The following is a 382,657-nucleotide window of genomic DNA, read 5'->3' on the forward strand; positions in this document are numbered from 1 at the left end:
CTTAACTCAACAGCATTTAATTTAAACTCTCTACTAAATTTTCGTCTCTCTTTTTCCATTTTCTAAGATATAAATTATTAAGATAATTATACCTTAACTCACTGTCCAAGTAAATGTAGCAACTCCAAGAGTACGCACGGTGGTGTGAGAGGGCGGGGGAGTAATCCCCCTACCTACTCGATTTGAAAATTATGAAGTCTGATTTGTAATTTTCCTGATCCATATTTGTTAACAATAAATATATTGTGAAATTTAGTTTAATTGTTTTAATGTATGGAAATGATGTTTTAGTCGTTTATTTTTGTCATTTAATCATCATGGGTCAGGTGCTGATTTATAGAATTTACTGAAAATAAATTATTCATATCAGTTTTTGATATCAATAGATTTATGATCTTATTTAGTTGTTAGTTAATTGATTGAAATTTGGATTAAGGAGTACTTATGTTTGATTAATGGATTGTTTCTATTGATAAGTGGTGCATTTGTTTGGAAGATGATTGATTTGTTGCGTAAATTGGATTAGTGACGTTAGTGTAAGTATTGTGTCTGTTTATCACAATAATTAAGTTGTTGGTCGTGAATTTGATTTGAGATAGAACGCCAGCCAACAAACGTCGATGTTGATTAATTTGTGTAATCAAAATCGTTGTTATGACTTATTTTCCTTTTTTTACGATAAAAACAAAGGTTATTTTTAAAATAGCCATCATCTTTTTTCTAGTTATTCTTTCTAATGCCGCAAAGGCTCAATTAGATCTAATCCACTATGTGCCACCTTTGTATGCAGGTACTACTCATGAGTATGATATTGAAGATCATTGGGTCGTTCTCACTACACCTTCAGAAATACCCATTGATGTTACGATTACGAAGGGTGATGGTACAATTTTTCAGGTTGTAAATGGTGTTTCAAAAAATACACCTAAATCAGTGGCACTGGGAAGTGGCACCTTGGTTAATCCACCTCTTGGCGTTGTTAATTACACGAGTTTAAATAAAGTCATAAGTGACCAGGGACTAATTTTTACATCAACCGAGGCCTTCTATGTGAATATTAGACACAAGTCAGAGATTCATGGCTTGTTTTTGACTGCTAAAGGTCAAGCAGGTTTAGGTACGTCATTTCGTTCTGGACACTTATTTAGTGTAAGAGGAGAAAACGTATATGGTTGGGGAAAAGATGGGAATTATAGTATTGTAAATCATAGAAGCCATTTTATATCTGTAATGGCTACAGTTGATAACACTCAAGTAACTTTTTCGGATATTAAAGTCGGTAACCTAACATCAGATACAAAAAATGCCCTTCCTGTAACAGGTGACATTACGGTAAATCTTAATGCAGGTCAATCCTATGTTCTAGGAGCTGATCACAAGTTCTTAACCGCGGCAGATGTTAATCGTTTTAATGGAACTCATATTACTTCAGATAAACCTATTGCCGTTAACTCTGGTTCGTGGACAGGTGGAGCATCGCTTAACTCCTGGCAAGATATTGGTGTTGATCAAATAGTGCCAGAGGATTTGGTGGGTAGCAAATATATTCTGCTTAAAGGTAAAGGTAATAGCGAGACTGAGCGACCCATTGTTGTTGCAACAAAGGATAATACAAATATTTTTGTCAACGGAAGTACTACAAAAATAAACCCAACGCCCTTAAATGCTGGTGATTATTATGCGATAGAAACGAGTTATTACACTGTTGATGGAACCATGTTGATTACCTGTGATAATGATGTCTATCTATACCAAACCACCTCAGCTTCCGATAGGACAAGCGGGAGTATAGATTATGCCTATGCAACGGTTGGTATGAATTTTATTCCAGCAATTAGTTCTTTAGGATTTCGTCAGGTTGATATTCCTTTTGTAAACCAAGTGGGAACTGGTATAGTAGCTATATATGCACAAAAGGGAGCAAACGTTTTTGTTAACAAATCGACAACGCCTTTGAGTCAATCGTCTGCCAAGCCGATTACAGGTAATGATGAGTGGGTTGTATATAAATATTCAACTTCAGATGAGAATGTGTCTGTCATGTCGAATAAGGCTATTTATGTGGCTTTATCAGTAGAAGATAATGCAGTAGGTGCTGCAGGTTATTTTTCGGGTTTTACTAAAGCCATTTCACCCATTATACCTGAAACGGGGATTGGGTTCGATCATGATTTAGGATACCTCTGTGAGAGTTATAATGATAAAATCGAACTTTCTGTTCAAAGTACACCCGAAGCTGACTTTTACGAGTGGTACAAGAATGTGATTACGCCAGAAAACTTACTGTTCAAAAACTCGAATTTAATTGTTGATGCTCCCAATGAAGAGACCAAGTATATTATTAAGGCTTATTTTCGTGATCCTAATCTGGATATTATTTATAATGGGAATTTTGCGATTGGACGTGGTAGTTTTGATTCAGATTTCGATTTTATGTCTGTTGGTAATTTAAGTGATCCCGGCAAATCTGTTTTATGCTACAATCCCCAGGATATAAATACACAGTTTCATAGTTTCAATGATAAAGATGGTGGTGGACTCATGTTGTTAACACATTCTTCAAGCTTTGGGACTAGTGATGTGATTTGGAAAAAAACAATCACAGAGGATATTAAGGATCAGGGTTTTATTTTAAAATTATACGGAAGAATGGCGCAGGAAGGTTATTCTCAACTTCTTGATATATATGTGAATAATGATAAAGTTTACGATAATTTCCTATTAGATGATATCAACACCTGGCAATCAGTAAAAGCTTTTTGGGCTTCAGGCGATGCTGAGAGTGCGAGTATCTCAATCGTTAATTCAAATCCAGCAGGGCAGGAAGGTCTATTTGCTATTGATAGTATCTCTTTTGTTTTAGCCGTTGAAGATCAGGCTGAATTCAATGCTTTAGTTGTTCCTAATTACAGTTATAAAGATTTTACTGAACCTCAACATTTTTGTGTTGGACAGTCAGGTCAGCTTGATATCTCAAATGGTGATGTGAGTTGGTACGATTATCAGTGGGAAAAGAAAGAGGGAGAAAACTATGCGCCAATTACTGATCCTAGTATAACTGGATTGACGACGCACAAAATTGAGTTTTCTGAAGTTAAAGAAAGTCATGCAGGAACTTATAGGTGTGGTATTAGTTTTAAAGAAAGTTTTCAGCAGTGTGGTGTAACTTCGGGAACAGCTTCGGTTGAAGTTGAGCTAGTTGCTGATAAAATGGCTACAGTCTTGATTAATGTAGATAACACGAAATTGTGTGAAGGTGATTTAGAGAGCTTGCAAGCGGTTGTCACTGGGACCTATTCTGATGTCAAGTGGTTTGTGAATGATGATCAGAAATATGTAGGAAAAGATTATTTATTTGACTTTCCTGCAGGAGAATATACCGTTCGATGTGAGGTTGGAAATGCATGTAGTACGCCATCAGATAGTAGAGACTTGTCTGTTTATGGTCGTCCGATATTGATTGATTTGCAACTTCCAACGGATTTATGCGATAAAGCTTCTTCAGATCTGACAGCTGTAGTGAATTCAGTCCCAGCAGGGGCCAGCTTAAGCTATAAATGGTATAGAGCTGAGACTTTACTTGCCACAACAAGTGAATCAAGCTATTCGGTTTTGGCTGATATGACTGATCCTTATTATAAAGTTGCCGTATCTGCAGTTTATAATGTTGGTTTGGCCGATGAGCATACTTGCGTTGGAAACCAATTGGTGAAAAATATTGGTCCTGATGATATTATTCCACAGGTTGATTTAACAGCTTTGGCTGATGTGACTTTGTGTGAAGGTGATTTGTATACCTATAAAGCAGAATTAGCGAATTCGGGTGATTACTATACTTACGATTGGGAAATTCCATTTGTAACAAGTGCTGATAAAACAGGTTCAGACTTTGTTCTGGGTTCAGTCAAAAGTGCAATGGCGGGGAATTATAAAGTAAGGGTTTCAAATCGCTGCGGTAGCCAAAGTTCAATGAGTATCTTATCCGTTAGTCCTAAATTACTTGTTGATGAAATAAAAATTGATAAAACAGGACCTTATTGCTTGAATGAAACGATAAAGTTCACCATAACAGATAATGGTGAAGCGAGTCTTTATTTTGCAGAGAATTTAACGACGGGAGAAATTATTAATCCAATCAGTAATCCTTTCAATTTAGTGGTTACCGATTTGAAACAAGGTCGTTGGAGAATTACGGCTGAAGCGACCTGTGGTACACGTGTTGATCAAGAATTTGATGTTTACTTATTGGAGAATTTTACTAATCCTACGATGGCTGATATTTCAACTTGTATAGGAGAGAATATTCAGTTTGAAGTACACATACAAGATATTCCAACGAGTTCCAGTTTGACTTATGAATGGACAGATCCATCAGGAAATCTGATCGTAAACAGTCAATCAAGTCTTGTCATTAATAATGTTCAATTAGCAAACCTGGGAACTTACTCGTGTAAAGTGACTAATAGATGTGGCTATTCAAAAACCGTAAATGCGAATATATCTGCCGATGAGGTGAATACTTCTCAAACTGCTGAAGCTGTTGAATTGTGTGAAGGCACTCCTAACTACCGTTTGGATATCGCCTATGAAGGTAATCCAACTTTCTCATGGTATTTTAATGACCCAAGTTCTGCAGTAATTGGGACAGATAGCTTTTATGAAATAGCAGAAGTGAAAGTTGAACATTCTGGAGTTTACTACTGTCAAATTACTCTTTCGTGTGGTGATATTATTACTTACCAGAGGGAGTTGGTCGTGAATGAGAATATAAGTGTTGTTGAAGTTAGTCCAGCTACAATAAATATTTGTGAAGGAGAACAGGCTGAATTGAAGATAAGTAAAGCAGGACAGGTTAATCAGATCGAGTGGTTTGATCCTTCAGGAAGTGTCATCGCATCTGCTATGGGGAAAACAAATATTCAAACTGGCGTTCATAACAGTGCAGGTCGTTTTATTTATAAGTATAAACTGAGTGGAGATTGTAATACGATAGAAGGTGATTTTGAGCTTCTTGTTCATGACAGACCAAGTTTAGCACCAATTGCTGATATTAACGCTTGTGAAGGTGATGTTGATTTGAATATGCTTATTACTGGCAGTGATTATTCAACCGCAAGTTGGTGGAATGCAGATGAAAGTATCAAATTAAATGATGGTCTTTCTCATACACTTGTTAATGCAAAATATCCTACGGCTTTTGGGAATTATATTGCTAAGGTCAATACATTGTATTGTGGTGATGTAAAAGCGACAGCTCAAGTGAGTATTTATGAACCGATTTCTATTATGTCAAGTTCGAATGTGAGTCCTACGCCTTGTGTGGGAGAGCCATTACGTCTTGTTGTAAATGGTAGCGGTGCTGGATTAATATATAATTGGTATAAGAATGATGCTCCAGCGGTGAGTTTATCATCAAATTCTACTCTTGATCTTGGAATGGCTGATCTGACTGATGAGGGGATTTATCGTTGTGAATTGATATCAGCAAATGCTTGCGGGAATAAGTTTCTTGAATTTAGTGTTGATGTGCGTGAACATGCAAGTATTACGATTCAGCCAAGCGATGTTTCTTTATGTGAGGGAACAGGTCCAGCTAACTTTTCTGTTAGTGCTATTGGAGAAGGAAGTCTAATTTATCAATGGTTTGATAAGAATAATATTGCTATGATAGGTGAGACGTCTTCAAATCTTCAAATTGTTGATCTTTTAGCGAGTAATGGACAAAGTTATTATTGTGAGGTAAGCGGTGATTTTTGTGATGCAGCTGTTTCATCAAAGGCTAGCTTAGAAACAAAAAGGAATGTGAATATTACTGAGCATCCTGCAGATGTTAAGATTGCTGAAGGTGGAGTTGCCATCTTTACTGTTAAGGCAGACGGAACGGAACCGATAGCTTATCAATGGTACTGCGATCCGACAGGGATAATGATAGGAGAAACGACATATACACTAACTATTAACCCTGCAACAATAGATTTGAATGCTTACGAATATTATTGTATTGTTAGTAATGCATGTTCTAGCGAAACGAGTAATAAAGCAAAGTTATTAATCGATGCTAGTGTTAAAATTACTAGTCAACCACAAAACACAGTGGTTTGCGAAGGTGATACGTTTGAATTTGTAATGGAGCACAAATCATTAAGTGCTGGCAAAACTTGCTATTGGGAATATAGCGATGGTGGGGCATTTATGGCCATTACTAGTTTGGCTAATCATACGATTATTTCGGAATCAAACAAAAATACATTGCGTATCAGTAATGCAGATATTTCTTTAAATACATATTCGTTCAAAGCGACAGTTGAAGGTTTATCAAATGATGAATCAGATGAGGTGAGTGTTAAAGTTTATCAGCCCATAACATTTGATGCTATAGATGATTTTGAAATTTGTAAAGATGCAGGGATTAATTTTGATTTGAAGAACTTGAATGGTACGACTCCATATTCTTTTGAATGGAAGGAAAATGCACGTTCGTGGACAAATTCCTCGCTTAATTTAAGTGGAACAGATGCTCTTGATGGGAATTATTCAGTTGAAGTTAGCAATGGTGTTTGCCCATCTCATAAAGAAGAATTTAAACTATCACATTTCGATGAGTTGATTATTAATGATATAACGGGTTCTGATCAACTGTGTCAGAATACTTCAGAAAATTTAGTGGTTGTGGTTAGTAAAGATGATGCATTGGTGGTCAAATATCAATGGTTCAAAAATGAGGGTGCTACAGTTTTGAGTAGTACTAGTACATACACTGTCGCTGGTCTTGATAAGTCTAGTGGAGGATTATATAAGGTCGAGGTTAGCGACGGTTGTATGACTAAAGTTAAAACGAAATTTATTTCAGTAGTTGATGAGGTTGTTGCTACAACAAGTTGGGATGCAGAAAAGAATCTGTGTGTTGGCGATGAGTTTTTATTAGATGCCCAAGTGAGTGGTGATAACCCAACTTATATTTGGACAGCACCTAATGGAAGAATCATTGGTAATGTTGCAAACTTGAAAATAGATGCTGTTATAGAGGCTGATTCTGGAATTTATAAATGTGAGGTAAGCGGAACTTGTAATGGATCAGGGAATGAAATTTTTACAACTGAATTGATAGTTAATACCGTTCCTTATATTACAGCAGGTTTGGATGGTTTAAGTCCTATTTGTGAAGGTGAAGATTTAAGCTTAGGCCCAATTGATTTTGCTGGTAAGGATGTTACAATTAATTGGATCTTGAGTGATGGTAGCCTTTCATCTTCTCATACTTATAATTTAGATTTAGACAAGGCTGAGATTAGTGACGAAGGAAATTATCGTGTAGAAGTGAGTAATGCTTGCGGGGATGATTTTAGTCTAGGCTTTCAAAAAGTCATTGCTCTACCAACTTTAGCTGCTATTCCAAGTAAGGAAGCTTGCCAAGGTGAAGATGTGGTGATAAGAGCAGAAGCAACAGGAGATAATCTGACCTACAAATGGTTTGTTGATGGAATTGAAAATTTGACTTATTCAGGAAAATCAGAATTTATAATAGAAAATGTACAAGCTGCTGATGTTAATGCTTTCCGTATTTATGATCTTGAGTGTCGTGTTAGTAATCTTGACGCTTGTGGGCTTGAGCTAATTGAAAATGCTCAAGTGATAGTACATCCCAATACAATTCTCCAATCTTCATTAAAAAGTGAGGTGGTATATGTTGGTAGTGATTATGAGTTTGTTTTGGATGTTACGGGTAGCAATCTAAGTTATGAATGGCATTACACAAATATTGATGGTGTTGATAGTAAACTAGGAGAAACAAGTTCAAAACTTGACTTGCAGAATATAAGCTTGGCAAATTCAGGAGAATATTCGTGTTATATCAGTGGTTCCTGCGGGAAACGATTTACTTCTGGATTCTTGACAGTAAAAGATCCACTAAAGATTATAGATGGCCTAAATAAACTGGCTGATATAGAAAAGTGTTTGGGTGATCCTTTAAGTTTAAATATTGAGGTAAAAGGAGAGGTTTATAATATTAACTGGTTTAAAGATGGTCTTAATTTGAATCATCATAGTTTGAGCTATTTTATACCTGAGCTTAATTATGCTGATTCTGGAGAATACCGTTGTGAAATAAATGGTGAAGGTGCCAGTTTGATTGAAACTGTAAATCTGATTGTGTATAGACAAACTGTATTAAACTCGAATCTGAAAGATAAAAAGTTATGTGAAAATGAGAATCTTCTATGGGTAGCTGATGTAGATGGTTCAAGCCTAATCTACGATTGGCAATATAAGGGGAATAGTATCTCTGGTGAGGCGTCGTTAAATATCTTGAATTTAGTGATGGATCAAGCAGGTGAATACCGTGTAGATATTTCAGGCAAATGTGGTGATGTAAGTAGTAAAGCACAACTAGACATCCAGAAACTGCCATATTATATAAGCCATACTGAAGGTGTTGAAGTTTGTGAAAAAACGGATGAAGTTAGTTTCCGTGTGAATTATGGAGGTGATAAATTAAGTTACCAGTGGCGTAAAAACGGGATTGATATCGAAGGTGCAACGAGTTCTGTATTAACTGTCCAAAATATTTTTCAGGCAGACGCCGGCATTTACTCTTGTGCTATTAATTCATCATGTAGTATAGAAATTACTAGTCCTGACATAATTTTATCAGTTATCCCAAGCTTACAGGTTTTAAGTGAAAGTGGTGATCTTGAGATTTGTGATGGAGAAGCTGCCGAGTTTTCAGTAGAGGCAGAAGGACGTGATATCCTTTATCAGTGGCAATTTAATGGAGAAAATATAATTGGTGCGAATAATTCGAGTTATCAAATCGATAGAAGTAACCTATCAAACAGAGGTTATTATACTTGTGAACTTTCTGATAAATGTATCTCGAAACGGTATTCAGACTCTAAACGCTTAGATGTGAATGCTCTTCCAAATACTCAGATATATGGTCGAATGGAACTTTGTGTTTTGGAGGATAGAGTAGCATATACTACTTCGATTCAGCCTAATATTAATTATTTATGGCAGGTTGAAGGAGGCGAATTCACGAGCGTAAATGAAGGTGCAAAGACTAAAATTACTTGGGGAGAACTCGAAAATGGGAATATAAGTATAAGAATTGTTGATGAAGAAACAGGTTGTTATGCTCAAATCGATTCTGTGGTTACACTTCATTCTTTGCCAGAAGTTAATTTATCAGCACTGGATTCTCACGGTTTGTGTGAGTCTGAATTCCAATTAAAAGGCGGATTTCCTGAAGGAGGTATTTATTGGGTAAATGGTGTGCGAGAAAGATCTTTTAATCCCAATAAAGGACATGGTGAATACCCAATACGTTATTCGTATACTGACGAGAACGGTTGCTCAAATACAACGGTAGAGAAGATAATGAAAATAGATTCATTGCCAGTCGTTAAGGCTATTGAAGATGTTAATGTTGGGGCATGTAAAAGCAAACAATTGTGGGCTGAAACTGAAATGAATAATATAAAATGGTCTCCGAGTCGCTATTTGGATGACCCAAATTCAAAGACACCCGTATTTACATCGGGTGAATCTGAAAGATATGTGGCTTTTGTAGTTGATAAGCATGGTTGTTTAGGAACTGATATTGTGAATGTCAATGTGGCTCCACTTCCTGTAATTACAACAATAAATGATACGATTATAGGTCAGTGTAAACCGTTGGTTTTAGCGACAGATATTGTTGGTGAGATTTCCGAAATTAATTGGCTTTCTGATAAGGATCAGTTCAGTAAATCAACTGTTCGTGATCCTCAATTAGAGAATTTGTCTGTTGGTATTCATAATTTTACAATCAATGTTAGTGATAGGCATGGTTGTGTTGCAACAGGCTCTGTAAAGGTTGATGTTAGAGCGAATCCGGAAATAGGCGAATCGAAATTCCTATGCGAAGGTGAAAGTTTTGAAATTGATACTCGCAACATGGAAAATGCTGTGTGGAATGATGGTTACAGTGCATGGGATAGAACAATTGATCAACCTGGAGATTATTCCTTAAGTGTTAGTAACGAATTTGGCTGTGTGGAAACGCAAGTGATTAAAATGAACCCAACACCACTTATTAATCTAAGAGATACGCTTATTTTTGAAGGGGAATCTGTAGTCCTAAAACCAAATTTAAATGAAGATTATGGCCCATATATTTACGATTGGGAAACGGGTGATGTAACTACAGAGTTGGAAGTGTTCGAATCGAATACATATCGATTGTCAGTTGAAGATGGAAATGGCTGTGTTGCTAAAGATTCTGCTATCGTCGTTGTAAAACCTATTGGAATAGAATCACCTAATGCATTTACACCTGGATCGGTAAATGAGAATGATCGTTTTTACTTGAAGAAGATCAATATTGAGGAAACTTTTGAACTCTATATTTATAATCGATGGGGAGAACTCATGCATAGAACATCAGAAGCAGGATATAGTGGTGGATGGGATGGAACATATCGTGGTGAAAAATGTCCAACAGGTGTCTATGTTTGGATTTTAATTCTAAATGGTGAAGCTACTGAAAAGGGGCATATGGTCTTAGTTCGATAAGTTTTTGATTTTTGAAAAATTAGGAATATCTTTCAATATGAATTAATTTGTTAAGTATATAAATAATAAAAGAAATAATTGTTCTTTTGTAGTACGTATCATATGCTATATAAGAATTATTATAGCAATAACATAATCATAAAAATACATGAATAAGTTTATACTCTCTATTATCTTTTTTGTTTTCGGATTAAGCTTAGTAGGGAGTGCTCAGGATATTCGTTTTTCTCAATTTTATGCGAATAAGTTATACTTAAATCCGGCATTAGCAGGCTCGAGTGATCACGCTAGTGTTAGTCTGAATTATCGCAATCAATGGCCTAATTTGGATTATCCATATGTGTCTTACAGTTTTTCATATGATAATTTCTTTTCGAATTTAAATGGGGGATTAGGTCTTCTTGTAATGCAAGATGATCAAGGTGATGGAGCCATAACAACGACATCCTTTTCGGGTGCATATTCATTCTTTTTGCGAATTAATAGTGATCTAGTTTTTCGACCAGCAATTCAAGCTGCTTTAATACAGAAAAAGTTAGACTTTAAGAATTTAATATTCCCAGATCAGGTTTCACCTATTTATGGAGATGTGTTTCCTCATAATACCTCTGGTGATCCAAGCAATAGAAGTTGGAATGGGATGGATTTTTCGGTGGGGCTAATGGCTTACTATAAAAACTACTATTTTGGTGCTGCAGCGAGCCATGTGAATCAGCCTAATCTTAGTTTTGATGATTTTGAGGATGATCAATTGAATGCCAAATATACATTTCATGCAGGAGCTGAATTTTCATTATCTGGAGACATTAGTGGTAATGGTTTGGTTCTGGCACCCGCTTTGTTATTTCAAAAGCAGGGTGAGTTTACTCAAATGAATTATGGAATGTATTTAAGTAAGAGTTCTTTGGTATTTGGCTTTTGGTTCAACCAAAACTTTCAGCTGAATTATGATGCGGTTATTTTGATGGCAGGTATTGTTACCGATAGATTTAAGATAGCTTATAGTTACGACTATACCATAACTCAGTTGGTACAGACCAACACAGGAGCACATGAATTATCATTTTCATTCCCATTGGTTATAGAGAAACGTAAAAGAAGACGTCGACCTAATCGGGTAAGGTATCCACAATTCTAGAACAAAAAAAAATAGGCTCATTCCTTTGAATGAGCCTGTTTTTTTATCAATTAATTGATCCTTATTTAATACGTTCGATATATTTTGTTCGAATTTGTTTAAGCATATCTACAGTCAAATTCTCAGCGTAAATCCGAATGATATCAATAGCTTTAAAATGATCGTAGATAAAGCCAATAGAAGCATCGAAGTGCAACAAGTCCATATTGTATTTTACTTGCTTAGTAAGCTGCTCAAATTCACTCCATGGAAGGTATTTGGGGATTTTAAAGTAGCCATGATTAGCCTCTACGGTATCCAAATAAAAATTGTCTTCTATTTGTTCCAATGAGAAGAATTTATTTAAGCGAGTTATTCCTTTAGGGTGATTAAATTTTGAAGGTTTATCCTTAAAATTAATACCTAGAGAAACGTAATATGCTTGCAATTCCTTGATATCTGCATATTGCTCAATATGACGAACTCGAATAACATTGTGAACGGTATTGAAAATAGTAATCGTACCCAGTGCAGCATGATATTTTTTATTGGTATCAGCCATAATTTTTTGTGTGGCACGAGTGAATTGCTCCAAATCGTAATGCTTGTCAGTTACCAAGTAGATATAATGAGGTGTGATATCCTTTTGTAAGCTGTCGTAATATTCATAAAATCCAGGGAATGGATTCAATGATTCAAGAACAAAAGTATTAGGAAGTACAGCACCTTCAATAAGCTCAAAGGCTTCTTCTTTTATAAGGCTTCCATATTTAATTTGTGTGGTTTCAGTCATATATAAGAGGGATTTAGTGGTACTTAATTAGTTGAATTCTATGCTTACAGCGTGTCACTAGCATTCCTTTAAACTTAGCGAAAAATGTAAGAAAAAACAAGAACTCAAAGTCTTTTTTTATTGATCTCTTGTGAAGACTAATTCCGTATCTGTAGAAAGATGAGGGGTGAAGATGTAGCCCTCAGAATTGAATGCTTTTAGATATTCTGGATCCGAAATCTTATTCTGGATGATATAGCGAGTCATCAGCCCTCGTGCTTTCTTTGCAAAGAAACTGATTACTTTATACTGACCATTCTTTAAATCTTTAAAGACGGGTGTGATAACCTCTGCTTTGATTTTCTTTTTATTTACAGATTTAAAGTATTCGTTTGATGCTAAATTTATAAGATATTTATCTTCTTTCTCATTTAAGGTTTTATTGATTTCATTAGTAATCTTATCGCCCCAAAATTCATATAAACTTTTACCTTTTGAAGTTTGAAGTTTTTTGCCCATTTCCAATCGGTAGGCTTGAATCAAATCCAGAGGTTTTAAGATACCATAAAGGCCCGATAGAATACGTAAGTTTTTTTGTGCTATTTGTAATTCATCCTCACTTAAAGTGGCTGCATCAAGTCCTGTATAAACATCACCTTTAAATGCTAGGATAGCTTGTTTCGCATTTTCCATATCGAATGGTAATTGCCAGTTTACAAAACGTTCGAAGTTTAGCTGTGCTAAATTTGGACTAATACCCATGAAATTGGCAATTTCATCAGTGGAGAGCTTTCTAAGTTGCTTCATTAAAGATTGAGATTCTTTTAAGAAGCTAGCTTCAGAATAATTTTGAGTAGCACTTTCAGTTTCGAAATCAAGAGATTTAGCTGGAGATATGAGGATTAACATATGTTGAATTTTTGATATTAAGAATCTAAGATATGTGATTTGAAACAGATATACTAATTGAGTTTTTTGATGTCGATATTGGTCTCATTTATATAGGCCTAAACATGCAAGTATGAAAAAAGCAGATGACTGGCATCTGCTTTAAAAACTCTATCTCTAAATGATATTTTTTAGATGTTTTGATCAGGATATAAAGATTCCCACCACTGTTTTTTATCTTTTAGGTGTTTAGCAAAATATGCAAAAATCGTATTATTCCACAAGATACGCTGCGTATAATTTAAAACTTGATGGTTCTGATCTTTTACTTGAATAAAATCAACCTCCTTACCTAAAAGTTTAAGTGCCTGGTACATTTGAATACTTTCGCCCAATGGCACATTGGTGTCAACACTTCCGTGAATAAGCAGCATAGGTGTTGTTACCTTATCTGCATTGAATAAAGGGCTTTGATCCACATATAATTTTCGATGGCTCCATGGGAATGATTTTCCCGAAGCATTGACACTATAAGAATATCCCCAGTAGCCCTCTCCCCAATATGAGGTAATGTCACTTATTCCGGCATGTGAAATTGCAGCTGCAAAAATATCAGTTCTGGTTTGCAGTAACATGGTCATGAAGCCACCATAAGATGCCCCAATACAACCAATCTTATTAGCGTCAACAAATGAGTGTGAGGCAGCAAACTTCTTTGTTCCTTCAATAATTTCATCAGCAGTAGTGATTCCCCAATTGTTTTGGTGCTCTGCAGAAAATTCTTGACCAAAGCCAGTGGCTCCGCTTGGTTGAAGTAAATAAACGACATAACCCATTGCAGCATATAAATTTAATGGGTAGCGACCACCAAAACTGCGTTCTACAGGAACAGTTCCAGCATAGTAATTTACAATCATCGGGTATTTCTTATTGGCGTCGAAATTTGGGGGATAATAAACACGGCCAATAATCGTTTTACCATCTTTTTTGGTGAAGTTCCAATCTTCAGTTTTTCCAAATTTAACCCGATTGAATTTCTCCTTCTCTGGATTAACAAGACTCGTAGATTCGTTTTTATTCAGGTCATAAATATACGCTTGGTATGGACTCGAAATGCTACAGGCAATATAGGCTATCTTAGAACCATTAGATGCGATATTAAAACTCTTAACAACATCGCTCTTGATATTTAATTTTGTGAAAACCTGATTTGACAGATCATATTTAAAAAGTCTAACGTAATCTTTATCATTCGCTTTAAAGTAAATATGACCATCATTTTTATTCCACACAGTACTGCCAATTGCAGGATCGAAATTGAAGGAAATTGGATTAACTTTCTTTGTTTTCAGATCCATGATATATAACTGACCATCGTAATTGTTGGCTAGTTTTTGCTTCCCAATATTCTCACCTAGTTTACCAAAGCAAGATGGACCAGCTTGTATTACTATTTTTGAATTATCAGGAGAATATTGGGCAGAACCTCCAAATAATTTATCTTCCCAAATGGTATCTATTTCAAAGGTTCTAAGATTCATTTGATAAAGATTCTGCTTACTGTAAGGATACTCTTTATAATCAGGTCTCGACTGGGTAAATATGATGTGTTCGCTATCGGAGCTAATGTCATTCAGTTGGGTTGAAAGCGTACCATGCGTTAGCTTTTGCTTAACACCACTTTCTACATTTAGCTTATATAAGAAGCTACGGTATCTAAAGCCAGGTAGGCGATCTTCCATGCCCTGAATTTTTCTGATTTTCCATTCCTTTGAATGGTCTTTAGCCTGAGAATAAATAATATTCCTGCAGTCAGGAGTCCAAGTATAAGATTCCAAATTGGAGATGTGCGTTGCAATTTCTCTTTCTTGTCCTTTATCTAAATCTAAAATAAAAAGAGAGGCTTCTCCATTATAATCTTTGGAATAAGAAAGTTTGTTGCCTTGTGGTAACCACTTTATTTGTGAAAGACTACTTCCTCTAAAAGTGTGAATGATTTTACCATTTATAATCGATTGAATAATTTTCCATTTTTCACTTTTGTCAGATGGAGGTAGGCTACGTGAATATGAAATTAAAGCATATTCTCCATTTGCAGAAAGGACCGATGAGTTTACTTTTTTACCATCAAGAATTTTGTTGATCGTAATGAATTGTTCATCTGAAGTTGAAATTTTAAAATCACCAGTTTTCCATCCATCCTCAGCTTTCAATTGAACTTTGAATGAGTTATTTTTATTAAGAGAAAGAGCTTTTATAATAAGGCAGTGTTTACCTGGATCTAAAGCGATATTAGCACTCAGTTCTTTAGCTACATTATCTTCCTGATTATAATGGGATGCAATTTTTTTTCCATCCAGATATATTTCAAGCATTGGGTAAGTCTTCACAATGAGCTTGGCTTTGCTCCAATCTTCAACTTCAATATAAGTTGCATAGTAGCTTAAGTGTTTGTCTGACCCCTTTGTGTTTAAATATCCTTTTTTGGATAGATCAGCCTTGTTCCATTTTAATTGAAGTTGATTCCAATTAAGGGTTTCATTTTCTTCAGGTTTTAATATTTCAAGATTGATGTAATTTTCGATAAGTAAATCCTTTATTTGAAAGCTTTTATTTTCAATATCCAAAGAATTATGAAAGGCTGGGAGTAAAACAGGAGCAGCTTCAGTCTGCAGCCAATTTTTGATTGCAACGTGTTTGTTGTCATCTTTTTTTTCTGCTGTACTGCTCAAATTAAAGATGAGCACCAAGGCAATAATGGAAAGTAGTTTGTTCATGAGATTGGTATCGTGTTTTAAGGTTTATGTATTGTGCTTGATAATTTAAAATTACATTTAAATGCTGTGTTAAGTATGAAAGATGATATGAGACCTTAAATATTATCATTTTAAGGCAGGACACAAAAAAAGCCCTAAACCAAATGGTTCAGAGCTTGTTTTTTTTCTTCCGTAAGAAAATGGGGATATTTATCGTTTTTCCATCAGAACGATATTCTCCACATGATGTGTGTGGGGGAACATGTCGACTGCTTGAATTTTAGTTACCTTATAAGCGTTATCCATCATTTCCAGATCGCGAGCTTGTGTTGCTGAGTTGCAACTCACATATACAATTCTGTTTGGTGCTGCCTGTAGAATGGTTTCAACTACATCGGCATGCATACCCGCTCTTGGAGGATCAACGATCATCATATCAGGATGGCCATGTTCAGCAATGAATTCAGCATTCAATACATTTTTCATATCCCCTGCAAAGAATGACGTGTTATCAATACCGTTGATCTCTGAATTTAATTTTGCATCTTCAATGGCTTCAGGTACATACTCGATACCTATCACTTTTTTAGCCTGACGTGCTACAAAGTTAGCAATGGTGCCCGTTCCTGTATATAAGTCGTAAACTACCTCGTCCTTTTGGATGTTGGCGAATTCACGTGTTTTACTGTAAAGTTCGTAGGCTTGCTCTGAGTTAGTTTGATAGAATGATTTTGGTCCGATTTTGAACTTCAGATCTTCCATTTGTTCGAAAATATGATCCACCCCTTTGTACAAAATAACTTCCTGATCCGTAATGGAATCATTGGCTTTTTCATTGATGATATACATCAGTGAAGTAATCTCTGGGAATTTTTCTGCCAAATGAGCCATAAGTCCTTCGCGTTTCTCAACATCTTCATGATAAAAAACAACAATGACCATCACATCTCCTGTAGTAGACGTTCTGATTACCAATGTACGTAAAAAACCAACTTGGGCACGAATGTCGAAAAAGCTTAAGTCGTTGGCAAAAGCATATTCTTTAATGGCCAAACGAACAGCATTTGAAGGTTCAGCTTGCAAGTGACATTTGTTGATATCAACTACTTTGTCGAATAGACGAGGTACGTGAAAACCAACTGCTGGTGTGCGAGCAATATCAGCATCGCTATTAATCTCGTCAAAGGTCAAATAACGCTTGTTAGAGAAAGTGAATTCCAATTTGTTACGGTAAAACTTAGTTTTAGCTGAAGGTAAAATAGGGTTAGCTTCAGGTAAATCAATTTTACCAATACGACTTAAATTGTCAAGAACCTCTTGTTGTTTGAAATTAAGCTGATCTAGGTAAGGCAGGTTTTGCCACTTACACCCCCCGCAGATTCCAAAATGTTCGCAGAAAGCATCCACTCTTAAATCGGAATATTTGTGAAATACAACAGGGTGACCTTCCATATAACTTTTACGTTTCTTTGTCACCTGCACATCCACAACATCGCCTGGTATCACGTTGGTTACAAACACAACTTTATCATCAACCTTAGCAATGGCCTTTCCTTCGGCTGCTAACTTTATAATTTCAATGTTCTCTAGTAAGGGTTTTCTGTTTCTATTACGTCCCACTTTGTATTTCTTTTAAGATTTGGCTGCAAATATAAGACAAATAAATAGTACTTAGAGTTTAATAAGTTATAAGTACTTAAAGTTAAAAAAGCAGTTTATGAACTTGTATGCTTAAGTATTCATAAGTACTCAAGACACTTTAAATACTTTAGACACTATTTTACTATCTTTGCAGCCCTAACGTATAAACATTTCATTTTTCATGATATCAATTAATAATCTTATAGTAGAGTTCGGTGGTTTTACACTTTTTAAAGACGTTACTTTTATCGTTAATTCTCGCGACCGAATTGGTTTGGTCGGGAAGAATGGCGCTGGGAAATCTACACTTTTGAAAATTTTTGCTGGTAAGCAAGAAGCTTCGAAAGGCACTGTAAGTATTCCTAATGAGATTAAGATTGGATATTTACCTCAACAGATGCATCATGAAGATGGCAGAACTGTGCTTGAAGAAGCTTTAACTGCTTTTGAAGAGGTTATTCAGTTGGAAAAAGAAATTGAGCAAATCAATAATGAAATTGCTGAGCGAACTGATTATGAATCGGAAGCTTATATGAAATTGATTAATCGATTGACTGAAAAGAACGATCGATATCATATGATGGGAGGAGAGAATATTCAAGCTGAAGCAGAACGTACGCTTCTTGGGCTTGGATTTTTACGCAACGATTTTACACGTCAAACCAACGAGTTTAGTGGTGGATGGCGAATGCGTATTGAATTGGTGAAAATTCTTCTACGTCGCCCAAATGTATTTCTACTGGATGAGCCTACCAACCATTTGGATATTGAATCGATTCAATGGTTAGAAGATTTCTTGAAGACTTATCCTGGTGCGGTAGTATTAGTTTCTCACGATAGGGCTTTTCTTGATGCGATAACCAATCGTACAGTAGAAATTTCAGTCGGCAAAATCTACGATTATAAAGTGTCCTATACGCAATATGTTGAACTTCACGCAGAGCGTCGTGAGCAACAAATGAAAGCCTATGTCAATCAACAAAAAATGATTAAGGAGACAGAGGATTTTATTGAGCGTTTTAGATATAAGGCGACCAAATCGGTTCAAGTACAATCACGAGTAAAACAACTTGAAAAGGTTGATCGTATAGAAATTGACGAGGTTGATAATTCTAAGCTAAATTTGAAATTTCCACCAGCCCCTCGATCGGGAGATTTGGTTTGCCAGGTTAAAGATTTGAGTAAAGCCTATGGAGATAATTTAGTCTTAAAAGATCTTGAATTTGTAATTGAACGAGGAGAGAAGTTAGCCTTTGTAGGTAAAAATGGGGAGGGTAAATCGACCCTTGTAAAGGTGCTGATGGGTGAGCTTGATCACACTGGAGTTTGCAAACTTGGTCACAATGTTAAGATTGGATATTTTGCTCAAAATCAGGCTATGATGCTCGATGGTGAGAAAACGGTTTTCGATACGATTGATGACGTTGCTGTAGGCGATGTGAGAACTAAGATTCGAGATATTTTGGGAGCGTTTATGTTTGGTGGCGAGGATATTGATAAAAAGGTAAAAGTACTATCTGGAGGAGAACGTTCTCGTTTGGCCATGATTCGTTTATTGCTTGAGCCAGTCAACTTGCTTGTTCTCGATGAGCCAACCAATCATCTTGATATGAAATCGAAGGATGTGCTTAAAGAGGCACTTCTGAAATTTGATGGCACTGTTATCGTTGTTTCTCACGATAGAGAATTCCTTGATGGCTTATCTTCTAAGGTTTATGAATTTACCAATAAAACCATTAAAGAACACTTAGGAGGAATTTATTCATTTCTTCAGAATAAGAAGATGGATACCATGCGAGAGTTGGATAGAAAACAGCAGGTAGCCAGTCAGGAAAAGGTTGAAGTTGTTTTATCTGAAAATAAACAGAGTTATCTGGAGCGTAAGGAATTGAGTAAGCAAATTTCTAAGCTGGAACGAAACGTAAGCAAGAGTGAGGAAATGATTGCTAAATACGAAAAGAAAATAGAAGACATAGAAGCTTTATTAACTGATCCAAAGAACCAAGATCAGGAAATGTTTAAAGCTTACGACGAGGCTAAAAAGAAGCTTGAGGAAGAGATGACCAGTTGGGAGAATCATAATGAAGAACTGGAAAACTTGATTCTTGAAAGAGGAGAATAAATCAATTAGATTTGATCATTAGATATGAAAAAAGCCCGATTTAAATCGGGCTTTTCTTTTTATAGTAGATTAAGAATTAATTCTTATTTCTTCTCTTCTTTTGGTAATAAAACTTTTCTAGAAAGTTTTAGTTTACCTGTTTTAGGATCGATACCGATAAGTTGTACATCAATAACATCTCCTTCTTTCAATACTTCGTCAACAGTGTTTAGTCTACGATGCTCAATTTCAGAAATGTGAAGTAAGCCATCTTTTCCAGGAAGAACTTCAACGAAAGCACCAAAGGCAACAATCGATTTTACTTTTCCTTGATAAATAGTTCCAACCTCAGGAATAGCAGTAATTCCTTTGATACGACCTAATGCAATATCGATAGCTTCTTTGTTGTTAGCTGAAATATCAACCACACCTTGTCCATCTACTTCTTCAATTACGATAACAGCACCTGAAGTTTCTTGAATCTCTTGAATGATTTTTCCACCTGGTCCGATCACAGCACCAATCATATCCTTAGGGATAACAATAGATACTATTCTTGGAGCGTGAGGCTTAAGATCTTCGCGAGGCTCAGCAATAGTCTCAGAAATTTTATCTAAAATATGAAGACGACCTGCGCGAGCTTGCATTAATGCTTGCTCTAAAACTTCGTAAGGTAATCCGTCTACTTTAATGTCCATTTGAGTAGCAGTAATACCATCTCTGGTACCGGTTACTTTAAAGTCCATATCACCTAAGTGATCTTCATCACCTAGAATATCCGAAAGAATAGCATATTTCTTAGCACCTTCAGTGGAAATTAATCCCATTGCGATACCAGTTACTGCTTTCTTCATTTGGATACCTGAATCCATAAGTGCTAATGTTCCCGCACAAACTGTAGCCATCGAAGATGAACCGTTTGATTCTAAAATATCAGAAACAATACGAACCGCATATGGACACTCATCAGGAATCATATTCTTAAGTGCACGATGTGCTAGGTTACCATGACCAACCTCACGACGAGAGATTCCACGAGAAGGACGTGCATCGCCAGTAGAGAAAGGAGGGAAGTTATAGTGAAGTGTGAATTTCTCTTTTCCACGGAAAAGTACATCATCAACCATCTTCTCATCTAACTTAGTACCTAATGTTACTGAAGTCAAAGATTGAGTTTCACCACGAGTAAACACAGCAGAACCGTGAGCACCTGGAAGGTAATCAATCTCAGACCAGATTGGACGAATCTCATCAGTCTTACGACCATCTAAACGAACTCTATCTTCAAGAACCATTTCGCGAACAGCATCTTTTTCCACATCGTGGTAGTAGCGTCCGATTAGGCTCATGTTAATCTCTGAAGATTCTTTCCCCTCCGAATATTCGGCTACAAACTCTTCTTTTACAGCTGCAAATGAAGCTGCACGTTCGTGTTTGTTAGGGTTTTGAAGTCTAGCAACTTCTAATACTTTTGCATAAGTTTTGTCTACGATTAACTGGCGAAGTTCTTCATCGCTTTCTTCGTGACAATACTCTCTTTTCTTAGTGTTTCCAACTGCTTCAGCCAATTCAACTTGAAGTTGACATTGCAATTTAATAGCTTCGTGAGCAATTTTGATAGCTTCAAGCATTTCTGCTTCTGAAACTTCTTTCATCTCACCTTCAACCATCATGATATTATCCTTGGTTGCAGCAACCATAATTTCCATATCAGAAATCTCTAGTTGCTCACGGTTTGGATTAATCATGAATTCGCCATTAACTCTAGCTACACGAACCTCAGAAATAGGCTCCAGGAATGGAATGTCAGATACTGCAATTGCTGCAGAGGCTGCAAGACCAGCAAGGGCATCAGGCATGTCGTTTGCATCAACAGAAATCAAGCTAATTGATACGAATGTATCTGCGTGATAATCTGAAGGAAATAATGGACGTAGGGCACGGTCCACAATACGACAAACTAAAATTTCATAGTCAGAAGGACGACCTTCTCTTTTCATAAATCCACCAGGGAAACGACCTAGTGCACTAAATTTTTCTTTGTAGTCAACAGACAAAGGCAAAAAGTCAACATCTTGCTTTGCACTTTTGGCAGATACTACAGTTGCTAACAACATGGTCTTACCCATTTTTACTACAACAGCTCCATCAGCTTGTTTTGCTAATTTTCCTGTTTCAATTGTGATGGACCTTCCATCACCTAATTCAATTGTTTTTTCGATTACATTCATCATTTGTAGTTTTATTCAAACTTATATTCGGATAAGGCGAAATGTTGCCGTACTTAAATAAAAAAAGCAATCCCGATTGCTCAGGATTGCTAATATTATAGATATTACTTACGCATTTTTAATGCCTTAATAATAGCACGGTATCTTTCAATATCTTTTGCTTTTAAGTAATCTAATAGGCTTCTTCTTTTACCTACTAGTAATTGCAGCGCACGTTGGGTACTGTAATCTTTTCTATTTTTCTTCAAATGCTCTGTTAAGTGAGCGATACGGTAAGAAAATAAAGCGATCTGAGATTCTGCAGCCCCAGTGTCTTTATTAGACTTTCCGTATGTTTCGAAAAGCTCTTGCTTTTTTTCTGCTGATAAATACATAGTACTTAAAATTAAATTGTTTTTGTTTGAACTATTAATTTGGCAAAAGTAAGGATTTATTTTTATAAATCAATAAGCTTACTTTGTTGTTTTCTCTGAGAAACTTAAAGATCTCAATAAAGAGGACAATTAAGTTCGTTTATAATATAAAAGAAGCCTCGAAACAGTGATTCGAGGCTTCTTAATTATATAATTTTGTGTTGTGATAGATATTATTCTACTTCAACATGCTCATCAATATAGTTTTCAAGAGGTGCACAAGTACACATCAAGTTTCTGTCTCCATGTGCATCGTCAACACGCGATACTGAAGGCCAGAATTTATTGTCAGCAACCCACTCTAATGGGTAAGCCGCTTTCTTACGAGAGTATGAATGGTTCCACTCATCAGCTGTTAATACCATATGAGTATGAGGCGCATTCTTAAGAACGTTGTCCTGTGCATCAGCTACACCATCTTCAATCTCTTTCATCTCACCATTGATTCTAGCCAATGCTTCAACGAAACGATCGAGTTCTTCCAATGGCTCACTTTCGGTAGGCTCTACCATAAGTGTTCCGTGAACAGGGAAAGACAGGGTAGGAGCATGGAAACCATAGTCCATCAAACGCTTCGCAATATCACCATCAGTAATACCAACAGTTTTATTAAATTCTCTACAGTCGAAAATCATTTCGTGACCTACACGACCTTTATCGCCTTTGTAAAGAATCTTAAAGCCTAACTTTTCGAATGAAGACGCAAGGTAGTTAGCATTTAAAATGGCCATTTTAGTTACTTCTTCTAAACCTGCAGTACCCAACATGGCGATATAACCGTAAGTAATAGGTAATACGCTAGCCGACCCGAAAGGAGCAGCAGATACCGCCGTAATTGCATTCTCGCCGCCTGTTTTCACGACTTTGTGTGAAGGTAAGAATTGAACCAAGTGTTCAGCAACACCAATAGGACCAACTCCAGGTCCACCACCACCGTGAGGAATAGCGAATGTTTTATGTAGGTTCAAGTGACAAACGTCAGCACCAATGGTACCTGGATTTGTTAATCCAACCTGAGCGTTCATATTTGCACCATCCATATAAACCTGACCACCGTTTTCGTGAATCAAGTTCATCATTTCTTTGATACCTGTTTCGAATACACCGTGAGTAGAAGGATATGTAATCATGTATGCACATAAATCATCTTTAAACTTCTCAGCTTTCGCTTTTAGGTCTTCGAAATCAACATTACCTTTTTCATCACAAGCAACAACGACTACTTTCATACCCGCCATAGTTACAGTTGCTGGGTTTGTTCCGTGAGCCGAAGCAGGGATTAAAACAACATTTCGGTGACCTTCGCCACGTGAGATATGATACTCACGAATTACTAATAAACCTGTGTATTCACCAGCAGCACCTGAATTCGGTTGTAGTGTACATCCGGCAAAACCTGTGATAGTAGACAACCACTGCTCAAGTTCAGTTATAATTTGAGTATAACCTTCAGCTTGATTGGTTGGGATGAATGGGTGAAGTCCACCGAACTCAGGCCAGCTAATAGGGAGCATTTCAGCAGCAGCATTCAATTTCATAGTACAAGAACCTAGAGAGATCATCGAAGTGTTTAGTCCGATATCTTTTTTCTCAAGGTTTTTGATATAACGCATCATTGCTGTTTCAGAATGGTAGCGGTTGAATACATCTAAAGTTAGGTATTCGCTTTTGCGAGCCAATTTCTCATCGAAATATAGCTTTTCTTCCATTGCTGTCTCAGCAACTTCAGCTTTGCTTACTGCATTTGCGAAAATATTTAGGATTACATTTAATTCTGCATCACTAATTTTCTCATCGGTAGAAATACCAACAGTTGTATCGTTGATATAACGGAAGTTCATTTCTTTCTCAAGAGCTGCGGTACGAATCGCTTCCATAGAAACACCTGCAGGCAATACAATCTCGATAGTATCGAAGAAGTTCTCTATATTTTGAGTGTAACCTAAAGCTTTTAATCCTTCAGAAAGGAAACCAGCTGCAGAGTGAATATGTGTAGCAATACGCTTGATTCCTGCCTGACCATGATAAGTCGCGTAGAAACCAGCCATTGTAGCTAAAAGAGCCTGAGCTGTACAGATATTCGAAGTCGCTTTTTCACGCTTGATATGTTGCTCTCTAGTCTGAAGAGCCATACGGATCGCTTTGTTACCTTGTGCATCTTTAGTTACACCGATAATACGACCAGGAACATTACGTTTGTATTCTTCACGACATGCTAAGAAAGCAGCATGAGGACCACCATATCCCATAGGAACACCAAAACGTTGAGAAGAACCAACAACAATATCAGCTCCCCACTCACCAGGAGCAGTAAGCAATGCCAAACTCATAAGGTCAGTAGCAACTGCAACTAGTGCATCAGTTCCGTGTGCTTTCTCTACAAATTCTGCGTAATCTTCAACGCTACCATTGGCAGCAGGATATTGGATGATTGATCCGAATACTGCATCAGTGAATTCGAAAGTTTTGTAATCTCCAACAATAAGTTCAATACCTAGAGGCTTTGAACGGGTAACCAGTACATCTAATGTTTGAGCAAAAATGTTTTCGTCAACAAAAAGCGTATTGGCGTTTGCCTTTTTCTTAGCTCTTGAACGTAAACTATGCATCATATACATGGTTTCACCTACAGCAGTTGCTTCATCAAGAAGTGAACTGTTAGCTAATTCCATTTTAGTTAGATCTAAAACAACTGTTTGAAAGTTCAAAAGTGCTTCCAATCTACCTTGAGAAACCTCAGCTTGGTATGGCGTATAAGGCGTATACCATCCTGGGTTTTCTAATACATTTCGAAGAATTACTGGAGGCGTGATTGTGTCATAATAGCCTTGACCAATAAATGTTCTGAATAATTTATTTTTAGCAGCAATACCTTTAATTTTCGCTAGATATTCATTCTCAGTTAAAGCTTCAGGAAGATCCAAAGCTTGAGTTAAACGTATATCAGAAGGGATTGTTTCTTCAATTAGGGCATCTAACGAGGATGCGCCAACAGTTTCCAACATTGTTTTAATATCGCCGTTGCGAGGTCCAATGTGACGGGAAACAAACTTTTCGGTTGCCATATTTTTGTAAAAATTTAGTGTTTGTGTAAAAAAGATTCACCTTATTTTGCGAGCGTAAATGTAGCAAAAGATTTAGGATTACATCGATTGCAAATTAGAAATAACTTTTCTGTTTTTCAACATTTCTTTTGTCTGAAAACAAGTCGATTAGTATAATGTTTGTTCATATTTATTCGATGATTCCTGATGATTTTCTTTATCTTCATGCAGCTTTTGTTCATAGGATGTTAAAAGCGAGTTAGATTAGTTGATTGAGATGTGTTATTTTTTTAGATTTCTTGTGCTCAAATTTTAAAGGCTAATCTATTTTTAATGGTATATTTGTAATTCAATTTTTCAAAATGACAGAACTAAAAGAAGGCGATAAAGCCCCAGTATTCTCTGGTATAAATCAAGATGGTGAGGTTTTGAAATTATCTGATTTTAAGGGGAAAAGACTGATTCTATACTTTTACCCTAAAGATAATACTCCAGGTTGTACTGCAGAGTCGTGTAATTTAAATGAAAATTACGATGAGCTAACAAAGCATGGTTTTGAGGTTGTAGGAGTGAGCCCTGATGACGCTGGAAAGCATCAGAAATTTATTGCCAAATATGACTTGGCTTTTAATTTGATTGCTGATACAGAAAAGGAAATACTAGAAGCTTATGGTGCTTGGGGTGAGAAGAAACTCTATGGTAAAGTTTATGATGGTGTTTTGCGAACAACATTTGTTATTTCTCCAGATGGGGTGATTGAGAAGATTTTTAAGAAGGTTAAGACAAAAGATCATGCCAATCAAATTCTAACAGAGTTAGGCATTCAATTTTAATGAAACTCATATTGGGTTTATCAAATTTATAAAATTAATAATACATAATAGATATGGCAACTAAAGATATTGCAGAAATTAATAAAGAAAAGCTGAAAGCGCTTCAGTTAACCATGGATAAAATTGATAAAACCTACGGTAAGGGTGCTATCATGAGAATGGGTGATGAGGCTGTTGTAGATTTGCCAGCTATTTCATCTGGTTCACTTTCATTGAATATGGCTTTGGGAATAGGTGGTTATCCTCAAGGGCGTATTGTCGAGATTTATGGACCTGAGTCTTCAGGTAAAACAACTTTGGCAATTCATGCAATGGCAGAAGTTCAGAGAGCCGGTGGTATTGCTGCTTTTATCGATGCTGAGCATGCTTTTGATCGTTTCTATGCTGAAAAATTAGGCGTTGATATTGAGAATCTGTTGATTTCGCAGCCTGACAATGGTGAACAAGCACTTGAGATTGCAGATCAGTTAATTCGTTCTTCGGCTATTGATTTGGTTGTTATTGACTCTGTTGCAGCTTTAACACCTAAGGCAGAGATTGAAGGCGAGATGGGGGAGTCCAAGATGGGACTTCAGGCTCGTTTAATGTCGCAAGCTCTTCGTAAGCTTACAGCTAATATCAGTAAGACCAATACCACATGTATGTTCATCAATCAATTGCGTGAAAAAATTGGTGTCATGTTTGGTAACCCTGAAACAACAACAGGTGGTAATGCACTTAAGTTCTACGCTTCGGTTCGTTTGGATATTCGTCGTATTGGTCAGATTAAAGATGGAGAAGATATTCAAGGCAACCGTACTCGTGTTAAGGTTGTTAAGAATAAGGTTGCTCCTCCTTTCCGTAAGGCTGAATTCGATATTATGTATGGTGAAGGTGTTTCGAAAACGGGTGAGATTGTCGATCTTGGTGTTGATTATAATGTTATTAAGAAAAGTGGATCATGGTTTTCTTATGGTGAAACAAAATTAGGGCAAGGCCGTGAGGCGGTTAAGCGATTAATTTCTGATAATCCTGAATTAGCAGAAGAGTTAGAGGCAAAAATTGTTGAAGCAATTAATGCTCCCAAAGAAAACTAATTTATATCATATTTTCTGAAAGCTTAAGCTGAATGAAATTAATTTTAAAAAGGTTCTCATGATATGAGAACCTTTTTGTATTATAAAAGCTTCGGTTTGAATTCAAAATAGTAAGACAAATTAAGTTAATCCTATTTTTTGTTTTATTTTTACGGGACAATTAAAACTCACTAACAAATAATGCCGATAATGAAAAATAAACACTTATTACTAGGTTTAGCATTGATCGCGGGTATATCATCTTGTCAAGATGCTGCAACTGCCGACAAACAAAGCGAAGCTGATAAAGAATCTTATCGAACGCCTGATACCAAACTTGCTTCGGATATTATGACTCCCGAAGTTCTTTGGTCTTTTGGGCGACTGGGTGGGGTGACAATTTCACCAGATGAAACAAGTGTTTTGTATGGAGTAAGCTATTTCCATAAAGCCGAAAATCGTTCTTATCGTGATTTATATACACTTTCTGTTGATGGAGGCACACCAGTTCGTTTGACTAATACTAACAAGAATGAGTATGGTGAAACTTGGCGTCCTGATGGTAAGAAAATTGCTTATATGACGGCTGCAAGTGGAAGCATGCAAATGTGGGAGATGAACCCTGATGGAAGTAATCCTACACAGGTTTCTGATGTTGAAGGTGGTATTGGTAGTTTCCAGTACGCGCCAGATATGAGCAAGATTTATTACATGAAAGAAGTTCGTTTGGAGAAATCAGTTGAGGATTTGTATTCTGATTTACCAAAGGCAAATGCTCGCGTAATTAATGATATGAACTATCGTCATTGGGATAATTGGGTTGATACTTATACACATATTTTCTTAGCCGATTATAAAGAAGGAGTTATGATCACTGAAGGTGAGGATATCATGCCAGGTGAAAGATGGTCAGCTCCAGTTAAACCATTCGGTGGAAACGAGCAGGTTGTTTGGACCCCAGATTCTAAGACTTTAGCCTATGTTTCTCGTAAGAAATCAGGAGTTGAGTATGCTAAATCGACAAATTCTGATATCTACTTTTACGATATCGCTAAGAAAACCACAACTAATATGACCCAAGGAATGATGGGTTACGATATGAATCCTGTATTTTCCCCTGATGGATCAAAAATGGCTTGGGAAAGCATGGAGCGTGATGGGTACGAGGCTGATAAGAATCGTTTGTTTGTGATGGATATTGCAACTGGTGAGAAAAAATATTACACCGAAGATTTTGATCAGAATGTAGGCCATTTAGCTTGGGCTAAGGATGGTGCTTCTCTTTTCTTTATTTCTGACTGGCATGCAACTGACGAAATTTATAATATCAATTTAACTGATGGTAAAATTGCAAAATTGACAGAAGGGGTTCATAATTATCAGTCGGTATTTGTAGTAGGAAATGAATTGCTTGCAACTCGAGTTTCTATGTCGAAACCAGCTGAAATTTATAAAGTTAATCCTAAGGATGGCAATGCGACTGAAATCTCATTCGAGAACAAGAAAATTCTTGATCAATTAAAAATGGGTAAAGTTGAAAAGCGTTGGGTTAAAACGACTGACAATAAGCAAATGTTAGTTTGGATGATTTACCCACCAAATTTCGATGCAAACAAAAAATACCCAACTTTACTTTATTGCCAAGGGGGACCACAGGGGACTGTTTCGCAGTTCTGGAGTTACCGTTGGAATTTCCAGATGATGGCTGCGAATGATTATATTATTGTAGCCCCTAATCGTAGAGGTTTACCTGGTTTCGGACAAGAATGGCTTGAGCAAATTTCGGGTGATTATGGTGGACAGAATATGAAGGATTATTTAAGTGCAATTGATGATGCTAAGAAAGAAAGTTTTGTTGATGAAACTCGTTTAGGTTGTGTGGGAGCATCTTATGGTGGATTCTCTACTTTCTGGTTAGCAGGTCATCACAATAAGCGATTCAAAGCTTTTATTGCACACGATGGCATGTTTAATCTTGAAGCTCAATATTTAGAAACTGAAGAAATGTGGTTTGTGAATTGGGATTTAGGTGGTGCTTTCTGGGAGAAAAATAATAAGATTGCTCAGCGTTCATATGCGAATTCTCCACATAAATTTGTGCAGAATTGGGATACTCCAATTTTGGTTATTCACGGTGGTAAAGATTTTCGTATTGTTGAGTCTCAAGGCATGCAAGCCTTTAATGCAGCACGTTTGAGAGGTATTCCTGCTCAATTATTGCATTTGCCTGAGGAGAATCATTGGGTGTTAGGTGTTCAGAATGGAATTCTATGGCAACGTACTTATTTTAATTGGTTAGATAAGTGGTTGAAAGATGAGAAAAAATAGAACTCATTAAGATTAAATATTGAAAGCTCGCTGTTAGTTTTGTGTGATGAAACATGAAATTGGCAGCGAGCTTTGTTTTTCGTTTAGATGTGTTTTAAAAGAAATATAAATCACTCTTTTGGTGATGAGGAAAATAAATTGAGTTCATTTTAAACCTTGTTTTTCATTGGATTCGAGAAAATATAAGTGCCTTATCCTTATAAGCATATTTATTTTTCTTTTCAAAATTATTGTTACCTTACAGGATGGTAATTAAAGCTCTCTGGTTTTAGGTTTGGAGAGTAGTATGTTGATTATAATGTAATTAAATTAATGCTATGAATCGAGCTTGTATTTGTTTATTGATTCTAACGATGTTTTTTTCGTATTCTACTTATTCTCGCAATATTGGGAATGAATTTGAGATTGTGAAAATCAAACAATATGCGACTTCTATAAGCGATGGAGATATTTTAGCTTTAGATACGTTAACACAATCTAATTCTCTTATTCGACGTCATTCCCAAGAGAAAGATTCTACAGGTATACGCTATACCAAAAAATACAATTACAATAACTTTCCTTTCTTCAATTTTAGAATTAGCAAAAAGACGGTCTATCACAAATTGGCAGAATTTAATTCTGAACAAGCTAAAGAATTATTTGTACTAGCAAAAAATGATCAATTCAATAGTGATAGTTTGACTCGAGAGGTTAGTCTCTTGTATACCAAGCAAGGTGTTTATTCTGGGGTAGATAAAGATCTATTTAAACGCAGAGTTCGCGACTTAGAGCAAAGAGCTTCTGAGTTGAAGAATAATGCAGCTCAGAAAGCAAAACATGCTTTGGTTTTAGAACAAACGTCAGGGAAAGCACCTACGCTTATTTTGGCTGCCACTCAAGAAACAACCACCCCTGAATATAAAGGGGGATCAAAAGCGATTGAAAATCACAAATTCTTAAAAGCTGAGGAGAAAGATGCTGTGATTGCAACGGAGGTTCAAAAACAAGCCGTTAAAGATGACGCAAAACTAGAAGTGAGTGCTCAGGTTGACGAGGGTGGTTATTTAGATTACGAATATGAATATTGCTATCAAGTAGCTGTTTTTGATAAAAGACCAACGAACGACTTTTATAAAGGTATGGGTTTTATCAAGGAGGAAATTGTTGATGGTGGTAAATCATTCCGATATTTAACAGGTTCATATAGAACTTATGCCAAGGCCAATAGTTTCAAGAAACAAATAAAATCTGTTTTTCCTTCTGCCTTTGTGGTGGTTTATAAAAATGGAATTAGAACTAATCTGCAAGAGGCCATTGCAGTAACCGATCCCGTTTCTGCCAGCTCAACAGTGAGTCCTTCACCTCAATTGGCTAGTGATTTTTCGGGCGAAGTCACTTATCGTGTTCAAATTGGTGTTTTTGCTGGTGAAATTCCTGAGAAGTTGAATACAACTATGGAGAGATATCAGGCTTTTGGCTCATTCTATGAGAAACGATCAGATGGAAAGATTGTTTGTACTATCGGACGCTTTAAGTCACTTTCTGAGGTGGCTGATTTAAAAAAGAAATTGCAGGATGCTGGATATACTGATGCCTTTACTGTAGCTTACAGTGGGCAGCAACGAGTATCCTTACAGGCAAGTATTAATAAAACAGAACCGAACAATGAGCTTATTTCAAAGACTAGGAGTGCAGTGAAGGTTGAGAAAGAACCTCTTACTGAAGACGATTTAGTTAGTGATATTAATTTTCGAGTTCAAATAGGTGTATTTGCCAATGGAGTTCCTGAAAAGGTGAGTGTGTTGATGGAAAAATATAGGGCATTTGGTGCTTCCGCAGTGAAGAATGCAAATGGTAAAATAGTTTGTACAATTGGTCAGTTTGAATCTATTTCTGATGCAGGAGCCTTAAAGAAAAAACTTCATTCAGATGGATTTACTGATGTCTTTACGGTGGCCTATACAGGAAGTAAGAGAATTTCAATACAAGATGCCATACGTTTGGTAAAATAAGGAGATGATGGATTCAGAATATATACTTTTTTTACATAATGATCATGAACACGGTTTCGACTATGTCGTTGAGGCTTTGATGGAAGTTTGTGAGCATACTTCTGATCAGGCTGAACAATGCGCATACATTACCCATTACAAGGGTAAAAGTGAGATTAAAGTTGGAATTAGAACAGATTTATCACTTATGAGAGAACAATTGGAGGACAAAGGACTGATTGTAAGTCTCGAAATTAATAAAACAGCCTATTAATTATGATGATTTTTATTATTATCCTTCTGTTAGTTTTAGGAGTTGTTCTTATACTGCTTGAATTTTTTGTTCTTCCAGGGATAACTGTTGCAGGTATAACTGGTGCCGTTATGATGTTGGGAGGTATCTATTTGTCTTATCATCATTATGGCCCTATGATAGGGCATCTAACAGTTATCGGATCTGTAATTTTTAGTTTATTGGCTCTATGGTTAGCCTTAAAGTCGGGAACTTGGAATAGGATTATGCTGAAAACAGAAATCGATTCAAAAGTGGAGAAACTAGAAGATAATCTGGTTGCCATAGGCGATGAGGGAATCTGTTTGTCTCGACTTGCACCAATGGGACAAGTTAGAATCAAAAATCATATTATAGAAGCCAAATCAACAGGTGGGTATATTGATGAAAAAACACCCATTGAGGTGATTAAAATAGTAGATAAAGTGATTGTTGTAAAACCTTTAAAATAAATTAAATGGAAATTGGAGCATTAATATTTTTAATCGTAGCAATAGGAGTAGGTATCTACATCCTTTTTATTTTTATTCCAGTTGGACTCTGGTTTTCTGCCCTGCTTTCAGGTGTGCGAATCTCATTAATTCAACTTGTATTTATGCGTTGGCGTCGTGTGCCACCTAATGTGATTGTTCGTTCTATGATTGAAGCACATAAGGCTGGTTTGCATATTACTCGAGATGACCTTGAGGCTCATTTCCTGGCGGGTGGCCATGTAGAGCAAGTTACTCATGCCTTAGTTTCAGCTTCAAAAGCGAATATCGAATTACCATTTAAGATGGCTACAGCTATTGATCTTGCTGGACGTGATGTTTATGAAGCCGTTCAGATGAGTGTAATCCCTAAAGTGATTAATACACCTCCAGTTACTGCTGTGTCGAAAGATGGTATTCAGTTAATCGCTAAAGCCAGAGTTACTCTTCGTGCTAATATTCGTCAGTTGGTTGGTGGAGCAGGAGAAGAAACCGTTTTAGCACGTGTGGGTGAAGGTATCGTATCATCAATTGGTTCTTCAGAATCGCATAAAACAGTGCTTGAAAACCCTGATTTTATTTCTCGTGTAGTACTTGAAAAAGGATTGGATGCAGGAACAGCCTTCGAAATTTTATCAATTGATATTGCAGATATAGACATAGGAAAGAATATTGGTGCAGTTCTACAAACCGACCAAGCAGAAGCAGATTTGAAAATTGCTCAAGCTAAAGCGGAGGAACGTCGTGCAATGGCTGTTGCTACGGAGCAGGAAAATAAAGCACTTGCACAGGAAATGCGTGCCAAAGTTATCGAAGCGGAAGCTGAGGTTCCAAAGGCTATGGCAGAAGCATTCAGGAGCGGACATCTTGGTGTAATGGATTATTATCGCATGAAAAACATAGAAGCAGACACTTCGATGCGTGAAAATATAGCGAAACCTTCTCCGAAGGATAAGAAAAAATAAAATATTTTAAGAATGAAAATCAAGCTGGGCGTGTTCTTTGAGCTCGTCTAGCTTTTTTTTTTGAAAAAAAAATAATTATTTTTAAACTCGAATCTCATTGATTTATAATTTACTATAATTTCACAGCGGGGAATATTGTGACTTGTGTGAAAATAAAATTTGCACAGATCAAAAATTTGCCTACTTTTGCTTCCGCAATCAGGAGAGGTGGGTGAGTGGCTGAAACCACCAGTTTGCTAAACTGACGTACTCGTAAGGGTACCGGGGGTTCGAATCCCCCTCTCTCCGCTTTCTTTTCTTAACTGAAAAGATGCAAAGTGAAAAGTTCAACCTTTTCACTTTAATTTTCGGGGTGTAGCGTAGCCCGGTCATCGCGCCTCGTTTGGGACGAGGAGGTCGCAGGTTCGAATCCTGCCACCCCGACACCGAAAATTCCAGAGAAGTTGAAGAACTTCTCTTTTTTTATCACACATATTGAAATTAAATTCTCGGGGTGTAGCGTAGCCCGGTCATCGCGCCTCGTTTGGGACGAGGAGGTCGCAGGTTCGAATCCTGCCACCCCGACACCGAGAAATTGGTAGGAGTTGTAAAACTTCATTTTTATTGAAAGAACCGAAATTTATTTCGGGGTGTAGCGTAGCCCGGTCATCGCGCCTCGTTTGGGACGAGGAGGTCGCAGGTTCGAATCCTGCCACCCCGACAAAGAAGAGATTAAATTCTTCTCTTTTTTTATTCTCTTGAGAATAAGCTTTCAATATAAATACCGGAATTAAATTTTCGGGGTGTAGCGTAGCCCGGTCATCGCGCCTCGTTTGGGACGAGGAGGTCGCAGGTTCGAATCCTGCCACCCCGACAGAAAGGAGAGAAGTATTTTTACTTCTCTCTTTTTTTATGCCTACCAATGGCTTATTGCTTTCATCAATCCAAATCTTAAGTTCTTGTTAAAATTTGCTTTACAGATATTGTCTCACGGATAATCTTACTATTTTGCATGCCATATTAAACCGACCGATTAATTGAAAGAAAAAAGAAATCATGCGAAAATTAGTATCAGTATTTATATTGCTTATGGGAATTGTAATAAGTGGAATAGCTCAGGAACCGGAGGATAGAGGTTATATTGTAAATGTAGGAGATATGGCTCCTGATTTTGAAATGAGCTTAATGGATGGGCAGAAAGTTAAACTATCTGACCTAAAAGGAAAAGTCGTGATGTTGCAGTTTACTGCCAGTTGGTGTGGTGTTTGTCGCAAAGAAATGCCTTTTATCGAAAAAGAAATCTGGCAAATTAATAAGAATAAGGACTTTGCTCTTTATGGTCTTGATCGTGACGAGCCTATTGAAAAAGCGCAAAAATTAATTGATGCAACTGGTATTACTTATCCAATAGCATTAGATGATGGAGGTAAAATATTTGAACAATATGCCTTGAAAAATAGTGGGATTACACGTAATGTTATCTTGAATCGTGAAGGTAGAATAATTTACTTGACTCGTTTATTTAATCAAGAGGAATTTGCAGCAATGAAGAGGGTTATCGAAGAAGAACTAAAAAATTAATTCGACGATATTGAATTTTCAGAATAGCTATTAGTTCTTAAAAAAATGCGATTGAATTTCAATCGCATTTTTTTTTATTTTTTGAATTAAGCTCATTATAAACTTGATCTCATTATTATAATAATTGATACTAAATATAAGTTTGTTTTGATATTACTTGACGAAAAAAGAAGTAATTTTAGAGCATAGAAGAGATTTAGATTTCTATGGAGTCAGATGGATTGTGAAATAGAAGATAATCTGAGATCTAAATTTTAATTTTAAAATTTCGTAGACTTATGGATGAGGCTTTTGTTCAGATAATTGAGAAGGTTAGAAAGTTTCTATTGCAGGAAGGCATGGGAGATATTTCTATAGAAAAATTGGAGCAATTTGGTATTTCGAAGGAGGAAATTTCACAATATGTCGATTCGAAAGAAGAGCTTGTTGAGAAAATTCTGGAATTTGAGAGATCTAGCTTTATGAAAATATTTCTAGATTATAATTTTGAGGGTCAAAATGCTATTGATATTCTTTTTATTGTTAGTCAGGAGATTAATGATAGATTTGAGAATGTCTCACCTTCTGTAACGATGGAATTTGAAAAACATTTTCCGGAAATTTATAAGAAGCATATGGATCAGAGAATGGCTTTTATTTTCGATAAAATTCAGATTAATGTTGAAAAGGGTATAGCTCAAGGTATGTATCGCGAAGATTTGAGTGCTGAAATTGTTGGTCGCATGTATTTGTCTCGATTAGAGGATATGCACAACCCAGAACTCTATCCGCCAGAGCGTTTTAAGTTTGGAACCATTTACGATACAATGATTGATAGCTTTGTAAAAAGCATTGCAACAGAAGATGGTTTATCTTATTACCGCCATCGCAAGCAATTATTGAGTGTTTTGAGTTTCGGACGTTAGATTTAATTATTAGGATTTTTAATATGAAATTATCATTAGCACCTCTACAGGGCTTTACCGATTTGGTATTCCGTAGAGCATTTGCAAAACATATAGGGGGCATAGATCAGTTCTATACCCCTTTTCTTATTTTACAGAATGGAGATAGTTTAAAATCCTCACATCGAAGGGAAGTTGATCCAAATGTAGAAGAGAATCTAATACCTCAATTCATAGGAAATAGCCTTAAGGAATTTATCTTTTTTAGAGACTATTTGATTGAATTGGGTTATTCAAAAATGAATTGGAATTTGGGATGCCCTTTTCCAATGTTAGCCAAAAAGAAAAAAGGTTCTGGTTTATTGCCGTATCCTGAAATGATAGAAGAGATTTTATCAGATGGTTTGGATGATCGCATTGAACTCTCTATAAAGATGAGGATTGGCTATGAATCTTCTGAAGAGCTTGAGACTGTATTAAACGTTTTAAATAAATTCAACTTGTCTGAAATCATTGTTCATCCTCGTCTGGGGAAACAAATGTACAAGGGAGATGTTGATTTGGAAGCTTTTGGAAGAGTTCTTATCTTATCGAAGCATCCCGTGATTTATAATGGTGATATCTGTAATATGGAAGATTATCAGCAACGTTTAGAGCAATTCCCAAATCTGGAACAGATGATGATTGGACGTGGTCTATTACAAGATTTATTCTTGCCTTTAAAGATCAAAGGAGAGGAACTTCCGACAGCTAAAGAGCGATTAGCTTTATTAGAGAAGTTGCATGGTGAAATTTACGATTCATATACTTCTTATTTAAGTGGGGATACTCAGTTACTGTCTAAGTTGAAACCCATGTGGGAATACTTTTCAGCTAATTTCAATAACGATCGTAAGGTTTATAAAGCAATCAAAAAATCAGGAGGCATGAAGAAATACAATGCTGCTGTTGCCTTCGCTTTTCAACAAGGAGTAAAGGAATAAGCTAAGTTGATGAATTACAATTTTGATATAAACGAGCTATTTTTCCATTTGGAATTCGACGAACCTGTCAGTATGATGAGTTCGTCAGTTTTGAATGGTGGTTTTTGCAAGGCCTCACATTTTTTCAATACCAAAGTTGATGCTAATTTCTTAGGAGAAAAAACAGAGTTTGAGAAACCTGCTGTAAGTCTTTTAAATATTGCAAACAGAAATGCCTGGAATGGTGTGACAGTTGGAATGATGACTGCAGCACTGATGACTTCTTTTAGACGTGTTAAGTTAGAAGAACAAGGTATTTGGATCGAAGTATTTCTAACCTCAGGAGTTTCCAATGCTCGTAGGGCAGGAGATACGGCAGATTATCAATTTATGAATGAGGCCTGCGAGAAAGTGGGGACAATCAATATGATTCTATTGACGAATGCTAGTCTCTCTCCTAATAGCATGATTGAGTGTATCATGATGGCAACAGAAGCCAAATCAGCATGTTTACAAGATCTGAATATCAAGAGCCCTGTTAGTGGTGAAATTGCTACAGGTACTGGGACTGATTCCTGTGCTGTTGCCTCAGGAACAGGTCCTGAGGTCGAGTATTGCGGCAAGCATGTCCTTTTTGGAGAATTACTTGCAAAAGCCGTATATCAGGCCTTAAAAAATTCTCTGGAGTTATAAATTAACTTTTTTTGTAGTAGTAAAAAATATCTCGCAGTTTTCGCAGAACTATGCTAATTTTTAAATTTTCACATCCTCACATCCTCACATCCTCACATCCTCACATCCTCACATCCTCACATCCTTCGATTCCGATCAGGACAAGGCATCCTCACGTTTTCAGATTTTTCTCAATAAATGCAAGTCTTTCCTCTATTGAAACTTTGGGTAGTTCAATAATGTTGAAGCCTAATTCAGTATAAGTTGATTTTAGAAATTTATAGATTTCTACAGCGTCTTCATATGATTCTGGTCGCTCGCTGTCGTTGATGAATATTTCCTGCCAGGGAGGCGTTAGAAATACATTCTGATTATAAGCTTTGGCTTTTTCAAAGTACTTATGCGGCACATTTAAACCACCTCTTCGCATATAGGCAATGATATCTGGTAATCCACGATCGTAAAAGCATGTGCAATCCGATTTGCAATTGTCTAATTGAGCACTCATACGTTCGTAGCATAATTCAGCGAAAGCCGCTAAATTTTGCCAGGGAACCCTATCTCCACCAATCTCATGCTGTTCACGAATGATAACTCTTGAAATCTCCTCAAAACCTTGATAGTTTTGATTGATAAGAGCAGCTAAAAGGCTTGATTTTCCTGATCCAGGCCCTCCAGTAATGATATAGCGATTTGAATGAGTAAGCATTGTTTTGATAATGTATTGTCTTTATATTAGAAAGCTGATTCTATTTATTATTACTCGTTTAAGTGTTGATAAACCAAATCCATATTGACATTCTCACGAATAGCATCAGCCAGTTTATCGTATTGTTTTTCTTTAAACTGATTGTAATCGAAATTGATATTCTCCGTATCGAAACCCTTCAGTAAATCCTGAATGACAACTGAATTATCAAGAATGCCATGAATGTACGAACCCCAACAGTTTTCATTTAAGAAATAGCCATCTTTTTTGCCATTATCTAATATGTTTAAGTGATTCTCGGGATGCTTTAGTGTGGTTTGACCCATATGAATTTCGTAACCAGTGCAGGTGTTAGAATAATCTTTGAACTTGAATTGACATTGTTCGGTTACTTTATTGTCTTCAATTACTGTACTAATTGGGAGCAATCCCAGACCTGAAATAAGAGGTAAATCTCCCTCAATACCTTGAGGATCGCTAATACTTTCACCCATCATCTGATAACCACCACAGATGCCAATCACTTTCTTGCCATCTTTCTGAGCTCTAACTATAGAACTGGCAATACCAATTTTTCTCAAATGGGCTAAATCAGAAATGGTATTCTTACTACCTGGTATAATGACGATGTCTGCTTTCTCAATTTCTAAAGCTTGATCGGTGTAATACAAATGAATGCGAGGATCGTGTTCTAAAACGCTAAAATCGGTAAAATTTGCCATTCGTGGTAGACGAACAACAGCAATGTTAATTGTGTTAGATCGAGATTCTTTGAACTTCTGCTCTAAACTAACAGAATCCTCTTCCTCAATGTGAATATCTCTAAAATAGGGTAGTATGCCAATTACAGGAACACCTGTTAGATCTTCAAGTATCATTCTTCCTTCTTCAAAAAGCTTGATGTCACCTCTGAATTTATTGATCAGAATACCTTTGATTTGTTTTCTCTCCACATCATCCAGAAGATAAATGCTGCCAAACACACTTGCAAATACACCGCCTCTATCAATATCTGAAACCAAATAAGTTACAGAATCCGTTTCAACAGCCATTTTCATATTGGTGATATCTCTTGACTTAAGATTCAGTTCAGAGATACTACCAGCACCTTCCAGAACAATTGGGTTGTATTGCTTTTCCAGACGATTAAATGCATTGATGGCCTCAGTAAAGAGTGCTGCCTTATTGTTGCCCATAAAATATTCTTGGGCCGTTTGAGTTCCAACTGGTTTCCCATTCAAAACGACTTGTGAACTTTTGTCATTGGTTGGCTTAAGCAAAATCGGATTCATATCGGTATGGCAAGGCAATTTGCAGGCTTCAGCTTGTACGGCTTGAGCACGGCCAATTTCGAAACCTTCAGGGGTCGCAAAGCTATTTAAAGACATATTCTGTGCCTTAAAGGGAGCAGGTGTGTAACCATCTTGCTTGAAAATACGACAAAAACCAGTGTTCACCATGCTTTTACCCACATCGGAACCAGTACCAACAAACATGATCGACTTTAACTTTTTCATTGCTTTGAGATATAATGTATGAGCGTAGAAAGAATATTCTTACTGAGCTCACGAGTTCAGTTGGCAAAAATAATAATATATGTGTTCAAAGTATAACAAATAGTGGACTGAGTCGATAATGAACTCTGCTTTACAACCTATAACAGGTTGTGAGTTGGGAAAAGAATCTAAAAAACAATATCTTTGGCTGGCTCAAAAGAGCATCAAATGATGATGATAGGTTTATTCTTATGTGTTTTGAATCAAGCAATCATCATGAAAATTTATATCTAAATCTTAATTTTAAACATGTTTACTGACAACCTAAAAAGAGCTCGGAATCAGGAACTACAGGTTTTTAGACACTGGAGCAGAAAGTCGTATGCGGCATTTGCAAGTATGAATCAGGAGATTAAAATCGCCTGTTTATCTGCAAGCTATAATATGATGACTCCAAGTCAGGAAGCTGGTGTTTCAGGTTTTATGTACGAATCTCAGAAGGGTGGTGATAAATGTGACGAAGATGATCCTGACGGTGAAGCTTTACTGTTGTTGCAAAATATGATTTGCAGTACTGTACGTAAATCTGAAGGTGAACAAAAGAAATATCAGAAACAATCTGATCCGTTCTTTTATTCGTCTGTTAATCCTACCCAAAAATTAATTATTAACCGAAAAAAGAATTGAATCATGACTGATATTAGAAACAACTGGACCCACGAAGAGGTCAAAGAAATTTACAACCTACCCTTGTTAGACCTGGTGAACCGTGCCTCTAACATTCATAGACAATACCACGACTCTACAAAGATGAACATGAATACCTTGATTTCTGTTCGTACAGGAGCTTGTTCTCAAGATTGTAAGTATTGTGCTCAATCAGCCCGTTATAATACCCACGTAAAACCAGAAAAACTGAGTTTGGAGCAAGTTATCGCAGATGCTAAAGTGGCTAAAGCAAATGGTGTAAAACGTGTTTGCTTGAGTTCTGCTGGACGTGATGGAAACCGTGATGATCGTTTCAATGAAATGGCTGAAATGATTACTGAGGTTAAAAAGCTTGGACTGGAAGTATGTTGTACCATGGGGATGATCAACAAAGAGAAAGCTAAGAAATTAGCCGATTTGGGCATCACAGCCGTAAATCACAATCTTGATACTTCGGAGCGCCATTACCCAACTATCACCACAACCAGAACCTATGCTGAGCGATTAGAAACTTTGGCAAATCTTCAGGAAGCAGGAATTAACTACTGTTCTGGAGGGATTCTAGGAATGGGAGAGGATGATGAGGATCGTATCGAAATGTTACGCACTTTATCTAATCAAGCAAAACATCCTTATAATGTTCCATTAAATGCTCTCGTTCCAGTTGAAGGAACACCATTTTATGGTAAAGATGTTGTTGATATTTTTGAGATGGTTCGTGCAGTGGCTATCGCCCGTATTCTGATGCCTAAAGCTGTAATTGCCTTTGCTGCTGGTAGAACTCATTATAGTAAAGAAGGACAAGCGCTTTGTTTTATGGCTGGTGCAAATTCGATCTTCTTTGGGAATAAGCTTTTGACGGTAGGGAATGTTGAAATAAATGAAGATCAGGCCTTGCTTGAGACTTTAGGCATGCAATCGACCAAATACCATGAATTGACAACGCTTGAAGGATAAAGGATAAAGGATAAAGGATAAAGGATAAAGGATAAAGGATAAAGGATAAAGGCTGCTCATTTTTACAAGAGCAGCCTTTTCTATTTTTATTAAGCTGTGCTTTTTATCTGAAAAATCCCCCCGATTGTGTGTCTGGAGCATTTCTTCTGTTGCTAGCTTTTACAAGTACTTCTTTTTTTTGTTCGTTGGTGTATAATGACCAATCTCCAACCTCTTCATTGGTTCTTCTGCAACCAAAACAAACGCCATTAGAGTCGGCACGACATATTTGTATACAAGGTGATTTTACGTCTTCCATATTGTAGTTTAATTAGATTCTATTCAAATAATAATCAAATTAAATCAAAACTATTTTCTTCTCAAACTTATGGATGGCTAAACTTGTTCATTCTTTTCTATAGCCTTATAGAATTCTTCACGGTAAGAGGCTGCAAGAGGAATCATTTTGGATGCCAGAGAGACTTGGTTCCCTTCAAGATACTCGACTTTAGTGATATTGATTACAAATGAGCGGTGTATTTTCATGAATACCGTATTGGGTAGTTTCGAGATGAAATGCTTTAAGGTTTCGTGAATGATAATAGGCTTTTCATCCATATATAATTTAAGGTAATCGCCATCAGATTCTATATAAGCGAGCTCCGAAAGTTTTATAGGATAGGATTTCTTATTTGATTTTACCCATATGGTTTTTGATGTAACTGATTGATTTATCTCTTGATTCTTTTTCAAAACCATAAACTTGTTAACAGCCTTTAGAAAGCGATCAAAGGAAAAGGGTTTTAAAAGATAGTCCAGTGCATTTAAGTTGAAGCCTTCAACAGCGTGTTCAGAATAGGCTGTTGTGAATATCACTTCGAACCCTTGATCCAAACTCTTCAGCCATTCAATACCATTTAGTATTGGCATATTGATATCAAGAAAGATGAGATCAATCGATTCATTGTGCAGAATGGCATTTGCTTGAATGGCATCTTTGCAAGTGCTACAAAGTTTTAATTCGGGACAATTATCGATATAGGATTCGAGTATTTCCTGAGAAAGAGGTTCATCTTCGACGATAAGACAATTGATATATTCTGGGTTTGTATTAGTCATCTTTTGAGATTCAGGTTTAATTCAACTTTGAATAGTTCCTGTTTTAATTCCAGGCTCAATTCATGCTTGTTTTGATAGAGCGAGTTTAAGCGTTTTTTTACATTCTCAATTCCGAAACCACCTTCATTAACGATTTGTTTATTGGGTTTGGTGGGAATACTGTTATTCAGATTCATATGGATACGATCAGATTCAATTTGGATCTCCAGATCAATGAAGTTCGAATCTGATTGATTCATTCCGCCATGCTTAAAACAATTTTCAATAAAGGGAATCAGCAGAAAAGGTGCAATTTGCTGTGAATTTATTTTTCCTTCTATTTTATAATGAATGAATGTATCCGATTGGCATCTTAGTTTTTGTAAATCAAGGTAATTCGTGATATAGTTGATCTCCTTTTCTAGGAATACCAATTTATCTTGAGTTTCATAAATCATATAACGCATCAATTCTGATAGCTTGAGTATATAATCTGGTGTTTCTTTGGCATTCTTTCGAGACAAGGCATATAGTGAATTCAGGTTATTGAAAAGAAAGTGTGGGTTGATATTTGATTTTAAGGCACTTAATTCACTTTCAACTTGTTCACGTTTCACAATTTCCAACTCTTTCTGAGTTTCAAGCACAGTAAACCATGATTTTGACAATTTCAGAAGTGTTATAATAAAGAGGTAAACGAAACTAAATTTTAATAAATCTTTAATATCATAAACCGATATAAACAAATAGTCGGGAGTCAACCAATCGCTCAGATGGGTAAATGTAAATTGATTAGTATAGGCTATTGCTAACCATGTTCCAATAATGGCAATTATATATAAACTATATTTTTCTAGCTTTAACAAATACGGAATTAGTAGCAATACATTTGCATATACTCCAAATACCAAGCTGATATGGAATAAGGCTGTATAAACCACATCAATCTTGGAAATATCTTCCTGTAAAGCAAAAAAATGCACCAGAGTATAAAATGAAAACATCCAAAACAGGAGATGTTGCACCAACCTGTTCTGAATTAAATTACGTCCGTTATTTTTAATTTGATTAATCATTTTATTCTTTTCAAGATTAATGCCTCATTAGGATCATTAAATATTTCGGTATCTGCAAACTTTATAAGAAACTTTTGGATATCCTCTGTTTTTGCGGTAATGATTACTTTATTGTCACGTTCAACATGTTCAATGCGAACTCGCTTGTTTTCTATTAAATCTTCAAAATCATCGTTCTCTATTGTATTCACTATTAATTCATCATCTTTTAAAACTAACTTGAAAAAGCCATGTGTTCTTATCATCATACCTGAAATAAAACTTTTGGAAATTTTTTCTTCTACAAAGTTATCGTTAGGGATTAAATCCAGAAAGTAGTGTCCTTGTAAGTTTGAAAGATTTCCGTCAAATACACTGGTATCTTTTTCTGTAATCATAGTAATCTCATAGTGCTTATTCATTTTAGGAAACTCAACTTTCATATCCAACTTGTCCTCTAAATCTTTAATAGTTTTCTTTATTTTATCATGGTCAATTTCGTCAGATCCAAAACTGCTTCTCATATCTAGATTCCCTTTTAGTTTATAATCTGAGGAATCAACTATGGTTCTTATGATATATTGATCCTTCTCATCGCCTTCCCAAACTCCATTTAGTTCATCCAAATGAATTTGATCTGTATTTGTATACAATGGATTTAATGAACTCACAACACAAGATTGTGTTACGATTAGGATAATAAGAACAAGAGAATTTAATTTGAGTATTTTAATTGTTTTCATAGTCAATTTGTTTTAGTGAAAATAGATTTTGATTTCCATGGAGATTTTCAGGATCTATTTTCAAAATAAGAGAATATCCTTTTTAGTATAAATTTATTTCGATGAATCTATGTTTCTTTTCGGTGGAAACTAAATAATGATCGATTTCAATAAATTGAATATTAAAGGGAACCTAGGATCTCAAATTTAGTCATTATGAATTGATATTGTAAAGTAATTAGTGAAATGATGTCGGAGTCGTCGTTTTGAGGATTCAAAGAAATATTTCTTGCTCTCACGAAAATAAATTAACTTCTGATCCGAAATCGGAAACCCATCCTTGACTTTTTAATTATTAAGCAGACATGCTCTTTTCGTATTGAACTGAAATTTGGTGTGAAATACATCTATGCTTTAGGATCAATCATGACATAACTCATATTAATCACATCCCAAATTTTTTACATTTGTTCAGAGTGAAAAAAAATTGACAATAACCCTTAAATAACATTATCATGCCAAAAGGTATATACAACATTCCCGCCGTAACTAATGAGCCAATTTTGTCTTATGCTCCAGGTTCTCCTGAAAGAGCAGAATTACAAGCAACCTTAAAAGATATGCGCTCTCGCGAAATCGATGTCCCTATGTATATCGGTGGCGAAGAGGTTCGCACAGGTAATTTATTTGCGATGACTCCTCCTCATGATCATCAGCATGTATTAGGACATTATCACCAAGGTGAGAAAAAGCATATTCAAATGGCAATTGATGCTGCTTTGGCTGCTAAACCAGCTTGGGAAGCTATGGCTTGGGAGCATCGTGCTTCTATTTTCTTGAAAGCTGCTGAATTGATTTCAGGTCCTTACCGTCAAAAATTGAATGCTGCAACCATGTTGGGACAGTCGAAAAATGCATACCAAGCTGAGATTGATTCTGCTTGCGAAATTGCTGATTTCTTGCGTTTCAATGTACAATATATGACCGATATCTATAAGCAACAGCCGATATCGTCAAAAGGAATTTGGAATCGTGTTGAGCAACGTCCATTAGAGGGATTTGTATTCGCATTGACTCCTTTCAACTTTACTGCAATTGCTGGTAACTTACCTACAGCTCCTGCAATGATGGGGAACTGTATTGTTTGGAAACCATCAAAAACAGCAGTTTATTCGGCTCAGGTTTTGATGGAGGTTTTCATTAAAGCTGGAGTTCCTGCTGGAGTTATCAACTTGGTTTATGTATCAGGTCCTGCTGCTTCTGAAGTCTTGTTCTCTTCTCCTGATTTTGCTGGTATTCACTTTACAGGATCAACAGGTGTATTTCAGGATATCTGGAAGAACATTGGTGACAATATTCATAAATTCAAATCGTACCCTCGTATCGTAGGTGAGACAGGAGGTAAGGACTATATCTTTATGCACCCAACTGCTCCTGCAAAAGAAGTAGCAACAGCTATTACTCGTGGGGCTTTCGAATATCAAGGACAAAAATGTTCGGCTGCATCTCGTGCTTTTATTCCTGCAAGCAAGTATGACGAGGTGATGGCCTTTGTTCACGAAGATTTGAAGAAAATTAAGATGGGTGGAACTGAAGACTTCACAAACTTCGTAAATGCTGTGATTGATGAGGCTTCTTTCAATAAGCTGGCTTCTGCTATTGATGAGGCTAAGGCTTCTCCGGATGCTGAAGTTGTAGCTGGTGGTACTTACGATAAGTCTGTAGGTTATTTTGTCGCTCCAACTATTATCAGAGCGCTTAAGCATGATTATATCACAATGGAAGAAGAGCTATTTGGTCCTATTCTTACAATTTATGTATACGAAGATGATCAGGTTGATGAGACTCTTGATATTCTGGACAAAGGTTCAATGTATGCACTTACTGGTGCTATCTTTGCAGACTGCCGTTATGCAATTGAGAAATTAGTGAAGCGTTTAACTCATACTGCAGGTAACTTCTATATTAACGACAAGCCAACTGGTGCTGTTGTTGGTCAGCAGCCATTCGGTGGTGGTAGAGGTTCTGGAACTAACGATAAGGCCGGTTCTATGATTAACCTATTGCGTTGGGTTTCTCCTCGTACAATTAAGGAAACTTTTGTGTCAGCTACAGATTATATGTATCCAAACTTCTTAGAAGACTAGGAACAAATTAATTGTTAGATATAAAAACGATCGGAGCTTTTGCTTCGATCGTTTTTTATTTAATAGAAAGGGTATTTATCTCATGCCTGTTTAGGTGAAGGCTCAAAAAGCAATTTTTCAGTCAATACCTGTTTAGTGAAAAGAGTGAAAAAGTAAAACTGTCCGGTTTAAAATCATCATATCAATTAATCCTCAAACAGCACATTATCTACTCTTCTACTTTCTTCCCAAAGAAATGGACAATTGAATAAAGACTGATTAAACCGACTGGGAATATAATCCAATAGGAAACACCATATGCAGCTGGAATAAGCCCAATAAAAATGGAAATAGAACCAACGGTTAAGGCATAGGGTAACTGGGTTCTGACGTGCTCGATATGATTACAGGAACTAGCTAGTGAACTTAGTATGGTTGTATCGGATATCGGGGAGCAATGATCGCCGAGAACTGAGCCTGCAAGAATGGCTGAAACAACGATATAGAAGATATTCATTGAAGCTTCGTCGCTCATTCCGGCACTATGGCTTAAATACCAGGAAGCAGGTAAAATAAGCGGATATAGAATAGCCATCGTTCCCCACGATGAGCCTGTTGAGAAAGCAATTAGTGCTGAAAGAATAAAGGTTAATGCCGGCAGAATCTGGGGAGCCACATTAATAGAAATAAGGGCATTCGATATAAAATCGGCCGTATGTAAATCTTTGGTGATATCAGCCAAAGCCCATGCCAGAACCAATATGAGTATGGCGGTTAGCATGGTTTTAAATCCAGTAAGCAAACTTTCTGTTGTTTCCTGCAGACTCAGAATTCTTTGTCCAATACTTAAAGCCACAGCAGCTAGAACAGCTGAAAGCGATGACCACAGTAGTGCTTGGTATGAATCGGATGCTCCAATCACATTCGCGAGTTTTTTACTAAAACCCAATGAGGTATCTGCCCACATAGCGGCATCCCATCCAGTGTATAATAAGCCACCAAGTGTTCCCAATATGACAATTAGTATAGGGATACCCGCATTGTACCACCTTGGAGTAACATTGGCTGCCATTTCCAATTCATTATCACCATTGGGTTTTTGAATATTTGGATCTTGTTTCGTTAAATGATTTTGTCTTGCCAATTTTTCAGCCTTGAGCATTGGTCCAAAATCTTTTCCTTTATAAATAAGGAAGAGCATAAAAGCCAGTGTGAAAAAAGGATAGAAGCGACTTGGTAAAGAGTTCAGGAAAATGTTGTATGGACTTTCAGTTACACCAATTTGAACAGTCGCTGATTGGATATAGCTCAGTTCAATCCCAATCCAGGTGGTTATCATCGCAACTGAAGCTACAGGAGCAGCGGTCGAGTCAACAATATAAGCCAATTTTTCTCTAGATACCTTCAGTCTGTCGGTTACGGGACGCATAGTATTTCCCACCACAAGCGTATTGGCGTAATCATCAAAAAAGATAAGAACCCCCAAGAACCAGGTTACAAGCTGACCTGATTTAGCCGTATTGGCATAGCGAGATAGAATATTGACAATACCTTGCATGCCCCCGTTTTTTGAAATCAGGGTGACCATTGAGCCAATAAGCATGGAGAATACGATGATGGATATATGCCCTGAATCGTTCACCGAGTTGATAATATAGGTATCGGATATAGCGAAGATAGCTTTAAAAAAGGCGATGAAAATAGAGGACCCTTTGTAGGAATATATAATGAGAGTGCCAGAAAACAAGCCGACAAATAGCGCTGAGAAAACCTCCTTGAAAGAGAGAGCCATCAGAATAGCGATGAGGGGAGGGAAAATAGAAAGCCAAAGTGGGATAGGATTTATTTCCGTTGATTGAATTAACTCCCCGATTTGAATTTTGACAATTTCCTTATGCCTGAATTTGTAATTTACTATTAGGTCTGATTCCTCTATTTCATATGGCATATTGATCCCATTAATGAGAATATGACTAGAATCTGTTTTTATTTGGTTTAGTAAATCTGCATTAGCTTTTATTTTAATTGTATGGCTAACCTTAGCGATTATAATTTGGGGGTATTCAACCGAAAAATTGTTAGAATTATCTGCAAAACTATTGAAATTGAAACTTAATATTAGAATGATAAGAGGAAGGAAAGCCTTTTTAAATATAGGGTTCATAGGGGACTTAGTATTTAGGTTTACCCTTTAAATATAAGCATTATAATCAGCATCAATTTAAGATTTTTGAAGTTTTCTAGATTGGAGCATGGATCTTTTTTGATTCCTAAATGAATTTGATTACTTTGAGTTCATAAAATTAATAGGTGTGGATGAATTGCATGACATATTTCGGTTTGAATCGAATGATATAAAACCTGAAAAAGGTAGAATCTTAATTGCTGAACCTTTTTTAGAAGGTCGTTATTTTAAACGATCTGTCGTTTTATTGACAGAATTTTCAAATAATGGAGCATTGGGTTTTGTTTTAAATAAACCCATTCATCTAAATATTAATGAACTTTTGACCGATTTGGATGTTTTCGAAAGCGAAGTCTTTGTTGGAGGTCCTGTACAAAATAATCAAATATATTATTTGCATACTGTTCCTCATCTAATACCGAATTCTTTTCAGGTTCTCGATAACTTATATTGGGGAGGCGATTTTGCCATTTTAAAAGAACTGATAGTCTCGAAAAGATTGAAAGTTCATCAAATTCGTTTTTTTGCAGGCTATTCGGGTTGGAGTGCTGGTCAACTTGAAGAAGAAATCAAGGAGAATTCGTGGCTTGTAAGTTCGCTAAAAGCGGAGGAGATAATGTCTGAGAATAGTGATATTTGGCAAGATGCTTTAAATCAATTGGGTGGGAATTATAAGCTCTGGGCTAATTTTCCTAAAGATCAAAATATGAATTAATAGAATAGAGAGCTTTTATAGAAAAGCTCTTTTATTTAATTCTTCCATTAAAACTTTTGCACTTCTATTAAAGTAGCGTCTTTCTTCATAGGCAACAACCCAACGTATCCCAAGTATTGCATTGGTAAGGAAGATTTCATCAGCTTCCATTAACTGTTCAGGTTTCATAATGCAGTCGTCGTAAACTGTGATGCCTAAATCTAGAGCAATCTGAATAATTTGCTCTCTCATGATACCATTTACAGCTCCACTTTCAAGAGATGGGGTAAATAAAATATCATCTTTTACAACGAAAAGATTTGAACTTACACTTTCTACTAGATTTTGTCTCTCGTTTATCAATAAACAATCATCCCATTTCATCTCACTTTTGTGTAAGCCTGCTAAAATAAAAGGTAATGAATTGCCTGTTTTAAATCCAGATAATGAATTTGATGTTTTCTTATATGTATCGAACAGTCCAATTTTAAGTCCTTTTTTATTTAAGAAATACTTAGGCTCTTCTAGTTTAGAACTTTCTATTAAATAGGAAATTCGGTTGGTGTTAGGCGTGTATAGTCCTCCAGAATTACGAAAAACACTTAATCGAATTCGAGTTCCCAAAAATGATTTGTTCTTTGTTATTAAACTTTTAATATTCTTCCCAATTGTCTCAGAAAAATTACTAGGAATCTCCATTTGCAACTGGCTCATCCCCAGTTGTATTCGTTCCATATGTTCATAGAAGAATTGGATCTGAGTTCCATTGCAGTGTATGGTTTCAAATAATGAATCTCCATACCGAAAAGCTCTGTTGTCAGCAGTGAATAGAGCTGTGTCTTCTGAATAAAATTCACCGTTATAAGAAAGTTGATGTGAGTTCATAGCTAGATTTCTCCCTTTAGAATTTTATCGCAATAGATAGAAATATCTTCATTTGCTTCAATTTTTATACCTCTTATTCCCGCAGCTTCAGCAGCCTCAATATCACGTTTACTATCTCCAATTAGATACGAAGTCTTAATGTCGATATTATACTTCTCAATTGCCTGATTAATCATGTAAGGACTCGGTTTTCTGCATTCACAACTAGCTACACTTTCGTGATGTGGACAGTAATAGATCTCTTGCAAAAAGATTCCATTTTCTTTTAACTGAGATTTGAGATAATCATGAACTTTATCTACATCTTCACATGAATAGATGCCTTTGGCTACCCCTCCCTGGTTACTTACGATAAAAAGTTTATAACCTGCTTCTTGAAAGCATTTAAGTGAATCTATGATACCCTTATTGATGATGAAATCGTGAATTCGGTAAATATAGTAATGTCCTACATCGGAATTGATGACACCATCGCGATCAAGAAAAATAGCTTTTTGCATATTGAAAGTTTAAAATAACTTCTGCAAAAATATAGAGAATAATTCTGGTTTTATAAGAATAGGAAACAGAAAACCGAAAAGAGCACCATAAAAGTGAGAGCTATGTCCGATATTGTCAATCTGTTTTTTGTTCATATAATAAGAGTAGGCTAGGTATAAAACCCCAAATACAATGCCTGGAATAGGAATGACAAAGAAGAAATATAACAATTGCCAAGGATCAAAAAAGATGGTAGCAAACACGATAGCGGATGTGGCTCCTGAAGCACCTAATGCATTGTAATTGTAGTTATTTGCATATCTTTTTAGGTCGTAAAGGCTGGAGAAAACAATACTGCTAATATAGAGTGCAATAAAATAGAAAGTACAGGATCCTAAATAGTGATTGAAGTAATTCTCAAGAGCTTCTCCAAAGAAGAATAGAACAATCATATTCACTAATAAGTGATTCCAATTGGCATGAAGAAAAGCATGACTAAGAATTCTATACCATTGGCCACGCTTCATTATCTGGTAGGCATTGAACTGGTATTTGTATAGTAATTCGGTTTTGTTAAAGGCGGTAATTGAAATAATTACCGTAATAGCTATGATTAATATGGTCATGATTTACTGTTAGTTGTGACAGCTACATATAATATAGCTATGATATAAGTTTATTGATGATCTAGAATGATTCAACGAGTTTGACAACAATTGAAGCACTTCTTGTATTAAACCCAATTGGATAAACTTTGATTCGATTCGCAGTAATTCCTTGAGTAATTAGATAATTCATAGCTTCATTTGCTCTTTTTAAACAAAGTTCTTTATTCTTTTTGTTACCATTATCAACTTTAGTACTCGCTCTAAGCTCTATAAGAACATCAGGGTTATGATTTAAGATTTCTATCACATTATTTAATTCTCCCTTTGTTATTTCGCTTAATAACCATCCTTGATTTGGAAAAGTAGATGTTTCTAATTCGATTGTTTGATTTCCTTTAGTTTTAATCAGATCGATAGATTGAATTTCATCGTACATGTAGTTGGTAAGGACTGTTGTAAAATACCCAGATTTTGAAACGATTAAATCATAATAATTTCCGGTATCTATATCCAAAGAGAAATTTCCATTAGAGTCTGTACTGTAATATGTTGATAGTTTGAATGTTTTATTAACGACTTCAATTTTAGCATCTTCAATAGGTTTTGAAGAAAATTGATTTTTAACAAAGGCTTTTATATTGGCCCAAGGAGATTCTTCTAATCTGATTTTGAGGTTTCTGTTCTTAACTAAATCTTGAGGGAAATACAAAACACGTTTCGTTTTAAAACCATATTTTTGAATAATCAAGCTGTATTTTTTATCCTGGAAAATATTGAAACTAAAGTTTCCTGAGGGAGCTGTATACGTCTTATCTATAATAAGATTCTTGTCCGCAAGAAACACTGTGACACTGTCTATAGGTTCTTTGGGTCTAAGTTTTGATATTTGACCGTTAAGAATTTTCAGTTTTGTGGGGTTACTTTCGAACTCAAAGATATCATCACTATTATTTCTATTGGATGAGAAATAGCCCATTTTTTTCTTTTGATTGAATATGTAAGCGAAATCATCTTTATCTGAATTAAATGGGTATCCCATGTTTACTGGGTAATTCCAATGGTTCTGTTCAAAACTAGACTTGAATATATCAAGGCCTCCAAATCCAATGTGTCCACTCGATGCGAAGTATAGGTTCTCATCTTCACCGATGTAAGGAAACATCTCGTTACTCGATGTATTAATACTAGGACCTAAATTGATTGGTGGCCCCCAAGAGAAGCCTTTTTTTCTACAATAATAAATATCAGTTCCACCATATCCTCCAGGCATATTTGAAATGAAGAACAAAAGTTTACCATCTTTTGAGATGGAAGGATGTCCGGTCGAATAATCATCGCTAGCATGTAAAAATATCTCGGGCTTATCCCATTTCCCATTATTAAAACGGGACATATAGATATGTAATCGCGCTTGCCCATTTAAGTCAACAATTCCTTTATTTCTGGAAAAATAAATGAATTTTTCATTCGAAGAAAAGCAGGCAGATCCTTCGTGATATTTTGAACTTAGCTCCTCGGATAATAACTTAGGAATAGAGTAGGTTGTTCCAGTTTTTTTTGAAAAATATAGGTTGAAGTAGTGATCTTTAGTGTCTTTATTTATTTGTTTTGAATATTTATTTGATCGACCAGAAACTAAAATTAAACCGTCTTTATAAAAAGAAGTTGCATAATCAGTTTGTGATGTATTCACATTTAAAGGCTTTGCAATATATAAAGTGTCATCTGTGATTTCATTAATAATATTTAAGGCCTGAATATGCTGTTGTGCAATTTTATCTGTTGGATTAAGTTTACTGTATTTGATATACCACTCTTTTGCTTCTGGGTAGTTATGTAACTTTTTTAATAAATTGGCATAATTAAGATAGTCTATAGCTTCTGCCTCAGGACTATTAATGATTCTTTTCACGAGTTTCAAAGCCTCATCATCTTGTTGAGTTTCTAAATAACAAATGAATAGGTTTCTTTTGACTATTTTATCCTTATGACTTAGAGAATATTTCTTCAGGAGTGGGATAGCAAGTTTATACTCTTTGTTCGTAAAGAATCGTTGACCTTTCTCTAAGTCTTTGTTCTGCGCGTAAACAGCAGTTTGAGTTAAGAAAAATATAAGGGCAACAAAAATTGTTGTTAGCAATTTTTTATACATAGTTTATATATCTAGTCAATTATACTTGACGGTTTAAATTCTAATCACCTGATTGAAACATGTTTTGAAACTGTACAGCATGCAAAATACACAACTTTAGAAAAATCTAGGTGATGTATAGCTACTTTTCTTCGTAGAAATCTTATAATTTATAAAAATCTCATGGCTTGTATGATCTCCTCTTTTTAGTTTGTCGAGACTATTTTCAAAGGAGTAGGAAATCCCTATTTTAGAGTCGAATTCATAGCCCATATTGATTGACCAATACTTCTCAGACCGAAAACTTCCTCCAGCAGAAATACCGTTTATATGACTAAGATTAAGATTGAAACTGTAGTTAGTTGTTGAATTAAGGGATGAAAAAAGTAGCATTGAAGGGGCAGCCTGAATTTCGGAATTGATATTTATCAGAACACCGGAATTTAAATAAAAGTAGATGTCATTGAATTCAAAATTAATAGCCTTGCCCAATCCTTTTTCATGAGGATAGACATTTTGTAACAGACGTGGTGCAGAGAATCCAATATGAAATTTAGGTGTAAAGTAATAGGCCCCTAAGCCAAAATTGGGTGCAATACTGCTCACATTCATATTAGGAATACTAGGGTCGTCTCCATTAAAATTAGGATCATAGGTTGTAATTTCTGACCAACGAACTTCTTTGTTAACAAGACCTGCCTGAAATCCGAAAGAGAATATTCGATCCTTTGGCAGATTAATTTTGTAGGCGTAGTTTGCAAAGAATCCAGTTTCATTTAATATCCCAATTTTATTGCTGTATAGAATGGCTCCTAAACCAACCTGACTATTGTTTAGTGGAGCATGAGCAGATAGGATTGCCGATTTGGGTGCGCCTTCTATACCAGTCCATTGTTTATGGTAACCCATTGCTATTTCCATATAAGGATTACTGCCAGAATATGCTGGATTTATAAATAGTTTATTGTGATTATAACTTGAAAAGAGGATGTTTTCCTGGGCTGATAATTTCTTGCAAAAAGAAAAAAGACAGATCAATGTCGTCAATATAAAAATGTGGATGATATTTCGCTGTTTAAGCATTCAGTTAAAATCTTGAGTAGATTGTTAGTTGAAAACATAGAGGTATTATAGCAATCTGAAAAAGATAGACCTATTTCTTTATGACGATATAACCACTCTTAAGGTACTTTTTATCCTTAATGATAAGTTTGAAGAAATATGTTCCAGGAGGTAGTTTGTCTCCAGGGCCTAATTTAACACCTGTTTTACTATAGCTTCCGTCCCAAGCATCATCATTCGTATAATTACTTTTATCGAAGACTTTAGAACCCCATCTCGAAAAAACAATGAATTCATTAACAGGATAGTTCTCAATACCTTTAATGAAGAATTTGTCATTGATATTATCACCATTAGGAGAAAAAGCGTTAGGAATGAGTAGATCTACCTCATTAGGATTCTTAACATTCACTAAAATATAAGCCTGACTACATTGACTTCTATTATTGCAAATTTCGTAGAATATGGTATCGACACCAAAACTATCTTCATATGGGTAATATACTATTAATGAATTATTTTCAATCAGATAAGCTTTTCCTGCTTTATCGTTTTGACGAAGAATTTTTGTTTGAGAGAAATCTAAAGTTGAAGACGAATAAATGTCATTTTCAAGGAATACTATTTCGATATAATTAACTTCATCAACAAGTGTTTTGTTATTTATAGAAACAGAATCATTCTTTGCTACAGGGGGTGCGCCATCTTGGCCCAAGCTTATGTTTGGTCCAAATAATATAATAAGTAGAAAAGAAAGAGTAAAAATTGATTTCATAGTTAAATACAAATTCTTTGATGATGGGCGAAAGATTATTTTACACTAAAATACTAATAATATGTTCTATTCGCCATGAAATAATCCTATTAGAGTAAACGAAATATAATTTTAAAGATAATAGATTTGTTTAGAAATTGCTAATGAAGTGTTTTGAATATTAATTCCTTTAGAAGATCTCCATTCTTTGAACTAACATTTCCAAAGCCTTTTGATTTTAAATCGTATTCCCTCAAGTGGTTTATAATTGAAACAAGTTTCTTTGGGTTGTATAGTCTTGCTGCTGATTTATAATCTTTTACAAAGAATGGATTGATGCCAAGAGCAGAAGCTATAATTTTATCATTAGTCTTATTTTTTAAGAAATGGAATTTTAAAATTTTTGAAAAATAGGAGTGAAGTAGAGCAATTGTGACGTAAATCGGATTGTTTTTCTCATTAGTTGAGAAGTAATTTATGATTTGATTTGCTTTTACAACATCTTTTTTGCCCAATGCATTTTGTAATTCGAAGTTGTTAAAGTCTTTTGAAATACCAATGTTTTTCTCGATATCGTCAGCCGTAATGGAGTTTCCTTGCGGTATATTAATGCTTAATTTATCTAGCTCGTTTGAAATTTTACTTAAATCATTACCTAGAAATTCCGAAAGTAGAATGCTAGCTTTTGTATCAATTTTGAGTTTTAAGCTACTTGTATATTTTGATATCCAATCGGGCAACTGGTTTTCGTATATCTTTTTAGATTCGAATAAAATCCCATGCTGAGCCACATTTTTAGTAAATGCTTTTCTTTTGTCTAAAGATTTGTATTTGTAATTAATGACTAATATGGTTGACTTGAGCGGATTCTTAACATATGAATCCAACAACTCAATATTTTTTAGCTGTTGGGCTTCTTTTACAACAACAAGTTGTCGTGTAGACATCATTGGAAAACGTCGAGCTGTATCCATAATGTTTGCCATATCGGCATCTTTCCCATAAAAGATGGTTTGATTAAAGTCACGTTCAGCTTCTGCAAGAGCATTATCTAGGATGTAATCAGTGATTTTATCAATATAAAAACTCTCTTCACCCATTAAAAAATAAATGGGGGCATATTCCTGTTTTTTAATACTGCTGTATATTTCTTCGAATGTCATGTAATTCTTTTGAATGGTTTTTTTCTAGAATCTTAGATGTTTAACTGATTCTTTATTGTGCATAACCTCTTTTAGAGCATCGATTCCTGCTTGGATATGCCGATTCACATAACGGTCCGTAACAATGGCGTCGCTACTTTCAGTTTTTACTCCTGTGGAAATCATAGGTTGATCAGAAACTAAAAGGACAGCTCCTGATGGAATTTCGTTAAAAAAACCAACTGTAAATATGGTTGCAGTTTCCATATCAATTGCCATAGCACGGGTTTTAGCCAGATACTTTTTAAAGCGCTCGTCAAATTCCCAAACTCTCTTGTTGGTCGTGAAAACGGTTCCTGTCCAATATTTAATATTTTTATCTGCAATAACCTGCGATACGGCTCTTTGTAGACCGAATGCTGGTAATGCGGGTATTTCGGGTGGTAAGTAGTCATTAGATGTACCCTCACTTCTGATAGCTGCAATTGGTAGAATCAAATCTCCAAGTTTATTTTTTTTCTTCAGCCCACCACACTTGCCCAAAAATAAGACACCTTTGGGTTTAATGGCACTGAGTAGATCCATTATAGTTGCGGCATTAGGACTACCCATTCCAAAATTTATCATGGTTATACCGTCTGCTGACACATTTGGCATAGCCTTGTCTTCGCCAACAATTGAAACATTGTATTTTTCGGCAAAAATATCAAGATAGCTATTGAAGTTGGTTAAAAGAATATAGTTATCAAAATCTTCAAGTGAACGCCCTGTATAGCGGGTTAGCCAGTTCTTTACAATTTCTTCTTTTGTCTTCATGCGCTAATTAATTTGCTTCTCAGCTTTAGTGTGCTGCTAATTAAATCTGTTTATCTTTGCTTTATCAATATAACTAAAATATGGAAAAGCTAAATCTACCTAGCTATAATTTTAATATAAAATTCGAAGGACAAAGAAAGCTAATTTTTGACAGTATTAGAAAGAAGTATGTTGTATTAACTGCTGAAGAGTGGGTGAGACAAAATTTTATTTCTTATTTGGTTGAAACGAAGAATTACCCGAAAGGTTTGATTGCTGTTGAAAAAAAGGTTGATGTCAATCGTATGCCTCAGCGCAGTGATATTGTCTTGTATAATAATAAGGCTATTCCTGTTATGATCGTGGAATGCAAAGCCTCGAGTGTGAAAATATCACAAGACACATTTAATCAGATTGCTCGTTATAATATGAAGTTACAGGTGCCTTACCTGGTTGTAACTAATGGTCTAAACCACTACTGTTGTCGTATCGATTACGATAAAAGCAGCTTTGAGTTTATTCCCGAAATTCCTGATTACAAAACATTAATATAGCTGTCTAAAATTCTAATCCCAGATGCAAGGAGATGCGATTGTAGCTGTCGTAGTGTATTTCATTGTCTAAAGTATAAGTATTGTAGGCTTTGTGTTTAATTTTTTGATAACGATAACCTACAGAAAGGAGCAACTTGCTTGAAGGTCCTATGGGAAATTTGATTCCCATACCAGGATTGATGAGCCAGCCTCCTTTTGAATCGAAATCAAGATTGGAGTACTGATAGTTGTGAGCCTCTCTATTTTCCAGACTAAAGCTATATCCCATATTGGTAAATGCAAAAATGTCAACATCGCCGTGTTTGATTGGATGTTCTAATCTTATAAAAACGGGCATCTGTGCTTCCTTAAAGCTTTCGTATCCTAATCCCAATCCCACCGAAAATTGATTTCTAAGTTGGTATGAAAAACTATACATTATGGAAAATGGTGCTTTATTTTGGTTGTTACTACTCCCTAAAATAACCCCAGTCTGTAAGAGGTTTTTAATTGGAGAGGGACTTGTTTTTGTATTTTGACTTTCCTGCCCCAGACTTGTCGTTGCGATAAATATACAAGCCATTAATATCTGTGTTTTTAAAAATCTATTTCCCATAATAGTTATTTGTTTTTTCTAAAGATGGGATGATAATGAAAAGGTTGCGTCTTAAACGCAACCTTTTTTTAAACTCTGCATCATACTTACAAATCATAAATGCTTTATATCATGAACAACATAATTAAGCTAAGTTTTTTAATGCTTATTTCAATCACATTTGCATCTTGTGAAGATAAGCTTGAAGAGAAATATCACGTTAACTCACCGATATATCTCAGTTATGAAGATTTAAGATCTTCTGTGAAAACAGAAGGTTCACGTGAATTTGAATCACCTGGTAAGATCTATTTTAAAGACAACTACATTTTTGTCAACGAATATCTAAAAGGAATTCATATTATTGATAATAGTGATCCCAGAAATCCAGTCAATTTATCTTTTCTTAATGTTCCGGGAAATGTTGATATCGCTATAAAAGGTCATTCTCTTTATGTTGATAGCTATACCGATTTAGTTGTTCTGGATATTAAGGATTTAAGTGATATAAAAGAACGACAGCGATTCAATAATTACATGGGCTATATGCTGCCTCCAACCGGAAATACGCTTCGATACGATAATATAGATGAAACAAAAGGGGTTATAATTGGCTGGGAAACCAAGCGTGTAACCATTGAAGTGGAGCAACCAGATGAATTCTACCCCTGTTATGATGGAGTAAACGTTTCCAACGCTTCCAAAAGTCCGGGAATCAGTAACAGTACAACGGGTACTGCTGGATCAATGGCTCGATTCATATTAAACAATGATGCCTTGTATGTCTTGAAAAATGAATATCAGCTTACTGTTTATGATATTAGTGATGTAAATTCAATGACTCACAGTGGTGATTTCTATGTAGGGTGGATGATGGAGACCCTTTTTATTAGTGAAAATCGACTCTTTATTGGTGGTCAAAATGGAATGAATATCTATGATCTTAGCTCACCATACTCGCCTGAGTTTATCAGCAATTATAATCATTTTAGAGGTTGCGATCCAGTAGTGGTGGAGAATAATACTGCCTATGTTACAATTCGTTCTGGTAATACTTGTGGTCAGAATCAAAATGTGTTGGATGTGGTCGATCTCACTGATATAAATTTACCAAAGCAAATAAAATCCTATCAAATGACAGAACCTTATGGTTTAGGAATAGACAATTCCATTCTTTTTGTTTGTGATGGAAGTGCAGGTTTAAAAATATTTGACGCAGATGACCCCTTAACAATTACTCAACATGTTTTGGCTCTATATCCCGATATTAGTGCTTTCGACGTGATTCCACTTGGCGATTTGCTTATTTGTATTGGTAGCGATGGCCTCTTTCAATATGATTACAGTGACATTGAAAATATCGAATTATTAAGCACAATAGAACTTTAAAAACAAAACGGATTACTGATTATAATATCAGTAATCCGTTTTGTAATATGAATTGAAATTTGAAGATTAAATGCGCACTTTCACCACCACTTTTCGAACTTTTGAGATTTGGTTAAGCCCGACACACGGCATGTGTAGATCATCTGGGAAAAAGATACCAAAAACAGCTTGATCGAATTTAAACAAAGTTGAATCGCCTTTGTAGAAAGCATAATCGCCCTCGTCATTTCTCACTTCAAGTTCTTGATTAGTCTTAGATGTAAGCCCAATATGTTCTTCTCCAGCAATAAGATATTGAATATCGATGTATTTGCTGTGGCCCTCTAGTTTGCAATCTTCAATTTTTCTGGTGTTGTATTCCTGAACCATTGCAAAAACATCATCACCTTCAATTTGATAAGTCCCCAAATCTATTTTAGAAAAATCTGAATTGTTAATGTATTCAATTCCTTTAGCCAGTCTGTCACTTAAATTTTTATAAATATTTAAGTTTTCAATTTTATCTATTATCATTTTACATTTTTATTGAAAAGAAGAGTGTTTGTTATTTTATAGCTTTCGCCGCCAAACTTATCAAATTTATTCTAATGAAATAAGGCTGCCCATTTGGGCAGCCCTATTTATTCCTATTTATTGCCATTGTATTTTCATAGGCAAGAGTATTAGCTTTTTTTAAAGAAAAAAATTATGCCTTTTTAGCTTTTTTCTCTCTTTTTTCCGCCTTTTTTTCTTTTGCAGTTTTAAGAGGCTCTTTTTTCTCGCTCTTTTTTGCGTCTTGAGACTTTGCCATGATCTTATATTTTAAAAGTTAGTTTTAAGTTTCTCATTTAAGAGGTTGACTTTTCATTTAAATATAAAATTACATATTTATCTTAAACTATTTAAATTTATTAGAACAATAGTTTCGCTTATGTTATTTGTTTAAGTATTAGTAAAAGCGTGTCAGTTCCTGATAGAATATACTAAAAATAAGTTATGCCTTCTCGATAAGCTGTGAGGAATTTAGGACCTGTAAAAAACCTCTTAAATACAAAAGGCTGCCCCGAGGGACAGCCTTTCTATATATTGAGAATGTAATTCTCTTAGTTTTGCTTCAAGTTAGCTTGAGCAGCAGCTAAACGTGCGATTGGCACACGGAAAGGAGAACAAGAAACGTAATCCATACCAACTGAGTTACAGAACTCAACTGAAGATGGCTCACCACCGTGCTCACCACAGATACCTAATTTGATATCAGGACGAGTAGATTTTCCTTTTTCACAACCCATACGTACCAATTGACCGATACCTTCTTGATCTAATACTTGGAAAGGATCATGCTTAAGGATACCTTTTTCAATATAGATAGGTAAGAATTTACCCGCATCGTCACGAGAATAACCGAATCCCATTTGAGTCAAGTCATTTGTTCCGAAAGAGAAGAATTCTGCATATTCAGCAATTTGATCAGCTGTAAGAGCAGCACGAGGAATCTCAATCATAGTACCTACTAAGAAATCAACTTCGATACCTTTCTCAGCGAATACTGCAGCAGCAGTTTCTCTGATGATCTCTTCCTGCATTTTGAATTCTTTTAAAGTTCCGATTAATGGAACCATAATCTCTGGCTTAGGAGAAAGACCTTTAGCTTTAAGATCACAAGCAGCTTCGATAATAGCACGAGCTTGCATCTCTGTAATCTCTGGGTAAGTATTACCTAGACGACAACCACGGTGACCCAGCATTGGGTTAAACTCGTGAAGAGACTCAACTTTAGCTTTAACGATAGATACATCGATACCTAATTTTTCAGCCATCTCAATTTGAGAAGCATCATCGTTAGGAGTAAACTCGTGCAATGGTGGATCCAGTAAACGAATAGTTACACCAAAACCGTCCATAGCTTCAAGAATTCCAGAGAAATCTTCTCTCTGAACAGGAAGTAATTTAGCTAAAGCAGCCTTACGTCCTTCAACATTTTCAGCAAGAATCATTTCACGCATCTTCCAGATCTTATCGCCTTCGAAGAACATGTGCTCTGTACGACATAGACCAATACCTTTAGCACCGAAATCACGAGCAGTTTGAGCATCAGCAGGCGTATCAGCGTTTGTACGAACGTACATACGAGTGTTGTTCTCTGCAAGATCCATCAATTTACCAAAATCACCATCTAATGAAGGAGTGATTGTAGCAACTTTACCTTCGTAAACTTTACCAGTAGTACCGTTCAATGAGATAAAATCACCTTCGTTATAAGCAACACCATTGATAGTCATTGATTTTCCTGTTACTAGAACTCCAGCAGCAGAAGAAATACAACATTTACCCATACCACGAGCAACTACAGCAGCGTGAGAAGTCATACCACCACGCTCAGTCAAAATACCTTCAGCAGCATACATACCTTTCAAGTCTTCTGGAGAAGTCTCGCGACGTACTAAAATTACTTTTTTACCTTCAGCAGCCCATTCTTCAGCAGCAGTTGCAGAGAATACGATTTGTCCTGTAGCAGCACCTGGAGAAGCTGGAAGACCTTTAGAAAGTTCAACAGCAGAATCAATTGCAGATTGCTCGAATACTGGGTGAAGTAACTCATCCAATTTGTTAGGCTCTTGACGTAAGATTGCAGTTTTCTCATCAATCATACCTTGCTCTAACATATCAACAGCCATTTTTACCATAGCTGCACCAGTACGCTTACCAGAACGAGTTTGCAACATCCAAAGCTTACCATCCTGAATGGTGAACTCCATATCTTGCATATCTGAATAGTGATCTTCAAGTTTTTGTTGAATTGTATTCAATTCGTTGTATAATTCTGGCATAGCCTCTTCCATAGAAAGGAATTCAGCTTTACGAACTTCTTCAGAAGTACCGTTACGCTCAGCCCAACGAAGTGAACCAATAGTTGTAATTTCAAGAGGAGTACGAACACCAGACACAACATCTTCACCTTGTGCGTTGATCAAATACTCACCGTTGAATTGGTCTTCGCCAGTAGCAGCATCACGAGAGAAACAAACTCCTGTAGCAGAAGTATCACCCATGTTACCATAAACCATAGCTTGTACGTTTACAGCAGTACCCCACTCAGATGGAATGTTTTCCATACGACGGTAAAGGATTGCACGCTCAGTATTCCAAGAATCGAATACAGCACATACAGAACCCCAAAGTTGATCCCAAGGGTTAGTAGGGAAGTCAACACCAGCGTGCTCGCGTACAACTGCTTTGTAACCTTCAACAAGATTCTTAAGGTCTTCAACAGTTAGTTCAGTATCAACCTTGTATCCTTTAGCTGCTTTTAATTCGTCAAGAACAACCTCGAATGGGTTATGATGTCCTTCTTCAGCCTCAACACCCATAACTACGTCACCATACATGTGGATGAAACGACGATATGAATCGTAAGCAAATTTTTCGTTTCCTGATTTTTCAGCAATAATTTTTACTGTATCATCATTCATACCAAGGTTAAGAACAGTGTTCATCATACCTGGCATAGAAGCACGAGCTCCAGAACGAACTGATAATAACAATGGGAATGATCCATCCTTAGCATCAAATTTAGCGTTCATAGCTTCTTCAGTAGCTTTTACAGCTGCTTCAACTTGCTCTTTAATCATTGCTACAACAGCATCTTTTCCAAGATTGTTGTAATCAGTACAAACTTCAGTAGTGATAGTGAAACCTGCAGGAACAGGAACACCAATTAGGTTCATTTCAGCAAGGTTAGCACCTTTACCTCCAAGCAAATTCTTCATGTCTGCTTTACCTTCGGCCTTACCGTCACCAAAAGTATAAACGTACTTCATACTCATAATTATCGCTTTTTAGTTTTAATGTTATTCTGCTTTCTCAACTAAAGCATTCAATAACAATTATATATTAACTTATAATATTCTAGATCTTAAATTTACAAGGCTTTTTGTTTGTAGTCGGACTTGAAAATTGTACACAAAAGTAATGTTCTTTTCTTTAAAATAAAAGCTATAAGCTGACAATCTAACTGTCTTTTTTCAAATGATTTAGACTTTCTTTTTTCAAACGTTTGCAGGGCTTTAAATTCCTTTTTTTCATCATCATACACACGAAAAAAGCCGATCGATCGATCAGCTTTGTACCTGTTTAATCGTTAAACTAGCGCATGGGATATTTGTTGATGATTTCTTCGGGTTTTAATAAAAAATCCAGATATTGAGCACGATAATAGATGTCGGAGGATTTTAATTCGTTAGCAGAAAGTTTGCCTTTAAATTCATTAATAGACTTATAACCTTTAGTGTCCATCCAGTTTTCAAGCTCAGCTAGAACTTCTGCAATATAAGAAGGTTGGTTTTTGTAAATGGCACTTACCATTTGAACAACATCGGCTCCACTTAAAAGCATCTGAATAATATCTTCGTGTGTGTAGATGCCGTTTGTACCACAAAGAGCACCTTTTATTTTATTGTGTAACAAACCCACATAGCGAAGAGCAAGTTTAAAATCACCCCGGTTACTAAGGTTGAAACGAGTCATGTGGCATTCCTCATCAATATTTACTTCGGGTTGGAAAAGACGATTGAATAACGCAAAAGAAGAGGCCCCAGCTTTGTCAAGACGACTTACAAAATTCATAGTGTTGGTATAGTAAGGACTCAATTTAATACAGAAAGGAATTTTTAGTCTCTTTTTTAAAGTCTGTACAATTTTCACCTTCTCTTCTTCAATTTCAGCCGCAGTTTTGTCCATACTTGTTGGCATGGAATAAAAGTTGAGCTCTAAGGCATCAACTCCTGCATCTTCGAGTTGTTTGGCATAATCAAACCATGTTACATCATAAACACAATTTAGACTTGCAATTACAGGAATCGAAATATTCTTTTTGACATCAATTAATTTTATTATGTGAGCGGTTGGGCCTGCATGTTCCAATGTAGGAAATATGGAGACCATCTCTGCATTTCGCTCCGAATAAGCATCCATTTCATCATCAAGCTGAGCACGTTCCATTTGGATTTGCTCTTCGAAAAGCGATTTGTAAACAATTGCACCAGCGCCAGCTCGTTCTAATTCTCTTGCGCCTTCAACAGTTGCCGATAGGGTGCAAGCACCTACTATAATGGGGTTTCTCAGCTTGAGCCCCATGAATTCAACATTTAAATTAGCCATATGTTTTAGGATTAAAGTTTTCGGGTACCCTAAATTAATCAATCCAAGTGAATAATTCAATAGAAGAATAATGTCTTTAATTGTGTGGTAATCAGTATGAACGCGTGGTAGCTTTATGGATAAGAGATTACGAGGTCTTATTTGTGTGATTTATTTTTAGATTAAAAAATTGATGGTTGTTAAATTTCACGGATTATAGGCAAAAAAAATGCCCAATTCTTTCGAATCAGGCTTTTTAAAGTTTTATTGCTTACAATCTTTTATATGTGCTCATTTTGTCACCATGTCCCATTTTTAAAATCATTTCACTTTCAAGTACATAATCCATTTCATGATCTTCTGAATGTTTATGTTCGTGATTGCAGTTATCATGTGCATGTTCTTCTTGAGCATGTTTTAAAAGGATATGACCTTCTTTAAGTTCGAAAACACCTTTTTCGAGTAAGTCATCATTCTTGTAAAACATCCATTGCATATCCTTTGTAAACTCTACAATAATTTTTACATCGGAACTTCCATTGCTTTGCCACTTTCCGGTTATCAGCTCCGAATCTGTCTTTGTAACACAAGAACTAGCTAATATTGCAGTTACAAAGAGAACTGCTAAAACTTTAAATAATGATTTCATAAATTTAACATATGGGTTAGTTACCAAAGCTAACTAAATCCAGGAGACATTTAAGTTGATTTAGAAATAGAATCCTAAATATTTATAAAAAAAAGGGTTAGTTCTTTAAAGAACCAACCCTTTCTTATCTATAAAGTGCAATAGATTTACTCTTCAGTGAAATCTAAAGCAGCTTGACGCTTGTAAGATTTGTATCTCCATAAAGCATTCTCTTCAGCAGCTTTGAATAATTCCTTAGCACGCTCTGGGAATGATTTCTGTAATGAAGTATAACGAACTTCACCTAACAAGAAATCCTGGAATTTAGACCAATCTGGCTCTTTTGAGTCAAGTACAAATGGGTTCTTTCCTTCTTTTTCCAATAGTGGATTGTGACGGAATAAATGCCAGTATCCTGCTTCAACAGCTTTCTTCTCTTCTAGTTGAGATTTACCCATAGAAGCTTTCAAACCGTGAGAAATACATGGTGAATAAGCAATGATCAATGATGGTCCAGGGAAGGCCTCAGCCTCTTTAACCGCTTTCATGTATTGAGCGTGGTTTGCACCCATTGCAACCTGAGCTACATATACGTAACCGTAAGAAGCAGCCATCATACCAAGATCTTTCTTTCTGATAACTTTACCTGCAGCAGCAAATTTAGCTACAGCACCAACTGGAGTTGCTTTAGAAGCTTGTCCACCTGTGTTAGAGTAAATCTCAGTATCCATTACAAGAACATTCACATCTTCACCAGAAGCAAGAACGTGGTCTAGTCCACCGTATCCGATATCGTAAGCCCATCCGTCACCACCGAAAATCCACTGAGACTTCTTAATTAAGAAACTCTTAAGATCTTTGATTTCCTTAGCTACTTCGTGAGTTTCGTTTTCAAGAGCAGCAAGAACTTTGTCAGATGCAGCAATAGAAGCTTCACCATTATCCTTATTCTCTAGCCACTCAGTGAATGCAGCTTTTGTATCAGCATTTACAGCATCAATAGCAGCGGTCATACGAAGCTCGATACGGTTACGCATTTTGCGAACACCTTCGTTCATACCGAAACCGAATTCCGCATTATCTTCGAATAATGAGTTAGCCCAAGCTGGACCTTTACCACTCTTATCGTTTTTACAGTAAGGTGTAGATGGAGCAGATCCACCATAAATAGAAGAACAACCAGTAGCATTAGATACCATCATTCTCTCACCAAACAATTGAGTGATTAATTTTATATATGGTGTTTCTCCACAACCCGCACAAGCTCCTGAGAACTCGAATAATGGCTGAGCAAATTGTGAATTTTTCACGTTGTTTTTAGGAAGTAATTCCTTATAACCAACAGTTTGATCCATATAATGCCATCTTTCTTTCTCATCCAATTGAGTTTCAAGATGCTTCATCTCAAGAGCTTTCGCTTTTGGAGCAGGACAAACATCGGCACAGTTACCACAACCAGTACAGTCTTCAACAGCAACCTGAATACGGAAATGCATTCCCTTAAGTTCTTTACCAGTTGCAGGCTTAACGGCAGTTCCAGCAGGAGCAGCAGCTAATTCTTCGTCAGTTAAGATGAAAGGACGGATAGCAGCGTGAGGACAAACGTAAGCACACTGGTTACACTGAATACAAGTTTCGTCTTGCCACTCAGGAACGTTAATAGCGATACCACGTTTCTCAAACTTAGTTGTTCCATTAGGGAAAGTACCATCTTCGCGACCAGAGAATGCAGAAACAGGAAGATCATCACCTTTCTGAGCATTCATAGGGTCACAAACGTCAGCAACAAACTTAGGACGTTCCGATTTAGCAATTTCTTCTTGTGAATCAGAAAGTTTTTTCCAATCAGCAGAAACAGGAACTTCAATAACATTTTCCCCACCTGCATCAACAGCAGCAAAGTTCATGTTAACAACTTTTTCACCTTTATTACCATATGACTTAACAATGGCTTTCTTCATTTCTTCAGCAGCTTGCTCGAAAGGAATCACACCAGTAATTTTAAAGAAAGCAGCTTGCATAATCGCATTGGTACGGTTACCAAGGCCTAATTTCTCACCTAATTCAGTACCGTTGATAATGTAGAACTTAATCTCATTGTCAGCCATGTACTTCTTCATATGATCTGGAAGATGCTTGATAGTTTCTTCAGTATCATAAATAGAGTTCAATAGGAAAGAACCTCCCTTTTTCAAACCTTTCAATACGTCGTATAAATAAACGTAAGCAGGAACGTGACATGCAACGAAGTCAGGAGTCGTTACTAGGTAAGTAGAACGAATTGGCTCATCACCAAAACGTAGATGAGAAGCAGTGAATCCACCTGATTTCTTCGAATCGTAAGCGAAGTAAGCTTGACAATACTTATCAGTTGAACCACCAATAATTTTAATAGAGTTTTTGTTAGCACCAACGGTACCATCAGAACCTAAACCGTAGAATTTAGCTTCATAAAGAGACTCTGAGTTCATCTTTACTTCTGGTAATAATGGAAGAGAAGTGAAAGTCACATCATCAACAATACCTAAAGTGAATTGATTCTTAGGCTCGTTCATTGCAAGGTTTTTATAAACCGCAATAATCTGAGATGGAGTCACATCTTTAGAACCTAAACCGTAACGACCACCAATGATGATAGGAGCATTTTCCTCACCATAGAAGATATCTCTTACGTCAAGGTACATTGGATCTCCGTTTGCACCCGTTTCCTTTGTACGATCAAGAACACAAATACGCTTAACAGATGCAGGAATAACTGCTTTGAAATGTTTCGCTGAGAATGGACGATACAAGTGAACACATACCAAACCAACTTTTTCACCTTGAGCAATTTTATAATCAACTGCTTCTTTAATTGTTTCGTTTACAGAGCCCATTGCGATGATGATATTCTCAGCATCTTCAGCACCATAATACATGAATGGCTTGTACTCACGACCAGTGATTTTAGTCATTTCGTTCATGTACTCAGCGACCATATCCGGAACCGCATTGTAGAATGGGTTTGCAGCTTCACGAGCCTGGAAGTATACATCAGGATTCTGTGCAGTACCTCTTGTTACAGGAGATTCAGGGTTTAGAGCACGATCACGGAAAGCTTGAAGAGCTTCGTAATCAACTAAACCTCTCATGTCTTCCATATCGATTGCTTCGATTTTCTGAATTTCGTGAGACGTACGGAAACCATCGAAGAAGTTCATGAAAGGAACTCTTGATTTGATAGCAGTAAGATGAGATACAGCAGAAAGGTCCATAACCTCCTGAACTGATCCTGAAGCTAACATAGCGAATCCAGTCTGACGAGCTGAATATACGTCAGAGTGATCACCGAAGATTGATAATGCTTGAGCAGCAAGAGCACGAGCACTAATGTGGAATACACATGGTAATAACTCGCCAGCAATTTTATACATGTTAGGAATCATTAACAATAATCCCTGAGATGCAGTATAAGTTGTTGTTAGAGCACCAGCTTGCAATGCACCGTGAACAGCACCTGCAGCACCCGCTTCTGATTGCATTTCTACAAGCTGAACGGTTTCACCAAATAAATTTTTACGTCCTTGTGCAGCCCACTCGTCAACGTTCTCAGCCATAGGCGAAGAAGGTGTGATAGGGTAGATACACGACACCTCGCTAAACATATAAGCTATATGTGCAGCAGCGGCATTACCGTCACAGGTAATGAATTTTTTCTCTTTTGCCATTTTACTCCTCCAATTAAAAAAATTATTTATGGTAGATTTTATATATTTATTTTAATAAATATCAATTTTTAAAGACACATTTCTGAGTCAGTATTACATTTAATAAAGAAAGCCGAATAACCACAAAGGAATTGTGTTGCCTTTACCACGTTCAATCATGTCAGCAGCAACAAAATAATCTTCGGTTCTAAATTTTGGCTCTATAGCAACTGAGCTTCCTTTTATTTCGAAGTTGAATTTTTGATCAACTAAAAAATGTCCTCTATCTGTACTGGTTAAAACACTTCCTACACCAACTTGGTTGTAGAAGAACGTTTCGCGTAGGCTATTTTCTGAGACATTGTCAGGTGATATCGCATAAAGTAAATTCGTATTATGCAAATAAACGCGATTAGGTTTCTTGAGTTTTTCTTTATCCTCTTCAGATGTGTTTAATAGATGAATTAATCGTGCATTTTTTAAATATCCAAGATAATTCATAATTGTAGCTCGTGATGTTTCAACATCGTTGGCTAGCTTGCTTACATTAGGCTGAAAAGGTACATTGCAAGCAATAATATATAGTAACTTCTTAAGTTTGGTCAGATACTTTAGTTCAATTTGATTTAAATAGGTGATATCGAACTCCAGCATTAAATTGATAATCTTAAGCAGATTGTCAATAAAACTTTTCTCTTCAAGATAGCATGGGTAATACCCAAATCTTAAATAATCGTTGAAAAAAGCTAGAGGTCTAACCTTCTTTAATACATCTTCAACAATCGATTCGTGATTCTCAATAATTTCTTCTAGAGTATAACGTTTGAAATCACAACCTGCTTCGTGATTTAAAAATTCTCGAAATGAAAGACCATCCAGATAGTAAATATTGACACAGTCTTTTAAATGTTCATTGGTTTTTACTCTTAGAATAGACGATGCTGTAAAAATGATCTGTAAATCTTGATAATTATTGTAACAGATTCGTAGATCTTGTGCCCATTCAGGGTATTTATGAATTTGATCAAGAAGTAGCGTCTTGCCACCTTTTTTGTAGAATTCGTCTACAAAGGAAACCAAACCCTTTTCTGTAAAAAATAGATTGTTAAGATTGATGTATAGGCAAGATTTATCGTTTTCACGATTGTTTTCTCTTATATAGTCCAGAAGGAAAGTTGTTTTACCAACCCCTCTAGATCCTTTAATTGCAATTAAACGCTGACTCCAGTCAATTTCTTTCCCAAGTTCACGTTTAATTGTGCTTCGTTTATTTTTGAGTAAACTACAATGAGTTTGTAAGAGAGTATTCATTTTCTAAAAAAAATTGTGCCTTACAAATCTAGAAAATAAAAAACCGTAATTGCAATCTTCAGATTACAATTACGGTTTTAAATTGGAATTTATACTTGATAAAAATAAAAAAGGAACAATGCTGTTTAGCACTGTTCCTTTTTATGTAATAAGCTTAAAGCTTTATAGTTCAGTTAGGAAGCTTAAGAATCCCTGGTTTTAATGCTTAGTAGCTCCTTTTGGGAGTTGTATCTAACGGGAATCTTAGTTCAATGATAATTAATTATCGTTCATTGAGATTAAGAACTCTTCATTCGAACGAGTCTTGCGCATTCTGTCACTAATAAACTGCATAGCTTCAACAGAGTTCATGTCAGTTAAGAAGTTTCTTAATACCCAAATACGGTTCAATTGAGCTTCGTCAAGCAATAGATCTTCACGACGAGTGCTTGATGCAGTAAGATCCACAGCAGGGTAGATACGCTTATTAGATAGTTTACGATCTAATTGAAGTTCCATATTACCTGTTCCTTTAAATTCTTCGAAGATAACCTCATCCATCTTCGATCCAGTTTCTGTTAATGCAGTAGCTAGAATCGTTAATGAACCACCATTTTCGATATTACGAGCAGCACCAAAGAAACGCTTAGGCTTGTGAAGTGCATTTGCATCAACACCACCAGAAAGGACTTTACCTGAAGCAGGAGATACTGTATTGTAAGCACGTGCTAAACGAGTAATTGAATCCAATAGGATAACCACATCGTGTCCACACTCCACCATACGCTTCGCTTTCTCTAAAACGATATTGGCAACACGTACATGTCGCTCTGCTGGCTCATCAAATGTAGAAGAAATAACTTCTGCATTTACAGAACGTGCCATGTCTGTAACCTCTTCAGGACGCTCATCAATCAGTAAAATGATCATATAAGCTTCAGGATTGTTTGCAGCAATAGCGTTAGCAATTTCTTTTAACAATACAGTTTTACCTGTTTTTGGTTGTGCAACGATCAAACCACGCTGACCTTTACCAATTGGGGCAAACATATCAACAACTCGAGTTGATAGGGTGCTCTTTCCTTTTCCTGTTAAGTTGAATTTCTCATCAGGGAAAAGTGGAGTCAAGTGATCGAATGGTACACGATCCCGAATCACTTCAGGTAAACGGCCGTTGATCTTCTCAACTTTAATCAATGGGAAATATTTCTCGCCTTCTTTTGGAGGACGGATTGTTCCTTGTACTGTATCACCTGTTTTTAAACCAAAAAGTTTAATTTGAGATTGTGACACATAAATATCGTCAGGAGAATTCAGGTAGTTGAAGTCAGATGAACGAAGGAAACCATAACCATCTTGCATGATTTCAAGAACACCAAAGTTACTGATGATACCATCAAATTCAAATGGTCTATCTTTTTCACGACGCTCAAAACGTTTTTTGCCTTGAGGTGCTCTATCTTGATGCGTTTTTTCTTGTGGAGCTTTTTCCTGAGTATTTATTTCCTGAGGAGTTGTTTCTTTTGAAGCAACAGCTTGAGGAGCTTTGGCTTCTTCAGTCTTTGTGTCCTGAAGTATAGACTCTGACTTTACGTGCTCATTAGAAATAGCGTCTTTTTTCTGAATAGCTTCACGTTGAGGTCTGTCCGTTGGTCGAGGATCTTCGCGTCTTCTGCGAGGATTTGGTTTACGAACCTCTCTGGTTTCAATCTTTTCAGTTGGAGCTGCTGCTGCTGGAGCTTCTGCAGTCTCAATTGTTTCGGCTACTTTTTCGTCTTCAGGCTTTTCAGTAGGTTTTCTTTTTTTGTGCAGAATTGATTTTCGAGGTTCTTCTTTGGTCACCTGATCTTCGTCTTTTCTATTGCTGCGTTTGCGTATAGCTTTTTTATCAGAACTTTTCATTTCTGAAGCTACAATGGCTTGTTGGTCAAGAATTTTGTAGATTAAGTCTTGCTTTTTAAAGGACTCGATTTTTTTGATGTTAAGTTCTTTAGCAATCTCTTTCAATTCGGGCACAAGCTTCTTGTTTAATTCAAGAATGTCGTACATAAACAATATTGTTATATATTTTGGATTTTATAATTTGATAGAAATATTATCTTCTAGGGATTTGATTTGTCGATCTCAGAATTTGGAGATCTACTGGAATTCATCTGCAATATTACACAATAACTTATAAAATACAAAAAAAGTAAGCCATAATCTTATTATTGAGTTATCTACACTTCATTAGTCTAGATAATTTGTACCTAATTATGCTTTATTCCAATTTTAGATGGGGATATATATGTCTGTTGTTTAGGTGGTTGAGGGTTTATTTGGGAATTGTAGGTTAGCTGTAAGACATTATGGTGACTATTGATAGTCTCTAATTCTAAATTAGCTAAAAAGGTGAAAATTATAGGTTTATGATTTTGATTTTCACAATAAAATCTATTTCTTTAAGATAGAGTTTAAAATATTTGATGTTTTTTATCAGATGACCTAAATCCCCTAATCGAATATGAGACAGTTAAAAATTACAAAGCAAGTTACCAACAGAGAGACCCCTTCTTTGGATCGTTACTTGCAAGAAATTGGCAAGGTAGCCCTTGTGACTGCCGAAGAGGAAGTAGCATTAGCCCGACAAATAAGGAAAGGAAGTAAATCAGCTTTGAATCGTTTGATTAAGGCTAACTTGAGATTTGTTGTTTCAGTATCAAAGCAGTATCAAAATCAAGGATTAAGTCTATCTGATTTGATTAATGAAGGCAATCTAGGTTTAATAAAAGCAGCTCAACGTTTCGATGAAACCCGTGGTTTTAAGTTTATATCTTATGCTGTTTGGTGGATTCGTCAGTCTTTATTACAAGCATTGGCAGAACAGTCTCGAATAGTAAGATTACCCTTGAATAAAATCGGATCGATAAATAAAATTAGTAAAACTCTTGCACTTCTCGAGCAGGAATATCAGCGTGAACCTTCACCCGATGAGGTCGCTAATGTGTTAGATATGAGTCCTAAGGATGTGAAAGAGGCAATTAAAGCTTCGGGCCGTCAGGTTTCGATGGATGCTCCTATTAATTCTGAAGAGGATAATACATTATATGATATTCTTTTAAGTACTGATGATGCTGGTCCGGATAAAACTTTACTGAGAGATTCGCTAATTATTGAAATTGAGCGTTCTCTTTCAACATTGTCTCATAGAGAAGCGACCATTATTCGAATGTATTTTGGGTTAAAGGGCAATCCTCCTTGTTCATTGGAAGAAATTGGTAAGGAATTTGATTTGACTCGAGAACGTGTACGTCAGATTAAGGAAAAGGCAATTAGGAAAATGAAATCGACTTTTAGATCTAAAATATTAAAAACTTATCTAGGCTAGGCTGTTGAGTAAGGGGATAGGTCTGCAAAAAAACTGAAAGAAGTGTATCACAGTTTATTCCGTCGATACACTTCTTTTGATTTTCAAAATCAGGGGCTTTATCTTAATTTAGAAAGCTAAGTTGGGTAAAATCTTTTATCTTTGCTAGCTAACAAATAAAAGCCCCTTAAACAGATGCAAACATTAATATCACCTTCATTATTAGCGGCAGATTTCATGAATTTGAAAGCCGATATCGATATGGTAAACAACAGTGATGCCGATTGGTTTCACCTAGATATCATGGATGGCGTTTTTGTGCCAAATATTTCCTATGGTCTTCCTTTGGTTTCTCAAATCAGCAAGATTGCAAAGAAACCACTTGATGTACATTTGATGATTGTAGATCCTGATCGTTATATCGAGGCTTTTAAAAAGGCGGGTTCTGATATTTTAACCGTACACTACGAAGCTTGTACACACTTGCACCGTACTGTTCAGAATATTCATTCTCATGGAATGAAGGCTGGAGTTTCACTTAATCCACATACACCTATTTCTGTGCTTGAAGATATAATTCAAGATATCGATTTGGTTTTATTGATGAGTGTAAATCCAGGTTTTGGAGGTCAAAGCTTTATCGAGAACACTTATGCTAAGATTGAAAAACTTAAAGCCTTAATCGCTGAGAAGAATACGGATGTCATAATCGAAATTGATGGTGGCGTTAATCTTGAAACTGGAAAGAAATTGGTTGAAGCTGGAGCTGATGCTTTGGTTGCTGGTAGTTTTGTATTCAATTCAACTAATCCAACACAAACTATTGCAGAATTAAAGCAATTATAAGCAATAATCGAAAGATATTTGAAAGCCCAATCTGTTATTGGGCTTTCTTTTAATTATTCTGATTTGTAAACGTAATCTTGCAGATAACTAAAGGCAGGTGTGAGTCGACCATCCTTGGCAATACAAGCTCGTTCTATAATTTGATCATCAACATCGCCCAATAGAGCCGGGAAGATATGCTCGGTTAAGGCTTTCCCAAAATCTTCAGAAGATTCGCGAGGTAATTCTCCAGGTAAATTATCTACAGCCATAACGGTTACATTTTTTTTGTCGACAAAAGGTATTGTTTCCTCTCCTGTAAATCGGTCATATCCGTAAAAAGATGACGCAATTGTAGATGGGCGTAAGGTTGATGGGATTGGCCCGTTAACATCACAACTAACATCAGCAATGATAGAAATATTGAAATCATCCTCCTTATAATCTTCAGGTTCAATAAATTTTGGTGATTTAGGGTCCCAGTAATGACAAGCTATAAATAAATCGGTAACCTTGGTAAATGGCTTAAATGATGAACGATACATCTCTGGATAATCGTAGAAGTGTTGAAGGTTAAATTTACTTCCGTCAATTCGTTCAACGTAATTTTCCGGATCTATCCTGCAAACCACAGGTTCATTATACGTCTTGTGTAAAAAATCTTCGGGAGAAATTTCTTTAAGTTTTAATTCCCGAATGGTTTGCATAGCTCCCTTTGCCACTCTACCACCACCGGTAATAAGAATTTTTATCGGTTTCAAACTAATCGTTTTCAGATGACTGTACATCTCTTCCATATTAAGACACGATCTTGCTGGTGGCAAATCGAAAGAATCGGTACGCATACCCCGTGCACGTAATGCTTTATACGCTCCTACCACTCCTGCCCAATAACCAAAAGCTACAATACGTTTGCCATTATCATCACACAGGTATTCGTAATCGATAAGGGTGATGTTTCGTTTTAAAATTTCCTGAAGGAGCTTTCGATTATAAATTTGTTTTTTTGCAGTATGTGAGAAGAAAAGGTATCTTTTGTTGGGGATGAGGGTTGGTATAGTCACCTCTTTAACACCAATTAGGATATCACATTCGCGTAAATCCTCAGTTAAAAAGAATCCTGCTTTACGGTATTCAGCATTGGTGTAACAGCGAATATCGCTGGGTTGAATAAAGATACTGACATTGGGATGTGATTTTAATATATTCAAACCTTGTTGAGGCGTTATGGCTACTCTTCTGTCGGGTGGATTCTTGGTTTCGCGAAGCACTCCAATTCTTGTGGGTCTAATCATTATTCTTGTGTGTGGTTAAATTTGGATATAGAAAATCAATTATTAATAGGGATTTCCTTTAAGGAACACCAATTTAATAATAATAGATAAGTTTTCGAAGAAAAAACAAGCTTAATCCAGTTGAATTTCCTAGCTTTGTGCAAATTCTGGGGCTGACGTGGCTTTTGACAGCATGTAGAATTGGTATGTAAGCATGTCGAGCATTGTGTATCTGGCTCGTAAATATCAGGTCTCAAACTATGTAATTGGCGAAAATAACTACGCTCTTGCTGCTTAATCGAATTACAGTAGATTTTGCTTCATCCTTTCTCTAGGAGTCAGGACGAGACATCCCGCTTATGGTTCCACCTTGTTCCGGTAAGCTTTTGGGGTGCTATCAATTCGAGGTTAGTCGGCTTCAAGCTTTGGGGAGTCGGCAAAATTAAGAAGATAAGGTCTAGTCTCGGGTGTCCTTTCCCAAACTAGATTCGAAAATTAATAAGGGAATAAACATGTAGAAAGCTTATTGATCGCATGTTTGGACCAGGGTTCGATCCCCTGCAGCTCCACTTGTATTAAATAAAACTCCATTCAAACAAATTGTTTGAATGGAGTTTTTTATTCCCCCTATTTATATCTATTAGTCTTGTTAAGGCTTTGCTTTAACTGGCTTAACAAAAGAATACCATCGCATAAGAAGCCTCATTGTGGAACAGTAAATTAATGAGATTTATTTGATTGCACTTTTGCCTTATATCATTTACAATTAATAGAAATGACTTTTGTGCTTTTTATACCAGTTTTTTAGTTATTCTCTATCTAAGCGAGTTATATAAAAAACAAGGCTGATTCTTTTCAGAATCAGCCTTGTTTATATATATAAATTGAATGCGTATTTTATGAATAGGAATCAGAAATAGCTAGCCATAATTATTACTTTCTTCTCAATAAAGTGAATACTCATCCAATCTATGTTATTTACCAGAACAACGCATATAAGGCCACAAGCACAATAACAATTGCATAGGATACGATATTAAACGTTTTACCGGTTTTAAAGGTTTCTCTACTTATCTCAATGCCTTTAGAATCGTCAGCACCCTTGTTTTGCTTATAACTTAGGACGACGATGAATAGCATTGAAATCAGGAAAGTCAGTCCCATTTGATCAAGGAAAGGCAGGTTAGGGAAGAAGCCTTCTACAGCCGTATTCTCAAGCCAGCCCTTAGGACCAAACTTGAAGAAGAGAGCTACAGGAATTGACATTAATGCACCCCAAATTGCAGCTTTATTGGTTGCTTTTTTCCAGAATAGACCCAAAATGAAAACAGCCAAAATACCAGGGCTAACCATACCGGTATACTCCTGAATGTATTGGAAAGCTTGGTCTAACCCGCTAAGGAAAGGCGCTATCAAACAAGCAATAATTAGTGCTGCAGCTGCTGAAAGTCTACCCACATTCACCGTTCTTTTATCTGAAGCTTTAGGATCAAAATAAGGTTTATAAATATCCATTGTGAAAATGGTAGAAGTTGAATTCAACATCGAAGCCAATGAAGAGACGATAGCTGCTGCAAGTGCGGCAAAGGCAACTCCCTTTAGTCCATTAGGTAAAAATTGTAACAACCAGGGATAAGCTTTATCAGCAGCCTCCATCGTTGGCATATTATTTTGAGCTGCATCACCCAAGCGAGCCATAATTGAAGGATCGTTCACCATTACATAAGCTGCTATACCTGGAATCACTACTATTAAAGGAATAATTAGCTTTAATATACCAGCAAATACAATTCCTCTTTGCGACTCTTTTAGAGATTTTGCAGCAAGGGTTCTTTGAATGATATACTGATTAAAACCCCAGTAGTAAAGATTTGCTACCCACATACCGCCAATTAAAACACCAATACCCGGAAGATTCACATATTGATCATGTGCTTCATCCAAAATCATATGGAAACTATCTGGTGCTGCTTTATATATATGTTGGAAACCTGCCCAAACACCTTCTCCTCCAGAAACATGATTAAGTGCTAAATATGTGGTCACGAGTCCACCTAAGGTTAGGAAAACAACTTGAATCACATCAGTCCAGGCTACTGCAGATAATCCCCCATAAAGGGAATAACTGGCAGCAAAAAGTGCCAAGCCTAAAATACCATAAATCATGGGAACGCCCATGATGGTTTCCATAGCCAGCGCGCCAAGGTAAAGTACCGAGGTTAAATTCACAAAGATGTACAAGCCTAACCAAAAAATAGCCAAAATTGTTTTCAGATTGGTTGAATAACGTTTCTCGACAAATTCAGGAATGGTATAGAGTCCTTTTTCGATAAAAATCGGAAGGAAATATTTCCCTACAATAATAAGGGTAATGGCCGCCATCCATTCATAGGAAGCAATAGCCAAACCAATAGCAAAACCAGAACCCGACATGCCAATAAATTGCTCTGCCGATATATTGGCTGCAATCAGGGAAGCTCCAATAGCCCACCATGGCAATGACTTACTTGCAAGGAAATAGTCATCAGCATTTTTTTGATGTCCTGTCTTATCGCGAGATACCCATAAGCCAACGCCTAATATAACGATTCCATAAGTGATGAAAATCGCGTAATCTAAAAATGAAAATGTATGATTCATACTTTCTTATTTTGAACTTTTAATTAGATGTGAGATTTCAGATCAGAGAAAAGAATAAGGGGCTATATGGTGAAGATTCTAAAGTTTTTATCACCATAGGTTTCCCTGTTCTGTTACATTGATTTCAATGTCTGTGTTAATTTTTAATATTCTATTTATTATTAATCCTTATAAGTGCAGCAAAGATTAACTACACCGTTTTTTATACCAAAAAGGATTAGTCTTCTATTGGTGTTAATTCGATTGCCTGACCGCCACCAGCTGCCAAATGTATTTTTAATATAGATTGTGAATCAACGTCCTTTTCTGAAATGGTATAGGGATAGGGGTTCTTTTTCCAATCAGTTTGAGCTGCATCGGCATATATTTTCGCAAGGTATTTTTTATTCGGATCCAAAAAGTCTAGAGAGACACTTAAGTCTCTTGCTTTTTCGTTGGTAATACTTCCCAAAAACCAGCGTTCACCTTTTCGTTCTTTACGAGCCATTGTAATGTATTGACCAATTTCACCGTTTACTGCGATGGATTGTTCCCAATCAATAGCCACACTTTTAATGAAATCGAAAGCGGGATGATTTGCGTAGTTTTCCTGAAGATCGGCAGCCATTTGAACAGGACTGTAAATGATGACATATAAGGCTAACTGTTTTGCCAAAGTGGTGTTGACTCTTTTATCCTTTATGCCATATTTCTCGTAAGTAAGACTGAAAATACCAGGTGTGAAATCCATAGGACCTGCTAAAATCCTTGTAAAAGGAAGGATAGTGGTATGAGCAGGCGTATTATTTACCGAAGACCAGGGGGCATTAAATTCCTGCCCTAAAGCGCCTTCACGAGAAAGAAAGTTAGGATAAGTACGTCGCAGTCCGGTTGGTTTAATCGGTTCGTGAGCCACAATACTGATGCCTCGTTCTGCCGCTTTCTCTACTACTTTCTGAAAGTGCTTAATCATCCATTGACCATGGTGATATTGCCCGTTTTTAATGGGACCTACATAGCCCGTTTTGATTGCGGGAATGCCATAGTGTTGATAATAATTCAAAGCTGAATCTAATTGGGATTCATAGAGTTCAACATTCCCGGATGTTTCATGATGCCCGACTAAGGCAACGTTCTTTTCTTGACTGTATTGAATGATCTTTTCCATGTTAAAATCAGGATAAGGTCTTTTAAAATCCCATTCTCCAAATTTCTTCCAATCGTAGTTCCAACCTTCGACTAAAATGCCATCGAAATGATGTTCTGATGCAAAGTCGATCAAATCCATCGTGTTTTTTGTTGTGGCTCCATGTTTAGGACCTGTAAACCAAGTTTGTTGTCCCAAATGCATGCCCCACCAAATACCCATGTATTTCATTGGTTTAATCCAACTGGTATTCTTCAATTTACAGGGCTCGTTAAGGTTGAGGATTAGTCGTGAATTGATCAGGTCTTTTGCCTTTTTACCCACTTGTATGCTTCGCCAAGGGGTTTTCATACTTTTGTGGGCTCTCACTTTAATCCCATCGGGCCAGGGCACTAAGTTGCACTCCAAAGAAAGATCTTGTTGCGTATTTCTCTTTAGTGTCATGGAAGCATAATCGACTAAAGCCGCTTCGTGAATACTCATGTAAACGCCCTTTGGACTGATTATCGTAAAAGGGGTTTGAACAGAATCAATTTCGCTAATAAGGTTCGACTGGTAAGGTTTTTCGTAACTGTCGTAGTCTACTGGGAACCACCATGCTTTATTATCAGAAACAAGATTGAATTGTGTCTTTTCATCGATTAATAAAAGGCTATCGATTCCTTCTTGCTCGGGGAATATGTAGCGAAAACCAATACCGTCGTTAAAAACACGGAATTCCATCTCCAATTTTAGATTTGGACTTTGTGTTTGTTCAAAGTTTAGCTTTATATTATTAGACTTTTCCTTAATGAATTGATCTTCTCCCCAAACTGTTTCCCAAAGGGTATCGGTCTGACTGGTTTTAATGCTTTTTAATTTGAAATCCTGGCTTGCATTCAGATTAGCGAATTGTAAGCCTAGTTTGGAATTTTGGATAAGGGTATCCTTACTAAGTGTCAGGTTATAGTAGGGGATTCCGTTTTCCTGACCAATTGTAACACTTATGTTCTCATCAGGCGATTTAACTGTTGTTGTTTGGGAGGTACATCCGCTGCCCAATAAAGCCAGTAGGGGAGCAAGATAAAAGAATCGTAGTCGTTTTAAAATCTTCATGGATGCTTATTATTTGATAATAAAAAAGGGGGAATTGCTTCCCCCTGTTGTTTTGTTTATTTCTCCGCCAGGGGAGCCGTTTGCGTTAGTGTAAAGTGGGTTTCTTTAAGATCATCAGAATTGGTTCCGATGAAGAGTTTGAAATCTCCTGCCTCAACGCCGTAGCTCATGTCTTTACGATAGAAGGCCAGATCTTCAGCTGAAATTTTGAATTCCAGATCAACCGATTCGCCTTTAGCGATGAACACTTTTTTAAAGTGTTTTAATTCTTTAACCGGACGTGTTACACTTCCTACCAGGTCCTGAATATATAACTGTACAATTTCTTCACCATCAAAATTCCCTGTGTTTTTTACATTGATTTTAGCAGTAATATAATCGTTAACACCCATTTCTTGAGTATCAAGTTTAATGTCAGAATATTCAAAAGTGGTATAACTTAAACCAAATCCAAATGGATAAAGAGGTGTGTTTGGGCTATCTAAATATTTCGATGTAAACTTTTGGTCTGGGTTCATAGGGCGACCTGTATGTTTCATGTTATAATAGATTGGAATTTGACCCACACTTCTAGGGAATGTTACTGTTAGTTTTGCCGATGGGTTATAGTCACCAAACAAAACATCTGCGATAGCAGGACCGGCTTGTACACCTAAGTGCCATGCTTCTACAATTGCAGGAACATTTGCTGCTTCCCAGTCAATGGTTAATGGACGACCGTTCATCATCACCATGATAACAGGTTTACCTGTTTCAACAATAGCTTTGACCAATTCCGGCTGAACACCAGGCAACTCCAATTCTGTACGACTAGCAGCTTCGCCACTCCAATCGTGAGGTTCTCCTACCAATAAAACAACAGCATCAGCTTGATTGGCTGTCGCTACAGCTTCGGCAAATCCTGATTTATCTTCTCCAAATAATTTGCTACCTTCAGCATAAAGGATTTCTGTTTTTTTAGAAACAGCTTTCTCAATCCCTTCCATTACAGTTACAGCTTTCTCCCATTTACCAGCACCAGACCAGGTTCCAACTAAATCTCTGCGATTTTTAACGTAAGGTCCAATCAAGGCTAATTTCTTAATGTCTTTTTTCAAAGGAAGAATTTGCTTGTCGTTTTTCAACAAGACAATGCTTCGTTTGGCAAGTTCACGAGATGCTTTGATGAATTCTGGTTTCATCAAGGTTTTTTTTGCTCTTTTTACATTACTGTATCTATATGGATCTTCGAACAAACCTAAACGATATTTCATCTTTAGGATTTGGATCACGGCTGTGTTTATACGAGATTCCAATACCTTACCCTCTTTTACCGATTGAGGTAGGTAATCGTTAAAGATGCCAGATTGCATATCCATATCGACACCCGCATTGATAGCGACTTCACCTGCTTCTTTCTCATCTTTCACATTGCCGTGTTCGGTCATCTCCATGATAGATGTGTAATCAGTTACCACGAAACCATCAAAACCCCATTGTTTTCTTAAAACGTCATCCAATAAGTAATCATTACCGGTACAAGGCGTTCCATCCAATTCATTGAAAGAGGTCATAAATGTTGCGACACCTGCATTTAAGGCTGCCTTAAAAGGGGGCATGTAGGTATTCCATAATTCTCGGTTAGAAACGTCAACCGTATGGTAATCGCGACCCGCTTGAGCAACGCCATATGCTGCATAGTGCTTGGCACAGGCTAACATTGTGTTATCAAGACTTAGATCATCGCCCTGAAAACCGTGAACACGAGCCTTGGCAATTTCACAACCTAAGAATACATCTTCACCAGCACCTTCAGCAATTCGTCCCCAACGAGGATCTCTTGCGATGTCAACCATAGGAGCAAATGTCCAGTGTAGACCTTCTGATGTTGCTTCTATTGCTGCAATTCGGGCACTCTTTTCGATCCAGTCCAAATCCCATGAACAAGATTCTGCCAAGGGGATTGGGAAAGTTGTCCAGTGACCATGAATCACATCGTATCCAAAAAGCAAAGGAATACCAAGACGGGTATTCTCCATATTTTCTTTTTGAAGGCGAAGGGTGAAATCTGCGCTATATGCATTAAATATGGCACCAACTTTTCCTTTCATCACATCTTCAACATAGTTATTGTTGGTGATGGGACCTGTAATATCCCAACTGCTTGAAAATAGAGTCAGTTGTCCTAATTTTTCCTCAAGAGTCATTTTTTTCAAAAGGGAATTTACAAAAGTTTCCATTTTGGCCTCTTTTTCCCAGGGAGTCTCTTTTTTATTGCCTTTCCCGAAAGAAGACAATGCTCCGCACATCACTAATCCTACAAGGAATACAGATTTTAATCGCATCTTAGTTTAATAGTTTTATGGTTATTATAATGGTTGAGTAAAACGGCGGTTGTTTGCCCGTTTTATTCAAGTTTTAAAGGTTATTCCCAACGGATGTTGTCCAGGTAATACTTATCTGTAGCAGTACCATCATCTTTACCTGCATTGAAAAAGAGAACTAATTTGGTGTGGTTTTCATTTGCCTGGGAGCTGAAATTAACGGTATATTCAGTCCACTCACCAATTGTTGTAATATCAGTCCAAATCTCGTTAGCATTAGAGGTACCTCCTTCTAGCTTAGCTAAAAATTGAACTTTTTTATCTGAATGAATTAGAAGTTTAAGCTTGTTTTTTGTTGACAGATCAATGGCTTGTCCGTAATCAATTAAAAGGTGATCCCATGCGTTGGTTCCATCATCAGTAAATTCACCAATTTTCTCACTTTCGTTAATACCACCCTTAAGTGAGTTATCGATAGTTATTAAGGTTTCTGGGAAATCATAGTTTTGTTGACATTCAAAATCAGAAATGATACTCATATCCTTTTCGGTTCCTTCGCAAGGGTCTGAAACGACAGGGAATGTGTTTTCAACAAATTTAATATCGTCGATGTAATAGATTTCTTCAGTTTCACCATCTTCAGCACCAGCATTAAAAAACAGGATTAGTTTGGTATTTCCCATATCAACAGCTTCTCTGAAATTAAAAGCATATTCCACCCATTCACTGGTTTTTTCTATTTGAACTTGTTGCTCTACAGCTTGAGTGCCACCTTCGAGTTTTGCGATAAGCAGACCTGTATGCTCCGAATAGATTTTTATCTTTAGTTCACTACGGTTTGTTAAGTCGTAGGCAGTTGAAAAGTCGATGACCATATTGTCCCATGCCTGGGTCGCGTTATCAATATATTTCCCTGTTTTTTCACTCTCGTTGGCATCTGTTTTATCTGGGTTGTCCACTACCATGGCCTGAGTCTCCAATTTTGCATCAGCTCCAATAAAGTAGTTCTGCTGGCACTCAAAGTCAGAAACGATGCTCATATCTTTTGCAACATCCGCACAGGGATCAATGGGTTCAATAATGATTTCTTCTTCTTTATCAGAAGAACTACAGGAGATTGCAAATGCTGAAAATACTGTTAGAATTAGGCTTATAGATCTTGTTCTTAGTCTCATAGGGTTTGTGTTTTTATTCGGGTTTAGGCAATAAGAGTCTAATACAAGGGCATTATGCCCTTGTATGTTCTTATTGTGAGTAAAAAATAATTACTTGGTTTTGGTCATTCCTGCTTTATCAAGAGCGGTTTGTATTTCAGGGTTTTTCATGAAGGTATCCCATATTAAACCGGTACGATAGTTTTCAATCATAACAACGATTGGTCCCTGATCAATAGCCAGGTAAGATTTGGCTACCCAGTTTCTACTAATATTAAAAGCATCCTTAAAACCATACTTACCAAACAGGTTTATCTCATCCAGATCTTCGTAGAAGAATCGCATGGCTTTTAGAGAAAACTCTGGTGAGTAAACAATAGAGGATAAGGCGGCCGTTGGTGAGATCGTTCCATTATCATTATTAGGTGCATGAGCCATATAGCCGTATTGAGGATCATCACTAGCCGTTAAGCCCCAACAATTATCGCCATAGTAGGCATATTTACTTTGATTGGATTTACACCATTCACGGTTTAGGTCAGTTTGCTTTTTATGACGTTCAAAATATGAAGCGTAACCCGCTAAAGCCATGTGTTTATCAGTGACGTGTGGCGTGAATCCTAAATAGGAATAATGGGTGAAGAATAAAGGTCCTCCATAATCGCCTCTACTGGTTGGATTTAATTCTTTCACGTAGTTGTTACCAACCCATCCTTTTTCGTAAACAGTCTTATCGATAGGATGAGTAGGAGAGGCTAGTGCTAATATATAGCAAATTTGTGTTTCGTTGAAAGCGCGCAATGGCATATTCATTTCAAACTGATAGTTAGGTGACCAGTGCCAAAGCAAGTATTCTCCGGATTGTGCAAACCAATCCCATTCAACACCCTCCCAAAGGCGGGTAATGGTAGCTCTTAATTTTTGTTCCTCAGCATTGTCGGCATCGAAATACTCGCGAGCTGTTAAAAGGCCTTGTACCAAAAACGCAGTTTCAACAAGGTCGGCACCATTATCTTTGTTCGAAAAAGGAACTGTTTTACCAGTCGATCCACTTAACCAGTGTGACCAAGCCCCATGATAACGGGTGGTTTTATTTTCCAGAAAATCAGTCATCTTTACCAAACGTTTAGCAGCTTGTTGACGCGTAATGAAATTTCTTTCCACTCCCACAACGATAGACATGATTCCAAAACCTGTTCCTCCTGTAGTTACTGTATCAAGTTTTTCATTGCTTCTTTCACGACTAAGTCCTGAAACAGGGTGAGCAAAATCCCAGAAGTAGGCAAAATTTGCCTCTTGAACTTTGTCCATAAGCTGATCGTCTGTGAGTTTCACCTCAGGTGTTTTTTCTTCCTCAGGAGTAAAATCGTCCGGAGAGGCACTGGAACACCCAAATAAAAGGGGGATGATGGATAATAAGTAATATTTGAAAAATAGGTGTAACATTATCATTTTCTATTTAAGTTGGGAGACTAGAGGAAGAGAATTCCTATAGCCTCCAATTTGTTTAAATTAATAACCTGAGTTCTGGATCAATTTGCCTTCACTCAATTCAATTTGACGTTGTGGAATTGGGAAAACTTCATGTTTCCCATCAACAAAGTTTTTCCCATGTGCGCGTAATACTTCTCCTGCTCGGCCTTGACGTACTAAATCGAAGAAACGATCATGCTCCATAGCTAATTCGACTCTTCTCTCGTGCCAAATTTTTGCTTTTAAGTTATCGGCTGTTGCATTGTCTAAACCAACTCTTGATCTGACTTCATTTAGAGACGTTAATGCTGTGCCATTCTGGCCTAGTTCATTGGCTGCCTCTGCATTAATTAAAAGCACTTCGGCATAACGGAAAATTCGGATGTTTTTATTTGATTCCCATGCGTTTCCATCGTAGGTTTCTTTAGTCTTACTGAAGTAAGCTTTTTCGTTGTAGCGTGGATTAGGGGTCTCATTATTAATCACGACTCCATCCCACAAAGTTTCACCTGGGTAAATAATCGTGGCATCTTTACGAGGGTCACCGGCTTCATAGCTGTTCTCAAGGTCTTCAGATGGAGAGTTAAATCCCCATCCTAATTGACCTCTTACGCCTTGTACTTCAGAATAACCACCAATACCTTTATGAGGTTTTTCTCCCTTTGCTTGAACTTCAAAAATTGACTCCTGATTATTCTCGCCTGCTTCTCTCCAAATCATAGCGTAATCATTTGTTAAAGCATATTCATTTGAAAGAATAACTTCATTACTTAGACGTAGAGCTTCCTTCCAATTTTTCTGATACATATAAACTTTAGCCAGAAATGTCTTGGCAGCTCCCTTAGTTGCACGTCCTAAGTCAGCCGAATTCATTTGACTTCTCTCTTTTAAGTTCTCAATTCCAAATTGAAGATCTGCGATAATCAACTCGTAAATGGCTTCTTTTGTTGCTCTGGTTCTCGCATTCGTTAAGTCATCTGCATTCAGAGGGTCCGGAACTTTGTCAATTTTTGGAACACCTCCAAAGCATCTTACTAAATTCCAGTAGAAATAAGCACGTAGAAATTTAACTTCTCCTTCAATTCGCTTTTTGGAGTCATTACTATCATCCATTTTTGCAACGACATCGAGCGCTTTATTGGCAGACATGATTCCACTGTAATTGGCAGCCCAAATACCGTCAAAGGAAATACTGCTGGCACTAAAGGTGAAATTGTCCAATTCATGTTTGTCTGTTCCGGTATCTCCCGGGTCACTACCTTTATCTGCATCGTCAGAGGTGATGCTGGAAACTCCAATCCATGGAAATACATGTTCATCCCAGCTTTGAAGATTGCTATATACAGAAGTGGCCAATTCTGAAGCAGCATTATCCGATGCTGAGAAATAATCTTCAGGTGTCTGGTTCACCTGAGAGTCAATTTCAAGGAAATCGTCCTGGCAGGATGTGTGAAGGAATCCACTGGAAATAAGTAGTCCAGGAATCAATATATTTAAGATACGTTTATTCATTTTTTCTAAGTTTTTACTATTGATAAAAGGCATGCTTAAAATGCAGCGTTTTCTATAACTAGAATGTAATGTTTACACCCAAAAGGTAAGTTGCTGCAGTTGGGTAGGCATTTAACTCAATACCTGAATTTAGAGTCCCACCTGGTAATTCTGGTGTATAACCGCTATAATCTTGCCAAATAACAGGGTTCACAGCCGTCATATAGCATCTTACTTTTTCTAGGCCAACCGTATTTAACCATGTTCTAGGTAGTGAATAACCCAAAGTAATATTGTTGATTTTAAGATAAGAACCTGATTCAACATAGTATGAAGATGCAACAGGCACATTATTTGATGCTCTAGGAATGGTATTCGACGGATTATTTACTGTCCATCTGCCAGCTAATGAAGCCTCAATATTCTCATTACCCCAGCGTTGTGCTTTTTTACCATTGTAAATTTTATTACCAGCATTGCCATAGAAATCAATTTGGAAATCGAAGTTTTTATAATTCACTCCCGCATTAAACCCGTAATAGAATTTAGGTTGGTATGATCCCATGTATTCACGGTCTTCGTCATTCAGTTGGCCATCACCATTGGTGTCTTTTAATCTGAAATCACCCGGTTTAGCGTCAGCTTGAATCTTCTCTCCATTTTCATTGGTATAAGCATCAATCTCGGCCTGTGACTGGAAAATACCATCGGTTTTGTATACCCAGAAACTACCCAGTTCTTCACCTTCTTCAGTTCGTGTTGTCACTTGTCCGTTACCTAAATCTCCTGATGTGATAGGAAGTCCACCAGCAATATTTTCAAGACTATTCTTATTATGTGTAAGATTGACTCCTACTGTGAAGTTGAGGTCGCTATTGATCTCTTCCCTCCAATTCACTGCTATTTCAAAGCCTTGGTTACGAATGTCAGCTTTGTTTGTAAGGATGGCACCTTTTCCAAATATAACGTCAATAGGCGCATCAATTAAAGCATCGGTAGTCAGCTTGTTGTAATAGTCAATTTCACCAGTTATTTTGTTGTTTAAGAAAGAAAATTCTAATCCTAAATCATATTCGCTTGTCACTTCCCACTTTAAGCCCAGGTCTTTGATGCTATCAACATTTCGTCCTGCTGTATAGGTTTGTGTATCGCCAAATACATAATCAGCATTATACATGTTCACAATAAAAGCACCCGATGGGATATTATCATTTCCTAATTTACCCCAACTGGTTCTTAATTTTAAATTATCAAGCCATTGAATATCTTGCATAAATGATTCTTCAGATATTCTCCAGCCTAAACCTACCGAAGGAAATGTACCCCAACGTTCATCAGGAGATATTTTAGAAGATCCATCTCTACGAAGGGTAGCCGTTAGTAAATACTTGTTATCGAAAGCATAATTTAAACGTCCCAGGTATGAATTTCTACTGAAGATGTCGCCACCATTACCATTTGTAGCCGTCTTAATATCACCCGCATCCAGGTACCAGTATTGTGATTGTTCAGGTATATTTTGTCTTGAACCACCTAACCAGCTTGTTTCAGTTTTTTCAGCAGTTGTTCCTGCCATCAATTTAAAGTCGTGTTTTTCATTAAATTTAAACGAGTAGCTCAAAATATTATCCCAGATCCAAGTGGCATATTCTCCTCGACCAGTTGACAGACTGGAATTTTCACTTTTTTGATTAGATGATACTTCATAAACAGGCGTGTAAGATCTGTCTTTTGAATAAGAAGCATCAACACTAATTGTTGTTTTGAAAGTCAATCTCTTTAAAGGTTTTAATTCAGCAAACACAGATCCCTGAATACGGGTTCCCCAAGCTTCACTGTTGGTGTAATCAAGACTAGCTACAGGGTTTCCGACATTGTTTCTAATGCTAAAACCATACTTGCCATCTTCATCGTGAACAGGAACGGTAGGCGATTGACGGTAAGCATCCGTAAAAGCGGAGTAAGGTGCATTGTTCGATTTGTATCTTGAGAGACTTAAATTATTTCCAACTTTTACCTTATCACTCAACTTGTAGGTGTTGTTTAATCTTATCGATAACCTGCTGTAATCATTATTTTTAAGGATTCCCTGATCCTCCATATAACCCAAAGAAAAGAAGTATGTGTTTTTATCACTTCCACCGTTAATGGAAAGGTTGTGTTCTTGAGTAAAGCTTTGTCTTGTGATGGCATCCATCCAATCTGTATTGTATTTGATTTTCGACAGATCGTATGGTGCTTCCTGATTGTCGTAAGCAGCAGCTTCATTTGAATAATCAGCAAATAACTTACTATTAGCCATCTTTACATCATTGATGATGGAATGTACTCCAACTTTTGAACTTAGGTTTACCTCCATTTTTCCTTTGGTACCTGATTTGGTTGTAATGATGATGACACCATTAGCACCTCGAACTCCATAAATTGATGCTGATGAAGCATCCTTAAGGATATCCACAGATACAATATCGGCTTGATTGATATTACGTACATCTCCTGTGATGATCCCATCAACGACATAAAGAGGATCAGCTCCACCTTTCATAGTACCTGCACCTCTGATTCGTATTGTTGGTGCCGAACCCGGTGCACTTGAATTTACAATCTGAACACCAGCAAGTTTTCCCTGTATCGATTGCATGGGTGATAAAGAGCTTGAATTTTTTAGTTGATCACCTTTAACTCCAACGATAGAACCGGTAATATCACTTTTGGTTTGTACGCCATAACCTACCACGACAACTTCATCTAAGCCTGTTGTTGAAGACAGAAGTGTGACATTGATCGGATTTTGATTGTTTACGGCAACTTCTTGCGTCGTCATCCCAACAAAACTGAAAACCAGTATCGATGCTGGGTTTGTATTTATGGAGTAATTTCCGTTTATATCTGTTGTTGTTCCATGAGTTGTGCCTTTTATAGTGACACTCACACCTGGAATGCCTGCTATATCTTCCCGGGAACTTACTTTCCCGGTTACGGTAAAGTCTTGTGCCCAAAGAACATTACAAAGCAATGTTGCTAATAGAATCAAAAAAAATCTTTTCATGAGTTTGTGTTTTTAATTTATCCTCCCGGTAATTATTGGAAAGAAGTGGCCATCCAGTCTGTTATCCTTTCAGATTTCATTTCGGTAATGGCTTGTTTCATCAGGTTATTGTTATTTAATGATCGGATATTTAATTGCAAAGTATCCTTTTTTCTTTATCGGTCTTCTGATTTAGCTTTTAATTGATGTAAAAATCAAAAAATATAGGGTCACCTATCGGTTGATCAATGACAGTTATATTTAAACCTGCTTTAGCACTGCTTTTAATTGATAATTTGTATTTATGGTTAGCCGTAAATTCTTCAGTCCAGAATTCTTGTGTTTTTTCAGGGTTTACATTGTTTGTATCAGTGAATTTTATGGTGATTTTATAATTCACCTTGCCATAATCGGTTGCTGTTGTTGCATCAACAAAAGTTAAGGGAGCAATAAAATGCCCTGTGCGGGTTTCTTCTGAAGTGTATACCAGATATCTGTTAGCATCATTACCTGCTTCTACTTTTGCTTCTATTTTATCGTATCCGGCAGGCATATTTGTTTTGATACTTGTAAAATCAAGGTCTATTAAAATGGTATTTTGAATAACCGAGAACTCTAGGTTTGTTGTTTGTCCTTCTGATATCGTGAAAGGACTATAAGCTCCAATATAATAATAGGTGTCCCAATTGGCTCCTCCCCATCTGATTCCTCCGTTCCCATCATCTACGCCCAGATAGTTTGAACTAACCTCTACAGCATAGTCACTGGCTGCGGGTAATGAAATACCATTGTCTGTAACGTCTCCCAGTCTGTGAGAACTGTTGTAATCTGCTGTCGTTCTTCTCAGTCTGACTTCGAAATCATCGGTATTATAACCTAACAAAGTGATCGCTTTTGTTTGTCCTGCTTCTGTAACATCTAATGAAACGCTTGGATTGAGTTTTAATGTACCATTTTCAAACTCATTATTGTCTTCATTCGAAGAACAAGATGTTGCAATTATGCTTGCAGCTATTAAAAGAGTATTGACTAGTTTGAGGTAAATCTGTTTTTTTTTCATGAGTGTGGGCTATTAGGTTTAGGTATTATTTAAAACGTTTGCTTCTAACTTTAAAGCTATTTCTCGGATACAAATATTGGGGTGCAAACGGTTAAAAAAAAAGAATAGACTACTACTTAGACTGTACAAGGTTTTTATTTCAGTGTTGTGGTGTTTAACATACATTCTAACAAGGTGTTGGGCTGTTTGTTTTTCTTTATTTTTTTTTGTGTTTTTTTACAATGTTGTGGTAATGTTGTAGTTCTTTTTTGTGATTGCAAAGCTTTTCGACCTATATTTGACATCTATATGATATCACTTTCTTACTTGCAGTAGTGAATTTTTAGATATTCTTATTTTTTATTTTCGGAGATAAGATTTCTGTAACTACCCAATACTAATCGTGCTATTCTTATCATAAATTTTAAATCGCTTTTATTGCATACATAGTATTTTGAGATATGACGATTCGTTTCTTTATTTTAAATTTCATTTTTATATTTTTTTATTTTTCTGGTTTTTGTCTGACCAATAAGATTGATCAAGAGAGCTTGTTAGTGCCTTTCGTTAAAAATTATCATAAACTGGATTACCAAGGGGCAAATCAGAATTGGGATGTGTGTCAGGCAAATAATGGGATCATGTATTTTGCAAACTCAGATGGTTTAATTGAGTATGATGGTGCCTCATGGAAGCTTTTCTCCCTTCCAGGTAAGCAAATAGCTCGTTCGGTAGCTGTGGATTCGCTTGGGAGAGTTTATGTGGGCGCTCATGAAGAATTTGGTTATTGGGAACGGAATTCAAAGGGGCAGTTTGAATATTTTTCTCTTGTTCATTTGGTATCGGATGAATCAATAAGAAACCAGGATATTTGGAAGATTTGTGTTTTAAACGATCGGGTATATTTTCAATCTTTTGCTGGCATTTTTTCTTATGATGGTACAGAGATTAAAGAGATTGAGACCCCGGCTAATGTATTTACACTTTTTAAGATTAAGGACCGTTTGCTGGTTAGTATACAACAAATGGGTTTGTATGAACTTGAGAATGATTCTTTGTTTTTGTTAAAGGGTTCTGATCAATTGGCTCCACAAACAATTAACGTGCTTATGCCGTATTCAGATGAAGAGTTGTTGGTGGGCACAGAATCGGGAGGTTTATACCTTTATAATAATGATAAGTTAAGCTCATGGAAGAATGATGCTGATGGTATTATAAAGAGTTCTCAGCTTAATAAGGCTGCTTCTGTAGAGGTAGGCGGTCATTCCTATTTCATTTTGGGAACCATTACTCAAGGACTTTTAGTATTGGATAGAAATGGTGAAATTTATAGCCATTTAACGAAGGGAAGTGGATTACAGAATAATACCATTCTTGGAATTCAAGTCGATCAGCATAAGAACCTTTGGTTAAGTTTGGATAATGGTATTGATTTTATTAATCTGAATTCTACCTTTCGTTATTTTCAGGATAGGAGTGGTGAACTAGGGACTGTATATAGTTCCGCAGTTTTTCAAGATAAGTTGTATCTGGGAACTAATCATGGCTTGTTTTGTGCTGATTGGGATGTAAATCACTTTAGGTTGCTTGGGGATTTCTCTCTAGTAGAGAATACTCAAGGACAGGTTTGGGAGTTGAAGCTTGTTGATGACGTTTTATTTTGTGGTCATAATAGTGGTACTTTTATTATTTCAGATCTAGGGACTCAAAAGATATCGGACGTTTCAGGGGGCTGGTCTTTGAAGTCGGTTCCCAATCAACCCGATATCTTAATTCAAGGGACTTATATTGGTTTGGTGATTTACAAAAAGGAGCATGGGAATTGGTTCATGTCTCATATGATATATGGTTATCACGAGCCCACTGAGTTTCTGGAATTCGACTTTAAAGGTAATTTATGGGCGAGCCATGCTTATAAAGGTTTGTATAAATTGCAGCTGAATTCAGATTATAGTTCTGTCTTGAATATGGATTATTATGGGAGTAAAGAAGGCTTAACTGAGGATCTAAATGTTAATGTTTTTAAATTCGATCAACAAGTCGTGTTTTCAACAGGTAAGCAGCTTTTTTCCTATGATTATAATAAAGAAATACTAGCACCCTATCAGAAACTGAACCATGAACTTAAAAGTTTCCAGAAAGCCCATAAAATATTATCTATCGACAGGCAAAACTACTGGTTTTTTAACAAAGGTAAATGTGCCAAAGTCGAAATGGAACAGGGGAAGCTGAAGCGGATAGATGCCCTTTCATTTCAACTTCTCAGAGGAAATACACTTGATGGCTATGAAAATATTGTGAATTTAGGCGACAATCAATTTCTTATTTGTCTGGATGATGGCTTTTCTATTTTCACTGATCAGGGGAGTGAAACCTCAGCATCATTGGATGATCATCGGGTTATCCTTCAGAAAATCAGCTGTAATTCGCAAAATTCAAGACAGCAAGTTGATTTGAATCTGGAAAACCCTTTAGAAATTAATAATTCAAATAATAATTTAAGTTTTGAGTTTGCATTACCTGTCTATCGTTTTGGTGCCATGAAATATCAGTGGAAGCTTGATGGCTATGATTCGTTTTGGTCCGAGCCTGTTGAACGAAATCAAATGCATTATTCCAAATTGCCTCATGGCGACTATACATTTAATGTACGAGCGACTGATAGTTACGGTAACTTATCATCCATTACTGAATATCAGTTTACTATTCTTCCTCCCTGGTACCTTTCTAAACTGGCTAAACTATGTTATTTAGTTATTTTGTTTGTTTTGATTGGTTTGTTTCGAGTGATCTACCACAGTAAGCTCGATAAACAGAAAAAGAGGTATTACTTAAAACTACAGGCCGAGAATGAAGAACAAATTATAAAGCTGAAGAATGACCACTTACGTACCGAAATTGAGAGTAAATCGAAAGAGATTGCTAATTATACGATGATGGTGACTAAGAAAAATGAATTACTCATTCAATTAAAGGAGCAATTGGAGAAATTAGAAAAGTATGTTGTTGCTGCTGCTGCTAAGAAACGATTGGCTGATCTTAATAAGCTTATTCATGCTGGAATAAATAGTCAGGATCAATGGGCCATTTTTAATGAAAACTTTGATAAAGCCAATGAAAGCTTTCTTTTAAATCTCCGAAAATCATTCCCAGAATTAACACCCAACGACCTTCGTTTTTGTGCCTTCTTAAAAATGAATATGACGACCAAGGAGATTGCTTCGCTTTTAAATATCTCACCTCGTAGTGTTGAGGTAAAACGCTATCGCCTTCGTAAGAAATTGAATATGGAACATGAAGAAAATCTGGTAACTTTTCTAATGGCTATGAATGCGGAGTAGTATAATCTTTGTCGCCTGTTTCCAATAAAGATCCATAGAATATTTCTCTTAATTAGATCCGTTTAGTGAACTAGGTGGATATAATAGAATGTATAACGATGAAGTTATGCAAACAAACATATTACACTGGATCGAATTGTCTTATTTTTCAAATAGAAATCTGTCTTTTCTTCTCAGTTTCATTGGGATAAATCTAATTCCAGCTTCCAATGAATTCGATTTGTTCTGTTACCTTTGAAGCCTAATTAAGATTTAATTGTCTGCAAATGGGTGTCGAGAGTAAAAGGAGATTTAAAATTAAGGGATTGCAAGAGTTTTGGGTGAGTACGTTTTGGCGTTATCCGAATCGATTGTTTGCTTTAAAGGCAGCTATTGCCTTGTCTGTTTTATTGATTCCTTTTGTATCCTTAAACCTTTCATTTATTGGTGTAACACTAGCCTTGGGAGCCTTGGCTGGAGCTTTATCTGAAACGGATGACCATCCTAAAGGGAGGATAAAAGCTTTAATTCTCACTCTAATCAGCTTTGGCATATCAAGTGCATCTGTCGAATTATTACGTCCTTTCCCAATTCTATTTGGTGTGGGATTAGTGGGCTCTACACTCACTTTTATCATATTGGGCGGACTTGGAGAACGATATAGAGGCGTTACATTTGGAGCCTTATTGGTGGCCATTTACACCATGTTGGGAGCAGATCATAGTCCTCAGTGGTATTGGCAACCTCTATTGTTGCCTGCGGGAGCCTTATGCTATGGTATCCTTTCTTTATCATTGCTAGCCTATCGTCCCTGGCGTTTGTTGGAGGAACAGTTGGCTCAGGGATTTGAGGATTTATCCTTATACATGAAAAAGAAATCGGAACTTTTCCCTAGCGAAGCAGAGGCTCAGGAAAAATTGATTAACCGATTATCTCTTCAGAATATACAAGTGGTTAACTCCCTTGAGCGTTGTAAAAATGTATTGAATTCCTATGCTGACGCTCTGGATGATCAGACTTTACTTCGCCCATACTTGCATCAGTTTCTGTTGTTGCAGAGTCTTCACGAAAGAGCAGCTTCGAGTCACGAGCGCTACGATTTATTGAGCAAGGACACCGATAATCATGAAATGCTAGAAGGATTAGGGCAGCTTCTTTTGCAACTATCGCAAGCCTGTCATCAACTTTCGAAAAGCATGCTGACGGGGACTAGTTATCAGCATCCGGTTGCACTAAAATGGACTATTTCAGCCTTAAATGATCAAATCAAAAGACAGCTATCCAAACATGAGACGAATAACTTATCTCTATTATTGAAAAACCTGACTCAGTCACATGTTTCTCTGCAGAATTTGAATTTTAATGTTGAAACGGGCTTGTTGCCACGTGTTGACAGAGATCACCGATCGCTTTGGGAACGTTTTACCGAACAATTGAATTGGAATCATCCTCGTTTACGCTATGCCATTCGCCTGAGTGCTTGCTTTTTAATTGGCTATGTGCTGATGTTAGTTTTAAATATTGAAAAGGGAGAATGGATTTTGCTGACCAGTTTATTTGTATGTCAGCCCAGTTATAGTGAAACTCGCAGACGATTATTCCAGAGAGTATTAGGAACTTTAACGGGTGTACTTGCTGGGGTGTTTATTGTTCAGCTATTACCAACTATGGCGGGACAAACCCTATTGATGCTTGTTGCGACCTATGCTTTTTTCGTTTGGTTGCGTAAAAACTATGCGGTCTCGGTGGTCTTTGTGACCATCTTTGTTATCGCAGCTTTTAATGTGACTGCGGGTAAAGGCCTGATTATTTTGGGGCCTCGTATTATGGATACCATCATTGGTGCCGTATTGGCCATTGCAGCGGTTCGTTTTTTATGGCCTGATTGGCAACAGAAACGCCTACCTGGCTTGTTGACAGTTGCTTTGGAGAGGAATAAAATCTATTTTAGTTCTATTCTGTCGGAATATCAGGAGCACCAAACTGATGATTTGAATTATCGCATAGCCAGGCATAAGGCGCATTTAGCTGATAATGCTTTAGTTTTGGCTTGGAAGAGTATGAAGTTGGAACCTAAGAATCAACAGAAATTCCAGAAACATGCTTTCTCCTTAACCTATCTTAATCATGCTCTTTTGTCTTACCTATCTGCTTTAGGGGCTCATAAAAATACAGATAAGTATATCAGTAAAGAACAGCAGGAGATGTTTTTGCAAATTGAAAAGGTTTTGGCTCAAGCGGTATCAGCCTTGCACGAAAATGAACCTTGCGATCCATCCATTGGTTTGCACAGTTTTCTGGATGAATTGTCGACCTTGCTTAACTCCTGCGAAAAAGGAGTCGAACGTCAAAAACTCGTTTTAATCTACAATATTGCAGAGGTGAGCGAGCAGTTGCTACGAGAAGCAAGCCTTATCGCCAAAGAAACTTAAGCTTGAGACTGATTTTGTAAACTTGAAAAACAAGAATGCCCTTCCATTACGAGAGGGCATCTGTATTAGATTTTCCTTTTTGAACTATTCCCCTTCAATTTCGGCAATCAACCTTTTTGAGTTATCGTAGAGAGGTTTGTATTTAAAGTACCAAATAATGAGTCCTACAATTACCGATGCTAAAAAGATAGCAAGCACATAGATTTGTTTGTCTACAACACGATCTTTGAAACTTGAACTAAGATAAAAGCCTGCATCCATTAAAAAGAAAGCGGCAACTGCCCACAAGGCTTTAGGACGGAATGGCTTGTATCTGTCAAAGGCTTTTTTTAGCATGTTTAGAGTTGGTAGAGAATAATCAACCGAATTGTATTCTTTTTGAAAGTCGCCCATGATGATTGCAAATATTAGAAATGAGCCAACAAACAGAAGTCCTGCAAAAAGATCGATTAGTTCTTTAGTATCTATATAAGTATCAATTGCTATTAAAGAATAAATTGGAATTAATACCCAGTATACGACCTTAAGACCTTTACATATGTTGGCGTATCTGTTATCCTCTTTTTGAAGTTTCCCAACTAACTGATCGAGATTTATATTATCGTTTTTTCTTTTAAAATTCATATGTAACTCCTCCTGTCAGTTTGGTTTTGAGCTGTGCTTTAATTCTATGGATTTTGACCTTTACGTTTGGTTCAGTTATGCCGATGACATCTCCAATTTCTTTCATTGATAGACCCTCAAGCATTAGTGAAATTAAGGCTTTGTCGATTACCGATAGTTGATTCAGTTCATTCTGAAGCTGATTGAATTGGGCTTCTTCTTTATGCTTTGTTTCCAGGCTTTCGTCATCCAGAATAGAACTCAGGTTTTGCGTATCGGTGTTGACTATCAGTTTCATTTGCTTAAAGGTCTTGCCCGTGAAACTTAATGATGTGTTTACTGCAACCCGATAAACCCAGGTGCTGATAGCCGAGTCGCCCCGGAAATTATCCAGACTCTTCCAAATATTCACCAACACCTCCTGGTACATGTCTTTCTGATCCTCGGTATTCGAATTGTAGTAGCGGCATATCCTCTGTATCCGTTCACTATTTTCCGATAGTATCTGATTAAAATGCTCTTCTTTTTTCAATGTATAAGTTTTTGTTCTCATCTATTTAGTAAGGGGAAATAAAGATAGTTACATTATTAGTTTACTTTTTCTCAAAAAAAATGATTCATACATTTTAAGCCATAAAAAAAACATCTCTTGTTTTTGTGCAAGAGATGTTTTGTTGTCTAAAATAGATTTGAGATAACTATTCTTTAGTCTGAGGTCTTAAGTTCTCAATAATCTTAGCATCCACCCAGTAAATATCTGAATTTCCATTTTGAGGCATTTCGGAGAATCTATGTAGAAAGTCCACACTTAAAGTTTCTGGATGATTTTCCTTAGCTAATGGCTTTGTTGCCATATAGAAGATATACTTCATATCAGGAGACATATAGAATGACCAGCCAGTTCCCATAGGCGTATTAATTTCAGAGCTCAATGCAAGAGGTTCCTGCCAGGTATCATCTTCGTTTCTAAAAACAATATAGTAGTGCACACCTCTGTAATCTTTTTCGACACCCACAGCCGGTACAACCACAAAGCTTTCGTCGGGAGAAACATAGGCATTAAAACGAGTCGTACCACAATTAATCTGTGCTGGTAATTTCTCAGGGCTGCTATACTTGCCATCCACAAGGCGTGATCGGTATATATTGCTAATTCGTCCTTCCAGCTCGTTTCTGGTGAAGTAAAGCGTACCATCTTTTGTGAGTGATGGGAAAAAATCCCCGCCTTCGAAATTGACAGGTGCACCTATATTATAGGGTTCTCCCCAGCTGTCGTTTTTTCTGTCAACTACCCAAATATCTTCGGCTACGGGTTCATTGCTTCCATCCATAGGTCTATCAGATACGAAAAACAGTTTCTGACCATCGTAGCTTAAAGCGGGTTCCAAATATTTATAACGAGAGTCAGTTGCGAAGGGCACAATTTCGGGACGTGTCCAACGGCCGTTTACCAGTTTGGAACAAACGATTATGGCATATTCAAACTTAGCTGTGTGCAGGGTGAAATACATCTCTTTCCCATCAGGAGATATGGCTACATCTCGGTTTGCCAAGCCATTGGATATAATGTTTGGTGCGAAAAGCTCAGGGCTTAATCCAGGCAGCTTTTGTCCCATATATTGGCCTTTTAAAACAGGGAAGGTTTCGGTTTTGCTTTGTGCGAATAGGGAATTGCATAGTGCTAGCAAACTTAAAATGAGTAGGGTCTTTTTCATATCGGTTATAGCTTTTTGTCGTGCATAGTGGTTTGACTTTAAGGCTAAATTTAATAAAAGTTCTGACGTCATCTTAAATAAATAAGTGCTGTTCCCTCTTTTTTAAGTAGTAACAGCACTTATTTGTTAGTCTTGTATCGAACTCCTTTTAGAATTCCAATTCCATTGCAAAATCAACAGGAACAGTCTTTCCTCGTTGCGAGCCTGGTTTCCAATTTTCCATTCCACTTGCAATTTTTGTAGCAGCCTTTGCAGCGATATCATTGCTTTTGTCAAGAATTTGAATGTTGGTGACTTTACCAGTTGCATCAACAGTAAACCCAACGGTTGCTTTACCATTTAGCTTGTTACCAAATTTATTCTGTAGCTTACTTTTTTGTTTTTTTACATACTGCGATAAGCCGTAAAAGCCTTGCTTGTATTCTGGCATATCCTCAACAATAAAAAAAACGGGCTTGTCTGAGTTTTTTTCAAATTCAGGAGCGGGTGGTGGTGGTGGAACATCTCCAGCATTCATTAGATCTTTTGAATCAATTGATATGACTTCACGTTCCATGGTGAAACTATGTTCCCATTCAGTACTTGCAGATGGTTCTACTATTAGCGTATTGGCAACCGTTTCATAACCAACGAAAGAAACGATCAAGCCACACTCACCTTCTTTAGGAAGTTCAATTTCATAAGTTCCATCACGATCAACAACAGTTCCGGTTGTAGTACCTTGAAGAATAACTGATGCTCCGGTCATTGGGTTTCCCTTATTGTCTTTTACTGTTCCCGTTACCTTTATGGATTTACTCTTATTAATAATTTCGGACTTAGTTTCAACTGTAGATTTGTTAGTAGTCGTTTTATACTCTGGCTTAGCGAAAGCCATTAATAGAATTGCCAATACTGGTATTCCCCATATCATTCGAAACAATTTACGTTTCGCTGTCTTTTCTTTTGTCATCATCTTAAATCGGGTTAGGCCGAGAGACGAATTAAAGTGATTGGCCAAACCAATTACTTCTGTCCCCATTAGCCGGTTAATTAATAATGCCTGATACCTGACAGGTGAGTGGCCCCGGGAAATTACACCTTCGTCGGCCAGGTATTCATGGTTTTGTTTAATTGCTCGTTCAAAGAACCATATAAATGGATTGAACCAGAAAAACACTGTTAACAGCTCTATAATGAACAGATCGATCCAATGACGCTCCTGAATGTGCACTTTTTCATGAGTTAAGATATCATATAGTTCGTCCTGCTTAAAATATTCAGGGTTGATTAATATGCGATTGAAAAACGAAAAGGGTGATTTGAATACCTTGTTTTCGTGTATCAAACAATCGTGAATTTTTTTAGGTTTCGATTTGGAAATAATCAGTATCGGTTTTCTGCATTGTACCAGTAAGCGTAGCAATACAACAGCAGCCCCAATGCTATAAATAAAGAGCAAAGTACCATATAAACCAATGCCATTTGAATCTTGAACATCGTTTGTTGTGTTTGCAATATCACGATTAAAAATACCATTGTAATCATTCAAAACAGGTGATGAAGGAGTTGGTATCAATACTTGATATTGAATGGGAACCACTGCTAGTACGACTGAAATGAGTAGGCTTATCAGTAGAAAAAGACGATTAGCATTAAAATGAGTCGATTGTCTTAAAAGCATCCAGTACAGCGCATAGAATAGAGCTATACCGATTGAAGCGCGAATTAATATTTCTAATAATACTTCCATCTTTCTAATTTTTCGCTTGATCTTTCTTCATTTCCTTCTCTGCTTCTTTCAACACTTTTTCTAAGTCGGAAATGTCCATATCGTTTTCTTTGGCAAAAAAGCTAGCCATTTTAGGGAACGATCCGCCAAAGTAGTTTCCCAATAAAGAGGTAAACTGGAATTTGGTATACTCAGCTTTGCTTATTACAGGCGTAAATAGCTTGGAGTTTCCAATTTTACGATGCGAAACAAAACCTTTTTTCTCCAATACGATTAAAACGGTTGCAATAGTCGTATAGGCAGGTTTCGTTCCTTCAAATTCTGCAAGTATATCCTTAACAATAGCTTCGCGCAATTTCCAGATAATTTGCATGATTTGTTCTTCTGCTTTTGTCAATGATTTTAAGTCCATAGAGTTCTTGATTATTAATTTATACTCCAAATGTAATCGTTTATTTTTAATTCGTACTATATTTATAGTAATTAATACTATAAATGTAGTAATAATTACTACATCTATAGTATGGTGATTGTTTTAAGGCCGCTAAGTGTCACGTTTGTAGGCTTTTGATCTTGTTTTTGTGATTGGTTTTTTTGTAAGTGCAAATCGTTTAATGCTTATGTCTGATTACCCCAAACCCCTAAAGGGGCTTACGGCTAGAAGTTTTAAAATTCCCCTTTAGGGGTGGAGAAAAGTATCGAATCGAAACCGAATGAAGTTCATTAAGCGTCATGCTCTGACTGTAAGCACCCCGAATTATCGGGGTTAAATGTCAGGGTATGACTAGTCGATAGTTTTTTGTTGACTGCATACGCAGAGCACGAGCTAGCGGACAGTAGCCAACATGCCCACATTTTACTATATTTGTTTTTCAATAAAAACGGATAAAAATGAAGTATAGCTTATTAGCCATCATCTGTGCCTTTTTAGTTTCTTGCTCGAGTGGGCCTGAGAAAGATTTCTCGACTATAAATGAGAAACAAATTACCGATTATATAAAAGCCAATAATTTGGAGGCAACAAAGTGTGAGTCGGGTTTATATTATACCGTTGATGAGGCAGGAGAGGGCGTGAAACCTACAAGTGCTTCAACTGTGCAGGTGGCTTATAGAGGCTCTTATTTAAATGGAGAGGTTTTCGACGAGAGTAGTGAGAGAGGTATTTCGTTTCCACTGAAAAGAGTGATAAAAGGATGGACCGAAGGTATCACTTATTTTAAAGAGGGCGGAAAAGGCATGCTTTTAGTTCCTTCGCACTTGGGCTATGGCCCTTACGATACAAGAGGCATACCAGGTGGTTCTGTCTTGCTTTTCGATATTCATTTAATAGAAGTAAAGAAGTAAGCAGCTTCAAATAAAATACAGAAAGGAACCTGAAAGGGCTCCTTTTTTTTGTGCTGTATTCTCGCTATGGTTCCTGAGCGGAGTCGAAGGACAAGGGAGATAGAGAGGCTCTTTTCCTTTTCGCTCAAGCCGCTGGGCTCATACTTTTTTCTTCGATAAAAAAGTATGCAAAAAATCAAGTCAGTCTGATCCTTGTTTGCTCTTTGTGGCTAAAACGGTAGCACGCCTCACGGCAGACTGACAAAGCCCGAACAAAACCTTTTGATTTAAAAAAAAACTAACAGTTTCCCCTCCTTATTTTTGAGGAGGGGTGCCGAACTTGTTCGGTGGGGTGGTGTAAATGGTTCTTTATTTTTCTGCTTGAAGATAACTGTTAAGGCATATTATGTTTGCGTTTAACTTGCGATTGTAGTAATATTGTTATCATTAATTTAATTAAGCTGCTGGGAGTGGGGAAACGTTGAAACAAAATAATTACGAATTTATTTAATCAAAAAAATGAAATGATTAACCCAAAAGAACATCCATTAGCATTTGTACAAAATATACAGTCAATTTTTACACAAATTAGAGGTAGAGTTAAAAACTACTCATCTATCATTAGGATCGTAAAAGATCAAGACTTTAAAATTGTTATGGAAGATCTAGATCCTTCATCTAATTTTTCATTTGAAATTTTTGAGCCTGAATTTCCCAATAACAGGGTTGTTTTTCAGATAAAACAGACCCCTGCTAATAACATAAACCTGGATTCTAAAGAACACGCTCTTTTTTCCGAACAAATATTAAGGAACTTAGATGGATGGATAAGCTTAATAACACAATACAATAATATCCAAATCTCTTCTGAGGATAAAATATTAAAGGCTTATGAAGATGAGTATTACGATAGTTTCAAACTAACTGAAGATGACGCAAACGATAAGCCTTATGAAGTTGGGAAGCAATTAATGCTTGCGGAATTTCTTGATTCAGCAATTGTTGCTTTAAGTAATCATGAAACTATTCATGAGGATTTAATTATTGAAGCAACAGCAATCAAGGAAGAACTTCCAAACCTCACCAAGCAAGCTACAGTTAAAAGACTTAGCAGATTTTTTGCACTTGTCCGTAAAAAAGGAATTGAATTTTTAAAGTCCCTAATCATTGCAGCTAAAGATGAAGCCATTAAGCAAGTTGTAAGTGGAGGATTTGACTTAGTGAAAGGAATACTTTGAAAAATTCATCAATAATATCCAAAACTAATAATATAAAATTAGATGATAGAAGAACTTAAAGATACGGTTGTCAGAGATACAACTGTTACTATAGTTGACAGTGTACACACGATAGTTAATATAACAGAAACCAGAATTATTCATTTGCAGGATACAATTGTAACTCATGTTTACGATACAATTCAGCCTGATTTGATTACGGTTTATGAGAGGCTAATTACTGCCCAAGATGATAAGTTTGAATTTACACTTTATGCTATAGCAATCATCGTGACAGTTCTGGTAGTACTTGTTACATTATCAAATATTCTATTAAGCAAAAAACTAATCAAGTATGATTTTGAAAAATCATTTAAGAAAGAAAAAAAGGAGATAAGGGATACTCTAGATGAATTGAATCGAAAATATCATCGTGTTAAAGGAGAGAGTGCGCGGTTGTTTGCAATTAGAGATGATAAAGATCTTTCAAATATGGCTGGACGATTGGGATGGTGGACGGAATGTGTTAAAGAATACTCATTAGCAGAGAGGGAGAAAGCAATATTGGGATCATGTAAAAGCTTAATATATTATTTAAATGCAGCAATTGAATTTAAAGATGTATTCATAGGAAGTTTTGAAGATACTGATTTCACATTCGAAAATATGAGGGAGAACGTGAGCTGTGTTCCTAGTATTGTTTCTGAGAAAGTAGAGATTGTTAGGCTACTTGATGAATTAGAGGATTATTACAAGGAAGTTGAAGGAGTAATTGAGGAGGCTGAGGTTGTAGAATAACTCGCGCTAATGCGAGCTCGTAGTTCCTACTATGCGCAGGCAGAAATAAAAACAATACAAAACCCAAGCCCTCCCAAGCTTGGGTTTTCTCATTAAAAAAACGCTTACGATAGCATTTAAGGCCTAGACGTGCGTAACGTATTAACCCCAAACCCCTAAAGGGGCTTATAGGTATTGTTTGTGAAAGTCCCCTTTAGGGGATTTAGGGGTTGCGAAGCGGAACTCAACGAAGTCCATTTAGGGGTAGAGGATTGTAGCTCAATACTTAATTCAAGCTTGGGTTTTCTCATTAAAAAACGCTTACGATAGCATTTAAGGCCTAGACGTGCGTAACGTATTAACCCCAAACCCCTAAAGGGGCTTCTGTTAGTCTTTTTTAGTACATTTAGTTGGGAATTGAGATAGTAATTTAAATATGGAATTATGGCCATTAGTGATCAAGTATCTATGTTTTATAATGCAAAGCCTGATATTTTTGAGAAAGCAAAAGCTCTTAGAAAAAATATGACTTTTGCAGAACTAAAGCTTTGGGAGTTATTAAAAAACAAACAAGTTCAAGGTTTACGTTTTAGGGCACAGCATCCAATTGATATTTTTATTGCTGACTTTTATTGTCACTCATTAAAATTGGTTATTGAGCTTGATGGGGGAGTACATCTATCCCCTGAGCAAAAAGAGTATGATATTGGAAGAGAAGCAGAAATAAGCCATTGGGGGATAAAAATAATCCGTTTTACCAATGATAAAATTGAAAAGGAAATAGATGAAGTTCTTAATACAATTAATATAATGTGTAATCACCGTAAATTGGAGATGGCAAGTTCCCTTTAGGGGATTTAGGGGTAGCGAAGCGGAACTCAACGAAGTCCATTTAGGGGTAGAGGATTGTAGCTCAATACTTAATTCAAGCTTGGGTTTTCTCATTAAAAAGCTGGGGAATGCTGCACCAAGGCTAAAAAGTGCGTAATGTATTAACCCCAAACCCCTAAAGGGGCTTATAGGTATTGTTTGTGAAAGTCCTCTTTAGGGGATTTAGGGGTTGCGAAGCGGAACTCAACGAAGTCCATTTAGGGGTAGAGGATTGTAGCTCAATACTTAATTCAAGCTTGGGTTTTCTCATTAAAAAACGCTTACGATAGCACCAAGGGTGAAAAGTGCGCGTAATTTTGCTTACGCGTGCTTTTAAGGCCTTAGTAGCACACAAAATTTGCGTGTAATGCGCTACTAAGGCATTAATTCACAATTAGCCCGTAGTGTAAAGGTGAATTAAGGCATAAAAAGCAGACTACCCCGCGAGGTCGTCTGCTTTTAATGCTGAAAAGGTCGCTACACGCAAATGTAGAACCGATTTAATGCCTTAAATGCTGACTACACCCAAGTTTAGTCAGCATTTGTCAGTAAGAATTCTGCTATTCTGTTATAACTTCTTCAGGAAGCTCTTCTTTTTTAGACTTTGGTGTTTTAGGAAACAGGCGGTTGGCATATTTCTTACCAAATAGTTTGGCGGCATCTAAGTAGTTAAACTCATATTGTCTAATCACATCATCTTTAGCTGATGCTTCAACCTCTAAAGCCATTTTTTCGTTGATTTTAGCCGTATTGTAGGCTGCAATTACAGTTCGTGCTTCGGCAATAGCCGCTGTTAAGGGCGCTTTGTAAGCTAGCAAGCTGTTGCCTTCTTCAAACTTGTCGAAACGCAATAGTAGTTTGTCTGCTTCGTCAGGCTCTTTGCTAAGCGACACATTGGTAATTGATGTGGTTTTGCCATCAGGAAATAGGGTGGTGTAAATGCCACGGCCCACATTATTACGATCGTATTGCTTGGCAGCGTCCGAAATATCGCGAACCACATCGTCGAGTATGGTGTCTTTTAGCACCACATTGTCGTAAGCCGTGCCTTTGTCTTCAAGTGCAGTATGGCTTATCGCGCACTTCTCTATCAAATTGTCGATAAATGACTGTATAGCCGCAGCCAAATTTTCGGCGCCTACCACTTGCTTGCACAAGCGTTGATGTCTTTTTGCATTGCTTAAAATTGATTCACTCGACATGCGAATACTTAGCATTTTTGCCATTGCTCTATAGTTTTATGGTTAATAATCGTTCGCCTTGCGAACTTTAGAAAAACTGATTGGAATTATTCAGTTAGCACTTGGGTACTATCACTTGTTTTCTCTTTTATTTTATCAGTTTATAGGTGTTTGTAATTTCTTTTTCATTTTTTATGATCAAATATGAAATTAGGAATTATTTCTTTATTCTCCAAAGGGTAAATCATGATTACGTGCTGTATCTCTCTGATTGTTAGCTCGTGTCTGGTTGTTTTAACAAGATTTTAATTTTCGATATATAGCTGCATCTCTATATTTAATTGGGGTTTTAAATATTATGACAGTATTAGGTGTGAGTTATTTTGAAGCCTATATTTTTTTTAAAAAAAATAATAAAACAAAAAAAATAAAAGCTATGTAAAGCAGGTTTGCCAATAATTTATAACTTAAGGCTGTTGTTTTGAAATGTAAAGTTAATTTTTTGATAAGTACACTATTTCTGGTTTGAAACTCTAAAAATTCGAATGCAATGAGTCGAAAAAGGATTAAGAAAAAGAAGTTGCCGCAAAAGCAGAATAGCAATAAACAGGCTATGAATCGCTTTAAAGTTTTATTTTGTGGGGCTTTGAAGGAAATAGGGCAAGACAAGCATTTTCATTTATTAAAGCATTCAGAATTACAGCGAATATTTCTGTATACAATACAGGTTATACGTCCACGGGCTAAGTTTGGTTTTAATATCGCATCAAAGGATTTGCAAGAAATCAACGATCATATTCAGCATTATTTACGGAAACCTTTAGTTCTATTAGGTGAAAATACGATATCAACGAATGCCTATAGTTGTCTTTACGCCTTTGTTTATGTGAGAGAACGAATTATTCAAAACGAGGAGCGTCAGTTATTCTTAAAAGAGCAGTTTAATATTGATATCGATTTGGATGATGAAAGTAAGGATATTATGCGATTTTTGCATAGCGCTTATTTGAAGGCTATTATAGCTTTAGGTAACCCAAGGTAAAAGTATTATTCTTACGACAATTGTTTTCTTAAACAAGATATCAATCAGCTTGCCCGCCTAGATTCTCCTCTAATATCGAACTTCCCAGCGAAGAGTAAAATGATGCTGATTAAGGATAAATATCGCCCTGTCTTTAGTTTGCGAGTTCCTTATGGAAATGGTGGAGTTAAGAATCTTTCAATTTCAACAGACCTGCTTGGCGACTTTTATCGAGGTACTGAGTCGAAGATCGATTTATTTGTTCAGTCTCATGCTCTAAATCGCTTTCAGGAACGTTTGGATGTTTTAGGTCCATCGGCAATTAATTTTGAGTTTTGGATGAATACCTGTGCGATAACTGAATTTGTATTCTATAAAAACTATTTGCTTTTACCTGTAACGGTTCAAGAAATAAGGGTTGGTTATTTCTTAACACATTTAGTCGGCGACGAGTTGGTGTTTCGTACCTTTTTGTTTATTACACATAGCTGTACGCCCGAAGGTGATAAGCTAAAAGAGATTACTGGGCTGGAAAAAAATGATATTAAATACTGGCATATCGATAGACTGAGTACAATTATAGAAGCTGATAAGTACCCCAAAATTCAGGAGTTATTTAATGAAGCAGGCATTGGTGAGTTGCTTGGTTTTAGGGATGATTTCTGTGATCCTGAATCAATGCCGAATATCAATATGGATGGATTGATGTCTTATATTGAGAGAGGAAAGGAAATGGTAGGTGAGGCTGAATTGAATTAAGAATGAACTCTTTGTTTCAGTCTATCATCTATGAATAAGCATATATTGATAATAATTAAACCTAAATCTCAAACCGATCGATACTGAAGAGCTTCACTTTCTCTTTTTTGCCTTTTAGCTGGATGGTCTCCAATTCGATAAAATCAGCATGATTCGTTTTAAGGATATCCTTAACCACTTTCTCGGAAAGTAGAATGTCGCGTTCGAACTGATTGCACTCCCCCTGTATGCGGGCAGCCGTGTTAATAGCATCGCCATGGTAGGCTATAGATCGTTTTAAATAGCCTACTTCGGCTACCATAATCCTGCCTCCATGTATCCCAGCCTTAAACTCGGGTACAAAGCCATAGGTTTCATGATAATACTCAGAGCGAGTCTTGAGTATGGATTTGAAATGGAAAAAGACGCGGACGCAATCGGCACGTTCAATGCCTTTGTTGTACTTCCAGCTGAGTACAGCTTCGTCTCCTACATATTGGTATATTTTGGCATGGCAAGCCGACACGGCTGGCGTTAAATCTGAAAAGCAATCCTGAATCAGCTCACTGTACTTACGGTGTCCCAACAGTTCTGCATAAGTGGTCGACGATTTTAAATCCATAAAAAGGAAGAGCAAACGATCCTCTTTGGGCTGACGGTACTTGCCCATAATTAGATTCCACAAAACCCCTTCGCCCAATTTTTTATTGATGACTTTAACCAGAAAAATGCAGACACTTAAGATGTAGGTGTAAACCAGAATACTTAGCAGGTTTTTTGATAGAAAAAAATCTGCAATTCGTTCTAGGTTATCTCGGTTTACTGTTTCCGAAAAGATAGACACCGATAGTACGGCCACAATGGTCAGGACAGTGAAAACAAGGATGATATGCACCACCGAGTAGGTGACGATGATATAACCATATGATTTTGATCGGAGTCTGCTGGTGTTGCGCTGAATGTAGAGGTTGATAAAACCAAAGAGCGTACCCAGAACCAGACTGCTGAATATCAGGTTGAAACCCTTTATCTTTTGAAGAAGAAGATCTCTGGGGATTTGAATATAGCTATCTATCTCGGTGAGTTGGAGGAAAGTAAAGAAATGGAAACCTATGATCCACACCAAATCGATGATTAAAAAATCCTTGATGATTTTCTTATTCTGTGAACTGATTCTCATCATTTTGTTACTTATAGAATGCCTATTGGAATTGATATCAATCAAGAAAGGCCATCTTGTAATGGCCTTTCCCGAGTGATAGTTATACAAATGTATTTAAAAAAGAGATTGAAAGTTCAACAGTTCTATAGAAGTTATCATCCAAATTAAAATCTGAAACAACTTTACTTCCCTTATTAAATTCGAATTTACGAGCGAAGGTATAAGCACCTGCAAATTTCAGCTGCCTCTATACATATTTTATTTATCTAGTCTTTAAATAAAGCTATGTTGAAACTGTAGTTTTTGTAATCGACCTTATAAAGAATACTGTAGAATGCCGGTATAAACACAAGGGTGATTATGGTTCCAAACAGAAGACCGATCATGATTGATGCTGCCATGGGTTCCCACATTAAACCACCACCCAAATACAAAGGAATTAAGCCCAAGGACGTGGTGAAGGTGGTTAAAAGAATAGGACGGAAACGCTGCAAACAGGCTGCTATGATGGCATCCTGAGGCGTTCGTTTTAATTCGGTTATCTCAATTTCTATTCTATCGATGAGGACGATGGCATTGTTGATGACAATTCCGGCAAGAGAAATGACACCAAGGAAGGCCATGAAACCAAAGTAGGAGCGAAGCACAATCAAGCCAATTACAACACCAATCACACCTAATGGAATCGTACTGACCACCATTAATGTTTTTCGGAACGAATTGAACTGAATAACCAGTAGAAGTAGAATGATGAAGGCCGATAGAGGTAAATAGTCAATTACGGCTCCCATATTATCAGCGGTACTCTTACTGTCACCACCCAATTCGTAGACGTAACCCTCTGGCCAATTTTGTGTTTGTTCGGCCAGCCATGGATTAAGTTCTGCCATTATTTCTGAAGCATTACCGTCTTCGTTTAGTTCGCTCGAAACGTTGATGCTTCGAATCAGGTTCAAACGCTTGATTTTAGCATATTGCCATTGAGGGATAATAGACGCAACTTGCGATAAGGGTACCGATCGTCCAGAGTTTTGCGAGAACACATTCATGGTTTCGATTGATTCATAAGTCTGTTCCTGACTATCGAATCCTCTCAGCAGAATCGGAATGTTTTGGTTATTTTCACGGTATTCACCAGTTTTGAATCCATCCAATACTGTTTTTAGAGAGGTGGCAATATCCTGATTGGTTATACCTGCTGCTTGTGCATTGTTTTGATTGATATCAATAATGAATTTTTTGGTTTTAGGTCCCCAATCATCCTTAACATTCTTGGTTCCCTTAATCGTAGAGAGCCTAGATTTGATTTGCTCCGATAATACGGATAATACATCAGGATCATTACCTGAAACTTTAATTTCGATGGGTGTACCTCCGCCACCTGCAGCCAGTGGTCCCACTTTAATATCGGCATTGGGGAAGTTCAGATAACAATAGTCATCCAAACGGGCGATCATTTCATTATTCACTTCAAATGTGCTGGTGTTGACTAAAATATGGGCATAGCTCGAATTAGCTTCGTCTTGTCTGTATCCCAAATCGTATGAATTGGGACCTTGTCCAATAAAAGAAGACCAATCGGCTATACCTTCTGATCGGGAAGCGTTTACCAATAGCTCATCGGCAATAAAGCTTTCTATTTTCTTGACAACCTTTTCAGTTCGCTCAATCTTTGTTCCTAAGGGTAGATTGATATTGATGGTGATCATGTTACGATCGCTATCGGGGAAGAAGTCGAAAGGGACCAGACCAAATCCGAAAAGAGATAAGAAGAATAAAGTGAAAATGCCTAGAATAACACTGCGTTTGTAATCTAAAGCGACTAGTATCAAAGATTTATAATACACCTTTAAGGTATCGAACATACGATCCATTAAAGCGGGTTTGCTTTCTCCTTTGGGTTTTATTTTCAGGAAAAGGTAACACATCATGGTAATGACGGTTAAGGAAACGATCCACGAAGAAATTAAAGCCAGGGTAATCACAACAAAAATAGGCCCCATAATATCACCCATAACCGAGTCGGCCAGGAAGAACGAAAGGAAAGCGACCGAAGTGGTTAATGTTGATATTAAAAGAGGAATGATGAGTTCAGAACAGGAAGAAACGGCTGCCTCTTTAGCGGAGACTCCTTTTTCCATTTTAACCATAATCGATTCGGAAACCACAATGGCATTATCTACCATCATACCCAAAGCCATAATCAGGGCTGCTAGTGTTACCTGATTCAATCCCATATCAATAAGGCCCATCAACATGAGGGTCATAATGGTAACAAGAGGGATCAAACTCGCAACGATCAATCCGGTTCTTAAGCCCAGAAAGATCAACATCACAAGCAAAACAATCACAATGGATTGAACCAAATTACCGATGAAATTACCAATACTCTTATCGACAAAAGTATCCAGAGATGAAAGTCGCTGAATTTTTAAACCAATAGGAAGTTCCTGATTCCACTTGTCCACAACTTTATCCACTTGCTCGCCAAGTTTAATAATGTTTGCTCCCTCAATTAATGAAATTGACATAGATATGGCCGGTTGTCCATTAACATGAACAATAGAAGTTGCTGGTTCGATATAGGCTTTTCTAATGCTTGCGATGTCGCGAAGTTGAACGACCTGTTTGCCATCACCAATTGGGATGAGGGTATTCTCAATATCTTTCAAGGAATTGTAATTCCCCGTGGGTTCCAAAATGATTTTCTCATCTTCGAGATTAACTTCACCACCTGAATCTAATATATTGGTGGCAGCAATGATATTCTGAAGACTAGTTGAGGTTAAACCATATTCTTTTAGCTGTGATTCATTAAATTCGATAAAAATTCTTTCTGCCTGAACACCACCAAATTCCACTTTTGCGGCATCATCCAGATTAATCAAATCGTCGCGAAGGTCATCAGCAATATCTTTCATTTCCTTATAGGAATAGCCATCGCTTATTAAGCCTACAATAATACCATAAACAACACCAACATCATCGTCGTTCAAATCAGGCTTCACTCCCTTAGGTAAGTCGCGAATACCATCGAGTTTACGTCTTAATTTATCCCAAATGCTTTGGAGTTGCTCAGGACCAACTTCATCTTTAAGTTTAACTGAAACAATGGATAATCCAGTTCTTGATGTACTGTTTATTTCTTTTACTTCAGGAATCTCCTGAGCTTTTTTCTCAATTTTATCAGTGACCAGAAGCTCAACACGTTCGGGACTAGCACCTGGAAATGAGGAGACAATTGTCGCAACCCTAACCGTGTAAGGTGGCATACTATCTCGCGGTAATGATTTGTATATCGTTAATCCCATAATCACCACTACAGCTAGCAGGGTAAAAGTAATTCGGCTTTTTTCTATTGCGAATTTCGTAAGATTCATATCTGCTGATTTAAAGTGTGATATTATTTAAGACTAACTTTTTGTCCATCGAGCAAGGTTTGCAAACCCGCTGTAGCAACAATTTGTCCGGACTTCAGTCCATTTTTTACTTCGAATCCAACGGGTGATAGTTCTCCAATTGTAAAATGTTGTTTTTTTATCACTCCAACCGCATCATTTTGTTTCTCGATCACATAAACAAAGTTCCCTTTACTGTCTTCGCCTACTGCTGAAATTGGAACAATTAAAACTTCTTGATTATCTGTTTTTGGAAAGGTGAATGTGATATTGGCAGCCATTCCTGATTTTACGTCGGATGTTTCCCCTAAAAGTTTAATTCGTACAGGGTATGTGGCAGACCCACTTTCAACTGAAGGGGCAATTTCGTTAATTACACCATCAAAAGTTTTGCCTTGAAGAGCAGGAAATTTTGCCCTAACCTTCATGCCTTTGTGCACACGGTTAATGACATTCTCTGGCATCCCAAGGCTAATCTCCATAGAACGTCCAGCATTTAGAACTGCAATAAGGCTACCCGCACTTACATTTTCGTTGTTTTCTACATTTTTTGAAGCTATAATACCATCAGCAGGTGCGTAAATAATGCCGTAACCGACCTGTTTTTTCTGTATTTCAACGCTTCGTTTGGCTGACTCGAAGTTGGCTTCAGCCGAAGCAAATGAGGATTTAGCATTTTCATAATCACTTAGCGAAGCTGATCCTTTTTCGAATAAGGTTTTGGTTCTTTCCAGTGTAGATGTGCTGGTGTTTAAATTGGCTTTAGAACTATTTAAAGATGAAAGTGATTGTTCTAAAGACAGGCGAGCTTCTGAATTGTCAATTTGAGCAAGTAATTCTCCTTTTAAAACTTTTTGGCCTGCTGAAATATTCAAAGTGGTCAGAATACCACTGGTTCTGAAACTTAGGTTAATTTCTTTGTCAGATCTGGCGGTTCCATTAAAAGATCTAACCTGACCAATGCCTGAATAGGTTACCTCAGCATATTTTACCGGGCGTAATTTTTCTTTTTGTACGGGCTCTTTTTTGTTGGAGCAAGCCGAGGCAAATATCGAAATAGACAGAATTAATGTGTAATATATTGTTTTCATAAGATTATAATTTTATGTTTTTGTCTTACGGAACTTACCATTTAATCATTTTCTTGTATTCAGAAAGTTTTATAAATGGACGTTTCATATGCTTATGATTTTAATTTTTTTATCGAACAATTTTTTCTTTCACACGATTGATAAAAGCCTGATTTTCTTCTTCTGAATGGAGTATAAAGAAGTAGGACATGATTCTTTCAAGTTGCAAAATACTTAATTGAAAATTATAAGTTGCATTGGCTTGTTGCTGTTGAGCCTGAAAATAGGCTTGCTGCGAATCAATCAGGGAGGTAATGCCTATAGCTCCATTTGTATAGGAAACCTGCATTAATTCAAGACTCTCTTTAGCTGCTTCAGTCGAAACTTTTGATAGCTCAATACTAGAATATTGACTAATGATAGACAAGATAACATCATGCACATTTCTCTTGATTGAGACAATTGCATCGTCTTTTTGGATATTCAATTGTTCTCTTTGAATGAAGGATTTCTGTCTTTTAATGTTCCTCTGGTTTTTCTGAAAAATAGGAAGACTCAACTGTACACCAACATTATAATAGCCATCAGGTGCTCCTGTAAAGCCAGTTGGGTAGTTGGTTCCTTTTCCGTCTCTTGAAAAGGTGTGATTGTATTGTCCTTGTAAACCGATTGTGGGTAAAAACTTACTTCTTTGGTAAAGAAGCTCAGTTCGTTTACTTGCACTAATATTGTGTTGTAACGATTTTAACTCATGAGCATTTTCAATGGCAGTATCTTCAATAAAATGAGTGAATCTTTCCCTCAAAAAGGGATCGTCGAGCAGGTTAAAGAATTTAATATGACCTTCTTTATGATTTTTGGATTCAAAATCGATCACATCAATTCTAAGATCTATAGGATTATTTAAGATTTGATTCAATTCGTTGAAAGATTGGTTCAATGAAGTGTATCCATTAACAATGTTTTGTGTAGCTCTTGCCAATTCGCTCTTCCATCTTAAAACATCTGATTTTCCCGTTTGTCCGGCATCGTATTTTTGTTGTGCTATTTCGTAATTCTGACGCGTAACTCTTAAGTTTTCATCGTTAATTAAGAAGTTGGCTTTTGAGATAAGAGCGTTGTAGTACGCATATCCAGCATTAAAAATGGCATCTTTTTCTTTTGAATTATAATTTTCTTTACTGGCCTTCTCAATCTCTTTCTGAATCTTGATATTGGCACTTGCCTGCTCCGAAAAGATAAGTTGTTCAAAAGTTACTTTGCCAGATGTGGAGTACTCTGGATTTGATCCATTGGAAACTTTAGCAAGATCAGGATCGAGATGTGTTGCACTTGCCGAAGTAGACAGATCAGGAAGGTATTCACTCTTTGATAGCTTAACTTCTTGCGAAGCCAATTCGATATTTTTCTGTTCTGCTTTTAAGCCCAGATTCTGATCCAAAACTTGGTTCATAACTTCGGGGAGTGTATATCTCTTTTGATAAGAAATACGTTTGGCATTTCCTACTATATTAGTTCGTAGCAAGAAACTGTATTTTAGAGGGAAGTTGATTTGAAAAGCCGTTTCGATATTCAGTGATAGTTTTGCATCAATGTCCATATAAATGGGTAATTGTGATAAATTATCACCATTTACAGCCGCTTCTATATTCAAGGCGATGCGTCTGAAAAATTGTTCCAGATTATTAATAGGTTGTGAGGTTAGCAAAACGCCATAATTAGAAAAATGTTCATCCATAGAGGTGAATGTTGGTAGCTTCTTTGCATTGAATTTTTCGACTAAAGCGAGCTGCTCATCCTTGGTGAAAAATATGCCTCCAGATAAATAAATAGCATCCAAGTCTTCCAGTTTACCATCAATATCAGATGCCTTATCGATAGGGATAAGTTGATATTCGGCAGTAATATCATTGAATATCTGATCCAAGGTATTTTTTACAGGATAGATATCCATGAGATATTTATCGATGACGATTCCGATTTTGCGATAGGGGAATATTTCTTTGAATTGCAATAAATCTCTTTTATACGACTGTGGAGTCAGAATATAAGTCAGATTCGGAATGTTTGATGCAACTTGACTTTCGGGAAAACTAATGAAGTCATCGTTGATAACCCCAAAAAGAATCACAGGCTTTGGGAAGGTTTTATTTTTTGCAATAACCAGATTATTGATTGAGCCGAAAGAAAGAATCAGATCCACATCCTTGGCTGCAAGCATCTCTTCGTAATTGCTTTTGGCTTTATCAAGATTCAAATCATTGAGTAAAATGAATGAGTCTTTAAAAATGATATTCGCCGATTGACCAACAACTGACTTGATTTCATCTTTAAGTTGAACGAGAATTTGATCTGTTTCAGGTATAAGCTTATCGCCCAAAATAGCGATATGGTAATCTTTCTGTTGCTGAGCAAAACCAGCAAAAGAAGAGATTACTAAAATAAGTAGGATGAACTTTTTCTTCATGTTTAAATACATTTAGAACTTTTTTATAGTTGGGTGAATATTTTGCAAAAATACTGTCTAGTAATATACTAAAAAATTATAGTTGCTTAATCTCATTGAATTATTGGTAAATGAGTATAATAAGTAGGTGAATTTTATTTTTTTAGGCATTTCTTAAAAGCGGAAGCTTTATTTACAATTAAATCGTATTTGAAGTAGGGGATGGTTTTAAACTTCAATAGTTTGGAATTATAAGGGTAAGGATACGATTATAAGGTCTTTGAGTTTATGCTTCCATTAAGTTTTTCTATCTTTGCCCACTAAATAAAAAAAATACGACCCTTGGCACGACTTTTAGCTATAGATTACGGTAGAAAACGAGTAGGTTTAGCTGTAAGCGACCCAATGCAAATTATTGCAAACGGTTTGGATACGGTTCATGCCAAAGATGTTTTGGATTACCTTCAAAAGTATATGGAGACTGAAGAGGTTGAGTGTATTGTGGTAGGTTATCCTAAGCAACTGAATAATGAGGATAGTGAATCGATGAAGTATTTGAAACCTTTTCTTGGGCAGTTGAAGAAGCGATTCCCGGAAATGCCTATAGAAATGGTTGATGAGCGTTTTACATCTAAGTTAGCTTTTCAGACGATGATTGATGGTGGAATGACCAAAAAGCAGAGACAGAACAAGGCAATTATCGATCAAATTAGTGCGACCATTATACTGCAATCGTATATGGAAGCAAAAAGAAACATGTTTTAATAAATTACCAATTGACTTTGATCAGTTGATTTAAGCAGTAAAGAATGATATTACCTATTACAATATACGGGCATCCAGTTTTACGAAAAGTAGCGAAGGATATCGATAAGGATTATCCAGATTTGGAGAAATTTATGGCAGATATGTGGCAAACCATGTATTTTGCTGATGGTGTTGGTTTAGCAGCTCCACAAGTTGGACGATCAATTCGTATGTTTGTGCTCGATTGCTCAAACTTTGCTGATGAGGAGCCTGAATTGGAAGGTTTCAAAAAGATGTTTATTAATGCTCATATTACGGAACGTACTGGTGAAGAGTGGAGCATGTCAGAAGGCTGCTTGAGTATTCCTGGTTTAAACGAAGATGTCACTCGACCTGAGACAATCCGAATTGAATATTACGATGAAAACTGGGAGTTTCATGATGAAGAATATTCAGGCTTCGCGGCTCGAGTTATTCAGCACGAGTACGATCACTTAGACGGTATCATGTTTACTGACCATTGTTCTCCACTTCGTAAGCGTCTTTTAAAATCGAAGCTGACTGGTATTTCTAAGGGTAAATTCGACGCTAAATACCGTTTTAATCTAGCAAAATAATAAGACAGCAGAACTTAGTTTTCTAAGAAAATACGCTTAATATAAAATTTAAAATCCTCTTACTCTTCTGAGTATGAGGATTTTTTTTTTGATTTAATCAGCTTGCTTTACTAATTTAATATTTCTTTAAATATAGATAGTAAGATGTATTTCAGGGAATTCCTACACACTGTACCTTTTATTCGACTCCTATTACCTTTCAGTTTGGGAATAGTTTTGTCGGAGTTTTTTGTCGTGGAAAATGGGTTGATATATATTTCAATTATTCTCTCATTTATATCGCTCTTTGTTTTTCAAACGCTCCCTTTTTTCAGAAAATCATATGCGTACAGCTTTATTTATGGCATCTTCATTTTTCTTTTTTGTATAAGTTCTGGATATATAAGAGTCAATCACTCTAATGAAAAAATGGCATTATCATCGGTTGATTCTATTACCGCCTTTAAAGGAAGTTTAAAAAGGAGTCCTGACGAAAAAGCAAAATCGATGGCTTGTGTTATAGAACTAAAAGGGCTTTATAAAAATGATAGATGGGAAAAGGCTAATGCTCAGGCTTTATTATATCTGGCTAAAGACTCCTTATCCAAAGAATTAGAAATGGGAGATGAAATTTTGGTGTGGTCTATGCTCGAAAGAGTGAGGAATAATGGTAATCCCAACGAATTCGACTATGCGAAATATCTACAACATCGTTATATTTTATATTCGACCTATGTACGAGCTTCATCCTGGAAGTTGATAGAGAAAAATCAAAGTTTCAATTTTAAGCATCTAGCAGTTGTTTGGAGACAGAGGCTTTTAAATATCTATAAAAGGGCAGGCTTGAAGAATGAAGCCTATGAGATTTTAGCAGCTCTCACCTTAGGTGCTCGGGACGAAGTTTCGGAGGATGTAAAAACGGTTTGGTCGGCTGCAGGTGCAACTCATGTTTTGGCCGTTTCTGGCTTGCATGTTGGAATCATATTTGGCGTGATGCAATTTCTGCTTAGTTTTCTTGCAGGCTCCAAGCTTGGACGGTTTTTTAGAGGTGTGATACTCCTGGCCTGTTTGTGGTCATATGCTTTATTAACAGGCTTGTCTCCATCGGTAATGCGAGCTGCAAGTATGTTTTCTATTCTTGCTATTGCACTCATGATTAACCGAAAGGGAACCATTTATAATTCTTTGGCCATATCAGCTCTGCTATTGCTACTCATTAATCCTTTTGTTTTGTTCGATGTCGGTTTTCAGTTTTCATATTTAGCCGTTGTAAGTATTGTTTATTTCCAGCCCAAATTTGAAAATATGATTAAGCTAAATTCTTTTGTTTTGCGATGGACATGGCGATTATTTACGGTCTCTTTAGCAGCACAAATAGGAACGTTTCCTCTAGCTATCTATTACTTTCATCAGTTTCCTGCTTATTTTTTCTTATCAAATTTTGTGATTATACCTGTTGCTGGTTTATTGATTTATAGTTCAGCTTTATTGCTTATTTTCTCGGAAATCGATTTCATTACAAAATGGTTCACTTATTTGTTACAGCATTTTGTCGAATTGATTCACGGGTTGATTTATCAGATTCAAGCTTTGCCAGGTGCTTTAGTTGAAAGAATCACATTTACATCCTTACAGGTTGTACTTCTCTATGGTTTAATCATTGGATTAACATTCAGTATTCTTGGGAAAAGAAAGAAAGCTCTATTTGCTAGCTTAATAATTTTAATAGCCTTTCAGCTGATCAATATTTATGATCTGCATCAAAGTCAATCGTGCGAAATGCTTGTTTTTAACGCAAGCAAACAAACTGTTATTTGTATTCGGGATGGTCAGTCTGTATTAGTGTTGAGTGATACCCTACTTAATGAAAAACAGAAGAATCGTTTGGTTTACCCTTATGCTATGGCAAAAGGCGTGAAGAATTATTCTTATGAAGTTTTAAAAGATAACGACTTGCGTGTCATAAATGATAAAGTGATTGCAGTTCTTGGAGAATCTTCTCTAAAAGAACATGTCAAGGAACTGAATGCAGATTATATAATTTTGCGTAATAATGCTTTGAGAAAAGATAGGTATTTATCAGAAATCAATTGTGGAATGATTATTCGTGATGCTAGTAATTATAAAATGAAAAAAGAGAGAATGGCTGAGAATGTTTGGGATACCGAAAAGTTGGGAGCATGTATTATTTTTCTGGGGCAAAAATAAGACCCCATCTATATGCTTAGATGAGGTCAAAATAAATTTAAAGCTTAAGAATTAGACCTAAAGATAATGTTTCATGTGTTTTTTCACTAGGAATAATTACAGTTTTGTCTGCTTCGAAGTCAAGATCGTAATTAAAACTCAGACCTACGTTTTTGTGAAAATCAATATTAAAGCCTAACATTGCTCCAACTGTCTGTTTAAAAGGTTTAAGGATATTAATACCATATGCAAGTTTGGGTTTAATTTTCCATTTGGGAAATACATATTCCAATTGCAAGGGGATTTTATAACCATGTTTATTTGATAAGTATCCAGTTCTTAAATAAAGTTTTTCATTTAAACGGGGAAGCCAAATGTGGGCATAAATACCATATTGGTAATATTTCTCTTCATCTATTAAAATTTTGTGATTTACTAAGAGAGGTATATTATTATTACCGAGTTCATACATTGGAACAGTTTTTATAAAGGCCAATCGATTTACTTTTCCTCCAGCAACTTCAATATTTACTTTGATCGTTGGTGATTTTTTTTTGTAGGCCAAACATACACCTTCTCCACAAACAATGTTATTGTAGTCGGTAGCAAGTTTTATTAAACTTTTATGTGAAAGCTCTTTTAAACGTGAAATTCGAGATTTTAGGCTAGGCGCATCTTGCATATAGATATTGAAAATACCAATGTGTTTTGTTGATCCGTAAGAATAGATTTTATCGCCTTGATATTTTAAATTTTCTTCATAAGTAATCTTTCTAATTCCTAAACCATCTTTTTCTATATAGTAGTGGCGGCCTTTTAGATTTTTGTGAAAATAGATGCTGACTTGTCCTTTAATAAGGAATTCAAAGAATGATTTTTCCCCCTGAAAGTTTTTGGATACAAAATATTTACCATCAATAAATTTATAAGCAGAAATATCATCAGGTGTATAAGTAACCAAATTATCACCGTTTTTAAATCGGCATTTCTTATTCATGGAAATATCACCACGATAATCAATTTCTCCTTGAATTGTATCATTTGAATTTGTTATAACAAATCCTTTTTTAAAATTAGATTGAGCATTTAATATGCTATTGAGGCATAAAAATACCAATAGCATCATATTTTTTAATTTCATTTAATTAGTCGTTAGATTAGTTTTATTGGTCTTTGGGGGCGATAAATGTAGATAATTAATTTTAATCATTTGAACCACTATTTAAGATAAATGTTTCTATTTGGTTTTTTTTTTTCGCTTAAATAGTCAGGTTTTTAAGGCTGTGTATCGATTTGTCAAATACCCAATACATTATTTTTGGCATATATACCGTATATTTAAATGATATTGTTTTATTTTGCCCATTCATTTTTGGTCTATCTATATAAGTAGCTACTCTTTGATCAAAGAAGTGTCAAATTAAATACCGTTATGAAGATTGTAATTGCTGGAGCAGGCGCAGTAGGAACTCACCTGGCAAAAATGTTAAGTCATCAAGATCATGAAATTGTTTTGATTGACAGCGATGAAGAAAAACTAAAAATGATTGATTCTCACCTGGATCTCTTAACCATTGTAGGATCAAGTTCTTCTATAAAAGATCTAAAAGAAGCCAACGTTAAGAAGGCAGATCTGTTTATAGCTGTAACACAGTCAGAAGAAACCAATATCACTTCGAGTCTGCTAGCTAAGAAACTTGGTGCAAAACGTACTATTGCACGTATTAATAATCAAGAATACTTAATCCCCGAAAATAAGGAATTTCTAAAGAGTTTAGGAATAGATGAATTCGTTTATCCTGAACGATTGGCTGCAAAGGAAGTCATCAACTATTTATCACGTTCTGGAACGCGTCAGATGTACGAGTTTTCAGGTGGTAAATTATTGCTGTATGGTATTAAAATAAGCAGTAAGTCTGTGATTATGGATAAAACCTTAGCTGAGGTTGCGCAGATGACAGGTGATAATGATTATAGAGCTGTGGCTATTAAGCGTGATGGACAAACTATTATTCCACGTGGTCATAATCGATTTACAAGAGGCGACTTGGTTTTTGTAATCAGTAAAGCTGAAAGTATCGATAGAGTGATGGAACTTGCCGGGAAACAGAAATACAAAATTAAAAAAGCTATGATTCTTGGAGGAAGCCGTATCGGTCAGAAAACCGCCAGCGAATTGGAAAATAGCTTGGATCTTAAGTTGCTTGAGATTGATAAAAATAAAAGTATCAAACTTGCTGATGCTCTTGAAAGAACCTTGGTTATTAATGGTGACGGTCGTGATATGGATTTGTTGCGAGAAGAAGGAATTCAGAAGATGGATGCCTTTGTTGCCGTTACTGGAAATTCAGAGACTAATATTCTGGCCTGCTTGTTGGCAAGTAAGATGGGCGTGAAACGTACCATTGCTGAAGTTGAAAATATAGATTATATTGATTTGGCTGATAGTATTGGTGTGGGGGCTATGATTAATAAAAAGCTTCTAGCTGCGAGTTATATTTACCGATTCACCATGGATGCTAATGTTCAGCACTGCAAGTGGCTAACCGTTTCAGATGCTGAGGTTATTGAACTTGTAGTACAACCAAATTCCAAAATCACAATGGGTAAGTTGAAAGATATTGACTTTCCTGAGGATGCTAATATTGGAGGTATCATACGAGGAGATCAAGGCATTATTGCTATGGGTGATACTCAGATTCAGGAAGGTGATCAAGTTGTTGTCTTTACCTTGCCCTCAGCCATTAAGAAAGTTGAAAAGATTTTTAAATAGTTTGATATTGAATTTAAGTTTGAACTGTGATTAGAAAAAAAATAATATTCAACATCCTTGGAAAACTATTGGTTGGAGAAAGTGTCTTTCTGTTTCTTTCTTTATTGGTTTCTCTTATCTATCAAGAATCCGATACAATAGCTTTTCTTTATTCTGGTCTGATCACTTTTGCAGTGGGAGGATTGAGTTATTTGTCCTCGAAAGGCGTCAAAAAAGATATGGGAAAGCGTGAAGGCTACATCATTGTTAGTCTTGTATGGGTTGTATTTTCGATTTTTGGGTGTTTACCCTATTTGTTTGGTGGATATATTCCATCGGTTACGGATGCTTTTTTCGAAACCATGTCTGGTTTTACTACCACAGGTTCATCTATTTTAAATAATATTGAGGCATTGCCACATGGTATTTTGTTTTGGCGATCTTTAACTCAGTGGCTCGGAGGAATGGGAATTATTGTGATGTTCTTAGCCATTCTACCAACCCTTGGTATTGGTGGTCGTGAGCTTTTTATTGCAGAAGTTCCTGGACCTGCTCCTGATAAATTGACACCTAGAATTAAAGAAACTGCTCGCAATCTTTGGGGGTTATATGCCTTTTTTACTCTTGTTGAATGTATTTTATTGATGCTTGGTGGCATGACCTTTTTCGATGCGATAAACCATTCATTAACAACGATGGCAACTGGTGGTTATTCAACCAAACAGGCTAGTGTTGGTTATTTCGATTCAGCTTATCTTCAGTATGTTATTATTGCTTTCATGTTTATTGCTGGAACCAACTTCACTCTGTCTTATGCGGTGGTTACGGGTCGATTTCGTAAGGTGTTAAAGGATGAAGAATTCCGATTTTATTCCTATGTCGTTTTGTTATTCACGGTCATAATTACAACTGGAATCCTTATAACGTCAAATATGGGTTACGAGCAAGCTTTTCGTGATGCTCTATTTACTGTCGTATCTATTATAACAACAACCGGTTATGCAACGGCTGATTATTTGTTATGGATGCCCTTTTTAGGTATGCTAATTTTTGTATTGATGTTTGTAGGTGGCTCTGCTGGCTCTACGGGTGGAGGTGTGAAAGTTGTGAGAATACTACTTTTATTCAAGAACAGTTTTTATGAGTTAAAGCGATTGATTCATCCCAATGCTGTTATTCCAACACGATATAATCAGCGAGTAGTTGACGAACGTACGGTGACAAATATCCTTGCCTTTTTTGTTTTTTATATCATCATCTTCATGTTTTCAACTGTGGTGATGTCTTTTTGGAGTGCAGATATTTTCTCAGCCTTAAGTGCTGTGGCAACCACCTTAGGAAATATTGGCCCTGGATTTAGTGAGATTGGTCCGATGGAAAATTTTTCAAAATTGCCAGATTTTGCGAAATGGTTCCTCTCTTTCCTAATGCTATTGGGTCGATTAGAACTCTTTACTGTTTTGGTATTATTCTCGCCTTCTTTTTGGAAAGAATAGATAATGTTAAATCTAGAATATAAAAAATGCAGCTCAATAGGCTGCATTTTTGGATTATAATAGTTTTCAATTTTATAATTGACGCCTTCTGAATTCAGAGCAAACAATAGAACAGGCTACTGATACGTTTAATGATTCTGATGTAGCTTGATCGCTAGGGAAATTTGGAATAAATAATTTTTGGCTCACAAGGGGTTTCAATACCGCAGAGATACCTTTGCCTTCGTTGCCCATAATAATAAAACCTTTTGTACTGAGATCACTTTTATAAATTGTTTCTCCTTCAAGAAAAGTCCCATATACAGGGAAATTTGAAGATCCGAATTCATCTACAAGTAGTTGTAAATCTGTGTAGATGACTTTGACACGAGCTAATGCCCCCATAGTCGCTTGAATAACTTTTGGGTTGTATAAATCGACTGTATTTTTGGAGCAGAAAATATGCTGAATACCAAACCAATCAGCGATTCGAACAATCGTTCCTAAATTACCAGGGTCTTGCACATCATCAAGCAAAATAGATAAAGACTGATTAATCTCTTTTTTATCAAAGTCTGAATTTGGAATCTTGAAAACCCCGATGATATCAGAAGGTGTTTTTAGACTACTAATTTTTTTAAGATCTGAAGCATCACATTCAATGATTTCAGTTTTTATATTGTACTCTGGAAGATCACTTATAATCGCTTGTTTAGTGTGAATGATATACTTGGTTTCAAGTTTCGATTCTAATAAATCTGTGATTAATTTATATCCCTCAGCAACAAAAAGTTGATGTTGATCTCTAAATTTCTTTTTCTGTAAACTACTAATGAGTTTAATCTGATTTTTTGAAAGCACAATAATTGGATTGAATTTTTATCTTTGAAATACGATTCAGGCTAAAATGTTCTTGAAGATAAGTATCTTTGTAAAATTCGTAACTACTAATACAATACTCTACTTGAAACCTAATCATAAATACAAAAATAGTTATTTTTTTCTATCCTTAATCTTTGCCATATTTTTACTTATGGGAGCCGTGTCTTGCTCTACCACTAAGTATGTGGGGGATAATGAATATCTTTTAAGTAAGGTGAGTGTTAAAGTTGATGATAAAAATATTTCATCAAGCGAACTTAATCAAAATATTAAACAACAACCGAATATTAAGATTCTTGGTATCTGGAAGTTCCATCTGGGTTTATATAATCTTTCCGGGAAAAATAAAAAGAAAGGCATTAATAAGTGGTTAAGTCGAATTGGAGAGGAACCCGTTATTTATGAAGACTATCAAACTCAGAGATCAAAAGTTCAACTGGGTATTTATTTGAGAAAAAAAGGGTACTATAATGCAACTATTGAAGATACTGTAGTTTTTCGCAGAAAAAAGGCTAAGCTAAGATTCAAAATTACATCAGGAGAACCTTATCGATTTGGAAGTATTTTCAATGAAAAGGCAGCTTTACCTCGTAATTTTATTTCTCCATATCAAAATATTAAAGAAATAAGTGATAGTTCGCTCATTAGACAATATTTGGTTGCAGCCTCTGTTAATAGTAAAATTAAAACTGGGCAGAACGTAGATTCTGATATTTTGGGAAAAGAACGCGATCGCATTTCAAAGTTAATGAAGAATAAAGGGTATTTCAACTTTTCAAAGGAATACATCCATTTTATGATGGATAGTGTGGGGAAGGATCATCAGATGGATGTTTTTGTTGGGATTAAGAAGCCTCAGTCTTCCAATGTTGAGCGTAAGTACCGCATTAGATCTATCATCGTTAATTCCGATTACGATCCTAAGCCTATGTTATTGAACGACTCAGTATATTTAAGTAAGCTTGATACATTGAATCTAGGTAATTGCCAATTTATTTATACAGAGAAACTGAATATTAAACCCGATGTTATTATTAACTCATTGGGCTTTCAACCTGGCAGTCTCTATAATTTATCAGAGGTTGAGTACTCATACAGAAGATTGCAGGCCTTAAATCAATACAAGTTTGTAAATATTCGATTTGAAGTTGATACTGAAGCGGAAAATGAACTTGAAGGTAGTTTGAACTGTTTTATTCAACTATCGCCTCATAAAAGACAAGCTTATACGGTTGAACTTGAAGGAACCAACTCTTCGGGTAATATTGGTTTTGCAGGGAAAGTTAATTACCAACATAAAAATTTGTTGCGTGGTGCTGAGATCTTGGATATCCGTTTGTCGAATGCCACCGAAACGGTTAAGTCAAATGATAATAGAAATTTCTTTTCAAAAGAATATGGGGGTGAAATAAGCTTAAATACTCCTAAGTTTTTGTTCCCTTTTCTTACAGCGAATCGTTTTAGAAAGAAATATAATCCAAAATCAAGATTATCTTTAGCTTATAGTTATCAAAAACGTCCTGATTATACAAGGACACAGGCTGATGCCAGTTTTGGATATAATTGGAGATCATCAAGATATCTTACGCATACGCTTAATCTAATTGAGTTGAGTTTTGTTGAGGTTAAGAATTTGAGTCAAGATTTTATTGATGATATAAATAATCTATATATCGCCAATTCTTTTACTGATCACGTGATATCTACAACTCGATATTCCTTAGTTTTTAATAATCAAAATCTGAATAAGCTTAGTAATTATAATTATTTACGATTTAGTTTTGAAACAGCAGGGAATACATTGAACACCTTTGATAAACTTCTCGGTTCAAAGAAGAATATGGATTACAATGATAACGGCGAGTTAGAGGGAACTTATTATGATCTTTTGGGAATTCGATACGCACAATATATAAAAGCAGATATTGACTATCGATACAATTGGCACCTGAATAAGGCAAATACATTTGTTGGGCGCTTATTTATGGGTTTGGGATATGCCTATGGAAATCTTAAAGTTCTTCCTTTCGAGAAAAGTTACTTTTCTGGAGGTGCTAATGGCATTCGTGCTTGGCAAGTTCGCTCTCTCGGACCAGGTTCTTATTCTAATGATGAAGCTGTCTATCCTAATAATACTGCCGATTTTAAATTGGAAGGTAATTTAGAATACCGCTTTAAGTTGGTTTGGAAATTTGAAGGCGCTATGTTTATTGATGCTGGAAATATATGGGCTATTTCATCTAAAGATGATCGTCCTGGAGCTAAATTTGATATGAAGAACTTCTATAAAGAGGTTGCAGTTGGAACTGGTGTAGGAGCCCGTGTTGACCTGAATTTTATTCTTTTCAGATTGGATTTAGGGCTTAAATTAAGAGATCCATCATTGGCAGGGGATAAACGCTGGATTATTGGAAATCGCCCATTTAGCTTCTCTCAACTGACCTATAATATCGGTATCGGCTATCCATTTTAAATTGCATTCGATTGCGGAATTTTCTTCGTAAAAAAAGGAGGTAAGTTCTATTATTTCTTTTTAACTTCGTACTTAAATTGAGTATATATCTAGTTGATATTACTAAATTTTATGAAAATCCGAACCATTTAATAAAATTAGATTACAAGAATTTAATCTTGTTTCGATACTGAAATTTGAGTAAATTCTATTCAATGTTTATTGAGTAAATCTTATCAAAAATTATCACATATGAAAAAAGTATTAGAAGTAGTTAAGCCAGGTGTAATCACGGGTGACGATGTACAAAAATTATTTCAGGTTGCGAAACAAGAAGGATTCGCTATTCCTGCTGTAAATGTAGTAAATACAAATTCGATCAATGCAGCTCTTGAAGCTGGACGCGAAGCTAACTCTCCTATTATTATTCAATTCTCAAATGGTGGAGCTTCTTTCTTTTCAGGTAAAGGAATTGGTGCTACAGGTCATGATGCTGCAATTATTGGTGCTGTTGCAGGTGCTAAGTATGTTCACGCCGTAGCTGAGCATTATGGTATTCCAGTTATTTTGCATACTGATCACGCTGCTAAAAAATTATTACCTTGGATCGACGGTCTTTTGGCTGCTGGGGAAGAATTTTTTGCTCAAACAGGTAAGCCATTGTTTAGTTCTCATATGTTAGACTTATCAGAAGAGTCTTTAGAAGAAAATATTGGTACTTGTGCTAAGTATTTAGAGCGTATGAGTAAAATCAATATGACTATTGAAATTGAATTGGGTTGTACTGGTGGAGAAGAAGATGGTGTTGATAACACTGATATGGATAACTCATTATTGTATACTCAGCCTGCAGATGTTGCATTAGCTTATGAAACATTGTTGAAAGTATCTCCTCGTTTCACGATCGCGGCTTCTTTTGGTAATGTACATGGTGTATACAAGCCAGGTAATGTTGTCTTGACTCCAAAGATTCTTTTAAACTCACAGTCATTTATTTCAGAGAAATATGGCGTTGCTGAGAACACAGTTGATTTCGTATTCCATGGTGGATCGGGTTCTTCTCTAGAAGAAATTCGTGAAGCAATTTCATATGGTGTTGTTAAAATGAATATCGATACTGATACACAGTGGGCATGTTGGAATGGCGTTCGTGAGTATGAAGCTGCTAACCGCGAATACTTGCAAGGACAAATTGGTAACCCTGATGGTGAAGAGAAACCAAACAAGAAATATTACGATCCACGTGTATGGTTACGTTCTGGTGAGGTTTCAATGAAAGATCGTTTAGTTGTTGCATGTAATGACTTAAATTCAGTTGGACGTAACTAATAGCTTCCATACTATAAATTTCAAAACCCGGACAATCTCCGGGTTTTTTTGTGCCCACATAATAATGATGATCAAATAACTTGTCAGATTTTGAGAATTTGGTTTCTTTATAGACTGATTATTCTAATCAGCTAATCCTAAATTGATAAAAGCCCCAATTCTATATGAAATCAGATAAAATACCCCAGATAAGAGATGTCTTTTCAAGTAAAATAGGTGTGATAGCCGCTGCTGCAGGATCTGCTGTAGGCTTGGGGAATATATGGAAATTCCCCTATATCACAGGTGTGTACGGTGGAGCAGCGTTTCTTTTTGTATATCTTGGTTTTATTGCACTTATTGGTTTGCCCATTATGCTTTCTGAGTTTATGATTGGTCGTAAGTCTAGGAGTAATGTATTTGGCGCATTCAAAAACTTAGCACCCAATTCTCCATGGAAATATGTGGGGCTCTTAGGTGTTGCAGCAGCTGTTATGATTCTTTCATTTTATGGGGTAGTTGCTGGTTGGAGTATTGATTATATCGTAAAATCTTTGACCGATGGTTTCGCTTCAAAAAGCCCTGATGAACTGGGGATAATGTTTACTCAATTTATTGAGACGCCAGGCTTGCCTATTTTTTATCAGCTCTTATTTATGCTGATGACAATGGCTATTGTTATTATTGGAGTGAAAGATGGTATTGAGAAATATGCAAAGATTCTAATGCCAATTTTGATTTTGATTATAATTGTTCTCGATATTAGAGCGGTTACCCTTGATGGTGCTAAAGAAGGTTTGAATTTTTTATTTCATCCAGATTTCTCTAAGCTGACTGCTGATGGCGTTTTAAGTGCTTTGGGACATGCCTTCTTTTCTTTGAGTCTAGGGATGGGAACTTTGATTACGTATGGTTCCTATATAGGAAAGCAGAATAATTTAGCAAAAACAGCTTTAATAGTAACTGTGTCCGATACACTCATTGCTATTCTTGCAGGTATAGCAATTTTCCCTGCGGTATTTGCTTTTGGTATCGAACCCAGCAGTGGACCTGGACTTGTTTTTATAACCCTACCTAATGTGTTTCAGCAAATGCCTGGCGGTTTCTTCTTTTCAATCTTATTCTTCCTTTTATTAACAGTGGCTGCGCTCACCTCATCGATTTCTATTCTCGAGGTGGTTGGGGCTTATTTTAGAGAAGAATTAAAGATAAAAAGAAATTTGGCGACGGTTTTGGCAACCGTAATGATTTCTATTGTTGGGATTTTTTGCTCTCTATCGATGGGTATGTTTAAAGAGCAGACTTTATTTGGTTTAAATTTCTTTGATTTGCTCGATTGGATATCTGCCAATATGCTCTTGCCTTTAGGTGGCCTTTTTATTTCACTATTTATGGGTTGGTATTGGGGACGTAAAATGATAGAAGATGAGTTGGCAAATGGATCAAAACTTTCCCGAGGATTGATTTCAGCTTTTATTTTTGTGCTTAAATTTATTGCTCCTGGTGCAATTGCTATCGTCTTTTTAAATGGTTTAGGTGTTTTCTAAATTAATTTAGATTCTATTTAGGCTATAGGGAGGACTTCATAATTACTCTACTCTTGTATATACTGTATATTACTGCACTTTTACAGTCAATTTGATTATTGACAAAAATATTTTTTAGGACGTCGAAAATAGATTTTTTTTGGTGGACGTAAATATAGCATTTCCTTTGATTTAGGGTAGGGTTTGTACCCGTTATTCAAGCCCTAAAATATGATGTAAAACACATGTTTTTCTGAATCGTGTAATTATAAAAACTCTATGTTTGTTACGAATAAAGGAATAATTCTTCATTCTAAATACGTAGGTTACTAAACTAACATAACCGTATCAAACAACAATGATTGACGCATATTTAAAACACGAAGCAGCCCGCGCTACCAAAGGTATCCCGGCTTTGCCATTGAACGCAGAACAGACTGCTGAACTTTGCAAATTATTAATAAATCCTCCTGCTGGAAAAGAGGATTTTCTTTTGCATTTATTCAAAGAAAGAATCGCTCCTGGAGTTGACGAGTCAACAGAAGTAAAAGCTGAGTTTTTAGGACAGCTTTTAAGAAGTGAGTTGAGTTCTCCATTGATCTCTAAATCCGATGCTATCGAGATATTGGGTACTATGATGGGTGGATACAACGTAACGATGTTGGTTGAAGCACTTCAAGACCCTGCTTTAGCTGAAGAAGCTGCAGAAGCGCTTAAGGGGATTATCTTAGTTTATGATTCTTATTACACCATTTTGGAGCTTTCTAAAACCAATGCAGCTGCAAAAAGTGTTATTGAATCTTGGGCTAATGCTGAGTGGTTCACTAAACGTGAAGAATTAGCTGAAGAAATCAAATTAAAAGTTTATAAGGTAGAAGGTGAAATCAATACTGATGATTTCTCTCCTGCTTCTCAGGCGTTTACTCGTCCTGATATTCCATTGCACGCTTTGGCTATGGGAGCTGGTCGTTTCGAAGATGGTAACGAAACGATTGCTCAGTACCGTAAAGATGGTCATAAGGTTGCCTTTGTAGGTGATGTGGTGGGAACTGGTTCTTCTCGTAAATCTGCTGCGAACTCTTTGTTATGGCATATTGGTGAGGATATTCCTTGTGTTCCTAACAAGCGTACTGCTGGTGTTGTTATTGGTGGTGCTATCGCTCCAATTTTCTACAATACTTGTCAGGATTCTGGTGGACTTCCTATTATTACCGATGTGTCTCAGTTGAATACTGGTGACGAAATTGTTATCAATAATGTTAAAGGTGAGATTACTCGCAATGGTGAAGTGATTTCTACTTATTCTTTAGCACCTGATACGATGACTGATGAGTACCGTGCTGGTGGTCGTATCCCTTTGATTATTGGAAAAGCACTTACCGAAAAATCACGTGCTGCTTTAGGTTTACCTGCTACTGATATTTTTACTGTTGCTAATAACCCTCAGCCTAAGGCTAACCAAGGTTATACTATGGCTCAGAAAATAGTAGGTAAGGCTTGTGGTGTTGAAGGTGTATTACCAGGATCATCATGTGCGCCTAAAATGACGACTGTAGGTTCTCAGGATACAACTGGTCCTATGACTCGTGATGAAATCAAGGAATTAGCTTGTTTGAGTTTCGAAGCGCCTATGTTTATGCAATCTTTCTGTCATACTGCAGCTTATCCAAAAGCGACTGACGTGGCAATGCACAAATCTATGCCTAAGTTCATGTCTGAGCGTAAAGGTGTGCCTTTGAAGCAAGGTGATGGTGTTATCCATTCATGGTTGAACCGTTTATTGGTTCCTGATACTGTTGGTACAGGTGGTGACTCTCATACACGTTTCCCATTGGGTATTTCTTTCCCAGCTGGTTCAGGTTTGGTTGCTTTTGCAGGAGCTCTAGGTTTCATGCCTTTGGATATGCCAGAATCTGTATTAATCAAATTTAAAGGCAAGCTTAACCCAGGTATCACTTTACGTGATGTGGTAAATGCGATTCCATATTTTGCGATTCAAAACGGACAATTAACTGTTCCTAAGAAAAACAAAATCAATATTTTCAACGGTAAAATTATCGAGATGGAAGGTCTTGAAGATATTACAGTTGAGCAAGCTTTCGAATTAACTGATGCAACTGCTGAGCGTTCTGCTGCTGCAGGTTGTATTAAGTTATCCGAAGAGCGTGTTATCGAGTATGTGAAGTCTAACGTTGCCTTGATGGAATCAATGATCAAGATGGGCTACGATGATGCAACAACGATTCAGAATCGTATTGATGCTTGTAACGAGTGGTTGGCTAACCCAGTGTTGCTTTCTAGAGACGAGAATGCTGAATATGCTGAGGTAATCGAAATCGATCTTTCTGAAATTACTGAGCCTATCCTTTGTTGTCCTAACGACCCGGATGATGTGAAGTTGCTTTCTGAAGTTCAAGGTGCTGAAATTCAGGATGTATTCATCGGTTCTTGTATGACAAACATTGGTCACTTCCGTGCTTGTGAAAAAGTTTGGAGTGGATTAACTCCTAGCGATAAAGTAAGAACATATATGGCTCCTCCTACACGTATGGATGCTGCTGTATTGAAAGAAGAAGCTACTTTTGCGACTTTCTCTCAGTTGGGTGTTCGTATCGAAACGCCAGGATGTTCATTATGTATGGGGAACCAACTTCGTGTTCCAGATAAGGTGAATGTATATTCTACTTCAACTCGTAACTTCAACAACCGTATGGGTACTGGTGCTCAAGTTTACTTGGGTTCTGCCGAACTTGGTGCTATTGTAGCTGTTTTAGGTAAATTACCTTCTCCTGCTGAGTATATGGAAATATACAATGAGAAAATTGCTGATCACGAAGAGGAAGTATATAAATACATGCAGTTTGACGAAATGGATATGGAGGATGCTCTATATCAGCGTCGCGATCTGTAATTTTTTATTGATCCGATCAATCATCTCAAATGAAGTGAATTGATCGGATCACTTTTGAGCTTTAAGATTGGACAACCTTAAAGCTTCAACCCAAAGCCGAAGATTTATTCTTCGGCTTTTTTATACAAGCTTATTTATAGTAGCCACATAAACGGCTTCCATAGCGCTTTTTACATTTAACTTTTTTATGATATTTCGTTTATGAAATTTAACGGTTTCTTCTGAGATAAATAATTTTTGAGACATTTCACAAGCTGAATTACCTTTAATCATCAGATGCAAAACATCTTTCTCTCTTTTTGAAAGATGTTTAATTATTGTTGGTTTAAATTGTTTCCGGAGAAAGTCATAATCAAATCTCTCATCTTTATCATTAAAGGTAATAAAGACATTACCTGATTTTTCGGCTACCGATAAAGAGACTAGGCAAAGTGCGAACCAAATATTACCCGTATCTGTTAATATGAGTGGAGTGAGTTTTTGATTTACCAGTATTTCACTTCCCGTATCTTTTCGTTTTAATCTAAAATCATATGAAATAGAGGCTTTATCTCTTCTGTTAACAGGTAGATTGTAAAAAAAATCAAAACCTTTTTGATTCATCTCTAAAAGCATGTCTAAGTCTTCATTAGGAACCACTTTCTCATAGAATTCGTAGCCCATCTTTAATACTTCTTCTTGCTCATATCCAGACAAAAATAAGGGATCATCAGATACGTACAAAAATTCTTGTTTATTATAGTCGATGATATAAAAACCGAGGTTAATCAATTTTGAAACCGCTCTAAGAGCAAGCATATATTGCTTAATCAGTTGGTAATTATCATCGCCTAAATAACCATCTTTTCTTATTGGATCAAAAAATTTCTCTATTGCTATCATATCCTTTCTTTTTTTGATTTAATAACCTTATAATTTATACTGTCAATAATTAAAACTACACTTTTGAGTAGTTGTATGCAAGACTGAGAACACCAATATTAGGCTATACTTAAAATTTATAATCGATATGGATATTCTCTTAAACGACTTTCAAGATTTTTCGCTGTGGTTAGTATCCCACGACCACTTAAACGAGGTAAGTAGTTTCATTTTACGAGTCAATCATCAAGTGCATTTGAATTCAAACATTATTAATTATTCCGATCTACTTAAAACCAGAAAATTAGATTTGGATAGTTATTCGAGTTCTTTCTTTTATGCCATCAAAAATCGAAAACATGAAATTGTAGGAACTATAAAAGCTCAAAAGTGGGATGGAAATAGTAGGCTTCCAATTGAGGATGACTTTGATGTAAAAGTTGTTGATGTGTTAAATGAGTTAAGTTATACGCCTCATGAAGTATGGCATATTGGGCGATTTGCTATTGATCAGCAAAGAATAAAAACTGACCCTTTTTTAAGAAAAAACAGAGTTGTAATTCTAAAATTATTGATGGTAAATGCATTGCAGCACATCTATGCTAACCTAACCAATATTCTAATTGCCGAATGTGATAAAAAACTGTTTGATAAATTGCGATTGATGGAAATTTACTCATCTCAAATTGGAGATTCTAAATTTTATTTAGGATCGGAAACAGTACCCATGTTTAATACTGCTATAGGAGTGAAAAAATTTGTGGAACAGCATATTGCTTTATGTTATTCTTATCAGCAGCAAGATTTATATACAGCCTAAATTATTAATCAACTAAAATCAAGCTAACAAGACAAAAGTATATCGTATTAGAATTGATGAATTTAGCTCTTTATGTTAGTTGTAATTATATTATGTATCAAAGAAATCGAATTTATATATCATCCGAAGAACAAGAGATAATTAAGAATACCAAAATCCTTATCGCAGGCGCTGGCTTAGGAAGTAATATTGCAGAATGTGTTTTGCGAATGGGATTTGAAAATTTAACCATTTGTGACATGGATAATGTCGAGAATTCTAATCTTAACCGTCAGAATTATACTTCCAGTGATATAGAAAAACCCAAAGTTGATAGTCTATATCATAGACTTAAATCAATTAACCCCGAAGCTGAAATCAACTATCACAATGTCTTTTTAACTGAGACTAATTGTTGTGAATATATTGAGAACATTGATATAGCTATAAATACAATTGATTTTACATCAGATGCTCCATTTGTTTTTGATGAAATATGTCGGGAAAATAATATACCAGTATTACATCCTTTTAATTTTGGTTGGGCAGGATGTGTTTTTATTATTAATAAGTGGAGTGAAAGTCTTCTCAATATTATTCAAGGTGACGATCAACCTGAAGTAAGTATTGTTGAGCATATTATTCAAAATAGTAAATCAGATGTTGATTTATTTTGGTTACGCGATGTGTTAAAATCTTATAAAGATGAAAATGCGAAAAATTCACCACCTCAATTAGCTCCTGCATCATGGATTACTGCTGGCATTTGTGCAAATCTGTTATTTAAGCTTGCCAATAACAAATCGATAAAGGTTTTCCCAAATTTTTATCTCTTAACAGCTAATTAGAAAACTACACTTTAGGGTAGTTGTTCGGTGCTACAATGAAAATTACTTTTAGATTATAACAAAAGTCACTCAAATAAATCGATAAGCCACTAAATAATTTTGTGTATGTAGTTGTAAATGAGATTGTCTTAATGATGAGTGAAATAGATTTAAGAATGGCGATGTTGTTTATGTGAAAGACTATTCCTCACGGAATAGTCTTTCATTTGTTATGTTTTGTCCGAGTATAACAGGACAGTTATCTGCTAAATAAATGAGAATTATTTTTAATTATTCCACATATGATTAAGCTAAATGAGAAAATTGAAGATTTTCTAGATGGTGCCAAACTACTCCTTAATAAAAGTATTATGGATAGTACTATAAAGAGTTCTGTAGCATTATTGGGTTATGATGAGGTTAAGCTTACTGAGGCTAAATCTTTATTATTAATATTGGAAGAATTATACGATAGTTCGAAAAAAGAGAGTACTAATCAGTATCAAGACGAATATTGGATTAAACGTGAAGCTGTAAATAAAGATTATTTGGATTTGATCACCATTTCTAAAATAGCCTTTAAAAATGATCTTTATGCTTTTCAAACTTTAGGCCTTAATAATATCCGTAAAAAAAGTTTTAGTGGTTGGTTCTCTCAAGCTCTTGAGTTTTGTAGTACCTTAATTTCAAATCTTAATTATATAACAAGCCTTGAAGTTTTTAAGCAGAGTATTGTTGAGGTACAAGTAATAAAGGAGAAAATTTTAGAAACCAAGAACTTTTATAAAGTCTACCAAGGAGAAATAGAGGCTGAGTGGCGAACTCTTCAAATGCAAGATGAAATATTTGACCTACTGGCAGAATGGGTTTGTGATTACCAAAAGATTTTAAGAATAGCATTAAAAGATAAACCACACTTATTGGAGACAGTTGGTTTAGCTAAGAATTCGTTTCAAGAATGTTTATAAATTTTGGTATCTAATATATTTTGCCTAATTAATTAAGTTTAAGATATTATTTCACAACTTTACTGCTTATCAACTTTTCAATTAAGTTATGCCATATTTAAATTCAATCAGTATTCTGTCTTGTGGATGGTTAGGAGAATCTTTAGCAGTAAACATGCTAGAAAAAGGGTTTAATGTAAAGGGAGCTACAACTAGCTTAGATAAGAAAGAACGTTTAGCTGAGAAGGGAATTGACGCATTTCAATTAAGATTTGAAGACTTGAATGATGAGATGAAAAAGTTTCTGAATTCCGAAATTCTGATTTTAAACCTGACCATAAAAGATATTGAACTCTACAAGCAATTTTTACCCCTATTAGAGCAATCACCTATAAAGAAGTTGATTTTGATTAGCTCAACAGGTGTTTATAAAAACTCAGTAAAACCAGTTGATGAAAATTCAGAATTGAGTGAATCGGTTTGGGTTTCTATTGAGAATTTGATGAAAGACAATTTGAATTACCAGACGACTATTCTAAGATTCTCGGGTCTCTTTGGAGGGAACAGAAAGCCAGGTAATTTTTTATCGGGAAAAACAGTGAAAAATGCTGATGCACCGGTCAATCTTATTCATCGTGATGATTGCATGCAAATTATCAATGAAATTATTAAACAAGATGTGTGGGAGGAATGTTTCAATTGCACCGCTGATACCCACCCTTCAAAAAAAGAGTTTTATACAAAAGCTTCTGATATAATTGCGGTTGAACATCCCATTTTCGATGAAGAAGAGGGAAGTCTATCTTCTTTTAAACTTATCACGAATGAGAAGCTCAAAAGAAGATTGAATTATGAATTTATTCATCCTGATCTGATGAAAGCCTTATGATTTACTTGCCTTTATTTTTGATAAAATCTCTTTGAGCTTCGGATTTTTTTTGAAGCTATTAATATATCTCTGTTTACCTCTTTGTTCTTGTGTCCATTGTTCCTCAGTTAGAATATCTTTACTAGTGAAGTAGGCATTTGTTGTACTGTCTTGTTGAAGTAGAGTTTCGAAATTGGTTTTGTGTTTCTGAATAAATTTGGTGTAGTCAACAACATGAATATTGCCCCAGCTGGCTTGTTGCCAAACATAGAGTTCAGCAATGTTATAGGCGATTTTGGATTTCTTGCTGTCGAAATTTAGATCGCTATACATCAGTTCAATTATTTGATTGTTGTGTGTCATCAAATGTTTGTTGAAGTTATATAAAGCATGTGCATCTTCAATATACACTACCGGCATTAGGTTACCGATTTTAGAGTCGCAGATGCGATTCCAGCTGGCATCGCTAAAGCTGACGTTTTGAAAACCATTAAACACAGGAATATAGTCGTTGAATTTGTATCCTGATTCGAGTATATCTTCAATGTCTTGCATTTTTATTAGTCTTTTTTCGACTTGATGGTTGAAGTTGATAAGGTTTTTGTAGTTTTGAAATATCTCTTGATTAAGCCTTTCTTTAGCCAGTTTTGTTTCTATTTCTTCTTTATGATTTTCACGCCATTCGGTGATGAGAAATGCAAGGTAGACACTTAAAAGGACGGTAAGGAATTCGAAGAAATAGGGCCATAAGCTTTTATTCTCCTTTAATTTAGAGATTAAGTTAAACATGGTAGTAAAGGATGTTTTTAGAATGAAATTAACATTTGATTAATTCCAAAGTTAAGAAGTTAGTAAAGAGATTATATTGATCAAAATCAGGTTTACTGAATTATTCCTACGATTTTTGAGCGATTATCCCTATCCAGGGACTCTCAATTTCGTAAGGTTTTCCACAAAGATCACTCCAAAAATCCTTGAGATTAAATTGATGTTGTTTCATCATTTCTTTGGCACGTTTAAGAGAGAAATAATGTTTCCAGATATGGTAGCTCTGCATCTGTCCATCATTCATAATCATCGTGTATTTTTCAAGGCGCACCTTATCTTTTTTATATTTGAAATGCTCATGTAGGAGCAGGTGTTCTTCCTCTTTCCAAAAGCCTTCTTCCTGACTTAAATACCAGGTTTGTTTCTCATGTCCATCTTTGAAGTATTGCTTGGTAAACAAATCGAATATTAAGTAACCACCAGGTTTAAGAGCCTTACGTACTTTTGTGAGAAGCAGATCTCTTTCCTGATGAGATAATACACATAAATCACCATAAATAAGCGTAATTACATCAAATTCATTATTGTAGTCTATCTCCAAATAATTTTGGCAAATGTATTCGATATCGTATTGTGAAGCTTTGGCTTCTTCCTTAGCATAGTCGATTGAGCTTTGTGAAAAATCAATTCCAGTGACCTTAAATCCTTGACCATGGAAATGTTCACTATACAAACCTGGCCCACAACCTAGGTCGAGTAAGCGAGAGCCTTGTGGCATATTCATATATTCCGAAAGCCATAATACTGATTTGATTACTGTTTCGTATTTTCTTGAACCTTCATCACTTTCATCATCTAAATGAGCGTACAAAATGTGCTCTGAGATGTATGGATCCTGCCAAAAGTTAACTTTATCCTTTGTGAAAAGTTTAGGTTTTTTGATAATGCTTTCCAACTGGGAAAAGTCAAGTTTCCCATTATTTATTAGGTTCATATATAGCTTGTGTAAATTTAAAAAGTTGATTCTAAACGATTTGGTTTAGTTTGATTTTCTGTACACCTTCAATTTCTCCAATCTCTTCAGATAGAGTATTAATCTTCACTTTTTCACTAATCTGAATAACAAAATAGAGGCTGGTACGCTTTTCATCGAATGATTGCTCTATATCGATAGTTCTAACATTGGCCTTGTGTTTCTTCAAAAGCTCTAGAATAGGATCGGTTTTTAAATTAAAACCAGCTGATGAGTAGACACTTAAGTGCTTGATGAATTTAGATGGAAATATCCACTTTTCGAATAAATCGAGAAATATAAGTGCAAACAATAAAATACCAGTAGCTATTGCCGTAGCCCAATACATACCGGCACCAATGGCCAATCCGATAGCGGCAATTACCCAAATAGAAGCAGCAGTGGTTAATCCTTTAACATTAAAACCAAATTTCATGATGGCGCCTGCACCCAAAAAACCAATACCTGATACTACTTGCGCTGCCAATCGACCAGGGTCTGCAGGTTTATATTGGCTAAATGTTTGAGGAATATAAATTGAAAGAAGCATAATTAAAGTTGCACCCATACTAATAAGAATATGTGTACGCAATCCTGCTGGTTGTTTGTGATATTCTCTTTCTATACCGACAATAGCGCTCACAACGACACTCAGAAGCATTCTAAAAGCCACTGTTCCCGTAGTAATACTCTTCTCATTTATGATTTCTTCAATTAATGTCATTTTTGAATATTTGGTGCGCAAAGATAGGGATTAAGATTTAAGGATAAAGGTTAAAGAATCAAGTGAAAAGAATAACATACAATTTTCAATTACTCAAATGAGAAATGCTATTCATTGTCACTTTTCATCACATAGACTTGCCCCGTTTCGTATCGAAGAACAAGCACTTCAGTTCCTTTGTTTATAAATCCATCTTCTGATTTTGCATCATAAATTTCATCATTAATAATTACTTTGCCCGAAGGACGAAGATCTGTTCCACAAAAACCTTTTTGGCCCACAAGTCTTTTGGGGCTCATGTCTACACCAATAAATCCTTCTTCAATTTTGCCTTCAGTCTGAAGTGCTAATCTGCCAAGAAAACCACTTCCTGCAAAAAGTCTTTTACTAAGGTTGATAGAGATGATAATAGAAGCCAGCATGGAAAACGTGACCATAAGAATGGCTCCTAATAGGGCTTTTATATGACGGGGTTCAAAATTAAAGTTCACATTATCAATCAAACTTAAGCTAAGACCCGAGATGATGAAAACAATACCTGAAATACCAGCAACTCCAAATCCTGGAATAACAAATATTTCGACACCGAGCAGGGCAACACCTATAATGAAAAGAATAATTTCCCAATTGGCAGCCAAACCTTCAAGGTACAGGGGAGAAAAGTACAGAAATGCTCCAATAATTGCTGCAAGTAAAGGAAATCCAATTCCCGGAGATTGCAATTCGAAATAAATACCACCCACTATTAGCATGATAAACAGGCCCTGCAGCATAGGATTCAACATGAAATCGACAACTTTTTCGATACCAGAAGGTTCGTACTTCTTAATGATATATTCTTTGATATGTAATTGTTTTAAAACTTCTTCTACAGAGTTGGCAATGCCTTCACAGTACCCATTCTTAATGGCTTCATTAGGCGTAAAAGTTAATACTTTTCCCGTATCGATTACATTTTCAATATAGGTTCTGGGATCCACCATAGCTTCTGCAATAAGCGGGTCACGTTTCCACTTAATGATTGTATCACCATTCTGTATCAGGGTATCTTTGCCATGAGATTCTGCGGTGGCACGCATCGTAGATCGCATATAGGATTGGTACTTATCTGGCATAGCTTCTCCAGTCTGATTGACAACTGTAGCGGCTCCAATATTAGCACCTGTTCGCATGTATATACCATCGCAAGCAATAGAGATTAAGGCACCAGCTGATGCTGCATTATTATCAATATAGACATAAACAGGTATCTCGGAGTTCAATATTGCTGTTCGGATGGAATCTGCATGAACCACCATACCGCCATATGTATTCATATGAATGAGGAATATATCAGCATTCCATTCCTTTGCCTCTGAAAAAGCATCTTTGGTTTGTCTCCAAATTGGAGGACCAATATCTCGCTTGATATCAAACTTATAAACCTTTGTTTTTGATATATCAAGACTATCACTTGTTTCTTGTGAAAATGAAACAAATGGAAAAATGAACAAGAGGAATAAATAAAGTATGTTAGTCTTCATATCTTAAAAGAGTTGAGTTCTGATGATATAATACTTATTAAAGATAATCATGAATTCAAATTAAAAAAATGATAGCCATGAATTCACGAATTAAATTGATGAATTCGGGGTTCTTTTTTATTTATTTCTTTGAATTTGTGTTTTTACGTTTAAAAGCTTTTGTATTTTCGAAGCTGATTAAAATTCGACCTAAATAGAAACGACAAAAAACAAACATGGAAAATTTGAGAAGAACCCTTAGAGATAACGCCTGGATACGTTGGGGAATGCTAATAATGGTAGGCTTTGTTTTAGCTGCTAACTATTATTTCTACGATGCATTATCACCATTAAAATCAAAGTTAACCGAAGAGTTTGGTTTTACATCAACTGATTTTGGTCTTTTTGTTTCTGTTTATTCTATTCCCAATGTATTTCTTTTAATGGCCGTATTAGGAGGGGTTATTTTAGATAAATTAGGAATTCGTCGTACAGGTTTCATGTTTGTATCTTTCATGACCTTTGGTGCATTGCTCACGGCTTACGGGGCAAGTGATATGTATACTAGTGGTGGTTGGGGATATTCATTCATGTCTTCGTTTATGCCATCCTATTCACCTGAATTGAAGATGATGCTTTTGGGCCGATTTTTATTTGGATTAGGTGCTGAAACTAGTATTGTTGTCATTTCTAAAATCATTGTAAAATGGTTTAAAGGAAAAGAATTGGCTCTTGCCTTTGGGGTTAAATTAGGTTTGGCACGTACGGGATCATTTCTAGCATTTAATCTTTCGCCAATATTAATCGAATCACCTTCAGGATGGACCACAGCGATTTGGTTTGCTGCCTTCTTTGTGACTTCATCACTTCTGGTATTCATGATTTATATGATGCTTGATCTAAAGCTTGACAGACAGAGTAAGCAGGATGGTGTGGTTGCTAAAAGTGATCCATTCAGATTATCTGACTTGAAAGAACTTATCATGAATCCTTCTTTCATGTATGTGACTTTATTGTGTTTGACTTTCTATTCCGCAGTTTTTCCATTTCTCTCATTCTCAGCAGATTTCTTTTTGAATAAATTTGATTTAAGTGTGAAAGAATCAGGTTTTATATCATCCATGTTGCCCGTTGGGACTATGATTTTCACACCATTATTCGGTTTTGTTGTTGATAAATATGGGCGTGCTGCTAGTTTGATGATCTATGGTTCATTGATCCTAGTTCTGGTACATACCTGTTTCGCATTTACTACGATTAATCCTTATGTTTTGATGGTGATTTTGGGAATTGCATTCTCATTGGTTCCAGCATCAATGTGGCCTTCTGTTGCTAAAATTGTCGATGAGAAACGTATTGGTTCTGCATATGGATTTATGTTTTCGATACAGAATATTGGGCTCTGGATTTTCCCTATACTAGCAGGTTTAGTTTTAGACAAGACGAATGGTGAAGGAACAGAGAGTTTGGATTATACCTTTACCATGATCATGTTTGCAGCTCTAGGTATATTAGGTCTCGTCTTCGCAATTTTGTTAAAACGAGAAGATAAGGTTTCTGGTTACGGTCTTGAATTACCATCGAACGCAAAATAGAAGTGAATATGCAAGAAGTTAAGAGTATTCAAAAGCTAGAGTGGAAAGTTTTGAAATTTAATGAGTTTACTTTAGATGAACTATACGATTTAATGCAATTGCGTTCACAGGTTTTTGTTGTAGAGCAAGATTGTGTTTATCTCGATCAGGATGGTAAGGATAAGAAAGCTTTACATGTACTAGGTTTTAAAGGCAAGAAAATTTGCGCTTATGCTCGTCTATTCAATAAGGGGGATTATTTTGATGCCTGTAGTATTGGCCGTGTAATTGTTGCAGAAGATGAACGTCGATATGCTTATGGACATACTCTGATGGATGAGAGCATTAAAGCCATAAAGGAATACTATGGAGAGGATATAATTAAAATATCAGCCCAGAAGTATTTGAAGAAGTTTTATGAAAGCCATGGCTTTGTCCAAAATGGAGACGAATATCTCGAAGACGAAATTCCTCATGTCGGAATGATAAAAGAGAATTAGATTCGTAGAGTCTTAAAAACTTAACCGCTAAGATCACAAAGTAAATCGCTAAGAGTGTAGAGTTTATTTATAATTCTTCTACTCTTTGCGTCCTTAGCGTTTAGCTTGGCGGCTTTGCGTTAAAATTTGATTATCCTTAATCCAGAATAGCTTATTAGTCAGTTTCTCAATTCGAAAAAAATCATAACTTTACAGAGTTGATAAAAGTCTGTAAGAATGATGACTAATACCGTAATACAAAAACCTTCCTACAAAGGTCTTTATGAATGTTGGATTTGCTGATCCCACAAGCATTCTTTTACCTTACTTTTTAAAGTAAGAATCGGCCGTATCCTACCTGGTCGAAGAATTGAGTTCACACTTTATTAATTGAATTAAGAATACCAAGGCAGTTCCTTAATGGGCATGTTGCAACTTGTTGGTTATTCGTATTCGAAAGTTTGAAAATAATGCAAGCCATTGTATTTGATATTAAGCGTTATGCGGTGCACGACGGCCCTGGTATTCGCACATCCGTATTTTTTAAGGGCTGTCCATTGCGCTGTGTTTGGTGCCATAATCCTGAATCCTATAAGGCAGGAATTGAGTCCATATGTCGAAATAACCGTCTGGGTGATGTGGAAGTTGCCGGTCAAGCAGAAATTGGTAAAGCCTATACGATAAACCAACTGATTTCAGAAATTGAAAATGATCAGCTTTTTTTTGATGAATCTGGTGGCGGCGTAACCTTTAGCGGAGGTGAACCTCTGATGCAAATTGATTTTCTTGAAGCGATACTAAAAGCTTGCAAGCAAAGAGAGATTCATACGGCTTTGGATACCACGGCTTACGCACCGAAGGATAAGATTGATCGCATTGTTAATTATGTGGACTTGTTTCTTTTTGACCTGAAGCACATGCTTGATGCCGATCACCTGAAAAGTACAGGCGTCTCTAATAAATTGATACTTGATAATCTGAGGTACTTATCGGAAAAAGGCAAACAAATAATCATTCGTTTTCCAATGATTCCAGGCTTCAACGATTCTAAGGAAAACATCAATTTAATGCTGGATTTTCTGAATGAATTACCCAGGAAACCTGAATTTCATATTCTACCTTATCATCGAACCGGACAGGATAAATTCCGACGCTTTGGTATTGAGAGTACGATGCCTGATATTCCATCTTTATTAGAAGAGGATACAGAATGGGTTCAGTCTATTTTCAAAGAATCGGGATATAAAGTAAGTGTAGGCGGCTAAACAATTGATAATTATTAATTACCAATTATTAATTCAAAAAATCATGAACACCAGAATACAAAAATTAAGAGAACAAAGTTTAAATGCTATCAACTGCATATCGCCAGAGCGTGCTTTGTTAATGACAGAATTTTATAAATCAGATGAGGCACAAATGGTTTCTACACCTGTGAAACGTGCCCTTTCTTTCCAACATTTTTTTGCCAACAAGAAGATCTGTATCAATCCAAATGAATTGATCGTTGGTGAGCGTGGACCAGCCCCAAAGGCCTGTCCTACATATCCAGAGATTTGTATTCACTCTTTGGATGATCTTAAGATTTTGAACGAAAGAGAGAAGGTTTCATTCAAGGTTGATGAGGAAACATTTAAGATTTACGAGGAAAGCATCATTCCTTTCTGGACAGGGAAAACCAATCGTGATAAACTGATTGGCAATATGACTCCTGAGTGGTTGAATGCTTACGAGGCAGGTATTTTTACCGAGTTTCAAGAGCAGCGTGCTCCCGGTCATACTGTTTTGGGTAAGAAAATGTTCCAAAGAGGTTTCCTTGATGTGAAAAAGGATATCGCTTCAGCCATTGAAGCTTTGGATTTTTTTAACGATAATGAAGCCTACGATAAGCAGGAAGAGTTGAAGGCCATGGACATTGTTTGCGATGGTATTATTCATTTTGCAGAGCGTCATGCGGAAGAATTGGAGAGCCTATCAAAGACAGAAACGAATACTGAAAGAAAAGCTGAATTAGAGCAGATGGCTAAGGTGTGTCGTCGCGTACCAGCACATGCACCGGAAACCTTTCACGAAGCCTTGCAGCACTATTGGTTTATACATTTAGGCGTAATCTCAGAGTTAAACCCTTGGGATTCTTTCAATCCAGGTCGATTAGATCAGCACCTTTTGCCTTTTTATGAGAAGGAAGTGAAAACGGGTGAGCTAGCTGAAGATGCTATGTATGAATTGCTACAAGCTTTCTGGATCAAATTCAATAATCATCCGGCCCCACCTAAAATGGGTGTGACGGCTAAAGAAAGTAATACATATACTGACTTCTGCTTAATTAATGTGGGAGGTTTAAAGGAAGATGGTTCGGATGCGGTGAATGAGATGTCTTATATCATTCTAAATGTGATAGAGGAAATGCGTTTGTTACAGCCTAGTTCAATGGTGCAGTTGAGCAAGAAAAATCCAGATCGTTTTATCAAACGAGCACTTAGAATTGTGAAAACTGGATTCGGACAACCTTCTATTTTTAATACCGATGCGGTTATTCAGGAAATGCTGCGACAAGGAAAAAGCATCGAAGATGCGCGTAATGGTGGCTGCTCGGGTTGTGTTGAAACGGGTGCTTTTGGAACAGAGAATTACAGTCTGAGTGGTTACTTCAATTTGGCAAAAATACTTGAAATAACCATGAACAATGGTGTTGATCCCCGTAAGGGTAAACTGATTGGTTTACAAACGGGCGAATTGTCAAGCTTCAATTCTTACGAAGACTTATTTGCTGCCTGGCAGAAGCAGGTGAAACACTTTGCCGATATCAAACTTAGAGGCAATAACGTCATCGAGCGTTTATATGCGACTTATCTACCTGTGCCATTCCTTTCGGTTTTGGTTGACGATTGCATCAGTAAAGGGAAAGATTATAATGCAGGTGGTGCTCGTTATAATACCTCATACGTTCAAGGTGTTGGATTGGGGAGTTTGAGCGATATGCTGGCTTCTATTAAGCTGAATGTTTTCGAAAATAAAATGCTGAGCCTGACGGATTTGAAAAAAGCGATGGACGCCAATTTCGAAGGCTACGATCAGCTGCGAAGCGATTTAATTTATAAGACACCTAAATATGGTAATGACGATGATTACGCTGATGAGTTAGCTGTCGATATTTTCGAAACCTTCTATGAAGCCATTAATGGTAGGCCAACCGCAAAAGGTGGGGTATTTCGCATTAATATGCTTCCGACCACTTGCCACGTTTATTTTGGGAATATTATGGGGGCAACGCCAGATGGTCGTTTGGCTGAAATGCCATTGTCCGAAGGGATTTCACCTTATCAAGGCGCTGACACAAAAGGACCATCAGCAGTTGTAAAGTCAGCGGCAAAGATTGATCATCTTCGAACAGGAGGAACTCTTTTGAATCAGAAGTTCAGCCCACAGTTTATGGATGATGAAGCGGGTATTACACAAGTGATGAATCTGGTTCGTTCTTATTTCCGTATGGATGGGCATCACATTCAATTCAATGTGGTTAGTGCTGATACCCTTCGCGATGCACAAAAAAATCCGGAATCGTATAAAGATCTGATTGTGCGTGTGGCAGGTTATAGCGATTATTTCAACGACTTGGGCGAGGATCTGCAGAACGAGATTATCCGAAGAAATGAGCATACTGAATTTTAATTGCATTTAGTTATCTGTTTGTCAGTTTTCGGTTATCAGCTATTGACAACCGAGAACCGATAACTTTAACCTTTCTATTCCAGCTTTGCTGGTCCCGAGAATCGGGATTAATCTTATTACTTTACACTTTATTTACTTTATCCTTTAACCTTATATATGAAACGTTTATTATTAATTCCCCTTCTTTTGATAGCTTGTCTGGTAGGGGCACAAAATGGCAATAAGGCCTTTACTCTCGAAAATGTGAGTATTGATGGCACTTTTAATGCAAAATCTGTTTACGGCTTACGTTCTATGAATGACGGTTTGCATTATACTATTCTAAAGGAAGGACAACGCGTAGAAAAATATGCTTATGCAACCGGCCAATTGATTGAGGTTCTATTCGATTTGTCTAAGATGGAGAATAAAGATATCAAGCGAATTGATAGCTACCAGTTTTCATCTGACGAGAAGAAGATCTTGTTGGCAAGTAATCGAATTGACATTTACAGACATTCCTATTCGGCTGAATTTTTTGTGTTCGATAGAACGAATAAAAAGTTGGATGTTCTTTCTACAGGACGTCAGCAATTGGCGGATTTTTCCCCTGCAGGTGATCAGGTTTGTTTCTTCCGTGAGAACAATTTGTTTATTAAAGATCTGAAGACCAATAAGGAGAAACAATTCACCTTCGATGGTAAATATAATCACATTATTAATGGTGCACCAGATTGGGTTTACGAAGAAGAATTCTCTTTCTGGAAAGGATTCCAATGGTCGCCCGATGGCAAGCGCGTTGCTTTTATGCGTTTCGACGAATCTCGTGTGAAGCAGTTTAATATGACGGTTTTTAAAGGAACTTATCCTGAAAAAAAGGCGAATGCTTTATACCCTGAAAATTACACATTCAAATACCCAAAAGCAGGTGAAGATAACTCTGTGGTGAGTATTCATGTTTATGATTTGGCTTCTGAGAAAACTCGGACCATGAATGTGGGAGATGAAACCGATCAGTATATTCCAAGAATCAAGTGGACACGCAATCCTGAAGTTTTGAGCATAGTTCGTATGAGTCGTCATCAAAATCATTATGAGCTTTTATTTGCTGATGTTAATACAGGTGACACGAAGCTGATTTATGAAGAGAAGAATAAGGCCTGGATTGATGTGAATGATGATTTGACTTTCACAGAAGATGGTAAGTCTATTATTCTAACGAGTGAGAAATCAGGTTTCAATCACATTTACCTTTATGATATAGATGGAAAGTTTAAGCGTCAAATTACCAAAGGTGATTGGGAAGTGACTCAATTCTTAGGTTACGACGAAGCTCACAAGCTATTCTATTATCAGGCAGCAGCCGTATCACCACTTCAGCGTGAGATTTACGCAGTAGATATCAAAGGAAAGCGTACTAAAAAAATGAGTACAGATATGGGAACGAACTCTGCTGTTTTCTCTTGGGGATTCAAGTACTATATTAACTATTTCTCCAATGTAAAGACACCAACCTTAGTGACTTTGCACAATGCAAAAGGGAAACAAATTCGTGTCCTTGAGGATAATGCCTCTCTTAAAAAGAGAATGGCCGATTATCAATTACCAGAGCGTGAGTTCTTCTCTTTCAAAACGTCAGAAGATGTGGAGCTGAATGCTTTTATGATTAAGCCTACGAACTTTGATGCTTCGAAGAACTACCCAGCAGTATTGACTTTTTATGGAGGTCCGGGATCTCAGCTCGTTCTTGATCGCTACCGTTTCGAATGGTTCGAATATTTAGCTCAGGAGGGGTTTGTTGTGGTTTGTGTTGACAATCGCGGAACAGGGGCACGAGGCGAAGCATTCAAAAAATGCACCTATATGCAGGTTCAAAATCTGGAAGCTATCGATTTGATCGAAACAGGTAAATATATGGCTGGATTAGATTATGTAGATGGATCGAAGATTGGGGTTTATGGTTGGAGTTTTGGAGGTCAAATGTCTTCGCTTTGTATGTTTCGTGGCGCTGATGTTTTCTCGGCTGGAATTGCTGTGGCTCCTGTAACCACCTATCGTTATTACGATAGTATCTATTCGGAACGCTACCTGCGCACACCACAGGAAAACCCTGAAGGTTACGATAAATATGCGCCTATCGCTTTTGCTGATCAGTTAAAAGGCAAGTTCCTTTTGATACACGGTACTTCAGATGATAACGTGCACATGCAGAACAGTCTGGAGCTTTCTGAAGAGCTGGTTCAGAACAATAAGAAATTTCAAATGCACATGTATACCAATCGTAATCATGGCATTTATGGAGGTAAAACTCGCTTGCATCTTTATGGGATGATGACTGATTTTTTTAACGAGAATTTGAAATAATAATTTTAATAAACCAGTCTTTGCGAAGCCGAGTAACGAGGCTGTGGCACTCTCATGAAAAAGGAACTATTAGTATTTGGCTTATCGGTCAAAACAAGCAGATATATATAGCCGAGGGATATGAATCCTTCGGCTTTTTTTTTATTTCAATCGAATAGTCATTAACTTAGGTAGTAATTAGTTTAACTGTTACTATTCAGTTTGATATGGATGATTCCTGCCACTTTAAAGCTAAATGGTTCGTTTGGGTTCTTGTCTTTCTACTGGGTTTCCTCAGTAGCCCTATTCTTATTGCCCAGGATGACGAAACCTGTATGATGTGTCATGATGATCCTTATATTGTAAGAGAAGGGAAAAACAAAAAACAATCGGTATGGGTGGATCACCCTCTTTTACTTAGGTCTATCCACCAAAAAGTAACTTGTATAGCTTGTCATCCTGAATCTGCCGTTGGGAGCGACTGGCCTCACCCAGCTGAGATGTCACCAGTAAACTGTGGGACTTGTCACGAAGAGGCTCAGACTAAATTTGAAATGGGTATTCATGGTCAGGCATTAAAAAAAAGAGCGAGGTACGCTCCTGATTGTAAGGAATGTCATGGTTGGCACGATATTTTATCCCATACCAATCCTGCTTGCCGAACTTATAAAATGAATATTCCCATACTTTGTGGAAAGTGCCATCGGGAAGGGGCTCCTGTCGCTCGAACCTACAAAATTACAGAACACAATATATTACAGAATTATAGTCAAAGTATACATGGGAAGGGTTTGTATAAGAGTGGTTTAATTGTTACGGCTACTTGTAATAATTGTCATGGGAACCATTTGATATTACCTCATAATAATCGTCTTTCCAGTATTTCTCTTAAGAATATTGCTGCTACCTGTATGAAATGTCATGCAAGAATTGAACAGGTACATACCAAAGTCATAAACGAACAACAGTGGGAGAAAAAGCCAGGATCGATACCTGCATGTACTGATTGTCACCCACCTCATATCGTAAATATCCAGAATATTCTTGAAAGCATATCCGACCGATCTTGTCTTGCATGCCACGAAAAGAAAGAGATCCATAAAATTGTTGGACTGGATACTATTTCTCTTCAGGTTGATGTCAAGTATCTGACAACTTCAGCTCATAATAATATCACTTGTGTAAAATGTCACTCCGATGTTTCTGCAAGAAAAAAACGCCCCTGCGAAACGGCTGGTAAAGTTGATTGTTCTTCTTGTCATGCTGAAATATCTGAGATCTATGCGATAAGTGGGCATGGCGTGGCCCATCTTGAGGGAAAAGAATCTGCTCCCTATTGCACCGATTGTCATGGGAAGCATCTGGTTAAGTCAAAAAAAGATGAGACATCACCCGTGTATCGTCTTTCTATTCCTGCTCTTTGTGGTGGATGTCATCGTGAAGATGGCAGGGCAATTCAGCAAAGCACGCTTAAGGAAGTGGATGCCTATCACGATTATTCTTCAAGTGTTCATGGGAAGGGGATGATTAAAAAGGGCCTTTTATCAAGTGCCGTTTGTACGGATTGTCATACCACCCATTTCATGCTAAAAGATAGTGATGAAAGATCTTCTGTTTATCCAGAAAATATACCCGCGACTTGTGGAACTTGTCATAGAGGGATTTACAATACATACATAAAAAGTGATCATGGCATTACGAATAATAAGGATAAGGAAATATATCCCACTTGCACCGTTTGCCATTCGGCTCATTTGATATCCGAAATCGACAAGGATGAATTTATGAATGAAATCACCCATCAATGTGGTCTCTGTCATAAGCAATTATCTGATAGTTATTTGGAAACCTACCATGGTAAGGCCTATCAGCTTGGCTATTTACAAGCAGCCAGGTGTTCCGATTGCCATGGTGCGCATTCCGATATGAATATTAAGCATCCGAACTCAGCTGTGGGATACGACAATATTGTGGCTACCTGCCAGAAATGTCACGAGGGTGCCAACATGCAATTCACGGGATTTTTAACTCACGCGACTCATAATAATCGGGATAAGTATCCCGTTTTGTATTACACCTTTTGGGGCATGTCTTCTTTACTGATCGCGGTTTTCGGATTCTTTGGTTTGCACACACTTCTGTGGTTACCTCAATCTTTGCGGGAAAGAAGAAAAAAGAAGCTTCATAAACCTAAGGGCAAGGCGATTTATATTCGTCGATTTACCGATAGCCAACGTTATACCCATATCTTCGTTATTCTAAGTTTTGTGATCCTAGCTTTAACGGGCATGCTACTTAAATTTGCCAATATGCAATGGGCCAGATATTTGGTTGATTTCTTAGGAGGTGTAAAAGTGGCTGGTATTTTGCACCGTTTAGGAGCTGTTGTGACATTCGGCTACTTTATTTATCACCTTTTTTCACTTATAAGAGGGAAAAGAAAGATGGGACTTCGCTGGTCTGAATTCATTTTTGGTAGCCATTCCATCATGTTCAATCGTCAGGATCTTAAAGATTTTTGGGCAAGTGTAAAATGGTTTGTAGGCAGAGGTGAACGGCCTAACTATGGACGATGGACCTATTGGGAAAAATTCGACTATCTAGCTGTATTTTGGGGTGTTGCTATTATTGGTTTCACGGGTTTAGTATTGTGGTTCCCCGAAATGTTTACCAAGTTCTTACCCGGATGGCTGATTAATGTTGCTCAAATCATACATAGCGACGAAGCCTTGTTGGCTGTCGGCTTTATCTTTACCATTCACTTTTTTAACACCCACTTCCGTCCCGAATCATTCCCTATGGATACGGTGATCTTTACCGGGCACGTTTTGCTTGAGGAATATAAGAAAGAGCGCCCCAGAGATTATCAGGAATTGAAAAATTCAGGCAAGTTGGATGAATGTATCGTCGAAATGGAAATCACAAAAGAAAGAAGTCGATCTGTCAAACTCTTTGGTTTCTTATTTCTGTTTATCGGATTCCTATTAATTGCTCTGATTATCTATTCATTATTGTTTGGAGTGAAATAAATAAGCAGAAGGCTAAAATAGTGCTGATATCATTTGCCGGGGGATTTATCCTCCGGTTTTTTTTGTTTGAATATCAAATGAAAGGAGCTTGCAATTGGGAATGGATTAGCAAAAAACTTAAAAAAATCGTATTTTATAGAGAATGCAAAAAAACAAGAACAATGAGTTCGAAAGTACATCAGCTGGATCATATCGCTATAACAGTAAAATCGCACATGCTTTTAAAGCAACTTTTAAAAGTAAGTCCGGTTTTAGAAGAGATTATGCGAAATGCCAAAAATTCAACTGAAGCTTTGGTTGGTGTTAGGAATTGGGTGCTCGAAGAGTTGAAAAAACACGATGAAGCCTACCAGTTTTACAAGGGGATAGTCAAAGGACGGGAAGCTTATGAGAAACTAACTTGGCGAGATTTTGCATCTATTAGAATACTCGATTATATTGACAATGCGGGGCGTGAATTTGATGATCCAAATATTGGAGGTGAAAAAGCGGTCAGTAATCCTATCAAATTAATTTGGCTTGCCGTCAATTTTGGAACCGGTGGAGCTAAACCTTATTTCTTCAACGACATGCTTTATTTATTTCGTCAGTTTTGTGGCGATTACAAGCGTGAAATGCCAAGTCGTAAAAAGCTTGAAGAGTGGATGAATCGTTGGAGTACAGGACTTGATCCCCGAATTATAAAACTCAGGGAAGAAAATCGTGAACGTATTATCAAAGTATTCATTAAAAAAATTGATTCGGGTGAGATAAAAACGAAGAGCTATGTGTTTCCTCTCAATTTGAGCGAAGAGCAAAAATACCTTATGATGCTTAAATGGTGGGATGATTATAGGTTTCATTTAAGTTTTGCAGTTCGTACCCCCGATTTGTTAAACGAGCTATTGGATGATTCTCTTGATCCCGATTCAATGAAGATTCTTTATGAGGCTGAAAAGAAGGGAATCCCTTTTTTTATCAACCCCTATTATTTATCCTTGCTTCATGTACGGGTTCCCTATTTTGCTATTGGTGCTGATTTGGCAATTAGGTATTATGTGGTGTATAGCCAGCAATTAATTGATGAATATGGTCATATTGTGGCCTGGGAAAAGGAAGATTTGGTTGAGCCCGGAAAACCCAATGCGGCGGGTTGGATTTTGCCGTCGATTCATAATATTCATCGTCGTTATCCTGAGGTGGCTATTTTAATCCCCGATACCATGGGGCGAGCTTGTGCGGGGCTTTGTGCTTCCTGCCAGCGTATGTTCGATTTTCAACGAGGTAATTTGAATTTTAATCTAGATAAATTAAAACCCCAAGAAAGTTGGCCTGGGAAATTAAACCGTTTGCTTGAATATTTTGAATTCGATTCTCAATTGCGCGATATTTTAATTACCGGAGGAGATGCTTTTATGTGTTCGAATCGCTCCTTGGAACAAATTTTGGATGCCGTTTATGAGATGGCTGCACGAAAAAAGAAAGCGAATGAAAAACGCAAGGAGGGGGAGAAATATGCTGAGATTTTAAGGGTACGTTTAGGGACAAGAATACCGGTTTATTTACCACAAAGAGTTAGCTCGGAATTTGTGCAGGTTCTGAAAGACTTTAAACACAAAGCATCGCAACTAGGGGTAAAAAAGTTTATTGTTCAAACGCATTTTGAATCCTCCATGGAGCTTACGCCCGAAGCCCGAGAAGCAGTGCGCTTACTCAATATGGCGGGCTGGACCGTAACCAATCAATTGGTATTAACATCGGCAGCATCGCGCCGGGGGCATTCATCAAAACTTCGTCAAGTCCTGAATGAAATTGGGGTTTTGAATTACTATACCTTTAGTGTAAAGGGGTATATGGAAAACAGCTTCAATTTTGCTACCAATGAGCGATCGGTTCAGGAGTTAACAGAGGAGAAAAGAATTGGACAGATTCCGCCAAAGTATGAGGATGAAATAAGTGATTTTCCAACTCATGCTGAGGTACTGGTTGATAATATTCATGATTTAATGCGAAAAGCAGCTTTGCCATTTCTTGCAACGGATCGAAATGTTTTGAACTTACCTGGGGTTGGAAAGAGTATGACATTCAGGACGATTGGTATTACACGTTACGGACGAAGAATACTGGAGTTTGAGTTGGACAAAACCCGTGCCCATAGCCCGGCTGTGCACGAGATGGATAAGGTTATTATTATTGAATCGAAGTCGATAGGTGAGTATCTAAACCAATTAGATGAAATAGGTGAAGACATTGTCAATTATGAAAGCATTTGGGGCTATTCCATAGGTGAAACCGAACCCCGAATGAGTTTGTTTGAATACCCCGAATACGATTATAAACTGACCGATGAGGTGACCAATTTGGGAGAGATTGAATAGCTAGCCCCATGATTTATCATGGGGGCTTAAAAGATGAATATCAATATAATTTACTGGAGGATTTACCCTTCGGTTTTTTTTGATGTTTGAAACTTCTTTAAGAAATAGTAAAGCTATTATTTCTTTCAGCAGCCCTAATATTTGTTCCAGCAGAGCCGCTATTATTTACAGTAGTGCTAATTGATCTTTTAGTTGTGGATTTATTCATGGAACTGTGTCTGACCATTTTTTTTTAAAGTGTTATCTATTGACGGACAAAACCTATATTGAAAGGTGGCGATAAAGGGACTATTTTATCAAGAACTTGCCGCTTGGTTAATATCTCTTGGGTTTTAAGCGTTAAGCCTATCAGTTAGAAGCACGTAGGGGGCTTATTGTAACAGATGAAACGTTGATTCTTATTATTGAGTTTATACTAGAAACTGCAGGAGAATCTGAATTGATTGAAGTGTAAACTTTACCAATTAGTAGAACTCTGACGAATGAAACCCACATAATTTGAATTTTAGTATTTTTTTATGTTGATAATTATTTAAAATGATCCTAAGTGTTTGTTTAAATATTATGTTTTGATTTATAATATATAATGTTTAATTTTATAGATAAATTAAAATAATATAATGAAAAGGATAATTTCACTAATTCTGATAATTGGTTTTTCTTTTACTTTAAAGGCACAGAAGAGTCGTAAGCTTTCACATGTTGATAAAATTATGCATCAAATTTCTGATTCATCTAGTCATTATACTCAAAGTATTGCAGATTATGTTAATACGGAGTTTGTTACTCAGAAAGAAAAGGCTAGAGCAATATTTTTCTGGATAGCTAAAAATATTTATTATGATTGTGATAGTATGTTTTCTTATTCAAATTTGAAAAGTGATGAAATTCTTAAAACAAGGAAAGGAGTTTGTCGTGATTTTACAAATCTGTATTCAGAGATTGCCAATAAAGTTGGTATTAAAACTTATATTATAACAGGGTATACAAGGGAATTGAAACTAGTCAATTATAATATGCATGCGTGGTGCGCTTCAATGATTGATTCTACTTGGTATTTGATTGATCCAACTTGGGGTTCAGGTTCTATCAAAAATAACCTTTACATCAAAGATCTAAATAATGATTATTTTATGATGAGACCTGAGCGCTTTATAAAAACACATATACCTTTTGACCCTCTATGGCAATTTTCAAATTATCCAATTACTAAAAGAGAGTTTCATGAAAGTAAATCAAAAGCAAGTAAAAGAGTGGTGTCTTTCAATTTTATAAACACCCTAAAAGCATACGAAAAACAAACAGAAATTGAGAGATTAATTAGTATATGTTCCAGAATAAAAAGTAATGGTATTTCTTGCTATTTAGATTATGATAATCTTCAGCATTTAAGGGCTGAAATACAAAAGAGTTATGATAAAATAAATACGGAATATTATAATTTAGCTTTGAAGAATTTTAATGAAGGAATAATCTTATCAAATGAGTATATTGATTATAAGAATAAATATTATATACCTTACAAGAGTGATGAAGAGATAAAAGAAATGCTTGATGAAGTTGATCAATTGTTCAATTTATCGTTAAGTCAATTAAAACTTGTTAAAAATGTATCATCAAATTTGAAAATTAATGTTGATTATTTATATATATCAATTGATAAAGCACTTAATGATTTAAATGACACCAAAATGAAATTGGGAAAGTATCTTAAAATTGCAAAAGAATACAGGAAATCATTATCTACAAATAAGGAATTTAAATGAGTAGTGCAGGCCATGTTTTAGATATGATTATTAGGATGAGGCAGAATCGTGCTATTAGAACATCTAATAAGCAAAAGTTCAGATCAAATAATCGAGAGGCAGCACATAGAGATAATGGTGCTGAAGCTTTGCATTATAAAGTAGTGCCTAAAGAGAGGCTTAAGAACATTAAAGCTAAGATTCGATTGAAAGCTCGTTTCGAACAAAGAAAGGAAATAATCGTGATTTTTATTTTTTTTATGCTTGTTATATTTATCGTCTATACTTATATGATTTAGGACTTGAAAATGAATTTTTCATTCTAAGAAGAGATCGGGAAATAGCTAATCTATATTATTTTCACCAGTGAAAAAAGCTGTGAAAGTAATATGAACCTGAAAATATTTTAAAAATAAGAAAGCCCATAAATACTGCTGTTGTGGATTCTTATTTAGAATGAAGAATGCGGATAAAATCAGGTTTGGAAATCGTAGGATTTGGAAATAAAAGATTTTATAAGCTATATTTGTCGCATAGATTTGTCAACGTAATCAGATCGAAAGAGAGATTGTAAAGGTTCGTTGACAAGATTAAATAAAAAGGATTTCAATGAATTATTGAGGAATCCGAAAATAGAAAAAGCAATATGCAATTTAATACAATCATTATTATCAACGTCATTATTCGCGTCCTAATTGGACATGAATCGAGGTTGTGCATATTTAATTAAACGAAACAAGTTTTACAAAATATTCAAAAGCCTCTTCCGAAACGAAGGGGCTTTTTTTTAGATCAGATTATTATATGTTATCAAGTAAGCTAGTCATTATTATCATTATTATGGTCATCGTCATTATTAGAATGAGGATGAGGGAAGGCATGCACACACAATAATTCGAACTAACGAAATTATGAGCGCTCTTCCCTAAACGGAAGGGCGTTTTTTTTGCTGGTTCCTGAGTGGAGTCGAAGTAAGGATAACAGAAAACTGACAACCGATCACTGAGAATTGAATAAAAGAAAAACGACAACAATAAAATATTAACCAAGATGTATAAAAACCAATTACGCAGTAGCCAAACCACAGAGGGCAGACGCATGGCAGGAGCCAGAAGCCTTTGGCGTGCGAATGGCATGAAAGAAGAGATGTTCGGAAAGCCTGTGATTGCTATAGTGAATTCATTCTCCCAGTTTGTACCTGGTCATGCACATCTGCAAGATGTTGGGCAAATGGTGAAAAAGCAGATCGAGAAGTCAGGCTATTTTGCTGCAGAGTTCAATACGATAGCCATTGACGATGGTATCGCCATGGGGCACGACGGCATGTTGTATTCGCTTCCATCGCGCGAGCTGATTGCTGATAGTGTGGAGTATGTGTGTAATGCACACAAGGTGGATGCGATGATTTGTATATCGAATTGCGACAAGATTACACCGGGCATGATGATGGCCGCCATGCGATTGAATATTCCCACCGTTTTTGTGTCGGGAGGCCCAATGGAGGCAGGCGAATCAAAAGGCGAAAAGCTCGATTTAGTTGACGCCATGGTAAAAGCTGGCGACGATAGCGTGAGTGATGAACGTCTTCAGGAGATCGAAGAATCAGCTTGCCCAACTTGTGGTTCCTGTTCAGGCATGTTTACTGCTAACTCGATGAACTGTTTGAATGAAGCATTAGGCTTAGCTCTACCAGGAAATGGAACTTTGCTAGCCACTCATAAGTTGCGTCAAGATCTTTTTTTGGAAGCTGCGGATTGTCTTGTGAAGATAACAGATGTCTACTACAAGCACGGAGATGATTCTGTTTTGCCAAGATCGGTTGCTACACTTGATGCATTCAAGAATGCTATGACATTGGATATTGCCATGGGCGGTTCGACCAATACGGTGCTTCACCTTTTGGCTATTGCTCACGAGGCAGAGCTTGATTTTACAATGAAAGACATGGATGACTTGTCGCGCAAAACACCAAACCTGTGTAAGGTAGCTCCCAATTCTGATAAATATTATATTGAAGATGTGAACCGTGCAGGGGGTATTATGAGTATTCTGGCTGAGCTTTCTAAGTGTGGGCTTTTGAATACTGAAGTAGGACGAGTTGATCAGAAAAGTTTGAAGACAGTTATAGAAGAATTCGATTTGACATCAGATAAACTCTCCGAAAAGGCGAAAGTACTTTACCTCTCGGCACCAGGCAGAAGTGGTCGTAACCTGAGCTTTGCTTCTCAAAATTCACAGTACAAGCAGGTGGATGCCGACAGAGAAAAGGGTTGTATAAGAAGCATAGACAATGCTTATTCTCAGGATGGTGGACTTGCTGTTCTCTTCGGAAATATTGCTCCTGATGGTTGTGTGGTGAAAACGGCAGGTGTAGCCGAAGAGGTTTTCAACTTCACAGGAACAGCCAAGGTTTATTATTCACAGCGAGATGCTTGTGAAGCGATTCTCACAAAGCAAGTTAATGCAGGTGATGTGGTGGTGATTAAGTTCGAAGGCCCATCTGGTGGACCAGGCATGCAAGAGATGTTGTATCCAACCTCTTACCTGAAAGCTATGGGATTGGGAGCCCAATGTGCTCTGATTACCGATGGTCGCTTTTCGGGAGGCACCTCAGGCTTATCAATTGGCCATGTTTCACCGGAAGCTTCAGCGGCTGGTGCCATTGCTTTGATTAAGGAAGGAGATAAAATCGAAATTAGCATACCAAATCGAAGCTTGAATATTTGCATCTCCGATTCAGAACTGGAGGCCAGAAGAAAAGAAGAAGAAGCTTTTGGCGATAAGGCTTTCACTCCAAGAGGGAGAAATCGGGTTGTCTCGAAAGCCTTACAAGCCTATTCGAAACTAGTAAGTTCCGCAGATAAAGGAGCCATACGACAAGTTTAAAGTACACAAGGATAAAGTTTAAAGTTGATTTGGTGATGTGTTGGAACGATGATGTGAGGTGAAAATCATATCAGTAGTCACTATTGACCAATGACAAATAACAAACAGGATGGAAGTAGCAACAAAAGTTCAAAATACAAATACTATGTGTAAAACCAAAGAGCATATATCGGGGGCTGAGGTATTGGTTCGAAGCTTGATTGAAGAAGATGTAGATAGCATATTTGGATATATCGGTGGAGCGATAATGCCAGTTTACGATGCCTTATACGATCATCAGGAAGAACTACAGCATTACCAGGCGCGTCATGAGCAAGGGGCAACTCATGCAGCACAGGCCTATGCACGAATCAGTAAAAAGCCGGGTGTTTGTTTCACAACATCGGGGCCGGGAGCAACGAATGTCTTAACTGGATTGGCTGATGCTTATCTGGATTCAACCCCACTTGTAATCATTACAGGTCAGGTAGCTAGTGGTTTTTTGGGGTCGGATGCTTTTCAGGAAACCAACATGATAGGTTTGTCTATGCCAGTTACGAAGTGGAATTTTCAGATCACCAAAGCTGAAGAAATTGCAGAGGTGATGGCTAAAGCATTTTATATTGCACGTTCGGGTCGTCCAGGTCCTGTATTGATTGATATCACAAAGGATGCACAGATTGCGACAACGGATTATGAATATAAAAAGTGTGAGCACATCCGTTCGTATCAGCCTATGCCTGAGCTAGACTTTAGTCAGCTTGAAGCGGCAGCCAAACTAATCAATGGGGCAAAGAAACCTTTATTAGTTGCCGGACAGGGAATCCTCTTGTCAGGAGCAGAAAAGGAGTTGATGGCTTTTGTTGAGAAGACCCAGACACCTGTTGCTTGTACCTTGTTAGGCTTATCATCTTTTCCAACAGATCATCCTCTGTATGTTGGGATGTTGGGAATGCATGGTAATTACGGACCGAATAAAAATACCAACGAATGTGATGTGTTGATTGCTGTGGGGATGCGTTTCGATGATAGGGTAACGGGCGATACTGCGAAATATGCCAAACAGGCTAAGATCATCCATATTGATATCGACCGATCGGAGCATAATAAAAATATAAAGGTTGATGTGCCCGTATGGGCTGATGCCAAGCAAGCTTTGACTGCTTTGAATGAATTGGTTCGTGGAAATGTTAAGCCTGAGTGGATGAAGAGTTTCAAGGATTTTTATCAGCTTGAATTTGATAAGGTGATAAAGAAACAGACTTATTCTGACAGAGAGCAAATTAATATGGCTGAAGTTGTTCGTTTAGTATCGGAACAAACCAATGGTGAAGCCATTTTGTGTACCGATGTTGGTCAACATCAAATGACTTCAGCGCGTTACTACGAGTTTAAAAAGCCGAATACGCAGATTACTTCGGGTGGTTTGGGTACCATGGGATTTGGTTTGCCAGCGGCCATTGGAGCACAGATTGGTGATAAAAATGCTCAAGTGATATCCATATCTGGAGATGGTGGCTTTCAGATGACTTTGCAGGAATTGGCTGTAATCCGACAATACAATTTGCCAGTTAAAACCATTGTTTTGAACAATTCATTCCTGGGTATGGTGCGACAGTGGCAAGACTTATTTTTCGATCAGCGTTTTTCTTGTACTCGACTAGAGAATCCTGATTTCGTGAAGATTGTTGAAGGTTATGGTATACAAGCCATAAGAGTAAGTAAGCGTGAAGATTTGGAATCAGCGATTAAGGAAATGTTGGAATCGCCAAACGCTTACTTTTTGGAAGTTGTTGTAGAAACAGAATCTAATGTATTGCCAATGATTGAGCCCGGAGCAGCCGTTTCAGAAATGAGACTGGAATAATATGATTTGTGATTATCGATCGATGATTTACGATTAAAATAAAGAAACCTAAAATTTATAATGGATTCGAGTTTAGATAATAAGAATTCTAAAGTCTGAAATCAAAAATAAAAAATGATGAAAGAATATACAATAACAGTTTTTTCAGAAAACAATATCGGTTTGCTGAATGAAGTAACCATCGTTTTTTCAAGAAGGAAAATCAATATAGAGAGTTTAACCGTTTCGGAATCCGAAGTGAAAGGTGTCTCACGATATACCATTGTAGCCTATATGGATGAGAGCAAGGTTGAGAATGTGGTGCTGCAAATTGAAAAGATTATTGGCGTTTTTAAAGCCCTTTATTTTGAAGCAGAAGAAATCGTTCATCAGGAAGTGGCACTGTTTAAGATTGCGAATTCAACCCGATTAAATGGGAATTTAGAGGCCTTGGTGAGAAATCAGAATGCTAAAATTCTAACCGTAAGTCCTGACTTTTTAGTTATTGAGCGAGTCGGTTACAAGGCCGATAATCAAGCTTTGTTTCATGAGTTGGAACAGTATGGCGTTTTGCAGTTTGCACGATCTGGCCGAGTAGCGGTTTCAAGCCTGCAGAAAGATTTCACCTCGTATCTTAAGGAATTAGGAGAAGCTAGTTAATAATCAATTAATGATTATCGATTTATAATTAATGATAAAAAAATAACAATTAAGATTTTGGGTTTAGTTTGGGTGAAAATAAATCCCAAATCTAAGATCTCGAATCTCAAATCTACAAGAAAGATGGCAACAATAAATTTTGGAGGAACAGAAGAACAAGTTGTAACACGTGAAGAATTCTCATTGGAAAAAGCGCGTGAAGTAATGAAAGACGAAACCATTGCTGTAATTGGTTATGGTGTTCAAGGCCCAGGTCAGTCTTTAAATTTGAAAGATAATGGCTTCAACGTAATTGTTGGTCAACGTAAAAGTTCTAAAACCTGGGACAAAGCTGTCGCGGATGGTTGGGTTCCTGGTAAAGATCTTTTTGAGATTGAAGAAGCATTGGATAAGGCAACTGTCATTCAATACCTATTGTCAGATGCAGGACAGATAGCTGTTTGGCCAACTGTTCAGAAATATCTAAAGCCTGGTAAGGCGCTTTATTTCTCACATGGATTCGGTATCACTTACAAAGAGCGCACTGGTATTGTACCTCCAGCTGATGTTGATGTTATCCTTGTTGCACCTAAGGGATCAGGAACAAGTTTACGTCGTATGTTCCTTGAGGGACGTGGATTGAATTCATCTTATGCCATATTCCAGGACGCAACAGGTCGTGCTTTCGATCGTGTTGTTGCTTTGGGAATTGGTGTTGGTTCAGGGTATCTTTTTGAAACCACATTTAAACGTGAGGTGTATTCTGACTTAACAGGCGAACGTGGAACCCTAATGGGATGTATTCAGGGAATCTTTGCTGCTCAGTACGATGTATTACGTGCCAATGGCCACTCACCATCAGAGGCTTTCAATGAAACAGTTGAGGAATTAACTCAGAGTTTGATGCCTTTGGTTGCTGAGAATGGTATGGATTGGATGTATGCCAATACCTCAACAACGGCACAACGTGGTGCTTTAGATTGGTGGAAGCCTTTTCGTGATGCAACGAAACCAGTTTTCGAAAAACTTTATAAGGAAGTTGCAGCAGGAAAAGAAGCACAACGTTCAATTGATTCGAATTCTCAGAACGATTACCGAGTAAAATTGGATGCAGAATTAGAAGAACTTCGCGAAAGCGAAATGTGGCAAGCTGGAACTGCGGTTCGTAAGCTTCGTCCGGAAAACAACTAGGCAATAAGCTTAGCTGTTAGGTGTAAGACATATTTACACCATGTTAATTTGCAATCAGCTATTAGTACCTCACCCATTACGGGGTGCTAATAGTTCTAATATGACATGATTTATTTGTAAAAAAGAAGGTTGAATAACCCATTCTATTTCAAATAAATCTGAGTTTTAAGTTGCAGTTTGTCAGGTGATTGGTTGGTGTCTGTTATCTGGAATCTGAATAATGATTTGATTTGAAGATCGTAGTTGAATCGGATAAATTGTTTTCACTCAACTCTTATAGTTTATAGGTTTGTTCAGCAATTGAGAAATGGTCTCGATTGGTCATATCACAATAAATAAAATATCATGAATATGAATACGATTCTTATTGGTTTAATTCTCATTATCGATCTCATTATTATGAGTTCGACAAGGAAGACTGTGCTATAATTTGAATCAGAACAAATGATCATTATACGAAGTTCTTCCCATAAGGAAGGGCTTTTTTTGTGCTATTAATCGAATAATACTTAACCACAAATTATATAAAAAGATGAGTGATAGAATATTTATTTTCGACACCACACTGCGCGACGGAGAACAAGTCCCTGGTTGCCAATTGAACACAATTGAAAAGATTGAAGTCGCAAGAACATTAGAAGCTCTAGGGGTAGATGTGATTGAAGCTGGATTCCCTGTTTCAAGCCCTGGAGACTTTCAGTCGGTGGTCGAAATTGCCAAGGCTGTAAGTAATCCTACTATTTGCGCACTAACCCGCGCCGTTGAAAAGGATATTGACGTGGCAGCTCAAGCTCTGAAATTTGCAAAAAGAGGCCGTATCCATACGGGTATTGGAACATCTCCCTATCACATACAATCTAAATTGAATTCGAATCCTGATGAGATTCTGCAGCGCGCCGTTCGTGCGGTAAAGTATGCCAAGCGCTATGTTGAGGACGTTGAATTTTACGCTGAAGATGCTGGACGCTCGGATAATGAATATTTGGCTCGAGTTGTTGAGGCTGTTATTAAAGCCGGGGCAACTGTCATCAATATTCCCGATACAACAGGCTATTGTTTGCCTGGCGAGTATGGTGCCAAAATCAAATACTTGATGGAGAATGTGTCCAATATGCATAAAGCGATTTTATCAACCCATTGTCATAACGATCTGGGAATGGCAACAGCTAATTCTTTGAGTGGAGTGATCAATGGAGCTCGTCAGGTTGAAGTCACCCTAAATGGAATAGGTGAAAGAGCAGGAAATACGTCTCTGGAAGAAGTGGTGATGGCGGTTAAAACGCATCATGACTTGCCATTCTATACCGAAATTAATACAAAGGGAATTTATGAGGCAAGTCGATTGGTTTCTTCCTTGATGAATATGCCCGTTCAAGCCAACAAGGCTATTGTTGGACGAAATGCTTTTGCACATTCATCGGGTATTCATCAGGATGGTGTTTTGAAGAATCGTGAAAATTATGAAATCATTGATCCAGCCGATGTAGGGATTAAGGAATCAGCCATCATTTTGTCAGCAAGAAGTGGGCGTGCAGCATTGAATCATCACTTGACTGAAATGGGATATAGCCTTTCGAAGGAAGATTTGGATGATGCCTACACAAGATTCCTGTTGATGGCAGATGAGAGAAAAAATGTGAATGAAGGTGATTTGTCTGAATTAATGGGTGATCATGAATCGGAAACCCAATCCGTTGAATTGGAATTGTTACAAGTGGTTGCAGGAAAATCAACGATTCCTATGGCGACGGTTCATCTTAAAATTAGAGGTGAATCCTGTGCAGCTACTGCTGAAGGAAATGGTCCTATTGATGCTTGTTTTAATGCGGTTAAGAAGCTGATTAAACAGAAGTTTTCTTTGGAAGAATTTCTTGTTCAAACTTTGACTCGTGGCAGCGACGATTTAGGGAAAGTGCACGTTCAATTGGAGCATCAAGGCAAAATGTATTACGGCTTTGGAGCCAATATCGATATTATTACTGCTTCTGTAGAAGCTTTGGTTAATGCTTTGGCTAAGCTGGTTTAAGGAAAGGTTAAAGGTTAAAGGTTAAAGGTTGCTGAGCGGAGTAGAAGCGGACTTTTCGACCTGATTACACACTTACAAAATAAGACACATTGAAAGCAAAAACATTATTTGATAAGGTCTGGGATGCACATGTGGTAGAGCATGTTGAAGGTGGCCCAAACATCGTTTATATCGATAAGCATTTAATTCACGAGGTAACTAGCCCACAGGCTTTTTCAGGATTGGAGAGTAGAGGTTTAAAGGTCTTAAGACCTGAGAAAACATTGGGGACTCCCGATCATAATATCCCAACTGTGAATCAACATCTGCCAATAAAAGATGAACAGTCGCGCAAGCAGATTGAAACTTTAAGCGCAAACTGCGAGAAAAACAAGATTGAACTTTATGGTTTAAATCATCCCAATAATGGGATTGTGCATGTGGTTGGGCCAGAGATGGGACATACACAACCAGGCATGACATTAGTTTGTGGTGATAGTCACACATCAACTCATGGAGCTTTTGGAGCTGTGGCTTTTGGGATTGGAACTTCCGAGGTTGAAATGGTATTGGCAACGCAGTGTATCATGCAATCCAAACCTAAAAAGATGAGGATAACTATTGATGGAGATTTGGCAAAAGGTGTTACGGCTAAAGATTTAACCCTATATGTGATTGCTCAATTGGGAACAGGTGGAGCTACAGGCTATTTCGTTGAGTATGCTGGGGCAGCAGTTCGAAACCTTAGTATGGAAGGTCGAATGACGGTTTGTAATATGAGTATCGAGATGGGAGCTCGTGGGGGAATGATTGCTCCGGATGATGCAACGTTTGAGTATGTGAAAGGTAGAGAGCATGCACCTAAAGGAGAGGCTTGGGAACAAGCTTTAGCAAAATGGAAGACTTTAAAAACCGATGAAGGTGCTGAGTTTGACATGGAATACACCTATAAGGCTGAAGATATTGAACCTAGGATTACTTATGGAACCAACCCTGGTATGGGAATGGGGATTACGGCTTTTATTCCTGCTGAATCTGATATTCAAGCTTCGGAGTTGCCGTCGTTTAAAAAGTCATTGGCTTATATGAACTATGAACTTGGAGAGCAAATTCTGGGTAAAAAGGTTGATTACGTTTTCGTTGGGTCTTGTACTAATGGTCGAATTGAAGATTTAAGAGCTTTTGCTTCTTTGGTGGCTGGTCGCAAAAAGGCCGATTCAATCACGGCATGGATTGTTCCTGGTTCTAAAAAGGTCGAAAAGCAAGCAATTGAAGAAGGTTTAGTTGAAATTTTAGAAAAGGCTGGATTTGAAATGAGACAGCCTGGATGTTCGGCTTGTTTGGCAATGAATGAGGATAAGGTGCCTGCAAACAAATATTGTGTGTCAACTTCGAATCGAAATTTTGAAGGAAGACAAGGACCAGGCTCAAGAACTTTATTGGCAAGTCCCCTCACTGCTGCCGCCGCAGCCATTACAGGTGTGATTAGTGATCCAAGAGAGTTCGTATAGTGAATTAGTCATTGGTCAATAGTCACTAGAGTCTTTATGTTTTTTGACTTTTCGACTCTTTAACCTTTCAACTTTTAAACCTTTTTACTCATTATAAAACACAAACAATGTCCGTAGATAAATTTACATTATTAGAATCATCTTGTGTACCACTTCCCATCGAGAATGTAGATACAGATCAAATTATACCCGCTCGTTTCCTAAAAGCCACTAGTCGCGATGGCTTTGGAGAAAACCTATTTCGCGATTGGCGTTTTTCACCTTCAGGAGAGCCAGTGAAAGATTTCGTATTAAATCAATCTGAATATTCAGGAAAAGTCTTGGTTGCTGGAAAGAATTTTGGATCTGGTTCATCAAGAGAACATGCCGCCTGGGCAATTGCTGACTATGGTTTTAAAGTTGTAATCAGTAGTTTTTTTGCCGATATTTTCAGAAATAATGCCTTGAATAATGGTGTTTTACCAGTTCAAGTTTCTGCTGAATTCCTGAAAAAACTATTCAAGGTTGTCGAGAGTGATCATTCTCAGAAAGTAATTGTTGATCTGGAAAAACAAGAGCTCAAATATAATGATGAAGCTTGTCAGTTTGAGATTAATCCCTATAAAAAAGACTGTTTATTAAATGGATTCGATGATATTGATTATCTCCTTAATAAAAAGAATAAAATTCAAGCCTTTGAGGAATCAAGCTTAAAGTAAAGATGGTTAAAGGTTAAAGATCACGTTGAAGTTTGTCTGATAACCGATAACTTCTTTTTACTCATTTAAAATAAACTCATTCACAAATAAACAAAACATGTCTTATAAAATTGCAGTTTTAGCCGGTGATGGTATTGGACCCGAAATAGTTGCACAAGCACGTAAAGTCATTGAAGCAATAGCAGAAAAATACAAGCATCAAATTGAATATACTGAAGCTCTTGTTGGGGCTGTTGCCATTGATGAAGTAGGCAATCCCTATCCTGATGATACACACGAGATTTGTATGAATTCGGATGCTGTTTTATTTGGAGCCATTGGTCATCCAAAGTTCGACAACGATCCATCAGCAAAAGTGCGTCCCGAACAAGGCTTGTTGGCAATGCGCCAAAAGCTGGGTTTGTATGCCAATCTTCGCCCGGTAAACACATTCAAATCTTTGATTCATAAGTCGCCATTGAAAACAGAACTTGTTGATGGAGCAGATTTTATGTGCATACGAGAGCTAACAGGGGGGATTTATTTTGGTCGCCCACAAGGACGTTCTGAAGATGGACAAACAGCCTACGACACCTGCGTTTATGCCGTGGAAGAAATCGAGCGTATTGTTCGTTTGGGATTCGAGTTTGCAGGTAAACGTCGAAAGAGGTTGACTATTGTTGATAAGGCTAATGTTTTGGCAACGTCTCGATTGTGGAGAGAAACTGCACAACGAATCGAACCAGAATATCCTGAAATAGAGGTCGAGTATATGTTTGTTGATAATGCGGCTATGCAAATTATCACCTGGCCTAAGCGTTTCGATGTGATGGTAACGGAGAATATGTTTGGAGATATTCTGACTGATGAGGCCAGTGTTATTTCCGGTTCAATGGGTATGTTGCCCTCAGCATCTATTGGTGTGAACACCTCTGTTTTTGAGCCAATTCACGGTTCATATCCTCAGGCCGCAGGCAAGAATATTGCCAACCCATGTGCTACTGTCCTTTCGGCTGCTATGATGTTTGAGTATGCATTTGGCATGATGAAGGAGGGGGCTTTAATTCGTAAAGCAGTTGATGAGGCGCTCGAAGCAGGAGTCGTAACTGAAGATATTGCCGATGGTAAAAAAGCATATAGTACTGACCAAGTTGGTGATTGGTTGGCTGATTTTGTAAAGAACTATAGTTTGTAGTTAGTCTTGATATTGAGGATTGGTTAGCCTTATAAACAGGACGAAGTTAGTTGCTCAGAGATTTAATCTCTGAGCAAACTTAAATTAAAAGGGAAAATTGTGTCAGAAAATAAGAAAGAATATTATCCGAAAATGTCGGAGATAGTCAAGGCGAATCAAAAGGTTCAGGATGTCGTCGTGGTATCGCCTTTGCTCAAGAATTTGAATCTATCTAGTAGATATCAAGCAAATATCCACCTAAAAAGGGAAGATTTGCAATTGGTTCGATCCTATAAGATAAGAGGTGCTTATAATAAAATATCAAGCCTAGGTAAAGCTTGTTTAGATAAAGGGATTGTTTGTGCAAGTGCAGGAAATCATGCTCAAGGTGTGGCATACTCTTGTCAGAAATTGAAATGTTTTGGAAGTATCTATATGCCCGAAACAACGCCTCGACAGAAGATTAAGCAGGTGAAAATGTTTGGGGGAGATTATGTGGAAGTTTTCCTTACTGGAGATACTTTCGACGATGCTTCCTCAAAGGCCATAGCAGATGCTGCAGAACTTGGCAAAACCTTTATTCATCCCTTTGATGACCCTAAAACCATTGAGGGGCAGGGAACAATTGGTTTGGAAATATTGCAACAATTCAATGAGCCGATTGATTACTTAATTCTGCCTATAGGAGGTGGAGGACTGGCTTCAGGTGTAGGGGCATGGATTAAAGAATTTAGTCCCAATACCAAAATTATAGGTGTAGAACCTCAAGGAGCTCCATCTATGAAATTGGCTTTGGATAACAAGTGTAATATCGCTCTTGAAAGTATCGATCGTTTTGTGGATGGAGCGGCGGTTCAGAAAGTGGGTAACCTCACATGGAAAATCTGTGAAAAGGTTTTGGATGATATTTTGGTTGTTCCCGAAGGTCTGATTTGCTCAACGATATTGCGCTTATATAATGAGGATGCCATAGTTGCAGAACCGGCAGGTGTCTTATCAATTGCTGCTTTGGAGTTAATGGGCGATAAGATTCAAAGCAAAAATGTGGTTTGTGTGCTGAGTGGAAGCAATAACGATATAACCCGAATGGAAGAAATAAAGGAGAGAAGTCTCTTGTACGAAGGTTTGAAACATTATTTCATTGTTCGATTTCCACAACGCTCAGGAGCTTTAAAAGAATTTGTAAACGATGTGCTCGATTCGGGTGATGATATCACTCATTTCGAATATTATAAAAAGAGTAGCCGTGAAAAGGGCCCAGCAGTGATAGGAATAGAGGTGCAGAAACCTGATGATTTACAACGATTACAGAATAGAATGACGGATCGCAACTTTGTTTTCGAATACCTGAATGATAAAACAGATCTGTTTCAGTTTATAGTTTAAGTATGTTTAGTTTAGAGAATAGGAGATTGGCCTAAAAGCAATCTCCTATTTATATGTCTTGATATTTGTCTATTTTTTATTTTAGGTATTCAAGTATAAATCCATACATGTCTGCCTTCTGTCTGTATCTTTCGATGTGATTAATGGGACCATTATGGCCAGCGGACTTTTCAACTCTTAAAAGGATAGGATTGATTTGTGCAGTTCTGTTTTGTAATCGTGCAACAAATTTGTACGAATGGAAAGGAGGAACTCGATCGTCATTTTCTGATGTCATCACCAACATGCAAGGATAATTCACATCTTCTTTAATATTATGAAGAGGAGAATAACTTAATAAATTTACGAAAGCTGTCGAGTCATTTACTGTGCCGTATTCATCGTGATGCATAACGCCAACAGTAAATTGTTCGAATCTAATCATATCCATTACGCCAACAACCGGCACAACGGCTGCGTATAGGTCGGGGCGTTGAATTGCTGCAGCTGCAACCACCAATCCTCCATTTGAAGCACCTGTTGCTGCTAATTTCTTTGGATTAGTATATCCTTCTTTTATTAAATATTCGGCAGCTGCATTAAAATCATCAAAAGAATTTTGTTTATGAAGTTTTCTTCCAGATAAAACCCAATGTTTTCCCAAATCACCACCTCCTCTAATATTGGCATATGCAAAAACACCCCCTTGCTCAAGAAAATAAACCAAGCCAGGATCAAATGATGGTGATGTTACTGATCCAAATCCACCATAAGCTTTAAGAAGTGTTGGGTTATTCCCATCAAGTTTAATACCTTTTTTGTAAACGATATTCATCGGAACCTCTATGCCATCTTTTGATAAATAAGTAACCGATTTAGTTTCATGATTTTTGAAGTTATAGGTGATTTGAACATCTTCACCTGACTTGCGTTTGAATGTTTTAGTGTTGAATTCGTAAGAAAGTTGTGGTATGGTATATGAACTGATTCGGAACAAGAGATTATCATCATCTTTCTCACCATAAAAACCATTGGCTGAATGACCTGCAGGCATTTCCAAAGCATATAGTTCTTTCCCCTGAAAATCAAAAATCTTAAGAATGGGGTGTTGATTGCTCTGGTAGATACAAATAATTCTATCTGATTTTATTCTGGTTGATAAAATTATTCCATATGGATACTCCGGTATGATTTCTCGCCATTGAAGAGGATGAGCCGGATCTATTTCTACAATACTACCATTATTGTTTTTAAGGGTATTTTTAATAATCAATTTACCATTGTGACTGTCTAGCAACCCAAAGCCCGATTTTTGTTTCATCAGAAGAGGACGTAAATAAGGCTGCTTTGCAAAATAGTCTATATAGAAGTAATTAAAATGATACTTGGTTTCTTCTCTCAGTAACAGAAATTGTTCATCTGAACTGACATAATAGCTAAACTGAATAGTTGGATCTTTTCTCTTAAAAATCAATTGATCCTGACTTTGTTCATCGCCCAGTTTGTGGTAATAAATTTCTTCGCCAATAGTTTCGTTAAATTCGCCATGGTTGGGATAGCGCGAATAGAAGAAACCTTTGCCTTTCCACTCGATTGATGAAAATTTAATGCCAGATAAATGATCTTTCAATTTATTGCCTGAAGGTAGTTTTACCACATTAATTTCACACCAATCACTACCGTTTCTATTGAATTGATAAGCTAGATATTCAGAGTCTTTTGATAAGGAAAATCCGCGAATGTTTACCTTATCTTTTGATGAGATAAAATTTGGATCTACAAGGCAGGATTCATGACCGTTGATCGTTTCCTGAAGATATAATCCTGGTGTTGCATGATTGTTGCGACGTGCGTAGAAAAAATAATACTTGCCTCGTTTTTGAACATTTTCGCTTAAAACAGTGCCGTATTTTTCAATCATATTTAGACTATTGTTCTTAATAGATGCTTTTTTCGTATATTTTCGTGTAAGTCTATTCTGATATTCAATCCATTGCTTAACACGATCTGTTCTCACATCTTCCAGCCATCTGTAATCATCATGAATGATATAGTTATGGAAAAATGTATCAATTACTTTGTGTCTTGGAGATTCAGGATATTCAATTTGTTGAGCGTTTAATATTGTAAATAGGAATACAATGTGAAATGTAAGAATTAGTTTTTTCATGTTTATATTAAAGGAAATGTAAATTATTGATCATCATTCATTATTTAACAGAAAGTAAAGTTAAGTAATTATATTGTGAAAATAACTTTATGTATAGTTCGATAGGATTTCAAGATCAGATTTTTTTTAATTTTAAATTAGTTTACTTTTATGCTTTATTTTGTATTCTACATTTATTTCAATACTTACAGTTCGATATGCTAAAGTTTCTCTTTTCTATATTATTCATTCAGTTTATTCTTTGTGAGACTTCAATTGCCCAGACAGACTGGTCTAAGCAGCTGGATCATTATATCTCGAAACGCGATGAGATAGATGCAGCTAAGAAGGAAACTATTAAAAACCTTTTGAAGGATTTACGATTTACCAGGGAAGAAAAAAATAGAGACAAGGAATTCTCAGCTTTAATGAAATCAGTAAAGGCTTACGAGTATTTTGTTTACGATTCAGCATTCAAATATGCACAAGCTGCTAATCTTTTGGCTTATCGTTTAAAAGATGAGTCGAAAATTGCAGAATCCAAGTCGAAGCTTAGCCTGATTATGCTTTTAAAAGGTTTGTATACTTCGTCAATTGATACATTAAATACGGTTGAATATCAATATTTGTCGAAAGATAAAAGGAAGGAGTTCTACAGCACTGCCTATCGGGCTTATTACGATTTATCGGGTTATTCACGAGACAAACATTATAGTGAGGCTTATAAAAAATTGGGGCATTATTACAGTCGAAAATTGATTGACGAATTCCCCAAACCCTCTTTTGAGAAAGTCTTAGGAATGGCACTTCAGGAGATGGTTAGTGGAGAACTCTCAAAAGCTGAAAATCATTATTTCGATCTCTTGAATAACTTTAAATTGAATGATCATGAGACGGCTATTGTCACTTCAGGTTTGGGTTTTATTTATTCGGACAAGAATGAAAGCGAAAAGGCTAAGGAATTTCTGATGAGAGCTAGTATTGGCGACATTAAAGCGGGAATTAAGGAAACAACCGCTTGTCGATCCTTAGCTGAACTTTTCTATAGAGAAGGCGATATTGATAAGGCATATCAGTACATCCTTTTGGCCAAAGCCGATGCTGACTTTTATGGTTCAGAGCAGCGTAAATTTGAAATTTCATATACGCTACCATTAATTGAATCGGCTCGTTTCCAAAAAGAGAATAAACAGAAGAAAATGATTGGTTTGATCAGCCTTTTGGTATTGACATTCTCATTGATAATCCTTCGCCAATTGCAAAAGCTGAGACAAGCACGAAAGGAAATTGTAAATAGTAATGAGAATTTAACTTGTGTAAATGAATTGCTTCGTGAGGCTAGTCGTATTAAAGAAGAATATATTGGTTATTATTTCAACTTTAGTTCGCAATACATCGATAAGCTTGAAGATTTTAAGAAAAGTATTTCCCGACAGTTGATGACCAAATCCTATGATAATATTGAACAGGAGTTAAAGAAATACAATCCCAGGAATGAGCGTCAACGCCTTTTTGAGGACTTTGATCGGATTTTCCTAAAACTCTTTCCAGATTTTGTAAAGCGATTCAATCAGCTTTTTGATGAAAAGGATCGCATCGTTTTAAAAGACGATTTATCTCTGAATACCGACCTCCGAATTTTTGCTTTAATTCGAATTGGAGTGACTGACAGTGAGAAAATCGCCGGCATTCTCAATCTTTCGGTCAATACCATTTATACTTACAAAACTAAGATCAGGAATCGTTCCATCTACCCCAACGAAGCCTTTGATTTAAAGGTGATGGCGATAAAGTCGGTTTAACGATATTCGTCAGCCCCTAGTACCTAATAAGGGCTTGATCGTTTGTGTAAAGCTCAGAAAGCTCTAAGTAAAGTAATTATAATTTTATAATGCCACCAAATAGCTTTATGTGGAGTAATTATAATTTTATAACGCCGTCAATCACTCCTAGTTGAAGGCCTGGAGGTTTATCCAAGACAATGTTCATAACTTCGTGTAGGGGTGAAAAAAAACAATAACACAAGTCCGAGGAGGTGAACAAAGCATGCAAATTAATCTATTCCGTAATTGTTTTTAGAAGTGGAATTTCTGCAGATATGTTTGTTTTATGATATAAATCCTATTGGTAGCCTTTAGATCTTATCTATATTTTAATGCATTTAAGTCTTGTTTAACTCGTCGTATATTAATGGTTTAGGTTTTTGTTTTGTCTTTATTCGTCTATATATTGCTTTATATTTTAGTTATTGGAAATTGAATGCTCTTATTTTGATTATCGAAAACAGTCAAAAACAAATTATAAAATCATGAACATTAAAAGACTTTTATTTGGCTTGCTCATCCTGACAATGGCTATGGTTTCTTGTAATGGCAATATGCAAAAACAAGAACTTAAATCACCTGATGGTAAAATTGCCATTTCAATTAATCTTGAGACTGGTCAGCCAACTTATCAAGTTAACTTCAATGGGAAATCAGTTATTGATCCTTCAACATTGGGTTTCGATTTTACCAATATGCCAGCCATCAAGTCGGGCTGGGAAATTGTATCAGTAAAACACACCAGTAGTAAGTCTACATGGGAAATGCCTTGGGGCGAAAAGCGCATGGTTGAAGATCACTTTAATCAACTTATTGTGTTTTTAGTAGAGAAAGAAGCACCCAACAGAAAAATGAATCTGGAGTTAAAAGCTTATAATGATGGGGTGGGGTTCAGATACGAATTCCCTGAGCAAGATGCTATGAAAGAGGTATTGATTGCTGAAGAGAATACAGAGTTTAAGTTAACTGGCGACCATAAGGTCTGGTGGATTCCTGGAGACTGGGATATCTATGAACATCTTTATCATACGACCAAGTTCTCAGAGATTGATGCGACTAAATTGCGTGGTCATGCGAGTTTGGCACAAACATCAATACCTAATAATGCAGTGAACACACCGGTGAGTATGAAAACGGCTGAGGGAATCTATTTGAGTTTTCATGAAGCTAACCTGACGGATTATTCAGGAATGACACTGAAAGTTGATACTTCGAATATGAAGATGGTTTCTACTTTGGTAGGATCAGAAAGAACGGATTATAAGGTTAAGCGTAGTTTACCATTTCACACGCCTTGGAGAACCATTCAAATTGCTGAGAAAGCAGGTGATTTAATCCAATCAGACTTAATTGTAAATTTGAACGAACCGAACAAGATTGGAGATGTATCGTATTTCACCCCGATGAAGTATGTGGGTATATGGTGGGATATGCACTTGGGAACCAAGACCTGGGATAAAGCCAGTGGAAGACATGGAGCTACTACTGAATATGCCAAGGAATTGATCGATTTTGCATCAGAAAATAATATCGGTGGTCTTTTGGTTGAAGGCTGGAACACAGGTTGGGAACACTGGATTGGTTTTGAAGATCGAGAAGGCGTTTTTGATTTTGTGACTTCGTATGATGATTACGATCTACCTGAAGTGGTACGCTATGGTAAAGAAAAAGGAGTAGAGTTGATTATGCACCATGAGACTTCTGCTGCACCTCGCACATACGATCAACAATTGGATACGGCTTATCATTTGATGAATTCATTGGGTATCCATTCTGTTAAGACGGGTTATGTGGGCAAACTAATTCCTAAAGGGGAATATCACCATGGACAGTGGATGGTGAATCATTACCGTCGTGCTTTGGAAATGGGAGCGAAGTATAAGGTGGCTGTGAATGCTCACGAACCAATTAAAGCAACGGGTTTACGCAGAACTTACCCCAATGCTATTGCTCGTGAAGGTTTGCGTGGACAGGAGTTTAACGCTTGGTCAAGTGATGGAGGTAATCCTGCAGAACACCTGCCAATTGTGGCTTTCACTCGTATGTTAGCAGGACCTATCGATTATACGCCGGGTATTTTCAATATTAAATTGAAGCCTTATAAAGAGAATAACCAGGTGAATACGACTTTGGCGCATCAGTTAGCTCTATATGTTGTATTAAATAGCCCAATTCAGATGGTACCAGATTTAATTGAGAATTATAAAGGACATCCAGCTTTTCAGTTTATCCGCGATGTTGTGGTTAACTGGGAACAATCTAAAGTACTTAATGGTGAAATTGGTGACTTTGTGACCATTGCTCGACAAGACAGAGCTTCAAACAACTGGTTTGTGGGTGCCATTAGCGATGAAAATGCCAGGGATATGAGCATTAATTTGGATTTCCTTCCAGCAGGGAAAAAGTATCAAGCTGTTCTTTATTTGGATGGTGACAAAGCACATTGGGATAAAAACCCTACCGATTATAAGATTGAAAAGCTAATTGTAGACGCTAAGTCAACACTTGACTTACATCTTGCTGCAGGTGGTGGTGCAGCAATCTCTTTGATTGAAGTGAAATAATATGATGATACGAGAATGTGTTGATGTGATGATTTACTGATCCCATTCACAACTATTGTCAATATTAAGATTCTAAAGATCTCGTTCGATCCGATAACTATCGGATTTAATCCCAACTGTATGTCATGTGCAGTTGGGATTTTTTGTTGCAGGTTGATACATAAAAAAAAGTCCCTCGATAATTGAGGGACTTTATATATCAATTGATAAGCTCTAAGATGAATGCATAAATCTCAGATCTAAAATCTCAAATCTTTTTTTAGCTGTATAATTCTTTCAAACGATTCGCCATGCTTTCAGCAATTTCTTCACACTGGTTGTAATCCTTGTTAGCAGGAGCACAAAGTGCTTCAGCAGGTTCTGCAACAACTTCCCACTTAATTGCTTCGGCAAATTTACTTAGTGTACGAACACCACCGCCACCCCAGGCTTTCGATCCGAAAATACCTAGAATATGGTTCTTAACAGCCATATTCTGTAGCTCGTGAATAAGTGTTTCCATAGCTGGGAATAATCCACCATTGTAGGCACAAGATCCTAAAATGACACCACGGAAACGGAAGATATCGTTGATGATATATGAAGGATGTGTTTTAGAAGCATCATGAATTCTGATCTTCTTAATACCACGCTTAACCAATTGGCGAGCAATATTGTCAGCCATCTTTTCAGTATTACCATACATCGAAGAGAATACAATCACAACCCCTTCGTCAGTTTCGTACTTACTCCATTTGTCGTATTTAGCAATGATTTCAGCAATATGTGTTCTCCAGATAGGACCGTGAGTTGCACAGATCATTTTAATATCTAAACCACCTAATTTCTTAAGTGCCTGCTGTGTTGGGCTACCGTATTTTCCTACGATATTCGAGTAGTAACGGCTGATTTCTTCTTCAAGATAATCAAGATCCAACTCATCGTCGAAAATACTACCATCTAAAGTACCAAAAGCACCAAAAGCATCACCAGAGAAAAGAATTCCTTTTGTTGATTCAAAAGTGACCATAGTCTCAGGCCAGTGCAACATTGGAACCATTGCAAAGTTTAGCTTGTGCTCACCTAAATCAATAGAATCACCTTCTTTAACTTCTAATAGATTTTCTGAGATACCATAAAAACCTTTCAACATTGGGAAAGTCTTCTTGTTACCAACAATCTGCATATTTGGGTAACGCTCCGTTAATGAACGAATAGATCCTGAATGATCAGGCTCCATATGGTTCACAATTAGGTAATCTGCCTGACGACCATCTAATACCGCTTCGATATTATCAAGGTACTCATCCATAGCCCCTTTTTCAACGGTATCAACAATTGCTATTTTTTCGTCAACAATAACATACGAATTGTATGCGACTCCCTTAGGAATAGGCCAATAATTTTCGAAAAGATGAGTTCTTCTGTCATTACATCCTACCCAATAAATTTTATCGCTAATGTTAACTCTGTTGTGCATGCTTAAAGATTTATATGTTTTGAATATTGTTTTCGTTTCTCAGTTGAAATTGGGCATGAATGAGGTGATTATAAGACCTCTTAAGTCATGCTTGCTTTCGAGCACAAAAGTAATATTATTTTTTTTTCTTAAAAGGATAAAAATGTCTTTTATCAAGAATGGAATGAAGGATGGTTAGTGTAAAGTGTTGATAATTAGTGTGTGTTTGTTGCTTGCTCTTATTTATAAGCTTAATGAATAAGTTTACTGCTGCATTAAGCGCATTAGGTCTTGTCTATTTAGGATTTTAATTTCACGACGATTCACTTCTATCATGCCTTCTTGTTCCATTTCTTTTAGACTTCGAGCAAAGGATGGGCGAGTCACGCCAAAGAACTGTGCCATCTCTGCCTGAGATTTTGGAAGTTCTATTTTTTCTTTATCTGGAGCTGCTTGTTTTAATATGAAGTTCGCAAGCTTTCCTTTAATGGTCTTAAAACTTAAAAAGAGAAGTTTCTGAGCTAAGAATTGAGAGCGATTTGATATGGAATTAAGATAGTTAACCAAGAAAACCTTGTTGTCCTGAAAAAGCTCAATCACTGCTTGTTTATCAAGGAAAAATATTTCTACATCAGCATTGGCAGTAACATTCACCGGAAACTGATTTTTCTGTCCAAAAAGAAAAGCTGAAGCAATAGGGTAGGGCGCCATAATATCTTCAATCTTAATTGTTTTTCCTGAAGGATCGAGCATCTCACCTTTTACACTTCCTTTAAGAACAATCATTAAGTTTTCGCAACGATCTTCACGAAAAGCTACCATATCTCCCTTTTGATATTTTCGTATACGGTATTGAATCTTTTCGATAATAAGATCCATTTCGTCGGCAGTTATGCCCCTAAAAACGGGTGATTGTATGAGTTGTTGACTTAGCATTTTCTATTTTATAAATTCAAGACTAAGATATCTTTATTTTTTTATTTGTAAGCTTGATGGAATGAAAAAAGCGACTCATTTTAAATGAATCGCTTTAGATATCTTGTTTCGAGTAGAATTCTAGTTAGAATACTGATCAATAATCATCTTAATTGCTCTTTGGCAAGCCGGGCAGAATTCGTCGTGACGTGTAAACATGATACAGTTTGCTGCACTACGATATAAACCCTTCGACTTATACTGAGCTCCCTCAAAAGCACCAACTTTACCACTGTGCTTCATATTAGCTAATAGTTTATCATCCCAGGTTCTTTTCTTGATAAAGAATTCTTCCATAACTTTTTCGTCAACTTTAGCTTTACGCATTTCTACACGTTTTTTCTGAATAGCTATACTGTGCTCGTCATATTTCTCTTTTTCCCAAGGTGTAGGAATTGGCGTGCCAGGTGTTACAATATCTTTCCACTTGATGGTTTCAGGATCAGTATTAGCCGTTACATTTAACTCCCAGGGTTCCATATGCTCAGCATCCATTTCGTAGGCAGTTGCCGATGTATAATATTCATCAGCCAAGTCAGCAAAGTGATGACCAAATTCGTGTACAAATAAATATTCCTGGAAAGCATTATTAACGGCTGCAGTTATATATAAGTTATAAATACCGCCACCGCCATAAATGGAATCATTCATTAGAATGGCTGTAAATTCGTAAGGAACGGCAGCTGCAGCATTGCGAATGGTTTTGTTATCGTATCCTAAAGCATATCGTTCAGAATCAAAAGCACCATAAGTTACTGAAAGGGCAGAACGCGTATGAATATCCTGATGAGGATGGTTAACACCTGAATCTGGAGACGGTGTTTCTACCGCTCTGATTGAGAATTTGTCTTTAAAAGAAGCGTATGGTTCAGTGTTTAAAAGAACCTCTGCAAAACGCTGAGCATCTTTCTTGAATTTAGCCATATCTTTCTTGGCATAACCTTCACCCAATACCACAATGTCGACTTGCTTTTCAGGTTTCCCATTCACAACAATATCAATTGTATTGTAATGATTTGTTACAGGATTGGTAAATGCACGATGATGTTTAGGATTTACCTTATAAGTCCAAACTGGATCGAAACCATTTTTGATGTTTCTTTTTAAGATGGTAACATTTACTTCACTCTTGGGCCATGGAAAACGTAGCGACTCGTGAAAGCTTCCCCACTCAGTATCCGCTTCAGGGGTTGTTTCCCACTCCCCATAAATACTTGCAAAACCACGAGAGTAAAGCAATTTCCCTGACTTAGGATCTTTTACTTCGAAAAAATATTTTCCTAATTTCAATTCATCAATCAATACAGTCTTACTTCCTGCCCATTCACCATCATTTACCATTTGATCGAAAGCAAAATGTTCTTCTTCTGAGTTGCCAACATGATTGTAATCCAATCGCATGGTAGCAGAAGTAAAATAATCTGCATATTGTGCCTGAGCAAAAGTGGAAAAGCCCACTAGGATTAAGGCAAATACAAAAATCTTTTTCATAGTATTAGTGTTTAGCTTGTTTTTCTTTAAGCTCACAAGATAAGGAATATCTCCTTTAGGAAAGATGCTTAATGTCATAAACCCATTTGTCACAATTTTCATGGTATTATGAATTTGCTGAGTTAAAATATAGATATTCTTATAAATTATGATGGATATTTTTGAGGATATTTTAATTTTGTCGAATATTGGATTGACTCGTATAAATTATCATACTTTTATATGAAATTGATCTGATACTGATCTTTAAATGACTTATTGAAAAAATGAAATACATTTTATTCCCTTTTAAACTGATATACAAAATTTACTTTTTACTTTATTTTGTATTGACTTTAGTGCTATTTTACCCACTATTCAAGTTTTTCCTATCTAAGAAAGAACGCTTCCCGGCTGCTTTTAAAATAATTAGAGTCTATGCCAGAGTCTGGTTATATGGGTCGGGTATTTATTTACGAGTTAAGGGGAAAGAGAATATTCTTAGAGATCAACCCTTTTTAATTTGTTCCAATCATACTTCATTTCTCGATCCAGCACCTTTATATGCGATTTTCGATCAGCATTTTGTTTTTACAGGTAAAAAGGAAATTGAAAAGTGGCCTTTATTCCATATTTTCTATACTTCAGGTATGAATATATTGGTTGATAGACATAACAGATTAGGAGCCTTAAAGAGTTTTAAAGCTATGATGGATGTCGTAAAAGAAGGTCACCCTTTGGTTATTTTACCAGAAGGAACTATTCCAACTCATGCACCAAAATTAGGAGAGTTTAAGTCTGGGGCGGTATCAATTGCGATTCAAATGGGCATTCCAATTTTACCAGTTACTCAAACTACTAATTGGAAAAGACTTCAGCGTGCTAGTTTGTTTAAAGGAAATGCATGTCCAGGTGTTGCTGAGGTTGTCATCCATCCTCCTATATCTACCGAAGGATATATTAAGAAAGATGCAGATGCTTTACAAGAAAAACTTAAGGCAATTATAAATCAGCCTTTACAAGAAAAATATGGCGTATAAAGCAAAGTCATATTTTAGAAATTAAAGAAAATATAAAAGGCTTGCCCTTAAGTGAAAACTTAGGGGCAAGCCTTTTTTATCTTTTAAGGAGATATTTAATCTTGATTAACCTTGATCAGGTGGATGTCAAAAATTAGAGTAGCTCCTCCAGGAATAGGTCCTGTTCCTCTTGATCCGTAAGCCAAATGTGATGGAATTAAAAGTTTGCCTTTACCGCCTTCTTTAAAATAGGGGATGCCTTCTGTCCAGCCTTTAATTACTTTTTGTAAATCAAAAGAAATGCCATCTGATTTACTGCTGTCGAATTCAGAGTCATTTATGAAATAACCTTTGTAGGCAACGGTAACATTTGAACTGGCCGTAGGTTGTGTACCAGTTCCTTCTTCTTCAATGACGTAATATAAACCCGATTCGGTTTTTTGTGCATTGAGATCATTTTCTGCTATATATGTTGTGATCTCGTACTCATTTTTACTTTCATAAAGTGAGTCTATATCATCGAATACTTCTATCAATTTAATATCAAAAATAAGGACGGAACCTGCAGGAATGGAACCATTACTAGAATTTCCATATGCAAGGTGAGCAGGTATTAAAAGCTTACCACTGCCACCTTCTTTAAAATGGCTTATCCCTTCTGCCCATCCCGGAATTACTTGTTGTAAGTAGGTATAAATACCATTTGAATCACTTTCATCAAATACGTCCCCATTTGTAAGATAACCTTTGTATGATGCATTGACGTACGAATCTGGATTTGCTTCTTTACCAGTCCCAGCCTCGTCAATCACATAATACAAACCTGTGCTACTCTTTTTTGCATCTAGCTTATGTGTTTGGACATATTCAATAATATCTTTCTCGTTTTCTTCGATGTAATTTGTTTCTTCGTTTTTGCTACAAGAAGCAAAAAGACAAATTGCTAAAATAAATAGGGTGTATTTCATATCTCATTTTTTTTGTTGCGGTCAAATATAGTAAAAACTACAAGTTTTAAAAGGGTATAGTATCTCACTCTTTATATACATCATCAGGCTTTTAAAAAATACTTTTAAAAAAGATTTTTAAAGATGATGCATCTTTTAAAAATATTTATACTTTTATCACGAAAATTAATCCAAACTAAAAAAAGTCAGATTGAGACCAGAATTCAAATATGAGAAAGAGGTTGCTGGAACAGCAAATGCCAGAAAACGAAAATTGGAGCAATACCGTAAAATTGTTTCCCATGTTTACCAGAATGGAAAAGCCTCTATTGCCGAAATTGTGAAGTATTCAAAAATGAGTCAGCCTTTGGTTGCTGCATTGGTTGATGATTTGATTGGTTTCGGAATCTTACTTGATGATGGTATCGGTGAGTCTATAGGTGGTAGACGACCAAATTTATATTGCATAAATCCAGAATATCAATATGTGATTGGTGTTGATATCAATTTACATACGCTTAATATTGCTCTATTTGATTTAAATAATAAGCTTGTTTGCAGGGAAGAATACAAAAACTGTGAACTGGAAAATTCACCTAAGTATACTGATGATTTAGTTATTAGGGTTAATCAGATGCTCACAAAAATGAATTTAACCGCAGGAAAAATTCTTTCCATGGGCGTTTCAATACCGGGTTTAGTTGATGCTAAAAACGGTATTTCGTTTACGCATTTGTCTTTTACAAAAGAAGGCTTGAGTGCTTATTTGAGTGAGAAACTTGGTTTTTCTGTTGTATTAGATAATGATGCTAGAATGATGGCTTTGGGGGAAAAAGCATTTGGAAAGGCAAAAGGTAAGAAGGATGTTCTGTGTCTCAATCTTAGTAACGGGATAGGTCTTGGTGTCATATTAAATGGGCAGTTATATTGTGGAAAGAATGGTTTTGCAGGTGAATTTGGACACATACTAATTGATCCGGATGGCGACCTCTGTTATTGCGGGAAAATAGGCTGTTTAGAAACTTTAATCTCCGGAACAATTTTGGTCAAAAATATCAGAGAGGCTGTAGATAAAGGACAACCAAGTTTATTAAGCCAATATAAAGAAGAAGGTCATAATATTGATTTAAGAGCAGTGGTAAGTGCTATTATTAACGGTGATCAGTTTGCTATTGATCAGCTGAATAAGATGAGTGAATATTTGGGTAAAGGACTGGTGACTTTAATTCACCTTCTCAATCCGGAAATGATCATCCTGGGAGGACGATTGGCTCATACTGGAAAATATATTGTAGACCCTGTAAATATGGTTCTGAATAAATATGCAATGGAAAGGATTAGTTCTGAAACAGAGGTGGTTTGTTCTGATTTATTGGATGATGCAGCCTTAATGGGAACCCTGTCCAATGTTATGAAAGAAGTTTTAAGAATAAGTTAAGATATAAATAGATAAGTTTTAGAAAGAAGTTATTTGGGGCATTCGAAGAACTAATGAGTGATTGTCTACTGACTTACTTGTGACAGACATATAAAATTTAAAATCATATGAAACCGACATTATTAGTACTTGCAGCAGGAATGGGAAGCCGATATGGTGGATTAAAACAAATTGATCCAATTGGCCCATCTCAAGAAACGATTATTGATTATTCAATTCATGATGCTATTGCAGCAGGATTTGGTAAAATCGTTTTTGTCATAAGAGAAGGATTTGAAAAAGAATTTAAAGAGCTCTTTGATTCAAAACTTGCAGGGAAAATAGAAGTGGGCTATGTGAATCAAGAAATTGAAAAAGTACCAGAAGGTTCATCTTATAATTTAGATAGAGAGAAGCCTTGGGGAACTGGTCATGCAATTTTAATGGCCAAGGAATGCATTAACGAGCCATTTGCAGTTATTAATGCTGACGACTATTATGGTGTAGAGGCATTTATGACTATGGCAGATTTCTTAAAGAACTCGATTTCAGAACAAGAATATGCTATGGTTGGGTACAAGCTTGCCAATACCATTTCCGAAAATGGGTCTGTTTCTCGTGGTGTTTGTTCTACGAATGTAATTGAGCATTTAGAGACAGTTGTTGAACGAATTCATATCGAAAAACTTTCAGAAGGAATTGCTTATAAAGAAGATGATAAATGGATTCCTCTTGCTGGAGACACAACGGTTTCAATGAATTTCTGGGGTTTTAAACCTCAACTTTTTGAGCATTTAGAAGACCAATTTAGAAGCTTTTTAGCAGAAGCTGGACAGGAGTTAAAATCAGAATTTTTTATTCCTTCCGTTGTTGCTAAGATAATTGATGGTGGTAATACAAGTGTTAAAGTGTTAAAGTCAGATGCTCAATGGTTTGGTGTGACTTATCGTGAGGACAAGGAAAAAGCGGCTAAAGCTATTTTAGAACTGGTTGAACAAGGTGTATACCCAGCAAAATTATGGAATTAATTAATGCCTTAACGTAGGTGTTTGCTAAATAGAATGAAATTACCCTAAAGAAGAATTACAATGACTTTAATTAAATCAATATCTGGAATTAGAGGCACAATAGGAGGCAGACCTGGTCAGGCTCTAACACCTATGGATGTAGTAAGTATTGCTGGAGCTTTTGGTATGTGGCTTCAAAAAAGTGGTGCTTCAAAAAAGCTAGTGATTGGTCGTGATGCGAGAATCAGTGGTGAAATGGTAAACCAACTTGTTGTAGGTTCTTTAATTTCAGTTGGGATTGAAGTCATTGATCTTGGCTTAGCAACAACTCCAACTGTGGAAATGGCTGTGACCGACATGAATGCTGGTGGCGGTATTATTATTACAGCGAGCCACAATCCTAAGAACTGGAATGCACTGAAATTATTGAATAGTAAAGGTGAATTTATCTCTGATCAGGATGGAAAGGATTTACTTAAGTTGGTTGAAGATAAAAATTACACCTATAACGAGGTTGATGATCTGGGTTCCTATTCAAAAGACGAAAGTTATTTAGATAAGCATATCCAACACATACTTGATTTGGATTTAGTAGATGCTGATGCTATTGCTGCCTCTGATTTTTCAGTAGCAGTTGATGCTGTAAACTCCGTGGGTGGGATTGCTATTCCTCGCCTTTTAAAAGCTCTGGGTGTTAATAAAGTGACCGAAATCAATTGTGTGCCCGATGGGAATTTTGCTCATAATCCAGAACCACTTCCTGAAAACATCGTGGAGATTAGTGAACTGGTAAAGAAGGAAAAGCTAGATCTGGGAATCATCGTCGATCCTGATGTAGACCGTTTAGCTCTTGTTTGTAATGATGGAACTCCCTTTGGTGAAGAATATACGTTAGTATCTGTTGCTGACTATGTGCTTCAGCATACCAAAGGGGCTTTAGTTGCCAATTTATCATCGACTATGGCTTTACGCGAGATTGCAGAAAAGCATGGCGTTGAATTTTTCGAATCAGCAGTTGGTGAAGTTAATGTGGTGAGAGAAATGAACAAGCAAACTGCTGCCATTGGTGGCGAAGGTAACGGAGGCGTGATATATCCAGAATTGCATAACGGTCGAGATGCTCTTGTTGGTGTAGCTTTATTTCTGACTTACTTGGCTAAGAGTAAGATGACTTCTGCTGAATTGCGAGCGACTTATCCTGATTATAAGATTGAAAAACAGAAAATTGAACTAGAAGGAGTTGCAGACTTAGATAGTATTTTGGAACAAGTTCGTAGAAAATTTATCGATTACCCAAGCAATACGATTGACGGATTAAAAATCACTTTCCCAGAAGGGTGGGTACATATGAGAAAATCGAATACCGAACAAATCATACGAATTTATGCGGAAGCAACAACTGCAAAATATGCAAAGGACTTGGCTGAATGTGTCAAGCAATTAATGGCAGTTACAGCTTAAATGTGTCTTTTTCAGACATAAAGAATATGAAATCGAATTATTAACTTAAATAAACCCATCATTATGACTAACACACACAATGTAAATATTCAATCAAAGAACTTTGTCCTTCCTTTGATTATCGTGGGAGTGATGTTCTTTGCAATTGGTTTTGCATTAGGTATCAACTCTTATATTATCCCACTGCTAAATACAGCTTTGGATATTTCTTCAGGTGAATCTTATTTAGTGATAGCGGCGACTTTTTCAGCCTTTCTGATTTTTGGCTATCCAGCTTCATTAGTGATTGGCAAAATAGGATATAAACGAACAATGGCTTTGTCTTTCCTGATGTTTGCTCTTGGTTTTTATTTATTTATCCCATCGGCGCAAATGGAGAGTTTACCTCTTTTCTTAGTGGCTTCGTTTATTAGTGGTATGGGAAATACCTTTTTGCAGGCTTCAGTGAATCCATATATTACCATATTAGGACCCATGGAGAGTGCGGCAAAGCGTATGAGTTATATGGGTATTGCGAATAAATTAGCCTGGCCAATTGCTCCCTTATTTTTAGCCTTGATCATAGGTAAAGATGTAGAGAATGTTTCACTTACTGATATCAACATACCTTTTTACATTATAATCGGCGTATTTGTTCTTTTAGGTGTATTGGCACTTCTTGCAAAACTTCCTGAGGTAAAAGCTGTTGGTGAAGATGAAGATTCTGATGATGTCTGTTTATATGCAGAAAGCAAAACGTCTATTTGGCAGTTCCCACACTTATTGTTAGGTGTACTTGCACTTTTCTTATATGTTGGTGTTGAAACGGTATCCTTAGGAACTCTTGTTGATTATGCAACCAGTTTGGGTTTAGCTAATGCTGAATATTATGCATGGATTGCTCCAATAGGCATGGTTCTGGGCTATATCTGTGGAGCTGCTTTGATACCTAAGTATCTAGGTCAGGCTACAGCCTTGAGAATTTGTGCTGTTACAGCTTTGTTTGGATCACTAATGGTTGTTTTCTCTCCTGAAGAATACTCTATTTACTTTATTGCATTCATGGCCTTAGGTTGTTCGTTAATGTGGCCAGCATTGTGGCCTTTAGCAATGACTGACTTAGGTAAGTTTACCAAGACAGGATCATCTTTAATGGTTATAGCCATTGTAGGTGGGGCTTTAATTCCAACCGTTTATGGTTTTATGAAAGATGTTATTGGAGCACAAGACGCCTATTGGATCTGTGTTCCTTGTTTCCTTTATATTCTTTATTACGGATTGAAAGGACATAAAATCAGAACAAAATAAAATATGATCATTGAGATATGTTCAATTTTGTTGAGCATACTCTTATTTACAGATAGATTATGACTAATAAATTAACATCTATAGCTTCGAAATTTTCGATTGAAGGAAATATCGTAGAAATTAAACCTCTTGGCGAAGGTTTTATTAATGACACTTATATTGTTAAAACTGATAGTGAAAGCAATTATTTGTTTCAACGTAAAAACAAAAATATTTTTCAGGATGTACCATCAATGATGGATAATATCCTTAAGGTATGTAATCATATTAAAGCCAAAGTGAATGCTAATGGTGGTGATGTGAATCGCGAAGCAATGACTTTGACTTCAACTCACGAAGGTGCTTTATACTTTAAAGATGAGGATGGCGAATATTGGGCAATGTGTCTTTTTATTAAAGATAGTGTGAGTTATGAATCTGCTGATACCCCTGAGTTGTCATATGCTGGTGGTAAAGGTATTGGTAAATTTCAGTCGATGTTAGCTGATATGAAAGAACCCTTGGTTGATATCCTTCCAGGTTTTCACAATATCCGATTCCGTTTTTCTCAGTGGGATGAGATCTTGAAAAATGACCCAGTAGGTCGTAAGAAAGATTTAAGTACGGAGATTGCCTGGGTTGAGGATAGAAGAGAAGAAATGCTCGAATTCTGGAAATTGGTAGAGAATGGTACCATTCCAACCCGAGTAACTCATAACGATACGAAAATCAATAATATTTTATTTGATAAGAAGGGTGATGTCTTGTGTGTTATCGATTTAGATACGGTATTGAATAGTACTGTATTGAATGATTTCGGTGATGCCATGCGTTCTTATACCAATACAGGCTTGGAAGATGATGAAAATCTGGATAATGTGAATATGGATATGGAAATTTTCAAGGCTTATACCAAAGGTTACCTTGAAGAAACCATTTCATTTTTATCTACTTCAGAGTTGGAATACCTGGCATTTTCAGCTAAGTATATTACCTATGAACAGGTCCTTCGATTCTTAATGGATTATATAGATGGTGATAAATACTATAAAGTCAAATCATCAGAGCATAACTTAATACGTACTCAAGCGCAATACAAGTTGTTGACAAGTATGGAAGATCAGTTTGAAGAGATGACAAAATTTGTTGAACAACACAGTAAGCAATTAAGTCTTTAGTTTTTATTGTTATAGCTGTCTGTTTCGAAATATTGGGACAGCTATCTCATAACTAAAAAGAAAATATAACAAGATGAAAAATAATATATTCGATTCAAAAGTAGAGCAAGCATTCTACGAATTGTCTGGTGTTGAGGAAATCACCACAAAAATACCTTATGTAGAGGTCGATAATTTCCCAAAACTAGGCTTGATGACCTCACTTCGCTTCTTGGAGTGGGCAGAGCAAAACCCTCAGGGAGTTATTAGTTTACCTACGGGTAAAACACCAGAGTACTTTATTAAATACACCCAGTATCTTCTTGAAAATTGGAGTAATAAGAAAGGACTTGATATTCGAAGTAAATATGGTTTAGGAAGCATGGCTAAACCTGATTTAAGAGGCTTAGAATTTGTTCAGATTGATGAATTCTACCCAATTGATCCGAGTCAGCACAATAGTTTTTACAATTATGTGATGAACTACTATATCAAAGGTTTTGGTCTGGAGAAAGATAATTCTCTTTTAATCAATTCTAATGAGATACCATTGGTTGATAACAAGCATTTTCTAGAAGTATTTCCAGATTATAATATTGATTTATCCTTACGTTACCGCGATCCTAAAAGTGTTGTAGAAGAAATGCAGCAAAAGTCAATCTTCAAGATTGATAACTGGTGTACAGCTTACGAGCAGCAAATACGTGATAAAGGTGGTATCGGATTCTTCTTAGGTGGAATTGGACCTGATGGTCATATTGCCTTCAATACTCGTGGTTCAGACCATTATTCAACAACTCGATTAACTAAAACTAATTTCGAAACACAAGCCGTTGCTGCTGGGGACTTAGGTGGTATCGAAGTATCTAGAAATAGATTGGTTATTACCATTGGTTTGGATACCATTACACATAATCCAGATGCAGTATCAATTATCTTTGCAGCAGGTGAGGCTAAGGCGGATATTGTAAAAGGATCACTGGAAAGCGAACCTGATGCTATTTATCCAGCAAGTGTATTACAACGTCAGAAGAACAGTCGTTTTTATTTAACGACAGGTGCGGCTTGCAAACTAACTGACAGTGTAAATAGATATTACAATTCAGGTGATTGGTCTCATACTAAGACTGAGAAGTCAATCATCGACCTTTGTAATAAAACGAATAAGTATGGTCATCATTTAACTCTGGAAGATTTAAAAGCTGATCCATATACAAGTTTGATTCCTAATCTAAATGAAGGAACCGTTCAGACTGTTATCGACTCGATTAAAGGAAAACTTGATAAGGGAATGAAGCCTGATGAAAATGAAACAATTTATCATACAGGACCTCATCATGATGATATCATGCTGGGAATTATGCCATACACGAATCGTCAAATGCGCTCGGCAAGTAACGATATTCACTTTTCGGTTCTGACTTCAGGTTTTACAGCAGTCACCAATCGTTTTGTAATTGATGTATTGAAAGAATGTCAGGATTTCATTGCAGATGGAAAGATTGAAATGTTGAATTACCCAGACTTTTTTGTAGAAGGGTACAATAAGAAATGGGACAAGGATGTTTATCACTTCTTGAATTCGGTTGCAGCAAGAAATGCAAATGGCAAACGAAGAGGTTTGTGTCATCGTTTAGTTAGAGCTATTGTTGATACTTGGAAAGTTACCGATAAGGAAAACCTGAATGTGACTATAGAAAATATTATTCTCGATCTTGAGTCTTGTTATGATGGAGGTAAAAATTCGCCTGAAGTGCAGAAGATGAAGGGGATGATTCGTGAGTTCGAAGAAGAGCTAGTTTGGGCTCATTTTGGAACTCCTGTGAAGAATGTCCATCATTTACGATTGGGATTCTATAAGGGAGATGTCTTTACTGAAAGCCCGGAAAAGAATCGTGATATGCTTCCTGTTCTCGAAGAATTTAGAAAGTATAAACCAACAACAATCAGTTTAGCGATGGATCCGGAAGGTTCTGGTCCAGACACTCATTATAAAGTGTTACAGGCTATTGCAGGTGCGGTGAAGGAATGGAAAGAGGAAGCAGATCTTTCAAAATTACGTATTATAGGTTATCGAAATGTTTGGTTTAAATACCATCCTGCAGATGCAGATACGATTGTACCTGTTTCATTGAATGCGTTAGATGTTCTTGAAAATTCATTTACAGAATCTTATATGAGCCAAGTGAATGCTTCTTTTCCGAGTTACGAATACGATGGGAAATTTAATGAACTGACACAGAAAGTTTGGGTCGATCAGTTAAAACAAATTCAGATGTTATTGGGTAAGAACTTCTTTTACGAGAATAATCATCCTTTGGTTCGTGCAACACATGGATTAGTATATATGAAAGAAATGTCTGCCGACGAGTTTGTAGCTATGGCTCAGGACTTGGAAAAAGCAGTTGAAGAAAATCCGTTTTAGATCCACACTCTAAAATGGAAAGGGATTGGGGGTGTTTATAGCCTTCAATCCTTTTTTTACTTTTATTCTCTCCCTTAAGACCCAGGACAATTATTCACTCATTAATTCAATTTTCAATGAAAACATATAGCGTAAAACGAATATCTTCCAATCAGTTGACTCTTGATACAGATTTAATTCATCCTGTCTGGGAGCAAGCAAATATCAATTCAGATTTCACATTCCCATGGGAACAACAGACGCCCCCTAAAACCAGCTTCAGAGCTTTGTACGATAATGAGTATTTCTATTTTAGATTTGATGTTGAGGACGATAATGTTTTAACACACGTGAAAGAAGATCATAAGATGGAAGTGGTCGATTCTGATCGTGTTGAGATCTTTTTCAGACAAAATGATAAAATGAATCCTTATTATTGTTTAGAGATGGATGCCCGTGGACGTGTGTTGGATTATGTGACCCGATACTATCGTGTTTTTGATTATGAATGGCAGTGGCCTGGGTTTGATAATCTAAGTGTAAAAGCCTCTGAAAATAACGAGGGCTATATTGTTGAAGGGGCGATAAGTTTATCATCTCTGAAAGACTTAGGTTTATTGAAAGATAATGTTTTGGAAGCTGGTTTATATCGTGGTTATTGCATGAGATTGCCAAATCCTGAAGCGGAATTAAGATGGATATCATGGGTAAATCCTGAAGTTGAGGAACCTGATTTTCATATACCATCTTCTTTTGGTAAGTTAGAGTTGGAGCAATAAAGAATGTTAACTGGACTTGTATTCTAAGTTAGTGAGCAGATGCTTTTGCTTGATAATCATTTAATAGGGCTGGTTCTTTACTGAATTGAAAAGCTTTCGAAAAAACACAAAAAGCATGAAAGATATAACAATAGGAATCGACATTGGTGGAACAAATACTGTTTTTGGATTTATTGATTCTAATGGGAAATCCTGGGGCGAAGGGACTATCCCAACTCAAACACGAGAACGCTTTGAAGACTACCTTAAGGATCTTTTTAAAGCAATCGATCAAACAATAAGAAATTCTAAAGAAGATTTACGTGTTATTGGAGTAGGAATTGGCGCTCCGAATGGAAATTATAGAACTGGAACTATTGACAATGCAGCTAACTTGAGATGGAAAGGTAATCTGGATTTGGCTAAATTGATTGGTGAAGAATTAAAGGTTCCTGTTAAAGTAACTAACGATGCTAACGCGGCTGCTCTGGGGGAAAGAATATTTGGTGGAGCTAAAGATATGTCCGATTTTATGGTCATTACCTTAGGTACTGGATTGGGTAGTGGTATTGTTGTAAATGGAGATTTATTATATGGGCATGATGGTTTTGCCGGAGAAGTAGGACACATTATTGTGCGTCCTGGTGGACGTGAATGTGGCTGTGGACGAAGAGGCTGCTTAGAAACCTATGTTTCCGCAACAGGGGTGAAAAGAACGGCCTACAAAATGTTGGCAAAGCATTTAGGCGAAAGTTCTTTGAGAGATGTGCCATTTAATGGATTAACAGCTAAGATGGTAGCTGATGCGGCAAATAAAGGGGATTTATTGGCTATTGAAATTTTTGCCTATACAGGTAGAATGTTAGGTGAAGCCCTAGCGAATGTTGCTTCGGTAACCAGCCCCAAAGCCATTTTCTTTTTTGGTGGACTGGCTAAAGCTGGGGATTTATTGTTCGATCCCGTTCGTGAAGCAATGGAGAAAAATATTCTGTTCCTTTACAAGGATAAAATTAGCTTACAAGCATCTGAATTAGGTGATGATGCAGCTGTTCTTGGAGCTTCTGCTTTAATTTGGAATGATAAAGCCTAATAGTTTCTTTATAAATGAGCTTGTAAGTTTGATACATAAAATTTTAAAGGATTTTATTTTAAGCCGTTTTAGATCCACACTCTAAAATGGAATAGGGTTGGAGGATTTTATTCCTTCAACCCTTTTTTTAATTTTACAAATTGATTTTTATCTATTCAAGATTTAATATGAATATCTAAAGCCTAAAACAAATACAATCCAATCGACTTACCCTTGATGGAAATACAATGAATCCTATATGTGAAAAGGCTAATATAATGAATGATTTTTCATTTCCATGGGAGGACGAAAGTACTACCTAAAAACAAGTTTTAGGGCTTTATACGATGAGAATTATTTTTATTTCAGATTCGATGTCGAGGATAATAATGTTCTAACCCATGTTAAGGATGATCGTGGAATGGAAATTATTGATTCCGATCGAGCTGAGGTTTTTTTTAGACAAGATGAGACGTTGAATCCTTATTATTGTTTGGAGATGAATGCACGAGGAAGAGTTATAGACTATATAACCCAATATTATCGTGATTTCGATTACGAGTGGCAGTGGCTTGGAACTGAGAATCTCAATATAAAAGGTTCAGAGAACAAGGATGGCTATATCGTAGAAGGATCTATTCGTTTAAGTTCATTAATAGAATTGGGCTTATTGAAAAATAACACTATGGAAGTAAGTTTGTATCGAGGCTATCGTATGAAACTTCCTAAGCCCAAAGCACAATTAAGATGGATTTAGTGGGTAAAGCCGAAAGCAGACAAACCCGATTTTCATATTCCATCTTCATTTGGACTTCTGAAGTTTGAAAATAGACTAGGAATCTAGTCGCCCAAAAAGAACTAGTTTATAAAATAATAAGCGTCTATTTGCCAATAATGGTAAATAGACGCTTATTTCATTTGGTTTTTTATTTAGATCTATTTCATCATACTTCTAATAAATGTTTTTAATGAAATAGCCAATAAACTTATGATATTGAATTTTGCTCAATTTTCATTAATAAATCATAAACTATTGAGACTCCTTGAGTTGAATCAAGTATTGAGTCAGGAGTTACATTTCCTAATGCCTCATTTTCAGTTTCAATCCAATTTAAAAAAATAGCTTTAGTACCAAAGATCGCAATACCTTTTTTTAAGAGTTCCTTCATATGAATAAAGTTTTGTTTTATTGTTCTTAATATAAAATAGGATATAAATACTTGTATTACCTTAGAATACAGAATCAATCGAATTATCTTTTGAAATTATTATTTGTATAAATCATATTTAGAAATAAACGATATAATTCTTTGGGCAAAATAAAAAGGTGAAAATTAATTTCTAGTACTATATTACTAAAAATAGAGTGATTATTCAAGTTAAATTATCAAAATATTCTTTAAAATAAAGTGTTATTTATCTTCTTTTTTTGTGATTAAGTTTGATTTTTCAGAATCTATTTATTTAGGTATGATAAGTTGTTTAGAACTCATCTAAAGAATTTGAATGCCTATTATCGTCTACTTAATTTATCAGTATATATGATTAAGAGTATTTCCTTGACTCTTAAAAGCATCAAAATATATAAGAATTTAGATTAATAAGTATTAACAATATCCCAATTTATTCAATCATGTTAATTTGTTAGTTTGTCCTGTCAGATATCATATTCATCAAATGGGATTGAAATATATTCTTCATATTTAAATAAAAGGCCATAAATTTATATTCCTGAGCAATAGAACTTAAAATGAGATAGCGAAAAATATTTTTATAATGATATTTTACAAGCTATACGATCCTGCAACCTCTCAACCCATTCTGGGCACTATTATCGATGTAACTTTTTTTCAGAAAGAATATGATGAGGCGAAGAAAAGAAAAATATTGGGAAAAAGCTTCAAGACAACTAGTCTCAGATCTAGAATTAGAAGATAAATTTCATTTAAATGGAGATTTAAAAATAAGTTTTGATACAGCTTATTTTATAATGGATGCTTCTAATTTGAATGTTGTTTGGGCTAGCAAGAAGAGTATTGATATTTTAAACCTTCCTCCTGTAGTGCTTGAGGGATATACTTTTCTAGAATACATAGTCAAGAATGTTCATCCTACGGATATTCCCAAAATTGAGACTTATCTTGATCTTGCTCAACAAGAAAAGGATTTTACTTTCTCAGAGATATTAAGTTTAAAACATTCCGATGGATGTTGGAGAGATATTTATATGAATATTGTTGTTGGAACTAGGTACCCTAACAATTTCCCAGAACAATTATTTGGCTGTATCATTGATTTAACGAATCAGTTGAGCAACAGGCCTAAAAGCAAGACTGAATCTCTGGATTTTAAAACAAAAAAAGAATTAGACCTTATATCATCCCTATCCAAACGAGAAATGGAGATACTTAATCTAATTATTAGAGGTTTTACTGATAAGGAAATTGGAGTAGAATTGAATATTAGTTATTATACAGCAGATACGCACAGAAAAAATATTATTAATAAGTTAAAAGTTAAGAATACTGCTTGTTTGGCATATTTTGCAGGAAAAATAGGAATATTCTAGTTTAATAAGAAAGGCTAGATCCGCCGAACTCTTATCTTATTTGATCTATGTAAGATGACTACTCTCTTCGGAAACTCATAAGTTTCCACTTTGTAAAGAAATATATTGTTTGATTGAAGGCTTCTTTATAGATAAGAAACTGTAGAGCAATATCTATAAAAATACCTTTTTTCGGGTATTGAAGTTTATACGAAAGCATAATAAATTTACTCATACGCTCTTAATATTATCTAATGGTAATATTTAAGAATGCATAAGATAATAGGTTCCATTTTATTAAAATGAATGGGACTGAAAGAGCGAAGCTGTGTTTTGCCTCTCTAAACTCGAAAGATTTCCTAGTTAAAATCGAGATGATTTTTATACTAAAATTATAAGCTTTGAAAGTACTCAAACGAAATTATAGGTGGTATGCCATATACACTCGATCCAGATCGGAAAAGAAGTTGTATAAGGAACTCTTAGATAAAGGAGTTGAAAGCTATTTACCCCTAAAAAGAGAAATGAGAGTTTGGAGTGATCGTAAAAAATGGGTGGAAACACCACTGTTTAGTTCTTATGTATTTGTTAGGGTAAGTGAAAGGGAGTATTATGATGCTATTAGTTCACATTGGGCTGTTCGTTATGTGTGTTTCGAAGGACGTGCAATACCTATCCCTGATTCACAAATTGAATCATTAAAACTTTTTCTCGAAGATACAAAAAGAGATGTTGAACTTACTTCTAGAAGTTTGAAAAAAGGAGACCATCTGGAAGTGACAATTGGGCCATTGAAAGGTGTTAGGGGGGAACTTTTACAGCTACGTGGGCAGCATCGTATCGTTATTCGTTTTATTAGTTTGGGTTGTTGTGTTCATGCCGATATTTCATTGGATGAGGTTAAACGACTTAAGACTCCAATAGAAACAACTTACATTGATAATTAACTTGATTTTTTTTTGTTTTTAAATGTTTACAAAGCTGGAATAAGACTGGATATCATTTGGAACAAGCTTGGATAAGACCGATGCTGATATGAAGGGTGCCTCGAGCTATTGGATATTTTGTAGATGCAATAAGTTTCATTAAAAGTCAGAAACCCAATTATGAAATAGGACACTGTTTACTCTTATATATTCTATTTACTAGAATTCAATTCTCATCTAAAATCAATTAGTTCTCACATTTAGCAAAAAAATGTTAACGAAGTCGAAAAGATAGGACTTCTGTTTATTTCAAAATGACTATGGCAAGTATTAAAGATAAACTATTAACTGGACTTGTAGGGCCTGTGATTATTTCTCATCGCTATGGTAAAACCTATATCCGAAGTAAGCCAAGTAGAGTGAAAAACCCACGAACTCCTGGACAGGTGAATCAGCGTGTGAAATTTAAGGCTGCCACTCAGTTTGTGAGTCGGAATTTAGATGAGTTGATAAGACCATATTGGAATCCTGAAGCTCGCAGAAATGCAATGAGCGGACAAAATTTATTCTGTAAACTAAATACACATGCTTTTGATTCTAATGGTTTACCAGATATAACCAGATTGAAGTTAACTACAGGTAATTTGGGCGAAATTAATAATTTGAAGCTTGAGATAGCGGGAAGTACAATTATCCGTTTTATTTGGGATAATAATTCACGTGATAAGAAAACTAGTGAAGAGAATCAGTTCAAACTCTTCGGGATGAATTTAGATTTAGTTGTAAAAGAATTACCCTGTGATGCTATACGTGAGAATGAAACTTTTGTTTTGGATTTTAAGAAATATACTTTTTCATATTTATTCTGTTTTTTCTGGAATCCACAATTGCAATTAGCCTCTAAAAGCGAGTGGATTGACTGTACATGATAGTATGGAATTTTATACGAAGTTGTTTGAGGCAGAATTTTGAGAGAGAGAGAAAGTATTAATCCTAATTAATGATACCTACTATGGAAAAGAACTCATATCAAATAGAGATTAATAAACTTATTGAAGTTGGAAATTTTATCTATAAACAACTGGGACACGGTTGTCAAGAGCATGTCTACAAGGAGGTTCTTGAACTCGAATTGGAGTTAAGGAATATTCCTTATTCATTTAGAATAAAAGAGCATGAAAATGTTCCAGATGAAAGAAAACAGATTGTGTGTTTTGATAAAATTATTGTAGGATTAGATACACATTCATTCTTATCCGAAGAACAAGAAAATACTTTCATGAAGAGCTTAGAGGATATTGATTCACCTATAGGCTTACTTTTTAATTTTGGATACAAGAACCTTCAGTTTATAAAAGTTGGTGGACAGTGTGTCTTGCAGTAAGTTTCGAATGAGAACTAATTGGATAAAATGGTTGGATTGAATTTACCAATAAGGCTCTAAGCCGCACAAAATTTAACTGCATATAGAATAAGATCACTAAAGATCTCATTGTTTCACATTAAAAAGAAATGCTATGATAGATAATAAGGAAGTGAAGGAGAAAATACTTCAATACATTCTTGGAGCAACATCTTCGGTTGAAAATGAAATTAAGGATGATACATTACTTTTTGAGGAAGGGCTTTTTGACTCAATGGGTCTTTTATTTCTAATTGACTTTATAAGAGATGAGTTTCAAGTTGAAACTAAAGATGATGAATTAGTTGTTGAAAATTTTGCATCTATAAATAGCATCTCGGCCTTTATCATAAATAAAATAGAATTAACAGAATCGAATGATTCGAAGAAATTGGTCATTATTCATAAATAATATGTGTGGTATAGCTGGCTTTTATCCTTGTTTTGATAGGGATAACTCTATAAACGTTTTAAGGAGTATGCTAACTCGTATAAAACACAGAGGTCCTGATCAAAGTGGCATTTTGCTAACCAATGAAATTGGTTTAGGGAGCGTTCGTTTGAGCATCCTGGATCTTGACAATGGACGTATGCCTTTATCTAACCAAGATGCTTCTCAATGGATTGTTTTTAATGGAGAGATATTTAATCACCTTGAATTAAAGAAGGATCTTGAAAGTAAAGGACATGTTTTTAAAACGACAACTGATACTGAAGTTGTTTTGCATTTATATGAAGAATATGGGGTTGATTCATTAAATAAGTTGAATGGTCAGTTTGCTATTGCTATTTGGGATATATCTAAAAAAGAGTTATTCCTTGCTAGAGATAGGGTTGGAATAAGACCTTTATTCTATTCAAAAGTAAATAATGGAATTGTGTTCGCTTCAGAAATGAAAGCTCTGTTTGAGCACCCCAGCATTGAAGCTCAAATTTCACCATTGGCGTTAACACAGATCTTCACTTTTTGGACGACCTTATCTCCACTCACAATTTTTAAGGATATTTTAGAAGTTCAACCTGGTCATTACATTCTAGCAAATTCAAATGGGATCAATGAGGTGAAATATTGGGAATTACCTCTTTGTAAACGTCATGAATATAAAAATGGGACTTTAAAAGAGGCAATTAATGAATTTAAAGAGCTTTTTTCGGATGCTGTTAAGATAAGATTAAGGGCAGATGTTACCGTCGGAGCCTACTTGAGTGGTGGTCTTGATTCTAGTATTACAACTTCATTTATCAAGGATAATAATCAAGAGCGTTTACAAACATTTTCCTTGGGATTTACTGATAAGGAATTTGATGAATCGGATTTTCAAAATGAAGCTGTTGAGTTTTTTCAAACTAATCACAAAAGCATTAAGTGTGAGAACAATGATATAGCAAAGATATTTTCGGATATTATATGGCATTTGGAAACACCAATATTAAGAAGTTCTCCATCACCAATGGCTATGTTGTCCAAATTAGTGAGAAAGAATGATATAAAAGTTGTCATAACCGGAGAAGGTGCTGATGAATTGTTGGGAGGATATAATATTTTTAAAGAGGCACTAATTAGACAGTTTTGGGCTAAATACCCTAAATCCAAGTACCGTCCTTTATTATTGAAGCGATTATATCCTTATATGTCACAATTAAATGGAGCAAGAGCTTTAAATCTATTTTTCTCATACAAACTAACCGAAACAGACTCTTTAGTGTACTCTCATCTACTAAGGTGGAACAACACATCCCGAATTAAAAAATATTTTTCTGAAGATGTAAAAACTGAGTTAAATGGTTACCATCCTATCGATGAATTAGAAAGTACTTTAGTCGAAAAATTTAAGGATGTAGATCTGTTGTCTCGCGCTCAGTGGTTAGAAATCAAGCTGTTTATGTCAGGTTATTTATTGTCATCTCAAGGAGATCGAATGGCAATGGCAAATTCGGTAGAAGGTAGATATCCATTTTTAGATCATCGGGTGATTGAGTTTTGTATGAAACTGCCTTCGAGTTATAAGATTAGGTGTTTGGATGAGAAAGTATTGTTGAAAAAAATGATGGTAGGGAAGTTACCTGAGACAATACTCAATAGACCTAAACAAGCCTATAGAGCTCCTACTATAAATAATTTGAATTCTACCTATTTCAACAATATGTTGTCTGAGAAACAAATAACATCAGCAGGTTTTTTTAATTACGAAATGGTTGAAAAACTTGTTCTCAAAATGAAATCCAATAATAATATTTCGGAAGTCGATAAAATGGCTTATATGGGAATTTTGTCAACCCAAATTTTGGATGATTTATTTGTAAAGAAACATAGAGCCGATTTGAAAAAATCGGATTTAATTGATTGTAAATTAATTCTGTTGAATTAAAAAAAAATCTTGATATGGAACTAAAAACTAAATCATTTTCAAAAGAAATATTAAATCTTGAAAATATCGAATTGGTTTGTGACGAAATTTGCCAAAAGCTTAGGTTAGATATTAAGACAAAACTTAAACGTAGAGGAGCAGTTGTGGGTATAAGTGGTGGTATTGATTCATCGGTTGTGCTTGCTCTTGCAACTCGTGCTTTAGGTAAAGAGAATGTGATTGGAATTTTGTTGCCAGAAAGAGATTCAAGTCCTGATAGTTTGATGCTAGCACAGAAGTTAGCCCATAAATTTGGTGTAAGAACTTTTGTTGAAGATATCACACCAGTTCTTGAAGGGTTTGGGTGCTATAAGCGTAGGGACGAAGCTGTAGCAAATGTTTTTTCAGAGTTTAATCCTATCGAGGATAAAGCGAAGATTGAAATTAAACAAACGATCGCTCAAAATATTCCTAATGTATTTTCATTGACTATTGTTAAGTCTAATGGATTTCATATCAGCACTTTATTACCTTCCAAAGAATACTTGCAAATTGTGGCAGCTACGAATTTTAAGCAACGTAGCAGAATGTCAATGTTGTATTATTATGCTGAAAGTCTTCATTATTCTGTGGTAGGCACGCCAAATAAACATGAGGTAGAGCAAGGATTTTTCGTGAAGTATGGTGATGGTGGAGCGGATGTTATGCCAATTGGGCATCTTTATAAAACACAAGTATATCAATTAGCAGAATATTTAGGAGTACCTCAACAGATTATTGAACGAACACCAACAACAGATACTTACAGTGCAGAGCAAACCCAGGAAGAATTCTTTTACCAAATGCCATTCCATGAAATGGATCTTTTATGGTATGCGTGGGAGAATGATTATAAGGCAGAAGAGGTTGCCTTAGTTTTAAATAAAGAGAGTAAAGAAATTCAAAATATCTTCAAGAATTTTGAACGAAAGCAGAAAACAACAGAATACCTTCGATTACCTCCTATTTTCTAGTTTGCTTAATTTAATTAAACAATTCTGAATTAATATGAATGTTGTTGATTACCTATTTCTAGAGTCAGAGAGTCTTGATAAGGATTTTGTTATCGGGCCTAATGAGACAATAGCTTATAAGCAGATTTATAAGGAAAGTATGCTGTTTGCCAACTATTTGAAAAATCTGATTGGAGAGAAGCAGGGAGTATTATTGGCAAGTGAAAATTCTGTTTTGTTTATAGTTACCTATTTGGCTATCATTAAATCTGGCAATATTTGCATCCCTATTGATCCAACTATTGAGCAGGATAATTTTGAATATATAGTTAAGACATCTAAGAGTAAGTGTATTGTATTTTCTGATAGATTTACTAAGATCATATCTAAATCAGTTGATTATAAGATTGATAAAAATAGATTCGATGAAATAATCAAGAATTCAGATTTAAAGACTGCTAAATTTTCAGACGAATTTGATTCTAACAGAATTGCAGAAATTCTATATACTTCTGGATCAACAGGTATACCTAAGGGTGTAATGATTAGCCATAAGAATATTATTGCAAATACAAATTCAATAATTAGTTATCTGAAATTAAAAACAGATGATATAATGGGAGTTGTTTTACCCTTTTATTATTGCTATGGCTTATCATTATTACATACTCATTTGAAGGTTGGAGCTTCTTTAGTATTGATTAACAATTTCATTTTTCTACCTACTGTAATAAATAATATTAAAGGATATAACTGTACAGGTTTTGCTGGAGTTCCGAGTCATTTTCAAATTTTACTAAAAAAATCAGAATCCTTTAAAAATACCAATTTTCCTAATTTAAGGTATGTTACACAAGCAGGAGGAAAACTTCATAATAGTTTCATAGAGGAGTTTATTGAGATTTTTTCAAATATTGAGTTTTTCGTGATGTATGGGCAGACTGAAGCTACAGCTCGTTTATCGTATTTACCTCCAGAAAAATTGAAGGAAAAAATTGGATCTATTGGCAAATCTATACCTGATGTTATCTTGAAGGTGTTAAATGAGAACGGTGAAGTTGCAGAAACTGGTGAACTTGGAGAAATAGTAGCTAAGGGCGATAATATAATGCGTGGCTATTTTAAGGATAAAGAAGGTACAAAGGACGTATTGAAAAATGGGTGGTTGTACACGGGTGATATAGGCAGTATGGATGAAGATGGTTTTATTTATTTACAGAGTCGAAAAAAAGAAATTATTAAAGTTGGCGGTAAACGAGTAAGTCCTAAAGAAATTGAAGAGGTTATTGTTTCAATAAATGAGGTTGTAGATTGTACTGTTATTGCTGTCCGTGATGACTTGCTGGGAGAGGCCATTAAAGCGATTGTTGTTTTAAAAAATGACTGTGATGAGAAACAAATCAAAAAGCAGATTTTGAAAAAATGTCATCAGAAGCTTCAAATACATAAGGTTCCTCAGTTGATATGTTTCGAAGAAGCCATGCAAGTCAGTTCTTCAGGTAAGAAAATAAGATCTCATTCTATAATTTGATTCGTGCATGAATCGAAAGGATTACTAGAAAATTTATACAAAAGTAATATCAAACTATACACCTATGAAATTTAATAAATTAATAATTTTTCTGTTGTTGCTTTCAGTAGTTTCCTGCATACCTCAGAAAAAGACAGTCTATATGAGAGATGTCAGTGGTAAAAAAGAGTATATAAATCTATATACAAAAGCTATTGAGGTCACAGAAGCTTATACAATTCTGCCAGGAGACTATATTTATATCAGAGTTTTAACTCCTGATGAGGCTGTTGCTAGTCTTTATAACCTTAATGTAGGCCAGATGAATATGAATAATATGGGAGATCCTAGCAGTTTGCGATTTCAGAGTTATCAAGTTGGTGACGAAGGTGAAATTGATTTTCCGTATATTGGTGAAATTAAGGTAGTTGGCTTGACAATAAAGGAGTTGAAAGCAAAAATGCAGAATATTCTTAAAAACCATATTGATACTTTTACTCTTCAGGTTCAATTAACCAATACACAGTTCACAATATTGGGAGAAGTGAATAATCCTGGCCAATATAACATGAGCAAAGATCATATTACAATTTTCGAAGCGATATCGCAAGCTGGAGATTTGACTATTTACGGAAAGAGAAAAAAAGTGAGAATTGTACGACCTTCTACTGATGGGACTAAAACAATTACTGTGGATTTAACTGATTTAAATCTTGTTGATAGTCAAAACTACTATATCCAACCTAACGACCTTATTTATATTGAGCCTATTAAAGCTCAGATGTGGGGATTCGGAGAGTCCTTCTCATTAAGTTTAGTAACAAGTTTGATTACTTTCTTTTTATTGGCAAACTCACTAAGATAGTAGTTTGCAAAGCTTTCTCACAAAGGGTATAATTCCTAAATCATCCAATTTATTAATCTTCATATCCATACACTAAGATTATGTATCATTCGAATAACAATAGTTCTCATATAAATGATGATATATTCAGTCTTGAGAATGAATATAAAACAGAGAAACCCAATATTCAAAAATGGTTTTATTTATTTCTGAGTAAATGGTATTGGTTTGTTGTATTTATTTTATTGGGCTTATTAGTTGCTTATCTTATAAATAGATATACAACACCAGTTTATAAAGTAGATGCTACAGTTCTCATTAAAACTGAAAGCCAAACAAATATGCCAGAAGATATGGCTATGATGAGTGGATTTTCCACGCCTGAGATGCAAAATTTTCAGAATCAAACCATTCTGCTAAAAACAGAGTCATTGATACTTCGTACTCTGGAGCGACTTGATTTTAATGTCGGTTACTATTCTAAGGATAAGTTAAAGTCTAATGAAAATAATTCTTTAAGAATTTTTCAGACTCTCAATCAAGCATTTTTTTCAAAGGGGAAATATAGAGAAGTAGAGCTCTATTTAAATAAGCCATTTCAAGTTATTATAGATAAAACTCATGTGCAACCTATTGGTCTTAGGTTTTATCTTGAAAGAAATAATGATGGAAAACTTCACATAGTTGCTCAAGGAGAGGATGTTATTCTTCACGATTTTTTGAATAAACAAGATATTGGAATGTTATCATCTATTCAGGTTGATGAGCCAATAGAAATTGGGAAGCGAATAGTTCGTGAACATTATTCATTTACTATTATATCAGAGTACTTAAACCTAGATGAAGAGTTGAGTAAAAATGATATTTTTTTCTTTATTCGTAACAATAGACGAATGGTTAATGAATTTAACGAGATTGAAGTTTCATTTGCAGCCCAAGGTGCATCCATTGCTAATATGTCAACAATGGGGACTTGTCTTGAAAAAACAAAGGCTTTTCTAAATATGTTGATGGAGGTTTGGATTCAAAGTAGTTTAGATCAGAAAAACCAGATTGCCAATAATACAATTTTATTTATCGATCAGCAACTTTATGGTTTGGGTGATACGCTAGGTCGAATGGGAGCAAAACTTCAGAATTTTAGAACCTCAAACAAAGTGGTTATGCCAACTGTGCAGGTTGAGGCAGCTTATACCAGGTTACAGGCAATTGATGTTGAGATTTTAGAATTACAAACACAGTCATCATATTTAAAAAGATTAAGAGGGTATTTGAATAAGAGAGAAGACTATAATAAACTAATCTCGCCAGCTTCGGTAGGTTTAGAACAGAGTGTTTTATCTGAATATATTACGCAACTGGGTGAAGTAAGATCAGCTCTTTTACAATATGAGGGTAAGGAAAAATTAAACAATCCATATTTGGAAAGACTACAACGTCAGGAATCTACCATACTTGCTTCGCTTTATGAGAATATCAATTCTCAGGGAGATTATATAAATCATCAAGAGGAAGTATTGAAAAAGCAAAAAGCCAGAATATCTCGTGAACAAAATTTATTGCCTCGTAAGGAGCAGCAGTATATGAATATTCAACGAAACTATGACCTGACTAATGATTTGTATACGCTTCTCTTGGAAAGGAGAGTAGAAGCTCAGATCCAAAAGGCGTCCAATCTTCCTGACAATGAAGTGATTGAGCCTGCTTTTTTTGCCGCAATGATACAACCTAAGAGTATGCTTGTTTATATAATGTATTGTGTATTCGGTTTTATGATTCCTGCGGTATTCTTATTTTTAAAAGATTTATTTAATAATAAAATACAAACCGAAGAAGATTTGGAACGAATAACTTCTGCTCCTATTATTGGGAATATTGCATTTAGTAAGAATGATGGAGATATTTTAACACAAAAGCACCCTAGTTCGCGTATAACAGAAGCTTTTAGATCTTTAAGGACTCGTCTGGATTATCTTAAAAATGGAAGTGATAAACAAACAATATTAGTAACGTCATCTTCTTCAGGGGAGGGGAAATCATTTTGTGCTGTTAATATTGCTGGTATATTAGCTCTTGCTGGGAGAAAGACGATAGTGCTTGGTTTTGATCTTAGAAAACCCAAATTAGCTAATTACATAGATGTACCTGAAGAAATAGGAATCTCAACGTTTTTGATAGGTAAGCATACCCTTGATGAGGTTATTTTTTCTACAAAATATGAAAATCTGGATTGTATTGGTGCGGGGCCGATACCTCCAAATCCAGCTGAATTAGTAGATTCTAAAGTAACAGCTAAATTATTCGAAGAATTAGAAAAACAATACGATTGCATTGTGATAGATACTAGTCCTATAGGAATGGTAACTGATGCATTGTTATTAACTCCTTATGCAACTACAAACGTTTTTGTTGTTAGGCATCAGTTTACTCATAAGTTATTCTTAGAGCATAACATAAAAATGTTGAATGAATCTAATATTCAAAATGTGAGCATTGTAATGAATGGTATCAAAACTCAAAAATATGGATATGCATATAAGTACGCATATGGCTATAGTTACAATACTTCAAATATGTAGAATTAATAATTTGAAGTATTGTAATTCCCTGAGTTAATCAACTAGTTTTTAATAATCATATTTAATAATTCTGAATCATGGATATAATGAATCGTAAGATTGCTGTTATAGGTCTTGGCTATGTAGGGCTACCTCTTGCTGTTGAGTTTGGAAAGAAATATATAACCGCTGGGTTTGATATAAATCTAACTCGTATCTCGGAATTAGAATCAGGTAATGATAGAACCTTAGAAGTTGATAAGGGAGATTTAGCAGCATCGGAATTGTTGGTTTTTACTAGTGTTGAAGAATTTCTTCAACAATTTGATGTATTTATAGTTACTGTGCCAACTCCAATTGATAAAAATAAGCGTCCGGATTTAAGGCCATTGCTTAAAGCCTCGGAAACTGTAGGGAAAGCTTTAAAGAAGGGTGATGTTGTTATTTATGAATCGACAGTTTATCCAGGAGCTACTGAAGAGGATTGTGTTCCTGTATTAGAAATGGTTAGTGGCCTGAAATACAATAAAGATTTCTTTTGTGGATATTCTCCAGAAAGAATAAATCCTGGGGATAAAGTGCATACAGTAACTAAGATTCAAAAGGTAACATCAGGTTCTACTCCGGAAGTTGCAGATTTTGTTGATTGTTTATATTCTTCAATAATAACAGCTGGAACATATAAGGCATCTTCTATAAAAGTAGCTGAAGCTGCAAAAGTGATTGAGAATTCCCAAAGGGATATAAATATAGCTTTTGTTAATGAGTTGTCAGTTATTTTTAGTCGTATAGGAATTGATACTCATGAAGTTCTTGAGGCAGCTGGAACTAAATGGAATTTCTTACCTTTTAAACCAGGCTTAGTCGGAGGACATTGTATTGGAGTCGACCCCTATTACCTAACGCAGAAAGCACAGGAATTAGGATATAATCCTGAAATAATGTTAGCTGGTCGAAGATTAAATGATAGAATGCCGGTTTTTGTAGCCTCTATGGTGATAAAGGAGATGATTAAGAAAAAGCATCGAATTTCAGATTCAAAAATATTGGTTTTAGGCTTGACTTTTAAGGAGAATTGCCCAGATGTCCGAAATTCAAAGGTTATAGCTCTGATTCATGAATTTAATGAATTTGGATGTGAGGTTGATGTTTATGATCCTTGGGCTGATAAGCAAGAAGTGATAGATAAATATGGAATAGAACTACTCAGTTGCATTAATGGAGATAAATATGATTCTATTGTTTTAGCAGTTGCTCACTCTGAGTTTAAAGATTTAGATTATGCTGCATTAAGGAATGGTGGGAATGCAGTGATTTACGACATAAAAGGTGTTCTTCCCAAAGAAGTTGTTGATTGTCGATTGTAGACCACTTGGATGAAATCTACTGCAATAACAAAGGAACGTTTGTTGAAAGAAACAAGGCAATAAAGACGATATTAATTATAGGTCAGGTTGTAAAACTTTAATAAATTATTTTATGAAAGGAATTATATTAGCTGGAGGATCTGGTTCTCGTTTGTACCCAATTACGCAAGGAGTATCAAAACAGTTATTACCGATATATGATAAACCTATGATTTATTATCCTTTGTCCGTATTAATGTTGGCAGGTATTCGAGAGGTATTGATAATCACAACACCAGAAGATCAATCTGCTTTTAAACGACTTCTGGGCGATGGTTCTCAATGGGGAATTTCTCTTTCATACAAAGTGCAGCTCTCACCAGATGGTATCGCTAAGGCTTTTCTCATTGGGAAAGAGTTTATTGGTGAAGATGATGTTTGTTTAGTGCTTGGAGACAATATTTTTTATGGTGATGGACTGACTCCTTTATTGAAAGATGCACTAATTACGGTTTCTTTTGAAAAGAAAGCTTGTTTATTGGGGTACTATGTGAGTGATCCAGAACGTTATGGTGTAGCAGAATTTAATGTGGATGGGGAAGTTGTTAGTATCGAGGAAAAGCCTAAACGTCCTAAATCGAACTATGCAGTAGTTGGATTATACTTTTATCCCAATGATGTGATTCATAAGGCTGAAAATATAAAACCTTCTCATAGGGGCGAATTGGAGATTACATGTTTAAATCAGGTTTACTTGAAAGAGAAAAGATTGAAACTTAATAGAATGGGACGTGGGTTTGCATGGCTAGATACTGGAACTCACGAATCATTGCTTGAGGCAGGAAGTTTTATTCAAACGATAGAAGCTCGACAAGGTCTTAAAGTGGCTTGCCTAGAAGAGATTGCTTATAAGAAACATTGGATAACTATTGAGAAGTTAAATGAAGCAATTGCTCGTTACGGTTGTAATGTCTACGGGAATTATTTGAAACAAATTGAGAAGGATATTAGTTATAATTACTTACTCTAAATGAAAACGATAACAGGTAGGAATTGTTTTATAAGATTTAAAGGTATGATTGTTTTGTAATTAGGTATAGGTTTATTTTTCATTATTATGAATAATGTGATTTGAAATCTAACTTGAGTAATATATAGCTATAGTAATTTATATGAGTTCAGACGCAAGGAAATTTTTAAAAGGAGTAACATCTGGTTACCTTGTTATGATCATTAGTTTGTTAGTAAATCTATGGCTTATCCCATTTGTCTTAAAATTTCTAACTAGACCTGAATATGGGATTTTTGCAATCGCTACTGATTTATTGGCTTGGCTTTCTTTAGCAAATTTAGGAATTAGTGCTGCATTTAATTCAAAAGGTGCTCATTTAATGGGCTCTAAAAATGTTAAAGAACTTAATATTGTTGCGAGTACCACTTTCTTTACTCAATTGGTAAGTGCAATTGTAATAATACTAGCAGGCGTATTTGTTACAATTCATCCTGAATTACTATTTGGTAGTGATGTAAATGCAGATAATATAGAATTGGTTGTTGTTTTACTTGTAAGTGGTTATACTTTAAGTTTTATTTTTCAACCAATGAATTCAATGCTAATTGCTAGCAAACAAATTCATATTGATAATTATCTTAAGTTTGGCTTGTTGATTATTAAAACAAGCCTGACCGTAATTCTATTGATGAATGGTTTTAAACTTCTATCCCTCGCAATTAGTAGTGTTGTAGCAACAATTATTATTACAATAGTAACCTGGCTTAGAGTCAAGAAGTCTTTGCCATATGTTAAGATAAAATTGAGTTCATGGAAATATAATCGTTTTACATTTTTATTGAAAAAAGGAGTTTGGTTTAGTCTTGGAGGGGTAGCTGGAATTTTAATTTTAAGAATGGATTCTTTTTTAATTGGTAAATATATCTCCTTGTCTACGGTCGCGAGTTATGTAATAACAATAAAACTGTATCAAATAGCCGATACTTTTCATCAACAATTTTTTAATACAACCCGACCATTTTTTGCTCAGATGTTTGGAAAGAAGGATATGAAGTCTCTTGCAAAGATGTATAATATTACTTTCTATTCGTCCTTTGCGGCAGCTTTTGGAATAGGTATTTGTATTTATTTATTAAATAGGTGGTTTGTTTATTTATGGGTTGGTTCAGATTTTTATCTTGGTGATACTATAAATATGTTGTTGTGTCTTAATTTCATACTACAGGCATCTGTGCTTCCCAATAGAATTATTCTTGCAACAACATTCTTTAAAATTGTATCACATAATATAATACGATTTTTGGAAGGGGTAATAAAATTATTGGCGAGTATTGCATTATTATATTATTGGGGAATTGAAGGGGTGATATTTGCAGGTTTAATAAGTTCACTTGTTTTTTCGAATATTGTCTTAAATATTTTTACGAGTCAATTTTTTAAAGAGATAGCTTGGAATAAATTGACATTGATTCTATTTATCTCTATTATCCCACTCATAATTCTTTTTGTGACCGATTATCAGCTTAAACTCACCTTGTTTGCCTTTTTAATAGTAAGCGTATTTGTATTTGTTTGGAGAAAAATAAGAAAGCAAAATATAAACTATCCATCTATTGACTTGAAGTTTGTAAGCCTTATTAAAAGTTTTTTACTTAAATAATTATTGTTTTTTCAATGGAATAAAAAGTAGATGGGAAGTTTAAAAGACAAAACCTTAAATGGACTATTTTGGAGCTTCTTTGATAGTTTTGGAAAGCAATCAATATCTTTCGTTATAGGAATAATTCTAGCTAGAATATTAGATCCTTCTGTTTATGGAATATTAGGGATGATTGTAATTTTCATGGCTATTTCCAATGTTTTTATAAGCTCTGGGTTTGGTACAGCCTTAATAAGAAAGACCGATTTAAAGGATGCGGATTGTAATACTACTTTCATTTTTAATTTAGGAGTTGCTTTACTTTTTTATTGCTTATTATTTTTCACATCTCCTTTTATTGCATCCTTTTTTGATGAACCTAGTTTGAAACTAATAATCCGGGTATTGGGAATAGGACTGTTGATTAATGCGGCTTCTATTGTTCAGCATTCATTAATGACGAAACGGATAGATTTTAAAACTCAAAGTAAAATATCAATAACAAGAACAGTTTGTAGTGGTACAGTTGGTATAATAATGGCCTATAGAGGCTTTGGAATATGGAGTCTTGTTGCGCAACAGTTAGTTGGTGGATTTTTAGGAACTACCTTATTATGGTATTATAATACATGGAAACCAAAGTGGGAATTTTCAGTACAAAGTTTTAAAGAACTATTTGGTTTTGGCTCTAAACTGTTGGCTTCAGCACTTATTGATACAACTTTTAATAATATATATTATTTAGTTATTGGTAAGTATTTTGCAGCAGCTCAGCTAGGTTATTACACGCGTGCACAAGGCTATTCAAACTTGTTTTCGAGTAATCTAACAGGAATAATAGAACGAGTTAGTTACCCTGTTCTTTCGTCTATTCAGAATAATCCAGATGCCTTGACAAAGGGGTATAAAAAAATATTAAAATCATCCATCTTAATTTCATTTGTTGCAATGATGGGCTTGGCTGCTTGCTCCGAATCTCTTGTTGTAATATTGATTGGAGAAAAATGGGCACCATGTATACCTTATTTGCAGCTATTATGTTTTTCTCAAATGTTGTACCCTCTTCACGCAATTAATTTGAATATTTTAAAGGTAAAAGGGAGGTCTGATCTTTTCTTGAGATTAGAGATAATTAAAAAATGTATATCTATACCAGTTATAATAATTGGAATTTATTTTGGTATAAAAGCAATGCTAATAGCGATGATTTTCAACGGATGTGTCGCCTACATTTTGAACAGTTATTATACCGCACGTCTAATTGAATATTCAACAATTCAACAACTAAAGGATATTACGCCCTCATTTTTGGTAGGTGCTGCAACCTGCTTGATTATGTGGTCTGTTGAATTATTGATGCTTTCAGTTGTACAACAGTTTTTAGTTCAATTGCTAGTGGGAGGTCTTTTTTTGATATTCATTTTAGAAATTTTTAAGCTCAATGAATATCTTGAGATTAAATCAGTCTTTCACAAATACTTTCAAAAAGTCAGTTTTAAACGTTCTTAAGATGGGGCTTGCATTAGTAGTCTAATAGTAAATAACATCCTGATTAACCTTGGAGGTTGACTTATTTATTCTCTCAATTAAGCAACAATTTATAGTTCTGTTGCTATTCGGTGATTTTATATTACTCATTTTACATGAAATTTCTTCTTAATGGATACTTCTAAATTAAATAAATCATACGAACAAAATGGCAGGAATTCAGTTATTAAAGGACTCGGAAAAAGAGTAATTAATGTAACCTCGCCTGAGCTTCCACCTTTAGAGGAGTTTATTCCAATGTTGGAAGATATCTGGGAAAGTAAATGGCTCACGAATAATGGAAAATATCACGGTGAATTTGAAGATGCATTGGCTAAATATCTGGGGGTACCTTATATTTCGATTTTTTCAAATGGTACTCTTGCACTGATAACAGCTTTACAATGTTTTAAAATAACAGGAGAAGTTATAACAACTCCTTACAGTTTTGTTGCCTCTTCGCATGCTTTACATTGGAATGGCATAGCACCTGTTTTTGCCGATATTGACCCTGTTACATTAAATCTAGATCCTCAAAAAATTGAGGCCGCTATTACGTCTAGAACAACTGCTATCATGCCAGTTCATGTGTATGGGAATCCATGTGATGTTCACGCGATTCAAGAAATTGCGGATACTTATGGTCTAAAAATAATTTATGATGCAGCACATGCCTTTAGTGTTGATGTTGATGGACATTCAGTATTGAATTATGGAGACGTATCTATATTAAGTTTTCATGCTACAAAGGTGTTTAATACGATTGAGGGGGGAGCCATTATTTGTAGGGATGAAGCAACTAAAAAGCGTATTGATTATTTAAAGAATTTCGGATTCGCAGGTGAAACAAAAGTTATTGCTCCTGGAATTAATGGAAAAATGAATGAGTTGCAATCAGCTTATGGTTTACTGCAATTAAAAAGAATAGATGATGCAATAAATAGGAGAAAACAAATTACTTATCTATACCGAGATTTACTGAAGGATGTTAAGGGGATTAGTTTTCGAGAGGATATGAAAGGAGTAAAGCACAATTATTCCTATTTCCCAATATTTGTTCATGAAATGGAATATGGTGAATCTCGAGATTGTTTATATGAGAAGTTAAAAACACATAACATTTATGGACGTAGATATTTTTATCCATTAATCTCACAATTTCCAACTTATAGAGGCTTACCATCTGCATCAGCTAATAATTTACAAGTAGCTGAAGACATTACAAAGAAAGTTATTTGCTTGCCTATTTATCCTGATTTAGAAATTGAGATTATAGAATTTATTGTAAGTATTATAAAAAGAGAAATATGAAATTAGCAATAATGCAACCCTATTTCTTCCCATATCTGGGTTATATACAATTGGTAAACTTAGTTGATAAGTTTGTGTTTTATGATGATGTAAACTTTATTAAAAACGGTTGGATTGCTAGAAATAGAATCATCTCTAACACGAATTCGTTACAATATTTTGGTGTAAACTTGACCCAAGCAAGTCAAAATAAACTTATAAATGAAATCAAGATTGGTAATGATTCTACAAGGAAATTGAAAACAATAAAGCATGTTTATTCTAGAGCTCCTTTTTTTAATGATGTATATCCCTTAATAGAAGCTTGTTTGAATGATCCAGTTAAGACGATAGCAGAGATGTCTGCAAACTCTGTTGTTAAAGTTGCAGATTATTTGGGTATTGAAACGGAATTCGAATTTAGTTCAAAGTGTTATGCCAATTCCATTGATTTCGGGAGATCTGAAAGGATAGTTGCTATTTGCAAACAAGAAAAAGCCTCGACCTATATAAATTCTATTGGTGGGGTTGAATTGTATTCCAAAGACTATTTTAAGAAGTTTGGGATAAACCTACAATTTCTTGATGCTAACAGAGTGACTTATAATCAATTTAATAAACCGTTTGAAAGTAATCTTTCTATAATTGATGTGTTGATGTTTAATTCGTTAGATAGAGTTAAGGAGTATTTAAATTTTTTTGATTTAAAATAATAGTGTTAATATCAATACATAACCAAATCCTCTTGATTTGAAGTTTGGTATAGAGTTTACATCAAGCGAAGTACCTTTGAATTGAACTAGACTAATTTGTTAAAAATTCACACAAAAAAATGAACATTTTTTTTAGAGCATTTGAATTAGAAGATGCAGAATTTATTAATGCATTGAGAGATAATGAAGTCATGGAGAGCAAAATCGGTGGCAACAAACGTTTTGTATCTCTGGCACGAGAGCGTAAATGGATAGAAGATATTATATATGGGGATTCCAAGGAACAAATTTATTTAGCTATTTGTGAAAATGGAAGTAAGGATATAATAGGCTATTCCTCAATTTCGGATATAGATCACTTTAATAAATCTTGCTCTTTAAGTGGAATTAAACTTGATGTTGAGTTTTCCAAAAAGGGTTATGGTATTCAAGTTATAATTATGATGTTAAGATATGTATTTGAAGAATTAGGAATGGAAAGATGTACTTCTATATGTCTAGAAAATCATGTTGTAATGGCAAAAATATTAGAGAGAGTTGGTTTTCATACAGAAGGATTACTCCGTCATTCATTATTTAAGAATGGAGCTTTTCAAAACCAATATCTATTTAGTATTATAAAAGCTGATTATTTCGAAAGAAAAAAGAAACTTCAATAGATCTAAATTTTATATTGATATGACTAAACCTCTTGTGAGCATTAATTGTATAACGTATAATCATGAGAATTATATTGCTCAGACTATTGAAGGCTTTCTAATTCAGAAAACAACTTTTCCGATAGAAATAATTATTTGTGAGGATGCTTCAACTGATAATACTGCGAAAATTATACAAGAATATGTCGATAAGTATCCTGACTTGATTATTCCTTTGTTTCAAGAAACAAATCAATATTCAAAAGGAAAGAACCCTGGGTTTGAGATTTCAATGCCGAAGTGTCAGGGGAAATATATAGCTCACTGCGAAGGAGATGATTTTTGGACTGACCCCTATAAGCTACAGAAACAAGTTGATTTTATGGAGGCTAATCCTGATTATTCGTTTATTTTTCATGATTGTGAAATACTTGACCAAAAAACGGGAGAAAAGATCTTACGTGTTGGAAATCGTCAAATTGATGTGGTTGTAGACCTTGAATCTATTATTCTGGAAAATAACGTGCCTACAGCTTCCATTTTGCATAGAAATATATTGAATTTTAGATCATTACCGCCATGGTATTTGACAGTCAGTAAAGGTGATTATGCTTTAGTTATTCTTTTGTCTGAACGTGGATTGGGGAAGTATTTACCTGATGTGATGTCAGTTTATAGAGTCCATATTGGAGGTGTATGGTCGGGTACTAATATTGCTTATCGTAACAGTGAAGATATAAAGTTTTTTGAATTTTTGAATGAGCAATTTTCTAATCAAAAAGTGAGAAACGCTATAAAAAAGAGACTGAACCATTGTTTGTTTGAAAAAGCATTTATTAAAATAAAACGGGGAGAATTAGTAAGTGGTTTGTATTTATATCTTCTACATATGAATGCAAATAAGGAGAAGAAAAATCAGAATGAAATGAAAAAAATTCTTAGTGCTTTTAAGATAGGTCTATTGTATCTGTTTCGTAAGCCCATAGCTTATTTAAAACTAGATGTTAATAACTCTTCTGTATAAATAATGTGATTATTTTTTTATCAGTCATTTATTAATTATCTCAACTTATTAAGATTAAAATGAATAAGATTTTTGTTATCGGACCTTCCAAATATATAGGGAGACATTTTAAATCTATAGAAAACTCTCTGGGAGCAAACTTTGTTTATTTTGAGGAATATCAGCCTAATAAAATAATTGAAGAGAAGCCTGATTTGGTTATTATTCCAGATGAACACTGGTGTGAATTGGGCAATATTGTTGCTACATGTAAGGCACATGGGATTCTTACTTTACAATTGATGGATGGTATTTTAGAGTGGAGAAGAACCTGGGATTATGGTTCAAATGGACACCGTATAAATGGTATTCTGAATCCTTTAAACCAGCCGGCCTTTGCTCATAAAATTGCTTGCTTGGGTTTTAAAGATTTTAGGTTGTTAGAAAGTTGGGGAAATCATGGTAAATGTGAGATTGTTGGGATGCCTCGTTTGAGAAATATTCAAGGTCTTAGAACTGATTTTTCTCATTTGGATAAGAAAAAAGGTAAGATTTTGGTTTGTACAGCAAAAACGCCCGCCTTTACAATAGAACAAGAAAGAAAGACGATTGAATCATTAAAAGATTTAAGAGATTTTTTTAAGGAAAGAAATGATGTTGAAATCGTTTGGCGTTTGTCAGGTGATCTTTCTGAAAAATTGAATATTAAAAATACATTAACTGATCTTAATGGCTTGGAAATTCATAGGATAATTCAAGAAGTAGATTCAGTAATTACCACACCATCAACGACCTTACTAGAGGCAATGGTATTAAAAACACCAGTAGCATTGCTTGATTATCACAATTTGCCTCATTATTTTGAGTCGGCTTGGATCATTTCTTCACAAAATCATATTCTAAATGTCTTCGAAGAATTAATGAATCCTCCAGTGGTGAAATTAGATTATCAAGAATTTTTATTGAATGACCAGTTATTCCAACATGAAGATGCAACAACAAGACTTCTGTTGCTGATTGAAAGTATGATAAACTATAAAGATGACCCAGAGAATTTGCCTACAACGATTTTAGACAATATCTATGCACCAACTTATCGAATATCATCGGAGATTGGTACTTATTACCCAGAATTATCTTGGTTAGAAAAATTAGACAAGAGGGAGCTTGAATTAAAATTGTCTGCTGCAAAAGGGACAATAAGTGTGTTAGAAAACAAAGTGTGCAATTTAGAGAGACGTTTAAATTCCATACCATTTTATACATTACTTAAAAAATTAAAAAACAGCGTTCCATTTTTATGAAAATACTCATAGTTCATACACGAAATGATATTATAAGTGGTGCTGAATATGCAATCACTGATATGCTAAATACTCTTCCAGCTGATCTTGAATTTGAAATGATGACACCTGGTTATGGGGTATTGTCAGAGTATCTTGAAGGAAGAGGGTTTAAGGTGCATGTGAAAAAATATAGTGGTCCTCGAAGAAGATATCCAGGTTTATATCAATTGAGTTCTTTTTTGCTGATGAGATGGTTAAAAAAGCAAAAGTTTGATTTGATCTTGTGTAATACATTTGCGGCCAGTTTTAGGATGTCTCTGGGAGCAAAATGGGCAGGAATAAAAATTGCGATTTACACACGTGAATACTTTTCGAAAAAGAAACAAGTTAACCTAAATCAAGTCAATCGAGCAAGTTCTATAATTGCTGTATCTGAGGATGTTAAAGATTATTATGGAGATATGCACCCTCATGTCAACGTTTGTCATGATACTATTGATATTGGTTTGATAAATAAACGATTAAAGGACCATAAACGTTCTCTTCTTGAAGAATCTGTATTTAATATTGGTTTCATCGGCCGGATAACACGATACAAACAACCCGATCTTGTAATTCGAGCATTACCAGATATAATTAAAAAAATTCCCAATGTTCATGTTCATATTGTTGGAAAAGCTGTTAGCCAAGAATATGATTTCGAATTGGGTTTAAAGCAATTGGTGAAGGAATTGAAAATTGATTCTTATGTGACATTTTGGGGATATAGGAGTGACTCAATAGAACTAATGAAAGATTTTGATGTTTTGTGTTTAACATCAGATAGAGAACCTTTCCCACGTACGATTTTGGAATCTATGCTAGCAGGTACTCCTGTGGTTTGTTCAAATACAGGAGGATGTAAGGAAATGGTAAGGGATAATATCACGGGGCTTCATTTTGATGTTTGCAGTGATGAGAATTCAGTAAAATTAGCCAAACAGATTATTCGTTTATCGAATGACAAGGTTCTTTATAAAGAAATTGTGACGAATAGTTTAAATTTTATTCAGGAAACATTTGGTCCCAAAGACCAGACAAAACATTTTTTTAACACTCTTAGGTTGATTTCAAAATAATATTTTTCACTATGAAAGTAGCAATTATTTACGATTTAACTGAGCCCGGTGGAGTCCAAACGTGTGTCTTATCCCTTATAAAAGGATTGAATAAAAAAGGCATAAAACCTGTAATATTCTGGGATGAGGCTCCTAATAATGAGTTATTGGAAGAGGCAGGTGTAACAGTAGAGTATGTCAAGCTTAAATTCCCCATTGCCCCATCATGGATTAAAACCATGCCAAATTTGTTTAGATACTTATTATGGCCATTCAATATGGTTAGAATTAGTAAGATCCCTTTAGATTTTGATCACGTTTACTCTTTTACGGTTAATATCCTAATAGATCAGAATCGTTCACATCTATTTTATCTGTCAGGACCACCTTTACTACCTCAGTTGGAGTCGAAATCTATCCGGTTTAAAATGGCTAAGTTTTTATATAAAATGCTTATTCGACCTTTTTATCCTGCATATGAACCACAAGTTGATGGGAATTATGTAATTAATTCAAAATTCACTGCTCAACTGTTTGAAGAAGCTCATCAAAGAACCTTAGAGGTTGTTTATCCTTCAAATCAATTGAAAATTGAAAATCTTCAGAAAGAAGATCTGTCTTTTAGAGATACGGTTACTTTTTTTAGCCGCATCGTCGATTATAAACGTCCTGAATTCTTAATAAATCTTGCAGGACAGTATCCCGATTTGAAGTTTGTTATAATGGGAGGAGTTTCAAAAAACAGAATAGATTATCTAGAAAGCTTAAAGCATATGGCCAGTGATCAAAATCTATCTAACCTTTCTTTTTATCCCAATGCTTCAAGGAATGATATTGATCAAATTTTGAAAAAGACATTATTTTATGTTTTTCCTGCAATTAATGAACATTTTGGAATTACAACTGTAGAAGCTGTATTAAAAGGTTGTATTCCTTTTGTTCACGATTCAGGAGGACAAAAAGAAATTGTTCCCTTTGATTTATTAAGATTCAGTGATCGTGATTTTACTGATAAGTTTGCAGAATTATTAAGTTTAAAAAATAAAGATTTGAATCAGTTGAGACAAGATATGCATGAGCATATTCTACTTTTTACAGAGGATGCCTTTATAGATAGGATGATAAATATTTGTATTGATGAGAAGCAAATTGCAGTCTAGAGGGTTTAGTCCTTTCATCTATTTTTACATACTAACAGTTGCTGCTATAACTGGTTTAATACTGAAAAATCAAGTAGTATATGCAGGTTATGTGCTAACATTGACCATTGGTCTTGTGTTCTTATATAGTATTTTTCAAAAAGACACCGCACCTTTTTTCTCAATAATTATTTTTATTTATGCACCTTTTTTGGCGTTTTTAAGGCAATATGTCATCTCGTACAATGGAATATCATTAATCCTATTTGCAGCTCTTGTTTTATGGTTTATAAATAATAGGCAAATCTTCATAGAAGTTATATTTTGTAAAGTACGAATAGGCATTATTCTATTTGTTTTCCTTTTTGTAAGCTATGGTGTGTTTATTGGGATTCCTTTAGAACGATTTATGAAGTTTATCGAAACGGCACTGGCTCTATTAGTATTTAGTATGGTCCTGAAATCTGTTCGTTATGTGAGAAAATATACTATTTATTTTATTGCAAGTTCTTCACTGATAATATTAGGTCTTTTGCCACACATAGATACACGATTTATATTTGAAACAGGTAATGCTGTTCACAAAGCTGACCCTAGTGCCTATAGTATCGCATTAGTTTTATCGGCCTTTTTTATTATTGCAGATAAAAACGTGTGGGTTTCTCAGATGAGTCAAGAATGGCTACGGAAAATTAAATATTTGCTACTCGCTTTTATTATTGTATTGACCATATTAACAACATCAAGAATTGGATTTTTCACATTTGCGGGAAGCTACCTGTTGTTTTTGATTTTAAGCCGATTTAATCTCAAACAAATGCTACCTATAATCTTAGTTGTAAGTTTAAGTTTTGTATTTATTAGCAATACAGGTTATTCAGATATCGCGGAACATTGGTTTAATAAGACATTCAATAATGAAAGGGGAATTTCTGCGGCAACAACGGGGCGCGCTGATCAATGGAAAATGGCTGGAGTTTATCTGGTAAGTGAACCGATTGGAAATGTTTTAGGTGGTTTCGGTCCAGGAAAAGGTCCCATCTTTAGTCAGATATACTCAACAAGAATAAATGCTATTGAATCTATGGCTGGAGGTTCTTATCAATTACATTCTCTATATCTTAATGTGTTGATTGAATTTGGTCTCATTGCATTTGTTTGCTTCCTGATATTTTTAATACGGCGTTTTATGAAAGCCTATTTAATCTTTACAAAATTAAATTTTAAGCTCCCTATATTAGCCTTGTTTGCCTATGTTCTTTACATTAGTTCAACTTCTGGACTAGGTGTTGTGCCAGGTATGTTTATTGCAATATTTTTATTAAATGTTGATGACTTTAAGCGTAAAAAGCAGGTTATACGAATAGGAAAGTCAAAATCTGTTTCCCAAAATAAATATTAATCAGTCGATTTGAAAAGTTTGAGTTAAGCTTCTTTGATTTTTAAAACATTAGAATTTAGTTAGACGAATTAAAATATGATTAAAAAAGATCGATTGACATTGATTGCACATTTGCCTCACATCTTAATTGAAGGTCAATATCATTCATATGAGCCATATGTAAGAGAGATGAAATTGTGGTCAGAATTATTCGAAACTATCGATTTATACACAGAGGTCGTATATGATACACCTTCATTTTCTATTATATCATTACCATCGAATATGATTGTTCACGATTTGGGAATAAGGGGAGGTGGAGATAAAATATCACGTATAAAGCGATTTTTACAGACCCTAGTTTTGCCATTCAGGCTGTATCATATTATTAAGAGAGCATCATATCTTCACTTTAGATCACCTGGCTATACTACTTTCTTTGCCAATTTGGTTAACTATTTTTTTAAAAGAAAAGTAATAGTCAAGTGGGCAACAAGTTTCCCTCCACAAAAAGCAATGGGGAGAATTTCAAATTGGGAGGCCAAATTATTAATGAAATCAAGCAATAACACTCAAGTAATGTGTTATAACGATATTCCGAAAAGTAATTTTCATATTTTCTTCCCTGCATTATTTACCCAAAGAGAACTATATGAAATAAGTTCTTTTACAGATAAGACGAATTGGTCAGACACTTCAAGATATCGATTTGTTTGTGTAGGTCGTTTGCATCCTGATAAAAATATAGAGTTGATTTTGTATGGGCTTAGAAGATATTTAGATCAAACAGGAGACGATAACTTAATTATTGAACTGATAGGGGATGGTCCATTAAGGTCTAAGCTGGAAAGTTTAGTAAAAGACTTGAAAATAATCAAGAATATTAAGTTCAAGGGAAGTCTGCCTTTTAATGAGGTTTTAAACGAGCTGAAAACGGCAAATTTTTTAATCATGCCTGGTGTTAATGAAGGATGGGGTAAAGTTATAAATGAGTCATTAGCAGCTAAGTGTATTCCAATTGTAGTCAATAAAGGCAATGGGGCTAATGTTTTAAAACTCATGGGATCTCCAGGATTATTTTTTGAAGCTAGTGCAGATGGCTTTTCACAAATTATTCAAGTTGCTCAAGAACTGAAGAAAGATAAAATTGATCATTTTATTCAGTTAGGAGATCGAGCTAATAGTAGTATGACTTTAGAGCAATTTCAACAGAAATTGATTCATGTGTTAGATTCATTAGATAAGTTATGAAAATTGAGGTGAAAAAATAAGTGGAGTTTATTATATAAAAAATGTTGAGTATGCGTATTCTTCAGTTGATTGATAACCTAAATCCTGGCGGTGCCGAACGCATGTCGGTTAATATAGCTAACTTATTGAGTGAGACGAATAATAAATCGTTTTTATGCACGACAAGGTGTAAGGGGGCATTAAGTAGACATATCTTACCAGGTGTTGAATTATTCTATTTGAATAAGAAAAGGACATTTGATTTGAAGGCTTTTATGCGACTTCTAAAATATGTATATAAACACAGAATTGAAGTTCTTCATGCACACTCTTCGTCTATTTTTATGGGTGGTATTATAAAAATTTTCAAACCTTCTCTACGATTAATCTGGCATGATCACTATGGAAATAGAGAATATGATAGTAAGAGAAACCTCCTTTATATTTTGTTTTCGGTATTATTTGATCGGGTTATCGTTGTTAATAATAAATTAGAAGAATGGGCGAAAAAACACCTTTTGTTAGCTGATAATAAGATCGTATACTTAAAAAATTTTCCTCATTTAAATTTGAACATTAATCATGATGGGCCAACGGATTCAGTTCAAATTATATATTTGGCTAATTTGAAGAAGCCTAAGAATCATCATTTACTTGTTGAATCAATTAGTGAAATTCAATCCGAGCTAGGTGATATTAGGTTAAGTGTTCATTTAGTAGGAGCCTATCAGAACGATAGTTATTATAAAAGCTTAATTTCTCTGATTGAGAAATATAATTTGAGTTCAGTGTTTAATTTAATCGGTTCTGTTTCTGATCCTTCGAAATATTTGTTGAAGGCTGATATTGCAGTAATTTGTTCAACTTTCGAAGGTTTACCAGTAAGTTTATTAGAGTATGGTTTAGCAGAACTACCTGTGATTTCAACTTCAGTTGGACAATGCTCCGAAGTACTTGATTATGGTAAAGCCGGCTGGTTAGTAGAATCTGAGAATATCGAAGCATTCTCAAAGACTTTACTTCATGTAATATCTGACAGAGATGATGCTAAGTTAAGAGCTCTAAAGCTTAAAGAAAGAGTTCTCGATAAATATGGGGCAAATTCATTTTTAGTTCAGTATCTCAAACTGGTTGTTTAATTTAAAAAGTGGTTTTGTAGATATCCAATTCTAATTAAAAGTATCTGTCTTTATTTATACAAGAGAATATTACTTTTTGATTATTCGTAGAACCAATTTATGAAGAAGTGTAAGCTAGTTTATATTGGGAATCAACTCTCCAAATATGGTTTAACACCAACCTTAGTCGAAACTTTAGGTGAGCGTTTAAAAAACGATTTTGAAGTAGTGCAAGGGTCAAACAAACAAAATAAGATATTTCGTTTGTTGCATATGTGGTGGTTGGTGATTTTAAATAGAAAATCAGATTATTTACTGATTGATACATATAGTACCTCATCTTTCTTATATGCATGGAGTTCTGCTGTATTATCCAGATTATTTCACTTGAAATATGTTCCAATATTACACGGGGGTAATTTGCCATTAAGAGCCAAACGATCACCAAAACTTATGAAGCAATTTTTGAGTAAGGCATATGAGGTTGTTTGTCCTTCTGATTACTTAAAAGTTGAGATGGAGAAAGCTGTTGGAGGCAACTATTTGGTTATTCCGAATTTCATTGATTTAGTGAACTACTCGTTCGAAGTAAAATCAATTGAAGAAGAAAAGGAAATGAACTTATTGTGGGTTCGTTCATTCCACGAAATATACAATCCTTACTTAGCAATCATAGTCTTACGTCAATTACACAATAATGGATTCGATAAGGCAAAGCTTTGTATGGTTGGACCAGATAAAGATGGGTCCTTAAAAAAAACCAAACAAATGGTTACAGATTATGGTCTAAACGATTTTGTGAGTTTTACAGGAAAAGTATCACAAAAAGAATGGATCGCTTTGTCGAAAGGTTATAATATTTTCTTGAATACTACAAATATTGATAATACTCCAGTTAGTGTGATGGAGGCTATGGCATTAGGTTTTCCCGTAATATCAACTAAGGTAGGAGGTATACCTTATTTGTTTAGAGATAAGGAAGAAGGTATAATGGTAGAACCTAATAATAGTGAAGCAATAGTATCAGCTATTAAAAGTTTGGAAAATCACCCGGAAAACGTAAATAAAATTAGTAAGGCTGCAAGGAATAAAGCTTGTGAATGGGATTGGAATTTGGTGCGAAATCAGTGGTTAAGCTTGTTATCAAATTAATGTATGATGAATTTATCGAAGATTTTATTTCAGATTGGGGCAAAATATAGGAATCCTTCCTTGTGGAAGCACTATTCTGAATTAAAACAAACTGAAAAATACTCATTTGAAGAATTACAAGCGTATCAGGAATTTCGATTGAAGAAGCTTTTGTCATTTATCGGATTGAATTCAGCTTATTATAAAGAGCTATTTCAAAAATCAGGTATCAATCCTCAAACACTCACATTAAAAGATTTTTTTAACATTCCGATAACTTCGAAGAGTGAATTGCTAAGTAGAAAGCCTGATATTTATCAGGAAAAGAAATTTGAAAAAGAGTTTTTATGTGAGACATCTGGTACAAGTGGTGAGGTTTTAACTTTTTATCGCAACGAGTCTTGGGATTCTTTTAATCGAGCTTCCATGTTAAGAGGCTATTCATGGCATGGGGTAAAGCCTTGGGAGTCAAATCTCTATTTTTGGGGTTATAATACTGGAGCATCAGAAAGAAGAAGAATCCGATTTTTTGATTTTTTATTGAATCGATATAGGATGTTTGACTATGATGAGAAAAGTTTACTCAGTCTGGAGAAGAAACTTCCGAATGTTAAATATATAGAAGGTTACAGCTCTGTAATTTACGAACTGGCCAATTTAATGGAGAAAAGAGGAATAATTCATAAGAATCTAAAAATGATAAAAGGAACCTCTGAGAAAATCTATCCTCATTATCAGGATGTCGTCAAGAAAGTGTTCGGTCATAAAATCATCAGTGAATATGGTGCTGCTGAAACCGGGATTATTGCTTTTGAATGTTCAAAAGGGAATATGCACATAAACATGGAAGGTGTATACGTTGAAACTGATGAAAATAACGAAATTATTGTAACAAATCTTCATTCCTATTCTTTTCCAATCATAAGGTATAAACTTGGAGATTCTGTTGTATTGGCTCCTAGAAATAAGAAATGTAAATGTGGTCTGCAACATCCTATTATCGAAGAAATTAATGGGCGAGTTGGGAAAAGTATTTTGGGTGAAAATAAAAAATACCCAAGCTTAACTCTTTATTATGTTTTTAAGAATATCTATTTAAAGCATAAAGTGCAGATTAATTATCAGGCACATCAGGTAGAGAAAGGAAAATTGGATATTTGGTTAAAAGAGGAAGTTTCAGATAAAATGAAAGATTTGATTTTGGTTGAAGCTCATAAATATTTTGACACTGATATTGACTTAAATATATTGCATAGAACGAATTTCCGTGAGCAATCGGGAAAGCTTAGAGATTTTATTACGACGATAGATTAAGCGAATTATGGATCAGCCATTGGTTTCGATAATTACTCCAGTTTACAATTCATCTTTATTTTTAATGGAAACGGCAGAAAGTGTTTTTTGTCAAAGCTATAAAAATTGGGAATGGATATTAATAGACGATAAGTCGACTGATGACTCTTGGCGTATTCTTTCTGAACTAAGTCGTAAAGATAATCGGGTTCAAATACATTCTAATAAAGTTAATTCTGGCTCAGGTATAACTCGTAATCATGCTATAAAGAAAGCTAATGGAAAATATATAGCATTCTTAGATAGTGATGATACTTGGCATCCTCAAAAATTAGAGAAACATATTGCTTTTATGTTAGAAAAAGGAGCTCTCTTTTCTCATACTTCTTATGGATATTTAGATGAAAGTGGTAAGGTCATTAAAAGCACTTTTCGAGTCAGTAAGACACCCGTTTCATATAAAGATTTATTAAAGCGAACTGAAATAAGTTGTTTAACTGCTATATATGATGCTGAAACTTTAGGAAAATTTTATATGTCGGAACACAGAAGAAAGCAGGATTATGCATTGTGGCTCTCAATACTTAAAACAGGTACGAAATCGTATGGTCTCGATGAAGAATTGGCTTTTTATAGACAAAGATTAGATTCGGCAACTAGCAACAAGTTTAAGTTAATTGGGAAGCATTTCTTATTTCTGAAAGAAACTCAAGAGATGAGAACGAGTCAGGCTATTAAGTATACCATTTTGTGGATGATTAATGGCTTTGTACGATATTACCTATAGTTCTCTTAATTAAACAAAAGTGAAGTTAATATGATCATAGTGAGAATGATATGCTTTTAACCTATTCTTATTATTTTATAATCTTATTGGGAGGAATTCAAATTTATTTTGCCATTGCGAATAAATTTAAAATTGTTGATAAGCCTAATTTAAGAAGTTCTCATTCTAATACGGTAATTCGTGGTGGGGGCATAATATTTTATTTGGCGGCTTTACTTTGGTATTTTCAATCTGGATTTGAATACCCTTGGTTCTATCTGGGCTTGACAGTAATTTGTCTAATAAGCTTTCTCGATGATATTTTATCCTTATCTACTTGGATTCGATTAACAGTTCATTTAATTGGGATACTGTTTATTTGTTTTCAATTGAATCTTTTTTCTAGTTCCATCCTTTATCTAATCGTTGCCATAATTGTTAGTATAGGCATTATAAATGCCTACAACTTTATGGATGGGATCAACGGTATTACTGGCTTGTACAGTATTTCAGTTTTATCCTGTTTATGGTTTACCAATAATAATTTTATAAGTTTTATTCAGAATGATTTTGTTTATATCGTTGGAATGTCCTTGCTAGTATTTCTTTTTTATAACATTCGCGTTAAAGCCAAGTGTTTTGCAGGAGATGTTGGTTCAGTAAGCATAGCATTTATTTTACTCTTCTTACTTTGGAAATTAGTTGTTATAAGCGGAGATCTAAGTTTCTTTATTCTTTTGGTTGTATATGGTATCGATTCAGTTTTAACGATTATTCATCGATTAGTATTGAGAGAGAATATTTTTGAAGCACACAGAAAACATCTTTATCAAATACTAGCTAATGAATGCCGCATTTCTCATGTTAAGGTGGCTTGTGGATATGCACTTTTACAAATGATCATATTTATTGGTTATTTCTTCTTAATGAATCAGGATATCGTGATTCGTTATTGTTACTTATTTTCTATCGTTATTCTTTTATCAATAGCTTATTTCTACATTAAAAGGAAGATTTATAGTTTGCATATAGATGGAAGCTAGATAATAAGCAGAATTGATTTATTCAGAATCATATAGCTTGTAAACTATTAATTTTAAATGATTGTTTATAGGTGAAATGATTTTAGGGTTATATGGTAATAGCAGAGACGTGAGGTTCTCTTGTTTATTCCTTTTAAAATTTTCTTTCAATTATATACTGGTATGCTGTTTTTGAAAATGATCAAATTCTTGAAAGCACGTTTGTTAAAGATCTTAAATGCAAGAATTCTATCTCCATGGTGGATATTTTTGATTGATCTCATTTTAACATCTATTGCTTTTGTAATTGCTTACGTGGTTCGATTAAATTTCAAACTACCTACTATAAGTGTGTTGGATTTTTTAACTGCGGGAGGAATTTGTGTTGGGATATATGCAATTAGTTTTTTGTTTTTTAGTTCATACAAAGGCGTAATTCGTCATACAGAACTTAGAGAACTAATTCGACTTATTTATACAAACTTTAGTGCAGTTATTGTGCTCTTTGTATTGGATTTTTTAAATCAGCTCTTTGAAGTAGGAATCATACATATACCTTATTTGGTTTTAGTCCTTCAAGCTATATTCACTTTATTTTTCCTCACTGGATTTAGATTACTTGTGAGAGAGGTATTCTCATATTTATCAAAAGTTGAAAAAACAAAGAAAACATTGATATATGGAGCAGGAGATTTAGGTCTTTTAGCATTAGAGATACTAAATAAGGAGCGTAAAGAAAATTATCAAGTTGTAGGATTTGTTGATGATGACAAGAATAAATGGGCGACGCATTTAAGAGATATTCAAGTAAGTAGTTTTCCAAAAGCACTATCTATGGGGATGAAAAAAGGCGTATGCATGCTGGTTCTAGCCATATCTAAAATGCGAAAGGAGAAAATTAGTGAGATTACAGAGATCTGTTTGGAAAACAATTGGGAAGTAAAAGTGTTACCTGCTTTTGATGATTGGATTGATGGGAAAATGCCAGCAAAAAGTGTTAGGGATGTTAAGATAGAAGATTTATTAGGTAGAGATGAAATTCAATTGAATTTACAAAGAATACATCAATGTTTAGTTGGTAAAATAATTTTAGTGACTGGAGCAGCTGGATCAATTGGTTCAGAAATTGTTCGTCAATTGCTAAAATTTCCGATAGGAAAATTAGTGCTTCTTGATCAAGCGGAATCAGCTTTGTATGATTTACAACAAGAAATTAATTCGAAATATAAAAAAGCTTCATTTGAACTGGTTATTGGTGATGTGTCAAACTCTGCGAGAATGCGAAAGGTCTTTGAACATTTTAACCCTGAAGTGGTTTTTAATGCTGCTGCATACAAGCATGTTCCTTTAATGGAAGATAATCCGTATGAAGCTTTAAGAGTCAATGTTGGAGGGACAAGAATTCTGGCAGATTTATCTGTAGAATTTAGAGTTGAAAAATTTGTCATGATTTCGACAGATAAGGCTGTAAATCCAACTAATGTGATGGGGGCATCCAAACGTATTTGTGAAATATATATTCAGTCATTGGCTCAAAGAGAGGATATAAAGACTTCTTTCATAACAACTCGATTTGGAAATGTATTAGGGTCGAATGGTTCGGTAGTTCCTCTGTTTAAAAAACAGATAGAACAGGGCGGACCAGTAAGAGTGACTCACCCCGATATAACTCGATACTTTATGACCATCCCAGAGGCTTGCCAATTGGTTTTAGAAGCTGGTTGTATGGGGCAGGGTGGTGAGATTTTTGTTTTTGATATGGGAAAACCAGTTAAGATTCTCGATTTAGCGAAAAAGATGATCCAATTAGCAGGATTGAAATTGAATGTTGATATCCATATTATTTTTACTGGTCTGAGACCAGGAGAAAAACTATATGAAGAACTGTTAGCAAGAAACGAGAATACTCTTCCAACCCATAATGAGAAGATTATGATTGGACAGGTTCGTTCACATAATTTCGATGAGGTGAATACAGCTATTACAGAAATTATAAATTACCTGAACATAGAAAATAACGAAATGCTCGTAGCTAGAATGAAGAGTTTAGTACCTGAATTTATTTCGAAAAATTCAACATTTGAACTATTAGATAATCAGACTAAAAAAATAAATGATGAGTTATTGATGTTTCAAACTAAAAAATCAAAAGTTAGTTCTTCAACTAAAATAGATAGTCTTAAAATGAGGAGAAAATATTTGGTTGAAAAATCAAAATTAGTAAAGGTTGAATTACCTAAAGATAACGTGAAAACATTTAACTCTCTTTAGTATTGTTATAGATATAAACTGATTAAAATATAATGATAGGTGAATGAAAAGAAATCCGATTAGAATAATTGGAGTAAGGCTGTTTCTAATGAGTGTTTTAATGTAATCGGAAATGATGTGTTATAGGCATGTAGAAGTGTCTAAGGAAGTGAAGTGTTTTATTCATAAAATTATTTTTATTTTTTTTGAAACTATTGGAATTTTTTCTCGTATACACCCTTATGTATATAAAAGGAATATTTAGTCATCATCTTTATAATTGACTATTCTCTCTAATCCAAAATTACTTGTAGACTAACCATTTCATTGTTTAAATAATATTGAAAATGAAGGCCATTATTGTATTAGCAAATAGATTGTCCAGAGTATTTCAAATGATCATTAAATTACATATCCTGTTGCTATTTTTTGCATTCAACTCTTTTGCAACTTCTTATCATGTTACAGTAAATGGATCTGCTAATGGAGATGGAAGTGAATTTAGTCCATGGGACCTTAGAACTGCTCTTTCTCACCCTCCAAGTGTAACGCCAGGAGATACTATCTGGTTACATGCTGGTGTATATAAAGGACATTTTTCTAGTGATTTAGTAGGTTCTGAAGACGCAAATATAATAGTGCGTCAGTTTCCTGGAGAAAGAGTTACAATTGATGGAATAGGGCAGACAGGTTCTGGTATCTTATCTATAAAAGGATCATATGTAAGTTATTGGGGGTTTACAATTACAGATTCTAATACTCAAAGGCTTTCACAGATATCTGGTAGTTTTCCATCAGATATACCCAATGCTACAGGTGTAAATATTACAGGGCATCACATAAAACTTATTAATGTTATTGTACATGATGCCCCTGGTAATGGAATAGCTGCATGGATTCAATCTATAGATACTGAAATTTATGGATGTGTAGTTTATCACAATGGATGGCAGGGGCCTGATAGAGGTCATGGTCATGCATTTTACTCTCAGAATTTAAATGGGACTAAGGTGGTAATGGATAATCTCATGTTTAATAATTTTAGTATGGGACTTCATGTTTATACTGAGAATGGTTCAATTCAAGGTTTTCATATTGAAGGAAACTCGTGTTTTAACAATGGAATTATATCGGGAGATACTAAGTTAACTGCTAATGCACTTGTGGGGGGGAGCCAACCTGCCGATAGATTAGTGTACACAGATAATTATACTTTTCACAACTCATCGATAATTGCTGATAATGTTCGCTTTGGTTATGCTGTTGCTAATGGAGATATTATTGTTAAGGATAATTATATGATGGGAGGGTTCCCAGTCTTAAGAATAAACAATTGGAATTCTGTTGAATTAACTGGGAATACAATCCTTGGTTTTGGTAAATTAGTATATCTGGAAGTTCCTTCAGGGGTTCAGACTTCGTCTTATGATTGGGATAATAATACCTATTATGCAGGAACTCATGATAAACCTTATAATCATATCTCACTTAACTTTGATCAGTGGAAACAAACCTACTCAATTGATGCAAATAGTCTGTATACGACAGACGCTCCAGTTGGTACTAAAGTTTTTATTCGGCCTAATAAGTATGAAGCAGGACGTTCTTATATAACTGTTTACAATTGGGATTTAAAAGGTTCTGTTGATGTTGATTTATCCGATATTATTGAGGAGGGAGCAAACTATGAGATTTTTGATATTGAGTATTTAGATCATTCACCCTTATTGGCTGGAAAATACCAAGGTGGTAGTATTAGTATCCCTATGAATTTAACACAAAAATCTCAACCAATTGGAAATATTACAACGGTCTCTAAACACACTGGCTTGGAATTTGGAGTTTATTTAATAAGGAGTATTCCTGTTGATAATAGGAATAATAACTTTTTAACTGATACTAAAAAAGCTGATATAAAAAATTAGATCTTGAAAGACAGAATTTTTAATCCAATTCTTTAGAGTACTAATAATGTTAGAAAAATATATAAGAAATAAGATATTTACGACTAACACTACACTAATTAATCATGAAAAAATTATTCCCCATATTGTTTTTAGCTTGTTTGATGTTCTGTTGTACCGAGAAAAGCGGCAATGGAAATGGAAATGGAAATGGAGAAATTCCAATTTTGCCTGAAGTACGAAATCCTGAAATATATGATGTTGAAAATTTATTTTCAAACCCTCTTGTTGTCGTTGATGATATTGATTCTGCTGTTATTATTCCAATGGATTTGGTATCAACCTCACCTCCTGTAAAAAGTGTTCCTAGTATCCCCAAACATACCAGTATGGAATTTGGTGTGTATATACAACAAGAAGGAGCTGTTAAAAGTAGCTCTACAAATAATGAATAATAATCTTTATAATTAAATCTATTCCATCAAGTTATTTCTGAATAGCTAATCCTCTAAACATAGCGATTTGATTCACGTTTAGACGTCAAATATAATGCGTCTGGACTTTGCGACGATCCAGGTAATGCATGGTTTGTGAGATAGTTGGGTTTTACTCATTGTTTCGCTTTATTAAATTCGTGTGTGAATACCTTAATTATGTCTAAAGCCAATTTCGCGTTAATTCATTCACTAAATATTGTAATTCTTTAATGTTTGTTGTTATGAGAAAGATAAAATTCATACTTATTACTTTGATGTTCTTATCTGGAACAATCATCTCATGTGAAAAAAATGATTCCCAAAGCAAAGAAGAACCTGGAAACATCCCTGGTATGGGAGATGCTGGCGGAGAATTAGAAATTGCTGCACCCTTTGTTTTGCCTCCTGGGATTTCTATTGTGGGCGAAGTTAGAGGTGCTGGAGATTCTTCTGTTTCATTAGTGGGTGAAAATTTTTTAAGGAGTGAATCGAACTTAAAGGATTATGAAGGGATGTATGGTTCAGGTGGACAATGGGTTTTACTTAATATGGTTTTTGAAAATACGACAAAGGAGGATCAGGAAGTTATAATTCCTGCAGGATGTGTGTTTGAGTACAATCGTGATGATAATGAAACAGATGATAACAATTATCAAAATGGGATTTGCTTGCAAGAGATTCGTATTACTATTTTTGGAAGTACACAACTAAATGTTGTTCTATTTCTATATTGTGTAAACAAAGGGAAAGAGGGTAGTAGCAGCTTGGTTTCATATATTATTAGAGGTACTTCTACTTCCGAATTGATTGATTTTCTTGTTGATGCTCTTAGATATAAAATGATTGATATTAACGATTTTGCGCCAGAGGAAATGGACGAGTATAATAGTATAACTGACAGAATTCAAGAGATTGTTTGGGCTATTACCAATGGATCTGGTCTTACACAAGCTGATAAAGATTTTATCGATGACCTTAGTGATAAAGTTGGAGGTATTTAATTTACTAGCTATACCCTTTACTTAGAATGCCTTTAAACTCTAAGTTTTTTAAGCTGCTTCGCTATGCGTGGCAGCTTTTTGTTTTTTAGTCGTAAAAGTGAGAAATTTGTTACACCTATGTTACACCTGAGTGAATTTCAAATAAAAAAAGCAGCATTAGAAATGCTGCTTTGCCTTTAAATACTGGCGGAGAGAGAGGGATTCGAACCCCCGGTACCTTGCGGTACACGTGCTTTCCAAGCACGCACAATCGGCCACTCTGTCATCCCTCCAGATGTTGAGACAACAAAAGTAGAATAAAAATTGGCTTTTCAAAACTAGAGTGGACATAAAACTGATAAAGAGTTTGGTGAACTTTTGTTTTGTTTCTCTTATTCAAGCTTCTATGTAAAAAGCTTCTTCAGAATAATGATTTTCGACTATCTCTTATATCTTTGCAGCTTGAAAATAAATATGGCTTGGTGATCGCATTCATATGTGCGCCTCAAGGCGAAAAATAAGAAGAATGGTTTCAGTTGATGGTTTGGCGGTAGAGTTTGGTGGCACTACCTTATTTAAAGATATTTCCTTTGTTATAAACGAGAAGGATAGGATAGCCCTTATGGGAAAAAATGGGGCTGGTAAATCGACTCTATTAAAGATTATTGCAGGTGCCGACAAACCTACTCGTGGGCGAATTGGGGCTCCTAAAGATGCTGTAATTGCATACTTGCCACAGCACTTGATGACTGATAATACCCGAACTGTATTTGAAGAAGCCTCTCAAGCTTTTTCCAGGATTTTCGAAATGGAAAAAGAAATCGAGGATTTGAATATACAAATGGCTTCGCGTACTGATTATGAATCTGAAGAGTACTATCAGTTAATAGAACGTGTTTCTTCATTAAGTGAAGTCTTTTACTCTATTGAAGAGATTAATTACGATGCCGAGGTTGAAAAAACCTTGCTTGGTCTTGGTTTTATGCGAGAGGATTTCACTCGTTCAACATCAGAGTTTAGTGGTGGCTGGCGTATGCGTATTGAACTAGCAAAAATTCTTTTACGTCAACCCGATTTAATTCTTCTTGATGAGCCAACTAATCATTTGGATATTGAATCGATTCAGTGGCTAGAGAATTTCCTTAAGGAATCTGGGAAAGCTGTGATTGTGATTTCTCACGACCGTGCTTTTGTAGATAATATTACGACTCGTACCATTGAGGTGACTATGGGGCGTATTTATGACTATAAAGTAAACTATTCGGAGTATTTGGAGTTGAGAAAGGATAGACGTCTTCATCAGCAGAAAGCCTTCGAGGAGCAACAAAGAATTATTGCCGATAATCAGGCTTTTATTGATAGGTTTAAGGGCACATACTCTAAAACGAACCAAGTATCATCACGTGAAAAGATGCTTGAGAAAATGGTTATTGTCGAGGTCGATGAGGAAGATACATCAGCTTTACGATTGAAGTTTCCACCTTCGCCTCGCTCTGGAAATTATCCTGTTATAGCTGATGGATTAGCTAAGTCTTATGGTGATAATCTAGTGTTTGCTGATGCTAAATTTACGATTGAGCGTGGAGAAAAAGTAGCCTTTGTAGGTCGAAATGGTGAGGGGAAATCGACTTTGGTAAAAGCTATTATGGATGAGATTGATTACACCGGAGATCTTACATTGGGACACAATACCATGATTGGATATTTCGCCCAGAATCAGGCTTCATTATTAGATGAAAATCTAACTGTTTTTCAAACTATTGATGATGTTGCAGTAGGCGATATCAGAACAAAGATTAAAGACATGTTGGGAGCCTTCATGTTTGGAGGCGATAATTCAACCAAGAAAGTAAAAGTGCTTTCAGGAGGAGAGCGTACCAGACTTGCAATGATTAAACTTTTGCTTGAGCCGGTTAATCTTTTGATTCTTGATGAGCCTACTAATCACCTTGATTTAAAAACCAAGGATATTTTAAAGGATGCACTATTGGCTTTTGATGGTACACTAATACTCGTTTCACACGATAGAGATTTCCTAAATGGTTTGGCAGATAAGGTATATGAATTTGGCAATAAGAAAGTGAAAGAACACTTGTGTGGTATCTCTGAATTTCTTGAGAATAAGAAAATGGAACACCTTACAGAGTTAGAAAAGAAATAAGAATGTTTTTTTTTGATTATATAAAGCTTGTAGAATTAATTTCTGCAAGCTTTTTTTTATTCCGATATTCAAAAAATAATGAAATAAAAAAAAGACTATCTCTAAGGATAGTCTTTTTTGAAATATTGTGTTTCAGTAGATTACTTTACTGAATCCATGTACTGGATTAACTCACATACTTTAGTTGAGTATCCCATTTCATTATCATACCATGAAACAACTTTTACGAAGTTTGGAGATAATTGAATACCAGCTGTAGCATCGAAAATAGAAGTACGAGTATCACCAATAAAGTCATTTGATACAACTGCATCTTCAGTATATCCTAAGATACCTTTTAATTCGTTCTCAGAAGCTTCTTTCATAGCAGCACAAATTTCTGCGTAAGTAGCACCTTTTTCTAGACGAACTGTCAAGTCAACAACAGATACATCAGGAGTAGGAACACGGAAAGACATACCAGTTAGTTTACCATCTAAAGCAGGAATTACTTTACCTACAGCTTTAGCAGCACCAGTAGAAGAAGGAATGATGTTTTGACCAGCACCACGTCCACCTCTCCAATCCTTAGCAGAAGGACCGTCAACAGTTTTTTGAGTTGCAGTAGTCGCGTGTACAGTAGTCATTAAACCTTCGATAATTCCCCACTTGTCGTTCAATACTTTAGCTACAGGAGCTAAACAGTTAGTAGTACAAGATGCGTTAGAAACGAAAGTAAGATCGTTAGTATATTCAGTGTTGTTTACACCCATAACGAACATTGGAGTATCGTCTTTTGAAGGTGCAGACATAATAACTTTTTTAGCTCCACCATCGATATGACCTTGAGCAGATTCTTTTGTTAAGAAAAAACCTGTAGATTCTACAACGTATTCAGCAGATACTGCACCCCAGTTGATATCAGCTGGATTTCTTTCTGCAGTAACACGCACTACGTTACCATTAACGATCATTTGACCATCAACAACTTCAACGGTACCGTTGAATTTTCCGTGAGTAGAATCATATTTTAACATGTAAGCCATGTAATCTACATCTAAAAGGTCGTTAATAGCTACTACTTCGATGTTACCTTGAGCAACAGCCTGACGGAATACGAAACGTCCAATACGTCCGAATCCGTTGATACCAATTTTAATCTTTGACATTTTGTATAAAGTTTTAATTTAATAAACCCTTTGTTTCTTGTAAGGCAAAAGTAGAGAAATAAATAAGAAAACGAGAGGGAAATGTGAAAAAAAATCATATGTTTCTTGATCATATGAAAGAGTCTCCTTATTAGTATTCAGTCTGTTATATGAATCTGTAACGATTGCAATTAAGTGATATTAACGTAAAAAAAAATCTCATTTAAATGAGATTTTTTACTTTTTATACTGTTTTCGAGGTATTCTGTGTTTCAACTTTAGAATATGCAGGACATTTTTTGTCAGTCGCACAAGAACTTAAAACGGTTCCTACCAACATCAGTAGGCAAAGTGCATAAAGTAGTTTTTTCATAGTGTTATTTTTTTTCGAATCAAGATTCAAATTTAATATTTATAGGTTAGACTCAAGAGGTATTAAAGAAAAACTAAGCATTTTTGTTCAATAATTTGTAAAAGATAATGATAATCTTGTAAGTACAGAAATTATCATTCATTTTTGAATCTAATTTAGATTATTCGGAATTATAATTTGTCTTTCTTTAAGCCATATATGAAACTTTACAATATTAATATCTTATTTCTGTTTAGGATCAGCCTATTATTGATTTTGTTGTTGGCGATATCCACGTCTTTATTATCTCAAAATAAGGTTTACCACTTAAAACTGGTAGGTCGTGAGATCTCATCCTTTAGGAAGCAAGCCAAACAAATTAAGCGACATCATTTTAATGATGATAAGACACTGAACTTTAAAGTTCAGCAATTAAAGTCATATTTTATTGAGAAAGGCTATCTAGAAACTAATATTGATAGCATTTATAAAATTTCCGATACACTTTATGCGTTTTTTCATATTGGAAAACCATATGTATGGAAAGACCTAAATTTAGTTGTTGATAAACCTATTGGAGGGGAATATTTAGGATTTAATTTTAAAGGTTCAAAAGGATTTTCGTTTAAAGATGGTACAGATGAGCAGTCTGTTATATTGGATTATTATTCAAATCACGGATATCCTTTTGCCACATTAACTCTATCTGATATAAAAATTACTGATGGTGAAATAAGTGGTAATGGTTTATTGAGCCCTAATCAGCGAATTGTTTGGGATAGTATATTGATAAAAGGGAATGCTTTGATACATTCTAAATTTATTGAAAATCATCTAGGTATAAAGCCTGGGCAGGTATATTGTGAAGAAAAATTTGAAGCGATTTCACAACTGATTTCTAAGCTTGACTTTATATCCGAAATTAAACCATCCGAACTTGAATTTTTCGATGGAGTAGCCAAGGTCCATCACTATCTGAAAAAGCAATCAGCTAATCGATTTGATGGAATTATTGGTTTTCAGAACAATAAAGAAACGAATCAATTAGAACTCACTGGTGAAGTTGATCTGGATTTGGTCAATTCTTTTCATAGGGGAGAACATATTCAGTTTAATTGGCGAAAATTGGAAGAGAGTAGCCAGAATTTAAAAGTTGATTTTCACTACCCCTATATTTTTAATTCAAAGCTGGGCACTGATTTGTCATTTCAGCTCATGAAGCAGGATAGTACTTATGTGAATACAAATTTAAGATTGGGGCTCAATTTTCAGCAGACTGGGACCAGTGGTGTATGTTTATTCTATCAATTGAAGTCATCCAATCTTATTTCTTCCAAGCATTTTGCAGGTTTAACGGTATTGCCTGATTTTGCAGACTCAAAATCGAATCTCTTGGGATTTCAATATGAATATGAGAAGTTGGACAGGAGGTATAATCCTCTTGAAGGCTGGCATTGGATTCTTGATCTATCTGGTGGTGAAAATAAAATTAAGAGAAATGTCAATATGCCTGACGAGCTATATAAGAATATCGATTTAAAAACGAAGATTTTTGAAGGTCGCCTGAGTCTTAAAAATTATATTCCCTTAGGTTCAAAATTGGTATATCATTGGCAAGTAATGGCAGCGTGGATGGAGCGAGTTAATTATTTTGAAAATGATTTATATCGTTTGGGAGGAATGAAAACTATCAGAGGCTTTAACGAAGATTCTTTTAGAGCTTCAAAATATGCCCTTACCAGACAGGAATTCCAATTTGTTCCTAGTCAGCATACAAGTATTTATCTATTCTACGATCTGGCTTGGTATGAGCAAGAAATACAAGAAAAGATAATGTCAGATCATCCTATGGGGTATGGATTTGGTTTGAATTTTTTTGCAGGATCAGGCTTGTTTACTTTAAACTATGCATTGGGAAAGCAGGGTGAACAATCTACCGATTTAAAATCGGCTAAAATTCATTTTGGCTTTATCGCTAAATTTTAATTCAAAAATGGCTGAACACAAGAGTGAACAGCCATTTTAAACATCAAACTTCAAATTATTAGTCGCGATTTCATCAGTACTTTGATTCAAAATCAACAGTCAAAACTAGTCATAAGTTTGCAGTTTGTAGGGGCTAAGAAATAAGTTCTTAAACATGGCGCAAACGTTTGTAATTATTCTATATTTGCACCTACATTAAGGTTGGTTTGCTTCAGTTTACTTCGTGGTTCATTCTCATTTATTTTCAATAAAAAAAACACCCACTTAAAAGTGAGTGTTTAAATCTCTACCAACCATTAATTGGTTTAGTTTGTATCTTATAGTTCAAAAAGAGTTTTATAGTTAGTCTTAATTATCTCATCTACTTTTTGATAAAAAGCTTTCATTTCAGTTTTATTGATCCCTTCTTTTCGCCATTTTTTCAAGTTTTCTTGACTTAATTGAAGAATTTGATTTTCAGTTTTCTCCAATTGCTGAACGATTCCTGTTTCTTCTTTGTTGTATGCTGCCGTGGTATTCATGTAATCTTCACCTGCACCTCTGGATACAGGAAAGAATTTTTTCTTCAATTCTAAGGTTTTGATACACAATGCTGCATTTTTATCTTTGTCAGCGCGGACAGTCTCTGGTAAATCAATATTTTTTAAACTCCAGCTTGGAACAGCGACTGATGCAAGTGGAAAACCAAGTAAAGTCCACATGGTTGTTAGTCTAGGATCTTCATTCTCTTTAACTCCTTGAATAACAAAAGATGAAGTTGATATATAACGATTGATGCAATCTTTTACAACGATGAAGTTATTCTGATTTTCAGATAAATTTTGATATGACTTAACATCTTCTTCGGTAAGGAAATTCTCAAGTGATCGACATTGGTTTTTAAGAATGAAAGTCGGATCTAGTTGCTTGGTTCCTGCTGCTGCAAAGAATTCCTTTTCGGCATTCATATAACGTATGTAGCCATAACCTTCGTTTTCTCTGCCAGTAAATGAATAGTTTGCTCTAATAATGTAACCATTAGGAGCTACTTTTTTGTCATTTGCATCAAACTTGACGAAGCTATTGTCATTTGTTTCGAAATAGGCTGCTCCACCTTTTGCATCAATAACACCAAAATTTGCTTCTAAGCCCATTGGTTTTGGTAGGTTTGCAAGCAAGTTTTCAAAATCCTCTAGAGTCTTGCATGATTGTAGGGCTTTTTTCATGATAATACCTTCCTGATCTCTAAACGACGCATCTTTATCCGATCTAAGATTGAAAGAAGCCGAATTCATGATTGCAAAGCCAACTTCGTTGTTGCCACCCCAAATTTGATCACCATTGCTGTCGTCTGAGTTGATTAAGCCAACATATGTGAACACACCATCATTGAAAAGGCGTAATTTGTTTTGGTAACTTTCAGAGTCGCGATGTTTCCAGAGTATTGGACGCCCGTCTTTGGTAGATTTCCCTGAAATAACGGCTGTTGTACATGCCATAGAAGAAGCATAAGCTAGTCCTAAAAAAAAGCTTAATAGTGTGATGTGTTTAATGAATTTCATTCTTGTGTTAGTTGGTAGTCAAAAACTGTGGTTTTGTTTTCGATGGTGTTAGTTTTCGGTTTTATTGGGTCGGTTAAGTATATAGTTACAGAAAATGATACTCAGAAGAGTAATTCCTGAATTGGCCACAATTGGTAAATCGTGAGGCAAGTATATTTTTAGTACAAAGATTAATAGAAAGGCGATAAGCATACCCATTAAAAGGGCAGAAAACATGTTTTTTAAATTTTCGACACTTGCTTCTTTCCCAATTTGTTCTATTTCATCAATGTTTACTTTGAAATTAAGCATGGCTTCATTAAATGCTTCAGCCTCTTTTGAGAAGAATAGTTTTGTTTTTTTAGATAAAAATTGCCCCATTGAACTAAACTTATATTGGGCAAAAAGATCGTAATCCATTTTTTCAACCTTGATGACATCAAGTCTAACTATAGTTCTCCAATTTAAGGGATTAAGTGAGGTTAAGTTTCCCCACCATGATCCCTTTTTCAAAGTCATTCCGTATGCATTCGCATCAATGAGTGTATAACCTCTTGTTTCGTAGAATTTGATGATATCTGAAACGAGAAGCTTCTTATTACGTTTTATATTGCAATTGCTCAGTTTGTCCATAATGCAACTTTATTGATTACGAAAGATACTTAAAAAATATAGATGGTCTTTATAATTTACGATTCACATCTCTTGCTGAAGCTTGAGCTGAAGGCATAATAAGAATATCGTTGATTGAAACGTGCTCAGGACGCGTTGCGATAAAAAGCAAACTTTCAGCAATATCTTCAGCTTTGAGAGGTTCGAAGCCATTGTAAACTTGTTCAGCTTTGCTTTGATCACCTTTAAAACGAACAAGAGAGAATTCCGTTTCAACCATACCAGGAGCAATTGAACTAACTCTAATATTGTGAGGTAATAAATCTATTCTCATACCCTTAGTAATAGCCTCTACTGCATGTTTTGTACCACAGTAAACATTGCCACCAGGATAAGCTTCTTTTCCAGCAATAGAAGAAATGTTGACAATTAATCCTTTCTTGCGACTAGCCATTAGAGGACTTACACAACGAGTTACATAAAGTAGACCTTTAACATTGGTGTCGATCATGCGATCCCAATCGTCGATAACACCTTCCTCAATAGGAGAAACACCAACTGCTAAGCCAGCATTGTTGACTAAAACATCAATATTCTTCCACTTTTCAGGTAAATCATTTATTGTTTTTTCTACCTCTTTATAGTTTCTAACATCAAGACAAAGATTAAATACCTCTTTACCATACGTATCTTGAATTTTCTTAGAAAGATTTTTAATGTTTTTTTCGCGTCTGCCAGCAATAATTAAGTCAAATCCATTTTCGGCCAATTTTAATGCACAGGCTTCACCTATTCCTGCTGAAGCACCCGTTATTAAAGCTATTTTGTTCATATTCTGAGTTTTGTTGTGTTTTAAAGAATGTCTTTAGTTCTACCAGTATTAAGTTTAGAACTCGATTTTTTCAGCCCTAAATTTAGAAACAAAGTATCTAATTGATGTTAGTGTTCATTATTTTTTTATAAATTTAGTTAATCATCAAGCAGAGGGTAGCATAGGTGTTAATGTGTGGACAGATAAATGTAATTCTGTGCTTGGATCTTTTAAAGTATATATTTTTAATCAAGTAAAAATTGTTGACAAAGAGATAATTAGGAATCAGATGAAATGAACCATGATTAACTAAGAGTTGGTGTGGCGACTTCCATGTGCTGTTAATATAAAAATTAGAAACACATGAAAAACAAGGCGAATACATTAAGGGTTGCGGAAGAACTAGAAAGTTATAAAGACGTTTTAGATTCAATATCAATGAAGTTAGGTCGAGAACTTAACGAGTTGGAGTTGCTAATTTATTCTGCCATGTGGGCTGAAAGGGTCTCTTATAAAAGTTCTTACCAATGGATAAAATCTTTACCTACAGAAGGGGATCGGGTTATTGTTGGAGCAGGAATAGCAAATTCTGGGGCTGTTGATATTGGCAACGATTTATGTTGTGTTTTTAAAATGGGAAGTCACAATCATCCTTCAGGCATAGACCCCTACGAAGGGGCTGCCACCTGTGTTGGTGACGTAATTCGCGATGTTGTTTCTCTTGGTGCAAAGCCGATTATTTCTTTGAATTCGTTCCGCTTTGGTAATCAAAATCTCGATAGAACACAATGGTTGATGGAAGAGGTGAAAAAAGGTGTCTATGATTACTCTTCCTTACAATACGTCAAAAATATTAATAGTGAAATCTGTTTTAACTCTTGTTTTAATTGTAATCCTCTTGTAAATATATTAGTTGCTGGTCTTGTACATAAAGATCATCTCATTTTAAATAGAGACGTTCGTGTGGGTAGTGCCGTGTTTATTGTTGGAAATTTAACGAGTAATGATGGTATTGCTGTTGATGAAAAAACAGGTTCTGTTGCTAAAAGCAATCCCGATTTATCAAGTTCAATGATAAAAACAATTTTGGAACTAACAGAACAAAATGCCTTACTATATGTTGAAAATATGGACATAGCAGGTTTAGTATGTGCTTGTTCATCTATTGGAGTCAGAGTTGGGTATGGCGTTGATATTGAGTTGAATAAGATTCCTTTAGCTAAGGATAATTTATCAATAGAGGAAGTCATGTTATCTCGAACTCAGGAGAGAATGATGATTGTTGTTGATCAAACAAAGATTGAAGAGGTAAGGAATATTTTTAATAGATCTGAAGTTCTTTGTACGCAAATTGGAACGATAGTAGAGAATGAGACATTAACTTTCTTTGATGATAATGATGTAGTTGCAGAATTTTTTCCGGAGGACCTTGTTATGGGCTATACCGCTCCTCAAGAAAATAGAAGATATATCCCTTTAACTGAAAGTAATCATAGAGATCTTTTAGAAACTATTCCTGAGCCAGATGACTATTGGAAATTGATTAAACACTTGTTGAAAGATAAGAATATTGGTGTTAAATTGCACATACAGTTGCATGATCAAGTAGAAGAAAATCATTCACCTTCTGATGCCATTGTTTTGTATGATAAAAACATAAATCCTCTGTGTTTTACAATTTCTGGAAACTCCAATTATTGCAATTCTAACCCTTTTGTTGGGACTCAGATTAATATGGCAATGGCTGTGCGTCGAATTACATGTACAGGTGGAAAAGCTATAGGGATTAATGATTGTTTGAATTTAGGAAGTTTGTTAGATGAGAAAGTATATGCTCAACTTGTCGAATCGGTTGAAGGTTTATCCGAAGCTTGTCAATTTTATGATATTCCGGTTTTAGGAGGTAATGTTAGTTTTTATAACGAAAGTACGATTGAGGGAAATCGTATTTCTATTCAGCCAACTCCCGTAATAGGAATGATGGGGATGTTGGATTCATCGCAGCATCATACCTCATATATTTACAGAAAGAAAGGGGATATGATATTCCTTATTGGACAGTCTCATAATGATATTGCTGGATCACAATATTTGCAGAGTATTAGAAAAGGGACTCCTGAGGGAATTCCTTACTTTTCACTTTATGAAGAGAAAAAAGTGAATGATTGTGTTCATAAATTGATCAAACAGAAATTGATTGTTTCGGCTCATAGCGTAGATGAGGGAGGTTTGTTTTTTAATCTAGTTGCATCATCTATGCCATTAGGATTTGGCTTTGATATTACTTCACCTGCCGAAGTTAGAAAAGATGCTTTTTTGTTTGGTGAATCTCAATCAAGAGTTGTTGTTTCGGTGTCAATGGAAAACGAAGATGATTTTATTGATGCTATGATGGAGTATGGGGTGTCTTTTTCAACTTTGGGGCATGTTACTAAAGGTGAATTGAGAATTGATGATATTCCTTTTGGTTTTATTGATGATTATAAAACCGATTTTCAGTTGAGTTCTCCTTTTGATTGATTCGAAATCATGTAAATAAAAGTAAGTTTTGTAATCGGCTTGTCTTGACAATTAATATATTTGCGTTTGGTTTCTCAATTCTATTTTTTTAGAGAATCTCAATTATCAGATTTATTAACCTTACGAAAATATATTTTAGTGGTCAATCCATATAAAGATTTAGATAAAGGAAAAAAAGCACAGGTTGCCCTGATGTTCAACAATATAGCTAGGAAGTATGATTTTCTAAATCATTTCCTTTCTCTTGGGATCGACAAGCTATGGCGAAAAAAAGCCATAAAACTGCTTCGTTCTCATCAGCCTAAACGGATGTTAGATATTGCTACTGGTACCGGCGATTTTGCTATTGCTGCCCTAAAATTGAATCCCGATTCAGTTGTTGGTATTGATATTTCAACAGAAATGTTGGCTGTTGGTCGAGAGAAAATTGCCAAAAAAGGATTAGAAAATAAAATTCAGCTTTTCGAAGGAGATTCTGAAAATATTCGGTTTGATAATAATTCATTTGATGCTATCACTGTTGCCTTTGGAGTTCGGAATTTTGAGAATCTGGAAAAAGGAATTAGTGAAATGTATCGTGTGTTAGATAAAGGGGGAAAGCTTGTTGTCTTGGAGTTTTCAAAACCACGCAAGTTCCCGATTAAGCAAATCTACAACTTCTATTTTTTCAAAATTCTGCCTTTTTGTGGGCGTATCGTTTCAAAAGATATGTCAGCTTATACTTATTTACCTGAATCTGTTGAGAATTTTCCTGACGGAGATAAATTTCTTGAGATTTGTAAATCTTGCGGTTTCAATACGGTGAAGGAGCAAAGATTAAGTTTTGGTATTGCCTCGATCTATATTGGGACTAAGTAGAACAATAATATTTAAATAATCAGGTTATTTATTGAAACAACATATTTAAGTTTGAAGAAAGTACTTATTATATTATTGCTCTTATTCTCGTCTAGTTATCTATATTCTCAAGGGGTTTATCGTTCTGGTCATATCTTAAATAATCAAAAAGTTGATCAGAAACGATTACATTTTGGCTTTACTTTAGGGCTGAATGCTATGGACTATGCCATTAAGAATTCAGCTAAAGATAATATACGAGCAGAACAAGTGACTTTTTCACCTGGTTTTTCAGTAGGAATTGTCTCTGATTTGAAATTGCATGAGAATTTTTCTTTACGTTTTCAGCCCGGGTTAGAGTTTGGCGAACGTACAATTTTTTATTCTGACGATTCTGATTTAGCTACTCCTCCAGTGGAAACAACACTTGAGAGTGTTGTGATAAACCTGCCATTTTTATTAAAGTATAGAGCAAAGAGACTTGATAATTTCCGACCTTATTTGGTTGGAGGTTTTAGTTATAAAATGGATGTTCAGGCTCCAAGTTATTTAGATCCAGAAGATAATGTGATGGTCAGCCTAAAGCCAAATTATTTTTGCTTAGAGTTAGGGGCTGGGATCGATTTTTATTTACCATACTTCAAGTTTGCAACGGAGTTGAAGTTCTCTCTTGGTTTGCATGATATTTTGAATCATAAACTTGATCCTGAAAATCCAGATGCAAATTTTTACACTCATTCAATCAATAGGATGAGTTCGAAAGTGGTGACGCTTTCTTTTCATTTCGAATAAGATACACCTTTTACATACCCATATGATTACCGAAATTAATTTGGTTTTAAGTCCGCGCGAAGCTTCAGAAGAAAGTTTCTATAAACCATTAGTGGCCAATAATTTGAAAATATATGCTTCTAGGATTACTGGAATTCAGATTCTTCGTCGATCAATAGATGCTAGACAACGAAATGTCAAAATTAACATGCGTTTTCGTGTGGCTTACGATGAGGATTTCCCTGATTTGAAATTGTCTGATTTTAGTTATCAGGATGTATCTGATAGAAAGAAAGTGATTGTAGTAGGAGCAGGTCCTGCAGGACTGTTTGCTGCTCTTAGGTTGATTGAGTTAGGCTATTGCCCTATTGTATTGGAAAGAGGTAAGCGTGTTGAGGATAGAAAGAAAGATCTTGCAGCAATCCATAAAAATAGAACTATTAATCCTGATTCAAATTATAGTTTTGGTGAAGGAGGAGCTGGTACATTTTCTGATGGTAAATTGTATACGCGTTCTAAAAAACGAGGTAATCTCAAGAAAATATTAGAAGTTTTGCACTTTCACGGAGCTCAGGAAGATATACTGATTGATGCTCATCCACATATTGGAACAGATGTATTGCCTAAAGTGATTGTTAGAATTAGAGAGAGTATTATTCAGGCTGGAGGCGAAGTTCATTTTTCAACAAAGGTGAATCATTTACTTGTAAGTGATAACAAGATATCTGGCGTTAGAATTGAGTCTGGTGATGAAATTAAGGCCGAAGCGGTTATTTTAGCAACAGGTCATTCAGCTCGTGATATATATTATCTTTTGGATTCCCAGAAAATAACTATTGAAGCAAAGACATTTGCAGTGGGCGTCCGTATTGAGCATTCCCAGAATTTAATAGATCAGATTCAGTATCATAATCCTGATGGCCGTGGTGAATATTTGCCAGCGGCAAGTTATAGCTTTGTTCAGCAGGTTGATGGACGTGGAGTGTATTCGTTTTGTATGTGTCCTGGTGGTGTGATTGTACCAGCTGCGACAGGGAACAATCAGCAAGTTGTAAACGGGATGTCATCCTCGCGAAGGAATACTGCTTTTGCTAATTCCGGGATGGCTGTTGAAGTCATGGAAGAAGATTTGAAAGAATTTGAGGAATATGGTGCTTTAGCTGGGATAAAATTTCAAGAAAAAATAGAGGCTTTGGCTTTTGAAAAAGGCGGTTCTGATTTAACTGCTCCAGCTCAGTGTATGTATGATTTTGTAAAAGGTATTCGTAGTTCAAGTCTTCCTCAATCTTCATATCAACCAGGACTCAAAAGTTCAGCCTTGCATGAGTGGTTGCCTAAGCATATTAGTTACCGTCTTCAGGAGGGATTTAAGGCCTTTGGGAACAAATCAAAAGGCTTTCTTACCAATGAGGCGGTAATTCTGGCAGTGGAGTCTAGAACGTCTTCTCCTGTTAGAATCCCTCGTGACAATAAAACCTTACAACATATACAAGTTTCTGGTTTATTTCCGTGTGGAGAAGGGGCTGGTTATGCTGGAGGAATTGTGTCTGCCGCAATGGATGGTGAACGTTGTGCTGAAGCCTTTCATAATTTGCTTCTCGAATAATATTGTAAAAATTAATAGTTATAAAAAAAGCCTTTCGAATTAATATTCGAAAGGCTTTTTTTTGCACGGGCGGAGAGACTCGAACTCCCGACACCTGGTTTTGGAGACCAGTGCTCTACCAACTGAGCTACGCCCGTATTTGATTGAGGTGTTATCCCCTTTGTTCGCTGACAAAAGTAGAACAAATTATGACATCTGCAAATCGTTTTATGAAAGAAAGAATAAGTTTTTTTCTTTCTGAAAGGCTCGATTTTGCTACTGTTTTAAGAATGAGCTTTTTAGTTTGGAATATTTAGGCTTTAATTTTTTAATGAATTTTTCATTTAAAAGTATTAAATTATGAATTATAGGTTTCGACTGTCATATTTTTAAAAATAACAGATATGAAAAACGCTAAAAAGGAATATAGTAATGGTGAAATTACTGTTGTATATCGGACTGATTTGTGTATTCACTCTGAAGTATGCTCAAAAGGATTAGCATCGGTTTTCCAACCTGGGAGTCAACCCTGGATAAAAATTAATGCTGCAAGCAATGATGAAATTATGAAGCAAGTGCAAAAATGCCCAACAAAAGCACTTTCATTTTATGTAAATATGCCAGATGAGGAAGAACGAGAAAGTCCGATTGCTCTTGAATCAGGATTGAAAGTAAGGGTTTTGACAAAGGGCCCGTTAATGATTGAAGGGTCTATAACATTGGTAAATACTAATGGACAGAGAGAAATTAAATCAGGCGAAACGTATTTTTGCCGATGTGGTACATCTAAGAATAAACCATTTTGTGATGGGTCACACAATGTAATTGATTTTGAAGATTAAAAAAAAGCTCTGATACATTTTGTATCAGAGCTTTTTTTAAAGGGATAGAAGATTATTTCTCCTTATTTTTTAGAATCTGAATTCTTAAAGCATCAGCAACAAGTTCTGCAGCCGCCTCAAATGAATTAGATTGTTTTCTAGCGAAAAGTTCATTTCCTGGAACATTCACTTTTACTTCAACAACTTTATTCGCTTTAGGATCTGAATTTTCAATATTTAAAGTGACAATATAATCACTAATATTATTATCGAACTTATTTAGTTTACTCAACTTCTGATTGATAAAAGCTTCAAGTTTCTTATCTGCTTTAAAACCTACGGATTGCATCTTCATATTCATCACAATTCCTCCTATATTTTATTGCTCAAGAGAGCATGAGTTAATATTTCGTTAAATAGTAACTGATCAGTGATAAATGTGCACAGTTGGCTTGTAATAGCCGTTTTGATTAATCTTATTACCCTGAAAGTAGGTATAATTTTTCAATTAGGAAAGCGTTTGTGAGGAATTATTATGATGAAAAAGTGTTAATTAAACTTAAGAGCCTTATTTCTAGAAGTAATAGCCTCGGAAATTTCTTCTAAATATAAGTTAGGGACTTGTTTTATACTATTTATTTTGATTTCTGGACACTGAATTTAGCACATGGTAGAGCTGATCATCAAGAAAATAATTTTCGAAATCAGCCATTATACTTTTAAATAGAGGTAAAGTTTTGCCTTCCATTATAAGTAACATGTCACCTAAGTTGTGATCTGCAATCTTAATAGGAATGTAAACGGCTTGTTTCCCTGATTTAAGTTTAAATTTTGTGATTGTGTCAGATTTGAATTTAGTAATTTCTTCACCAGAATTGTAGATGTATTTTTCGCATCCATTGAAATGGAAGTTGCCTCCAATTACATTTGCTCCTGGGTAATTAAAAAAAGTGATAATGAAATCGGCAACCTCTTTTTGGAAATCCTCACAGTTCTTATAAGATTCGAGTGCAACTTTATCTTTAATTGTATCGAATTTTCTTGAGAGTTTATATGGAATAGAAAGTATCGTATAGAAATAGACACCGGATACTACAGCTAGAAGTGTTCCCATTATTGTAGTGGGGATTTGCCATAGGCTTATACCAAAAACTAATTCAACACCATACCACGAGCAAGTAGACCATACTAGAATCCAAAAAGTCAATAGTAATTGCAAAGAGAATTTATAGATGATTTCAAATGAACTAAACATGATTTTTTCAATTTAAATATTGAATGAAACTTAAAGTTAGATCTATCATTAAATATAAGCAAAAACTTTTACCAGCTTGAAGTGAAATAATTAGCGATTAATTGAAGATATTCACCTAAACCTCCAGGTTGTCTAAGATACTTAATAAATGAACCTGCTGTTTGTGCAAGAAAAGATTCACTGCCTGTGTAATATTCTGCAGCACCAATGGCATATAATATAAATAGGATATACAAAATACCTAATAAAACAACGTGGCGTTTTCTTAAAACTGTGCTGAAGTAGAAGATTCCAATAGTTAGTAGGGTAACTATTAATAATACAACCCGAATATCAACAAGGGTTGATCCTGCTTCGGTAAATTCAATCTTTTGACCCGTGAATAATAAAAACAAGGCAAGCGGAAGTCCCAAGCTAATTGATATGTCAAAAATATTCGATCCCAAAATATTAGCCAGAGAATCATCGTAGTTTCCTTTTTTAGCATCTCTAATTGATATGATGGTGTCCGGAACACTGCTCGCAGCTGCAATTAATATCAATGCAACAAACAATGGGTTTATTCCTAAGGAATCTGAAATTGCTTTACAACCCTCAACGAGTCCAGCGCAAGCTGCTGCTATGACCAAAGTGGATCCTACTAAAAGTAGCCAGCTTCGGCGTTTTCTTCCCTTGTTAAATTTCAATACGTATTTAAGGTACACACCGTCTTCACTTTCTTCATTGGTTTGAGGTTCAGGATTATCGTTCTTTCTCATCGATAACATGGTGTATGCAAGATAAACAAGATAAAAAAGTGTAAATGCCCAGCCGTGCCAATGTGTGATATATTTACTCGAAAGCAATATGATGAGTAGGATTTCGGCAGCTATAAGAAATAGACCATCTCGAAGAATAACTTTTTTGCTGATTTTTAATCCAATGACTCCTGGCACAGTTGCTAAAACAGTTCCAATAACTAGCATGGGGATAGCAATGCTATTAAATATAGCAGAACCTGTATTGCCGCCAATACTTGCTGCTAAATCTCTTGCCAGATTGGCGTGTGAAGCAAATAGAAGAAAAAAGACTGTTGTTAAAAGTTCGGGAATTGATGATCCAATTGCGTTTAGTGAAGCTCCTTTTACACCCTCACTCATATTTCTACCTAGATAGTCAGTTGCAACCTCAAAGCTATTACATGATTTTGCTATAACTATGGAGCAAAAGATCATTAACGAGAGACCTCCATACCAAGTATGGAATATGAAATTGAAGATATCCATGTTTTTTTCTAAATAGATGAGTTTAGACCTTGTTCTTATTTATGTCCCGAAAATAAAGGTAATTTTTTAATTAAAATCGGTAAAGTCATTATTTAAATATCATAGATTTTATCTGATCAGCTATTTCGCTGGGCTTGATTTTACAATTATTTCGTCTTGTATTTTTAGGTGAATGTTTTTTCTTAGTTTTTTTTCTTTCAGATACTCTATAAGTAACTTAGGTTCATCTGTTACGATGATGTTGGCCCCAAAATCTATAGCCCATCCCCATTTGGTTTCAGAATTAGGAGATTTTTCTCTGTTGTTATAATTGCGAACATTTTCATTTGCGGTTGTACTGACCCAAATTCTGCAAAAATTTTGTTTTAGTTTATTTATAAGGGGAAGTAGTAAAGAATCGTTTTCTGTAAGATTGATATCGAAAACAAGAGGTTTGTATTTTTTAATGAATTTATTGGTGTGGTGTTCTAGTTTTTTATTTTTTTCAATTATCTGAGGGATGTAAATAAGTCGATTCTTGAAGCATTTTTTTTGAAGATTGATTTTATAAAAATCATCTCTTTTTTTTATTATAATTTGATTTAAAGTATTTGTTTTATAAAGGTGTTTAACGATTTTATCTAGATGCATTGTGCATTTGTCTAGGTTGATTAGGATTTTTCCTTTTGAAAGCAATAAAGCCTCGTCTAGGGTTGGTATTTTATGTGAAGTGGGCTTGCCATGCTTATCGGTTAAAAAAATTCCCTTTAAATCATTTAATGTAAATCTCGATATTTTACCGCTTCCAGTTGTTGTTCGGTTTAAAGTTTTATCATGTATTACGACAGGAACCTTATCTTTAGTAAATCTCACATCAATCTCTAATATGTCTACTCCAATTTCAATGGCATTTTTTATCGCCTGTAGGGAATTCTCTGGTGCATTTGTCCAATCTCCTCTATGTGCAACAACCATAATATAGGAGTCAGTAGGTGTGTTTAAGATTTGAAGTAGGGAATCAATTCTGTTGTTTGCTTGTTGGTTTACTTCAATATTTTTATAATAACAATTCCCCCTTAATGGAAGGAGCTGTGTTAAGATTGATAATAATACAAACAGATATCTCATAGAAAATTTTGCGTATAGAGTAGATGTTAAATGTTGATTAAAGAGAATCTCCAAAACCATTACTTAGTTCTATACTTTAATTTACAATTTATATTGTAAATAATCGATGCCTAGTCTATATGTTTTGACCAATGAAATTATTTCATCCATCACACGGTAGATAGTAGTCTTTCATGGGATTGATTAGTAGGATTGGATTTGGGTAATGATTGATAAGATGTTTGATTTTTTTTGAATTGTACCTAAGGAAGAAGACGCCTTGAGCTTTCCCTGTCATTAGAACAACAAGATCCGATTCATTTGTTGTAGCCATTTTAAAAGCTTCTTCATCAATATGTTTGCTAGAGAATTCTGATTTGTGGATTTTATAATTAAAAATAAATTGGGAGAACATTTTTTTTGTAAATAGCAATGTGTTTCTAATCGTTTTCTTAAAAACCTCTTCCTTTTCAGTAGCTGGAATTAATTGAACCACTGCATTATTAAACCTTCCAAAATAACTCGCCCAAATCATTTTTTCTTTCGACTCTTTTTTGTGATCAATAGGCAGAATGATATTTGAATATTCTGTTTTAATTGATGTCTTCTGGCCTACTAAGAAGGTTGGGATTTTAGCATTAAGGATCCAAGAGAATATGTTGTTTCTTAAATAGAACTTGAAATCGTTTTTCACATCAATTTCAATAAACATAAAAATGATATTGAGTTGTTTGATTATTTTATTTGGCTGGTCTTCTGTAATGCTAAGTTGAATTTTACTTGCATTATCATGATCAGAGATATAATTTTCCAGGTCTTCATCGGCAATTTTATTTTTTGAAAAAGGTGAATTTGAGATTAAAACTTTTGATTTGAAGATCGTGGCAATTTTTAGCGCATGATTTAGGGCTTTTTTGTTCGGATTCAGTTTTTGAACAAGAAGTAGTATGTGTTGATTTTTAGCGTACATGTATTAAAGAAAAAATAAGTTAAATGAGATGGGAATATTGTTATTCCATTACTTTACTTTTTAACTTAATGATGAATTATTATGGATCTAAGCTAATAATTGGTGCAAGAAACAGCTTTTTATCAAGATATATTCAATTTTGATAATTTTAAAACAAATTGATAGTCTTGTATGATTATGGCTCATGTATGGGAATGCAAAATAAACATAAATCAATAATTTGGTAAAGAGCGATATTTGCAAGTAATTACTACTAGTCTAATATATATATAGGGCTTGTGTTGTGTTTTTTAGCATATTTGTCGAGGTTTGATGATGTGATTTCTTTTAGGCTCTAGTTTACAGGAGTTTTCTTTATTGATACTTATTAAAAACTGTTGTGAAGCATAGTTATTTAGACTAAATATGTATTTTCCACTTTTCCTTTCATTCCACCTTTGAGCGTTCTTTTATCTTGCTCTATTTCTTATCTTAGCATCGTTGTTTACGCAAAAGGCTGAACATAATCTAATAATTGAAGATGATAAAGGTTTCTCAAATACTTGATGTTTTAAATGCTCAGATTGTCTGTGGGAATACAGATTTAAATCAGGATATCGATTTTGGATTTGCTTCTGATTTAATGAGTGATGTTTTGACTATAGATTCTGATAATCTTCTGTTAGTTACAGGATTGAATAATTTGCAGACGATTAGAACTTCTGAAATGTCAGATATTCCTTATATTTTATTTGTTCGAGATAAGAAAGCTTCTGAAGAAATGAAAAGTCTTGCAGAAGAAAGTGGCATTACACTTATGGAATGTCGTTATTCAATGTTTCGCGCTTGTTCACTTTTATGTAATATGGGTTTAGAGCCCGTTTATTAATTCTGCTGTATGGATTTTAAATTTGATATAGAGGGAGGTAATTTTTCAAATGCGGGCACGGCTTCAAGTGATGTGAAGAAAGTATTGAAGAAGCTAAATGTAGATCCAAAGCTCATAAAGCGAATCGTTGTTTCTATTTATGAAGCTGAGGTTAATGTTGTTGCTCATGCTTACGAAGGTGAGATGAATGTCTCAATTTTTCCAGATAAGATTATAGTACGTATCGTTGATAAAGGACCGGGAATTGCTGATATCGAATTGGCAATGCAAAAAGGGTATTCAACAGCCTCTCCTGAAGTTCGTGAGATGGGGTTTGGTGCTGGTATGGGGTTGCCCAATATAAAGAAGAACACCAATGAGTTGAATATAAAATCAACGGTTGGTGTAGGAACTGAAGTTGAACTAATTAACTATTTAAATTAGAACAATGGAGAAGCTGCCTTTTTATCATGCTCTAAAAGTTGTCGAAAACGTTTGTATTGGCTGCACACATTGTATGAATGTGTGCCCTACAAAGGCAATTCGTGTGAAATCAGGTATAGCTGACATAAATAAGAATGCTTGTGTTGATTGTGGTGAGTGCTTAAAAGCTTGTCCTGTGAATGCTATTATCGTTGAACAGGACGACTTTAATCAGATATTCAGCTTTAAGCAACGAGTTGCATTATTACCAACCGTTCTATTAGGACAATTTCCTGATGAAATAACAGAGGAGCAAATCTATTCTGTTATTAAAGAAATGGGTTTTACTCATGTTTTCGAAGTTGATGAGGCCGTTGATCTATTGATTGAAGGTACGAAGGAGTATATGCGAAGGCATCCTCAAATGCGGCCATTTATATCTAGTTTTTGTCCAGCTATCGTTCGCCTCATTCAAGTGCGTTTCCCTTCTTTGGTTGAAAATATTGTGCGTCTTAAACCAGTGGTTGATATCTCTTCTCAGTTCTATCGTAAGAAATTAATTGATGAAGGATTCAATAATGATGAAATTGGTATCTTTTATATAACACCATGTGCTGCAAAAATAGCTGCGGTGAAATCCCCCGTTGGAGAGGAAGAGCTTTTAATTGATGGTGTTATTAATATGGACTTTATTTATAATAAAGTCATGTTAAGTATTAAGAAAGGCAGTAGTGATAAGAATACAGTTTCAAACTATCGTCATCTATCTAAAACGAGTATAGAGTGGACTTTAACCAATGGAGAGGCATCCCAATACTCGCGGCGTTGTTTGGCTATTGATGAGATTCATAATGTAATTGCTTTTTTAGATAAGCTTGAAAATGAGGAAATCACAGATGTTGATTTTCTTGAACTAAGAGCTTGTGATAGGAGTTGTGCGGGTGGTGTTTTAAGCACAGAGAACAGATTTTTAGCTGTTGAGCGCTTAAGTAAGCGAGCTAATAAAGATATAAAGAAGCAGAAAGAGACTGAAGAAATGTATGACACTTATCGTCCTTATTTGCTTAATAATATGGCTATTTCAGAAATAGAGCCTAGATCAATATTAAGTCTGGACTCTGATATGATGATAGCCATGGATAAAATGAAAAAGATTCAGCGTATCATGAGAGTTTTACCAGGCATTGACTGTGGAGCTTGTGGTGCGCCCAAATGTAAGGTTTTAGCTGAAGATATAGTTCAAGGGAAAGCTAAGATGACGCAGTGTGTGTTTTTACAGAAAATGCTAACAAAAGAAGAATTAATTAGCCCACAAGAGTCTTTCGATATATCTGAGAGTACATGGGGGAAAGGGCGTTTTGAGAAGAAAAGCTTAAAAGGATAAAAAAATAGATAGCAATGAAAGTAAGTGATATTGTTGAGGCGTTAAGTTTAAAAGTTTGTTCGGGAGAGCAGGGCTTGAATAATGAAATTGAAGGAGGTTATACTTCTGATTTGTTGAGCGATGTTATGGGGAATGCTGATTCCAATCAAGTATGGGTAACACTTCAGACTCATAAGAATATCATGGCGATAGCCTCATTAAAAGAATTAGCAGCTGTTATTTTGGTTAAAGGTTATGAGCCTGAAGCTGATGCAGCAGACCAAAGTAATAAAGAAGGTATTCCAATTCTTTCATCTGAAGAGGAAGCTTTTGAATTGACTGGTAAGCTTTATAAACTAATTGGTGATTAGGAATTGAAATCATGCGAACGTTTCGAGTCGACTTACATACACATACGGTGCTTTCGCCTTGTGGAGATTTGGAGATGAGCCCTGTAAATATTGTGAATAGGGCTAAAGAACGTGGTATTGACATATTGGGAATAAGCGATCATAACATAACGCTTCATGCTCCTCTTATTAAAGAGCTTGCGGCTAAGGAAGATATTGTGGTTTTGATGGGAGCAGAAGTGACAACAAAAGAAGAAGTGCATTGTCTTTGCTTTTTCGAAACAGAAGATGTTTTAGCTATTTTTCAAGCTTACTTGGATGGGCACCTGCCTCACATATCCAATGATAATGAAAGATTTGGTTATCAGGTAGTGGTAAATGAAGTTGATGAAATAATAGGTGAAGTTGAATGGCTGTTGACTTCAGCTATCGATCAGAGTATCGATCAATTAGAAAAGAAGGTTCATGAATTGGATGGCTTATTTATTCCAGCTCATATAAACAAAATGCAAAATAGTATTATTTCGCAATTGGGCTTTATTCCTTTCGATTTGAATGTGGATGCTCTCGAATTAACAAGACATATAAGTAAAGAGTCGTTCCTGGAAAAAAACGCTTATTTGAAAGATCAGACATTTATTAAAAGCTCCGACGCTCATTGTATTGAATTGGTTGGAGATATTTATACCGAATTCATTATACAGGAAGCCAGTTTTAATGAAGTGAAGATGGCTTTACGAAATGAGCAAGGTCGATTAGTGAATTTATAATAAGAAGAAGTGAGAGATTTGTCAGAACATATCATGGATATTATTCAAAACTCGGTGAGAGCGAATGCGACTCTTGTTGAGCTTGAAATAATTGAGGATGTGAAAAATGATAGCTATACGCTGATATTTAAAGATAATGGCTGCGGGATGTCTGAAGAGGTTTTGGCAAAAGTTGCAGATCCCTTCTTTACATCTCGTACAACGAGAAAAGTCGGTTTGGGTATTTCGCTTTTAAAACAAAATGCTGAACAAACTGGAGGGAGTTTAAATATTTGGTCTAAAAAGGGTGAGGGAACTGGACTCGAAGTTGTTTTTTCTCATTCGAATATCGACAGGCCCGTATTGGGGAATATAGCCGAAACCATAATGTTGTTGGTGGGAGCTAATCCGGATATGGATTTTTTATACAAGCACACAACAGCTCAGGGAGAATATGTGTTTGATACAAAAGAAGTGAAAGAAGTTTTAGAAGGGATATCGCTGAGCGATCCCAATATTCTGGTTTACATTAAAGAAATGATAAATGAGAATGTTAGCACAATTATATAAAATGAATTTAGTTTCTAACCTTTAATATTTGAGATTATGGCAAAAGTAAAATCTCTTGCAGATCTGAAGAGAATGAAAGAAGATCTTCAGTCAAAGATGGATCTTAGAGAAAAGAGTAATGCTCCAGATAGTATGGTGCAAATTAAAGTAGGTATGGCTACTTGTGGTATTGCCTCTGGTGCAAAAGAGGTGATGAATTTCTTTATCGAGGAAAGTGCCAAGAGAGGAATTTCTGCTGTTGTTACCCAAACGGGATGCATGGGCTATTGTTTTGCAGAACCGACTATCGAGGTGATAATGCCAGGTAAAGATCCAATAGTTTTTGGTGAAGTAGATGTGAAAAAAGCCGACGAGATTATTGAGAAATATGTTAAGAATGGTGAATTGGTTGATGGGATTATTCCTGTAAACTATAATACTATTGACTAATATCTAAACCTAAATACTGTTATGGAAAAGTATAAAATGCATATTCTTATTTGCGGGGGAACAGGATGTCGTGCATCTGCAAGTGAGCTTATTCAAACTAATTTAGAGAATGCACTTAAAGCTAAAGGGCTTGATGATGAAGTGCAGGTAGTAACAACAGGTTGCTTTGGTTTTTGTGAAAAAGGACCAATTGTGAAGATTCTTCCAGATAATACCTTCTATATTGAAGTGAAGCCTGAAGATGCTGATGAGATTATCGAGGAGCATATCGTTAAAGGACGTCAGGTAATGCGTTTACTTTACACAGATCCTGATAAGAAGGAAATTGTAAGTGATGCTAAGAATATGGGTTTCTACAAGAAACAAATTCGTATTGCTTTAAGAAACTGTGGATTTATTAATCCAGAGAATATTGACGAATATATTGCTCGTGATGGTTATGGTGCACTTGGTACGTGTTTCGAAATGACGCCACAGGCGGTTATAGATATTATAAAAGAATCTGGCCTACGTGGACGAGGAGGAGGAGGATTCCCAACTGGTTTGAAATGGGAATTTGCTTCTAAAAACGATGCGGATCAGAAATATGTGGTTTGTAATGCTGATGAGGGAGACCCAGGAGCATTTATGGACCGTTCTATCCTTGAAGGAGATCCACATTCAGTACTTGAAGCGATGGCCATTTGTGGTTATACGATGGGAGCCGATTTGGGTGTGATTTATATTCGCGCTGAATATCCACTTGCTATTGAGCGTTTGAAAGTTGCGATTAAACAAGCTCGTGAGTATGGTCTATTGGGTAAGGATATTCTAGGTTCTGGATTCAATTTCGACGTAGAGATGCGTTATGGAGCTGGAGCTTTTGTGTGTGGTGAAGAAACGGCTTTGATTCATTCGATGGAAGGTCTTCGTGGTGAGCCAACTGTTAAGCCTCCATTCCCAGCTGAATCAGGATACAATGGTAAGCCTACAAACGTAAATAATGTTGAGACATTTGCTAATGTTCCTGTTATCATCAATAAAGGTGCTAAATGGTTTAGTTCTATTGGTACTGAAAAATCAAAAGGAACTAAAGTATTTGCTTTGGCAGGAAAAATCAACAATGTTGGTTTGATCGAGGTGCCAATGGGTACTACGCTTCGTGAAGTAATTTACGAAATTGGTGGTGGTATTAAAGATGGTAAGAAATTTAAGGCTGTTCAAACTGGTGGCCCTTCTGGAGGCTGTTTGACGGAAAAACACCTTGATACAGCTATTGACTTTGATAATCTACTTGCTGTTGGTTCCATGATGGGATCAGGAGGTATGATTGTTATGGATGAAGATGACTGTATGGTTTCCATGGCAAAATTCTATCTTGACTTTACGGTTGAGGAATCTTGTGGAAAATGTACTCCATGTCGTGTAGGTAATAAGCGTCTTTATGAATTGCTTGATAAGATTACTGAAGGTAAAGGAACAATGGAAGATATCGATTTGTTACGCAATTTAAGTGCCGTAATTAAGGATACTTCTCTTTGTGGTTTAGGTCAAACATCTCCAAATCCAGTACTTTCTACCATCGATAATTTCTACGATGAATATATTTCACACGTAAAAGATCATAAATGTGTAGCAGGTCAGTGTAAGGCATTAATGCAATATGTTGTTGATCCTGAATTATGTGTTGGTTGTACGCTTTGTGCTCGCAATTGTCCAGTTGATTGTATTGCTGGAGAACGTAAAGAAGCTCATATTATCGACGTTGAGAAATGTATTAAGTGTGGAGCTTGTATGGATAAGTGTAAGTTTAACGCCATTAGCATACAATAAGGAGGATTGAAAAATGGAACAAATGATAAAATTAACCATCGATAATAAAGAGGTAGAGGTTGCTACGGGAACCACTATCTATAAGGCTGCAAAAGAGATAGGAATCGAAATTCCTACGCTTTGTTATATGCACCTTGAGGATATGAAAATCGAGCATAAACCTGGTGGATGTAGAATTTGCGTTGTCGAAGTTGAGGGCAGAAGAAATCTGGCTCCTTCATGTAATTCTAAATGCGAAGCTGGCATGAAAATCAAAACTCACTCGATGAGAGTTTTGAATGCTCGTAAAACGGTAATGGAATTAATGCTTTCTGATCATCCATTCGATTGTTTGGTATGTGCAAAATCAGGAACTTGCGATTTGCAATCTATAGCTCAAAATCTAGGTGTTCGTGAAATTCATTATACTGGTGCCAAGTCTACATACAAGATTGATACTTCTCCAGCCATTATCCGTGATATGGATAAGTGTATTATGTGTCGTCGTTGCGAAACGATGTGTAACGATGTACAAACTGTAGGTGCTCTTTCTGCTGTAAACCGTGGATTCGAGTCAGTTGTTGCTCCAGCATTTGAAATGAATCTTGAGAAATCAACTTGTACTTATTGCGGACAGTGTGTGGCAGTATGTCCTACTGGTGCATTAACTGAAAAAGATCATACTAACCAACTGATTAGAGATCTTGCTGATCCTAAAAAAACGGTTATCGTACAAACTGCTCCTGCAGTACGTGCTGCTCTGGGTGAGGAGTTCGGTATGGAAGTTGGTACTTTGGTAACTGGTAAAATGGTAACTGCGCTTCGTAATTTAGGTTTCGATAGTGTATTTGATACCGATTTTGCTGCCGACCTTACAATTATGGAGGAAGGTACTGAGTTATTAGGACGATTAGGTGCTCATCTTGCAGGTGATAAGGATGTTAAGTTGCCTATTCTGACTTCATGTTGTCCAGGATGGGTGAATTTCTTCGAGCATCACTTCCCAGAGATGAAAGATATTCCATCTACAGCTCGTTCTCCTCAGCAAATGTTTGGCCCAATTGCTAAAAACTATTTAGCTAAAGAGATGGGGGTTAAGCGCGAGGATATGATCGTTGTTTCTATTATGCCTTGTTTAGCCAAGAAGTACGAATGTCAGCGCGACGAGTTCAAGGTTGATGGTGATCCTGATGTGAACTATTCAATTTCGACTCGCGAGTTAGCCAACCTAATTAAGCAAGCGAATATGGATTTTGCTTCTCTTCCTGAGGAGGAATTCGATAATCCATTAGGGGAATCTACCGGTGCTTCTGTTATTTTTGGTACTACAGGTGGTGTAATCGAAGCGGCTGCTCGTACAGCTTATGAAGTTTATACTGGAAAAACACTTGAAAAAGTCGATTTTACGGCTCTTCGTGGTATGGAAGGTATTCGTAGTGCTAAAGTTGATTTCGATGGCTTAGAACTTAATATTGGTATTGCTCATGGTTTGGGTAATGCTCGTAAATTGCTGGAAGATGTACGCGATGGGAAATCGGAATATCACGCTATAGAAATCATGGCTTGTCCTGGTGGATGTATTGGTGGCGGTGGACAGCCATTGCACCATGGTGATACTTCTGTTTTAGCTAAGCGTGCTGCTGCTCTTTATCGTGAAGATGCTGGTAAAGCGATTCGTAAGTCTCACGAAAATCCTTATATCGTTAAATTGTACGAGGAGTTCTTAGGTAAGCCTTGTGGTGAGTTGTCGCATAAACTGTTGCATACTCATTATTTCGACAAGAAAAATGAAATCGAAATTGAATAGTATTACAATAGATTTGAGAATTGAGATGTGAGACTTTAGATTGTTTACATCTGACTCATATCTCATATTTATTATCTCATATCTTAAATATAAGTATTATGGCAAAAATAAAATTAGCAAAGGACAAGGTTGAAAAGCTTGTTGAGATTTGCAAGTCATTTAATAATGAGGGTAGTGAGCTGATTAATGTACTTCATCAGGCTCAGCATAACTTCGGTTATCTTCCTGCTGAAGTACAGGAGGTTGTTGCTCGTGAATTAAATGTATCAGTTGCACACGTATATGGTGTTGTTACTTTCTATTCATTCTTCACGATGGTGCCTAAGGGCGAATTCCCAATTTCTGTTTGTATGGGAACTGCTTGTTATGTACGTGGTGCAGAAAAGGTATTGGAAGAATTTAAAAAGCAACTTAAGGTGCCTATTGGAGAAACGACGGCAGATGGTAAATTTTCTATTTCATGTCTTCGTTGCGTAGGTGCTTGTGGTTTGGCTCCAGTTGTAACAATTGGTGAGCGTACCTATGGGCGTGTTGCAGCAGGTGATGTTGCTGATATCCTAAAAGAGTATCAAAACTAGCTTTTGACTTAATAGAGAATGAAGCCTTCGGATTTGCCGAAGGCTTTTTTTTTGCTATAAATCGCAGAATATGAAGTTTGTATAGTGATGAATTTATTCTAATTTTAGTGTGGTAATCTGATTAGGTTGGTTGTGGCTGAATGGGTAATATTGTACATCTTGTATTGACATGTCTTTCAAAAAGCATCTAAAAACTTATTTTTCGTTTTCTTCCTCAGAAAGGAAAAGCTTGATTATTCTTCTCACCATTCTAGCCATTGTTTTTGTGTATCCCATCTTTATTAATAGCGATAATGTTCCTGTTTGGGATAAGAATCCTGAGAAACAAAAACGGTTGGATAGTCTTTTGGCAGTTTTGCAAATCAAATCAGATCATAAGCAAGAAGCAATTAAATCTCATGAATTATTTTTCTTTGATCCGAACCATATTGATAGTTTAGGTTTGTTGTCATTGGGTTTTTCAAATTATCAGGCTAAAAACCTTTTAAAATATAGACGCTCAGGAGCTCGAGTTTCTGAAGATGTTGACTTGAAGAAGATATATGGCATGACAGATGTTTTGTATCTAAAACTGCAACCTTTTGTTCGGATTTCACCAGAAAAGAATATTAGTTGTTCTATAGTTAAAGCTCAGTTAAGGCCTTTTGATCCCAATAAAACTGATTCTTTAGCTTTATTAAGTTTAGGTTTTTCAAAGTTTCAAACTCGCAATATCCTTAATTATAGAAGAAAAGATGGTTGGTTTAATAAAAAGGATGATTTGATGAATATTTATGGGATCGATTCTTCAGATTATAAGAGATTCGAAAAATATATTAGGATAGACTCAGGTCGAAACGTAAATGAAAGTTACTTGTTTTCGTTTAATCCCAATAGTATAAGTAGGAAAGGGTGGGATAGTTTAGGTGTTGAAGAAAGGGTTATAGATAGAGTGAAGAAGTTTTTAGCTAAAGGTGGGCGTTTCCAAAAGGCAGAAGATCTGAAAATAATATATGGATTTGATTCATTGAAATATTCAGAATTACATTCATTTATTAGTATTCCCAATGAAAGAGCTGTTGAAATTGCTCTGATTGATTTGAATAGGGCAGATTCTATTCAATTGCTAAGATTGCCTGGAATTGGTCCATATCTTTCGCGGCGTATCATTAATTATCGTGACAAGCTTGGAGGTTTTTATAGTATGAATCAATTGGTGGATGTTTATGGATTAAAAAAGAGTCGCGTTGATAGTATCTGCTCTTCTTTGAAAATTGATTTGAGTCATTTGCGATGTATTAATGTTAACGTTGCTTCAATTGAAGAATTGAGTATTCATCCATATATAAGTTATCGAGAAGCATCTGATATTTTACGTTTAAGAAAACGTAAAGGGCGAATTTTAGATTTAGAAAGCCTTCGAAAGAAGAAAATATTCCAAGATTCCACCTTTAATAGAGTAAAACCCTATTTAAGTTTAGAGTAAATCATTAATAATTGGCTTGTTTTGACTCAAGCAACAGGCTAAATACCTTAGTTTTGCGCATGAATCAAATAAAATTAAAGTATTTGGTCAGATTTTTATAAATTTGCTTGAAATATCGTGAATGAATTAATAAGTTTGCGGCTCATTTAGAAATAATTAAATAAAAGAAGAAACTATGATTATTATTCCTATGAAGGAAGGCGAAAACATTGAAAGAGCCTTAAAAAAATTCAAAAGAAAATTCGAAAAAACTGGTGTAATCAAAGAATTACGTGGAAGACAGGTTTATGTAAAGCCTTCAATTAGAAAAAGAAAAGCGAAAATCCACGCGGTTTATGTTCAGCAAATGCAATTGAACGAAGATTAATTTCTTTTGAAAAAGGTTTCGATGTCTTATTTTTTTTGTAATTTAGTTTACACTAGACTATGAATTAAAAGTGTATGAGATATAAGGAATCTTTTCTGTCTTATTTACGGTACGAGAAACGATACTCCAAACATACTTTGGTATCATACGATTGTGATTTAAGTCAATTTTTTTTGTTTTTATCGTCCTATGGGATCGAAGAAGGTGAAATTGTTGATTTGAATTTCAAAGATGTTAGAAAGTGGATTGTTTTTTTAATGAATGAAGGCTGCTCAGCCCGAACTGTGAATAGGAAATTATCTTCTTTGAAATCCTTTTTTAGATATTTATTGAGAGAATCGTTAATTCAACAAAATCCTATGGATAGAGTTGTTGGGCCCAGGCAAGGGAAGAAGCTTCCGAATTTTGTTGCCGAGCACAGTATGCGATTGTTGCAAGAAATAGATTTTGGTGAAGGGTTCGAAGGGATTCGAGACAGACTGGTAATTGAAATGTTTTATCATACTGGCATGCGTTTATCTGAATTGATGAATTTAAAGGTGTCAAGTTTTGATCGTTCCGCCTCTGTTGTTCGAGTTTTAGGTAAAAGAAATAGGGAGAGGATTATTCCTGTTAGTGATAATCTCGAAACACTTCTTGATGAGTATTTAGAGCATAGGTTGTTGGTTTGTTCCAGTAGGGATGGGGTTTTATTTGTTACAAGCAATGCAAAGCCCGCATACGAAAAATTGTTGTATAGGATAGTGATAAAACATATGTCTAAGATTACAACTCTTTCGAAAAAAAGTCCTCACGTGTTACGCCATACCTTTGCAACACATTTACTTAATAATGGAGCTGAGTTGAATGCTATTAAAGAGTTGCTGGGACATTGTAATTTGTCTGCTACTCAAATATACACTCATACTAGCTTTGAGAGGTTAAACGATGTTTATAAACAGGCTCACCCCAGAGCTTAAAATTGGAGGATAGAGTATGAAAATTAACATTCAGGCAGTCGGTTTCAATGCTGATGTTCAGTTAGAAGATTTTGTCAAAGGAAGAGTGAATAAGTTGCTCAAGCTTGATGATGACGTGACAAACGTTGAAGTCTTTTTAAGAGCTGAAAAACCATCAGTTGTAGAAAATAAAGAAGTAGAGATAAAATTTAATATCCCGGGAGGTGATATATTTGCACAAAAGCAAAGCAAAACATTCGAAGAAGCAGTTGATTTAGCGACAGATGCCTTGAAGCGTCAGATCACTAAGCGAAAAGAAAAACTTCGTGGAAAATAATTGGAAATATTATTTGATAGTTTTGTTATATAGGTAAAATGTTTTTACATTTGCAGACCATTTGTGAGGGGATTATGCGTCCTGATGCGAATGGTCTGTTAATTGCCAGTGTAGCTCAGTTGGTCAGAGCAGCTGATTTGTAATCAGCAGGTCGTGGGTTCGAATCCCTCCACCGGCTCAGTTAATGTATTGTTTTTTTTTATTGGGGAGATACCAAAGTGGCCAACTGGGGCGGACTGTAACTCCGCTGACTTCGTCTTCGTAGGTTCGAATCCTGCTCTCCCCACAGTGAATTTTCACATATACTATTGTTATATGGTAGTTGTGATTTGCGGGAATAGCTCAGTTGATAGAGCATCAGCCTTCCAAGCTGAGGGTCGCGAGTTTGAGTCTCGTTTCCCGCTCAATAGTTTTGCCGTTGTAGCTCAGGGGTAGAGCGTTTCCTTGGTAAGGAAGAGGTCATGAGTTCAAATCTCATCAATGGCTCAAGAAAATATAAAATATTGTTTTAATTGTTGTCTAATCATTAATTAACTTTTCGAGTTATGGCTAAAGAACATTTTGATAGGTCAAAACCACACGTAAATATTGGTACTATCGGTCACGTTGATCACGGTAAAACTACCTTGACTGCTGCTATTACAACTGTATTGGCAAAAAAAGGTTTCTGTGAAGTAAAATCTTTCGATTCTATCGATAATGCACCTGAGGAAAAAGAAAGAGGTATCACTATTAATACTGCTCACGTAGAGTATTCTACAGATAACCGTCACTACGCTCACGTTGACTGTCCAGGTCACGCTGACTACGTGAAAAACATGGTTACTGGTGCTGCTCAGATGGACGGTGCGATTTTGGTTTGTGCTGCTACTGACGGTCCTATGCCTCAGACTCGCGAGCATATCCTTTTAGCTCGTCAGGTAAACGTACCTAAAATGGTAGTTTTCTTGAACAAAGTTGACATGGTTGACGATGAAGAGATGCTAGAGTTGGTAGAAATGGAAATGCGTGAGCTTTTAGATTTCTATGACTTCGACGGAGATAATACTCCTATCATTGCTGGATCTGCTCTTGGTGGATTGAACGGTGAGCCAGAGTGGGAAGATAAGATTATGGAGCTTATGGATGCTGTTGATACTTGGATTCCACTACCTCCACGTGATGTTGATAAAGCGTTTTTGATGCCAATTGAAGATGTTTTCTCTATTACTGGTCGTGGAACTGTTGCTACAGGTCGTATCGAGACTGGTATTGTTAAGACAGGTGAAGAACTTCAGATTATCGGTTTAGGTGCTGAAGGAATGAAAACTGTTTGTACTGGTGTTGAGATGTTCCGTAAGATTCTTGACGAAGGTCAAGCTGGTGACAACGTTGGTTTATTGTTGAGAGGTATTGACAAATCATCTATCAAGCGTGGTATGGTTATCTGTCACCCTAAAACAATTACTCCTCATACAAAAATCAAAGCTGAGATTTATGTATTGAAGAAAGAAGAAGGTGGACGTCATACTCCATTCCATAACAAATACCGTCCTCAGTTCTATATCAGAACTCTTGATGTAACTGGTGAGATTACTCTTCCAGAAGGTGTTGAGATGGTAATGCCAGGTGATAACGTTACTATCAACGTTCAGTTAATTACTCCTGTTGCTTGTTCAGTAGGTTTACGTTTCGCTATCCGTGAAGGTGGTAGAACTGTAGGTGCTGGTCAGATTACTGAAATTGTTGAGTAATTTTTGATATAAAGAATGATTCGGATTTATTTCCGAATCACTCTTCTTTACGGGTGTAGCTCAGTTGGTAGAGCACTGGTCTCCAAAACCAGGTGTCGGGAGTTCGAGTCTCTCCACCCGTGCTAAAGGATATTTTGTCTTATGAAATAAGTCTCACAAACTGGATTTATTTAGACTGTGAGACATCTTCCATGTGAATTAATAAAACTTTAATTGTAAGCACATGAAATTAGTAAATTATATTAAGGACGTTTATACGGAACTTACACAGAAAGTATCGTGGCCAACATGGTCTGAACTTCAAAGTAGCGCTATCGTAGTAATGATAGCTTCTGCAATTATTGCAACTGCAATTTTTGTGATGGATTTGGGGTTCAAGAATTTGATGGACACTGTATATAGTATGTTTTACTAATCACTGAAATTTTAAGATGGCTGAAATTGACAAAAAATGGTATGTTCTACGGGCTGTAGGAGGAAAAGAAAAGAAGGTCCAAGAGTATATCTTAAGTGAGATTTCTAATCTTGGACTTCAGGATTACGTATCACAGGTTCTCATTCCAACCGAGAAAGTGTTTGTGGTGCGCAACGGTAAAAAAATCAGCAAGGAAAGAATTTTCTTACCTGGCTATGTTTTAATCGAAGCTGCATTGACAGGCGAAATTCCTCACATCCTTCGTAGTGTTACGAATGTGATTGGCTTCCTGGGGGATACTAAAGGCGGCGACCCGTCTCCATTGCGACAATCAGAAGTGAATCGCATTTTGGGTAAGGTTGACGAACTTACTAATAAAGATGAGGAAATTAATGTTCCTTATTTTGTTGGCGAGTCGGTAAATGTGACTGATGGACCATTTAATGGTTTTGCTGGCGTGATAGAAGAGGTAAATGCAGAGAAGAGAAAACTTAAAGTTATGGTTAAAATCTTTGGACGTAAAACGCCTCTCGAATTAAGTTTCATGCAAGTAGAAAAAGAATAAAAAAACCTTTAGAAAAGTAAAACTATGGCTAAAGAAGTAGCAGGATTAATAAAGTTGCAGATCAAAGGTGGTGCTGCAAATCCTTCACCTCCAGTAGGACCGGCATTAGGTGCTAAGGGAGTAAATATCATGGATTTTTGTAAGCAATTCAATGCTAGAACGCAAGATATGGCTGGAAAAGTTGTTCCAGTTGTAATTACCGTTTATAAAGATAGCTCTTTTGAATTCATTACAAAAACTCCTCCTGTTGCTGTTCAGGTTTTAGAAGCTGCAAAATTAAAATCAGGATCTGCTGAGCCTAACCGTGTTAAGGTTGGATCTATTACTTGGGAACAAGTAAGAGAAATCGCAGAAGGCAAGATGAAAGATTTAAATGCTTTTGAAGTTGAGAGCGCCATGAGTATGGTCGCTGGAACAGCAAGAAGTATGGGTGTCACTATTTCTGGTGATAATCCGCTTAATCAATAATTTTTAATACTGCAATTAAAATGGGTAAACTAACAAAAAATCAAAAGTTAGCTTTAGAAAAAGTCGAAGCAGATAAGATCTACACTATCGACGAAGCCGTTGCATTGGTTAAGGAGATTACCACTACTAAATTTGACGCTTCTGTGGATATGGATGTCCGCTTAGGAGTTGACCCAAGAAAAGCGAATCAAATGGTTCGTGGTGTGGTTACTCTACCTCATGGTACTGGTAAAGATGTTCGTGTTTTGGTACTTTGTACTCCTGATAAGGAAGAAGAGGCTAAAGCGGCAGGTGCAGAGTATGTTGGACTTGACGATTATATCGCTAAGATCAAAGGAGGATGGACTGATATTGATGTTATCATTACTATGCCAACTGTTATGGCTAAAGTAGGTGCACTAGGACGTGTATTAGGGCCACGTGGTTTAATGCCAAACCCTAAGAGCGGAACTGTAACTATGGACATTGCTAAAGCTGTGAACGAAGTTAAGGCTGGAAAGATAGATTTCAAGGTCGACAAATATGGTATTATTCACTCTTCAGTTGCTAAGGTATCTTTTGAAGTAGATAAAATCAAAGGTAATGCTAAAGAATTCATTGGTGTTATCAATAAATTGAAACCAACTGCAGCAAAAGGGACTTACATTAAGAGTGTATACCTGTCAAGTACAATGAGTCTTGGGATTCAAGTAGATCCTAAGTCACTTATTGACTAATCAAATTAATTTTTAATCGAGACCTTGGTAATCATGAAAAAGGAAGACAAAATTCAGATTATTGATAGCTTGACAGAACAAATCAACGCATCAAATCACTTTTATCTAGCTGACACTTCAGGAATGAATGCAGAAGCAACCTCTGCTTTACGTAGAGCTTGTTATGAGAAGCAAGTTAAAATGATTGTTGTGAAGAATACTTTGCTTCGTAGTGCTTTGGTAAAAGCAGAAGTTGAGTGCGACGGTTTGACTGAAACACTTAAGGGAGCTACCTCTCTTATGCTTTCAGAAGTGGGAAATATTCCTGCAAAGCTAATCAAAGAATTCAGTAAAGGGAAAGATTTACCAGCTCTAAAAGGTGCTTTCGTAGAAGGTGCTGTTTATATTGGAGCAGGTGAATTAGATACTCTTGTAGCTATTAAGTCTAAAGAAGAGTTAATTGGAGATATTATTGCAGCATTGCAGTCTCCAATTCAGAAAGTTATTTCTGCTTTAGAAAATGGTAAGGGTGAAGATACTGAAGAAGTAGTATCAGAGTAAGAGTAATATATCTAGAGTATTTAAATTTTAAAAATAAACCAAAATGGCAGATTTAAAAAAGTTTGCAGAAGAATTAGTTAATTTGACTGTTAAGGAAGTAAGTGAATTAGCTCAAATCTTAAAAGATGAGTACGGAATTGAACCAGCTGCTGCTGCTGTTGTTGTAGCAGGTGGAGCTGCTGCTGGCGAAGCTGCTGAGCAAACTGAATTCGACGTTATTCTTGTGGCTCCAGGTGGAGCAAAACTTGCTATCGTAAAATTAGTTAAGGAATTAACTGGTTTAGGTCTTAAGGAAGCTAAGGCTGCAGTTGATGCTGCTCCTACTGCATTGAAAGAAAAAGTTTCTAAAGTGGAAGCTGAAGCATTAAAAGCACAATTAGAAGAAGCTGGAGCTGAAGTTGAACTTAAATAGAATCACTAAGACCTTTAAATAAGGTTATTATGGTTTAGAGTTTCATTGATTTGGAACTCTAAGCCTTTTTGTTGTTTATTATTGTTTAGGTTCAATTAATTTTAAGTAAATGTCTTCAAATACTATTAGTCAAAGAATTAGTTTTGCTTCAAATAAGAATCAGTTTTTATATCCTGACTTTTTGGAAGTACAATTAAAATCTTTTCAAGACTTTTTTCAGTTGGAAACAATTTCTGAAAAAAGAAAGAGCGAAGGATTATTTAAGGTATTTAGCGAGAATTTTCCAATTACCGATACGCGTAACAATTTTGTATTGGAATTTCTTGACTATTTTGTTGATCCACCACGTTACTCCATCGAAGAGTGTATAGAGCGAGGCCTTAGCTATAGTGTCCCACTTAAGGCTAAATTAAAGCTATATTGTACCGATCCTGAACATGAGGATTTTGATACAGTAATTCAGGATGTATATCTTGGAACTGTACCTTACATGACAGAAAAGGGTACCTTCGTAATTAATGGTGCGGAACGTGTTGTTGTATCTCAACTTCACCGTTCTCCAGGTGTATTCTTCGGACAGAGTCTACATACCAACGGAACTAAATTATATTCCGCACGTATTATTCCTTTCAAAGGATCATGGATTGAATTTGCTACTGACATCAACAATGTCATGTACGCTTATATCGATCGTAAGAAAAAGCTACCAGTTACCACTCTATTAAGATCGATTGGTTTCGAAAGCGATAAAGAAATTCTTGAGATCTTTGATCTCGCTGATGAAATTAAAGTTTCAAAAACCGGACTTAAAAAAGTTGTTGGTCGTAAACTTGCCGCTCGTGTTCTTAAATCTTGGATTGAAGACTTCGTAGATGAGGATACAGGAGAGGTTGTTTCTATCGAACGTAACGAAGTTATTATTGATAGAGAAACTATAGTTGAACCAGAACACATTGAAGAGATTCTTGAATCAGGGGCTAAGACTATCTTATTACACAAGGAGCAGCAGAATCTTGCTGACTATGCAATTATTTATAATACATTGCAGAAGGATCCTTGTAACTCTGAGAAAGAAGCTGTTCTTCATATCTATCGTCAATTAAGAAACTCTGAGCCACCAGATGAGGCTACAGCTCGTGATGTAATTGATAAGTTATTCTTCTCTGACAAACGTTACGATTTAGGTGATGTTGGTCGTTACAGAATTAACAAAAAACTTGGTCTTAATACAGACAGCGATGTTAAGGTATTGACAAAGGAAGATATTATTGAAATTATAAAGTACCTTATCAAGCTATTGAATGCTCGTACTGATGTGGATGATATTGACCACTTAAGTAATCGTCGTGTTCGTACTGTTGGGGAACAATTATATAGTCAGTTTGGAGTTGGTTTAGCTCGTATGGCTCGTACGATTCGTGAAAGAATGAACGTACGTGACAATGAGGTATTTACTCCTATTGATTTGATTAACTCGAAGACTTTATCTTCAGTTATCAATTCATTCTTTGGAACTAATGCTTTGTCTCAGTTTATGGATCAAACGAATCCACTTGCTGAGGTAACTCATAAGAGAAGAATGTCAGCTCTTGGACCAGGTGGTCTGTCTCGTGAGAGAGCAGGTTTCGAGGTTCGAGATGTTCACTATACTCACTATGGTCGTTTATGTCCTATTGAAACACCAGAGGGACCAAATATTGGTTTGATCTCTTCATTGTGTGTATTCGCTAAGATTAATGATTTAGGTTTTATCGAAACACCTTACCGTAAGGTTATAAATGGTAAAGTAGATTTAAGTAACGAAGGTGTAGGTTATCTTTCAGCTGAGGAAGAAGAAGGATTGATTATTGCTCAAGCTAATGCTCCATTAAATGACGATGGTTCATTTGTTAATGCTAAAGCAAAATCACGTAAAGATGGTGACTTCCCATTTGAAGAGATTCAGAACTTAGATCTTATGGATGTTGCGCCTAATCAGATTGCTTCAATTGCGGCTTCGTTGATTCCGTTCCTTGAGCATGATGATGCCAACCGTGCTCTGATGGGATCGAATATGATGCGTCAGGCAGTTCCTGTTATTAAACCTGAATCTCCAGTTGTAGGTACGGGTCTTGAAGCAAATATTGCTAAAGATTCACGTACTCAAATTGTAGCTGAAAGAAATGGTGTTGTTGAATTTGTTGATGCAACTAAAATTGTAATCGCTTACGAAAGAAGCGAAGATGAGGCATTTGTGAGTTTTGAATCAAATATTATCACTTACAAATTACCAAAATATCAAAAAACCAACCAGGGAACAACTATCGACCTTAAGCCAATTGTTGCTAAAGGAGCTAAAGTTGTAAAAGGGCAAATCTTAACCGATGGTTATGGTACTCAAACTGGTGAGTTAGCACTTGGTCGTAACCTGAAGGTGGCGTTTATGCCTTGGAAAGGTTATAACTATGAGGATGCGATCGTAATTTCGGAACGTATTGTTAAGGATGATGTATTTACTTCAATTCACGTTGATGAGTACACGCTTGAAGTACGTGATACAAAACGAGGAATGGAAGAATTAACTTCTGATATTCCAAATGTTAGTGAAGAAGCAACTCGTAACCTTGATGAAAATGGTTTGATTCGCATTGGTGCGATTGTAGAACCTGGTGATATTCTTATCGGTAAGATTACTCCTAAAGGAGAATCTGATCCTTCTCCAGAAGAAAAATTGCTTCGTGCAATTTTTGGTGATAAAGCGGGTGATGTAAAAGATGCATCTCTTAAAGCTTCACCTTCACTTCGTGGTGTTGTGATTGAGAAGAAATTATTCTCTCGTGCCGTACGCGATCGTAAGTCGAAGCAAAGTGATAAGCCATTATTGCAGAAACTTGATGAAGAATTCGATAGAACTGTTGCAGCTTTAAACAACCTTCTTATTGAAAAATTATTTACCATTACAAATGGTAAAACTTCACAAGGTGTTAAGGATTATTTGAGTGTTGATTTGATTCCTAAAGGGGTTAAGTTTACGCAGAAATTATTAACGGAGATTAATTATCTACAAGTTGACCCTAATAAGTGGACAACTGATAAGGATAAGAATGATACCATTAAAACCTTACTGCACAACTACGTAATTAAGTACAAAGAACTTGATAGTGCAAGTAAACGTAAGAAATACAACGTTACTATCGGTGATGAAATGCCAGTAGGTATCATCCAAATGGCTAAGGTTTATGTTGCTAAGAAACGTAAACTACAGATTGGTGATAAGATGGCGGGTCGTCACGGTAATAAAGGTATTGTTTCTCGTGTTGTTCGTCAGGAAGATATGCCATTCCTTGAGGATGGAACTACTGTTGACATTTGCTTGAACCCTCTTGGTGTACCATCACGTATGAACCTTGGACAGGTGTTTGAAACTGTTCTTGGGTGGGCAGGTATAGAGTTAGGATTGAAGTTTGCTACTCCGATTTTCGATGGAGCAAGTCTTGACGAAATTACTGCATATACTGATAAAGCTGGTGTTCCTGCTTTCGGTAAAGCTTACCTTCATGATGGAGGTACTGGTGTTCGATTTGATCAGCCTGCTACGGTTGGTGTTATCTACATGCTGAAACTTGGTCACATGGTTGATGATAAGATGCACGCGCGTTCTATCGGTCCTTATTCTCTGATTACTCAGCAACCACTTGGTGGTAAGGCTCAGTTTGGTGGTCAGCGTTTTGGAGAGATGGAGGTTTGGGCTCTTGAGGCCTTTGGTGCTGCTCATATTCTACAGGAAATCTTGACTATTAAGTCGGATGATGTAATGGGTAGAGCGAAAGCTTATGAAGCTATCGTAAAAGGTGAACCTATGCCAGCTCCAGGTATTCCTGAATCTCTAAACGTGTTATTACACGAACTTAGAGGTCTTGGCTTGAGCGTTAAATTAGTATAAGCCTTATATAGAAAGTGGATGTTGGTTATTCCGACATTCACTTTTCATGAATCAATTTGTTAATATCCTAATTTTCAATATATGGCATTCAGAAGAGATAACAAAGTAAAGAGTAATTTTACAAAAATCTCTATCAGTCTTGCTTCTCCAGAAGAGATCTTAGAAAGATCTAGTGGTGAAGTTTTAAAGCCTGAAACCATCAACTATCGTACTTATAAGCCAGAACGTGACGGTTTATTCTGTGAAAGAATTTTCGGTCCTGTTAAGGATTATGAGTGTCACTGTGGTAAATACAAGCGTATCCGTTATCGAGGTATTGTTTGTGACCGATGTGGTGTTGAGGTAACCGAGAAAAAAGTACGTCGTGAGCGTATGGGACACATCCAATTGGTTGTGCCTGTAGCGCATATTTGGTATTTTAAATCGTTGCCAAATAAAATTGGTTACCTTTTAGGTTTACCAACTAAAAAATTAGATACTATTATTTATTACGAGCGCTATGTCGTAATTAACGCGGGTGTTAAAGCCGCTGATGGTATCAACTATCTTGATTTCCTTACAGAAGAAGAATATCTTGATATTCTTGACGAACTTCCAATGGAAAATCAGCATCTTGATGATGAAGATCCGAATAAGTTTATTGCTAAAATGGGTGCTGAAGCGCTTTGCAGTCTTCTTTCTCGTTTAGATCTTGATGCATTATCTTATGAATTACGTCATAAAGCCAGCACTGAAACTTCACAGCAACGTAAAAACGAAGCTTTGAAGCGTCTACAAGTTGTTGGTGCTTTCCGTGACTCTAAGGAAGTGAACAATCCTGAATGGATGGTTGTTAAAGTTGTTCCAGTAATTCCACCAGAATTACGTCCTTTGGTACCTTTAGATGGTGGACGTTTTGCAACTTCGGATTTAAATGACCTTTATCGTCGTGTAATCATCCGTAACAATCGTCTGAAAAGACTAATTGAAATCAAAGCTCCAGAAGTAATTTTACGTAACGAAAAACGTATGCTTCAAGAGGCTGTTGATTCACTATTTGATAACTCTCGTAAATCTAATGCGGTAAAGACAGAAAACAATCGTCCTTTGAAATCTCTTTCAGATTCATTGAAAGGTAAGCAAGGTCGTTTCCGTCAGAATCTATTGGGTAAGCGTGTTGACTATTCTGCTCGTTCGGTAATTGTTGTAGGTCCAGACTTGGAAATGCACGAGTGTGGTATCCCTAAGGATATGGCAGCTGAACTTTATAAGCCTTTTATTATTCGTAAGCTTATTGAGCGTGGAATTGTTAAAACTGTAAAATCAGCTAAGAAAATTGTTGATCGTAAAGACCCGGTGGTATGGGATATTCTTGAGAATGTATTGAAAGGACATCCAGTGCTACTTAACCGTGCCCCAACTCTTCACCGTTTGGGTATTCAGTCTTTCCAGCCAAAATTGATTGAAGGAAAAGCGATTCGTCTACACCCTCTAGCATGTACCGGTTTCAATGCCGACTTTGATGGTGACCAGATGGCGGTTCACTTACCTTTAGGTAATGAAGCAGTTCTTGAGGCTCAGATGTTAATGTTGTGTTCTCACAATATTTTGAACCCTGCTAATGGTACTCCGATTACTGTTCCTTCTCAGGATATGGTACTTGGTTTGTATTATATTACTAAATCAAGAACAGGTTGTAAAGGAGAGGGTATTACTTTCTATTCTGCTGAAGAAGCTATGATTGCTTTCAATGAGAAAGCTGTCGATCTTCACGCTATCATTAAGGTAAAAGTGAAGGATTTTAATGAGAATAACGAATTGGTTGACACTATTATAGAGACAACTATTGGTCGTATCATTATGAATCAGCACACACCTGAAGGAGCAGGATTTTTGAATCAGTTGATTACTAAGAGAGCCCTTCGTGATATCATTGGATACATTTACAAGAAGTGTGGTGTTCACGCGACTGCTAAATTCCTTGATGATATTAAGAACTTAGGTTACCGTAAAGCTTTCGAAGGTGGACTATCGTTTAACCTTTCGGATGTTACTGTTCCTGCTGAGAAGGATGCTATGGTAGCTGATGGTTATGCTCAAGTTGAAGAAGTATTGAATAACTATAATATGGGTTTCATTACGAACAACGAGCGTTATAACCAGATTATTGATATTTGGACGCATGTAAATGCTAACTTGACCCAAACATTGATGACTCAGTTAGAAACCGACAATCAAGGTTTCAACTCTGTATACATGATGCTTGATTCTGGTGCTCGTGGATCGCGAGAGCAGATTCGTCAGTTGGGTGGTATGCGTGGTTTGATGGCTAAGCCTCAGAAATCTGGAGCTAAAGGTGGTCAGATTATTGAGAATCCAATTCTTTCAAACTTTAAGGAAGGTCTTTCTGTACTAGAGTACTTTATTTCTACTCACGGTGCTCGTAAAGGTCTTGCGGATACGGCTCTAAAAACGGCCGATGCGGGTTACTTAACTCGTCGTTTGGTTGATGTTGCTCAGGATGTTATTATCCACGAATCAGATTGTGGAACTCTAAGAGGTTTAACTGCATTTGCAATTAAAAATCAGGAAGAAGTTGTTGCTTCTTTATTTGAAAGAATCTTAGGTCGTACAACTGTTCACGATATTTACCACCCATTAACTGGAGCACTTTTAGTTGCATCTGGTGAGGAAATTACAGAAGAAATTGCTGAGACTATTGAAGCTTCACCAATTGAAGCTGTAGAGATTCGTTCGGTATTAACTTGTGAAGCTCGAAAAGGTGTTTGTGCTAAATGTTATGGACGTAACCTTTCTAGTGGTGAGCTTGTTCAAAGAGGTGAGGCTGTTGGTGTTATCGCTGCACAGTCTATCGGTGAGCCAGGTACACAGTTAACACTTCGTACTTTCCACGTAGGGGGTACAGCGGGTAACGTTTCTGCAGAAAACTCGGTTGTTTCTAAATATGACGGTTTTGCTGAGTTCGATGAACTAAGAACTGTTGAGCATACGACTGAGGGTGGTAAGAAATACGATGTTGTAATTGGTCGTTTGGCTGAATTACGTATCATTGATAAGAATACTAATATAGCGGTATCGACACATACTATCCCTTATGGTTCTAAACTGTATGTTAAGGATGGTGCTGATGTTACTAAAGGCGAATTGGTTTGTGAGTGGGATCCTTATAATGCCATGATCATTTCAGAATTCTCTGGTAAGATTTCATTCGATCATTTAATTGAAGGTATTACTTTCAGTGAAGAGTCTGATGAAGCAACTGGTTTTGCTGAGAAAGTAATTATTGAATCTAAGGATAAGGCTAAGAATGCGAGTGTTAGAATCTTAGGATCAGACGGATCTATTCTTAAATCTTATAACTTACCAGTAGGCGCTCACGTTTCGGTAAGTGAAGGTGATATGATTTCTGTAGGACAATCAGTAGTTAAGATACCTAGAAATGTTGGTAAGACGGGTGATATTACCGGGGGTCTTCCTCGTGTTACTGAGCTATTCGAAGCTCGTAACCCATCTAATCCAGCAGTTGTATCTGAGATTGATGGTGAAATTACTTTCGGTAAAATCAAGCGTGGTAATCGTGAAGTTATTGTGACTTCAAGAACAGGCCAGGAAAAGAAGTACCTAGTACCTCTTTCTAAGCAAATGCTTGTTCAAGAGAACGATTACATTAGAGCTGGTACACCATTATCGGATGGTGCTACAACTCCTGCTGATATTCTTGCAATTAAAGGTCCAACTAAAGTTCAGGAGTATATCGTGAACGAGGTACAGGATGTTTACCGTATGCAGGGTGTGAAGATTAACGATAAGCACTTTGAGATTATCGTACGTCAGATGATGCGTAAGGTTGTTATTGCTGATCCAGGTGATACAATGTTCCTTGAAAAACAAATCGTTGACAAACAAGCATTCATGCTTGAAAACGATGAGATTTTCGGTAAGAAGGTTGTTATTGATACTGGTGATTCTAACGAATTGGTATTAGGACAAACTGTTACTGCTAGACAATTACGTGATGTGAATTCAGTATTGAAACGTAAGGATATGAAGTTGGTTGTCGCACGTGATGTTATCGCGGCTACTTCAACTCAGATTCTACAGGGGATTACCCGTGCGTCTCTACAAACTCGAAGCTTTATGTCAGCTGCTTCTTTCCAGGAGACGACTAAAGTATTGAACGAGGCTGCTATTCGTGGTAAGATCGATAATTTGGAAGGTTTGAAAGAGAACGTTATTTGTGGAAAATTAATTCCTGCAGGTACTGGTCTCCGTGACTACAAAGATATTGTAGTTGGAGCTAAAGAAGATTACGAAAAACTTCTTGCTAATAAATCTACTGAAGAGTAAGCAAACTCTTAATAAATATAAAGGCTGTTTCATTTATTGAAACAGCCTTTTTTTTATGGCTTAGTCCGAATATATTTTCTTATTTTAGCTAGACTTAATTTTTGAGATTAAATATCAAATAAACTTCTTATACAGAATAAAAAAGATTAATAATGGAAGACAATAAAAAAGGGAATCAAATTGATATTCAACTTAGTGAAGAAGTGGCTCAAGGAACCTATTCGAACCTGGCAGTCATAACACATTCTAGTTCTGAATTTGTGGTAGATTTTGTTAGAATAATGCCTGGTGTACCTAAAGCAGATGTTAAATCTAGAATCATACTAACACCAGAACATGCTAAGCGTTTGATGTTGGCTTTACAAGATAATATCAGTAAGTTTGAATCTATGAATGGTCCTATCAAAAGTGTTGATGGTGGACAAGGTCCTCAAGGTCCAATTATCCCGATGGGATTCGGACCAACAGGGCAGGCATAGAAAATTAACGCATAAATGAAAAGCGGAGGTTCATTGTGAACTCTGCTTTTTGTATTTAGTAGTCATCTGGCTACTAGATTCTAAGTTTCTGTGTTTTATATTTCTTTTTAATACTTAATTGGAACAAGCTAAAGGCAACAAGTGCTATCAAAATACCTATGAGGATTCCATATTGAGTATTGATATTCAAACCACCGTTTTTTATGGGAGCTACTAAAAGGTAAGTAAAGCAAATAGCTGTCATAAAACTTGCAGGTAAACTAAGCACATAATGAAATTTATTTTTTTTAGCTAAATACATGGCGCCTGTCCATAGCATTATCATTGATAAGATTTGATTGGCTAATCCCAGATACTTCCATATTGTGGAAAACTCTAATTGAGAAAGTGAAAAGCCGACTGCAAAAAGAGGTAGGCTAACTAATAAACGACTTCTTATTGACACTTGTTTGATATTTAGCATGTCGGCTATAGTTAGGCGTGCGCTTCGAAATGCAGTGTCTCCCGTAGTAATAGGACAAGCAATTACACCTATTATGGCGAAAATGGCACCAATTTTTCCTAACCAAGTATTACATATTTCATTCACCACCCAAGCTGGATTATGGCCAGAAGTAATCGTTTCGTTTAGGGAATGCGTATCACCGAAGAAGTTCATAGCAGCAGTAGCCCAAATAATTGCAACTATACCTTCAGCTATCATTGCACCAAAGAACACGGGGCGGCCATAGCTTTCTTTTTTCATACACCTCGCCATCATTGGCGATTGAGTAGAATGAAAACCGGAAATGGCACCACAAGAAATAACAATAAACATCATAGGGTATAAGATATTCTGCCCAGGATTTGAATGGAGATTTTTCAGTTGGCTAAAGTTAATTTCATTCATATGCAGACTTCCATCAATCGATTTGAAAATCATGGTGCCAGCAATTGTGACCGCCATAATTAGCAGAGCAGCACCAAATATTGGGTATATTTTCCCGATTATCTTATTTATTGGAAGTAGAGTTGCTACTAGATAGTAGGTAAAAATGCCATAAAGCCAAAAGTAGAAACCACCACCGGTTAGGTCTTTTAGTAGGCCTGCGGGTCCGGTTACGAAAGCAACACCTACAAGAACTAGCAATAAGATGGTGAAGATTCTGAGGAAATTTTGAAAGCCAGTACCGAGGTATTTTCCCACAATTTCCGGAAAACTTGAGCCACTATTGCGTATAGAAAGCATACCTGAGAAATAATCGTGTGTGGCTCCCATAAATATACACCCAAACACAATCCATATATAGGCTATTGGACCATACATGGCACCTAATATAGCTCCAAATATTGGGCCCAGACCAGCAATGTTTAGAAACTGTATGGTAAACATTTTCCATGTCGGCATAACAATAAAATCGACATCGTCTTTTAATCTTATGGCCGGTGTTTCAATTGAATCGTCTGCTCCAAAAAAACGTTCAATAAACTTGCCGTAAATAAAATATCCTAAAACAAGAGTAAGAATTGCTACTAGAAATGTAATCATGAGAATTAAAACTTAGGGTTTTATTAAGAGGTAATAAAGTTACCATTAATAATAAATGAGAAAATAGTTAAGATCAACTTTTTTGGGTGGAAGAGGAGTAGGGAGTCAACTATATGGAAATACTCTTATGTAACATGCTTCATTATTGATCGGTATGTGTATTTAATGTGTTGAATATTAATTGGTAATAGCTATCTTTTGTTTGTCTTAATAGATGCTTATATAAATTTGTTTTAAGTAGTCTATTCCATATATTTGCTAAGCCTGATTTTGGGCCCCAATATAGCTTGAAACCGAATAATAACAAATTGTAATCGATGAGACCGCTAATTCTGTTTTCTCAAATGTTGAAATGGATGAATTTTGAGAGATATTCGATTATAAACTGATAAAAACATATATAACAATGAAAGGATTAAAAATTGTTGTTCTTGCCAAGCAGGTTCCCGATACACGTAATGTTGGGAAAGATGCTATGAAAGCTGATGGAACTGTGAATAGAGCTGTTTTGCCTGCTATCTTCAATCCTGAAGATTTAAATGCACTAGAGCAAGCATTGCGTCTAAAAGATAAATACCCTGGAACAGAAATCACATTATTGACTATGGGACCAGGTAGAGCTGCAGAGATTATTCGTGAAGGTTTATACCGTGGTGCTGATAATGGTATCCTTTTATCTGACCGTGCTTTTGCAGGATCTGATACACTTGCAACTTCTTATGCTTTGTCTTGTACACTTAAGAAAATGGGTAAAATAGATATTATCATTGCAGGCCGTCAGGCTATCGATGGTGATACGGCTCAGGTTGGACCGCAGGTTGCAGAAAAATTAGCTTTACCACAAATTACTTATGCTGAGGATGTAATTTCTGCAGAAAATGGTAAGATTGTTGTGAAACGTCGTATCGAGCGAGGAGTTGAAACGGTTGAAGGCACTCTTCCAATGGTTGTAACTGTAAATGCTTCTGCTCCTGAATGTCGTCCACGTAATGCAAAGTTTGTTATGAAATACAAGCATGCAAGAGCGGTTTCTGAAATGCAGAATGCTGATGAAGATTATATCTTATTACACAACAACCGTCCTTACCTAAATATTGGAGAGTGGAGTGTGAATGATATCGAAACTCAGGCAGAAGAATTAGGCTTAACTGGATCACCAACTAAGGTAAAAGCGATTGAAAATGTCGTGTTCCAAGCTAAAGAAGCTAAAGTACTTGAGCCTAGCGATGCTGATATGGATGAGCTAATGAAAGAGTTAATTGCTAACCATACCATTGGTTAATCGATTGGTTTTTCCTGTCATTTCAATGTAGAATTTTAAAATTAAGAACCGTGAATAACGTATTTGTATATTGCGAAATAGAAGAGGGACAGATTGCTGATGTTAGTCTTGAACTTTTAACCAAAGGTAGATCGCTAGCTGATGACTTAAAATGTAACCTTGAAGCTGTTGTTATTGGTGCCGATCTTAAAGGGATTGAAAAGCAAATTATCCCTTTTGGTGTTGATACACTATGGATAGCTGACGATAAAAGTCTTTACCCATACACAACTTTACCTCATACTTCAATCATTGTTAAATTATTTGAAGAAGAGAAACCACAAATCGCTTTGATGGGTGCTACAAGCATCGGTCGTGATTTAGGTCCTCGTGTTTCTTCTGCTCTTCACTCAGGTCTAACTGCTGATTGTACGAGTTTGATCATCGGAGATCACGAAGACAAGAAGAACAAGAAAGAATATAAAGACCTATTGTACCAGATTCGTCCTGCTTTTGGTGGTAACATTGTTGCTACAATTATTAATCCTGACTGTCGTCCACAAATGGCAACTGTTCGTGAGGGAGTAATGAAGAAAGAAATTCGTTCTGAAGCTTACAAAGGAAAAGTTAAGAATATCGAAGTTGAAAAGTATGTGAAGCCTGAGGATTTTATTGTGAAGGTTATCGAACGTCACATGGAAGCATCAAAGGTAAACATCAAAAATGCAGGTATCGTTGTTGCTGGTGGTTATGGAGTGGGTTCTAAAGAGAACTTTGATAAATTATATGAACTAGCTGATGTTATTGGTGCTGAAGTAGGAGCTTCTCGTGCTGCTGTTGATGCTGGTTACGCTTCTCACGAACGTCAAATTGGTCAAACAGGTGTTACTGTGCGTCCAAAGCTATATATTGCATGTGGTATTTCTGGTCAGATTCAGCATACTGCTGGTATGGAAGAATCATCAATGGTGATTGCTATCAATACTGATAAGAATGCTCCAATAAACAATTTTGCTGACTATATAATTACCGGTGATATTGCTGATGTGATTCCTAAGATGATCAAGCATTACAAGCTGAATACCAAATAATATTTTTAGTAATTAGTGAGTAAGGGAAACAGTCGTTAGGCTATTAAGAATAGCGATTCATTACTTACCATAAAATACATCTAGAGAAATGGCTAATTTCTATACAGATAACGAGGACATGAAGTTCCATTTGGAACACCCGTTAATGAAAAAAATTGTTGCGCTTAAAGAGCGTAGCTTCGAAGATAAAGAAACATATGACTATGCACCTCTTGACTTTGAGGATGCTATGGATAGCTACGATCGTACCTTAGAAATTGTAGGTGAGATTTGTGGTGATATTATTGGTCCTAATGCTGAAAGTGTTGACCAGGAAGGCCCTCAAGTTGTGAACGATCGTGTTATTTACGCTAGAGGAACTCAGGAGAATCACGATGCTTTAACAAAAGCGGGTTTGATTGGTATGAGTCTTCCACGTGAGTATGACGGATTGAATTTTCCTATGGTACCTTACGTGATGGCAGCAGAGTTGGTTTCTCGTGCTGATGCTGGTTTTGCTAACATCTGGGGGCTTCAGGATTGTGCTGAAACAATTCATGAGTTTGCTTCAAAAGAGCAAAAAGAAAATTATTTACCTCGTTTTGCTAAAGGTGCTACTGCAGCAATGGACTTAACAGAGCCAGATGCAGGTTCTGACCTACAAGCTGTTCAGTTGAAAGCAACTTACAATAAAGAAGAAGATCAGTGGTATTTGGACGGTGTTAAGCGTTTTATTACCAATGGTGATGGTGATGTTTCTCTAGTATTAGCTCGTTCAGAGGAAGGGACTAATGATGGTCGTGGTTTGTCTATGTTTATCTATGACAAAAAGCATATGGCTGTTAAGGTTCGTCGTATCGAGCACAAAATGGGTATCATTGGTTCTCCTACTTGTGAATTGGTATTTACAAATGCTCCAGCTGAATTAGTGGGTTCTCGTAAAATGGGACTTATTAAATATGTAATGTCATTGATGAACGGTGCTCGTTTAGGAGTAGGTGCTCAATCAGTTGGTATTGCTGAAGCGGCTTACCGTGAAGGTTTGGCTTATGCAAAAGAGCGTCGTCAGTTTGGTAAAGCGATTATCGAATTTCCAGCTGTATACGAAATGTTGACTAATATGGAAGCTAAGTTGAATGCTTCTCGTTCTGTATTGTATGAAACAGCTCGTATGGTTGATGTTTATAAAGCATATTACCATATTTCTCAGGATCGTTCTTTAGATAAGGATGAAAGAGAGGATATGAAGAAATATCAGAAAACTGCTGATGTATTTACGCCACTATTAAAATTATTTGCTTCTGAATTCTGTAATGAGGTTGCTTACGATTCATTGCAAATTCACGCGGGTTCGGGTTATATGAAAGATTACCCAATTGAGCGTTTGGTTCGTGATGCACGTATTACAAATATTTACGAAGGAACAACTCAATTGCAAGTTGTAGCCGCTGTTCGTGGGGTAACCACGGGTCAGTATCTTGCTCAAATTAAGCACTATGAAGGTGAAGTGCTTAATCCACAGTTAGAGTACATCAGAACAACTCTTAAGGGGATGACTGAAAAGTATGAAAAAGCTGTTGCAAAAGTAAATGAGATCAATGCTACTGCCGATCATAATGACTTCCTGGATTTCCATGCACGTCGTTTGGTTGAAATGGCAGGTTATATCATTATGGGTTACTTGTTGTTATTGGATACAACTCGTGACGATAAGTATCAAGCTTCATGTGAGGTATTTGTTAAGATGGGTAAAGCAAAGTGTGCTGCTCACCTTGATTATGTATCTACATCAGATTTAAAAGATTTAGGTATCTTCAAAAAATAAGACCTAATTATTTCATTAGATATAGAGGGAGCTGCAATTTGTAGCTCCCTTTTTTTTTGAATATATATAGATTATAAAATGCAGTATTAGAGCTGTTATGAATAGCTGTAATAGGATTTCAAATACATTCTTCTTTTAAAAGATTAGCTTTCTTTAAATGTTGTTTAATTTATTATAATATATTTGTAAACGACAGGCTATTTTATAGCTTATTCAAATCATAAAGCACACTAATGCTAATCATATGATACATGATTAGAGCTAAGATAATTGATATCTCGATATTGAGATGAACAATCTTTTGGTACTATGGAATCAGAAAACAACGAATATTTTATTGCCAAATGGAAATCCCAGTATAAGAAGGGATTACTAGAATATATTATCATCTTGCTTTTGCGTTCACGTCCGTGTTATGGATATGAGCTCATTAGCGATATGAATCAGTTTACTTCACTCGAAATTGCCGAGGGAACCATTTATCCGCTGCTAAATAGACTTAAGAAAGAAGGTTTGGTAACTTCAGAATGGGCAGAACAGGAATCTGGTATTCCAAGAAAATACTATAAACTTACTGAGGATGGATTAACAATTCTTGGTACTATGAATGAATACGTTGGATCTTTGAATATCTCGGTAGACAAGATTCTTAAAAAAACGGATTCTCTGAAATAATCTTTTAATATATCGACAGCTATGCAAGAATATATCTTATCCTTAGATCAGGGAACGTCAATTTCAAGAGCTATCATTTTCGATAGAGATGGTAAAATTATTGCAATTTCTCAGAAGGAATTTGAGCAATTTTCACCACGATTGAGCTGGATAGAACAGGATGCCAACGAGATTTGGTATTCTCAGGCTTCAGTGGCCGAAGAAGTAATTCATAAGGCTGGCTTAACGGCCGAAAATATTAAAGCAATTGGTATTACGAATCAAAGGGAAACCACTATTCTTTGGGATAAAGAGACAGGTAAACCATTAGGTAATGCTATTGTTTGGCAGGATAGAAGAACCTCTCAATATTGTGATGAATTGAAAAAAAGGGGGCTGGCAGAAAAAATAAAAGAAAAGACTGGATTGATTTTAGATGCCTATTTCTCAGGTACAAAAATCAAATGGTTATTAGATAATATACCTGGGGCTAGACAAAAAGCTCAAGAAGGCAAGTTGGCTTTTGGAACTGTTGACTCATGGTTAATATGGAAGTTGACCAAAGGTGCATGCCACGTAACCGATGTATCCAATGCCAGTAGAACCATGATATTTAATATTAAAACTTTGGAGTGGGATAAGGAACTCTTGGAACTCTTGGATATTCCTGAGAGTATTTTGCCAGAAGTTCGTACATCCAGCGAGGTTTATGGTATGACTTCCAAATCCTTATTTGGCGTCGAAATTCCAATTGCTGGAATTTGTGGTGATCAGCAAGCTGCCCTTTTTGGACAAATGTGTCTTGAAAAGGGAATGGTTAAAAATACCTATAATACAGGTTGTTTCATATTGATGAATACAGGAGACCAAATTGTAAGGTCAAATAATCACTTGATTACTACAATTGCTTGGCAGATAGGAGATAAAGTGACTTATGCACTTGAAGGTAGCGTTTTTATTGGCGGTGCAGTTATTCAGTGGCTTCGTGATCAGATGAATTTGATTCATTCTGTAGAGGAAATTGAAGAATTAGCCTTATCGGAGAAAGATAATGGGGGAGTGTATATTGTGCCAGCCTTTACAGGTTTAGGTGCACCCTATTGGGATCAATATGCAAGAGGTACTTTCTGGGGCCTAAATATGGGAACTACGCCTGGGCATATTGCTCGTGCAGCTCTAGAATCAATTGCTTTGCGTTCACGCGATGTTTTGAAAGCGATGGAATGTGACTCTGGAAATCCATTAACTCAACTTCGAGCAGGTGGAACTGTTTTAAATAAAACCATTATGCAGTTTCAGGCCGATGTTCTTGATGTACCCGTTGTACGTCCTAATGTTAAAGAAATAACAGCTCTTGGTTCAGCTTATCTTGCAGGTTTAGCTGTTGGTTATTGGAAAGATATTGAGGAGATTAAAAAACACTGGCAGATAACTGAGGTGTTCGAAGCAAAAATGCCTAAAAAAGAAGTTGATAAAACTTTGAAATATTGGAAACGAGCTGTTGGAAGAACTTGCCAATGGTTAGATTCTGAAGATTAGATATATTTTGAAAAGTATATAAAGGGCGATAATTTTATGAATTATCGCCCTTTTTCAGTTTGTATATAATGAATCAAGTTAACTAAAATGAATGTTGTTTTGAAAAATCAATCGTATTTTTAGCGAGATGACTCTGAAAGAATATTAAGCTTGATTTTTGGAGAGGATCTTAGAAGCTGTTTAAGTGTTTGAAGAAGTAGTTTAAGCTTCACGTCATAAGATGTTCTATATAGTTGAAGATTTTTTATCTTGTAGAACAGGAGATTGTTGTTGGTTGAGATCAATAGTCCAAGATTACACCTGAGGGATTACAAATGTTAGTTAATGAATAAAGATTAACTTAAGGTGGGAATAGACTCAATTGGCAAGTATTCTTGGTTATGAATTTATCAGAGAATAAAATGTATAGTCAATGTGCATGATATTTTTTTACTCTTATATCGCCAATTAAAGATTGATGTAGTTATTAAGAAGGTTAGAGCTTTTCCATCTGGCTTTCAACTAAAAATATTTACTAGCTAAACTTCTAAATTAAAGCCTAAATGAAAAATAAGTTTATTTTATCATTAGATCAAGGTACTACAAGTTCGAGAGCAATTGTTTTCAATAAAAAAGGTGATATTATAAGTTCTGTTCAAAAAGAATTTACCCAGATATTCCCTCAGCCAGGTTGGGTAGAGCATGATGCTAATGAGATTTGGTCGACACAAGCAGGGGTTGCAGCTGAAGCGATTGTAAGAGCAGGTGTTAATGGATTAAACATTGCTGGAATTGGCATTACGAATCAAAGAGAAACAACTGTCGTTTGGGATCGTGAAACGAGCCAGCCTATTTATAATGCTATTGTATGGCAAGACCGTCGTACCGCAAAATACTGTGACGAATTAAAAGCGAATGGTTATGCTGATAGGATTCAGGATAAGACTGGTTTAATTATCGATTCTTATTTTTCAGGTACTAAAGTGAGATGGATTCTCGATAATGTAGACGGGGCACGTGAAAAAGCTGAAGCAGGAAAATTAGCATTCGGAACGATTGATTCCTGGCTAGTATGGAAATTAACACAAGGTAAAGTTCACATAACTGACGTATCTAATGCAAGCCGAACTTTATTATATAATATCAAAACATTAGAATGGGATATTGAGATGTTAGAGCTTCTTAATATACCTATATGTATGCTTCCTGAAGTTAAATCATCTTCAGAAATTTATGGGCATACAGTAACCACTCTTTTTGCTCATAAGGTACCTATATCGGGCGTTGCAGGAGATCAGCAAGCAGCAACTTTTGGGCAAATGTGTATTAAACCAGGCTCGGTTAAGAACACCTACGGAACTGGTTGTTTTATGCTTTGTAATACTGGAAATAAACCTGTGAAATCTAAAAATAAACTTCTAACTACCATTGGATGGCAAATTAAAGGTGAAACGACCTATTGCCTTGAAGGGAGCGTCTTTATGGGGGGGGCTATTGTGCAATGGTTACGTGATGGATTGGGTATTATTAAATCTTCAGCAGATGTTGAATCATTAGTAAATTCGGTTGAGGATAATGGTGGTGTATTTATGGTTCCTGCACTTACAGGTTTAGGCGCTCCACATTGGGATCAGTATGCCAGAGGAACAATTGTCGGTTTAACTCGTGGTTCAACAGCAGCACATATCGCTAGAGCAGCTCTAGAAGGAATCGCTTTTCAGGTTATGGATGTATTAAAGGCAATGGAAGCTGATGCAGGTGTTGAAATTAGGGAATTGCGCGTTGATGGTGGAGCGGCTATTAATAATATGCTGATGCAATTTCAATCAGATATTCTTGATACGACAGTTCTTAGGCCTAAGATTCTTGAGACAACTGCTCTTGGAGCTGCATATTTGGCTGGTTTAGCAGTTGGATATTGGGATGGCATAGAAGATATTCAGAGTCAGTGGATAGTTGGTGAAAAATTTGAACCATTAATGACTAAGGAAGAATCTAAGAAATTAATTATAGGATGGGATAAAGCTCTAGGACGCTCTAAGAGTTGGGATATTTGAGCTTAAAAATCCAAACTGTATAGAAAAAGGCATCATGGAATTAAGTTGTAGGAATGATAAATATGTATGTTTTTGTTTTGATAATCGATTTCGAAATGATGATTAGTGAATTCGAAATGTTTAAGTCTATTTTCAATATTCCTAGTGATCAATAATTTTAAGCTTTTTATCAAGAGATTTTCTAAATAATGAATAAATTAAAAATATACTTTGCATAGCTATGTATTTTTTTTAAGTTTGTCTCGACGAGGGATAATAATAAATAAGCTTTGCTTATTTATTTTTTATCAAACTGCATAGTATAACAATGTACCTGATTATAAAATGTATTATAAAATTAATTTGACATGGAACAGCAAAATGATATGACATCGGAATTTAATGCTACCATGAATCGTTTTTATAATTTCTTCTCTGATTTATTAGACGAAGAACAGAATAGAAAAGATGATGCTGGTTTTCAGGATTCGAAGAAACAAATGAGTAATAAGTAATAGCAAAATGGTAATGTTACGTGAAAAAATGATCTTTAACTTAAGGGACAATTCTGAAAAATGGGATGTTGTGATAGTTGGAGGAGGAGCTTCAGGTCTAGGTGCTGCACTTGAGTCAGCAACCAGAGGTTTTAAGACTTTATTGCTTGAACAAAATGATTTTACCAAAGGAACTTCTAGTAGAAGTACGAAGTTAGTTCATGGTGGAGTTCGTTATTTGGCTCAGGGAAATATTTCTTTGGTTTTAGAAGCTCTTAGAGAAAGAGGGCTGATGAAACAAAATGCGCCACACTTAGTTAAAGATCAATCTTTCATTATTCCTAGTTACAAGTGGTGGGTTAAGCCTTATTATACTTTAGGTCTTACTGCTTATGATCTGATGGCAGGACGATTGGGGCTAGGTAGATCTTTACCCTATTCGCTTAAGAAAACATTAAAATGTATTCCAACGCTTATTAAAGATAAACTTAGAGGTGGCGTTGTTTATCATGATGGTCAATTTGATGATGCTCGTTATGGAATTAACCTTTGTCAGACTTTTGTGGAAAATGGTGGTACAGCTATTAATTATATGAAAGTTGTTGGTTTAAATAAAACCAAGGGGCAAATATCCGGAGTATCAGCTATAGATCAAGAAACCGGAGAACAGTTTGAAATTAATGCAAAGGTTGTCGTAAATGCAACAGGTGTCTTTGTTGATGATATTATTAAAATGGATGCTCCTCAGTCAAGAGATATTGTTTGTGTTAGCCAGGGAGTTCATCTTGTTCTTGATAAGGAATTTGTACCTAATGATTATGCTATCATGATTCCTAAAACAGATGATGGACGTGTTTTATTTGCAGTGCCTTGGCATAATAAGGTGGTTGTTGGAACAACAGATGTTCAAAAAGAGATAGCGGAACTAGAACCTAGAGCCCTTGAAGAAGAGATTGATTTTATTCTCGAAACTGCTGGACGTTTCCTGACAAAGAAACCGCAGCGATCTGATGTGAAATCTGTATTTGCTGGACTTAGACCTCTAGCAGCTCCAACTGGAGAAGGTAAAAAAACAAAAGAAATCTCGCGAGGACATAAGATTTATACATCCGATGCTGGTTTAGTAACAGTAACTGGTGGTAAATGGACGACATACAGACAAATGGGCGAGGAGACAGTTGATGTGGCATCAAAAGTCGCTGCTCTGGAATTAAAGAAATCTGTGACTCGTCATTTAGCTTTACATGGCTGGAAAAAGAATGTCGATTTGAATGATCCACTTTATTTTTATGGTTCAGATGCAGAAAAGATTCTAGACTTAGCTCGTTCTAGTAAAGAATTGGCATCTTGTTTAAGTAAAGATCTTGGAATTATTAAAGCTCAGGTTGTGTGGGCAGTTCGAAACGAAATGGCGCGTACACTTGAGGATTTTTTATCAAGAAGAACCCGAGCTTTATTATTGGATGCTCGTGAGAGTGCTCGAATTGCACCAGAAGTTGCAACAATAATGGCTATTGAGCTTGAACAAGATGAAGTTTGGATTCAAAATCAAATAGAAGAATACATCAGTTTAGCAAACAACTACGTGTTGAATTAAAATACTTACCCAAAATTTATTGATATGATTGGTTTTCTAAAACCGGCAGCACATAAAGAGCTGCTGTCGGATGATAAAATTGACCCGACCTACAAACGATTGCGTTTACAGGTGTTCTTAGGAATTTTTCTTGGATATGCAGGTTATTACCTTGTAAGAAAGGTATTCTCTTTGGCTATGCCAGATTTAATTGCCTTAGGTTATACAAAGACAGAACTTGGATTTGCTTTATCGGGTGTTTCGGTAGCTTATGGTTTGAGTAAGTTCATCATGGGTAACGTTTCTGACCGCAGTAATGCACGTCGATTTATAACTTTTGGACTTGTACTATCTGCAATTACTATGATTGCAATGGGTTTACTTCCTGTTGCGACATCATCAATTGCAATCATGTTTGTTCTACTATTATTGAATGGGTGGTTTCAGGGAATGGGGTGGCCTCCTTGTGGTCGTGTCATGGTTCACTGGTTTTCTATTAGAGAGCGTGGTACTAAAATGGCGATATGGAATGTAGCACACAATGTAGGTGGTGGGATTATTGGACCATTGGCAATTTTAGGTGTTGCTATTTTTGCTGATTGGCACTCTATATTATACTTCCCTGGTTTTGTGGCATTAGGTGTTGCTTTTATTGCGTGGTTATTAATCCGTGATACCCCTCAATCATGCGGACTTCCAAATATTGAGAAGTATAAAGATGATTACCCAGATAGTTATTCTGAAAAATATGAAGTGGAGATGACCGCAAAGGAAATCTTTATGAAATACATTCTTAAAAATAGATTGCTATGGTCTATTGCCTTTGCAAATGCCTTTGTTTATTTGGTGCGCTACGGTGTGCTCGATTGGGCTCCCCTATATCTTAAAGAAGCTAAAGGATTTTCAATTAATGAATCAGGATGGGCATATTTTGCTTACGAGTGGGCAGGTATACCAGGTACCATATTATGTGGCTACTTGAGTGATAAGGTTTTTAAAGGAAAACGTGCTCCAGTGAGTATCATTTACATGGTATTGGTTTTTGTTTCGGTACTCATGTATTGGTTTAGCCAGTCGATATTGATGAATTCGATAGCCCTTGTTTGTATCGGATTCTTAATCTACGGTCCAGTCATGCTAATTGGTGTTCATGCTTTGGATCTAGTTCCTAAAAAAGCAGCAGGAACCGCCGCAGGTTTGACAGGTCTATTTGGATACTTGGGAGGTGCTTTATTTGCCAATATCGCTATGGGGGCAGTTGTTGACACATGGGGATGGAACGGTGGTTTTATTGTTCTCCTTGGAGCTTGTATTGCTGCCATTATCCTTATTGGAATTTCTTGGATCCAAGAATTAAATGGACATAATGGGCTTCATGACTAATCAGTTTAAATACAAAAATATTGAGTATTGGGACTCAATAACATTTATTAATAAATTAATAATTACTAACCATAAATTTTAATACACATGAAAAACTTTAATGTGAAAAATTTGTTGGCAGGCGCTTTAATCCTGTCTAGCATTGGATTTGCAGGTTGTGAAGATGACACTCCTGATTACAATCCTCTAAACCTTTACAAAACATACCCACTGAAAGAACTTAGTGCTGAAGCTAAGCTTGTTCGTGACTATGTGAAGCCTGATGCTGTGATTGCTCACCGTGGATCGACTTTCTGGGCTCCAGAAGAGACAGAGGCTGCTTTCCGTTGGGCAAGAAATATGGGGGCTGACTATTTGGAAATTGACCTTCAAAGAACTAGTGATGGTGTATTATTAGCCTTACACGATGGTAATCTTCAGCGTACTTCTAATATTGAATCTGTTTTTCCTGGACGCGATGATTATCCAGTAAGTGTATTTTCATTGAAAGATTTAAGACAATTGGATGCAGGTTCATGGTTTAATATTGATAAGCCTGAAAATGCCCGTGCTTCATTTGTAGGGCAACAAGTTTTAACATTACAAGATGTTTTGTTGATTGCTGAAGGCATGAAAGTGAAGAGAAATTCGGAAGACAAGCCTTACTATAAAAAAGCTGATGGAACTGAAACTTTAGTTTTAGAAGATTCTTCAACGGGTGAGTTTGTGTTTGTTGTTGATGATGAAGATAATGGTAACCGCCCTGGTGTTTATGCTGAAACTAAAGAGCCTTATTTATTCCCTAACATGGAAGCTGATTTAGCTGCATTTTTAACTGATGCAGGTTGGAATATTAATAGTACTAATACTCTTAAAACTATTCCTACAACTCCTGGTAAAGTGGATATTGCAAATACTAAAGGTCGTTTTATTCTTCAAACTTTTTCTCGTGAGTCTGTTGTGAAATTAGAGAAAGAATTACCTGGTGTACCTAAGTGTATGTTGCTTTGGGAAGATGAAAGTGCTGGTTATGTTCGTCCTTCTAACTCTATTGAGTCATTAGCAGAATTCATTAATTTCTCTGTAGAATATAACTGTCATATCGCAGGTCCTTCTATTGCTGGAAAGCCTAACAAATATCCTGAATTAACGTTACCATGGATGTGTGAAATGTATCACCGTGCTGGTATGATTGTCCACGCATATTCTTTCGATACTGAAGATCAGTTGAGAAAATATAATGGAGACTATTTCTATGCTGGAGTTTCTCGTTTCGACAATGCTGACCGTACAGTTAGTGGAGATTTTGAGTACGATGTGAATCCAAACATGTTTATCGATGGTGGTTTTACTAACTTGACTGACTTGTCAATGAAGTATCAGAACCGTAGTGTTGATGGTACTGCTCAGGAAGTATTGACTAGCCTAGGTTACTAATTTATAAATCTATAAACGATAAAGATATGTTAAGAAAAATATATATCGCTACTCTAGCTTTAGGAATGGTAGCAGCAAGTGCAGTAGCACAGGAAAAACAATTGACTGCAGAGTCGAAAAAAGGAGGAATCGTATTAACTTCAGCTGATAAGGATTATCAAGTAAGCCTTAATGGTAGAATTTATATGGATGGTGTTCATTATTTTGATGATAAGACTGATTTAAGTTCTGACGCATCTATTAAGGACATTCGTTTAGGAACGACTGTGAAGTGGGGACAATGGAGTGCTAAAGTAAATATAAGCTTTGGTAATAATGAAGTTAAGATTAAAGATGCATTCTTAAGATACAATCAATCTAAGAACAGTGTTTTCACAGTCGGTAACTTCTTTGAGCCATTTGGTATTGAGGCATCTGCTTCGAGCAAAAACCTTCGTTTTATTGGTGGATCTAATACAACACAGGCAATGGGTATTGGTCGTAGTATTGGTTTAGGCTATACTTACCATACCGATAAATTTTACGGTTCAACAGGTCTTTTTGCAGGTTCGGTAGATAACCACAATAAAGGAGACCAAGGTTTCTCAACGACAACTAAATTGGTTTATACTCCAATCGTAAACGATAAAGTCCTTTTCCAATTAGGAGGTTCATTTACTTATCGTATCCCAGAAGCTAATGGTTTTAACGAATCTTTCAACGATGACGATTATAACCGTGAAGTTTCATTAGCAGCTGGACCAGAGCATAAATTTTTAAATGCTGATATTAAAGGAGCCAGAACAGATATGCGTTATAATTTCCAATCTATGGTTCTTAGCGGTCCTGTTATGTTGCAAGCAGAGTATACTAAAACGAAAGTGACTCGTGACGATGACTACGTATCAAGATTGATGAAAGATAACCCATATTGGACTCATACTGCAGGCGGAGGATATGCATGGCCTACCAAGCCAGGTGATTATCCAGGATGGTATGGCGAAATGCGTGATATTGAAACAGAAGCTTTCTATGTAACAGCAGGTTTTCTTTTAGGTGATAACTATTCATATAATTCTTCAACGGCTTATATCAATAGACCAAAGGCTGGTTCTTACGAATTCCTTTTACGTTACGATAATACAGATTTGAACGATATTGATGGTACTTATTTTAATGGTTCTTATGGCCCAGCTGATTTAAGTGCAGCTCTAGGTGGCGCTGGAAACATGAGTATTCAAGGTGGTAAAGCAGAAACAATTAGTGCTGCTGTAAACTACTATTTGAATGACAATGTGATGTTCCGTTTAAACTATAGCTATATGGATGTTCAGAATCAAGTTTATCCATTAGATGAAAAAGTTGGAATGATTAAAGCTAGAGTACAGGTTAATTTCTAATCTGAATCACAAATATTACACTTCGACATGTAATTTTTTTAAGAGTGGACCAATTAATTTTGGTTCGCTCTTTTTTTTTCTTACTTCATTGATTTTTATGGTGATTGTGTAAAACTGATCTTGCTTTTTTTATCAGTAAATATGGGTTTAACGTAAATTTAACCTTGAGGATACAGATTGAATAAACTGGGGAATTACATTTGTACAGGAATTAAGCGAGAATAATCAGGATTCCATGTACTACTAAATAAAAAACAACCACAATGAGATTAAAGAATTTATTTTTGGCTTTGCTTGTGATAGCAGGAAGCTTAAACACAGTTGCTCAGGAAAAAGCAGAATTTAAGCCATCAGGAAAAGTAGATGGAAAAGTTTTCTTTAACTACCATTACGATATGACTGATGGTACACAGAAGGAAAGTAGTTTTGAAATACAAAGAGCTTATTTTGGATATAAGTATCATATTAGTAAAGATTTTACAGCTAGTGTTATTTTTGATGTTGGGCATAATGAGGCTGGTAGCGATTATACTGCCTATCTTAAAAAGGCTCAGTTGGATTGGAAAATGTCTCCAGTTGTAAAACTTTCATTAGGTATGATTGGTCTGGAACAATTCAGCGACCAGGAAAAATTCTGGGGATACCGTTATATCATGAAATCATTTGCTGACCAGTATGGTTTTGGTTCCAGTGCGGATTTAGGTGTGAAAGCCAATATTAAAATTACCGATAACTTGTATGCCAATGCTTTTGTTATCAATGGTGAAGGCTATAAGAAAATTCAAGATGAAGATGGTAAGCAAAAGTTTGGTGCTGATCTTGTATTCAAAAACAAAGCTTTAATCGCAAAATTCTATGCGGATGCCAATACAGCTACTATTGTTGAAGAAGGAGGAAATGAAAAAGATGTTACTGTATCGGCTTTAGCTGCATTTATCGGATATCAATTTTGTGATCACTTCAGAATGGGTGCAGAATACAACCAATTGATCAACGGGAAAAAGTATTCTTCTGCAGCAGAAGATCATGATCTGGAAGGTTTATCTGTATACTCAACTTATACCGTGAATAAAAAAGTTGAGATCTTTGGGCGCTACGATTACCTGACTTCAAATAAGTTGGATGGTGAGACTGAAAAGTGGAATCTTTCCAAAAATGGAAGTGCCATCACTACAGGTATCCAGTATGCTCCTGCTAAGGGTGTGAAAATGGCTTTCAACTATCAGGGCTTTATGAATAAAGATTCTAGTATCGAAGACAAATCATTGTTGTTTGTTAATTTCGAATTTAAGTTTTAATTATTCGAAATTACTCATTTAAATAAGCTGTCCATTTTGGGCAGCTTTTTTAATGGAAAGGATATTATAACCTATCGTTTAATCGCTCCTGATAGATTTTATAGTTTGTATCGTCAAAGACACAAAAGGTAATTTCTTTGAGCGAAGTTAATTTGCTCGACCTTTTCAGAACTGTTTTGATTGCAATTTCTGCCGCTTCTTCTTTAGGATACGCATATACACCAGTACTTATATTAGGAAAAACAAGGCTTTCTAAATCATATTCCTCAGCTAATTTGAGACTGTTTTTATAACAAGATTTTAATAATTTAGCTTCTTGACACTGTCCACCTCTCCATATGGGACCAACCGTATGAATCACGTATTTGCATGGCAAATTGTATGCTTTTGTGATTTTTGCATCTCCTGTAAAGCAGCCCTTTAATGTTTTGCATTCTTCTAATAAGTCTGGGCCAGCAGCTTGATGAATAGCACCATCAACACCTCCGCCACCTAGTAAAGTAGAATTTGCAGCATTCACAATAGCATCAACTTTAAGTTGAGTGATGTCTCCTTTGAATAGTCTAATTTTCATAAGTACGCATTTAGAACAAAAAAAAATATTGAAAAATTAAGGTAAATTAATTCGTGAGCTATTAAAGCTTTTAAACACAGATCTATCTATCAAAATTATAAATTAGAAATCAATAAAAAAACACAAACGAAAACGATTGCAAAGTCCTGATAGTGAAAATGTTTCTTTTGTTTTAAGAAAATAGTTCTAAATTAGCATCAGCTAGCCAAGCCATAAAATTTGAAATAATTGATAGATGATTAGAAATCTGATTTCTTCTGATAGAATTAGATCGGTTTTATTCATCAATCAAAAACTTAAACTTTGAATATGAAAAGAGTATTAGTTGCAACAGGGGGTGGCGATTGCCCAGGATTAAATGCGGTAATTCGCGCGGTAGTAAAACGTGCAGCACAAGAAAAAGATTGGGAAGTAATAGGTAGTATTCAGTCGTTCGACGGGATATTAAAAGAGCCTACTGAAATAAAAATATTAGATGATGCTGCTGTAAAAGGCATTCATTATCAGGGAGGAACTATCATTGGAACAACAACTAAAGGCGGTCCTTTTGCTTGGCCAGTAAAAAATTCTGATGGAACCTGGGGGTCAGCTGATCGTTCTGATGAGATGATTCGTAAACTGCAATATTTAGGCGTTGATGCTGTGATTAGTATTGGTGGTGATGGTTCACAGAAGATATCTCAACAGCTTTTCGAAAAAGGGTTGAACATTATCGGAGTACCTAAAACGATTGATAATGACTTAATGGCAACCGATTTTACTTTCGGTTATCAAACAGCAGTTCAGGTTTGTACTGAGGCTGTAGATAAGTTAAAAACCACTGCAGCATCTCATAACCGTATCTTTATCTTGGAAGCTATGGGACGTGATGCAGGATGGATTGCTTTATCTGCTGCTATTGCAGGTGGTGCTGAAGCTTGTTTAATTCCCGAAATTCCTTACGATATCAACCAAGTGGTGAAAAAGTTGGATAGCCGTTTCTTAAAGGGTAAAGGTTTCGGAATTATTGTGATTGCCGAAGGGGCTATGCCTATTGGCGGAGAAGCTATGGCTGAAGAAAGTGTTGAAGTGGGTAACCCAAATTTGAAACTAAGTGGAGCTGCTGATCGTTTGTTATATGAGTTGAAGGAGGCAGGTGTTGAAGCTGATATTCGTACAACCGTATTGGGACATTTACAGCGCGGGGGTATCCCTATGGCTTATGACCGTGTTCTTGCTACTCAATTTGGAGTGAAAGCTTTTGAAATGGTCTTAGAGAAGAAATTTGGACATATGGTCGCTTCCCGTCATCCAGAAGTTGTAGCTGTGCCGCTTCTTGATGCCATTGGGAAACAGAATCTTGTTAATCCTGACTCGAATCTGGTAAAAACAGCCAAAGGTGTTGGAATCTGTTTTGGTGACTAATCTGGAGCTAATAGAATATAAGAAACCCGAAAGTCAACTGGCTTTCGGGTTTTGTATTTTATAAAAATCTATCCACCCATTCTGTTGGAGGCATATTACACGATTGTTGTTTGCCAAACCAGGAATATCGGTTTTGTGCTACTATATCATAAAGCCAATCACAGAATCCTTTGGGAAAATGCCTCAAATGATAGATAGCTTTCCAAGGGTATGTTAAATGTTTAGATATTTTAAAAGCCGCTTCGCTTTTGATGAAAATCTGATTGTTTTCAATAAAAATAAGACTATTCATCGCCTTCTCTTCCCAGTTCAAATGCTTAAGTATCTTTTTTGCTTTTACCGATTGTAAAGGTGAAAAACGTAGATTCGCTTTACGATTATAAGTCAAAAGAAACCTGACCGATGTATTGCATAAATTACAAATACCATCGAAAAGAACGATTGGATGAGATGAATCGGTTATCATATCAAAAATTTATCATTCCTAGAAGAAGATATTAAAAATAAAGCCAACAGCAAGAATTCCTGTTGCGACTACACCAATAAAGATAAGAATCAATGGCATTTTTAAAACCTTTTTCAGAATAATAATCTCTGGCAGAGATAAGCCGATCACTGACATCATAAAGGCTAAAGCCGTTCCAAGTGAAGCCCCTTTTTCTATCAATACACTAACAATAGGAATAATTCCGGCAGCATTGGAATACATTGGGATTCCAATAAGAATGGATAGAGGTACAGAATACCAGGCAGATTTACCCATTAGGTTTGCCATGAAATCTTCAGGAACATAACCGTGAGCAGCAGCACCTATGGCTACACCAATCACGATATAAAGCCAAATTTTCCCAACAATTTCTTTTACGGTTTCAAACCCAAGTTTGATTCTATCTGAGAAAGAAATTTTCGTTTCGTCAAGACCAGATTGTCCTGTTTTCACTTCGAATACCCATTCCTGAATATACTTCTCAAGCTTAAGAACGCCGATAATCCAACCTGCAAAAATGGCAATTAATAGCCCTGTAAGGGTATAAATAATTGCTGTTTTCCATCCGAAAAGACCAACCAGCATAATTAGAGCAATTTCGTTGACCATAGGTGCAGCAATAAGGAAGCTAAAAGTAACCCCCAGAGGCACACCAGCCTCAACAAAACCTAAAAACAAGGGAATGGCTGAGCATGAACAAAAAGGCGTTAAAACGCCTAAAAGTGCAGCCATAATATTACCCATAAAAGTAGATTTGCCCGCTAAAGCTTGTTTGGTTTTTTCAGGAGAGAAATAGCTTCGGATAATACCCACACCAAAAATAACGAGAACTAAAAGTAAAATGACCTTTGGTACTTCGAAAATAAAGAAACGCAGGGTTTCACTCAGGTGACTCTTGGGCATCTGAAAAACAGAATCGATTAGAAAATCGGATATGCTTTGCAGATTGATATAAAGCAGGCACCAAACAGGTAAGAGTATAAGCACTGAAAACAGTTGCTTTTTATTTGTGATTTGTATTGATTTGATCATGATACAGGAATAGCTTAGGCAATAAAGAAGATATATGAGAAATAGAGTCCGGCAAGAATGAAGATGACCGCAGCCACTTTTCTAAACCAAAATTCGAATGCTTTAACCTTATTGTAGAATCCGCCTACACCTGATAAAGTAAAAGCTAATAGGTAGGCAATAATAATAACAGGAAGACCAGTTGCAATAGCGTAAACAAATGGCAGGAATAAACCATCAGGCTGCGAAATACTAATAGGGATCAACATACCGAAATAAAGAATACCACTATATGGACAAAATGCCAGAGCGAAAATGATACCCAACAACAAAGCTCCCCAATAGCTTCCCTTGATCTTTTCGCCATCAAGTTTTTCGGTGATTCGACCAACGCCAGGAAAGTTGAATGAAATGATATCAAGCATGAATACGCCAATGATAATAAGTACAGGACCTAGCAGGCGTTCGCCGTAAGAATGAAAGAATGATGAAACATCGAATTTACTTGCACCAAAATAAAGAATAACACCCAGTACCGTGTAACTAATTGCACGACCTAAGGTGTAAATAAGTCCGCTGATAAATATCTTTTTCTTATCACCTAAGCTTTTGCTGATATAGGCTGTTGCAGTTATATTTGTAGCCAGAGGACAAGGACTTATTGCCGTCATTAAGCCTAAAATAAAGGCTGATAGTATGGGCAGATTACTTTGAGAAAGCAGTTGATCTAAATATTCCATTTTAATGATTTTAACAATAGCGTGTTCAATTTAATTCTCGTAGATTATAAATCCTAAGGTACTTAATTGATGCTAAGTTGTAATGATGAATATTGATATCTGTTACACCCCAATTGAGGTGTAACAGAACCTGAAATTATAGAGATTTCAAGAAAAGAGAATCAGATATCTAGTTATCTGATTTTAGAGTAGATTCCAACTTTTCAAGATAAGCTTGAGGATTATTGATTGCATTACGGAACGCGAAGTTTGTAAGATCTTCAATCTTTCCTGACTTTGCATGTTTGATCATTAAACTAGATCCGGTAGCTTCAAATTCCTTGGCAAGCGATTTGTTTTCTTCTTGATCAATATTTACATCGAAGAATTTAACATTCAATTTCTCAGCAAGTTTTTTTGCTTCAGAACCAACAACCTTGCAGGTTTTACATTTTCTATCGCCATGAAAGTAATAGATGCCAGCAGTTTCAGTAGTAGATTCAGCGACTTTAGTATCGCTACATTTCGAAGGGCATTGTGAGCATTCTGTTTGGCAAGCCGCTTCTTCTACTTTTGCAGTTTCTTCTACTTTTTCAGTTTTTTTAGCATTCGACTGGCATGCGCCAAAACTTAGTGCAAGGGCAAGAACGGCTAGGCCTAAATAATTTTTCATTTTGCTTATTTTTTAGAATTATAAAGATTTGATTAGTTCTTTTATTTCGGATACTGAAGGTACCTTACCACTAAATAATACCTTCTCGTTCACGACTAGGGCAGGTGTAGACATCACGCCATAAGAAAGAATCTTCATCATATCATCCACCTTGGTAATTGTGGCTTCAATGTTTAGTTCTTCGATAGCTTTTTGTGTAGCATCGTGTAGGGTGTTGCATTTTTTGCAACCAGGGCCTAATACTTTTATTTCCATATTTATAAAGTTTATAGAATGCGTTTGCATCCCTAATTACTTGTGTTGAATAATTTCATGCTCAGCCTTAAAAAGTGTTTCAAACACATTGCTAGCCTTTGCCCAATTCTCTTTATTCAGACAGTATTTAATCTTTGGAGGAACAATTTCTCCCTGAATTAAACCGGCTGCTTTCAACTCCTTAAGATGTTGAGAAAGGGTGGAGCGGGCTATCGGCACCTCCTCAGCTAAATCGCCACTGTAACAGCATGATTGCTTTGATAAGAGTTTGCAAATGTAAACTCTCACAGGATGTGAAAGTGCTTTGGCAAAACGAGCCAATTGTTTTTCTTCTTCAGAATAAAATTCGTTATCGGTCATAGTATTTCGCATTTCGTAAAAACACGAAACGAAGTTAAGCTTTTATTTCAAAAATCAAATGGGCTGCTTCTTTTTTCTTAAATTTTAAGATTGCAAATTCAGATAAAGCTTATCTTCGAGCTTAGAATTTTACAGCTGTGATTTTATCAGTAAGAAAAGACAAAAGGATGCACACAAAAAAGGAGCTGAAAGGCCTGGTATACCATAAAATAATGGAAGAACTCGATCGTAAGATTGAGGTGATTAGAGAGGCAATAGCTTCAGCAAAGGACTCTAGAAACAACGATACCAAGAGTAGTGCGGGCGATAAGTACGAAACGGGACGTGAGATGATGCAGATAGAGATAGAAAAGAATGAAGTGCTATTGAACCAGACAGCCAAGCAAAGAAAAGAATTGGCCCGAATTGATACCTCAGAAGAATTCAATAAAGTGGCTTTTGGTAGTCTTGTTACGACGGATAAAGGCACTTATTTTATATCCATTGGCATCGGTAAAATTCAGATCGATGATCAAATTTGTTATGCCATTTCTCTGGCTTCTCCAATTGGCGGTCTGTTAAAAGATAAAGCTATTGGCGATGAGCTTCAGTTTCAGGGGCGGACATTTAAAATAAGAGAAATCATATAATTTGCTAGATCAGCATTGTTTGATGTGAGAAATAAAATGGCCTTATTCTTTTTGATTAATCACAAGTTCTAGATCATTTGTAATTCTTATAAAAAGTATTGTTACACACTTGTTTGGTACCTGTTCTGTTGCAGTTACCTTATGCTTTTGCTTGTAAATATGCTTTCCTCAACTCTTGGGAGATACTTCCTTAGCTCAAGCGATGCATATCTGCAAAGTAGAGAGAGCATTCTGCGCAACGGGGATATGTATCTAAACTCCAAGGGACATTCTCTTTACCCCACAGATTGTATTCTCAGCTCTTGAGATATACATCCTCTACTCTTGGTTGGTACATCCTCTGCTCTAGAGGAATACTTCCGCTGCACCTGTTTGGTACATGTTCTGCTTATGGGGAAGTACTCTGGGGACTAAAGAGAAGTATCTGTAGTGTAGAGAGTACTTCCTCTGTATGTTAGATATGTGTCTATACTCTGCAGACTGTATCTAAGCACTTCAGATATGCCATGCAAGTCCAGAGGAAGGCTTATTCTTCTGTTCAGAGGTTTGTATATATGCTGGAGGTATCTATCTGAATAGCTGCGGAAGTTGCTTATTGCTAGCGTATGAATGTTGTCAGATGCCCTACAATCCATATTACCCTTGTGCAGACAGGGATTGTTTCCAAGTTTTTAATCGGTATTATGCCCTTTGAAATTCACCCAACCTTGATGAAAATCGTATAAAGCAAAGGGCCGATTCAAATCTATTTTGAAACAGCCCCTTTTTAATCATATTCAAATTAGATTAAAAAACCAATAATGGTGCAATAAACCCAATACTAAATCTTCCTGTATTTCTATCTGCCGCTGAAAACTGAGTTTCTGAATAACTAGAGTAGTTGTATTTTCTGGCTACATAACTGACATAAAATCTAAGGTTTAGATCTTTGAAAGGCGAATACTCTACGGTAGGAATTAATCCATAGGTCGTAACCAATTTCTCATTTGAATTACCGTTAGATTTAGCATATGTATTGTTTGTCATAACAGTTAAAAGTATGTTAACGTTAGGCTGAATTTTATATTCTGCTCTCAACCAATGTTCAATATACTTAACATCTTCTGCCGGAGCTTGAAAGCCTGAGGTAATGATATTCGAAGCAATCCCTTTATTATCTAAAGCTTCGAAACTGTATTGAAAATCATACATAAGTGTCAAATTATTTGACTTGTACTTATTACCTAATACAAAATAGTGCATCACTTTGTTCTTAGCTTCAGTGAAGTAACTGTAACTATAAGCTGTTTTTATTTTCCCTTCAAATAAGCTTCCTCTCCAGGAAGATACAAACGCCAAAGGTGCTTTCGCAGCTGTAAGCCCAGAAATATCATATCCTTCATATTGAACATCTAACGATTTTGTTCTCGTATTTAATGCTTGAAGACCAAATGTGTTTTTTCCGTCTTTTAAAGTATGAGAAATAGTTGCACCTATCAAATAGTTGTCTGCATATTCTATAAGGTCATTATATTCTAAAATATCAATCGGATTTAAATCCAACTCCATTCCACCCCAATCAGTAGATTGTTTACCTAATGTAAGTTTAGTTTGAGGTGAAAGTGTGAAAACTAAATAAGCAAGATCAGTTGATCGACTCATATTGTCAAGATTTCCCACTTTATGCTCGCGAGTATATCTGTCTCGAAATCTGAAACTTACCTTTTCATGTATTTTACCTTTAATTTCCAATCGGAATTGATTGGAAGAAAAGTTAGAACTTTCATAATCTCCCTCTTCAAATTTATTATCAAATGCCAAACGGGTATTAAAAATAACATCAACATTTTTTAATAAAGATTGTTTTTCTACAGGAATTAATGACTGGTACTCCAAGTCTGATTTATTTTCTTGTTTTTGCGCAACTGCAAAAATTGGCAGCAAAACAACTACTATATAAACAAAATATTTTTTCATCTTTTCATGAATTTTATATTTATCGTATAGGTAGCTTAACTATAAGAACTGCAAATTCAATCCAAAACAGAAGCTCAGAAATTTAATTTTCACCACTTTTGATTGTAAACTGAAAGTGAAGTTTCTAAACAAGGAGTCACAAAAAGAAGACTCCTTGTTTTTTTTAAATTTAATGTTAATAGTCGAAAAAGTTAGTTTGAATTTTAGCGCGATCACTCGTTTCCATTAAAGATAACATCAATAAAATTCTTGCTTTTTGAGGATTCAGATCATCTCCAACAACAAAACCAAGTGCAGCATCATCTACTTCATTAAACAATGTTGTTCTACCTGATCCCGTTCTATTAGAACGACAAACAATAATGCCTTTTTTAGATGCCTTTTCAAGAGAATTACCAACAGCCGCATTAAAATTACCATTCCCCATTCCAGCATAAACAATCCCCTTAACGTTTGTATTCAATAGGGCATCAACTGTAACCGGACTAGCATCGGCATATCCGTATATAATTTCGACTTGAGGTAAAGAGGTCGCTTTGGTTACATCGAATTTTTTTACAGGATTACGTAATGATTGATAATAGTAATTTACTTTCCCATCATATATTAAACCAATTGGACCGAAATTGCGGGAATCAAAAGTTGACGTACTCGTAGTAATTGTTTTTGTTACATCTCTACCATCAAAAACCAACTCATTCATTGCTACTACAACGCCTTTACCCTGACTATTAGGATCTGCAGCAACGATCACTGCGTCTAATAAGTTTTTATTGCCATCTTGACTCATTGCTGTAGAAGCACGCATAGCCCCAACTAATACCACTGGCTTGTCAGACAATGCTGTTAAATCAAGAAATGTAGCTGTCTCTTCCATCGTGTCAGTACCATGAGTAATGACAATAGCGTCTGCAGAATCTTCTTCAAAAATCTCATTTATTCTTTTTGAAAGTTTCAACCAAACTTCAACACTCATATCCTGACTACCAATTTTAGCAATTTGTTCTCCTTTAATTTGGGCTTTATCGTGAATTTGAGGTACAGCACTTAATAAAATATCAATCGATAATTTCCCAGCAGTATAAGCAGCTTTAGTTGCTGATTCTCCTGCACCTGCAATAGTACCTCCAGTTGCAAGAATGGTTACTCTTGGCAATGTCTTAGTCATTTTCTTTTTAGTTTGAGCCTGCGTTTGTAATGTGAAAACAAACAAAAACAGTACTAATACGCCCTTTTTTATTACACTAGTTTTCATAATTAATAAGTTTTAAATTTATTATTGGTTCTGCCGCTTCTCTTCATTATTTTATCCCATCTCATTTCGATTTAGTTGTTTACAATTATTTGTCTTCATATTTTGATTTATCCAATCCAGTCATATTCTTTGGTGATAATAACACCTTTATTTGTTGCTCTGTGAGCAGTTTTTTCTCTCTTACCAATTCTAAAATTCCTTTACCCGTCGCTTTGGCTTCTTTGGCTAATTCATCACCAACATGATGCCCCAAGACAGGATTTAAAGCGGTAACAATACCAATAGTGGTTTCTAAATTTCGTTTATGAACTTCCTCATTAACAGTAATGCCATCAATACATTGAATTCGAAAAGTTCTCATCGTATTGGTCAGTATTTTTTGTGATTCAAAAATAGAAAGCCCCACAACTGGTTCGTATGCATTCAATTGTAAATCACCATCAGATGCTGCAATATTTACAGTTACGTCATTTCCAATAACACGGTAGCTCACAAAAGCCATCAATTCGGGGATTACCGGATTTACTTTTCCAGGCATAATAGATGAACCAGGTTGTCTTGCTGGAAGGTTAATCTCAAATAAACCATTCCTTGGTCCCGATGACAGAGTAATTAAATCATTTGATATCTTCGACAAGGTTGTAGCTAAGGTTTTTAAGGCCGAAGAATACACTACAAATCCTTGCAGACTAGACGTAGCTGCAATCATATCATCAGCATTAACCACATCATAACCCGAAATTTTTCTAAGATGTTCAATCACATATTTGTCATAACCTTCAGGTGTATTCAAACCTGTACCAATTGCTGTACCACCCATGTTAAGGACCATTAGGGATTTACTTGCATGTTCAATATTAGCAATATCCCATTCCAACATTGCAGCAAAAGAATGAAATTCCTGCCCAACGGTCATGGGTACGGCGTCCTGGAATTCAGTACGACCCATTTTCACGATATCGATATTTGCATGACCCAATTTTCTGAAAGAATTTTTCAGTTCATTAAGCTCTTTTACTAAGCGATCATTATGCAACAACATACCCAACTTTAATGATGAAGGATATGTATCATTGGTTGATTGCGACATGTTCAAATGATCATTAGGAGAAATCTTCTTATATTTCCCTTTCTGTTGTCCGGACTTTTCAAGTGCAATATTCGCTAATACCTCATTGACATTCATATTTGTTGATGTACCCGCACCTCCCTGATATAGGTCAATATTAAACTGATCAAGAAAATTTCCGGCAATTAATTCTTGACATGCATCTTCAATCGGTTTCAAAATTTCCGGCTTCATTTTTCCGGCTTCCGTGTTTGCCTGAGCACAAGCTAATTTCACCATTCCCCATGCCTTAATAAAGTCTGGATAATCATTTATATATTGGCCAGAGATCTGAAAATTCTCCATTGCTCTTGCAGCTTGCGCTCCGTAGTAGGCGTCTTTGGGAACTTTAATATCACCCAACAAATCTGTCTCAGTTCTATACTCCTGCGAAAACCCATTAAATATAACACAGCAAATAAGAAGCAAGCTTAACAAAATCGTTCGTTTAATTACATTTTTCATCGTTTTGGGATTTAATAATTAGATATTTATGCAATATAGGTTATGAGTAGAGCAATAATGACTGCAGAAAATGTTGTCACCAATCCAGGAAGCATAAAACTGTGATTCACTAATCGGTTTCCAATTTTGGTAGTTCCGGTTTGGTCAAAAGAAATAGCCGCCAATACTGTTCCATAGGTTGGAAGCACAAAGTATCCGTTTACAGCGGGATAAAGGGCTATTAAGAGTTCTGCATCAAGTCCCAGGGCCAAACCAACTGGCATTAAAGTAACGACTGTAGCTGCCTGGCTAAAAAGCATAATTGATAAGGTAAATAAACCAAAACCAAACACCCATTGATAGCCTTCTATTGCCTGGGAAATACTTTCAACAATAACGAATCTGTTTCCTTCAAAAAATGAAGAACCCAACCAGGCAATTCCTAAAATCGAAATCAGAGCCACAACACCACTCTTCATAATGCTTCCTCCGACTGCCTTTCCAGCCTTTGCCTTAAAAACGATCATAATTATACCCCCTATAGCCAACATGATGATCATTATGGCAGGTCCCATCCCAATTTGATCTTTTGTAAGTTCTCCATCAACGATCCATTCATAAGTAGGTCTTAATTCAGGAAACATGCCAATAATAACGATCATTATAATGGCGAAAAAAAACATATAGGTAGACCCCTTGGCATTATTTAACGTTTTTTTATCTGGAGTTTTTGTCGCTTCTAAGGCTATAATTTTTCCATCTTTCAATCTTTGTTGATAGATAGGATCATTAACTAATTCTTTGCCTTTTTTAAGAACCGTTATTGAGCCAATAACAACAGCTATTAAAGTGGAAGGAATAATGACCACCATCATCTGAGGAAGACTCACTCCCATAACTGATAAAATACCAATCATGGCCACTGTTGAAGCAGAAATTGGAGAAGACACAAGCCCCTGCATGGCTGCAATCACCGTCATGGCCATTGGCCTTTCCGGTCGAATACCTGATTTTCGTGATATCTCAGAAATGATGGGTAATAATGCGTAAATGACGTGTTGGGTTCCAGAAGCAAGGACAAGAATATAGGTTACCAAAGGCGCAACCAAAGTTATGTTCTGAGGTCGTTTTCGCATGATTTTCTCTGCCACCCCAACTAGAAAATCAAGCCCTCCAGCAGCCTCCATAGTAGAAAGGGCCGTAATCACAGCAAGGATCATTCCCAATACAATTATAGGGGGGCTTCCAACAGGTAATTTAAAAACAAATATAAAAATGACCAATCCAATACCAGCCATTGTTCCCATTGCAATTCCACCAATTCTGGCACCAATAACGATAATTGCCAAAAAGATAATCAATTCAAACCAAAGCATCTTATTAAGTTTTAATTCGTTAAAAACTTAAACTATGTTCGTTCAATACTTAAGATTAAAAAAAAACGATAAGTATGATACAAATACCATTAAAGTTTTATGATTAGGTTAATCGTATGAATTTGCCGTTGCGACGGTTTTTTTCATATAACCTATAGCTTTTATGAATAGTGCTTTTTTGAGATAGGAATGCCCGTAATAATAAATTTTTCTACTGCCTTAAAAGTTTGAATGCCATAATGTAAATAATCTACAATATCTAATTAGCTTAAAAAACCATGCTCTTTCCTTGTAATTTTTATAGTTAAAGTTTTTTATTAAAATTTACAATTCAAACTAGCATATCAACTCGGTTTATTAAGGCAAATCCAAGTTAAGGATTCTACTAAAAAAACACAACTAATTTTTCTAATGAACTTTTACTAAGGATTTACCCCTTTTTTTTTAAGCGGTATTAATACACGATTTAAGGATTGCATAATTCTCACTGTTCGAGGGAAAATAATTTTCTGTGAGGTCTGGATTCTTGTGACTTTAGGCTTGAGCCTTAATGTCCTATTTGTCCTCTGGTCCTTTACCGTTAGCTTCACGAAGACTTTTAGTTCGCTGGACTTCGTCATATTGCTCAAAGGAGGTATACTGCTATTACAACTATCTTTTCGAGGATCAAATTTGTGATACCATTTCTCTGGCTTCTCCAATTGGCGGTTTGTTAAAAGACAAAATTGTTGGCGATGAGGTGCAATTTCAGGGGAGAGGTTTTGTGATAAAGTAGTGGGTTAGTCTACAGTTTTCTTTTGTTGGGCAAATTATTTGTTTGTATAACCTAGGCAGTATTTATCAACTCTAATTATTTGCGTGTAGTTTTTATTTCGCTGCATGGAGGGGCTATTTCGGAGCGGGTCAAGTCCGTTACGTTTGTTTTTAAGTCCATTTCATTGCGTGCTGGGTGCATCTCGTTTGCTTTAAGGACTATTTCGTTATCATTCTGCAGTAGTTCTCCATTCTTGTGTAGGCTCTATTGATAACTCTGTGTCAAAGTGAATTCATAAAGAATATACCTTAGAGCCATGCCAAAGAAATTATATGATGAGTCCTTTATGGAAAAAGCGATACAGGGAATACTAGGGATTTTATTTGCGATCATTTGTGGAATCGGCTGATATCCTGTGGATCGTATTTATCTATATGGCTTTTATCTTTAGAATCCGAAGGATTCATATGTTTTAGAGAGGGATATATTTAAGGTATACGACTCCTTCGGTGTCGTATAATGCTGAGGGGTTGCCTATGGATATATGCATACAATCCTTTCTGGATTGGCATTGGATAAAAGAGGTTTTTATAATATGTTTATGAGCCTGCGACTAACTACCGCTGCGAAACCTTACAGCAGCTGATAATATCAATTGTTATGGGGTTCAATCCATAGCCAAAATAAAAGGATCACCGATTATTATCGATGATCCTTTTATTTTAATATAATGATTGCTAATAAAAGCAATGATTTTATCTTAACTGAGCGTTTAATTGCTTTTCGTAACTCTTAATTAGCTTCTGCATGATTTTATCAATCTGCTTATCAGTCAATGTTTTATCAGTGTCCTGAATAATAAAACTTACTGCATATGATTTTTTATCAACGCCTATTTGCTCACCTTCGTAAATATCAAATAGAGTAACTGATTTCAATAAGTTTTTCTCACAATTGAAAGCAATGCTCTTGATTTCAGCAAAGCTTACGCTTTTGTCAATCAATAGAGCAAGGTCACGCTTTACAGCAGGATATTTGGTCAATGGTACATAGCTAAGCTTGTTTTTAGTAGCTTCAGCCAAAAGGGTTTCCCATTTGAAATCGGCATAGTAAACAGGGATATCGATGCCCATGTTTTTCAGCAATTTGCCATTGACCATACCCATCTCAACCAATACTTTTTTCTTCAGGCCGTAAGTTAAGCCTTCAGTGAAAATATCACTCTCTGTTTCACTAATTCTAAGTTTTTCTATATTAAAACCTAAACGCTTTAGAATATTCTCTGTGTAGGCTTTCATGTGGAAGAAAGTTGTTGGCTCTTCCTTAAGGTTCCAGTTGGTAGATGCCTTGGCACCACACATAAATAATGACAAGTGCTGATTCTCGAAGTAATTATTTACTGGATTCTCATTCTCCTCATTAACGATATGATGGTACGATTTACCAAACTCGTATAATTTAAGATCTGCATTCTTACGGTTAATGTTGTATGCTACAGCTTCCAAACCACCAAATAATAAGGACTGACGCATGGCATTAAGATCGGAACTCAATGGATTCTTAATACGCACCGTATGATCTTCTTGAATACTCTCTAAGCCTTCGTAATAGCTAGCTTTAGAAAGTGAGTTATTCATGATTTCGTTGAAACCACCATAGCTAAGCATATCTGAAAGCATATTTTTAAGCTTGTGCTCATCTGGTTTTGGAGCATAACTTAAAGACGCATTTACTTTGTTAGGCACTTCAACATTGTTAAAACCATAAATACGTAAAACTTCTTCAACGATATCAGCCTCACGTGTTACATCAACACGGTAAGGAGGTACCAATAAGCTCAGCTGATCACCATCAATTTTGTCCACTTTAATTTCTAAAGCTTCAAGAATTTTGATAATGGTTTCCTTGCCGATTTTTTTACCAATCAAACCTTCGATTCTTGCTACATTGGCTTCAACTTTAAAGTCTGCAATTGGGTTTGGGTAAATATCAATTAGGTCTGATGAAATGGTTCCACCAGCAATTTCTTTAATTAATAGGGCCGCTCTTTTCAAAGCATACACTGTATTGTTTGGATCTGTTCCACGCTCGAAACGGAAAGACGCATCGGTATTTAAACCTTGACGACGAGCCGTTTTACGTACATATACAGAATCAAAATAAGCCGACTCAAGGAAAATATCGGTTGTTGCATTGCTTACTCCTGATTCGATACCACCGAATACACCTGCGATACACATTGGCTTTTCAGCATTGCAAATCATCAAGTCGTTTTCGTGCAATTCACGTTCTACCTCGTCAAGTGTTGTAAACTTGGTTTCAGCAGGTAATGTTTTCACGATAACTTTTCCACCTTTTACATTGGCGTAATCGAAAGCGTGTAAAGGTTGAGCGGTTTCAAACAACACAAAGTTGGTAATATCTACAATATTATTAATTGGCTTAAGTCCGATAGCCTTTAAACGGTTTTGTAACCATTCTGGCGATTCAGCTACTTCAACTCCACTAATGCATATCCCTGAGTAACGAGGGCAAGCCTTTTCGTTCTCAACAATTACTTCGATAGCTGTGTTTGTATTTTCTACTTTAAAATCCTCAACAGATGGAATTTTATAGTCAATATCTTTTTGTTGCTTCAGGTAAGCTGCCAAATCGCGAGCTACACCAATATGGCCAGCACCGTCAATACGGTTAGGAGTTAAATCAATTTCAATGCAAGTGTCGTCCTCAATATTGAAGTATTCTTTTGCAGGCGTACCCACAACAGCATCAGCATTCAATACCATAATACCATCGTGACCTTGTCCTAAACCAATTTCATCTTCGGCACAAATCATTCCCAAAGACAATTCGCCTCTGATTTTCGATTTTTTGATAACAAAACTCTCATCGCCATCGTATAGAACAGTTCCCACTGTGGCTACCACTACCTTTTGTCCGGTAGCGATATTTGCAGCACCACACACAATTGGTAATAACTCTCCTGAGTTTACATCGACAGTGGTTATATGCAAGTGATCAGAATCTGGATGTGGAATACAAGTTTTCACTTCTCCAATTACCAAGCCTTCAAGGCCGCCTTTTATTGATTGGATATTTTCAATACCACCAACTTCAAGACCAATTTGAGTTAAAATGTTATCCATTTCAGCAAGCGTTAAATCTACATCTATGTAGTCTTTCAGCCATTTGTACGATATCTTCATTGTATGAGGGTTTTATACAGATAATTTCATTGATTGGGAAAATAAAGTCTCAGCCAAGCTCTTGTTCACATTCGAATTCGAACTTCAAGATTGTTATATAATCATCTATTTTCAAGCTTACAAAAGTAGGAATTTTAAGGCAAACAACAAGAAGAATTTTTAATATGCATTTCTTCTATCTTCAAGCATAATTCGATATCTTTGTCTGTCTTACAAAATAGATCGAAATGAATCATATAAATACGAAGCCTCTAATACTGGTAACCAATGACGATGGGGTAAATGCAAAAGGCATTACAGCTCTTTATGAGATGGTTAAAGGGTTTGGAGAGATTTACATAGTCGCACCCAATAGGGCGAATTCTGGAAAATCAAATTCCATTACAGTTGAAGTACCTATACGAATCCGTAAGATTAAAGATCAAGATGATCTGAAAGTTTTTTCTTGTAAGGGAACTCCTGTTGACTGTGTTAAGTTAGCTTTAAATAAGATTGTACCTCGTCAACCCGATTTTGTTGTTTCAGGCATTAATCACGGCGCGAATACTTCGGTAAGTGTGCTGTATTCTGGAACTATGGGAGCAACCATAGAGGGGTGTCTTGCAGGGATACCTTCACTTGGTTTTTCTTTAGATAGTTTTGACGGTAAGGCTGATTTTTCTCAATGTATTAAATATGGTCGTAAGATATTTGAGAATGTGGTGAAAAATGGACTACCTCGAAGCATTTGTTTGAATGTGAATTTTCCTGATGGTGATATCAAAGGTGTTCGGGTATGCCGTCAGGCTGATGGTATGTGGAAAGAAGAATTTGATCATCGCAAAGATCCTTTTGGGGGTGATTACTATTGGTTGACTGGTCATTTTAAAAATGCGGAACCTCAAGCCGAAGATACCGATGAAAGTGCGATTAAAGAAGGATACGCTTCAGTTGTCCCAACTCAGATTGATATGACAGCTCATCATGTTTTAGAGAACCTTAAAACTTGGGATTATGAAGTCATTGATTAATAATTCTTACGTTGGTGCTTTTCTGGGTTTTGTCGTTCCAATCCTATCTATTTTAATTGCTTATCTGGTTAATTTTCGTGAGGAAATGACAGTTTCTCAATTTATTGATGGCGTATTGGTTCTTAAAATCTATGCTAAGATGATGGCTGTAGCCGTTTATTTTGGTAATGTGGTTTGCTTTTTCCTTTTCATTAAATTGGATTGGCTGAAAGCCGCTCGCGGAGTCCTTCTTGCAACCATCGTTTATTCCTTTATCGTACTTATTTTTCGTGTAGGATTGTGATGAATTGTGGATGTGACAATGTGGTGAGGTGATGATTCGGTTATAGCTACAGTTTTTTTTCACTTTATCCTTTAACCTTAATTCCTTTAACCTTGTTTCTAATAAACTATGAAATATTACATCATAACAGGTGAAGCTTCTGGTGATCTTCACGCCTCAAACTTAATGAAAGAGCTAAAGTATGAAGATACTCAAGCGCAGTTTAGGTTTTGGGGAGGTGACCTAATGCAAGCTCAAGGAGGTGAAATGGTGAAACATTATCGCGAAACGGCTTTTATGGGCTTTGTTACGGTACTGAAAAATCTGAAAACGATTCGTGCAAACTTCACGCTTTGTGAAACAGATCTTTTAGCTTTCGCTCCCGATGTATTAATTCTAGTTGATTATCCAGGTTTTAATTTGCGCATGGCAGCTTTTGCAAAGAAGCATGGTATTCGCGTACATTATTATATCTCACCCAAGATTTGGGCATGGAAAGAGTCGCGCGTGAAAAAGATTAAGGCTCACGTCGATCGTATGTTTACGATATTCCCTTTCGAAACCGAATTTTACAAAAAGCATAATTACGAGGTTAGCTTTGGTGGCAATCCTCTTTTGGATGCTATAGAGAATAGAGAAAATAAGGAGGAAAGCTTTGATCAATTTGTTGAGCGAAATAATTTACCTCAGAAACCCATTATTGCTCTTTTAGCGGGTAGTAGAAAGCAGGAAATAGAACGTATTCTTCCAGTTATGCTCAAGGTTGTAGATCGTTTCCCCGATTATCAGTTTGTTGTGGCTGCAGCACCTTCTATTACCAAGGAATTTTATGCATCAGTATCACAAAACAGTAAGTTAAGTTTTGTTTATGGACAAACTTACGATTTGTTGCAACAGTCTAAAGTGGCTTTGGTTGCTTCGGGAACTGCAACTCTCGAAACGGCTTTACTTCGTATTCCTCAAGTGGTCTGTTATAAAATGAGTGGGGGGAGTTTAGCCTACCGTTTGGGAAAAATGCTTTTGAATATCAAATACATCTCTTTGGTGAATTTGGTTGTGGACAAGTTTGTCGTGAAAGAGTTAATTCAGCAATACTGTAATCCTCAAATGATTGGTGACGAACTCGATTTGATTCTAAAAGATGAGGCTTATCGTTCTCAAATGTTAGCCAATTATGACGATTTAAGTCAGCATTTAGGTGGAGCAGGAGCTTCGGCCCGTTTTGCTAAGATGATATATGAGGATGTGAAAACCATCAAGGCTTAATTTTATTCTTTTATCAGTTTGCCACTAGCATCCTGATTATTAATTTGATCATATTTAACTTCAATTTCTTTGGGATTACCTTTATAATAAAGATCTCCTGACTTGTAGAAAGTGACATTTAGCTTATCCTCCACATAAATGTGGGCATTACCTAAACTGTTATGGGCGACATAGACTTCTTTTGAAATCAATTGGGAGGCCTGAACATTGCTACTACCATTTAATGTAAATGTGGTCGTTGGACATACTCCCGAAACAGCAAATGTTCCACCTACCGATCCATTTGTATAAAATTTAAGATGATTATAATTGATGTTTAAATTTATTTCATAAGTGCCTGTCGTCCCATAAATGTTGATAATTATTTCATCTCCATTTAATTGTTTAAGGCTACTGATATTTCCCGATGCATAAAGATCTATACTTTCAAGTATCGACAGGTGAATTTCCAAAGTAGGCATTTTAAAGTTTTTTGTCCAATTCATAAAGCTGTGATCGAGCCTAAGTATACCCGACAGTGATGAGTAGGACATTTCTTCTAGAATTGTTTCACCTCCTTTATAAATGATATAGCTTTCCGTGTCCTCTATAATTTCGATATTAAAAATATTATGAATTTCTACCTGAGTAAATCTATCGAGTTCAATCAGTGTTTCAATGGTATCTCCTTCATCACGAAAAGGGTTGATAAAATTGCATGAGCAAAGAATAATTAAGCATAGTATGTAGATGTATATTTTCATTTTCTTTTATTTTCGGTTGAAAGTGTAACCGATACCCATTTCAATAAAATCGGAGCTGCCGAGATACCCTTTTAGGCTCAAATTGGCTAAGAGGTGTTTACTGAATTTATATCTAAATCCTAATCTGTTGTAAAACGGATTGTTATCTGGTTTTGTATGATAAAGGGTGTAACAGCCTATATGTGTAATGAACGAAACCTTACTTATAACCAGTTCATGACTTAAAAATACGCCCTGAGATATTCGATCTTTGAAACTTGTTTTAGGCGTTCGGGTCCAGTAACCTCTGTCAACCGATTCATCGTAAAAAAGATCAATACCACCACCTATTCTTTGTCTAGAGTTAATTCCCTTTGCATAAGATAAATTGATAATTGAAACATAATAAGTATGTGGATCTTCTTCGTTTGTTTCTTTCCAAGCTTGATTAATAATGGCTATAAATTCATCTTTTAGGTTAGAGTAGGTTGTAGGCTTGGTAACTGTTTGTATCGATTTTCCAAACTTGTAATTAATTCCTATACTTCCTGTAATAATATTTAATCCATCGTTTGGGTGTTTTACTGAACCATTCGAAAAATGACTAAATACGATTCCTGAAATTAAATCAAAGTGTGATAAAGAATAGTTGGCTTCTAATCCCAATTTAATATGGGCATTGTATTTCGATCCAATGAGTTTGTTTGAATAGTTATACACCGGGTCAAAATATTTTGTCATTTTAGCGATTCCCATACCAACATCAGTATTAATCTGAAATTGCTTCCAGCTTTTTATTCCGAATTGAATAAAGGGGACTAGTGATCTTACTTCGCCTAAGGAAGAAGCATTTCCCAAAGTGCCCTGATAATAGCCAAGACCAATTTTTTTAACAGCAAATTGTTTTAACCATGGTTTTTGAGGGCTTGGATAATGAGCTAGTTTAAGTTCAAAAGCTGATATATTATCTTGAATTAAGTAATTGATATATTGATTTTTTGGAACAAAAAGTCCATGGTGATAATTGAGCCCAATAGAGAATCTTTCTCTAAGAGAGACATCTTGAGCCTGTAGTACGAAACTGAGGAGTAGTATGATGCATATAGATAGTGTAAATTTCATGGGTGATAAGCTCAAATATCGTTTATTTTAAGAGAGTCTATTTAAATTACACTTATTTTCAGGGATCTACAAGCTTGATTACATGAGAGGTAGATTTGCTGATGTACAAGTGCTTATTCATAATGTAAAATCTCAGAATTATTTTGCAAATTTGTAACGTACTCCAAAATTCCATTCATACATGCTTACATTATTATTGAAAGAATTTCGATCATTCTTTAATTCCATAAGTGGCTATCTAATCATCAGTATATTTCTACTGGCAACAGGTTTGTTTATTTGGGTGTTTCCTGGGAATTCAAATGTTTTGGATGGAGCTTACGCCAATTTGGATACTTTATTCGATATGGCTCCCTGGATTTATCTTTTTTTGATTCCAGCCTTGTGTATGCGTTTGTTTACTGACGAGAAAAAATCGGGAACTATTGAACTATTATTGACTCGACCTATTACTGATTTTAAGATTGTGCTTTCGAAGTTTTTCGCTGCACTTTTATTGGTCGTATTTTCCTTGCTTTTCTGTCTCATTTATTATTTATCAGTTTATTATTTAGGAAATCCTGTTGGAAGTATTGATGTGGGCGCTTTCTGGGGCTCATTTCTTGGCTTATTCTTTTTGGCAATTGCCTACGTGTCACTAGCTGTCTTCGCAGGTTCATTCACCGATAATCAAATTATTGCCTTCCTCTTATCTCTGATTCTGTGCTTTAGTTTTTATATGGGATTTGATTATTTATCTGATCTTCTTTTGTTTCAGGGATTCCAAACAGAGATCATCAATCTGGGAATTAGTGAACATTATCGTTCTTTATCCCGTGGGGTTATAGACTCCAGAGATGTTAGCTATTTTATAGGTTTGTCACTCGTTTTTCTGCTTGCAACACGAACTGTTCTGCAAAGTAGAAAGTGGTAATGGTGTGAAGGTTAAAGTGAAAAAGGATAAAGGAGGACCTGCAAGGTGAAAAGCTTTAAGACAGATAAGTGTTAGCTGTCTATCAATTTAATAATCTAGCAGTTTAGCAATCTAACAGTCTAACCATCTAGCATCTTTTAGAAACATTATTCAAGAATAAAGGTTGAAAACACTATAAGTATCATGCAAATAACAAATAAAAAGAAGAGTTTAGTTCAGTTATTCCTTTCAGTATTTCTTGTTCTGTTTGTATATCAGTTATTGCAAATATTTCATTTTCGTGTTGATCTCACTTCTGAGAAACGATTTACTTTATCTGATAATACCAAGCAACTTCTTTCTGAACTAGAAAAGCCTGTTTATTTTGAGATTTATCTTGATGGTGATCTACCACATGGTTTCAATAAACTGAAGAATGCCACGGTTGATTTAATTGAAGAATTTGAGTCTTATGCCCATGTTGAAATTACCTACAGCTTTGTAGATCCCAATTCAGTCCTTAACCCGAAGCAGAAGGATAAAAACTTGAGGGAATTATCAGAAAGGGGATTGAAACCAACGAGTATACAGGAAACAAGCCGTGATGGTAGCGTGAAACAAAAGGTGATTGTGCCAGGGCTTTTTGTGCACGATGGTAAGAAAGAAACGCCTATCAATTTATTGAAGTCCGTTACGGGCTTGTCTGCCGATCAGAATTTAAATCATTCTATTGAAAGTATTGAATACGAGCTTTCAATGGCCATTCGCCTGCTGAATCAAACCAAGGTGAAAGAGGTCGCTTTTTTTACCGGGCAAGGCGAATTAGGTGAGTATGAGGTTGCTGATTTTACAGCTTCACTTTTGCAACGCTATAAGGTGAGTCGTGCTACAGCTTACGAACTATCTAAAGACTATAAGCGTTTTGACTGTGTGATTGTTGCTCAGCCTCGAAATGAGTTTAGTGAAAAAGCGAAATACGCTCTCGATCAGTATATCATGAATGGTGGGAGAGTGATGTGGTTGATTGATGAAGTTGCTGCCTCGATGGATAGTATATCAGCCAAAGGCATGTCTATGGCATTTTATAAACCCTTGAATTTGGAGGATCAGTTATTCAAATATGGCGTTCGAATCAATCCGGATTTGGTTATGGATGTGCAATCTCAGTTAATACCGGTTCAATCAAGTACTGCTGGTCAGAATGGGAAATATGTGCCAGCACCCTGGTATTACTCACCACTATTGGCTCCACCTTCCAATCATCCTATCACTAGAAAATTGAATATGGTTCGTGTTGAGTTTGCCAATTCTATTGATAAGGTTGGTAAGGATCCTAATTTAAAGCACACCGTTTTACTTGCGAGTTCCGATCGAACACGACTGGAAAAAGTACCAACACCAATTCGACTTGATATTGTAGGTCAGAAAATGAGTGCAAAAGACTTTCCTGATGGCCCAAAGGTGATGTCTGTTTTGATTGAAGGTCAATTCCAATCCATATTTAAAAATAGAATTTGGGAGGGGATTGATAAGTCAACTTATAAATCAGAAAGTGAGCCGGGCAAAATGATTGTCATATCGGATGGAGATATCATTAAAAATAGAGTGAGAGGTGTTGGATCTAATATTCAAATGGAAGCTTTAGGTTACGATAGATATTCTCGAAAAACATACGGAAATCGCAATTTCTTGCTTAACTGTGTGGATTATTTATGCGATGATGAGGGTTGGATGAATCTAAGATCGAGAGAGGTAAAACTTCGTTTGATGGATAAGACGAAAATCAGAGAAAACAGACTTTTTTATCAGATTCTTAATCTTGGATTACCTATAGTTCTCCTTATATTATTTGCTCTGGTGTGGCATTTTATTCGTAAAAGGAGATATGCCAATTAATTCGATAGTATTGAATTTCTGAAGAGGGAAATATGTAATAAACTCTTGCGGAAAAATCAGATTCAAATAAATAAAATTCGTATATTCACCACTTGATATTTTTAACAACTCAGATAAATAAGTGAGTGTTGAAAAATAAAAATGAAAAAATAATAATTATATATATTGATAGATTAAATAAGCTTGATTAACAGAGAGTTTAGTCAGGGGATTTTTGTTTGTCATGTAAAAAACAAATTATAAACATATGAAATTTGTAGTATCAAGTACTGAGATTTTAGGACACATTCAAGCTATCAGTCGTGTTATTAGTAACAAAAACACGCTTCCAATTCTAGATAACTTTCTATTTGAATTGAAGAATGGTGAGCTTATAGCTACAGCTTCTGATTTGGAAACGACTTTAATTACAACAATTCCATTAGATGCTTCTGAAGGAGAGGGTGTCATTGCTCTTCCTGCAAAAATTTTAACTGATACTTTAAAAGAATTTCCTGAGCAACCATTAACTTTTGAAGTTGACCCTCAGACTTTAGCTGTGAAGTTAAGTACTGAGAATGGTAAGTTTAGCATTCCTGGACAAAACGGAGATGATTATCCTAAGAATCCTGAAAAGGAACAAGATAATATCGTAAATATTACTGTTGCTAGCGAGGTTTTATTAAAAGGTGTAAACAAGACTTTGTTCGCAACTGCTGATGATGAGCTTCGTCCGGTAATGAATGGTATTTTTATCGAATTAAATAACAACGACCTAACTTTCGTGGCATCTGATGCACATAAATTGGTTCGTTACAAGCGACTTGATGGTCGTTCTGAAGTTGAATCTTCATTTATTCTTCCAAAGAAGCCTGCATCATTATTACGTAATATTCTTCCAAAAGAGGTAAACCCAGTTTTGGTTGAATTTGATGATAAAAATGCATTCTTCACTTTATCTAACTATAAATTGATTTGTCGTTTAGTTGAAGGAAAATATCCAAGCTATGGATCAGTTATTCCAATGAATAATCCATTCAAATTGACTATCGATCGTGTTGAACTTTATAATACACTTAAGCGCGTTTCTGTATTCTCAAATCCTGCAAGTAACTTGATTAAGTTTGAGTTGAGTAATAACGAGTTGGTTGTTTCTGCACAGGATATCGATTTTTCTATCTCAGCTCGCGAAAAATTGATGTGTCAATACGAAGGTGAAGCCTTAGAGATTGGATTTAAATCTGTATTCCTTTTGGAAATTTTGCAGAATATTTCATCTGCTAATGTTGTGGTTGCACTTTCTGATCCAACGCGTGCAGGTTTATTCTTACCATACGATAACGATAATGCCGATGAGGACGTGTTAATGTTATTAATGCCAATGATGATTAACGTTTAATTTAAACGATAATATAATGTCTATAAAAACCTGATGAGAGTACCCTTTCATTAGGTTTTTTCTGTTTAAGATGAGATCTTTAGCTTGTAATTAGCTTAAAGAAAAAATATAAACTTCTTCAAAAGAATAAGTCAATATGAATTTGAATTTGAAAAACCCGATTGCATTCTTCGATTTAGAAACAACTGGGATTAATGTATCGAAAGATCGAATTGTTGAAATTGCTATTGTTAAGATTAGCCCAAATGGTAAAGAGGAAACCAAAACTTACCGCGTGAATCCAACGATTCCAATTCCTCCAGAAACGACTGCCATTCATGGTATTAGTGATGAGGATGTGAAGGATGAACCAACTTTTAAGGAAATTGGTAAAACAATTGCCAAATACATTGAAGGTTGCGATTTGGCTGGATATAATTCAAATCGATTTGATATTCCTCTTTTGGCTGAGGAGTTTTTAAGAGCTGACATTGATGTTGACATGAGGAAACGTAAGTTCGTTGATGTGCAAACCATTTTTCATAAAATGGAACAGCGTACTTTGACTGCAGCCTATAAATTCTATTGTGGGAAAGATCTTGAAGGTGCTCACGGTGCAGAGGCAGATACTTTAGCAACTTATGAGGTGTTGAAATCTCAATTGGACAAGTATGAGAATTTGGAGAATGATATTGATTATCTATCGAAGTTTTCTACTCAGAATAAGAATGCGGATTTTGCTGGCATGATTGTGTTTGATAAAAAAGGTGTTGAGACATTTAATTTTGGCAAGAATAAGGGCAAGGCTGTTGAAGATGTATTAAAAGAGCAACCTGGATATTATGGATGGATCATGAACAATGATTTTCCACTTTATACCAAGAAAGTTCTAACTGAAATTAAGCTTAGAAATTTTAATATGTAAGTCGTTTATTGGATAACGAATAAAAGTGATAAGAAATGAAGATTTTAGCTATAGGAAGAAACTATGTGGAGCATGCGAAAGAATTGAGTAACCCTGTGCCTACAGAGCCAGTGGTTTTCTCAATGCCTGATTCTGCACTTTTAAAAAGCAATAACGATTTTTACTACCCAGATTTCTCAAATGATATTCATCATGAAGTTGAAGTTGTGGTTAAAATTAATAGAGTAGGGAAGAATATTCCTATTGAATTTGCTCATCGTTACTACGAAGAGCTAGCTTTAGGAATTGACTTTACTGCTCGCGATATTCAAGCAGAATGCAAGAAAAAAGGCCTGCCATGGGAGAAAGCTAAAGCTTTTGATGGCGCTGCTCCTATTTCTAAATTCGTACCTAAAACTCAGTTCAAAGATGTAAATGCTCTGAACTTTAGTTTGAATATTAATGGTAAGAGAGTTCAAGTGGGAAACACATCTGATTTGATTTTCTCAATTGATTATCTGATTAGTTACCTATCGAAATATTTCACGCTAAAAATTGGTGATTTAATTTATACCGGAACACCTGAAGGGGTCGGTCCTGTTAAAATTGGTGATCATTTAGAAGGGGAGTTGGAGGGCGAAAAGCTACTCGATTTTCATGTTCGATAGACTTGATTTTATTAGAAACGAATTAAATTGATTTCATCTTCAGAGGATGTCTTCAGTTTGAATTAAAGATATTTAACCTTAATAGTGGCTTTAGATTGTTTCTAAAGCCACTGTTTTGTGAAGGCCTGATTCGATTAGGTTTTTAATCCCTATGGGTATGGTTTGGCTTTCTGAACAAGGTTTTGTGCCTTTGCATTTTCAGTGAAATGCTTTAAAGTATAGCAAACATGTGTATCTTTGGGATGATTTACAACTAAAAAAGTTATATGAATTATCAACATTGGGGCAAGCATCTTCGCCAAAGATTTGAAAAATTTGGTGACAAGACTGCCATGTGTTACAAGAATGAGACTAGTGGGGAATGGGTTGATGTTAGTTGGTGTGAATTTGGCATTCAAACCAGACAAGTTTCAAAGGCTCTTTTAAAATTAGGGATTGGCATACAGGAGAGTGTTGCTATATTTTCTCAAAACATGCCTGAGTGGATTGTTGCTGACCTTGCTATCATGAGTGTGCGTGGTGTAACCGTTCCTATATATCCAACGAATTCAACAACAGAAGCAAAATATATTCTTAAAGATGCTGCCGTTCAAGCCATCTTTGTTGGTGAACAAGAGCAGTATGATAGAACCATGGAGCTTATAAATGAATGCTCCGATATTAAAATGGTTATTGTTTTCGATAAGACTGTTAAAATAAGCGATCATCAGCAATCAATATATTGGGATGAGTTTATTGAGATGGGAAAAGCTTCACGTTTGGGAAAAGATTTTGATGCTCGATTCGAGACAGCAAGTCTGGATGATTTAGCTACGCTTATTTATACTTCGGGGACTACTGGTGAGCCTAAAGGTGTGATGATCGACCACAATAATATTACGGCCGTTCTTCGTTCTCATGATATTGAACTGAATTTGACTGATGATGAGGTTTCTCTTAGTTTCTTACCATTAAGCCATGTTTACGAGCGTGGTTGGACTTTCTTTTGTTTACATAGAGGCTTTAAGATTTATTTCAACCGTGACCCAAAGCAAATTGGTCCGACTATGAAAGAGGCTAGGCCAACCATAATGTGTACGGTGCCTCGTATTTACGAGAAAATATATTCAGCCATTCAGGATAAGAGTAATGAAGCTTCTGGTATCAAGTTGAAAATATTGAATTGGTCTTTAAAGATTGGAGAACTTCGCAATAATCAATACAAGCGTTTCGAGAAGAAAGTGCCTTTTGGATTAAAATTAAAATTCAAACTTGCCGATAAATTAGTATTGAGTAAGTTTCGCGATATTTTTGGAGGACGCATTAATTTCACACCTTGTGGAGGTGCGCCTTTATCAGCAGAAATTTTAGCATTTTTCCATTCTGTAGGTATGAATGTTAAAATGGGATATGGTCTTACAGAAACGATGGCAACTGTATGTCTTTATGGCGATACACACATCGATTTCAATACCACAGGTAAAACACTGAATGGTGTTGAGATTAAGATTGGTGATAACGATGAGATCTTAGTTAAGGGACCCGGCGTAATGCGAGGTTATTACAAAAAGCCAGAGGAGACTGCCAAAGTGATGAAAGATGGCTGGTTTTGCACAGGTGACGCAGGTCGAATTGATGAGAATGGAAATTTAAAGATCACCGATAGAATCAAAGATTTGATGAAAACTTCGGGAGGTAAATATATTGCTCCTCAGAAGTTGGAAACAACTTTAATAAACGATCAATTTATCGAACAGGTTGCCGTAATTGGTGATTGTCAGAAATATGTAACAGCTCTGGCTGTTCCTGCTTTTGAACCCTTAAGACAATATGCAAAAAAGCATAATATTTCTTTCGATTCTATTGAAGATTTAATTGCAAACTCCCAAATTGTAGAATTTTTTGAGAAGCGATTTGAAGATATGCAGAAGGAGTTTTCTCGATTTGAGAAAATCAAGAAGTTTACTCTTTTACCTAAGGAATTCTCAATGGAAGCCGGTGAAATTACTTCAACGCTTAAGCTAAAACGAAAAGTGATTCAAGAAAAGTACAAGCATCTTATCGAAAAAATGTATAAGGATTAGGACTTGAATTTAAGATATATGAAGCCGATGGAATATAATTCTATCGGCTTTTTTATTTTCGGTCATTTATGTTGTTAAAATCTGTTATTTCCGAAAAGGTTTTGCTCATGTTCTTTCCTTAAAATCAAAAAACTTATACCTTTAGGACTCTTAAAAATAGATCTTCAATTTATTGATTCTCTTTTTAAGATCTGAAACTTATATAAATACTTAAAACACAATAATAATGAGCAAAGAAATTTTAAGCTTGGAACCTAAAGCAATTTGGGAAAACTTTTATTCACTAACTCAAATTCCTCGTCCATCTAAGCACGAAGATGCCATTCAGGCATTTATGGTAAAATTTGGTGAAGACTTAGGTCTTGAGACGATCAAAGATGAAGTAGGAAACATCATTATTAAGAAGCCAGCTACTCCAGGAATGGAAGATAGAATGGGTGTTATCATGCAAGGTCACCTTGATATGGTTCCTCAGAAGAATTCTGATACTGATCATGATTTTGAAAAAGATCCTATCGAAACTTATGTAGATGGTGAGTGGTTGACAGCTAACGGAACGACTCTTGGTGCTGATAATGGTATGGGTGTTGCTGCTGCAATGGCTGTTCTTCAAGCTACTGATTTGGTACATGGTCCTGTTGAGGCTTTATTTACATCTGATGAGGAAACTGGAATGACTGGAGCTTTTGGTCTTAAAGCTGGTGTTCTTGATGGTGATATTCTTTTGAATATGGACTCAGAGGACGAAGGTGAATTATATGTTGGATGTGCTGGTGGTATTGATGCTAACATTACTTTCAAAAATAAATTAACTGAAACACCTAAGAAAACTGTTGCTTTCAAGTTGAACATGAAAGGTCTTAAAGGTGGTCACTCAGGAATGGAAATTATTTTAGGAAGAGGCAACTCAAACAAATTGTTATTCCGTTTCTTGAAGCATGCGACTAAAAACTTCGGCTTACGTATTTCTTCTGTTGATGGTGGTTCATTACGTAATGCTATTCCACGTGAGTCTTTTGCTGTTGTTGTAGTTCCTGAGAAGCATGTTGATGCTTGTGCTGCATCATTGAAAGAGTACGAAGAGATTTTCAAAGCAGAGCTAAGTGGTGTTGAGCCAGATCTAACTTTCTTTGCAGAGCCATGTGATTTGCCTAAGTTGGTAATGAAGGGTAAACTTCAGAACCGATTAATTGATGCAATTTATGCTTGTCCTAACGGCGTTATTCGTATGAGTGATGCAATGCCTGGTTTGGTTGAGACTTCAAACAACCTTGCTCGTGTATATAGCGACGATAAAAAAATCATGATTCAGACTTTGATGCGTTCTTCAGTGAACTCTGCGAAAGAAGATTTGGGTGAAATGATTTCTTCAGTATTTACTTTAGCAGGTGCTAAGATTGTATTAGAAGGTGAGTATCCAGGTTGGAAGCCAAATATGGATTCTCCAATTTTGAAAACCATGCAAAACGTTTATAACGAGAAGTATGGTAAGATTCCTGAGATCAAAGCGATTCACGCTGGATTAGAGTGTGGTTTGTTAGGTGCTAATTACCCACATTGGGATATGATTTCATTCGGCCCAACAATTCGTTTCCCTCACTCTCCAGATGAGAAAGTGAAGATCGATACCGTTCAGAAATTCTGGGATTTCACGGTTGAAACTCTTAAAAATATTCCTTCGAAGAACTAATTGCTTCGTGATATATAATCATACAGCCCGGCTTCACAGTCGGGCTGTTTTTGTTTAAACACTACATGGATAACCTGACAGGTTAAATAAATAAGACGCAAGTAAACCTGTCAGGTTTTTTAGAGGGGGTAGAAAACTCCCGTAAGCACTTCGAAGTTACCTGCAGGCAGTAAAACACATTTTGAGGGTATCTAAAAAACATCCTTTAGGCACTTCTGAAGTTCAAAGAGTATGAAAATAAGTGACTGCGCGCACTTAAAAAGGTACCTGGGGTATGTAAAAGAGTTCAAGCAGTATGAAAATAAGTGACTGCTTGCACTTAAAAAGATACAAGGGGTATGTAAAAAACATCTCACAGGATGTAAAAGAGTTCAAGCAGTATGAAAATAAGTGACTGCTTGCACTTAAAAAGATACCCTCTGAAATTCAGGAATCGCTGTTTGTCCCATAAAAGATACGATTGAAATGATGAAACTGATTTACTTCATCATTTCAATGGTCTCAGTCTTTAGCATCTCTTATTGTTTCATCAGTTTAGTTATCTAGTTACCGCCCTGATATTTCAATGCTAAACGAAGGACTTAATTGTTAATTGTCAGTGTGATATGGCTTGTATGTTATTTACAAACAGAGCTTGTTTCGATTTACTATTAACGAAATAGTTATGCATCATTCAAATTCCCTCGAAACCTCTTTAAAAGAAGATAGAACATTAAATAAAAAAATATTCCAAGCCCCGAAGCTACAATCAACGATCCTAAAGCAAATTGTAAATAATTCTCGCCTAATTTACTTAGATTCATTAAGTCAGGAATATCCTCCTGGAATTCTCCATGTAAAAGGAGAGCTCCAGTCTGATAACCAGCAATAACAATAAGAGGAATTAATGGTGGTACACTGCTGATATTGACAGTAATTAAAGTAAGAACCTTGTTTAATTTTAATAGCAATGCTAATGATATTGCAAGCACTGTTTGAAAACCCCAAGCTGGAGAAAATGCAAGAAATATACCTAAGGCTAATGATAAGGCGATTGTTGTATTTGTATTTTCAGCGCATCTAATTTCACTAACAATTGCCTTTTTTACTTTTTCTAACTTTAATCGTCTCAAAATGGTTTGATAGCTCATTCTTTTCATTCTTTATCAAAACCACATAATTTTGATACTTGTTTAAAACTACTTATCTATCTCATCATTTTGATCGTTTCAGCCTCAAGTGTCAGATAACTTCCCATCAGGTTGGCGGTCATACAGGAATGAATAGGTAGAATACCAATAAGGTCACCCACTTTGTATTCATTGAATAATGCTTCGTTGCATTTAATAATACCATGTTCTTGCGATAGGCTTGCCAAAAATCCACCTCCTCTTATGGGACTCCATCCATCTGGATTGATGTCGACTAAAGAACCAAAAAGTTTGGTGCCTTCATCGTCAGCCTCAAGATATTCTTTTGAGAAGTGAACACCACCTCCATAAATTACAATCTCATTTCTATCAGCATGTTTAGCGATGATAGGACAAGCCATTGCTACTGCAATTTCATTTTCTTCACACGATCCCAAAACGAATTGCATCATATCATAAAAGGCAAAGTTACCAGGACGAATTTCGTCGATTCCAAAAAACTCGTCGCTGATGCTACAAGCAGGTGTATCACCTAGTGAAACCTCCAGATCAGGAAACTGAGATCTGAAAACATCCTTAAGTTCGTTTAAATCGAGAACCGTTTTTTTGTGATACTTGTGAATTTCTTCAGCATCACTAGCCTTATAGTTGTGACCTGAGTGCGCAAGAAAACCTTTGAATTCAAGGCGGGTGGAGGCTTTTATATAATCGAGTAAATTTTGAATGCTTTTAGTATCGTCAGCAGCAATACCTGTGCGATGGTAGCCTGTGTCTATCTTGATATAAGCGTTTACCTTGTTGTTTAGCTCAGCTTCAAGATGATGAATACTTTCTGCGGATTCAACTAAAATATTGAGCTTGATTTTTCCAGCTAATTCGTCAACGATATCCATCTCTCTTAAGTTGACTGGCATGGCAACCGTAATATCTTCCCATTTATTGTCAGCAAAATACTGAGCCATTTTTAGAGAGGATACTGCAATTTTGTTGACACCCAGCTCACGAAACCATTCTGCAACTTCAGCCGATTGATGTGTTTTAAAATGTGGACGAAAGCTTAGGTTGCATCTTTTAGCTCGATCGAGCATATTTTCGATATTGCTGATACATTTTTTCTTATCTAGTAAAAGTGTCGGTTGTTTGATGTGTATTCTGATATCCATGGCTTATTAAAAAATTGTTTTACTCGATATCATGCATAAGCTTATTAAAGAGTAACTTTATGTGTGTTTTATAGTGACAATGAGTTATTTGGATTTAAATCTCAATTCTCATGTTTAAAATCTATTGATTTAGTTCATTTTATTTTGAATGCCTTTAAGCATCTCATTCTTCAAATTAAGAACTTTCTCAGAAACTCCAACTTTATAAATATGAGGACTGATAAAACGTTTGTGTTCATCAGGCAGCTGAGCAAATCGCTTTTTCAAGTAAGCATTTATCTCATTTGGGCTTTGTTCTTCAATTAAGATGTTGCCATTATCCATAACCAGATGATTCAAGGTTTCAGCTGTGCAATCTTTCAGTTCTGTTGTTTTGTGCGAATGAAAAGGGTGGTAGATTTGATCAGCCTTCTCTTCTTCAACAAGTAAAATGGCATCCCGAAAGAACATCCCATCTTGATCGAGGTAGCGGACAACCTTTTTCTTTCCGGGCAGGGTCATTTTTTCAACGTTCTCAGAGACTTTAAGACAGGGGTTATCGTTGTTTTCAACCAGCTTGTAAACGCCATCAAGAGCGCCCGTATCATTCCCAGTTACCAATTCCGTACCTACGCCGTAGCCATCAATTCTGGCACCTTGTTCATTCAAACTTTTAATGACGTATTCGTTCAATTGGTTCGATGCAAATATTTGAACATAAGACAAATCAGCTTTGTCCAGCATCTCACGTCCTTTCTTACTTAAATAAGCTAAGTCGCCACTATCTAAACGAATACCGACGAGTTTATGACCTTTCTTTTCTAACTCTTTTGCTATAAGAATCGCATTGGGTATTCCTGATTTTAGTGTATTGTAGGTGTCTACAAGCAAAACTGTGGTGTCAGGATTTATCTCGGCATACTGGCGAAATGCATTTATTTCTTTCTCGAAGCTCTGAACCCAGGCATGAGCTTGCGTTCCACTCACAGGAATACCATAATTAAACGCAGCATAGACATTCGATGTAGAATTAGCTCCACCAATAATGGCAGCTCTACTGGCGTGAATTCCACCCAAACCCTGAGCTCTGCGTAATCCAAAATCGGCAAAAGTTTTATCACCAATAACCGAACGAATACGACAGGCTTTAGTCGCAATTAATGATTGAAAATTGAGATAATTCAAAAGCATTGTTTCAATCAATAAACATTCAATCATATTGCCTTCAACTCGTATAATTGGCTCGTATGGAAAAGCGATCTCTCCCTCTTTCATGCTAAATATCTTCCCTTTAAATCTGAAATCTTTCAAATACGCTAAGAATTCATCTCTTAAACCAGCTTGTTTAAGAAAAGCAAGGTTTTCTTTGTTGTATGAGAATTTGGATAAAATACTGAGAAGATCTTGTAAACCTGCAAAAACAATATAACCTCCCTTATAAGGGTTGGTTCTAAAGAAATAATCGAATGTGCTTGTTTCATTTTGTTTGCCACTGTAAAAGTAGGCTTGAGCCATAGTGAGCTCATAAAAATCGGTATACAGTCCTGTGTTTTGAGTCAGTGTTTGCATCTTTTTAGTCTAAATAAGTCAGACACCAAAGATAGGGACAAAGTTTGAAGGATGGCTAGCTGGAGATCTTAAAGTACGAGTAATACATCAATATGTTATTTGAAACTTATTCACAATTCGAGAAAAGTCAAGTTTAATAGGTTTGTGTCAACAGGCAATCTAATAGCTTGTTATGTCAGGATTATAGTTTTCTACTGACTACGGTGAACCTAAAACATAAAGCTCAGTTTTGCTTGTCTCAGTATAAATCTTAATTTAGCGTCCGCTAAAACAATAACTTAAACGAAATAAAAATTTAAAAACATGGCTATAACTCAAGCAGCTAGTCTCTCAATTCGAGACAGCAAAAGTGCAAGATGGTTCGTTTTGCTGACGGTTTCCTTCTTGATGCTTACAGGATATTTCTTTACAGATATCATGTCTCCTTTACAGGGAATGTTACGTGACCAAATGGGATGGTCTAACTCATCTTATGGAACTTTTGCTGGTTCATATTCTGTATTAAACGTATTCTGTTTAATGCTTATTTTTGGAGGTATTATTCTTGATAAAGCGGGTATTCGTTTCACAGGTACCTTCTTTGTTGGTATTATGATTGTTGGAGCTTTCTTCAACTATTATGCCATGACAGATACTTTTAATAATGGAGGTCTTGGATATGATTTTCTAAATTCTTTCTTAACTGACTACCAGCCTTCCTTAAAAATGGCTATGATTGGCTATGCTTTATTCGGAGTGGGTGTTGAGATTGCTGGTATCACTGTATCTCGTATCATTGTAAAATGGTTTAAAGGAAAAGAGATGGCATTGGCAATGGGTCTTGAAATGGCTTGTGCTCGTGGTGGTATGCTTATCGCATTCTCTGCTTCTCCTTGGATGACAGGTGCTGATAAAATCATTTCACGTCCTTTAGCATTTGGAGTAATTCTTTTAATTATCGGTTTGTTGGCATACTTTGTTCATAACATGATGGATAAGAGATTGGATGCTGAGGTTGCTGCTGATACAAGTATTGAAGCTTCTGAAGAAGAATTCAAGGCTTCTGATGTATTCTTGTTGTTCAAGAATCCTGGCTTTATTCTTATTTCTTTGCTTTGCGTATTATTCTACTCTGCAATTTTCCCATTCACAAAATTTGCTCCAGACTTAATGGTTCAAAAATATGGTTTCCCAGTAGAATTGTCAGGAATGATTGTAGGACTGCTTCCTATTGGAACTATGGTTCTAACGCCAATCTTTGGTGCTTTCATGGATAAAAAAGGAAAATCAGCAAGTATCATGATCTTGGGATCTTTATTATTGATCTTCTCTCACGTTATTTTTGCTTTCTTGCCAGGTAATACAGCTTTTGCATTTACTGCTATGGTTGTTCTTGGTTTTGCATTTTCTTTTGTACCAGCTGCTATGTGGCCTTCAGTACCAAAGATTATTCCGGAATCACGTTTAGGTTCTGCTTATGCAATGATCTTTATGATTCAGAACGTTGGTCTAATGTTATTCCCAATGCTTTTAGGGGCTGTCTTGGATTCTGCAAACGAAGGACTAGCTGAAGGAGCTGCTCTAAACTATACTGAGCCAATGATGTTAATGGTAGGTTGTGGTATAGCCGCTTTATTAGTTGCTTTCAGATTAAGAGCTGTAGATAAGAAAAGAGGATATGGTCTAGACCTTCCAAACATTCAGGAGTAATTCTGATATTTATTTGATATAAGAAAAGCCATCCTTCGGGATGGCTTTTTTCGTAAGCTGCTGTATATGACAAAATACAGGTTTGTTTTTCTGAGCATTAATCTTAATTTAGTAAATTCTAAACCCAAAAAAATAATACTAACCCAAAAATTATTGTAATGACAGATGCTATTAAAAAGACATTGAGAGATAGTGCAGGCGCTCGTTGGTTTGTGTTAATTCTCGTATCGGTTTCCATGCTTATTGCATATACCTTTATGGAAGTGCTTTCTCCGCTTCAAACACTTATTCAAAGTACCTACGGATGGAGTGGTACTGATTGGGGACTTGTAACTGGTGCACAAGGCTACTTAAATGTATTTGCATTTATGCTGATCTTTGCCGGGATTATTCTCGACAAAATGGGTATTAGATTTACCGCAGTTGGATCTGGTTTGGTAATGATTATGGGTGCTATTGTAAAATATTACGCATTTGCTCATAATTTTGAAATGGGATCTACAATAATAGGAATCGATGCTAGAGTGTTTGTTTCAGCAGCTGGATTTGCCATATTTTGTGTAGGTGCCGAAGGTGCTGGTATTACTGTTTCAAGAATCATCGTAAAATGGTTTAAAGGACGTGAAATGGCACTTGCAATGGGTACTGAGATGGCCTTAGCTCGTTTAGGTTCATTCCTTGCTTTATTCGGATCTCCTCGTATAGCTGATGCATTTAGTATTCCAACGGCTGTATTAGTTGGAACGCTTGCTTTGTGTATTGCATTAATCCTGTTCATTGTTTATTGCGTAATGGATGTGAGATTGGATAAGCAAATTGAAGATGAAGCTGAGGAGGAAGAACCATTCAAAATTGCGGATCTTGGTGTGATTATAAAAAGTAAAGGATTCTGGTATATTGCTATTCTGTGCTTGTTATTCTATTCTGCCGTTTTCCCATTCTACAAGTTTTCTTCAGGCTTAATGGTCAACAAGTTTGGAGTTGATCCTTCTACAGCTGGTGATATTCCTTCTATCTTACCATTTGGGACGATTCTTTTAACTCCCTTATTTGGATATATTTACGATAAATATGGTAAAGGTGCTTCCATAATGATTCTTGGAGCTGTACTGCTTGTGATTGTACATACCATATTCTACATACCTGCGCTGACAGCAACATGGGTTGCAATTTTTGCAGTTGTTTTACTAGGAATTGCTTTCTCATTAGTTCCTTCAGCCATGTGGCCATCGGTTCCAAAAATTATTCCTGAAAAGCAATTAGGATCAGCTTATGCTCTTATTTTTTATGTGCAGAATATTGGTCTAATGCTAGTTCCTATTTTATTGGGTGTTGTTTTGGATAAAACGAATCCAGGTGTTAACGAAAAAACTGAAAATGCAATTGCTATTTTCAGAGCAGAGGGTGTGCCTGCAAACGAAATTTCGGCAAAAGTTCAGATGCTTAGAGAAGCTGGTGATATCCCAATGTTCGATTATTCATCAACTTGGATCGTATTTGTAGGATTAACAATTCTTGCAACTGTCTTTGCTTTCTTGTTGAAAGCTGAAGACCGCAAAAAAGGTTATGGCCTTGAACTTCCCAATATTCAGAAGTAATTTTGATATACAAGCTAAATATGAAAGGCCATCCCTCGGGATGGCTTTTTCTATTTTGTGATTTTCTTATTTTAGATTCTCGATTCCATTTCACTGATGGCTAGTGTTCCAGCAACCACTGAAATAATAGCTGCAAAGCTAGAGAAGGAAACGCCACAGAAAGGAATTATAAGGCAAAGGGAAAATACGAAACCATTGGCAATTACAATGCCCTTATTTTCTCTCATAAACTGAACACTCTGTTTTAAGTTTAGCTTTTTACGTTCTAGTGCGTAATCCATAAATGAAAAGCCATAGAAGTAGGCTGAAATAAAGAAAAGTATGATGGCTGCAAACCAACCTATTATGGGAATAAAACTCAATACAAACATCAGAATAGTTAATACGAGCTCAATGCTGAAATTTCGTAAAGCAATTATAATTCCCCTAAGCACATCTTTTAACAGCTGTAAAAAGCTAAAAGGGTAGTCTAGGCCTGTTTTTATCTTCTCGGTTCTCTCTGATAAATATGAGAAAATTGGTGACATCAGAATAATGATGATATAACCGCCTAAATAGGCAAAGAGAAGAAAAAACATAATTTTAAAGGTGAGCCATACAAAGGCATCCATAATGGTTTTTAGAACGCCCGAACCCCAAAAATCGGCTTGCTTTAAATGTAATTGGCTTTCTAAATACATTTTTGATGTATCAGAAAAATGATTAACTATATCCCAACCAAACCAAAATAAGAGAATATTAAATGCAAGAGGGAATAAGAAAAACCAAGCGAGTTTCTTTTTAAAAATAAAACTAAGAGCTTCGGAGTAAGTACGAAGTCCGAAGCCAAAATCTTTGAAAAAATTCATATAAATAATATTAAAATAGAGATGTGTGGCTTTTATAATAAATGTAAGTCCAATAAATGATTTAAATTTAACAACTTGCTGGTATATTTCGAATATTGAAAGGGAAAAACACAAGAACTTTATTACTTAGAATCATTTTGAATTGGACTTGAATTATCTCATCTTTGTTTTACAAAAATATAGATGATGATAAAATTATTGACCCAAATTATACGTGATCGAAATTTCGTTTTAATACTTGCCGTTCTATTAGGCTTGACCATAGGTGATTGGGCTGAATTCTTGAAAACTTACACCTTCTACATTCTTGCTGTTGTGATGATTTTCTCGACTACAGGCTTAAGCACAAAAGCATTGTTCCCCTTAAAGAAAATGATTCAACCTCTTTTGTTGGGTTCAGTCCTCAATTACTTTGTTTTTGGGACAGTTATTATTAGTCTGGCCTATTTTATGATGCCAACTCCTGAGTTGTTTCTTGGCTTCGTCGTGATAGCTGCAACACCACCAGGATTGGCTGTCATTCCTTTTTCTCATATTCTTGAAGGAGATATTAAATATGGGATAGTTGGTGTTCTGGGTGCTTTTATCAGTTCTATATTTTTGGCACCAGCCATAGTTGGTCTTTTAAGTAATGTTGATGGTGGTATTGACTCAAGCATGCTTTTTATGACTATGATTAAACTTGTTTTGATCCCTATGATAATTTCACGATTTCTACTTTGGGAACCTATTAAACCAACGGTTGAAAAGGTAAGAGGAAAAATTGTCGACTGGGGGTTTGCCTTATTGATTTTTACCGCTGTCGGTTTAAATAGACAGGTGTTTTTCTCAAATTTTGAAGTGCTTTTTTTGGTCGCTTTAGTCTTATTTCTTAGTATATTTGGATTAGGCTGGAGCTATGAATTTATCGCTGCTCGACTAGGTGTTAAAAAAGAAATTGCAATGACGCAAAATTTACTCCTCACGATTAAGAGTTCAGGATTTGCTGTTGTTACCGCTTTAACTCTATTTGGTAAAGAAGCTGCTATTCCTTCTGCGGTTATGGCAATATTCGTGCTATTGTATCTTCTATATCTTTCATTTAGAATGGCGTATAGAAAAAAGGTGGCAAAGGGTAAAGGATAGGTCAGTTATACTGCTCCCGAGAATCGGGAATAAAGACAATAAAGTTTTATTAATGATTTGATCGTAAATCATTAATTACTAATCATTAATTATATAGGGTTGAAACTCACTTTCTTAGGTACAGGAACTTCTCAGGGGATTCCCATTATAGCTTGTAAATGTCCCGTTTGTTTATCTACTGATAAAAAAGATAAGCGATTGAGAACATCTGCTATGGTCGAGGTTGATGGGCAAAACATTGTAATCGATAGTGGACCTGATTTTCGATATCAAATGCTGAGAGCTCAGATTGAGAAACTTGATGCGATTCTATTTACTCACGAACACAAAGATCATACAGCAGGACTGGATGATGTACGAGCTTTTAATTGGGTAAATAAGAAAGCTGTTGATATTTACGCTGAAGAGCGCGTTCAAGCTTCATTAAAACAAGAATTTGCATACGTATTTGCAGAGTTCCGTTATCCTGGTATCCCTCAACTAAAGCTTTGGACTGTCGAAAATAAGACCTTTTATATTAATGGAACTGAAATCGTACCTATTCGCGCAAAGCATTTTAAATTACCGGTTTATGGTTATCGGATAGATGGCTTAGCCTATATCACTGATGCGAATTATATTTCGGATAAAGAAAAAGAAAAACTGCAAGGATTAAAAGTTCTTGTCCTTAATGCTTTGAGAAAGGAAAAACATCTGTCGCATTTTACACTCGCTGAAGCTCTGGCTTTAATTGAAGAGTTGAAGCCTGAGAAGGCTTATTTAACTCACTTTAGTCACCAGTTGGGCTTTCATGAGGAGATTTCAAAAGAGCTACCGGAAAATGTTTTTATGGCCTATGATGGACTTAAAATAGAAATTTATTAGAAGGATAATAAAGTAAAAAGACCTCAAATGTTTAACTTGAGGTCTTTCTGTATGTTTATTCTTTTAGCTCATAGCCATCGAATTTGCCTTTCTTAATGGCAGGTATGCCATCAACCATCCAAGCAGGAGCAGCTTCTCCTTTTAGGTAGTGATCGAAAAATTGCATCATTCTTATGGATAAATCCATACGATTCGCACGACCTTTTAAGTTGTGAGCTTCGTTATTATATGAAAGCATCCAGCAGGGCTTTTGTAATCGACGCATGGCTACAAAAAATTCAATTCCTTGATACCAGGGCACGGCACCATCATGATCGTTATGCATGATTAAAAGTGGCGTTTTGATCTTTGGGATTGAGAAAATGGGTGAATTTTCGATATAATCCAAAGGCTTTTCCCAAAGCGTTCCACCAATTCGACTCTGTGTATGTTCGTATTGGAACATTCTACTACGACCACTTTCCCAACGAATGCCTCCGTAAGCCGAAGTCATATTACTGACTGGAGCACCAGACATGGCACATTTATATAGATTGGTTTTTGTGACCAAGTGTCCAATTTGATAACCACCCCAGCTTTGCCCTTGTAAGGCAATATTCTGCTTGTCGATAAAATCAAAACGATCCATCATTGCCAATGTTCCAGTAACGATTGAACTGTAAGCACTCTCGCCAGGGTGTCCAACCTTTGGATAAGTGATATCTGGCATGAAAATCAGGTAATCATTACTCACGCAGTAAGTCGGGTTAATGATAGACCAATTGGGTTGAGGGACATAGTGCTTATGTAAACGATCACTTACTCTTTCGTAGAAATAGACCAGCATTGGGTATTTCTTGTTGGGATCAAAATTCTCAGGTTTATAGAACATGCCTTGTAATTTTTCTCCATCTCCATTAATCCAGTCAACAAGTTCAACATTTCCCCATAGAATATTTTTTTGCTGAGGATTTGCATCAGAAACCTGCTTTTCATTTTTAAAACTTGAATCGCTTATCCAAAGGTTCGGATAGTCAACAAATGTTGAACGTTTCCAAACCAATCGATCCGCTTTTTTAGCTTTGATAGGGTCAGAATAGCTGACATCTTCGAAACGGATTTGTTTAAGCGACGTCCCATTTGTCAATTGATAGAAACCTGACTTTTTATTGAACTCTCCGAAAGCTTTCAAAAATAAAGTCTGATTTAAATCTATTGTTTGTTCTTCTTTATCGAGTTTAACGTAGCTAAAACGGATGTTTTCTTTACGACCTAATCCCTCTGTAAGGTTTGTCGCTTTCTCTTTTCCTTTGGGGTCAATTTTCCAGATATCGTAGCGATCCTGGATTAGGATATATTTGTCACCCTCAGTCCAGCCCACGATGCCGTATGGCCTTGGATCACTTGGTGTATCGTGAGTCTCAGAGTAAAAGTTGAAAGGTATATCAGCGCTTAGTTGACGAGCTTTTTTGTTTGCAATATTGTAAGCATTCCAAGTGCTATCGGCCGTTTCGTACCAGTATAAGAACTTTTGAGATGGTGAAATTTCAACTTTAGCATTTTTCTTAGTCAATACGAGTTCTGATTGTCCCGTCTTTGTATTCACCAAATAATAATCTTTGAACCAATCGTTCCACGACTCTTCCATTTGATATGGCAAAGAAGAACTACCTAAAGCTAAACCTGCATTACCATGGTTGTAAAGTTTAATTTGAGGTAGACTTTTATCAGCAAGTTGATTGATTGTTTTCTTCTTTGTATTATAAACTGCTAAATAAGTTCTCTCCAGCTCTTTTTTAAGATTTACTTTTTGTTCTGACTGAAGCAGAGGATCTTTCCAGCTCCAAACATCGAGTTTATATTTTTCAGTATCTAAAAGTGTATCCTTTTTTTCTTTTTCATCTTTTGGAGCAATTCCAAAATACAGATTTTTACCATCTCTGGAAAAATTCAATTCGCTGTTCTTATTCACACACCAACCTTGGGCAAAATCAGTGTTCTCTGAATCTAAAATCATTTTAGACTGCTTCAACTTTGTATCGAAGTATTGCAAATTATATTCTTTCTGATTAGTTGTGTCTGCTGAAAATATAAAAGCTAGTTGGTCTCCATTTGAAGTAATACTCAGTTTCTTGGCTAGTCCTAAATTCTGAAAAACAAGATTTGATTTCTTGTCTTCGAAATTCAGGATTAAAACTTTAGCTTCAGAAAGACTATCCTGGCTTTGTGTGATGAATGATACTGCTTGTCCATTTCGAGCGATCGTGTAATCACTCACATTTGAAAAGGAAATCGTTTCGTTAGTCAGCAGATTTTTGAGTATTAAATCGCCAACTTCAGGTTTGTCTTTTCCTGATTTCTTCTTCTTTTTTTTTGCCTTTGGGGCATTTTTAGTTGTGTCCTGGGCAACTTCCTTAGTCTCTAATAAAAAGGCCATCCATTCATCATTATCAACGGCTGTTTTGTAGGATTTTAAGTTGGCGTATTTCTCTAGTTTATGGCTCGACAAGTTAAAAGTGGCCAAAGAGTCTTTAGGTAAATCCTTCGATTTCACCTTTTTGAGTTTGGCTTGTCTGATCGTATCAAACTGAGCTTTAATCTTAAATATTATATTTTTTGAATCTTCTGAGAATTGGGCATCGTATCCTCTAGGGAAGGAATCTAATTTAGCTTTTGAATGCTGATAAAGATAAAGGTAACCATTACCTTTTTGAGGATTGATTTCGTAGCTAAGCCAATCTCCATTATTTGATATTGTGTGACTTTTGATGTTTTTCCATCCGTCGTAATCGCTATGGTTCAAAGCTCTTTTATTAGTTTGAGCCATACTCATCGATAGAAATAAGCTTGCAATTACGGTGAACAATAATTTTTTCATTAGTTGAGTTGTTTTTGGTTGTTGTTGTGTTCGCATAAAAAAATGCAAAGGCTAGCAGCCTTTGCATTTGTAAATGTTTGAAATTGAGTTTTAGTCGATATCCAAATTATCAATTTTCTCAAGAAGTTCATGAGTTGATTTTAGCAAATCATCGTAAATCAATTTAAAATGAGATTTAATGTCGGCCTTCTTATCTACTTTTTGATTGATACGTGCAATATAGTTATTGCGAGCATCAGCTGCCTCATTCATTATGTTGTAAACTTCATCTGAATTTCTTTTTCCAAAGAATTCTAAATGAATAATACTTCGCATGAAGATTTCGTTGGTTAAGAAATTCACATCTTTTTTAAAGTTTCTTCTACTGGCCATATTTTAAAATTTAGTTTTATTACTAGGATAAGCCTGAGCTTAGAAATTAAGCTATTGGGCAATTGTTTACAAATATACACCAAATTATAAGTATTTCTTATAATCTTGATCTTCTTCAAAAGTGTGGTGTTTAATCCAGTCAGCAAGGAATTCCAATATTTTTTCGGATAATTCCTTATTTTCATCTAAAACTTCTTTAGAAAAACGAGTAATCCTACGAATAAAGAAACGATGTTCAAATTTGCGATCTTCCAAATTAGGATGTTTTCTGTTAGCCAATATAGCTTCTTCTTTAGAAAAATGTAATTCACTCTATGTCTTTAAATCGAATAACGTTTTTTTATATAAACTCTTGGTTCACATCTATATTTTTAATTTAAAGGTTCAGTATATCAAAGAGTTTCTGATGTTGTTCGTCAATAATAGGATGATCTAAGCTTAGGTAAGGAGTCCATTTAATAAAATCCATAGTGCTTTATTTAGGACTAGTCAAGTTATATTTGACTAAGTTTTTGCTCTTGGATAATTACGCTAATTTTTAGTGAAATTTAATGATAATCTCCTACAATCGGTTCTAAATTAAAAAAAGAAGAATTTTTAGAGCAATTAAAATTTGAAACTTATTTTAAGGAATAAATCCTTAAAAAAGGCTTAATTTGTGTATAAAACCTGAATAATATGAATGAATGTTCTCAATATAAATATATACACAATAGTAAGCTTAGAGATACTCATAAATTCAAAGATGAGTTTTTCCGAAATGGATTATCTCTTTATGAAGTGATCCGGGTTGTTAATTCGAAACCCGTATTTCTAAAAGAACATCTGACTCGTTTGGAAAGTTCATCTAAGAAGGTGGGACAATTTGTATGGTTGAATTACATTGAACTTGTTGAAAAAATTAAGCTTCTCATATGTTCGAATGGGGTTGAAGAAGGAAATATCAAAATTGTATTTAATATTCATGAGAACAATCGCAATTTTTACTGCTATTTCGTACATCATACATACCCGACTAAGCAAGAATATCAAGAGGGTGTCAGCACAATAGTATATAATGCTGAACGTCGTAATCCTAATGCTAAAGTATATAATCATAAGCTTCGTACTTACACCAATACAGTAATAGAAAGTCCTGATGTTTTTGAAGTGATTTTAATGGATAATCGGGGTAATATCACCGAAGGTAGTCGGTCTAATCTATTTTTTATTAAAGACAATATGCTCGTAACAGCCCCTGATAATCAAGTGCTGAATGGTATTGTACGTGCTAAAATAATTGAGATATGTGAAAGAGTGGGGGTACCTGTTTTAAAAGAAACAATTACATTCTCTAGCCTTTCTAAATACGATTCCGCATTTTTGACCGGAACTTCACCACAAATACTTCCCATTCGAAATATCAATGCCTTATCTTTTGATGTCAATCATCATTTACTTAAGTTCCTTTTAAAATCATATCGAGGTGAGTTGGCTGATTATATACAGCAACAAACATAGGAGAATCTAATTATCTACTTTTTGGAAAGGCAAGCCTATTTCAACTTTGGTTCCTACAGCATTTTGAGTTTCATCGTATAAATCGAAAACCTTATAATCGTATTTGAGTAGATTATTATTCATTTTATTCAGTAAGGAAATTCTTTCTTGAATAATTTTCATGGTCTTTTCGTGAGATGACTTACGACTTTCAGCGTCAAATTCTTTCGATTTTGAACGACCGATGCCATTGTCCTCAATCGTACATCGAATATATTGACTGTCTTCTAAATCAAAATTGATAAGTATTAAACCATCTCCCTTACAGGTTGATAAACCAAATCGAATGGCACTTTCAATAAATGGCTGTATCAACATAGGAGGTATGTGATAATTGTAGGCGTTTATTTCTTTGCTTAATGCGATTTCAAAAATAAAATGATTCATGAATCGCATTTGCTCTAGCTTCACATAGTGCTTTAAATAGGCAATTTCGTCTGAAAGGCTAATGTAATCTTTATCTGCATTATTAATGTTTTTACGGAGAACCGTAGAGAAATCAGATAGATAATCCAGTGCGTTTTCAGTTTCTTGTTCAAGAATATACCCTTGAATCGAGTTAAGTGCATTGAAGATGAAATGTGGGTCCAATTGATTTTGAAGCGTTTTCATTTTGAGTCCTAAAATACTCATGTTTATCTCATTTCTTTTTTCTTCTTCTTTTCGAATCTTATGGGCGTAAACTCGCATACCTGCAATTATAAGCCCCACTAAAGCGGCAAATATAAGAGCGTAAAACCAAGGCTTATTCCACCATGGGTAAGCTATAGATACATGGATTGAGAAAGGAACGGTATGTGCTTTATTTAGATGTTTTCCCTGAATACTGAGGATGAAATCTCCACAAGGAAGGTTGGAATAAACCGCTTGAGTATTTGAGCTCCAATCAGACCATTCTTTATCAAAGCCTTTTAATTGATAACGATATTCATTCTCGCCTGAATTTAAGCAATTTTGAAAACCATAAGAGAATGTTAGGTAATTCTGATCGTGTGACAGGTTTAAAGGACCAATAATTTTATTGGTCCAGTGGCAAACTTTTGATGGTTCACGTAGCCAATCTTTATTGTAAATCTGTAAGTTTTTAAGGCTTAGAGAGCAGGTGTTTTCTTCGAGCTGATCAACCATCGAGTTTGAAATCTTAAGCAGCTGAGTATTAGTTTTTACCCAAATATTTTGATCATTATCAGCTATTGAATTCTTACCACTTCGATCGTAATATCCCTTTTTTTGATCCCAAAAGCGATATCGAATTGTAGAATCAGATAACCAGAATTGGTAATCGAAACGATAAACACCTTCGTTTGTTCCACACCATAAATAACCATCGTCTATATACTGAAAGCCTTGAATTGAAGTTCCTGTAAGTCCTAGGCTTTGGTCGATGACACCTAAAGTATGAAGCTCATTATCTTTATACCTTAATCTATAAATACGGCCATTATTGCCACCAGCAATCATATTACCATCTGGTAGTATCAGAAAGTCATTGATGATATTATGAATCTTAGAGTTCTCTTTCGTAAATTGTTCAATTCGATTTGATTCATATCTGAATAGCCCGACTTGTTTCGTAGAGAACCAAATTTCGTTTTTGTTCGATGTAATTTTACTTACTTCAATTTCAGTAGATTCTGTTATTATATGGCTAAAGATTTGATGTTGATAGTTCTCCCCTGAAAAAACAATAAATTCATTGTTCCATATGCAACAAAGCTCATTATTATCAGTGAATTCGAAATTCTCGGCTGGACTTATGCCCAGAAAATTTATTTCGTCATTTTTCAAATTGAGAGTATAAAATCCCATATTCGTTGCCAACCATAGTTTAGAGTCGCCATTATTTAATATATCATAGATATGAATTTTTTGTTCGCAAACTGCTGTTTTATAGCCTTTAATAATGGTGCATAGTTTTGAAGTTGGAATTCGTTTCTGAACTTTATTTTCTTTAAAATAGATAATTTCATTATTGGTTGCAATATAGATATAGCCATTCTTATCAGTCTCAATATCTACGATAGTTAAATCTTCCAAATGAAAATAGGATGCATCAAAGTATTGAAACATTGAATTCTGGAAATGTAATATACCCCTATTTCTGGTTCCCAGCCAAATATTATTTTCACCCTTATTTACGAAAATTGATTGTACAAAAACATCCTCAATATTATTTGAAGTAGAGAAGTCCTCAATTTGGTTATCAAAGACTCTCAATACTCTTCGGTGTTCGATACCTGCTATAAAATACCGTACCAGATAGAATTTTTCATCTTTAGCCTGACTAACCTGAATGATTTCACATTCAATTTCACCATCCTCGTGATTTCGAATTTTAAATGCTTCATTATTAAGAGCAAGATCATTTTTAAGTTGAGAAGTGTTAAATTGATTGAAGGCAATTATTGGAAGGTAGTCGTCTCTTTTTAAAAAATCCAGTTGGTTTTTTATAAAATTGCATTCAAAAATCTTTTGAAATTTATCTGAAATAGCGAGTAGCTTATTGTTATTATTAACGAAGCCTGTAATGTTTATTGTATTATTGGTTTCCAGTGGTGTTAATTCAAGTTTCTCTTTATTAGCAATAGAGACTTTATAAACACCTTCCTTTGTTCCAAGTAGAAGTTTATTTAGCATTTTATTGAAATAAACCGTTTGAATACCATTTTTTAGGCCTAAGTCTTCATGACTATAAATTCTAATTGTGTATCCATCATAATAACAAAGACCTAGATTGGCAACTGTTAGCCAAAGATTTGTATCACTATCTTCGCAAATTGATAGGATTCTTTCACCATATAGTTCTTGTAATTCCTTACGGATAATTATTTTTCCTCCGTCAAATTCAAAAAAACCAGCATCTGTAGCTATCCAAACAATATTACGCGAATCGCAAAAGATTTGATGTATATTATCACTAGGTAAACCGTCGTTAAGTGTAAATGTAGATTGAAAACGGCTTGATGCTCCTGATATATAGGTGCTAAGCAGTATCAATAAAATGACACTTATATGTTTGGTTAAAATTTTTCTAAGCATTCTACAATAATAATAAATATGCTTTAATAATTTAACTGTCAAGTTTGTCAAATTTTATTTCTGGTTATATTGTATGAATTACAAGCCTGTTAAATTTTTGATTTTGGGCTGTTTTTTTTTGTGGAAATAACATTGAAAGTGTGTTGTTTAAACTGATATTGTTTAGTTTTGGATGTTTGTTTAAATATTAAAAATATGAAAGCTGAATTAAATACTGAAAATATAGCTCAAGCAGAAGCGTCTTTTGCTTCTAATATCAATTTCACTTTAACGGTTCTTCCTCGAATAAAACTTATTTATGCCATAAAAAAGGAACTCAAGGCTTATCACGATTTAAAATGGTCTTTTGAGTTCGATCATGTTAATATTAATCAGAATAGGATTATTGTTGAGTATTTGCCTTTGGTTAAGAGAGAACTGGCTTTGTTTTATGAAATACCATTGGTTCAAAAATTTGAACTTCGTAGTTTTTTAGGTCATTCTTCAGTTCATTTTATCGATATCTATAATTTTCTACTTGATAATGATTGTATTAAAGAAAATCAGTTTACAATACATGCAGAATATCGAAAAATACCTCATTTTATATTAAATTTGAATGTTAAAAGGTATCAACTACCAGTTTTGAATCATTATTCGAGTATAAAACAAGATTTAATAAATCCAATTGATGATCTCGTACTTGAAGAACTTAAAAGGAATTTCGATCTTTTTAACCCCATATTCAAATTTATAATTGATAACTTCCGTTAATCATCGATCTAAAATTTAATGCCTTGAAACAATTTAAACTTTTCAGACATTTTCAGAATATAAGTATTGGTAGAGCTTATCTTCTTCTTTTTTCTTCGCTATCCAGCCTTATTCTTATTATTGTAGGGTCCATATGGATTTATAATGAGTATTCAAAATTCAATAATGAATCGAACTCTCTTAGAGATAGATATATTGAGGAGCATAAGTCAAGATTGATTCAGAATACTAAGAAGTGTATTGACTATATTGAGTATAAAGAAAACCAATCTGAAGAACTCATTCGAGAGAATCTAAAGACCAATGTTGATCAGGCTTATGAGATTGCTTTATATATCTATAACAAAAACAAGAATACTTTATCAAAAGAAGCTATAAAACAGCGAATAAAAGAAGCGGTTTCTGCTTTTAAATTTAACTCCCATAAGAGATATATTTTTATAAATACGCTCGATGGTGTTGGGGTTCTCTACCCTAGAAATCCAAAATGGGAAGGCAAATCGTTGCTTAATTATAAGGATATCAATCAGAATCAGTTGGTAATGAATGAACTGAATCAATTGAGAGAGGCTGATGAGTGTTTTGTGAAGTATAAGGGATTAAAAAGTAAACCTAATAAGTTTAATGCCTATACAAAGATATCATATATCAAGAAATTTAAACCACTTAATTGGTACTTGGGGAGTTTTGCTTATGCTGATGATTTTTTAGAGTCGATTCAAGCTGATTGTATAGAGAGGATTAAAAATATGAAGGTAGATGAAGATAATTACTTCTTCATTTATTCTAAAAATGGAACATGTCTTCTGCACAAAAATGATAAGTATATAGGTCGAAATTATAGAACTTTCGAAGACGATCATATTGAAATATCAAGGAAAATTTTGTTTGCCATAGGGGAAAAGAAAGAGCGATTTATAAGCTATAATTTAGCTAAAGGAGAAAAGGTGACTTACCTTTTTGATGTTCCCGAATGGAATTGGATTTTAGGGTCTGGTTTTCATACAGATAGCCTTGAGGATGAGATCGCTTTAAGAAAGCTTGAGCTATATAATAGACTAGTTAACTATAGCCTGAGAGTTATTCTAGTAATTGTTTTGACTTTTGTAATGCTTTTTCTCGCTACCAGACTATTGTCATCGAAAATGAATAAGAGTATTGATTCGTTCAATGAGTTCTTTAAAATGGCATCGACAGAATCTGTGAAAATTGATATTGAGAGACTTAATTTTTCTGATTTTAAGAATATGGCTTCTACCGTTAATGTGATGATAGATACCAGAGTTAAAAAGGAAAACGAGCTTGTGCAAGCTCGAGAACTTGCTGAGAAATCTGACAAACTTAAATCCGCATTCCTTTCGAACATGACTCATGAGATTAGAACGCCAATGAATGCTATTGTTGGCTTCTCTCAGCTCCTACAGCAAGATGGACTTAGTTCTGATTTCAGAAATGAGTTTATTGGTCATATCGTGAATAATAGCAATTCTCTGTTAGCATTAATTAATGATATCATCGATTTCTCAATATTAGAGTCTGGACGGGTTAAAATTAGCTATTCAAACTTTAATCTAAAGAATATATTTATAGAACTGATAGATAAGTTTGAGCAGATTAGAAATAATAATGGGAAGTCGGAGTTAGCTCTTATTTTTCCAGATCCACTTAGACTGGAGCAAACACATATTTATTTTGATGCGGTAAGACTCAAGCAGATTCTGAATTATTTAATTGATAATGCATTGAAATTTACAAATGAAGGACAGATTGAAGTGGATTATAAACATGAGAAGAATGCGATGTTGTTTTGGGTAAAAGATACAGGTATTGGCATTCCTGTTGAAAAGCAAGCCTATATTTTTGATCGATTCAGACAAGGTGAGGAAAGTTACACAAGAAGGTATGGTGGAACAGGAATCGGTTTAAGTATCGCTAGACAAATTGTTCAACACCTAAACGGTGAAATTTGGTTAGAATCTGAGGCTGGTATGGGTAGTATTTTTTACTTTAAGATTCCTTTAGATCAAAGTAATTTTCAGAATTAGACCATCATGCACATGATATCCTTCTCACTATTTTGAGGAGGATTTTTTTTGTCACTTTATAAAAACAAAAAAAGAGAATAAAACCTATGTTTTATTCTCTTTTTGTGATCCAGCCAGTATTACCACTATGGCAGTAAAATTAGGCTATGTGTAGTTGTAGGTATTGTGTGGGTACTGCAAATTTGATAAATCAAACTGTTTGCTAGTATATCACAACTTTAAAATTCTGCTTAAATGTCATTTTGTTCTAATCAATAATAGCTCCATTTCTTTTAAGTTGGATTGCAAATTGTCTATCGAATCCTTTTGAACCTGAAAAAATCGTTCCAGTCTGATCAGGCATTAATTGGTAGGTGTCTATTATAATTTCATTATCAAAATTAAATAATGCGATTTGATGTTCTGTTATTATATATAAATTCAACTCGTCCTCATTTAAATAGATATTCATTATTCTTTCTTGAACTCTATCACCCTTAATTTTTAATAATTCAATGTGATAAGTTTTTATAATCTCTTTCTTCTCAAAGTCAATTTTATAGACCTCAGAAGAACTTTGAGCGTAAATGATTTTACCATCTTTTGAAAAGCAAAAATTTCTAATACCTGTAACTTCCTTTTCAAAAGTAAATTCTGATTTTAGGATATCGTAGAATCGAATTCGATTTTTGTTAGTAACAATAAAGATGTTGTTTTGTGGATGAAATTTGACTTTATGTTTATCTAAATTATTCTTTTTTGTAATGTATTCATGTTTAATTCGGTTATTATTTCTTAAATCCCAGATGCTATAAGCATTAAACTCTGAACAAGATAAATAATTCTCATCATGTGAAAGAGATATACCATATGCTCCTTCAAAAGTCATTAATGAATTAATCTCTTCCTTTTTTTCAATGTCATAAGAGTAGACAATTGCATTATTGCATCCTAAGTGGATTATTTTACTGTCATTTGAGAAAATAAATTCACCAGTCCAAAAATTCCTCCCATCTTCTTGAGCTTTTGGATTAATTTGTTCTGAAAGTTTATGGTTTATTATTAATTCAAAATTCTCTGCATCGCGTATGCAGAGATATCCAAAACTTGAATGTGCAAAATATTTACCATTGGGAGAAAATTTAACGTGCCATCCATCAGCATTTATTCGTCTTATAACAGACATATTAGTTTGATCTAGGATTGTTATCCCGTGTGGAGAGCCTAGAGCTATCACGCCATTGCTTATATCAATACATTTGATATGTAATTTATGAAAATTAAAATCAGTAAGGTTAGAGTTAGAGAAGTCTGCTTCTATATGATTAGATGTTATTTTATTGTTATAAGAGTATGGAGAACCAAAATTTCCACGTGATAAATCTGAATTACTAAATTTGGTGCCTTTAAATATTCCATATTTATAATCATCGACATTCCAACTAGAATCATGTTCTTTCTGGGGGATATTGAAATCGGGTATGTTTAGGTTTGATAGATCTTTATCAGCGAAATAATCTGCATTATTTTCAACTAACATTATTATAATATTCGTAGCAATATAACCTATTTCTGAAAATTTCTTATTTTTACATTCAGTAATAATATCGTTTAATTTCTGATTTGTTTGTACACTATTAATCGAAATCATATTTTTAACTAAGTCTAGTAACGCCTTGGAGATCAGTTTTTTGCCAAATGTTTCTTTAAGTTCACATAATTCAATTTTTTTGAAATTGCTTAATGGGTTTGCGTTTGATTTTTTGAAATATTCAGACCATTTTAAAGTATTTGAAATTTGATTCTTTTCATTACTTGATGTATTCCTCGCAAGTTTTGTGAAATCATCATCCAAAATGCCTAACTCTGCTGCGAACTTATAAGCTACAAAGAATTCTAAAAATGAGCGATGAGCAGGTTTGTAATCTCCTTCATCATTCCTAATGAGCATGGTTTGTCCCATCATATCATATTGCCAATGATCGATATCCTTTTGTTCTTTAACCGACTCGTTAAATAATTCTCTAATACGATCAGGAAATAATCTATAGTTTATACTCATTTTATCGGTTGATAGCATTTCCCAAGCAAGCTCACACATAAAATAAAGTTTATCAGGAATTGACGTAAATGTCCTCTCTTCTTTTATATCTTTAGTGAACTTTTGTTTAATTGCGTATAGATATACTCTTGAAATATCAATTGCCTTTCCTTCTTCAATATCTTTTAACGATTCTAAAATTAATTCGGTCATAATAGGTCTACTTGCTAATTCAAGTAAAGCTTTATTTTTCATTATCTTTTTAATCGTCTTTGAGTTCGTGTAAAAGCTTAAAAGTTTTTTTATCTGTTTTTCATTGAACTTTAATAATTCTAATACTTCAAATTGCGGTGTCTCTGCAATTAGGTGTTGGGTGGAAGCATTTAACTCTGCATTTAATAATTCCCGACCCTTTTTAGCCTCTGGGAAGTGTTCGTTTCTACATGTTAGAATTACTTTTGAATTTTCAGTTATTGTTCTTGCTAATTCCCAAAAGTTATTAATCATTTTTTGTGTGTCAACTTTGTCCGCCATTTCATCGAAACCATCAAAAATAAGTAATAGTTTACCCATTTTATTTAGTTCTACAAAAGCATTATAGGTTGGTATTGGACTATCATACTTTTTAAAAAAGAATTCAGAGAATACACTTTCAATGTTAACTGCTTTTGCAAAATCACGTAATGGAATGACAATAGGGATTCTTGGACGGTTTATTCCTTTGTGCTTAGCTGACTTATACTGTTGAAGTTTTTTCCAAGCATAATGAATGGTAAACCATGTTTTCCCTGTACCAAATTCACCTAATACTGAAATGTGTTTTTTTGCTGGATCATCTATCCATTGATCGATGTATTTATCAATTGGATATTCATTTGTATCAAGTTTAAGCTTTTTTTCATTATCAAAAACTTCTTTTTTACAATATAGAGGAATGAAATTAGTATCAATTTTTGTTGATTTAACTTCATCTTCTAGCCAATCAAAGTATCCAGTAAAATTTATACTTTCATCTAAGAGTTCATCAATGGTATAGCAGAATATGTTTTTATGTTCACAATTTCCAGCTTTTTTGCGCACCGATTTATCAATTCTCTTAAATGTTATTGCCCAACCTTCATCACATTTTTGCTTTTCAAGGTCTTGTCTTAATTTTTCGAAATGTGTTATATCTATTGGTTCAGCAACGCATAAAATTAATATTCTGTCATAGCCTCTTCTATTAGGTATGTTTATTATAAATTCAGATTGATTATCCTTTATAGATTCAAAACCTTCAAAACTGTAGCCTATTGTTGTAAACCAATTTTTGACATCAGAAGTTAGGTTTGAAATTAATGATTGCTTGCTATCACCTTTTGTAGTAATAATTTGATTAATTTGATTAACTGTGTCGTTTAGTATGTCTACCTTTTTATGAATAACATTTACTTCATTTAGTATATGAAAGTCATTATTCATGAGAGTAATTATTTCGGGGCGAAGCTTTTCTGAAAGTTTATCTTCTATATCAACTGAATTTAATATAGTTTGTAGTAGGTTATTAGTTAGTAGTCGTTTGGATTTATCTTTTGTAGTTGATTTTTCTATTACTGTGTTTAGAATATAACCCAATAGTAGGTTCTCCGAAATTTCTTCATTGCATTTTAATTCTTCTGATGAAAGGATATCTCTTATCTCTTTGAGTAGTTTCAATACCGCTTTTTCAGTATCATTTTCTCCTGAAAATTCCCATCGCAATGCTTTTAAAAAATCTGTAAAATCTGAATTAAGAAGTTCTTGTGAAAAATCAGAAACTTTTTTTTTCGCTTGTTCAATTTTTATATGATCTGTTTCTCTAGCTAGATATTTATTCAGATTACTATTTGAGAATTCATTTAATATTTTTCTTGTTTCATCAATAAATTCATCTGGAGAAAAATTTCCTTTTTGTTGATTATTATACCATTTCTTTAGGGATTTTCCAGCTTTGGGTCTAAAAAAAGCGTTGGTTTCGAAATGAAATAAACAATTCCCATTTTCTTTATATTTTAGGAATAAATAGAAGAAATTAAGTAGTGAGGATTTTATTTCAGGGCTATTTAATCCAAATCCTTCTGCATAGCATTTTACTTGATGTAATGCGTATGTGTTTGTTTTAGGATTGTGTTCGAAAATATCATCTTCTAGTTCACAATATATATTATTGTCTTTACCTTCAATATAATTAACTAACCAAAGTTTAATTGTTACTAAATATTGATAATAAAAGCCCCTATTAGTTGCAATTGCGTCTGTATTTCTCTTAAATACATGAAATTCTGTTTTTGCCATGAGTTAGTTAATCGTTTGGTATATTATTTGATGTATAAGCAGCTCAAAATTTGATGAATAACGAATTTTTATAAATGTTAGTTATTTTGTTTTTCTTAAAAGAACTTCTTAATTGCCCCAAGGACTGTGAAAACATTTAGAATTGAAGATTTTTGCACTTCATTCTCGTCAAATTCATTTGTATTGATAGGAACAAGTCTATAGTTGTCCTCATTATTTGATTTTCTGATGATTTTAATTGTCCGTATATGATCCGTAACAACCGCATAAATCTCACCAAAAAGAACATTTTCTTCCCAATTAGTTAATTCCTTAAGAGCTATTATATCCCCATGGTTTATTTTTTCAGCCATAGAATTCCCTGTTACATTACACCATAGCTGAGCATCTTTGAAAGGAGCAAAAACTATGTTGTGATCAGGAAGTAAGGTTTGATTATTAAAGATTGCATTAAAACCACCAGAAAAATCAACATCGTAATAGGGTACTCCTAATCCAGATTCAGGACTTACACAAGGGGTTAATTCGTTAATGACTTTTTCTTCGCCACTTAACAACATTTCGCCCTTTCCAGTTAATAACCATACAAGATTAATATTAGGGAATGTTGATGAAATTTTAGCTAAAACATCACTGCCGACTTCACTTTTTAAACTTTGACTTCGAAAGTTTGAAGCAGAAACATTAAGTTTTTCAAAGAATAGTTTCTTTGTAATTTGTTGTTCCTCAGCAAACTCTAGTATTCTTCCTTTTATAGGTGCTAAAATTTTATCCATACAGCTTTGAAGTGATGAAATTTTGTCGTTATATTTGTGTCAATAATCAATCAATAATCTCAAAGATATGAAAAATACGGAAATAGAGTTAACAAAACGTGCATTAGCTCCAATTATGAGAGCAATGGCAGTGGGCGACACTGAAAATTATCCCAAATCGCAATATCGATCTATAAGCGTAACAGCAAGCAACCTAACCATAGAAGAGGGTAAAAAATTCTCAAAGCGAACCACAGGTAACATCGTAGAAGTTAAACGTATAAAGTAACCTCCACAATAACTATAAGATATGAGTTTAGAATTACAAGAAGAGTTTGTGCAGGTTCGCCGCGTTGACCTATCGGCTTTGATTAGTGAGTTTAGAGAACTAAAAGAAAAAATTGAGGCCAATACATTAGATTATCAACTTGACCAATTATGTGGTACGAGTCGCATGGTAAGTTCACCCGTTGTGTGTAAAATTCTTGGTTGGAGTCGCTCCACCTTTAATCGTCGCTTGGTTGACGAATTTAACCCAATACCTATGACTAAAGATGGTCGAGACTGGGTAATGAGTAGAGAGGTTTTTACCAAATACTATAACGAAACATATAATCCACAAAACTAAAATCCCTTCCCCTTTAACCACAGACCCAATGAAAAAAGCTTTAAGAATCCTATTTCTAGTCATGGCACTAGGAACATTAATAGCGGTTTTATCTGGTGCTTATTGGCATCTTATTTCTTTAGCGATTTATCTTTTTTTGCAATCGCTTTGTGTTACTCCTAAACAAGTTAAAGCATGACACGAACTATTAAGAAAATAGGAGCTCATCCTAATCTAATCACAGCAATAGGCTTTGTGTCCTTAATCGTATTTATTCGAGCCATCATGATAACCGATGTTTTGACAGCTGTTTTAATTCTAATGTTAACGGCGGTTCTATTTGCTGTTATAAAAACAAAATAACCTTCATGACTCATAAATTAAAGATATACCCAGAATATTTCGTGGAGGTACTACTTGGAACCAAGCCTTTTGAAGTCCGCAAAAATGATCGTGATTTTAAAATAGGTGATACTTTGCATTTACTAGAATACTGCCCAGATAAAAAAGAATTTACAGGTGATTCATGCGCCCGAAAAGTAAGCTATGTTCTAAAGGGTGGAAGCTTTGGAGTTGAAAAAAGCTATGTCATTTTAGGCTTACAAAATGAACTCTTAGAAAAGCTTTGAATCCCTTATTGTATATGTGATTTAGGATAAAACACGCAAATGAAAAGGTAACGAATACACAGGTTTTTAAAAGCCTGTTTTTTTTAAAATTGCTTCCCAAAGCAAAGAAAAACGCACGTCTTTCTGTAACGCATACACCGATATTTTAAGACAATTAACTCACCATATTTTCACAACTACAAACATTGATAGACGGGATTAACATAGAATTAGTGGGGTTTGATTGTAGGCTTTGGGAGAATAGGCCAGAACTTAAATTTCAGGTTTTAAAAGAGTGCGATTCTAACATAGCACTAGGGAGTAAAAGAGCCTATTTTAATGGATTGTCTTTTGTTATCGAGCCTAAAGGTATAGCAAGAGTAAAAGGCTCAATACATCGATTTTTTAATAATGGTTCTCATAATGCTGATAGATTCACCTTTGAAAACTTTACAATTGCCGTAAACGATTTATTAGCTTTCGGAATCAATCCAGAAACAGCAATCTTAAGAAGCTTTGAAATAGGTCTAAACCTAGATACAACCACCTGCAAAATTGATAATAAAACCTTTCTTGAAAGTATTCTTTATTGTAAAGGGGCTAAGCGTTCCGACATGGAAATACATGAAAAGCTAGGTTATGGCTATGTTTTTAAAACCACAAACGCAAAATATAAGTTTTACGACAAGTCAATTCAGTCAGACATTCAAAATGCTGAATTATTGAGAATTGAAACAAAGTTCACCCGCATGAGAGCCGTTGAAAATTACGGCTTAAGAACCCTTTCTGACCTATTAGATAAAGAAAAGCTCAGCAAATTGATTGTCGACAAATACTTAAAACCTATCGATGAAACAATCTTTTTTGAATGGGAGCAAATTAAAACGACTCGTAAAATTCCCACTAAGTACAAAAGCAAGTTTAAAGACCTTCGTAATCCTGATTGGTGGATTAAGGACGAAAGGAGCCGAATTGATAGACATCGCAATAAATTACTACTTGAAAAGCTTGTAACCCTCTACGCAAAAAGAAATATAAAAAACATTCTCAAAGATCTTATTTCATTGGAGCTGCAAGCTTTTACACGCAATAAAAACTGTTACGAATACACCGAGTTTGAAAGCTTGAATAATTGGAATAAATCAGATAACGCAAAAAAAAGTGTAACGAATGCACAACGTATAGTAGGGTGCGATTTACACGACCAAAGGGAGGGAAAGAAAAAGAAAAAATACTGTTTGATATGTGGAAAGGAAATAACAGGACAAAAAACAGATTCCAAATATTGTAACGATCAAAGAAAATGCAGAGACAAGGCCTATAACCTGAAGGTTTCAGAAACCCGAAAGAAAAAGAAGAGCGACAAGGAAAAAGAAATAATAAAACTCATCGAGAAGATTGGAGACAAGCTAAGCCTAACAAGAACCACCAACCCCAATAGAAAAAAGACCAAAGGAGTGAAGACCCGAAAGACCTCTATAATCGTAACAATAAACGGTAAAAGAAAATATTACCATGGTTCACAGGCTCGATTCTTTCTAAACGAATTTGATAAGAAAACAGATAAACCCAATAAACACCCAAAGCCCGAATAATGGAACAAATTGTATTAGACGTATTGGAAGGGTTAACCAATAAAAAGAGGATAGCAGGCCAAAGCCCTGATTTTGTTCTCGACAATGAATTTAAGGCCGAAATAACCCAAATCATAAAAGAGGTCTTAAGAAAGCTCTGGAAAGAAAAACGAATCAAGTTAGGGCGAACAATCAACAACAATTTTATAGAACTATTAGAAAAGGTTTAAGATGGAATATAGAACAATGAGTAAAAAAGAACTTGCAGCGGAGTTGGATATCCATCCGTCAACATTAACCCGTCGAATGGAAAAATGTTTAAAGCCTGAATTTATGAAGCACATTAAAGATAAATCTCTCCTTTTTGAAAATGAAGTCAAGCACATTCATGAAGGCATAACAGGAATTAATAAAAAATGGTGAAAGGTTCAAAAGTAAGGTATAGTCTAAACTGAACCTTAAACAAAAATGGATATTGGACCAGGTTAATACAAGGTAAATCGATTCTGACCCCACTTTAAAAATAAACCCAATGAGCGAAGAAAATACAAACGTCAAGAAAGCAACATACGTTAGGGCATCAACCGAAGAGCAGAACACAGAAAGGCAAGAACAGATAATACAGGGCAAAGGCTATGTCGAAAAAATAAGTGGTCGTATTGCCTTTGGTGAACGAAAGCAAGGGGCAAGGCTTTTAAGAGATGTAGCCAATAAAGAGATAAACTATGTAATTGTTGAAGATGTAAGTCGATTAGGTAGGAATGCGCTTGATATTCTAACAACGATACAAACTTTGAAAAAACAAGGTTGTACAATAGAGATTTTAAGATATAGCCTTGTAAGCATCGTAAACGGTAAAGCCAATTTCATATTTGATTTAATAACCTCAATTCTGGCTTCTCTTGCAGAAATGGAATATGAAAGTAATCGAGAAGCCCAAAGGCAAGGTATTGCAGTTGCAAAAGCAAAAGGCATTTATCAAGAACATGCAGGGAAAGGAAAAATGACAACTGAGCAATTTTTAGAACAACATGCAGATATTATCGAATTATTAGAAGATGGAAAATCGATAATGAAAATTGTAGCTCTTGTGAAAAAATCTAAAAGCACCGTTCAGCGAGTGAAAACATTTATAAAAAATACAAAACACTAAATATAAAATGAAAGTTACACCAATTACAAAATACTGGCTCCTCTTAATTAGATTTCATTATAAAGATGATGGTTTAAAAATGTTTTCAAGGTTTCTTGAAATCTTGAGATTTTTTAAAAACAAAAATTATTCTGAAAAAGAACTGAGATTTTTTATTTCTGCATTTCGATTATTAAAAAGGTAATGAAAAACCACAAACGCTGTATTTATTTTAGGGTGTCGCGATGAATATAGCAAAACGAGGTGTTTTGCTAGTGATTGCTATATTTTTTTAACGGCACACTCTAAAAAGAATACAATCGATCAAAAAAATGTAATCTCATGCACATAGATGTCTTGATAATAAAAAACCTTGTTTCGGGTTCTGGAAATTCTGATGAGTGGGAACCAGAGAAAAAAGAAGAATAAAAAAAGGAAGCTTATAAAACTTCCTTTCCTTGTATTTATGGGTTTGCTATCCTGTAATCCATTAGCTCATCAAATGGGGCTAAGTGATTTTTCCAGATCTTATAAATTGTAATATCACTTGTTTTCAAGTTTGCCCCGTCAGCGGGTGGGTTTACCTTAACAGCCAGAACACAAAAACTATCATTATCCTTAACCTCGATATGAGGACAAGTCCAGGTATTTAAAAAATTGTTACCTGCACCCATTCCAGAGGTAGGCGTGCTATCACTTAAAAGGATCTGTGAAGTTGACTTAAAAAACTGAGGGTAATCCAATTCCGTTTTAAAAGTGTAGGCAACTTCATCAACTTGCATAAATTTCTTTTGATACATGGTTGCACCTTTTAGCCCCGTTAATTCTATAAGCCTTGCAGCACCACCAAGCCCCCTTGGTTTAAGAGTTACAGTTTTTCCAGCAACTTCGATATCAAAATCAAAATCTTTCAAAATCATATACTCAGGTTTACAGCCTTTCGCATTAGATAAGTTTACAAGCTCCCTTGCTTCTGGTGGCTCTATGCCATAACCCAAATATTCAATTGTGTTTAAGTCTGCTTTGGGTGCTGCTATTTCACCCCAAATAACATTACCCGCTGCATCTTTACATATAGCAATTTTTCCCGCTGCTGCACCTGTTTTAACTTTCAGGGCTGCGGTTGAAACGCTCTTTTTAAAGTCGGCGACACCTTCACCGTTCAAGCTTATACCTATACTTTTGTCTTTACCTGCAAGCTCATAATGTCCCGCATAGTCTAGAATGTTTTGAGAATGTTTTGCACTCCCGGTTTCATCTTCAATGGTATGTCCGTAAGAGTTCACACCATCACGACGAATAACAACTCTATTTGTTGTTCGATAGCCTTTGTCGGTTACTTCTTGCAAGCTTGGAACTGCTGCCGCTGCCGCTTCGTGCTTTTCCTTACTAACAAGTTCAAAGCTCTTATTGTGTCCTCGAAACCTATAAAAAGCCCAACCACTACTTATAGCAGGGTCGCTGCTTGCATCAATCACTTTTACCAATTCACCATCAAAACAGGCCGCTTTTAATGTGTCTCTATCTGCGATGGTTGAATAGGCTTTTGAAGCGGGGTCAATATGCTCTTGGCCTACCAATTCAAAAGAATTTGATTCTTTGATATAGCGATAAGAAGCCCAACCCGTTTTTATTAGCGGGTCTTGTGCTGCATTTAAAACTTTAACAAGTTGCCCGTTATAAAGCCCCCCTCTCAGTTTGTCTCTGCTTGAAATATCAGCCGCACCAATTACACCTAAATCTAATTCGGGCATGTTTGGCGCACCCTCTATTAAAAGCCCGTTTTTGTAAATATGGCTTACCTGAGTTTCAGATAAATTGAGTGTGTAATCAGGATTAAAAACAAGCTTAATAATAGCAATTGGAAGATACTCTTTTGTGCTTTTCACATAGGTGTTTAAGTTTGGGATTTCGCTCATGAATTGACAATCAGAACCCCAATAAACCCAGCCCAAATGAGGGGCTAATCTGGCATAAAAAGTAAAACCTAAAGTGTCACATTGTTGCTTAAGATAATCAAGTGAATAGGTGTGTTTTCGCAGTCCTAAAGGGTGTTCAATTCCTTGGTACTTAAAAACGTCTACGCCATTAGTAACATTTAACCAATCCAAAAATAAATAATTGGGATCTGTTTTAGTGTCTACGTTTAGATGAATATTGCTAGGAAACTCAAAGCCCGCCCCGTGATTCAAATTGTGAAAAGCTACTAGTTTATCATTTGAGTTAAGAACAATAGTTTTATTGTCCAATGCGGTTGGCTTTACTTCTTCGGCTGGTGCTGCGGGTGTTGTTACATGCTTTTTCCAAAGCTTAAAAGAATGGATATTGCCAAAAGTATTAAACCCGTTTATTTCTCCCAATTCAGCACGAACAATAAACAAAGGGAGCTGATTATCTGAACCGCCATAAAGCTTGCTAAACTCAGGGCATCGACCTTCTTTGTCGAACCCATAACTCATAAAAGTGTCTGTATCTTGGTCTGTATCTCTCAAAAAGCCGCTTACATACCAATGAACATTTGTTACCCCACCATTAAAACCACCGTTTGTCAAGTCCAATTCGGACAAATAAAGAAACTTTTTGCCCTCTGCTGTTTCCACGGGAATAGTAATAAATTGTTTATCACCAAGCCCCTTGGGTGTGAGAACTAATTTATTTTTCCCACCCCAATATTTGACTACGATATCATAATCAAAATCCTCTAATAATTTAACATCAGGCTTATAGATATCCCATAAGTCAGGAACTAGAATTTTATTGTTTCCATCAGTATTTTTGAATCCTTCGGTTGTTGTTCTTCCATCAGGAACAAATATTTCAATTGTCTCTTGTTCTTCCTTCTCAATCAAATCATAGCTTTTCGAGCTAATTTGATAGCGATAAATAGCCCAACCGCTTTTAATATTTGGGTCGTTCGATGCGTCTATAACTTTGATTAGATCCCCATCGTTAAAGGTTTCAGAGGCTTCATCTCTTAGGGCTATATTGTTGAAGGTCTTTAAGCCTTCATCATCGTTATTTTTTGATATTCTCATCTTTGATAAGCTTTTTTGTAAATACGTTATAGGTTAAATCACAGGAGTTGTAGCGGTTCTTTTCACATACAGCATTCCCGCCCTTTGCCACTTGAACCACTAGTGAACTGTCATACTCTGACATAATCCCACCCCGAGCGGTTCCGCTTGTTGTACTCTGGAAAATCACAAGCCAAATCACCTTAGGGTACTTTTCCACTAATCGGCCAAAGTCGCCTTGATCGACACCGCTAAGCTTTCCCCAAGAATCAATTGCAATACAATCATAGATTTTGCACTGCTTTTCTAAAGTTTCCAAGCTTGTATCAGCATCAACAAAAACATGATTCTTATTTTTAGATTCGATGTAATTTGTATAAGAACCGAAAAGCTCCGACTCAGGCGAAACCTCAAGCGATTTGAAAAGACATTTCAAGCCTTGGGTGGCAAACAGATTAATTGCCTGAGAGAGTAAACGTGTTTTACCTGCACCTTTCTCACCACGGAGTACCATTGCAAAACGGTTTCTTTCATAACCACCAATGAACTTGCCTAAATCAGTTTTAAGAGGGATGATATGTGTGTTAGGTTTCCAATTGTCTAAAGAGATTGCTTTTGTATTGCCTAAACCAAATAAAGAGAGTTGTTCCTTTTTAATCGGATCGGCTTTTTTTACCTTGGAGGTACCAGGTTCTTTTTTCTTTTCAGGTGAGCTTTCTTTTTGAGTTTCGGGCTCACTTTCTTTGGCTCTATCTTGCATAGATTTAGGAACAAGTTTCGATAAATCGATATCCTTTAGAAGATATTCGGCTGCATCGCAAGCAAAGCCATAAGCTTCTAATAGGTTTTCATCGATATCGCCCGTTGTACTTTTTAGCCAACCTTTTAAATAAACAAGGCCGTTTTGTCTGTTATATTTCAAGCCTAATTCAGTACAGATAATCATAGCACCCATTTCGGCCACAAGTTCCTCGTTGGCATACTTAAGTGTTTTTGTTGTTCCAAATTTACCACGTCCCAAGCGTTTCGGGTTTTTAGTGCTGTGGGTGATCTCATGAAAAAGAACAGAGTAATAACTATCGATTTGATGAAACTGTTTAAAGTCAACCATATGAATCGATTCCTTATCGTAAGAGAAACTCGTGTGTTTATAATGGCATTGATCGGCTTGGTCATGGTAGATTTTAGGAACTCGCTTTTTACAGATCAACTGTTGTAGGAAGTTCTCAACATACTCGTTTAGCTCATGATTGATAAATGCAACCTCTTTAATCACGGGTTTCTTAATGCCTTCGCAATAGTCTACATTAACCGCTAGGTGCAATTTTGGGAGCATCCAATCAGGTTTTCCAGATGTCTTGTTCTCTCTATCCTTAAACATGGGAATATAGGAAAGCACAGAAATAACCTTTAATTTATCAATGAGCTTACCGCCTTGACTTCTCAAAGCTGATATTGTGATAAAATAGGGGCTTTTGCTGCTGTTTCTCTCCATAGAAAGAATGTTTGTACTATTCTTATACAAACGTCCTGAGATATTTCTAAAACCGCTTAAGACTTTTCCATCTTCATCAAATATTAAACCCGCTTTCCAAGGCTTTTCCCATTTTTCAAATAGAAAGGATTTAATGTCGTTAATCAATTCTGTTTTAAATTTCTCTTTATCTTCTTTCCAACCGTCCAGACTAGAAACAAATAAACCCTTTAGAATCTCACTTGTTCTTAAAACGCTGTGTTTGATTCCTCGGGGTTTAGTTGTTTTTTCTGGGCTTTTTTTGCTTGGTTGTTTCTCCTTTTTAGTTTGCTGTATATATCCAATCATTGTTTTTACCCAAATATTCGTTTGAAAAATCCTTTTTTCTCAGGGGTTTTGTTTTCCTGATCTTGCTTGGTTTTTGTATCGAGGTTGATAGTCCCGCCTTTTTTGGTTTTGATATCCTTTATCTCGATGGTTGTTTGTTGGGCGGGGATAGTTTGTTTACCCGCTTTAAAACCTATTGCCATTCCCAGACCTAAACCTGTTGTGAATAGCAACACTTTTCCAAATAATGTTAGTTTATGCCACATATCTCTTGTTATAAAATTGGAGTGTTAAAATTATCATGATTAGTAGTAGGGGTGGAGCTTGAAAACTGCTCGACCCCTACGAATGTTGTGACTGTCCCTGTGAGTATAACAACCTGTTTGATGTATTCAATATCTGCTTTTGTAGCGATTAGAAGCATCACAAAACAAACTAGAATCAACATTAACAGTCGTTTGATACTCGCTTTGCCGTTCCTGTCTGAAAGAATTTGTGAGAGCCAACTTTTTTTCATTTTTGTTATTTATCTGAAAGGTTAGAATCTTAATGTCTGCCTGTATTTCTGCCTGTTGTAACAAGACCGTTTGACTTGTGTTATAGGCATTGTAATTGAACCAATAAGAGCCGCAAATTAGCAATACAAGCACAACATGTTCTTTAGAGAATAAGCCTTTTATTTCTGCTGTTGTTGCCATAATTACAATGATTTTAATGCAATAATTGTAACCGCAACAAGTGCCAATGGAAACAAAACAGCGGGTGAAGAAATATAGCCCCTTAGATAGTTTAAGCGATTGCGCCAAGCCTGAGCAAAGGCGGGTTGTTGCTGTGAAAGTATTGCAATGAATTTTTCTCTTTCATTGAAAAGCAATTCAGCAAGCTTTGAGTTGTCAAAGCTACGTACCGCATTTGCCGTGTTCTTACCTAAAACACCATCAACCTTAAGGCGGAAGCCGAAACGATTCATAATAGCCTGTAGTGTTTTTACGGCTCGACCTTTCCCAGAGTTAACCGCAAAATCTAAAAGCTGATTGGCTAGGTCTTGACTGAAAAAAGAAAGAAACATTTTATTCCAAAACTCTTTGATGTAGAAACCTTCAACAAGAGGATTTAAGGATGCAAAAAACGTATTGTTTTTAATGGCTCCCTTTGCTTTCATTCTGTCAATAAAAGCCCATCCGCCCCAATCAGGATGATACCTGCGGGAAATACCGCAATAGGTTTCTTTACCATTGTCCAGAGGGTTGTTAGAATAACCGCCCTCCATCTTATGAATGATCTGAAAACTAGGTTTGAATTCTGCCATGAGATTAAATTTTGACGTCGATTTTTTCTAGGATTTGTCTTGTGATTATCATTTCACTAGAAGACATTTCGTTATATAATTCAGCACTTAAGGCTCTACCTCTTGGCATGCCGTATTTTATGCTTACTAAAGCATAATCAGCTTTGTTTTTTAGAGTTTTTAGATTATAATAAACTTGTTTTTCATATGTGCCAGGGTACTCAAAAGCATCAAGTAAAGCCTGTGCAATCGCTTTTGCTCTGGTATCTGAGAGGGTAGGTGTTTGACCGATTCTTAACATGTCATCTTTAGCCTGAGATTTAAAAGCGGCTTCTTTCTTTTCGGCTTCCTCTCTACTTTTCTGACCTGTAATGAAGGAAAACATGTTGCCCATGTTATTGATCATCTTGTAACCTGCAAAAACAGTGAGCCCTACCAATAGTAAACCGCCAATATTCACAGCCTTTTTACTATTAGGATCTAGGTCTTTGTATTTCTCAGCTCCTTTTTTAGCAACAAGGACAGCTGCTTGCGCTGGTATTACTCCTAACATGCTTTACGGAATTTATATGCTTTTTCCAGAACCTTATTCAAGTCCTTTCCGCTGTTCTTGAAATATTCCAGAATACGCATAGATTTATCGTTTAAGCCTTCGCCAAAAGAGTTTAAAAGCTCCGTTTTCCCTTCTGGTGTAAAGGTTTTTTTATCATCGTTTTTAGCCATTTTTTTCGGTGTTTTGGTTGTTTACAACTACAGTGTTAATTACTCTTTGTCCCTCCTTAGTTCTTTCTGTCAGATCTGTTTGGGAAATGATATAAAAGCCTTCTTCATCTTTAATCAAATCCGCTTCTAGCTCAACATGAAAGGTTGCTTCCTTGTCGATGTAGTCAATTTCTAAATCTTCTTTAGGCTTAAGAGGGAAACCAATCTTACTTGACATATCAGGATAAATCAAAATGTTACCTGTTGTTTTATTGCTGAGTATGATTGATTTTGAAACAGGCACGCTAACCCGTAAGCGCGTGCCTGTTTCAATTATTTTTTGGATGCCTTCAAATAATCTCATTTGAATTTATTTTTCCATAGTGAATACTAAAGAGCCTTTAACGGCTCCACCACCATGAGAAAGTTTGATTTTGATTTGGTTGTTTTCAATAGGGTGGTTTAATTCGAGCTCTGTTCTGTCACTTCCAAGCTTTAAAAACTCAATAGGGACAAAGTCAACAATAGGTTTTTTTCCGTTGTGAGTTCTTAACTCAACATCAAGATTGTTTTCTGATTTTCCAACCCAAGCGACTGAAACAATCTTGTTATAATCATCAAAGCTCAGCGACTCTGTTTTGTCGCTGGAGCTTGTAGATGTAAGGTTTACGGGGTACACAAATCTTCTCAAGATTATTTCCCGTTAGCAGTGATTCTGTAACCAACCAAAGCAATTTCTAAAGCAGTGTCTTTATCCGCTGCTGTTGGATTTGCATAAATATTTAAAGCAGGTAAAATCACTTGATTTGAAGGAATCAAGAAAGGAGATACCGCATAACCGCTATCAACAAATTTTTCGTCCCCTGCTTCTTGTGGCATCATGTGACGTAATGCCGCTTTGACTTTCTCTTTACCACCAATTTTTAATGATAATTCATTGTTGAAGAAAGAAGAATCAGCCTTAGCATATTCACCTGAATAAGTCAATTTTGCTAAGTCAGCTTCGTTTTTGATAACGGCTGAGTGTCCTGCATGAGAAATAACAATCCCAGTTACCAAGAAAGCAGTACCACCTGCAAGCTTAGCATTTGAGATGTTACGAACACCGTCCATTTCATTATCCTGTGGCTTCAAAAGTTCTTGAATACCCGTCTTTGTCCCTAGAGCGATTCTAGTGAAAAGAATATCCTTCTCAATTAGAGTGTTTCTATCCACCTCAAAAGACATTCTTTCGTCTTGTGATACAATTTGAGAAACTGCACTTTGTAATTTGATTTGATCTACTAAATTCATCTTATTTTATTTTTTATGGATTGTGATTTTTGATTGACTTGTTTTCAGTTGTGAACTAATTATATGGCTAGTTTAAACCACCGTTAAGCTCTTCGGCATCTTCATACATATCGTTGTTGTCGATAGTATTAAGCTCTCGTTGAAATTCGTTTTCTTCATAAGCTTCTTGGATGGCATTAAGCTCTTGGATTTGCTCAGGATCGTCAAGATCTAAAGCCGTCGTACCAAGTGAGCCACGTAATACAGGAATAAAGCCCGCATCTTCTTTCCCAAAAGGACTAACAGCCGAAATAACACCCGCAGTCGCAACACCCGCCGCAATCGATTTGTACTGATCAGAAAGTTTTAAGGCTCCAACTGTACCAATTGCCGCAACACCAAGTCCAACACCTACTTCTTTCATTTTCTTTTTCTTTGGGTCGGTTTCTTCCGATACCTTCAAGGCTTTTTCACCTGCTACTACGATCATTCGACCAGCTGCAACACCTAAAACAGTTTTCCCAAGCTCTTTGGCAACTGTTCCTAAATCTGTTTTGTTACTCATTTTGCATTTACTTTTTTGGATTATTACTCTTGTTTTCTGTACTCTTTTTCTTGTTGGCTGCTACCATGGTACCAACACCAACTAAGACTAAGGCCGCCATTCCAAGCTTGCCCATACTTGCTGTTTTTACTTGTGAAGTAGAAACCACTGATTCTGTAAGGTCTGTTTCAAGTTCTGGATCTTGAGAAGGAGCTTTAGAATCAGTCTGTACGGTTGGGTTATTCTTTCTCAGGTTGTTGATAACAACAAGATTATTTTCTGCTCGTTTGATCTTGTCATCAAGCTTTTGTCTTTCCTCTACAGTTGTCGCTTTTTCTTTGCGATCCTTTAGATTATCAATGTGCTTTGCTTTCAGCTTTGCAAACATTTTATCAAGGTGTAAGCCCTTTAAAATCTTAAGAAGAAAAGGTTTTAAGAAATTCATAGCTTTGGCAATTAAACCCGTTGCAGCGGGTATAGCGGCCGCAGGTAAAACACCGATTTCGATATTGACATCCTCGTCTAAACCTTTTAGGCTTTTGTAATCAATAGTTGGGTAACCTTTGCTTTTAGAATATTTCACATAGCCTTTCTTAATGGCCTCTCTAAGCTTTGAAGTACGCCCACCCAGGAATCGGAATTTATCAGCAAACTTGCTGTAAGCTTTTACCGATTTCCCCCATTGGTCTAGGTCACAACCAATAGAAATTGCCTGCTCTTTGGTTAAAAGACCAAAGCCGAATTTCAAGGCCAATCCGAAGAAGTTCTTTTTAATAGCAAGTAGAATACCACCACGAACAGCCATAAACAAAGGATTGATTTTGTTTAAAAGTGTGATTCCTTTTTTAGCTACTTTACCAACTACCTTAACCGTTTTTTTTACAACTTTTTTAACCTTTTTGGCAACTTTTTTAATGCCTTTTCTTAATTTTTTAAACCAACCATCAAACCAGCCTAGAAAGCCTAAGCCTTGAACATCGCTTAAGCCTTGTAAGCCGCTTAAGTTTTTTTGTTCATAGGATGAACCATCAGCAAGCTTGATTGTGATGCCTTCCAAACTGCCGCCCATCATTTCCTTAAGGACTTTTCGAACATGCTCGAAATACGCTGGCTTATAACCCAGAGCGTGAAAAGGTGCAGGGTCACTTTGATAAGCTTTTAAAGTGATACCGAGTTGTTTTACCCCTAAAGTTCTTAAAGCAGCTTCCTCTTGCGGTGAACTGTCAATATCTCCCAGGCCTTTTAAACCCTCCATTGTGTTGGCAAAATTTCTAATGCTTTCGTCTAGCTCTCCAAGTTCACCTAAGTGCTCTTGGCCGTCTAAACCTTGTAAAGTTTCAATTGTCATTTTACTGTCTTTTTTTGATGAGAATGGAGCTTCAACATTGAAGCGATGTAAAACAGTATCAATACAAATGGAGTCACTAACGACAATGTAAACATGAGAAAAGGGCTTGTTGTCATAGCCCGCAATTCTGATAGAAAAAGGGATGCCAAGACAATACAGAAGAGAACCACAAAAAATCGTATGATCGTCGCAATCGCTTGGCGTATTGGGTGTGCTTCTATTCAGCCAAATACGCGCAGGGGTGCTTAATTGCTCGACTCCGACCTTATCGCTTTTGTATTGAATATGATGAAACACAAAATCCCAAACAGCCCCACAAGTTTCAACTAAACTGTTTCGTTTAAGTGTTTTAGCAAGTTGGCTTACTTGCTCGTGATTGTTTTGGATGATTTCTCTAATCTTTAAAACGGTATCGTTAACACCACCCTCTGAAAAAGAGCTTGTGAACGTCACACCGCTTGTGTCGATTAAGTGATTAAATTCTAAACCGTTCTTAATTGTTCTGTTGCCTTGTCCAACGATAACCCCCGAAGAAGTCATGAAAGACCTGACACCACTTGCCCCGTTTACTGCTTTTAGTTTTTCCATTTATTAGAAATTATTGATTAAGTTTTGAATAAATGAAGACGGGTTTTTAATGGTCTTAATAGTGTCTATGATCTCTTTCCAAACATTGGTTTCAATCTCAACATCAGGAAGATTAATAGAATCTATTTGAAGGCTTTTAACAGCAATGAATACCTTGTGACTGTTGAAGTTCTCGCCGCTAATAAGCTTTGATAAGTTTTCGAGATTAACAGAGAAAAGGTATTTCAAGCTGTTTTTTGAGTTTCCTTTTATTTCAGTATTAGCATGGACTAAAGGGGTTTTACCTAATACGATTTGACTCGTTCCCTTTTTTAAGATCAAGTCTAATTGGTAGGTGTTTAGAGTTGTGTTAAGGCTGGTTTTATTATTCATTTTCACAGAACCTCTTAAGTCTAGTTCTCCACCTATTAAATCAAGCTTAACGCTTGGCATCCCGTTAGGTGCAATTTCCAATTTAGAAAGTAGAGCCGTTTTTATAGAGTCGGTAGCCTGGTCTAGTTTGGCATCCAGATACGGGAATAGTTTTCCTCTGTAAAAGTAGGCCACTGCAACACCGCCGATTAAGATTAAATTGCTTGTTTTCATGCCTCAAACATAGAAACAAGAATTTTAAAAGCCCTATTTGTAGGGAGTTGTAGAGCGTTTTGGGAAATACTGGTGAACCTTGCTTGATGGTGGTGATTTATGCCTTCTAATGGTCTAAAATGTGCCTTTCTTAGCCTTTAGAATAGCTCTACTTTTAAACCGAATACTGGTATTTGGTATTTGAAAAGCGTAAATGCTTAAGAAACAAATAAATAAATAGTAGAAACCCGTTTTACGGTAATTAGGTAGAATTATGAAATGTATAGAATGCGGAAGCGAAATAGTTGGGAGAAGACCAAACAGTAAGTATTGTTCTAGTCAATGTCTTAACAAGGCAAAACGGAATAGGGAGGTTGTCAAATATTTGCAATCATTGAAAGGCCTAAATACCGAAAACGGGTTTTCGGAACAAAACACACAAAACATGCAAGCATCAGGGGATGAACTGAGGAATATTGAAAGGGGACATTTTGATAAAATATCAGAATTGAAAACCCAATTTGGAGATAAAATTGCAGATTTAAAAGATAAAAATCTTAGGCAAGAGTTTAAAATTGAAAGGCTTGAAGATAAAATAAAGGATCTGATAGCAAAGCATTCAATGGATTTAACCGCTGCCAATAAGAGTGCGACTAAAGATGTGGTACAATCAATTACCTCAATGCCTGCCATTCAGTCTACGCTAGGTATGATTGCAACGAGTTTTATTTCCAGTAAAGAGAAGGGTTTATCGGGTGTTGAAAGCGGGTTTAATATACAGGAAAGACAGATTATTGAAGCAATTCGAAGAATGCAACCCGATGCACAAAGCTATTTGGTTCAAATGCTTTACGTGCTTTTTGCAAAATCGAATGAAGAACAATTAGAAATATTTAGCTCATTACAGGCTTATATGATGAATCCTGAAGAGGAAGTAGATGTTTAAATACTAAAAACCAGTATTCGATTTCGAAGAGTCGCTAAGCAATAGAACAAAAAATCGTTAATTAAAATCCCGTAATTAGATAATAGTTACGGGATTTTTATTTTAGAATTTGAAGTATTAAGTATTTCAGTTTATTGAGAGGTTTCGTTCATGTGGAAATATGGATTGTGAGTTAAACGCTAGGAGACTAATATGTTCAGTCTTAAAACATGGCAGGTTTGACAGTGTGATTATTAACAAAAAATTTGTAACTTACTAGGATAACTCATTATTGCAAGATGTTGTAATGACCCTAATATGCGATGTTGATTACAACTTTTTGAAAGGTGTAATGAGATATACCAGCCATATGTATTTTCTAAACGAGTTAGCCATAAGTCAGAAAATTATATTGATATGGAAGATATTGATAAGCTTAAGAATCGTAAGATTTCATTAGAAAGAGAAAATGAAGAATTGAATAATTCTTTTCCTCTCATTCTGGCAAAAGAAAAAAGTGATTTTTATTATTTGGAAGATTTGAAAGAGAATGTATCTATTCATGATATCATCAGCTCAATAGATGACCTTATATTTATCCTTGATATGGATGGAAATTATATTGAATATTTCAAATCTGAAAATTCGGATTTATTGTTAAATCCTGAAGATTTTCTTGGTAAGAATTATAGAGACATAATGCCTGAATTTATTGTCGAACTTGTTGATAAAGCTTATGAACATATCCTTAAAGGAAATAAAACGTATTGTCAAGACTATAAAATAGATGTGCAAGGAAAAATTGAATGGTATAATTCTAGAAATACACCATTGAAAAACAAAAAAGGAGAGATAATTGGAATAGTGTCATTATGTAGAAATATTACCAACCGTATTGAATTACAGAATAACCTTAAGAATCGTGAAAAATTATTAATAGAATCAAATGTTTCAAAAAATAAGTTGTTTTCAATCATTGGGCACGATTTACGAGGTCCAATTGGTAGTTTAAAACAACTCATAGAGATGATGCTCACAGACTGTGATTTAACCGATACCAATACAATTAAAGAAATATTACAATTACTTCAAAAATCAGCTAGTTCTACTTATGATCTTGTGGAAAACCTTTTAGCTTGGGCTAATCTTCAACGAGATGGAATTTTGTTTTTACCCACTAATGTAAATCTGTATGAAATTATTGAGGCATGTAAATTACTGATTTTAGATCTTGCACAGAGTAAGGATATTAGCATTCATAATCAAACTTCACCCAGTCAATTTGTTTACGCTGATCGGAATATGCTAATGGCCATTCTTCGGAATTTAATAACCAATGCAATAAAGTTTTCTCAACCTAAGACTAGTATTTATTTATCGACTATTGATACTGAAATGGGTGTTGTAATTAGCGTGAAAGATGAAGGGGTTGGGATGAATTCTGAAAATTTAGACAGATTATTTAAAACCACTGAATATTTATCAACTTTTGGCACTTTAGGTGAAAAAGGGACTGGATTGGGATTGTTGTTGTGTAAGGAATTAGTAGAAAAACACGGTAGTAAAATTAGGGTGAAAAGTGATGTTGGGAAGGGAAGTGTATTCTCTTTTTTCATTCCTTATAATGAAAAAAAAATGATAACAAGTGATCTGGAATAATTCTTTAAACGATTGCTCAAAAAATAGAAATTCCTTAACCAACTATTGGTTAAGGGATTTTTACTTTTTAATCTTGTTCTGTCATTTTTTGTCTGAGCAAATTCATATCGCTCATCATTTTCTCATCAACAACTTTCGCGTATATTTGGGTTGTTTTCAGATCCGAGTGTCCTAGCATCTTGCTAACGGTCTCAATCGGCACATTATTACTCAAGGTAATTGTGGTTGCAAAGGTATGTCTGGCCATGTGGAAGGTCAGGTTCTCATCAATTTCGCACAGTGTTGCAATCTCCTTCAAGTACTCATTTGTTTTCTGATTGGTCTTTACGGGTAGTAATCGCTTACCAAGTTCGTAAGAGTTGAGAATCTCAATTGCTTGGGGAAGGAGTGGTACTTTGTACTCGCTTGCCGTTTTCTCACGTTCGCGCCATATCCAACGGTCGCCATTATCATCGGTGTACAGATCTTTGGTGCGTAATGTGGCAATATCAGCGTAGGCTAAGCCAGTGTATATCGAAAACATAAAAACATCTCTAATCTCAGCTAAGCGACTTGTTGAGAATTCTTTTTCCTTCAGTCTTTTAATTTGTGCTTTGTCGAGGAAACGACGCTTTGCAGTCTTGGGTGCTTTGGGTTTGAATTTTAGATAGGGATTATTCTGTACAGGAAAGAAATCTTTCTTGATTGCAATATTTAAGAATTGCTTGATGGTGCTGTGGTACTTAAATACGGTTGCATCTGCTAATCCTTGTCGTCTTAACCAATTGTCAAGTTTCTCAATATTGGTGTAATCGATATCGTGAAAGCTTTGGAATAACCCAAATGTCTTAAGGGTTTCGAGTTTAGATTTAATGGCTCGGTATGTGCTGTATTTCTTTGTAGCATCTTGGTCGAGTTCATTTTCACAAAACTCAATAAACTCCATGTCAACGTCACCAGATAGGTAATTTTCTATATGGGCAAAACCGAAATTCTTTTTTTCTTCAGCTATCTTTATTTCAAAATCTTCAAGTCCTGAGATCAAATCTCGTAATTGTTTATTTAGTCGGATTTGATTAGGGTGATTCTTGATTTGTCTTTTTGAATCGTCCCATTGCTTAATGAGAAGGTAAATACCAGTTGAAAAATAACGTTGTTTTTTGAGCAAATAAACTTGAAGTTGAAGAAGTGCTTTGCCTTCTTTGTTCAATTTTCCTTTACGATTATAGACAAATTTATAATTCGCTTTCATATTCGGGTATTATTGGGTATTAAAGTGGGTACTAAAACGGGTATTGCGCACGGTACTACACGGGTACTACAAATGTGTTAAAAGAAACGTTTTCTTTGTGTATCAGAAATTCGATACAATACCTAAAGATAGTAGGTTTGGCGGGGGTATGCAACAAAAAAGACGACACTTTTGTGTCGTCTTTGTGATCCAGCCAGGGCTCGAACCTGGGACCTATAGCTTAGAAGGCTATTGCTCTAATCCAACTGAGCTACTGGACCATCCTATAAATGTATTGTTGCAAAAAAATAAAGTGATCCAGCCAGGGCTCGAACCTGGGACCTATAGCTTAGAAGGCTATTGCTCTAATCCAACTGAGCTACTGGACCATTTTTCCTTAATTGCGATGCAAATATAGGGATTAATTATTGTCTCACACAAATTATTTTGTCCTTTTTTGTGAGGTTTTACGGCAAGTTCAACCTAAATCTCTAACTGTCAGAATATCTATTTTCATATTTTTCTTCATTTTTTTTCAAATACATGTCTGTTTTCGATCTTCCCTTTATTAAATTCGCATGCTTCGAGCTTTTTCGGATGCAAAAGAATAAATAAAATGACCTATGTCCAGGAGCTATTCCTCTAATATTCCTAAACTCTATATTATCAAATTGGCAAAATGGTTTATGCTAACCATGCCCATTATCGTCCTTTTTTATCAGGAGAATGGTTTGAGTATGCAGAATGTTTTAACTCTAAAAGCTTTTTATTCTGTTGCTGTTGTTATCATGGAAATTCCATCGGGTTATTTTGCCGACATATGGGGGAGGAAGAAAACTCTAATTATGGGAAGTGTATTGGGCTGTTTAGGGTTTGTGGTTTATGGCTTGAGTTCCGATTTTTATGGTTTTTTACTGGCCGAGCTTGTTTTGGGTGTTGGCTCTAGTTTTATTTCGGGAGCCGATTCTGCCTTGCTTTATGATAGTTTATTGCAAGATAAAAAGGAAGGCACATATTTGAAGCAGGAAAGTAGAATGATGTCGGTTGGTAATTTTGCAGAGGCGTTAGCGGGTATAGCAGGAGGGAGCTTAGCTCTAATCAGTTTACGAACACCCTTTATATTCCAAATCTTTATTGCTTTTATAGCTGTACCAGCTTCCATGATGTTAATGGAGGTGGAAAGGAGTAAACTTAAGACAGAAGGCGGCTTTGTGCACATTCTAAAGGTCGTTCGCTATGCCTTATGGGAAAACCTTCAGTTGAGACTAAATATCCTTTATTCGTCTATTTTTGGTTGTGCCACACTTTCTCTGGCTTGGTTTGTTCAGCCCTATTTAAAACAGTTCGATATGGATGTGAGCCGTATTGGTGTGATTTGGACTCTTCTGAATCTAACGGTTGGTTTTACGGCCCTGTTAGCACATCGAATTGAGAGTCGTTTGGGTAAAATAGGCACATCACTATTGATTGTTATTGGGCTTTCCTCTGGTTTTATTCTGTCAGGAGTCATGACCACACAATTGGGCATTATTTGTCTCTTCTATTTTTATATCATTAGGGGGATTGCCACACCTATATTAAAGGATTATATCAATAGAATTACCACATCGGATATGCGAGCGACAGTGCTTTCTCTTCGTAATTTTATTATTCGAATTCTATTTGCCATTATCGCGCCCTTCTTAGGCTGGTATAGTGACCATTTTAGTATTGGTGACGCCTTAATATTTGCAGGTAGTATTATATTTCTATTGGGAGGTGTGACACTTTTCTTTATCTATAAAACCGAGAGAAAGTAAGTTGTTAAAAGTAAAAGTCACTATAATCCTGATCAACTAAATTATAAAGTTAAGGCATAAAAAAAGAGTCTCAACTGAGACTCTTTTTTTTTATAGCTTATTAAGCAAGTGTTATTTCTTAGCGTTGAAACCTTTTTTCTTTGCAGCTTCTTCTAATCGCTGTTGGAATTTCGATTTTTTAACGGGCTTTTTCTTCGATGCTTCCAGCATAGCCAATACTTTGTTATCATCAACCATCCACTTACGAATTGCCCAAGTTTGGACTATTGTAAATAGTGTTGCAATAAAGTAATAGTATGATAAACCTGATGCATAGTTATTGAACCATACTAAAAACATTACTGGCATCATATACATCATAGCTTGCATTCCTGGCATCTGGTTCGATGTTTGCATCTGACCGTTCATCTTCGTGTAAACTAAGTTGGTTACTGCCATCAAAATACAGAACAAAGAGATATGATCACCATACCAAGGAATATCCCAGGGTAAGGTCATAATAGAGTCATAAGACGATAAGTCTGAAGCCCAAAGGAAGCTTTTCTGACGAAGCTCAATTGATGATGGAAAGAAACGGAAGAGTGCAATCAGAATAGGGAATTGTACCAACATTGGCAAACAACCACCCATAGGATTTACCCCTGCCTTTTTATATAGCCCCATAGTTGCCTGCTGGCGCTCCATGGCTTTGTCTTTTGGTATTCTCTCATTTATTTCATCAATCTGAGGCTTCAAAACTCTCATTTTTGCCGTTGATAAATATGACTTATAAGTAAGAGGTGAAAGAACCAGTTTGATAAGAATGGTCAGAATCAAAATAATTAGACCATAATTGCTCATGTACTTTTCAAGGAAGTTGAAAACTTCAATTACGACGTATTTATTAACCCATCCAAAAATACCCCATCCTAAATTGATAACTTTTTCAAGTTGAATGTCCTTACCGTATTTTCTAAGCGTTTTGTATTTATTAGGCCCAAAATAGAATTGCATTGGGTAGCTCTCTTTCACATCGCCACTATATGGAAGAGAAATCTCAGCAGAGAAGTTCTTTAAAATAGGCGAGTGCTCATCCATATCTACAGACTTCAGCTTAATGCCTTTGAAGTTGTTTTTAGCGATAAGTGCCGACGTAAAAAATTGTTGCTTAAAGGCAATCCATTTCACTTGCGTGGCTATATCTTCTTCGTCATTACCACCTTCACTTAAATTATCTACGTCATCTTCACTATGTTTATAATAAAGAGCTGAGTACATATTCTCATTCTTATGACCTTTTTCTTTGCCATAAATATCGGCTTGCCAGTTGAATGTTAGGTTGCTTTGGTTGCGAGCGATGATGTTGTTTAGACCAATAACTTTGATGTCAAAGTCAAGCATATAGCTATCAGGAGCTAAAGTGTACACATATTCAAGGTATTGATCATCACTAGCCTTAAGTTTCATACTTAAAGTCTTTTGCTGTGAGCTCGCATCAATGTTTTCAAAACCAGCATCAGAAGAAAAGAATAAATCTTGTGTATCAATAGGTTTGTTTTCTGCATAGAAACTCATGCCAAAACGATTCTTTTCACCTTCCCAAAGGATTAATGGTAAAGAGTCATGTGTTTGGTAATCTTTAAGCTGAACCGAATAGATTCGTCCACCTTTATTGCTTACCTTAATCTTAACAAGTTTGTTCTCAAGAGTGATAAATTCTTCTTTTTGAGCAGCCGCTGATGAAAATACACCAAAGGTTTCTTGCAGATGTGTCGGATCTTTTTGCTTTTCGGCCTCGATGGCTTTCATAGCAGTAAATCTCTCAGTCTCTAATTGCTGATCACGTGCTTGTTCAACTCTGGCAATAGAGTCGCGGGTTTTGATTGCCTTTAATTCTTCAGCCGATGGTTTGGTTAGGTAGGTATACCCAATCAAAATGGCTCCAATAATGACTAATCCCCAAATTGAATTTTTATCCATTTATTAGTTTCTGTTTAGATAGACTATTCGAGAGCAGTTTGTTTTAAAAACTACTCTCCTAAAATTGCATCATGCAAAATTGAATTTCACAATCTATCTTATTGATAATTCTATATTATTTGTTGTTTTTAGCAACCTTCACAAACTCAACAAAAAGAGGGTGAGGGTTTAAAACGGTACTCTTATATTCAGGATGGAACTGAACACCAACAAACCATTTGTGATTTTCAATCTCAACAACTTCAACGAGACCGGTTTCAGGGTTAAAACCTGTCGCTTTTAAACCTGCAGCTTCAAATTGCTTAAGGTAGTCGTTGTTGAACTCGTAACGGTGACGGTGACGTTCTGAAATGTCTAAATTCTTATAAGCCTTCGCACAGTTTGAACCTTCTTTTAGCTCACACTCGTATGCTCCCAATCGCATTGTACCACCTTTTTCAGTCACATTTTTCTGTTCTTCCATGAGGTTGATTACAGGATTGTGAGTTTGAGGGTTCATCTCCAATGAATCTGCATCCTCAAGTTTCAATACATTTCTAGCATATTCGATAACTGAAACTTGCATACCTAAACAAATTCCTAAGAAAGGAACGTCATTTTCACGGGCATATTTTACGGCAAGAATCTTACCTTCCATACCTCTATGACCAAAACCAGGAGCAACTAAAATACCTTTAAGGTCTTTTAACTCGTTCTGATAGTTTGCATCTGTCAATTTCTCAGAGTGAATCCATTTCAAATTAACTCTACATTCATTAGTCGCTCCAGCGTGAATAAAAGCTTCGGCAATTGATTTGTAAGCATCTTTAAGCTCGACATATTTACCAACTAATCCGATATTAACTTCTGATTTAGGATTCTTATGTCTTTTTAGAAACTTTGTCCATTCCTTAAGTTCTGGTTCACCTTCTGATGATAATCCTAGTTTTTCAAGAACGATAGCATCAAGTTTCTCCTCACGCATTTTCAATGGCACATCGTAGATCGTTTCTACATCGATAGATTGAATAACAGCTCTTGGATCAACATTACAGAATAAAGCTACTTTTCTTCTAATATCAGAAGAAAGCTCATGCTCAGTTCTTAATACCAATACATCTGGTTGAACTCCAGTTTCCAAAAGTGATTTTACAGAGTGCTGAGTTGGTTTTGTCTTTAATTCTCCTGATGCTGCTAAATATGGAACAAGAGTTAAATGAATAACCAAGGCATCATTTCCCAGTTCCCATTTCAACTGACGAACTGATTCAATGTAAGGAAGTGATTCGATATCGCCAATAGTTCCTCCAATCTCAGTAATAACGAAATCATACTTATTCTTAGTACCAAGTAGCTTAATATTTCGCTTTATTTCATCAGTAATATGAGGTATAATTTGAACTGTTTTACCCAAATAGTCTCCTTTTCGTTCTTTGTTAATAACGGTTTTATAGATTCTACCTGTAGTGACATTATTCGCTTGAGAGGTTGGTATGTTTGTAAAGCGCTCGTAGTGACCTAAGTCAAGATCCGTTTCGGCACCATCATCAGTTACATAACACTCGCCGTGCTCATATGGGTTAAGGGTTCCTGGATCAACATTTAAATAAGGATCCAGTTTTTGGTTTGTAACAGAATACCCTCTGCCTTGTAGTAGTTTAGCTAAAGATGAGGCTATAATTCCTTTTCCTAATGAGGAGGCGACTCCTCCAGTAACAAAGATGTATTTAGTTGCAGACACTTTAAGATGATTTAATGGTTGATTAAAACTGCAAAAATAGGCAAAATATAGCGTTTTGGAAAACTATTTCCCGAACTAAAAACAGTTGATTGAATAAAAAAAAATACCTCAGTGAAAATTCAAAGAGGTATCTTTTGTGTTTTGAATGGATCTTATGGTTTTATTCAATAACAAATTGAACTTATAAACAATTGTTAGTTAGCTAAATCGTCAATGAGTTTGATTTTTTGTTTTAATAAGCCGAGATTCTTTTTTCCCTGACTGATTTTTTCTTCCATTTCCTTCAGAATTGAGCTTGACTTATCAGACAAAGAGAAGAATCCCATATTGTTTCCCCAAAGTGCAATATCAGTTTCAAGTTGTTTTACTCTGGTGTAAAGTTTATTCCGCTCGTGAATGAGTTTGTCTTCAGGTTTTTTCCCTTCAAGTATTGAATCAATCTTTAGTTTGAACTTTTGGATTTCTAAATTACTAGAGTCCATATTCATTTTATCATATAGAATATTGACTGCTTTGCTGAAATCATTTTGAATATTTTCTTTATTTTTAAATGGAACATGACCAATAGAAGACCAATCTTTTTGGAATTGTTTTATAGTATTCAAGTTTTCCTCATTATCCTCGCTAAGTTTGAATTCTTTGATCTTCTCAATAATAGCTTCCTTAAGTTTTAAATTTTCAGCTTGTTTTAAATCTAAGGAGCCGAAGTGTTCCGATTTACGTTCAAAGAAATGATCGCAAGCTTTTCTAAATCGATCCCAAATTTCATTTGACACTTTTCGTGGAACATTACCAATACTCTTCCATTTTTTCTGAATTCGAATTAATTCATTGGTTGTTTGTTTCCAATCGGTACTGTTTTGTAATTCCTCAGCTTTTTCGCAAAGTGCCATTTTGATATTCAGGTTTTCGTTCAACGCATCTTTGTGCTCCACATAGAAATCACGTTTGTGATTGAAAAATAGATCGCAGGCTTCTCTAAAGCGTTGATAGATAAGATTGTTGTCTTTTTTTGGTGCAAAACCAATTGTTCGCCACTCTGTCTGAATTTCAAGCACTTCTTTAGAAGCTTCATTCCATTCTTGATGAGTTTTTACAACTTTACCTGCAATCTCTTCGACCTTAACACAGAGGGTAGTCTTTTTCTGAAGATTGTAGATTTGTTCTTCACGAACACCATTATAGAAATTCTGTTGATTTTTATTGATAGTATTTGATATGGTTTTAAATCGCTGCCAAAGTTCTTCTCTTAGACTACGGTCAACAGGACCAACCTCACGCCACATTTCATGCAGTTTTTGGAGGTCATTAAATGCTTTAACAGGAGAATCCTGTTCAATGAGCTTTTCTGCATTTTCGCAAAGTGCGATTTTAGCTTCGTAGTTTTTGCGTAAATCCAAATCACGCAGGTCTCGATTGATCTTACTGTAATCGTAGAATTGTTCTACAGCATGATGGTAGTTTTCCCATAAGTGTTTAATAGATTGAGAGGGTACCATACCGTAATCTTTCCACTTTTTTTGCAGCGCTCTAAATTCGTGGAATGTTTTCTCGAATGACTCTTGGCCCGATATTAATTGTTTGATTTCATCAATAATCAATAACTTCTGCTTTAAGTTATTTTCTTTTTGCTGTTCAAAACTTTTCTGAACTACAGCTTTCTTATCTCTATATTGTTGTAGAAGATCTTTTATTTCAATCTCTTGATCATCTCTTTCTGGATGAAAATCTTCCTCTAATCCACCTTCTTTAATGAAAACTCTTTTATACTCCTCTATACTCGCGTTATGTTTCTTATAGAAATGAACCTTAATACTTTCAGCTCTTTCTTTAGATTCGTTATCTAAGTCTGACTCGAGTATCAGTTTAAGTCTTTGTATTAACTCATGCTTTTCCATTGAAGCATAGTCAGGTATTTCCTGAAGTTCTGTTTTCGATTTTAAATTATCAGTATTAGAATCAGAATCGGATTTTTCTTCCTGAATTTGTTCTTCTGATTGATCATGAGTGGCTTCAGCTCGTAATTCAACTATTGGCTCAGTTTCATTCTCATGTGAGGGTGTAAGATCTTGTTCTTTCATGTTCTTTTTATTGAAAAGTAGGCTAAATGTACCTATTAAATTGACAATATAGAGTTTAGAGGTTTAAACTACTATTACGAATTTAGTTATTAATGTATGAAACATCAAAGAATAATGTGAAATATTTATTTAATTAAAGACTTGGAATAGGCATGAAACAAGCTTTTTAAGGGGCGTGTGCTTCTTTGTTTGTGAGTTGTATTTATCTTTTCGCTAAAAATATGCTTTAATTCATTTTCCAAACTTCATTTTTTTTTGTTTTACTAAGGCTTGATGTCTACTTTTGAGCAAAATTTAGAAAAGATGAGAATTGATATATTAACAGTTGTGCCTGAATTATTGAGAAGTCCATTAGACCATTCTATTATTCAAAGAGCAAAAGATAATGGTGTAGTAGAAATTCACATCCATAACATTCGTGATTTTTCCGAAGACAAGCATAATAAGGTTGACGACTATGCTTTTAGTGGTGGAGCAGGAATGGTCATGCGATTGGAACCAATAGTTAAAGCAATTGAAAGTTTGACTGACCAGCGAAAGTATGATGAGATTATTTTCACGACTCCTGACGGTGAGAAGTATGATCAAAAATCGGCAAATACACTTTCTCTAAAAGAGAATATCATGATTCTTTGTGGTCATTATAAAGGTATTGATCAGAGGATTCGTGATCATTTTATAAGCAAAGAAATTTCTGTTGGTGATTTTGTGTTGACAGGTGGAGAATTGGCTGCTGCTATTATTATTGATAGTGTTGTGCGTTTATTACCGGGGGCTATGGGTGATGAAACATCTGCCTTAACAGATTCTTTTCAGGATAATTTATTAGCACCCCCCTTGTATACACGTCCTGCTGAATTTAGAGGATGGAAAGTTCCTGAAATATTGCTTTCAGGGGATCATAAGAAAATTGAGATTTGGCAAGAAGAACAGGCTTATAAAAGAACGAAGCAACTTCGTCCTGATTTACTTGATGAATAATAAAATAAAAAGCTGCAAATTATAATTTGCAGCTTTTTATGATTTAGTAGTTTTCGCTTTTCTCTTCAAAATAAGCTTGAGGATGTTGGCAGGCAGGACAGTTGTTAGGTGCTTTTTTACCCTCGTGCACATAACCACATTTTCTACAGTACCAATCTGTTTTTTCTTCCTTTTCGAATACTTTACCTTCTTCAATATTCTTCAATAGTTTAAGGTATCTTTCTTCGTGCATTTGTTCAACTTTAGCAATAGTTTTAAATGCAGAAGCGACTTCTTTGAAGCCTTCTTCTTGTGCGATTCTAGCAAATTCAGGATACAAATCGGTGTATTCCTCGTTTTCGCCCATAGCAGCAGCTTTTAGGTTTTCAGCTGTTGTTGCAATTGATCCAGCTGGGTAAGTTGCCGTAATTTCAAGTTCGCCACCTTCGAGGAAGTTAAAGAAACGCTTAGCGTGTTGCATTTCCTGCTCAGCCGTTTCTAAAAATAAGGCTGCAATTTGCTCGTAACCTTCTTTTTTTGCTTGCTTTGCAAAATAGGTGTAGCGGCCCCTTGCTTGTGACTCTCCTGCAAATGCTTTCAGAAGATTCTTTTCTGTTTCTGTTCCTTTAATGCTCATACCAATTGAGTTTTGTTATGTTTTCTAATATACAAATATCAAGTTTTTATTAGAAGTATAGAAGTATAATCCCAACTAGCTTTCTTATTTATAATGGTGTTAAATAGTACGGTGGGTTGAGTATATTGATAAGAAAAATGGAAAAATAATTTTGTGTAAAGTCTAAAGTTTTTGTAACTTCTTTATGCAAATCTATCTCGATTTGTTTCTCAATTAAATTTCGTATTATATGTCTAAACTTTACCTATGGTCAGAGTTTGTGGTATTGTTTTTTGTAATGCCACTTTTGTACTTCTTTGAATTGATTCCAATTCATAAAGGAATACCATTGGTGCTTGTTTTTATATATTGCTTTGTGGTTATGTATAACAGAAAAAATATATCAAGACGAGTTTTTAGAGTTAAGTCTTATGTTTCATTAAAAGAGGTTGCTATTAAGAGTTTGTTCTTGTTAATTGTGTCTTCTTTGTGGGTTTATATCTTTCGAGAAGATGTTTTTTTTCATCTGCCCTTAAATAATTTTTGGTTTTGGGTTTTTATTGTTTTGACTTATCCTATTTGGTCAGCTTTTACCCAAGAATTTATATACCGCTTTTTTTTCTATCAACGTTATAGAATTTTATTTGATAGTATTCTGGTTATGATATTTGTGAATGCTCTTTGTTTCTCCATGGCTCATATCATTTTTAGAAATTGGGTAGCCTTAGTATTTACTTTTGTCGGTAGTATCGTTTTTTCACTGACTTATATACGTAGTAAATCTTTAAATGTGGTTTTTATTGAGCATTCCATTTATGGTAATATTTTTTTTACCAATGGATTTGGCATTTTCTTTTATCTACCTCTTTAATTTATTTAAAACAAATAAAAATAAGAGGTATATTTATATCTATGAAAATTAGATTTAAATACGCCCTCTTATCTCAGGTTTTGTGTTTTTCGGAATACTGGCTTTGTATTTTGTTGAGGCTCAAACTCAAAATAAAGTAATGAAAGAAAAGCATACCAACTCGCTTATTAATGAGACTAGTCCATACTTACTCCAACATGCTCATAATCCTGTAAGCTGGAACCCTTGGGGGGATGATGTTCTACAAAAAGCCCAGGCAAGAAATAAGCCGCTTTTGATAAGTATTGGCTATTCAGCCTGCCATTGGTGCCATGTAATGGAACACGAGAGCTTCGAAAACGAAGAGGTTGCTAAGTTGATGAATGAACTCTTTGTTTGTGTGAAGGTTGACAGGGAAGAACGACCAGATATAGATCAGGTTTATATGGATGCTGTTCAGCTAATTACCGGACGAGGTGGTTGGCCTTTGAATTGCTTCGCATTACCTGATGGTCGTCCATTTTATGGAGGGACTTATTTCCCTTCTGATGATTGGGTGAAGGTGTTGAAGGCTATTAGTAATGCTTATATGACTGAAAAGGAGAAGGTCTTGAGATCTGCTGAGCAGGTTTCTGAAGGCCTTAGGACAAGTGGCTTGATTTTAGAAAAAGCTGAGACTAGCCTTTTTCAGATGGCCGATTTAGTTAAGTCTGTGAATGTATGGAAATCGAGCTTCGATAAAAAATATGGCGGTGAGAACCGTGCCCCTAAATTTCCGATACCTATTTCTCTGGACTTTTTATTGAACTACTATTTCTATACCAAAGATGTAGAGGTTTTAGATCATGTTGTTTTAAGTTTGGATAAGATGGCCGAGGGTGGTATTTACGATCAGGTAGGCGGTGGTTTTGCTCGCTATTCAGTTGACGAATATTGGAAGGTTCCTCATTTCGAAAAAATGCTTTACGATAACGCCCAACTCCTCAGTTTGTATTCGAATGCTTATCGCTTAACTAAGAAAGCTCTCTATAAGCGTATTGTCGAAGAGACTATTGGCTTTCTGGAGAGAGAAATGTCGTTTGCAGAAGGTGGATTTTATTCTGCATTAGATGCAGATAGTGAAGGCGTAGAAGGAAAATTTTACGTTTGGGAAAAAGAGGAGCTTGATCAGCTTTTAGGAGATGATTCAATTATCTTTTCAGAATACTACGAGGTGTCAAAATCGGCTAATTGGGAAGAAGGCAATATTCTTCATATAAAAAAGGATAAAAAAGAATTATTAGATAAGTATCAGTTGTCAGAAAGGGCATTCGATCTTTTAATGAAGGAGTCGAAGAAGAAACTTTTACAGGCAAGAGAAGAGAGAATAAGACCTGGTTTGGATGATAAATTCTTAAGCGCATGGAATGCCCTTTTAATAAAGGGATATCTTGATGTCTACAAGGCGATTGGGGATGAAACATATTTAAAAAAGGCTGATCAAATAGCCAATTTTATCATGGCGAGAATGATGCAGTCAGGTGTTCAGTTGTTTAGAACCTATAAAAAGGGTGATTCAAGAATAAATGCCTTCCTCGATGATTACACTTTTACACTTGAGGCTTTTATTGCCTTGTATCAAGCCAGTTTCGATGAAGCCTGGCTCAATCGTGCTGATGCTATGATGGCTTATGTAATCAAGAACTTTTATGATGATAAATCAGGTATGTTTTTTTATACTTCAGTAGAAGATGCTAAACTTGTTGCTCGAAAAATGGAGGTGATGGATAATGTCATCCCTTCTTCAAATGCATCAATGGCTGAATCTCTTTATCTCTTGGGGCATCTATTAGAGGACGAAAAGTATGTTGAACTGTCAGGACAGATGCTTGCCAATATGAAAGAGCATACCTTGAAATACTTATCTTATCATGGTAAATGGGCTAATTTAATGTTAAAGCAAATAGAATCACCCTATGAATTGGTTATATCAGGTTCGGATGCAAGGCAGTATCAAAAAGAATTTAATAAAAGATTTTACCCTAATGTCTTGATATTGGGAAGCGAGAAAGAAAGTGAGCTACCTCTATTGAAAAATAGATTTAATAATGAAATAACTAGTTTTTACCTTTGTAAGGATAAGGCTTGTTTCGCACCGACATCCAATATGGAAGAAGTTATTAGACGTATCGATCTCAAATAATGTTAAAGACTAATATAATGATGAAGAAAATTTCCTTTTTGTGCCTAATTGCACTATTAACAGCTTGTGCTACGGTTCCAATTACGGGGAGAAGACAAATGAGTTTATTTCCCGAAAGTCAGATGATAGCGACTAGTTTAACTCAATATGATAGTTTTCTTAAGGAGAATAAGTTGTCAGGTGATGAAGAGCAGTCGGAGATGGTGAAGCGAGTAGGAAAGCGAATTTCCGAGGTTGTGGAGATCTTTATGAAAGATAATGGAATGGCTGACAGAGTTGCTGACTTTGCCTGGGAATTTAATTTGGTTGAGGATGATACGCCTAATGCTTGGTGTATGCCAGGTGGTAAGGTTGTTTTTTATACTGGTATTCTGCCTTATACTCAAACCGAAGCAGGTTTGGCAGTTGTGATGGGACACGAAATTGCACACGCTATTGCTCGCCATGGTAATGAGAGAATGAGTCAGCAGATGGGAATTCAGGCTTTGGGAACAGGTTTGAGTATGGCACTAAATGAAAAACCAGCTGAGACTCAGCAAATATGGATGACCGCTTTTGGTGCAGTTTCTAATGTGGGAGTGATGTTGCCCTTTTCAAGATCACATGAGACTGAAGCTGATAAAATGGGTTTGATTTTTATGGCCATGGCTGGATATGATCCTGCCGTTGCTGTTGACTTTTGGAAACGTATGGGTGAAAGTGGTGGACAAAAGCCTCCAGAGTTCTTGTCAACTCACCCAGCTGACGATACTCGCGTTCAAAATTTACAAGCTTTTTTGCCTGAGGCAATGAAATATTATAAGAAATAGAAAGTTAAGTCTTACAAAAAAAATATTGAGAAGAGATGCTTATTGTGCATCTCTTTTTTTTTGCCTTTATATTTCCACTAATAAGTTTTTTAAGTCATCTTGTTTTTGGTAGAATAGGAAAGTTCAACGCTTGATTAATCCTGATCTTTCGGATTCCATATCTCTTCAGGAATAGTATCATCTTCGTCCCAAACAACCTTGGGTTTCTGAGGCCCTTCGTTTCTGAAGGCTAAGGCGTAAATAAGTCCTGAGCAGCCACCAAATAAATGGTGGAGTTGCTACATTTACTTGGACAGTGAGTTAAGGTATAATTATCTTAATAATTTATATCTTAGAAAATGGAAAAAGAGAGACGAAAATTTAGTAGAGAGTTTAAATTAAATGCTGTTGAGTTAAG

296 protein-coding genes, 14 tRNA genes, 1 other RNA gene and 2 pseudogenes are annotated in these 382,657 nt (G+C 35.8%); 193 read left to right on the forward strand and 120 right to left on the reverse strand.

What is annotated here, in order from left to right; genetic code table 11:
- The first annotated feature begins 654 nt into the window (after positions 1-654).
- A complete protein-coding gene (locus DWB61_RS02285; protein ID WP_125029278.1) occupies positions 655-10,554 on the forward strand; it encodes a T9SS type B sorting domain-containing protein in 9,900 nt (3,299 codons plus the stop codon).
- Positions 10,555-10,702: 148 nt separating this feature from the next.
- Positions 10,703-11,692, forward strand: a complete 990-nt coding sequence (locus tag DWB61_RS02290) for a PorP/SprF family type IX secretion system membrane protein (protein WP_125029279.1) — start codon at positions 10,703-10,705, stop codon at positions 11,690-11,692.
- Between the two features lie 61 nt (positions 11,693-11,753).
- On the opposite strand, the gene DWB61_RS02295 is transcribed toward DWB61_RS02290, so the two are convergent.
- The 4 genes from DWB61_RS02295 to rlmD form a co-directional block, all read right to left on the reverse strand.
- Positions 11,754-12,464: a hypothetical protein gene (locus DWB61_RS02295; RefSeq protein WP_125029280.1), complete on the reverse strand. Its 711-nt coding sequence runs from the start codon at positions 12,462-12,464 to the stop codon at positions 11,754-11,756.
- A gap of 117 nt (positions 12,465-12,581) precedes the next feature.
- Positions 12,582-13,352: a peroxide stress protein YaaA gene (gene yaaA, locus DWB61_RS02300; protein WP_125029281.1), complete on the reverse strand. Its 771-nt coding sequence runs from the start codon at positions 13,350-13,352 to the stop codon at positions 12,582-12,584.
- Between the two features lie 170 nt (positions 13,353-13,522).
- Positions 13,523-16,108 (reverse strand): S9 family peptidase, encoded by a 2,586-nt coding sequence (locus DWB61_RS02305; protein ID WP_125029282.1) that lies wholly within the window; start codon positions 16,106-16,108, stop codon positions 13,523-13,525.
- Positions 16,109-16,297: 189 nt separating this feature from the next.
- A complete protein-coding gene (gene rlmD / locus DWB61_RS02310; protein ID WP_125029283.1) occupies positions 16,298-17,707 on the reverse strand; it encodes a 23S rRNA (uracil(1939)-C(5))-methyltransferase RlmD in 1,410 nt (469 codons plus the stop codon).
- Between the two features lie 202 nt (positions 17,708-17,909).
- On the opposite strand from rlmD, the gene DWB61_RS02315 reads away from it, so the two are divergent.
- The gene (locus DWB61_RS02315) at positions 17,910-19,850 is read left to right on the forward strand and encodes an ABC-F family ATP-binding cassette domain-containing protein (RefSeq protein ID WP_125029284.1); all 1,941 of its coding nucleotides are present in this window, start codon (positions 17,910-17,912) and stop codon (positions 19,848-19,850) included.
- Between the two features lie 83 nt (positions 19,851-19,933).
- Here the strand turns inward: DWB61_RS02315 and DWB61_RS02320 are convergent, their stop codons facing one another.
- From DWB61_RS02320 to gcvP, 3 genes are all read right to left on the reverse strand, one after another.
- The gene (locus DWB61_RS02320; RefSeq protein WP_225423344.1) at positions 19,934-22,060 is read right to left on the reverse strand and encodes a polyribonucleotide nucleotidyltransferase; all 2,127 of its coding nucleotides are present in this window, start codon (positions 22,058-22,060) and stop codon (positions 19,934-19,936) included.
- A 104-nt stretch (positions 22,061-22,164) separates the two neighbouring features.
- The gene (gene rpsO / locus DWB61_RS02325) at positions 22,165-22,434 is read right to left on the reverse strand and encodes a 30S ribosomal protein S15 (protein ID WP_125029286.1); all 270 of its coding nucleotides are present in this window, start codon (positions 22,432-22,434) and stop codon (positions 22,165-22,167) included.
- 212 nt (positions 22,435-22,646) lie between these two features.
- Positions 22,647-25,538: an aminomethyl-transferring glycine dehydrogenase gene (gene gcvP / locus DWB61_RS02330; RefSeq protein WP_125029287.1), complete on the reverse strand. Its 2,892-nt coding sequence runs from the start codon at positions 25,536-25,538 to the stop codon at positions 22,647-22,649.
- Between the two features lie 341 nt (positions 25,539-25,879).
- On the opposite strand from gcvP, the gene bcp reads away from it, so the two are divergent.
- The 16 genes from bcp to DWB61_RS02410 all read left to right on the forward strand — a co-directional run bounded on the left by bcp (position 25,880) and on the right by DWB61_RS02410 (position 37,532).
- Complete coding sequence (gene bcp / locus DWB61_RS02335; RefSeq protein ID WP_125029288.1) at positions 25,880-26,350, forward strand: thioredoxin-dependent thiol peroxidase; 471 nt, start codon at positions 25,880-25,882, stop codon at positions 26,348-26,350.
- 53 nt (positions 26,351-26,403) lie between these two features.
- A complete protein-coding gene (recA, locus tag DWB61_RS02340) occupies positions 26,404-27,426 on the forward strand; it encodes a recombinase RecA (protein ID WP_125029289.1) in 1,023 nt (340 codons plus the stop codon).
- Positions 27,427-27,615: 189 nt separating this feature from the next.
- On the forward strand, positions 27,616-29,733 hold the full coding sequence (locus DWB61_RS02345) for a S9 family peptidase (RefSeq protein ID WP_125029290.1): 2,118 nt from the start codon (positions 27,616-27,618) through the stop codon (positions 29,731-29,733).
- Between the two features lie 317 nt (positions 29,734-30,050).
- Positions 30,051-31,727, forward strand: a complete 1,677-nt coding sequence (locus DWB61_RS02350; RefSeq protein ID WP_125029291.1) for an SPOR domain-containing protein — start codon at positions 30,051-30,053, stop codon at positions 31,725-31,727.
- Positions 31,728-31,734: 7 nt separating this feature from the next.
- Entirely contained in the window at positions 31,735-31,980 is a 246-nt protein-coding gene (locus DWB61_RS02355) for an ATP-dependent Clp protease adaptor ClpS (protein ID WP_225423345.1), read from the forward strand.
- Between the two features lie 2 nt (positions 31,981-31,982).
- Positions 31,983-32,450 carry an NfeD family protein gene (locus DWB61_RS02360; RefSeq protein ID WP_125029293.1) on the forward strand — a complete coding sequence of 156 codons (468 nt, stop codon included), beginning with the start codon at positions 31,983-31,985 and terminating at the stop codon, positions 32,448-32,450.
- Positions 32,451-32,455: 5 nt separating this feature from the next.
- Entirely contained in the window at positions 32,456-33,433 is a 978-nt protein-coding gene (gene floA, locus DWB61_RS02365; protein WP_125029294.1) for a flotillin-like protein FloA, read from the forward strand.
- A 201-nt stretch (positions 33,434-33,634) separates the two neighbouring features.
- Positions 33,635-33,721, forward strand: a tRNA-Ser gene (locus tag DWB61_RS02370).
- 60 nt (positions 33,722-33,781) lie between these two features.
- Positions 33,782-33,856: transfer RNA gene (locus DWB61_RS02375), tRNA-Pro, on the forward strand.
- Positions 33,857-33,922: 66 nt separating this feature from the next.
- Positions 33,923-33,997, forward strand: a tRNA-Pro gene (locus DWB61_RS02380).
- Positions 33,998-34,058: 61 nt separating this feature from the next.
- A tRNA-Pro gene (locus DWB61_RS02385) sits at positions 34,059-34,133 on the forward strand.
- Positions 34,134-34,211: 78 nt separating this feature from the next.
- Positions 34,212-34,286, forward strand: a tRNA-Pro gene (locus tag DWB61_RS02390).
- Positions 34,287-34,468: 182 nt separating this feature from the next.
- Positions 34,469-34,993: a TlpA family protein disulfide reductase gene (locus DWB61_RS02395; protein WP_125029295.1), complete on the forward strand. Its 525-nt coding sequence runs from the start codon at positions 34,469-34,471 to the stop codon at positions 34,991-34,993.
- A gap of 278 nt (positions 34,994-35,271) precedes the next feature.
- Entirely contained in the window at positions 35,272-35,898 is a 627-nt protein-coding gene (locus DWB61_RS02400; protein ID WP_125029296.1) for a TetR/AcrR family transcriptional regulator, read from the forward strand.
- 23 nt (positions 35,899-35,921) lie between these two features.
- Positions 35,922-36,860 (forward strand): tRNA dihydrouridine synthase, encoded by a 939-nt coding sequence (locus DWB61_RS02405; protein ID WP_125029297.1) that lies wholly within the window; start codon positions 35,922-35,924, stop codon positions 36,858-36,860.
- 9 nt (positions 36,861-36,869) lie between these two features.
- A complete protein-coding gene (locus DWB61_RS02410) occupies positions 36,870-37,532 on the forward strand; it encodes an adenosylcobinamide amidohydrolase (protein ID WP_125029298.1) in 663 nt (220 codons plus the stop codon).
- A gap of 151 nt (positions 37,533-37,683) precedes the next feature.
- On the opposite strand, the gene DWB61_RS02415 is transcribed toward DWB61_RS02410, so the two are convergent.
- Together DWB61_RS02415 and DWB61_RS02420 are read right to left on the reverse strand one after the other, a co-directional pair.
- Positions 37,684-38,220, reverse strand: coding sequence for an AAA family ATPase (locus DWB61_RS02415; protein WP_125029299.1), 537 nt, complete (start codon positions 38,218-38,220; stop codon positions 37,684-37,686).
- Positions 38,221-38,270: 50 nt separating this feature from the next.
- A complete protein-coding gene (locus DWB61_RS02420) occupies positions 38,271-39,737 on the reverse strand; it encodes a cobyric acid synthase (protein ID WP_125029300.1) in 1,467 nt (488 codons plus the stop codon).
- A 288-nt stretch (positions 39,738-40,025) separates the two neighbouring features.
- Here DWB61_RS02420 and DWB61_RS02425 point away from each other — a divergent pair, with 288 nt between their 5' ends.
- Positions 40,026-40,403: a hypothetical protein gene (locus DWB61_RS02425; RefSeq protein WP_125029301.1), complete on the forward strand. Its 378-nt coding sequence runs from the start codon at positions 40,026-40,028 to the stop codon at positions 40,401-40,403.
- 3 nt (positions 40,404-40,406) lie between these two features.
- Entirely contained in the window at positions 40,407-41,381 is a 975-nt protein-coding gene (gene bioB / locus DWB61_RS02430; RefSeq protein ID WP_125029302.1) for a biotin synthase BioB, read from the forward strand.
- 103 nt (positions 41,382-41,484) lie between these two features.
- Here the strand turns inward: bioB and DWB61_RS02435 are convergent, their stop codons facing one another.
- The 4 genes from DWB61_RS02435 to DWB61_RS02450 all read right to left on the reverse strand — a co-directional run bounded on the left by DWB61_RS02435 (position 41,485) and on the right by DWB61_RS02450 (position 44,256).
- Entirely contained in the window at positions 41,485-41,679 is a 195-nt protein-coding gene (locus DWB61_RS02435; protein ID WP_125029303.1) for a DUF1289 domain-containing protein, read from the reverse strand.
- A gap of 77 nt (positions 41,680-41,756) precedes the next feature.
- Entirely contained in the window at positions 41,757-42,479 is a 723-nt protein-coding gene (locus DWB61_RS02440) for a LytR/AlgR family response regulator transcription factor (RefSeq protein ID WP_125029304.1), read from the reverse strand.
- Positions 42,476-43,534 carry a sensor histidine kinase gene (locus DWB61_RS02445; protein ID WP_125029305.1) on the reverse strand — a complete coding sequence of 353 codons (1,059 nt, stop codon included), beginning with the start codon at positions 43,532-43,534 and terminating at the stop codon, positions 42,476-42,478. Before DWB61_RS02445 ends, DWB61_RS02440 begins: the two co-directional genes overlap by 4 nt.
- A complete protein-coding gene (locus tag DWB61_RS02450) occupies positions 43,531-44,256 on the reverse strand; it encodes a hypothetical protein (RefSeq protein ID WP_125029306.1) in 726 nt (241 codons plus the stop codon). The genes DWB61_RS02445 and DWB61_RS02450 overlap by 4 nt, the downstream gene beginning before the upstream one ends.
- 494 nt (positions 44,257-44,750) lie before the next feature.
- On the opposite strand from DWB61_RS02450, the gene pruA reads away from it, so the two are divergent.
- Positions 44,751-46,382 carry an L-glutamate gamma-semialdehyde dehydrogenase gene (gene pruA / locus DWB61_RS02455; RefSeq protein ID WP_125029307.1) on the forward strand — a complete coding sequence of 544 codons (1,632 nt, stop codon included), beginning with the start codon at positions 44,751-44,753 and terminating at the stop codon, positions 46,380-46,382.
- 208 nt (positions 46,383-46,590) lie between these two features.
- Here the strand turns inward: pruA and DWB61_RS02460 are convergent, their stop codons facing one another.
- The gene (locus DWB61_RS02460) at positions 46,591-48,525 is read right to left on the reverse strand and encodes a Na+/H+ antiporter NhaC family protein (RefSeq protein ID WP_125029308.1); all 1,935 of its coding nucleotides are present in this window, start codon (positions 48,523-48,525) and stop codon (positions 46,591-46,593) included.
- A gap of 148 nt (positions 48,526-48,673) precedes the next feature.
- Between DWB61_RS02460 and DWB61_RS02465 the strand changes: the two genes are divergently transcribed.
- On the forward strand, positions 48,674-49,261 hold the full coding sequence (locus DWB61_RS02465; protein WP_156190245.1) for a YqgE/AlgH family protein: 588 nt from the start codon (positions 48,674-48,676) through the stop codon (positions 49,259-49,261).
- A gap of 15 nt (positions 49,262-49,276) precedes the next feature.
- On the opposite strand, the gene DWB61_RS02470 is transcribed toward DWB61_RS02465, so the two are convergent.
- From DWB61_RS02470 to DWB61_RS02505, 8 genes are all read right to left on the reverse strand, one after another.
- Entirely contained in the window at positions 49,277-50,125 is an 849-nt protein-coding gene (locus DWB61_RS02470; protein ID WP_125029310.1) for an aminotransferase class IV, read from the reverse strand.
- 2 nt (positions 50,126-50,127) lie between these two features.
- The gene (locus DWB61_RS02475) at positions 50,128-50,625 is read right to left on the reverse strand and encodes a D-glycero-alpha-D-manno-heptose-1,7-bisphosphate 7-phosphatase (protein ID WP_125029311.1); all 498 of its coding nucleotides are present in this window, start codon (positions 50,623-50,625) and stop codon (positions 50,128-50,130) included.
- A 9-nt stretch (positions 50,626-50,634) separates the two neighbouring features.
- A complete protein-coding gene (locus DWB61_RS02480) occupies positions 50,635-51,231 on the reverse strand; it encodes a rhomboid family intramembrane serine protease (protein ID WP_125029312.1) in 597 nt (198 codons plus the stop codon).
- A gap of 61 nt (positions 51,232-51,292) precedes the next feature.
- Positions 51,293-53,365, reverse strand: a complete 2,073-nt coding sequence (locus DWB61_RS02485; protein WP_125029313.1) for an OmpA family protein — start codon at positions 53,363-53,365, stop codon at positions 51,293-51,295.
- Positions 53,366-53,461: 96 nt separating this feature from the next.
- On the reverse strand, positions 53,462-54,427 hold the full coding sequence (locus tag DWB61_RS02490; protein WP_125029314.1) for a PorP/SprF family type IX secretion system membrane protein: 966 nt from the start codon (positions 54,425-54,427) through the stop codon (positions 53,462-53,464).
- A gap of 70 nt (positions 54,428-54,497) precedes the next feature.
- Complete coding sequence (locus DWB61_RS02495) at positions 54,498-55,181, reverse strand: gliding motility-associated C-terminal domain-containing protein (protein WP_125029315.1); 684 nt, start codon at positions 55,179-55,181, stop codon at positions 54,498-54,500.
- A 140-nt stretch (positions 55,182-55,321) separates the two neighbouring features.
- On the reverse strand, positions 55,322-56,323 hold the full coding sequence (holA, locus tag DWB61_RS02500) for a DNA polymerase III subunit delta (protein WP_125029316.1): 1,002 nt from the start codon (positions 56,321-56,323) through the stop codon (positions 55,322-55,324).
- Between the two features lie 24 nt (positions 56,324-56,347).
- Positions 56,348-57,118 (reverse strand): AMP nucleosidase, encoded by a 771-nt coding sequence (locus DWB61_RS02505; RefSeq protein ID WP_125029317.1) that lies wholly within the window; start codon positions 57,116-57,118, stop codon positions 56,348-56,350.
- 80 nt (positions 57,119-57,198) lie between these two features.
- On the opposite strand from DWB61_RS02505, the gene DWB61_RS02510 reads away from it, so the two are divergent.
- A complete protein-coding gene (locus DWB61_RS02510) occupies positions 57,199-57,651 on the forward strand; it encodes a type I restriction enzyme HsdR N-terminal domain-containing protein (RefSeq protein ID WP_125029318.1) in 453 nt (150 codons plus the stop codon).
- 4 nt (positions 57,652-57,655) lie between these two features.
- On the opposite strand, the gene DWB61_RS02515 is transcribed toward DWB61_RS02510, so the two are convergent.
- Positions 57,656-58,246, reverse strand: coding sequence for a hypothetical protein (locus DWB61_RS02515; RefSeq protein WP_125029319.1), 591 nt, complete (start codon positions 58,244-58,246; stop codon positions 57,656-57,658).
- A 111-nt stretch (positions 58,247-58,357) separates the two neighbouring features.
- Here DWB61_RS02515 and DWB61_RS02520 point away from each other — a divergent pair, with 111 nt between their 5' ends.
- On the forward strand, positions 58,358-59,614 hold the full coding sequence (locus tag DWB61_RS02520) for an LVIVD repeat-containing protein (protein ID WP_158614348.1): 1,257 nt from the start codon (positions 58,358-58,360) through the stop codon (positions 59,612-59,614).
- A 66-nt stretch (positions 59,615-59,680) separates the two neighbouring features.
- Here the strand turns inward: DWB61_RS02520 and DWB61_RS02525 are convergent, their stop codons facing one another.
- The 7 genes from DWB61_RS02525 to rho form a co-directional block, all read right to left on the reverse strand.
- Entirely contained in the window at positions 59,681-60,127 is a 447-nt protein-coding gene (locus DWB61_RS02525; protein ID WP_125029321.1) for a YhcH/YjgK/YiaL family protein, read from the reverse strand.
- 569 nt (positions 60,128-60,696) lie between these two features.
- Positions 60,697-63,417 (reverse strand): pyruvate, phosphate dikinase, encoded by a 2,721-nt coding sequence (gene ppdK / locus DWB61_RS02535; RefSeq protein ID WP_125029323.1) that lies wholly within the window; start codon positions 63,415-63,417, stop codon positions 60,697-60,699.
- 319 nt (positions 63,418-63,736) lie between these two features.
- Entirely contained in the window at positions 63,737-64,750 is a 1,014-nt protein-coding gene (locus DWB61_RS02540) for a dihydroorotate dehydrogenase-like protein (RefSeq protein WP_125029324.1), read from the reverse strand.
- A gap of 250 nt (positions 64,751-65,000) precedes the next feature.
- A complete protein-coding gene (locus DWB61_RS02545) occupies positions 65,001-65,378 on the reverse strand; it encodes a hypothetical protein (protein ID WP_125029325.1) in 378 nt (125 codons plus the stop codon).
- Between the two features lie 146 nt (positions 65,379-65,524).
- Entirely contained in the window at positions 65,525-69,064 is a 3,540-nt protein-coding gene (nifJ, locus tag DWB61_RS02550) for a pyruvate:ferredoxin (flavodoxin) oxidoreductase (protein WP_125029326.1), read from the reverse strand.
- A 99-nt stretch (positions 69,065-69,163) separates the two neighbouring features.
- Positions 69,164-70,354, reverse strand: a complete 1,191-nt coding sequence (locus tag DWB61_RS02555; protein ID WP_125029327.1) for an AAA family ATPase — start codon at positions 70,352-70,354, stop codon at positions 69,164-69,166.
- Positions 70,355-70,612: 258 nt separating this feature from the next.
- Positions 70,613-72,382, reverse strand: coding sequence for a transcription termination factor Rho (gene rho, locus DWB61_RS02560; protein WP_191984761.1), 1,770 nt, complete (start codon positions 72,380-72,382; stop codon positions 70,613-70,615).
- 454 nt (positions 72,383-72,836) lie between these two features.
- Between rho and DWB61_RS02565 the strand changes: the two genes are divergently transcribed.
- Positions 72,837-73,700 carry a sigma-70 family RNA polymerase sigma factor gene (locus DWB61_RS02565; RefSeq protein ID WP_125029329.1) on the forward strand — a complete coding sequence of 288 codons (864 nt, stop codon included), beginning with the start codon at positions 72,837-72,839 and terminating at the stop codon, positions 73,698-73,700.
- A gap of 174 nt (positions 73,701-73,874) precedes the next feature.
- Positions 73,875-74,525, forward strand: coding sequence for a ribulose-phosphate 3-epimerase (gene rpe / locus DWB61_RS02570; protein WP_125029330.1), 651 nt, complete (start codon positions 73,875-73,877; stop codon positions 74,523-74,525).
- A gap of 53 nt (positions 74,526-74,578) precedes the next feature.
- Here the strand turns inward: rpe and DWB61_RS02575 are convergent, their stop codons facing one another.
- Positions 74,579-75,799 (reverse strand): NAD(P)-dependent oxidoreductase, encoded by a 1,221-nt coding sequence (locus DWB61_RS02575; protein ID WP_125029331.1) that lies wholly within the window; start codon positions 75,797-75,799, stop codon positions 74,579-74,581.
- 148 nt (positions 75,800-75,947) lie between these two features.
- On the opposite strand from DWB61_RS02575, the gene ssrA reads away from it, so the two are divergent.
- Positions 75,948-76,350, forward strand: a transfer-messenger RNA (tmRNA) gene (gene ssrA, locus DWB61_RS02580).
- A 406-nt stretch (positions 76,351-76,756) separates the two neighbouring features.
- Here the strand turns inward: ssrA and DWB61_RS02585 are convergent.
- The 8 genes from DWB61_RS02585 to DWB61_RS02620 all read right to left on the reverse strand — a co-directional run bounded on the left by DWB61_RS02585 (position 76,757) and on the right by DWB61_RS02620 (position 91,148).
- Positions 76,757-78,418: a sodium/sugar symporter gene (locus DWB61_RS02585; protein WP_125029332.1), complete on the reverse strand. Its 1,662-nt coding sequence runs from the start codon at positions 78,416-78,418 to the stop codon at positions 76,757-76,759.
- 217 nt (positions 78,419-78,635) lie between these two features.
- Positions 78,636-80,639: a glycoside hydrolase family 97 protein gene (locus DWB61_RS02590; protein ID WP_125029333.1), complete on the reverse strand. Its 2,004-nt coding sequence runs from the start codon at positions 80,637-80,639 to the stop codon at positions 78,636-78,638.
- 56 nt (positions 80,640-80,695) lie between these two features.
- Positions 80,696-82,963 (reverse strand): glycoside hydrolase family 3 N-terminal domain-containing protein, encoded by a 2,268-nt coding sequence (locus tag DWB61_RS02595; protein WP_125029334.1) that lies wholly within the window; start codon positions 82,961-82,963, stop codon positions 80,696-80,698.
- Positions 82,964-83,043: 80 nt separating this feature from the next.
- Positions 83,044-84,117, reverse strand: coding sequence for a carbohydrate binding domain-containing protein (locus DWB61_RS02600; protein ID WP_125029335.1), 1,074 nt, complete (start codon positions 84,115-84,117; stop codon positions 83,044-83,046).
- Between the two features lie 90 nt (positions 84,118-84,207).
- Complete coding sequence (locus tag DWB61_RS02605) at positions 84,208-85,542, reverse strand: glucoamylase family protein (protein ID WP_125029336.1); 1,335 nt, start codon at positions 85,540-85,542, stop codon at positions 84,208-84,210.
- A gap of 66 nt (positions 85,543-85,608) precedes the next feature.
- On the reverse strand, positions 85,609-87,081 hold the full coding sequence (locus DWB61_RS02610; RefSeq protein WP_125029337.1) for a RagB/SusD family nutrient uptake outer membrane protein: 1,473 nt from the start codon (positions 87,079-87,081) through the stop codon (positions 85,609-85,611).
- Between the two features lie 58 nt (positions 87,082-87,139).
- A complete protein-coding gene (locus DWB61_RS02615; RefSeq protein ID WP_125029338.1) occupies positions 87,140-90,109 on the reverse strand; it encodes a SusC/RagA family TonB-linked outer membrane protein in 2,970 nt (989 codons plus the stop codon).
- Between the two features lie 178 nt (positions 90,110-90,287).
- Positions 90,288-91,148 carry a hypothetical protein gene (locus DWB61_RS02620; protein ID WP_125029339.1) on the reverse strand — a complete coding sequence of 287 codons (861 nt, stop codon included), beginning with the start codon at positions 91,146-91,148 and terminating at the stop codon, positions 90,288-90,290.
- A 536-nt stretch (positions 91,149-91,684) separates the two neighbouring features.
- Between DWB61_RS02620 and DWB61_RS02625 the strand changes: the two genes are divergently transcribed.
- Together DWB61_RS02625 and yccS are read left to right on the forward strand one after the other, a co-directional pair.
- Positions 91,685-94,468: a helix-turn-helix and ligand-binding sensor domain-containing protein gene (locus DWB61_RS02625; RefSeq protein WP_158614349.1), complete on the forward strand. Its 2,784-nt coding sequence runs from the start codon at positions 91,685-91,687 to the stop codon at positions 94,466-94,468.
- 305 nt (positions 94,469-94,773) lie between these two features.
- A complete protein-coding gene (gene yccS, locus DWB61_RS02630; protein ID WP_158614350.1) occupies positions 94,774-96,879 on the forward strand; it encodes a YccS family putative transporter in 2,106 nt (701 codons plus the stop codon).
- A gap of 84 nt (positions 96,880-96,963) precedes the next feature.
- On the opposite strand, the gene DWB61_RS02635 is transcribed toward yccS, so the two are convergent.
- The 5 genes from DWB61_RS02635 to DWB61_RS02655 all read right to left on the reverse strand — a co-directional run bounded on the left by DWB61_RS02635 (position 96,964) and on the right by DWB61_RS02655 (position 101,320).
- Positions 96,964-97,503 carry a hypothetical protein gene (locus tag DWB61_RS02635; RefSeq protein WP_125029342.1) on the reverse strand — a complete coding sequence of 180 codons (540 nt, stop codon included), beginning with the start codon at positions 97,501-97,503 and terminating at the stop codon, positions 96,964-96,966.
- Positions 97,493-98,035: an RNA polymerase sigma factor gene (locus DWB61_RS02640; RefSeq protein WP_125029343.1), complete on the reverse strand. Its 543-nt coding sequence runs from the start codon at positions 98,033-98,035 to the stop codon at positions 97,493-97,495. The genes DWB61_RS02635 and DWB61_RS02640 overlap by 11 nt, the downstream gene beginning before the upstream one ends.
- A gap of 145 nt (positions 98,036-98,180) precedes the next feature.
- Positions 98,181-99,197, reverse strand: a complete 1,017-nt coding sequence (locus DWB61_RS02645; protein WP_158614351.1) for a TolB family protein — start codon at positions 99,195-99,197, stop codon at positions 98,181-98,183.
- Positions 99,198-99,345: 148 nt separating this feature from the next.
- Positions 99,346-100,929 (reverse strand): M56 family metallopeptidase, encoded by a 1,584-nt coding sequence (locus DWB61_RS02650; protein ID WP_125029345.1) that lies wholly within the window; start codon positions 100,927-100,929, stop codon positions 99,346-99,348.
- 4 nt (positions 100,930-100,933) lie between these two features.
- Positions 100,934-101,320 (reverse strand): BlaI/MecI/CopY family transcriptional regulator, encoded by a 387-nt coding sequence (locus tag DWB61_RS02655; protein ID WP_125029346.1) that lies wholly within the window; start codon positions 101,318-101,320, stop codon positions 100,934-100,936.
- Positions 101,321-101,799: 479 nt separating this feature from the next.
- Between DWB61_RS02655 and DWB61_RS02660 the strand changes: the two genes are divergently transcribed.
- The 4 genes from DWB61_RS02660 (at position 101,800) to DWB61_RS02675 (ending at position 105,077) form a co-directional block, all read left to right on the forward strand.
- On the forward strand, positions 101,800-102,252 hold the full coding sequence (locus DWB61_RS02660) for an FKBP-type peptidyl-prolyl cis-trans isomerase (protein WP_125029347.1): 453 nt from the start codon (positions 101,800-101,802) through the stop codon (positions 102,250-102,252).
- A 503-nt stretch (positions 102,253-102,755) separates the two neighbouring features.
- The gene (locus DWB61_RS02665; protein WP_125029348.1) at positions 102,756-103,469 is read left to right on the forward strand and encodes a hypothetical protein; all 714 of its coding nucleotides are present in this window, start codon (positions 102,756-102,758) and stop codon (positions 103,467-103,469) included.
- A 42-nt stretch (positions 103,470-103,511) separates the two neighbouring features.
- Positions 103,512-104,246, forward strand: a complete 735-nt coding sequence (locus DWB61_RS02670) for a hypothetical protein (RefSeq protein WP_125029349.1) — start codon at positions 103,512-103,514, stop codon at positions 104,244-104,246.
- Positions 104,247-104,669: 423 nt separating this feature from the next.
- Positions 104,670-105,077: an endonuclease domain-containing protein gene (locus tag DWB61_RS02675; protein ID WP_125029350.1), complete on the forward strand. Its 408-nt coding sequence runs from the start codon at positions 104,670-104,672 to the stop codon at positions 105,075-105,077.
- Between the two features lie 578 nt (positions 105,078-105,655).
- Here DWB61_RS02675 and DWB61_RS02680 read toward each other — a convergent pair.
- Positions 105,656-106,321, reverse strand: a complete 666-nt coding sequence (locus DWB61_RS02680; protein WP_125029351.1) for a hypothetical protein — start codon at positions 106,319-106,321, stop codon at positions 105,656-105,658.
- Positions 106,322-106,826: 505 nt separating this feature from the next.
- Here DWB61_RS02680 and DWB61_RS02685 point away from each other — a divergent pair.
- Both DWB61_RS02685 and DWB61_RS02690 read left to right on the forward strand, forming a co-directional pair.
- Positions 106,827-107,318, forward strand: a complete 492-nt coding sequence (locus tag DWB61_RS02685; RefSeq protein ID WP_125029352.1) for a hypothetical protein — start codon at positions 106,827-106,829, stop codon at positions 107,316-107,318.
- 99 nt (positions 107,319-107,417) lie between these two features.
- Positions 107,418-108,056 carry a hypothetical protein gene (locus DWB61_RS02690; RefSeq protein ID WP_148095933.1) on the forward strand — a complete coding sequence of 213 codons (639 nt, stop codon included), beginning with the start codon at positions 107,418-107,420 and terminating at the stop codon, positions 108,054-108,056.
- A 61-nt stretch (positions 108,057-108,117) separates the two neighbouring features.
- Here DWB61_RS02690 and DWB61_RS02695 read toward each other — a convergent pair whose 3' ends face one another.
- The 4 genes from DWB61_RS02695 to DWB61_RS02710 all read right to left on the reverse strand — a co-directional run bounded on the left by DWB61_RS02695 (position 108,118) and on the right by DWB61_RS02710 (position 116,132).
- Positions 108,118-109,215, reverse strand: a complete 1,098-nt coding sequence (locus DWB61_RS02695) for an adenylate/guanylate cyclase domain-containing protein (RefSeq protein ID WP_158614352.1) — start codon at positions 109,213-109,215, stop codon at positions 108,118-108,120.
- A gap of 248 nt (positions 109,216-109,463) precedes the next feature.
- Positions 109,464-112,577, reverse strand: a complete 3,114-nt coding sequence (locus DWB61_RS02700; RefSeq protein WP_125029355.1) for an efflux RND transporter permease subunit — start codon at positions 112,575-112,577, stop codon at positions 109,464-109,466.
- 23 nt (positions 112,578-112,600) lie between these two features.
- Entirely contained in the window at positions 112,601-113,686 is a 1,086-nt protein-coding gene (locus tag DWB61_RS02705; protein WP_125029356.1) for an efflux RND transporter periplasmic adaptor subunit, read from the reverse strand.
- 109 nt (positions 113,687-113,795) lie between these two features.
- Positions 113,796-116,132, reverse strand: a complete 2,337-nt coding sequence (locus DWB61_RS02710) for a TolC family protein (RefSeq protein WP_158614353.1) — start codon at positions 116,130-116,132, stop codon at positions 113,796-113,798.
- Between the two features lie 321 nt (positions 116,133-116,453).
- Between DWB61_RS02710 and ruvX the strand changes: the two genes are divergently transcribed.
- The 3 genes from ruvX (at position 116,454) to DWB61_RS02725 (ending at position 119,662) form a co-directional block, all read left to right on the forward strand.
- Positions 116,454-116,876: a Holliday junction resolvase RuvX gene (gene ruvX, locus DWB61_RS02715; RefSeq protein WP_125029358.1), complete on the forward strand. Its 423-nt coding sequence runs from the start codon at positions 116,454-116,456 to the stop codon at positions 116,874-116,876.
- Positions 116,877-116,920: 44 nt separating this feature from the next.
- Positions 116,921-117,475 carry a peptide deformylase gene (gene def / locus DWB61_RS02720; protein WP_125029359.1) on the forward strand — a complete coding sequence of 185 codons (555 nt, stop codon included), beginning with the start codon at positions 116,921-116,923 and terminating at the stop codon, positions 117,473-117,475.
- Between the two features lie 144 nt (positions 117,476-117,619).
- A complete protein-coding gene (locus tag DWB61_RS02725; protein WP_125029360.1) occupies positions 117,620-119,662 on the forward strand; it encodes a ComEC/Rec2 family competence protein in 2,043 nt (680 codons plus the stop codon).
- Positions 119,663-119,699: 37 nt separating this feature from the next.
- Here DWB61_RS02725 and DWB61_RS02730 read toward each other — a convergent pair whose 3' ends face one another.
- On the reverse strand, positions 119,700-120,782 hold the full coding sequence (locus tag DWB61_RS02730) for a hypothetical protein (RefSeq protein ID WP_125029361.1): 1,083 nt from the start codon (positions 120,780-120,782) through the stop codon (positions 119,700-119,702).
- A 291-nt stretch (positions 120,783-121,073) separates the two neighbouring features.
- Here DWB61_RS02730 and trkA point away from each other — a divergent pair, with 291 nt between their 5' ends.
- A complete protein-coding gene (gene trkA, locus DWB61_RS02735; RefSeq protein WP_125029362.1) occupies positions 121,074-122,414 on the forward strand; it encodes a Trk system potassium transporter TrkA in 1,341 nt (446 codons plus the stop codon).
- Positions 122,415-122,440: 26 nt separating this feature from the next.
- Complete coding sequence (locus DWB61_RS02740; protein ID WP_125029363.1) at positions 122,441-123,889, forward strand: TrkH family potassium uptake protein; 1,449 nt, start codon at positions 122,441-122,443, stop codon at positions 123,887-123,889.
- Between the two features lie 72 nt (positions 123,890-123,961).
- Here DWB61_RS02740 and DWB61_RS02745 read toward each other — a convergent pair whose 3' ends face one another.
- Positions 123,962-124,729: a TrmH family RNA methyltransferase gene (locus DWB61_RS02745; RefSeq protein WP_125029364.1), complete on the reverse strand. Its 768-nt coding sequence runs from the start codon at positions 124,727-124,729 to the stop codon at positions 123,962-123,964.
- Between the two features lie 103 nt (positions 124,730-124,832).
- On the opposite strand from DWB61_RS02745, the gene tamL reads away from it, so the two are divergent.
- The 4 genes from tamL to DWB61_RS02765 all read left to right on the forward strand — a co-directional run bounded on the left by tamL (position 124,833) and on the right by DWB61_RS02765 (position 132,947).
- Complete coding sequence (gene tamL, locus DWB61_RS02750; RefSeq protein ID WP_158614354.1) at positions 124,833-127,223, forward strand: translocation and assembly module lipoprotein TamL; 2,391 nt, start codon at positions 124,833-124,835, stop codon at positions 127,221-127,223.
- Positions 127,224-127,454: 231 nt separating this feature from the next.
- Complete coding sequence (gene fbaA, locus DWB61_RS02755) at positions 127,455-128,531, forward strand: class II fructose-bisphosphate aldolase (protein ID WP_125029366.1); 1,077 nt, start codon at positions 127,455-127,457, stop codon at positions 128,529-128,531.
- 164 nt (positions 128,532-128,695) lie between these two features.
- Positions 128,696-130,057 carry a sodium-dependent transporter gene (locus DWB61_RS02760; RefSeq protein WP_125029367.1) on the forward strand — a complete coding sequence of 454 codons (1,362 nt, stop codon included), beginning with the start codon at positions 128,696-128,698 and terminating at the stop codon, positions 130,055-130,057.
- Positions 130,058-130,394: 337 nt separating this feature from the next.
- Positions 130,395-132,947: a bifunctional aconitate hydratase 2/2-methylisocitrate dehydratase gene (locus tag DWB61_RS02765; RefSeq protein WP_125029368.1), complete on the forward strand. Its 2,553-nt coding sequence runs from the start codon at positions 130,395-130,397 to the stop codon at positions 132,945-132,947.
- A 120-nt stretch (positions 132,948-133,067) separates the two neighbouring features.
- Here DWB61_RS02765 and DWB61_RS02770 read toward each other — a convergent pair whose 3' ends face one another.
- Positions 133,068-133,829: a response regulator transcription factor gene (locus DWB61_RS02770; protein ID WP_125029369.1), complete on the reverse strand. Its 762-nt coding sequence runs from the start codon at positions 133,827-133,829 to the stop codon at positions 133,068-133,070.
- A gap of 127 nt (positions 133,830-133,956) precedes the next feature.
- Here DWB61_RS02770 and DWB61_RS02775 point away from each other — a divergent pair, with 127 nt between their 5' ends.
- From DWB61_RS02775 to DWB61_RS02790, 4 genes are all read left to right on the forward strand, one after another.
- The gene (locus tag DWB61_RS02775) at positions 133,957-134,628 is read left to right on the forward strand and encodes a hypothetical protein (RefSeq protein WP_125029370.1); all 672 of its coding nucleotides are present in this window, start codon (positions 133,957-133,959) and stop codon (positions 134,626-134,628) included.
- A 56-nt stretch (positions 134,629-134,684) separates the two neighbouring features.
- Positions 134,685-135,455, forward strand: coding sequence for a ThiF family adenylyltransferase (locus DWB61_RS02780; RefSeq protein WP_197091152.1), 771 nt, complete (start codon positions 134,685-134,687; stop codon positions 135,453-135,455).
- A 281-nt stretch (positions 135,456-135,736) separates the two neighbouring features.
- Positions 135,737-136,402, forward strand: coding sequence for a PQLLE family protein (locus DWB61_RS02785; protein ID WP_125029371.1), 666 nt, complete (start codon positions 135,737-135,739; stop codon positions 136,400-136,402).
- Between the two features lie 88 nt (positions 136,403-136,490).
- On the forward strand, positions 136,491-137,270 hold the full coding sequence (locus tag DWB61_RS02790) for a Rossmann-fold NAD(P)-binding domain-containing protein (protein WP_125029372.1): 780 nt from the start codon (positions 136,491-136,493) through the stop codon (positions 137,268-137,270).
- Here DWB61_RS02790 and DWB61_RS02795 read toward each other — a convergent pair.
- From DWB61_RS02795 to DWB61_RS18010, 5 genes and pseudogenes are all read right to left on the reverse strand, one after another.
- Positions 137,265-138,038, reverse strand: coding sequence for a hypothetical protein (locus DWB61_RS02795; RefSeq protein WP_125029373.1), 774 nt, complete (start codon positions 138,036-138,038; stop codon positions 137,265-137,267). The two genes, DWB61_RS02790 and DWB61_RS02795, sit on opposite strands and share 6 nt — an antisense overlap.
- Positions 138,039-138,144: 106 nt before the next feature.
- Positions 138,145-139,011 carry a class I SAM-dependent methyltransferase gene (locus DWB61_RS02800; RefSeq protein WP_125029374.1) on the reverse strand — a complete coding sequence of 289 codons (867 nt, stop codon included), beginning with the start codon at positions 139,009-139,011 and terminating at the stop codon, positions 138,145-138,147.
- Positions 139,012-139,042: 31 nt separating this feature from the next.
- The gene (locus DWB61_RS02805; RefSeq protein ID WP_125029375.1) at positions 139,043-139,753 is read right to left on the reverse strand and encodes an MgtC/SapB family protein; all 711 of its coding nucleotides are present in this window, start codon (positions 139,751-139,753) and stop codon (positions 139,043-139,045) included.
- Positions 139,754-139,860: 107 nt separating this feature from the next.
- A complete protein-coding gene (locus tag DWB61_RS02810) occupies positions 139,861-140,538 on the reverse strand; it encodes an NfeD family protein (RefSeq protein WP_449371678.1) in 678 nt (225 codons plus the stop codon).
- A gap of 51 nt (positions 140,539-140,589) precedes the next feature.
- Positions 140,590-141,276 (reverse strand): annotated as a pseudogene (locus DWB61_RS18010) (NfeD family protein); the annotation flags it as partial.
- Between the two features lie 215 nt (positions 141,277-141,491).
- Between DWB61_RS18010 and DWB61_RS02815 the strand changes: the two are divergent.
- From DWB61_RS02815 to ilvA, 18 genes are all read left to right on the forward strand, one after another.
- Positions 141,492-142,850, forward strand: a complete 1,359-nt coding sequence (locus tag DWB61_RS02815) for an MFS transporter (RefSeq protein WP_125029377.1) — start codon at positions 141,492-141,494, stop codon at positions 142,848-142,850.
- An 8-nt stretch (positions 142,851-142,858) separates the two neighbouring features.
- On the forward strand, positions 142,859-143,329 hold the full coding sequence (locus tag DWB61_RS02820; protein WP_125029378.1) for a GNAT family N-acetyltransferase: 471 nt from the start codon (positions 142,859-142,861) through the stop codon (positions 143,327-143,329).
- Positions 143,330-143,778: 449 nt separating this feature from the next.
- Positions 143,779-144,573: a glycyl-radical enzyme activating protein gene (locus tag DWB61_RS02825; RefSeq protein ID WP_191984762.1), complete on the forward strand. Its 795-nt coding sequence runs from the start codon at positions 143,779-143,781 to the stop codon at positions 144,571-144,573.
- 43 nt (positions 144,574-144,616) lie between these two features.
- Complete coding sequence (gene hypD / locus DWB61_RS02830) at positions 144,617-146,980, forward strand: trans-4-hydroxy-L-proline dehydratase (protein ID WP_125029380.1); 2,364 nt, start codon at positions 144,617-144,619, stop codon at positions 146,978-146,980.
- Positions 146,981-147,136: 156 nt separating this feature from the next.
- Positions 147,137-149,323 carry a S9 family peptidase gene (locus tag DWB61_RS02835; protein WP_125029381.1) on the forward strand — a complete coding sequence of 729 codons (2,187 nt, stop codon included), beginning with the start codon at positions 147,137-147,139 and terminating at the stop codon, positions 149,321-149,323.
- A 206-nt stretch (positions 149,324-149,529) separates the two neighbouring features.
- The gene (locus tag DWB61_RS02840; protein ID WP_125029382.1) at positions 149,530-152,331 is read left to right on the forward strand and encodes a cytochrome c3 family protein; all 2,802 of its coding nucleotides are present in this window, start codon (positions 149,530-149,532) and stop codon (positions 152,329-152,331) included.
- Between the two features lie 161 nt (positions 152,332-152,492).
- A complete protein-coding gene (locus DWB61_RS02845) occupies positions 152,493-154,688 on the forward strand; it encodes a KamA family radical SAM protein (RefSeq protein ID WP_125029383.1) in 2,196 nt (731 codons plus the stop codon).
- A 620-nt stretch (positions 154,689-155,308) separates the two neighbouring features.
- Positions 155,309-156,454, forward strand: a complete 1,146-nt coding sequence (locus DWB61_RS02850) for a transglutaminase domain-containing protein (RefSeq protein WP_125029384.1) — start codon at positions 155,309-155,311, stop codon at positions 156,452-156,454.
- The gene (locus DWB61_RS02855; protein ID WP_125029385.1) at positions 156,451-156,732 is read left to right on the forward strand and encodes a hypothetical protein; all 282 of its coding nucleotides are present in this window, start codon (positions 156,451-156,453) and stop codon (positions 156,730-156,732) included. Before DWB61_RS02850 ends, DWB61_RS02855 begins: the two co-directional genes overlap by 4 nt.
- Before the next feature lie 751 nt (positions 156,733-157,483).
- Positions 157,484-159,319, forward strand: a complete 1,836-nt coding sequence (gene ilvD, locus DWB61_RS02860) for a dihydroxy-acid dehydratase (RefSeq protein WP_125029386.1) — start codon at positions 157,484-157,486, stop codon at positions 159,317-159,319.
- Between the two features lie 109 nt (positions 159,320-159,428).
- The gene (ilvB, locus tag DWB61_RS02865) at positions 159,429-161,165 is read left to right on the forward strand and encodes a biosynthetic-type acetolactate synthase large subunit (RefSeq protein WP_125029387.1); all 1,737 of its coding nucleotides are present in this window, start codon (positions 159,429-159,431) and stop codon (positions 161,163-161,165) included.
- Between the two features lie 117 nt (positions 161,166-161,282).
- Positions 161,283-161,804, forward strand: coding sequence for an acetolactate synthase small subunit (gene ilvN, locus DWB61_RS02870; protein ID WP_197091153.1), 522 nt, complete (start codon positions 161,283-161,285; stop codon positions 161,802-161,804).
- Between the two features lie 123 nt (positions 161,805-161,927).
- Positions 161,928-162,974 carry a ketol-acid reductoisomerase gene (gene ilvC / locus DWB61_RS02875; RefSeq protein WP_125029389.1) on the forward strand — a complete coding sequence of 349 codons (1,047 nt, stop codon included), beginning with the start codon at positions 161,928-161,930 and terminating at the stop codon, positions 162,972-162,974.
- Between the two features lie 532 nt (positions 162,975-163,506).
- Positions 163,507-165,000: a 2-isopropylmalate synthase gene (locus DWB61_RS02880; protein ID WP_125029390.1), complete on the forward strand. Its 1,494-nt coding sequence runs from the start codon at positions 163,507-163,509 to the stop codon at positions 164,998-165,000.
- A gap of 89 nt (positions 165,001-165,089) precedes the next feature.
- On the forward strand, positions 165,090-166,490 hold the full coding sequence (gene leuC, locus DWB61_RS02885; protein ID WP_125029391.1) for a 3-isopropylmalate dehydratase large subunit: 1,401 nt from the start codon (positions 165,090-165,092) through the stop codon (positions 166,488-166,490).
- Between the two features lie 107 nt (positions 166,491-166,597).
- A complete protein-coding gene (gene leuD / locus DWB61_RS02890; protein ID WP_125029392.1) occupies positions 166,598-167,188 on the forward strand; it encodes a 3-isopropylmalate dehydratase small subunit in 591 nt (196 codons plus the stop codon).
- Positions 167,189-167,285: 97 nt separating this feature from the next.
- On the forward strand, positions 167,286-168,362 hold the full coding sequence (leuB, locus tag DWB61_RS02895; RefSeq protein WP_125029393.1) for a 3-isopropylmalate dehydrogenase: 1,077 nt from the start codon (positions 167,286-167,288) through the stop codon (positions 168,360-168,362).
- Positions 168,363-168,461: 99 nt separating this feature from the next.
- Positions 168,462-169,727, forward strand: a complete 1,266-nt coding sequence (gene ilvA, locus DWB61_RS02900) for a threonine ammonia-lyase IlvA (RefSeq protein ID WP_197091154.1) — start codon at positions 168,462-168,464, stop codon at positions 169,725-169,727.
- A gap of 76 nt (positions 169,728-169,803) precedes the next feature.
- On the opposite strand, the gene DWB61_RS02905 is transcribed toward ilvA, so the two are convergent.
- Positions 169,804-171,876 carry a prolyl oligopeptidase family serine peptidase gene (locus DWB61_RS02905; protein ID WP_125029394.1) on the reverse strand — a complete coding sequence of 691 codons (2,073 nt, stop codon included), beginning with the start codon at positions 171,874-171,876 and terminating at the stop codon, positions 169,804-169,806.
- A 197-nt stretch (positions 171,877-172,073) separates the two neighbouring features.
- On the opposite strand from DWB61_RS02905, the gene DWB61_RS02910 reads away from it, so the two are divergent.
- Positions 172,074-173,657: a DUF6377 domain-containing protein gene (locus DWB61_RS02910; RefSeq protein ID WP_125029395.1), complete on the forward strand. Its 1,584-nt coding sequence runs from the start codon at positions 172,074-172,076 to the stop codon at positions 173,655-173,657.
- 506 nt (positions 173,658-174,163) lie between these two features.
- Positions 174,164-176,242: a glycoside hydrolase family 97 protein gene (locus tag DWB61_RS02915; RefSeq protein WP_125029396.1), complete on the forward strand. Its 2,079-nt coding sequence runs from the start codon at positions 174,164-174,166 to the stop codon at positions 176,240-176,242.
- A gap of 259 nt (positions 176,243-176,501) precedes the next feature.
- On the opposite strand, the gene DWB61_RS02920 is transcribed toward DWB61_RS02915, so the two are convergent.
- The 3 genes from DWB61_RS02920 to DWB61_RS02930 form a co-directional block, all read right to left on the reverse strand.
- The gene (locus DWB61_RS02920) at positions 176,502-177,701 is read right to left on the reverse strand and encodes an FprA family A-type flavoprotein (RefSeq protein ID WP_125029397.1); all 1,200 of its coding nucleotides are present in this window, start codon (positions 177,699-177,701) and stop codon (positions 176,502-176,504) included.
- A gap of 243 nt (positions 177,702-177,944) precedes the next feature.
- Complete coding sequence (locus tag DWB61_RS02925) at positions 177,945-178,616, reverse strand: Crp/Fnr family transcriptional regulator (protein WP_125029398.1); 672 nt, start codon at positions 178,614-178,616, stop codon at positions 177,945-177,947.
- Positions 178,617-178,736: 120 nt separating this feature from the next.
- The gene (locus DWB61_RS02930) at positions 178,737-180,146 is read right to left on the reverse strand and encodes a M64 family metallopeptidase (RefSeq protein ID WP_158614355.1); all 1,410 of its coding nucleotides are present in this window, start codon (positions 180,144-180,146) and stop codon (positions 178,737-178,739) included.
- Positions 180,147-180,412: 266 nt separating this feature from the next.
- Between DWB61_RS02930 and DWB61_RS02935 the strand changes: the two genes are divergently transcribed.
- Complete coding sequence (locus DWB61_RS02935; RefSeq protein WP_125029400.1) at positions 180,413-181,165, forward strand: lysophospholipid acyltransferase family protein; 753 nt, start codon at positions 180,413-180,415, stop codon at positions 181,163-181,165.
- Positions 181,166-181,260: 95 nt separating this feature from the next.
- Here the strand turns inward: DWB61_RS02935 and DWB61_RS02940 are convergent, their stop codons facing one another.
- Positions 181,261-182,112: an FKBP-type peptidyl-prolyl cis-trans isomerase gene (locus DWB61_RS02940; RefSeq protein ID WP_125029401.1), complete on the reverse strand. Its 852-nt coding sequence runs from the start codon at positions 182,110-182,112 to the stop codon at positions 181,261-181,263.
- A 190-nt stretch (positions 182,113-182,302) separates the two neighbouring features.
- Here DWB61_RS02940 and DWB61_RS02945 point away from each other — a divergent pair, with 190 nt between their 5' ends.
- From DWB61_RS02945 to DWB61_RS02985, 9 genes are all read left to right on the forward strand, one after another.
- Positions 182,303-183,529, forward strand: coding sequence for an ROK family protein (locus tag DWB61_RS02945; protein ID WP_125029402.1), 1,227 nt, complete (start codon positions 182,303-182,305; stop codon positions 183,527-183,529).
- Positions 183,530-183,636: 107 nt separating this feature from the next.
- A complete protein-coding gene (locus tag DWB61_RS02950; protein ID WP_125029403.1) occupies positions 183,637-184,536 on the forward strand; it encodes a nucleotidyltransferase family protein in 900 nt (299 codons plus the stop codon).
- A 60-nt stretch (positions 184,537-184,596) separates the two neighbouring features.
- Positions 184,597-185,976, forward strand: coding sequence for a phosphoglucosamine mutase (gene glmM / locus DWB61_RS02955; RefSeq protein ID WP_125029404.1), 1,380 nt, complete (start codon positions 184,597-184,599; stop codon positions 185,974-185,976).
- Between the two features lie 63 nt (positions 185,977-186,039).
- Positions 186,040-187,263, forward strand: coding sequence for a glucose/galactose MFS transporter (gene gluP / locus DWB61_RS02960; RefSeq protein ID WP_197091155.1), 1,224 nt, complete (start codon positions 186,040-186,042; stop codon positions 187,261-187,263).
- Positions 187,264-187,322: 59 nt separating this feature from the next.
- The gene (locus tag DWB61_RS02965) at positions 187,323-188,420 is read left to right on the forward strand and encodes a phosphotransferase enzyme family protein (protein WP_125029405.1); all 1,098 of its coding nucleotides are present in this window, start codon (positions 187,323-187,325) and stop codon (positions 188,418-188,420) included.
- 73 nt (positions 188,421-188,493) lie between these two features.
- The gene (locus DWB61_RS02970) at positions 188,494-190,824 is read left to right on the forward strand and encodes a glucosamine-6-phosphate isomerase (RefSeq protein WP_125029406.1); all 2,331 of its coding nucleotides are present in this window, start codon (positions 188,494-188,496) and stop codon (positions 190,822-190,824) included.
- 116 nt (positions 190,825-190,940) lie between these two features.
- Positions 190,941-191,582, forward strand: coding sequence for a carbohydrate-binding family 9-like protein (locus DWB61_RS02975; protein WP_125029407.1), 642 nt, complete (start codon positions 190,941-190,943; stop codon positions 191,580-191,582).
- A gap of 115 nt (positions 191,583-191,697) precedes the next feature.
- Entirely contained in the window at positions 191,698-192,651 is a 954-nt protein-coding gene (locus tag DWB61_RS02980) for an ROK family protein (protein WP_125029408.1), read from the forward strand.
- Positions 192,652-192,928: 277 nt separating this feature from the next.
- A complete protein-coding gene (locus DWB61_RS02985) occupies positions 192,929-193,387 on the forward strand; it encodes a sugar-binding protein (RefSeq protein WP_125029409.1) in 459 nt (152 codons plus the stop codon).
- Between the two features lie 229 nt (positions 193,388-193,616).
- Here the strand turns inward: DWB61_RS02985 and DWB61_RS02990 are convergent, their stop codons facing one another.
- Complete coding sequence (locus tag DWB61_RS02990) at positions 193,617-193,799, reverse strand: MbcA/ParS/Xre antitoxin family protein (protein ID WP_125029410.1); 183 nt, start codon at positions 193,797-193,799, stop codon at positions 193,617-193,619.
- Positions 193,800-194,494: 695 nt separating this feature from the next.
- Here DWB61_RS02990 and DWB61_RS02995 point away from each other — a divergent pair.
- The 32 genes from DWB61_RS02995 to DWB61_RS03150 all read left to right on the forward strand — a co-directional run bounded on the left by DWB61_RS02995 (position 194,495) and on the right by DWB61_RS03150 (position 232,020).
- The gene (locus DWB61_RS02995) at positions 194,495-195,199 is read left to right on the forward strand and encodes a response regulator transcription factor (protein ID WP_158614356.1); all 705 of its coding nucleotides are present in this window, start codon (positions 194,495-194,497) and stop codon (positions 195,197-195,199) included.
- A 380-nt stretch (positions 195,200-195,579) separates the two neighbouring features.
- Entirely contained in the window at positions 195,580-196,125 is a 546-nt protein-coding gene (locus DWB61_RS03000; RefSeq protein WP_125029412.1) for a UpxY family transcription antiterminator, read from the forward strand.
- A 299-nt stretch (positions 196,126-196,424) separates the two neighbouring features.
- Positions 196,425-197,033: a DUF6266 family protein gene (locus tag DWB61_RS03005; protein ID WP_125029413.1), complete on the forward strand. Its 609-nt coding sequence runs from the start codon at positions 196,425-196,427 to the stop codon at positions 197,031-197,033.
- A gap of 83 nt (positions 197,034-197,116) precedes the next feature.
- Positions 197,117-197,488, forward strand: a complete 372-nt coding sequence (locus DWB61_RS03010) for a GxxExxY protein (protein ID WP_158614357.1) — start codon at positions 197,117-197,119, stop codon at positions 197,486-197,488.
- 133 nt (positions 197,489-197,621) lie between these two features.
- Positions 197,622-197,918 carry an acyl carrier protein gene (locus tag DWB61_RS03015; RefSeq protein ID WP_125029415.1) on the forward strand — a complete coding sequence of 99 codons (297 nt, stop codon included), beginning with the start codon at positions 197,622-197,624 and terminating at the stop codon, positions 197,916-197,918.
- Positions 197,884-199,875, forward strand: a complete 1,992-nt coding sequence (gene asnB / locus DWB61_RS03020; RefSeq protein ID WP_197091156.1) for an asparagine synthase (glutamine-hydrolyzing) — start codon at positions 197,884-197,886, stop codon at positions 199,873-199,875. The genes DWB61_RS03015 and asnB overlap by 35 nt, the downstream gene beginning before the upstream one ends.
- Positions 199,876-199,889: 14 nt before the next feature.
- Positions 199,890-200,867, forward strand: a complete 978-nt coding sequence (gene nadE, locus DWB61_RS03025) for an NAD(+) synthase (protein WP_125029416.1) — start codon at positions 199,890-199,892, stop codon at positions 200,865-200,867.
- Positions 200,868-200,901: 34 nt separating this feature from the next.
- Positions 200,902-202,377 carry a class I adenylate-forming enzyme family protein gene (locus DWB61_RS03030; protein ID WP_125029417.1) on the forward strand — a complete coding sequence of 492 codons (1,476 nt, stop codon included), beginning with the start codon at positions 200,902-200,904 and terminating at the stop codon, positions 202,375-202,377.
- Between the two features lie 64 nt (positions 202,378-202,441).
- Positions 202,442-203,221, forward strand: coding sequence for a polysaccharide biosynthesis/export family protein (locus DWB61_RS03035; RefSeq protein ID WP_125029418.1), 780 nt, complete (start codon positions 202,442-202,444; stop codon positions 203,219-203,221).
- 80 nt (positions 203,222-203,301) lie between these two features.
- Complete coding sequence (locus tag DWB61_RS03040) at positions 203,302-205,779, forward strand: exopolysaccharide transport family protein (RefSeq protein ID WP_125029419.1); 2,478 nt, start codon at positions 203,302-203,304, stop codon at positions 205,777-205,779.
- 77 nt (positions 205,780-205,856) lie between these two features.
- On the forward strand, positions 205,857-207,125 hold the full coding sequence (locus DWB61_RS03045) for a nucleotide sugar dehydrogenase (RefSeq protein WP_125029420.1): 1,269 nt from the start codon (positions 205,857-205,859) through the stop codon (positions 207,123-207,125).
- Between the two features lie 112 nt (positions 207,126-207,237).
- On the forward strand, positions 207,238-208,134 hold the full coding sequence (rfbA, locus tag DWB61_RS03050) for a glucose-1-phosphate thymidylyltransferase RfbA (protein ID WP_125029421.1): 897 nt from the start codon (positions 207,238-207,240) through the stop codon (positions 208,132-208,134).
- 142 nt (positions 208,135-208,276) lie between these two features.
- Positions 208,277-209,776: a lipopolysaccharide biosynthesis protein gene (locus tag DWB61_RS03055; protein ID WP_125029422.1), complete on the forward strand. Its 1,500-nt coding sequence runs from the start codon at positions 208,277-208,279 to the stop codon at positions 209,774-209,776.
- Positions 209,777-209,806: 30 nt separating this feature from the next.
- Positions 209,807-211,264, forward strand: a complete 1,458-nt coding sequence (locus DWB61_RS03060; RefSeq protein ID WP_125029423.1) for a lipopolysaccharide biosynthesis protein — start codon at positions 209,807-209,809, stop codon at positions 211,262-211,264.
- Between the two features lie 150 nt (positions 211,265-211,414).
- On the forward strand, positions 211,415-212,593 hold the full coding sequence (locus tag DWB61_RS03065; RefSeq protein ID WP_125029424.1) for a DegT/DnrJ/EryC1/StrS family aminotransferase: 1,179 nt from the start codon (positions 211,415-211,417) through the stop codon (positions 212,591-212,593).
- On the forward strand, positions 212,590-213,285 hold the full coding sequence (locus DWB61_RS03070; RefSeq protein WP_125029425.1) for a WbqC family protein: 696 nt from the start codon (positions 212,590-212,592) through the stop codon (positions 213,283-213,285). Before DWB61_RS03065 ends, DWB61_RS03070 begins: the two co-directional genes overlap by 4 nt.
- Before the next feature lie 119 nt (positions 213,286-213,404).
- On the forward strand, positions 213,405-213,944 hold the full coding sequence (locus DWB61_RS03075; protein ID WP_125029426.1) for a GNAT family N-acetyltransferase: 540 nt from the start codon (positions 213,405-213,407) through the stop codon (positions 213,942-213,944).
- 19 nt (positions 213,945-213,963) lie between these two features.
- Complete coding sequence (locus tag DWB61_RS03080; protein WP_125029427.1) at positions 213,964-214,947, forward strand: glycosyltransferase; 984 nt, start codon at positions 213,964-213,966, stop codon at positions 214,945-214,947.
- 59 nt (positions 214,948-215,006) lie between these two features.
- Entirely contained in the window at positions 215,007-216,230 is a 1,224-nt protein-coding gene (locus DWB61_RS03085; RefSeq protein ID WP_125029428.1) for a hypothetical protein, read from the forward strand.
- A complete protein-coding gene (locus DWB61_RS03090; RefSeq protein WP_125029429.1) occupies positions 216,227-217,330 on the forward strand; it encodes a glycosyltransferase family 4 protein in 1,104 nt (367 codons plus the stop codon). The genes DWB61_RS03085 and DWB61_RS03090 overlap by 4 nt, the downstream gene beginning before the upstream one ends.
- Positions 217,331-217,341: 11 nt before the next feature.
- A complete protein-coding gene (locus DWB61_RS03095) occupies positions 217,342-218,469 on the forward strand; it encodes a glycosyltransferase family 4 protein (RefSeq protein ID WP_125029430.1) in 1,128 nt (375 codons plus the stop codon).
- Complete coding sequence (locus DWB61_RS03100) at positions 218,447-219,850, forward strand: O-antigen ligase family protein (protein ID WP_125029431.1); 1,404 nt, start codon at positions 218,447-218,449, stop codon at positions 219,848-219,850. Before DWB61_RS03095 ends, DWB61_RS03100 begins: the two co-directional genes overlap by 23 nt.
- 75 nt (positions 219,851-219,925) lie before the next feature.
- Complete coding sequence (locus tag DWB61_RS03105) at positions 219,926-221,080, forward strand: glycosyltransferase (protein ID WP_125029432.1); 1,155 nt, start codon at positions 219,926-219,928, stop codon at positions 221,078-221,080.
- 50 nt (positions 221,081-221,130) lie between these two features.
- The gene (locus DWB61_RS03110; protein ID WP_158614358.1) at positions 221,131-222,198 is read left to right on the forward strand and encodes a glycosyltransferase; all 1,068 of its coding nucleotides are present in this window, start codon (positions 221,131-221,133) and stop codon (positions 222,196-222,198) included.
- Positions 222,199-222,297: 99 nt separating this feature from the next.
- Complete coding sequence (locus tag DWB61_RS03115; protein WP_125029434.1) at positions 222,298-223,329, forward strand: glycosyltransferase family 4 protein; 1,032 nt, start codon at positions 222,298-222,300, stop codon at positions 223,327-223,329.
- Positions 223,330-223,335: 6 nt separating this feature from the next.
- Positions 223,336-224,622 carry a phenylacetate--CoA ligase family protein gene (locus DWB61_RS03120; protein ID WP_125029435.1) on the forward strand — a complete coding sequence of 429 codons (1,287 nt, stop codon included), beginning with the start codon at positions 223,336-223,338 and terminating at the stop codon, positions 224,620-224,622.
- 7 nt (positions 224,623-224,629) lie between these two features.
- Complete coding sequence (locus DWB61_RS03125; protein WP_125029436.1) at positions 224,630-225,388, forward strand: glycosyltransferase family 2 protein; 759 nt, start codon at positions 224,630-224,632, stop codon at positions 225,386-225,388.
- Positions 225,389-225,438: 50 nt separating this feature from the next.
- Positions 225,439-226,410: an MraY family glycosyltransferase gene (locus DWB61_RS03130; RefSeq protein WP_125029437.1), complete on the forward strand. Its 972-nt coding sequence runs from the start codon at positions 225,439-225,441 to the stop codon at positions 226,408-226,410.
- Between the two features lie 177 nt (positions 226,411-226,587).
- A complete protein-coding gene (locus tag DWB61_RS03135) occupies positions 226,588-228,660 on the forward strand; it encodes a polysaccharide biosynthesis protein (RefSeq protein WP_225423346.1) in 2,073 nt (690 codons plus the stop codon).
- Positions 228,661-228,986: 326 nt separating this feature from the next.
- Positions 228,987-230,564 (forward strand): hypothetical protein, encoded by a 1,578-nt coding sequence (locus DWB61_RS03140; protein WP_125029439.1) that lies wholly within the window; start codon positions 228,987-228,989, stop codon positions 230,562-230,564.
- 104 nt (positions 230,565-230,668) lie between these two features.
- Positions 230,669-230,998: a hypothetical protein gene (locus DWB61_RS03145; RefSeq protein WP_125029440.1), complete on the forward strand. Its 330-nt coding sequence runs from the start codon at positions 230,669-230,671 to the stop codon at positions 230,996-230,998.
- Positions 230,999-231,261: 263 nt separating this feature from the next.
- On the forward strand, positions 231,262-232,020 hold the full coding sequence (locus DWB61_RS03150) for a hypothetical protein (protein WP_125029441.1): 759 nt from the start codon (positions 231,262-231,264) through the stop codon (positions 232,018-232,020).
- Between the two features lie 184 nt (positions 232,021-232,204).
- Here the strand turns inward: DWB61_RS03150 and DWB61_RS03155 are convergent.
- A tRNA-Ser gene (locus tag DWB61_RS03155) sits at positions 232,205-232,292 on the reverse strand.
- A 233-nt stretch (positions 232,293-232,525) separates the two neighbouring features.
- On the opposite strand from DWB61_RS03155, the gene DWB61_RS03160 reads away from it, so the two are divergent.
- Positions 232,526-234,160 carry an ABC-F family ATP-binding cassette domain-containing protein gene (locus tag DWB61_RS03160; protein ID WP_125029442.1) on the forward strand — a complete coding sequence of 545 codons (1,635 nt, stop codon included), beginning with the start codon at positions 232,526-232,528 and terminating at the stop codon, positions 234,158-234,160.
- Between the two features lie 140 nt (positions 234,161-234,300).
- On the opposite strand, the gene gap is transcribed toward DWB61_RS03160, so the two are convergent.
- Together gap and DWB61_RS17870 are read right to left on the reverse strand one after the other, a co-directional pair.
- Positions 234,301-235,308, reverse strand: coding sequence for a type I glyceraldehyde-3-phosphate dehydrogenase (gap, locus tag DWB61_RS03165; RefSeq protein ID WP_125029443.1), 1,008 nt, complete (start codon positions 235,306-235,308; stop codon positions 234,301-234,303).
- Positions 235,309-235,531: 223 nt separating this feature from the next.
- Entirely contained in the window at positions 235,532-235,660 is a 129-nt protein-coding gene (locus DWB61_RS17870; RefSeq protein ID WP_262701451.1) for a hypothetical protein, read from the reverse strand.
- A gap of 198 nt (positions 235,661-235,858) precedes the next feature.
- On the opposite strand from DWB61_RS17870, the gene DWB61_RS03170 reads away from it, so the two are divergent.
- Complete coding sequence (locus DWB61_RS03170; protein ID WP_125029444.1) at positions 235,859-237,625, forward strand: POTRA domain-containing protein; 1,767 nt, start codon at positions 235,859-235,861, stop codon at positions 237,623-237,625.
- Between the two features lie 317 nt (positions 237,626-237,942).
- On the opposite strand, the gene DWB61_RS03175 is transcribed toward DWB61_RS03170, so the two are convergent.
- From DWB61_RS03175 to DWB61_RS03185, 3 genes are read right to left on the reverse strand one after another with little or no spacing between them, the layout of a single operon-like run.
- A complete protein-coding gene (locus DWB61_RS03175) occupies positions 237,943-239,166 on the reverse strand; it encodes a C45 family peptidase (protein ID WP_125029445.1) in 1,224 nt (407 codons plus the stop codon).
- Positions 239,167-239,214: 48 nt separating this feature from the next.
- A complete protein-coding gene (locus DWB61_RS03180) occupies positions 239,215-239,778 on the reverse strand; it encodes a hypothetical protein (protein WP_125029446.1) in 564 nt (187 codons plus the stop codon).
- A gap of 49 nt (positions 239,779-239,827) precedes the next feature.
- Positions 239,828-240,589: an SDR family NAD(P)-dependent oxidoreductase gene (locus tag DWB61_RS03185; RefSeq protein WP_125029447.1), complete on the reverse strand. Its 762-nt coding sequence runs from the start codon at positions 240,587-240,589 to the stop codon at positions 239,828-239,830.
- Between the two features lie 342 nt (positions 240,590-240,931).
- On the opposite strand from DWB61_RS03185, the gene DWB61_RS03190 reads away from it, so the two are divergent.
- From DWB61_RS03190 to DWB61_RS03205, 4 genes are all read left to right on the forward strand, one after another.
- The gene (locus DWB61_RS03190) at positions 240,932-243,088 is read left to right on the forward strand and encodes an AIR synthase related protein (RefSeq protein WP_125029448.1); all 2,157 of its coding nucleotides are present in this window, start codon (positions 240,932-240,934) and stop codon (positions 243,086-243,088) included.
- A 138-nt stretch (positions 243,089-243,226) separates the two neighbouring features.
- Entirely contained in the window at positions 243,227-243,946 is a 720-nt protein-coding gene (gene ubiE / locus DWB61_RS03195) for a bifunctional demethylmenaquinone methyltransferase/2-methoxy-6-polyprenyl-1,4-benzoquinol methylase UbiE (RefSeq protein ID WP_225423347.1), read from the forward strand.
- Between the two features lie 51 nt (positions 243,947-243,997).
- Positions 243,998-244,717: a type IX secretion/gliding motility protein PorT/SprT gene (gene porT, locus DWB61_RS03200; RefSeq protein WP_156190191.1), complete on the forward strand. Its 720-nt coding sequence runs from the start codon at positions 243,998-244,000 to the stop codon at positions 244,715-244,717.
- Positions 244,718-244,739: 22 nt separating this feature from the next.
- A complete protein-coding gene (locus DWB61_RS03205) occupies positions 244,740-246,302 on the forward strand; it encodes an NAD(P)/FAD-dependent oxidoreductase (protein WP_125029450.1) in 1,563 nt (520 codons plus the stop codon).
- Positions 246,303-246,366: 64 nt separating this feature from the next.
- Here DWB61_RS03205 and DWB61_RS03210 read toward each other — a convergent pair.
- Positions 246,367-246,439: transfer RNA gene (locus DWB61_RS03210), tRNA-Trp, on the reverse strand.
- Between the two features lie 246 nt (positions 246,440-246,685).
- On the opposite strand from DWB61_RS03210, the gene DWB61_RS03215 reads away from it, so the two are divergent.
- On the forward strand, positions 246,686-247,123 hold the full coding sequence (locus DWB61_RS03215) for a (4Fe-4S)-binding protein (RefSeq protein ID WP_125029451.1): 438 nt from the start codon (positions 246,686-246,688) through the stop codon (positions 247,121-247,123).
- Positions 247,124-247,175: 52 nt separating this feature from the next.
- On the opposite strand, the gene hpf (DWB61_RS03220) is transcribed toward DWB61_RS03215, so the two are convergent.
- From hpf (DWB61_RS03220) to DWB61_RS03240, 5 genes are all read right to left on the reverse strand, one after another.
- The gene (gene hpf / locus DWB61_RS03220; RefSeq protein WP_158614359.1) at positions 247,176-247,457 is read right to left on the reverse strand and encodes a ribosome hibernation-promoting factor, HPF/YfiA family; all 282 of its coding nucleotides are present in this window, start codon (positions 247,455-247,457) and stop codon (positions 247,176-247,178) included.
- Between the two features lie 276 nt (positions 247,458-247,733).
- Entirely contained in the window at positions 247,734-248,357 is a 624-nt protein-coding gene (locus DWB61_RS03225; protein WP_125029453.1) for a hypothetical protein, read from the reverse strand.
- Positions 248,358-248,425: 68 nt separating this feature from the next.
- Positions 248,426-249,622, reverse strand: a complete 1,197-nt coding sequence (locus DWB61_RS03230) for a sodium:calcium antiporter (protein WP_125029454.1) — start codon at positions 249,620-249,622, stop codon at positions 248,426-248,428.
- Between the two features lie 120 nt (positions 249,623-249,742).
- On the reverse strand, positions 249,743-250,729 hold the full coding sequence (locus DWB61_RS03235; RefSeq protein ID WP_158614360.1) for a glycerophosphodiester phosphodiesterase family protein: 987 nt from the start codon (positions 250,727-250,729) through the stop codon (positions 249,743-249,745).
- Positions 250,730-250,871: 142 nt separating this feature from the next.
- Positions 250,872-251,678, reverse strand: a complete 807-nt coding sequence (locus DWB61_RS03240) for a hypothetical protein (RefSeq protein ID WP_125029456.1) — start codon at positions 251,676-251,678, stop codon at positions 250,872-250,874.
- Between the two features lie 520 nt (positions 251,679-252,198).
- On the opposite strand from DWB61_RS03240, the gene DWB61_RS03245 reads away from it, so the two are divergent.
- The 29 genes from DWB61_RS03245 to DWB61_RS03385 all read left to right on the forward strand — a co-directional run bounded on the left by DWB61_RS03245 (position 252,199) and on the right by DWB61_RS03385 (position 277,289).
- Positions 252,199-252,546 carry a hypothetical protein gene (locus tag DWB61_RS03245; RefSeq protein ID WP_156190193.1) on the forward strand — a complete coding sequence of 116 codons (348 nt, stop codon included), beginning with the start codon at positions 252,199-252,201 and terminating at the stop codon, positions 252,544-252,546.
- Between the two features lie 9 nt (positions 252,547-252,555).
- Entirely contained in the window at positions 252,556-252,969 is a 414-nt protein-coding gene (locus tag DWB61_RS03250; RefSeq protein ID WP_125029457.1) for an ATP-binding protein, read from the forward strand.
- A 4-nt stretch (positions 252,970-252,973) separates the two neighbouring features.
- Positions 252,974-254,332: a [Fe-Fe] hydrogenase large subunit C-terminal domain-containing protein gene (locus tag DWB61_RS03255; RefSeq protein WP_125029458.1), complete on the forward strand. Its 1,359-nt coding sequence runs from the start codon at positions 252,974-252,976 to the stop codon at positions 254,330-254,332.
- A gap of 14 nt (positions 254,333-254,346) precedes the next feature.
- A complete protein-coding gene (locus DWB61_RS03260; RefSeq protein ID WP_125029459.1) occupies positions 254,347-254,682 on the forward strand; it encodes a DRTGG domain-containing protein in 336 nt (111 codons plus the stop codon).
- Between the two features lie 11 nt (positions 254,683-254,693).
- Positions 254,694-255,431 (forward strand): PHP domain-containing protein, encoded by a 738-nt coding sequence (locus DWB61_RS03265; protein WP_125029460.1) that lies wholly within the window; start codon positions 254,694-254,696, stop codon positions 255,429-255,431.
- Between the two features lie 18 nt (positions 255,432-255,449).
- The gene (locus DWB61_RS03270) at positions 255,450-255,980 is read left to right on the forward strand and encodes an ATP-binding protein (protein ID WP_197091157.1); all 531 of its coding nucleotides are present in this window, start codon (positions 255,450-255,452) and stop codon (positions 255,978-255,980) included.
- Positions 255,981-256,016: 36 nt separating this feature from the next.
- On the forward strand, positions 256,017-256,409 hold the full coding sequence (locus tag DWB61_RS03275; RefSeq protein ID WP_125029462.1) for a (2Fe-2S) ferredoxin domain-containing protein: 393 nt from the start codon (positions 256,017-256,019) through the stop codon (positions 256,407-256,409).
- Positions 256,410-256,430: 21 nt separating this feature from the next.
- A complete protein-coding gene (locus DWB61_RS03280; RefSeq protein ID WP_125029463.1) occupies positions 256,431-258,221 on the forward strand; it encodes an NADH-quinone oxidoreductase subunit NuoF in 1,791 nt (596 codons plus the stop codon).
- 22 nt (positions 258,222-258,243) lie between these two features.
- Positions 258,244-260,007, forward strand: coding sequence for an NADH-dependent [FeFe] hydrogenase, group A6 (locus DWB61_RS03285; RefSeq protein WP_269521796.1), 1,764 nt, complete (start codon positions 258,244-258,246; stop codon positions 260,005-260,007).
- Positions 260,008-260,105: 98 nt separating this feature from the next.
- Positions 260,106-260,585 carry an NADH-quinone oxidoreductase subunit NuoE family protein gene (locus DWB61_RS03290; RefSeq protein WP_125029465.1) on the forward strand — a complete coding sequence of 160 codons (480 nt, stop codon included), beginning with the start codon at positions 260,106-260,108 and terminating at the stop codon, positions 260,583-260,585.
- Positions 260,586-260,814: 229 nt separating this feature from the next.
- On the forward strand, positions 260,815-262,050 hold the full coding sequence (locus DWB61_RS03295; RefSeq protein WP_158614361.1) for a helix-hairpin-helix domain-containing protein: 1,236 nt from the start codon (positions 260,815-260,817) through the stop codon (positions 262,048-262,050).
- A gap of 175 nt (positions 262,051-262,225) precedes the next feature.
- On the forward strand, positions 262,226-262,417 hold the full coding sequence (gene rpsU / locus DWB61_RS03300; RefSeq protein ID WP_125029467.1) for a 30S ribosomal protein S21: 192 nt from the start codon (positions 262,226-262,228) through the stop codon (positions 262,415-262,417).
- 74 nt (positions 262,418-262,491) lie between these two features.
- Positions 262,492-263,376: a tyrosine-type recombinase/integrase gene (locus tag DWB61_RS03305; protein WP_125029468.1), complete on the forward strand. Its 885-nt coding sequence runs from the start codon at positions 262,492-262,494 to the stop codon at positions 263,374-263,376.
- Positions 263,377-263,392: 16 nt separating this feature from the next.
- Positions 263,393-263,692: a ribosome hibernation-promoting factor, HPF/YfiA family gene (gene hpf / locus DWB61_RS03310; RefSeq protein WP_125029469.1), complete on the forward strand. Its 300-nt coding sequence runs from the start codon at positions 263,393-263,395 to the stop codon at positions 263,690-263,692.
- A gap of 104 nt (positions 263,693-263,796) precedes the next feature.
- Positions 263,797-263,870 (forward strand) — tRNA-Thr (locus DWB61_RS03315).
- A 26-nt stretch (positions 263,871-263,896) separates the two neighbouring features.
- Positions 263,897-263,978, forward strand: a tRNA-Tyr gene (locus tag DWB61_RS03320).
- A gap of 45 nt (positions 263,979-264,023) precedes the next feature.
- A tRNA-Gly gene (locus DWB61_RS03325) sits at positions 264,024-264,096 on the forward strand.
- A gap of 10 nt (positions 264,097-264,106) precedes the next feature.
- Positions 264,107-264,178 (forward strand) — tRNA-Thr (locus DWB61_RS03330).
- Positions 264,179-264,237: 59 nt separating this feature from the next.
- The gene (gene tuf / locus DWB61_RS03335) at positions 264,238-265,425 is read left to right on the forward strand and encodes an elongation factor Tu (RefSeq protein ID WP_125029470.1); all 1,188 of its coding nucleotides are present in this window, start codon (positions 264,238-264,240) and stop codon (positions 265,423-265,425) included.
- A 49-nt stretch (positions 265,426-265,474) separates the two neighbouring features.
- Positions 265,475-265,547 (forward strand) — tRNA-Trp (locus DWB61_RS03340).
- A 101-nt stretch (positions 265,548-265,648) separates the two neighbouring features.
- Positions 265,649-265,840, forward strand: coding sequence for a preprotein translocase subunit SecE (gene secE, locus DWB61_RS03345; RefSeq protein WP_125029471.1), 192 nt, complete (start codon positions 265,649-265,651; stop codon positions 265,838-265,840).
- Positions 265,841-265,856: 16 nt separating this feature from the next.
- The gene (gene nusG, locus DWB61_RS03350) at positions 265,857-266,405 is read left to right on the forward strand and encodes a transcription termination/antitermination protein NusG (protein ID WP_125029472.1); all 549 of its coding nucleotides are present in this window, start codon (positions 265,857-265,859) and stop codon (positions 266,403-266,405) included.
- A gap of 24 nt (positions 266,406-266,429) precedes the next feature.
- Positions 266,430-266,873, forward strand: a complete 444-nt coding sequence (rplK, locus tag DWB61_RS03355) for a 50S ribosomal protein L11 (RefSeq protein ID WP_125029473.1) — start codon at positions 266,430-266,432, stop codon at positions 266,871-266,873.
- Between the two features lie 20 nt (positions 266,874-266,893).
- Positions 266,894-267,589: a 50S ribosomal protein L1 gene (gene rplA, locus DWB61_RS03360; protein WP_125029474.1), complete on the forward strand. Its 696-nt coding sequence runs from the start codon at positions 266,894-266,896 to the stop codon at positions 267,587-267,589.
- Between the two features lie 33 nt (positions 267,590-267,622).
- Positions 267,623-268,129, forward strand: a complete 507-nt coding sequence (gene rplJ / locus DWB61_RS03365) for a 50S ribosomal protein L10 (protein WP_125029475.1) — start codon at positions 267,623-267,625, stop codon at positions 268,127-268,129.
- Between the two features lie 43 nt (positions 268,130-268,172).
- Positions 268,173-268,541, forward strand: a complete 369-nt coding sequence (gene rplL, locus DWB61_RS03370; RefSeq protein WP_125029476.1) for a 50S ribosomal protein L7/L12 — start codon at positions 268,173-268,175, stop codon at positions 268,539-268,541.
- 109 nt (positions 268,542-268,650) lie between these two features.
- Positions 268,651-272,463 carry a DNA-directed RNA polymerase subunit beta gene (rpoB, locus tag DWB61_RS03375; RefSeq protein ID WP_125029477.1) on the forward strand — a complete coding sequence of 1,271 codons (3,813 nt, stop codon included), beginning with the start codon at positions 268,651-268,653 and terminating at the stop codon, positions 272,461-272,463.
- 81 nt (positions 272,464-272,544) lie between these two features.
- Positions 272,545-276,810, forward strand: coding sequence for a DNA-directed RNA polymerase subunit beta' (gene rpoC / locus DWB61_RS03380; protein ID WP_125029478.1), 4,266 nt, complete (start codon positions 272,545-272,547; stop codon positions 276,808-276,810).
- A 152-nt stretch (positions 276,811-276,962) separates the two neighbouring features.
- Positions 276,963-277,289 (forward strand): DUF3467 domain-containing protein, encoded by a 327-nt coding sequence (locus DWB61_RS03385; protein WP_125029479.1) that lies wholly within the window; start codon positions 276,963-276,965, stop codon positions 277,287-277,289.
- 73 nt (positions 277,290-277,362) lie between these two features.
- On the opposite strand, the gene DWB61_RS03390 is transcribed toward DWB61_RS03385, so the two are convergent.
- Complete coding sequence (locus DWB61_RS03390; protein ID WP_125029480.1) at positions 277,363-278,817, reverse strand: carbon starvation CstA family protein; 1,455 nt, start codon at positions 278,815-278,817, stop codon at positions 277,363-277,365.
- 406 nt (positions 278,818-279,223) lie between these two features.
- Between DWB61_RS03390 and DWB61_RS03395 the strand changes: the two genes are divergently transcribed.
- The 12 genes from DWB61_RS03395 (at position 279,224) to DWB61_RS03445 (ending at position 294,727) form a co-directional block, all read left to right on the forward strand.
- Positions 279,224-280,099 carry an electron transfer flavoprotein subunit beta/FixA family protein gene (locus DWB61_RS03395; protein WP_125029481.1) on the forward strand — a complete coding sequence of 292 codons (876 nt, stop codon included), beginning with the start codon at positions 279,224-279,226 and terminating at the stop codon, positions 280,097-280,099.
- A 50-nt stretch (positions 280,100-280,149) separates the two neighbouring features.
- On the forward strand, positions 280,150-281,169 hold the full coding sequence (locus DWB61_RS03400; RefSeq protein WP_125029482.1) for an electron transfer flavoprotein subunit alpha/FixB family protein: 1,020 nt from the start codon (positions 280,150-280,152) through the stop codon (positions 281,167-281,169).
- Between the two features lie 88 nt (positions 281,170-281,257).
- On the forward strand, positions 281,258-282,973 hold the full coding sequence (locus DWB61_RS03405) for an acyl-CoA dehydrogenase family protein (RefSeq protein WP_125029483.1): 1,716 nt from the start codon (positions 281,258-281,260) through the stop codon (positions 282,971-282,973).
- Between the two features lie 309 nt (positions 282,974-283,282).
- Positions 283,283-283,648: a PadR family transcriptional regulator gene (locus DWB61_RS03410; protein WP_125029484.1), complete on the forward strand. Its 366-nt coding sequence runs from the start codon at positions 283,283-283,285 to the stop codon at positions 283,646-283,648.
- 21 nt (positions 283,649-283,669) lie between these two features.
- Positions 283,670-285,166 carry a glycerol kinase GlpK gene (gene glpK, locus DWB61_RS03415; RefSeq protein WP_125029485.1) on the forward strand — a complete coding sequence of 499 codons (1,497 nt, stop codon included), beginning with the start codon at positions 283,670-283,672 and terminating at the stop codon, positions 285,164-285,166.
- Positions 285,167-285,708: 542 nt separating this feature from the next.
- Complete coding sequence (glpK, locus tag DWB61_RS03420) at positions 285,709-287,202, forward strand: glycerol kinase GlpK (RefSeq protein WP_125029486.1); 1,494 nt, start codon at positions 285,709-285,711, stop codon at positions 287,200-287,202.
- A gap of 347 nt (positions 287,203-287,549) precedes the next feature.
- The gene (locus DWB61_RS17635) at positions 287,550-287,696 is read left to right on the forward strand and encodes a hypothetical protein (protein WP_156190195.1); all 147 of its coding nucleotides are present in this window, start codon (positions 287,550-287,552) and stop codon (positions 287,694-287,696) included.
- 28 nt (positions 287,697-287,724) lie between these two features.
- A complete protein-coding gene (locus tag DWB61_RS03425) occupies positions 287,725-289,272 on the forward strand; it encodes a glycerol-3-phosphate dehydrogenase/oxidase (protein ID WP_225423348.1) in 1,548 nt (515 codons plus the stop codon).
- A gap of 24 nt (positions 289,273-289,296) precedes the next feature.
- Positions 289,297-290,634, forward strand: coding sequence for a glycerol-3-phosphate transporter (gene glpT, locus DWB61_RS03430; protein ID WP_125029488.1), 1,338 nt, complete (start codon positions 289,297-289,299; stop codon positions 290,632-290,634).
- Positions 290,635-290,721: 87 nt separating this feature from the next.
- Positions 290,722-292,050 carry a glycerophosphodiester phosphodiesterase family protein gene (locus DWB61_RS03435; protein WP_125029489.1) on the forward strand — a complete coding sequence of 443 codons (1,329 nt, stop codon included), beginning with the start codon at positions 290,722-290,724 and terminating at the stop codon, positions 292,048-292,050.
- Between the two features lie 26 nt (positions 292,051-292,076).
- Positions 292,077-293,429, forward strand: a complete 1,353-nt coding sequence (locus DWB61_RS03440; protein WP_125029490.1) for an OprO/OprP family phosphate-selective porin — start codon at positions 292,077-292,079, stop codon at positions 293,427-293,429.
- A 263-nt stretch (positions 293,430-293,692) separates the two neighbouring features.
- Complete coding sequence (locus DWB61_RS03445; RefSeq protein ID WP_125029491.1) at positions 293,693-294,727, forward strand: outer membrane beta-barrel protein; 1,035 nt, start codon at positions 293,693-293,695, stop codon at positions 294,725-294,727.
- 64 nt (positions 294,728-294,791) lie between these two features.
- Here DWB61_RS03445 and DWB61_RS03450 read toward each other — a convergent pair whose 3' ends face one another.
- On the reverse strand, positions 294,792-295,301 hold the full coding sequence (locus DWB61_RS03450; RefSeq protein ID WP_125029492.1) for an O-acetyl-ADP-ribose deacetylase: 510 nt from the start codon (positions 295,299-295,301) through the stop codon (positions 294,792-294,794).
- A 309-nt stretch (positions 295,302-295,610) separates the two neighbouring features.
- On the opposite strand from DWB61_RS03450, the gene DWB61_RS03455 reads away from it, so the two are divergent.
- Entirely contained in the window at positions 295,611-296,705 is a 1,095-nt protein-coding gene (locus DWB61_RS03455; protein ID WP_125029493.1) for a 6-phosphofructokinase, read from the forward strand.
- Positions 296,706-296,763: 58 nt separating this feature from the next.
- On the opposite strand, the gene DWB61_RS03460 is transcribed toward DWB61_RS03455, so the two are convergent.
- From DWB61_RS03460 to DWB61_RS03485, 6 genes are all read right to left on the reverse strand, one after another.
- Positions 296,764-297,171 (reverse strand): thiol-disulfide oxidoreductase DCC family protein, encoded by a 408-nt coding sequence (locus DWB61_RS03460; RefSeq protein ID WP_125029494.1) that lies wholly within the window; start codon positions 297,169-297,171, stop codon positions 296,764-296,766.
- A gap of 18 nt (positions 297,172-297,189) precedes the next feature.
- A complete protein-coding gene (locus DWB61_RS03465) occupies positions 297,190-298,224 on the reverse strand; it encodes a permease (RefSeq protein ID WP_125029495.1) in 1,035 nt (344 codons plus the stop codon).
- Between the two features lie 14 nt (positions 298,225-298,238).
- Positions 298,239-298,943, reverse strand: a complete 705-nt coding sequence (locus DWB61_RS03470) for an aromatic aminobenezylarsenical efflux permease ArsG family transporter (RefSeq protein WP_125029496.1) — start codon at positions 298,941-298,943, stop codon at positions 298,239-298,241.
- Positions 298,944-299,112: 169 nt separating this feature from the next.
- Complete coding sequence (locus tag DWB61_RS03475) at positions 299,113-299,595, reverse strand: nitrophenyl compound nitroreductase subunit ArsF family protein (RefSeq protein ID WP_125029497.1); 483 nt, start codon at positions 299,593-299,595, stop codon at positions 299,113-299,115.
- Between the two features lie 18 nt (positions 299,596-299,613).
- Positions 299,614-299,850 carry a thioredoxin family protein gene (locus tag DWB61_RS03480; protein WP_125029498.1) on the reverse strand — a complete coding sequence of 79 codons (237 nt, stop codon included), beginning with the start codon at positions 299,848-299,850 and terminating at the stop codon, positions 299,614-299,616.
- 36 nt (positions 299,851-299,886) lie between these two features.
- Positions 299,887-300,210 carry an ArsR/SmtB family transcription factor gene (locus DWB61_RS03485; protein WP_197091159.1) on the reverse strand — a complete coding sequence of 108 codons (324 nt, stop codon included), beginning with the start codon at positions 300,208-300,210 and terminating at the stop codon, positions 299,887-299,889.
- 167 nt (positions 300,211-300,377) lie between these two features.
- Here DWB61_RS03485 and DWB61_RS03490 point away from each other — a divergent pair, with 167 nt between their 5' ends.
- On the forward strand, positions 300,378-300,839 hold the full coding sequence (locus tag DWB61_RS03490; protein WP_125029500.1) for a GreA/GreB family elongation factor: 462 nt from the start codon (positions 300,378-300,380) through the stop codon (positions 300,837-300,839).
- 786 nt (positions 300,840-301,625) lie between these two features.
- Here the strand turns inward: DWB61_RS03490 and DWB61_RS03495 are convergent.
- From DWB61_RS03495 to pheT, 5 genes are all read right to left on the reverse strand, one after another.
- Positions 301,626-302,795 (reverse strand): porin, encoded by a 1,170-nt coding sequence (locus DWB61_RS03495; RefSeq protein ID WP_125029501.1) that lies wholly within the window; start codon positions 302,793-302,795, stop codon positions 301,626-301,628.
- A gap of 175 nt (positions 302,796-302,970) precedes the next feature.
- Positions 302,971-304,050, reverse strand: a complete 1,080-nt coding sequence (locus DWB61_RS03500) for a type II asparaginase (protein WP_125029502.1) — start codon at positions 304,048-304,050, stop codon at positions 302,971-302,973.
- Between the two features lie 85 nt (positions 304,051-304,135).
- A complete protein-coding gene (locus tag DWB61_RS03505) occupies positions 304,136-305,623 on the reverse strand; it encodes an aspartate ammonia-lyase (protein ID WP_125029503.1) in 1,488 nt (495 codons plus the stop codon).
- Between the two features lie 26 nt (positions 305,624-305,649).
- Complete coding sequence (locus DWB61_RS03510; RefSeq protein WP_125029504.1) at positions 305,650-306,978, reverse strand: anaerobic C4-dicarboxylate transporter family protein; 1,329 nt, start codon at positions 306,976-306,978, stop codon at positions 305,650-305,652.
- 1,509 nt (positions 306,979-308,487) lie between these two features.
- On the reverse strand, positions 308,488-310,938 hold the full coding sequence (pheT, locus tag DWB61_RS03515) for a phenylalanine--tRNA ligase subunit beta (protein ID WP_125029505.1): 2,451 nt from the start codon (positions 310,936-310,938) through the stop codon (positions 308,488-308,490).
- A 227-nt stretch (positions 310,939-311,165) separates the two neighbouring features.
- On the opposite strand from pheT, the gene surE reads away from it, so the two are divergent.
- The 3 genes from surE to lpxB all read left to right on the forward strand — a co-directional run bounded on the left by surE (position 311,166) and on the right by lpxB (position 313,476).
- The gene (gene surE, locus DWB61_RS03520) at positions 311,166-311,948 is read left to right on the forward strand and encodes a 5'/3'-nucleotidase SurE (RefSeq protein ID WP_125029506.1); all 783 of its coding nucleotides are present in this window, start codon (positions 311,166-311,168) and stop codon (positions 311,946-311,948) included.
- The gene (locus DWB61_RS03525; RefSeq protein ID WP_125029507.1) at positions 311,932-312,231 is read left to right on the forward strand and encodes a hypothetical protein; all 300 of its coding nucleotides are present in this window, start codon (positions 311,932-311,934) and stop codon (positions 312,229-312,231) included. Before surE ends, DWB61_RS03525 begins: the two co-directional genes overlap by 17 nt.
- A 108-nt stretch (positions 312,232-312,339) precedes the next feature.
- Complete coding sequence (gene lpxB, locus DWB61_RS03530) at positions 312,340-313,476, forward strand: lipid-A-disaccharide synthase (protein WP_125029508.1); 1,137 nt, start codon at positions 312,340-312,342, stop codon at positions 313,474-313,476.
- A gap of 2 nt (positions 313,477-313,478) precedes the next feature.
- Here the strand turns inward: lpxB and DWB61_RS03535 are convergent, their stop codons facing one another.
- Together DWB61_RS03535 and DWB61_RS03540 are read right to left on the reverse strand one after the other, a co-directional pair.
- On the reverse strand, positions 313,479-314,219 hold the full coding sequence (locus DWB61_RS03535) for a GIN domain-containing protein (protein WP_125029509.1): 741 nt from the start codon (positions 314,217-314,219) through the stop codon (positions 313,479-313,481).
- 6 nt (positions 314,220-314,225) lie between these two features.
- Positions 314,226-315,320 (reverse strand): acyloxyacyl hydrolase, encoded by a 1,095-nt coding sequence (locus DWB61_RS03540; RefSeq protein WP_125029510.1) that lies wholly within the window; start codon positions 315,318-315,320, stop codon positions 314,226-314,228.
- 181 nt (positions 315,321-315,501) lie between these two features.
- Between DWB61_RS03540 and gldF the strand changes: the two genes are divergently transcribed.
- The 7 genes from gldF (at position 315,502) to DWB61_RS03575 (ending at position 324,790) form a co-directional block, all read left to right on the forward strand.
- A complete protein-coding gene (gene gldF, locus DWB61_RS03545) occupies positions 315,502-316,233 on the forward strand; it encodes a gliding motility-associated ABC transporter permease subunit GldF (protein WP_125029511.1) in 732 nt (243 codons plus the stop codon).
- A 183-nt stretch (positions 316,234-316,416) separates the two neighbouring features.
- Positions 316,417-318,108 (forward strand): gliding motility-associated ABC transporter substrate-binding protein GldG, encoded by a 1,692-nt coding sequence (gldG, locus tag DWB61_RS03550; RefSeq protein ID WP_125029512.1) that lies wholly within the window; start codon positions 316,417-316,419, stop codon positions 318,106-318,108.
- A gap of 247 nt (positions 318,109-318,355) precedes the next feature.
- Positions 318,356-319,486, forward strand: coding sequence for a DNA polymerase III subunit beta (gene dnaN, locus DWB61_RS03555; RefSeq protein WP_125029513.1), 1,131 nt, complete (start codon positions 318,356-318,358; stop codon positions 319,484-319,486).
- Positions 319,487-319,622: 136 nt separating this feature from the next.
- Positions 319,623-320,390, forward strand: coding sequence for a 3'-5' exonuclease (locus DWB61_RS03560; protein ID WP_125029514.1), 768 nt, complete (start codon positions 319,623-319,625; stop codon positions 320,388-320,390).
- A gap of 35 nt (positions 320,391-320,425) precedes the next feature.
- Positions 320,426-321,037, forward strand: a complete 612-nt coding sequence (locus DWB61_RS03565) for a fumarylacetoacetate hydrolase family protein (protein ID WP_125029515.1) — start codon at positions 320,426-320,428, stop codon at positions 321,035-321,037.
- A 266-nt stretch (positions 321,038-321,303) separates the two neighbouring features.
- Positions 321,304-323,100, forward strand: coding sequence for an AMP-dependent synthetase/ligase (locus tag DWB61_RS03570; protein ID WP_125029516.1), 1,797 nt, complete (start codon positions 321,304-321,306; stop codon positions 323,098-323,100).
- A gap of 226 nt (positions 323,101-323,326) precedes the next feature.
- Positions 323,327-324,790, forward strand: a complete 1,464-nt coding sequence (locus DWB61_RS03575; RefSeq protein WP_125029517.1) for an aminoacyl-histidine dipeptidase — start codon at positions 323,327-323,329, stop codon at positions 324,788-324,790.
- Positions 324,791-325,452: 662 nt separating this feature from the next.
- Here the strand turns inward: DWB61_RS03575 and DWB61_RS03580 are convergent.
- From DWB61_RS03580 to DWB61_RS03590, 3 genes are all read right to left on the reverse strand, one after another.
- Positions 325,453-325,920, reverse strand: coding sequence for a DUF2062 domain-containing protein (locus tag DWB61_RS03580; RefSeq protein ID WP_158614362.1), 468 nt, complete (start codon positions 325,918-325,920; stop codon positions 325,453-325,455).
- 56 nt (positions 325,921-325,976) lie between these two features.
- Positions 325,977-327,083, reverse strand: coding sequence for an alanine racemase (locus tag DWB61_RS03585; RefSeq protein ID WP_125029519.1), 1,107 nt, complete (start codon positions 327,081-327,083; stop codon positions 325,977-325,979).
- 129 nt (positions 327,084-327,212) lie between these two features.
- On the reverse strand, positions 327,213-328,631 hold the full coding sequence (locus tag DWB61_RS03590; protein WP_125029520.1) for a nicotinate phosphoribosyltransferase: 1,419 nt from the start codon (positions 328,629-328,631) through the stop codon (positions 327,213-327,215).
- A 303-nt stretch (positions 328,632-328,934) separates the two neighbouring features.
- Here DWB61_RS03590 and DWB61_RS03595 point away from each other — a divergent pair, with 303 nt between their 5' ends.
- Both DWB61_RS03595 and DWB61_RS03600 read left to right on the forward strand, forming a co-directional pair.
- Positions 328,935-330,320: an MFS transporter gene (locus DWB61_RS03595; protein WP_125029521.1), complete on the forward strand. Its 1,386-nt coding sequence runs from the start codon at positions 328,935-328,937 to the stop codon at positions 330,318-330,320.
- A 158-nt stretch (positions 330,321-330,478) separates the two neighbouring features.
- Positions 330,479-331,918 carry an MFS transporter gene (locus DWB61_RS03600; RefSeq protein WP_125029522.1) on the forward strand — a complete coding sequence of 480 codons (1,440 nt, stop codon included), beginning with the start codon at positions 330,479-330,481 and terminating at the stop codon, positions 331,916-331,918.
- Positions 331,919-331,989: 71 nt separating this feature from the next.
- Here DWB61_RS03600 and DWB61_RS03605 read toward each other — a convergent pair whose 3' ends face one another.
- Positions 331,990-332,766 (reverse strand): EI24 domain-containing protein, encoded by a 777-nt coding sequence (locus DWB61_RS03605; protein ID WP_125029523.1) that lies wholly within the window; start codon positions 332,764-332,766, stop codon positions 331,990-331,992.
- 186 nt (positions 332,767-332,952) lie between these two features.
- On the opposite strand from DWB61_RS03605, the gene DWB61_RS03610 reads away from it, so the two are divergent.
- A complete protein-coding gene (locus DWB61_RS03610) occupies positions 332,953-333,891 on the forward strand; it encodes a bile acid:sodium symporter family protein (protein WP_158614363.1) in 939 nt (312 codons plus the stop codon).
- A gap of 99 nt (positions 333,892-333,990) precedes the next feature.
- Complete coding sequence (locus DWB61_RS03615) at positions 333,991-334,755, forward strand: MBL fold metallo-hydrolase (RefSeq protein ID WP_125029525.1); 765 nt, start codon at positions 333,991-333,993, stop codon at positions 334,753-334,755.
- 55 nt (positions 334,756-334,810) lie between these two features.
- Here DWB61_RS03615 and DWB61_RS03620 read toward each other — a convergent pair whose 3' ends face one another.
- The 3 genes and pseudogenes from DWB61_RS03620 to DWB61_RS03630 form a co-directional block, all read right to left on the reverse strand.
- Complete coding sequence (locus DWB61_RS03620; protein ID WP_158614364.1) at positions 334,811-337,612, reverse strand: alpha/beta hydrolase family protein; 2,802 nt, start codon at positions 337,610-337,612, stop codon at positions 334,811-334,813.
- Between the two features lie 90 nt (positions 337,613-337,702).
- Positions 337,703-337,984, reverse strand: a complete 282-nt coding sequence (locus DWB61_RS03625) for a hypothetical protein (protein ID WP_125029527.1) — start codon at positions 337,982-337,984, stop codon at positions 337,703-337,705.
- 84 nt (positions 337,985-338,068) lie between these two features.
- Positions 338,069-338,281, reverse strand: a pseudogene (locus DWB61_RS03630) (hypothetical protein); the annotation flags it as partial.
- A gap of 381 nt (positions 338,282-338,662) precedes the next feature.
- On the opposite strand from DWB61_RS03630, the gene DWB61_RS03635 reads away from it, so the two are divergent.
- On the forward strand, positions 338,663-339,484 hold the full coding sequence (locus DWB61_RS03635) for an aminotransferase class IV (RefSeq protein WP_125029529.1): 822 nt from the start codon (positions 338,663-338,665) through the stop codon (positions 339,482-339,484).
- Positions 339,485-339,490: 6 nt separating this feature from the next.
- On the opposite strand, the gene DWB61_RS03640 is transcribed toward DWB61_RS03635, so the two are convergent.
- Entirely contained in the window at positions 339,491-342,562 is a 3,072-nt protein-coding gene (locus DWB61_RS03640) for a sensor histidine kinase (protein ID WP_125029530.1), read from the reverse strand.
- Positions 342,563-342,757: 195 nt separating this feature from the next.
- Here DWB61_RS03640 and DWB61_RS03645 point away from each other — a divergent pair, with 195 nt between their 5' ends.
- Both DWB61_RS03645 and DWB61_RS03650 read left to right on the forward strand, forming a co-directional pair.
- The gene (locus tag DWB61_RS03645; protein ID WP_125029531.1) at positions 342,758-343,315 is read left to right on the forward strand and encodes a hypothetical protein; all 558 of its coding nucleotides are present in this window, start codon (positions 342,758-342,760) and stop codon (positions 343,313-343,315) included.
- Positions 343,316-343,338: 23 nt separating this feature from the next.
- Positions 343,339-345,360, forward strand: coding sequence for a cache domain-containing protein (locus tag DWB61_RS03650; RefSeq protein WP_125029532.1), 2,022 nt, complete (start codon positions 343,339-343,341; stop codon positions 345,358-345,360).
- A gap of 247 nt (positions 345,361-345,607) precedes the next feature.
- Here DWB61_RS03650 and DWB61_RS03655 read toward each other — a convergent pair whose 3' ends face one another.
- Positions 345,608-349,693, reverse strand: a complete 4,086-nt coding sequence (locus DWB61_RS03655; protein ID WP_125029533.1) for an NACHT domain-containing protein — start codon at positions 349,691-349,693, stop codon at positions 345,608-345,610.
- 95 nt (positions 349,694-349,788) lie between these two features.
- Entirely contained in the window at positions 349,789-350,469 is a 681-nt protein-coding gene (locus DWB61_RS03660; protein WP_125029534.1) for a S24 family peptidase, read from the reverse strand.
- 67 nt (positions 350,470-350,536) lie between these two features.
- Between DWB61_RS03660 and DWB61_RS03665 the strand changes: the two genes are divergently transcribed.
- From DWB61_RS03665 to DWB61_RS03695, 8 genes are all read left to right on the forward strand, one after another.
- The gene (locus tag DWB61_RS03665) at positions 350,537-350,737 is read left to right on the forward strand and encodes a hypothetical protein (protein ID WP_125029535.1); all 201 of its coding nucleotides are present in this window, start codon (positions 350,537-350,539) and stop codon (positions 350,735-350,737) included.
- A 21-nt stretch (positions 350,738-350,758) separates the two neighbouring features.
- Positions 350,759-351,076, forward strand: a complete 318-nt coding sequence (locus DWB61_RS03670) for a hypothetical protein (RefSeq protein WP_125029536.1) — start codon at positions 350,759-350,761, stop codon at positions 351,074-351,076.
- 174 nt (positions 351,077-351,250) lie between these two features.
- Positions 351,251-351,418, forward strand: a complete 168-nt coding sequence (locus DWB61_RS17640) for a hypothetical protein (protein ID WP_156190197.1) — start codon at positions 351,251-351,253, stop codon at positions 351,416-351,418.
- 5 nt (positions 351,419-351,423) lie between these two features.
- Entirely contained in the window at positions 351,424-351,684 is a 261-nt protein-coding gene (locus DWB61_RS03675; protein ID WP_125029537.1) for an ASCH/PUA domain-containing protein, read from the forward strand.
- A gap of 185 nt (positions 351,685-351,869) precedes the next feature.
- Positions 351,870-353,258: a hypothetical protein gene (locus DWB61_RS03680; protein ID WP_125029538.1), complete on the forward strand. Its 1,389-nt coding sequence runs from the start codon at positions 351,870-351,872 to the stop codon at positions 353,256-353,258.
- On the forward strand, positions 353,258-353,467 hold the full coding sequence (locus DWB61_RS03685) for a hypothetical protein (RefSeq protein WP_125029539.1): 210 nt from the start codon (positions 353,258-353,260) through the stop codon (positions 353,465-353,467). Before DWB61_RS03680 ends, DWB61_RS03685 begins: the two co-directional genes overlap by 1 nt.
- Before the next feature lies 1 nt (position 353,468).
- Complete coding sequence (locus tag DWB61_RS03690) at positions 353,469-353,660, forward strand: hypothetical protein (RefSeq protein WP_125029540.1); 192 nt, start codon at positions 353,469-353,471, stop codon at positions 353,658-353,660.
- 109 nt (positions 353,661-353,769) lie between these two features.
- Entirely contained in the window at positions 353,770-354,390 is a 621-nt protein-coding gene (locus DWB61_RS03695) for a recombinase family protein (RefSeq protein ID WP_125029541.1), read from the forward strand.
- Between the two features lie 443 nt (positions 354,391-354,833).
- Here the strand turns inward: DWB61_RS03695 and DWB61_RS03700 are convergent, their stop codons facing one another.
- From DWB61_RS03700 to DWB61_RS03755, 13 genes are all read right to left on the reverse strand, one after another.
- Positions 354,834-357,404 carry a hypothetical protein gene (locus DWB61_RS03700; RefSeq protein ID WP_125029542.1) on the reverse strand — a complete coding sequence of 857 codons (2,571 nt, stop codon included), beginning with the start codon at positions 357,402-357,404 and terminating at the stop codon, positions 354,834-354,836.
- On the reverse strand, positions 357,385-359,205 hold the full coding sequence (locus DWB61_RS03705) for a zincin-like metallopeptidase domain-containing protein (RefSeq protein ID WP_125029543.1): 1,821 nt from the start codon (positions 359,203-359,205) through the stop codon (positions 357,385-357,387). The genes DWB61_RS03700 and DWB61_RS03705 overlap by 20 nt, the downstream gene beginning before the upstream one ends.
- Positions 359,206-359,210: 5 nt before the next feature.
- Positions 359,211-359,450, reverse strand: coding sequence for a hypothetical protein (locus DWB61_RS03710; protein ID WP_125029544.1), 240 nt, complete (start codon positions 359,448-359,450; stop codon positions 359,211-359,213).
- A gap of 126 nt (positions 359,451-359,576) precedes the next feature.
- On the reverse strand, positions 359,577-359,882 hold the full coding sequence (locus DWB61_RS03715) for a hypothetical protein (RefSeq protein ID WP_125029545.1): 306 nt from the start codon (positions 359,880-359,882) through the stop codon (positions 359,577-359,579).
- Positions 359,883-359,884: 2 nt separating this feature from the next.
- Complete coding sequence (locus tag DWB61_RS03720; RefSeq protein ID WP_125029546.1) at positions 359,885-360,493, reverse strand: glycoside hydrolase family 108 protein; 609 nt, start codon at positions 360,491-360,493, stop codon at positions 359,885-359,887.
- Positions 360,494-360,497: 4 nt separating this feature from the next.
- Positions 360,498-361,025, reverse strand: coding sequence for a hypothetical protein (locus tag DWB61_RS03725; RefSeq protein ID WP_125029547.1), 528 nt, complete (start codon positions 361,023-361,025; stop codon positions 360,498-360,500).
- Positions 361,019-361,195: a hypothetical protein gene (locus DWB61_RS17645; RefSeq protein WP_156190198.1), complete on the reverse strand. Its 177-nt coding sequence runs from the start codon at positions 361,193-361,195 to the stop codon at positions 361,019-361,021. Before DWB61_RS17645 ends, DWB61_RS03725 begins: the two co-directional genes overlap by 7 nt.
- Positions 361,188-361,538: a hypothetical protein gene (locus tag DWB61_RS03730; RefSeq protein WP_125029548.1), complete on the reverse strand. Its 351-nt coding sequence runs from the start codon at positions 361,536-361,538 to the stop codon at positions 361,188-361,190. The genes DWB61_RS17645 and DWB61_RS03730 overlap by 8 nt, the downstream gene beginning before the upstream one ends.
- A 6-nt stretch (positions 361,539-361,544) precedes the next feature.
- Positions 361,545-361,865: a hypothetical protein gene (locus DWB61_RS03735; protein ID WP_125029549.1), complete on the reverse strand. Its 321-nt coding sequence runs from the start codon at positions 361,863-361,865 to the stop codon at positions 361,545-361,547.
- Between the two features lie 2 nt (positions 361,866-361,867).
- Positions 361,868-362,467 carry a hypothetical protein gene (locus DWB61_RS03740; RefSeq protein WP_125029550.1) on the reverse strand — a complete coding sequence of 200 codons (600 nt, stop codon included), beginning with the start codon at positions 362,465-362,467 and terminating at the stop codon, positions 361,868-361,870.
- A 67-nt stretch (positions 362,468-362,534) separates the two neighbouring features.
- Positions 362,535-363,011, reverse strand: a complete 477-nt coding sequence (locus DWB61_RS03745) for a hypothetical protein (protein WP_125029551.1) — start codon at positions 363,009-363,011, stop codon at positions 362,535-362,537.
- Between the two features lie 7 nt (positions 363,012-363,018).
- Positions 363,019-364,926: a hypothetical protein gene (locus tag DWB61_RS03750; RefSeq protein ID WP_125029552.1), complete on the reverse strand. Its 1,908-nt coding sequence runs from the start codon at positions 364,924-364,926 to the stop codon at positions 363,019-363,021.
- A gap of 3 nt (positions 364,927-364,929) precedes the next feature.
- Positions 364,930-365,511 carry a hypothetical protein gene (locus DWB61_RS03755; protein ID WP_125029553.1) on the reverse strand — a complete coding sequence of 194 codons (582 nt, stop codon included), beginning with the start codon at positions 365,509-365,511 and terminating at the stop codon, positions 364,930-364,932.
- 424 nt (positions 365,512-365,935) lie between these two features.
- On the opposite strand from DWB61_RS03755, the gene DWB61_RS03760 reads away from it, so the two are divergent.
- Both DWB61_RS03760 and DWB61_RS03765 read left to right on the forward strand, forming a co-directional pair.
- Positions 365,936-366,436, forward strand: a complete 501-nt coding sequence (locus DWB61_RS03760; protein ID WP_125029554.1) for a hypothetical protein — start codon at positions 365,936-365,938, stop codon at positions 366,434-366,436.
- A gap of 396 nt (positions 366,437-366,832) precedes the next feature.
- Positions 366,833-368,074 carry a PAS domain-containing sensor histidine kinase gene (locus tag DWB61_RS03765; RefSeq protein ID WP_125029555.1) on the forward strand — a complete coding sequence of 414 codons (1,242 nt, stop codon included), beginning with the start codon at positions 366,833-366,835 and terminating at the stop codon, positions 368,072-368,074.
- A 67-nt stretch (positions 368,075-368,141) separates the two neighbouring features.
- Here the strand turns inward: DWB61_RS03765 and DWB61_RS03770 are convergent, their stop codons facing one another.
- From DWB61_RS03770 to DWB61_RS03780, 3 genes are all read right to left on the reverse strand, one after another.
- Complete coding sequence (locus DWB61_RS03770) at positions 368,142-369,305, reverse strand: site-specific integrase (RefSeq protein ID WP_125029556.1); 1,164 nt, start codon at positions 369,303-369,305, stop codon at positions 368,142-368,144.
- A gap of 185 nt (positions 369,306-369,490) precedes the next feature.
- Positions 369,491-369,565 (reverse strand) — tRNA-Arg (locus DWB61_RS03775).
- A 33-nt stretch (positions 369,566-369,598) separates the two neighbouring features.
- Positions 369,599-369,673 (reverse strand) — tRNA-Arg (locus DWB61_RS03780).
- A 234-nt stretch (positions 369,674-369,907) separates the two neighbouring features.
- Here DWB61_RS03780 and DWB61_RS03785 point away from each other — a divergent pair.
- Complete coding sequence (locus tag DWB61_RS03785; RefSeq protein WP_125029557.1) at positions 369,908-371,083, forward strand: MFS transporter; 1,176 nt, start codon at positions 369,908-369,910, stop codon at positions 371,081-371,083.
- Positions 371,084-371,194: 111 nt separating this feature from the next.
- Here DWB61_RS03785 and yidC read toward each other — a convergent pair whose 3' ends face one another.
- From yidC to DWB61_RS03800, 3 genes are all read right to left on the reverse strand, one after another.
- Positions 371,195-373,042: a membrane protein insertase YidC gene (gene yidC, locus DWB61_RS03790; protein WP_125029558.1), complete on the reverse strand. Its 1,848-nt coding sequence runs from the start codon at positions 373,040-373,042 to the stop codon at positions 371,195-371,197.
- 115 nt (positions 373,043-373,157) lie between these two features.
- Positions 373,158-374,762 (reverse strand): CTP synthase, encoded by a 1,605-nt coding sequence (locus tag DWB61_RS03795; protein ID WP_125029559.1) that lies wholly within the window; start codon positions 374,760-374,762, stop codon positions 373,158-373,160.
- 194 nt (positions 374,763-374,956) lie between these two features.
- Positions 374,957-376,843: a DUF349 domain-containing protein gene (locus tag DWB61_RS03800; protein WP_125029560.1), complete on the reverse strand. Its 1,887-nt coding sequence runs from the start codon at positions 376,841-376,843 to the stop codon at positions 374,957-374,959.
- 303 nt (positions 376,844-377,146) lie between these two features.
- Between DWB61_RS03800 and trmD the strand changes: the two genes are divergently transcribed.
- Positions 377,147-377,824, forward strand: coding sequence for a tRNA (guanosine(37)-N1)-methyltransferase TrmD (gene trmD, locus DWB61_RS03805; RefSeq protein WP_125029561.1), 678 nt, complete (start codon positions 377,147-377,149; stop codon positions 377,822-377,824).
- A 43-nt stretch (positions 377,825-377,867) separates the two neighbouring features.
- Here the strand turns inward: trmD and rbr are convergent, their stop codons facing one another.
- Positions 377,868-378,440: a rubrerythrin gene (rbr, locus tag DWB61_RS03810; RefSeq protein WP_125029562.1), complete on the reverse strand. Its 573-nt coding sequence runs from the start codon at positions 378,438-378,440 to the stop codon at positions 377,868-377,870.
- 229 nt (positions 378,441-378,669) lie between these two features.
- Between rbr and DWB61_RS03815 the strand changes: the two genes are divergently transcribed.
- The 3 genes from DWB61_RS03815 to DWB61_RS03825 all read left to right on the forward strand — a co-directional run bounded on the left by DWB61_RS03815 (position 378,670) and on the right by DWB61_RS03825 (position 382,260).
- Positions 378,670-379,290 carry a CPBP family intramembrane glutamic endopeptidase gene (locus tag DWB61_RS03815; protein WP_125029563.1) on the forward strand — a complete coding sequence of 207 codons (621 nt, stop codon included), beginning with the start codon at positions 378,670-378,672 and terminating at the stop codon, positions 379,288-379,290.
- An 82-nt stretch (positions 379,291-379,372) separates the two neighbouring features.
- Positions 379,373-381,451 carry a thioredoxin domain-containing protein gene (locus DWB61_RS03820; protein ID WP_197091160.1) on the forward strand — a complete coding sequence of 693 codons (2,079 nt, stop codon included), beginning with the start codon at positions 379,373-379,375 and terminating at the stop codon, positions 381,449-381,451.
- A 17-nt stretch (positions 381,452-381,468) separates the two neighbouring features.
- A complete protein-coding gene (locus DWB61_RS03825; protein ID WP_225423349.1) occupies positions 381,469-382,260 on the forward strand; it encodes a M48 family metallopeptidase in 792 nt (263 codons plus the stop codon).
- Positions 382,261-382,657 lie beyond the last annotated feature (397 nt).

Origin of the sequence: Ancylomarina euxina, assembly GCF_003863355.1 — a bacterium.
GTDB lineage: Bacteria > Bacteroidota > Bacteroidia > Bacteroidales > Marinifilaceae > Ancylomarina > Ancylomarina euxinus.

Coding starts and splice junctions, on each gene's coding strand:
- DWB61_RS02285 (WP_125029278.1), top strand. CDS start 655: ATGACTTATTTTCCTTTTTTTACGATAAAAACAAAGGTTATTTTTAAA.
- DWB61_RS02290 (WP_125029279.1), top strand. CDS start 10,703: ATGAATAAGTTTATACTCTCTATTATCTTTTTTGTTTTCGGATTAAGC.
- DWB61_RS02295 (WP_125029280.1), bottom strand. CDS start 12,464: ATGACTGAAACCACACAAATTAAATATGGAAGCCTTATAAAAGAAGAA.
- yaaA (WP_125029281.1), bottom strand. CDS start 13,352: ATGTTAATCCTCATATCTCCAGCTAAATCTCTTGATTTCGAAACTGAA.
- DWB61_RS02305 (WP_125029282.1), bottom strand. CDS start 16,108: ATGAACAAACTACTTTCCATTATTGCCTTGGTGCTCATCTTTAATTTG.
- DWB61_RS02315 (WP_125029284.1), top strand. CDS start 17,910: ATGATATCAATTAATAATCTTATAGTAGAGTTCGGTGGTTTTACACTT.
- DWB61_RS02320 (WP_225423344.1), bottom strand. CDS start 22,060: ATGAATGTAATCGAAAAAACAATTGAATTAGGTGATGGAAGGTCCATC.
- rpsO (WP_125029286.1), bottom strand. CDS start 22,434: ATGTATTTATCAGCAGAAAAAAAGCAAGAGCTTTTCGAAACATACGGA.
- gcvP (WP_125029287.1), bottom strand. CDS start 25,538: ATGGCAACCGAAAAGTTTGTTTCCCGTCACATTGGACCTCGCAACGGC.
- bcp (WP_125029288.1), top strand. CDS start 25,880: ATGACAGAACTAAAAGAAGGCGATAAAGCCCCAGTATTCTCTGGTATA.
- recA (WP_125029289.1), top strand. CDS start 26,404: ATGGCAACTAAAGATATTGCAGAAATTAATAAAGAAAAGCTGAAAGCG.
- DWB61_RS02345 (WP_125029290.1), top strand. CDS start 27,616: ATGAAAAATAAACACTTATTACTAGGTTTAGCATTGATCGCGGGTATA.
- DWB61_RS02350 (WP_125029291.1), top strand. CDS start 30,051: ATGAATCGAGCTTGTATTTGTTTATTGATTCTAACGATGTTTTTTTCG.
- DWB61_RS02355 (WP_225423345.1), top strand. CDS start 31,735: ATGGATTCAGAATATATACTTTTTTTACATAATGATCATGAACACGGT.
- DWB61_RS02360 (WP_125029293.1), top strand. CDS start 31,983: ATGATGATTTTTATTATTATCCTTCTGTTAGTTTTAGGAGTTGTTCTT.
- floA (WP_125029294.1), top strand. CDS start 32,456: ATGGAAATTGGAGCATTAATATTTTTAATCGTAGCAATAGGAGTAGGT.
- DWB61_RS02395 (WP_125029295.1), top strand. CDS start 34,469: ATGCGAAAATTAGTATCAGTATTTATATTGCTTATGGGAATTGTAATA.
- DWB61_RS02400 (WP_125029296.1), top strand. CDS start 35,272: ATGGATGAGGCTTTTGTTCAGATAATTGAGAAGGTTAGAAAGTTTCTA.
- DWB61_RS02405 (WP_125029297.1), top strand. CDS start 35,922: ATGAAATTATCATTAGCACCTCTACAGGGCTTTACCGATTTGGTATTC.
- DWB61_RS02410 (WP_125029298.1), top strand. CDS start 36,870: ATGAATTACAATTTTGATATAAACGAGCTATTTTTCCATTTGGAATTC.
- DWB61_RS02415 (WP_125029299.1), bottom strand. CDS start 38,220: ATGCTTACTCATTCAAATCGCTATATCATTACTGGAGGGCCTGGATCA.
- DWB61_RS02420 (WP_125029300.1), bottom strand. CDS start 39,737: ATGAAAAAGTTAAAGTCGATCATGTTTGTTGGTACTGGTTCCGATGTG.
- DWB61_RS02425 (WP_125029301.1), top strand. CDS start 40,026: ATGTTTACTGACAACCTAAAAAGAGCTCGGAATCAGGAACTACAGGTT.
- bioB (WP_125029302.1), top strand. CDS start 40,407: ATGACTGATATTAGAAACAACTGGACCCACGAAGAGGTCAAAGAAATT.
- DWB61_RS02435 (WP_125029303.1), bottom strand. CDS start 41,679: ATGGAAGACGTAAAATCACCTTGTATACAAATATGTCGTGCCGACTCT.
- DWB61_RS02440 (WP_125029304.1), bottom strand. CDS start 42,479: ATGACTAATACAAACCCAGAATATATCAATTGTCTTATCGTCGAAGAT.
- DWB61_RS02445 (WP_125029305.1), bottom strand. CDS start 43,534: ATGATTAATCAAATTAAAAATAACGGACGTAATTTAATTCAGAACAGG.
- DWB61_RS02450 (WP_125029306.1), bottom strand. CDS start 44,256: ATGAAAACAATTAAAATACTCAAATTAAATTCTCTTGTTCTTATTATC.
- pruA (WP_125029307.1), top strand. CDS start 44,751: ATGCCAAAAGGTATATACAACATTCCCGCCGTAACTAATGAGCCAATT.
- DWB61_RS02460 (WP_125029308.1), bottom strand. CDS start 48,525: ATGAACCCTATATTTAAAAAGGCTTTCCTTCCTCTTATCATTCTAATA.
- DWB61_RS02470 (WP_125029310.1), bottom strand. CDS start 50,125: ATGAACTCACATCAACTTTCTTATAACGGTGAATTTTATTCAGAAGAC.
- DWB61_RS02475 (WP_125029311.1), bottom strand. CDS start 50,625: ATGCAAAAAGCTATTTTTCTTGATCGCGATGGTGTCATCAATTCCGAT.
- DWB61_RS02480 (WP_125029312.1), bottom strand. CDS start 51,231: ATGACCATATTAATCATAGCTATTACGGTAATTATTTCAATTACCGCC.
- DWB61_RS02485 (WP_125029313.1), bottom strand. CDS start 53,365: ATGTATAAAAAATTGCTAACAACAATTTTTGTTGCCCTTATATTTTTC.
- DWB61_RS02490 (WP_125029314.1), bottom strand. CDS start 54,427: ATGCTTAAACAGCGAAATATCATCCACATTTTTATATTGACGACATTG.
- DWB61_RS02495 (WP_125029315.1), bottom strand. CDS start 55,181: ATGAAATCAATTTTTACTCTTTCTTTTCTACTTATTATATTATTTGGA.
- holA (WP_125029316.1), bottom strand. CDS start 56,323: ATGACATTCGAAGAAATATACAGCAGTATTAAAAAACAGGAATATGCC.
- DWB61_RS02505 (WP_125029317.1), bottom strand. CDS start 57,118: ATGAAGACAAAAGAAGAAATTGTAAAGAACTGGCTAACCCGCTATACA.
- DWB61_RS02510 (WP_125029318.1), top strand. CDS start 57,199: ATGGAAAAGCTAAATCTACCTAGCTATAATTTTAATATAAAATTCGAA.
- DWB61_RS02515 (WP_125029319.1), bottom strand. CDS start 58,246: ATGGGAAATAGATTTTTAAAAACACAGATATTAATGGCTTGTATATTT.
- DWB61_RS02520 (WP_158614348.1), top strand. CDS start 58,358: ATGAACAACATAATTAAGCTAAGTTTTTTAATGCTTATTTCAATCACA.
- DWB61_RS02525 (WP_125029321.1), bottom strand. CDS start 60,127: ATGATAATAGATAAAATTGAAAACTTAAATATTTATAAAAATTTAAGT.
- ppdK (WP_125029323.1), bottom strand. CDS start 63,417: ATGAGTATGAAGTACGTTTATACTTTTGGTGACGGTAAGGCCGAAGGT.
- DWB61_RS02540 (WP_125029324.1), bottom strand. CDS start 64,750: ATGGCTAATTTAAATGTTGAATTCATGGGGCTCAAGCTGAGAAACCCC.
- DWB61_RS02545 (WP_125029325.1), bottom strand. CDS start 65,378: ATGAAATCATTATTTAAAGTTTTAGCAGTTCTCTTTGTAACTGCAATA.
- nifJ (WP_125029326.1), bottom strand. CDS start 69,064: ATGGCAAAAGAGAAAAAATTCATTACCTGTGACGGTAATGCCGCTGCT.
- DWB61_RS02555 (WP_125029327.1), bottom strand. CDS start 70,354: ATGAATACTCTCTTACAAACTCATTGTAGTTTACTCAAAAATAAACGA.
- rho (WP_191984761.1), bottom strand. CDS start 72,382: ATGTACGACATTCTTGAATTAAACAAGAAGCTTGTGCCCGAATTGAAA.
- DWB61_RS02565 (WP_125029329.1), top strand. CDS start 72,837: ATGAGACAGTTAAAAATTACAAAGCAAGTTACCAACAGAGAGACCCCT.
- rpe (WP_125029330.1), top strand. CDS start 73,875: ATGCAAACATTAATATCACCTTCATTATTAGCGGCAGATTTCATGAAT.
- DWB61_RS02575 (WP_125029331.1), bottom strand. CDS start 75,799: ATGATTAGACCCACAAGAATTGGAGTGCTTCGCGAAACCAAGAATCCA.
- DWB61_RS02585 (WP_125029332.1), bottom strand. CDS start 78,418: ATGAATCATACATTTTCATTTTTAGATTACGCGATTTTCATCACTTAT.
- DWB61_RS02590 (WP_125029333.1), bottom strand. CDS start 80,639: ATGAAGATTTTAAAACGACTACGATTCTTTTATCTTGCTCCCCTACTG.
- DWB61_RS02595 (WP_125029334.1), bottom strand. CDS start 82,963: ATGCGATTAAAATCTGTATTCCTTGTAGGATTAGTGATGTGCGGAGCA.
- DWB61_RS02600 (WP_125029335.1), bottom strand. CDS start 84,117: ATGAGACTAAGAACAAGATCTATAAGCCTAATTCTAACAGTATTTTCA.
- DWB61_RS02605 (WP_125029336.1), bottom strand. CDS start 85,542: ATGTTACACCTATTTTTCAAATATTACTTATTATCCATCATCCCCCTT.
- DWB61_RS02610 (WP_125029337.1), bottom strand. CDS start 87,081: ATGAATAAACGTATCTTAAATATATTGATTCCTGGACTACTTATTTCC.
- DWB61_RS02615 (WP_125029338.1), bottom strand. CDS start 90,109: ATGAAAAGATTTTTTTTGATTCTATTAGCAACATTGCTTTGTAATGTT.
- DWB61_RS02620 (WP_125029339.1), bottom strand. CDS start 91,148: ATGAAAAAAAAACAGATTTACCTCAAACTAGTCAATACTCTTTTAATA.
- DWB61_RS02635 (WP_125029342.1), bottom strand. CDS start 97,503: ATGAATTTTAAAAGAAAAAACGATAATATAAATCTCGATCAGTTAGTT.
- DWB61_RS02640 (WP_125029343.1), bottom strand. CDS start 98,035: ATGAGAACAAAAACTTATACATTGAAAAAAGAAGAGCATTTTAATCAG.
- DWB61_RS02645 (WP_158614351.1), bottom strand. CDS start 99,197: ATGAAAAAGACCCTACTCATTTTAAGTTTGCTAGCACTATGCAATTCC.
- DWB61_RS02650 (WP_125029345.1), bottom strand. CDS start 100,929: ATGGAAGTATTATTAGAAATATTAATTCGCGCTTCAATCGGTATAGCT.
- DWB61_RS02655 (WP_125029346.1), bottom strand. CDS start 101,320: ATGGACTTAAAATCATTGACAAAAGCAGAAGAACAAATCATGCAAATT.
- DWB61_RS02660 (WP_125029347.1), top strand. CDS start 101,800: ATGAAGTATAGCTTATTAGCCATCATCTGTGCCTTTTTAGTTTCTTGC.
- DWB61_RS02665 (WP_125029348.1), top strand. CDS start 102,756: ATGATTAACCCAAAAGAACATCCATTAGCATTTGTACAAAATATACAG.
- DWB61_RS02670 (WP_125029349.1), top strand. CDS start 103,512: ATGATAGAAGAACTTAAAGATACGGTTGTCAGAGATACAACTGTTACT.
- DWB61_RS02675 (WP_125029350.1), top strand. CDS start 104,670: ATGGCCATTAGTGATCAAGTATCTATGTTTTATAATGCAAAGCCTGAT.
- DWB61_RS02680 (WP_125029351.1), bottom strand. CDS start 106,321: ATGGCAAAAATGCTAAGTATTCGCATGTCGAGTGAATCAATTTTAAGC.
- DWB61_RS02685 (WP_125029352.1), top strand. CDS start 106,827: ATGAGTCGAAAAAGGATTAAGAAAAAGAAGTTGCCGCAAAAGCAGAAT.
- DWB61_RS02690 (WP_148095933.1), top strand. CDS start 107,418: ATGATGCTGATTAAGGATAAATATCGCCCTGTCTTTAGTTTGCGAGTT.
- DWB61_RS02695 (WP_158614352.1), bottom strand. CDS start 109,215: ATGAGAATCAGTTCACAGAATAAGAAAATCATCAAGGATTTTTTAATC.
- DWB61_RS02700 (WP_125029355.1), bottom strand. CDS start 112,577: ATGAATCTTACGAAATTCGCAATAGAAAAAAGCCGAATTACTTTTACC.
- DWB61_RS02705 (WP_125029356.1), bottom strand. CDS start 113,686: ATGAAAACAATATATTACACATTAATTCTGTCTATTTCGATATTTGCC.
- DWB61_RS02710 (WP_158614353.1), bottom strand. CDS start 116,132: ATGAAGAAAAAGTTCATCCTACTTATTTTAGTAATCTCTTCTTTTGCT.
- def (WP_125029359.1), top strand. CDS start 116,921: ATGATATTACCTATTACAATATACGGGCATCCAGTTTTACGAAAAGTA.
- DWB61_RS02725 (WP_125029360.1), top strand. CDS start 117,620: ATGTATTTCAGGGAATTCCTACACACTGTACCTTTTATTCGACTCCTA.
- DWB61_RS02730 (WP_125029361.1), bottom strand. CDS start 120,782: ATGAAATTAAAAAATATGATGCTATTGGTATTTTTATGCCTCAATAGC.
- trkA (WP_125029362.1), top strand. CDS start 121,074: ATGAAGATTGTAATTGCTGGAGCAGGCGCAGTAGGAACTCACCTGGCA.
- fbaA (WP_125029366.1), top strand. CDS start 127,455: ATGAAAAAAGTATTAGAAGTAGTTAAGCCAGGTGTAATCACGGGTGAC.
- DWB61_RS02760 (WP_125029367.1), top strand. CDS start 128,696: ATGAAATCAGATAAAATACCCCAGATAAGAGATGTCTTTTCAAGTAAA.
- DWB61_RS02765 (WP_125029368.1), top strand. CDS start 130,395: ATGATTGACGCATATTTAAAACACGAAGCAGCCCGCGCTACCAAAGGT.
- DWB61_RS02770 (WP_125029369.1), bottom strand. CDS start 133,829: ATGATAGCAATAGAGAAATTTTTTGATCCAATAAGAAAAGATGGTTAT.
- DWB61_RS02775 (WP_125029370.1), top strand. CDS start 133,957: ATGGATATTCTCTTAAACGACTTTCAAGATTTTTCGCTGTGGTTAGTA.
- DWB61_RS02780 (WP_197091152.1), top strand. CDS start 134,685: ATGAATTTAGCTCTTTATGTTAGTTGTAATTATATTATGTATCAAAGA.
- DWB61_RS02785 (WP_125029371.1), top strand. CDS start 135,737: ATGATTAAGCTAAATGAGAAAATTGAAGATTTTCTAGATGGTGCCAAA.
- DWB61_RS02790 (WP_125029372.1), top strand. CDS start 136,491: ATGCCATATTTAAATTCAATCAGTATTCTGTCTTGTGGATGGTTAGGA.
- DWB61_RS02795 (WP_125029373.1), bottom strand. CDS start 138,038: ATGTTTAACTTAATCTCTAAATTAAAGGAGAATAAAAGCTTATGGCCC.
- DWB61_RS02800 (WP_125029374.1), bottom strand. CDS start 139,011: ATGAACCTAATAAATAATGGGAAACTTGACTTTTCCCAGTTGGAAAGC.
- DWB61_RS02805 (WP_125029375.1), bottom strand. CDS start 139,753: ATGACATTAATTGAAGAAATCATAAATGAGAAGAGTATTACTACGGGA.
- DWB61_RS02810 (WP_449371678.1), bottom strand. CDS start 140,538: ATGTTGAATCCTATGCTGCAGGGCCTGTTTATCATGCTAATAGTGGGT.
- DWB61_RS02815 (WP_125029377.1), top strand. CDS start 141,492: ATGGAAAATTTGAGAAGAACCCTTAGAGATAACGCCTGGATACGTTGG.
- DWB61_RS02820 (WP_125029378.1), top strand. CDS start 142,859: ATGCAAGAAGTTAAGAGTATTCAAAAGCTAGAGTGGAAAGTTTTGAAA.
- DWB61_RS02825 (WP_191984762.1), top strand. CDS start 143,779: ATGCAAGCCATTGTATTTGATATTAAGCGTTATGCGGTGCACGACGGC.
- hypD (WP_125029380.1), top strand. CDS start 144,617: ATGAACACCAGAATACAAAAATTAAGAGAACAAAGTTTAAATGCTATC.
- DWB61_RS02835 (WP_125029381.1), top strand. CDS start 147,137: ATGAAACGTTTATTATTAATTCCCCTTCTTTTGATAGCTTGTCTGGTA.
- DWB61_RS02840 (WP_125029382.1), top strand. CDS start 149,530: ATGGATGATTCCTGCCACTTTAAAGCTAAATGGTTCGTTTGGGTTCTT.
- DWB61_RS02845 (WP_125029383.1), top strand. CDS start 152,493: ATGAGTTCGAAAGTACATCAGCTGGATCATATCGCTATAACAGTAAAA.
- DWB61_RS02850 (WP_125029384.1), top strand. CDS start 155,309: ATGAAAAGGATAATTTCACTAATTCTGATAATTGGTTTTTCTTTTACT.
- DWB61_RS02855 (WP_125029385.1), top strand. CDS start 156,451: ATGAGTAGTGCAGGCCATGTTTTAGATATGATTATTAGGATGAGGCAG.
- ilvD (WP_125029386.1), top strand. CDS start 157,484: ATGTATAAAAACCAATTACGCAGTAGCCAAACCACAGAGGGCAGACGC.
- ilvB (WP_125029387.1), top strand. CDS start 159,429: ATGGAAGTAGCAACAAAAGTTCAAAATACAAATACTATGTGTAAAACC.
- ilvN (WP_197091153.1), top strand. CDS start 161,283: ATGAAAGAATATACAATAACAGTTTTTTCAGAAAACAATATCGGTTTG.
- ilvC (WP_125029389.1), top strand. CDS start 161,928: ATGGCAACAATAAATTTTGGAGGAACAGAAGAACAAGTTGTAACACGT.
- DWB61_RS02880 (WP_125029390.1), top strand. CDS start 163,507: ATGAGTGATAGAATATTTATTTTCGACACCACACTGCGCGACGGAGAA.
- leuD (WP_125029392.1), top strand. CDS start 166,598: ATGTCCGTAGATAAATTTACATTATTAGAATCATCTTGTGTACCACTT.
- leuB (WP_125029393.1), top strand. CDS start 167,286: ATGTCTTATAAAATTGCAGTTTTAGCCGGTGATGGTATTGGACCCGAA.
- DWB61_RS02905 (WP_125029394.1), bottom strand. CDS start 171,876: ATGAAAAAACTAATTCTTACATTTCACATTGTATTCCTATTTACAATA.
- DWB61_RS02910 (WP_125029395.1), top strand. CDS start 172,074: ATGCTAAAGTTTCTCTTTTCTATATTATTCATTCAGTTTATTCTTTGT.
- DWB61_RS02915 (WP_125029396.1), top strand. CDS start 174,164: ATGAACATTAAAAGACTTTTATTTGGCTTGCTCATCCTGACAATGGCT.
- DWB61_RS02920 (WP_125029397.1), bottom strand. CDS start 177,701: ATGCACAACAGAGTTAACATTAGCGATAAAATTTATTGGGTAGGATGT.
- DWB61_RS02925 (WP_125029398.1), bottom strand. CDS start 178,616: ATGCTAAGTCAACAACTCATACAATCACCCGTTTTTAGGGGCATAACT.
- DWB61_RS02930 (WP_158614355.1), bottom strand. CDS start 180,146: ATGAAAAAGATTTTTGTATTTGCCTTAATCCTAGTGGGCTTTTCCACT.
- DWB61_RS02935 (WP_125029400.1), top strand. CDS start 180,413: ATGAAATACATTTTATTCCCTTTTAAACTGATATACAAAATTTACTTT.
- DWB61_RS02940 (WP_125029401.1), bottom strand. CDS start 182,112: ATGAAATACACCCTATTTATTTTAGCAATTTGTCTTTTTGCTTCTTGT.
- DWB61_RS02950 (WP_125029403.1), top strand. CDS start 183,637: ATGAAACCGACATTATTAGTACTTGCAGCAGGAATGGGAAGCCGATAT.
- glmM (WP_125029404.1), top strand. CDS start 184,597: ATGACTTTAATTAAATCAATATCTGGAATTAGAGGCACAATAGGAGGC.
- gluP (WP_197091155.1), top strand. CDS start 186,040: ATGACTAACACACACAATGTAAATATTCAATCAAAGAACTTTGTCCTT.
- DWB61_RS02965 (WP_125029405.1), top strand. CDS start 187,323: ATGACTAATAAATTAACATCTATAGCTTCGAAATTTTCGATTGAAGGA.
- DWB61_RS02970 (WP_125029406.1), top strand. CDS start 188,494: ATGAAAAATAATATATTCGATTCAAAAGTAGAGCAAGCATTCTACGAA.
- DWB61_RS02975 (WP_125029407.1), top strand. CDS start 190,941: ATGAAAACATATAGCGTAAAACGAATATCTTCCAATCAGTTGACTCTT.
- DWB61_RS02980 (WP_125029408.1), top strand. CDS start 191,698: ATGAAAGATATAACAATAGGAATCGACATTGGTGGAACAAATACTGTT.
- DWB61_RS02985 (WP_125029409.1), top strand. CDS start 192,929: ATGGGAGGACGAAAGTACTACCTAAAAACAAGTTTTAGGGCTTTATAC.
- DWB61_RS02990 (WP_125029410.1), bottom strand. CDS start 193,799: ATGAAGGAACTCTTAAAAAAAGGTATTGCGATCTTTGGTACTAAAGCT.
- DWB61_RS02995 (WP_158614356.1), top strand. CDS start 194,495: ATGAGGCGAAGAAAAGAAAAATATTGGGAAAAAGCTTCAAGACAACTA.
- DWB61_RS03005 (WP_125029413.1), top strand. CDS start 196,425: ATGGCAAGTATTAAAGATAAACTATTAACTGGACTTGTAGGGCCTGTG.
- DWB61_RS03010 (WP_158614357.1), top strand. CDS start 197,117: ATGGAAAAGAACTCATATCAAATAGAGATTAATAAACTTATTGAAGTT.
- DWB61_RS03015 (WP_125029415.1), top strand. CDS start 197,622: ATGATAGATAATAAGGAAGTGAAGGAGAAAATACTTCAATACATTCTT.
- asnB (WP_197091156.1), top strand. CDS start 197,884: ATGATTCGAAGAAATTGGTCATTATTCATAAATAATATGTGTGGTATA.
- nadE (WP_125029416.1), top strand. CDS start 199,890: ATGGAACTAAAAACTAAATCATTTTCAAAAGAAATATTAAATCTTGAA.
- DWB61_RS03030 (WP_125029417.1), top strand. CDS start 200,902: ATGAATGTTGTTGATTACCTATTTCTAGAGTCAGAGAGTCTTGATAAG.
- DWB61_RS03035 (WP_125029418.1), top strand. CDS start 202,442: ATGAAATTTAATAAATTAATAATTTTTCTGTTGTTGCTTTCAGTAGTT.
- DWB61_RS03040 (WP_125029419.1), top strand. CDS start 203,302: ATGTATCATTCGAATAACAATAGTTCTCATATAAATGATGATATATTC.
- DWB61_RS03045 (WP_125029420.1), top strand. CDS start 205,857: ATGGATATAATGAATCGTAAGATTGCTGTTATAGGTCTTGGCTATGTA.
- rfbA (WP_125029421.1), top strand. CDS start 207,238: ATGAAAGGAATTATATTAGCTGGAGGATCTGGTTCTCGTTTGTACCCA.
- DWB61_RS03055 (WP_125029422.1), top strand. CDS start 208,277: ATGAGTTCAGACGCAAGGAAATTTTTAAAAGGAGTAACATCTGGTTAC.
- DWB61_RS03060 (WP_125029423.1), top strand. CDS start 209,807: ATGGGAAGTTTAAAAGACAAAACCTTAAATGGACTATTTTGGAGCTTC.
- DWB61_RS03065 (WP_125029424.1), top strand. CDS start 211,415: ATGGATACTTCTAAATTAAATAAATCATACGAACAAAATGGCAGGAAT.
- DWB61_RS03070 (WP_125029425.1), top strand. CDS start 212,590: ATGAAATTAGCAATAATGCAACCCTATTTCTTCCCATATCTGGGTTAT.
- DWB61_RS03075 (WP_125029426.1), top strand. CDS start 213,405: ATGAACATTTTTTTTAGAGCATTTGAATTAGAAGATGCAGAATTTATT.
- DWB61_RS03080 (WP_125029427.1), top strand. CDS start 213,964: ATGACTAAACCTCTTGTGAGCATTAATTGTATAACGTATAATCATGAG.
- DWB61_RS03085 (WP_125029428.1), top strand. CDS start 215,007: ATGAATAAGATTTTTGTTATCGGACCTTCCAAATATATAGGGAGACAT.
- DWB61_RS03090 (WP_125029429.1), top strand. CDS start 216,227: ATGAAAATACTCATAGTTCATACACGAAATGATATTATAAGTGGTGCT.
- DWB61_RS03095 (WP_125029430.1), top strand. CDS start 217,342: ATGAAAGTAGCAATTATTTACGATTTAACTGAGCCCGGTGGAGTCCAA.
- DWB61_RS03100 (WP_125029431.1), top strand. CDS start 218,447: ATGAGAAGCAAATTGCAGTCTAGAGGGTTTAGTCCTTTCATCTATTTT.
- DWB61_RS03105 (WP_125029432.1), top strand. CDS start 219,926: ATGATTAAAAAAGATCGATTGACATTGATTGCACATTTGCCTCACATC.
- DWB61_RS03110 (WP_158614358.1), top strand. CDS start 221,131: ATGCGTATTCTTCAGTTGATTGATAACCTAAATCCTGGCGGTGCCGAA.
- DWB61_RS03115 (WP_125029434.1), top strand. CDS start 222,298: ATGAAGAAGTGTAAGCTAGTTTATATTGGGAATCAACTCTCCAAATAT.
- DWB61_RS03120 (WP_125029435.1), top strand. CDS start 223,336: ATGAATTTATCGAAGATTTTATTTCAGATTGGGGCAAAATATAGGAAT.
- DWB61_RS03125 (WP_125029436.1), top strand. CDS start 224,630: ATGGATCAGCCATTGGTTTCGATAATTACTCCAGTTTACAATTCATCT.
- DWB61_RS03130 (WP_125029437.1), top strand. CDS start 225,439: ATGCTTTTAACCTATTCTTATTATTTTATAATCTTATTGGGAGGAATT.
- DWB61_RS03135 (WP_225423346.1), top strand. CDS start 226,588: ATGATCAAATTCTTGAAAGCACGTTTGTTAAAGATCTTAAATGCAAGA.
- DWB61_RS03140 (WP_125029439.1), top strand. CDS start 228,987: ATGAAGGCCATTATTGTATTAGCAAATAGATTGTCCAGAGTATTTCAA.
- DWB61_RS03145 (WP_125029440.1), top strand. CDS start 230,669: ATGAAAAAATTATTCCCCATATTGTTTTTAGCTTGTTTGATGTTCTGT.
- DWB61_RS03150 (WP_125029441.1), top strand. CDS start 231,262: ATGAGAAAGATAAAATTCATACTTATTACTTTGATGTTCTTATCTGGA.
- DWB61_RS03160 (WP_125029442.1), top strand. CDS start 232,526: ATGGTTTCAGTTGATGGTTTGGCGGTAGAGTTTGGTGGCACTACCTTA.
- gap (WP_125029443.1), bottom strand. CDS start 235,308: ATGTCAAAGATTAAAATTGGTATCAACGGATTCGGACGTATTGGACGT.
- DWB61_RS17870 (WP_262701451.1), bottom strand. CDS start 235,660: ATGAAAAAACTACTTTATGCACTTTGCCTACTGATGTTGGTAGGAACC.
- DWB61_RS03170 (WP_125029444.1), top strand. CDS start 235,859: ATGAAACTTTACAATATTAATATCTTATTTCTGTTTAGGATCAGCCTA.
- DWB61_RS03175 (WP_125029445.1), bottom strand. CDS start 239,166: ATGAAATTCATTAAACACATCACACTATTAAGCTTTTTTTTAGGACTA.
- DWB61_RS03180 (WP_125029446.1), bottom strand. CDS start 239,778: ATGGACAAACTGAGCAATTGCAATATAAAACGTAATAAGAAGCTTCTC.
- DWB61_RS03185 (WP_125029447.1), bottom strand. CDS start 240,589: ATGAACAAAATAGCTTTAATAACGGGTGCTTCAGCAGGAATAGGTGAA.
- DWB61_RS03190 (WP_125029448.1), top strand. CDS start 240,932: ATGAAAAACAAGGCGAATACATTAAGGGTTGCGGAAGAACTAGAAAGT.
- DWB61_RS03205 (WP_125029450.1), top strand. CDS start 244,740: ATGATTACCGAAATTAATTTGGTTTTAAGTCCGCGCGAAGCTTCAGAA.
- DWB61_RS03215 (WP_125029451.1), top strand. CDS start 246,686: ATGAAAAACGCTAAAAAGGAATATAGTAATGGTGAAATTACTGTTGTA.
- hpf (WP_158614359.1), bottom strand. CDS start 247,457: ATGAAGATGCAATCCGTAGGTTTTAAAGCAGATAAGAAACTTGAAGCT.
- DWB61_RS03225 (WP_125029453.1), bottom strand. CDS start 248,357: ATGTTTAGTTCATTTGAAATCATCTATAAATTCTCTTTGCAATTACTA.
- DWB61_RS03230 (WP_125029454.1), bottom strand. CDS start 249,622: ATGGATATCTTCAATTTCATATTCCATACTTGGTATGGAGGTCTCTCG.
- DWB61_RS03235 (WP_158614360.1), bottom strand. CDS start 250,729: ATGAGATATCTGTTTGTATTATTATCAATCTTAACACAGCTCCTTCCA.
- DWB61_RS03240 (WP_125029456.1), bottom strand. CDS start 251,678: ATGTACGCTAAAAATCAACACATACTACTTCTTGTTCAAAAACTGAAT.
- DWB61_RS03245 (WP_156190193.1), top strand. CDS start 252,199: ATGATAAAGGTTTCTCAAATACTTGATGTTTTAAATGCTCAGATTGTC.
- DWB61_RS03250 (WP_125029457.1), top strand. CDS start 252,556: ATGGATTTTAAATTTGATATAGAGGGAGGTAATTTTTCAAATGCGGGC.
- DWB61_RS03255 (WP_125029458.1), top strand. CDS start 252,974: ATGGAGAAGCTGCCTTTTTATCATGCTCTAAAAGTTGTCGAAAACGTT.
- DWB61_RS03260 (WP_125029459.1), top strand. CDS start 254,347: ATGAAAGTAAGTGATATTGTTGAGGCGTTAAGTTTAAAAGTTTGTTCG.
- DWB61_RS03265 (WP_125029460.1), top strand. CDS start 254,694: ATGCGAACGTTTCGAGTCGACTTACATACACATACGGTGCTTTCGCCT.
- DWB61_RS03275 (WP_125029462.1), top strand. CDS start 256,017: ATGGCAAAAGTAAAATCTCTTGCAGATCTGAAGAGAATGAAAGAAGAT.
- DWB61_RS03280 (WP_125029463.1), top strand. CDS start 256,431: ATGGAAAAGTATAAAATGCATATTCTTATTTGCGGGGGAACAGGATGT.
- DWB61_RS03285 (WP_269521796.1), top strand. CDS start 258,244: ATGATAAAATTAACCATCGATAATAAAGAGGTAGAGGTTGCTACGGGA.
- DWB61_RS03290 (WP_125029465.1), top strand. CDS start 260,106: ATGGCAAAAATAAAATTAGCAAAGGACAAGGTTGAAAAGCTTGTTGAG.
- rpsU (WP_125029467.1), top strand. CDS start 262,226: ATGATTATTATTCCTATGAAGGAAGGCGAAAACATTGAAAGAGCCTTA.
- DWB61_RS03305 (WP_125029468.1), top strand. CDS start 262,492: ATGAGATATAAGGAATCTTTTCTGTCTTATTTACGGTACGAGAAACGA.
- hpf (WP_125029469.1), top strand. CDS start 263,393: ATGAAAATTAACATTCAGGCAGTCGGTTTCAATGCTGATGTTCAGTTA.
- tuf (WP_125029470.1), top strand. CDS start 264,238: ATGGCTAAAGAACATTTTGATAGGTCAAAACCACACGTAAATATTGGT.
- secE (WP_125029471.1), top strand. CDS start 265,649: ATGAAATTAGTAAATTATATTAAGGACGTTTATACGGAACTTACACAG.
- nusG (WP_125029472.1), top strand. CDS start 265,857: ATGGCTGAAATTGACAAAAAATGGTATGTTCTACGGGCTGTAGGAGGA.
- rplK (WP_125029473.1), top strand. CDS start 266,430: ATGGCTAAAGAAGTAGCAGGATTAATAAAGTTGCAGATCAAAGGTGGT.
- rplA (WP_125029474.1), top strand. CDS start 266,894: ATGGGTAAACTAACAAAAAATCAAAAGTTAGCTTTAGAAAAAGTCGAA.
- rplJ (WP_125029475.1), top strand. CDS start 267,623: ATGAAAAAGGAAGACAAAATTCAGATTATTGATAGCTTGACAGAACAA.
- rplL (WP_125029476.1), top strand. CDS start 268,173: ATGGCAGATTTAAAAAAGTTTGCAGAAGAATTAGTTAATTTGACTGTT.
- rpoB (WP_125029477.1), top strand. CDS start 268,651: ATGTCTTCAAATACTATTAGTCAAAGAATTAGTTTTGCTTCAAATAAG.
- rpoC (WP_125029478.1), top strand. CDS start 272,545: ATGGCATTCAGAAGAGATAACAAAGTAAAGAGTAATTTTACAAAAATC.
- DWB61_RS03385 (WP_125029479.1), top strand. CDS start 276,963: ATGGAAGACAATAAAAAAGGGAATCAAATTGATATTCAACTTAGTGAA.
- DWB61_RS03390 (WP_125029480.1), bottom strand. CDS start 278,817: ATGATTACATTTCTAGTAGCAATTCTTACTCTTGTTTTAGGATATTTT.
- DWB61_RS03395 (WP_125029481.1), top strand. CDS start 279,224: ATGAAAGGATTAAAAATTGTTGTTCTTGCCAAGCAGGTTCCCGATACA.
- DWB61_RS03405 (WP_125029483.1), top strand. CDS start 281,258: ATGGCTAATTTCTATACAGATAACGAGGACATGAAGTTCCATTTGGAA.
- DWB61_RS03410 (WP_125029484.1), top strand. CDS start 283,283: ATGGAATCAGAAAACAACGAATATTTTATTGCCAAATGGAAATCCCAG.
- glpK (WP_125029485.1), top strand. CDS start 283,670: ATGCAAGAATATATCTTATCCTTAGATCAGGGAACGTCAATTTCAAGA.
- glpK (WP_125029486.1), top strand. CDS start 285,709: ATGAAAAATAAGTTTATTTTATCATTAGATCAAGGTACTACAAGTTCG.
- DWB61_RS17635 (WP_156190195.1), top strand. CDS start 287,550: ATGGAACAGCAAAATGATATGACATCGGAATTTAATGCTACCATGAAT.
- DWB61_RS03425 (WP_225423348.1), top strand. CDS start 287,725: ATGATCTTTAACTTAAGGGACAATTCTGAAAAATGGGATGTTGTGATA.
- glpT (WP_125029488.1), top strand. CDS start 289,297: ATGATTGGTTTTCTAAAACCGGCAGCACATAAAGAGCTGCTGTCGGAT.
- DWB61_RS03435 (WP_125029489.1), top strand. CDS start 290,722: ATGAAAAACTTTAATGTGAAAAATTTGTTGGCAGGCGCTTTAATCCTG.
- DWB61_RS03440 (WP_125029490.1), top strand. CDS start 292,077: ATGTTAAGAAAAATATATATCGCTACTCTAGCTTTAGGAATGGTAGCA.
- DWB61_RS03445 (WP_125029491.1), top strand. CDS start 293,693: ATGAGATTAAAGAATTTATTTTTGGCTTTGCTTGTGATAGCAGGAAGC.
- DWB61_RS03450 (WP_125029492.1), bottom strand. CDS start 295,301: ATGAAAATTAGACTATTCAAAGGAGACATCACTCAACTTAAAGTTGAT.
- DWB61_RS03455 (WP_125029493.1), top strand. CDS start 295,611: ATGAAAAGAGTATTAGTTGCAACAGGGGGTGGCGATTGCCCAGGATTA.
- DWB61_RS03460 (WP_125029494.1), bottom strand. CDS start 297,171: ATGATAACCGATTCATCTCATCCAATCGTTCTTTTCGATGGTATTTGT.
- DWB61_RS03465 (WP_125029495.1), bottom strand. CDS start 298,224: ATGATCAAATCAATACAAATCACAAATAAAAAGCAACTGTTTTCAGTG.
- DWB61_RS03470 (WP_125029496.1), bottom strand. CDS start 298,943: ATGGAATATTTAGATCAACTGCTTTCTCAAAGTAATCTGCCCATACTA.
- DWB61_RS03475 (WP_125029497.1), bottom strand. CDS start 299,595: ATGAAAAATTATTTAGGCCTAGCCGTTCTTGCCCTTGCACTAAGTTTT.
- DWB61_RS03480 (WP_125029498.1), bottom strand. CDS start 299,850: ATGGAAATAAAAGTATTAGGCCCTGGTTGCAAAAAATGCAACACCCTA.
- DWB61_RS03485 (WP_197091159.1), bottom strand. CDS start 300,210: ATGACCGATAACGAATTTTATTCTGAAGAAGAAAAACAATTGGCTCGT.
- DWB61_RS03490 (WP_125029500.1), top strand. CDS start 300,378: ATGCACACAAAAAAGGAGCTGAAAGGCCTGGTATACCATAAAATAATG.
- DWB61_RS03495 (WP_125029501.1), bottom strand. CDS start 302,795: ATGAAAAAATATTTTGTTTATATAGTAGTTGTTTTGCTGCCAATTTTT.
- DWB61_RS03500 (WP_125029502.1), bottom strand. CDS start 304,050: ATGAAAACTAGTGTAATAAAAAAGGGCGTATTAGTACTGTTTTTGTTT.
- DWB61_RS03505 (WP_125029503.1), bottom strand. CDS start 305,623: ATGAAAAATGTAATTAAACGAACGATTTTGTTAAGCTTGCTTCTTATT.
- DWB61_RS03510 (WP_125029504.1), bottom strand. CDS start 306,978: ATGCTTTGGTTTGAATTGATTATCTTTTTGGCAATTATCGTTATTGGT.
- pheT (WP_125029505.1), bottom strand. CDS start 310,938: ATGAAGATATCGTACAAATGGCTGAAAGACTACATAGATGTAGATTTA.
- surE (WP_125029506.1), top strand. CDS start 311,166: ATGAATCATATAAATACGAAGCCTCTAATACTGGTAACCAATGACGAT.
- DWB61_RS03525 (WP_125029507.1), top strand. CDS start 311,932: ATGAAGTCATTGATTAATAATTCTTACGTTGGTGCTTTTCTGGGTTTT.
- lpxB (WP_125029508.1), top strand. CDS start 312,340: ATGAAATATTACATCATAACAGGTGAAGCTTCTGGTGATCTTCACGCC.
- DWB61_RS03535 (WP_125029509.1), bottom strand. CDS start 314,219: ATGAAAATATACATCTACATACTATGCTTAATTATTCTTTGCTCATGC.
- DWB61_RS03540 (WP_125029510.1), bottom strand. CDS start 315,320: ATGAAATTTACACTATCTATATGCATCATACTACTCCTCAGTTTCGTA.
- gldF (WP_125029511.1), top strand. CDS start 315,502: ATGCTTACATTATTATTGAAAGAATTTCGATCATTCTTTAATTCCATA.
- gldG (WP_125029512.1), top strand. CDS start 316,417: ATGCAAATAACAAATAAAAAGAAGAGTTTAGTTCAGTTATTCCTTTCA.
- dnaN (WP_125029513.1), top strand. CDS start 318,356: ATGAAATTTGTAGTATCAAGTACTGAGATTTTAGGACACATTCAAGCT.
- DWB61_RS03560 (WP_125029514.1), top strand. CDS start 319,623: ATGAATTTGAATTTGAAAAACCCGATTGCATTCTTCGATTTAGAAACA.
- DWB61_RS03565 (WP_125029515.1), top strand. CDS start 320,426: ATGAAGATTTTAGCTATAGGAAGAAACTATGTGGAGCATGCGAAAGAA.
- DWB61_RS03570 (WP_125029516.1), top strand. CDS start 321,304: ATGAATTATCAACATTGGGGCAAGCATCTTCGCCAAAGATTTGAAAAA.
- DWB61_RS03575 (WP_125029517.1), top strand. CDS start 323,327: ATGAGCAAAGAAATTTTAAGCTTGGAACCTAAAGCAATTTGGGAAAAC.
- DWB61_RS03580 (WP_158614362.1), bottom strand. CDS start 325,920: ATGAGCTATCAAACCATTTTGAGACGATTAAAGTTAGAAAAAGTAAAA.
- DWB61_RS03585 (WP_125029519.1), bottom strand. CDS start 327,083: ATGGATATCAGAATACACATCAAACAACCGACACTTTTACTAGATAAG.
- DWB61_RS03590 (WP_125029520.1), bottom strand. CDS start 328,631: ATGCAAACACTGACTCAAAACACAGGACTGTATACCGATTTTTATGAG.
- DWB61_RS03595 (WP_125029521.1), top strand. CDS start 328,935: ATGGCTATAACTCAAGCAGCTAGTCTCTCAATTCGAGACAGCAAAAGT.
- DWB61_RS03600 (WP_125029522.1), top strand. CDS start 330,479: ATGACAGATGCTATTAAAAAGACATTGAGAGATAGTGCAGGCGCTCGT.
- DWB61_RS03605 (WP_125029523.1), bottom strand. CDS start 332,766: ATGAATTTTTTCAAAGATTTTGGCTTCGGACTTCGTACTTACTCCGAA.
- DWB61_RS03610 (WP_158614363.1), top strand. CDS start 332,953: ATGATAAAATTATTGACCCAAATTATACGTGATCGAAATTTCGTTTTA.
- DWB61_RS03620 (WP_158614364.1), bottom strand. CDS start 337,612: ATGAAAAAATTATTGTTCACCGTAATTGCAAGCTTATTTCTATCGATG.
- DWB61_RS03625 (WP_125029527.1), bottom strand. CDS start 337,984: ATGGCCAGTAGAAGAAACTTTAAAAAAGATGTGAATTTCTTAACCAAC.
- DWB61_RS03635 (WP_125029529.1), top strand. CDS start 338,663: ATGAATGAATGTTCTCAATATAAATATATACACAATAGTAAGCTTAGA.
- DWB61_RS03640 (WP_125029530.1), bottom strand. CDS start 342,562: ATGCTTAGAAAAATTTTAACCAAACATATAAGTGTCATTTTATTGATA.
- DWB61_RS03645 (WP_125029531.1), top strand. CDS start 342,758: ATGAAAGCTGAATTAAATACTGAAAATATAGCTCAAGCAGAAGCGTCT.
- DWB61_RS03655 (WP_125029533.1), bottom strand. CDS start 349,693: ATGGCAAAAACAGAATTTCATGTATTTAAGAGAAATACAGACGCAATT.
- DWB61_RS03660 (WP_125029534.1), bottom strand. CDS start 350,469: ATGGATAAAATTTTAGCACCTATAAAAGGAAGAATACTAGAGTTTGCT.
- DWB61_RS03665 (WP_125029535.1), top strand. CDS start 350,537: ATGAAAAATACGGAAATAGAGTTAACAAAACGTGCATTAGCTCCAATT.
- DWB61_RS03670 (WP_125029536.1), top strand. CDS start 350,759: ATGAGTTTAGAATTACAAGAAGAGTTTGTGCAGGTTCGCCGCGTTGAC.
- DWB61_RS17640 (WP_156190197.1), top strand. CDS start 351,251: ATGACACGAACTATTAAGAAAATAGGAGCTCATCCTAATCTAATCACA.
- DWB61_RS03675 (WP_125029537.1), top strand. CDS start 351,424: ATGACTCATAAATTAAAGATATACCCAGAATATTTCGTGGAGGTACTA.
- DWB61_RS03685 (WP_125029539.1), top strand. CDS start 353,258: ATGGAACAAATTGTATTAGACGTATTGGAAGGGTTAACCAATAAAAAG.
- DWB61_RS03690 (WP_125029540.1), top strand. CDS start 353,469: ATGGAATATAGAACAATGAGTAAAAAAGAACTTGCAGCGGAGTTGGAT.
- DWB61_RS03695 (WP_125029541.1), top strand. CDS start 353,770: ATGAGCGAAGAAAATACAAACGTCAAGAAAGCAACATACGTTAGGGCA.
- DWB61_RS03700 (WP_125029542.1), bottom strand. CDS start 357,404: ATGAGAATATCAAAAAATAACGATGATGAAGGCTTAAAGACCTTCAAC.
- DWB61_RS03705 (WP_125029543.1), bottom strand. CDS start 359,205: ATGATTGGATATATACAGCAAACTAAAAAGGAGAAACAACCAAGCAAA.
- DWB61_RS03710 (WP_125029544.1), bottom strand. CDS start 359,450: ATGTGGCATAAACTAACATTATTTGGAAAAGTGTTGCTATTCACAACA.
- DWB61_RS03715 (WP_125029545.1), bottom strand. CDS start 359,882: ATGGCAACAACAGCAGAAATAAAAGGCTTATTCTCTAAAGAACATGTT.
- DWB61_RS03720 (WP_125029546.1), bottom strand. CDS start 360,493: ATGGCAGAATTCAAACCTAGTTTTCAGATCATTCATAAGATGGAGGGC.
- DWB61_RS03725 (WP_125029547.1), bottom strand. CDS start 361,025: ATGTTAGGAGTAATACCAGCGCAAGCAGCTGTCCTTGTTGCTAAAAAA.
- DWB61_RS17645 (WP_156190198.1), bottom strand. CDS start 361,195: ATGGCTAAAAACGATGATAAAAAAACCTTTACACCAGAAGGGAAAACG.
- DWB61_RS03730 (WP_125029548.1), bottom strand. CDS start 361,538: ATGAGATTATTTGAAGGCATCCAAAAAATAATTGAAACAGGCACGCGC.
- DWB61_RS03740 (WP_125029550.1), bottom strand. CDS start 362,467: ATGAATTTAGTAGATCAAATCAAATTACAAAGTGCAGTTTCTCAAATT.
- DWB61_RS03745 (WP_125029551.1), bottom strand. CDS start 363,011: ATGAGTAACAAAACAGATTTAGGAACAGTTGCCAAAGAGCTTGGGAAA.
- DWB61_RS03750 (WP_125029552.1), bottom strand. CDS start 364,926: ATGGAAAAACTAAAAGCAGTAAACGGGGCAAGTGGTGTCAGGTCTTTC.
- DWB61_RS03755 (WP_125029553.1), bottom strand. CDS start 365,511: ATGAAAACAAGCAATTTAATCTTAATCGGCGGTGTTGCAGTGGCCTAC.
- DWB61_RS03760 (WP_125029554.1), top strand. CDS start 365,936: ATGCAAGCATCAGGGGATGAACTGAGGAATATTGAAAGGGGACATTTT.
- DWB61_RS03765 (WP_125029555.1), top strand. CDS start 366,833: ATGGAAGATATTGATAAGCTTAAGAATCGTAAGATTTCATTAGAAAGA.
- DWB61_RS03770 (WP_125029556.1), bottom strand. CDS start 369,305: ATGAAAGCGAATTATAAATTTGTCTATAATCGTAAAGGAAAATTGAAC.
- DWB61_RS03785 (WP_125029557.1), top strand. CDS start 369,908: ATGTCCAGGAGCTATTCCTCTAATATTCCTAAACTCTATATTATCAAA.
- yidC (WP_125029558.1), bottom strand. CDS start 373,042: ATGGATAAAAATTCAATTTGGGGATTAGTCATTATTGGAGCCATTTTG.
- DWB61_RS03800 (WP_125029560.1), bottom strand. CDS start 376,843: ATGAAAGAACAAGATCTTACACCCTCACATGAGAATGAAACTGAGCCA.
- trmD (WP_125029561.1), top strand. CDS start 377,147: ATGAGAATTGATATATTAACAGTTGTGCCTGAATTATTGAGAAGTCCA.
- rbr (WP_125029562.1), bottom strand. CDS start 378,440: ATGAGCATTAAAGGAACAGAAACAGAAAAGAATCTTCTGAAAGCATTT.
- DWB61_RS03815 (WP_125029563.1), top strand. CDS start 378,670: ATGTCTAAACTTTACCTATGGTCAGAGTTTGTGGTATTGTTTTTTGTA.
- DWB61_RS03825 (WP_225423349.1), top strand. CDS start 381,469: ATGATGAAGAAAATTTCCTTTTTGTGCCTAATTGCACTATTAACAGCT.